This window comes from Methylobacterium sp. NMS14P (assembly GCF_028583545.1).
Classification (GTDB): domain Bacteria; phylum Pseudomonadota; class Alphaproteobacteria; order Rhizobiales; family Beijerinckiaceae; genus Methylobacterium.
This window is the reverse complement of the sequence record NZ_CP087106.1, coordinates 2,712,501-3,152,737: the sequence shown is the minus strand read 5'-3', so window position 1 is coordinate 3,152,737 and position 440,237 is coordinate 2,712,501. Positions and strand designations below refer to the sequence as shown.

Annotated in this window: 459 protein-coding genes, 4 tRNA genes, 2 pseudogenes and 1 riboswitch (2 of these 466 cut by a window edge); of the genes and pseudogenes, 268 read left to right on the top strand and 197 right to left on the bottom strand. The window is 70.0% G+C overall.

The features are described from left to right. The 3 genes from LOK46_RS15205 to LOK46_RS15195 form a co-directional block, all read right to left on the bottom strand. A protein-coding gene (locus tag LOK46_RS15205; protein ID WP_273558407.1) for a DUF882 domain-containing protein crosses the window boundary here: on the bottom strand, positions 1-591 show its 5' portion. It extends 909 nt beyond the left edge of the window; only the first 591 of its 1,500 coding nucleotides appear in the window; it begins with the start codon at positions 589-591; its stop codon lies beyond the left edge, outside the window. A gap of 142 nt (positions 592-733) precedes the next feature. Continuing rightward, positions 734-2,758 carry a L,D-transpeptidase family protein gene (locus LOK46_RS15200; RefSeq protein ID WP_273558406.1) on the bottom strand — a complete coding sequence of 675 codons (2,025 nt, stop codon included), beginning with the start codon at positions 2,756-2,758 and terminating at the stop codon, positions 734-736. Positions 2,759-3,004: 246 nt separating this feature from the next. Then, positions 3,005-4,489: a sigma-54-dependent transcriptional regulator gene (locus tag LOK46_RS15195; RefSeq protein ID WP_273558404.1), complete on the bottom strand. Its 1,485-nt coding sequence runs from the start codon at positions 4,487-4,489 to the stop codon at positions 3,005-3,007. A gap of 249 nt (positions 4,490-4,738) precedes the next feature. Here LOK46_RS15195 and LOK46_RS15190 point away from each other — a divergent pair, with 249 nt between their 5' ends. The 7 genes from LOK46_RS15190 (at position 4,739) to recJ (ending at position 13,766) form a co-directional block, all read left to right on the top strand. After that, positions 4,739-6,610 carry a M3 family oligoendopeptidase gene (locus LOK46_RS15190; RefSeq protein WP_273558402.1) on the top strand — a complete coding sequence of 624 codons (1,872 nt, stop codon included), beginning with the start codon at positions 4,739-4,741 and terminating at the stop codon, positions 6,608-6,610. Positions 6,611-6,719: 109 nt separating this feature from the next. Beyond that, positions 6,720-8,081 (top strand): ABC1 kinase family protein, encoded by a 1,362-nt coding sequence (locus LOK46_RS15185; RefSeq protein WP_273558400.1) that lies wholly within the window; start codon positions 6,720-6,722, stop codon positions 8,079-8,081. Between the two features lie 122 nt (positions 8,082-8,203). Beyond that, positions 8,204-8,497 carry an aa3-type cytochrome c oxidase subunit IV gene (locus LOK46_RS15180; RefSeq protein ID WP_012319754.1) on the top strand — a complete coding sequence of 98 codons (294 nt, stop codon included), beginning with the start codon at positions 8,204-8,206 and terminating at the stop codon, positions 8,495-8,497. Between the two features lie 207 nt (positions 8,498-8,704). Beyond that, complete coding sequence (locus LOK46_RS15175; RefSeq protein WP_273558398.1) at positions 8,705-9,934, top strand: Re/Si-specific NAD(P)(+) transhydrogenase subunit alpha; 1,230 nt, start codon at positions 8,705-8,707, stop codon at positions 9,932-9,934. Positions 9,935-9,958: 24 nt separating this feature from the next. Beyond that, positions 9,959-10,414, top strand: a complete 456-nt coding sequence (locus LOK46_RS15170) for a proton-translocating transhydrogenase family protein (RefSeq protein WP_020092006.1) — start codon at positions 9,959-9,961, stop codon at positions 10,412-10,414. A 4-nt stretch (positions 10,415-10,418) separates the two neighbouring features. Further along, positions 10,419-11,816 (top strand): NAD(P)(+) transhydrogenase (Re/Si-specific) subunit beta, encoded by a 1,398-nt coding sequence (locus LOK46_RS15165; RefSeq protein WP_273558390.1) that lies wholly within the window; start codon positions 10,419-10,421, stop codon positions 11,814-11,816. Positions 11,817-11,948: 132 nt separating this feature from the next. Next, a complete protein-coding gene (gene recJ, locus LOK46_RS15160; RefSeq protein WP_273558389.1) occupies positions 11,949-13,766 on the top strand; it encodes a single-stranded-DNA-specific exonuclease RecJ in 1,818 nt (605 codons plus the stop codon). Positions 13,767-13,780: 14 nt separating this feature from the next. Here the strand turns inward: recJ and LOK46_RS15155 are convergent, their stop codons facing one another. The 4 genes from LOK46_RS15155 to LOK46_RS15140 all read right to left on the bottom strand — a co-directional run bounded on the left by LOK46_RS15155 (position 13,781) and on the right by LOK46_RS15140 (position 16,823). Continuing rightward, positions 13,781-14,275: a CAP domain-containing protein gene (locus tag LOK46_RS15155; RefSeq protein ID WP_273564598.1), complete on the bottom strand. Its 495-nt coding sequence runs from the start codon at positions 14,273-14,275 to the stop codon at positions 13,781-13,783. 126 nt (positions 14,276-14,401) lie between these two features. Continuing rightward, on the bottom strand, positions 14,402-15,475 hold the full coding sequence (locus LOK46_RS15150) for an HD-GYP domain-containing protein (protein ID WP_273558388.1): 1,074 nt from the start codon (positions 15,473-15,475) through the stop codon (positions 14,402-14,404). Positions 15,476-15,583: 108 nt separating this feature from the next. Then, a complete protein-coding gene (locus LOK46_RS15145; protein ID WP_273558386.1) occupies positions 15,584-15,733 on the bottom strand; it encodes a hypothetical protein in 150 nt (49 codons plus the stop codon). Between the two features lie 397 nt (positions 15,734-16,130). Beyond that, the gene (locus tag LOK46_RS15140; protein WP_012319746.1) at positions 16,131-16,823 is read right to left on the bottom strand and encodes a GntR family transcriptional regulator; all 693 of its coding nucleotides are present in this window, start codon (positions 16,821-16,823) and stop codon (positions 16,131-16,133) included. A 479-nt stretch (positions 16,824-17,302) separates the two neighbouring features. On the opposite strand from LOK46_RS15140, the gene oxlT reads away from it, so the two are divergent. Both oxlT and LOK46_RS15130 read left to right on the top strand, forming a co-directional pair. Continuing rightward, positions 17,303-18,580 carry an oxalate/formate MFS antiporter gene (gene oxlT, locus LOK46_RS15135; protein WP_273564524.1) on the top strand — a complete coding sequence of 426 codons (1,278 nt, stop codon included), beginning with the start codon at positions 17,303-17,305 and terminating at the stop codon, positions 18,578-18,580. A gap of 113 nt (positions 18,581-18,693) precedes the next feature. After that, positions 18,694-19,365 (top strand): class II aldolase/adducin family protein, encoded by a 672-nt coding sequence (locus LOK46_RS15130; protein WP_273564523.1) that lies wholly within the window; start codon positions 18,694-18,696, stop codon positions 19,363-19,365. Positions 19,366-19,377: 12 nt separating this feature from the next. Here the strand turns inward: LOK46_RS15130 and LOK46_RS15125 are convergent, their stop codons facing one another. Both LOK46_RS15125 and frc read right to left on the bottom strand, forming a co-directional pair. Continuing rightward, the gene (locus tag LOK46_RS15125) at positions 19,378-20,310 is read right to left on the bottom strand and encodes a methionyl-tRNA formyltransferase (protein ID WP_273564522.1); all 933 of its coding nucleotides are present in this window, start codon (positions 20,308-20,310) and stop codon (positions 19,378-19,380) included. A gap of 191 nt (positions 20,311-20,501) precedes the next feature. After that, complete coding sequence (frc, locus tag LOK46_RS15120) at positions 20,502-21,779, bottom strand: formyl-CoA transferase (protein ID WP_273564521.1); 1,278 nt, start codon at positions 21,777-21,779, stop codon at positions 20,502-20,504. Positions 21,780-22,251: 472 nt separating this feature from the next. Between frc and LOK46_RS15115 the strand changes: the two genes are divergently transcribed. Next, on the top strand, positions 22,252-22,530 hold the full coding sequence (locus LOK46_RS15115) for a hypothetical protein (RefSeq protein WP_273564520.1): 279 nt from the start codon (positions 22,252-22,254) through the stop codon (positions 22,528-22,530). A 5-nt stretch (positions 22,531-22,535) separates the two neighbouring features. Here LOK46_RS15115 and LOK46_RS15110 read toward each other — a convergent pair whose 3' ends face one another. Next, complete coding sequence (locus tag LOK46_RS15110; protein ID WP_273564519.1) at positions 22,536-23,228, bottom strand: hypothetical protein; 693 nt, start codon at positions 23,226-23,228, stop codon at positions 22,536-22,538. Positions 23,229-23,676: 448 nt separating this feature from the next. Between LOK46_RS15110 and LOK46_RS15105 the strand changes: the two genes are divergently transcribed. From LOK46_RS15105 to LOK46_RS15095, 3 genes are read left to right on the top strand one after another with little or no spacing between them, the layout of a single operon-like run. After that, complete coding sequence (locus LOK46_RS15105; RefSeq protein ID WP_273564518.1) at positions 23,677-25,560, top strand: MHYT domain-containing protein; 1,884 nt, start codon at positions 23,677-23,679, stop codon at positions 25,558-25,560. Further along, a complete protein-coding gene (locus tag LOK46_RS15100; protein WP_273564517.1) occupies positions 25,557-26,009 on the top strand; it encodes a response regulator in 453 nt (150 codons plus the stop codon). Before LOK46_RS15105 ends, LOK46_RS15100 begins: the two co-directional genes overlap by 4 nt. After that, positions 26,006-27,070 carry a sensor histidine kinase gene (locus LOK46_RS15095; RefSeq protein ID WP_273564516.1) on the top strand — a complete coding sequence of 355 codons (1,065 nt, stop codon included), beginning with the start codon at positions 26,006-26,008 and terminating at the stop codon, positions 27,068-27,070. Before LOK46_RS15100 ends, LOK46_RS15095 begins: the two co-directional genes overlap by 4 nt. Before the next feature lie 10 nt (positions 27,071-27,080). Here the strand turns inward: LOK46_RS15095 and LOK46_RS15090 are convergent, their stop codons facing one another. Next, positions 27,081-27,644: a TetR/AcrR family transcriptional regulator gene (locus LOK46_RS15090; protein ID WP_273564515.1), complete on the bottom strand. Its 564-nt coding sequence runs from the start codon at positions 27,642-27,644 to the stop codon at positions 27,081-27,083. A 139-nt stretch (positions 27,645-27,783) separates the two neighbouring features. Between LOK46_RS15090 and LOK46_RS15085 the strand changes: the two genes are divergently transcribed. The 4 genes from LOK46_RS15085 (at position 27,784) to LOK46_RS15070 (ending at position 33,433) form a co-directional block, all read left to right on the top strand. Next, the gene (locus LOK46_RS15085; protein WP_273564514.1) at positions 27,784-28,845 is read left to right on the top strand and encodes an efflux RND transporter periplasmic adaptor subunit; all 1,062 of its coding nucleotides are present in this window, start codon (positions 27,784-27,786) and stop codon (positions 28,843-28,845) included. Next, positions 28,842-29,945: an efflux RND transporter periplasmic adaptor subunit gene (locus LOK46_RS15080; RefSeq protein ID WP_273564513.1), complete on the top strand. Its 1,104-nt coding sequence runs from the start codon at positions 28,842-28,844 to the stop codon at positions 29,943-29,945. The genes LOK46_RS15085 and LOK46_RS15080 overlap by 4 nt, the downstream gene beginning before the upstream one ends. A gap of 22 nt (positions 29,946-29,967) precedes the next feature. Then, positions 29,968-33,033, top strand: coding sequence for an efflux RND transporter permease subunit (locus LOK46_RS15075; protein ID WP_273564512.1), 3,066 nt, complete (start codon positions 29,968-29,970; stop codon positions 33,031-33,033). Between the two features lie 178 nt (positions 33,034-33,211). Further along, positions 33,212-33,433, top strand: coding sequence for a hypothetical protein (locus tag LOK46_RS15070; protein WP_273564511.1), 222 nt, complete (start codon positions 33,212-33,214; stop codon positions 33,431-33,433). Positions 33,434-33,445: 12 nt separating this feature from the next. On the opposite strand, the gene LOK46_RS15065 is transcribed toward LOK46_RS15070, so the two are convergent. Further along, complete coding sequence (locus LOK46_RS15065; protein ID WP_020092026.1) at positions 33,446-33,823, bottom strand: 4a-hydroxytetrahydrobiopterin dehydratase; 378 nt, start codon at positions 33,821-33,823, stop codon at positions 33,446-33,448. 186 nt (positions 33,824-34,009) lie between these two features. On the opposite strand from LOK46_RS15065, the gene LOK46_RS15060 reads away from it, so the two are divergent. The 5 genes from LOK46_RS15060 (at position 34,010) to LOK46_RS15040 (ending at position 38,975) form a co-directional block, all read left to right on the top strand. Further along, positions 34,010-34,990: an ABC transporter substrate-binding protein gene (locus LOK46_RS15060; protein ID WP_273564510.1), complete on the top strand. Its 981-nt coding sequence runs from the start codon at positions 34,010-34,012 to the stop codon at positions 34,988-34,990. 51 nt (positions 34,991-35,041) lie between these two features. After that, positions 35,042-35,779, top strand: coding sequence for an ABC transporter permease (locus tag LOK46_RS15055; protein ID WP_273564509.1), 738 nt, complete (start codon positions 35,042-35,044; stop codon positions 35,777-35,779). Further along, the gene (locus LOK46_RS15050; protein WP_273564508.1) at positions 35,760-36,494 is read left to right on the top strand and encodes an ABC transporter ATP-binding protein; all 735 of its coding nucleotides are present in this window, start codon (positions 35,760-35,762) and stop codon (positions 36,492-36,494) included. Before LOK46_RS15055 ends, LOK46_RS15050 begins: the two co-directional genes overlap by 20 nt. Positions 36,495-36,671: 177 nt before the next feature. Next, entirely contained in the window at positions 36,672-37,502 is an 831-nt protein-coding gene (locus LOK46_RS15045; protein ID WP_273564507.1) for an isocitrate lyase/PEP mutase family protein, read from the top strand. 243 nt (positions 37,503-37,745) lie between these two features. Beyond that, on the top strand, positions 37,746-38,975 hold the full coding sequence (locus LOK46_RS15040; RefSeq protein WP_273564506.1) for an MFS transporter: 1,230 nt from the start codon (positions 37,746-37,748) through the stop codon (positions 38,973-38,975). Positions 38,976-39,051: 76 nt separating this feature from the next. On the opposite strand, the gene LOK46_RS15035 is transcribed toward LOK46_RS15040, so the two are convergent. The 3 genes from LOK46_RS15035 to LOK46_RS15025 form a co-directional block, all read right to left on the bottom strand. Further along, entirely contained in the window at positions 39,052-39,567 is a 516-nt protein-coding gene (locus LOK46_RS15035) for a DUF2165 family protein (protein ID WP_273564505.1), read from the bottom strand. Between the two features lie 74 nt (positions 39,568-39,641). Continuing rightward, positions 39,642-41,561, bottom strand: a complete 1,920-nt coding sequence (locus tag LOK46_RS15030; protein WP_273564504.1) for a hypothetical protein — start codon at positions 41,559-41,561, stop codon at positions 39,642-39,644. A gap of 144 nt (positions 41,562-41,705) precedes the next feature. Beyond that, positions 41,706-42,032, bottom strand: a complete 327-nt coding sequence (locus tag LOK46_RS15025) for a HesB/IscA family protein (protein ID WP_273564503.1) — start codon at positions 42,030-42,032, stop codon at positions 41,706-41,708. Positions 42,033-42,185: 153 nt separating this feature from the next. Between LOK46_RS15025 and LOK46_RS15020 the strand changes: the two genes are divergently transcribed. Continuing rightward, the gene (locus LOK46_RS15020) at positions 42,186-43,433 is read left to right on the top strand and encodes a deoxyguanosinetriphosphate triphosphohydrolase (protein ID WP_273564502.1); all 1,248 of its coding nucleotides are present in this window, start codon (positions 42,186-42,188) and stop codon (positions 43,431-43,433) included. 25 nt (positions 43,434-43,458) lie between these two features. On the opposite strand, the gene LOK46_RS15015 is transcribed toward LOK46_RS15020, so the two are convergent. Then, a complete protein-coding gene (locus LOK46_RS15015; protein ID WP_273564501.1) occupies positions 43,459-43,890 on the bottom strand; it encodes a hypothetical protein in 432 nt (143 codons plus the stop codon). 279 nt (positions 43,891-44,169) lie between these two features. On the opposite strand from LOK46_RS15015, the gene argS reads away from it, so the two are divergent. From argS to tatC, 6 genes are all read left to right on the top strand, one after another. Beyond that, positions 44,170-45,921 carry an arginine--tRNA ligase gene (argS, locus tag LOK46_RS15010; RefSeq protein ID WP_273564500.1) on the top strand — a complete coding sequence of 584 codons (1,752 nt, stop codon included), beginning with the start codon at positions 44,170-44,172 and terminating at the stop codon, positions 45,919-45,921. A 48-nt stretch (positions 45,922-45,969) separates the two neighbouring features. Next, the gene (locus LOK46_RS15005; protein ID WP_273564499.1) at positions 45,970-47,349 is read left to right on the top strand and encodes an SPOR domain-containing protein; all 1,380 of its coding nucleotides are present in this window, start codon (positions 45,970-45,972) and stop codon (positions 47,347-47,349) included. A gap of 240 nt (positions 47,350-47,589) precedes the next feature. Then, on the top strand, positions 47,590-48,594 hold the full coding sequence (nagZ, locus tag LOK46_RS15000; protein WP_273564498.1) for a beta-N-acetylhexosaminidase: 1,005 nt from the start codon (positions 47,590-47,592) through the stop codon (positions 48,592-48,594). 157 nt (positions 48,595-48,751) lie between these two features. Beyond that, positions 48,752-49,024, top strand: a complete 273-nt coding sequence (locus LOK46_RS14995; protein WP_273564497.1) for a twin-arginine translocase TatA/TatE family subunit — start codon at positions 48,752-48,754, stop codon at positions 49,022-49,024. Positions 49,025-49,127: 103 nt separating this feature from the next. Then, positions 49,128-49,727: a Sec-independent protein translocase protein TatB gene (gene tatB / locus LOK46_RS14990; protein ID WP_273564496.1), complete on the top strand. Its 600-nt coding sequence runs from the start codon at positions 49,128-49,130 to the stop codon at positions 49,725-49,727. After that, positions 49,724-50,524, top strand: a complete 801-nt coding sequence (tatC, locus tag LOK46_RS14985) for a twin-arginine translocase subunit TatC (protein WP_273564495.1) — start codon at positions 49,724-49,726, stop codon at positions 50,522-50,524. The genes tatB and tatC overlap by 4 nt, the downstream gene beginning before the upstream one ends. A 15-nt stretch (positions 50,525-50,539) precedes the next feature. Here the strand turns inward: tatC and LOK46_RS14980 are convergent, their stop codons facing one another. Together LOK46_RS14980 and tyrS are read right to left on the bottom strand one after the other, a co-directional pair. Beyond that, on the bottom strand, positions 50,540-51,223 hold the full coding sequence (locus LOK46_RS14980) for a response regulator (RefSeq protein ID WP_273564494.1): 684 nt from the start codon (positions 51,221-51,223) through the stop codon (positions 50,540-50,542). 32 nt (positions 51,224-51,255) lie between these two features. Beyond that, a complete protein-coding gene (gene tyrS, locus LOK46_RS14975; protein WP_273564597.1) occupies positions 51,256-52,527 on the bottom strand; it encodes a tyrosine--tRNA ligase in 1,272 nt (423 codons plus the stop codon). Between the two features lie 123 nt (positions 52,528-52,650). On the opposite strand from tyrS, the gene LOK46_RS14970 reads away from it, so the two are divergent. The 4 genes from LOK46_RS14970 to ribB all read left to right on the top strand — a co-directional run bounded on the left by LOK46_RS14970 (position 52,651) and on the right by ribB (position 56,711). Next, on the top strand, positions 52,651-53,784 hold the full coding sequence (locus LOK46_RS14970; protein WP_273564493.1) for an anhydro-N-acetylmuramic acid kinase: 1,134 nt from the start codon (positions 52,651-52,653) through the stop codon (positions 53,782-53,784). Continuing rightward, a complete protein-coding gene (locus tag LOK46_RS14965; RefSeq protein WP_273564492.1) occupies positions 53,781-54,398 on the top strand; it encodes a DUF3578 domain-containing protein in 618 nt (205 codons plus the stop codon). The genes LOK46_RS14970 and LOK46_RS14965 overlap by 4 nt, the downstream gene beginning before the upstream one ends. A gap of 103 nt (positions 54,399-54,501) precedes the next feature. Then, a complete protein-coding gene (gene aroC / locus LOK46_RS14960) occupies positions 54,502-55,602 on the top strand; it encodes a chorismate synthase (RefSeq protein WP_273564491.1) in 1,101 nt (366 codons plus the stop codon). Positions 55,603-55,634: 32 nt separating this feature from the next. After that, complete coding sequence (gene ribB, locus LOK46_RS14955) at positions 55,635-56,711, top strand: 3,4-dihydroxy-2-butanone-4-phosphate synthase (protein ID WP_273564490.1); 1,077 nt, start codon at positions 55,635-55,637, stop codon at positions 56,709-56,711. A gap of 20 nt (positions 56,712-56,731) precedes the next feature. Here ribB and LOK46_RS14950 read toward each other — a convergent pair whose 3' ends face one another. Together LOK46_RS14950 and LOK46_RS14945 are read right to left on the bottom strand one after the other, a co-directional pair. Continuing rightward, positions 56,732-57,349 carry a LysE family translocator gene (locus LOK46_RS14950; RefSeq protein WP_273564489.1) on the bottom strand — a complete coding sequence of 206 codons (618 nt, stop codon included), beginning with the start codon at positions 57,347-57,349 and terminating at the stop codon, positions 56,732-56,734. Positions 57,350-57,490: 141 nt separating this feature from the next. After that, positions 57,491-58,420, bottom strand: coding sequence for a histone deacetylase family protein (locus LOK46_RS14945; RefSeq protein WP_273564488.1), 930 nt, complete (start codon positions 58,418-58,420; stop codon positions 57,491-57,493). Positions 58,421-58,611: 191 nt separating this feature from the next. Here LOK46_RS14945 and LOK46_RS14940 point away from each other — a divergent pair, with 191 nt between their 5' ends. From LOK46_RS14940 to LOK46_RS14895, 10 genes are all read left to right on the top strand, one after another. Continuing rightward, positions 58,612-59,190 carry a L,D-transpeptidase gene (locus LOK46_RS14940; protein ID WP_029357405.1) on the top strand — a complete coding sequence of 193 codons (579 nt, stop codon included), beginning with the start codon at positions 58,612-58,614 and terminating at the stop codon, positions 59,188-59,190. A 162-nt stretch (positions 59,191-59,352) separates the two neighbouring features. Then, positions 59,353-59,793 (top strand): hypothetical protein, encoded by a 441-nt coding sequence (locus LOK46_RS14935; protein ID WP_273564487.1) that lies wholly within the window; start codon positions 59,353-59,355, stop codon positions 59,791-59,793. A 100-nt stretch (positions 59,794-59,893) separates the two neighbouring features. After that, a complete protein-coding gene (locus tag LOK46_RS14930) occupies positions 59,894-61,897 on the top strand; it encodes an acetyl-CoA carboxylase biotin carboxylase subunit (RefSeq protein WP_273564486.1) in 2,004 nt (667 codons plus the stop codon). Between the two features lie 28 nt (positions 61,898-61,925). Further along, positions 61,926-62,156 (top strand): hypothetical protein, encoded by a 231-nt coding sequence (locus LOK46_RS14925; protein ID WP_273564485.1) that lies wholly within the window; start codon positions 61,926-61,928, stop codon positions 62,154-62,156. Further along, on the top strand, positions 62,153-62,275 hold the full coding sequence (locus LOK46_RS14920; protein WP_273564484.1) for a hypothetical protein: 123 nt from the start codon (positions 62,153-62,155) through the stop codon (positions 62,273-62,275). Before LOK46_RS14925 ends, LOK46_RS14920 begins: the two co-directional genes overlap by 4 nt. 17 nt (positions 62,276-62,292) lie before the next feature. After that, positions 62,293-62,724: a gamma-glutamylcyclotransferase family protein gene (locus tag LOK46_RS14915; RefSeq protein WP_273564483.1), complete on the top strand. Its 432-nt coding sequence runs from the start codon at positions 62,293-62,295 to the stop codon at positions 62,722-62,724. Between the two features lie 146 nt (positions 62,725-62,870). Next, positions 62,871-63,719, top strand: a complete 849-nt coding sequence (locus tag LOK46_RS14910) for a formate/nitrite transporter family protein (RefSeq protein ID WP_273564482.1) — start codon at positions 62,871-62,873, stop codon at positions 63,717-63,719. Between the two features lie 56 nt (positions 63,720-63,775). After that, on the top strand, positions 63,776-64,060 hold the full coding sequence (locus tag LOK46_RS14905) for an acylphosphatase (RefSeq protein WP_273564481.1): 285 nt from the start codon (positions 63,776-63,778) through the stop codon (positions 64,058-64,060). Positions 64,061-64,139: 79 nt separating this feature from the next. Continuing rightward, complete coding sequence (locus LOK46_RS14900) at positions 64,140-64,913, top strand: DUF599 domain-containing protein (protein ID WP_273564480.1); 774 nt, start codon at positions 64,140-64,142, stop codon at positions 64,911-64,913. Then, positions 64,910-65,236 (top strand): DUF3253 domain-containing protein, encoded by a 327-nt coding sequence (locus tag LOK46_RS14895; protein ID WP_273564479.1) that lies wholly within the window; start codon positions 64,910-64,912, stop codon positions 65,234-65,236. The genes LOK46_RS14900 and LOK46_RS14895 overlap by 4 nt, the downstream gene beginning before the upstream one ends. Here LOK46_RS14895 and LOK46_RS14890 read toward each other — a convergent pair. The 5 genes from LOK46_RS14890 to epmA all read right to left on the bottom strand — a co-directional run bounded on the left by LOK46_RS14890 (position 65,155) and on the right by epmA (position 69,481). After that, positions 65,155-66,000 (bottom strand): YdcF family protein, encoded by an 846-nt coding sequence (locus tag LOK46_RS14890; protein ID WP_273564478.1) that lies wholly within the window; start codon positions 65,998-66,000, stop codon positions 65,155-65,157. The genes LOK46_RS14895 and LOK46_RS14890 overlap by 82 nt on opposite strands. Before the next feature lie 5 nt (positions 66,001-66,005). Continuing rightward, complete coding sequence (locus LOK46_RS14885) at positions 66,006-66,656, bottom strand: dimethylmenaquinone methyltransferase (protein ID WP_273564477.1); 651 nt, start codon at positions 66,654-66,656, stop codon at positions 66,006-66,008. Between the two features lie 101 nt (positions 66,657-66,757). Beyond that, positions 66,758-67,369: a glutathione S-transferase family protein gene (locus LOK46_RS14880; RefSeq protein ID WP_273564476.1), complete on the bottom strand. Its 612-nt coding sequence runs from the start codon at positions 67,367-67,369 to the stop codon at positions 66,758-66,760. Between the two features lie 16 nt (positions 67,370-67,385). After that, positions 67,386-68,429 (bottom strand): lysine-2,3-aminomutase-like protein, encoded by a 1,044-nt coding sequence (locus LOK46_RS14875; protein WP_273564475.1) that lies wholly within the window; start codon positions 68,427-68,429, stop codon positions 67,386-67,388. Continuing rightward, positions 68,426-69,481 (bottom strand): EF-P lysine aminoacylase EpmA, encoded by a 1,056-nt coding sequence (gene epmA, locus LOK46_RS14870; RefSeq protein WP_273564474.1) that lies wholly within the window; start codon positions 69,479-69,481, stop codon positions 68,426-68,428. Before epmA ends, LOK46_RS14875 begins: the two co-directional genes overlap by 4 nt. Positions 69,482-69,672: 191 nt before the next feature. Here epmA and efp point away from each other — a divergent pair, with 191 nt between their 5' ends. Continuing rightward, positions 69,673-70,296: an elongation factor P gene (gene efp, locus LOK46_RS14865; RefSeq protein ID WP_273564473.1), complete on the top strand. Its 624-nt coding sequence runs from the start codon at positions 69,673-69,675 to the stop codon at positions 70,294-70,296. 46 nt (positions 70,297-70,342) lie between these two features. Here the strand turns inward: efp and LOK46_RS14860 are convergent, their stop codons facing one another. Next, the gene (locus LOK46_RS14860) at positions 70,343-71,362 is read right to left on the bottom strand and encodes a heparan-alpha-glucosaminide N-acetyltransferase (protein ID WP_273564472.1); all 1,020 of its coding nucleotides are present in this window, start codon (positions 71,360-71,362) and stop codon (positions 70,343-70,345) included. Positions 71,363-71,760: 398 nt separating this feature from the next. On the opposite strand from LOK46_RS14860, the gene LOK46_RS14855 reads away from it, so the two are divergent. From LOK46_RS14855 to LOK46_RS14820, 8 genes are all read left to right on the top strand, one after another. Beyond that, positions 71,761-72,321 (top strand): cold-shock protein, encoded by a 561-nt coding sequence (locus LOK46_RS14855; protein WP_273564471.1) that lies wholly within the window; start codon positions 71,761-71,763, stop codon positions 72,319-72,321. Between the two features lie 150 nt (positions 72,322-72,471). After that, on the top strand, positions 72,472-72,966 hold the full coding sequence (locus tag LOK46_RS14850) for a DUF192 domain-containing protein (protein ID WP_273564470.1): 495 nt from the start codon (positions 72,472-72,474) through the stop codon (positions 72,964-72,966). Between the two features lie 121 nt (positions 72,967-73,087). After that, positions 73,088-73,492, top strand: coding sequence for a hypothetical protein (locus LOK46_RS14845; RefSeq protein WP_273564469.1), 405 nt, complete (start codon positions 73,088-73,090; stop codon positions 73,490-73,492). 81 nt (positions 73,493-73,573) lie between these two features. Further along, on the top strand, positions 73,574-74,446 hold the full coding sequence (locus tag LOK46_RS14840; protein ID WP_273564468.1) for a dienelactone hydrolase family protein: 873 nt from the start codon (positions 73,574-73,576) through the stop codon (positions 74,444-74,446). 190 nt (positions 74,447-74,636) lie between these two features. Beyond that, positions 74,637-75,092 (top strand): response regulator, encoded by a 456-nt coding sequence (locus tag LOK46_RS14835; RefSeq protein WP_273564467.1) that lies wholly within the window; start codon positions 74,637-74,639, stop codon positions 75,090-75,092. A 60-nt stretch (positions 75,093-75,152) separates the two neighbouring features. Next, positions 75,153-75,371, top strand: coding sequence for a hypothetical protein (locus LOK46_RS14830; protein ID WP_273564466.1), 219 nt, complete (start codon positions 75,153-75,155; stop codon positions 75,369-75,371). A 114-nt stretch (positions 75,372-75,485) separates the two neighbouring features. Next, a complete protein-coding gene (locus LOK46_RS14825) occupies positions 75,486-76,661 on the top strand; it encodes a poly(ethylene terephthalate) hydrolase family protein (protein ID WP_273564465.1) in 1,176 nt (391 codons plus the stop codon). Between the two features lie 74 nt (positions 76,662-76,735). Further along, complete coding sequence (locus LOK46_RS14820) at positions 76,736-76,936, top strand: hypothetical protein (protein ID WP_020092076.1); 201 nt, start codon at positions 76,736-76,738, stop codon at positions 76,934-76,936. 3 nt (positions 76,937-76,939) lie between these two features. Here the strand turns inward: LOK46_RS14820 and LOK46_RS14815 are convergent, their stop codons facing one another. Genes LOK46_RS14815 through LOK46_RS14785 form a run of 7 tightly spaced genes read right to left on the bottom strand, consistent with a single transcriptional unit; the run spans position 76,940 to position 82,430 of the window. Next, positions 76,940-77,896, bottom strand: coding sequence for a YncE family protein (locus LOK46_RS14815; protein ID WP_273564464.1), 957 nt, complete (start codon positions 77,894-77,896; stop codon positions 76,940-76,942). Then, on the bottom strand, positions 77,893-78,426 hold the full coding sequence (locus LOK46_RS14810) for an SRPBCC family protein (protein WP_273564463.1): 534 nt from the start codon (positions 78,424-78,426) through the stop codon (positions 77,893-77,895). The genes LOK46_RS14815 and LOK46_RS14810 overlap by 4 nt, the downstream gene beginning before the upstream one ends. Positions 78,427-78,447: 21 nt before the next feature. Further along, entirely contained in the window at positions 78,448-79,038 is a 591-nt protein-coding gene (locus tag LOK46_RS14805) for a DUF447 domain-containing protein (RefSeq protein ID WP_273564462.1), read from the bottom strand. 4 nt (positions 79,039-79,042) lie between these two features. Then, a complete protein-coding gene (locus LOK46_RS14800; RefSeq protein ID WP_273564461.1) occupies positions 79,043-80,605 on the bottom strand; it encodes a DUF6513 domain-containing protein in 1,563 nt (520 codons plus the stop codon). Further along, the gene (locus tag LOK46_RS14795) at positions 80,602-81,177 is read right to left on the bottom strand and encodes an amino acid kinase family protein (RefSeq protein WP_273564460.1); all 576 of its coding nucleotides are present in this window, start codon (positions 81,175-81,177) and stop codon (positions 80,602-80,604) included. The genes LOK46_RS14800 and LOK46_RS14795 overlap by 4 nt, the downstream gene beginning before the upstream one ends. Next, positions 81,174-81,875, bottom strand: coding sequence for a (5-formylfuran-3-yl)methyl phosphate synthase (locus tag LOK46_RS14790; RefSeq protein WP_273564459.1), 702 nt, complete (start codon positions 81,873-81,875; stop codon positions 81,174-81,176). The genes LOK46_RS14795 and LOK46_RS14790 overlap by 4 nt, the downstream gene beginning before the upstream one ends. 27 nt (positions 81,876-81,902) lie before the next feature. Continuing rightward, entirely contained in the window at positions 81,903-82,430 is a 528-nt protein-coding gene (locus LOK46_RS14785) for a DUF3280 domain-containing protein (RefSeq protein WP_273564458.1), read from the bottom strand. Between the two features lie 186 nt (positions 82,431-82,616). On the opposite strand from LOK46_RS14785, the gene LOK46_RS14780 reads away from it, so the two are divergent. From LOK46_RS14780 to LOK46_RS14740, 9 genes are all read left to right on the top strand, one after another. Beyond that, on the top strand, positions 82,617-83,888 hold the full coding sequence (locus tag LOK46_RS14780) for an ABC transporter substrate-binding protein (RefSeq protein ID WP_273564457.1): 1,272 nt from the start codon (positions 82,617-82,619) through the stop codon (positions 83,886-83,888). Between the two features lie 121 nt (positions 83,889-84,009). Next, positions 84,010-84,993, top strand: coding sequence for a YVTN family beta-propeller repeat protein (locus LOK46_RS14775; RefSeq protein ID WP_273564456.1), 984 nt, complete (start codon positions 84,010-84,012; stop codon positions 84,991-84,993). Positions 84,994-85,060: 67 nt separating this feature from the next. Further along, a complete protein-coding gene (locus tag LOK46_RS14770) occupies positions 85,061-85,495 on the top strand; it encodes a hypothetical protein (RefSeq protein WP_081636452.1) in 435 nt (144 codons plus the stop codon). After that, the gene (locus LOK46_RS14765) at positions 85,495-85,737 is read left to right on the top strand and encodes a hypothetical protein (RefSeq protein ID WP_273564455.1); all 243 of its coding nucleotides are present in this window, start codon (positions 85,495-85,497) and stop codon (positions 85,735-85,737) included. Before LOK46_RS14770 ends, LOK46_RS14765 begins: the two co-directional genes overlap by 1 nt. Beyond that, the gene (locus LOK46_RS14760) at positions 85,734-86,483 is read left to right on the top strand and encodes an ABC transporter ATP-binding protein (RefSeq protein WP_273564454.1); all 750 of its coding nucleotides are present in this window, start codon (positions 85,734-85,736) and stop codon (positions 86,481-86,483) included. Before LOK46_RS14765 ends, LOK46_RS14760 begins: the two co-directional genes overlap by 4 nt. Then, positions 86,480-87,373: an ABC transporter permease gene (locus LOK46_RS14755; RefSeq protein ID WP_273564453.1), complete on the top strand. Its 894-nt coding sequence runs from the start codon at positions 86,480-86,482 to the stop codon at positions 87,371-87,373. The genes LOK46_RS14760 and LOK46_RS14755 overlap by 4 nt, the downstream gene beginning before the upstream one ends. 13 nt (positions 87,374-87,386) lie before the next feature. Further along, positions 87,387-88,025 carry a hypothetical protein gene (locus LOK46_RS14750; RefSeq protein WP_273564452.1) on the top strand — a complete coding sequence of 213 codons (639 nt, stop codon included), beginning with the start codon at positions 87,387-87,389 and terminating at the stop codon, positions 88,023-88,025. 247 nt (positions 88,026-88,272) lie between these two features. After that, the gene (locus LOK46_RS14745) at positions 88,273-90,843 is read left to right on the top strand and encodes a TonB-dependent receptor (RefSeq protein WP_273564451.1); all 2,571 of its coding nucleotides are present in this window, start codon (positions 88,273-88,275) and stop codon (positions 90,841-90,843) included. A 213-nt stretch (positions 90,844-91,056) separates the two neighbouring features. Next, on the top strand, positions 91,057-91,410 hold the full coding sequence (locus tag LOK46_RS14740; protein WP_273564450.1) for a hypothetical protein: 354 nt from the start codon (positions 91,057-91,059) through the stop codon (positions 91,408-91,410). Between the two features lie 42 nt (positions 91,411-91,452). Here LOK46_RS14740 and LOK46_RS14735 read toward each other — a convergent pair whose 3' ends face one another. From LOK46_RS14735 to LOK46_RS14720, 4 genes are all read right to left on the bottom strand, one after another. Next, positions 91,453-92,970 carry an undecaprenyl-phosphate glucose phosphotransferase gene (locus LOK46_RS14735; protein WP_273564449.1) on the bottom strand — a complete coding sequence of 506 codons (1,518 nt, stop codon included), beginning with the start codon at positions 92,968-92,970 and terminating at the stop codon, positions 91,453-91,455. Positions 92,971-93,114: 144 nt separating this feature from the next. Continuing rightward, positions 93,115-94,314, bottom strand: coding sequence for a glycosyltransferase family 4 protein (locus LOK46_RS14730; RefSeq protein ID WP_273564448.1), 1,200 nt, complete (start codon positions 94,312-94,314; stop codon positions 93,115-93,117). A gap of 141 nt (positions 94,315-94,455) precedes the next feature. Beyond that, positions 94,456-95,139, bottom strand: a complete 684-nt coding sequence (trhA, locus tag LOK46_RS14725; protein ID WP_273564447.1) for a PAQR family membrane homeostasis protein TrhA — start codon at positions 95,137-95,139, stop codon at positions 94,456-94,458. Between the two features lie 150 nt (positions 95,140-95,289). Continuing rightward, entirely contained in the window at positions 95,290-96,393 is a 1,104-nt protein-coding gene (locus LOK46_RS14720; RefSeq protein WP_273564446.1) for a COX15/CtaA family protein, read from the bottom strand. A 209-nt stretch (positions 96,394-96,602) separates the two neighbouring features. Between LOK46_RS14720 and LOK46_RS14715 the strand changes: the two genes are divergently transcribed. Then, the gene (locus LOK46_RS14715; RefSeq protein WP_273564445.1) at positions 96,603-96,809 is read left to right on the top strand and encodes a DUF2842 domain-containing protein; all 207 of its coding nucleotides are present in this window, start codon (positions 96,603-96,605) and stop codon (positions 96,807-96,809) included. Positions 96,810-96,875: 66 nt separating this feature from the next. Next, the gene (locus LOK46_RS14710; protein WP_273564444.1) at positions 96,876-97,241 is read left to right on the top strand and encodes a hypothetical protein; all 366 of its coding nucleotides are present in this window, start codon (positions 96,876-96,878) and stop codon (positions 97,239-97,241) included. 24 nt (positions 97,242-97,265) lie between these two features. On the opposite strand, the gene aat is transcribed toward LOK46_RS14710, so the two are convergent. The 4 genes from aat to LOK46_RS14690 form a co-directional block, all read right to left on the bottom strand. Next, positions 97,266-97,949: a leucyl/phenylalanyl-tRNA--protein transferase gene (gene aat / locus LOK46_RS14705; RefSeq protein WP_273564443.1), complete on the bottom strand. Its 684-nt coding sequence runs from the start codon at positions 97,947-97,949 to the stop codon at positions 97,266-97,268. A gap of 79 nt (positions 97,950-98,028) precedes the next feature. Then, on the bottom strand, positions 98,029-99,381 hold the full coding sequence (accC, locus tag LOK46_RS14700; protein ID WP_273564442.1) for an acetyl-CoA carboxylase biotin carboxylase subunit: 1,353 nt from the start codon (positions 99,379-99,381) through the stop codon (positions 98,029-98,031). 104 nt (positions 99,382-99,485) lie between these two features. Next, complete coding sequence (gene accB / locus LOK46_RS14695; protein ID WP_273564441.1) at positions 99,486-99,959, bottom strand: acetyl-CoA carboxylase biotin carboxyl carrier protein; 474 nt, start codon at positions 99,957-99,959, stop codon at positions 99,486-99,488. Between the two features lie 157 nt (positions 99,960-100,116). Continuing rightward, positions 100,117-100,899, bottom strand: coding sequence for a DsbA family protein (locus LOK46_RS14690; RefSeq protein WP_273564440.1), 783 nt, complete (start codon positions 100,897-100,899; stop codon positions 100,117-100,119). Positions 100,900-101,190: 291 nt separating this feature from the next. Between LOK46_RS14690 and LOK46_RS14685 the strand changes: the two genes are divergently transcribed. Continuing rightward, positions 101,191-102,345 carry a pyridoxal phosphate-dependent aminotransferase gene (locus tag LOK46_RS14685; RefSeq protein WP_273564439.1) on the top strand — a complete coding sequence of 385 codons (1,155 nt, stop codon included), beginning with the start codon at positions 101,191-101,193 and terminating at the stop codon, positions 102,343-102,345. A gap of 4 nt (positions 102,346-102,349) precedes the next feature. Here LOK46_RS14685 and gph read toward each other — a convergent pair whose 3' ends face one another. Next, on the bottom strand, positions 102,350-103,042 hold the full coding sequence (gene gph, locus LOK46_RS14680) for a phosphoglycolate phosphatase (RefSeq protein ID WP_273564438.1): 693 nt from the start codon (positions 103,040-103,042) through the stop codon (positions 102,350-102,352). Positions 103,043-103,214: 172 nt separating this feature from the next. On the opposite strand from gph, the gene LOK46_RS14675 reads away from it, so the two are divergent. The 7 genes from LOK46_RS14675 to LOK46_RS14645 all read left to right on the top strand — a co-directional run bounded on the left by LOK46_RS14675 (position 103,215) and on the right by LOK46_RS14645 (position 109,707). Further along, the gene (locus tag LOK46_RS14675) at positions 103,215-103,679 is read left to right on the top strand and encodes a hypothetical protein (protein WP_273564437.1); all 465 of its coding nucleotides are present in this window, start codon (positions 103,215-103,217) and stop codon (positions 103,677-103,679) included. Positions 103,680-103,809: 130 nt separating this feature from the next. Next, a complete protein-coding gene (gene rpiA, locus LOK46_RS14670; RefSeq protein WP_273564436.1) occupies positions 103,810-104,523 on the top strand; it encodes a ribose-5-phosphate isomerase RpiA in 714 nt (237 codons plus the stop codon). A gap of 44 nt (positions 104,524-104,567) precedes the next feature. Continuing rightward, positions 104,568-105,170 carry a DUF2059 domain-containing protein gene (locus tag LOK46_RS14665; RefSeq protein ID WP_273564435.1) on the top strand — a complete coding sequence of 201 codons (603 nt, stop codon included), beginning with the start codon at positions 104,568-104,570 and terminating at the stop codon, positions 105,168-105,170. A gap of 60 nt (positions 105,171-105,230) precedes the next feature. Beyond that, positions 105,231-106,433 carry an O-antigen ligase family protein gene (locus tag LOK46_RS14660; RefSeq protein ID WP_273564596.1) on the top strand — a complete coding sequence of 401 codons (1,203 nt, stop codon included), beginning with the start codon at positions 105,231-105,233 and terminating at the stop codon, positions 106,431-106,433. Further along, positions 106,430-107,812, top strand: coding sequence for a glutathione-disulfide reductase (gor, locus tag LOK46_RS14655; RefSeq protein ID WP_273564434.1), 1,383 nt, complete (start codon positions 106,430-106,432; stop codon positions 107,810-107,812). Before LOK46_RS14660 ends, gor begins: the two co-directional genes overlap by 4 nt. 54 nt (positions 107,813-107,866) lie before the next feature. Then, the gene (locus tag LOK46_RS14650) at positions 107,867-108,184 is read left to right on the top strand and encodes an RNA polymerase sigma factor region1.1 domain-containing protein (protein WP_056528894.1); all 318 of its coding nucleotides are present in this window, start codon (positions 107,867-107,869) and stop codon (positions 108,182-108,184) included. 140 nt (positions 108,185-108,324) lie between these two features. Further along, positions 108,325-109,707, top strand: coding sequence for a class II 3-deoxy-7-phosphoheptulonate synthase (locus tag LOK46_RS14645; RefSeq protein WP_273564433.1), 1,383 nt, complete (start codon positions 108,325-108,327; stop codon positions 109,705-109,707). Between the two features lie 88 nt (positions 109,708-109,795). On the opposite strand, the gene LOK46_RS14640 is transcribed toward LOK46_RS14645, so the two are convergent. From LOK46_RS14640 to LOK46_RS14630, 3 genes are all read right to left on the bottom strand, one after another. Further along, positions 109,796-112,678, bottom strand: a complete 2,883-nt coding sequence (locus LOK46_RS14640) for an EAL domain-containing protein (protein WP_443192889.1) — start codon at positions 112,676-112,678, stop codon at positions 109,796-109,798. A gap of 357 nt (positions 112,679-113,035) precedes the next feature. Continuing rightward, entirely contained in the window at positions 113,036-114,310 is a 1,275-nt protein-coding gene (locus LOK46_RS14635) for an efflux RND transporter periplasmic adaptor subunit (protein ID WP_273564431.1), read from the bottom strand. 101 nt (positions 114,311-114,411) lie between these two features. Continuing rightward, positions 114,412-115,113: a sulfate transporter family protein gene (locus LOK46_RS14630; protein WP_273564430.1), complete on the bottom strand. Its 702-nt coding sequence runs from the start codon at positions 115,111-115,113 to the stop codon at positions 114,412-114,414. A 230-nt stretch (positions 115,114-115,343) separates the two neighbouring features. Here LOK46_RS14630 and LOK46_RS14625 point away from each other — a divergent pair, with 230 nt between their 5' ends. Further along, positions 115,344-116,603 (top strand): flavin monoamine oxidase family protein, encoded by a 1,260-nt coding sequence (locus LOK46_RS14625; RefSeq protein WP_273564595.1) that lies wholly within the window; start codon positions 115,344-115,346, stop codon positions 116,601-116,603. An 87-nt stretch (positions 116,604-116,690) separates the two neighbouring features. Beyond that, positions 116,691-117,317 carry a Crp/Fnr family transcriptional regulator gene (locus LOK46_RS14620; RefSeq protein WP_273564429.1) on the top strand — a complete coding sequence of 209 codons (627 nt, stop codon included), beginning with the start codon at positions 116,691-116,693 and terminating at the stop codon, positions 117,315-117,317. Positions 117,318-117,335: 18 nt separating this feature from the next. Here LOK46_RS14620 and LOK46_RS14615 read toward each other — a convergent pair whose 3' ends face one another. Continuing rightward, a complete protein-coding gene (locus LOK46_RS14615) occupies positions 117,336-118,334 on the bottom strand; it encodes a 2-hydroxyacid dehydrogenase (RefSeq protein WP_273564428.1) in 999 nt (332 codons plus the stop codon). Between the two features lie 270 nt (positions 118,335-118,604). On the opposite strand from LOK46_RS14615, the gene LOK46_RS14610 reads away from it, so the two are divergent. Next, entirely contained in the window at positions 118,605-119,168 is a 564-nt protein-coding gene (locus LOK46_RS14610) for an SH3 domain-containing protein (protein ID WP_273564427.1), read from the top strand. 105 nt (positions 119,169-119,273) lie between these two features. On the opposite strand, the gene irr is transcribed toward LOK46_RS14610, so the two are convergent. Next, positions 119,274-119,789 (bottom strand): Fur family transcriptional regulator Irr, encoded by a 516-nt coding sequence (gene irr, locus LOK46_RS14605; RefSeq protein ID WP_273564426.1) that lies wholly within the window; start codon positions 119,787-119,789, stop codon positions 119,274-119,276. 215 nt (positions 119,790-120,004) lie between these two features. Between irr and fabA the strand changes: the two genes are divergently transcribed. The 3 genes from fabA to fabI all read left to right on the top strand — a co-directional run bounded on the left by fabA (position 120,005) and on the right by fabI (position 123,104). Next, entirely contained in the window at positions 120,005-120,541 is a 537-nt protein-coding gene (gene fabA / locus LOK46_RS14600) for a 3-hydroxyacyl-[acyl-carrier-protein] dehydratase FabA (protein ID WP_020092118.1), read from the top strand. A gap of 139 nt (positions 120,542-120,680) precedes the next feature. Then, on the top strand, positions 120,681-121,907 hold the full coding sequence (gene fabB / locus LOK46_RS14595; RefSeq protein ID WP_273564425.1) for a beta-ketoacyl-ACP synthase I: 1,227 nt from the start codon (positions 120,681-120,683) through the stop codon (positions 121,905-121,907). 366 nt (positions 121,908-122,273) lie between these two features. Then, a complete protein-coding gene (gene fabI / locus LOK46_RS14590; protein ID WP_273564424.1) occupies positions 122,274-123,104 on the top strand; it encodes an enoyl-ACP reductase FabI in 831 nt (276 codons plus the stop codon). 6 nt (positions 123,105-123,110) lie between these two features. Here the strand turns inward: fabI and LOK46_RS14585 are convergent, their stop codons facing one another. Further along, complete coding sequence (locus LOK46_RS14585; protein WP_273564423.1) at positions 123,111-123,362, bottom strand: hypothetical protein; 252 nt, start codon at positions 123,360-123,362, stop codon at positions 123,111-123,113. Positions 123,363-123,501: 139 nt separating this feature from the next. Between LOK46_RS14585 and LOK46_RS14580 the strand changes: the two genes are divergently transcribed. After that, positions 123,502-123,741, top strand: a complete 240-nt coding sequence (locus tag LOK46_RS14580; RefSeq protein WP_273564422.1) for a DUF2188 domain-containing protein — start codon at positions 123,502-123,504, stop codon at positions 123,739-123,741. A gap of 52 nt (positions 123,742-123,793) precedes the next feature. After that, positions 123,794-125,305: a DUF6880 family protein gene (locus tag LOK46_RS14575; protein WP_273564421.1), complete on the top strand. Its 1,512-nt coding sequence runs from the start codon at positions 123,794-123,796 to the stop codon at positions 125,303-125,305. 18 nt (positions 125,306-125,323) lie between these two features. Here the strand turns inward: LOK46_RS14575 and LOK46_RS14570 are convergent, their stop codons facing one another. Both LOK46_RS14570 and LOK46_RS14565 read right to left on the bottom strand, forming a co-directional pair. Continuing rightward, on the bottom strand, positions 125,324-125,686 hold the full coding sequence (locus tag LOK46_RS14570; RefSeq protein ID WP_273564420.1) for a DUF427 domain-containing protein: 363 nt from the start codon (positions 125,684-125,686) through the stop codon (positions 125,324-125,326). Further along, entirely contained in the window at positions 125,683-126,573 is an 891-nt protein-coding gene (locus tag LOK46_RS14565; protein WP_273564419.1) for a methyltransferase domain-containing protein, read from the bottom strand. Before LOK46_RS14565 ends, LOK46_RS14570 begins: the two co-directional genes overlap by 4 nt. A 149-nt stretch (positions 126,574-126,722) precedes the next feature. On the opposite strand from LOK46_RS14565, the gene LOK46_RS14560 reads away from it, so the two are divergent. After that, on the top strand, positions 126,723-126,968 hold the full coding sequence (locus tag LOK46_RS14560; RefSeq protein ID WP_273564418.1) for a hypothetical protein: 246 nt from the start codon (positions 126,723-126,725) through the stop codon (positions 126,966-126,968). A gap of 30 nt (positions 126,969-126,998) precedes the next feature. After that, positions 126,999-127,760 carry a ComF family protein gene (locus tag LOK46_RS14555; RefSeq protein ID WP_273564417.1) on the top strand — a complete coding sequence of 254 codons (762 nt, stop codon included), beginning with the start codon at positions 126,999-127,001 and terminating at the stop codon, positions 127,758-127,760. Positions 127,761-127,796: 36 nt separating this feature from the next. Here LOK46_RS14555 and LOK46_RS14550 read toward each other — a convergent pair whose 3' ends face one another. After that, entirely contained in the window at positions 127,797-128,390 is a 594-nt protein-coding gene (locus LOK46_RS14550; RefSeq protein ID WP_273564416.1) for a GNAT family N-acetyltransferase, read from the bottom strand. Between the two features lie 305 nt (positions 128,391-128,695). Here LOK46_RS14550 and zapE point away from each other — a divergent pair, with 305 nt between their 5' ends. Both zapE and LOK46_RS14540 read left to right on the top strand, forming a co-directional pair. Beyond that, entirely contained in the window at positions 128,696-129,928 is a 1,233-nt protein-coding gene (zapE, locus tag LOK46_RS14545; RefSeq protein WP_273564415.1) for a cell division protein ZapE, read from the top strand. Beyond that, the gene (locus LOK46_RS14540) at positions 129,925-132,900 is read left to right on the top strand and encodes a response regulator (protein WP_273564414.1); all 2,976 of its coding nucleotides are present in this window, start codon (positions 129,925-129,927) and stop codon (positions 132,898-132,900) included. Before zapE ends, LOK46_RS14540 begins: the two co-directional genes overlap by 4 nt. A gap of 61 nt (positions 132,901-132,961) precedes the next feature. Here LOK46_RS14540 and ubiB read toward each other — a convergent pair whose 3' ends face one another. The 4 genes from ubiB to LOK46_RS14520 form a co-directional block, all read right to left on the bottom strand. After that, the gene (ubiB, locus tag LOK46_RS14535) at positions 132,962-134,524 is read right to left on the bottom strand and encodes a 2-polyprenylphenol 6-hydroxylase (protein ID WP_273564413.1); all 1,563 of its coding nucleotides are present in this window, start codon (positions 134,522-134,524) and stop codon (positions 132,962-132,964) included. Positions 134,525-134,555: 31 nt separating this feature from the next. Continuing rightward, positions 134,556-135,341, bottom strand: coding sequence for a bifunctional demethylmenaquinone methyltransferase/2-methoxy-6-polyprenyl-1,4-benzoquinol methylase UbiE (gene ubiE, locus LOK46_RS14530; RefSeq protein WP_273564412.1), 786 nt, complete (start codon positions 135,339-135,341; stop codon positions 134,556-134,558). Positions 135,342-135,454: 113 nt separating this feature from the next. Further along, positions 135,455-136,564 (bottom strand): 3-isopropylmalate dehydrogenase, encoded by a 1,110-nt coding sequence (gene leuB, locus LOK46_RS14525; protein ID WP_273564411.1) that lies wholly within the window; start codon positions 136,562-136,564, stop codon positions 135,455-135,457. Between the two features lie 113 nt (positions 136,565-136,677). After that, the gene (locus tag LOK46_RS14520; RefSeq protein WP_273564410.1) at positions 136,678-136,863 is read right to left on the bottom strand and encodes a hypothetical protein; all 186 of its coding nucleotides are present in this window, start codon (positions 136,861-136,863) and stop codon (positions 136,678-136,680) included. Between the two features lie 503 nt (positions 136,864-137,366). Here LOK46_RS14520 and LOK46_RS14515 point away from each other — a divergent pair. Then, positions 137,367-138,932 (top strand): 2-isopropylmalate synthase, encoded by a 1,566-nt coding sequence (locus LOK46_RS14515; RefSeq protein WP_273564409.1) that lies wholly within the window; start codon positions 137,367-137,369, stop codon positions 138,930-138,932. A 100-nt stretch (positions 138,933-139,032) separates the two neighbouring features. Further along, positions 139,033-139,108, top strand: a tRNA-Lys gene (locus LOK46_RS14510). A 286-nt stretch (positions 139,109-139,394) separates the two neighbouring features. On the opposite strand, the gene LOK46_RS14505 is transcribed toward LOK46_RS14510, so the two are convergent. From LOK46_RS14505 to LOK46_RS14480, 6 genes are all read right to left on the bottom strand, one after another. Continuing rightward, positions 139,395-140,159: an abortive infection family protein gene (locus tag LOK46_RS14505; RefSeq protein ID WP_012319618.1), complete on the bottom strand. Its 765-nt coding sequence runs from the start codon at positions 140,157-140,159 to the stop codon at positions 139,395-139,397. A gap of 82 nt (positions 140,160-140,241) precedes the next feature. Then, positions 140,242-141,105: a hypothetical protein gene (locus LOK46_RS14500; protein ID WP_273564408.1), complete on the bottom strand. Its 864-nt coding sequence runs from the start codon at positions 141,103-141,105 to the stop codon at positions 140,242-140,244. Between the two features lie 186 nt (positions 141,106-141,291). Next, the gene (locus tag LOK46_RS14495; RefSeq protein WP_273564407.1) at positions 141,292-141,645 is read right to left on the bottom strand and encodes a hypothetical protein; all 354 of its coding nucleotides are present in this window, start codon (positions 141,643-141,645) and stop codon (positions 141,292-141,294) included. Positions 141,646-141,971: 326 nt separating this feature from the next. Beyond that, positions 141,972-142,370 carry a hypothetical protein gene (locus LOK46_RS14490; protein ID WP_273564406.1) on the bottom strand — a complete coding sequence of 133 codons (399 nt, stop codon included), beginning with the start codon at positions 142,368-142,370 and terminating at the stop codon, positions 141,972-141,974. Further along, positions 142,364-142,624 (bottom strand): hypothetical protein, encoded by a 261-nt coding sequence (locus LOK46_RS14485; protein WP_273564405.1) that lies wholly within the window; start codon positions 142,622-142,624, stop codon positions 142,364-142,366. Before LOK46_RS14485 ends, LOK46_RS14490 begins: the two co-directional genes overlap by 7 nt. Next, positions 142,621-143,022 carry a hypothetical protein gene (locus LOK46_RS14480; RefSeq protein ID WP_273564404.1) on the bottom strand — a complete coding sequence of 134 codons (402 nt, stop codon included), beginning with the start codon at positions 143,020-143,022 and terminating at the stop codon, positions 142,621-142,623. Before LOK46_RS14480 ends, LOK46_RS14485 begins: the two co-directional genes overlap by 4 nt. A 587-nt stretch (positions 143,023-143,609) precedes the next feature. Here LOK46_RS14480 and LOK46_RS14475 point away from each other — a divergent pair. Then, positions 143,610-144,050, top strand: coding sequence for a hypothetical protein (locus tag LOK46_RS14475; RefSeq protein ID WP_273564403.1), 441 nt, complete (start codon positions 143,610-143,612; stop codon positions 144,048-144,050). Positions 144,051-144,278: 228 nt separating this feature from the next. Here LOK46_RS14475 and LOK46_RS14470 read toward each other — a convergent pair whose 3' ends face one another. After that, positions 144,279-144,509 (bottom strand): hypothetical protein, encoded by a 231-nt coding sequence (locus tag LOK46_RS14470; RefSeq protein ID WP_273564402.1) that lies wholly within the window; start codon positions 144,507-144,509, stop codon positions 144,279-144,281. Positions 144,510-144,540: 31 nt separating this feature from the next. Here LOK46_RS14470 and LOK46_RS14465 point away from each other — a divergent pair, with 31 nt between their 5' ends. The 4 genes from LOK46_RS14465 to LOK46_RS14450 are packed head-to-tail and all read left to right on the top strand — an operon-like array spanning position 144,541 to position 146,971. Then, positions 144,541-145,992 carry an AAA family ATPase gene (locus tag LOK46_RS14465; RefSeq protein WP_273564401.1) on the top strand — a complete coding sequence of 484 codons (1,452 nt, stop codon included), beginning with the start codon at positions 144,541-144,543 and terminating at the stop codon, positions 145,990-145,992. After that, complete coding sequence (locus tag LOK46_RS14460) at positions 145,982-146,200, top strand: hypothetical protein (protein WP_273564400.1); 219 nt, start codon at positions 145,982-145,984, stop codon at positions 146,198-146,200. Before LOK46_RS14465 ends, LOK46_RS14460 begins: the two co-directional genes overlap by 11 nt. Next, positions 146,173-146,532, top strand: a complete 360-nt coding sequence (locus tag LOK46_RS14455; RefSeq protein ID WP_273564399.1) for a hypothetical protein — start codon at positions 146,173-146,175, stop codon at positions 146,530-146,532. Before LOK46_RS14460 ends, LOK46_RS14455 begins: the two co-directional genes overlap by 28 nt. Positions 146,533-146,545: 13 nt before the next feature. Further along, positions 146,546-146,971: a hypothetical protein gene (locus tag LOK46_RS14450; RefSeq protein WP_273564398.1), complete on the top strand. Its 426-nt coding sequence runs from the start codon at positions 146,546-146,548 to the stop codon at positions 146,969-146,971. On the opposite strand, the gene LOK46_RS14445 is transcribed toward LOK46_RS14450, so the two are convergent. From LOK46_RS14445 to LOK46_RS14405, 9 genes are all read right to left on the bottom strand, one after another. Then, positions 146,968-147,516, bottom strand: coding sequence for a hypothetical protein (locus LOK46_RS14445; RefSeq protein WP_273564397.1), 549 nt, complete (start codon positions 147,514-147,516; stop codon positions 146,968-146,970). The two genes, LOK46_RS14450 and LOK46_RS14445, sit on opposite strands and share 4 nt — an antisense overlap. A 95-nt stretch (positions 147,517-147,611) precedes the next feature. After that, positions 147,612-148,484: a Rha family transcriptional regulator gene (locus LOK46_RS14440; protein WP_273564396.1), complete on the bottom strand. Its 873-nt coding sequence runs from the start codon at positions 148,482-148,484 to the stop codon at positions 147,612-147,614. A gap of 127 nt (positions 148,485-148,611) precedes the next feature. Continuing rightward, a complete protein-coding gene (locus tag LOK46_RS14435) occupies positions 148,612-148,836 on the bottom strand; it encodes a hypothetical protein (protein ID WP_273564395.1) in 225 nt (74 codons plus the stop codon). Between the two features lie 239 nt (positions 148,837-149,075). Next, positions 149,076-149,369, bottom strand: coding sequence for a hypothetical protein (locus LOK46_RS14430; protein WP_273564394.1), 294 nt, complete (start codon positions 149,367-149,369; stop codon positions 149,076-149,078). A gap of 119 nt (positions 149,370-149,488) precedes the next feature. After that, entirely contained in the window at positions 149,489-149,872 is a 384-nt protein-coding gene (locus LOK46_RS14425; protein ID WP_273564393.1) for a hypothetical protein, read from the bottom strand. 309 nt (positions 149,873-150,181) lie between these two features. Continuing rightward, a complete protein-coding gene (locus LOK46_RS14420; RefSeq protein WP_273564392.1) occupies positions 150,182-150,472 on the bottom strand; it encodes a hypothetical protein in 291 nt (96 codons plus the stop codon). A 1-nt stretch (position 150,473) separates the two neighbouring features. Then, a complete protein-coding gene (locus LOK46_RS14415; protein ID WP_273564391.1) occupies positions 150,474-150,719 on the bottom strand; it encodes a hypothetical protein in 246 nt (81 codons plus the stop codon). After that, positions 150,719-151,498, bottom strand: coding sequence for a hypothetical protein (locus LOK46_RS14410; protein ID WP_273564390.1), 780 nt, complete (start codon positions 151,496-151,498; stop codon positions 150,719-150,721). The genes LOK46_RS14415 and LOK46_RS14410 overlap by 1 nt, the downstream gene beginning before the upstream one ends. Before the next feature lie 186 nt (positions 151,499-151,684). Next, positions 151,685-153,652: a hypothetical protein gene (locus tag LOK46_RS14405; protein ID WP_273564389.1), complete on the bottom strand. Its 1,968-nt coding sequence runs from the start codon at positions 153,650-153,652 to the stop codon at positions 151,685-151,687. 382 nt (positions 153,653-154,034) lie between these two features. Here LOK46_RS14405 and LOK46_RS14400 point away from each other — a divergent pair, with 382 nt between their 5' ends. The 5 genes from LOK46_RS14400 to LOK46_RS14380 all read left to right on the top strand — a co-directional run bounded on the left by LOK46_RS14400 (position 154,035) and on the right by LOK46_RS14380 (position 158,841). Further along, complete coding sequence (locus LOK46_RS14400; RefSeq protein WP_273564388.1) at positions 154,035-155,012, top strand: hypothetical protein; 978 nt, start codon at positions 154,035-154,037, stop codon at positions 155,010-155,012. A gap of 537 nt (positions 155,013-155,549) precedes the next feature. Continuing rightward, positions 155,550-156,113 (top strand): hypothetical protein, encoded by a 564-nt coding sequence (locus tag LOK46_RS14395; protein ID WP_273564387.1) that lies wholly within the window; start codon positions 155,550-155,552, stop codon positions 156,111-156,113. Beyond that, a complete protein-coding gene (locus LOK46_RS14390; protein ID WP_273564386.1) occupies positions 156,094-156,630 on the top strand; it encodes a hypothetical protein in 537 nt (178 codons plus the stop codon). Before LOK46_RS14395 ends, LOK46_RS14390 begins: the two co-directional genes overlap by 20 nt. Before the next feature lie 69 nt (positions 156,631-156,699). Beyond that, positions 156,700-157,454, top strand: a protein-coding gene (locus LOK46_RS14385; RefSeq protein ID WP_273564385.1) for an IS5 family transposase whose coding sequence is annotated in 2 segments (ribosomal slippage) — positions 156,700-157,024 and positions 157,024-157,454 — 756 coding nt in all. Because the reading frame shifts where the segments join, the coding sequence is not laid out codon by codon here. Between the two features lie 94 nt (positions 157,455-157,548). Further along, on the top strand, positions 157,549-158,841 hold the full coding sequence (locus LOK46_RS14380; protein ID WP_273564594.1) for an IS701 family transposase: 1,293 nt from the start codon (positions 157,549-157,551) through the stop codon (positions 158,839-158,841). A 46-nt stretch (positions 158,842-158,887) separates the two neighbouring features. Here the strand turns inward: LOK46_RS14380 and LOK46_RS14375 are convergent, their stop codons facing one another. From LOK46_RS14375 to LOK46_RS14365, 3 genes are all read right to left on the bottom strand, one after another. Continuing rightward, positions 158,888-159,472, bottom strand: coding sequence for a hypothetical protein (locus LOK46_RS14375; RefSeq protein ID WP_273564384.1), 585 nt, complete (start codon positions 159,470-159,472; stop codon positions 158,888-158,890). Continuing rightward, positions 159,469-160,437, bottom strand: a complete 969-nt coding sequence (locus tag LOK46_RS14370; protein ID WP_273564383.1) for a hypothetical protein — start codon at positions 160,435-160,437, stop codon at positions 159,469-159,471. The genes LOK46_RS14375 and LOK46_RS14370 overlap by 4 nt, the downstream gene beginning before the upstream one ends. A 681-nt stretch (positions 160,438-161,118) precedes the next feature. Further along, positions 161,119-162,810: a methyl-accepting chemotaxis protein gene (locus LOK46_RS14365; protein WP_273564382.1), complete on the bottom strand. Its 1,692-nt coding sequence runs from the start codon at positions 162,808-162,810 to the stop codon at positions 161,119-161,121. A 442-nt stretch (positions 162,811-163,252) separates the two neighbouring features. On the opposite strand from LOK46_RS14365, the gene LOK46_RS14360 reads away from it, so the two are divergent. Together LOK46_RS14360 and LOK46_RS14355 are read left to right on the top strand one after the other, a co-directional pair. Beyond that, positions 163,253-165,610 (top strand): bifunctional diguanylate cyclase/phosphodiesterase, encoded by a 2,358-nt coding sequence (locus LOK46_RS14360; RefSeq protein WP_273564381.1) that lies wholly within the window; start codon positions 163,253-163,255, stop codon positions 165,608-165,610. 376 nt (positions 165,611-165,986) lie between these two features. Then, entirely contained in the window at positions 165,987-167,459 is a 1,473-nt protein-coding gene (locus LOK46_RS14355) for a GGDEF domain-containing protein (protein ID WP_273564380.1), read from the top strand. Between the two features lie 244 nt (positions 167,460-167,703). Here the strand turns inward: LOK46_RS14355 and LOK46_RS14350 are convergent, their stop codons facing one another. The 3 genes from LOK46_RS14350 to LOK46_RS14340 all read right to left on the bottom strand — a co-directional run bounded on the left by LOK46_RS14350 (position 167,704) and on the right by LOK46_RS14340 (position 171,587). Continuing rightward, entirely contained in the window at positions 167,704-169,077 is a 1,374-nt protein-coding gene (locus LOK46_RS14350) for an IS1182 family transposase (RefSeq protein ID WP_273564379.1), read from the bottom strand. A gap of 345 nt (positions 169,078-169,422) precedes the next feature. Next, complete coding sequence (locus LOK46_RS14345) at positions 169,423-170,469, bottom strand: M28 family metallopeptidase (RefSeq protein WP_273564378.1); 1,047 nt, start codon at positions 170,467-170,469, stop codon at positions 169,423-169,425. A 218-nt stretch (positions 170,470-170,687) separates the two neighbouring features. After that, a complete protein-coding gene (locus LOK46_RS14340) occupies positions 170,688-171,587 on the bottom strand; it encodes a LysR family transcriptional regulator (RefSeq protein WP_042669295.1) in 900 nt (299 codons plus the stop codon). 109 nt (positions 171,588-171,696) lie between these two features. Here LOK46_RS14340 and LOK46_RS14335 point away from each other — a divergent pair, with 109 nt between their 5' ends. The 6 genes from LOK46_RS14335 (at position 171,697) to solA (ending at position 177,610) form a co-directional block, all read left to right on the top strand. Continuing rightward, on the top strand, positions 171,697-172,461 hold the full coding sequence (locus LOK46_RS14335; protein ID WP_042669296.1) for an amino acid ABC transporter ATP-binding protein: 765 nt from the start codon (positions 171,697-171,699) through the stop codon (positions 172,459-172,461). Between the two features lie 32 nt (positions 172,462-172,493). Then, positions 172,494-173,303, top strand: a complete 810-nt coding sequence (locus tag LOK46_RS14330; protein WP_273564377.1) for an ABC transporter substrate-binding protein — start codon at positions 172,494-172,496, stop codon at positions 173,301-173,303. A 10-nt stretch (positions 173,304-173,313) separates the two neighbouring features. Further along, positions 173,314-173,979, top strand: a complete 666-nt coding sequence (locus tag LOK46_RS14325; protein ID WP_042669298.1) for an amino acid ABC transporter permease — start codon at positions 173,314-173,316, stop codon at positions 173,977-173,979. Next, positions 173,966-175,228 carry a M20/M25/M40 family metallo-hydrolase gene (locus tag LOK46_RS14320; RefSeq protein ID WP_273564376.1) on the top strand — a complete coding sequence of 421 codons (1,263 nt, stop codon included), beginning with the start codon at positions 173,966-173,968 and terminating at the stop codon, positions 175,226-175,228. Before LOK46_RS14325 ends, LOK46_RS14320 begins: the two co-directional genes overlap by 14 nt. Further along, the gene (locus LOK46_RS14315; RefSeq protein WP_273564375.1) at positions 175,225-176,163 is read left to right on the top strand and encodes an arginase family protein; all 939 of its coding nucleotides are present in this window, start codon (positions 175,225-175,227) and stop codon (positions 176,161-176,163) included. The genes LOK46_RS14320 and LOK46_RS14315 overlap by 4 nt, the downstream gene beginning before the upstream one ends. 286 nt (positions 176,164-176,449) lie before the next feature. After that, on the top strand, positions 176,450-177,610 hold the full coding sequence (gene solA, locus LOK46_RS14310) for an N-methyl-L-tryptophan oxidase (RefSeq protein WP_273564374.1): 1,161 nt from the start codon (positions 176,450-176,452) through the stop codon (positions 177,608-177,610). Positions 177,611-177,662: 52 nt separating this feature from the next. On the opposite strand, the gene LOK46_RS14305 is transcribed toward solA, so the two are convergent. Together LOK46_RS14305 and LOK46_RS14300 are read right to left on the bottom strand one after the other, a co-directional pair. Beyond that, entirely contained in the window at positions 177,663-178,193 is a 531-nt protein-coding gene (locus tag LOK46_RS14305) for a 4-vinyl reductase (RefSeq protein WP_042669304.1), read from the bottom strand. Between the two features lie 5 nt (positions 178,194-178,198). After that, positions 178,199-179,176 (bottom strand): dipeptidase, encoded by a 978-nt coding sequence (locus LOK46_RS14300; RefSeq protein WP_273564373.1) that lies wholly within the window; start codon positions 179,174-179,176, stop codon positions 178,199-178,201. 219 nt (positions 179,177-179,395) lie between these two features. Between LOK46_RS14300 and LOK46_RS14295 the strand changes: the two genes are divergently transcribed. The 6 genes from LOK46_RS14295 to LOK46_RS14270 all read left to right on the top strand — a co-directional run bounded on the left by LOK46_RS14295 (position 179,396) and on the right by LOK46_RS14270 (position 185,510). Next, the gene (locus LOK46_RS14295; protein ID WP_273564372.1) at positions 179,396-180,562 is read left to right on the top strand and encodes a branched-chain amino acid ABC transporter substrate-binding protein; all 1,167 of its coding nucleotides are present in this window, start codon (positions 179,396-179,398) and stop codon (positions 180,560-180,562) included. 23 nt (positions 180,563-180,585) lie between these two features. Then, positions 180,586-181,497, top strand: a complete 912-nt coding sequence (locus tag LOK46_RS14290) for a branched-chain amino acid ABC transporter permease (RefSeq protein ID WP_042669307.1) — start codon at positions 180,586-180,588, stop codon at positions 181,495-181,497. Positions 181,498-181,525: 28 nt separating this feature from the next. Then, positions 181,526-182,752, top strand: coding sequence for a branched-chain amino acid ABC transporter permease (locus tag LOK46_RS14285; RefSeq protein ID WP_273564371.1), 1,227 nt, complete (start codon positions 181,526-181,528; stop codon positions 182,750-182,752). Then, entirely contained in the window at positions 182,749-183,540 is a 792-nt protein-coding gene (locus LOK46_RS14280) for an ABC transporter ATP-binding protein (RefSeq protein WP_042669308.1), read from the top strand. The genes LOK46_RS14285 and LOK46_RS14280 overlap by 4 nt, the downstream gene beginning before the upstream one ends. After that, the gene (locus LOK46_RS14275; RefSeq protein ID WP_053622283.1) at positions 183,537-184,256 is read left to right on the top strand and encodes an ABC transporter ATP-binding protein; all 720 of its coding nucleotides are present in this window, start codon (positions 183,537-183,539) and stop codon (positions 184,254-184,256) included. The genes LOK46_RS14280 and LOK46_RS14275 overlap by 4 nt, the downstream gene beginning before the upstream one ends. A gap of 90 nt (positions 184,257-184,346) precedes the next feature. Next, on the top strand, positions 184,347-185,510 hold the full coding sequence (locus LOK46_RS14270; protein WP_083915988.1) for a GlxA family transcriptional regulator: 1,164 nt from the start codon (positions 184,347-184,349) through the stop codon (positions 185,508-185,510). A 427-nt stretch (positions 185,511-185,937) separates the two neighbouring features. On the opposite strand, the gene LOK46_RS14265 is transcribed toward LOK46_RS14270, so the two are convergent. Further along, positions 185,938-186,840, bottom strand: a complete 903-nt coding sequence (locus tag LOK46_RS14265) for a LysR family transcriptional regulator (protein WP_273564370.1) — start codon at positions 186,838-186,840, stop codon at positions 185,938-185,940. Positions 186,841-186,985: 145 nt separating this feature from the next. On the opposite strand from LOK46_RS14265, the gene LOK46_RS14260 reads away from it, so the two are divergent. From LOK46_RS14260 to LOK46_RS14235, 6 genes are all read left to right on the top strand, one after another. Then, on the top strand, positions 186,986-188,197 hold the full coding sequence (locus LOK46_RS14260) for an ABC transporter substrate-binding protein (RefSeq protein ID WP_273564369.1): 1,212 nt from the start codon (positions 186,986-186,988) through the stop codon (positions 188,195-188,197). Between the two features lie 70 nt (positions 188,198-188,267). Next, on the top strand, positions 188,268-189,137 hold the full coding sequence (gene mmsB / locus LOK46_RS14255; protein ID WP_273564368.1) for a 3-hydroxyisobutyrate dehydrogenase: 870 nt from the start codon (positions 188,268-188,270) through the stop codon (positions 189,135-189,137). A 24-nt stretch (positions 189,138-189,161) separates the two neighbouring features. Then, positions 189,162-190,661: an aldehyde dehydrogenase family protein gene (locus tag LOK46_RS14250; protein ID WP_273564367.1), complete on the top strand. Its 1,500-nt coding sequence runs from the start codon at positions 189,162-189,164 to the stop codon at positions 190,659-190,661. A 19-nt stretch (positions 190,662-190,680) separates the two neighbouring features. Next, positions 190,681-192,036, top strand: coding sequence for an NAD(P)H-dependent oxidoreductase (locus tag LOK46_RS14245; protein ID WP_273564366.1), 1,356 nt, complete (start codon positions 190,681-190,683; stop codon positions 192,034-192,036). Positions 192,037-192,074: 38 nt separating this feature from the next. Continuing rightward, positions 192,075-193,094: a TRAP transporter substrate-binding protein DctP gene (gene dctP, locus LOK46_RS14240; RefSeq protein WP_273564365.1), complete on the top strand. Its 1,020-nt coding sequence runs from the start codon at positions 192,075-192,077 to the stop codon at positions 193,092-193,094. A gap of 28 nt (positions 193,095-193,122) precedes the next feature. After that, on the top strand, positions 193,123-193,902 hold the full coding sequence (locus LOK46_RS14235) for an enoyl-CoA hydratase/isomerase family protein (RefSeq protein WP_273564364.1): 780 nt from the start codon (positions 193,123-193,125) through the stop codon (positions 193,900-193,902). Positions 193,903-194,183: 281 nt separating this feature from the next. Here the strand turns inward: LOK46_RS14235 and LOK46_RS14230 are convergent, their stop codons facing one another. Both LOK46_RS14230 and LOK46_RS14225 read right to left on the bottom strand, forming a co-directional pair. After that, entirely contained in the window at positions 194,184-194,816 is a 633-nt protein-coding gene (locus tag LOK46_RS14230) for a tyrosine-type recombinase/integrase (protein WP_273564593.1), read from the bottom strand. Positions 194,817-194,969: 153 nt separating this feature from the next. Continuing rightward, positions 194,970-195,446: a MarR family winged helix-turn-helix transcriptional regulator gene (locus LOK46_RS14225; protein WP_273564363.1), complete on the bottom strand. Its 477-nt coding sequence runs from the start codon at positions 195,444-195,446 to the stop codon at positions 194,970-194,972. 86 nt (positions 195,447-195,532) lie between these two features. Here LOK46_RS14225 and LOK46_RS14220 point away from each other — a divergent pair, with 86 nt between their 5' ends. Further along, on the top strand, positions 195,533-195,904 hold the full coding sequence (locus LOK46_RS14220) for an antibiotic biosynthesis monooxygenase family protein (RefSeq protein ID WP_443192888.1): 372 nt from the start codon (positions 195,533-195,535) through the stop codon (positions 195,902-195,904). 243 nt (positions 195,905-196,147) lie between these two features. Here the strand turns inward: LOK46_RS14220 and LOK46_RS14215 are convergent, their stop codons facing one another. The 9 genes from LOK46_RS14215 to LOK46_RS14175 all read right to left on the bottom strand — a co-directional run bounded on the left by LOK46_RS14215 (position 196,148) and on the right by LOK46_RS14175 (position 202,621). Next, positions 196,148-196,360: a DUF4287 domain-containing protein gene (locus tag LOK46_RS14215; protein ID WP_273564361.1), complete on the bottom strand. Its 213-nt coding sequence runs from the start codon at positions 196,358-196,360 to the stop codon at positions 196,148-196,150. Between the two features lie 192 nt (positions 196,361-196,552). After that, positions 196,553-197,110: a dihydrofolate reductase family protein gene (locus tag LOK46_RS14210; RefSeq protein WP_273564360.1), complete on the bottom strand. Its 558-nt coding sequence runs from the start codon at positions 197,108-197,110 to the stop codon at positions 196,553-196,555. A gap of 419 nt (positions 197,111-197,529) precedes the next feature. Continuing rightward, positions 197,530-197,964, bottom strand: coding sequence for a tautomerase family protein (locus LOK46_RS14205; RefSeq protein WP_273564359.1), 435 nt, complete (start codon positions 197,962-197,964; stop codon positions 197,530-197,532). Positions 197,965-198,052: 88 nt separating this feature from the next. Then, on the bottom strand, positions 198,053-198,958 hold the full coding sequence (panB, locus tag LOK46_RS14200; protein WP_273564358.1) for a 3-methyl-2-oxobutanoate hydroxymethyltransferase: 906 nt from the start codon (positions 198,956-198,958) through the stop codon (positions 198,053-198,055). A 61-nt stretch (positions 198,959-199,019) separates the two neighbouring features. Further along, a complete protein-coding gene (locus tag LOK46_RS14195; RefSeq protein WP_273564357.1) occupies positions 199,020-199,316 on the bottom strand; it encodes a DUF6166 domain-containing protein in 297 nt (98 codons plus the stop codon). Then, positions 199,313-199,531: a hypothetical protein gene (locus LOK46_RS14190; RefSeq protein ID WP_273564356.1), complete on the bottom strand. Its 219-nt coding sequence runs from the start codon at positions 199,529-199,531 to the stop codon at positions 199,313-199,315. The genes LOK46_RS14195 and LOK46_RS14190 overlap by 4 nt, the downstream gene beginning before the upstream one ends. Positions 199,532-199,559: 28 nt before the next feature. Beyond that, a complete protein-coding gene (locus tag LOK46_RS14185) occupies positions 199,560-199,949 on the bottom strand; it encodes a hypothetical protein (RefSeq protein ID WP_273564355.1) in 390 nt (129 codons plus the stop codon). Positions 199,950-200,033: 84 nt separating this feature from the next. Further along, positions 200,034-200,825 (bottom strand): sterol desaturase family protein, encoded by a 792-nt coding sequence (locus tag LOK46_RS14180; protein WP_273564354.1) that lies wholly within the window; start codon positions 200,823-200,825, stop codon positions 200,034-200,036. A gap of 371 nt (positions 200,826-201,196) precedes the next feature. After that, positions 201,197-202,621: an MFS transporter gene (locus LOK46_RS14175; protein ID WP_273564353.1), complete on the bottom strand. Its 1,425-nt coding sequence runs from the start codon at positions 202,619-202,621 to the stop codon at positions 201,197-201,199. A 163-nt stretch (positions 202,622-202,784) separates the two neighbouring features. On the opposite strand from LOK46_RS14175, the gene LOK46_RS14170 reads away from it, so the two are divergent. After that, positions 202,785-203,537 carry a GntR family transcriptional regulator gene (locus tag LOK46_RS14170; protein WP_273564352.1) on the top strand — a complete coding sequence of 251 codons (753 nt, stop codon included), beginning with the start codon at positions 202,785-202,787 and terminating at the stop codon, positions 203,535-203,537. 346 nt (positions 203,538-203,883) lie between these two features. On the opposite strand, the gene LOK46_RS14165 is transcribed toward LOK46_RS14170, so the two are convergent. After that, positions 203,884-204,849, bottom strand: a complete 966-nt coding sequence (locus LOK46_RS14165) for a C45 family autoproteolytic acyltransferase/hydolase (protein ID WP_273564351.1) — start codon at positions 204,847-204,849, stop codon at positions 203,884-203,886. 322 nt (positions 204,850-205,171) lie between these two features. Between LOK46_RS14165 and LOK46_RS14160 the strand changes: the two genes are divergently transcribed. Then, entirely contained in the window at positions 205,172-206,668 is a 1,497-nt protein-coding gene (locus LOK46_RS14160) for a DUF2252 domain-containing protein (RefSeq protein ID WP_273564350.1), read from the top strand. A gap of 25 nt (positions 206,669-206,693) precedes the next feature. On the opposite strand, the gene LOK46_RS14155 is transcribed toward LOK46_RS14160, so the two are convergent. The 3 genes from LOK46_RS14155 to LOK46_RS14145 form a co-directional block, all read right to left on the bottom strand. Then, positions 206,694-209,747: a response regulator gene (locus LOK46_RS14155; RefSeq protein WP_273564349.1), complete on the bottom strand. Its 3,054-nt coding sequence runs from the start codon at positions 209,745-209,747 to the stop codon at positions 206,694-206,696. Positions 209,748-209,951: 204 nt separating this feature from the next. Further along, positions 209,952-211,232, bottom strand: coding sequence for a cytochrome P450 (locus LOK46_RS14150; RefSeq protein ID WP_273564592.1), 1,281 nt, complete (start codon positions 211,230-211,232; stop codon positions 209,952-209,954). Positions 211,233-211,252: 20 nt separating this feature from the next. Then, positions 211,253-212,530: an NAD(P)/FAD-dependent oxidoreductase gene (locus LOK46_RS14145; protein WP_273564348.1), complete on the bottom strand. Its 1,278-nt coding sequence runs from the start codon at positions 212,528-212,530 to the stop codon at positions 211,253-211,255. Positions 212,531-213,266: 736 nt separating this feature from the next. On the opposite strand from LOK46_RS14145, the gene LOK46_RS14135 reads away from it, so the two are divergent. The 9 genes from LOK46_RS14135 (at position 213,267) to LOK46_RS14095 (ending at position 224,850) form a co-directional block, all read left to right on the top strand. After that, a complete protein-coding gene (locus LOK46_RS14135; RefSeq protein ID WP_273564346.1) occupies positions 213,267-214,148 on the top strand; it encodes a helix-turn-helix domain-containing protein in 882 nt (293 codons plus the stop codon). A gap of 160 nt (positions 214,149-214,308) precedes the next feature. Beyond that, complete coding sequence (locus LOK46_RS14130; protein WP_273564345.1) at positions 214,309-216,600, top strand: TonB-dependent siderophore receptor; 2,292 nt, start codon at positions 214,309-214,311, stop codon at positions 216,598-216,600. Between the two features lie 3 nt (positions 216,601-216,603). After that, positions 216,604-217,464 carry an alpha/beta hydrolase gene (locus tag LOK46_RS14125; protein WP_273564344.1) on the top strand — a complete coding sequence of 287 codons (861 nt, stop codon included), beginning with the start codon at positions 216,604-216,606 and terminating at the stop codon, positions 217,462-217,464. A 71-nt stretch (positions 217,465-217,535) separates the two neighbouring features. Beyond that, the gene (locus tag LOK46_RS14120; protein WP_273564343.1) at positions 217,536-218,567 is read left to right on the top strand and encodes an ABC transporter substrate-binding protein; all 1,032 of its coding nucleotides are present in this window, start codon (positions 217,536-217,538) and stop codon (positions 218,565-218,567) included. Further along, complete coding sequence (locus LOK46_RS14115; RefSeq protein WP_273564342.1) at positions 218,564-219,616, top strand: FecCD family ABC transporter permease; 1,053 nt, start codon at positions 218,564-218,566, stop codon at positions 219,614-219,616. Before LOK46_RS14120 ends, LOK46_RS14115 begins: the two co-directional genes overlap by 4 nt. 22 nt (positions 219,617-219,638) lie before the next feature. Then, on the top strand, positions 219,639-220,427 hold the full coding sequence (locus LOK46_RS14110; RefSeq protein WP_273564341.1) for an ABC transporter ATP-binding protein: 789 nt from the start codon (positions 219,639-219,641) through the stop codon (positions 220,425-220,427). A 295-nt stretch (positions 220,428-220,722) separates the two neighbouring features. Then, the gene (locus LOK46_RS14105; RefSeq protein ID WP_273564340.1) at positions 220,723-222,963 is read left to right on the top strand and encodes a TonB-dependent siderophore receptor; all 2,241 of its coding nucleotides are present in this window, start codon (positions 220,723-220,725) and stop codon (positions 222,961-222,963) included. 43 nt (positions 222,964-223,006) lie between these two features. Further along, positions 223,007-223,285: an iron transporter gene (locus LOK46_RS14100; protein WP_273564339.1), complete on the top strand. Its 279-nt coding sequence runs from the start codon at positions 223,007-223,009 to the stop codon at positions 223,283-223,285. Then, positions 223,282-224,850 carry a PepSY-associated TM helix domain-containing protein gene (locus LOK46_RS14095; protein ID WP_273564338.1) on the top strand — a complete coding sequence of 523 codons (1,569 nt, stop codon included), beginning with the start codon at positions 223,282-223,284 and terminating at the stop codon, positions 224,848-224,850. Before LOK46_RS14100 ends, LOK46_RS14095 begins: the two co-directional genes overlap by 4 nt. Before the next feature lie 405 nt (positions 224,851-225,255). Here LOK46_RS14095 and LOK46_RS14090 read toward each other — a convergent pair whose 3' ends face one another. Both LOK46_RS14090 and LOK46_RS14085 read right to left on the bottom strand, forming a co-directional pair. Beyond that, a complete protein-coding gene (locus tag LOK46_RS14090; protein WP_273564337.1) occupies positions 225,256-225,837 on the bottom strand; it encodes a peroxidase-related enzyme in 582 nt (193 codons plus the stop codon). A gap of 82 nt (positions 225,838-225,919) precedes the next feature. Beyond that, entirely contained in the window at positions 225,920-226,849 is a 930-nt protein-coding gene (locus LOK46_RS14085; RefSeq protein WP_273564336.1) for an AEC family transporter, read from the bottom strand. 118 nt (positions 226,850-226,967) lie between these two features. Here LOK46_RS14085 and LOK46_RS14080 point away from each other — a divergent pair, with 118 nt between their 5' ends. From LOK46_RS14080 to LOK46_RS14065, 4 genes are all read left to right on the top strand, one after another. After that, positions 226,968-227,861 (top strand): LysR family transcriptional regulator, encoded by an 894-nt coding sequence (locus tag LOK46_RS14080; protein ID WP_273564335.1) that lies wholly within the window; start codon positions 226,968-226,970, stop codon positions 227,859-227,861. A gap of 263 nt (positions 227,862-228,124) precedes the next feature. Beyond that, complete coding sequence (locus tag LOK46_RS14075; protein ID WP_273564334.1) at positions 228,125-229,414, top strand: MFS transporter; 1,290 nt, start codon at positions 228,125-228,127, stop codon at positions 229,412-229,414. A gap of 9 nt (positions 229,415-229,423) precedes the next feature. Further along, entirely contained in the window at positions 229,424-230,149 is a 726-nt protein-coding gene (locus LOK46_RS14070) for a phosphatase PAP2 family protein (RefSeq protein ID WP_273564333.1), read from the top strand. A gap of 175 nt (positions 230,150-230,324) precedes the next feature. Then, positions 230,325-230,501, top strand: coding sequence for a hypothetical protein (locus LOK46_RS14065; RefSeq protein ID WP_273564332.1), 177 nt, complete (start codon positions 230,325-230,327; stop codon positions 230,499-230,501). A gap of 31 nt (positions 230,502-230,532) precedes the next feature. Here the strand turns inward: LOK46_RS14065 and LOK46_RS14060 are convergent, their stop codons facing one another. After that, the gene (locus LOK46_RS14060) at positions 230,533-230,790 is read right to left on the bottom strand and encodes a hypothetical protein (protein ID WP_273564331.1); all 258 of its coding nucleotides are present in this window, start codon (positions 230,788-230,790) and stop codon (positions 230,533-230,535) included. Then, the gene (locus tag LOK46_RS14055; protein ID WP_443192887.1) at positions 230,790-231,062 is read right to left on the bottom strand and encodes a PepSY domain-containing protein; all 273 of its coding nucleotides are present in this window, start codon (positions 231,060-231,062) and stop codon (positions 230,790-230,792) included. Before LOK46_RS14055 ends, LOK46_RS14060 begins: the two co-directional genes overlap by 1 nt. Before the next feature lie 486 nt (positions 231,063-231,548). Further along, a riboswitch (cobalamin riboswitch) is annotated at positions 231,549-231,757 on the top strand. A gap of 119 nt (positions 231,758-231,876) precedes the next feature. On the opposite strand from LOK46_RS14055, the gene LOK46_RS14050 reads away from it, so the two are divergent. The 8 genes from LOK46_RS14050 to LOK46_RS14015 all read left to right on the top strand — a co-directional run bounded on the left by LOK46_RS14050 (position 231,877) and on the right by LOK46_RS14015 (position 239,129). After that, on the top strand, positions 231,877-233,847 hold the full coding sequence (locus LOK46_RS14050) for a TonB-dependent receptor plug domain-containing protein (protein WP_273564330.1): 1,971 nt from the start codon (positions 231,877-231,879) through the stop codon (positions 233,845-233,847). Between the two features lie 8 nt (positions 233,848-233,855). Beyond that, on the top strand, positions 233,856-234,689 hold the full coding sequence (locus LOK46_RS14045) for an ABC transporter substrate-binding protein (protein WP_273564329.1): 834 nt from the start codon (positions 233,856-233,858) through the stop codon (positions 234,687-234,689). Then, positions 234,686-235,732, top strand: coding sequence for a FecCD family ABC transporter permease (locus LOK46_RS14040; RefSeq protein WP_273564328.1), 1,047 nt, complete (start codon positions 234,686-234,688; stop codon positions 235,730-235,732). Before LOK46_RS14045 ends, LOK46_RS14040 begins: the two co-directional genes overlap by 4 nt. Continuing rightward, positions 235,729-236,544: an ABC transporter ATP-binding protein gene (locus tag LOK46_RS14035; RefSeq protein WP_273564327.1), complete on the top strand. Its 816-nt coding sequence runs from the start codon at positions 235,729-235,731 to the stop codon at positions 236,542-236,544. Before LOK46_RS14040 ends, LOK46_RS14035 begins: the two co-directional genes overlap by 4 nt. Further along, entirely contained in the window at positions 236,522-237,487 is a 966-nt protein-coding gene (locus LOK46_RS14030) for a DUF6925 family protein (RefSeq protein ID WP_273564326.1), read from the top strand. Before LOK46_RS14035 ends, LOK46_RS14030 begins: the two co-directional genes overlap by 23 nt. A gap of 11 nt (positions 237,488-237,498) precedes the next feature. Beyond that, positions 237,499-238,029, top strand: coding sequence for an AAA family ATPase (locus LOK46_RS14025; RefSeq protein WP_273564325.1), 531 nt, complete (start codon positions 237,499-237,501; stop codon positions 238,027-238,029). A gap of 187 nt (positions 238,030-238,216) precedes the next feature. Then, positions 238,217-238,588, top strand: a complete 372-nt coding sequence (locus tag LOK46_RS14020) for a hypothetical protein (protein ID WP_273564324.1) — start codon at positions 238,217-238,219, stop codon at positions 238,586-238,588. Between the two features lie 187 nt (positions 238,589-238,775). Continuing rightward, entirely contained in the window at positions 238,776-239,129 is a 354-nt protein-coding gene (locus LOK46_RS14015) for a response regulator receiver protein (protein ID WP_273564323.1), read from the top strand. Positions 239,130-239,306: 177 nt separating this feature from the next. On the opposite strand, the gene LOK46_RS14010 is transcribed toward LOK46_RS14015, so the two are convergent. After that, a complete protein-coding gene (locus LOK46_RS14010) occupies positions 239,307-239,903 on the bottom strand; it encodes a hypothetical protein (protein WP_273564322.1) in 597 nt (198 codons plus the stop codon). A gap of 79 nt (positions 239,904-239,982) precedes the next feature. Next, complete coding sequence (locus tag LOK46_RS14005; protein ID WP_273564321.1) at positions 239,983-240,612, bottom strand: hypothetical protein; 630 nt, start codon at positions 240,610-240,612, stop codon at positions 239,983-239,985. Positions 240,613-240,946: 334 nt separating this feature from the next. Here LOK46_RS14005 and LOK46_RS14000 point away from each other — a divergent pair, with 334 nt between their 5' ends. Continuing rightward, positions 240,947-241,219, top strand: a complete 273-nt coding sequence (locus tag LOK46_RS14000) for a hypothetical protein (protein WP_273564320.1) — start codon at positions 240,947-240,949, stop codon at positions 241,217-241,219. Positions 241,220-241,514: 295 nt separating this feature from the next. On the opposite strand, the gene LOK46_RS13995 is transcribed toward LOK46_RS14000, so the two are convergent. Both LOK46_RS13995 and LOK46_RS13990 read right to left on the bottom strand, forming a co-directional pair. Then, a complete protein-coding gene (locus LOK46_RS13995) occupies positions 241,515-242,090 on the bottom strand; it encodes a metallophosphoesterase family protein (protein ID WP_273564319.1) in 576 nt (191 codons plus the stop codon). 202 nt (positions 242,091-242,292) lie between these two features. Beyond that, entirely contained in the window at positions 242,293-243,792 is a 1,500-nt protein-coding gene (locus tag LOK46_RS13990) for a tyrosine-type recombinase/integrase (protein WP_273564318.1), read from the bottom strand. 709 nt (positions 243,793-244,501) lie between these two features. Here LOK46_RS13990 and LOK46_RS32930 point away from each other — a divergent pair. Both LOK46_RS32930 and LOK46_RS13985 read left to right on the top strand, forming a co-directional pair. Further along, positions 244,502-245,029 carry a phage antirepressor N-terminal domain-containing protein gene (locus LOK46_RS32930; protein WP_443192886.1) on the top strand — a complete coding sequence of 176 codons (528 nt, stop codon included), beginning with the start codon at positions 244,502-244,504 and terminating at the stop codon, positions 245,027-245,029. Next, entirely contained in the window at positions 244,998-245,210 is a 213-nt protein-coding gene (locus LOK46_RS13985; RefSeq protein ID WP_273564317.1) for a hypothetical protein, read from the top strand. Before LOK46_RS32930 ends, LOK46_RS13985 begins: the two co-directional genes overlap by 32 nt. 121 nt (positions 245,211-245,331) lie before the next feature. Here LOK46_RS13985 and LOK46_RS13980 read toward each other — a convergent pair whose 3' ends face one another. Further along, positions 245,332-245,508: a hypothetical protein gene (locus LOK46_RS13980; protein WP_273564316.1), complete on the bottom strand. Its 177-nt coding sequence runs from the start codon at positions 245,506-245,508 to the stop codon at positions 245,332-245,334. A gap of 115 nt (positions 245,509-245,623) precedes the next feature. Between LOK46_RS13980 and LOK46_RS13975 the strand changes: the two genes are divergently transcribed. After that, a protein-coding gene (locus tag LOK46_RS13975; RefSeq protein ID WP_273564315.1) for an IS3 family transposase occupies positions 245,624-246,798 on the top strand; the annotation gives its coding sequence in 2 pieces (ribosomal slippage) (positions 245,624-245,924 and positions 245,924-246,798; 1,176 coding nt in all). Between the two features lie 1,246 nt (positions 246,799-248,044). Here the strand turns inward: LOK46_RS13975 and LOK46_RS13970 are convergent. From LOK46_RS13970 to LOK46_RS13960, 3 genes are read right to left on the bottom strand one after another with little or no spacing between them, the layout of a single operon-like run. Then, positions 248,045-249,373, bottom strand: coding sequence for a Y-family DNA polymerase (locus LOK46_RS13970; protein ID WP_273564314.1), 1,329 nt, complete (start codon positions 249,371-249,373; stop codon positions 248,045-248,047). Then, positions 249,370-249,822 carry a LexA family protein gene (locus tag LOK46_RS13965; protein ID WP_273564313.1) on the bottom strand — a complete coding sequence of 151 codons (453 nt, stop codon included), beginning with the start codon at positions 249,820-249,822 and terminating at the stop codon, positions 249,370-249,372. Before LOK46_RS13965 ends, LOK46_RS13970 begins: the two co-directional genes overlap by 4 nt. A gap of 5 nt (positions 249,823-249,827) precedes the next feature. After that, positions 249,828-250,022 (bottom strand): hypothetical protein, encoded by a 195-nt coding sequence (locus LOK46_RS13960; protein ID WP_273564312.1) that lies wholly within the window; start codon positions 250,020-250,022, stop codon positions 249,828-249,830. A 207-nt stretch (positions 250,023-250,229) separates the two neighbouring features. Between LOK46_RS13960 and LOK46_RS13955 the strand changes: the two genes are divergently transcribed. After that, complete coding sequence (locus tag LOK46_RS13955; RefSeq protein ID WP_273564311.1) at positions 250,230-250,478, top strand: hypothetical protein; 249 nt, start codon at positions 250,230-250,232, stop codon at positions 250,476-250,478. A 212-nt stretch (positions 250,479-250,690) separates the two neighbouring features. Further along, positions 250,691-251,107 (top strand): ABC transporter ATP-binding protein, encoded by a 417-nt coding sequence (locus tag LOK46_RS13950; protein WP_273564310.1) that lies wholly within the window; start codon positions 250,691-250,693, stop codon positions 251,105-251,107. A gap of 706 nt (positions 251,108-251,813) precedes the next feature. On the opposite strand, the gene LOK46_RS13945 is transcribed toward LOK46_RS13950, so the two are convergent. From LOK46_RS13945 to LOK46_RS13930, 3 genes are all read right to left on the bottom strand, one after another. Continuing rightward, entirely contained in the window at positions 251,814-252,044 is a 231-nt protein-coding gene (locus LOK46_RS13945) for a DUF6894 family protein (protein ID WP_273564309.1), read from the bottom strand. A gap of 761 nt (positions 252,045-252,805) precedes the next feature. Next, positions 252,806-252,958 carry a hypothetical protein gene (locus LOK46_RS13935; RefSeq protein WP_273564307.1) on the bottom strand — a complete coding sequence of 51 codons (153 nt, stop codon included), beginning with the start codon at positions 252,956-252,958 and terminating at the stop codon, positions 252,806-252,808. A 556-nt stretch (positions 252,959-253,514) separates the two neighbouring features. Beyond that, a complete protein-coding gene (locus tag LOK46_RS13930; protein WP_273564306.1) occupies positions 253,515-253,934 on the bottom strand; it encodes a hypothetical protein in 420 nt (139 codons plus the stop codon). A gap of 285 nt (positions 253,935-254,219) precedes the next feature. On the opposite strand from LOK46_RS13930, the gene LOK46_RS13925 reads away from it, so the two are divergent. Further along, on the top strand, positions 254,220-254,633 hold the full coding sequence (locus LOK46_RS13925) for a hypothetical protein (protein ID WP_273564305.1): 414 nt from the start codon (positions 254,220-254,222) through the stop codon (positions 254,631-254,633). Positions 254,634-254,938: 305 nt separating this feature from the next. Continuing rightward, positions 254,939-255,211 (top strand): hypothetical protein, encoded by a 273-nt coding sequence (locus LOK46_RS13920; protein WP_273564304.1) that lies wholly within the window; start codon positions 254,939-254,941, stop codon positions 255,209-255,211. A gap of 224 nt (positions 255,212-255,435) precedes the next feature. On the opposite strand, the gene LOK46_RS13915 is transcribed toward LOK46_RS13920, so the two are convergent. From LOK46_RS13915 to LOK46_RS13905, 3 genes are all read right to left on the bottom strand, one after another. Continuing rightward, a complete protein-coding gene (locus tag LOK46_RS13915) occupies positions 255,436-255,729 on the bottom strand; it encodes a hypothetical protein (protein WP_273564303.1) in 294 nt (97 codons plus the stop codon). 207 nt (positions 255,730-255,936) lie between these two features. Then, positions 255,937-258,618, bottom strand: a complete 2,682-nt coding sequence (locus LOK46_RS13910; RefSeq protein ID WP_273564302.1) for an excinuclease ABC subunit UvrA — start codon at positions 258,616-258,618, stop codon at positions 255,937-255,939. Between the two features lie 237 nt (positions 258,619-258,855). Then, a complete protein-coding gene (locus LOK46_RS13905; RefSeq protein WP_273564301.1) occupies positions 258,856-259,398 on the bottom strand; it encodes an MFS transporter in 543 nt (180 codons plus the stop codon). A gap of 543 nt (positions 259,399-259,941) precedes the next feature. On the opposite strand from LOK46_RS13905, the gene LOK46_RS13900 reads away from it, so the two are divergent. Next, entirely contained in the window at positions 259,942-260,682 is a 741-nt protein-coding gene (locus LOK46_RS13900) for a dienelactone hydrolase family protein (RefSeq protein ID WP_273564300.1), read from the top strand. 19 nt (positions 260,683-260,701) lie between these two features. Here the strand turns inward: LOK46_RS13900 and LOK46_RS13895 are convergent, their stop codons facing one another. Next, complete coding sequence (locus LOK46_RS13895) at positions 260,702-261,214, bottom strand: CYTH domain-containing protein (protein ID WP_273564299.1); 513 nt, start codon at positions 261,212-261,214, stop codon at positions 260,702-260,704. Positions 261,215-261,733: 519 nt separating this feature from the next. Here LOK46_RS13895 and LOK46_RS13890 point away from each other — a divergent pair. The 4 genes from LOK46_RS13890 (at position 261,734) to LOK46_RS13875 (ending at position 266,189) form a co-directional block, all read left to right on the top strand. After that, positions 261,734-263,050 (top strand): quaternary amine ABC transporter ATP-binding protein, encoded by a 1,317-nt coding sequence (locus LOK46_RS13890; RefSeq protein WP_337251972.1) that lies wholly within the window; start codon positions 261,734-261,736, stop codon positions 263,048-263,050. Further along, positions 262,966-263,817 carry an ABC transporter permease gene (locus tag LOK46_RS13885; protein ID WP_273564297.1) on the top strand — a complete coding sequence of 284 codons (852 nt, stop codon included), beginning with the start codon at positions 262,966-262,968 and terminating at the stop codon, positions 263,815-263,817. Before LOK46_RS13890 ends, LOK46_RS13885 begins: the two co-directional genes overlap by 85 nt. 115 nt (positions 263,818-263,932) lie before the next feature. Further along, positions 263,933-264,769 carry a glycine betaine ABC transporter substrate-binding protein gene (locus LOK46_RS13880; RefSeq protein ID WP_273564296.1) on the top strand — a complete coding sequence of 279 codons (837 nt, stop codon included), beginning with the start codon at positions 263,933-263,935 and terminating at the stop codon, positions 264,767-264,769. Positions 264,770-264,851: 82 nt separating this feature from the next. Continuing rightward, positions 264,852-266,189 (top strand): hypothetical protein, encoded by a 1,338-nt coding sequence (locus LOK46_RS13875; RefSeq protein WP_273564295.1) that lies wholly within the window; start codon positions 264,852-264,854, stop codon positions 266,187-266,189. 232 nt (positions 266,190-266,421) lie between these two features. On the opposite strand, the gene LOK46_RS13870 is transcribed toward LOK46_RS13875, so the two are convergent. Next, positions 266,422-267,456, bottom strand: a complete 1,035-nt coding sequence (locus tag LOK46_RS13870; RefSeq protein ID WP_273564294.1) for a GlxA family transcriptional regulator — start codon at positions 267,454-267,456, stop codon at positions 266,422-266,424. 206 nt (positions 267,457-267,662) lie between these two features. On the opposite strand from LOK46_RS13870, the gene LOK46_RS13865 reads away from it, so the two are divergent. The 5 genes from LOK46_RS13865 to LOK46_RS13845 are packed head-to-tail and all read left to right on the top strand — an operon-like array spanning position 267,663 to position 274,163. Next, entirely contained in the window at positions 267,663-268,916 is a 1,254-nt protein-coding gene (locus tag LOK46_RS13865; protein WP_273564293.1) for a sarcosine oxidase subunit beta family protein, read from the top strand. A 34-nt stretch (positions 268,917-268,950) separates the two neighbouring features. Beyond that, positions 268,951-269,247, top strand: coding sequence for a sarcosine oxidase subunit delta (locus LOK46_RS13860; RefSeq protein ID WP_273564292.1), 297 nt, complete (start codon positions 268,951-268,953; stop codon positions 269,245-269,247). Then, positions 269,247-272,234 carry a sarcosine oxidase subunit alpha family protein gene (locus tag LOK46_RS13855; RefSeq protein WP_273564291.1) on the top strand — a complete coding sequence of 996 codons (2,988 nt, stop codon included), beginning with the start codon at positions 269,247-269,249 and terminating at the stop codon, positions 272,232-272,234. Before LOK46_RS13860 ends, LOK46_RS13855 begins: the two co-directional genes overlap by 1 nt. Next, positions 272,227-272,814, top strand: coding sequence for a sarcosine oxidase subunit gamma (locus LOK46_RS13850; RefSeq protein ID WP_273564290.1), 588 nt, complete (start codon positions 272,227-272,229; stop codon positions 272,812-272,814). Before LOK46_RS13855 ends, LOK46_RS13850 begins: the two co-directional genes overlap by 8 nt. Further along, a complete protein-coding gene (locus tag LOK46_RS13845; protein ID WP_273564289.1) occupies positions 272,811-274,163 on the top strand; it encodes an L-serine ammonia-lyase in 1,353 nt (450 codons plus the stop codon). Before LOK46_RS13850 ends, LOK46_RS13845 begins: the two co-directional genes overlap by 4 nt. Positions 274,164-274,198: 35 nt before the next feature. Here the strand turns inward: LOK46_RS13845 and LOK46_RS13840 are convergent, their stop codons facing one another. From LOK46_RS13840 to LOK46_RS13800, 9 genes are all read right to left on the bottom strand, one after another. Continuing rightward, complete coding sequence (locus LOK46_RS13840; RefSeq protein WP_273564288.1) at positions 274,199-274,711, bottom strand: prolyl-tRNA synthetase associated domain-containing protein; 513 nt, start codon at positions 274,709-274,711, stop codon at positions 274,199-274,201. A gap of 8 nt (positions 274,712-274,719) precedes the next feature. Next, positions 274,720-275,502, bottom strand: a complete 783-nt coding sequence (locus tag LOK46_RS13835; protein WP_273564287.1) for an electron transfer flavoprotein subunit beta — start codon at positions 275,500-275,502, stop codon at positions 274,720-274,722. Continuing rightward, positions 275,499-276,722, bottom strand: coding sequence for an electron transfer flavoprotein subunit alpha/FixB family protein (locus LOK46_RS13830; RefSeq protein ID WP_273564286.1), 1,224 nt, complete (start codon positions 276,720-276,722; stop codon positions 275,499-275,501). Before LOK46_RS13830 ends, LOK46_RS13835 begins: the two co-directional genes overlap by 4 nt. Continuing rightward, positions 276,719-278,617 (bottom strand): DUF3483 domain-containing protein, encoded by a 1,899-nt coding sequence (locus LOK46_RS13825; RefSeq protein WP_273564285.1) that lies wholly within the window; start codon positions 278,615-278,617, stop codon positions 276,719-276,721. Before LOK46_RS13825 ends, LOK46_RS13830 begins: the two co-directional genes overlap by 4 nt. A gap of 8 nt (positions 278,618-278,625) precedes the next feature. After that, positions 278,626-280,668 carry an NADH:flavin oxidoreductase gene (locus tag LOK46_RS13820; RefSeq protein ID WP_273564284.1) on the bottom strand — a complete coding sequence of 681 codons (2,043 nt, stop codon included), beginning with the start codon at positions 280,666-280,668 and terminating at the stop codon, positions 278,626-278,628. Between the two features lie 62 nt (positions 280,669-280,730). After that, positions 280,731-281,870 (bottom strand): hybrid-cluster NAD(P)-dependent oxidoreductase, encoded by a 1,140-nt coding sequence (locus tag LOK46_RS13815; RefSeq protein WP_273564283.1) that lies wholly within the window; start codon positions 281,868-281,870, stop codon positions 280,731-280,733. A 2-nt stretch (positions 281,871-281,872) separates the two neighbouring features. Further along, positions 281,873-283,132, bottom strand: a complete 1,260-nt coding sequence (locus LOK46_RS13810; RefSeq protein WP_273564282.1) for an aromatic ring-hydroxylating oxygenase subunit alpha — start codon at positions 283,130-283,132, stop codon at positions 281,873-281,875. 130 nt (positions 283,133-283,262) lie between these two features. Then, entirely contained in the window at positions 283,263-285,128 is a 1,866-nt protein-coding gene (locus tag LOK46_RS13805; RefSeq protein ID WP_273564281.1) for a glycoside hydrolase family 15 protein, read from the bottom strand. Positions 285,129-285,243: 115 nt separating this feature from the next. Continuing rightward, positions 285,244-286,488 (bottom strand): acyl-CoA dehydrogenase family protein, encoded by a 1,245-nt coding sequence (locus LOK46_RS13800; protein WP_273564280.1) that lies wholly within the window; start codon positions 286,486-286,488, stop codon positions 285,244-285,246. A 124-nt stretch (positions 286,489-286,612) separates the two neighbouring features. Between LOK46_RS13800 and LOK46_RS13795 the strand changes: the two genes are divergently transcribed. Both LOK46_RS13795 and LOK46_RS13790 read left to right on the top strand, forming a co-directional pair. Further along, positions 286,613-287,368 (top strand): response regulator, encoded by a 756-nt coding sequence (locus LOK46_RS13795; protein WP_266282994.1) that lies wholly within the window; start codon positions 286,613-286,615, stop codon positions 287,366-287,368. After that, positions 287,365-288,774 (top strand): ATP-binding protein, encoded by a 1,410-nt coding sequence (locus tag LOK46_RS13790; protein WP_273564279.1) that lies wholly within the window; start codon positions 287,365-287,367, stop codon positions 288,772-288,774. The genes LOK46_RS13795 and LOK46_RS13790 overlap by 4 nt, the downstream gene beginning before the upstream one ends. A gap of 23 nt (positions 288,775-288,797) precedes the next feature. On the opposite strand, the gene LOK46_RS13785 is transcribed toward LOK46_RS13790, so the two are convergent. Further along, on the bottom strand, positions 288,798-290,954 hold the full coding sequence (locus LOK46_RS13785; protein ID WP_273564278.1) for a methyl-accepting chemotaxis protein: 2,157 nt from the start codon (positions 290,952-290,954) through the stop codon (positions 288,798-288,800). Between the two features lie 560 nt (positions 290,955-291,514). Here LOK46_RS13785 and rocF point away from each other — a divergent pair. From rocF to LOK46_RS13770, 3 genes are all read left to right on the top strand, one after another. After that, positions 291,515-292,483, top strand: a complete 969-nt coding sequence (gene rocF / locus LOK46_RS13780) for an arginase (protein WP_273564277.1) — start codon at positions 291,515-291,517, stop codon at positions 292,481-292,483. Beyond that, positions 292,483-293,349, top strand: a complete 867-nt coding sequence (locus tag LOK46_RS13775) for an urease accessory protein UreD (protein WP_273564276.1) — start codon at positions 292,483-292,485, stop codon at positions 293,347-293,349. Before rocF ends, LOK46_RS13775 begins: the two co-directional genes overlap by 1 nt. A 117-nt stretch (positions 293,350-293,466) precedes the next feature. Continuing rightward, positions 293,467-293,540, top strand: a tRNA-Cys gene (locus LOK46_RS13770). A gap of 50 nt (positions 293,541-293,590) precedes the next feature. On the opposite strand, the gene LOK46_RS13765 is transcribed toward LOK46_RS13770, so the two are convergent. Then, positions 293,591-295,270 carry a methyl-accepting chemotaxis protein gene (locus LOK46_RS13765; protein ID WP_273564275.1) on the bottom strand — a complete coding sequence of 560 codons (1,680 nt, stop codon included), beginning with the start codon at positions 295,268-295,270 and terminating at the stop codon, positions 293,591-293,593. Between the two features lie 320 nt (positions 295,271-295,590). Further along, a complete protein-coding gene (locus LOK46_RS13760; protein ID WP_273564274.1) occupies positions 295,591-295,842 on the bottom strand; it encodes a hypothetical protein in 252 nt (83 codons plus the stop codon). Positions 295,843-296,118: 276 nt separating this feature from the next. Between LOK46_RS13760 and LOK46_RS13755 the strand changes: the two genes are divergently transcribed. Beyond that, positions 296,119-296,194, top strand: a tRNA-Asn gene (locus LOK46_RS13755). A gap of 90 nt (positions 296,195-296,284) precedes the next feature. On the opposite strand, the gene LOK46_RS13750 is transcribed toward LOK46_RS13755, so the two are convergent. Genes LOK46_RS13750 through LOK46_RS13740 form a run of 3 tightly spaced genes read right to left on the bottom strand, consistent with a single transcriptional unit; the run spans position 296,285 to position 298,373 of the window. Then, the gene (locus tag LOK46_RS13750) at positions 296,285-297,448 is read right to left on the bottom strand and encodes an integrase (protein WP_273564273.1); all 1,164 of its coding nucleotides are present in this window, start codon (positions 297,446-297,448) and stop codon (positions 296,285-296,287) included. Between the two features lie 54 nt (positions 297,449-297,502). After that, the gene (locus tag LOK46_RS13745) at positions 297,503-297,760 is read right to left on the bottom strand and encodes a hypothetical protein (protein WP_273564748.1); all 258 of its coding nucleotides are present in this window, start codon (positions 297,758-297,760) and stop codon (positions 297,503-297,505) included. After that, the gene (locus tag LOK46_RS13740) at positions 297,750-298,373 is read right to left on the bottom strand and encodes a DUF1643 domain-containing protein (protein WP_273564272.1); all 624 of its coding nucleotides are present in this window, start codon (positions 298,371-298,373) and stop codon (positions 297,750-297,752) included. The genes LOK46_RS13745 and LOK46_RS13740 overlap by 11 nt, the downstream gene beginning before the upstream one ends. Before the next feature lie 119 nt (positions 298,374-298,492). Between LOK46_RS13740 and LOK46_RS13735 the strand changes: the two genes are divergently transcribed. Continuing rightward, the gene (locus tag LOK46_RS13735; protein WP_273564271.1) at positions 298,493-298,696 is read left to right on the top strand and encodes a hypothetical protein; all 204 of its coding nucleotides are present in this window, start codon (positions 298,493-298,495) and stop codon (positions 298,694-298,696) included. 485 nt (positions 298,697-299,181) lie between these two features. Beyond that, on the top strand, positions 299,182-299,451 hold the full coding sequence (locus tag LOK46_RS13730) for a hypothetical protein (protein WP_273564270.1): 270 nt from the start codon (positions 299,182-299,184) through the stop codon (positions 299,449-299,451). Between the two features lie 374 nt (positions 299,452-299,825). Here LOK46_RS13730 and LOK46_RS13725 read toward each other — a convergent pair whose 3' ends face one another. The 18 genes from LOK46_RS13725 to LOK46_RS13640 form a co-directional block, all read right to left on the bottom strand. Continuing rightward, complete coding sequence (locus LOK46_RS13725) at positions 299,826-300,161, bottom strand: hypothetical protein (RefSeq protein WP_273564269.1); 336 nt, start codon at positions 300,159-300,161, stop codon at positions 299,826-299,828. Continuing rightward, positions 300,154-300,420 carry a hypothetical protein gene (locus LOK46_RS13720; RefSeq protein WP_273564268.1) on the bottom strand — a complete coding sequence of 89 codons (267 nt, stop codon included), beginning with the start codon at positions 300,418-300,420 and terminating at the stop codon, positions 300,154-300,156. The genes LOK46_RS13725 and LOK46_RS13720 overlap by 8 nt, the downstream gene beginning before the upstream one ends. Further along, on the bottom strand, positions 300,417-300,794 hold the full coding sequence (locus LOK46_RS13715; RefSeq protein ID WP_273564267.1) for an SLOG family protein: 378 nt from the start codon (positions 300,792-300,794) through the stop codon (positions 300,417-300,419). The genes LOK46_RS13720 and LOK46_RS13715 overlap by 4 nt, the downstream gene beginning before the upstream one ends. Continuing rightward, positions 300,791-300,976: a hypothetical protein gene (locus LOK46_RS13710; protein ID WP_273564266.1), complete on the bottom strand. Its 186-nt coding sequence runs from the start codon at positions 300,974-300,976 to the stop codon at positions 300,791-300,793. Before LOK46_RS13710 ends, LOK46_RS13715 begins: the two co-directional genes overlap by 4 nt. Next, a complete protein-coding gene (locus tag LOK46_RS13705) occupies positions 300,973-301,128 on the bottom strand; it encodes a hypothetical protein (protein WP_273564265.1) in 156 nt (51 codons plus the stop codon). The genes LOK46_RS13710 and LOK46_RS13705 overlap by 4 nt, the downstream gene beginning before the upstream one ends. Next, complete coding sequence (locus LOK46_RS13700; protein WP_273564264.1) at positions 301,125-301,463, bottom strand: hypothetical protein; 339 nt, start codon at positions 301,461-301,463, stop codon at positions 301,125-301,127. The genes LOK46_RS13705 and LOK46_RS13700 overlap by 4 nt, the downstream gene beginning before the upstream one ends. After that, complete coding sequence (locus tag LOK46_RS13695; protein ID WP_273564263.1) at positions 301,463-302,398, bottom strand: AAA family ATPase; 936 nt, start codon at positions 302,396-302,398, stop codon at positions 301,463-301,465. The genes LOK46_RS13700 and LOK46_RS13695 overlap by 1 nt, the downstream gene beginning before the upstream one ends. Beyond that, positions 302,395-303,369 (bottom strand): PD-(D/E)XK nuclease family protein, encoded by a 975-nt coding sequence (locus LOK46_RS13690; RefSeq protein ID WP_273564262.1) that lies wholly within the window; start codon positions 303,367-303,369, stop codon positions 302,395-302,397. Before LOK46_RS13690 ends, LOK46_RS13695 begins: the two co-directional genes overlap by 4 nt. Next, the gene (locus tag LOK46_RS13685) at positions 303,366-303,689 is read right to left on the bottom strand and encodes a hypothetical protein (RefSeq protein ID WP_273564261.1); all 324 of its coding nucleotides are present in this window, start codon (positions 303,687-303,689) and stop codon (positions 303,366-303,368) included. The genes LOK46_RS13690 and LOK46_RS13685 overlap by 4 nt, the downstream gene beginning before the upstream one ends. Continuing rightward, positions 303,686-304,018, bottom strand: a complete 333-nt coding sequence (locus LOK46_RS13680; protein WP_273564260.1) for a hypothetical protein — start codon at positions 304,016-304,018, stop codon at positions 303,686-303,688. Before LOK46_RS13680 ends, LOK46_RS13685 begins: the two co-directional genes overlap by 4 nt. Then, complete coding sequence (locus LOK46_RS13675) at positions 304,015-304,419, bottom strand: hypothetical protein (RefSeq protein ID WP_273564259.1); 405 nt, start codon at positions 304,417-304,419, stop codon at positions 304,015-304,017. The genes LOK46_RS13680 and LOK46_RS13675 overlap by 4 nt, the downstream gene beginning before the upstream one ends. After that, a complete protein-coding gene (locus LOK46_RS13670; RefSeq protein WP_273564258.1) occupies positions 304,416-304,760 on the bottom strand; it encodes a helix-turn-helix domain-containing protein in 345 nt (114 codons plus the stop codon). The genes LOK46_RS13675 and LOK46_RS13670 overlap by 4 nt, the downstream gene beginning before the upstream one ends. Beyond that, entirely contained in the window at positions 304,757-305,137 is a 381-nt protein-coding gene (locus tag LOK46_RS13665; protein ID WP_273564257.1) for a hypothetical protein, read from the bottom strand. Before LOK46_RS13665 ends, LOK46_RS13670 begins: the two co-directional genes overlap by 4 nt. Continuing rightward, entirely contained in the window at positions 305,137-305,514 is a 378-nt protein-coding gene (locus tag LOK46_RS13660; protein ID WP_273564256.1) for a hypothetical protein, read from the bottom strand. The genes LOK46_RS13665 and LOK46_RS13660 overlap by 1 nt, the downstream gene beginning before the upstream one ends. After that, complete coding sequence (locus tag LOK46_RS13655) at positions 305,514-305,849, bottom strand: YdaS family helix-turn-helix protein (RefSeq protein WP_273564255.1); 336 nt, start codon at positions 305,847-305,849, stop codon at positions 305,514-305,516. The genes LOK46_RS13660 and LOK46_RS13655 overlap by 1 nt, the downstream gene beginning before the upstream one ends. Before the next feature lie 2 nt (positions 305,850-305,851). Continuing rightward, a complete protein-coding gene (locus LOK46_RS13650; protein ID WP_273564254.1) occupies positions 305,852-306,106 on the bottom strand; it encodes a hypothetical protein in 255 nt (84 codons plus the stop codon). A gap of 68 nt (positions 306,107-306,174) precedes the next feature. Continuing rightward, on the bottom strand, positions 306,175-306,336 hold the full coding sequence (locus LOK46_RS13645; protein ID WP_273564253.1) for a hypothetical protein: 162 nt from the start codon (positions 306,334-306,336) through the stop codon (positions 306,175-306,177). Between the two features lie 497 nt (positions 306,337-306,833). Continuing rightward, positions 306,834-307,442: a LexA family transcriptional regulator gene (locus LOK46_RS13640; RefSeq protein WP_273564252.1), complete on the bottom strand. Its 609-nt coding sequence runs from the start codon at positions 307,440-307,442 to the stop codon at positions 306,834-306,836. Between the two features lie 76 nt (positions 307,443-307,518). On the opposite strand from LOK46_RS13640, the gene LOK46_RS13635 reads away from it, so the two are divergent. The 39 genes and pseudogenes from LOK46_RS13635 to LOK46_RS13445 all read left to right on the top strand — a co-directional run bounded on the left by LOK46_RS13635 (position 307,519) and on the right by LOK46_RS13445 (position 340,177). Beyond that, a complete protein-coding gene (locus tag LOK46_RS13635) occupies positions 307,519-307,767 on the top strand; it encodes a hypothetical protein (RefSeq protein WP_273564251.1) in 249 nt (82 codons plus the stop codon). Between the two features lies 1 nt (position 307,768). Continuing rightward, positions 307,769-307,903, top strand: a complete 135-nt coding sequence (locus LOK46_RS13630) for a hypothetical protein (protein WP_273564250.1) — start codon at positions 307,769-307,771, stop codon at positions 307,901-307,903. 448 nt (positions 307,904-308,351) lie between these two features. After that, a complete protein-coding gene (locus LOK46_RS13625; protein WP_273564249.1) occupies positions 308,352-308,666 on the top strand; it encodes a hypothetical protein in 315 nt (104 codons plus the stop codon). Continuing rightward, positions 308,663-308,908 carry a glycogen synthase gene (locus LOK46_RS13620; protein WP_273564248.1) on the top strand — a complete coding sequence of 82 codons (246 nt, stop codon included), beginning with the start codon at positions 308,663-308,665 and terminating at the stop codon, positions 308,906-308,908. Before LOK46_RS13625 ends, LOK46_RS13620 begins: the two co-directional genes overlap by 4 nt. 74 nt (positions 308,909-308,982) lie before the next feature. Continuing rightward, positions 308,983-309,432 carry a MucR family transcriptional regulator gene (locus LOK46_RS13615; RefSeq protein ID WP_273564247.1) on the top strand — a complete coding sequence of 150 codons (450 nt, stop codon included), beginning with the start codon at positions 308,983-308,985 and terminating at the stop codon, positions 309,430-309,432. Positions 309,433-309,512: 80 nt separating this feature from the next. After that, positions 309,513-309,926: a hypothetical protein gene (locus LOK46_RS13610; protein ID WP_273564246.1), complete on the top strand. Its 414-nt coding sequence runs from the start codon at positions 309,513-309,515 to the stop codon at positions 309,924-309,926. 3 nt (positions 309,927-309,929) lie between these two features. Further along, the gene (locus LOK46_RS13605; protein ID WP_273564245.1) at positions 309,930-310,442 is read left to right on the top strand and encodes a hypothetical protein; all 513 of its coding nucleotides are present in this window, start codon (positions 309,930-309,932) and stop codon (positions 310,440-310,442) included. Continuing rightward, positions 310,439-311,629 carry a DNA methyltransferase gene (locus tag LOK46_RS13600; protein WP_273564244.1) on the top strand — a complete coding sequence of 397 codons (1,191 nt, stop codon included), beginning with the start codon at positions 310,439-310,441 and terminating at the stop codon, positions 311,627-311,629. Before LOK46_RS13605 ends, LOK46_RS13600 begins: the two co-directional genes overlap by 4 nt. Positions 311,630-311,633: 4 nt before the next feature. Then, on the top strand, positions 311,634-311,870 hold the full coding sequence (locus tag LOK46_RS13595; RefSeq protein ID WP_273564243.1) for a hypothetical protein: 237 nt from the start codon (positions 311,634-311,636) through the stop codon (positions 311,868-311,870). After that, positions 311,867-313,330, top strand: coding sequence for a replicative DNA helicase (locus tag LOK46_RS13590; protein ID WP_273564242.1), 1,464 nt, complete (start codon positions 311,867-311,869; stop codon positions 313,328-313,330). The genes LOK46_RS13595 and LOK46_RS13590 overlap by 4 nt, the downstream gene beginning before the upstream one ends. Beyond that, complete coding sequence (locus LOK46_RS13585; protein ID WP_273564241.1) at positions 313,330-314,328, top strand: hypothetical protein; 999 nt, start codon at positions 313,330-313,332, stop codon at positions 314,326-314,328. The genes LOK46_RS13590 and LOK46_RS13585 overlap by 1 nt, the downstream gene beginning before the upstream one ends. After that, the gene (locus LOK46_RS13580) at positions 314,328-314,603 is read left to right on the top strand and encodes a hypothetical protein (RefSeq protein WP_273564240.1); all 276 of its coding nucleotides are present in this window, start codon (positions 314,328-314,330) and stop codon (positions 314,601-314,603) included. Before LOK46_RS13585 ends, LOK46_RS13580 begins: the two co-directional genes overlap by 1 nt. A gap of 942 nt (positions 314,604-315,545) precedes the next feature. Continuing rightward, positions 315,546-315,713 (top strand): annotated as a pseudogene (locus LOK46_RS32855) (KOW motif-containing protein); the annotation flags it as partial. A gap of 300 nt (positions 315,714-316,013) precedes the next feature. Then, positions 316,014-316,385, top strand: a complete 372-nt coding sequence (locus LOK46_RS13570; RefSeq protein ID WP_273564238.1) for an HNH endonuclease signature motif containing protein — start codon at positions 316,014-316,016, stop codon at positions 316,383-316,385. Between the two features lie 100 nt (positions 316,386-316,485). Beyond that, positions 316,486-316,878: a hypothetical protein gene (locus tag LOK46_RS13565; RefSeq protein WP_273564237.1), complete on the top strand. Its 393-nt coding sequence runs from the start codon at positions 316,486-316,488 to the stop codon at positions 316,876-316,878. Positions 316,879-316,940: 62 nt separating this feature from the next. Next, complete coding sequence (locus tag LOK46_RS13560) at positions 316,941-317,222, top strand: hypothetical protein (protein ID WP_273564236.1); 282 nt, start codon at positions 316,941-316,943, stop codon at positions 317,220-317,222. A 4-nt stretch (positions 317,223-317,226) separates the two neighbouring features. Then, the gene (locus tag LOK46_RS13555; protein ID WP_273564235.1) at positions 317,227-317,607 is read left to right on the top strand and encodes a hypothetical protein; all 381 of its coding nucleotides are present in this window, start codon (positions 317,227-317,229) and stop codon (positions 317,605-317,607) included. Between the two features lie 55 nt (positions 317,608-317,662). Beyond that, positions 317,663-319,363: a terminase large subunit gene (locus LOK46_RS13550; protein ID WP_273564234.1), complete on the top strand. Its 1,701-nt coding sequence runs from the start codon at positions 317,663-317,665 to the stop codon at positions 319,361-319,363. Beyond that, positions 319,360-320,784 (top strand): phage portal protein, encoded by a 1,425-nt coding sequence (locus LOK46_RS13545; RefSeq protein WP_273564233.1) that lies wholly within the window; start codon positions 319,360-319,362, stop codon positions 320,782-320,784. Before LOK46_RS13550 ends, LOK46_RS13545 begins: the two co-directional genes overlap by 4 nt. Continuing rightward, positions 320,784-321,845, top strand: a complete 1,062-nt coding sequence (locus LOK46_RS13540) for an HK97 family phage prohead protease (RefSeq protein WP_273564232.1) — start codon at positions 320,784-320,786, stop codon at positions 321,843-321,845. The genes LOK46_RS13545 and LOK46_RS13540 overlap by 1 nt, the downstream gene beginning before the upstream one ends. A gap of 76 nt (positions 321,846-321,921) precedes the next feature. Continuing rightward, entirely contained in the window at positions 321,922-323,346 is a 1,425-nt protein-coding gene (locus tag LOK46_RS13535; protein ID WP_273564231.1) for a phage major capsid protein, read from the top strand. A 74-nt stretch (positions 323,347-323,420) separates the two neighbouring features. Next, a complete protein-coding gene (locus tag LOK46_RS13530) occupies positions 323,421-323,891 on the top strand; it encodes a hypothetical protein (protein ID WP_273564230.1) in 471 nt (156 codons plus the stop codon). Beyond that, positions 323,891-324,070 carry a hypothetical protein gene (locus LOK46_RS13525; RefSeq protein ID WP_273564229.1) on the top strand — a complete coding sequence of 60 codons (180 nt, stop codon included), beginning with the start codon at positions 323,891-323,893 and terminating at the stop codon, positions 324,068-324,070. Before LOK46_RS13530 ends, LOK46_RS13525 begins: the two co-directional genes overlap by 1 nt. A 9-nt stretch (positions 324,071-324,079) precedes the next feature. Continuing rightward, positions 324,080-324,706, top strand: a complete 627-nt coding sequence (locus tag LOK46_RS13520; protein ID WP_273564228.1) for a head-tail connector protein — start codon at positions 324,080-324,082, stop codon at positions 324,704-324,706. After that, on the top strand, positions 324,706-325,362 hold the full coding sequence (locus LOK46_RS13515; RefSeq protein WP_273564227.1) for a hypothetical protein: 657 nt from the start codon (positions 324,706-324,708) through the stop codon (positions 325,360-325,362). The genes LOK46_RS13520 and LOK46_RS13515 overlap by 1 nt, the downstream gene beginning before the upstream one ends. Then, positions 325,362-326,030 (top strand): hypothetical protein, encoded by a 669-nt coding sequence (locus LOK46_RS13510; protein ID WP_273564226.1) that lies wholly within the window; start codon positions 325,362-325,364, stop codon positions 326,028-326,030. Before LOK46_RS13515 ends, LOK46_RS13510 begins: the two co-directional genes overlap by 1 nt. Positions 326,031-326,034: 4 nt before the next feature. Then, entirely contained in the window at positions 326,035-326,445 is a 411-nt protein-coding gene (locus tag LOK46_RS13505) for a phage tail terminator-like protein (protein ID WP_273564225.1), read from the top strand. A 34-nt stretch (positions 326,446-326,479) separates the two neighbouring features. Further along, positions 326,480-327,409 (top strand): phage tail tube protein, encoded by a 930-nt coding sequence (locus LOK46_RS13500; protein WP_273564224.1) that lies wholly within the window; start codon positions 326,480-326,482, stop codon positions 327,407-327,409. 10 nt (positions 327,410-327,419) lie between these two features. Continuing rightward, positions 327,420-327,632: a hypothetical protein gene (locus LOK46_RS13495; protein WP_273564223.1), complete on the top strand. Its 213-nt coding sequence runs from the start codon at positions 327,420-327,422 to the stop codon at positions 327,630-327,632. Next, positions 327,629-328,054, top strand: a complete 426-nt coding sequence (locus tag LOK46_RS13490; RefSeq protein ID WP_273564222.1) for a hypothetical protein — start codon at positions 327,629-327,631, stop codon at positions 328,052-328,054. Before LOK46_RS13495 ends, LOK46_RS13490 begins: the two co-directional genes overlap by 4 nt. A 35-nt stretch (positions 328,055-328,089) precedes the next feature. Beyond that, positions 328,090-328,398 carry a phage tail assembly chaperone gene (locus LOK46_RS13485; RefSeq protein ID WP_273564221.1) on the top strand — a complete coding sequence of 103 codons (309 nt, stop codon included), beginning with the start codon at positions 328,090-328,092 and terminating at the stop codon, positions 328,396-328,398. Positions 328,399-328,442: 44 nt separating this feature from the next. Beyond that, positions 328,443-328,751 carry a hypothetical protein gene (locus tag LOK46_RS13480; protein ID WP_273564220.1) on the top strand — a complete coding sequence of 103 codons (309 nt, stop codon included), beginning with the start codon at positions 328,443-328,445 and terminating at the stop codon, positions 328,749-328,751. A 75-nt stretch (positions 328,752-328,826) separates the two neighbouring features. Continuing rightward, a complete protein-coding gene (locus tag LOK46_RS13475; RefSeq protein ID WP_273564219.1) occupies positions 328,827-334,172 on the top strand; it encodes a hypothetical protein in 5,346 nt (1,781 codons plus the stop codon). Between the two features lie 58 nt (positions 334,173-334,230). Then, positions 334,231-334,644, top strand: coding sequence for a phage tail fiber protein (locus LOK46_RS13470; RefSeq protein ID WP_273564218.1), 414 nt, complete (start codon positions 334,231-334,233; stop codon positions 334,642-334,644). A gap of 17 nt (positions 334,645-334,661) precedes the next feature. Beyond that, complete coding sequence (locus LOK46_RS13465) at positions 334,662-335,594, top strand: hypothetical protein (RefSeq protein WP_273564217.1); 933 nt, start codon at positions 334,662-334,664, stop codon at positions 335,592-335,594. Continuing rightward, on the top strand, positions 335,591-337,444 hold the full coding sequence (locus LOK46_RS13460) for a hypothetical protein (protein ID WP_273564216.1): 1,854 nt from the start codon (positions 335,591-335,593) through the stop codon (positions 337,442-337,444). Before LOK46_RS13465 ends, LOK46_RS13460 begins: the two co-directional genes overlap by 4 nt. Further along, positions 337,444-338,241, top strand: a complete 798-nt coding sequence (locus LOK46_RS13455; protein ID WP_273564215.1) for a hypothetical protein — start codon at positions 337,444-337,446, stop codon at positions 338,239-338,241. The genes LOK46_RS13460 and LOK46_RS13455 overlap by 1 nt, the downstream gene beginning before the upstream one ends. Next, positions 338,241-339,677, top strand: a complete 1,437-nt coding sequence (locus LOK46_RS13450; protein ID WP_273564214.1) for a hypothetical protein — start codon at positions 338,241-338,243, stop codon at positions 339,675-339,677. The genes LOK46_RS13455 and LOK46_RS13450 overlap by 1 nt, the downstream gene beginning before the upstream one ends. Beyond that, complete coding sequence (locus tag LOK46_RS13445) at positions 339,674-340,177, top strand: hypothetical protein (protein ID WP_273564213.1); 504 nt, start codon at positions 339,674-339,676, stop codon at positions 340,175-340,177. Before LOK46_RS13450 ends, LOK46_RS13445 begins: the two co-directional genes overlap by 4 nt. Before the next feature lie 6 nt (positions 340,178-340,183). Here LOK46_RS13445 and LOK46_RS13440 read toward each other — a convergent pair whose 3' ends face one another. Then, positions 340,184-340,426 (bottom strand): hypothetical protein, encoded by a 243-nt coding sequence (locus LOK46_RS13440; RefSeq protein WP_273564212.1) that lies wholly within the window; start codon positions 340,424-340,426, stop codon positions 340,184-340,186. A 79-nt stretch (positions 340,427-340,505) separates the two neighbouring features. Between LOK46_RS13440 and LOK46_RS13435 the strand changes: the two genes are divergently transcribed. The 8 genes from LOK46_RS13435 to LOK46_RS32925 all read left to right on the top strand — a co-directional run bounded on the left by LOK46_RS13435 (position 340,506) and on the right by LOK46_RS32925 (position 344,532). Continuing rightward, positions 340,506-340,694: a hypothetical protein gene (locus LOK46_RS13435; RefSeq protein WP_273564211.1), complete on the top strand. Its 189-nt coding sequence runs from the start codon at positions 340,506-340,508 to the stop codon at positions 340,692-340,694. 29 nt (positions 340,695-340,723) lie between these two features. Beyond that, entirely contained in the window at positions 340,724-341,545 is an 822-nt protein-coding gene (locus LOK46_RS13430; protein WP_273564210.1) for a hypothetical protein, read from the top strand. Position 341,546: 1 nt separating this feature from the next. Then, positions 341,547-341,915 (top strand): DUF6527 family protein, encoded by a 369-nt coding sequence (locus LOK46_RS13425; RefSeq protein WP_273564209.1) that lies wholly within the window; start codon positions 341,547-341,549, stop codon positions 341,913-341,915. A 2-nt stretch (positions 341,916-341,917) separates the two neighbouring features. Next, positions 341,918-342,472, top strand: a complete 555-nt coding sequence (locus tag LOK46_RS13420) for a hypothetical protein (protein ID WP_273564208.1) — start codon at positions 341,918-341,920, stop codon at positions 342,470-342,472. Positions 342,473-342,528: 56 nt separating this feature from the next. Then, complete coding sequence (locus LOK46_RS13415; RefSeq protein WP_273564207.1) at positions 342,529-343,095, top strand: hypothetical protein; 567 nt, start codon at positions 342,529-342,531, stop codon at positions 343,093-343,095. Further along, on the top strand, positions 343,070-343,453 hold the full coding sequence (locus tag LOK46_RS13410) for a hypothetical protein (RefSeq protein WP_273564206.1): 384 nt from the start codon (positions 343,070-343,072) through the stop codon (positions 343,451-343,453). The genes LOK46_RS13415 and LOK46_RS13410 overlap by 26 nt, the downstream gene beginning before the upstream one ends. Before the next feature lie 262 nt (positions 343,454-343,715). Then, positions 343,716-344,009: a hypothetical protein gene (locus tag LOK46_RS13405; RefSeq protein ID WP_273564205.1), complete on the top strand. Its 294-nt coding sequence runs from the start codon at positions 343,716-343,718 to the stop codon at positions 344,007-344,009. Next, entirely contained in the window at positions 343,942-344,532 is a 591-nt protein-coding gene (locus LOK46_RS32925; protein ID WP_443192885.1) for a DUF3761 domain-containing protein, read from the top strand. The genes LOK46_RS13405 and LOK46_RS32925 overlap by 68 nt, the downstream gene beginning before the upstream one ends. Positions 344,533-344,901: 369 nt before the next feature. On the opposite strand, the gene LOK46_RS13400 is transcribed toward LOK46_RS32925, so the two are convergent. Both LOK46_RS13400 and LOK46_RS13395 read right to left on the bottom strand, forming a co-directional pair. After that, a complete protein-coding gene (locus LOK46_RS13400) occupies positions 344,902-345,138 on the bottom strand; it encodes a hypothetical protein (protein ID WP_273564204.1) in 237 nt (78 codons plus the stop codon). A 221-nt stretch (positions 345,139-345,359) separates the two neighbouring features. Next, a complete protein-coding gene (locus LOK46_RS13395) occupies positions 345,360-345,524 on the bottom strand; it encodes a Flp family type IVb pilin (RefSeq protein WP_273564203.1) in 165 nt (54 codons plus the stop codon). Between the two features lie 575 nt (positions 345,525-346,099). Between LOK46_RS13395 and LOK46_RS13390 the strand changes: the two genes are divergently transcribed. The 5 genes from LOK46_RS13390 to LOK46_RS13370 all read left to right on the top strand — a co-directional run bounded on the left by LOK46_RS13390 (position 346,100) and on the right by LOK46_RS13370 (position 348,982). Continuing rightward, entirely contained in the window at positions 346,100-346,288 is a 189-nt protein-coding gene (locus LOK46_RS13390; protein ID WP_273564202.1) for a hypothetical protein, read from the top strand. Positions 346,289-346,459: 171 nt separating this feature from the next. Beyond that, entirely contained in the window at positions 346,460-347,308 is an 849-nt protein-coding gene (locus tag LOK46_RS13385; RefSeq protein ID WP_273564201.1) for a hypothetical protein, read from the top strand. A 10-nt stretch (positions 347,309-347,318) separates the two neighbouring features. Next, the gene (locus LOK46_RS13380) at positions 347,319-347,813 is read left to right on the top strand and encodes a hypothetical protein (protein WP_273564200.1); all 495 of its coding nucleotides are present in this window, start codon (positions 347,319-347,321) and stop codon (positions 347,811-347,813) included. A 159-nt stretch (positions 347,814-347,972) separates the two neighbouring features. Beyond that, entirely contained in the window at positions 347,973-348,494 is a 522-nt protein-coding gene (locus tag LOK46_RS13375) for a hypothetical protein (RefSeq protein ID WP_273564199.1), read from the top strand. Positions 348,495-348,823: 329 nt separating this feature from the next. After that, entirely contained in the window at positions 348,824-348,982 is a 159-nt protein-coding gene (locus tag LOK46_RS13370) for a hypothetical protein (RefSeq protein WP_273564198.1), read from the top strand. 2 nt (positions 348,983-348,984) lie between these two features. On the opposite strand, the gene LOK46_RS13365 is transcribed toward LOK46_RS13370, so the two are convergent. Both LOK46_RS13365 and LOK46_RS13360 read right to left on the bottom strand, forming a co-directional pair. Beyond that, positions 348,985-349,233 (bottom strand): hypothetical protein, encoded by a 249-nt coding sequence (locus tag LOK46_RS13365; RefSeq protein ID WP_273564197.1) that lies wholly within the window; start codon positions 349,231-349,233, stop codon positions 348,985-348,987. Positions 349,234-349,304: 71 nt separating this feature from the next. Beyond that, positions 349,305-349,559, bottom strand: coding sequence for a hypothetical protein (locus tag LOK46_RS13360; protein ID WP_273564196.1), 255 nt, complete (start codon positions 349,557-349,559; stop codon positions 349,305-349,307). A 197-nt stretch (positions 349,560-349,756) separates the two neighbouring features. On the opposite strand from LOK46_RS13360, the gene LOK46_RS13355 reads away from it, so the two are divergent. Together LOK46_RS13355 and LOK46_RS13350 are read left to right on the top strand one after the other, a co-directional pair. Continuing rightward, positions 349,757-350,209 carry a LexA family protein gene (locus LOK46_RS13355; RefSeq protein WP_273564195.1) on the top strand — a complete coding sequence of 151 codons (453 nt, stop codon included), beginning with the start codon at positions 349,757-349,759 and terminating at the stop codon, positions 350,207-350,209. Next, positions 350,206-351,534, top strand: a complete 1,329-nt coding sequence (locus tag LOK46_RS13350; protein ID WP_273564194.1) for a Y-family DNA polymerase — start codon at positions 350,206-350,208, stop codon at positions 351,532-351,534. The genes LOK46_RS13355 and LOK46_RS13350 overlap by 4 nt, the downstream gene beginning before the upstream one ends. Before the next feature lie 253 nt (positions 351,535-351,787). Here the strand turns inward: LOK46_RS13350 and LOK46_RS13345 are convergent, their stop codons facing one another. From LOK46_RS13345 to LOK46_RS13320, 6 genes are read right to left on the bottom strand one after another with little or no spacing between them, the layout of a single operon-like run. After that, on the bottom strand, positions 351,788-351,988 hold the full coding sequence (locus LOK46_RS13345) for a hypothetical protein (protein WP_273564193.1): 201 nt from the start codon (positions 351,986-351,988) through the stop codon (positions 351,788-351,790). Positions 351,989-351,992: 4 nt separating this feature from the next. After that, positions 351,993-352,196, bottom strand: a complete 204-nt coding sequence (locus LOK46_RS13340; protein ID WP_273564192.1) for a hypothetical protein — start codon at positions 352,194-352,196, stop codon at positions 351,993-351,995. Between the two features lie 10 nt (positions 352,197-352,206). Continuing rightward, entirely contained in the window at positions 352,207-352,416 is a 210-nt protein-coding gene (locus LOK46_RS13335) for a hypothetical protein (RefSeq protein WP_273564191.1), read from the bottom strand. 15 nt (positions 352,417-352,431) lie between these two features. Next, positions 352,432-352,644 carry a hypothetical protein gene (locus LOK46_RS13330; RefSeq protein WP_273564190.1) on the bottom strand — a complete coding sequence of 71 codons (213 nt, stop codon included), beginning with the start codon at positions 352,642-352,644 and terminating at the stop codon, positions 352,432-352,434. A 32-nt stretch (positions 352,645-352,676) separates the two neighbouring features. Beyond that, a complete protein-coding gene (locus tag LOK46_RS13325) occupies positions 352,677-353,102 on the bottom strand; it encodes a hypothetical protein (RefSeq protein ID WP_273564189.1) in 426 nt (141 codons plus the stop codon). 29 nt (positions 353,103-353,131) lie between these two features. Continuing rightward, on the bottom strand, positions 353,132-353,479 hold the full coding sequence (locus LOK46_RS13320; RefSeq protein WP_273564188.1) for a hypothetical protein: 348 nt from the start codon (positions 353,477-353,479) through the stop codon (positions 353,132-353,134). A 243-nt stretch (positions 353,480-353,722) separates the two neighbouring features. Between LOK46_RS13320 and LOK46_RS13315 the strand changes: the two genes are divergently transcribed. From LOK46_RS13315 to LOK46_RS13300, 4 genes are all read left to right on the top strand, one after another. Then, positions 353,723-353,959 (top strand): hypothetical protein, encoded by a 237-nt coding sequence (locus tag LOK46_RS13315; protein ID WP_273564187.1) that lies wholly within the window; start codon positions 353,723-353,725, stop codon positions 353,957-353,959. A 3-nt stretch (positions 353,960-353,962) separates the two neighbouring features. Continuing rightward, on the top strand, positions 353,963-354,661 hold the full coding sequence (locus LOK46_RS13310) for a hypothetical protein (protein WP_273564186.1): 699 nt from the start codon (positions 353,963-353,965) through the stop codon (positions 354,659-354,661). Next, a complete protein-coding gene (locus LOK46_RS13305; RefSeq protein WP_273564185.1) occupies positions 354,544-354,954 on the top strand; it encodes a 3TM-type holin in 411 nt (136 codons plus the stop codon). The genes LOK46_RS13310 and LOK46_RS13305 overlap by 118 nt, the downstream gene beginning before the upstream one ends. 105 nt (positions 354,955-355,059) lie before the next feature. After that, on the top strand, positions 355,060-355,398 hold the full coding sequence (locus LOK46_RS13300) for a hypothetical protein (protein WP_273564184.1): 339 nt from the start codon (positions 355,060-355,062) through the stop codon (positions 355,396-355,398). A 342-nt stretch (positions 355,399-355,740) separates the two neighbouring features. On the opposite strand, the gene LOK46_RS13295 is transcribed toward LOK46_RS13300, so the two are convergent. After that, positions 355,741-355,932, bottom strand: coding sequence for a hypothetical protein (locus LOK46_RS13295; RefSeq protein ID WP_273564183.1), 192 nt, complete (start codon positions 355,930-355,932; stop codon positions 355,741-355,743). A gap of 354 nt (positions 355,933-356,286) precedes the next feature. Then, complete coding sequence (locus LOK46_RS13290; RefSeq protein WP_337251971.1) at positions 356,287-356,766, bottom strand: PAS domain-containing protein; 480 nt, start codon at positions 356,764-356,766, stop codon at positions 356,287-356,289. A 299-nt stretch (positions 356,767-357,065) separates the two neighbouring features. Here LOK46_RS13290 and LOK46_RS13285 point away from each other — a divergent pair, with 299 nt between their 5' ends. The 4 genes and pseudogenes from LOK46_RS13285 (at position 357,066) to LOK46_RS13270 (ending at position 359,362) form a co-directional block, all read left to right on the top strand. Beyond that, positions 357,066-357,389: a hypothetical protein gene (locus LOK46_RS13285; RefSeq protein ID WP_273564181.1), complete on the top strand. Its 324-nt coding sequence runs from the start codon at positions 357,066-357,068 to the stop codon at positions 357,387-357,389. A 582-nt stretch (positions 357,390-357,971) separates the two neighbouring features. After that, positions 357,972-358,214: pseudogene (locus LOK46_RS13280) on the top strand (LexA family protein); the annotation flags it as partial. Positions 358,215-358,730: 516 nt separating this feature from the next. Then, positions 358,731-358,967, top strand: coding sequence for a hypothetical protein (locus LOK46_RS13275; protein ID WP_273564180.1), 237 nt, complete (start codon positions 358,731-358,733; stop codon positions 358,965-358,967). Positions 358,968-359,119: 152 nt separating this feature from the next. After that, entirely contained in the window at positions 359,120-359,362 is a 243-nt protein-coding gene (locus LOK46_RS13270) for a hypothetical protein (protein ID WP_273564179.1), read from the top strand. A 141-nt stretch (positions 359,363-359,503) separates the two neighbouring features. Here the strand turns inward: LOK46_RS13270 and LOK46_RS13265 are convergent, their stop codons facing one another. From LOK46_RS13265 to LOK46_RS13250, 4 genes are all read right to left on the bottom strand, one after another. Beyond that, the gene (locus tag LOK46_RS13265) at positions 359,504-360,202 is read right to left on the bottom strand and encodes a BA14K family protein (RefSeq protein ID WP_273564590.1); all 699 of its coding nucleotides are present in this window, start codon (positions 360,200-360,202) and stop codon (positions 359,504-359,506) included. Positions 360,203-360,463: 261 nt separating this feature from the next. Next, complete coding sequence (locus LOK46_RS13260) at positions 360,464-360,658, bottom strand: hypothetical protein (RefSeq protein WP_273564178.1); 195 nt, start codon at positions 360,656-360,658, stop codon at positions 360,464-360,466. A 153-nt stretch (positions 360,659-360,811) separates the two neighbouring features. Next, a complete protein-coding gene (locus LOK46_RS13255) occupies positions 360,812-361,129 on the bottom strand; it encodes a hypothetical protein (RefSeq protein ID WP_273564177.1) in 318 nt (105 codons plus the stop codon). Between the two features lie 71 nt (positions 361,130-361,200). Beyond that, positions 361,201-361,383 carry a hypothetical protein gene (locus LOK46_RS13250; protein WP_012319429.1) on the bottom strand — a complete coding sequence of 61 codons (183 nt, stop codon included), beginning with the start codon at positions 361,381-361,383 and terminating at the stop codon, positions 361,201-361,203. A gap of 440 nt (positions 361,384-361,823) precedes the next feature. Between LOK46_RS13250 and LOK46_RS13245 the strand changes: the two genes are divergently transcribed. The 7 genes from LOK46_RS13245 (at position 361,824) to LOK46_RS13215 (ending at position 366,094) form a co-directional block, all read left to right on the top strand. After that, positions 361,824-362,684, top strand: coding sequence for an SDR family oxidoreductase (locus LOK46_RS13245; RefSeq protein ID WP_273564176.1), 861 nt, complete (start codon positions 361,824-361,826; stop codon positions 362,682-362,684). Between the two features lie 32 nt (positions 362,685-362,716). Then, positions 362,717-363,031, top strand: a complete 315-nt coding sequence (locus LOK46_RS13240; RefSeq protein ID WP_273564175.1) for a hypothetical protein — start codon at positions 362,717-362,719, stop codon at positions 363,029-363,031. A 469-nt stretch (positions 363,032-363,500) separates the two neighbouring features. Beyond that, the gene (locus LOK46_RS13235) at positions 363,501-363,749 is read left to right on the top strand and encodes a hypothetical protein (protein WP_273564174.1); all 249 of its coding nucleotides are present in this window, start codon (positions 363,501-363,503) and stop codon (positions 363,747-363,749) included. Between the two features lie 66 nt (positions 363,750-363,815). Next, a complete protein-coding gene (locus LOK46_RS13230; RefSeq protein WP_273564173.1) occupies positions 363,816-364,451 on the top strand; it encodes a cell wall anchor protein in 636 nt (211 codons plus the stop codon). Between the two features lie 72 nt (positions 364,452-364,523). Further along, positions 364,524-365,102: an NADPH-dependent FMN reductase gene (locus LOK46_RS13225; RefSeq protein WP_273564172.1), complete on the top strand. Its 579-nt coding sequence runs from the start codon at positions 364,524-364,526 to the stop codon at positions 365,100-365,102. Between the two features lie 347 nt (positions 365,103-365,449). Next, a complete protein-coding gene (locus LOK46_RS13220; protein WP_273564171.1) occupies positions 365,450-365,782 on the top strand; it encodes a hypothetical protein in 333 nt (110 codons plus the stop codon). 138 nt (positions 365,783-365,920) lie between these two features. Then, a complete protein-coding gene (locus tag LOK46_RS13215; protein ID WP_273564170.1) occupies positions 365,921-366,094 on the top strand; it encodes a hypothetical protein in 174 nt (57 codons plus the stop codon). A 493-nt stretch (positions 366,095-366,587) separates the two neighbouring features. On the opposite strand, the gene LOK46_RS13210 is transcribed toward LOK46_RS13215, so the two are convergent. Beyond that, positions 366,588-366,803: a hypothetical protein gene (locus tag LOK46_RS13210; protein ID WP_020092165.1), complete on the bottom strand. Its 216-nt coding sequence runs from the start codon at positions 366,801-366,803 to the stop codon at positions 366,588-366,590. Between the two features lie 315 nt (positions 366,804-367,118). Here LOK46_RS13210 and LOK46_RS13205 point away from each other — a divergent pair, with 315 nt between their 5' ends. After that, positions 367,119-367,271 carry a hypothetical protein gene (locus LOK46_RS13205; protein ID WP_273564169.1) on the top strand — a complete coding sequence of 51 codons (153 nt, stop codon included), beginning with the start codon at positions 367,119-367,121 and terminating at the stop codon, positions 367,269-367,271. Positions 367,272-367,274: 3 nt separating this feature from the next. Here the strand turns inward: LOK46_RS13205 and LOK46_RS13200 are convergent, their stop codons facing one another. Beyond that, complete coding sequence (locus tag LOK46_RS13200) at positions 367,275-367,754, bottom strand: hypothetical protein (protein WP_273564168.1); 480 nt, start codon at positions 367,752-367,754, stop codon at positions 367,275-367,277. Positions 367,755-367,908: 154 nt separating this feature from the next. Then, positions 367,909-369,159 carry a phosphoglycerate dehydrogenase gene (serA, locus tag LOK46_RS13195; RefSeq protein ID WP_273564167.1) on the bottom strand — a complete coding sequence of 417 codons (1,251 nt, stop codon included), beginning with the start codon at positions 369,157-369,159 and terminating at the stop codon, positions 367,909-367,911. 339 nt (positions 369,160-369,498) lie between these two features. On the opposite strand from serA, the gene LOK46_RS13190 reads away from it, so the two are divergent. Further along, positions 369,499-370,347 (top strand): transglutaminase-like domain-containing protein, encoded by an 849-nt coding sequence (locus tag LOK46_RS13190; RefSeq protein ID WP_273564166.1) that lies wholly within the window; start codon positions 369,499-369,501, stop codon positions 370,345-370,347. 36 nt (positions 370,348-370,383) lie between these two features. Here the strand turns inward: LOK46_RS13190 and LOK46_RS13185 are convergent, their stop codons facing one another. Continuing rightward, positions 370,384-371,151, bottom strand: a complete 768-nt coding sequence (locus LOK46_RS13185; protein WP_273564165.1) for a Crp/Fnr family transcriptional regulator — start codon at positions 371,149-371,151, stop codon at positions 370,384-370,386. 525 nt (positions 371,152-371,676) lie between these two features. Between LOK46_RS13185 and rpsA the strand changes: the two genes are divergently transcribed. From rpsA to LOK46_RS13165, 4 genes are all read left to right on the top strand, one after another. Continuing rightward, positions 371,677-373,389 carry a 30S ribosomal protein S1 gene (gene rpsA, locus LOK46_RS13180; RefSeq protein ID WP_010683172.1) on the top strand — a complete coding sequence of 571 codons (1,713 nt, stop codon included), beginning with the start codon at positions 371,677-371,679 and terminating at the stop codon, positions 373,387-373,389. A 343-nt stretch (positions 373,390-373,732) separates the two neighbouring features. After that, a complete protein-coding gene (gene sppA, locus LOK46_RS13175; protein WP_273564164.1) occupies positions 373,733-374,695 on the top strand; it encodes a signal peptide peptidase SppA in 963 nt (320 codons plus the stop codon). Between the two features lie 50 nt (positions 374,696-374,745). Next, on the top strand, positions 374,746-375,057 hold the full coding sequence (locus LOK46_RS13170) for an integration host factor subunit beta (protein WP_012319412.1): 312 nt from the start codon (positions 374,746-374,748) through the stop codon (positions 375,055-375,057). 18 nt (positions 375,058-375,075) lie between these two features. Continuing rightward, positions 375,076-375,444, top strand: a complete 369-nt coding sequence (locus tag LOK46_RS13165; protein WP_273564589.1) for a LapA family protein — start codon at positions 375,076-375,078, stop codon at positions 375,442-375,444. A 10-nt stretch (positions 375,445-375,454) separates the two neighbouring features. Here LOK46_RS13165 and LOK46_RS13160 read toward each other — a convergent pair whose 3' ends face one another. From LOK46_RS13160 to LOK46_RS13120, 9 genes are all read right to left on the bottom strand, one after another. Beyond that, a complete protein-coding gene (locus LOK46_RS13160; protein WP_273564163.1) occupies positions 375,455-376,114 on the bottom strand; it encodes a phosphoribosylanthranilate isomerase in 660 nt (219 codons plus the stop codon). A 102-nt stretch (positions 376,115-376,216) separates the two neighbouring features. Further along, entirely contained in the window at positions 376,217-377,326 is a 1,110-nt protein-coding gene (locus tag LOK46_RS13155) for a DUF2125 domain-containing protein (protein ID WP_273564162.1), read from the bottom strand. A gap of 137 nt (positions 377,327-377,463) precedes the next feature. After that, positions 377,464-377,910: a hypothetical protein gene (locus tag LOK46_RS13150; protein ID WP_273564161.1), complete on the bottom strand. Its 447-nt coding sequence runs from the start codon at positions 377,908-377,910 to the stop codon at positions 377,464-377,466. A 132-nt stretch (positions 377,911-378,042) separates the two neighbouring features. Then, complete coding sequence (locus LOK46_RS13145) at positions 378,043-378,822, bottom strand: lysophospholipid acyltransferase family protein (RefSeq protein ID WP_273564588.1); 780 nt, start codon at positions 378,820-378,822, stop codon at positions 378,043-378,045. A 77-nt stretch (positions 378,823-378,899) separates the two neighbouring features. Beyond that, a complete protein-coding gene (locus LOK46_RS13140; protein WP_273564160.1) occupies positions 378,900-379,418 on the bottom strand; it encodes a hypothetical protein in 519 nt (172 codons plus the stop codon). Between the two features lie 102 nt (positions 379,419-379,520). Next, entirely contained in the window at positions 379,521-382,718 is a 3,198-nt protein-coding gene (locus LOK46_RS13135; RefSeq protein ID WP_273564159.1) for an efflux RND transporter permease subunit, read from the bottom strand. A 107-nt stretch (positions 382,719-382,825) separates the two neighbouring features. Then, positions 382,826-383,980, bottom strand: coding sequence for an efflux RND transporter periplasmic adaptor subunit (locus LOK46_RS13130; RefSeq protein WP_273564158.1), 1,155 nt, complete (start codon positions 383,978-383,980; stop codon positions 382,826-382,828). A gap of 145 nt (positions 383,981-384,125) precedes the next feature. Further along, on the bottom strand, positions 384,126-384,446 hold the full coding sequence (locus LOK46_RS13125) for a rhodanese-like domain-containing protein (protein ID WP_273564157.1): 321 nt from the start codon (positions 384,444-384,446) through the stop codon (positions 384,126-384,128). Positions 384,447-384,597: 151 nt separating this feature from the next. Continuing rightward, on the bottom strand, positions 384,598-385,878 hold the full coding sequence (locus LOK46_RS13120; protein WP_273564156.1) for a glycosyltransferase family 4 protein: 1,281 nt from the start codon (positions 385,876-385,878) through the stop codon (positions 384,598-384,600). Positions 385,879-386,020: 142 nt separating this feature from the next. On the opposite strand from LOK46_RS13120, the gene LOK46_RS13115 reads away from it, so the two are divergent. Next, a tRNA-Pro gene (locus LOK46_RS13115) sits at positions 386,021-386,098 on the top strand. Between the two features lie 163 nt (positions 386,099-386,261). On the opposite strand, the gene LOK46_RS13110 is transcribed toward LOK46_RS13115, so the two are convergent. Further along, positions 386,262-386,426 (bottom strand): hypothetical protein, encoded by a 165-nt coding sequence (locus LOK46_RS13110; protein ID WP_273564155.1) that lies wholly within the window; start codon positions 386,424-386,426, stop codon positions 386,262-386,264. 258 nt (positions 386,427-386,684) lie between these two features. Here LOK46_RS13110 and LOK46_RS13105 point away from each other — a divergent pair, with 258 nt between their 5' ends. The 3 genes from LOK46_RS13105 to LOK46_RS13095 are packed head-to-tail and all read left to right on the top strand — an operon-like array spanning position 386,685 to position 388,896. Beyond that, positions 386,685-387,251 carry a Gfo/Idh/MocA family protein gene (locus LOK46_RS13105; RefSeq protein ID WP_273564154.1) on the top strand — a complete coding sequence of 189 codons (567 nt, stop codon included), beginning with the start codon at positions 386,685-386,687 and terminating at the stop codon, positions 387,249-387,251. Beyond that, positions 387,167-387,811: a Gfo/Idh/MocA family protein gene (locus LOK46_RS13100; protein WP_273564153.1), complete on the top strand. Its 645-nt coding sequence runs from the start codon at positions 387,167-387,169 to the stop codon at positions 387,809-387,811. Before LOK46_RS13105 ends, LOK46_RS13100 begins: the two co-directional genes overlap by 85 nt. Before the next feature lie 2 nt (positions 387,812-387,813). Continuing rightward, positions 387,814-388,896 (top strand): Gfo/Idh/MocA family protein, encoded by a 1,083-nt coding sequence (locus LOK46_RS13095; RefSeq protein ID WP_273564152.1) that lies wholly within the window; start codon positions 387,814-387,816, stop codon positions 388,894-388,896. A 192-nt stretch (positions 388,897-389,088) separates the two neighbouring features. Here LOK46_RS13095 and LOK46_RS13090 read toward each other — a convergent pair whose 3' ends face one another. Further along, the gene (locus LOK46_RS13090) at positions 389,089-389,235 is read right to left on the bottom strand and encodes a hypothetical protein (protein ID WP_273564151.1); all 147 of its coding nucleotides are present in this window, start codon (positions 389,233-389,235) and stop codon (positions 389,089-389,091) included. A 569-nt stretch (positions 389,236-389,804) separates the two neighbouring features. Between LOK46_RS13090 and LOK46_RS13085 the strand changes: the two genes are divergently transcribed. Both LOK46_RS13085 and LOK46_RS13080 read left to right on the top strand, forming a co-directional pair. Continuing rightward, positions 389,805-390,236, top strand: a complete 432-nt coding sequence (locus tag LOK46_RS13085; RefSeq protein ID WP_273564150.1) for a helix-turn-helix domain-containing protein — start codon at positions 389,805-389,807, stop codon at positions 390,234-390,236. Between the two features lie 242 nt (positions 390,237-390,478). Continuing rightward, complete coding sequence (locus LOK46_RS13080) at positions 390,479-392,050, top strand: putative bifunctional diguanylate cyclase/phosphodiesterase (protein ID WP_273564149.1); 1,572 nt, start codon at positions 390,479-390,481, stop codon at positions 392,048-392,050. Positions 392,051-392,077: 27 nt separating this feature from the next. Here LOK46_RS13080 and LOK46_RS13075 read toward each other — a convergent pair whose 3' ends face one another. Then, complete coding sequence (locus tag LOK46_RS13075; RefSeq protein WP_273564148.1) at positions 392,078-392,980, bottom strand: MBL fold metallo-hydrolase; 903 nt, start codon at positions 392,978-392,980, stop codon at positions 392,078-392,080. Positions 392,981-393,223: 243 nt separating this feature from the next. On the opposite strand from LOK46_RS13075, the gene LOK46_RS13070 reads away from it, so the two are divergent. The 4 genes from LOK46_RS13070 to LOK46_RS13055 all read left to right on the top strand — a co-directional run bounded on the left by LOK46_RS13070 (position 393,224) and on the right by LOK46_RS13055 (position 396,261). After that, entirely contained in the window at positions 393,224-393,889 is a 666-nt protein-coding gene (locus tag LOK46_RS13070; RefSeq protein WP_273564147.1) for an SCO family protein, read from the top strand. 88 nt (positions 393,890-393,977) lie between these two features. Next, entirely contained in the window at positions 393,978-395,567 is a 1,590-nt protein-coding gene (locus LOK46_RS13065) for a glucan biosynthesis protein (RefSeq protein ID WP_273564146.1), read from the top strand. Between the two features lie 75 nt (positions 395,568-395,642). After that, positions 395,643-395,873 (top strand): hypothetical protein, encoded by a 231-nt coding sequence (locus LOK46_RS13060; RefSeq protein WP_273564145.1) that lies wholly within the window; start codon positions 395,643-395,645, stop codon positions 395,871-395,873. A 4-nt stretch (positions 395,874-395,877) separates the two neighbouring features. Next, complete coding sequence (locus tag LOK46_RS13055) at positions 395,878-396,261, top strand: hypothetical protein (protein WP_273564144.1); 384 nt, start codon at positions 395,878-395,880, stop codon at positions 396,259-396,261. A 9-nt stretch (positions 396,262-396,270) separates the two neighbouring features. Here LOK46_RS13055 and LOK46_RS13050 read toward each other — a convergent pair whose 3' ends face one another. Further along, on the bottom strand, positions 396,271-396,537 hold the full coding sequence (locus tag LOK46_RS13050) for a DUF6894 family protein (protein WP_273564143.1): 267 nt from the start codon (positions 396,535-396,537) through the stop codon (positions 396,271-396,273). A 357-nt stretch (positions 396,538-396,894) separates the two neighbouring features. On the opposite strand from LOK46_RS13050, the gene LOK46_RS13045 reads away from it, so the two are divergent. After that, positions 396,895-397,263: a DUF6894 family protein gene (locus LOK46_RS13045; RefSeq protein ID WP_273564142.1), complete on the top strand. Its 369-nt coding sequence runs from the start codon at positions 396,895-396,897 to the stop codon at positions 397,261-397,263. Here the strand turns inward: LOK46_RS13045 and LOK46_RS13040 are convergent. After that, the gene (locus tag LOK46_RS13040; protein WP_273564141.1) at positions 397,245-397,964 is read right to left on the bottom strand and encodes a Crp/Fnr family transcriptional regulator; all 720 of its coding nucleotides are present in this window, start codon (positions 397,962-397,964) and stop codon (positions 397,245-397,247) included. The two genes, LOK46_RS13045 and LOK46_RS13040, sit on opposite strands and share 19 nt — an antisense overlap. Before the next feature lie 426 nt (positions 397,965-398,390). Between LOK46_RS13040 and rpoN the strand changes: the two genes are divergently transcribed. The 4 genes from rpoN to LOK46_RS13020 all read left to right on the top strand — a co-directional run bounded on the left by rpoN (position 398,391) and on the right by LOK46_RS13020 (position 404,711). Continuing rightward, complete coding sequence (gene rpoN, locus LOK46_RS13035) at positions 398,391-399,965, top strand: RNA polymerase factor sigma-54 (protein WP_273564140.1); 1,575 nt, start codon at positions 398,391-398,393, stop codon at positions 399,963-399,965. Between the two features lie 75 nt (positions 399,966-400,040). Beyond that, complete coding sequence (gene glmU / locus LOK46_RS13030; RefSeq protein ID WP_273564139.1) at positions 400,041-401,417, top strand: bifunctional UDP-N-acetylglucosamine diphosphorylase/glucosamine-1-phosphate N-acetyltransferase GlmU; 1,377 nt, start codon at positions 400,041-400,043, stop codon at positions 401,415-401,417. Between the two features lie 146 nt (positions 401,418-401,563). Continuing rightward, positions 401,564-403,390: a glutamine--fructose-6-phosphate transaminase (isomerizing) gene (gene glmS / locus LOK46_RS13025; RefSeq protein WP_273564138.1), complete on the top strand. Its 1,827-nt coding sequence runs from the start codon at positions 401,564-401,566 to the stop codon at positions 403,388-403,390. 169 nt (positions 403,391-403,559) lie between these two features. Beyond that, positions 403,560-404,711, top strand: a complete 1,152-nt coding sequence (locus LOK46_RS13020; RefSeq protein WP_273564137.1) for a M20 family metallopeptidase — start codon at positions 403,560-403,562, stop codon at positions 404,709-404,711. Between the two features lie 39 nt (positions 404,712-404,750). On the opposite strand, the gene LOK46_RS13015 is transcribed toward LOK46_RS13020, so the two are convergent. The 5 genes from LOK46_RS13015 to LOK46_RS12995 all read right to left on the bottom strand — a co-directional run bounded on the left by LOK46_RS13015 (position 404,751) and on the right by LOK46_RS12995 (position 411,739). Continuing rightward, positions 404,751-405,881: a serine hydrolase domain-containing protein gene (locus LOK46_RS13015; protein ID WP_273564136.1), complete on the bottom strand. Its 1,131-nt coding sequence runs from the start codon at positions 405,879-405,881 to the stop codon at positions 404,751-404,753. A gap of 143 nt (positions 405,882-406,024) precedes the next feature. After that, on the bottom strand, positions 406,025-407,002 hold the full coding sequence (locus tag LOK46_RS13010) for an FAD:protein FMN transferase (protein WP_273564135.1): 978 nt from the start codon (positions 407,000-407,002) through the stop codon (positions 406,025-406,027). Continuing rightward, positions 406,999-409,173, bottom strand: coding sequence for a 4Fe-4S binding protein (locus tag LOK46_RS13005; protein ID WP_273564134.1), 2,175 nt, complete (start codon positions 409,171-409,173; stop codon positions 406,999-407,001). Before LOK46_RS13005 ends, LOK46_RS13010 begins: the two co-directional genes overlap by 4 nt. 317 nt (positions 409,174-409,490) lie before the next feature. Beyond that, on the bottom strand, positions 409,491-410,498 hold the full coding sequence (locus LOK46_RS13000; RefSeq protein ID WP_273564133.1) for a PQQ-dependent catabolism-associated beta-propeller protein: 1,008 nt from the start codon (positions 410,496-410,498) through the stop codon (positions 409,491-409,493). Then, positions 410,495-411,739 (bottom strand): ABC transporter substrate-binding protein, encoded by a 1,245-nt coding sequence (locus LOK46_RS12995; protein ID WP_273564132.1) that lies wholly within the window; start codon positions 411,737-411,739, stop codon positions 410,495-410,497. The genes LOK46_RS13000 and LOK46_RS12995 overlap by 4 nt, the downstream gene beginning before the upstream one ends. Before the next feature lie 217 nt (positions 411,740-411,956). Between LOK46_RS12995 and pedF the strand changes: the two genes are divergently transcribed. The 9 genes from pedF to LOK46_RS12950 all read left to right on the top strand — a co-directional run bounded on the left by pedF (position 411,957) and on the right by LOK46_RS12950 (position 420,794). Continuing rightward, positions 411,957-412,397 (top strand): cytochrome c-550 PedF, encoded by a 441-nt coding sequence (gene pedF, locus LOK46_RS12990; protein ID WP_273564131.1) that lies wholly within the window; start codon positions 411,957-411,959, stop codon positions 412,395-412,397. Then, entirely contained in the window at positions 412,387-413,268 is an 882-nt protein-coding gene (locus tag LOK46_RS12985) for a substrate-binding periplasmic protein (protein WP_273564130.1), read from the top strand. The genes pedF and LOK46_RS12985 overlap by 11 nt, the downstream gene beginning before the upstream one ends. A gap of 403 nt (positions 413,269-413,671) precedes the next feature. Continuing rightward, a complete protein-coding gene (locus LOK46_RS12980; protein ID WP_273564129.1) occupies positions 413,672-415,441 on the top strand; it encodes a PQQ-dependent methanol/ethanol family dehydrogenase in 1,770 nt (589 codons plus the stop codon). 175 nt (positions 415,442-415,616) lie between these two features. Further along, positions 415,617-416,276: a response regulator gene (locus LOK46_RS12975; protein ID WP_273564128.1), complete on the top strand. Its 660-nt coding sequence runs from the start codon at positions 415,617-415,619 to the stop codon at positions 416,274-416,276. A 464-nt stretch (positions 416,277-416,740) separates the two neighbouring features. After that, complete coding sequence (locus LOK46_RS12970) at positions 416,741-417,232, top strand: MarR family winged helix-turn-helix transcriptional regulator (protein WP_273564127.1); 492 nt, start codon at positions 416,741-416,743, stop codon at positions 417,230-417,232. Then, a complete protein-coding gene (locus tag LOK46_RS12965) occupies positions 417,229-419,289 on the top strand; it encodes an FUSC family protein (protein ID WP_273564126.1) in 2,061 nt (686 codons plus the stop codon). Before LOK46_RS12970 ends, LOK46_RS12965 begins: the two co-directional genes overlap by 4 nt. Next, a complete protein-coding gene (locus LOK46_RS12960) occupies positions 419,286-419,495 on the top strand; it encodes a DUF1656 domain-containing protein (protein WP_210033710.1) in 210 nt (69 codons plus the stop codon). Before LOK46_RS12965 ends, LOK46_RS12960 begins: the two co-directional genes overlap by 4 nt. Then, complete coding sequence (locus LOK46_RS12955) at positions 419,492-420,418, top strand: efflux RND transporter periplasmic adaptor subunit (protein ID WP_273564125.1); 927 nt, start codon at positions 419,492-419,494, stop codon at positions 420,416-420,418. Before LOK46_RS12960 ends, LOK46_RS12955 begins: the two co-directional genes overlap by 4 nt. An 85-nt stretch (positions 420,419-420,503) precedes the next feature. After that, complete coding sequence (locus tag LOK46_RS12950; protein ID WP_273564124.1) at positions 420,504-420,794, top strand: hypothetical protein; 291 nt, start codon at positions 420,504-420,506, stop codon at positions 420,792-420,794. Between the two features lie 243 nt (positions 420,795-421,037). On the opposite strand, the gene LOK46_RS12945 is transcribed toward LOK46_RS12950, so the two are convergent. The 6 genes from LOK46_RS12945 to LOK46_RS12920 form a co-directional block, all read right to left on the bottom strand. Then, positions 421,038-422,510, bottom strand: a complete 1,473-nt coding sequence (locus LOK46_RS12945; protein WP_273564123.1) for an NAD-dependent succinate-semialdehyde dehydrogenase — start codon at positions 422,508-422,510, stop codon at positions 421,038-421,040. Further along, the gene (locus LOK46_RS12940) at positions 422,503-424,515 is read right to left on the bottom strand and encodes an acyl CoA:acetate/3-ketoacid CoA transferase (RefSeq protein WP_273564122.1); all 2,013 of its coding nucleotides are present in this window, start codon (positions 424,513-424,515) and stop codon (positions 422,503-422,505) included. Before LOK46_RS12940 ends, LOK46_RS12945 begins: the two co-directional genes overlap by 8 nt. Positions 424,516-424,539: 24 nt before the next feature. After that, positions 424,540-425,670 carry a class III poly(R)-hydroxyalkanoic acid synthase subunit PhaC gene (gene phaC, locus LOK46_RS12935; protein WP_273564121.1) on the bottom strand — a complete coding sequence of 377 codons (1,131 nt, stop codon included), beginning with the start codon at positions 425,668-425,670 and terminating at the stop codon, positions 424,540-424,542. Further along, positions 425,663-426,493 (bottom strand): poly(R)-hydroxyalkanoic acid synthase subunit PhaE, encoded by an 831-nt coding sequence (locus tag LOK46_RS12930; RefSeq protein WP_273564120.1) that lies wholly within the window; start codon positions 426,491-426,493, stop codon positions 425,663-425,665. The genes phaC and LOK46_RS12930 overlap by 8 nt, the downstream gene beginning before the upstream one ends. A gap of 190 nt (positions 426,494-426,683) precedes the next feature. Next, a complete protein-coding gene (locus LOK46_RS12925) occupies positions 426,684-427,859 on the bottom strand; it encodes an iron-containing alcohol dehydrogenase (protein ID WP_273564119.1) in 1,176 nt (391 codons plus the stop codon). A 43-nt stretch (positions 427,860-427,902) separates the two neighbouring features. Continuing rightward, on the bottom strand, positions 427,903-429,555 hold the full coding sequence (locus LOK46_RS12920; protein WP_273564118.1) for an acetolactate synthase large subunit: 1,653 nt from the start codon (positions 429,553-429,555) through the stop codon (positions 427,903-427,905). A gap of 264 nt (positions 429,556-429,819) precedes the next feature. Here LOK46_RS12920 and LOK46_RS12915 point away from each other — a divergent pair, with 264 nt between their 5' ends. After that, positions 429,820-431,307 (top strand): DUF2252 domain-containing protein, encoded by a 1,488-nt coding sequence (locus LOK46_RS12915; RefSeq protein WP_273564117.1) that lies wholly within the window; start codon positions 429,820-429,822, stop codon positions 431,305-431,307. 9 nt (positions 431,308-431,316) lie between these two features. On the opposite strand, the gene LOK46_RS12910 is transcribed toward LOK46_RS12915, so the two are convergent. After that, positions 431,317-432,255 (bottom strand): LysR family transcriptional regulator, encoded by a 939-nt coding sequence (locus LOK46_RS12910; protein ID WP_273564116.1) that lies wholly within the window; start codon positions 432,253-432,255, stop codon positions 431,317-431,319. Between the two features lie 1,067 nt (positions 432,256-433,322). Further along, positions 433,323-434,966 carry a GMC oxidoreductase gene (locus LOK46_RS12905; protein WP_273564115.1) on the bottom strand — a complete coding sequence of 548 codons (1,644 nt, stop codon included), beginning with the start codon at positions 434,964-434,966 and terminating at the stop codon, positions 433,323-433,325. Between the two features lie 222 nt (positions 434,967-435,188). Between LOK46_RS12905 and LOK46_RS12900 the strand changes: the two genes are divergently transcribed. The 3 genes from LOK46_RS12900 to gluQRS are packed head-to-tail and all read left to right on the top strand — an operon-like array spanning position 435,189 to position 438,424. Then, the gene (locus LOK46_RS12900; RefSeq protein WP_273564114.1) at positions 435,189-437,219 is read left to right on the top strand and encodes an ATP-binding protein; all 2,031 of its coding nucleotides are present in this window, start codon (positions 435,189-435,191) and stop codon (positions 437,217-437,219) included. A 46-nt stretch (positions 437,220-437,265) separates the two neighbouring features. Then, positions 437,266-437,547, top strand: coding sequence for a hypothetical protein (locus LOK46_RS12895; protein ID WP_234082766.1), 282 nt, complete (start codon positions 437,266-437,268; stop codon positions 437,545-437,547). Positions 437,548-437,563: 16 nt separating this feature from the next. Continuing rightward, positions 437,564-438,424, top strand: a complete 861-nt coding sequence (gene gluQRS, locus LOK46_RS12890) for a tRNA glutamyl-Q(34) synthetase GluQRS (protein ID WP_273564113.1) — start codon at positions 437,564-437,566, stop codon at positions 438,422-438,424. A 16-nt stretch (positions 438,425-438,440) separates the two neighbouring features. Here the strand turns inward: gluQRS and LOK46_RS12885 are convergent, their stop codons facing one another. Then, positions 438,441-440,237, bottom strand: the 3' portion of a protein-coding gene (locus LOK46_RS12885) for a M23 family metallopeptidase (protein ID WP_273564112.1). 228 nt of this gene lie beyond the right edge of the window; only the last 1,797 of its 2,025 coding nucleotides appear in the window; its start codon lies beyond the right edge, outside the window — the gene reads right to left on this strand; it ends in the stop codon at positions 438,441-438,443.

The window sequence follows — 440,237 nt, the reverse complement described above, 5'->3', positions numbered from 1 at the left end:
GAACAGCCGGGCGAGCTGGTCGTGGGTCATGCGCGGCCACATCCGCACGGACCCCACGTCGAGGTGCACGAACGGCGTTCCGGCATGGGGATACCAGCCGACGCCGCCGCGCTGCATCCGGAGACCGACCTCGCGGATCCGGTCGATCGACACGTCCGGCAGGAAGAAGTCCATCGCCTTGCCGAGCATGTGCTGGCTGTACTCGGCCACCATCCTGGAGCGGCGGCGCAGCATCGCGTTGGTGCCCGGGGACCGGTAGGCCGACACGACGTGGATCGGCTGGGTCGCACCGACCTGACGATAGGCCTCCCAGACCGTATCGAACAGCCGCGGATCCATCTTGGTCGGCTCGTTCACCCGCCAGTCGCGGAGAAGCCAGTTCAGCTGCTCGAGGGCCGCGCGGTCGTAGCGGCCATCGCGCTTGAACGTGATGGTCGCGCTCTCCTGCGTGTGCGTGTGGTAGATGGTCAGGGATCGGGTATCGCCGTTGGCGACCGCGTCCTCGGTCTCGGCCGTCCCGGCGATCAGTCCGAGCACCAGGCCGGACAGGGCGAGGGTGAGATGGCGAAGGGCGCGCGGGAGACTGGGCACGACGGTCCTGATCCTCTCCCGACAGCCTGACCCGACGCCTGTTGAACCGGGTTCGCGACCGAAACGGCTAAGGCTCGACCGTGGCGAAATCGTGCCCGGCTGTGCGGCCGCGCACGCGAAAGTTGCTGCTGGCGCCGGTGGGTTACCACCACCCGCGCGGCGCCGCCTGCTGCGGCGCGGGCGTCCAGAGGCCCGGCTCGCCGTATTCCGGCGCGCCGTCGGCCCGGGCCGCGCGGCGCTGGGCGCGACGCGGCGTGTCCGCCTCCTCGTAGCGCCCGGTCGGCCACGCCTCGGCATCCGCGACCGGGCGCTCGGGCGCGCGGCGATGGACCGTCCGGGTCGCGGGCGGCTTCGGAGCGCGCTCGACCTTGCGCCGCGGCGGCTCGTCCGGGAGCCGCGCGATCGCCGGCCCGCCGCCGCCCGGCAGCCCGAGGGCCGCGCGCATCGGCGCGTCGTAGCCGTAGAGGTCGGGCAGGGTACGGTAGGCGCCGCCGTCGTCCACGAAGGCCGTGAAGTAAGCGAGGTGGACCGGGAGCTTCTCCGGCAGCCGGATCGTGCGCTCGCCCTTGCCGATCAGCTTCTTCAGGCGATCCTCGGACCAGTTCGGCAGCACCACGTCGGCGAGGCGGAACGGGTCGTCGACCCGCACGCAGCCGTGGCTGAAATCGCGTTTCGAGGCGGAGAACAGCGAGCGGTTCGGCGTGTCGTGCAGGTAGACCGCGTGCTGGTTCGGGAACATGAACTTGATGAAGCCGAGGGCGTTGCGCTCACCCGGGGGCTGGCGCAGCGAGATGTGCCCACCGCGGCGGACGACCTCGTAGCCGCCCCAGGTCTTGCCGCCGTAGCCGGCGAGCTTCGGCGCCATGGTCTTCAGGATCGACGGCGGGACGTACCAGGACGGGTTGACGACCGCGTACTCCATCATGCCCGAGAAGAGGGGCGTGCGCGATTCCGGCTTGCCGACGATGACCCGCGCCTCGTCGCGCATGACGCCGCCCCGATAGGCGCGCAGGCGGTACTCCGGCACGTTGACCAGGATGTAGTCCGAGCCCAGGTCGCCCGGCAGCCAGCGCCACCGCTCCATGTTGACGATGAGCTCGGCCTCCCCGCCCGTCGGCCGCACCGCGCGGCCGGCATCGGCGAGGGCCAGGACCGTCTGGACGTTCAGGACGCCGTTCCCCGGCAGGCCGCGGCCGCGCTGGAACTTCCCTACCGCGTCGGCGACACCGGAATCGTACTCCTCCGGCTCGCCGGGCCCCTTGTCCAGGGTCGCGGCGGGACGGCTCTCGAGGTTGAAGTGCGCCCGCAGCAGCGGGACGCGGGCATCGCGCATGCCGACGCGGAGAACCGGTCCGGCCGGGAGGCGCAGCGGCTTCACGGCGGTCGGGGCGGGTCCCCGCAGGCCGGCGAGGCGCGCCTTCAGCGCGAGATAACCCGGGGTCGCCGGATTGTAGGCCTGCAGCGCCTCGCCGGCCTTCGCGCCGGCCTCGTCGAGCTTCGCCAGGACGTCGTTCCCGGCGGGAAGATCGAGGTGCGGGGTGATCAGCCGCGAGATGGAGGCCAGGTTGATCCGGCTGCCGCGGGCATCCCGGGCGTAGAGCACCGCCGCCGCGGATAGGCGCAGATCGGCGTCGGCGACCGCCTTCTCGTCGGGCTTATCGGCGAGCGCCGGGGCCGTGTAGGCGCGGGGATCGAGACCGTCCTCGGCGGCGGCCGCCATCCGCGCGGAGACCGCCTTCGCAGCGTCGGTCCAGGCCCCGCCGGAGATCCAGAGCGGCTTGAAGCTGCGGGCCTCGTAGAAGCTCCGGATCGCGTCGCGGTCCTTGCCGGTGAGGCGCAGCAGCAGGGGCGCGGGATCCGCGAACCGGGCGAAGACCGCCGCGCCGAGCGGGTCGGCCGGGGCGACCGGAACCGCGGCGGCCGGGGCCGGGGCCGGCTCGGCCGCCGGCGCCTCCGGCTTGTAGTCGGGAAGGGCCGTGGTGGCGGGCGCCGACGGGTCCGCCTGCGCGGGGGCCGCCGGCGCAGGCAAGGCGACGGGCGGGCTCGCGGGGATATCGGTGGTCGGCTGGTCCAGCGCGACCGTCGCGGCACGGAGGGAGCCGGCCGGGGCCAGTGTGCCGCCGAGGAGGGCGGCCAGCGCGATGAGGCTGGAGCGCGGGACGCGCATCGTGATCTCCCGGGGTGCGGCGGCAGGACCGCACGCTCAGATTGTGATTATCCGCGCAAGCGTGGCTTTCAGCAACCGCAGTCATCGCGAATAGAAGGTCGGTCCTGCCGATGAATGTGTCATTTCTAATGCTGCTCAGCTTATGATCCGCTAAATCATCCGCCGGCAGCGTGCAGCAGGGCCGAAATTTTCCCTCACCGTGGCCGAAACGAATGCGCTCGGTGCGCTAGCGCACCCCGCGTTCGATCAGGCCGCGTCCTCGGTTTTAGCGTCGTCCTCCAGCCCCAGATCCTTGAGCTTGCGGTAGAGGGTGGAGCGGCCGATGCCGAGGCGGCGCGAGACCTCCGACATCCGCTGCCGATAGAACTGGAGCGCGAAGCGGATGATCTCCGCCTCCAGCACGTCCATCGGCTTCATCTCGCCGGTCTCCTCGGCGACGAGTGACATCGCGTGCGGGTCGCGCACCTCCACGCGGACGATCTCGCGCACCGGCTCGGGGGCGTAGGCCGGCATCTGCGGCTGGACCGGCGCGGCCGGGATCCGCACGTCGAAGCCCTCGACCTGCGCGGCGATCTGCGGGAACTCGGAGACGGTCAGCTCGTCGCCGTCCGCCAGCACGACGGCGCGGAACAGGGCGTTCTCCAGCTGCCGGACGTTGCCCGGCCAGGGATAGCGCGTGAGCAGGGCCATCGCCTCAGGGCTGATCGCCCGCACGCGCTTGCCTTCCTCGGCCGAGAACCGTGCGCAGAACGAGCGGACGAGGTCCGGGATGTCCTCGCGGCGCGCCCGCAGGGGCGGCAGCGTCATCGGGAAGACGTTCAGGCGGTAGTAGAGGTCCTCGCGGAACTTGCCCTGTTTCACGAGGTCGAGCAGCGACCGATTGGTGGCCGAGACGAGCCGGATGTCCACCCGCACCGAGCGCTTGCCGCCGACGGGGTCGACCTCGCCCTCCTGAAGGGCCCGGAGCAGCTTCACCTGCGCGTCGAGGGGCAGCTCGCCGATCTCGTCGAGGAACAGCGTTCCGCCCGAGGCCTCGACGAACTTGCCGGCATGCTTCTCGGTGGCGCCGGTGAACGCCCCCTTCTCGTGGCCGAACAGGGTGGATTCCACCAGGTTCTCCGGGATCGCCCCGCAATTGACTGTCACGAACGGCTTGCCGCGCCGGTCGCCGGACCCCTGGATCGCCCGGGCCAGAACCTCCTTGCCGACGCCGGACTCGCCCTCGATCAGCACCGGGATGTTCGACTTGGCGGCCCGCTCAGCGAGGCGGATCACCCGCTCCATGTCGGGGCTCTTCGAGGTGAGATCCTTGAAGGTGAGCGCGCCGGAGGCCCGGCGACGCATGCGGCGCACCTCCTCCTCGAGCGTATCGACCCGCAGGGCGTTCTTGATCGAGACCTGCAGCCGCTCCGCGCCCGCCGGCTTGACCACGAAATCCACGGCGCCGGCCCGCATGGCGCTGACCACCGTGTCGATGGACCCGTTCGAGGTCTGGACGATGACCGGCATAGCGAGGCCGCTCTTGCGCATCTCGGCCAGGACACCGAGCCCGTCGAGCCCGGGCATGACGAGGTCGAGAAGGACGACATCTGCCCCCTCGGATCTCAGCAGGGTCAGGGCGTCCGCTCCGGACTCGGCGATCCGCGCCTCGAAGCCGAAACGGCGCACGGCCGCCTCGGCCAGGCGCCGCTGGACCGGATCGTCGTCCACGATCAGCACGGTGGCGGACATAGCGGCTCCCTGAACGGCGCGCGAAGGCCGGACACGCGACGCGGGCTCGACCCGTTCGCGGCCTCCGATTCGGCGACTGTTTCGTTTCGAGCCGTAGGGTGACCGACAGTCGTAAAGTGCCGCTTAACGACGTTTGCACCGCGTCGTCACCGATCGCGCGCCGGTCCGACGAACCGCCCGCGTTGAACGCGTGGCGGCACGCTCGATATCAGGGTACGGGGCCGGAGCCCTTGGAGAGGATTGCACACCATGACGCCGAGCCACACCCCCTCGCCGGTGAGTGTCCGCCTGCCGGAGGGCGTGAGTGCCGCGCGCGCCGCCGCGAAGGCTGCCGACCTCGGCCATCTTCCGGAATGGGACCTCACGGATCTCTATTCCGGCCTCGATGATCCGAAATACTCCGGCGACATGACCCGCGCCGAGGAGGAGTGCCGCCGCTTCTCCGAGACCTATGCCGGCCGCATCGCCGAGCTCGCCGCGGGCCCGGACGCGTCCGCGCGGCTGGCCGAGGCGGTGCGGACCTATGAGGGCATCGAGGACCTGCTGGGCAAGCTCATGTCCTTCGCCGGGCTCGTCTATTCCGGCGACACCACCGACGAGGCGCGGGCCAAGTTCTACGGCGACACCCGCGAGCGGCTGACCAGCGCCTCGGCGGATCTCCTGTTCTTCGCTCTGGAGCTCAATCGCGTCGAGGACGCCGCGCTGAACGCCGCGATGGCCGAGGGGCCGCTCGCCCACTACGCGCCGTGGATCGAGGACCTGCGGCGGGAGAAGCCGCACCAGCTCGACGACCGCACCGAGAAGCTGTTCCTCGAGAAGTCGGTCACGTCGAACGCCGCGTGGGACCGGCTGTTCAACGAGACGATCGCCTCGCTGCGCTTCACCGTGCAGGGCGAGGAGATGCCGCTGGAGCCGACGCTGAACAAGCTTCAGGATCCGGACGGGGCGGTCCGCAGGGAGGCTGCCGGCGCGATCAGCGCGGTCCTGCGCGGCCAGCTGCGGGTGTTCACGCTCATCACCAACACATTGGCGAAGGACAAGGAGATCAGCGACCGCTGGCGCGGGTTCAAGGACGTGGCCGACGCGCGCCACCTGTCGAACCGGGTCGAGCCCGAGGTCGTGGAAGCGCTCGTCGACGCCGTGCGGGCGGCCTATCCCCGCCTGTCCCACCGCTACTACACGCTCAAGGCGAAGTGGTTCGGGCAGGAGGCGCTGCCCTACTGGGACCGCAACGCGCCGCTGCCCCGCGTCGAGCAGCGCACGATCCCGTGGACGGAGGCCCGCGACACGGTGCTGTCCGCCTACGACGCGTTCTCGCCGAAGATGGCGGGGATCGCGCGGCGCTTCTTCGACGAGCGCTGGATTGACGCGCCGACCCGTCCCGGAAAGGCGCCGGGCGCCTTCGCGCATCCGACGGTGCCCTCGGTCCACCCCTACGTGCTGGTCAACTACCAGGGCAAGCCGCGGGACGTGATGACGCTGGCGCACGAGCTGGGCCACGGCGTCCACCAGGTGCTCGCCGGGCCGAACGGCGCCCTGATGGCGCCGACGCCCCTGACGCTGGCCGAGACGGCGAGCGTCTTCGGCGAGATGCTGACCTTCCGCCGGCTCCTCGCCGCCACCACCGACACGACCCAGCGCCGGGCCATGCTCGCCGCCAAGGTCGAAGACATGATCAACACCGTGGTGCGCCAGATCGCGTTCTACTCATTCGAGCGGAAGGTCCATCTCGCCCGCGCCAAGGGCGAGCTGACCACCGACCAGATCAACGCGCTGTGGCTGTCCGTCCAGGCGGAGTCGCTCGGTCCGGCGATCACGCTGGATTCCGGCTACGAGCCGTTCTGGGCCTACATCCCGCACTTCATCCACTCGCCGTTCTACGTCTACGCCTACGCGTTCGGCGACTGCCTGGTGAACTCGCTCTACGGCGTCTACGCCCGGGCGGAGGACGGCTTCGTGGAGCGCTACTTCGCGCTGCTCTCGGCCGGCGGCTCGAAGCCCTACGGCGAGTTGCTCGCGCCGTTCGGTCTCGACGCGAAGGATCCGGGCTTCTGGCAGATCGGGCTCGGGATGATCGAGAGCATGATCGTCGAGCTGGAAGGCATGGAAGGTCAGGGCTGAGCGGAGTGCCGCGGGCTCGGCCGATGCCCGCGGCGCAGGGACCCACGCCCCTGGTTCGCGGCCGGGGGCGGCTTATCTGCGGATCATCGTCAGGCAAGCAGATCGAGAGATGGCCGAGACCGACCGCGAAGCCAACCGCTTCTCCGCCCGCGCCGGGCGCTACGCCAGCGTGGGCGCCAATGTCGGCGGCGTCGCCGCCCGGATGGCCATGGCGCGGCTGTTCGGGAAGGAGGGCACCACCAACGCCGCCGCCCTGGCGCAGGCCCTGGGCGGCCTGAAGGGCCCGATCATGAAGGTGGCCCAGCTGCTGGCCACCGTCCCGGACCTGCTCCCACCGGAATACGCCACCGAGTTGCAGAAGCTCCAGGCGGACGCCCCGCCGATGGGCGCGGCCTTCGTCCGGCGCCGCATGCAGTCGGAACTCGGCGCCGGCTGGCAGGCGCGTTTCGGGAGCTTCGACCTCAAGCCCGCGGCGGCGGCCTCGCTGGGCCAGGTGCACCGCGCGACCACCAAGGACGGCGAACGGCTCGCCTGCAAGCTGCAATATCCGGACATGCAGTCGGCCGTGGAGGCCGACCTCAAGCAGCTGGAGGTCGCGTTCGCGCTGCACCGCCGGATGAACTCGTGGCTCGATACGCGCGAGATCGCGAAGGAGATCGGTGCCAGGGTGCGCGAGGAACTCGACTACGAGCGCGAGGCCAAGCACGCGGCGCTCTACGGGGCCGTGCTGAAGGACATCGCGGCGGTGCGCGTGCCGCGAGTTCTTCCCGAGCTGTCGACGAAGCGCCTGCTCACGCTCGGCTGGCTCGACGGGGACAAGATCCTGGGCTTCGCCGACGAGCCCGTCGAGGTGCGTAACCGGATCGCTCAGGCGATGTTCAAGGCGTGGTGGCACCCCTTCAGCCGCGCGGCCGTGATCCACGGCGACCCGCATCTCGGCAACTACACGGTGTTCTCGGATGCCGGCGAGGCCGCGGGAATCAACCTGCTGGATTACGGCTGCGTCCGGATCTTCCATCCGCGATTCGTCGGCGGCGTCGTGGACCTCTATCGCGGCCTGCTGGAGAACGACGATGCCCGCATCGTCCACGCCTACGAGGTGTGGGGCTTCAAGGACCTCGACAAGGAGAAGATCGAGATCCTGAACATCTGGGCCCGCTTCATCTACGGGCCGCTGCTTGAGGACCGCACCCGCACCGTCGCGGACGGGGTCAAGCCGGGGGAGTACGGCCGGCGGCAGGCCTTCCAGGTCCATCAGGCGCTGAAGGAGCGCGGACCCGTGACGGTGCCGCAGGAATTCGTCTTCATGGATCGCGCGGCCGTGGGCCTCGGCGCCGTGTTCCTCCACCTCAGATCGGAGCTCAACTACCATCGGTTGTTCGAGGCCGAGATCGAGCATTTCTCGCTGGATGAACTCACTACGCGTCAGGGCCGGGCGCTCGCCGAGGCGGACCTGCCGAAACCGGCCTGAGCCGGCGCGAAGATCCACCGAGAGAGCGATCAACTTGCGTGCGTCCGATTGCGGCAGGTAAACGCTTGAGCTACATCCGACCGCGACCGCAAGAAGTCGCGTCTTAGGGAAACGAGCGCACGATGGCCGAGAGTGACACGGTGGCCGGGCACACCTACAGCCCGGCGATGGACGCGAAGACTCACGAGCAGACCTATCGCGGATTCGTCCGGTTCGTCGAAATCGCCACCGGCGTCGTGATCTGCTGGGTGCTGGCCCTCGCCATCGGCGGCATTCGCGAAGCGTGGCTGCTGGCCATCGTCGGCGTGATCGCCTCGGGAGCCGCGGGCGCGGTGGGCGCCCTCGCGCCGGCCGTGGGGTGGAAGGCCCCGCTGGTCGTCGGGATTCTCCTGGTCCTGTACCTGTTCTTCGCCTGAAACGGCCGAGCGCGGTGGCGGCAAGCGCCGCCGCGGATGACCAGCCCGCTCGCGAGCGCCGAGCGGGTCGCTGACGTATTGTTGGCAATTAAATTGGGCACAAGTTACATTCCGGCCGCATCGAACGCGGTATCGTAGATCCGCCTCTCGAAAAGCTGCGCCGGTTCGCGCATTCGAAAGGCCGAGCTTTTCCAGGGGAACCCTCGCATGCGCATTGCTGTGCTGTCCGAGACGGACTCCGCGGAGCCGCGCGTCGCCGCGGTTCCTGAGACCGTCAAGAAGTTCAAGACTCTCGGTGCCGACGTCGTGGTTCAGTCCGGTGCGGGCCAGAAGGCCGGCATCCTGGACGCCGAGTACGAGGCCGCCGGCGCCAGCATCGCCGGGAGCGCGGCCGACGCCGCCCGGGATGCCGATCTCGTCCTGAAGGTCCGGCGCCCGAGCGCCGAGGAGCTGCCGCAGTTGAAGCGCGGTGCCACCGTGATCGCGATCATGGACCCCTACGGCAATGAGGACGCCCTGAAGGCGATGGCCGAGGCCGGCGTCGACGGCTTCGCCATGGAGCTGATGCCCCGCATCACCCGCGCGCAGGTGATGGACGTCCTGTCCTCGCAGGCGAATCTCGCCGGCTATCGCGCGGTCGTCGACGGCGCCGCCGAGTACGGGCGGGCGATGCCGATGATGATGACCGCCGCCGGCACGGTGCCGGCCGCCCGCGTCTTCGTCATGGGCGTCGGCGTGGCCGGCCTCCAGGCCATCGCGACCGCCCGACGTCTCGGCGCGGTCGTCACCGCCACCGACGTCCGGCCCGCCACCAAGGAGCAGGTCGAATCGCTGGGCGCCAAGTTCGTCGCCGTCGAGGACGACGAGTTCAAGCAGGCCGAGACCGCGGGCGGTTACGCCAAGGAGATGTCGGCCGAGTACCAGAAGAAGCAGGCGGAGCTGGTCAAGGGCCACATCGCCAAGCAGGACATCGTCATCACCACCGCGCTGATCCCCGGCCGGCCGGCGCCGAAGCTCGTCTCCGAGGAGATGGTGGCGTCGATGAAGCCGGGCTCGGTGCTGGTCGACCTCGCGGTGGAGCGCGGCGGCAACGTCGCCGGCGCCAAGGCCGGCGAGGTCGTGACGAACGACCGCGGCGTGAAGATCGTCGGCCACGTCAACGTGCCGGGGCGGCTCGCCGCCACGTCGTCGAGCCTCTACGCCCGCAACCTCTACGCCTTCGTCGAGACCCTGATCGACAAGGAGTCGAAGGCGCTGGCCATCAACTGGGACGACGAGCTGGTGAAGGCCACGAACCTCACCCGCGACGGCTCGGTCGTCCACGCGTCCTTCCAGCCCAAGACCGATGGCGCAGCCTCGGAAGCGGCCTCCGTAGGGCTGGCCAAGTCGGAGGCCAACAAGGCGTCCGGTACGGCCACCCCGGCGGGCGCGCAGTGAAGCCCGGCCGAGAGGAGTAGCAGAATGGCAAACGTCATCGTCCCTCCCGATCAGGCGGCCGATCAGGCCCGCGTGCTGGCCGACGCCGCGCGCGCGGCGGCCGCGGTGGCGCGCAACGCCGCCGACCAGGCGCAGGTCATCGCCGACGGCATGGGCCACGGGCTGAGCGCCGCCACCGGCGGCGCGGTCGATCCCACGGTGTTCCGGCTCGCGATCTTCGTGCTGGCGATCTTCGTCGGATACTACGTGGTCTGGTCGGTGACGCCGGCCCTGCACACCCCGCTCATGTCGGTCACGAACGCGATCTCGTCGGTGATCATCGTGGGCGCGATCCTGGCGGTCGGCGTTCCGCTGATCGAGAAGGGCACGGGCCTCGCCCGGTTCTTCGGCTTCATCGGCATCGTGCTCGCCAGCGTGAACATTTTCGGCGGCTTCCTCGTCACGCAGCGCATGCTCGGCATGTACAAGAAGAAGGGCTGAGCCGGTGTCTGAGAACGTCTCCTCCCTTCTCTATATCGTCGCCGGCGTCCTGTTCATCATGGCGCTGCGGGGGCTCTCGCACCCCACCACGTCCCGGCAGGGCAACCTGTACGGCATGGTCGGCATGGGGCTCGCCATCCTGACGACGCTCGTCGGCCACCCGCCCGCGGGTGCCGGCGCCTGGATCCTCGTGCTGCTGGGCCTCGGCATCGGCGGCGGCGCCGGCGCGGTGATCGCCAAGCGCGTGCCGATGACTGCGATGCCGCAGCTCGTCGCGGCCTTCCACTCGCTGGTCGGTCTGGCGGCGGTGTTCGTGGCGGCCGGTGCGCTCTATGCCCCGCAGGCCTTCGGCATCATCGAGAACGGCCACTTCCACAAGCAGTCGCTGTTCGAGATGGGTCTCGGCGTCGCCATCGGCGCGATCACGTTCACCGGCTCGGTGATCGCCTTCGCCAAGCTCGACGGTCGCATGTCCGGCAAGCCGATCATGCTGCCGCAGCGCCATCTCATCAACGCGCTGCTGGCCGCCGGCCTCGTGCTGCTGCTCGCCCTGTTCATCGGCACCGAGTCGAAGGCGATCTTCTGGCTGATCGTCATCGCCTCTCTGGTGCTCGGCGGCCTGATCATCATCCCGATCGGCGGCGCCGACATGCCGGTGGTCGTGTCGATGCTCAACTCCTACTCGGGCTGGGCGGCGGCCGGCATCGGCTTCACCCTGGGGAACCTCGCGCTGATCATCACCGGCTCGCTGGTGGGCTCCTCGGGCGCGATCCTGTCGTACATCATGTGCCACGCGATGAACCGATCGTTCATCTCGGTCATCCTCGGCGGCTTCGGCGGCGACACCGCCGCGGCGGGCACCGGCCAAGTGGAGACCCGGCCCGTGAAGCAGGGCTCGGCCGACGACGCGGCCTACATCATGAAGAACGCCGAGCGGGTCATCATCGTCCCGGGCTACGGCATGGCGGTCGCCCAGGCGCAGCATTCGCTGCGCGAGATGGCCGACATGCTGAAGAAGGAGGGCGTCGACGTGAAGTACGCCATCCATCCGGTGGCGGGCCGCATGCCGGGCCACATGAACGTGCTGCTGGCCGAGGCCAACGTGCCGTACGACGAGGTCTTCGAGCTGGAGGACATCAACGGCGAGTTCCCGCAGGCGGACGTCGCCTTCGTGATCGGCGCCAACGACGTCACCAACCCGGCCGCCAAGACCGACAAGGCGTCGCCGATCTACGGCATGCCGATCCTCGACGTCGAGAAGGCCAAGACCGTGCTGTTCATCAAGCGCGGCATGGGCTCCGGCTACGCGGGCGTCGAGAACGAGGTGTTCTTCCGCGACAACACCATGATGCTGTTCGGCGACGCCAAAAAGGTCGTCGACCAGATCCTGAAGTCGTTCTGAGACCCGGGTCTCCGGCAGATCCGAGGGGCGGGCAGCGATGCCCGCCCCTTTTTGTTGTGGCGGGTCGCGTTCGCCGTGGCTGTTGCGGCGGGGCGCGAGATTCCCCGCACCGCCCGGTGTAGGGTGGCACCCGTGTCGTCCGCTCCGCTCCTCGCCGAACCGCCGCCCTTCCTCGGCGTCGCCGCCTCCGTGACCGGTCGGCGCTGGCAGGAGCGCTGCGGCGGCGCGTCCGTCCAGAATCACATCGCCAAGATGGTCCAGGCTCACGGTCTCCCGGAGCTGCTGGCCCGGGTGCTGGCGGGACGCGGTATCGTCCCCGAGGCGGCACCCCGCCACCTCGCGCCGCGGCTGCGGGACCTGATGCCGGATCCGGACACGCTGCTCGACATGGAGGCGGCCGTTCGACGCCTCGTCCGGGCCGTGAAGCGCGGGGAGACGGTGGCGGTGTTCGGCGATTACGATGTCGACGGCGCCGCGAGCGCGGCGCTGCTCGCCGGCTACCTCCGCAAGCTGGGACTGCGCGCGCCCATCCACATCCCCGACCGGATCACCGAGGGCTACGGCCCCAACGTCGCGGCGATCACCGCGCTGGCGGCGGAGGGCGCGACGCTCCTCGTCTGCGTCGATTGCGGGACGAGCGGTCACGCGCCCCTGGAGGAGGCCGAGAAATCCGGCCTCGACGTCATCGTCCTCGACCACCATGCCGCCTCCGAGGTGCTCCCGCCGGCCCGCGCCGTGGTCAACCCGAACCGCCTCGACGACCTCTCGGGCCTCGGCCATCTCTGCGCCGCCGGTATCGTCTTCCTGACCCTGGTCGCGCTGAATCGCGCCCTGCGGCAGGACGGCTTCTTCGGCGCCCACCGACCCGAGCCGCAGCTCACCGACGCCCTCGACCTCGTGGCGCTGGCGACCGTCGCCGACGTCGTGCCCCTCACGGGCCTCAACCGAGCGTTCGTGATCCAGGGGCTCACGGTGATGCGCCATCGCGGCCGCACCGGGCTCGCGGCGCTGCTGGACGCGGCCTCGCTCGGCGAGCCGCCGGAAGCGTGGCATCTCGGCTTCGTGCTCGGGCCGCGCATCAATGCCGGCGGGCGCATCGGCGACGCGGCGCTGGGCGCCCGCCTGCTGACCACGGCGGACCCGGGCGAGGCGGCCCGGATCGCCGCAGACCTCGACCGCCTCAACCGCGAGCGTCAGGCGATCGAGGCGCAGGCCGTCCTGGAGGCCGAGGCCGAGATGGACCGGGTCCTGACGCTCGATCCGGCCCGCACCGTGCTGGTGACCGCCAGCGCCGAGTGGCATCCCGGCATCGTCGGCCTCATCGCCTCGCGGTTGAAGGAGCGCTTCAACCGCCCGGCCTTCGCGTTCGCGATCCGCCCGGACGGGACCGCCACGGGTTCGGGTCGCTCGATCCCGGGCGCGGATCTCGGGCTCGCGGTCCGCGCCTGCGTCGAGGCGCGGCTCGCCAGCAAGGGCGGCGGCCATGCCATGGCGGCCGGCGTGACCGTGCGGGCCGACGACATCCCGCGCTTCGAGGCGCATCTCGCCATGCTGCTCGGGGCGAGCGTCGCGGTGGCCCGGGCGGCCGACGCCTTGCTGATCGACGGCGGCCTCAGCGCCGGCGGCGCCACCGCGGAGACGGTCCGGCTGCTGCAGCAGGCCGGACCGTTCGGCCAGGGGGCGCCCGAGCCGCTCTTCGCGCTGGGCCGGCATCGCCTCGTCGACGCCGGCGTGGTCGGCTCGAACCATGTCAGGGCCCGACTGCGCAGCCGCGACGGGCAGGTGGTCGGCGCGATCTGCTTCCGCGCGTCCGAACGACCGCTCGGCCTGGCCTTGCTGAACGGGATCGGCCGGGAGATGCACGTGGCCGGGACGCTATCCTGCGACCGCTGGCGCGGCGCCGAGCGCGCCCAGCTCCGGATCGTCGATCTGGCGCCGTCCGATCCGTGAGACGCCGCGGCGCGTCAGCCGCCGGCCATCACGAGCGCCCAGAAGCGCTTGTATCGCGTGGTGGGGGCATCGACCCGGGCGATCCCGATCCTGCGGATCTGCGGCAACAGCATGTTCTTGTTGTGCTCGGGACTGGCCTTCCAGCGGGCGAGCACCTGCTCCAGGGTCTCGGACCCGGCGCTCAGATTCTCGGCCGCCCAGGATCTCGCGAGCCCGGCCGACGCCATGCGCGAGGTGAAGCTGCCGCCGACATCGTGGCTGAGCTGGCCGCGGCGGGCGTTGTTGCCGGCCTGGAAGGCCGCCGCCTTCACGAGAACCGAATCGACCACGACCGGGCTCAGACCGTGCTGGACCCGGTATGCGGAGATCGCCGCGGCGGCGGCGACCTCGTCGAGCACGGCGGTGTGCGTCGCGTTCTCGACGGAAGTCTCGGGCAGGACCGAGAGGCCGCCGCACCCGGACAGGGCCAGCAGGAGGGCGGCGGCGAGGGCGAGACTGAGCTTGGGCACGGTCCGGTCGGCGGTGAGTGTCACGGGACCGCCTCCCTCCGGCGCGGTTGCGGCGAAAGCGCGGCGCCCGGTGCGTCCGGACGATCCCGCCGAGCAGCGTGGCGCCGGCGCCACGCCGGGACCGGATCAGGCCGCCAGGGCGCTGCCCTTGAGCATGGAGGGCGCGAAGGCGCGCAGGAGATCCGGATCCAGGTGCCCGGCGCTGTCGGCCATGATCGACAGCGCTTCCGCGGGAGTGGCAGGCTGCCGATAGGTTCGCCGCTCGGTGAGGGCGGAGAACACGTCGCAGATCGTCACGATCCGCACGAGGTCCGAGATTGCCGGACCGGACAGCCGATCGGGATAGCCCTTTCCGTCAAGACGCTCGTGGTGATGACGGACCACGTCGATCACCGCCTCCTCGAAATCGCCGTGCACGCGAAGCAGATCGGCGCCGATATCGGGATGGCGCTGCATCAGCCGCAATTCCTCGGGATTGAGCGGCCCCGGCTTGTTGAGGATCTCTACGGGAATACGCGCCTTGCCGATGTCGTGCAGCAGCGCCGAGCGCACCAGCAACGCCAGGTCGGTCTGACTGAGCCCGATCTGCGAGCCGAAGGTCGCGGCATGGCCAGCGACACCGAGAGTGTGCTGGTAAACACCGATCTCGTGGCGCCACACCTCGGCGAGCCACTCGGCAATCCCGACCTCGGAGACGGCCGCGAGAACCAGCTCGGTTCCGCGATCCGCGTCGGCACGCTGCAGCCGGGCCCCGAGGGCAGCGCTGTCGAAGATCTCGGCGACGGCGGCGGTGGCGCCCGAGACGCGCTCCAGGAGCCGTCGCTGCCGCAACTGAGCGGAGCGCGTCGCCTCCTCGACCATAGCGAAGACGTTCGCCAATACGAGCTGCCGCGGCGACGCGGCCGGCAGCTGACGGAGGTAGCGAGCGGCCGGCATGGGTTCGCCGCGCACGAGGACGAGGCGCGGGACCGGCGGTCCGTGATGGGCGAGTGTGGCTTGCAGCTTGGCGCTATGGGCTGGCGGCAGGTCCAGGATGACGAGATGTGGCCGCCCTGACGGCAGCGGGACACCGGGCGGGATCGCCCGGCAGTCCATGACCAGCGCGATCGCGCGCTCGAGGGCCAATCGCTCGGACGGACGATCCGAGACGAGCAGGACGAAGGGCCCGTCCGAGAAACGCGATGCGGCGCCGAGGGCCAACGCGGTAGCTCCTCGCCCGCACGGTCAACGATCAGTTCACCCTACGCGTAAAATTTGAGGAAAGCGTTACCCCTACGCAGTCGCTGGCGCCGCGGACTCGCTCTGTCCTCAGGCGAGCTTCGCGGACCCGACGTCGGCGGTCGGCTCCGCGGTCTCACGGCCCCCCTCGGCAGCGGAGAGGAAATCCGCGAACTTCACGGTCAGCAGCGCCTGGCAGGCGGCGAAGGCGACAAAGATGGCGAGGAAGCTGGCGATCATCGGACTCTCCGGCGCGGTCTGAACCGCCTCATGTTGCGATGCGATACGTGTCATGCCGCCACGCAACTTGGTATGCCAGATTACGAATGCCGATTATGCCGTGCATGCATGGAATGCGTGCCCAAGCGCGCATTGAGCAAGAATGCCGCAGTGTCATGCATCAAAGTAGATAGCTGACAGGGGACGTGCGGACACTCGGACATCGAAATTTTGCGCCGCAGCAATCATAGCGAGCGATCGAATTTGAGACACGCGATCGATCGCGGCTCAGTTCGGCATCAAAGCTGGCGAGACTCAGCCCGATCGATGGCACCCGTCTAGCGGGCGCAGGCCGGATCACGGATGCCACGGCACGCAACGCCCGCGAGACAACCGTCAGACCGGGTTTGAGGGCCGATCAGTCCAGGTAGTCGCCGTAGGTGTCGACGTGTTGAGCCAGCCCGAGACCGTGCTCTCGGACGAGCCGCTCGGCCAGATCGGCATCGCGGGCTTCGAGCGCCGAGATGATGGCGACGTGCTCCCGGATCGAGCGTTCCGCCCGGTCGCCCTGCCGGAGCGCGGTGCTGCGGATGCCGCGGACATGCATCAGCAGGTTGCTGGTCAGATCGGCGATCGCCTCGCAGTGACCCAGCGCGATGATGCGCTGATGGAAGCGGATGTTCGCATCCGAGTACTCGTCAATGTGCTCGGACGGCTGCCCCTCGAAGAACTCCGGAAACGATTCGCGCAGGGAGCGCAGTTGCGCGTCGGTGGCGCGCGCGCAGGCGAGACGGGCCGCCATGCTCTCCAGCGCCGTCCACGCGTGGATCATGCTGACGATCTCGCGCTTGTTCTTCTTGATCACGAAGACGCCGCGCCGCGCTTCGGAGCGGACGAAGCCTTCCTGCTCCAGAACCGTCAGTGCCTCGCGCACCGGCGTGCGGCTGACACCGAGATCCTGCGACAGCTTGCGCTCGTCGAGCCGCACCTCGTCCGGACGCCCGTAGATGTCCATGTTGGTGATGGCCGTCTTGAGCGCCTCGTAGGCCAATGTCCGGAGACTGGAGCTGGCGACGATGGGCTTCACGCTCAGCGGTTCGGAATTCGACATCCCTCGTCCAGTCAGCTCGCACGCATGATGTCTCGCACGCATTCTCTGTCGTGCGCTCTCAGACGACCTAACCCAAACCTTGGCAAGATCCTAGTCGATTGCGGAGCGGTCCCACAGACCTGTGACCTTTGCCGGCATTCGGCGCCTCAAAAGTTGTGCGGGTACAACCGCAATCCGGTGCCCCGGCACCCACGTTTTCGCCATAGGGTTTAATCCAATCCCGAAAACCTGTATTTTTCTGCAGGTCCGATTGACAGATTCGGGCGATAGCAGCACCATTCTGCTGGCATACCGTCGACCACAGAAGATGAGTTGTGGTTCCGACGGGCGTGCCTTTGTACTTCAGACATTATTTGCCCGCGGGCCAAGAATTTTTCGAAGCATCCCGGCCAACTTGTTCTGCCAAGCCGCGCTGCGGCAGGGCATAGAACCGGTCCGAGCACGTAGCCCAACAATAATACTGCCCAGGAGGGAACGGTATGTCCGAGATCGTCAAACCGGTGGGGCGCGGCCGCTGGCTGCAACTCGCCTTCGGCGTCGTCTGCATGTGCATGATTGCCAACATGCAGTACGGCTGGACCTTCTTCGTGAGCCCGATGCAGGAGCGGCACGGCTGGGATCGCGCGGCGATCCAGGTGGCTTTCACGCTGTTCGTGGTTACCGAGACGTGGCTGGTCCCGATCGAGGGCTGGTTCGTCGATAAGTACGGCCCGCGGATCGTGACGCTGTTCGGCGGCCTGCTCTGCGCCGTCGCCTGGGTGATCAATTCCTACGCGGATTCGCTCACGGTGCTCTACATCGCGGCCGCGATCGGCGGCACCGGCGCGGGCGCGGTCTACGGAACCTGCGTCGGCAACTCGCTGAAGTGGTTCCCCGACCGCCGCGGCCTCGCCGCCGGCATCACCGCCATGGGCTTCGGCGCGGGCTCGGCGCTGACGGTCGTGCCGATCCAGGCGATGATCAAGTCGCAGGGTTACGAAGCGGCGTTCTTCTACTTCGGCATCGGGCAGGGCGTGATCGTCATGCTGATCGCCCTGTTCCTGCGGTCGCCGGCCAAGGGGCAGGTTCCGGAGGTCGCCCGGGTCAGCCAGTCGAAGCGCGACTACAAGCCCTCCGAGATGGTCCGCACGCCGATCTTCTGGGTCATGTACGCGATGTTCGTCATGATGGCCGCCGGCGGACTGATGGCCACCGCGCAGCTCGGTCCGATCGCCAAGGACTTCAAGATCGCCGACGTCCCGGTCTCGCTCCTCGGGATCACGCTGCCGGCGCTGACCTTCGCGGCGACACTCGACCGGGTGCTCAACGGCGTGACACGTCCGTTCTTCGGCTGGGTTTCCGACCATATCGGCCGTGAGAACACGATGTTCCTGTCCTTCGCGATCGAGGGCCTCGGCATCTACGCGCTGAGCCAGTTCGGCCAGAACCCGATCGCCTTCGTGCTGCTGACCGGTCTCGTGTTCTTCGCCTGGGGCGAGATCTACTCGCTGTTCCCGGCAACCTGCGGCGACACGTTCGGCTCGAAGTACGCGGCGACCAATGCCGGCCTGCTCTACACTGCCAAAGGCACGGCGGCGCTGATCGTCCCCTACACCAGCGTGCTCACGACCATGACCGGGAGCTGGCACACGGTCTTCCTGGCGGCCGCGGCCCTCAACATCCTGGCGGCCCTGCTGGCGCTGTTCGTCCTCAAGCCGATGCGCGCCGCCTACACCAAGAAGCCCGAGGCAGGCCTCGCGCCGGTGCTGGCCCAGTAGAAGGCCCCGATCGTCCGGCGCCGCGGCGCCGAACCGACACGAATGAGCCCGGCGCCGACTTTACGGCGCCGGGCTTCCTGCATACCGGGAACCAGGCCTTCCGGAGATCGGGCATGGACAGGGACGAGCGGATCGCGCGGGAGAGCGTCGTGGAGGCGGCACGGGCGCTCGACGCCCAGGGGTTGAACCGCGGCACGTCGGGCAATGTCTCGGTGCGCTTCCGCGACGGGCTCCTGATCACGCCCTCCGGCATGCCCACGGAGCGGACCGGACCGGACGACGTGGTCCGGATGGGCCTCGACGGCGCGCACGCGCCGGATCGGAAGCCGTCATCGGAGTGGCGCTTCCACCGGGACATCCTGGCGTCCCGTCCGGAATTCCACGCGGTGGTCCACGCGCATCCGGTCTACTGCACGGCCTTCGCGATCTGCGGGGAGGCCGTCCCGGCGGTCCACTACATGATCGCGGCCTTCGGCGGTCCGACGGTGCGCTGCGCGCCCTACGCGCCGTACGGCACCGCGGAGCTCTCGGACCTCGCCCTCGCGGCGCTCGTCGACCGCAACGTCTGCCTCCTCGCCAACCACGGCATGATCGCGGCCGGCGCGAGCCTGGAGAAGGCGCTGTGGCTCGCCGTCGAGCTGGAGACGCTCTGCCAGCAATACGCCGTCGCGCGGCAGATCGGGACGCCGATCATCCTGTCCGACGACGAGATCGGCGCCACGGTCGAGCGCTTCCGCGGCTACGGCCTGAACGCGGCGCGGCCGGCGGCGCCGGAGTCGACCTGAAGCGCGGTGGGCCTAGCGCCCGAGAACCTGCCCGACCGCCAGCCCGACGTCACGGGCGAATTCGGCCGCCGCGACCTTCTTGCCGCCCTCCGCCTTGACCTTTCGGATCTCGATCCGGCCGCCCTGGGCGCAGACGCTGAACCCGTCGCCGTCGACGGCGACCACCTCGCCCGGCTTGCCCACGACGTCGGCGAGCTTGCGGATCCGATGCAGGCTGCAATCGAAGATCTGGAGCTTCTTGCCGTTGTGCGTGGTCCAGGCACCGGGCGCCGGGTTGGCCGCGCGGATCAGGTTGTAGATCTGCTCGGCGTGGGACGACCAGTGGATCTCCGCCTCGGCGGCGCGGAACCAGCCCTCGTAGCTCGCGGCGTCCTCATCCTGATCGATCTCGACATGCTGACCGGCCACGACCAGATCGGCCGCCTCGAGCATGGCCGCGACGCCCATCGGGAACAGGTTGTCGAAGTAGACGTCGCCCAGGGTCGCGTCGGCGCCGATCGAGCAGGATTTCTGCAGGATCACCGGGCCCTCGTCGAGGCCGTCGGTGGGCCGGAAGATCGTCAGGCCGGTCTGCAGCTCGCCCCGGGCGATCGGCCAGTTGATCGACGACGGGCCGCGGTAACGCGGTAGCAGGCTCGGATGATACTGGATGGTGCCATGCTTCGGGATGTTGACGAAGCTCTGCGGCGCGAACTGGAGCACGTAGGCCATGATGCCGATATCGGCGTTCAGGCCGCGCATCGCGGCCTCGGCCTCGGGGCTCTTCAGGCTGGGGAACTGGAAGACCGTCAGCCCCTTCTCAACGGCCGCCGTCTTCAGGACGTCCGGCTTGGCGCCGGGCTTCTCGGGCGCGCAGAACACCGCCGCAACCTCATCGCCTCGTTCGAGGAACGCCTCCAGGACCGCTTTTCCGAAATCCTGTTGACCGATGAAGGCGATGCGCATGCAGGCTCCTGGGTGTCGTCCGGGCCCTGAGCGGGGCCGGGAAGGAACGGACCGAACGCGGGCTCGGCGGCGCGCGACCGTGCCCCGGCTGTCGAACGGCGTCACCCGGTATCCGGGGCCGCGCGGCACGCACGGCCCCGGAATGTAACATCAGCGATCCGGGTCCTCGACCGCGGATCGTCAGAAACCGATCACTCCGCCGCGATCTTCTGGACCACGCCGATCGCGCCGGATTCGGAGATCTCGCCGACCTCGGCCTCGGAATAGCCGAGCACGGAGCGCAGGATCTCCTCGGTGTGCTCGCCGAGGAGCGGCGAGCGGCTCACCTCGCTCGGGCTCGCCGACAGCTTGATGGGGTTGCCCACCGTCAGGTACTTGCCGCGGGTCGGGTGATCGACCTCCACGATGGTGCCGGTCTTCCGCAGCGACTCGTCCTCGGCGATTTCCTTCATCGACAGGATCGGGCCGCAGGGGATGTCGTACTTGTTCAAGGTGTCCATCACCTCGAACTTGGACACCTTCATCGTCCAGGCCTCGATCCGCGTGAAGATCTCGTTGAGGTGCGGCAGGCGGGCCTTCGGGGTGGCGTAGTCCGGATCGGTCTTCCAATCCGGCTCACCGATGATGTCGCAGATCGGCTCCCAGACGGCGGCCTGGGTGATGACGTAGATGTAGGCGTTCGGATCCTGCTCCCAGCCCTTGCAGCGCAGGATGCGGCCCGGCTGGCCGCCACCGGAATCGTTGCCGGCGCGCGGGGTCGCCTCGCCGAACGGGATGCCCTCGCCGAACTGGCTGTACTCCTTGAGCGGCCCGTGCTCGAGCCTCTGCTGGTCGCGCAGCTTCACCCGGCACAGGTTGAGCACGCCGTCCTGCATGGCGCAGTCGACCTTCTGGCCGAGGCCGCTCTGGGTGCGGTGATACAGCGCCGTGACGATGCCGAGGGCGAGGTGCAGGCCCGTGCCGGAATCACCGATCTGCGCGCCCGTCACCATCGGGATGCCGTCGCGGAAGCCCGTCGTCGAGGCGGAGCCGCCGGCGCACTGCGCGACGTTCTCGTAGACCTTGCAATCCTCGTAGCGGCCCGGACCGAAGCCCTTCACGGAGGCCAGGATCATCCGCGGGTTGGCCTCGTGGATCTTCTCCCAGGTCAGGCCCATGCGGGCGAGGGCGCCGGGCGCGAAATTCTCGACCAGGACGTCGCATTCCTTGATCAGGCGCCAGAGAACCTCCTTGCCCTTGGGGTTCTTCGAATCGAGCGTGATCGACCGCTTGTTGTGGTTCAGCATCGTGAAATAGAGGCTGTCCACGTCCGGGATGTCCTGGAGCTGCTGGCGCGTGGCGTCGCCCACGCCCGGCCGCTCGACCTTGATGACGTCGGCGCCGAACCAGGCCAGGAGCTGCGTACAGGTCGGGCCGGATTGAACGTGGGTGAAGTCCAGGATGCGGACGCCTTCGAGGGCCTTGGTCATGATCGGTCTCGGAGCTGGAGTCGGTATGGGGATGTCGGAGGGCGGCTCAGGCCGCGCGGGATACCGGTTTGATGCCTGCACGGGCCCTTGACGCGCGTGCCGCGACGCCGGTGCAGGAGCCTTCCATCCTCGAACGGATCATGTCTGTTCTCCCTCCCTTGGCGCGGTCCCGTCGTATCGCGACACCGTCACGCGGACTCGGGGTGACGAGTCCGCCAGTTTGTATACCACATGCCATTCGCAGGACGCGAGTGCCTATTGTGGACGTCCCCGGCGGCGGCCGATGCCGGACCGTAAGCCGGCCCGGGCCCGCGCTCAACACGCTGCAGGGCGCGCACGCGCGTCGACGGCGGCGCCCCCTTGGCATTCGGGGACGGGCGGTCCATGATTTCGCCAAAATTGCCTCTGGCCGCGGATGAAAAACGTGCCGCAGCCGTGGGTGGAACGATGTAACGCTGCACGAGGAACGCCCATGCTCGCCAGCACCAGCCTGATCAAGTCGTCCTGGATCGCCGTCGACGTCGCCCACGATCGCGCCGAGCGCGTCCTCGTGGTCGAGACCTACATCGCCGTCAGCCCGCTGGAGCCGAACTACGACGCCGCGCAGTACGAGCGCGTGCTCGCCTGCGTCCAGAAGGTGCTGAAGACGCATCCGGAGATCGACCGCGCGTCGATCCTGAGCATGCATCGCGGCTCCGGCTGCACGGCGCTGTTCCGGGACACGCCCGCGAAGGAGCCCGCGGCCGCCTGAGGCGCTCAGGCCTCGCCGCTCTCGGTGGGCCGGGATAGATCCGGCGGCTCGAGGGCGACGCGGGCCGCGTGGAACCACCAGAGGGGGATGTCGCGATTGGCCTTCGCCAGTTCCGACGCCCATCCCTCCTTGGGCATGACGTCGGCGCGGTCGGCGAACAGGCGCAGCGCCGCCTCCGCGCGCTCCCGTCGGCACCGCTCCTCGATCGCCCGCCGCTCGGCGTCGGCGCGGGCGTCGGTCTGCTCGATGAGGCGCCGGGTCGCGAGATCGTCGGCGTCGAAGGCGAATTGCTGCCAGAACGCCTCCGCCTCCCGGGCCACATCCCGCTCGCGGCGCAGCGTCACGTGCGCCTCCTCCGCGGCGCCCCGCGCCGTCTCGGCCGCTTCGGCGCGGGCGAGGAGGCGGTTGTTGGCCTCGAGCAGCTCCCGCTCCCGCTCGGGCGACATCCGCTGTCGGCGCAGCACCCGCAGCTCCTCCTCGTCGGCGCGGCGGGCGGCCAACAGGTCCGCCAGCGGGCCGGACGCGAGCGCGTCAGCGGATCGACGATAGCGCTCGCGGAGACCCGGGTGCCGGGCGTCCAGGTCCAGGTCGGTCCAGAGGCCGCGATCCTCTCCCTCCGTCCGTTCCCACTCGTACGAGGCCTGCGCCAGAGCTTCGCGCAGGTCGTCCGGGAATCGTGCCGCCGCGTGTCCGTTCATGAACCTGCATTCGCGTTGAGCGATCGACAGAACCTAGAACGCGCGCGCACGCCGTGAGAGACCGTCGCCGTGTGACGCACGCGATTTTTTCGTCGCGGCCCGGCCGCGCGACGGCGTCAGCGGACGCCGAGCGTCGCCTGTCCGCCGAAGCGCTCGGGCTGAAATCACAGCATCGCCTAGCCCGGCCGCTCGCGCGCACCCCGTTCGCTGATCTCCGCTGGGACGGGTTCACGGTGGATCGTTGCCGATCCTGCTTGCCTGAACCTGTCGCGCGCGGGCCAGGATGCTGAGCCTCGGTCGCCGTTCCGCGCCCATTCCCGCGTCGGGCAACGGACCTCGTCGGCGGGTCTCGGTATTCGGGGACTTGGCCGACGCGGAATCGCGATGGCGCGCGCCATCCACCCGGGATACAGCGCGATGAGTGCCCTCCACGCGTCGATCGCAGTCGATGGTCCACACTGGCTACAACCCGGCGCTGGTCGCCCTGTCGATCGGCCTCGCCGTCTTCGCGTCCTACACCGCGCTGGACCTGGGGGCGCGTATCCGCGGGCCCGTCGCGGGACCGCGCTGGCCGTGGATCGCCGGTGCCGCCCTCGCCATGGGCGGCGGCATCTGGTCGATGCACTTCGTCGGCATGCTGGCCTTCGAGATGGGCATGCCGGCCGCCTACGATATCGGCCTCACCCTCATGTCCCTCGCGATCGCCGTCGCGGTGACCGGGACCGCCTTCCTGTGGGTGGCGCGCGTCGGCGAGGGGCCGGGCGGGCTTCTCGTGGCCGGCCCCCTGATGGGTCTGGGCGTGGCCGGCATGCATTACACCGGCATGGCGGCGCTCCGGATCCCGGGCGATCTCGCCTACAGCCCGGCGGTGGTCGCGCTCTCGGTGGCGATCGCCGTGACCGCGGCGACCGCGGCCCTGTGGCTCTCCTTCCGGCAGCACGGCGTCTGGCAGAAGTTCGCCGCGGCCTGCGTCATGGGCCTCGCGGTGGCGGGGATGCACTACACCGGCATGGCCGCGGCGACGATCACCGCCGAGGCGGCCGGCGCCCACGCCGCGCACGCGGTCACCCGCATCCCCGGCCAGCAGAACCTCGCCCTCTACGTCGCCGGCGCGACGTTCCTCATCCTGTTCCTGGCGATGCTCGCCTCGTCGCTGGACCAGCAGCGCGTGCAGCGCGAGCTCCTGGCGAGCGAGGCGCGCTTCCGGGCCGCCGTGCAGGCGGTGCGCGGCGTGCTCTGGACCAACGATGCCGAGGGCCGGATGCTCGGCGAGCAGCCGGGCTGGAGCGCGATCACCGGTCAGACGCGGGACCAGTATCAGGGCTACGGCTGGGCCGACGCGGTGCATCCCGACGACATGGAGGCCTCCGTCGAGAGCTGGAACGCGACCGTCCGGGCGCGGCGCACCTACGTCCACGAGCACCGGGTCCGGTCCCGCGACGGGACGTGGCGACACTTCGCGATCCGCGCCATCCCGGTCCTCGACGCGCGGGGCGAGATCCGCGAGTGGGTCGGGGTCCACACGGACATCACCGAGCAGCGCCAGGCCGAGGCCGACCTGCGCGAATCCAACGAGGAGATCCAGCGCTACGCCTACATCGTCAGCCACGACCTGCGCGCACCGCTGGTCAACGTCATGGGATTCACGAGCGAGCTGGAGGCGACCCGGACCGAGATCGCCGCGGCCCTGCGGGGGCATCCGGAGGCGGAGCGGCTCGACGCCGATCTCGGCGAGGCGCTCGGCTTCATCAAGGCGGCGGTGAACCGGATGGAGGGGTTGATCGCCGCCATCCTGAAGCTCTCCCGCGAAGGGCGGCGACAGTTCTCGCCCGAGACCCTCGACATGACGAGCCTGCTCCGCGGCGTGGCGGACGCTCAGCGGCATCAGGCGGAGGCGGTCGGGGCCACGGTGACGATCGCCCGCGACCTGCCGGAGATCGTCGCCGACCGGCTCGCGATCGAGCAGGTCTTCGGCAACCTGCTGGATAACGCAGTGAAATACCTCGACCCGAGCCGGCCTGGACGCATCGCCGTGACCGCCAAGGCGGTGGGCGACCGCGGCGTCTGCTTCTCCGTCGCCGACAACGGTCGGGGGATCGCCGCGCGGGACCATGCCCGCGTCTTCGAGCTCTTCCGCCGGTCGGGCGCCCAGGATCGCCCGGGCGAGGGGATCGGCCTCGCCCACGTGAAGGCGCTGGTGCGCTCGTTCGGGGGCCGCATCGAGATCCGTTCAGAACTCGGTGTCGGCACGACGTTCGACGTGACCTTGCCGCACGGGACAGTTACAGCGGTCCGGATAGACCCTGAACCGGCGCCCATCGCCGCCGAATGAGCGTGGAGCCGCCCGTGCATCCCGTCAGCATCGTGATGATCGAGGATGACGAGGGACATGCGCGCCTGATCGAGCGGAACATCCGCCGCGCCGGCGTCAACAACGACATCGTGCCGTTCCGGAACGGCACTTCGGCGCTGGAATATCTGCTCGGCCCGGACGGCTCCGGCGAGGCGAGCGCCCGACGGCACCTGCTGATCCTGCTCGACCTCAACCTGCCGGACATGACCGGCCTCGACATCCTCGAGAAGGTCAAGGCGAACCCGCACACGCGGCGGTCCCCGGTGGTGGTGCTGACCACGACGGACGACAGCCGCGAGATCCAGCGCTGCTACGATCTCGGGGCCAACGTCTACATCACCAAGCCGGTGAGCTATGACGGTTTCGCGAACGCGATCCGCCAGCTCGGGCTGTTCTTCTCGGTCATGCAGGTTCCGCAGAACCCATGAACGCCGGGCGTGCCAGCGTGGGCGGCACCGCTGCGGCGGCACGCATCCTCTACATCGACGACGATCCCGGCCTCGGCCGCCTGGTCCGGCGCGCCCTGGAGGCGCGCGGCTACGCGGTCGAGCTCTGTCCCGACGGCGCCGCGGGGCTGGCGCGGCTGGCGCAGGGCGGGATCGACGCCGTCGCCCTCGACCACCACATGCCCGGACAGACGGGGCTTGACCTGCTGCCGGAGATCCGCGCGCTGCCCGAGGCGCCGCCGGTCATCTACGTGACCGGCTCCGAGGACAGCCGCGTCGCGGTGGCGGCCCTGAAGGCCGGGGCGGTGGACTACGTCTGGAAGGACGTCCAGGGCCAGTTCCGGGAACTGCTCGGCGAGGCCATCGCCACCGCCCTCCGCCAGGAGAGTCTGCGGCGCGACAAGGAGCGGGCCGAGGCCGAGATGCGCGAGGCGCGCGACCGCGCCGAGCTGCTGCTGCGCGAGGTCAACCACCGCGTGGCCAACTCCCTGGCCCTCGTCGCCGCCCTGGCGCACATGCAGCGCAACGCCGTCACGGACCCGGCCGCCAAGGCGGCGCTGGACGAGATGCAGGCCCGGATCTCGGCGATCGCCGGCATTCACCGCCGCCTCTACACGTCCGACGACGTCGAATCCGTCGAGCTCGACGCCTACCTGCAGAGCCTCGTCGAGGAGTTGCAGGCCGCCATGCGGGCGAGCGGGCGGGACCACGCGATCCGCCTCCGGGCCGCACCGGTGCGGCTCTCGACCGACAAGGCCGTGTCGGTCGGCGTGGTCGTGACCGAACTCGTGACCAACGCCTACAAGTACGCCTATCCGGTCGGCACGTCGGGCGAGATCCGCGTCGCGGTCGAGTGGGACGCCGCCGACACCGTGCTGCTCGCCGTCGAGGACGACGGCATCGGCTGGACCGGGGAGGGCGAGATCCGCGGCACCGGGCTCGGGTCGCGCATCGTGCGCGCCATGGCGTCGAACCTGCGCTCGGCCCTGTCGTACGCCCCCGGCTGTCCCGGCACCAGGGCGATCCTCGCGTTCCAGGCCTGAGCGTCGGGATCTAGCCGCCTGCGCGCCCGGCGATGCGGTCGAGGGCGTCGAGCATCGGCGCCAGGGCGTCCTCGTCGAGTTGCTGGAAGCCCAGCGCCCGGCTCATGAACAGGCCCAGGATGGCGAAATACAGGACCGAGCCCTCGCCCGGGGGAGCGCCCTCGATCCGTCCGAGCTGGTCCAGCTGATCCGCCACGAAGGCCTGGAAGTCCTTCTGCGCTTCAGGCGATTCCATCGACGCCAGGAGCAGCGCGCGCGCGGCTTCGTTGTCCTCGCAATAGTGCCCGCGGATATGCGCCACCATCGCTCTGGGAAGCTGCGACGGGCCGGCCGGTATCTCCCGCGCGCAGGCATCGATCTCCGCGCGCACGTCCGCGAGCTTGCGGGCGACCAGCGCCGCCACCAGCGCGTCCTTCGACGCGTAATGGTGCAGGACCCCGCCCTTGCTCAGCCCGGCCTCGACCGCGACCGCATCGATGGTCAGCCCGCGGACGCCCCCCTTCAGGAGAACGGCCGCGGCCGCCTCCAGGATGATCTCGGGCCGCGCCGCCAGTCGCTGTCGCTTCACCTGCATCACGGACCTGCATTAAAAACCGTCTGGACGGTATGTAACGGATGGCGTAGGAACGCGCCACGCAATTCGCACGAGTCGCGCCGACACGGTCGATCGCATGAACCGCATCGCCTTCCTTCCAACGACATCCGTTCTGCTGATGTTAACCGGGCTCGCGTCGATCGGGTACGCCCGGGCCGAGCCGGAAACGGCGCTCGATTCCGCCGTCGCGCGGGTGCGAGTTGTGCAGGCACGCCGGACGCCGCTGGCGCTCGATGTCGTGGTGACCGGCGATATCCAGGCCCAGGCGCAGGTGAACGTCTCGTTCCGGACGAACGGGAAGGTGGCCGAGCGGCGCGTCGAGGTCGGCGACCACGTCGCCGCCAATCAGGTCCTCGCCGTCCTCGAACCCCTGACGCAGCAGGCCAATCTCGACAACGCCAAGGCCGCGCTCGCTTCGGCCGAAGCGCTGCTGACACAGGCGAAGATGTCCTACGAGCGTCAGAAGCAGCTCCTCGCCGGCGGCTTCACCACCCGCTCGACCTACGACAACGCCGAGCAGGAGCTGCGCACCACCCAGGCAGCGGTCGACTCGGCCAAGGCCGCGTTGGGGACCGCGCAGGAGCAGTTCTCGTACACGGAGCTGCGCGCGGGCGTGTCCGGCGTGGTGACGAGCCGCAGCTTCGAGGTCGGCCAAGTGGTCCAGTCGGGCCAGACCGTGCTGGTCGTCGCGCAGGACGGGCCCCGCGACGCGGTCTTCAACGTCTACGAGTCGCTGCTGGCCCAGCCGCCGGCCGGCGACACCATCGCGGTGGCACTCCAGTCGGACCCGTCGGTCACCGCGATCGGGACCGTGCGGGAGATCTCGCCGACGGTGGACGCCGCGAGCGGCACGGTGCGGGTCAAGATCGGCCTCAGGTCGACGCCAGCCGCCATGGGGCTCGGCGCCGTCGTGGTCGGCCGCGGGCGCTTCGCCCCGCACGAATCCGTGATCCTGCCCTGGTCGGCGCTCTACCGCTACGACGGGAAGCCCTCCGTGTGGATCTACGATCCGGACCGCAGGACCGTCTCGGTGCGCGCGGTCGAGATCGACCGCTTCGGCCCCGACATCATCGCGCTGAAGCGCGGCGTCGATCCGGGCGAGCGCGTGGTCGTCGCCGGCATCCAGTTCCTGCGCCCCGGCCAGACGGTCGCGGCCGCCGAGATCGGAGACCGGCCATGACGGCGCGCGCGTATCTCGTCCTCGGACTCGTCGCGGCGGCGCTGGCCGGGTGCAACGGTCACGGCGAGGAGGGCGGCGAGGCCGCCGCGGCCGCTCCCGTCCGTCCGGTGCTCACGCAGTTGGTCGTGCCGAGCGACACCATCACGTTCGGGCCGTTCGCCGGCACGATCGAGCCGCGCTATCAGGCGCAGCTCGGCTTCCAGATCCCCGGCCGCATGGTGGCGCGGGACGTCACGGTCGGCGACCTCGTCACCCGGGGCCAACGCCTCGCCGCTCTCGACACCATCGTGACCCGCTTCGACCTCACCCGCGCCGAGGCCGATCTCGCCGACGCGAAGGCGCAGGCCGAGAACGCCGAGGCCGCCGAGTCGCGGACCCGGCGCCTGATGTCCGGCAACGCCGTCTCGCAGGCGACGCTCGACCAGGCGGTCGCCAAGCGCGAGACCGCCCGGGCCCGGGTGGATCAGGCGATGGCGAGCCTCCAGAAGGCCCGCGACCAGATGGGCTACACCGAGCTGAAGGCCGAGTTCGACGGCGTCGTGACCCAGCGCCTCGCCGAGGTCGGCCAAGTGCTCAGCGCCGGCCAGGGCGTCGTGACCGTGGCGCGTCCGGACGTCCGCGAGGCGGTGGTCGACATTCCCGAGACCCATACCGGGGCTCTGCCGGCGGACGGCGTGTTCACCGTGGCGCTCCAGAGCGCGCCGGAGCTGACGGCGCGCGGACGCGTCCGCGAGATCGCGCCGCTCGCCGAGTCGGGGACCCGGTCCAAGCGCATCCGGATCACCCTGGACAATCCCGGCCCGGCCTTCCGGCTCGGCGCGACCATCAACGTGTCGCTCATGCGCAAGGTCCCGCCCACCGTGCGGCTACCCGCATCGGCGCTGCTCGATGACGGCGGCCGCCGCTCCGTCTGGGTCGTGTCGCCCGACGGGAATTCGGTGTCGCGCCGCGACGTCACCGTGGCCGCGGCGCGGGACACCGCGGAGGACGGCCGCGTCGCGGTCGTCGACGGACTGAAGGCGGGCGAGCGCGTCGTGGTCGCGGGCGTCCACGTCCTCAAGGAAGGCCAGGCCGTGCGCCTGACCGACGGCGCCGTCTGATCCGGCCGCACGGGGTTTTCGCGTGAAGGACTTCAACCTTTCCGACTGGGCGCTCGAGCACCGCTCGTTCGTCTGGTTCCTGATGCTGGTCTCGCTGGTCGCGGGCCTGATGGCCTATACCCGCCTCGGCCGCGAGGAGGATCCGCCGTTCACCATCAAGACCATGGTGGTGCAGACCACGTGGCCGGGGGCGACCATCAAGGACACCCTCGATCAGGTCACCGACCGGGTCGAGAAGGAGCTCCAGCAGCTCAACGGCCTCGACTACGTCCGCAGCTACACGACGCCCGGATCGTCGACGGTGTTCGTCCAGTTCCGCGACACCCTCAAGAAGAACGAGATCCAGCCGGCCTTCTACCAGGTCCGCAAGCGGCTCGGCGACATCAAGGGCCAGTTCCCGGAGGGCGTGCAGGGTCCGTTCTTCAACGACGAGTTCGGCGACGTCTACGGCAACATCTACGCCTTCACGGCCGACGGCCTGACGCACCGGCAGCTGCGCGACTACGTCGAGAGCATCCGCACCGAGGTTCTGCGGGTGCCCAACATCGGCAAGACCCAGCTGATCGGCACGCAGGACGAGACGATCTATCTCGACTTCTCAACCCGGAAGCTCGCGGGTTACGGCATCGATTTCCAGGCCCTGATCAAGGCCCTGCAGGCGCAGAACGCGGTCTCGGCGTCGGGCGTCGTCCAGGCCGGACCGGAGCGCATCTCGCTGCGGGTCAGCGGCTCCTTCGCCTCCGAGGCCTCGCTCCAAGACTTCAACCTGCGGGTCAATGACCGCTTCTTCCGCCTCGCCGACATCGCCGAGATCAGCCGCGGCTACGAGGACCCGCCCGCGCCGCTGTTCCGGGTGGACGGCAAGCCCGCGATCGGTCTCGCCATCGCGATGCGTCCGGGCGCCAACCTGCTGCATTTCGGCGAGGCGCTGAAGGAGCGCATGCGGCGGATCGAGGCGACGCTGCCGGTGGGCGTCGGTGTCCACCTCGTGTCGGACCAGCCCAAGCAGGTCGAGCACGCGGTCGGCGGCTTCACCGAGGCGCTGGTCGAGGCCGTCATCATCGTGCTGGCGGTGAGCTTCGTCAGCCTCGGTGTCCGGGCCGGCCTCGTCGTCTCGGTGTCGATCCCGCTCGTGCTGGCGATCGTCTTCGTCGTCATGCAGATCATGGACGTCACCCTGCAGCGAATCTCCCTCGGCGCGCTGATCATCGCGCTGGGCCTCCTGGTCGACGACGCCATGATCACCGTCGAGATGATGGTGGCCCGCCTGGAGCGGGGCGACACGCTCCGGAAGGCCGCCACCTTCGCGTACACGTCGACGGCGTTCCCCATGCTGACCGGGACCCTCGTCACCGTGGCGGGCTTCCTGCCGATCGGCTTCAACGGCTCCGGCGCCGGCGAGTACACCTACTCGCTGTTCGTCGTGATCGCGGCCGCGCTGCTGGTCTCCTGGGTCGTGGCGGTCCTGTTCGCGCCGCTCGTCGGCGTCACGCTCCTGCCGAAGACCATGAGGCACCACACGGAGAAGCAGGGCATCTTCACGCGCCTGTTCGTCTGGGCGCTCCGGATCGCCATGCGCTGGCACTGGACGACGGTGGTGGCCTGCCTCGGGCTGATGGCGGCGGCCATCGTCGGGATGGGCCACGTGCAGCAGCAGTTCTTCCCGTCCTCGGACCGGTCGGAGGTGCTGGTCGACCTCACCCTGCCGCAGAACGCCACCATCGCCGAGACCCGGGCGCAGATGGACCGGTTCGAGGCGAACCTGAAGGGCGATCCGGACGTGACGAGCTGGTCGTCCTACGTCGGCGAGGGCGCGGTGCGCTTCTACCTCCCGCTCGACCAGCAGCTCGCCAACGCGTTCTTCGGCCAGATCGTCGTCGTCACGAAGTCGCTGGAGGTCCGCGACCGCGTGATGGCGCGTCTCCAGACCATCGGCCTGCGCGACTTCGTCGGCACCGACGTGCTGGTGCAGCCCCTGAGCCTCGGGCCGCCCGTGGGCCGGCCGGTGCAGTACCGCCTCAGCGGCCCGAACATGGAGACGGTGCGCCGCCTCTCGCTCGACCTCGGCAACGTGGTCGCGGCCGACAAGCGCCTCGACGTGCCGACCTTCGACTGGAACGAGCCCGGCAAGGTCCTGCGGGTCGAGATCCTCCAGGACAAGGCGCGCCAGCTCGGCGTCACCAGCCAGGACGTCGCCGGCATCCTGAACGGGATCGAGGGCGGGCAGGCGATCACCCAGGTCCGCGACTCGATCTACCTGGTGAACGTCGTCGGTCGCGCCCGCGCGGCCGAGCGGTCCTCCCTGGACACGCTGCAGTCGCTGCAGGTCGGCCTCGCCAACGGCACGGTGGTGCCGGTGCTCGCCTTCGCGCGGATCGGCTACGACCTCGAGCAGCCGATCGTCTGGCGCCGCGACCGCCTGCCGACCGTGACGGTGCGCGCCACCATCCACGACGCGACCCAGCCGGCCACCATCGTGGCCGCCCTGCAGCCCGGCATCGACGCCTTCATCAAGGCGCTCCCGGAGGGCTACACGGTGCAGACCGGCGGCGCCGTCGAGGAATCCGCCAAGGGCCAGGGCCCGATCGCCGCGGTCGTCCCGGTCATGCTGCTCGCCATGGCGTTCCTGCTGATGATGCAGCTCCAGAGCTTCGGGCGGATGCTCCTCGTCTTCGCGGTCGCGCCGCTCGGCCTGATCGGCGTCGTGCCGGCACTGCTCCTGTTCGACAAGCCGATGGGCTTCGTCGCCATCCTGGGCATCCTGGCGCTCATCGGGATCATCATCCGCAACGCGGTGATCCTGGTGAGCCAGATCGAGGAGTTCCGGGACGAGGGGATGGCGCCCTGGCAGGCGGTGTTCGAGGCGACCCACCACCGCATGCGCCCCATCCTCCTGACCGCCGCGGCGGCGAGCCTGGGCCTCATCCCCATCGCCCGCGAGGTGTTCTGGGGCCCCATGGCCTTCGCGATGATCGGCGGGATCCTGGCGGCGACGTTCCTGACGCTCCTGTTCCTGCCGGCCCTCTACATCGGCTGCTACCGCATCCGCCCGGAGGCGGGCGGCACGCCGGCGGCGCACGCCGGCTGATCGGCCGGTTCACGCGATCGCGGCGCCCGCGGGCGCTGCGAGAAACGGTCGGCCCGCCCCTCCGCCCCCTCAGGGCGGGCCGACCGTGACGATCTTTCGCGCGGGCGGGGCCGCGTCGCCGGAAACCCGGCGGGGCTCTGGCGCGTAGGGTGCGACGGAAACGAGGACCGTCCGACCCATGAACGCCTTCATCGCCGTCGTCCTGCTCTGTGCCAACGGGATCACCCAGGATGCCTGCACGGACGCCCAGGCGCTCGAAGTGCGCAAGGTCCGGGTCGCCAACGAACTCGGCTGCGCCACCGGGTGGCAGGAGATCATCGCCCGCACCGAGCTGCGCGAGGAGATCGGCAAGACCGCCTACCTGAAGACGGAGTGCCGCCGGGTGAAGGAGCCGCGGTGACGCCGGCGGCCGCTATTTCTCGTACTTGATGTAGGCGAAGCGCGGATCGGTCGGGGTTCCCTCGAGCCCCTGTCCCTCGAGGCCCGGCTGCCAGGACACGACCTCCTCGATCTTCCGGGCGAGGGCGAAGTCCTTGTCGGTGATGCCCTTGGCCGCGTGGTTCATCAGCCGGACCTCGACCCAGGCGTAGGACGCCGTGATGTCCGGATGGTGCCACGCCGCCTCGGCGAGGTGGCCGACCGTGTTGATCACCATCAGGGTGCTCTTCCAGCCGGACGTCTTGTAGGTGCGCCGGATCCACCCGTCCTCCAGCCGCCACGCGGGCAGCTCGGCCTTCAGCCGCGCCTCCACGGTCGCGTCGTCCAGTGCACCTTCGCGTCGCTCGCTCATGATCCGCGTCTCCGATGAAACCGTCGCGGCCGAGGGTGCCGCCGCGGCCGGTTGCGCGCAAGCGTGTTTGCCACGGTGGACGGAAACCGGCGTGAGCCCTATGACCTTTTGCCAATGGCGTCCGGCACGGTCGGCACTCCAGTCTGCCGCCGCTGAAGACTGCGCAATACGATGGGAGAAGGCGTGATGCTGTCACGGCGCGCGATGCTCGCCGGGGGCCTGCTCGGCGGCCTCGGCCTGCGGGCGGCGCGCGCCGACGTGCCGACGATCCGCCTCGGGAGCTTGCCCTTCGGCACGTCCACCTGGGAGGCGGCGGTGATCAAGGCCCGCGGCCTCGACACGGCCAACGGCTTCGAGCTCGACGCGGTCAAGCTCGCCGGAAACGACGCGGCCCGGATCAGCTTCATCGGCGGGCAGGTCGACACGATCATCGGCGACCTGCTCTGGGCCGCGCGCCTCGGCAACGACGGTCAGGCGGTGCGCTTCATCCCGTACTCGACCTCCGAGGGCGGCGTCATGGTGCCGGGCGGCAGCCCGGTGAGGAGCCTGAAGGACCTCGCGGGCAAGCGCCTCGGGGTGGCCGGCGGCCCCCTGGACAAGAACTGGCTGCTCCTCCGGGCACAGGCCAAGGACGCGGCCGGCATCGACCTCGAGCAGGCCGCCGAGATCGCCTACGGCGCGCCGCCGCTGATCACGCTGAAGCTGGAGCAGGGCGCCCTCGACGCGGCGCTGACCTACTGGACCTATTGCGCCCGCCTGAAGGCCAAGGGGTACCGGCAGCTCGTCGGGGCCGAGGACATCATGCACGCCCTCGGGGTCCCCGGCGACGTGGCGCTGATCGGCTACCTGTTCCAGGACGCCACCGTGAAGGAGAAGCCCGCGGCCGTGGCGGCCTTCGCCCGGGCCTCGCGGGCCGCCAAGGACATGCTCGCCTCCGATCCGAGCACGTGGCAGATCGTGCGCCCGCTGATGGCGGCGGAGGACGAGGCGACCTTCGAGGCCCTGAAGCACGATTTCCTGGCCGGCATTCCGCGCCGCTCCATCGCGGAGGAACGCGCCGACGCCGAGAAGCTCTACGCGGTGATGGCGCGGCTCGGCGGCGCCCGCCTCGTCGGCAAGGGCGACGCGCTTCCACCGGACCTCTACTACACCGGCCGCAATGGTTGAGACGCCCGCCCGGCGGGCACGCGCGTCGGCCGTCCCGAGCGACGGGACCGCATGGGCGCGCTGACCCGCCTCGCGTCCCTGGCCGTGCTCCTCGCCGCCTGGCAGATCGCCGCGCTGGAAGCGGGCTCGCGCCTGCTGCCGGCACCCCTGGCCGTGCTGCGCTTCGTCGTTCAGGAGGCGGAACGCGGCGACCTCGCCCACAACGTGGGCATGACGCTGCTCCGCGTGGCGATCTCCTTCACCGTGGCGATGGTTCTCGGCGTCATCCTCGGCGTCGCGCTCGGACGGTCCAGGGCGGCCGACCTCAACCTCGACACGCCGCTGCTAGTCCTCCTCAACACGCCGGCCCTGGTGATCACGGTCCTGGCCTATGTCTGGGTGGGGCTCACCGAGACCGCCGCGATCCTGGCGGTGGTGCTCAACAAGCTCCCGAACGTCGCGGTGATCGTGCGCGAGGGCGCGCGGAACCTCGATCCCGGGCTCGACGAGATGGCCCGCGCCTACCGGCTCGACCGGCGCAGCTGGGCCCTCGACATCCTGATCCCGCAGCTCCAGCCCTACATGGTCACGGCGGCGCGGTCGGGCCTGTCGCTCGCCTGGAAGATCGTGCTCGTGGTGGAGCTGCTCGGGCGCCCGGACGGGGTCGGCTTCGCGATCAACTACTACTTCGTCCAGAGCACCGACGTGGCGGCCATCATCGGCTACAGCCTCGTCTTCATGGCCGTGATGATCGGCATCGACGTCCTCCTGCTGCAGCGGCTCGAAGCCTATGTCCGTCGCTGGCGCTGAGCCCGTCCTCCAGGTCGCGATCGCGTCGAAATGGTACCGGCCCGCCCGGGCCGAGCCGGTCGAAGCCGTCCGCAACCTGACCTTCGGCGTCGCCGCCGGGGAGATCGTCTGCCTGATCGGGCCGTCGGGCGCCGGGAAGACCACCACCCTGCGGATCCTGCTCGGCCTCGACACGGCCTTCGAGGGCCGCGTCTCCGGCGCGGACCGCGCGGGCATCGTGTTCCAGGAGCCGCGGCTGCTGCCCTGGCGCAGCGTCGAGCACAACGTCCGCCTCGGTCTCCCCCGGCCGCGGCGCCGCCGCGACCTCGACGACCTGTTCGCGCGGCTCGGCCTGTCGGCGTGGCGGACGCGCTACCCGAAGGCCCTGTCGCTGGGCATGCAGCGGCGCGTCGCGCTGGCGCGCGCGCTGGCCGACGGGCCGCGCGTCCTCGTGCTCGACGAGCCGTTCGTGTCTCTCGACGACGCCGCCGCCGCCGAGTTGCGCGGCCTCGTGGTGGACACGGTGGACCGGGCCGGCATGAGCGTCCTGATGGTGACGCACAACGTCGCCGAGGCGATCGGGATCGCCGACCGCCTGCTGCTGGTCTCGCGGCGCCCGGCGAGCCTCATCGCCGACGTGCGCCTCGACCGGCCGCGCCGCGACCGCGACCGCGCCTGGGCCGAGACGACCCGGGCGAACCTCGCCGCGCGGCATCCCGAGATCATCGCGCAGTGACCCGCGCTGCGCCGGCCGTTCGGACGGTCCCCCGCGTCCGGATCGGGCTCTGAGGTCCGGGCCCGCCAGGCACTGAAGGATCATCCGTCTTCCGCCCCGACCTCGGCCGGTCCGATGCCGCACCCACCCTTTCCCCGCGCGGCCCGAGCGGCGTAGGATCGATCGACGGGGGTGCGCATGGCCGACCTGGACGCCAAACATCGGGCCTTCGTGGCGCTGCACGAGCGGCCGGGCGCGTTCGTCGTGGCGAACCCCTGGGACGCCGGCTCGTCGCGGATCCTGACCGCCCTCGGCTACGAGGCGCTGGCGACGACGAGCGCCGGATTCGCGTTCGCCATCGGACGGCGGGACTCGGCCGCGTCCCTGTCCCGCGACGCGATCCTGGAGAACGCCCGCGCCATCGTGGACGCGACCCACCTGCCCGTGACGGCCGATCTGGAGGACGGGTTCGGGGCCGACCCGGAAGCGTGCGCGCTGACGATCGCCCGGGCCTCCGCGATCGGGCTGGTCGGCGGGTCGATCGAGGACGCGACAGGGGACGCTGCCCGACCGATCTTCGATTTCGGTCTCGCCGTCGAGCGGGTCGCCGCCGCGGCCGAGGCCGCGCGACGGCTTCCATTCGTGCTGACCGCGCGCGCCGAGAACCACCTGTGCGGCAGGCCCGATCTCGACGACACGATCCGCCGCCTCCAGGCTTACGAGAAGGCCGGGGCGCACGTGCTCTACGCCCCCAACCTGCCGGACCTCGACGCCATCCGGACGGTCTGCGCCGCGGTGAGCCGTCCGGTGAACGTCGTCGCCGGCCTGTCGCCCCGGCAATACACGGTGGCCGAGCTGCAGGCGGTCGGCGTGAAGCGGATCAGCGTCGGCGGGTCGTTCGCGCGGGCGGCCCTCGGCGGTCTCGCGCGCGCGGCCCGGGAGGTGCTCGAGCGCGGTACCTTCACCTACGCGTCCGAGGCCATGCCGGGCAACGAGGCGAAATCCTACATGGCGGATGAGCCGCGGTAGGCGCGACCGCACGGGGTCGCTGTCCTACGGCCCGCAGCCCGGCCGCGAACGAGCGTCGATCGGCCTGGACGCCCGAGCCGCGAAGGATCGGGCGGCACGGTTTGTCATCGCGTCGAGATACGGACAAGAAGGCCGCCGCTATACCGATGCGCCCGTCGAGCCGGATCCACCGCGGTCGGCCCCGCGCATCGCGGGTCGCCGGCCCGACCGGCCGCGGCGGCCCGTCGATACCTGAGCGTCCCGATGTCCCGCGAGTCCCCTTCCGCCATCGACCTTGCACCCGCCGTCGCCGACCGATCGGCGACCGGCAACGTGGTCAGGCTGGCCGTCGCGCAGGCCCTCGCCGGGGCGAACTCGACCGTCGTGTTCGCGACGGGCGCGGTCGTCGGCAACATGCTCGCGCCCAGCCAGGTCCTGGCCACGCTGCCGATCTCGATCTTCGTCGTCGGGATGGCCGCCTGCGCCCTGCCGACCGGCAGCATCGCCAGGCGCTACGGGCGTCGCACCGTCTTCATGGTCGGCACCGGGTGCGGTGTGCTCGTCGGCGTGCTCTCGGCCTGGGCAATCGCCACGGCCAATTTCTGGCTGTTCTGCGCGGCGATGTTCTTCGGCGGCGCCTACGCCGCCGTGGTCTTCTCGTTCCGCTTCGCGGCCGCGGACTGCGTTCCGGCCGAACGGAGGCCGCGGGCGCTGTCGGCGGTCATGGCCGGCGGCGTCTTCGGCGGGGTGATCGGGCCGCAGCTCGTCACCCACACCATGAACCTGTGGCCTCCCTACCTGTTCGCGGCCACCTTCCTGGCCCAGGCGGCCGTCGCCGGTGCGGCCGCCCTCGTCCTGGCCGGCGTTCGCCTGCCGCGACCGGCCGCCGAGACCGTCGCCGGCGGGCGACCGCTGGCCGTCATTCTCGCGCAGCCGCGCTTCGGCATCGCGGTGATCTGCGGGGCCGTGTCCTACCTGCTGATGAACTTCGTCATGACGGCCGCCCCGCTGGCCATGCGCCTGTGCGGCCACGCGCAGGAGGAGGCCAATCTCGGCCTGCAATGGCACGTCATCGCCATGTACGGCCCGAGCTTCTTCACCGGGCGACTGATCACGCGCTTCGGCGCGTCCCGCGTGGTGGCAGCCGGCCTCACCCTGACGGGCGCGGCCGCGCTCGTCGGGCTCGCGGGCGCGGACGTCGGGCACTTCTGGCTGTCCCTCGTCCTCCTGGGCGTCGGCTGGAACTTCGGCTTCGTCGGCGCCTCCGCGATGGTGCTCGACTGCCATCGCCCGGAGGAGCGGACGCGGGTGCAGTCGATCAACGACTTCATCGTGTTCGGGATGGTGGCCGTAGGCTCATTCTCGTCCGGGGGCCTGCTGACGAGCTACGGCTGGGACACGGTCCTCCGGGTGTCGTTCGCGCCCCTGGCGCTGGCCGCGACGGCGCTCGCGCTCACGACCGCGCGCGGCGCGCACCGACCCGGCGGGGCGTGAGCGCGGCACCGAGGCCGGGCTCCGGCGGGTTGCCGCGGACGCGTGTCGCGACAGTCGCGGCATCGGCCGCGCGATCTCAGGCCCCGCGGGCTCCGTTCGGATCCTCGGTCTCCGGCAGGGCGACGTAGATCAGCACGCCGAGCACCGTCATGGCGAAACGGAAGGCGGATTGCTGGCCGTTCCAGGTCTTCGACATCCACATGCCGAACCACTCGCCGCCGATGCCCAGGAAGCCGGCCTGCCAGACCAGGAAGCCGAGGCTCAGGCCGGCGATCGCCCAGGTCTTGGCCTTGGCGAAGTCGCCGCGCGGGGCGCGCAGCCGCGCGAGCATCAGCGCGACGCCGACCCAGAGCAGGACCGCCGTCACGGCCTCAGCGGCGACGATCAGCGTGAAGGCACCGCGCTGCAGAGCCGGATCGGTGATCGAGCGGTCGCCGATCCCGGAATCCGGCAGGATCGTATCCATCGACAGGACGTGCTGCACGAAGGCGAGGTTGACGGCCGGCTCCACGACGTTGCCGTACACGACCAGCGTGCAGGTCAGCGCCAGGGCGCCCACGAGGGCGGCCTTCGAGAGGCGGATGGCGAGCATGAACGGCCCTCCTGACACGCGGGCGTCGGCACCGGATTGGCCCCGGACAGGGCTCAACCGGTGGCCGGCGGCCCTCAGTTCGCCTTCGCCTCGACCTCGAGCCGGTCGAGGACGGCCGCCGGCGAGCGCGCCGCGCCGAGGTCGATGAAGCCGATGCCGGCCGGCTCCTTGGACTTCGCGTGCACCACGAGCTTGCCGGGCTTCATCACGAACTGGCCCATGGCGGCGCCGATGCCCTTGGCGGCCGCGCTGTTGCCGAGGATGATCGGCACGCCGAGCAGGCTGGCGGTGACGTATTCCTTGCGCAGCTCGTCCGGCTTGAGGCTGAGATCCTTCGACTGCGCGGCCAGGAAGCGCTCGAACAGGCCGGCATTCTCCACCGTCAGGTCGAGGGTCTTGGCGCTCCCCGAGAACATCACCATCGTCGCCGCCGGCAGGGTGCCGGAGAACAGCTCGGGCCCGATGCCTCCGAGCGTGCCGGACAGGCGGACCGTGCCGATGTCGCGCCCGGAAATCGTGACCTCGCGCAGGGCAAGGTCGCGGGCCTTCTCGTCCAGGCTCGCGTCGGCCACGAGGTTGAGGTCGAGGTCCCGGTAGCCGTAAGCCGGCAGCAGGCCGACGAGCGGCGCACCCGCGAGCAGGTCGGCGGGCATGCTCAGGCCGGTGAGGCTGATCCGGGTCGCGCTGGGCACGCCCTCGGTCATCGGGCCGAAGGCCAGGGCCGCCTCGCGCAGGCCGATGCGGGGGGCCGGCCGCGGCGACACCGTGACCGCGAGGGGATCCCCGGTCTTGTCGGCCGGCCTGGGCTGCTCGGGCGTCCGCGCCGACCGGCCCGGCTCGGGCAGCGCGCCGCGAACCGGGGGCCGGACGTCGCGGGGCGGCGCCCGCTCGGGCTCGGCCTCGGGCGGCAGATCGATCGACAGGTCGGTGAGGGTGAGCGTGCCGAGCTTCGGCGTCAGGCGACGCAGCTCGACGTCGGAGAAGTCGGTCCCGCCCGTCGGCTCGGCGGCGATGCCCTGGAGGGTCGCGACGGTGGGCGCCAGGGAGGTCCCCAGCGCGGCGACGCGGCCGACATGGATCCGCAGGGCGCCGCGGGTCATCGACAGGTTGTCCAGCGTGGTGCCTCCCTCCGAGCCCGCGGAGGTGTAGGCGGCCCGGCCGATCTCGAACAGCACCGGCCCCTTCGGATCGGTGTCGCTGACGCTCAGGCCCTGCATCTCCAGGCTGCCGACCGAGGTGGCGTCGATGAGATCGGCGGCGGCCGCCGCCAGCGGGCGCCGGTCGCTGGTGCCGTCGAAGCCGTTGGCCACGATGGCGAAGGCGCCGCCCCAGCCGTCCGGGACCTGCCGGCCGCCGAGGTCGCGGCCGTCGAGGCGGGCGATCTTCACGGTGGTGCCGCGCGCGTCCGAGTAGGTGACGTCCGAGACCTGGATGGTGCCGTAGACGCGCTGGACCGGCCCCTTGCCGTCGCCCGGCACCGTGTAGAGCCGGCTGAGCGCCGCGAGATCCAGGTCCGTAGCGCGCACCTGACCGTAGGTCCCGGAGCCGCGGTTCGGCCCCGCGACGGAGCTGACCGTCGCGCCGGCCGCCGTCAGCTCGCCGACGCGGCCGGCGCGGATGTCGCGGGCGACCACGTCGCGGTAGGTGACGGTCTGGCGGTTGTCGCCGGGACCCGCGTTCTCAGAGGTGAGGACCGGGACGGTCAGGCTGCCGGCATCGAGCCGGGCGAGACGCTGCTCCCAGGGCACGCTGGAATCGGGCCGCAGGATCGCCGCGAGGTCCTCCTTGGAGAGGCGCGTGCCGCTCGCCGTCAGCTTTGGGGCCCTCAGCAGCGTGCCGCCGAGCGGGATCACCACGTCGCTGACCGTCACGTCCTGGACGGCTGCGGCGCCCTCCTGCGCGGCGAGCGGCGCCGGCGCGAGGCCGAGGAGGGCCAGCATGGCGGCCGTCGCCCAGGCCGACCGGAGGCGGAGACGGGCCTTCGGGTGGTTCATGGCAGGTCCGGACCAAGGCTCTCGCGGGAATGCCTTAGCCGTGCCGCGTTTTGCCGGGCGAGGCAATCGCGCGCGCCGGCCCGGGCGATCGAGCCGGGACCGGTGTCGTACGGACGCAACGGCGCGGCGGCGCCGCGCCGGGCGCTACAACGAGAAGGAGGTGCCGCAGCCGCAGGAGGCGGTGGCGAGCGGGTTCTCGATCTTGAAGGACTGCCCGATCAGATCGTTCACGAAATCGATGGTCGAGCCGCTCATGTACTCGAGCGAGACCGGATCGACGATCACGGTGGCGCCGTCGCGCTCGATCGCGACGTCCTGCGACTCCCGGGCGCGGGTTATGTCGAAGGCGTACGAGAAGCCCGAGCAGCCGCCGCCGTTGACGCTGATCCGCAGCGACGAGCCGGCCGGCTCCGCCACCATGATCTCGTTGATGCGCTTGGCCGCGCGGGCGGTCAGGGTGATCTCAGCCATCGGTCTCTGGCCACGCATTCGTTCGGTGGACGGCGCGCCCGGCCCGTTGCCGAAGGCGCCCTGACCCACAAGATATGGGCCGCAAGCCCGCGCCGCAACGCGCCGGGCGGGGAGCCGTCATGAGCAGGGTGCGTGAGTTCGAGAGCGGATGCCGTGCGACCGAGCGGTGAGCGCTGGCGCGCGCCCTACGCCACCGACCCGGCCCGCACCCGGGGACGCCTGATCCCGGAGGCCGGCTCGCCGACCCGCAGCGACTTCCAGCGCGACCGGGACCGGATCATCCACTCGACGGCGTTCCGGCGTCTGAAGCACAAGACGCAGGTCTTCGTGCATCACGAGGGCGATCATTACCGCACCCGCCTGACCCACACGCTGGAGGTGAGCCAGATCGGCCGGGCGCTCGCCCGCGCCCTCGGGCTCGACGAGGATCTCGCGGAGGCGCTGGCGCTCAGCCACGACCTCGGCCACACCTGCTTCGGCCATACCGGCGAGGACGCCCTCGACGCCTGCATGGCCCGCTACGGCGGGTTCGACCACAACGCCCAGGCGCTGCGGATCGTCACCCGGCTGGAGCGGCGCTACGCCGGCTTCGACGGGCTGAACCTCGCCTGGGAGACGCTGGAGGGCCTCGTCAAGCACAACGGTCCGCTGCTCACCGCGGACGGCCGGCCGACGCCCCGCTACGCCGCCCGCGGCATCCCGGCGGCGATCCTGGAACACGACGCGCTGAACCCCCTCGACCTGTGGAGCCAGGCCGGCCCCGAGGCCCAGGCCGCCTCCCTGGCGGACGACATCGCCTACGCCGCCCACGACCTCGACGACGGGCTGCGCGCCGGGCTGTTCGAGATCCCGGAGCTGCGGGCGGTCCCGTTCCTGGCCGGGCTGCTCGACGAGATCGACCGCCTGCATCCGGGCCTGGAGCCGTCGCGGATGATCCACGAGCTCGCCCGGCGGGTGATCACCCGCTTCGTCGAGGACGTCATCCGCGAGGGCGGCCGCCGCATCGCCGAGGCGGATCCGCATCGCGTCGAGGACATCCGGACCGCGGATCAGCCGGTCATCGTCTTCTCGCCGGAGATCGCGGCGGCCGACGCCGACATCATGCGCTTCCTGTGGGAGCGGATGTACCGGCATCCCGGGGTGGTGGCGGTGCGAAAGAAGGCCGACACCATCGTCAACGACCTGTTCGCCGCCTTCACCGCGGCGCCGGCCCGGATGCCGGAGGAGTGGAGCGCCGGGCTCGAAGGGGCCGCCGAGGCCCGCGTCGCCCGCCGGGTCGCCGACTACATCGCCGGCATGACCGACACCTACGCGGTCCTGGCGCACCGCAAGCTCTACGCGACGACGCCGGACCTCCACTGGGAGCTGCCCAGCCGGGGCCTGCCCCTCGCCGAGCCCTGAGGGCCCGGCGCGGGTCGGCCTTGTGTCAGCAGCCGCAGCCGCAGGTGAAGCTGCCGTAGCACCCGCCGTAGCCGTAGCCACCGTAGCCGGCGGGATAGGCGTAGCCGTAACCGCCGTAAGCGGCCGGGTAGCCGTAGCCGTAGCCGCCATAACCGTAGCCGCCGTAGACGCTGCCGGCGGCGAGCCCGAGCCCGAGGCCGATCCCCGCGCCGGCCAGCCCGTAGCCGAGGGCCCGACCGTAGCCGCCACGATAGCCGTAACCGTAGCCGCGCCCGTAGAAGCCGCGGGCCACGTAGCCGCCGCGGTAGCCGTAGCCGCCCCGGTAACCGCCGCGGAAGCCGCCGCCGTAGAATCCGCCGCCATGGAATCCGCCACCGCGGAACCCGCCCGCCTCGGCACTCGGCGCGGCCAGGATGAGCGCGCAGAGCGCCGTGCCCGCAATCGTCAAGGTCTTCATCAGTAACTCCGCGATCGGCCTACTCACGATCGCCGACGATGACACCGTGTCGTCTCGATCGAGACAAGACGGACACTGGGCGATCCGTATTCGTCGCGCGGGATAACCCGTCGGCGACGCGCACGTGGTTACCGGAGCGATGCCGCGACCGCGGATTCCGCGGGGTCGGTGCGCGGCCCCGCGCCGTGACACCCTCCCGCCCCCTTGCTAGACCGCCGGGGCGGGCGCAGGCCGGACGGGCCGGGCGACGAGACCCCCGCGCGAGCGAGATCGAGACCCATGAACATCTTCGCCCTGTTCGAGGCGCGCGTGCGCGAGGCCGTGGAGGCGCTGACCCGCGCCGGCCACCTGCCCGAGGGCCTCGACCTGGGCCGCGTGGTCGTCGAGCCGCCCCGCGACGCGTCGCACGGCGACCTCGCCACGAACGCCGCCCTGGTGCTCGCCAAGGAGGCGCGGGCCAACCCGAAGGCGCTGGGCGAGGCCCTGGCGGCCGAGCTCCGCGCGGATCCGCGGATCGTCGAGGCGAGCGTCGCCGGACCGGGCTTCATCAACCTGCGGCTCGACCCCGCGATCTTCCACGCGGTCGTGCGCGACGCGCTGACCGCGCCGGAGGCGTTCGGCCGCGCGCAGCTACCCGGCGGCACCATCAACGTCGAGTACGTGTCGGCGAACCCGACGGGGCCGATGCATGTCGGCCACGGCCGCGGCGCGGTGTTCGGCGACGCCCTGTGCAACCTGCTGGTCGCTGCTGGCCGGCAGGTGACGCGGGAATACTACATCAACGACGCCGGCGCGCAGGTCGACGTGCTGGCCCGCTCCGCCTTCCAGCGCTACCGCGAGGCCCTGGGCGAGACCTTCGCGATCTCGGAAGGCCTCTACCCGGGCGACTACCTCAAGCCCGTGGGCGCCCAGCTGGCCGAGACCCACGGCCGCGCGCTCCTCGACCTGCCCGAGGCCGAGTGGCTGCCCGCGGTGCGCGCGACCGCGCTCGGCATGATGATGGACATGATCCGGGCCGACCTGGAGGCGATCGGCATCCGCCACGACGTGTTCTTCTCCGAGCGCACGCTCCAAGAGAGCGGGGCCGTGAAGTCCCTGCTCGCGGAGCTGCGCGCCAAGGGCCTCGTCTACGAGGGCCGCCTCCCGCCGCCCAAGGGGCAGCTGCCCGAGGACTGGGAGGACCGCGAGCAGACGCTGTTCCGCACCAAGGAATTCGGCGACGACAGCGACCGGCCGCTGCTGAAGTCGGACGGCTCGTACACGTACTTCGCCTCCGACATCGCCTACCACCGCGCCAAGTACCTCGCCGGCGCGACCGAGCTGATCGACGTCCTCGGCGCCGATCACGGCGGCTACGTGAAGCGCATGCAGGCCGCCGTGAAGGCGGTCAGCGACGGCAAGGCCACGCTCGACGTCAAGCTCTGCCAGCTGGTGCGGCTGTTGCGCGCAGGCGAGCCCGTCAAGATGTCGAAGCGGGCCGGCGAGTTCGTGACCCTGCGCGACGTGATCGACGAGGTCGGCCGCGACGCGATCCGGTTCATGATGCTCTACCGGAAGAACGACGCGACCCTGGATTTCGACCTCGCCAAGGTGGTGGAGCAGTCGAAGGACAACCCGGTCTTCTACGTCCAGTACGCCCATGCCCGCGTCCGCTCGGTGCAGCGGCAGGCGCGCGAGGCCTTCCCGGACGCCGCCCTCTCGGCCGCCGCGCTGGCCCGCGAGGCGGACCTCGCCGTGCTGAGCGATCCGGGCGAGATCGAGATGATGCGCCTGATCGCGCAGTACCCGCGGGTCCTCGAATCCGCCGCCCTGGCGCACGAGCCGCACAGAATCGCCTTCCATCTCTATGAACTCGCCTCGGCGCTGCATAGTTTCTGGAACAAGGGCAAAGACTTGCCGCAATTACGGTTTGTTAATGCAACCGACCGAAAGTCGACGTGGGCCCGGCTGGCGCTCGTCGAAGCTCTGCGGAGCACGCTGGCGGCCGGCCTTGCGATTCTCGGTGTGACCGCGCCGGACGAGATGCGATAGGCCCGGGTGCATCGGGCCGGTCTTCGGCGTTGATGTGAGGATGCTGCCATGACGAACGCTTCGCGCGCTCAGGTCGATTTGGACGCCCTCGCGCGCGATCTGCGTCAGGAGCAGGGCCAGGCGCCGCAGGCGTCCGGCAAGGCCGACCCGCTGGCGGAACTCGCCCGCATCGTCGGCCAGGACGATCCGTTCCGGGCGCTGCTCGCCGCCCGCGACGAGATGCGCGCCGTCGCGCCCGCCGCGCCGCAGCAGGCCGGCTGGAATGCTCGGGTCGAGCCGAGCTTCGCTCCGGAGGCCGCCAAGGGCACCCCGGCCGACGCGTTCGACCAGTACCTCGCCTCCGTGGAGCAGGACACGCACCGCGAGGGCGCCGGCTACGCCCCGGAGAACGGCCCGACCTCGACCGGCGACGAGGAGACCTACGCGGACAGCCGCGCGCTGCGTCGCGCCAATCCGCGGCGGCGCCTCGTCTCGGTGGGCGCCGGCGTGGCCGTGGTGGCGATCGCCGTCACCGGGGCGCTCACCTACAAGGGCCTGAGCAACTCGGGCCACGGCGGCGTGCCGGTGGTCCAGGCCGATTCCACGCCCCTCAAGGTCGCCCCGAAGGTCGCCGACGGCGTCGAGATCCCGGATCAGAACCGGCAGATCTACGATCCGAAGGGCAAGAAGGACGGCCAGATCAAGATCGTGAACCGCGAGGAGCAGCCCCTCGACGTGGCCGAGGCCGCGAAGGCGGCCCAGGGCCCGTCGCAGCCGACCGGCGCCCAGGGCGGCACGACGCCGGGCAACGGCCCGTTCGAGGCGTTCGGCGAGCCGCGCCGCGTCCGCACCGTCGCGGTCAAGCCCGAGGCGCCGCCCGCGCCGCCGCCGCGCGAGCAGCAGGCCGCCGATGCCGGGCCGGCCCCGATCCCCACCATGGTCCTGCCGAGCGACGAGGCGCCGGCCTCGCCGCCCGCGAAGTCCAGGCCCGTCCGCCAAACCGCCACCGCCATGCCGGCGACCACGGCCACGCCCGTCGACGCGCAGCCGGAAGCCGCGGTCGAGCAGCCGGCGCCCAAGCCGGTCGCGGTGAAGCCGCCGCCGAAGGCGGCCCAGCGCATCGCCGCCGTCGCGCCGGGCGGCGCGGCCGCGCCCGACACCACCGCCAGCACCGCGACCGACGACGACGCCGTGAAGTCCGGCCCGGTGACCGGCTTCTCGGTGCAGCTCGGGGTGCGCAGCTCCGCCGCCGAGGCCAAGGCCGCGTTCCGCCAGATGCAGGCCAAGTACGCGCAGCTCGCCGGCAAGCCCGAGCTGATCCGGCAGGCCGAGGTCAACGGCAAGACGATCTACCGCGTCCGCGTCGGGCCGCTGGAGAAGGCCCAGGCCGCGAGCCTGTGCAGTGCCCTGCAGGGCGAGGGCGGTCAGTGCTTCGTGGCCAAGAACTGACATCCTGACGGCCCATCGCGGACGGGACGGCGTGCCCGACCGCGGTGATCCGCGTCGCCCGTCCGACCGAGTCTCCACGGCAACACGGTCGGTGCGATCGACCCGGCCCGCGCCCCGGGGCCGCGGTTTGGTCTTGCCGGCTCCCCGTTCCCGCCCGACTCTGTCGCCATCGATTCGAGCCGCCCGGCGGTCCCGCCGCCGTACTCGCGCCGTCACCGAGCTGTTTCCGAGCCGATCCAGATGACCTCCCGTGCCCTGATCCTCGGCTGCACCGGCCCGTCGCTCACGGCGGAGGAGATGGCCTTCTTCCGGGACGTGAAGCCCTGGGGCTTCATCCTGTTCAAGCGGAACGTCGGGACCCCCGACGAGGTCCGCGCCCTCACCGGCGCGCTCCGGGACTGCGTCGGGTCCGACCGGGCGCCGATCCTGATCGACCAGGAAGGCGGCCGGGTCCAGCGCATGGGTCCGCCCCACTGGCCGGCCTACCCGGCCGGAGGCCGCTACGGCCGACTGAACGGCAGCGCCGCGACGGTCGCCCGCCTCGGGGCGCGCCTGATGGCGCACGACCTCGCGCAGGTCGGCATCAACGTCGACTGCGCTCCCGTCCTCGACGTGCCGGCGCCGGGCTCGCACGACATAATCGGCGACCGGGCCTACGGGACGAGCCCGGAGCGCGTCGCCGAGATCGGCCGCGCCGTCGCCGAGGGCCTGATGGCCGGCGGCGTGCTGCCGGTGATGAAGCACATCCCCGGGCACGGGCGCGCCACCTGCGACAGCCACCACGGCCTCCCGGTGGTCGACGCCACCCGCGCGGATCTCGCCGGGCAGGATTTCCGGACCTTCCGGGCCCTCGCCGACCTGCCGATGGCGATGAGCGCGCACGTCGTCTTCACCGCCATCGATCCGGACCGGCCGGCCACGCAGTCGGCCACCGTCATCCGCGACATCATCCGCGGCGCCATCGGGTTCGACGGCCTGCTGATGACCGACGACCTGTCCATGCACGCGCTGACCGGCACGTTCCGCGACCGGACAGAGCGCGCCTTCGCGGCCGGGATCGATATCGGGCTCCACTGCAACGGCGCGATGGACGAGATGCGCGCCGTGGCCGAGGCGGCGCCCGAACTGACGGGCGAGGCCGCGCGCCGCGCCGCCGCCGCGCTGGCGCGGCTCGACCCCGCCGGCGACGGGCTCGACGTCGCGGAAGCCCGCGACCGCTTCGCCGCGGCGCTCGCCGCCGCCTGACCTGAGACACCTTGCGGCCTTCCACCGCGGCCTTCCACCGGCCGTGGCATCGCCTCTGCTTGTGTTCGGGCGGCGCGATCCCTAGGTTCGCCCCGAAATCCTCAACCGGACGTGGCGTCACGCTCCCGCTTCTTCGGGGCGCCCGCAGGAGGTTGCCATGGGCAGCATGAGTATCTGGCACTGGGTCATCGTCGCGGTCATCGTGATGCTGCTCTTCGGGCGCGGCAAGGTGTCCGACCTGATGGGCGACGTCGCGAAGGGCATCAAAGCCTTCAAGAAGGGCATGGCCGAGGACGAGACCCCGCCGGCGGCCCAGGCCGCGCCGCCCCCGGCCGAGCCGGTCCGCACCATCCCGCATGCCGCCGAGACCAGCCCCGGCACCGCGATCCCGGCGAGCCATCTCCCCAGCGGCGAGCGCAAGCCGGTCTGACGGCGAGCTTGACTGTAGGACTGTCAGAGCGCGCGCGCTCGTGTAGAGCCTGACGGGGTCCGGCCGCCGTGCCGGATCTCGGGGCAGCAGGACCGTCGACGACATGCTGGACATGAGCTGGGGCGAGGTGATGCTGATCGGCGGCGTCGCCCTGATCGTCATCGGACCGAAGGATCTGCCGAAGGCGCTGCGCACCGTCGGTCAGATCACTTCGAAGCTGCGCCGCATGGCCGGCGAGTTTCAGATGCAGTTCAACGAGGCGATCCGCGAGGCGGAGCTCGACGACGTCCGGCGCGAGGTCGACGGGATCCGCAACACCGTCCGCACGGCGGGCTCGGCCTTCAATCCCGTGCAGACGATCCGCGACGAGCTGAAGGGCGCCGTCGAGGGCCGGGCCAAGATGGGTCCGGAGAAGATGGGTCCGGAGATGCCCGGCCCCGAAACCCCTCCCGTCGAGACCCGGTCCCTGGCCGACGCCACGGCACAGCTGAAGGCCGAGCAGGAAGCCGCGGGGACGCCTGCCGCCGCCGGGACGCATTCGGCGTTGCCCGCCGGCAAGTCGACCGAGCCCGCAGCGCCCGAGGTCCCGGAGGCACCCCTGCCCGTGCCCGGGTCGGTGGATGATCCGTACGGGCCTCCGCCCGAGCCGCCCGCCGCGCACACCGCCACCGAAGAGTCCAAGAACGGCACGGCTGCGCGATGATCAGCGAGGCGGACGAGGCCGAGATCGAGGCGTCGCGGGCGCCCCTGCTCGAACACCTGATCGAATTGCGGGCGCGGCTGATCAAGTCGCTGATCGCCTTCGTGCTGATGTTCTTCGCGTGCTTCTTCTTCTCGCGCGACATCTACAATGTGCTAGTCTACCCCTACGTCTCGATCGTGGGTGCGCAGAACGCCGAGCTGATCGCCACGCACTTCCTCGAGCAGGTGTTCACCAACATCAAGCTCAGCGTCTTCGGCGCGGCCTTCCTCGCCTTCCCGGTGATCGCGACGCAGATCTACGCCTTCGTGGCGCCCGGCCTCTACCGCAACGAGCGGAAGGCGTTCCTGCCCTACTTGGTGGCCACGCCGATCTTCTTCCTGCTCGGCGCGCTGGTGGTGTTCTTCCTGGCGATGCCGCTGCTGATCAAGTTCTCGGTGTCGCTCCAGCAGGTGGGTGTGGCCGGCGAGCCGACGATCAAGCTGCTCCCGAAGGTCGACGAGTACCTGTCGCTGATCATGACGCTGATCTTCGCGTTCGGGATCGCGTTCCAGCTGCCGGTGATCCTGACGCTGCTCGGCCAGATCGGGATCATCGACGCGGCCTTCCTGCGGGAGAAGCGCCGCTACGCGATCGTGCTGGTCTTCGTCGCCGCCGCCATCCTGACGCCGCCGGACGTGATCTCGCAGCTCTCCCTCGCGATCCCGATGCTGCTCCTCTACGAGGCCTCGGTGTTCTCGGTGGCGCGGGTCGAGAAGCTGCGCGCCGCGCGGCGGGCCGCGGAGGAGCTCGAACCCTGAGGCGGCGCGCCGGGCTCAGTCCGGTGCGCGCAGGCGGTAACCGACGCCGGTCTCGGTGAGCAGGTAGCGCGGGCGCTCCGGGTCCGGCTCGAGCTTCTGGCGCAGCTGCCGGATGTAGACGCGCAGGTACTGCGGATCCGACGAGGCCGGCGCGTGGCGCATGAGATGCGCGTGGGTGAGCACCTTGCCGGCGTGCTGCACCAGCACGCGCAGGAACTCATACTCGCGCGGGGACAGCTTCACCTCGCGCTCGCCGACCCGGACGACGCGGCGGACGAGGTCGACCGAGAGGTCGTCGACCCGGAAGATCGGCCGCTCGCCCTGCATGGCGAGACGGTGGCGCAGGGCCGTGCGGATGCGCGCCAGCAGCTCGTTCATGCCGAAGGGCTTGGTGACGTAGTCGTCGGCGCCGAGATCGAGGGCCTCGACCTTGCCGCGCTCGTCGTCGCGGCTCGACAGGATCACGACCGGCAGGTCGGGCCAGCGCTCGCGGATCGCCGCCAGGAGGGCGTGGCCGGCCATGTCGGGCAGGCCGAGGTCGAGGATCGCGAGATCGACGCCACCGGCCTCCAGGGCGGCGAGCGCCGCGGCCCCGTCGGCGGCCTCGGCGACCGCGTAGTCCTGCGTCCCGAGCCCGGTCCGGAGCAGCCGGCGGATCGGCGGCTCGTCGTCGATCACCAGGATGCGGGCTATGCTCACGCGTTCCGTCCCTCGTGGCGGTCTCGGGCGGCCTATTCGGGCCGCAGCAGCACGTGCCGCTTCTTGCCGAAGGAGAGCTTGATCACCCCGTCCGCGGTCACGTCGCCGCGGCCGAGGACGGCCTTCTCGTCCGTGACCGCCACGTCGTTGACCCGCAGGCCGCCGCCCTTGATCTGACGGCGCGCCTCGCTGGTGGACGGCACGAGCTTGGCGACCTCCGGTCCGAAGGCGGTGAGCACCCCGAGGCCGGCCTCCAGGGTGGCGGTCGGCACGGTGACGCTCGGCAGGTCGGCGGCCAGCGTCCCCTCGACGAAGGTCTTGCGGGCGGTCTCGGCGGCGGCCTCCGCGGCGTCGCGGCCGTGCATCAGCGCGGTGGCCTCGGTGGCCAGCACCGTCTTGGCCGCGTTGATCTCGGAGCCGGCGAGGGCGGCGAGGCGCGCGATCTCCTCCATGGGCAGCAGGGTGAACAGCTTGAGGAAGCGGGCCACGTCCGCGTCCTCCGTGTTCCGCCAGAACTGCCAGTAATCGTAGGGCTTCAGCATCTCCGGGTTGAGCCAGACGGCGCCGGCCGCAGTCTTGCCCATTTTGGCGCCCGACGACGTGGTCAGCAGCGGGCAGGTCAGGGCGTAGAGCTGCGGCGTGCCCATGCGGCGGCCGAGATCGATGCCGTTGACGATGTTGCCCCACTGGTCCGAGCCGCCCATCTGCATGACGCAGCCGTAGCGGCGATTCAGCTCCACGAAGTCGTAGGACTGGAGGATCATGTAGTTGAACTCGAGGAACGACAGTTCCTGGTCGCGCTCCAGCCGCAGGCGCACGCTGTCCATCGACAGCATGCGGTTCACCGAGAAATGGCGGCCGATGTCGCGCAGCATCTCGATGTAGTTGAGCTTGGTCAGCCACTCGGCGTTGTCGACCATCACGGCGTCGCCGGTCCGCTCGCCGAAGCGCAGGAACCGGTCGAAGGTCTTGCGGATCTCCGCCTTGTTGGCGTCGATCTGCTCGACGGTGAGGATCTTGCGGGTCTCGTCGCGGCCGGACGGGTCGCCGACCCGGGTCGTGCCGCCGCCCATCAGGGCGATCGGCTTGCCCCCGGTGGCCTGCAGCCAGTGCAGCATCATGATCGACAGGAGGTGCCCGACATGGAGCGAGGGCGCCGTGCAGTCGTAGCCGACATAGGTGGTCAGGCGGCCCTCGAGGGCCGCGGCGTCGATGCCGGCGAGGTCCGAGGTCTGGTGGATATAGCCGCGCTCGGTCAGGATCCGCAGGAAGTCGGATTTCGGCGCGAAGCTCTCGGCGGTCATGGATGCCATCTCGGGTCGCGCGCTGGCGCGACAGGCCGAGGCCCCGCATGCTAGCTCGCGCTGGGTTCAGGATACGGCGCGCTCTTAGCAGGGCGTTGGCCGAAAGGCACGGGGCAGCACGGCATGGCGATGATGCGCGCGATCGGACTGATGAGCGGCACCTCGCTGGACGGCGTCGACATCGCGCTGATCGAGACCGACGGCGAGCGCGTCCACGTGGTCAAGGGCCACAACAACTTCCTCGAACCGCTGGGCCCGACCGGCTATCGCGGCTACGCCGACGACGAGAAGGCGCTGCTGCGCGCCGCCACCAAGGACGCCGAATCCGTCCTCCATCCCGGCGACCGACCCGGGCGGCTGCCCGAGGCCGAGGCCTTCGTCACCCTCGCCCATGCCGAGGCCGTCGAGCGCTTCCTGGAGGAGCACGGCCTGACCGCCTCGGAGATCGACGTGATCGGCTTCCACGGACAGACCGTGATCCACCGCCCGGACCAGCGGATCTCGATCCAGATCGGCGACGGGCAGGCGCTGGCGACCCGGCTCGGCATCCCGGTCGTCTCGGACCTGCGCCGGGCCGACATCGAGGCGGGCGGGCAGGGGGCGCCGCTGGTGCCGGTCTTCCACAAGGCGCTGGCCGAGGCGTCGGGCTTCGACGGGCCCTTCGGCATCCTCAACATCGGCGGCGTCGCCAACGCGACGCTGATCGACTCGAAGGGCGGCGTCATCGCCTTCGACACCGGTCCCGGCAACGCCCTGATCGACGAGTGGATGCAGGAGCGCGAGGGCAAGAACCTCGACGACGGCGGCCGCACCGCGGCCCGGGGCCGCCCGGACGAGCAGCTGCTGGCCTGGCTCCTGACCCACCCGTTTTTCTTCCGCAAGCCGCCGAAGTCGCTGGACCGGAACTGGTTCTCCCACAAGCTCGCCGGCCAGCTGTCCACCGAGGACGGCGCCGCGACGCTGACGGCCTTCACGGCGCGGGCGGTGGCCCGCGCCCTCGACCACGCCCCCGAGGTCCCGACCCGCTGGATCGTGGCCGGCGGCGGCGCCCGCAACGGCGAGCTGGTGCGCCTCCTGAACTACCACCTGCGCGCCGAGATCACGACCGCAGACGCGATCGGCTGGTCCTCCGCCTACCTGGAGGCGCAGGCCTTCGCGTACCTGGCGGTGCGCTCGCTCCGGGGTCTGCCGATCACCTTCCCGTCGACCACCGGGGTGCGCGAGGCCATCACCGGCGGGGTGCTGGCGCGGCCGTGAGCCTCGGCTACGCGCTCCGGCGGATCGTCGAGGAATACCCGCTCGCCCGGCTCGACCCGCCGGCCGGGCATCCGCTCGCCACGGTGATCCGGAAAGGCGCGCCGGACGAGCTGCGCGGCGCGCTGGATCCGATCGACGGGCCGTTCCTCGTGAAGGGCAGCCCCGGGCGGGGGAGCAAGTGGGCGGCGATCCCCTGGATCGCCGTGTTCGATCCCGCCGTCACCACCAGCGCGACGCGGGGCTACTACCTCGTCTATCTGTTCCCGGCGCATCGCGAGGCGGTGCACCTGTCACTCGCCCAAGGAACGGTCGCGGCGATCCGGGCCCATGGTCCGGCGACGGCCGGCGCCCACCTCCGCACCAGCGGCGCGGCGCTCCGGGCGCGGATGTCCGACTTCACCGACGCGCTGCCGAACGCGACGATCGCTCTCGGCAGCGCGGGCGAGTTGCCTGAGGGCTACGAGGCCGCCCACATCCTCGGCCTCACCTACGGCCTTGCCGATCTCGGCGACGAGCGCCGGCTGCACCGGGATCTCACCGCGGCGGTCGCGGCGTACCGGGCGCTGAAGGCGCGGGGCGGGCTCGATCTGCCCGGTTCACCTAAGGCGTCATGAGCCTGCCGGCCGCTCCGGTCCATCGCCGCGCGCGCGTATGCCCGGCCGCCCTGCACGGGCCGCGTTTGTGCCCCCGCCGCTCCCGCGCTAAGGCAGCCGCGCCATGTCGCACAACACCTTCGGCCACCTGTTCCGCGTCACGACCTTCGGCGAGAGCCACGGGATCGCGCTCGGCTGCGTCGTCGACGGCTGCCCGCCCGGCCTGCCCCTGGAGGCCGAGGAGATCCAGGCCGAGCTGGATCGCCGGAAGCCCGGCCAGTCGCGCTTCACGACGCAGCGCCGCGAGCCCGATCAGGTGAAGATCCTTTCCGGCGTGTTCGCCGACGACCGCACCGGCGGCCGCCAGCTCACCACCGGCACGCCGATCGCGCTGATGATCGAGAACACGGATCAGCGCTCGAAGGACTACTCGGAGATCCGCGACAGCTACCGCCCCGGCCACGCCGACTACACCTACGACGTGAAGTACGGCATCCGCGACTATCGCGGCGGCGGGCGCTCCTCGGCGCGGGAGACTGCCGCGCGGGTCGCGGCCGGCGCCGTGGCCCGCAAGGTCATCCCGGGCGTGACCATCCGGGCGGCCCTGGTACAGATGGGCCCGCACGCCATCGACCGGTCCCGCTGGGACTGGGACGCGGTCGGCAACAACCCGTTCTTCTGCCCCGATGCCGAGACGGCGACCTTCTACGAGACCTATCTCGACGGACTCCGGAAGGACGGCTCGTCGGTCGGCGCCGTGATCGAGGTGGTGGCCGAGGGCGTGCCGCCCGGCCTCGGCGCGCCGGTCTACGGCAAGCTGGACGCCGACCTCGCCGCCGCGATGATGTCGATCAACGCCGTGAAGGGCGTCGAGATCGGCGACGGGTTCGCGGCGGCGGCCCTGCGCGGCGAGGACAACGCGGACGAGATGCGGGCCGGCAACGGCGGCCGGCCGCGGTTCCTGGCGAACCACGCGGGCGGCATCCTGGGCGGCATCTCCAACGGCGAGCCGGTCGTGGTGCGCTTCGCCGTCAAGCCGACCTCCTCGATCCTGACCCCGCGCCGCTCCGTCACCCGCGACGGCGGCGAGGTGGATCTCGTCACCAAGGGCCGGCACGATCCCTGTGTCGGTATCCGCGCCGTGCCGGTCGCGGAGGCCATGATGGCCTGCGTGCTGGCCGATCACTATCTGCGCCATCGCGGACAGGTCGGATCTCAGCCCTGATCCGGGTCCGTCCCAACGATTCGAGAATGCCCGTGCCACACTGCTCCGTCACAGAGGCCATCGCGGCCTTCGCCCGCGGCGAGATCGTGGTCGTCACCGACGACGACGATCGCGAGAACGAGGGCGACCTCGTCGTCGCCGCCTCGCTCTGCACGCCGGAGAAGATGGCGTTCATCATCCGCAACACGTGCGGGATCGTCTGCGCGCCGCTGACGCAGAGCGAGGCGCGGCGGCTCCATCTCGCTCCCATGGTGGCGTCGAACGACGCGCCGCTCGGGACGGCCTTCACCGTCACGGTCGACGTCAAGCACGGCCTGACGACGGGGATCTCGGCGGAGCAGCGCTGCAACACGGTGCGAGCGCTCGCCAACGGCAACATGGGCGCGGGCGACTTCGTGCGGCCCGGCCACGTCTTCCCGCTCATCGCCCGCGACGGCGGCGTGCTCATGCGCTCGGGCCACACCGAGGCCGCGGTCGACCTGTGCCGCCTCGCCGAGCTGCCCCCCGTCGGCGTGATCTGCGAGCTCGCCAACGACGACGGTACCGTGATGAAGGGGCCGCAGATCGAGGCCTTCGCCGAGAAGCACGGCCTCAAGCAGGTCTCGGTGGCCGACCTCATCGCCTACCGGCAGGCGCGCGACAGGCTGGTGGAGCGGGTCGGCCACTTCACGGTTCGCTCCAACCACGGCGACGTGAACGCCTACGTGTTCTCGACGCCCTTCGAGTCGATCCAGCAGTTCGCCTTCGTGATGGGCGAGATCGGCGACGGCCGGGACGTGCTCGTGCGCCTGCACCGCTCCAACGTCGCCGCGGACGTGATCGGCGGCGGCAAGCAGATCGACGCCGTGCTGAAGCGCTTCGCGGCCGCCGGGCGCGGCGTGCTGGTCTATCTCCGGGACGGCACCGCGGGCGTGCCGGTCAAGAGCGTCACCGAGGAGGGGACGGAGGCGCTGCGGGCGCGGCAGTGGCGCGAGATCGGGCTCGGCGCCCAGATCCTGCGCGATCTCGGCGTGGTCTCGATCCGCAACCTCGCGACCTCGTCGCGCTCCTATGTCGGCCTGTCGGGCTTCGGCATCGAACTCCTGGGCGACGAGCCCCTCGAGGGCTGACTGAGGGCCTGGAAGCCCAGTCAGGCGCGGCGCAGGACGGTCCAGACCGCCGCGCCGGCCATGATCGCGGCGGCACCGCGGTTCAGCCGCGCGCGGAAGGTCGGCCGTCGCAGCGACGCGCGCGCCCGCGCCGCCAGCGCCGCGTAGGGCGTCATCACGGCGAGTAGGATCGCGACGGTGACGACGAGGAGGGTGGCGAAATCCGTCGCTGTCACGCCGCGCAGGTCGACGAGCGTGGGCAGGATCGCGAGGTAGAAGACGATCGTCTTCGGATTGCCCAGCGTGATGGTCAGCCCGGCGACGAAGCCGGTCCACGGCCGGTCGCGGCATTCGCCTTCGACCCGGGCTCCGGCTCCGGCCGCGCGCCAGAGCCGGAGCGCCAGATAGGCGAGGTAGAGCGCCGCGCCGTAGCGGACGACGACGAAGACCGCGCCGAACGCCTCCGCGATCAGCGACAGGCCGAAGATCGCGGCGGCGAGGTAGGTCAGGTCGCCCAGGATCAGGCCGAGCGAGAAGGCCATCGCGGCACCGAAGCCCGAGCCCAGGGCCCGGGCGACGAGCGCGACGACACCCGGCCCCGGTATTGCGGCGGCGACCCCGAGGGCCAGCGCGTAGGTCAGGAAGCCCGCGAGCGTCATCGAACGGTGCCAAGGCACGCGGCAGGGCAGGCGGCAGGGCCGCAACGCCGCGGCAGATCCGGTCGGCTCCGTGGCGACATGGCTGCGAACTCCCCCGAGACACCGCTCACGGCGTGCCGCCGGTCGAGCGCAACGGCCCCGTCAGCGCCCCATCAGCGCGTCGACGTGGGCCGCCACCGATTTGCCGAGACCCTCGAGGCTGTAGCCGCCCTCGAGGATAGAGACGACCCGGCCGCCCGCGCAGCGCTCCGCCAGGTCCATCAGGCGGCGAGTCGCCCAGCCGAAATCCTCGGCCTCGAGGCGCAGGTTGGCGAGCGGGTCCAGCCGGTGCGCGTCGAAACCGGCGGAGATCACGATCACGTCCGGCCGGAACGTCTCCAGGCGGGAGAGGATGCCGGTCTCGAACGCCTCGCGGAACACCTCGCCGTCGTCGTTCGGCCGCAGCGGCACGTTGACGATCGTGTCCTTCTCGCCCCGCTCGGACGGCGATCCGGTCCCCGGATAGAGCGGCATCTGGTGGGTCGAGCAGTAGAGCACCGAGGCGTCGTTCCAGAAGATGTCCTGACTGCCGTTGCCGTGGTGGACGTCCCAGTCCACCAGGGCCACCCGCTCGGCGCCGTGCTTCTTCCGGGCGTGCAGGGCCGCGATGGCGGCGTGGTTGAACAGGCAGAAGCCCATCGCGCGGGTCCGCTCCGCGTGGTGGCCGGGTGGGCGCATGGCCACGAAGGCGTTGCGGCACTCGCCGCCGACGACGGCGTCGACGGCGTGCATCCCGCCGCCCACGGCCCGCAGCGTCGCCTCCAGGCTGCCTGCCGACAGGATCGTGTCGGAATCGATGCCGACCATCCCGTGCTCGGGCACCGCTGCCACGAGCGCATCCACGTACTCCCGCGGGTGCGCGAGGGTGACGGCCTCGATCTCGCCCCGGGGCGCCGTGGCCCGCACCAGACCGGCGAAGCGCTCGTCCTCCAGGGCCCGCTCCACCGCGCGCATCCGGGCCGGCCGTTCCGGATGCCCCTCGGGGACCTCGTGATCGAAGCTGGCAGGATGGCTCACGTAGAGGGTGGTCACGAGGGTCGCTCCCGGGATGCTCGCCTGTCGCGCACCGGCAACAGGCGCCGGCAATGTGCCACGGGCCCAACGCGCGGACTACGGCGGGGTGCCGTTGCCCCCTTATGGTTGCGTGATTCTTCCTCGGGGCGGGCCCGGATCATCAATCCGCGCGCTCCGTCCGCGGCCGCGACGATCTTCGAGGCGGGGACATGCGCATCATCTCGGTACTCGGCTGCGCCCTGCTGCTGGCAGGCTGCACCTTCAAGGGCGTGCCCGATCCCGCGCTCTCGGCCCGCGACGCCGAGTACATGGCCCTCGTGCCCGAGGCCGAGTTCGATCCGCACTTCGCCCGCTACGAGATCGCAGACCCGACCCGGGAAGCGCCCGGCACGATCGTGGTCGAGACCAAGGAGCGTCAGCTCTACCTCGTCCTGCCGAACGGCCGGGCGATGCGCTACGGCGTCTCGGTGGGCGACGAGGCCTACGGCTGGACCGGCACCGCCAGGATCGACCGGAAGGCGGAATGGCCGGCCTGGAACCCGCCGGCCGAGATGATCCGGCGCTGGCCGCACGTCCACGCGATGCAGGGCGGCCCGATGAACCCGCTCGGCGCCCGCGCCCTGTACCTCTCGGATCGCGGCCGGGACACGCTCTACCGGATCCACGGCACGAACGAGCCCGAGAAGATCGGCCAGGCGGTCTCCTCCGGCTGCATCCGGATGCGCAACATCGACGTGGTCGACCTCTACAACCGGGTCCCCGTCGGGGCGACGGTCATCGTCCGGTAACGCAACCGGTCAACGTCCCAATAAGCCTGCTTGCTCGGGGGGTGTTTACCTGAACTTCCGTTCAGATCTCGCCATTAACCTCTGGAAGGGGAGCGGTCCCGTAAGTTGAAGACACACAGGGACTAGAGCCGACCGCAACAAAGGTCGGGGAGGCAGGCGATCATGACCACCATTTCCGTTCAACAGTTCTGCAACCATGCTGTCTCGGCCGGCACGATCAGCGACGAGGACCTGCTCGTCCTGAAGCGCGAGGTTCTCCCGGACGGCCTGATGAGCCGCGAGGAGGCCGACCTGCTGATCGCCCTCGAGCGGGCGGTGATCGGCTCCGACGCCTTCGCCGACTTCCTCGTCGCCTCGGTCGTCGACTTCGCGGTGTGGGGCTCGCGCCCGACCGGCTACATCGACCGCGACGTCGCCGCGTGGCTCGCCGCCTCGCTCAGCGGCCGCGACGGCCCGAGCGCGGTGGGCGCCCGGATCGCCATGGAAGTCGTCCGCGAGGCCGAGAGCAGCGCCGAATCACTGGTCGCCTTCGCGCTGGAGGCCAACCGTCGCGCCCGCGACACGGCCGAGGCCCCGCGCATGACCTTCGCCCTGGCCGCCTGAGCCTCAGACCAAGGCGCAGCTTCCGTCCGCGGCGCAACTGATCTATCGGGACAGTCAAGCCGGTGCGCAATCCGGCGATCTCGAAAGCAGTGCGCCAGCGATGTTCGACAAGATCCTGATTGCCAACCGGGGCGAGATCGCCTGCCGGGTGATCAAGACGGCCCGGAGGATGGGCATCAAGACCGTAGCGGTCTACTCGGATGCCGATCGCGACGCCGTGCACGTCGCCATGGCCGACGAGGCCGTGCATATCGGGCCCGCTGCCGCGTCCGAATCGTACCTCGTGATCGAGAAGATCGTCGAGGCCTGCAAGAAGACGGGCGCCCAGGCCGTGCATCCCGGCTACGGCTTCCTCTCCGAGCGCGAGGCCTTCCCAAAGGCGCTCGAGGCCGCCGGCATCGTGTTCATCGGCCCCAACCCGGGGGCCATCGCCGCCATGGGCGACAAGATCGAGTCGAAGAAGGCGGCGGCCGCCGCCGAGGTCTCGACCGTTCCGGGCTTCCTCGGCGTGATCGAATCACCCGAGCACGCCCGGAAGATCGCCGACGAGATCGGCTACCCGGTGATGATCAAGGCGTCCGCGGGCGGCGGCGGCAAGGGCATGCGCATCGCCTACTCGGGCGACGAGGTGGCGGAGGGCTTCGCCCGCGCCAAGTCGGAGGCGGCCTCCTCGTTCGGCGACGACCGCGTCTTCATCGAGAAGTTCATCACCGACCCGCGCCACATCGAGATCCAGCTGATCGGCGACAAGCACGGCAACGTCGTCTACCTCGGCGAGCGCGAGTGCTCGATCCAGCGCCGTAACCAGAAAGTGATCGAGGAGGCACCGTCGCCGCTCCTCGACAAGAAGACCCGCCGCAAGATGGGCGAGCAGGCCGTCGCGCTCGCCAAGGCGGTGAACTACGATTCGGCCGGCACGGTCGAGTTCGTCGCCGGGCAGGACAAGTCCTTCTATTTCCTAGAGATGAACACCCGCCTGCAGGTTGAGCATCCGGTCACCGAGATGATCACCAGCCTCGACCTCGTCGAGCTGATGATCCGGGTCGCGGCCGGCGAGAAGCTGCCGATCACCCAGGACGACGTGAAGCTGAACGGCTGGGCGGTGGAGAGCCGCGTCTACGCCGAGGACCCGACCCGCAACTTCCTGCCCTCGATCGGCCGGCTGACCACCTACCGTCCGCCCGAGGAGGGCCAGCAGGGCACGGCGATCATCCGCAACGATACCGGCGTGGAGGAGGGCGGCGAGATCGCCATCCACTACGACCCGATGATTGCCAAACTGGTCTCCTGGGCGCCGACCCGGGCCGAGGCGATCGCCGCGCAGGGCGAGGCCCTCGACGCCTTCGCGATCGACGGCATCCGCCACAACATCCCGTTCCTCTCGGCGCTGATGGCCCATCCGCGCTGGCAGGAGGGGCGGCTGTCCACAGGCTTCATCGCCGAGGAGTTCCCCGAGGGCTTCACGGCGCCGGAGCCCGCCGGCCCGGTGGCGATCCGCATGATGGCGGCGGCCGCGGCGATCGACCACAAGCTCAACCAGCGCAAGCGCGGCATCTCCGGGCAGATGCGCGCGCCCGGCCTCTTCGCCTTCGAGCGTGAGCGGGTGGTGATCCTGGCCGGCCAGTCCTTCCCGGTGACGGTCGAGCCGGAGGGCGAGGACATCCTCGTCACCCGCGACGACGGCACGGCGCTCACGGTGGCGAGCGCGTGGCGCCCGGGCGAGCCGGTCTGGATCGGCACGATCGGCTCGGAGCGCGTGGCGATCCAGGTGCGCAGCCTGCTCAACGGCGTGTTCCTGCAGCACGCCGGCGCGGCCGCCGAGGCCCGGGTCTACACCCGCCGCGAGGCGGAGCTCGCAGCCCTGATGCCGGTGAAGGAGCAGGCGGGCTCGGGCAAGCAGGTGCTCTGCCCGATGCCCGGCCTCGTGAAGCAGATCCTCGTCGCCGAGGGTCAGGAGGTGAAGAACGGCGAGGCGATCGCGGTCGTCGAGGCGATGAAGATGGAGAACGTGCTCCGCGCCGAGCGCGACGCGACGGTGGGTAAGATCCACGCCAAGGAGGGCGACAGCCTCGCCGTCGACGCGGTGATCCTGGAATTCGCCTGATCGCGGGGCGCGCGTCGCGCTCGCGGCCGTGACTGCGGTTCACAACGAGCAGACCAAGCTGCTGGCGACGGCCCTGAACAACATCGCCGTCGCCTACGTCGTCATCGGCTTCGTCACGCCGATGACGGCCGCGAGCTTCGGCGTGCCGAGTGCACCGGCTCTGCGCGTCGAGAACGCGATCTTCACGCTCGTTTGGCTGGGGACCGGCTGCGCACTACATTACGGTGCGAGGCGTGCCCTCCGGAGCCTGAAGCCGTGAACTACGACTGGATCTTCGTAACGTTCGGCATTCCGGCGATCACGTTGGCGATCGCCTACGCGGCCGTGCGCGCGAACGAGCGTGCCGCGCGGCGCCTGGATCCCCCCGCGGGCGAGTAGGCTCTCACAGCTCCGGCATGCCCCTCTATTTCGCCTACGGCGCCAACATGGATGCCGCCGCGATGGCGCTGCGCTGCCCGGTTTCGCGGCTGATCGGCGGCGGACACCTGCCGAACCACCGCTTCATCATCATGCGCGAGGGCTACGCGTCGGTCGTGCCCGATCCGCGGCGCACCGTCTGGGGCATCCTGTGGGAGCTGGCTCCCGACGACATCCCGGCGCTCGACCGCTACGAGGGCGTCGCCGGGGGCCTCTACACAAAGGCGGCGCTCCCGGTCCGCACGGGGGAGGGCGTCAAGCGCGCCCTGATCTATCGCGGGTGCTCGACCGCGCCCGGACGCCCGCGGCCCGGATACCTCGAGGCGGTCGTCGCGGCGGCGCGCGCGGCGCAGCTGCCGCCGGCCTATCTCCGGGAACTCGGCACCTGGGCCCGCGGCCGGCCGGCCTGAACGCCGCGCAGTTGGTACGCGACATGCTTGCCCACGATCGAGCTGGAGGGCGAACGGCAGCACCGCGCCCGGCCAGCCATCCGCGATTGCGCGGCGCGCCCGTCGGTCAACGACGATCGGCGTGCGCCCGCGAGGGAGAGTTGTGCATGTCGTATCTGGCGCCCGCCGATTTCGTGAAGAAGGCCGTCGATGCCGGTGAGGCAAAGGTCTTCATGGCCACCAAGGACACGTTCATCCGCGCCTACATGGCCGGCGCGATCCTGGCGCTCGCCGCCGCCTTCGCGGTGACCATCACCCAGACGACCGGCCAGCCGCTGGTCGCGGCGCTGCTGTTCCCGGTCGGCTTCTCGATGCTGTACCTGCTCGGCTACGACCTGTTCACCGGCGTCTGCGTGCTCACCCCGCTCGCCCTCATCGACAAGCGCCCCGGCGTCACCGTGGCCGGCGTCGCGCGCAACTGGGTGCTGGTCTTCTTCGGCAACTTCGCGGGTGCCCTGACCACCGCGGTGATGATGTCGATCGTCTTCACCTTCGGCTTCGCCACCGAGCCGAACGCCGTCGGCAAGCTCATCGCCGGCATCGGCGAGGCCCGCACCCTCGGCTACGAGAAGTACGGCGCCTCCGGCATGCTGACGCTCTTCGTCCGCGCCATGCTGTGCAACTGGATGGTCTCGACCGGCGTCATCGGCGCCATGCTGTCAACCTCGGTGCCCGGCAAGGTCATCGCCATGTGGATGCCGATCACGGTGTTCTTCTTCATGACCTTCGAGCACTCGGTGGTGAACATGTTCCTGTTCCCGTCGGCGATCCTCATGGGCGGCCACCTGACGGTGATGGACTACCTGATCTGGAACGAGATCCCGACGCTGATCGGAAACATCGTGGGCGGCATCGCCTTCACCGGCCTGATGCTCTACTCCACACACGTCCGCACCGGCGCGACGCGGAGCCAGGCCCTGGGCGCCGGCGTCCGTCGCCCGATCGCGGCCGAGTGAGGCCAGCCCGGCCCGCGCCGCCCGGCGCGGGCCCCGTCAGACGAGACCGCGCCCGCATGAGTGAGACCCGGACGATCTCCGTCATCGTCACCGGTCGCGTCCAGGGCGTGTCCTACCGGGCCTGGACGCAGTCCGAGGCCCGCGCCCGCGGCCTCACCGGCTCCGTGCGCAACCGCGACGACGGCTCAGTCGAGGCGGTCTTCAGCGGCGCGCCGGAGGCCGTGGCGGAGATGGAGGCCCTGTGCCGGTCGGGTCCGCCCGGCGCGCGCGTGGCCGACGTGGCCGCGCGGGACGGCGGCGACGTGCCGACCGGCGGCGCGTTCCAGATCCTGCACGACTGACAGCGGCCGCGCGGGTTCAGCGCGCGCCCGCGGACTGGTATGGCGGATCGCCCCTTCACGTATCCGCCATCCGGAGACCATGACCGACCTGTCCGCCGGCAGCGCCGCCTTCTCGCACCTCGATCTCGCGGCGCTGCTCTACTTCATCCTCGCCTGGATCGCCTACGGCCTGTCGGTGGGTCGGCTGCGCGGCAGGATGGTCTCCCTCAGCCAGATCATGAACGGGCACCGGGCCAACTGGGCGCGCCAGGTCATCGGCCGCGACAACCGGGTGGTCGACACGCAGATCAACGCCTCGCTGCAGAACGGCACGGCCTTCTTCGCCTCGACCTCGCTCATCGCCCTGGGCTCGGTCCTGACCCTGTCGCGCTCCGGGGACGATGTCCTGAACCTGTTCGCCACGCTGCCCTTCGGGACGGTGGCCAACCGCCTGACCTGGGAGCTGAAGGTCGCCGGCCTCGCGCTGATCTTCGTCTACGCGTTCTTCAAATTCGCCTGGGCCTACAGGCTGTTCAATTACACGGCGATCCTGCTCGGCGCCGTGCCGCACAAGGGATCCGGCACGAGCGAGACCGAGATGCTGCGGGCGGTGCGGCGGCTCGCGGCCATGAACGTCAGCGCCGGGCGACACTTCGCCCGCGGTCAGCGGGCGTTCTTCTTCGCGCTCGCCTATCTCGGCTGGTTCATCAGCCCGTACGTGCTGTTCGTCTCGACGACCGCCGTCGTGATCATCATGTGGCGCCGCCAATTCGCCTCGGAGATCCGCAAGGCGCTCCTGGAAGCCGGGGAGGGACCTCACGAGGGGCCGCTCGACGCCCCACTCCTGTCGCCCGCCGAGGAGGCCCGCACATGACCGACCCGAGACCCGACGATGCCGCCATCGAGACCACGATGCTGCGCCTCGTGGCCGAGCGCGGTGCCGACAAGACCGTCTGCCCATCGGAGGTCGCCCGCGCCCTCGGCGGCCCGCACCCGGACGGCTGGGGCCCGCTGATGCAGCCGGTGCGCCGGGTCGCGGTGCGGCTCGCCCACGCGGGGCGGATCGCGATCCTGCGCAAGGGGAAGCCCGTCGACCCGGACGATTTCCGCGGCATCTACCGCTTGTCGCTGCCGGCCTCCGGTGCGGCCTCGGAAGCTCCCCCGGAATCCGGGCCCGGCAGCCAGTCGGGCGTGTAGCCGGACAGGCGATAGGCGACGAGGCCGATCCACTCCTTCACGGCCAGGTCGAACTGGAGCAGCCCGTCCGACGCGAAGCCGTGGAAATGCGCGACGTCGCTCCAGCCGCGGGTCCGGTAATCGACCGGGAAGGCGTCCACCGTGAACCCGGCCTGGCGGAAGCAGCCGACCGCCCGGGGCATGTGCCAGGCCGAGGTCACCAGCAGCCAGCGCTCGCCGGGCTTCGGCTGGACCAGGGCCGCCGAGAAGGCGGCGTTCTCGTGGGTGTTGCGCGAGCGGTTCTCCAGGATCAGGCGCGTCCGCGGCACGCCGATCACGTCGGCCTGCCGGCTCACGATGTCGGCTTCGGCCAGGCCGCCCGCGATGAAGCCGCTGCCGCCGGAGAAGACCAGCCGCGCCGCCGGGTAGCGCCGGGCGAGGTCGCCGAGATAGATCGGTCGCTCGCTGGCATCGTTGACGACGATCTGGCGACGCGCCTCCGAGAGGCCCGTCTCGATGCCGCCGCCCAGCACGATGATCCCGGCCGGGGCCGGACCGTCATCCGGGTAGGCGGGGAAGCGCTGCTCGAGGGGGAGCAGGGCCATGTCCGAGAGGGGCGCCAGGCCGGCCGCACCGAGCGAGAGGGTGCCGAGCAGCGCGAGACCGAGGCCGGTCCTCCGCCGCCGCGTCACCGCCGCGAGAGCGATCCCGAGCAGGATCGCGAAGATGCAGAGATTCGACGGGGTGATCAGGAAGAAGATCACCTTCGAGACGGGGAAGAACACGGTGCTCAGGCCGGCTTCGTCTCGGCCTCGAACCGGGCGAGCGCCGCGGCGTCCGGCGGCAGGAGGCTCGCGAGGTCGGCGCCGCGCTCGACCTCGCGCTGGATCCAGAGATCGAGGCGCTGCTGCTCCACGGCCTCCAGGGCGACCCGCTCGGCGAGTGCCGCCGGCACCGCGACGAGGCCGGTCGTGTCGCCGACCAGGATATCGCCGGGATGGATGGCGGCACCGCCGCAGGCGACGCGCTCCTGCGTGCCGACCAGGGCCAGGGTCCCGGTGGCCGCGGCCGTCCGGCACCAGGCGGGGAGGCCGATCTCGTCCGGCAGGGCCGCGTCCGTGACCAGACCCGCGGCGCCACGCTGGGCGAGGCGCGCCGCCAGGATCGCCGCGAAGGGAAGGACCAGGCCGGAGGACGCGGCGTCGATGACCACCACGGCCCCTTCGGGCACGGCGTCGATGGCGGCGGCGAGATCGCCCGCAGCGTCGTCGCGAGCCGGGATCATCCGCATCGTGTAGGCGGGCCCGACCACGGTTCCGCTCCCCCGCGCCGAGAGCCCGTGCGGGGTGCAGGCCTTAACCCCGGCCCGCGCTAAGGCGCGGGCGAGGCTCACCGGAGTCACGGCGGAGAGCGCGTCGCGCAGGGTCGGGTCGATCGCCATCGGGGGGCTCCGTGAAAGGCCGGTCCCGGTCCGGGCGGCGCGGTCGGGGAAGGTGGATCGCGCGGGCGCGCCGGCAAGGCTCGGGGTGCCCGCGGCGGCCGTCAGGCGATGGGCTCGCCGAGCGCCCGCGCGGCGCCGGGCCGGGCCGCGACCCGCTCGTACCAGCGACGCAGCGCCGGGCGCTCGATCCGCTCGGCCGGGAGATTCAGCCAGCGATGCGCCGCGCAGCCTAGGGCGATGTCGGCGATGCCGAAGCTGTCGCCGACCGCGTAGGTCCGGTCCGCGAGATGGCGGTCGAGGATCTCCGCCATGGCCTCGCTCTTCTTCAGCGATGCGGCGATCAGGGCGCGGTCCGGATCGGCCGCGCGGTAGAGCTGCCAGAAGGCGTCGCGCATGGCCGGCGTGAAGCTCGTGGCCTGCCAGTCGACCCATTGCTCCACGTGGGCGCGCGCCCGCGGGTCCGCCGGCAGGGCCAGGGCCGGGCTCACCGCCGCGAGGTAGCGGAGGATCGCGTTGGATTCCCACAGGACGAAGCCGTCCTCCTCCAGGGTCGGGACGAGGCCGTTCGGGTTCATCGCGCGGTAGCCGGGGTCGTCGACGACCCCGTGGGCGCCGCCGGCCTCGACCCGCTCGTACGGCAGGCCCGTCTCGTCGAGCCCCCACACCGCCTTCTGCACGTTCACCGAGGTGAGGCGGCCCCAAAGCCTGCGCATAATCGAAGAGTCTCCGTCACGCCTTCGGCGGGTAGGCGTGGTCCTGCCCACCCGGATCTGTCACGCGCACCCCGTCGGGGGTGTCGCGCAGGTAGCCCGGTCCGATCGGCACCTTGCCGTGGCCGCCGGGAATGTCGAGCACGTAGGTCGGCTGGGCGAGGCCGGAGAGGCGGCCGCGCAGGGCGCGCATCAGCGCCTGCCCCTCGGGCACGTCCGTGCGCAGGTGGGCCGTCCCGGGGGCCAGGTCGCCGTGGTGGAGGTAGTAAGGCTTGATCCGGTTCTCGACGAGGATCCGCATCAGCGCCTCGAGGGTCGCGGCCTCGTCGTTGACGCCGCGCAGGAGAACCGACTGGCTGACCAGGGGAATGCCGGCATCGACCAGCCGGGCGCAGGCGGCGCTGGCGGCGGCGGTGAATTCCCGCGGATGATTGGCGTGGACGGCGACGAACACCGCCCGCCCGAACCGCCTGAGCGCCCGGACGAGGGCGTCGGAGACGAGATCGGGCTTCACCACGGGCACGCGCGTGTGGACCCGCATGACCCGGACGTGGGGAATGACCGCGAGGCGCTCCGCGATGTCGCCGAGCCGGCGCGGCGACAGCGCGAACGGGTCGCCGCCGGTGAGCACCACCTCCCAGATCCGCGGATCCCGCGCGATGTAGGCGAGGGCGGCGTCGAGCTCGGCGTCGGTGAGCGTCCCGAGCCCGTCGGGCCCGACCATCTCCCGGCGGAAGCAGAAGCGGCAGTAGACCGGGCAGACATGGAGCGGTTTCAGCAGCACGCGGTCCGGGTAGCGGTGCACGATCCCGGTCACCGGGGCGTGGGCGGCGTCGCCGATCGGGTCGGCGCGCTCCTCCGGCGTCGCGACGGCTTCCGCGGCGCGGGGCACGAACTGGCGGCCGATCGGATCGTCGGGGTCCTGCGGGTCGATCAGCTCGGCCATGTCGGGCGTCACCGAGACCGCGTAGCGCGCGAGGACGGCGCCGAGGGCCTCGGCCTCCGCCCCGGAGATCAGGCCGGCGGAGAGGAGGTCGTCCGCGCTCCGAAGGACCCGGTTCATGGCCGCGTCTCCGCCACGGGTGTCCAGATCACGTCCTCGATCCGGGTGGCCCCGCAGGCCAGCATCGCCAGGCGGTCGAAGCCCAGGGCGATCCCGGACGCGTCCGGCATCGCGGCGAGCGCCGCGAGGAACTCGTCGTCGATCGGGTAGCGCTCGCCGTAGACGCGCTGCTTCTCGGCCATCTCCGCCTCGAACCGGCGGCGCTGCTCCGCCGGGTCGGTCAGCTCGCCGAACGCGTTGGCCAGCTCGACGCCGCAAGCGTAGAGCTCGAAGCGCTCGGCCACGCGCGGGTCGTGCGGCGCCGGCCGGGCGAGGGCGGCCTCGCTGATCGGGTACTCGCACAGGATCGTCGGGCGGCCGAGGCCGAGATGCGGCTCGATCCGCGCGACGAGAACGCGGGAGAACAGGTCGGCCCAGGTATCGTCCGGGGCGACCCGGAGCCCGGTCGCCGCGACGGCGGCTGCCAGGGATCCGCGGTCGGTCTCGCCGCCCGGCGCGACGCTCGCCAGGAGGTCGATCCCGGCGAAGCGGTCGAAGGCCTCGGCCAGGCTCAGGCGCTCCGGCTCGGCGAAGGGGTCGGTCTCCCGGTCTCGGAAGGTGAAGCGGCGGGCGCCGGCGACCTCGGCCGCGCCGGCGAGCAGCGCGGCGCAATCCGCCATCAGCGCCGTGTAGGGGGCGCCGGCCCGGTACCACTCGAGCATCGTGAATTCGGGATGGTGCAGCGGCCCGCGCTCGCGGTTGCGGAAGACCCGGGCGACGGTGAACAGCCGCGTCTCACCCGCGGCCAGGAGCTTCTTGCAGGCGAATTCCGGCGAGGTGTGCAGGTAGAGCGGCGTGCGGGCGCCGCTCGCGCCGACGGCTTCCGTGGCGAAGGCCGACAGGTGCGCCTCGTTGCCGGGCGAGACCTGCAGGCAGGCGGCCTCGGCCTCGACGAAGTCCCGGTCCGCGAACCACCCGCGGAACGCCGCGAGGATGCGGTTGCGCAGGAGCAGCGCCGGGCGCCGGTCGGCGTGGCGACCGGCCGACCACCAGGGGGAGCCGGATCCGGTCACCGCCGGCCTCCGCGTCGGGGCTGGACCGGCCTGCACCGACAGGGACGCGTCGCGTTCTGGAGCACTCTCATCCTCGGCCCTGACTGGCTCCGGACCGCGGAGACGCGGCGCGGCCGACGCCGGCTGCCATCGACGGTTCATGCCCGCCCGCTGGCAACCGCGGCGCAGATGCGATAGTGGCGGGGTCCGAGATGCAGCGCCCGCGCTTGGCGCGTGCCGGCCCCCATGTCAATGCAGGACGCAATTCCGTGAAGGTGATCGCCTCAACGCTCCGTAAGGGCAACGTCGTCGAGAAGGACGGCAAGCTCTACGTGATCCTGTTCGCCGAGAACATCCACCCCGGCAAGGGCACTCCGGTGACCCAGCTCGACATGCGCCGGATCACGGACGGCGTGAAGGTGTCCGAGCGCTACCGGACTACCGAGCAGGTCGAGCGCGCCTTCGTGGAGGATCGCGAGCACACCTTCCTCTACAGCGACGGCGAGGGGTTCCACTTCATGAACCCCGAGAACTACGAGCAGATCGCGGTGCCGCAGGACGTGGTCGGCGACGCAGCCCCGTATCTCCAAGAGGGCATGGCGGTGATGCTCTCGAGCCATAACGGCGTCCCGCTGACCATCGAGCTGCCCCAGCGCGTGACTCTGGAAGTCGCCGAGACCGAGCCGGTGCTGAAGGGCCAGACTGCCTCGTCGTCCTACAAGCCCGCGACCCTGTCGAACGGCGTGCGCACGACCGTGCCGCCCCACATCGCCGCCGGCACCCGCGTCGTCGTCATGACGGCCGACGGAGCCTACGTCGAGCGCGCCAAGGACTGATCCGGTCCGCGCCTCTGGCCGGCCTCGGGAGGTCGGGTGCCGGCAGTCATCGCGCGGATCGCGCGGCGGCCTCCAGGGTGGCGTAACAGCCCTGCGAGATCGCCTGCGCGCGCAGGCGCTCCGTCCCGCTGAAGGGTCGGCCGTCCTCCCGGAAGAGGTCCTCGCGGAGCAGCGCCTCCGAGGTGCAGCGGGCCGCGATGCGGCAGAGCGGCGGCTCGCCGCCGGTGCGCGCGCAGATCGTCACGTAATCGGCGCGGAACGCCCGCAGCCCCGCGCGCGGATTGGCGCCCACAACGGTGACGACCCCTGTCAGCAGCGCCAGCAGCAGCGGCTGGTGGATGAGGTAGATCGCGAGGCTGTGGCGGCCCGCGAAGGTGGCGGCGCGGCCGAGCCGCGTGCGCGGCGCCCAGGCCCCCAGTCGCGACCGGGCGAGCCGCGGCAGCGCCAGCCGACCCAGGACGATCCCGGTCAGCACCAGCCCGAACCACGGGAAGAGCGGCACGTAATCGTTCGTCCGCGGCGGGACCGAGCCGAGGCCGAGGAAGAACAGGGCCGGCGCGTCGAGGATCGGCGCGTGCACGACGTGCGGCGCGGCGAGCACGGCCGCGGCCGCGAGGGCGGTGACCGGAACCGGCAGGAACAGGAACGGCAGCCCGAGCAGGCTCGAGACGGCGATGCAGTGGAGCACGCCGAAGAACACGAAGGCGTCGGGGAACATGACCCAGGTGCCGAGGGTCACGAGCAGCGCGGCCCCGCCGATCCGCGCGAACCGCAGGAAGATCGGCCGAGGCCGGACTCCGCGACCGTTCATCAGCACGAGGCCGACGCCGACCAGGACCAGGAAGCTGCCGGCGATCATCTCGGCGGCGTGCCGTCCCGTGGATGTCAGCGCGTAATTCTCCGCGGTCAGCCGCAGATGGCCGAGATCCCAGAGCGTGTGGTAGCTCGCCATCGCCAGCAGGGCGGTAGCCCGAGCGGCATCGATGATCGGCAGGCGGCCCTGCGGGGAGGGCTTCGCGGCCTGCGGCGAGGGGGTGGGGCGGTCGAGGGTGATGTCAACGGACATGATGGTGCACCCAAACCATGTCGGGGCCGCCCTTTCCATCGCGGCCTGCGACGGGCGGCTCAGCCGTCCGGGGCGCGGGTGCCGCGGCTCTCAAAAACGTGAACTCCGCCGAGGCCCGTCCGCGCCGCCGAGGCGGGGGTCGCCCGATCCGGAAAACCCCTCGACGGCCCCGGCGCTTAAACACCGCTCACGCCGAAGCCTGCGACCGATCGACTGTTGCGGCCCCGCCTCCGTGCGCCAAGATTGCAACTTGGCGTCACTGTTCTGCCGGCCAAATGGGCTTCCCGGACATCAGGACTTCGTTAATCTTGCTGGGAGAGCGCGCGGCGTGATTCGGTGTAGGTTGCTCGGCCATGTCTGACGAACGCGGATCCGGGCCGGAGAACCCCGAGCGGGGGATGATCGCCCGAACCGGCGAAGCGGGACAGCACGAGGATGAGGCGCTCGACCTCGTCGAGGTGGCCGGCCGCATCAAGTGGTTCGACGTTTCGAAGGGCTTCGGGTTCATCGTGCCCGACGACGGCGCGCCCGATATCCTGCTCCACGTCACCTGCCTGCGGCGCGACGGCTACCAGGCCGCCAGCGAGGGCGCCCGCATCGTCGTGGAGGCCGTGGAGCGACCCCGCGGCTGGCAGGCGTTCCGGGTGATCTCCCTCGATCAGGCGACGGCGGTGCATCCCTCCGAGCTGCCGATGCCGCGCACGCACGTCACCGTGACGCCGACCAGCGGGCTCGAGACGGCCGTGGTGAAGTGGTTCAACCGCCTCCGCGGTTTCGGCTTCCTGACCCGCGGCGACGGGACGCCGGACATCTTCGTGCACATGGAGACGCTGCGGCGCTACGGGATCGCCGAGCTGAAGCCCGGCGAGTCCGTTCTTGTCCGCTACGGCGACGGCTCGAAGGGCGTGATGGCGGCCGAGGTGCGGCTGATCGACGGGGCGATGCCCGCGTCCCACTGAGGCCGCGTTGCTCCAGCCAAGGATAGCACGCCCTATCTCTTTGGCGGGGCACGGAAAATCCGGAACCGGATTCCCCTCGCGCGCGTCCTGGTCTATCACCGGGCGGCGGACCCTGCGGTCCGCGCGCCGTCCCACGAGAGGCACGAGCCTGTGAGATCCCTTTTCCGCACCGCCCGGGCGGCCGCCATCGCCTGCCTCGCCCTGACCGCGATCGCGCCGGTCCCCGCCGTCGTGGCGCAGGCGGCCGCCCGGGCCGCCACGGCCAAGTCGGAGCCGCTGACGATCGTTACGAAGGCCGGGCCGAAGCGCTTCGACGTCGAGGTGATGCGCGACGACGCCGCCCGCGCCCGCGGCCTGATGTTCCGTCGGCACATGGCGGCCGACCACGGCATGCTGTTCGATTTCGAGCAGGATCAGCCCGTCACCATGTGGATGAAGAACACCTACCTGCCGCTCGACATGGTGTTCATCCGGCCCGACGGGACGATCAGCCGGATCGCCGCCGACACCGAGCCGCTGTCCACGGCGATCATCCCCTCGGGCGGCCCGGTCGTGGCGGTGCTGGAGCTCAACGCCGGTACCGCCGCGAAGCTCGGCATCGCGCCGGGCGACCGGATCGAGCACGGCATGTTCAAGGCCCGCTGAGTCCGACCCCGGCGATTTGCGAACGCACCGGGAACAAGCGCCTTGACCCCCACGGAATTCCGCGCCAGTGTTCCGGCAATGTTCCGGCGCGCCGGAAGGCTGGTTCAGGGCGGAGGACCCGATGGGCAACGCGGCTGAGGTCGAACTGTTCGGCAACGATGACTGGTCGGTGCAGGCGGACGGGATCGAGCACCGCGAGACCGGCTACTTCATCGCCCGCACGGCGCTGGCGATGCGCCGGTCCGAGGGCTTGTGGGACTGGCCGCTGCAGATGGCCGAGAAGCGCTGGTGCCGGCCGAGCCTGTTCCGCGAGGCGTTTCTGGCCGCCCTCGATCGGTTCGGCATCCCGCGGGACGCCGAGCTGATCCGCTCCTTCGCGCTGGGCTACGGCATCCGCGCCGTGGTCGTGCCGGCCGCCGAGACCTTCGTCAGCCTGGGCGACGTGCTGAAGCCGCGCGAGATCGCCGCGCCGGCGCGCGCCCCGGCGCCGCGGACGGTCCGGGCCCTGGCGGCGGCCGGGGCCTGAGGGCCCCGTCGACGGCGGGCGATTTGACCCGGACCGTCGCGCGCGGATAGCCCTCATCCTCGGAACGAGGGAGAGAGCACCATGGCGGATCACGACCGGGCCGGACTCGACGGGCTGATCACGCCGCCCCTGTCGCGGCGGGGCTTCGTGATGACCAGCCTGATGAGCGGCCTGACGCTCGCGACCACCCGCGTCGAGGCGCAGGTGATCCACACGAACAGTGCGGGCATCGAGGCCGGCGAGGTGAAGATCCCGGCCGCGGACGGCCCTATGCCGGCCTACCGGGCGGTTCCCGAGGGCGCGGGCCCGTTCCCGATCGTCCTGGTGGTCGAGGAGATCTTCGGCGTTCACGAGTACATCAAGGACATCTGTCGCCGGCTCGCGAAGGCCGGCTACTGCGCGGTGGCGCCCGAGCTCTACGCCCGCCAGGGCGATCTCTCGACCATGTCGGATCCCAAGCAGATCATCCGGGACGTCATCGCGAAGACGCCGGACGCGCAGTGGATCGGCGATCTCGACGCGACGGTGGTATGGGCGGCCTCCGCGGCGAAGGGCGACCCGAACCGCCTGGGCGTCATGGGCTGGTGCCGCGGCGGGCGCGACGCGTGGCTCTACGCGGCGCATCGTCGCGACCTGAAGGCGGCCGTGGCTTGGTACGGACCGATCGGCGGCGAGCGGACCGACATCCAGCCGCGCACCGCCGGCGACGTGGCGGCCGAGATCCACGCGCCGCTCCTCGCGCTCTACGGCGAGGCCGATGCGGGGATTCCCGTCGCGGCGGTCGAGGAGGCGCGGGACCGCGCGAAGGCGGCGGGCAAGAGCGTCGAGCTCGTGATTTACCCGGAGGCGCCGCACGGCTTCCACGCGGATTACCGCCCGAGCTACCGCCGCGAGGCCGCGGAGGATGGCTGGAAGCGCGCGCTGGCCTTCCTGAAATCGCACGGTGTCGGCTGAATAGACGAGGCAGGACGCCCGATCGGGCGCGTTCCGGGGTGGCTGTGTTACCCAAGACACGGCCACAACTTCACAATCGTGCAAGGATCCAAGGAGGATCTGTGCCCGCGCGGGTCTGGCCCTTCGCGGCGCTCGGGCGTTGAACCGATCGAAGCGACCGTCGTTCAGCCCCTGTAGAGTGTCCTGGTCCATGAGCGATTCGGTACAGCCTGGCCAGAAGCCCGTGATCCTCGTCGTGGAGGACCAGCCCGACGAGCGCTTCCTCGCGGCCACGCTGCTGGAGGATACCGGCTTCACGGTGATCGAGGCCGAGACCGCCGATCGCGCCCTGGCGATTCTCAACGATCGCGGGGACGAAGTCAGCGTCGTCTTCTCGGACGTCCGGACGCCCGGCCCGATCGGCGGGTTCGAGCTCGCGCGGATCATCGGCGTGACTTGGCCGCGCGTGCGGGTCCTGCTGACCTCGGGCGACGCGGGCGACCAGCCGAGTGACCTGCGCGTCTCCGCCACCTTCATCCCGAAGCCCTGGCGCGCCGAGGACATCCTCGCCTGGGTGGAGCAGGCCGCGGGGAGGCCATCCACCGGCTCGGGACCGTCCGTTATCGGACCGGGCGGCAAAATAATCCCGTCCGGGTTGGAAACCTGACGCGGTCCCACAGTTGTACGCCACTCCGGAGCGCGCCGCGCCCGGACTTGCGCAGTACAATTGATCCACGACGCCGCCATGAAGATTGTCTCAGCCAACTATGCCGATTCTCTCCGCCGGCCCGGCGCGCGCGATACGGTGGAATCCGCCGTTCTCGACACCGTCCGTGAGGGTCTGCTCATTGTCTACGGCGACGCGGATCGCGACGTGCCGGCGGAGTTGGCGGCCCTGGCGCGGCGGCTCGACCGTCCGGGTCCCGCGGGTTGCAGCCACGCCTAGATTTCTCCGTCGAGCTTGACGGGAGACTGGGCCGGCGGGTCGCCAAGACGAGAGAATCTGCTATTCAGCGCATTCTGACCTGCCGACGCTGTGCGTCTCTCAGTCGAGTCCCGGATGCGTCTCACAGTACTTCGCGGTTCGCTCACCGCCGCCGCGATCATGACCCTGGCCGGTCTCGCGTCCGTTCAGGCGGCGACGCCGCCGGCCCAGCCCGCCGACGGCGCGGGCGGTGTCGGTGACCGCAAGGCGGCGGTGACCAAGCGGCTTCTCGGACGCGGCACGGCCTCGACCTACGCGTTCTACGCCGCGGGCGCGGCACCCGAGGCGGGACGACCGGTCGCGATCTTTCTGCACGGGTGGGGTGCGGTCAATCCGCAGAGCTACGGCGGCTGGATCGATCACCTCGCCCGCCAGGGCTGGCTCGTCCTCTACCCCCGATTCCAGGAGGTGAACCGGACCCGGCCGGCCGACGCGCCCGCCATCGCCGAGTCCCTGGTCAAGGCGGCCCTCGCCGAGATCGCGACGGACGGCGAGGCGAAGCCCGACCTCGCCCGCGTCGCGATGATCGGCCACCTGGCCGGGGCGCCGCTCGCCATGGATCTCGCGGCCGCCGCCAGGGCGCAGGGCCTGCCGGTGCCGAAGCTGATCTTCGGGGTCACGCCCGGCGGCATCGCCAGCGGCCCGAAATCCCGCGGCATCGCCCTCACCGACCTGTCGGCGATCGATCCCGCCACGTTGATCGTGACCATGGTCGGCGACAAGGATACCCGGGCGGCCGATCTCGCGGCCAAGCGCCTCCTGCGCGAGGCGAGCGCCGTGCCGCTGGAGCGCAAGCTCTTCGTGCGGGCCCTCTCGGACGACCACGGCTTCCCGGCCCTGACGGCGACCCTGGCGGCCCCGGCGGGGTTGGACACGGCCTACGACGGCGGCGCCATCAAGCCGGGTCCTGAACCCAAGGACGCGCCCAAGGACGCCGCGAAGCCGCCGCCGTTCCGCTGGTCCGCCGACATGGCGCTGAGCGGTGAGCAGCAGACCCTGGTCTCGCAGATCAATCTCGCCCGGGTCGATGCCCTGGACTATCTCGGCTTCTGGAAGACCTTCGACCTCGCCGCCGCCGCGGCCTTCGCCGGGTCCGACGCGACGGCGCTGAAGAACAACCCGCGCCTCGCCGACATGGAGCGCTGGAGCGACGGCTGGCCGGTGAAGCGGCTCGCGGTCGAGACGCCGCGGCCCACGCCGGCCGCGCAGGCCGGGACGCCGGCGCCCGCACCTGCCGGCCGCAAGCGCTGAGGTCGGCGATCTCGCCAGCTTGGCCTTGGCGCGAGGCTTGCTAATCTCTCCCCGTTCGACACGGGAGGGAGATCATGCCCGAGTTCGTCGCCAGCCTGCTCGCCGCCGCGGCCTTCTGCCTGACGTTGCTCGCGCTGAACGCGCTGACACGGCTACTGATCCAGGCGCATATCGCCCCCTCGGATCTCGGCGAGACCGGCTTCCTGCAGGTCGGCGGCGCGCTCCTGATGGCCCGGGCAGCCTACCGGCGGGCGCCCCAGCGCCGACCGGGCTGACGCTCAGCGCAGGAACGCGCCGAACGAGCGCGGGCCGTTACCCGTCGGGATGGTCGCCAGCACCTTGAGCGTCCTCGAGTCGAGGACGCTCAGCGTGTTGTCGCCCCAGTTGGCGACGTAGAGGCGTCCGTCGGGATCCGCGGCGATCCCTTCTGGGTGATCGCCGACATCGACGTCGGCGATCGGCTTGAGCGTGGCGAGGTCGAACGCCGTGACGCTGCCGGCATACTGGTCCGTGACGAAGCCGCGCCCCCCGGCGAGGGCGATGACGTAGGGCCGGCGGCCGGTCGGGATGCGGCCGATCTCGCGCGCCGTCTCGAGGTCCAGGACCGAGACGTCGTCGCCGGTCACGTTGGCCGTGTAGGCGCGCCCCGCCGCGGCATCGAGCGTGATGCCGAACGGGTGCTGCCCCACCGGGATGACCTTGGTCTCCCGCCGGCTCGCGGCGTCCACGACCGAGACGGTGTCGGCCTCGCGGTTGGCGACGTAGAGCGTCGCCCCGTCGGGACTGACGGCGATGCCCGAGGGCGAGGCGCCCACCGCGATCTCGCCGTCCGGCACCAGGGTGCCGTCGCGCTCGGTCAGCACGAACAGGCGGTTCCCGTACCAGTCGGCCACGTAGATCGTGCCGCCGCGCGGGTCGGCCGCGACGCCGAGGGGGCCCCCGGGCAGCGGCACCTCGGACAGGACCGTGCCGGCGTCGAGGTCGAGGATGGCGAGACCGTGCCCCTCCGGGCGCGTGACGTAGGCGCGCCGGCGATCGGGCGACAGGGCGATCCCGGCCGGGGCCCCGTCGACGGGGATGCGGCGCACCACCTTCCCGGCGGCCAGATCGACGATCTCGACCGCGCCGCCGAGCTGGGCTGTGACGATGGCCTCCCGGGCCGGTTCGGCGCGGGAGGCGGTGGCCACGAGGACGAGGCCGGCGGCGAGGGCCGCGCGGCCCCGAGCCGGGTTCAAGAGCCCTTCTCGACCTTGGCCTTCAGGTTGGCGAGGCTCGCCTTGATCCAGTCGCCGACGCCCTTCTCGGAGGCCTCGTCGTTCAGATCCGGCGGCGGATCGTTGTTCATGTAGCCGCGATAGAAGGCGGCCTTCCACTCGACCTTCGACTTGGCGTTGCCCTCGGGCTCGACCGTGATCGTCGCTGAATAGTCGTTCGCCGGAAGATCCTTCACGTCGACCTTGTCAATATAGTAGGAGAACAGCTTGTCCTCCGGCTTGTACTTGTTGCTGGTCTCGGAGATCTGATTGCCGTTCTTGAGCGTCAGCAGGCGCTTGAACTTGCCGGCCGGATCGCCCGTCAGCTCGGTCTTGGTCACGTTCTGCATCCAGTCGGCATTCTTCAGGTCGCCGACCACGGCCCAGACCTTGTCGGCGGGGGCATTGATCTCGATCGACTCGGTGATCTTGCGCCGGGTCGGGCCGTGGGCCTGCGCGGTCGCCGCCACCAGGGCCGCCGTGGCCGCCAGGGCCAGGGTGATTTTCTTCATCTTGTCCTTCTCCTCCCGCCCTCAGCGGTCGTCGCGATCCAGGACGCGCGCCTCGGGGCCGAGCGCCACCGCGACCTTGTCCTCGATCCAACCCCAGGCCTCGCGCTCGCGCGGTCCGGCGGTCTTGCCGATGGCGATGGCGAGGTAGGCCATCTCCGTCAACACCTTCTCGGGCTCGAGCATGTGGAGCCGGGTCGAAAGAATGGCGGCCTCGAGGACCGCCGCCTGCGCGCGGTTGAAGCCGATGAACGGCGCGTGCGCGGCGCTGTGGACCATCCGGCCGCGGAAGCGCGGCCGGCTCTCGTGGGCCTCGACGGAGGCGACCGCGAACTCCGCGTGGCCGAAACTGTCGGCGAGGCGGCGGCCCTCGATCGCTGCGCACGGCAGCGTCGGCCACTCGCGCCGGCCCGTCACCGCGCCGGCGATCACCCGGATGTCGCGCGGGCTCGAGGCCGCGAAGCAGGGATTGGCCTCAAGGTTGACGATCGTCGGCGACGGCCGGAACGGCGCGAGGACGTAGCCCTCATCCTCGCCGATCAGCCCGAACGGGACGAGGTGCAGTTCGCCCGCCGGGGACAGGGTCGTGACGATGGTCTCGAGGATCAGCGGCATCGGCTCACGCCTTGTCGGCGGGGACGAGACGCCCGCAGACCAGCTTCGCCGGCGGGTCCTGCGGGCGCTCGGGTGCGACGGCGGCGCGGGCCTCGGCGTCCAGGACCGTCTCGGGCGGGCTCGCGCCGGCCTCGGGCCCGGCAAGACGGGCGTCGCGGGTCCCGGGCGGCGGCGCGTCGGGTCCGGAATGGCGGGTGTGGCCCGCCTTCTTGAAGGCGGTGGCATCCTCGACGTCGGCGTCGGCCGCGCAGCCCCAGTCGAGCGCTTCGTCCTGGACGTAGCGCTTGCCGAGCCGCCACGCCGTCTCCGCCTTGGCGAGTTCGGCGCCGAGATAGAAGGCGTGGGCGCCGTCGCTGGCCACGTCGAGGTCGGGGAAGAAGGCCATCGCGTCGGTGCCGACCCTGTGGATGTCGCGGTTGTAGAGGTGGATCCCGTCCTCGGCGATCACGATCCGGTAATTCGGGTCGCGCACCTCGGCGGCGGCCTGGGCGATCTCGTCGGCGGTCTGCACGAAGGGGCGCTTGTCGTGCAGGGCGAGCAGCGCCCGGCCATAGCCCTTCGGCAGCGCCGAGTCGGCCTTGGCCGCGTACATGACCCGCCGGGCGGCGTCGTGCTCCTCGACGGTGCGGCGGGTGTGGTTGGAGACCTGCACGATCAGCGCGTTGCGGATCGACAGTTCCGAGCACATGCCGACGAGCAGCGCGGTCACGCCGAGGGAATCGGCCTCGGTCAGCTCGGTCAGATTGCCGGTGCCCATCATCATGTCGATCTCAGGCCAGCGGGCACGGGTGTCGCGGTAGCGCGCGATCGAGTCGACGAAGCCGTGGTGGATCGGCTCGAGGATCGGGTCGGCCAGGAACGGCCGCCCCGCCTTGAGCATGCGCTCGATCGCCCGATCGAGGGAGGGCAGGTCGTCCGGCCGCATCGGCACGAGGATCGGCACCGCGTCGGTCGCGAAGGCGAGATCGAGGGTCTCCTCGTTCAGGCTCAGCAGGAAGTCGGCGCCGGCACCGGCGCCCCGGACCAGCTCCTCGCGGGAGAAGGAATCGACGCTGACCTTCAGGCCGGCGCCCTTCAGCGCCCGCACGGACTCTTCGAGATGCGGGAACGGGGTATCGGGCAGGCCGCCGAGATCGATGACGTCCGCGCCGCGCCCGGCGAGATCGAGCCCCTTCGCGAGGATCTGATCGACGCTCATCTTCGACGCGTCCACGATCTCCGAGAAGATCCGGAGGTCGTGCCGGGACAGGTCGACCTTGCGGGCGGTCAGGCCGAGCCATGCCGGCAGGTCGACCACCTCGTCGGGTCCGCGCTCCACGGGAACGCCGAAATGCGCCGCGAGATGCTCGGGATTGGCCCGGCACCGGCCCGGCAGGATGACCCGCGTCGCGCCCTCGGGCAGGACGACGCGTCGGCGGATGATCTCCTCGGTCATCAGCGCCGCGACCTTCACCCCCGCATCCGCGATGCTCCAGTGCAGGGTCTGCGGGAGCCCCGCCGCGACCTTCTCGAGCCGCGCCCGGGCGAGACGACCGGTGACGAAGACGGTGTGCTCGGCGGTGCTCACGCGGCGGCCCTCGTCTCGACCGCGACGCGGCGGCGCGGTCCCCAGATCTCGATCGGCTCCTCGAAACCGGCCGCGAAGCCCGGGAAGGCCGCGTCCACGATCCCGTCCCGCGCCAGCGCGGCGGGATCCAGGCCCTGCGGCGCGTCGACGGATTTCACCAGGACGCAGCGCTCCGCCCGAACCCGCGCGGCGAGCCAGACGGCGAGGCTGTCCGAGGTGACGTCCCACGTCTCGGGGATGTCCGGGTGGCCGGCCCGGAGGGCGCGCGGGTTCCATACCCGGATCCGCGCGGGCGCGGTCTCCGCCCAGGGCTCCAGGCTCTGCACCAGCCGCGGCTCGATCCCGCGGAAGATGCCGGCCGCGTCGCTCATGGCGTCGAGCGCTCGGCGATGGGCCTCGGCGTCGCCGAAGCGCTCCCGCGCCTGCGCGGCCCGGACAGCGTCCGCGAAGGCGCCGCCGCCCGGCACCACGAGGCAGCGACCGTGCGCGCCGTCGCCGATCGCCTCCAGCAGCGCGCGGCGGCGATGCGGATCCGCCTCGAGGCTGCCGCCGATCTTGATGACGGTGGTCACGCCGCGTCCTGCCGGCTCGGCCGCAGGGCGCGCAGCGCCTCGGCCACGCGCAGGGGGTCGATGCCGTTGCGCCGGTCGAAATCCCGGCACAGGCCGCCGCGAAAACCGAGGTAGTCCGGCCGGTGCGCGCAGAGCCCCGGAATGTCGATGACCCGCAGCGACCCGGCGAGGCCGCTCATCAGGCCGTGAGCCCGGCAGGCGGCGGTGAAGGCCGAGAGATCGGAGGGCGCGGCGAGGTCCGGCAGGCGGGCGCCGATCTTCCCGGCGGTGTCGATCATGGCGCCGGCGAAGCCGGCCGCTGCCAGGGCGGGCACGTGCGGGGCCGCCGGCCCGTGCTCGGCGAACAGCACGGCGATGAGCCGGCCCGGCGCCGCCGCGACGCGCTCCGCCAGGGCCGCCCCGTCCCGGAGCTCGGCCGGAGCGAGGCCGACCTTCACCCAGTCGACGCCGGTCCGCGCCAGGGCGGCGACGGACTCGGCCGCCGGATCGGCCACCGCGCTCGTCGCGGCACCGCCGGACACGCGGGCGACGATCTCCCGGACGACGTCCTCATCCAGGGCGCCGAGCGCCCCGCGCTCCGGATCCTTGGCGTCGATCAGGTCGGCGCCCGCGAGGCGGGCGGCCTCGGCCTCGGCCGGGTCGCGGACGCTGACGAGGAGCCGGGGCACGGGGTGTTGCGGAATGGGGGACGCGGGCACGAAACACTCGGACTTGAACGGGCGGTCTCACGACTTCCCGGGCAGCGGCTCGGCGAGCAGGCGGTTCTTCACCACCCAACGCATCGCGTGCGCCCAGGTATCGTCGGTGTCGGCCCGGATCGTCACCTGCCCGCCGCGCACCACCTTGCCGGTATCGGCCTCGGCGATCGAGACGCTCAGGTTGAAGATCTGACCGGACCCCTTCTCCACATAACCGGTCACGACGAGGTCCGCACCCAGGCTCTTGGCGATGTCCGCCGCGCACCCGTTGCATTTGTAGAGCGGACCCTCCTTGGCCACGACGTCGGCCTTGGGCGCGGTGTCGACGATCTCCAGCCCGGCCTTGTCGCGCAGGGCGTTGCGCAGCTCATCGGTGACGAGGGTGAGTTTCCGGGCGTCCACCGGCCGTGTCCGGGTTCCGTAAGAAGCGCCGGGATCGAACAGTTCGACCGGGAACACGGCGGCCTTCTCGCCGGCGCTCGCCGCGCCGGGCAGGGCGGCCCACAGGGCGACGACGCTGCAGGCGAGCGCGGCGCGAAGAGACGTGTGGCGCATCGGCGGGAGCTTCCTCTCGAGGCGTTCGACCGCCCGAGGCGGCGGCATCGTTCCCGCCATAGGTCGGGCGAAGGGACAATTTGGCAATGTACTTCCGCGCCCGCCTATCCCACGACGGTAACGTGAACGTCGGGACGACACGCCGCGGTTGAGCGGCCCGAGCGGAAGCTGGTAGAGGCCGCCCACATGCACGATCCTGCACCCGACATGGCCTGCCGACGCAAGACGCGCCCGTCCTGGCTGCGCGCGGCCGCCGTCGCCCTCGCCCTCGCCCCGGCGGCGGCGCGGGCGGAGGACCCGGCGCCGGCCGCGGCGGCGCAGCCGGCCCAGCCCGCCGCCCCGCAGGCGCTCGAGACCCATATCGGCCTGATCTACCGGCCGCAGCCAGCCCCCTCCTCGTACGATGCCGAGGCGGCGCCGGAAGACGAGGGCCTGGCCGGCGCCAAGATGGGCATCGCCGACAACAACACCACCGGCCGCTTCACCAAGCAGACCTACGTCCTCGACGAGGTCGCCCTGACCGACGACAAGCCGGACGCCGTGGCGGCCGCCAAGGATCTGATCGGCCAGGGCGTGCGCTACCTGGTCCTGGCGCTCCCCGCTGACGCCGTCCTGGCAGTGGCCGACGCCGTCAAGGACACGGGCGCGGTCGTCCTCAACGCGGGAGCGCCCGACGACCGCCTGCGCGGCGCCGAGTGCCGCGCCAACGTGTTCCATATCCTGCCGTCGCGGGCGATGCTGACGGACGCCCTGGCGCAGTACCTCACGGTGATGCGCTGGCGGAAGCTCTTCCTGATCGTCGGCCCGACCGACGCCGACAAATCGTACGCCGACGCGATGCGCAACTCGGCGCGGAAGTTCGCGCTGAAGATCACCGCCGAGAAGCCCTGGACCTTCGGGCCGCTTGCCAAGGCGCGCGGTGACACGCCGACCCGGGCGGAGGCGATGGTCTTCACCCGAGGCCTCGACTACGACATGGCCATCGTGGCCGACGAGGAGGGTGACTGGGGCGACTACGTTCCCTACCGCACCGTCGATCCGCGGCCCGTCGGCGGCACGCAGGCGCTGACGCCGACGACTTGGTCCCCCGTGCTGGAGACCTGGGGCGCCGCGCAGGCCCAGAACCGGTTCCGGCGGCTCGCCTCGCGGCTGATGCGCCCGCTGGACTACCAGGTCTGGGCGGCGGTGCGGACGGTGGGCGAGGCCGTGACGGCCAAGAAGACCAACGACTCGGCCGTGATCGCCCCGTACCTCGTCGAGCCCGCCTTCACGCTGCCGGCCTACAAGGGCGTGCCCCTGAGCTTCCGGCCCTGGGACCACCAGCTCCGCCAGGCGATCATCGTGGTGCAGCCCAAGGCGCTGGTCTCCGTCGCGCCCGAGCAGGGGTTCCTGCATCAGCGCACGCCCCTCGACACGCTGGGCGTCGACCTCCCGGAGACCACCTGCAAGTTCAAGTAAACCCGTGGCCTGCGGCGATGGCGAGCGGCCAAGGCCCTCGCAACGCGCGGGAATCGCACTACAAACGTCTCCCGAGAACGTCCGTCCAGGACGCCGGGCCCTCGCAAGGGAAGGAAACCGTATGAGCCGCCGCGTCGAGGCATGTCTGAGTGGGGTCGCCCTCGGTGCGTGGTTCGCCCTGTGCGGGCCGGCCGCCGCCTTCACCGCCTATGTCACGAACGAGAAGGGCAACTCGGTCAGCGTCATCGACACCAGCACGATGGCCGTGACGGCGACGTGGAAGGTCGGGCGGCGCCCGCGTGGGGTGACCGTCTCGAAGGACGGCAAGGAGCTGTTCGTCTGCGCGAGCGACGACGACCGGATCGACGTGCTCGACACGAGCAGCGGCAAGGTGGTGCGTTCGCTGCGCTCCGGGCCGGATCCGGAGCAGTTCATCCTCGACGCCTCCGGAAACCCGCTCTACGTGGCGAACGAGGACGACAGCCAAGTCACGATCATCGACATCGAGAAGAACAAGGTGCTCGCCGAGGTGCCGGTGGGCGTCGAGCCGGAGGGGATGGGCCTGTCGCCGGACGGGAAGATCCTGGTCAACACCTCCGAGACGACCAACATGGCCCACTTCATCGACACGAAGACCTTCCAGGTCATCGACAACGTGCTGGTCGATGCCCGGCCGCGCTTCGCGGAGTTCACCGCCGACGGCAAGTTCCTGTGGGTGTCGGCGGAGGTCGGCGGCACGGTGAGCGTGATCGACGTCGCCCAGCGGAGGGTGATCAAGAAGATAACCTTCAAGATCCCGAGCGTGAACGACGAGGCGATCCAGCCGGTGGGCATCCGGATCACCAAGGACGGATCCAAGGCCTTCGTGGCCCTCGGCCCGGCGAACCGCGTCGCCGTGATCGACGCCAAGACCTACGAGGTCGAGAAGTACCTGCCGGTCGGCCAGCGCGTCTGGCAGCTCGCCTTCACGCCGGACCAGAAGCAGCTGTTCACCACGAACGGCACTTCCAACGACGTCTCGGTGATCGACGTGGCCGCCGAGAAGGTGGTGAAGAGCATCCCGGTCGGGCTCCTGCCCTGGGGCGTGGCGATCTCGCCGAACTGATCCGCGCGACCTCCGGGCGCCGAGCGAGGACGGCCGCGCGCGACGCGGCCCAAGGGTGGAACACGACATGACGCGCATGTTTCGAACGGCGGCCCTCGGCCTGGCAGGGCTGCTCGCCGCGGCACCGGCCAGTGCCCTCGACCTGACCAAGAAGCGGGAGAACTTGCCCGACCTCGTCCTGGGCGACGATCAGGGCAACGATTTCGTCGTCGAGAACAAGGACATCACGCTGGAATCCGGCAAGGCCTACCGGCTGCGGATCGTCGCCAAGGGGCGCCAGGAATACAAGTTCTACGCGCCGGAGTTCTTCCGCTACATCTGGTTCAATCAGATCGTGATCGAGCACAAGGAGATCCACGGCGGCGGGCCGCCCGATCACCTCGAGTTCGACGATCCCGGCGAGATCGCCATCGAGTTCGTCGCGATCAAGCCCGGCACCTACACTTGGTCGGTGCACGGCCTGGAATCCAAGGGCATGACCGGCACGCTGACGGTGAAGTGATGCGCATCCTCCTGCTCTCCGCCTGCCTGCTCGCCGCCGGTCCGGCCCTCGCGGCCGACGACGCCTCGTCCTGCGCCGAGGGCATCACGATGATCCGCGACGCGCTCGCCCTGAACCCGCCCGAGACGGCGGTGCCGAAGCTCAGGAAGGCCCTGCGGGTCGCCGAGCGGGAGGAGAAGGAGGGCGAGTTCGACGAGTGCCTCGACGCCGTGGCCGACGCCCGGAAGGTGCTGGGCCGATGAGCGCGCCCGAGCCGGCGGCCCTCCTGATCGAGCATGTCGGCCATAAGTTCGGCGCCCGCGCCGCGCTGGACGACGTCTCGATCACGGTGGAGCGCGGGCACTTCGCCGCGCTTCTGGGACCGAACGGCGCCGGCAAGACGACGCTGTTCTCGGTCATCACCCGGCTCTACAACAACCAGAACGGACGGGTCTCGATCTTCGGCCACGCGCTCGATCGCGAACCGTCCCGGGCGCTGGCGCGGCTCGGCGTCGTGTTCCAGGCCCGGACCCTCGACACCGATCTCACTGTCGAGCAGAACCTCCTCTATCACGCGAGCCTGCACGGCATCGCCCGCGCCGCCGCCAAGGCGCGCGTCGGCGAACTGCTCGACCGCGTCGGTCTGGCGGACCGGCGCCACGACAAGGTGCGCACGCTCTCGGGCGGCCAGTCGCGCCGGATCGAGATCGCCCGCTCGCTGATCCACCGCCCCGACCTGCTGCTCCTCGACGAGCCCACTGTCGGCCTCGATCTCGAATCCCGGGCCGACATCGTGGCGATCGTCCGCGCCCTGGTGCGGGAGGAGGGGTTGTCGGTGCTCTGGGCGACCCACATCTTCGAGGAGATCGCGGACGACGACGACGCCGTGGTGCTCCACCGGGGCCGGATCGTCGCCCGAGGCCGGGCCGGCGGGATCGGTCGGCCCGACGAGGCCCTCGCCGACGCGTTCCGCCGCCTGGTCGCCGAGCCGGGGAGGGCGGCTGCATGACCAATCCGACACTCCTCGCCACCCGGGTCGGCGGCGCCCCGCCGCGCGGCCAGGCCGAGCGGATCGGCCGCCTCGACGCGGTCGGCTACCTGATCTGCCTCGGCGGCATCGTCCGCCGCGAGCTGCTGCGCTTCTTCAATCAGAAAGAGCGATTCTTCTCGGCGCTGGTCAGGCCGCTGGTCTGGCTGTTCATCTTCGCGGCGGGCTTCCGCAACACGCTCGGCGTCTCCATCGAGCCGCCCTACCAGACCTACGTGCTGTACGAGGTCTACGTGGTGCCGGGCCTCGCCGTGATGATCCAGCTGTTCAACGGCATGCAGTCGTCGCTGTCGATGGTCTACGACCGCGAGGTCGGCTCGATGAAGGTGCTGCTCACCTCGCCCTATCCGCGGTGGCTGCTCCTGCTCGCCAAGCTCATCGCCGGCGTGGCGGTCTCGATCGTGCAGGCCTACGCGTTCCTGGCCGTGGCGTATTTCTGGGAGAGCGACATCCCGTGGCTCGGCTACCTGACAGCCCTCCCGGCTTTCCTGGCGACCGGCCTCATGCTCGGGGCGATCGGGCTTTTCCTCTCCTCGCTGGTCCGCCAGCTCGAGAACTTCGCCAGCGTGATGAACTTCGTGATCTTCCCGATGTTCTTCGCCTCGTCGGCCCTCTACCCCCTGTGGCGCATCCGGGAATCCTCAGAGACCCTGTACTGGATCTGCGAGCTGAACCCGTTCAGCCACGCGGTCCAGCTCGTGCGCTACGCCCTCTACCTCCAGTTCGAGCCGGTCGCCTGCGCCGTGGTGGTGGGTGTGGGGCTCGCCTTCTTCGGCATGGCGGTGGTCGCCTACGACCCGGGCCGCGGCATCATGGCCCGGCGCGGCGGCCCGGCCGGCGACAACACCTGATGGAGTCCGCCCAATGAACGTCCTCCTGACCCGCGTCATCGGCCCGGCGCTGGGCCTCGCGGTCCTCGCCGGTCCCGTCCTGGCCCAGCCGAAGCCGGATCCGGACTGGCCCTGCGTCCAGCGCAAGGTCGCGACCCTCAGCCCCGGCCAGTTCTGGACCGGCCCCGACGTGGAGGCCGCCGGCGACTGGGGCAGTGACAACGACGCCGCCGTCCTGGCGCAGAAGATCGCGTCCCGCCGCACGGACCTCTCGCAGGTCGGACCGTTCCTCGACACGTTCGCCGAGAAGTTCGGCTCCGACAAAGACGCGAAGGACAAGGCCCTGACGCGCGTCTACGCGGGCGTGTTCGAGGTGCTGAACGGCGAGCGCAACAAGGTGGTGAGCGGCATCGCGCGGTACGCGCAGGGCCAGCGCCGGATGGCCGAGCGGATCCGCGACGAGGCCGACAAGATCAGCCAGGTCAAGGACGCGCCGAGCGCCTCCGACGCCACCGAGCTGCCCAAGGACCAGAACGAGCTGGAAACGAAGTTCGCTTGGGACCGTCGGATCTTCCAGGAGCGGAGCCAGTCGCTGACCTATGTCTGTGAGGTTCCGCAGCTGCTCGAGCAGCGGCTCGGTGAGATCGCGCGCATGATTCAGGCGCGGCTCTGACGGCGCCCGGGCGGCTATTGCCAAATTGTCCCGGGCCAGTTGCCGAAATATCCCTAAGTGCCTGAAATCTTTACCGAAACTGTTGCTGTTTAACCACGTATCGCGGGCTTCGGTTGACTGGGACCGGAAATGGAGCCGAAACGCGTCTCACGTGTTCTTGAGCCAATTGTGCCCGATCCCGGCACCCGCCAAGAGAGACCCAAGCTCGGCAGTCACGAGCATGTGTTTGGGTTTGAGGGGGTTGGGGATGTCACTTCGGGCGCTTCGGAGCAGCCTGGTCGCGTCGGCGTGGGTTCTCGCCGGGACGGTTCTCCCCGCGGCGGTGCAGGCGCAGCAATCGGTCACGCTCGGCGAGATCAGCGTCGTCTCGACGTCGCCGGTCGGATCCGGCGGCGGCAATTCGAGCCAAGCGCAGATCTTCAACGGGCCCGGCCCGGTGCCGCCGGCCGGCTCTGTGGGACCGAGCGCCGGGGTGCGGCTGCGCGGCTCCGAGCAGCCCCTCTACAAGATCCCCAGCACCGTCGAATCGGTCACGGCGAGCGATCTCACGATCGATCGCGCCAGCGATAACCTGACCACGACGCTGGCCCGGCGCACCCCCGGCATCAACGTGTCTGACTCGCAGGGTAACAACAACCGCGTCGACATCACCTATCGCGGCTTCACGGCCTCGCCCGTGCAGGGCGTGCCGCAGGGCCTCGCCGTCTACCAGAACGGCGTGCGCATCAACGAGGCCTTCGGCGACATCGTCAACTTCGACCTGATCCCCCCGCAGGCGATCCAGCGCATCGACGTCGTCACCGGCAACCCGGTCTTCGGCCTCAACGCGCTCGGCGGCGCGGTCAACATCCAGATGAAGAACGGCTTCACTTGGCAGGGCACCGAGATCTCGGCCTGGGGCGGCTCGGACGCGCGCACCGCCGGCTACCTCGAGTACGGCAAGGTGTCCGGCCCCTGGAGCGTCTACTTCACCGGCGACGGCCTGAACGACCGCGGCTGGCGCTACGAGAGCCCGAGCACGATCGGCCGCCTCTACGGTGACATCGGCTACCGCTCGCAGGACTCGGAGTTCCACCTGATTGGGCTCGCCGCCCGCAGCTTCTTCGGCGCGGCCGCGGCCACGCCGGTGGACTTCACCCACCGCGACCCGCGGGCGATCTTCACCTTCCCGCAGACCACCACCACCGAGGTCGGCACGCTCCAGCTGACTGGCCGGGTCGACATCTCGCCGACCTGGGATCTCGCCGGCAACGCCTATTTCCGCCGCTTCAGCCAGACCTACGTCGACGGCAACGACGGCAACTTCGAGAACTGCAGCACGCGGTCCAGCTTCCGCGGCAACCTCTGCTTCGAGGATGACGGGTTCAGCCCGGCGGCCGGACAGTCGCAGCTCGCCTTCCGCAACCAGTTCCTGATCCTGGGGCAGCAGAACCAGCGCATCCCGTTCCGGGCGGGCATCCCGTACGGCACGCTGGACACGACCCGTACGGAAGCCACCGGCTTCGGCGGCTCGCTCCAGGCCGCCAACCGCGACCGGATCTTCGGCCTGTCCAACACCTTCGTGGTCGGCGGCAGCATCGACGCGGCCAATTACGGGTTCAAGTCGTCCAGCACCCTGGGCGTGATCAACCCGGATCTGTCGATCACCACCAACCCGAGCAACCCGTTCTACGGCAACGTCCCGGGCCTCGGCACGCCGCAGCTGCGGACCGCCGGCGCGCTCGGCATCGCGCCGAGTTCGGTCAACGGCTCAAACCTCTACATGGGCCTCTACACCCTCGACACGCTCGACGTGACCGACCGGCTGGCGCTGACCGCCGGTGCCCGGCTCAACTTCGCGCGCATCCAGAGCGAGGACCTGACCGGCTTCTCGCCGGACGTGACCGGCACGCACTACTTCAACAAGATCAACCCGGTCGCCGGCCTGACCTACCGATTCTTCGACGCGCTGAACCTCTACGGCAGCTACTCGGAGTCGAACCGCGCACCGACCCCGCTGGAGCTGGCCTGCGCCAACCCGGACCGGCCGTGCCTGCTGCCGAACTCGCTGGTGGCGGACCCGCCGCTCAAGCAGGTCACCGGGCGGACCTACGAGGTCGGCTTCCGCGGCCAGCTGCCGAACACCTATGACGGCGGCATCATCACCTACAAGATCGGTGCCTTCCGCACCGATCTCGCCAACGACATCCTGTCGCTGGCCACCCCCGGCAACACCGCCCGCGCCTACTTCGTGAACGTGCCGTCGACGCAGCGGCAAGGCATCGAGGTCGGCGGCGAGTACACGGCCGATTACCTGCGGGTCTACGCCAACTACGCGCTGGTCGACGCGACCTTCCAGTTCAACGGCACCCTGTCGTCGCCCAACAACCCGCTCGCGGACGACGGCGCGATCCAGGTCCGCAAGGGCAACGTCGTGCCGCTGGTGCCGACCCACCAGATCAAGGCCGGGTTCGACTACTTCGTCACGCCCAACTGGCAGTTCGGCCTCTACCTCCAGGCCTTCTCCTCGTCGTACTTCCGCGGCGACGAGTCGAACCTGAACCGCAAGCTGCCGCCCTACTACGTTCTGAACTTCCAGACGAAGTATCAGGTGACGAAGAACCTCGAGGTCTTCGGCCTCATCACCAACCTGACCAACAACCGCTACACCACGTTCGGCACCTACGCCGAGCCGGGCGCGGTGGCCGGCAACCTGCGGATCAGCGATCCGCGGACCACCACCCTGGCGCAGCCCTTCTCGGTCTACGCCGGCATCCGCTACGCCTTCGGCGCCGATCCGGTCCCGATGGCGCCGGAGCCGATCATCCGGAAGTACTGATCCGTCCGCAATGTCGAGAAGCGGGCGTCCCGCGCGGCCTGAGGGCCGCGCGGGGCGCCCGTCGCGTTTCGGGTCTGCCGCATGCGGCCTCCTGTCTCGGGAACGGGCCCGTTCGCCCGGCGTCTCCCCGGTAGCTGCACCGACGCATCACCGCCCGCTCACGCACGACGGGTCGGCGCCGGCCGCACTCCGACACCGTGGAGCCTCGTCCCGATGATCATCCGTTTCGCCGTTGCAGCCCTGGCCCTGGCGGCCGCGACGCCAGCCCTGGCGACCCCGTGTGCCGACGAGGTCGATACGCTGCAGCGGCGGCTCGACAGCGCCGGCGCCGCCTCGGTGACCGGCACGACGCCGCCCGGCGGCACCACGTCGTCCAACTCGCCCAAGGCGCTCGACACGCCGCCGGCGCTCACCAAGTCGGACGCCGCCGTGAAGCCCACTGCCGCAGGCGTCGAGGAAGCCAAGAAGCTGGTCGCCCAGGCGCGCCAGCAGGACAAGTCCGGCGACGCCCAGGGCTGCCGCGACACGATCCTGAAGGCCAAGGAGAAGGCCGGCGCCCTGCCGTAGTGGCGCCATCGGCCGGCACCGCTCCGGTGCCGGCCCCTCCGCTCAGTAGGCGTTCTCGGTCTTGAACAGCGCGAACGGGGTGGTCAGCAGGATCTGCAGGTCGAGCAGCACCGACCAGTTCTCTATGTAATAGAGGTCGTGCTCGACACGCCGCTGCAGCTTCTCGGAAGTGTCCGTCTCGCCCCGCCAGCCGTTGACCTGCGCCCAGCCGGTGATGCCGGGCTTGACCTTGTGGCGGGCGAAGTAGCCGTCGACCACCTGGTCGTACAGGGTGTTGGCGGCTTTGGCCTGCAGCGCGTGCGGGCGCGGGCCCACCAGCGACAGGTCGCCCTTGAGCACGTTGAACAGCTGCGGCAGCTCGTCGAGCGAGGTCTTGCGGATGAAGCGGCCGACCGGGGTCACGCGGGGATCGCCCCGGGTCACCATCCTGGCCGCGCCGGCGTCGCACTGATCGACGTACATCGAGCGGAACTTGTAGACCTCGATCAGCTCGTTGTTGAATCCGTGGCGCTTCTGCCGGAACAGCACCGGCCCGCGGGATGTCAATCGCACCGCCAGGGCGATCGCCAGCATGAGCGGCGACAGCGCCAGCAGCATCATCAGGCCGACGCAGCGGTCGAACAGCGCCTTCACCACGACGTCCCAATCGGCGATCGGACGGTCGAACACGTCCAGCACCGGGACCGAGCCGAGATACGAGTAGCTGCGCGGGCGCAGACGCAGCTTGGCGGCGTGCGCCGAGAGCCGGATGTCGATCGGCAGGACCCAGAGCTTGGCGAGCATCTGGAGGATCCGCGCCTCCGCGGTGATCGGGATCGTGAACACGATCAGGTCGAGCCGGGCATGGCGCGCGTAGGCGACCAAGTCGTCGACGTTGCCGAGCTTGGGGTGCCCCGCCACCACGTCCGAGGACCGATCGGCGTTGCGGTCGTCGAACACGCCGACGATGCGGATGCCGCTCTCGCTCTGCGTCTCCAGGGCGGCGATCAGGTCCTCCGCGGGCTGGCCGCCGCCCACGATGGCGGTGCGCCGGTCGAACCGTCCCGCCCGGGTCTGGACGTCGATGATGCGGAAGAGGACGAAGCGCCCGACCAGCAGGGCCGCGAGCCCGCCGCCGAAGAAGGTCGCGAGCCAGAGGCGCGAGTAATGGTCGGCCACTTTGGCCAGCACGAGCCCGGCGGCGACCATCAGGAAGGTCATCGACCACGCCGCGATGAGCCGGATGGCGGTCTTGAAGAAGCTCCGGAAGGCGGCGACCCGGTAGCCGCCCGACGCCTGGATCAGCGTCACGGTGATCACCGCGATCGCGCCGATCGCGCCCGCGTAGGTCAGCCCGAACGGGACGCGGCCGCGCAGCATCAGCACGTGCAGCAATGCGCCCAGGCCGAAAATGAGCGTGCATTCCAGCGCGCGCACCAGCCCGGCCACCACGACGGGCGAGATCGCCGTCGGTCCCGGCGCCGCGGTCTCGGCGAGGGGCACGCTGACGGCGGCCTGGACCGAGGACGCCTCCATGGGGACGGCGGCCTCAAGAAGATCGCGAATGTCGAACGCGCTCATCGATCGGCTCCCCCCGAGCCTTGCGGTCGCTGCCTCGGCGCGAGCTTGGCACGGGGCGCTGTTGGAACATTTAAGAGCGAGGGTGGCGCCGCCTTTTCCACCGCGGCGCACAGGCCCACGATCCTCGTCCTGCCGGTCTCGCCGTCAGGCGGTCCGGGCGCCGGCGATCGCCCGCGGCGCGGGATCGCGGCGCTCCGCGCGGGCTTCGAAGGCCGCGGCGTAGCCGGAGATCACCTCGCTGCCCATGCGTTCCAGGGAGAAGCGCTGACGGATCGAGGCGCTCAGGCCCTGCGTCCGCGCGGCCAGGGCCTCCGGCGCGGCGTCGAGGACGCCGCGGATCCCCTCGGCGAGCGCCGCCGGGTCCCGCGACGGGACGAGGTCGCGAGCGGCCGCGCCGAAGATCTCCGGGATGCCGCCGACCCGGGTTGCGACCAGCGGCTGCGCCGCCGCGGCGGCTTCCAGCACGACGTAGGGCAGCGACTCCGCGAGCGACGGGACGACGAGGATCCGGCCGCGGGCCAGCACGGCGCGGATCGCCTGCGGCGGCTCGAACGCCACCGCGTCGGCCAGGCCGAGACGCACCACGGTCTCCCGCAGGATCTCGGCATCCGGCCCGGATCCGACCAGGAGCAGGCGCAGCGCCCGCCCCTCGGCCCGCAGCCGGACCAGCGCCTCGAGCAGGTAGGGCAGGCCCTTGGCCTCCCGCAGCTCGCCGACATAGAGCAGGTCGAAGGGCTCGGCGACGCGGTCCAGCGGCGCGAACTCCGCCTCGGCGATGCCGTTGTGCACGATCCGCGTCACGCGCTCGGGACCGCCGACGAAGCTCCAGTGGCGGCCGGCGACGTACTCGCTCTCGAACAGGAACGCGTCCGTGCGGCGCGCCAGCACCGCTTCGGCCCCCATGTAGAGGCGGTGCAGCGGGCTGCCCGGCCGGTAATTGTAGCTGCCCCCGTGCGGCGTGTAGGCGCGGATCGCCGGACCCGCCGCGGCGAGCCGCGCGTAGGCGCCGCCCTTGGCACCGTGTCCGTGCAGGACGTCCGCGTTGACCTCCGCGGCCCTCCGCGCCACGGCGCTGAGACAGGACCAGTCCGACGGATGCGGATTCCGGCGCATCGGGATCCGGACGAGGCCGAGATCCAGGCAGGGCGTCAGGTCCGCCAGGGCGCCCGCGGCGCGGTCGCCGCCCGTGCTAGAATCGCAGACGACACCGACATGGTGTCCCGCGGCCGCCTGGAGGCGGGCGAGATCCATCACGTGCCGGAACAATCCGCCCACGGGCGCCCTGAACACGTGCAGGATCCGGTAGCGCTGAGCGATGCCAGAGTCGTTCGTCTTCGGGACCACGGTCCAGCTCCCGGGAATATCAGTCCCCAGGTTGTGGTGCACCCGTGGTCGCGGGAAACTTAAAGCAGGTCACCGTCACTCGACCTTTCCATCGGAACGGTAACCGGAGTTTTACGCGCGAAATCACAATCGACTCCAACGCTAGGTGATCGGCGAGCCGTTCAGGCTGGCCCAGATCGTCCCGTAGTGGCAGGCCGTCGCGGCGAGGACGAAGCCGTGCCAGATCGCGTTCTGGAAGGGCAGGGTCCGCCAGATGTGGAACACGACGCCGATCGAGTAGAGCGCCCCGCCGATTCCCAGCAGCCACAGAGCGGTGGGCTGAAGCGCCGCGATCACCGACTCGTAGGCGAACAGCCCGCTCCAGCCGAGCATCAGGTAGAGCCCGATCGACAGGCGGTCGAACCGGCCCGGCAGGAAGAGCTTCACCGCGATCCCGATCAGCGCCACCAGCCAGATCATCGCCAAGAGGGCGTAGGCACGCGGCCCCGATCCCACGAGGGCGACCAGCGGCGTGTAGGTCCCGGCGATCATCAGGTAGATCAGGGCGTGGTCGGCGCGGCGCAGGAGCCATTTGCGCGGGCTGACGGGGTGGAGATTGTAGAGGGCGGAGACGCCGAGCATCAGCACGAGCGCCGTGGCGTACACGACCACCGCCGCCCGCTCGCCGAGCCCGAGATGGGCCGTGACCGCGGTCGCCACCAGGGCCACGGCACCGGCGAGGCCGAGCACCACGCCGAGACCGTGGATCACGCCATCCGCCATGATCTCCCGCGGCGTGTAGTGCCAGGTGAGGGAGAGCGGTCGACCATCCTCCGCGAGAGACATCTTGAAGCCTCCTGCAACGCGTGCAGCTTAAAGCTTGAGAAGTCTTAGTCGTTCCATGTGCAGATTGCTGATGGGGAGTTATCCCAAGGTTCCACTGAAAGCGGTAAAAGTCTCGTGCGGTGCAGCGCGACCGCTGCACCGCACGAGAGCCTAGATCCGGCCTCCGACGAGCCCCTCGAACCCCAGCGGCGGCTCGGCGGCGGCGGGCTCGACCAGGCCGGATCCGCGGCTGAGCCGGGCATGGACGGTGGCCATCGTCAGCACCGCCATGGCGAGCACCTGATGCGCGAGTGCCGCCCAGAGCGGAACGGCGAGGAGCAGCGTCGCGATCCCGAGCGCCATCTGGGCGAGGACGAGGATCACGACGCCCGTGGCCCGACCGCCCGCGCTCTTCGGGCCGGTGAGCCGGGCGTCGACGGCGTGCAGGACCGCCACGACGAACACGAGGTACGCCGTCACCCGGTGGTCGAATTGAACAAGGGCGTGGTTGTCGACGAAGTTCTCGATCCAGGGCCGGATCGCGAACAGGCTGTCCAGCGGCGGGACGAGTTGGCCGTCCATGGTCGGCCACGTGTTGTAGACGAGGCCGGCATGCGAGCCGGCGACGAGGCCGCCGAGGAAGATCTGCACCAGGACCAGGATCGGCAGCAGCAGGGCGGTCGCCCGCAGCCGTGCCGTGGCCGGCGCCAGGACGCCGCGGCGCTCGCCCGCAGCCAGCCAGACCAGCCCGGCCAGGATCAGGCTCGCGGTGGTGAGGTGCAGGGCGAGCTTGAGCGGCGCCACCGCCGTCATGCCGGGCTGAAGGCCCGAGGCGACCATGATCCAGCCGATGGCGCCCTGGAGGCCGCCGAGCAGGCCGAGACCGAGCAGGCCGAGCCCGAGGCGCCGGCTGATCCGGCCCTGCCACCAGAACACGATCAGCGGCAGGAAGAACACGAAGCCGATCACGCGGCCGAGCAGGCGATGGCCCCATTCCCAGCCGTACAGAACCTTGAAGGCCGACAATCCCATCCCCTGGTTGAGGATGTTGTATTGCGGCGTGTCCCGGTACTTGGCGAACTCGGCCGCCCAGTCGGCCTCGGTGAGCGGCGGGATCGCGCCCGTGACAGGGCGCCACTCGGTGATCGACAGGCCGGACCCGGTCAGCCGCGTCGCGCCGCCGACCGCCACCATGGCGACCACCAGGGCCGCGACCACGTAGAGCCAGGTTCGCACCGCCCCCGACCGCCGGTCGCCCGCGCCACTCATGTCCATGCACGTCCCTTCCGCGGATCCGGGAAAACCCCGGCCTGACGCGGGTTAGGGGATGTCCGGCCGACCAGCAACGGCGCCGGCGCCGCAGCCCGCGTCAGCGAGCGCGTTGCCAACCGGATCCCGGAACGGTAGCCGTCGCCCATCCGCGCCCGCAGCGCCGGCCGCCCAGCCGGCGGCACAGTCCGAAGGCACGACCCAGGAACTCAGCAATGCGTCGCCGCACCCGGACCCTGATCGGGACCCTCGCCATCCTGGTCTTCGTCTGCCTCTACGGCCCGCTGGCGATGACCCTGGCCGACAGCCGCATCTCGGAGACACCGGCGGCGGTACAGGCCGTGATCTACTCGGTTCTCGGCATCGCGTGGATCTTCCCGCTGATGCCGCTGATCCGGTGGATGGAGCGGCCCGATCGGTGAGGCGAACCCTCGATTTCGCCGCACTCGGGGATCACAAGCCTGCCGTCACCGCTCGAGACCCCCTCCGTGCACCGCCCGATTCACTGCCTCAAGCCGCTGGCTGCCCTCGTCGTGCTGCTCGCGCCCCTTCCGGCCCTGGCGCAGGGGACACCGCGCTCCATCGGTGAATGCGAGCGCCTCAAGAACGACCTCGCCTACAACCAGTGTCTCGCGATGTTCGGCCCGGCGGCGAAGAACGTCGCCGGCGGCTACGCCTCGGCCGACACGACGGTCGCGGCGGCGGCCACGCCCGCGGCCGCCATGGCCGAGCCGATCCCGCAGGTGGAGGAGACGGTCGAGGCCAGCACCAGCCGCCGGCGACGCTACCGGTCCGTCCGCGGCCGGCAATACGCCTCGTTCTCGACCGGCTACCGCCACCGGCGTCGGCGCTAGCGCCGGCTTTCGAGGCCTCCGGCCCTAGCCACGATCCGGAGCTTTGAGCGCTTCGAGGACCCGCGCACCCGGCACCGAGCCGTCACCGGGCCAGACGTTCCAGTCGGCGACCTGATCGAGGGCGTCGGCGAGGCGGCGCTTGTAGACGTGCCGCGGCACCTCCTCGGCGCCGAACTGCGTCAGGTGGTCGGTGACGAACTGGGTGTCGGCGAGCCGGTAGCGCCCGGCGCGCAGGCGCCCCATCAGGTGGACGAGGGCGACCTTCGACGCGTCGCGGACCTCGTGGAACATGCTCTCGCCGAAGAAGGCCGCCCCGAGCGAGACGCCGTAGAGGCCGCCGACGAGCCGGCCATCCGCGCCCGCGTAGACCTCGACCGTGTGGACGTGGCCGATGTCGAACAGGGCGCCGTAGAGCTCGCGGATCCGCCCGTTAATCCAGGTGCGCTCGCTGTCCCGTCGGGGCGCGGCGCAACCGTCGATCACGCCGTTGAAATCGGTGTCGCAGCGAACCACGAACTGGTCGGACCGCACGGTCCGGGCAAGGCGCCGGGACACGCGGAACGCGTCGAGGGGCAGCACGCCGCGCGCCTTGGGCTCGACCCAGTAGAGCGTCGGGTCGTCGGCATCCTCCGCCATCGGGAAGATACCGGCCGCGTAGGCCTTCAGCAGGATCTCGGGGGTGATGTCCACGCGGGCGGTGTCGTGCATGCCGTGAATGTCGCGCACGGCCGGTGCGATGACCAGATCCCCCGCGCGCCGCTCTCGCCGCAGCCTCGCCCGGTTCCGATCAGGCTTTCATGCCGCCGTCTTCCAGGAAATGCTCCAGCCAGTGAATGTCGTAAAGACCGTTCTGCACGTCCGGGTTGCGAACCAGCGTCCGGAACAGCGGCAGCGTCGTGTCGATCCCGTCGATGACGAACTCGTCCAGGGCCCGGCGCAGGCGCATGAGGCACTCGTTGCGGGTCCGGCCGTGGACGATCAGCTTGCCGATCAGCGAATCGTAGTTCGGCGGGATGCGGTAGCCCTGGAACGCCGCCGAATCGACGCGGACGCCGAGGCCGCCGGGCGTGTGATAATGGGTGATCTCACCCGGGGACGGCCGGAAGGTTTCCGGGTGCTCGGCGTTAATCCGGCACTCGATGGCGTGGCCCTCGACCTTAATGTCCGCCTGGCTCACCGAGAGCGGGCCGCCCGAGGCGACCTGGATCTGCTCGATGACGAGGTCGATCCCGGTGATCATCTCGGTCACCGGATGCTCGACCTGGATGCGGGTGTTCATCTCGATGAAGTAGAACCGCCCGTCCTCGTAGAGAAACTCGACCGTCCCGGCGCCGAGATAGCCGAGTTCCTTCATGGCGTTGGCGCAGATGCCGCCGATCTCGGCGCGCATCGACTCGTTGAGCGCCGGCGAGCCGCCTTCCTCCCAAACCTTCTGGTGGCGGCGCTGGAGCGAGCAGTCGCGCTCGGCGAGGTGGACGGCACCGCCGCGGCCGTCGCCGAGCACCTGGACCTCGATGTGGCGGGGCTTCTCCAGGTACTTCTCGAGGTAGACCGCGTCGTCACCGAAGGCGGCCTTGGCCTCGGACTTGGCCATGCCGATCGCCTGCTCGAGCTCGGCCTCGGAGCGCGCGACCTTCATGCCGCGGCCGCCGCCGCCCGCCGCCGCCTTCACGAGAACGGGGTAGCCGATCTCGGCGGCCACGCGCTTGGCGGTGTCGGCGTCCTCGACGCCACCCTCGGACCCCGGCACGCACGGGATGCCGAGCTTCAGCGCCGTGCGCTTGGCCTCGATCTTGTCGCCCATGGTGCGGATGTGCTGCGCCTTGGGGCCGATGAAGCCGATCTGGTGATGGGCCAGAACCTCGGCGAAGCGGGCATTCTCCGACAGGAAGCCGTAGCCGGGATGCACGGCATCGGCCCCTGTGATCTCGCAGGCCGCGATGATCGACGGGATGTTGAGGTAGCTGTCGCGGGCGGCCGGCGGCCCGATGCAGACGCTCTCGTCGGCGAGGCGCACGTGCATGGCGTCGGCGTCGGCGGTGGAGTGGACCGCCACGGTGGCGATCCCGAGCTCCTTCGCCGCCCGCAGGATGCGCAGGGCGATCTCGCCGCGGTTCGCGATCAGGATCTTGTCGAACATCGGACCCGTTAGGGCATCCTGGCGATCCCGGACCGCGCAGGATGCTCTATCCTCTCGTGTTGCGGCGTCGTCCGGGACTGGGCGACGAGCGCCCGGCGGACGTCCTAGGTGATGACGAGCAGGGCCTCGCCGAACTCGACCGGCTGACCGTCCTCGACGAAGATGGCGCTGATCGTGCCGGCGCGGGGCGCCACGATCTCGTTGAAGGTCTTCATCGCCTCGATGAGCAGCAGCTTGTCGCCGACCTCGACCTTGGAGCCGACGTCCACGAACGCCTTGGCGTCGGGCGAGGGCCGGAGATAGGCGGTCCCGACCATCGGCGAGGGCACGGTGCCGGGCTGCGCGCGCGCCGGCTCGGCCGGGGCGAGGGGGGACGACGCGGCGGGCGCCGCCGCCGGCGGGGCGACGGCTGCGAGGGGGGTCGGCGCAGCGACCTGCACGCTCACGGGTTCGAGGCGCCGCGCGACGCGGATGCGCAGGTCGCCCTTCTCGACCTCGATCTCGGACAGGCCGGTCTCGGTCACGAGGTTGGCGAGCTCGCGCACGAGTTCGGGATCGATGGCGTCGTTCTTTGGCATCCGGCCTACTTCGTCTCGCGGCACGTCGGTGCGTCTATCCGGGCTCGGCCCTGGACCCCCACCGCGGCCCTGCGGCTGGCGGCTCTTAGACGAAGGCGCCCCGGCGCGACAAGGCTGCGCGGACCGCCTTCGGGGTTCCTCGGCCCGATCCGTCAGCTCAGCAGGAGGCGTGGCCGCACTGGCGCACGTCGGCGATGGTCTTGCGCATCGGCTCGACGCCGACGGCGCCCGGGATCACCTCGTCGCCGATGATGAAGGCCGGCGTGCCCGAGAGGCCCAGGCGGTCGCCGAGACCGCGATTCTCGCTGAGCGCGGCCTTCACCTCGGGGGACGCCATGTCCTTCTGCAGCTTGGCGGTGTCGACGCCCATATCCTTGGCGACCTGGATCGCCCGGGCGCCGTTCACCCGGCCCTTGGTCTCCAGGAGCTTCTGATGAAACTCGAACAGCTTGTCGCCCTTCAGCTGCTGGCGCACCGCGACGGCGACCTGGCTGGCCTCCAGCGATTCCGGGCCGAGCACCGGGAAGTCCTTGATGACGACCCGCAGCTTCGGGTCTGACTTGATCAGCGCCTGGAGGTCGCCCAGCGCCTTGCGGCAGTAGCCGCAATTGTAGTCGAAGAACTCGACCAGCGTGACGTCGCCCGACGGGTTGCCCGCGACGACGTCGTGGGGACCGTTGATGAGAGCCTCGCGCGACTCCTTGAGGGCGGCGGCCTGGGCGAGGCGCTGCGTCTCGGCCTGCTGCTTCTCCGCCTCCGCGAGAGCCTCCTGAAGCACCTCGGGATGCTTGATCAGGTAGTCCTTGACGATCGCCTCGATGCCGGCGCGCTGCGCGTCCGTGAACGGCGCGGCGGGGGGCGTCGCGGTCTGCCCGAGGGCGGGGACAGCGACGAGGCCGAGCGCCAGGACCAGCGCGGGCAGGGGACGGAAGAAGGGCATAGATCCTCGCTTGCGCGGCGGGCCGGCCCGCGCGTGGCGCGAGCGGTAGGGGCTGGGTTAGGCGTTTTCGCGGCGTCCGGTCAAATCCCGCCGTGACCGCGGCGAGCGGCGCGGCAGCGTTCCCCGACCGTGGCACCGCGCCGCCTGTCGAGCCGACCCAGGAACGCCCTCGCGGATCGACGGCCCCACTGTCGCGGGGACGGGCGGCCGAGCCCGGCTCCGGCTTGAGGCAGGGACCGCGAGCGTCTAACCCCCGGGGCGCCAGCTTCGTTTGGCGCAGAGCAGACCCTCATGATCCCGATCTCTCGGCGCGCCGCCGCCGTCCAGCCGTTCCTCGCGATGGATGTCATGGCCGCCGCCGCCGCCAAGGCGCGGGCGGGCAGCGACGTGGTTCGGATGGAGGTCGGCCAGCCTTCGGCGCCGGCGCCACGGGCTGTGATCGCGGCCGCGCAGACGGCGCTCGCCGCGGGCCGCGTCCCCTACACCGAGGCCCTGGGCCTGCCGTCCCTGCGCGCCCGCATCGCACAGGACTACGCGGAGCGGCACGGCGTCGCGGTGAGCCCGGAACGGGTGGTGATCACCACCGGATCCTCGGCCGGCTTCGTGCTCGCCTTCATGAGCCTGTTCGATTCTGGTGCCCGGGTCGCCGTGCCGCAGCCGGGCTATCCGGCCTATCGCAGCATCCTGGCCGCCCTCGACCTCGTGCCGGCGCCCATGGTGCTGCGCGCCGAGGACCGCTTCGCGCCGACCGCCGCGCTCCTGCGCGAGACCCACGCCCGCGCGCCGGTCGCCGGGGCGCTGGTGATGAGCCCGGCCAATCCGTCCGGCACGGTGATCACGGCGGGCACCCTACGGGATCTCTGCGCGGCGGCGCGCGGCCTCGGCCTGCCGCTGATCTCCGACGAGATCTATCACGGCCTCAGCTACGGCGAGCCCACGGTCACGGCCCTGCGCTTCGACCCCGACGCCGTCGTGATCAACTCGTTCTCGAAGTATCACTGCATGACCGGCTGGCGCGTCGGCTGGATGGTCGTGCCGGAGGCGCTGGTCCGCCCGATCGAGCGGCTGGCGCAGAACCTCTACATCTCGGCGCCGTACCTGTCGCAGCTCGGCGCGCTGGCGGCCTTCGACGCCACCGAGGAGCTCGACGCCGTCCGCGACGGCTACGCCCGCAACCGCGCGATCCTGCTGGACGCGCTGCCGGGCCTCGGCCTCGGCCGCGTGCACCCGGCCGACGGCGCCTTCTACCTCTACGCGGACGTCTCGAACCTGACCAACGACGCATCGGATTTCTGCCGGCGCATGCTCGACGAGGCGCACGTCGCGGCGACGCCCGGCCTCGACTTCGACCCGGACGTGGGCAACCACCACGTCCGCTTCTCCTTCGCGGGCTCGGAGACCGAGTGCCGCGAGGCGGCGGCGCGGCTGAAGGCGTGGCTGCGCTGAGAGGTCAGGCCGCCGGCACGAGCGCGCCGACCGCCTCGGCCAGCTCCGAGAAGTGCTCGATCACCCGATCGGGCCCGAGCTCGGCCACCGGCCGGTCGGTGTAGCCGAAGGTGACCGCCACCACCGGGATGCCGGCAGCCTTGGCGGTGTCGATGTCGGTCCGGGAATCGCCCACCATGACGGCGCGGGCCGGATCGCCGCCGGCGCGCTCGATCGTGCCGGTCAGGTGGCGAGGGTCGGGCTTGGATTGCGGGAAGGTGTCCCGGCCGCAGATCGCCGCGAAGCGGTGGCCGATCCCCAGGAGGCGCAGCAGCTCGACCGACTGCCCCTCGTACTTGTTGGTGCAGACCGCCAGCTGGAAGCCCGCCGCCTCGAGGGCGTCGAGCGCCTCGACCACGCCCGGGAAGAGGTGGGAGGTGTCGGCGAGATGCGCCCCGTAATGGTCGATGAAGGCGTCGAACAGGCGGTCGTGGTCCTCCGGCGAGAGCGGCCGCCCCTCGACCTCGAAGCCCCGCCGGATGAGCGCCCGGGCGCCGGCGCCGATCAGCCCGCGCGCCTGCGAGAGGGGCAGCTCGGCCAGCCCCTCGCGCTTCATCAGCACGTTGAGGGTGCCGATGAGGTCGCCCGCGGTCTCCGCCAGCGTCCCGTCCAGGTCGAACACGGCGATCGGGGGCTTGCGCGTCGGTTCGGTGGACATGCGTCGGGGGCTCCGTGCTCGGCGGGATCGCGAATGGCGTCGCTATCGGGGCCGACGACCCGGGGCAAGCCGACCGGCGCGGCACGGCGGACGCGCGGATCGTCTCACCGGGCGCCCCAGACTCGCCCGAAAGCGCAGCGAAACGCAGCGCGTACCAGCCCCGGGACCCGCGATGAAACTCTCCCTGCCCCTCCTGGCCGCCTGCGCCGCGCTGCAAGCCCTGCCGGCGGCCGCGACCTCCTTCGAGTTCGTCCCCGCTCCGCAAACCGACCTGAATCGGATGTACAGGGTCGACAAGGTGACCGGGGAGGTGACCTCCTGCCAGTACGGGCTCCAGGAGACGGCGGGCGGCATCGGCCAGACGGTCTGCTTCGGGCCGGGGGAGGGCGCAGGGCCGCAGACCCCGTCGGAATACGGACTGGTCGCGAGCCGACACACCCGCGAGGCCGGCGTCTTCCGGGTGAACTACCGGACCGGCGAGATGAGCATCTGCTTCGTGCTGGTGAAGAAGGAGCAGGTCGTCTGCACCCAGCAGGGCAAACCGGGCGCCGAGGGCGCGTCCGACGCGCCGCTCACCGGTCCGGCCCCCGGTCGCGCCGGCGCCAGCGCCACCCCGACACAGGGCGGCCGTCCGTGACGCGGCCGTGCGGGCGCGGGCGTTCCGGTCGGCCCGGTCCCGTGCTACGGGCCGCCCGACGCTCACGGAAAGACCGGCTGCCCATGACCCGCGCTCCCTCGCTCCCCCTCGCCGACCGGGCGGTGTCCCGGTGAGCGGGCCGGACCTGCGGCGGGCCGCGGCCGCCCGCGCCCTCGACCTCGTCGAGCCGGGCATGCGACTCGGCCTCGGCACCGGCTCCACGGCGGCGGCCTTCGTGTCGCTCCTCGGCGAGCGCGTCCGCGCCGGCCTCGACATCGTCGGCGTCCCGACTTCCGAGGCCACGCGCGCGCAGGCCGAGAGCCTGGGTATCCGCCTCGCGACCCTGGACGAGCAGTCCGAGCTCGACCTGACGATCGACGGCGCCGACGAGGTCGACGACCGTCTGCGCCTGATCAAGGGCGGCGGCGCGGCGCTCCTGCGCGAGAAGATCGTCGCCTGCGCGAGCCGCCGCATGGTGGTGATCGCCGACGCGGCCAAGCACGTGGCACGGCTCGGCGCCTTCCCGCTCCCGATCGAGGTCAATCCCTTCGGACTCAAGGCCACGCACCGGGCCGTCGAGGCGGCGGTCGCGGGGGCCGGCTGCTCCGGTGACGTCCGGCTGCGCGCCTGGACCGATGGCAAGCCCCTGGTCACCGACGGGGGCCATTACATCCTCGACGCGCGCCTCGGCGCGATTCCCGATCCGGAGGCCCTCAGCGGCGCCCTCTGGGCCGTGCCCGGCGTCGTCGAGCACGGCCTGTTCCTCGGCATCGCCGACGCCGCGATCCTGGCGGCGGCGCGGGACGGGCAGGCCGAGGTCACCGTTCTCGGCAGCCTCGCCTGAGGCGCCGCCCTCCATCGCCGGCCATCCTCGCAAGAAAGTCCAGCATGTCCCGTCGCCTCACCGCCGTGCCAGGCCTCGCGCTCAGCCTCGCGCTCGGCCTCGCGCTCCTGGCGCTCCCCCACGCGGCGGCCGCGCAGCCGCAGAAGGCCGGGTCGGCCAAGCCGGCGGCGCAGCCGAGCGCCCCGGCCCCTGGCACCCCCGCGGCCAACGGCCCGGCCGCGGCCACCTACACGCCGGCCCACCTCGCCCTGGCCCGCGAGGTGATGCTCAGCTCCGGCATCGCCCGGTCGTTCGACTCGGTGCTGCCCGCCTTCGCCGACCAGATCCGCAAGCAGGCCGTCACCCGCCCCGAGCTGTCCAAGGATCTCGACGAGGTCCTGGCCTCGCTGCAGCCGGAGATGGAGCTGCAAAAGCAGCGCATGATCGACATCGCGGCGCGCACCTACGCGTCGAAGTTCTCCGAGACCGAGCTGAAGGAGATCGCGACCTTCTTCCGCTCGCCCGCCGGCAAGCACTACGTCGAGGCGCAGCCGCAGCTCCTCGACGAGATGGTGCAGGAGATGCAGGACTGGACGCAGGACGTCTCGGAGTACGTCATGGTCCGCGTCCGCGCCGAGATGGGCAAGCGCGGGCACCAGCTGCAGTGAGGGCGGCCGCTCTTGCGGGCCGATGGCCGTGAGAGTTCGTCCGTGAGCGCGGCCGGCCGCATGTACGCGGCGGGCGGCGCGCTCCTCGCGGCCATGCCACTCGCCATGGTGCTCGCCAACCGGTCGAGCCCGCTGGTCGTCGGGCTGGCAGCACTCGCCTTCCTGGCCGGGCGCTGGGCGGAGAACGCGTCCGCCCTGCGCGGCGCGCTGCTGAGGCCGCTGCGGACGCCGCTCGCCGTTGCGGCGCTCGCCTTCCTGGCCTGGACGCTGATCTCCCTGGCCTGGAGCCCGTTCCCCGACGCCTCCCTGCGGGTGCTGGGCGAGTTCCTCCCGACGCTGCTCGCCGCGTACCTGCTGGCCTGCCTGGCGCCCGGCCGGATCCCGGCCTTCGCGCCGCGGCTCGGCGCGATCGCGATCGGGCTCGCAGGCCTCGTGATCGCGGTGGATCTCGCCTCCGGTCTCGCCCTGGAGCGCGCGCTCGGGCGCCGGGTCGCCGCCTTCGTGCACAACCGGCCCGCCCTGACACTCGACCTCGTGGCCGGCCCGCTGGCCCTCGTCCTCTGGAAAGGCCGCGCGCGCGGCCTCGCCGCCGCGACCCTCGCCTTGGCGGGCCTCGGCGTGCTCCGCTCGATCAGCGGCGCCGCCCAGCTCGGCCTCTTGGCGGGCGCCGCGATGGCCACCCTGGCGCGGCTGCTGCCGCCGCGGGTCGGCCTGGGCCTCGCCGGCCTCGGTCTCGGTCTCGCGGTGGCGCTGGCCCCGGTCGAGGGCGACCTCCTCGCCCGCGCCATGCCGGAGGCCGCCCACGAGCGCCTCGTCCAGTCATCGTCCCGGGCCCGGGTCGCGATCGCGCGCAGCTTCGGGGCCGCGGTGGCGGCCGATCCCTGGCGCGGCGCGGGCGCCGGCACCAGCGCGCGCTTCGCCGAGACGCCCGTGGCGCGGACGGTGCCGCCCGAGATGCGCGTCCTCCTCGGGGTCGGGCACGCGCACAACAGCTTCCTGCAGGTCTGGGCCGAGCTCGGCCTGCCCGGCGCGATCCTCGCGGCCCTGACGCTGCTGCTGCTGCTCGCCCGGATCGCGCCCCTGCCGCGGCCGGACCGCGCCGCGGCCCTCGGCCTCGTGGCCTGCGCGGCGGCGATCGCCTTCGTCGAGCACAACGGCTGGGCCGCGTGGTGGACGGCGGGGCTCGGCGCTGCCATCACCTGGATGCGCGCGGCCTCCGCGGCCGGCGCGCCCGAGAGATCCGAGCGGGACGGTCCGGCATGAGCGTGTTCGACGTCGACCTCTTCGTCATCGGCGGCGGGTCCGGTGGTGTCCGCGCGGCGCGGATCGCGGCCGGGTACGGCGCGCGGGTGATGCTGGCCGAGGAGTACCGGGTGGGCGGCACCTGCGTGATCCGCGGCTGCGTCCCCAAGAAGCTGATGGTCTATGCCGGCCGCTTCGCCGACGAGTTCGAGGACGCCGCGGGCTTCGGCTGGACCTTGGAGAAGCCCCGCTTCGACTGGGGTACCCTCAAGACGCGGCGCGACGCGGAGGTGACCCGGCTCGAGGGAATCTACGACGCCAACCTGATCCGCGCCGGCGTCGAGATCGTGCCCGAGCGGGCGGTGATCGAGGATCCCCACACGGTCCGCCTCGTCGCGTCCGGCCGCGCGGTCCGCGCCGAGCGGATCCTGGTGGCGGTCGGCGCGCATCCCGTGAAGGAGCCGGCGGTACCGGGAATCGACCTGGCGATCACCTCTAACGAGGTGTTCGAGCTGGAGAGCCTCCCGGAGCGGATCCTGGTGATCGGCGGCGGCTACATCGCGGTGGAGTTCGCGGGCGTCTTCGCCGCGCTGGGCAGCCGCACGACGCTGCTGCACCGGGGCGACAGGTTGCTGCGCGGGTTCGACGACGAGATCCGCGACGCCCTGGCCGAGGCCTACGGCCAGCGGATGGACCTGCGGCTCGGGCGCACGCTGCGGCGCGTCGAGCGCCGGGACGACGGGCTGTGCGCGCAGCTCGACGACGGCAGCGAGATCCCGGTGGATCAGGTGCTCGTCGCCACGGGCCGGCGGCCGAACGTCGAGGGCCTCGGCCTCGACCGGGTCGGCATCGCGACCGACGCCGCCGGCGCGATCCCGGTCGATGCCTACTCGCAGACCCAGGTCCCGTCGATCTACGCGGTGGGCGACGTGACCAACCGCGCCAACCTGACGCCGGTGGCGATCCGGGAGGGCCACGCCTTCGCCGACACGGTCTACGGCGGCAGGCCCGCCTGCGTCGATCATCGCCTGATCCCGACCGCGGTGTTCTCGACCCCCGAGATCGGGGTCGTCGGCCACAACGAGGCGGCCGCCCGCGCGATCTACGGCAGGATCGACGTCTACAAGGCGCGCTTCCGCCCGATGAAGGCGACCCTGTCCGGCCGCGAGGAGCGGATCCTCATGAAGGTGCTGGTCGACTGCGCCAGCGACCGGGTAGTGGGCGTCCACATCTTCGGCCACGATGCCGGGGAAGTGATCCAGGCGGTGGGGATCGCGGTCACCATGGGCGCCACCAAGGCGGATTTCGACCGGACCATCGCGGTCCACCCGACCGCCGCCGAGGAACTCGTGACCATGCGGGTCCCGGAAGTCACCAAGCACCCGGTCGGCGTCGGCTGAGACCTCCGCGCGGCCGGGGCTCGACGCGGTGCTTGACCGAGCCATATCAGGGGCATGGGCAAGCAGGGCACCGGCAAGGGACGACGCGAGGACGACGCGCACGCGCGGCGGCAGGCAATCATCGACGGCCTGCTGGAGGACGCCCTGCGGCCGGCCTTCCACCGGCCGCCGAGCCACGAGGCCCTCTCGCCGGACATCCGGCAGGCGATCGACCGCCTCCTCGCCAAGGCGGAGGCGCAGCGCAGCCGCAACCTGACCTACGACGACTTGGAGGAGGCGCTGCCGCCCCGGGACGTCTCAGCCGAGGATCTGGAGGCGATCTTCTGGATCCTGGCCGAGCACGGGATCGAGGTCGAGGACGGCGAGGCCTGACGCGAAACTTGGCGCGAGACCTGACTTCGGGACGCGCCTGCCCCCCGTCGCGCGGCACTCGCATGTCCGCGGGAACCTCTCTATAAGCCGCGCTTCGCGCGTAGGGCGCGATCGCACGAAGGGGTGCGCGGAGAGAGGTCATGGGCGAGCGTTGGACACCGAAGAGCTGGAGGCATCTGCCGATCGAGCAGGTCCCGGCCTATCCGGACGCCACCGCCCTGGGTGCCGTCGAGTCGCAGATCGCGAGCTTTCCGCCGCTCGTTTTTGCCGGTGAGGCCCGCAAGCTGAAGGCGTCGCTCGCGCGCGTCGCCGCGGGCCAGGCCTTCCTGCTCCAGGGTGGCGACTGCGCGGAGAGCTTCGACGAGCACTCCGCCGACAACATCCGCGACTTCTTCCGGGTGTTCCTGCAGATGGCGATGGTGCTGACCTTCGCGGGCGGCTCGCCGGTGGTGAAGGTCGGGCGCATCGCCGGACAGTTCGCCAAGCCGCGCTCGTCGCCGACCGAGACCCTCGACGGCGTGAGCCTGCCCAGCTACCGCGGCGACATCGTCAACGGCATCGGCTTCTCGGAAGAGGCGCGGGTTCCCGATCCCCGCCGGCAGCTCGAGGCCTACCGGCAGTCGGCCGCGACGCTGAACCTGCTGCGCGCCTTCGCCACCGGCGGCTACGCGAACCTCGAGAACGCGCATCGCTGGATGTTGGGCTTCGTGAAGGACTCGCCGCAATCCTCGCGCTACCAGGACGTGGCCGGCCGTATGACCGACGCGCTCGACTTCATGCGGGCGATCGGCATCAACCCGGAGACCCATCCGGAGGTGCGGACCACCGACTTCTACACCAGCCACGAGGCCCTGCTGCTCGGCTACGAGGAGGCGCTGACCCGCGTCGATTCGACGACCGGCGACTGGTACGCGACCTCCGGCCACATGCTGTGGATCGGCGACCGGACCCGGCAGCCGGACCACGCCCACATCGAGTACGCCCGCGGCATCAAGAACCCGATCGGCCTGAAGTGCGGCCCGTCCATGAAGGCGGACGGCCTGATCCGGCTCATCGACCTGCTCAACCCGGAGAACGAGCCGGGGCGCCTCAGCCTGATCTGCCGCTTCGGCGCCGACAAGGTCGGCGACCACCTGCCGGCGCTGATCCGGGCGGTCGAGCGTGAAGGCCGCTCGGTCGTGTGGATCTGCGATCCGATGCACGGCAACACGATCCCGGCCGGCCGCTACAAGACCCGGCCGTTCGAGCGGGTCATGCAGGAGATCGAGGGCTTCTTCGGCGTCCACCGGGCCGAGGGCACCTTCGCGGGCGGCATCCACCTGGAGATGACCGGCAAGGACGTGACCGAGTGCACGGGCGGCGCCCGGGCGCTGACGGCCGACGACCTGCAGGACCGCTACCACACCTACTGCGACCCGCGCCTCAACGCGGAGCAGGCGCTGGAGGTGGCGTTCCGCACGGCCGAGCTGGTGAAGGCCGAGCGCAGCCACGTGGAGCGTCCGCGCCTCGACGCCGCCGAGTAGGGCCGATCTCCGGACTGGGCATCCGACCGGCTATCGACGCGCGCTGCCCCTGCGCGGGGGCGGCGCGCACCGCCGGACGCCGCGGCGTTCAGGCGATCGCCCGGAGCGCGCCGTTCCAGCGACGGATGACCGAGGCGACCTCCGACACGGGGACGGCGCGGCTGAACAGGTAGCCCTGGACCTCGTCGCAGCCCTCGGCGCGCAGGTGCGCGAGCTGCGCCTCCGTCTCGACGCCCTCGGCGGTCGTCGTCATGCCGAGGCTGGCGCCGAGGCCGATCACCGCCCGCACGATGAAGTCGGTCCCGTCCTTCACGCACAGGTCGCGCACGAAGGACTGGTCGATCTTGATCTTGTCGAACGGGAACGAGCGCAGGTAGCTGAGCGACGAGTAGCCGGTGCCGAAATCGTCCATCGCCACGCGCACGCCGAGCGCGCGCAGGCTGTGCAGGATCGCCGTCGTGGCTCCGGGATTGGCCACCAGCACCGTCTCGGTGATCTCCAGTTCCAGACGCCGGCCCGGCAAGCCGGTGCGCCGCAGCGCCTCGCGCACGGCGGTGACGAGGCTCGCCGAGGTGAACTGCACCGCCGAGACGTTGACGGCGACCTTGAGTTCGTCCGGCCAGCGGGCGGCCTCCTCGCAGGCCCTTCGCAGAACCCACTCGCCGAGCGGCACGATGAGCCCGAGTTCCTCGGCGATCGGGATGAACTCGGCCGGCGAGACGAAGCCGCGGACCGGGTGGTTCCAGCGCAGCAGCGCCTCGAAGCCGCAGATCCGGTCCGTCTCGAGGCTGTAGATCGGCTGGTAGTAGACCTCGAACGCCTCCCGGGCGAGGGCGTCGCGCAGGTCGCGCTCCATGATCCGCCGGGCCATGAGGCGGGCATCCATGGCCGGCTCGAAGAAGCGGAACGCCCCGCGCGCCTCGGCCTTGCCCCGATCGAGGGCGACCTCGGCGTTCTTCAGCAGCTTGTCCGCGTCCGACCCGTCGCTCGGCGCGAGGGTGATGCCTATGGTGAGCCCGACGCTGATCGTGTGGTGGGTGAGGCTGTAGGGCGCGGCGACGACCTCGATGATGCGGCGCGCGAGGACGGCGGCATCCTCGGGCCGGTCGACGCCGCGCTGAACCACGATGAACTCGTCGGCCCCCAGGCGGGCGACGCAGTCGATTTCGCGCACGCAGGCGGTGAGCCGGTTGGCGACCGCGACGAGCAGCTCGTCGCCGATCCCGTGGCCCAAGGTCTCGTTGACCGGCCGGAAATCGTCGAGGTCGATGGCGAAGACCGCGAAGCCCTGGTCGCGCCCGGCCTGCGCCGCGGCCACGTCAATCTGCTGACCCACCGCCACCCGGTTGGGCAGGCCGGTCAGCATGTCGTGATGCGCCATGAAGGCGATGCGGGCCTCGGCCCGGCGGCGCTCGGTGACGTCCTCGTAGGTGGCGACGAAGCCGCCATCGGCGGCCTCGCGCCGGTCGATGGCGACGATGCGGCCGTTGCTCAGTTCCTGGAAATGCGTCTGCCAGGCGCCGTTGCTGAAGGCGTCCCGCTGCTGCCGCAGCAGGGCCTCGAGATCGCAGCCGGGATGGTTGCCGGCCGCGAGGCTGGCGCTCAGGACATCGAGCGCCGTCATGCCGGGCACGACCGCGCCGGGCGGCAGGCCGTAGATCTCGCTGTAGCGCCGGTTGACCACCATCAGCCGGCTCTGCGCGTCGTAGAGGCAGAGCCCCTGGGACATGGTGTCGAGGGCCGCGTCGAGGCGCAGGTTGGTCTGCGTCAGGCGGTGCTCCTGCTCCTTGAGCACGCTGATGTCGCTGCACACCGCGATGAAACCGCCCTGCCGGGTGGCGCTGCGGCTCACCCGCAGCCAGCGGCCGTCGGCCAATCGAATGTCGCCGTCCCGGGCCAGGGCCTGGAAGCAATCCTCCAGGACCTTCCAGCGCGGGTCCCGCGGCGCGTCCGCACGCCGCGTCGGGGACAGACCGGCCTCGATGGCGGCGTCGAGGCCTTCGAAGAAGCGCAGGGCCTGCGCGTTGGCCAGGGCGATCCGGCCTTCGGCATCGACCACCACCACGCCTTCCCGCGACGTCTGCAGCGCGTCCGTCACCAGCGACTCGGCGCCCCGTCGCTGGCTCACCTCGCGCAGCGTCAGCGCCCGGATGGTCGACCGCATCCCCGCGACGGCGTCCAGCAGCCTGCTCAGGCCGTCGCGACCGCCGGTGGGGATCCGATCGTCGAACTGACCGCCCGCGATCCGTTCGGCCGCCTCCGCGGCCGCGCTCACCGATCCGCCGATGCGGCGGGTGAGCAGCCAGGCGATCAGCCCGCAGGCGATGATCACGAGGGCCGCCGCGGCGGCGTGCCACCGGATCACGCCCAGCACGCGCTGCCGCGCCGCCTGCCGGAAGGTGAATCCGTCGCCGGCCACGACGTTGATCAGGAGATCGATCTGGCCTTCGACGGCGTCGGCCTGTCGTTCAAGGGCCGCCGTTTGCTCCGGCCGCACCGTCACGGGGCCGAGTTCGCGGCGCAGGCTCTCCCAGGACGCCACGCCGGCCTGGACGGCCTCGACCGTCCGCGCCGCCCGCTCGGACCGGGCCCGCTCGGCCGCGATGATGAGGTCCTCGGTCAGAACCGCCGAGAGATCGGTGATGTCCGAATCCCGCTTCGCCACCTCGGCACCGTCGCGGGACTGCATCCGCCGGATGAGGGCCGTGCGCATCTTGGCGAAGTCGGCTGCCGCCGCGCGGGCGAAGCTGATCGACGTCAGGGATTCGTCGTAGGTCCGGGTAACGAGCCCGCCGACTTGCGCGATCGCCAGACCCGCCGAGAGCGCGAGCGCGCCCAGGAGGAGGCCGACACAGAGGAACGCGACGCCGACCGCGGCTCGGATCGTCGTGACCCGGCCCGTCAGCATCACGGCCGCGCGAGAACGCCCTACTCGGTCTCCGCAATCCGTCGGCGTCTCGGGGTCTCGCATCGCACCGGTCGCTGGGTCACACGTTCGGCCAGCGATAAATGGCACATGTTAAGAGGCAATTAGTCGGCAGCCTTGCGGTTTCAGACCAGTCGCGCACGACTGGCGCGCAGCAATCGGCAGATCCCGTCCGGTCGACCGGACGATCTCGAAGATCTCCGGCACCGCGTTTCTGCCGGCGGGCAGATCCTGACGGCCGAGCCTGCGTTTTCATCTCGACCGGCGCGCATTTCAGCACCGGACGCGGACGGGCCGCGCGGGCGGGATGCTCGTGTCCCCATCGCGAAACCGGCGTCTCGACCGGTATCCGACGCTCCAGGGGCCGTATCCGCAGACGCGTACGCGCGGATCAGCCGGCAATCACCGCTGGGCCGAGCGGAGCGGTCCGGGCGGGGGCGGTGATGTCAGCGGCTCGACCGACTGGCCGTCGCGCAGATCCGGCGCGGGGCTGTAGATGATCCGGGTGTCGGCCGGCAGGCCCGATTCCAGCTCCAGCGTGCGCCCGAGATCGCGCCGCACGCGGATCGTCCGCCACGTCACCCGGTCGTCGTCGCTCAGGGTGGCGACCCTGAGGTCGTTGCCGCGGAACACCGTCGCCTCGGCGGGAATCGTCACGCCGGGCTCGGTCCGGGGGATTTTGAGGGTGACGTAGGCGTAGAGCCCGGCCCGCAGCGACCGGTCGGCGTTCGGGACATCCACCTGCGTGGTCAGCGTGCGCGACGCCGCGTTCAGCGCGACGGAGCTGCGCTCCACGAAGCCGTCGAAGCGCCGCCCCGGCATCTGCGGCACGGTGATCTCGGCCCGCACGCCGGGTTTGACGCCGACGGCGTCCTTCTGCGGCACGTTGACGGTGATGCGCAGCAGGCTGTCCTGATCCATGCTCAGGAGTGGCGTGCCGCCGTTGTCGGCGCGCACGAGATCGCCGACATCGACGTTGCGCACCGTCACGACCCCGTCGAACGGCGCCACGACCCGCTCGAAGGCGGTGAGCGCCTTCAGGCGGTCGACCGCGGCCTCCTGCGCCTTGATGTTGGCGGTGGCGACCTTCACGCCCGCCTCGGCGGCGGCGAGCGCGGCGGCCTGGCTGAGCACGCCCGCCTGGGTGTTGTCGGCGTTCTGCCGCGAGGCCCAACCCTGGACGGCCAGGGTGCTGGTGCGATTGTTGGTAAGGTTGGCGAGGTTGACGTTGGCGCGGGCCTGCTCGACCTGCGCTTGCGCCTGGAGCAGCTGCGCCTTGAGCTGGCCGACCTGCGCCTCGGCCTGGGCGAGTTGCTGGTCGAGATCCGGCGCGGCGATGCGCAGGAGGAGGTCGCCCGCCTTGACCCGGGATCCGATATCGACCCGGCGTTCGGCGATGTAGCCGGTGGCGCGCGCGGCGATCGCCGCCGTGGTGAAGGCCTGCATCTCGCCGGGGAGCACGAGATCGAGGAGGCCCTCGGCCCGCTCGGCCGCCACGGTGCGCACCTGCGGCACGAGGGTCTTGATCCGCTCCAGCGTCGCGGCCGCCTCCACGTCGCGCTGCCAGTGGCCGTAGGCACCCCAGGCGAGCAGGCCGAGTCCGGCGAGGCCGACTAGCAGGAACGGGGCCTTGCCGGGCGGCGGAGGGACGTCCGCGCCCGCGTCGTGCGCCTTCATCGATCGGCTCTCCGCCCCGGACGTACGGCCGGGTCACCGCGAAGGTAGCGGCCGGCGGCTCGGCCCGCCAGCGCGTGCATTGGCCGCATCGGCGCGCCGGCCTAGCGCCCCGGCCCGGCCACCAGCAGGCGCCGGCTGAGTCGCTTGTGCAGGTGGACCATCAGGGCGATCCCGAACAGGGGCGTCAGCAGGTTGAGGATCGGGACGATCATCAGGCCGGCCAGCAGGCACCCGGCGCCGAGCGTCCGGACCGAGAAGGCGCGGCGCATCTCGGCGGCCTCGGGCAGGGAGCGGAACCGGGCCGCCGCCATCTCGAAATACTCGCGGGACAGCAGGTACGCGTTGGCCGCGAAGAAGGCCGCGATCCCGATCACCGGGACGAAGAAGATCACCAAGGCCGCGAGGTTCACCAGCAGCGTCACGCCGGCGAAGCGCAGGGCGTAGAGCATGGCGGTTCCGAACGGCATGGCGCGGCCGGGCGGCTCGTTCGGGAAATCGGTGCGCTCGACGATCTCGGCCGCGTCGTCCAGGAAGAAGCCCGCCACCAGGATCGAGACCGCCGGCATCAGGTAGGCGAGGGCCACGACCAGACCGAAACCCGCCAGGTAGTAGGCGAGGCTGTCGAGGATCGGGTACTGGGCGGAGATGTGATGGCTCGCCTGGAACGCCTGGATCAGCCGGGTCAGGCCGAGCCAGATCAGGAGCAGGAGCCCGACCGTCAGGCCGAGGGATTTCCACAGGATCGCGCGCAGCGGCGGCGAGAAGGTCTGGCGCAACGCCGCCGCGGCGGACTCGACGAGCATCGGGCGAGAATTCCGGCCTGCGCCGGAAGCGGCGCTGGCGCGTTGTGGAGCGGTGCGGCGGCCGGTGCAAGGTCGGGATCCGTCGCGTTGGCGTCGGGGTGCGGGGAGCACGCGTGCAGGACACGACAGGACAGGTCACGGCGCCCCGGGCGTCCGATCGCCGGTGGGTCGACCCGGTCGTCCGGCCCGCCTACAGGCCGCGCCTCGCGCCGCTCCCCGAGCGGCCGGAGGTGCTGGTGATCGGTGCGGGCGCCGCGGGCATCGGCGCGGCCCGGACCCTGGCGGCCCGGGGCGTGTCCGTCGCGGTGCTGGAGGCGCGGGACCGCGTCGGCGGCCGCGCCGTGACGGTGGCCCTGCGCGGGCACGCCCTGGATCTCGGCGCCCACTGGCTCCACGCCGGACCGATCAACCCCCTCGTGGCGCTCGGCCGTGCGCGCGGCGAGCGACTCCGCCGGGCCGCGCAGGAGAGCCACGTCTGGGTCGGGGGCCGGCCGGGTCGCGCCGACGACGTCCGGGCCAACGGGCGCGCCTTCGATCGCGCGGACCGCGCCATGACCCGCGGCGCGGCGCAGCCCGGCCCCGACCGGCCGGCCGCCAGCGCCCTGCCGCCCGGGCTCGGCGCCTGGGGCGACCGGGTCGCGCAGGTCCACGGCCTCGTCTCGGGCCGGCCGCTGGGGGAGGTCTCGCTCCACGACTTCCCCAGCATGGAATACGGCGACAACTACTTCCTGGCCGACGGCTACGGCAGCTACCTCGCCCGATTGGCGGACGGCCTGCCGGTGGCGCTCGCGACCCCGGTGACGCGGATCGACTGGTCGGACGGCCGCGTCCGCGCGACCGGCGCGGACGGCACCGTGTACGCCGCCCGCGCGGTGATCGTGACGGTGCCGATGATGGTGCTGCGGGACGGGCCGGCCTTCACGCCGCCGCTGCCGAACGCGGTCCGCGCCGCCATCGACGGCTTCACCACCGGCATCTACGAGCACGCGGTGCTGCACTGGCCCTCGAGCCCGTTCCGCGGCCGCGATCGGCTGGCGGCGATCCACGGCGGGCGGCGCGCGCCGCCGGGCCTCCTCACCCGCATCGACGACACGCCGTTCCACTATTACGAGCTCGACGTGCACGAGGCCGCGGCGATCGACGCCGCCGGGTCCGGCGCGGACGGCGTGCGCCGCCACGTCCGCGCGGTCCTGACCGAGCATTTCGGCCGGGCGCGGCTGCGCGACCTGACGATCCCGGCAGTGAGCGCGTGGCGCCACGACCGGTGGTCGCGCGGCTCGTGGGCCGTGGTCCCGCCGGGCCACGCGCCGGCGCGGCAGGCCCTCCGCGCCGCCGTCGCCGACACGGTCTGGTTCGCCGGCGAGGCCCTGTCCCGGGAGCAGTGGGGGACGGTCGGCGGCGCCTACGAGGAGGGCGTCCGGGCGGCCGAGGCCGTGTCCGCCATCGTACCGGACGGCGCCGGGAAGCGTATCCGGGTGGGCACAGGCTGAGGCGGGCAGGCCCCGGAGACGGCCGGGGCGCTTGCCGCAGCCGGACAAGACGGGCATCCCCCGGCCGAAACGCGACAGGGGGCGGCGATGGATTGGGTCGAGGGCATCGGCTATCTCGGGACGGCGCTGACCATCTCGGCGACGGCCATGAGCACGATGATTCCGCTGCGGATCATCTCGCTCTGCGCGAGCTGCGCCGTGATCACCTACGGCATCATGATCGGCAGCATGCCGGTCGTGCTCACCGAGCTGATCCAGATGCCGTTCAACGCCTACCGGCTCTGGCAGATGCTGCGCCTCGTCCGCGACGTGGAGACGGCGGCCGAGAACGATCTGTCCCTCGAATGGCTGCGGCCCTTTGGCTCCCGACGCCCGTTCGGCATCGGCGAGGTCGTGTTCCGCAAGGGGGATCTCGCCAACGAGATGTACTACATCGAGAGCGGCGTCTTCCGGATCCCGGAAGTCGACCTCGAGGTGCGCCAGGGCGGCATCGTCGGCGAGCTGGGGCTCCTGTCGCCGGGCAACGCCCGCACCGCCTCCCTGGTCTGCGTCGAGGCGGGACACGCGCTGTGCGTGTCCTACTCGGACGTGAAGCAGCTCTACTACCAGAACCCGGAATTCGGGTTCTACTTCCTCAAGCTGACGAGCGAGCGGCTCTTCCAGGGCGTGCAGGGCATGTCCAAGCCCAAGGCGGTGACCGGCGACGCGCTGTGAGTCGCCGCCGCCCGCGGCTCAGAGCATGCTCGGCAGGATGCGGTCCGGCGGCCGGTGGCCGTCCATGAACGTCTTGATGTTGATGATGACCTTCTCGCCCATGTCGGTGCGGCTCTCGTAGGTCGCCGAGCCCATGTGGGGCAGGAGGACGACCTTGCCCTGGCGGGCGAGCTTGACGAGCCGCGGGCTGACGGCGGGCTCCTGCTCGAACACGTCGAGGCCGGCCGCCGAGATCTCCCCGCCCTCGATCAGGCGCGCCAGGGCGTTCTCGTCGATCACCTCGCCGCGGGCGGTGTTGACCACGACCGCCTCGGGCTTGAGCAGCTTGAGGCGCCGCGCTGAGAGCAGATGGTACGTCGCGGGCGTGTGCGGGCAGTTCACCGACACGATGTCGACGCGCGCCAGCATTTGGTCGAGGGATTCCCAGTAGGTCGCGTCCAGCGCGCTCTCGATGGCGGCCGGCACCCGGCGGCGGTTGTGGTAGTGCACCTGCAGGCCGAAGGCGCGGGCGCGCTTGGCCAGCGCCTGGCCGATCCGGCCCATGCCCACGATGCCGAGGCGCTTGCCGGTGATGCGCCGGCCCAGCATCCAGGTCGGCGACCATCCGGTGGTCCACTCGTCGTCCGGGATGATCCGCGCGCCCTCGGTGACCCGGCGGGCCACCGCGAGGATCAGCGCCATCGTCATGTCGGCGGTGTCCTCGGTCAGCACGCCGGGCGTGTTGGTCACCGTGATGCCGCGCTCCAGCGCCGCCGCCACGTCGATGTGATCGACGCCGTTGCCGAAATTGGCGATCAGGCGGAGATTCGGGCCGGCCTGGGCGATCAGCCCGGCATCGATCTCGTCGGTCACGGTGGGGACGAGCACGTCGGCCTCGCGCAGGGCCGACGCCACGGCGTCCGCCGCCATCGGCGCGTCCTCGGAATTGAGCCGGACGTCGAACAGCTCGCGCATCCGCGTCTCGACGGCATCCGGCAGGCGCCGCGTCACGACCACCAGCGGCTTGCGCTTCGACACGTCTCTCTCCCCGTCAGCCCCGCGGCCCTGATTGCGGCTCGCGCCCGGCGGCTCCCGCCCGGACCGCGTCCCGCAAGCGTCCGTTAACCGAACTCGGCCAGACAGGATCGGTCACGGGGCGCCGGTTCCGGAGCCTGTTCCGACCCATCGGCCTCTCTACCAGAGGTGGGCCGGAACACAATCGGATGCGGAGCGGTCCGCGCGTCGAACCGGCCCCGCTTTCGACATGTCCGGCGCCCACCAACGCCACGTCTGGATAGGGAGACGACCATGCGCGTGTCACGCCTCAGCCTCGCCGTCGCGGCGGTGCTGGCCGGCGGTCTCGCGACCGGTGCCCGCGCGGCGCCGCCCGGAGGCCCCGAGGCCGGGATCGGGCCGGTGACCAAGCTGCCGCTGCCGCGCTACGCGAGCCTGAAGACCGATCGCGTCAACCTCCGCGAAGGCCCCTCCAAGGATCATCGGACCCTCTGGGTGTTCCAGCGGGCCGGCCTCCCGGTCGAGATCGTGGGCGAGTTCGAGACCTGGCGCCGGATCCGCGATTCGGAGGGCACAGAGGGCTGGGTGCTGCACTCGCTGCTGTCCGGACGCCGCACCGCGATCGTGAATGCCGGCCCCGACAAGGGTGTCGAGAAGGCGGCCGTGTCGCTGCGGGCCAAGGCCGATGACGGCGCCGACGACGAGGCCAAACTCCAGACCGGCGTGATCGGCAGCGTCAAGAGCTGCACCGGCACGTGGTGCCGCCTGATCGTCGCGCTCCCGAACAAGCGGGACGTCGACGGCTACATCCGCCAGAATCGCCTGTGGGGCGTCTACCCGAACGAGGTCGTGGAGTAACCGGCCGAGGTCGCGCGGCGGTCCGCGTTGTCTCGATCCGCCAGAAAGCGAAGGCCCGGACATGCCGGGCCTCGCGTCGTTTCCGAGGAAAGTCGGGCCCGGGCCTCAGCCCTGGCGGCGGCCCGCCGGGCGGGTGCGGCGCAGGCGCACGATCACCTCGACCCCGGCGATCTCCATGCCCTCGGGCGCCTCGGGCAGCGAATCGACCGTGATGCCGCAATCCGGCATGTCGATCACCTGGCTCTCGTCCTCCAGGTAGAAATGGTGGTGCTCGGTCGGGTTCGTGTCGAAGTAGGCCTTCGACCCGTCGAGCGCGAGCTGGCGCAGGAGCCCGGCCTCGGTGAACTGGTGGAGGGTGTTGTAGACCGTCGCCAGCGACACCGGCACCTTGGCGCGCATCGCCTCGTCGTAGAGCATCTCGGCCGTCAGGTGGCGGTCGCCGCGACCGAAGAGCAGCCAGCCCAGGGACAGGCGCTGCCGCGTCGGCCGGAGGCCGGCCCGACGCAGGCGGTCGCGCAGGTCGGACAGCGGGCAACCGCGGCGCGGAGTCCCGTTGGCCTCCAACTGGGGGGCGGGGACCCGGCCGTTGAAGACGGCCTGGAATGGCACCGGTTCGGACATTGCTGGACTGAACGCTCGACGAGGGGCCTGAGGGAACGGATGTCTCCTCAGTATATTGAAGTGGTCGGACAGTCGCAACCCGAGCGTTGCCGCGCGCCCGCGGCCGCAGGCTTTGAAGGCGCGGCGCCCCGTGCTAACTCGCGCGCCGGCCGACGGGCCGAGTATAGTCGCCCGCGGTGCGAAGATCGCGCACATCCGAGGAAACAGCCAACGCAATGCCGCCAGACGCCGAGACACAAGCGCAGGGTGCGAACCGCCGGTCGCACTATTCCTACGAGGATCTTCTGGCCTGCGGGCGCGGCGAACTCTTCGGATCCGGGAACGCGCAGTTGCCGCTGCCGCCGATGCTGATGTTCGACCGGATCACGTCCATCGGGACCGAGGGCGGCGCCCACGGCAAGGGGCACGTGACGGCCGAGCTGGATATCCGGCCGGACCTCTGGTTCTTCCCCTGCCATTTCCAGGGCGACCCGGTGATGCCGGGCTGCCTCGGCCTCGACGCCCTCTGGCAGATGCTGGGCTTCCATCTCGGCTGGCTCGGCTCGCCGGGCCGCGGCCGCGCCCTGGGCGTGGGCGAGGTGAAGCTCGCCGGCCAGGTGCTGCCGACGATCAAGAAGGTCGTCTACAACGTCGACGTGAAGCGGGTCCGGCAGGGCAAGCTCGTGCTCGGCATCGGCGACGGCTGGCTCGAGGCGGACGGCGAGCGCGTCTATCAGGTCCAGGACATGCGGGTCGGCCTGTTCCAGAGCTGAGCCGCGCCGCCGCGCGCCCGGTTCGCGGCTTCGCCGCAACGCCGGACGTTCTCGGCGGTTGAGATTGTGTCCGCGTCACCTTAGCTGACCGTGACGCGGCCCGGGCGACCGGGACCGCGACGGAGGTAGTGTCACCATCATGCGCCGTGTCGTCATCACCGGGATGGGCATCGTCTCGTCCATCGGCAACAACACGCAGGAGGTGCTCGCCTCCCTGCGCGAGGCCCGCTCGGGCATCGCGCGCGACGCCAGCTACGCCGAGCATGGCTTCCGCAGCCAGGTCTCCGGCGCGCCCACCCTCGACCCGGAGGGCGCGGTGGACCGGCGCGCGATGCGCTTCCACGGCGGCGGCACCGCCTGGAACCACGTCGCCATGGATCAAGCGATCCAGGATGCGGGCCTGGAGCAGGGCGACATCTCGAACGAGCGCACCGGCATCATCATGGGCTCGGGCGGCCCCTCGACCCGCGTGATCGTCGAGGCCGCCGCCATCGCGCGGGACAAGGGACCCAAGCGCATCGGCCCGTTCGCCGTGCCGAAGGCGATGTCGTCGACCGCCTCGGCGACGCTGGCGACGTGGTTCAAGATCCGCGGCGTGAACTACTCGATCTCCTCCGCCTGCGCGACCTCGAACCACTGCATCGGCAACGCCGCCGAGATCATCCAGGGCGGCCGGCAGGACATCATCTTCGCGGGCGGCTGCGAGGATCTCGACTGGACCCTCTCGGTGCTGTTCGACGCCATGGGCGCCATGTCGTCGAAGTACAATGACACGCCGTCCCGGGCCTCCCGCGCCTACGACGCCAACCGCGACGGCTTCGTCATCGCGGGCGGCGCCGGCGTGCTCGTCCTCGAGGAGCTGGAACACGCCAAGGCGCGCGGCGCCCGGATCTACGGCGAGGTCGCGGGCTACGGCGCCACCTCGGACGGGCACGACATGGTCGCGCCGTCGGGCGAGGGCGCCGTGCGCTGCATGCGCCAGGCGCTGGACGGGCTGAAGGGCGCGCGGATCGACTACATCAACCCGCACGCCACCTCGACCCCGGTCGGCGACGACAAGGAGATCGAGGCGATCCGCGAGGTGTTCGGCCGCGGCGAGGATTGCCCGCCGATCTCGGCCACGAAGTCGCTGACCGGTCACTCCCTCGGCGCCACCGGCGTTCAGGAGGCGATCTACAGCCTGCTGATGATGAACAACGGCTTCATCTGCGAGAGCGCGCATATCGACACCCTGGACCCGGCCTTCGCCGACATGCCGATCCTGCAGCAGCGCCGCGACAACGCGCAGCTCGGCCACGTGTTGACCAATTCCTTCGGCTTCGGCGGCACCAACGCCACCCTGGTCCTGAAGCACGTCGACGCCTGATCGACGAGCGCGGAACCGCCGGCCTGAGGCCGGCGTTTACCCGCTGTTGAGATCTGGTGGTGGCGATGGGGACTTTCATCTTCGGAACGCTGGGCGGCCTGATGATCGCCGGTGTTGCCGCAATCTACGCGAAGCAGATCGTGTTGGAGGAAGCGGATTCCCACACGGACGGGCATTTCTGAGCCCGGCCGCGACGCCACCGATGCCCCGCCCGCCGGCGGGGCTTTTTTTTGCCCGCTGCCGGCCGACGCCGCGTTTGGAACGCGGCGCGAGCCGCGTTAAGGCAGCCTGCCGCGGTTCGCTCGTCGCGACCCGGTCCGGGCCCGCTTCGCGAGTCCGGCGTGCTCGGTCAGGATGTGAGTCGGCATGACGGGTTTGATGGCAGGCAAGCGCGGCCTGATCATGGGCGTCGCGAACGATCACTCGATCGCCTGGGGAATCGCCAAGGCCCTGCACGCCCAGGGCGCGCGACTGGCCTTCACGTATCAGGGCGAGGCCCTGGGCCGCCGGGTGGCACCGCTCGCCGCCAAACTCGATTCGGACATCGTCCTGCCCTGCGACGTCGAGGATCTCGCCTCCGTCGACACGACCTTCGAGGCCCTCGACGCACGCTTCGACGGCGGCCTCGACTTCGTGGTCCACGCCATCGGCTTCTCCGACAAGGCGCAGCTCAAGGGCCGCTACGTCGACGTGACGACCCGCGAGAACTTCGTGCGCACGATGACGATCTCGTGCTTCTCGTTCACCGAGATCGCGCAGCGCGCGGCCAAGCGGATGAACGAGGGCGGCTCGCTGCTGACCCTGACCTACGGCGGCGCGACCCGGGTCATGCCGAACTACAACGTCATGGGCGTGGCCAAGGCGGCGCTCGAGGCCTCGGTGCGCTACCTGGCGAGCGACCTGGGCCCGGACGGGATCCGGGTCAACGCGCTCTCAGCGGGCCCGATGCGGACCCTGGCGGGCGCCGGCATCGCCGACGCGCGGCTCATGTTCAACCACCAGCGGGCCCACGCGCCGCTGCGGCGCACGGTCAGCCTGGATGATGTCGGCGGTTCGGCCCTCTACCTGCTGTCGCCGCTCTCGGGCGGCGTCACCGGCGAGGTCCACTTCGTGGATGCCGGCTACAACATCATCTCGATGCCGCGCCCGGACGTGCTGCAGGCGCAGGACGCGGCCGGCGTCGTCGGCGACGCCTGAGGCGCCTCACTCCTCCGGGATGCGACCCGGCGGGAGGGGACCGGCCGGTGTGCCGCGCTCGCCGCGGACCGACCGCCGCTCCCGCGCGGCGCGTGCCTCCTCGGGCGAGGGCGGCGCCGACGGGTAGTTCGACGCGAAGGGATTGGGCGGCGCCCCGCGCCCGGAGCCGCCGAACAGCTTGTCGAGGAAGCCCTCCTCGGCGCTGGCGGGAAGGGCGACCAGGAGAAGGGCGAGGGCGAGGATCGGGCGAAGCTGCATCGTCGTCGTCTGCGTGCCGGGACCGCGCCGGGTTAGGTCCACTTTCCGGCAGATCGGAGGCCGAAGCCCCGTCGCCTGGAACCCCGGCGCGTCCGGCGGGTTCGCGCTCAACGATGATTGGGCGCGTACAGGAGGCGTGATGTCAGAGGTTACCTATCACATCGTGGAGCACGACGGCGGCTTCGCCTACAAGGTCGGCGACGTGTTCTCCGAGACCTTCCCGAGCCGCGAGGAGGCGCTGCAGGCGGCGCAGGCGGCGGCGGCGGAGCAGCAGGTCCCCGGCTCGACCGAGGGGATCCGCTACCAGGATCAGGCCGGCGGCTGGCACGACGAGACCGCGCAGGGCAGCGACCGGCCCCGCGCCCGGGTCGTGGAGTAGCCGCGGCGGGCGGGGCGGACATGCGGCATCCGGGGCAACGACGGGGACCTTCGTGGCGCGCGCGCGGCGCGTGACCCCGGCCGCGGCGCCGGCCGGCCGCGAAGTGCCCGCCCTGCCGAAGGGCGCGCGCCGGACGACCCCGTCGCCGGAAACGCTGGCGGCGCTCGGCCCGGACCGGCTGATCGCGCTGATTCTCGGCGAGACTGGGCGCAACCCGGCCTTCAAGAAGCTGGTGAGCGCCGCCCTCGCCTCGCTCCAGGGCCCCGAGGCGGTCGCGGCGATCGTCGACCGGCGGCTGACGGCCCTGGAGGGCGCTCAGGGCTACATCGACTGGCAGAAGCGCCGGACCTTCGCGGCCGACCTGAACACGACCGTGACGGTGATCCTCAACGAGCTGCGGCCCCTCGATCCGGGGGCCGCGCTCGACCGGCTCCGGCGCTTCCTCGACGGTGCCGACGCGGTCCTGAACCGCGTGGACGACAGCACCGGCGCCGTGCAGGGGGTGTTCGACCGCGCCTCCGTGGCCTTCGTGGAGATCGCCGGCGCCCTGCCGCCGGAGGACGCCGCCGGCGTGGCCGCGCGCCTCGTCGAGCCGTTCGCAGCGGATCCGTTCGGCCCCCTCGGGACCGTCCTGGGCGACATGATCCCGGGGCTGCCCGAGCCGTCCCTCGCCGAGATCGACGAGCGACTCACCGCCGCCGCAGCGGCGCTGCCGCAGGGCGGCAATCCGAGGCGCGAGGCGACGCACCACCGGCAGGCGGCCCGGATCCAGATCCTGCGCCTGCGGCAGGCCATCGCCGACCGGCGCGGCGACCCGGACGCCTTCATCGCTCTGGAACGCGCGATGCTGCCGGGGCGGGAGAACCGCGTCGCGGTCGCCCGGCGGCTCCTCGACGCCGGGCGCCCTGCCGAGGCGCTGGACTGGATCCGGCGCATGCAGGACCCGGGCCTGCGCATCGCCACCCGGGCCGACCTGATCGCCGGCTTCGACCTGCGCGGACCGGAACGGGAGCGGCAGGCGCTGGAGATCGAGATCCTCGACGCGCTCGGCCGGGGCGACGAGGCGCAGGCCCTGCGCTGGGGCCGGTTCGAGCGCGAACTCGACGCGCCGATGCTGCGCACCTTCCTCGCCAAGCTGCCCGATTTCGAGGACGAGGAGGCGCTCCATCGCGCCCTCGACCACGCCGAGGCCTTCCCGCAGCCGCATCGGGCGCTCGCCTTCCTGGCAGGCTGGCCGGATCTGCGCCGCGCGGCCGCGCTGGTCGTCGCGCGGCCTGAGACCTGGCAGGGCGACCAGTACGCGGTGCTGGCGCCAGTCGCCGAGGCGCTGGCGCAGGATCACCCCCAGGCCGCGACGCTCCTGTATCGCCGTCTCCTCGACTCCATCCTCGAGACCGGGCGCAGCGCCGCCTACCCGCACGGGGCGCGCTACCTCGCGGAACTCGATGCCCTGGCGGGACGCCTCGCGGCCGGCGACGTCGATCCGGATCCGCGGGCCTACCGCGCGGCGCTCCGGCAGGCGCACGGCCGAAAGCACGGGTTCTGGAGCCTCGTGCGCGACTGAACCGGGCGCGCGGCCGGCTCAGTCCTCCAGCACGATGGCGTCGACCCGGTCCGGGTAGAACGCCACGTGGTCGCGGATCGCCGCGACGGCCGGGTACGGGTCCCCGTAGCTCCAGACCGCGTCGGGGCGCCGATCGCCGTCGACGACGAGGTCGAAATAGTGGGCGTCGCCCTTGTACGGGCAGTGGCTCGTCCGCGCCGAAGCGACGAAGCGATCGGCCCGGATATCGCTCCGCGGCACGTAGAACACCGGTGGGTACTGAGCCTCCTGCAGCCGCAGGGCGTTCCGGGTCTCGGCGACCGCGACGCCCGCCACGACGACGCGGACGCGGCGGGACTCGGGCTCGACGGTGATCGGGTGGTCCGGTCCGGGCAGCTTCATGGCGTGTTTCCTCCCTCGGGCTTCAGTTCGACGGTCCCGAGCGCGTCGGCGAGGCGCGTCTTCGCGGTCCCGGGCCGCAGGGGCTTCTGCTGGGTCTCGTGCGGCACCCAGCCCGAGAGCCACAGCACCTCGAAGGTCGCCCGCACGCGACCGTCCGGGTCCGAGAACCGCTCGGCGTAGATCTCGGCCATGCGCAGGAGCGTCGCGCGCCGGAGCGGCGTCCGCCGCCGCTCGGTGAGCACGTTGGTCATGCCCATGGTCCTCAGGTCGCGCATCAGGCCGAACGGGTCGGCGTAGCGGACCGTCAGCGTGTCGGTATCGGCCACCGGCAGCGCGAAGCCCGCCCGCTGCAGCAGGGCGCCGGCCTCGCGCACCGCCGCGAAGGGCGCCACGCGGGGGCTGACCCCGCCCTCGATCTCGCTCTCCGCCTGGGCGAAGCTCTGGCGCAGCTCGGTCAGCGTCGCGCCGCCGAGCAGGCAGCCGACGAACAGCCCGTCCGGCCGCAGGGCGCGGCGCAGCTGGATCAGCGTGCCCGGCAGGTCGTTCACGGCGTGGAGGGCCAGCAGCGACACGGCGAGGTCCAGGCTCCCCGTTGCCAGCGGCAACGCCTCGGGATCGCCGACGATCAGGTCGCCGCCCGGCTCGGGCAGGGCCGCGAGGCGGACCTGCCGTGACGCCGGATAGCGGGCGGCGAGCATCCGGGTCGCCGCGGGACGCGGCGTGGCGAGGTCGAGGACCGACACGAAGCTGCGCAGGACGGCGCCGAGCCGGTCGTCGAGATCCTCCACGAGGCGGTCGAGGAGGAAGCCCGGGTAGCCGCGGCGCGCGGCCCGAGCGAGGCGGCGGCGGGCGAGGGGCGTGTCGAACAGGGCGGCGGGAGCATCCATCGATGGGCAGATGGCATCTGCGACCGCGCCGCGCCACCGTCCCCGCGCACGGTCTCGTGAGCTGCGCTAGGATGCTGGAACGACTCGGGAGCGTCGCTGTTCCTGCTGCAACCGGCCCAACGGCCGAGTTCTCTCAGGGAGCACAGATCATGAAGCGCATGCTCGTCGGGGCCGCCGTGGCCCTCACCACCCTGGCCGCCGCGGGCGGCGCCGAGGCGAAAGGCTGCATCAAGGGCGCCATCGTCGGCGGCATCGCGGGTCACTACGCCGGCCATCACGGCCTCGTCGGCGCCGCGGCCGGCTGCGCCATCGGCCGCCACCGCGCCAATGCCCGCGACCGCCAAGTGGACCAGCAGCAGATGGCCCCGCAGGCGCGCCCCGTCTCGGCGCACTGAGGCGAGGCCCCGAGGCGGCGCGCTCCGCGCATGACGGTCCTCCAGGCCGTCGCCACGGCCCTGCGCGGCCTGCCGCGCGGGGTCCTCTCCCTGGTCTACCCGCCCACCTGCGCGGGCTGCGGCGGTGCCACCGCCGATCCGGGCGCCTTCTGCCCGTCCTGCTGGTCGAGCCTGCGCCTGATCGAGGAACCGGTGTGCCAGCGTTACGGCACGCCCTTCGCGGTCGACCTCGGGGTCGGCCCGCTCCTCTCGCCCCGCGCGATCGCGGAACCGCCGGTCTTCGGCCGCGCCCGGGCGGTCGCCCTCTACGATGCCGTCGCGCGGCGGCTCGTCCATCGTCTGAAATACGAGGACCGCCTCGATCTCGCCGGCGTCATGGCCCGGATGATGGCCGCGAGCGGCCGGACCCTGATCGCCGAGGCCGAGTGCCTCGTTCCGGTGCCGCTCCATCGCGGGCGCCTGTGGCGGCGGCGCTTCAACCAGTCCGCCCTGCTGGCGCGGGCGATCGCCGGTTCGGCGGGACGGCCGTGCGTCGCCACGGCCCTGGTACGCGTGCGCGCCACGCGGTCCCAGGTCGGCCTGAGCCGCGCGGCGCGGGCCGAGAACCTGAGCGGCGCCTTCCGGGTCGCGGTCGCCGAGCAGCACCGCGTCCGCGGACGGCGGGTTCTCCTCGTGGACGACGTCATGACCACCGGCGCCACCGGCAACGCGGCCGCACGGGCGCTCCTGCGCGGCGGGGCGACGTCCGTGGATCTCCTGACTTTCGCACTCGTCGGCGACACCGCCGGTTGAGGGTCGGCGGCCGCGGTGCCGGCAGCGGGACCCGCCTCAGCGCCCGGCCGGCATCCGCTCGGGGAAGCTCGCCGCCAGGGTGAAGTCGAACGCTTCCGCGATCCCCTCGTACCAGAGCGAGAACGGCGTCGGACGCGCGAGGTGCAGGGCGCCCTCGATCTCGCGACCCTCGTGCTGCAGGGCCGCCCCGTGCTTGGCCGCCAGCCGCAGCATCGGCCCGTTGCCCGACAGGCAGCGGACGTGGAGATCCTTGACCCCGCGATGCCGCGCCGAGCGGGCGATCCGGGCGAACAGGGCGGCACCGATCCCCTTCCGGCGGAAGGTCTGCTCGACCGCGAAGGCCGCCTCCGCGTGCGGCCCCAGGGCGTAGCGGGACGCGCCCGGCCCCATGGGCCGCAACTCGGCGAGACCGCGCAGCACGCCGCCCACGAAGGCGCCGTACATCACGCCCTCCGCGGTCAGTGACTGCGCGGCATAGGCCCGGACTCCGGCCTCGCTGACATTGCCCATGAAGCGGCTCGCCCGGGTCTCCGGATCCAGCCGCAGGAAGTAGTCGAGGACCGCCGCGCGGTCCGCCGGCCAGAGACGCCGGATGGTGTGGGCCGGCCCATCGAGGGCTTGTACCGCCATGATGAAGCTCCGGTTCGTGCGCGCTGCCGCGCGGGGTGACCCGGACGCTCCTCCCAAAAGTCCGCCGGGGTGTCGCATCTCCGTATTCATTGTGCAATGCAGCAGAGTGCTGGGCCGCCCGCGTGCCTGCCATGCGCGGGACCAATGAGACGCGTCGATGGGACGCTTCCCTGCGGCTGTTCGGCCGCGGGCTTGATTCAGGCCGAGCTTGCGCGGCACTGGAACGGGCCCCGGGTCGTTGACCGCCGACGCGGGCGCGGGGGGTGCCGAACCGGTGCCGCGATCAGCAGCGAGGAACCGGCGGCGTGAACGACAGATCCGGCAAGTCCATCGCACCGTCGCCGGCGGCGCTCGCCGGCGCGGTCTCACCCGGCCCGGTCCACGAGCGCTACGAGGCGCTGGTGGCCACCGGCGCCATCGAGCGCGATCCGGCCCAGGCGCACTTGGTGCGCGCCCTCGACCGGCTGGTCCTCGACCTTCAGCGCCGCAAGCGGGCCAGCAAGACGAGCGCCCTGGGGTGGCTGTTCCGCCGCAAGGACGAGGCCGAGGCGATCAAGGGCCTCTACATCTGGGGCTCGGTCGGGCGCGGGAAGACCATGCTGATGGACCTGTTCCACGAGTCGGCGCCGGAGCCGAAGCGGCGGGTCCATTTCCACGGCTTCCTGGCCGACGCGCACGAGCGCATCCACGCCTACCGGCAGGCGCTTAAGGCCGGCACCGTCAAGGGCGACGACCCGATCGGCCCGGTGGCCGACCAGCTCGCCGACGAGGCGACCCTGCTGTGCTTCGACGAGTTCACCGTCACCGACATCGCCGACGCGATGATCCTGGGGCGCCTGTTCAACCACCTGTTCCGGCGTGGCGTCACCGTCGTCGCGACCTCGAATGTCGAGCCCGACCGGCTCTACGAGGGCGGCCTCAACCGGGCACTGTTCCTGCCCTTCGTGGCGACTCTGAAGGAGCGCGTGGACGTCGTCCGGCTCGATTCGCGGACCGACTTCCGACTCGAGAAGCTCGGAGGCGCGGCCGTCTACCATGTGCCGGCCGACTCGGCGGCGCGCGCGGCCCTCGACGCCGCCTTCAAGGCCCTGACCGGCAAGACCCGCGGCCTCCCGACGACGGTCACGGTCCACGGCCGGGCCGTGGCGGTTCCCGAGCAGGCCACCGGCGTGGCCCGGTTCGGCTTCGACGATCTGTGCCGCCAACCCCTCGGCGCCTCCGACTACATGGCGCTCGCCCGCGCCTACCACACGGTGATCCTGGACGGGATCCCGGTGATGGGGGAGGCGGAGCGGAACGAGGCCAAGCGCTTCATCACGCTGGTCGACACGCTCTACGACCGGCACGTGAAGCTCGTGGCCTCCGCGGCGGCGGAAGCGCAGGACCTTTACACCGCACAGACCGGCCGCGAGGCCTTCGAGTTCGACCGGACCGTCTCGCGCCTGATCGAGATGCGGTCGCGGGAGTATCTCGGCCAGCCGCACGGCCGGCCCGATTCCGAGGCGTCGGGCGCCACCACCGGGCTGGTGGAGACGTGAGCGCCCCGTCGCGTGCCGGATCGATCTTCGGGCTGCGTCGGCGCAACTGGCGCGGCGCCGGCCCGCTGGGCTGGCTCCTGGGCTCCCCGGCCGCCTTCATCCTGCTGATCGTCGCCCTGGGCAGCGGCACGGCCAACTACGTGACCGGCGAGACCGACCGGGCCGCGACCGCCCGGGCGAACGCGACGATCGCCGGGATCGAGCGCCTGATCTCCGAGGTCAAGGACCTGGAGACGGGAGAACGCGGCTTCGTGCTGGTCGGCAGCGAGGATTACCTCCGCCCCTACACGGCCGCCCTCACCAAGATCGACACGGAGCTGACCGGCCTCGGCGCCGCCGCGCAGGAGCCGGTGCGGGCCGGCGGTCCGTCGCTCGCCGGGCTGATCGCGCAGAAGCGCGACTTCGCCGCCCGGGTGGTGGAGGCGCGGCGGAACCGGGGCTTCGACGCCGCCATCGACCTCGTCCGGACCGGCGAGGGCAAGCGCCTCATGGACGCGATCCGCGCCGAGGCGGCGGCCCGCCAGGACGCGACCCTGCAGCAGCTCGCCGCCCTGCAGGCGCGCGAGGGCTGGCGCGGGCTCCTGCTGTTCCTGCTCTCCGCCGCGGCGGCCCTCGGAGCGATCGTGCTGCTGGCGCGCCTCGCCCTGGTGCGACGGCAGGAATCGCTGCGCATGTCGCGCCTCCTCGACGGCGTGCTCGCCAACGCGACCGTCGGGCTCGGCTTCCTCGACCGCGACCTGAAGATCCGTCACATGAACCGGGCGCTCGCCACCATGAGCGAGCGCGGTTTCGGGGCCGATCTCGGCGCGCCGATCTGGGCCATGCTCCCGACGCTGCGCGGGGAGCTGGCCCCGAAGCTGGCCGCGGCCCTCGAGGAGGGCCTGGTCTCGCCGAACGTCCCGGTCGCGGTGCCGACCCCCTCGGCGCCGGGAGGCGTGCGGCACTTCTCGATGAGCTTCTATCCGCTCCGGGGCGAGGAGAGCGCGGCGGCCGACCGAAGCGTCGAGGGCGTCGGCCTCGTGGTGGTCGACGAGACCATCCGCCACCTCGCGGAAACCCGATTGCGGCGGAGCGAGGAGCGCTTCCGCTCGCTGATCGAGGCGAGCGCCGCCATCGTCTGGACCGCCAACCCGGAAGGCAGCCTGCACCGCCGCCAGACCGCCTGGACCCGCTTCACCGGCCAGGACGAGGCCGCCTACGCGGGGCTCGGCTTCCTCGACGCGGTTCACCCGGAGGACCGTGCGCACACTCGCGCCGCGTGGGCGAGCGCTGTGACCAGCCTGGAACCCTACGCCACCGAGCATCGGCTCCGCGCCGCCTCCGGCGCCTACCGGCACATGAGCGTGCGCGCCGTCCCGATCCTCGAACCCGACGGTGCCCTGCGCGAGTGGGTCGGGACCCACACGGACATAACCGAGCGCAAGGAGGCCGAGGCCGCCATCGAGGCCGCGCGCGCGGCCGCCGAGGCTGCCAACGCGGCCAAGAGCCAGTTCCTGGCCAATATGAGCCACGAGCTGCGCACGCCGCTCTCCGCGGTGATCGGCTATTCCGAGATGGTGCAGGAGGAGCTGGAGGATATCGGCGAGGCCGATCTCGTCACCGACATGAAGAAGATCGAGACCAATGCCCGCCACCTCCTCGGCCTGATCAACGACGTGCTCGACATCTCGAAGATCGAGGCCGACCGGGTCGAGATCTTCGCGGAGGATTTCGACGTCGCCAGCGTGGTGCAGGAAGTGGCGGTCACGGTCGAGGGGCTCGTCGCCAAGAAGGGCAACACCCTGGCGCTGGAGCTGGAGCCGGACCTGGGCAGCGCCCACACCGACGTCACCAAGCTTCGGCAGTGCCTGATCAACCTCCTGAGCAACGCCGCGAAGTTCACCGAGGACGGCCGGATCACCCTGGCGGTCGCCCGCGCCGACGGCGCCCTGCGCTTCTCCGTGACCGATACCGGCATCGGCATGACGCCGGAGCAGGTCGGCAAGCTGTTCGAGCGCTTCACCCAGGCCGACGCCTCCACGACGCGCCGGTTCGGCGGCACCGGCCTCGGCCTCGCGATCACCCGGGCCTTCGCCGAGATGCTGGGCGGCGCGATCGCGGTCGAGAGCCGGGACGGGGCCGGCACGACCTTCACGCTGACGCTGCCGGCACGCTTCGAGTCCGGCGCGGGCGAGGACGCTGAGCCGGCCGCCTCGGATGCCGGCGACCGCGGGACGATCCTGGTGGTCGACGACGACGCCGCGACCCGCGATCTGCTGGCGCGCTTCCTGGAGCGCGAGGGCTTCGCGGTGACGGTCGCCGAGGACGGGCGGCGCGGGCTCGATCTCGCCCGCAACCTGCATCCCCGGGCCGTGCTCCTCGACGTCACCATGCCGCAGATGGACGGATGGGCGGTGCTGCGGGCCATCCGGGCCGATCCCGACATCGGCGCGACGCCTATCGTGATGGTGACGGTTCTGGACGAGCAGAACCTCGCCTTCTCCCTCGGCGCCACCGACTACCTGCAGAAGCCGATCGACTGGGGGAGCCTGCGCCAGATCGTCGACCGGTTCCGCCTCGCCTCGGGCGACGGCGCGATCCTCGTGGTCGAGGACGAGGCCGACGTGCGCGATCACGTCTGCGCCTATCTCGCGCGCGAGGGCTTCCCGGTCCGCGAGGCCGAGAACGGCATGCGCGCCCTCGAATCCCTCGAGGCGGAACGTCCGTCCCTCATCCTCCTCGACCTGATGATGCCGGAGATGGACGGCTTCGCGTTCCTCCGCGCTCTCCGGGCCCGTCCGGACAGCCGCGACATTCCGGTGGTGGTGCTCACCGCCAAGGACATCACGGCCGAGGACCGGCGCCGCCTGGCCGGTCAGGCCGACCGGGTGCTCGCCAAGGGCTCGACCGGACTCAACGAACTCGCCCGCGAGCTGCGTGCCCTGGTCCCCGCGACGGACGACGCGCCCCCGGCGCCATCCGCGCTCGGCTGAGCACGCGCGCGCGGCAGGACGGCGCGGCAGTACTGGTCCCGGATCAGGGGCGGGTGCCGCGTCAGAGACCCCGGAACGCCAGCGTTAGCGCGCCGACGGCGATCCCCCAGAGGGCCAGCGTCGACCAGATCGCGCGGTAGCGCTCATTGCGGGCGAAGCGCTCCAGCCGGCGGGCGTCGTCCGTCCCGGTCTCGTCGAGGCGGACCAGGACGCGCTTCAACCGCATGGCGAGGTCCGGAATGTCACCGACGACGTCGGAGACCACCTTGAGTGCTTCAAGGCCGCTCTGCGCCCGGCCGACCGGCCCCATGTTCCTGGCGATCCAGGCGCGCACGACCGGCTCGGCTGTGGTCCACATGTCGAGACGCGGGTCGAGGGAGCGGGCGACGCCCTCCACCACCACCATGGTCTTCTGGAGCATCACCAGCTCGGTGCGGGTGCTCATGTCGAAAAGGGCCGTGATGTCGAACAGCAGCGTCAGGACCTTGGCCATCGAGATCTCGTCGGCCCGGCGCTGGTGGATCGGCTCGCCGATCGCGCGGATCGCCTGCGCGAAATCCTCCACGGAGTGGTGGGCCGGCACGTAGCCCGCCTCGAAATGAACCTTCGCCACCCGGCGGTAGTCGCGCAGGATGAAGCCCAGCAGGATCTCGGCGAGGAAGCGGCGCTCGTTCGGGCCAAGGCGGCCCATGATGCCGAAATCCACCGCCACGAGGCGGCCCTCGGCGTCGACCAGCAGGTTCCCCTGGTGCATGTCGGCGTGGAAGAAGCCGTCGCGGATCGCGTGCCGCAGGAAGCTCTGGATGATGGTCCGCCCGATGGTCTGCGGATCGTGCCCCTGGGCGGCGAGCTCCGCGGCGCTGTGCAGGCGGGTCCCCTCGATCCACTCCGCCGACAGCACCTCGCGGGCGGTCAGCTCCCATTCCGGCCTCGGCACGCGGAAGTCGGGATCGTCCTTGGTGTTCTCGGCGAGTTCGGACGCGGCCGCCGCTTCCAGGCGGAAATCCATCTCCATCAGCACCGAGCGGGCGAGGATCTCCACCACCTCGCGCGGGCGCAGCCGCTCCGCCTGCGGAGACAGGGCGTGCACCACGCGGGCCATGAAGCGCATGACCTCGAGGTCGCGCATGAAGCGCTCACGGACGCCGGGCCGCATCACCTTCACGGCGAGCGCGCGCTGCGTGCCGTCGGGATCCTGCACGATCGCCTTGTGGACCTGCGCGATCGAGGCGGCCGCGATCGGCTCGCTGAACGAGACGAACAGGGCGCTCACGGGCTTGCCGAGGGCGGCCTCGACCGTGCGGAGCGCGACCGCCTGCGGGAAGGGCGGCACCCGGTCCTGCAGCTTCTCCAGGTCGAAGGCCGCGCGCACGCCGACGATGTCGGGCCGCGTCGCCAGGAACTGGCCGAACTTCACGTAGGACGGGCCGAGGCGGGTCATGGCCGCCGACAGCCGCGCGGCCCCGTCGTCGAGGCCCGGCCGCTCCAGAGAGCGCCCGATCCGCAGCGCGAGCCGCAGGTGCGGCGGCAGCTCGGAGGGGTCGGCGAAGGCGAGGGCGCCCTCGCGGGCCAGCACGAAGCCGACCCGCGCGCCGCGGAACAGGTTGACGGCCGCGCTGATCACCGGTGCTGGCTCCCGTCGCGCGCGCCGGCGGTCAAGAGACCTTCCAGCCCGAATGGATCGCCACGATCCCGCCCGTGAGCGCCCGGTCGGTGACGTGCCGGAAGCCCGCGCGCTCGATCATCCCCGCGAAGGCGCCGCGGGTCGGGAACTTCCGGATCGATTCGACGAGGTAGCGGTACGACTCGGCATCGCCGGCCACCCGGGCGCCGATGCGCGGGATCACGTTGAACGAGTAGGCGTCGTAGATCCGGTCGAGCAGCGGGATGTCGACAGCGGAGAATTCCAGGCAGAGGAAGCGCCCGCCGGGCCTCAGCACCCGCCGCGCCTCGGCGAGCGCCGTCTCGATCCGCGGGACGTTCCGGATGCCGAAGGCGATCGTGTAGGCGTCGAAGGTCGCGTCGGGCAGCGGCAGGGCCTCGGCGTTGCCGGTCACGAAGGCGATCCGGTCGCCGGCCTCGTCGACCTTGCGCTCCCGCGCCCGCTCGGCGCCGACCCGCAGCATCGACTCGTTGATGTCGAGGACGGTGACGCGGGTGCGCGGACCGCCCGCGGCCAGCACGCGGAAGGCCACGTCGCCGGTGCCGCCGGCGACGTCGAGATGCGCGAAGGCGCGGTTCTGCGGCGGCCGCAGCATCGACACGAGCTGCGCCTTCCAGGCCCGGTGCAGGCCCGCCGACATCAGGTCGTTCATGATGTCGTAGCGGCGGGCGACCGAGTGGAAGACGCTGTCGACGCGCCCCTGCTTCTCGTCGAGCGCAACGCGCTCGTAGCCGAAATCCGCGCTCGCGCGCTCAGACGCCCCGTCTCCGGCCTTCATGACGCTCCCAATCCTCGATGGGCGCGTCATAGCGAAGGTCGCGCCCGACCGCCATGCGTCGAAACACGCGGCTGGGGATCGACCCCGGTGCTGCGACGCGCCGCAGACGTGCCTCAGCCGACCCGTGCGCGGAGCGCGTCCGCCACGGCGCTGGCCATGCCGCGCGTGCCCATCGGGTTGGAGCCCTCGCCTGCGATGTCGGCGGTGCGCGCGCCGCCCGTCAGGGCGTCCGTGATGGCGCCGTCGAGGGCGTCGGCGGCGTCGCCGAGGCCGAAGGAGTAGCGCAGGCACATGGCGAGCGAGCCGATCATGGCGATCGGGTTGGCCTTGTCCTGGCCGGCGATGTCGGGGGCCGAGCCGTGGACCGGCTCGTAGAGCGCGCGGCGCAGGCCGCTCGCGTCGACCGCGCCGAGCGAGGCCGACGGCAGCATGCCGAGGGAGCCGGTGAGCATGGCGGCGATGTCGGAGAGCACGTCTCCGAACAGGTTGTCGGTGACCAGAACGTCGAACTGCTTCGGCCGGCGCACCAGCTGCATGGCGCAATTGTCGGCCAGGATGTGCTCGAGCTGCAGGTCGGCGTAGTGCTCGGCGTGCACCTTGGTGACGACCTCCTTCCAGAGGACGCCCGACTTCATCACGTTGTGCTTCTCGGCCGAGGCGACTCGGCCCGAGCGCTTGCCCGCGAGGTCGAAGGCCACGTGGGTGATCCGCTCGATCTCGCCCGTCGTGTAGACCTGGGTGTCGACCGCCCGCTTGGAGCCGTCCTCCAGCGTGGCGATCTCCTTGGGCTCGCCGAAATAGACGCCGCCGGTGAGCTCGCGGACGATCATGATGTCGAGCCCCTCGACCAGCTCGCGCTTCAGCGCCGAGGCCTCGGCCAGCGCCGGGTAGCAGATCGCCGGGCGCAGGTTGGCGAACAGGTCGAGTTCCTTGCGCAGGCGCAGCAGGCCGGCCTCGGGGCGGTTCTCGTAGGCGACGCCGGCCCATTTGGGACCGCCGACCGCGCCGAGCAGGATCGCGTCCGCGTCCTTGGCGCGCTGCAGGGTCGCGTCCGCCAGCGGGACGCCGTGCGCGTCGAGGGCAGAGCCGCCGACCAGGTCGGTCTCGGTCTCGAAGGTCGCGAGACCGGTCTCCTTGAGGGTGTCGAGCACCACCTGCATGCCGCCGGCGACCTCCGGGCCGATCCCGTCGCCGGGGAGGAGCAGGAGCTTGTAGCTGGCCATGACGGTCTCGCGGTTCTGGTCTCGACGTGCGGGCGGGCTTTATCGAGGCTGCACCGTCATTGGCAAGCATCGGGAAGCCGCCCGCGCCCACGCGGGGCAGATCGCGACCTCGGTCAGAGGACCGCGACCCGGCCGATGGTGATGTCGGAAAAGCCGCCCACGACCTTCACCCGCTCGGCGGCGACCGCTTCCGCGAGGATGGGCCCTGTCCGCTCCGGCCGCCGGACACTGTGCCGGACGTCCTGGGCGACGGTCCCGGCGAGAGGATCCTGCGCCCGCACCTTGACGGTCAGATGCACCTTCGGGCGAATCGCGTCGAACCGCGCACGAGGCCGGGGCCGCCCGGCAGATTCGGGTCGGCGACGATCTCGCGGCGCTGGTCCTCGCGGCGCTGGTCCTCGCGGCGCTGGTCCTCGCGGCGCTGGTCCTCGCGGCGGCACCGACCGTGACCGTCCTGGCCCGCGCGTCCTGACGCCGGTCTCGCTTGTGTTCCGGCCGCCGCAGGGATACCTACGGGCGGCACCGCGCCGTGAGAACGTCCCGCGCGGGTCGCCGACAGGAGAGACGAGCCTTGGCCAGAGCCGGCTCAGCGATCGAGACCGCCCGCGCCGCCTCTACGGCGCTTCGGTCCCGTGCGCGCCGCTCCGGGCTCCTTCTTCCGCTCCTGCTTACCCGCCCCTGAGGGCCGTCCGGGCGCGCGCCTGGGCCTTCAGGGGAGTTCTTTCATTCGCGAATCCGCCCGCGAGGGCACCACGCCGCGCCGCGCCATCACGAGCCGGGCGGCCCGCGACAGGGTAATGCCATGACCACGACCAGCACCGCCTCCGCCCGCGACCGGATCCTGATCTTCGACACCACGCTGCGCGACGGCGAGCAGTGCCCCGGCGCCACCATGACCTTCGACGAGAAGCTCGCGGTCGCCGAACTCCTCGACACGATGGGCGTCGACATCATCGAGGCCGGGTTCCCGATCGCGTCGAACGGCGATTTCGAGGCGGTCTCGGAGATCGCCCGCCGGACCAAGCGCGCCACCATCGCGGGCCTCGCCCGCGCGATCCCTGCCGACATCGCCCGGGCCGGCGAGGCCGTGCGCCACGCCAAGCGCGCGCGGATCCACACCTTCGTGTCGACCTCGCCGATCCATCTCGCGCACCAGATGCGCAAGAGCCAAGACGAGGTCGTCGAGATCATCCTGAAAACCGTGGCCCAGGCCCGCGACCTCGTCGAGGACGTGGAGTGGTCGGCCATGGACGCGACCCGCACGCCGCTCGACTACCTGTGCCGCTGCGTCGAGGCGGCGATCAAGGCCGGCGCCGCGACGATCAACCTCCCCGACACGGTCGGCTACGCCACGCCGTCGGAGTACCGCGACATGTTCGCGAACGTCCGCGAGCGCGTGCCGAACGCCGACAAGGCCGTGTTCTCGGTCCACTGCCACAACGACCTGGGCCTCGCGATCGCCAATTCCCTGGCGGGCATCGAGGGCGGCGCCAGGCAGGTCGAGTGCACGATCAACGGCATCGGCGAGCGGGCCGGCAACGCCGCGCTCGAGGAGATCGTGATGGCGCTGCGCACCCGCGCGGACGTGCTGCCCTACGAGACCGGCGTCGAGTCGACCATGCTGACCCGCGCCTCGAAGCTCGTGAGCCACGCCACGAACTTCCCGGTGCAGTTCAACAAGGCGATCGTCGGCCGTAACGCCTTCGCACACGAGAGCGGCATTCACCAGGACGGCATGCTGAAGAACGCCGAGACCTACGAGATCATGACCCCGGCCTCCGTGGGGCTGACCAAAACCTCCCTGGTGATGGGCAAGCACTCCGGCCGGGCGGCGTTCCGCTCCAAGCTGGAGGATCTCGGCCTGCACCTGTCGGACAACCAGTTCCAGGACGCCTTCGACCGGTTCAAGGCCTTGGCCGACCGGAAGAAGCACGTCTACGACGAGGACATCGAGGCGCTGGTCGACGAGAACCTCGCCACCGCCCACGACCGGATCCGGCTGGTCTCCCTGTCGGTGATCGCCGGCACCCGCGGACCGCAGCGCGCCACGCTGCGCATCGCCGACGAGACCGGCACGCGGATCGAGGAGGCGGACGGCAATGGGCCGGTCGACGCGGTGTTCAACGCGATCTCGGCGCTGGTTCCGCACCAGGCGCAGCTGGAGCTCTACCAGGTGCACGCCGTGACCGGCGGGACGGACGCGCAGGCGGAGGTGTCGGTGCGCCTGCGGGACGGAGAGCGGAGCGTCACCGCGCGCGGCGCCGATCCGGACACGCTAGTGGCGTCCGCGAAGGCGTATCTCTCGGCGCTGAACAAGCTGTCGGCCCATTCCGTGCGCGTGCATGCACAGCATGCGGCGGCAGAATGAGAAAAAGAGGCGGCCGGGGGTGGACAGGCCCCGGCCGCGTTGGTATCAGCCCGCCACCCCGGACGGACTTGGTGGCCACCGGGCGGTCGCAGATGCGATCGGGCGCATAGCTCAGTTGGTAGAGCAGCTGACTCTTAATCAGCGGGTCCTAGGTTCGAACCCTAGTGCGCCCACCAAACACTCCCTAGCATCTACAGGTATTTAGCCGCTCAGCGGATCCTCCCCATTCGGGCGGATTTCCTACTCGGGCGGAACTCGGGCGGGCGCATGCGGAAAGGCCCCGCTCGGACGCCATGTCCGGCAGGGTGGTCGGCGGCGCGGGAAACCGGCTCGCGGCCGGTCCTTCAGGCGTCACGGATTGAGGCTGCCACCGCCCGCGCGTCCCGTTCCAGGCCACGCCCCGGGCAGGGGACATCAAGTGACTTGATGGCGTCCGGCTCGAAAGTGTGCCTGCCCCGTCGGCTAGGGCTTGCCGCGTTCCTGGTAGGTCTCGACGAGGAAGGTCGCGATGGCGCCGGCGGCGTTGACGGCGAGGCTGGCGTGCCGGGGCGACGGCCGGACCCGCGGCCGCTCCTCCGTCGGCGGGTCGTCGGCGTGCGCATCCGAGAACCGGTTCCGCAGCGTGCCGAGCCCGTTCACCAGGGTCATCGCCCCGCCGAGGATGGCACGGATCGGCTCCTCGCGGTGCTGGTCCGGGGCGAGCCGCAGCCCGCGGGCGACGGCGCCGTACAACTTGGGCAGGTCGTCCCGGGGCGCGTAGGCGATGCCGAGGCCGTCGAGGATGTGCTTGCATACCGCCTCCAGCAGGGTGCGCGCGACCGTGATAGCGCCCTCGGGGTCGGCAGTCCGGCGCGCCAGGGCCTTGGTCCAGACCGCATGCACGCCGTCGGCATCGAACGAAGCGAGCGCATCGTTGACCACGGCGTCGCCGGGGGACCGGTTGCGGCCCTCCAGGTGGTCCATCAGGGGCGTGAAGGATTCGCGAATGAATGCTCGCCGCTCCGCGTACCGGCCGTAGCGGTCCTTGATGTACGGCCAGAATGCATCGAGCGTGCGGGAGGTCCGGACGAACGCCGGCAGGAGCGCCTTGGCCTCGTCGTCGTGGAGCAGTTCGCGCCTGAGGATCTCGTAGGCGTGCCCGTCGGGGGAGCCCCCGGTCGCGGCCGCGACGAGGATGCCCTCCATCATCGCGACCCGCTCGATGAGCGTCTCCGGCATGTCGTCCATGGGGCCTCCTGACTACAGGCCCAGGCTACCGTCATGCCGCCGGGTGCGCACGTGCGCACCTCAGGTGCCGACGGAGCAAGTATCAATCCGCTTCCGCCGGATTTCCGGCGCTCACGTGGCCCCGATGCGCATCGACCATCTCGACCGCTCGGCGGACCCTCTCATCCAGGCGGGGCTCGTCCGGCGCTTCCAAGAGCGTGTTCACGTGCGCCTCGACCCACGCCGGCTGGAACGCACCGGCGCCGGCCGCCCCAGCCAGAGCGCACCAGACCTCCGGCGACATTGCTTCGAGACGCCGCCGCAGGATCTCAACCGCGACATCGTCCGGCATTCCGGGCTCAACCAAGATGCGGTCGCAGATCTCCCCGAGCATCTCGCGGTCGACCTCCATGTGGCGGATATACGCCATCACCTGGTCGGCAACGACGTCGAAGTCCGGGTCGGTCGGCGCCATTTTGTTGACCGTCCCGACGGCCGTCCGAAGGTAGCTTTCCGATACGGTCAGGCGGTTCTGGGCCTCTCTGACGCGCTCGACCGCGACGAGGTTCCGCACCTCGCGGGCCCTGTCGTTGTCAGCGTAGATCTGTGCCAGCAGGTCCTTGGCCGGCTCGTCCACCGCACGCCGCTTGGCGAAGCCGACGGTCCGGCCGCGATGAATGACCTCGACGCGGTTCGCCCAGACGATGAGGATGCGGTCCTGCCACCGCATAATCTCCCGTGTCGGGGTATTCGATACGAGGGTGCCGCTGCCGAACTTCGGGTCGTTCTCTGTATACTGCAGAACCAGCGCGTCGCCGCCCTCAGTGAGGATCGGGCTGATGCGCGTTCCGCGGAAGGGGCGCGCCAACAGCATCGGGCGAGCCTTCTTGGTGATGGGTGCTGATTGCCAGATCGGGTCGGCCTCAAGCTCCGCTGCGTCCGAGAATGCCCGGACGTCGACAGGCACGGGTACGCCTACGGTCAGACCCTCCCGGCCGACCGGGGGGCTCATGGGGTCGATGGTCTGAGTGCGAGATCTCGTCATAGTCCCGACTGTCGCCGGGGCGGGTTACCGGAAACCGAATCGCGGCGGCCCGTATGCGGCCAAGGTTGCCGTCGGGTAAGGCGCTCGCGGCGAAAGCGGCAGGTCGGTTTAACGGTCGCGTCGGGCGGCGAACCGCGGGTTGATGGGGACGCCCCCACGCCGGTCCCAGGTGGCCTTCGCCGCGGCGGCGCCATCCCGGAGTTCGTCCCGGGCGCGCTCGTAGAACAGGACCTCCTCGCCGGCGTCGACCGCGCCCAGCATGAGGAGGGCATCTAGCGGGCTTAGCCCCCGGCGACGCTGCAGTTCAGCCGGCGTCAGGAACCTGACTGTCACCCCGGGCTCGGCCAAGGCCTCCACGACGCTTCGCTGGTAGCCGGTGAGGCGCAGGCCGTCCGGCTCGCCTTTCGCACAGAGCATCACGTTGGCGTCGGCCCAGGATGCGATGTCCCGGGGGTCAGTCATGCCACCACCGTCAACACGACCTCGACGACCTCGGGCTCCAGGCGCTCCGGGTGCTGCCCATGTCAGGACCTCCGCGCGCGCTGCGGCCGCCCGGCGGTTGAGCCGGTTCACCCCGGGTACGGGTTGCCTGTTCGACGGCCTGGATCTCACGGGCGGGACCAGCGCGGCCTCAAGCATCGCACCCCAGGTGAGACCCATGGAGCGCTCCATGTGGGAGGCGTAGGCCTCGAACGTGGACGGGCTGCCCTCCCAGGCGGCCGCCGCAGCAACGAGGGGCGACATGCTCTCGAAAGTCAGGCTGACCTCGGTGGAGATGGCGGGCATGCTCAGGCCCCCTTCATCAGGTCGGCGAGGTCGTAGCCGCGCATCGTCACGTAGTCGGGGTCGCCCTCGTCCGGCAGAGCCGGCACCGCCCCAGGGCCGGCGTGAACGTCGAGGGCGCCGCGGTGGTATCCCTCGCGGTAGGCCTTCTCCAGGACGGCGCCCCGGACGAAGCCGGCATCGCGCAGGAGCGTCAGTGCCGCCTCGCGCCGAAGACCCTGCACGTCCATGAGCACCGCCACCTGGAGGTCGGTCATCGACCGCAGGTCGGCGATGCGCTCCTGCTCCTGCCGGGCGCGCGCGTCACGGATGGCGGCGACCGCGTCGATGCCGATGCGCTCATGCTCCGGCGGCAGGTTGGCTACGGTGCGGGCGAGGTCCTGAAGCTCTTCGTCGGTCAGCATGCCATGTCACCTTCTGGCAGGTCGGGCGTGCAGCGCAGGGTGACCCCGATCTCGCGGTCCCAGGCATTGAAGTCCCAGGCGCAGCGGGCGCAGTAGTAGAGCCTGCCGTCCACGACGGAGTGGTCCACCATCGTCCACTGGCGCTTACCCTTCAGGGGTGCCTGGCAAGCGGTTCGGTTGCAGGAGCCGTCCTTTCGCCCCTTTTCCGGCTTGAGGGGCTGCGCCATCGAGGCGAACAGCATGCGCTCCCTCATGCCGCCCTCCGGACCATGGCGCGTGCGGCCTGCTGGTAGGTGATGACCGAGGCCTTCGGCGCCGGCAGCCCGAACAGCTTGCGGACCGCCCGGAGCATGAAGCCGCCCGCGTCCTCGGCGACGTCCTGCCCGCGCGCGAGCTCGGCCTCGAACGTCCGGATCTCCGGCCATCCCATTCGCTCGATAGCGCGCTCCAGGGCAGCTGCCTCGTCTCCGGAGGAAAGCGGCTCGCCTGGCGCCGGGACGCGCGCGATGACGTCGACCGCCCCGGGATGGTGCGCCGCCAGCCTGCCCGGCAGGACGAAGCGGGTCAGCCCATGCTCGTCGCAGATCTTCTCAGCAAGCTGGGTGCCACGCTCGCACTTCACCCGCACCCAGTAGAACTCGCGCTGGTCCATCCGAATCGCCTCCCGTCCCGCACGAGGGGGAGGCTCCCGCGGAGCGACGCTATCCACAAGCGAGCGAGCGGGTCGGCTTGACGGTAGGCGCGTGCTCCTTATGTCCGAACGCATCCCACGCCTCGGCGGGGGCAGACCTAACTTTGAGAAGAGCCAGGTCGAAGATCGGTCCACCTCCCGGCGACGGGAGGGCAACCCTTGGCTCGCTAACAGCCACGTTGGCGAAGTGGGTTCCTCCCGGTGGGGGAGGGGGACCACCCTTCACCGCATGTGCTGCGGTGAGTGAAGACCCCGCACGGTGGGAGGGCGAACCTTGCGGCAACTCCTTTAGCGAGGAGTTTCGAAACCTCCTCCCGGCCTCGGGAGGGCAAACCAGTCGCCGCGGGGACCAGAACCACAGACGCGTATACCTCCCGCTCGCAGGAGGGCGCACCGAAACAGGGCTCGCCATCGGCGAGCCCTTTCTCGTTTCAGTCCTCATGGTATGCCGGGGCATGCCTCTCCTGCTCCGACCCGTCCCGGATGTCCCCGATGCCGTCGGCGTCGTTGACGGTGCTCCCCTAACTTACGAGGGCCGCACGCCCCACGTGGATGGTCGCCCCGTGACGCACGAGGAGATCGCCGAGGATCTCGCGGCTGCCGTCGACGCAGCCGCCACCGCTCTCTGGGGCGGCGACTACGTGAACAGCCTCGCCAGGGTCACCTCCCTCAACAGGCGCACGGTTACGCCCGACCGCGTTGCCAAGAACGGTTTGCCGCTATGGGTGCTCAGGCTCCTCGGGAGCGCGGCCGCGGCGGGGACACCGAGGGCGATGGGCTACTTGCTGCTGGCGGCGGTCGAGCTCGTGGACCGAGGGCCCTACACCCAGGGCGAGAACCTGATGCGGACGCCGCCGGCGGACCGTCACGACCTCGGTGTCGTCTCCCGTGCCGGCATGGACGCCGCCCTGGCCTTGGTCCTCGGCGCCCGGGACGCCAGGGAGCGGCCGACCACTACAATTGTCGAGGACCGAGAAGCTGACCGTTAAGGATTCGTTGACCTGTCCTTAACACCCGGCGAGTAGGTTCCCGGACTGACGCGCCCAAGGCTTTCGCCTGTGGCGCGGGTAACGAGGACACCCCCGATGATGAACCCACGCGCCCCCAGCGCGCACCCGACGACGCGCGCCCTCCTGTGCGGGGCCAGCCCCGTCGGCGGCAGCGCCCACCGCGACCTCTACGAGCACCTCGTCACCCAGTGGCCGGACGTCGTGGCCCTAGACCGGCCTGCCCTGGTCGAGGCGGTGGGCGGCTTCGAGGTGATGGCCGAGCTCCTCAGCAGCACGTACCACACGTGCGCCGAGCTCGTCGGGGCACGGCACGGCATCGACCGCGTGGCGCGCCGCGTCTTCCAAACCAGGCTGCTGACCGCATCGACCGAGCTCGACCGCCTGTTGCGGCTCCGCCCGGCCGAGGACGTCGAACTCGACCTCGGGTACGGCATCCACAGCCCCCCTCGACGACCTCGACGACCGGCTGGTGTACCACCTGGCATCCCTGGGAGACCGGCTAGCGGCCGACCGCCTCCGGGGCGTCGTGGCACGCCACGCCCGCAGGGACGGCGCCGTCGAGGGCCGCGCCGCGCTCATCGCCACGCTTCTCGGCTGCGAGATGCTCGACGGCTTCTACACGCCGCAGTGCATCCCCGGGACGCAGCGCTACGACGTCGTGGGCCAGTGGCGCGAAGCCGGTGAGGAGTACGTCGCTCAAGTGGCGCTTGCCACTCGGGAGCGTGTCCGGGACGCAATCGTCGAGGCCAGGGCCAGCGAGCGGGAGGCCGAGGAACCCGCGCCCAAGCACGCGTCGCTCGCGGGTTTCCGGAAGGCGGCGGCCGAGCCGACCCCGCCGGCCGGCAGCGCGGTCATCTTCCCGCCCTCCGTCCTGGAAGGCGCCGGGAGGTCCGACAACGTCAAGGAGCTCCAGCGCATTCTGAAGTGCGTCCTCGACGTGCCGCTACCCGGCGTGCGTGTGCCTGCGGACTGGGATACCTGGGAGCACGCCCTGCTCGCCCGGCATCCGAACGGCGGCCAGTTCTTCCTGGTCATCCGCCGCAGCCAGGGCGGGCGGGAGTTCTGGGGGCACGCGGTCGTCTGCGCCGACGGCCCCGCGGGCGCCGGAAAGTCCGCGATGTGTCGGAGCGTCGCCGAGGTCTCCGGGCTGCGGATTGAGCGTTACCAATGCGATAACGCGTCCGACAACTCCTACGGTGGAACCCCCATCCGTTGGGTTAGCGCACAGCAAGATTTCATCACCGCCGCGTTCGTTGAACTCAAGCAACGTACGTTCATCGCCATGCTCGACGAAGTCGAGAAGGCCGGCGGGTCCAGGGACAGCAACTCGGGCAAGCTGCACGACGTCCTTTTGGGTCAGATGGACACCGAGACGGCCGCGGCGTGGCCGTCCAATTTTCTCTGCCACCCGGTCGACCTGACCGGTGTCCTCTTCCTCTGCACGGCCAACGACGCCTCTTCGCTGCCGACACCGCTTCGCGACCGCATGGTAGTGGCCCGCGTCGACGAGCCGACGGCTGATCACCTCGCCGCCCTGGCACCGCAGGTCGCCCGCGAGGTCTGCCGCCGGCAGGGCCTCGACGAGCGCTGGGGGACGCTCGATGCCATCGAGATGGCGTCACTGGCCGAGGCGTGGCCAGGGGGCTCCATCCGGCGGCTCGTCCGCCTCGTCGAAGTCGTGCTGCAGGCCCGGGACGAGGGTCCCGCCGCAGCCCCCCCCGCCACTAACCAGGAGAGCGACATGCAGCACATCGAGACCCCCGCCGCCCGTCGCGAGGCCTTGGCCTCCCTGACGCTCCACGTCCTGAAGCTGGCCTGCGCCGGCCAGGTCAACGCAATCGACGCGGCCGCCGTCTCGGACGCCATCAGGCTGATCCGGGCGGCGCTGCCGGAGCCGGAGGAGGCCTCCGATGCCGCCTGACGAGGACCTCCACGCGGTCCGCGACCGTCTGCGGCTCTCTTGGGCGACCCGGAGGGTCTGCGGGCTCGTCGCCGTCGCGATGGCGCTCCGCGTCGACCGGCTCATCGCCCTGGACGGCGCCGGCCGGCTCCGACGCGAGGACGACCTCCGGATGGCCCTGGAGGCGGAGGCCGTCGCGCTATGCGTCCGCCCGCTGCCGCTCCCGTAGACGCCTACCGCAATCTCAGCCGCCGCTGCTGGTCGGTACGGCGCGCCGGCCGCATCGCCGGGCACGTGGAGACCCTGTTCCTGGCGGGCGCCGTGTTCCGTGTCTCGGTCGCCGGCGTCCGCCGCATCCAGGCTCGCCGCGCCCGGGAAGTGGTCGCCTTCGTCCGGGGCGTCCCCATCGAATCCGGAGCCGTCCCGCGCGAGGCGCTGCGGGTTCGCTTCTGCCCCTACCGCGGGCCCTTTTTCCACCTGGAGGACGGCGCGCCGGTGAGCGCGGCCGCCCTCGTGATCCTCGCCGCCGACGGCTCCTGCTGGGCCGTCGACCCCACCTGATGGAGCCCCAAGAATGCGAACCCTGATCCTCGCCGCGGCGCTCGCCGTTCCCTCCGCCGCCGGCGCCGCCGAGTTCTGGCCGGACTACACCTCGGGCTGGCAGTTCTCCATGTCGGAGCCCGCGGGCCCGGGGCGGGAGCGCTACGGCGTCGTCGACGCGGAGCCGACCGGGCGCGCGGAATGGCGGGTTCGGGTGGAGTGCGGAGTTCGGTCCGCGCGGGATGGGAAGATGCTCAGCCGGGCAGTCGGTACGGGATCGAGCGGCCGGGGAGCGTGGCCAGGATTCGGTGGGCAGTGGGACTGGTCCGACGGAAGACGGGGCGGTTCGTTCGTCGTCACGCAATACCGCCGGACGCCCGAGCGCCTCGACCTCCCGGGCGAGATGACAGCCCCTGAGTGCCCCCGGCGCGGGACGGGGGCGCTCTCGTCGGGCGACTAGGCCTTCTTCGCGCTGGCCTTGGCGAGGTTGGCCGCGTGGACGGCCCGGGCCCGCTCGGCATTCCGAAGCTGCATTGCCTGCTCCCGGGCGCGCACCTCGCCGGCGATGTCCTCCTCGCCCGCCGCGGCGAGCAGCCTCGCAGCAGTCTCGATGGCCCATAACCTCGCCCGAGCCATCGCCTCCGGCGTCGTGGCGATTTCGCCAGCGCGGAAGCGCCTGATGGACCGCTCCTCAATGCCGGCTTGGAGGCCCAACTTACCCTCCCAGTGGTCGCCGAACGCCGCGCGCCCGATGCGCTCCAGCGCGTCGAAGGTCGGCATCGCTTCGAGGCTGGGGCCACCGTTGCCGCCCTCGCTCGCTAGCGCCGGATTTCCGGACGCCCGCTTCAGGGCGGCCCGCTCCTCGACCTCGGCCCGCTTCGCACGGAGCACGGCGCCGATAGCGACCTGGCGCTCCTTGGATGCCGCTTTCTCGCCGGCGCGGCGCTCCCGCGCGACTGACGTGGCGATGTACTCTTCGATGTGGATCTGCTCTGGGTCGTCCACCGGGGCCTCCTGCTCATGCGTAGCCGCCGGGCCGGCCGCGGGGGTGCGGCCGGCCATCTTGTAGTAAAGACCTCACTACCGATTACTGGGATGGGTCAGATACCAGGGAGCCCGGGCTGGGAAGCGGCGACGGCGGCCTGGAGGGCGAGCAGCTTGCCGGGGCCGGCGAGCCACCGGTGCCGCCGCCAGACCAAGCCCGAGCGGGTGACGACCGCCTGGTTCCGGAGCTTTCCGTTGGCGTCCGGCTTGGCCCGCAGCTTCATGTAGCCGTCCCGGCGCATGGCGGCCGCCGGCTGGAGTTCGCCGCCGTTCTCGCGGATGACGTACTTCCGCTCCTCCATCCACCTGAGGAACAGCATGCAGGGCGCGTCGACCGCCCGGGCCGCGGTGCGCAGGTTGCAGAGGCCGTCGTCGTCGAGGAAGGCGAGGTAGGCGTCCACCATGGGGCGCTGCTCCTCGACGACGGCCTGGACGACGGTGAGCTCCTGCTTGACCTCGGCGGTCTCGGCACGGGCGAGCAGCAGTTGCTCCGAGTAGCCGATCAGCAGGGTCCGGAGGGCGGCCGGGTCGTTCGGGTCGAAGGGCTGCGCCTGGGGCTGGCGGAGCGTCGCCTCCATGCGGTTGAAGGCCTCGATGTAGTCGAGCTTCCACTGGAAGGCCCGCTCGCCGGTGAAGCCCATGACGATGAGGCTGAAGGCGTCGCGGTCGAGGCGGTAGGCCATGGCCTCGTGGGTGGCCCCGTTGCCGATCCCGACCGTGTCGAACATCGGCACAATTTTGCGCCCGAGCAGGTCGGGGCGGCGCGCGAGCGCGGTGCGCACGGCGACGAGGACCGACTTGTGGTTCTTGTTGAAGAAGGCCGCGATATCGCGGGTTTCGGCCATCGCGGCGCCGTCGATGACGTCGACGACGGGACTGAGGGCCAGGGACGTGGTACGGTTCAGCGCAGCTTCGGACACGGCTTCCATCCGGGTCTGGAGTGAGGCCTCGGTTCGGTGTCTCACCACCGGCCGGGGCCGACCCTCGGGTCGAGGGCTGCAACGATTAAAGCGATTCGGTCTCTGCACTACCAGGGGCGTGTCCGGAATTCCGGCGCTAGCTGAGGGCGTCGCTTAGGCCGACACTTTTCTCGCCTTTGGCGCGGTCCTGCCCGAGCGCCGCCGCGGCCAGGACCACGTAGACCGCCAGGTACGCCTCACCCTCCGCGCCCGCCGGATTTCCGGACATGACCTTGCGGGCGGCCCGGAGCGCGTCCCCGGCGAACAGGTTGGCCTCCTCGGTCGGCGTCAGCGCCCGGCGGCAGGGGTCAGCCTCGGCCACGGTCGGCCTCCGCGGCATCAAGGGCGCGCACCGCCCGGTCCAGGGCGGCCTACAGGGTGTCGGGGAGCTCCCGGTCCTCGGGCAGTTCGAGGTGCCAGCGGCTGTTCCGAACGAGCTCGCGGGCGGCCTCGATGACGGCACGGGCAGCAGAGGTCATGACCACCTCCACGGCGGCCGGCGGGGCGGCTCAGCGAGACAGAGGCCGAGCATGACGCCGACGAGGAAGGCGACGGTGACGCTCATAGGTGGCTCCCGGCGCGGCGCTCGGCGGCAATCAGCAGGCCGTCGACCGCCTTGAGCTTGGCGCGGCAGTCCTGCCCGGCCGCGGCCACGTCGACGTGGTGCCGGGCGATGTCACCGACGGTGGCGTCGTCGGGCAGCGGCTCGGGCTCGGTGCGGCAGTGGCGCAGCCGCTGCGGGACGTGGACGCCGAGGACCTGCACGCGCCGGATTTCCGGCGGCACCGCGAGCTCGGGCGTTTCAAGGCAGGCGCCGAGCGGCAGAGCCGCGACAAGGATCAGGAGGCGCTTCAACGGTGCCTCCCCTTCCGAAGGGCGCGCTCGGCGGCCTTGAACGGTTCCGGTAGCGGCGCGTCCTCGGGCGTCGCCGTCCCGGTCAGCGCCCGGTGCACCGGGTCGGCGACGGAAGAGGCCTATGCCTGGCATCGGGCCTGCCGGGCGGCGTCGAGGGCCGCCGTGTAGCGGTTGGCATCGGCGCGGGCCTGCGCGTCGGCACGGTCGTAGGCGTCGGCCTGGTGGACGACCTGCTGCCCCAGCGCCATGGCGGCGCTTTCGTTGTCCTTCGCGGCAGCCTCGGCTGACAGGGCCCGGACCTTCCAGTCGTCCCGTTCGGCCTGGGCGGCCGTCGTGGGCCCGCGCTCGGCGGCGACGCCGCGGTCGTAGGCGACAATGCCGCCGACCACGAGGGCGAGCGCCAGGAGCCCCCAGAGGATGAGCTCGACGACCCACGCCTTGGCGTGCTCGACGAGGCCGCCGACGCCGGGGACGAAAGTGAGGAGGGAGAGGATCGGGAGCATGTCAGGCCTTCCACTTCCGAGCGCGCTTGGCGACGACCTTCACCACCATCCGTTCGCCCTTGAGACGCCTCAGAGGGCCCTCGGACCGGGCGAGCCTGGCACCCTGGGCGGCCACCATCTCGTCGCGGGTCTCCTCGATGGCGTCGACCTCGACGCGGGTCCGGAAGTCCGCGACCTCGCGGTGGAGCGGCTGCGCGGGAGGAGGTGCGGGCTTGGCGCCTCAGACCTCGTCGGCGAGCTCGGCGGCGAGCATGGGAACGCCCAAGGCCATGCCGACCCACAAGGCGGCGATGCGGAAGGGGTCGAACATCAGACGTGCACCCCGGCGCGGAGGAGGCGGATACGGAGACGGTAGGAGTGGAGGGTCGGGGCGGTATCGACCGCCGTGGCGACCTCGCCCTGGAACCGGTCGGCATTGCTCTGGCTGCCGGTCACCCGAAGGAAGAGCTCGACCTCCTTGGCAACCGCGAAGAGGTCCTCACTTCCTGGGCCGCAGGCATGCGGGTGGAGGCTGGTAGTGCGGAGGGCCCGCGCGAGCTCCTCCGTCCGGTCGAGCTCGGCCTTGGTCTTGGCGGGCGCTTCGAGGGCGAGGGCGTCCATGTCAGTGCACCTTCCCAGCTGCGACGACGATGCGGCAGTGTTCGGTCGCGACCTCGGGGCCGCTGTCGGCCGAGAACTCGGTCACGGTGGGCGCGCCGACAGTGATGGAATGGATGTCCCGGCACGGGCAGGGCGGCTGCGCTTTGGAGACGAGCAGGCTCTCTACGAAGCTCATGACGACCCCGGCGGCGGTCACGAAAGCCAGCAGAGCGCAGACCGCGATGACGCAGATGGCGGCGGTCGACATCAGGCGGCCTGCTCCGCAACCGGGGCCGCCGCGGGCACGTCCGCCGGATTTCCGGACACGGACTCGGGCAGCGGCGCTTCGTGGATGGCCACGACGCTCGGGTCGGCCTCGGCGGCGGGCGGGATCACCGTCGCGGGCGGGAGCTCGATGACGGTCCCGGGCACGAACGCCGCATTTCCGGACACGGGCTCGTCGTCGTTGGCGGCCTCGGGCGCCGTCGGCTTGGGCGAGGCAGCCTCGGAGCCCTTGGCGAGCTGCACCGCCTTGTACAGGGCGGCCAGCACGCCGATGACGGTCAGGGCCGCGAACACGTACCGGAACACGGGCGCAATGTCGGACAGGCCCTGGAACGTCCCGGCGTAGGACGAGGCTTGATCTCCGATGACGCCGACAGCGGTCATGACGGCGGCCTTGCCGGTTGCGATGCGGGTGGCCGCGACCTGCGCCGGCTTGCCGCGAACTGTCGGCGCCGGATCGGGCAGGTCGGCCTCAGCGTGGGCGTAGGCCCCGGCGGCGAGCGCCAGGGCGGCCGCCTGGACCTCAGAGACGCGGCGGCTCCAGCCCCGTCCGAACGCGCCCCAGCCGTCCAGCGTCTGCAGGTAGCAGAGGCGCATGGCGCACAGGTCGCGGATGACGGCGGACACCAGGGACGGGGTGAGGCCGGCGATGGCCGCCAGGGTCTTGGTCCCGACGACGCCGTCGATGTCCCCGGCGTAGAGCTTCCGCGCCTTGAGAACCTGCTGCAGGTAGCGGTTGGCGCGGCCGACGCCGGATTTCACGCCGAAGTCGACGACTGCGTAGACAGCGAGGCTTAGATGCTTGGCCCGCTGGTCCCAGTCAGAGGGAACCAGAACAAAGAAAGCCCCCCGACCGAAGGGTCGGAGGGCTTCCACGATGAGGTGCATCGTCAGCTCGCGAGAGCTTCCCGGCATATTGCCAGCGCGCTTGGCGATAGACAACCTCTATCACGCATTCAGGCGCGTACGCTGGCGTGATGCGAGGGCGCGGAGCTCCGCCATTCGGGCATCCCCGTCTGCGATGCCGGCGGGGTCGCGCAGGGCCCGAGCATGGGCTGCCAGCCGTCCGAGCAGCCCAACACGCTCGACGGGCGGAGGAGGAACCTGAGGGACCTCCTCAGGGCATTCGTCATCAAGGGCGGCCAGGGACACGTGGGCCGGTCTGGAAGGGGCGGTGGCGGGCCTGAGCGGGATTGGTTCGAAGGGGACGTCGGCGGGTGGCAGGGAGCGGGTGAGGAACGCCAGGGATGGTCGAGGACGAGGGACCACAAGGGACAGGGGCGGCTCGGGAGAGGGAGCGGGGACCGGCTCGGGCGGAGGCCGGAGAGCCAGGAGGAAGGCCGGCACCGGCACGACCGCAGAAGGCGCAGGGGGCTCTACAGGGGCCGGAGAGAGACCCACCGGCTCCGCAGGAGAGGGAACGACACGGGGACGGGGAGAACCCGGACGGGGCGGGAGAGGCCTAAGGACCGCACGGAAGGGGGCCACGGTCCCGGAGGAGGGGAGCACCGGGTCGGAGGGAGACGACACGAGTTCCGCAGAGGGGGTGACCTCGGGCGCAGCGAGGGGGGTCTCAACGGGTTCGGCCACCCCCGGCTCCCTATATCGGATCATTTGGATCGTCTCACCCATAGAATCTTTCCGCGAACCCATTAAGGTCGCAGGAGAAATTCGGTCCAGCGCACCTTCCAGGACATCGTTCATGATGCCCTTCAACTCAGCCGTCCGGCCCTCTGATGCGAGGAAGCTGTCGTGCACCGGCAGGGCAGCCAGGTGGGCCTTCTCGCAGGACTTGAGGACGTCGAGGGCCATGCGCGCATCGATGGCCATGAGCGAGACACCGGCGTCGCTTCCGATGTACCCCGCGATGGCCGGGTTGTGAGCGATGACCTTGTCGATGATGCGCCGGGTCTCAGCCCAGCCGTAAGGCCACACGGGCGAACCGTCGGCCTTCTTCTGACGGCCCTTCTCCATGAGGGCCCCGGCCGCGGCGTGCAGCGTCGCGGCGTTGATGGCCACGTTCAGCGCAAGCTTGCCGACCCAGCGCTGGTAGTGAGGCAGCGCGTAGCAGTCGAACCCCGCCGGCATCCGCTCGCCGCGCAGCGCGTACAAGAGGCGCGGGTGGAGGGAGGCGAAGTCCTCCTCGATGACCAGCTCGTTGTTGATCATCAGGTCGAGCCTCCGGTCCTTGGGCAGCCCCTCCCAGAAGCCGCCGTAGATTCGACCGCCCTGCCGAAACCCGCCACGGCTGAAAACACGGTAGACATCGACCCGAGGCGTGACGCGGGCGCAGGCCCATGTCTCGACGCCGTCCCGTACCTTCCGGGCTCGGACGTGGTGCGCGGTACGCTCCCAGTCGTCGGGCGAGGCCGAGGCCGAGACGTCGACCGAGAAGCTGTTCAGGTACCGGTTCAAACCGCCAATTTCGCGCGTCAGGCGCCGGGTCTCGGGCGTGTCCTCGTAGTCGATGCGAGTGCCGTCCCTGTCCTTGAGGACGAGCGGGCAGCCCGAGCCGAGGTACTCGATGGGCTGGCCGGACAAGATCTCGACGAGACGGTCCGAGGCCCGCATGCGGCTCTGCATGCCGTGGGTCAGGTGGGCGCCGGGCTTCGAGCGTATCTCCTCAATCAGGCCGAGGCGCCCGAGCTCATCCACGCTCTGCAGCACCGACGCGTAGGTGTAGTCCGTCCCCTCGTAGCGACCCTGGGCCGCGTAGAAGTCCCGCGAGCGGCTGTAGGAGACGTAGGGCCGGTCGCTGTCCGCCGCCAAAGCGAGTGCCGCCAGGACGCTGGCCATGGCGCGGTTGACCTTGGAGCGGGCGAGCTTCGGGAGGCCTGCGGCGGCAACGAGGTCGTCGGACACGCGCCAGTGGAAGTCCAGGGCGCGGGCATTTCGCGCCAATTCATCATCGTGCATGGAGGACGGGGCTCTCGCGGTGGACCGCCGCCCCGGGGCACCTCTGACCCGACGCGACGAAACCGCATGCTCCGCCGCCGTTTCGCTAATATCCAGAGCGGCTTAGGAGGGCGCCAAGAACGCGATTAGTCACCCTGGCGTGAGCGCGAAGAACCTTGTGGGACCGCGCCAGAGAGCGCCAGGAAGGCGCCTCGATTTCAGAAGTTGACCTCGGCATCATCCCGGTCGCTCAACCCAACAGGATCGTCTCCCAGGTGCCTTCCCGCCCGGTGCGACAGAAGCGCACACTCAGTCGAACGGGCTGTGGGCAGGCCACGACGGCCTTCCGGACCGTCTCGCGTAGCCTGGAACGGGTCACGCCCGGCGGCGCACCCTGCCGGGCATGGCCTTCCCGTTCAAAGTCCGCATCGCCTCAGACGTCGGCCCCCTCATCGAGGAGTGGCGCGACCGCTTCGTGTCGACCGTCGGCATCGCTAAGTACCGCCGGGCCGCGGGTTGGGCGATGGACGAGACCGCCAAGGTGGCCGTCGTCAACATCCGCCAGCAGTTCCACAAGACGCTGAAGCGGAACACCCCGTGGACGCAGTCGGCCGTGAAGTACACGCGCTCGGGCGTCGTCGGCCTGAACATGATCGAGCGCAATCAGGCCGGCGACGGTGTCAGGGAGTCCGTCGAGGTGATGCCGAAGCAGAGCGTCTACCTGAAGTACCTGTTCGGCATTCAGGACAACACGCGCCTCCCCGGCGACGTCGGGCTGGCTCAGGACCACATCCTCATCCCCTGGTGGGACAACATCACTCTGACGCAGGGCGTCCGCCCGACCGCGTACGGTGGCGTGCCCACGGGCTTCCTGGCACGCCTGTCGCGAGAGGCGGCGGGCACGAAGGCGAAGGCGCGGTCGTCCACGTCCTCGCGCTGGGGCGTCTACGATGACACGATCAAGCTGCACGGGCAGCCGAGGCTCGCCTACATCGCCCGGCCTCCACTCGTGCCCACCGGCGAGGAGCAACAGATCTTCTCGAACCGCCGGGGCGGCCGCGTCGTCACCGTCGGGCGCAAGAGGAGGCCAGTCGACCACCCCCGCATCCTGTTCCTGGCGGTCGACCGGGCAACCTACAAGCCGATCCTGGAGAAGCCCTGGGAGGAGGCCTGCAACGCAGCCGCAGCCCGCATCCCAGGCCTCATGGCCGCGCAGTTGGCCGACAACCTGGCGCATGCCGCGAGGCGCTCGGCCCAAGGGCGCGTGCGAATGTGGTCCGGAGCGGACAAGGACATCGACCGCCTGACCCGGCGGGCCATCCCCTACGGTCCATGGCCCGTGAACGAGAGCCGTCCTACCCGGCTGCCGTGGTCCGCCTGACGGCACTCGCCGGAAATCCGGACATGGCCTGAGGGGATGCCACCGCGTGCCGGCGTGCGCACACCGCAGCACGTGGTGGTGCGCACAGGTGCTGACGGGGCAACCCACAACCCCCATTCGCGCCTGCCAGTGACGATCGTCGCGCGCCCTGGGGCGACCCGGCACGCCCTGCGGCATGGGCGTGGCCTGGATCGGGACACGCGCTCGCGGGCAGCGTGGTGCGCCTCGGTCCGCCGAGCGGGAGTGCCGTCGCGGGGGCGGGGCGGCACTCCCACCCCCCGGGGGGCCCCCCACCCCCCCGAAGGGGACCCCTTACGGGGGGAATGACGTGCGGGGAGCATTTGCGCCGCGACAGTTCGGTACTTGCGAACGAATTCCCGTGGCGACCCAGCAGCAGAACGCTCGGCAAGCCCTTGAAGCCACACGGAATTCCCTGAAGGCTGTTGCGCCCCCCGTCGCGGCACGGGCGCCCGGAGAACGTGGCGTGAACAACCGCCTCGGGGCGCCCGACACCTGCGGTTCGCGGAGGGAGGCCCGGTGAGCACCCCCGACCGGCTCATGTCGATGAACGCTCTGTCGCGGCTGACGGGATGGGACCGGGGCACCATCGACGCCTGGATGGGCAAGGGATGCCCGGTCGCGCACCGGTCGACCGGCCCCGGCGACGAGCACCTGCCTGACCTTGGCGAGGTCTGGCGCTGGCATGTCCAGCAAACCAAGGCCGAGGCCATCCGTCGGGCAATGACCGCCGGCGCCGACGGGGAGGGCGGGTTCTCCGGGTGGATGGGCATCCGCGAGCCCGGGAAGGCCTTCGACGCCCAGCTCAAGCTGATGAAGGTCGCCGAGAAGGCCGGCGAGCTCGCGCTGTTCAAGCGGCTGGAGAACGCCCTGGCGCTGGCCATGAACGCCATCCGGGTGAACGTGATGACCGTTCCCGAGGTCATCTTCCGCGAGATGTCCGGATTTCCGGACGAGAAGACCCTGACCTGGCGGCGCACCTCGCTCGACCAGTCCCGGGCCGCCCTGACCGCGGCCGAGCGCGACATCGCCAAGGCCATGGAGGCGGACGCCGAGGCCGACGATGCGCCTGGCGACGCATGAGCTAGACCCGCGCATCCTGCGGGCCCTTGGAGAACTGACGCGGCCGGGACTGGAGGCAGCGCACCGGATGATCATCCGGTGCGGGAAGAACCTCGTCCCGAACCCGCCCATGCTCGATGCGCACCCGACGCTGATCATCGAGGAGGCCGCCGGCCCGGAGACCGACAGCGGCGACCTCGTCCTCGTGGACGGGCACCTCTATGCCATCCGCCGGGCGCTCTCGACCGGTCGCGGCCGCATCCGCTGCGACCTGAAAGACGGCCAGTCATGGCGCGCGACGTTGGGCGATTTGGGCGGACCAACCATGTCGGGGCGGTTCTACCTCGCCAGCGGCACGGGCTCGGACGACCATCTCACGACCCCGTCGGGCAAGGTCGTCGCCGCGGTCACCCAGGACCTCACGCTGTCCGGAATTCCGGCGGGAACGGCCATCGAGGCCGACGGCGCGGACTTCACAGTCCTCGGCTCAGCGCCATGGGCGCCGGGCTGGACCCGCCTAGCGCTGCGCGTGGACTAGGTCGCGAACCCATAACGGCTGGCACGGTTAAACCGCGGCGTCGTTAGCCCTCTGAGCAGGAGGGCCTTGATGGCGCGGTTTGATCTGACGGATGCGGAGTGGGCGGTGATCGAACCGCTGTTGCCGACGGACGTGCGCGGCAAGGAGCGCGTGGATGACCGGCGGGTGCTCAACGGGATCTTCTGGCAGCTGCGCACGGGCGCGCCCTGGGCCGACATCCCGGCGCGCTACGGCCCACATACGACCTGCGGCAACCGTTTTCGGCGCTGGCGCAAGCGTGGCATCTGGGATCGGCTTCTGGACGCGGTGTCAAAGGCTTACGACGGCGACCTGCAGATGATCGACGCCACCAGCGTGCGGGTTCACCAGCATGCCGCCTGCGCCCAAAAAAAGATGGCCGATCCGGTGGCATGGGTCGCTCGCGCGGCGGCCTGACGAGCAAGATCCACGCGCTGGTGGATGCCGAGGGCCGTCCGGTGGCGCTCAAGATCACCGCGGGTCAAGCGCACGATGGGCGCGCGGCGGCCGACATGCTGGGCGGTCTGGGCACGGGCCAGATCCTGCTGGGCGACCGAGCGTACGACAGCGACGCGTTACGCGCCCAGATGGCTGAGCAGGGCGCGTGGGCGAACGTCAGGCCGATGCCCAACCGCAAGAAGGTGTTGGCCTTCAGCCCGTTCCTGTACAAGTACCGCAATCTGGTCGAGCGCTTCCTCAGCAAGATCAAGCACTTCCGCGCCGTCGCCACGCGCTACGACAAGGATCCCGACAACTTCCTCGCCAGCGTCAAGCTCGCAGCCGTGCGGGTCTGGCTGCGAGCTTAATGAGTCCGCGACCTAGCACTACTTTGGCAGATTGAAGGAACGCGAGAGGTTTTCGCGGATTCGTGTGCCACGGCCATGAGCGTGGGTGCGCGCGATGTCAGGTGCTGGCGGATGGCGTGAGGATCTGGATCGGTGGCTGCAGCCATTCCTTGCGGGACTGTCCCATCCAGCACGCCGGGCAATGTGCCCGCTCTATGTGGCCGGGTTGATCGGCCTTGGTGATCGCAAGAGCGTCCAGCCGATGGCGGCCCGGGCCGAGGGGGTCTCTTACGACCGGCTGCACCACTTCATCGCGGCCGGGATCTGGAATGAGGCTCCGCTGCAGCGGGGGCTGCTCGGCGAGGCCGATCGCCTCGTCGGCGGCATGGATGCGATCCTGGTCGTCGATGACACCGCCTTGCCGAAGAAGGGCAACCGCTCGGTCGGGGTGGCCCCGCAATACGCCACGACGCTGGGCAAGACCGCCAACTGCCAGACGCTGGTGTCGCTCACGCTGGCGCGGGGCGAGGTCCCCGTAGCGGTCGGTCTGGCGCTGTTCCTACCCGACACTTGGACGAGCGACCCGGATCGGATGATATCGGCCGGCGTACCTGAGGGCCTGCGCGCGGCCCGTACCAAGCTGGAGATCGCGGTCGCGGAGATCGACCGGGTCTGGGAGGGCGGCGTGCGCTTCGGCTGCGTGCTGGCCGATGCCGGTTATGGGGCCGCCCCGTTCCGGCAGGCCCTGAGCGCGCGTGGCCTGAGCTGGGCCGTCGGGATCTCGGGACGCAACAAGGTTTACCCGGCCAACGTGACGATGATCTTCCCCGTCGTGGGGCGTGGGCGACCGCGCAAGCGTCACGTCCCGGACCAGATCTCGGTCGCAGCGGAGACGATCCTCGCGGACATGACCGGCAGATCGGTGACTTGGCGGCGAGGCACCAAGGGCCGGCTGCGGGCTCGCTTCTGCGCGCTGCGCGTTCGGATGGCCGATGGCTCGACCCAGAGGATCGGCCGACAAGGCAACCAGCATCTGCCCGGCGACGAGGTCTGGCTGGTGCGCGAGGAGCGTGGCTCGGGCGAACGTAAATACTACCTCTCGAACCTGCCGGCCGAGGCCACCCTCAAGCAGTTGGCCGCAACGATCAAGGCGCGCTGGATCTGCGAGCAGGTCCACCAGCAGATGAAGGAGGAGCTCGGCCTCGATCACTTCGAGGGCCGATCCTGGACCGGGCTGCATCGGCACGCGCTGATGACGATGATGGCCTACGCCTTCCTGCAATCCCGGCGCTTGGCAACGGCGGGGCGGAAAAAAAAGAATCGCCTGCCCGCCGCCCCTGCCCTCGATCCGGCAGGCCATCCTGGATTACCTCAGTCGGCCGCCGCCGCGACGATGCCCGCACTGTGACGCCGATCTCAATCTGCCACCCTAAAACCAATCTGCCAAAGTAGTGCTAGTGGGGCAACTCGATCCGGGACCCGTAGCCCTCGGGCATCTCGTATGCCGCTAGAGCGTCCTCGTCCGCGCGGGTGCGCGCCTGATCCCGCGAACGGGCCTCGTCCGCGGCGATGCTCGTCGACAGCCTGAGGATGCTCAGGATGCCGGTGACGAAGGCCATCGCCCGCAGGGTGAGGAACACGAACAGGGCCGTTAGCACCGCCGGGAACAGGAAGCTCAGGTCGAGCGGCGGCAGGTCCGCCCAACCGAGCGGGATGGGCGGGACCGACCACTTCATCAACTTGCCCGCGATGGCGAGAATGCAGGCCGCCAAGCTGTAGAGGAACAGGCCAGCAAAGACGCGGATCTGCCGGTCTAGGGCGGCACCGAGCGTCTGGATGCGCAGGACCGAGAACTCGCCTGACCGGAGTGCGGTAGCGCCGAGCGCCATGGCCGGCACCAGAGCTGCGATGAGGAAGCCCAGCACCGTCACGATCTCGGCCGCGCCGTCACCGTAGAAGGCGTTTGGCATGGCGTAGCCGGCGCTCACACCCGTGAGGGCGGCGACGACGGTCTCCCAGCCTGTAAACTTCAGCCTCATTCGATCAACCCGGCGTCCCTGTAGGACGCCGCCGCCTTCGAAAGGGCACTCCAGGCCTCCCTACGGACCAGGATGTTCCCTTTCCGTTCTATATCGACCTGTTCGCTCAAGCGTTCAAGCACCCCGCGGTTCTTCCGGATGCCGTCGCCTATGACGATCAGGTCGTCCTCCGGCACATTTCGCAGCAGGGCCACCGCCTCCTCGCCCTGCATCTTGAGCGTGCTGCGGCCCGCCTTGAGCGTGATGCTCAAGTTGAGCACCACCGCAGCGCCATGTGAGCGCATCATATCCTCGATGACAGCCGTGTCGAAATTGGCCGCGCGCAGGATCGAGAGCACGCTCGTCGTCGGTTCGACGTCCTGGCTATGAACCTCCGTCCTGGCCTCGTCGAACAAAGTGTCGACCTGTAACGGCGCCGGGCGAAGCCGGATCAACTTCACGTCCCGAAGGCCCTCGACCTCTTCGTCCAGGAAAAGCTTCGGGATGAGGGGCACCCGGGCGTTGCGCTGCGCGACCGGGGTCCGCTCGCACAGCAGCCACCGGAGGTACCGCTCGAAGATCGGGTTGGTAAGACCTTGGTCGACGACGAGCACATGGTCCTTGCGGATCATGAAGAAGGTCATGCCCTGCAGCACCTCGGCGTCATTAGGCTTCACAGCCTCGCGTATTTCGAGCTCCGCGGTCGATGCCGAGTTTTGGACCAAGAGGGGGATGTTGGTGTTCGGATCGAACCGGACGAGCTCCCCGTACACGTCGCCGTTCGCGGGCAGGAAACGCCCGTTCAGGACGACGCTGCCATGGTCGACGTCCTCGTAGGTCCGGAGGCGGACGTCGCCATACAGGTCCTGACCATCGACCTTGTGGGCCAACGCCTTCGCGACCGCTTCGGAAAGCGGCTCCGACACAACTGGCTCACCACCCCGGAAGAACCGCCGGTAGTGAATACGGACACGCTTGGACGGCATCGGGTCAATGGCTTTCCCTTGATCACGCTAGAGTTGCATCCCTTTCCGGGAAAATCGAGTACCAGCTAAGCCGGTAGCGCCCAGTGGACTGCCCCAAGTTCGGTGTGGCGGCGCCTCATGTGCCGGCTGGGCCGAACAGCTGGTTGAAGTAACGATAGTACTCAGTTTGCTTCTGCCGGAGCTCGTTCCGGGCTCACGAGCACCTAACCCCCCTTGTTGCGGCTGCGTGTGTTGCGGGTCAGCGTTAAGCCCTATTAGGACCAGTTCTCCTTGGGGTGCGCTAACGTCATCTCCCAGTTCAGCGCGCCAATACAGCGACAGGCCCAACTCGATGATCTAGAAGAATATAACACCGTGCGCAGACCGCACGCGTCGAGGCAAGTCCATTCTTTTGTAGGAAGCAGTCGCTTAGTCGAGGTCGAGTACGCCGAGTGTGTTGATGCGGAGGCGTGGTTCTGAGACCGATGCTCACCAGCGGGAGGCGCGATGCTGCCATGGGCTTCTACTCTAACCAACTGACAAGACCCACGCGGTGAACGGCGGACTTCGGGGCACACCAACAATCACTGGTATGACCATTCGGGGTGGTTTCCGGTCAGTCCGCTTCCGTCCAAGCTGGGGCGGAAGCGGACGTTCGACGTCGTAGTGATCTTGTCCCGCGAGGGCCGGGACGAGATCGGGTCAGGCCGCACGCACGGTGGCGAGAAACCGATTGACCTCGGCACCGAGGTGCTCGGATTGCCGCGACAGCTCGGAGGCCGCCGACAGGACCTGACCGGCCGCCGCCCCCGTCTCCTCCGACGCCTGCGCGACGCCGGCGATGTTGCCCGTCACCGCGTTGGTGCCCGCCGAGGCCTGCGCGACGTTGCGCACGATCTCCTGCGTGGCCGCGCCCTGCTGCTCCACCGCCGCCGCGATCGACGTCGCCAAGGTGTCGATCTCCCGGATCCGCCCGGTGATCCCGCCGATCGCCGTCACCGCCTGCGCGGTCACCCCCTGAACCTCGCCGATCTGGCGGGCGATCTCCTCGGTCGCCTTGGCGGTCTGCTCGGCCAGCGCCTTCACCTCGGAGGCCACCACCGCGAAGCCCCGCCCCGCCGCACCCGCCCGCGCCGCCTCGATCGTGGCGTTGAGCGCCAGCAGGTTGGTCTGGCCGGCGATGCCCGAGATCATCCCGACCATGTCGCCGATCCGCGCCGCGCTCTGGCTGAGAGCCTGGACGAGGTGGGCGGTCTGATCGGCCTCGCTCACTGCGGCCTGGGCGAGGCTGGCCGATCCCTGCACTTGCCGGCCGATCTCCTGCACCGATGAGCCGAGCTCCTCGGCCGCCGCCGCCACCGTGCTGACGTTGGAGGCGGCCTCCTCGGCCGCCGCCGCCACGGTCGTCGACTGGCTGGCGGTCTCGGTGGCCGTGGCGGTCATCGCCTGCGCGGTCGCCTGCAGCTCGGTCGCGGAGGACGACACCGTGCCGATGATCCCACCGACCGCGGCCTCGAAGCCGTCGGCCATCTGCCGCATGCCGGCCTTGCGCTGGTCCTCGGCGGCCAGGCGCGCCTGCGCGGTCTCCTCCTCGAGATGGCGGGTGCGGATCAGGTTGTCCTTGAACACCTGAACGGCCGCCGCCATCGCACCGACCTCGTCGCGGCGCGCGCGGTAAGGCACCTCGCCGCCCGTGTCGCCCGCGGCCAGGACGGTCATCGCACCCGTCATCGCCTGGATCGGACGCGACACGCGCAGCAGCACGAACGCGGCCGCGCCGCAGGCCGCCAGCACGCTCAGCGCGATGAAGAGATAGGCCATCAGGGTCGCGGACTCAGTCGCCGCCATGGCGCTGTCGGCATCCGCGTGCGCGCCACGCTCGTTCAGCGCGACGTCCTGGGCCAGCGTGTCGCGGGCCGCATTGTAGAGATCGATGTTGGCCGGGTCGGCCATGAGCCGGACACCGTCGGCGCTCTGGCCCACCTCGGCCAGGCGCGCCGCTTCGCGGCCGACGGTCTGGTAGCGCTCCCAGGTGGTGCCGAACGCGTCGTAGAGCGCCCGCTCCGCGGCCGATGAGATCAGCGGCTCGTAGGCCTTCCGGGCGGCGGCGAGCGCCACGACGGCCCTGTCGATCTGCCGCGCGTTCTCGACCCGCTGCTCGGGACTGCCGGACAGGGTCAGCGTGCGCAGCTGCTTGATGCGCACCTCCGAGGCGGCTGCGCGGATGTTGGTGATCGCCACGACGGAGGGGAGCCAGTTCGTGGCAACGCCCGTGACGTCGGCCCGGAGGCCCGAGAGCGTGAGGGTCGTGAGAACGGCCTGACCGGCGCACAGGAGCGCGAGGAGGCCGAAGGCGGCGAGGAGCGACGCTTTGACTGTCAGGTGAAGGCGCATGATCCGGTCCTGGACGAGGTGTCCCGCACGCTGCGTCACCTCCTGCCGGAGCGCAGGGGATGGGGCAGCCACACGGGCACGAAGAGGTAAGCCTGGGCCGACTTCCCGCCCTCACAGGTAGCCCGCCAGGCAGGCCCTATTCCGCTCTGAGACCTTAAGATTTGCGGACGGCGTGAAGCTCGTCAGGTCAATCTCCCCTCAATTTAAGGTGATTTGTTTGGGCTGAGGTTCGGCATCTTGCTATTCCATCCACCGAGAGTTGTGGTCCTGGGATTGTCCTTTCTGAGAAGTGGTGCCTACGGAGAATGCCTTTCGATATGGATGGGGCGCTGCGACACAGGGACTTGTCTTTTTTAGGCGCTACGCCACGGCCTCAATCTGAACGGCATCTTCATCGTGTCCCTTCATTCGAATTTCAGGTGTGGGCTCTTATAGGCGGCCTATGATCTATGGTGCTGCTCGCCTAGCTGCCGACCACTCACTCGGCTTCGTCTTCACTGCCGTAGTCATCTGCCTCGCGGCTGGATGGCTGGTCGCTACTTTGATGCGTACGGTCAGCGACGTCGATCTTGCTCACCGATACCGTTGGGTCGCGGGCACGGCGGTTGTGGCCGGCTTGGGCGTCTGGACGACTCATTTCGTCGCCATGCTGGGCTACCGACCCGACATGGTGCTGAGCTTTGACGATACGAAGACTATTGTCTCGGCACTGATCGGCATCTTAGTCGCAGGCCTGCCGTTGGCTGCGGCACGGCTTTTTCCATCGTGGCGGATCCGCGCTATGGCTGGTGCGATTGCCGGGCTTGGTATCGGCGGGATGCACTACGCCGGCATGGCGGCGATTGAGGGATGCCAACAGACTCATTCGCCGCTCATGGACGTTCTCGCTGCCGGTATTGGTGCCTGCAGCCTCGCGCTGGCTTGTGGACTGCCAAGGCGCTTGGCGACCCCCCGGGTGGTCTGCGCTCTTTTCACCCTCGCCGTTACCGGTACTCACTTCGTCGCGATTGCCGGCACGACGCTAGCGCGCACCCAGGATTATAGCGGCTTTCCGCACGAGAATATCGTGCTCAGCATTTTCACCACTGCGGGAGCTGCTGTGCTGTTCCTCGGGGCGTTCCTTACTATAATTGCAACACAACGTTTCGATGCCCAGGAGCGCGCCCATTCTTCGGTCCTGAGAACCGCACTCGACAATATGTCGAACGGTTTGTTATATCTGGACGCGTCCGAGCGCGTGCGCCTGTACAATCGGCGATACGCTGAAATCTATGGCATCCCTGTCGATGTCGACCTGACGGGCAAAAGTATCGACCAGATCATCGACATTGTCGGCAATCGTCATCATTGGACCGCGGAGCGGCGCGTGGCGGCGCGCCAGCGGGTCGACGAATGGCGGAACGTCGAAAACTCGAGGCAAATCGACTATCCGCTTGACGACGGACGCATTCTGCAGGTCGAAATCCGTCCGATCGAGGAAGGCGGTAACGTCGTTACCTTCGACGACGTCACCAAAGAGCGCGCGGCACAGCGCCGGATCACGGAACTGGCCTTCTCCGATCCCCTGACCAAGCTCGCCAATCGCCGCGCCTTGAATGCGCGTTTGGGTCGCGATTTTGTTCCCAAGCAAGTCGTCAAGCTCCTGCTGATCGATCTCGATCGCTTCAAGCAGATTAACGATACCTACGGTCACGTCGTCGGTGATCAGCTCTTGAAACAGGTTGCCAACAGGCTGAGGACGATCGCAGGATCGGACGGGTTCGTAGCCCGGCTTGGCGGCGACGAGATGGCGGTGCTGGTCTATGGCGATCAGGCACAGGCGATGGCTGTCGCCACTGAGGTGATCGAGGCGCTCGCCCTCCCGTACGCGATCAATGACCTCACAGTGTCGATTGGCTGCAGCATTGGCATGTGCTGCACGGATGATGCGCGCGATGCGATCGAACTCATGCAGTTCTCAGACATCGCGCTATATGAGTCGAAACGGCAGGGTCGAGGCAGAACGAGCTGCTACACGCGCGACATGCTGAAGACTGTCGCCGATCGGGTTCAGCTTGAAACGGACATGCGAACAGCGATTGAACGTGGGGAGATGCATTTGGCCTATCAGCCGGTGATCTCACTCGTTGACGATCGGATCATCGGATATGAGGCATTGATCCGTTGGGAACACCCGACGCTCGGGGCTGTTTCCCCGGCCCGTTTCATCCCATTGGCGGAGGAGACCGGACAGATCGTCCCGATCGGCGCTTGGGTGCTGCGGGAGGCCTGCCGACAGGCCGCGCAATTACCGAGCGATGTCTACGTCGCGGTGAACGTTTCACCTGTTCAGCTGCGCTCGCCGCAGCTTCTGTCCGATCTCACGCAGGCTCTGGCCAAGAGTGGACTGCCAGCCAAACGGCTGGAGATCGAGCTCACGGAAACAGCAATCGTCGAGGATGGCCCTCAGATCGCCAAGGTCCTGAACGCCATCCGCCGCCTCGGTGTGACGGTGGCGATGGATGATTTTGGCACGGGTTACTCGTCGCTGGCCCATCTGCGCGACTTGCCGCTCGACCGCATCAAAGTGGATCGTTCGTTCGTGGCTACGGCGGAGACTGACCGCCACTCGTTGGCGGTTCTGAAAGGCATCACGCAGATCGCACGTGCGCTGAATGTCGCGCTCCAGGCGGAAGGCGTAGAGACGCCATCGCAGCTTGCGCTCATGCGCGAGATCGGTTGCGACGCGATCCAGGGCTACCTAGTCGGGCGGCCGCAGCGATTGGCTGAGAGAACGGTGCCAATGGCCTTGTCGGCATAGGTTCACGATCGGATGTCATGACCGCCCGGTTTCGGGTCGCGCTGACGACCATCTGTATGGCTATATTGGGTCGTTTTCGGACAGACGGTTTTGGGTGGAACTGGACAGACTGCTTCGGAGAGTTAGATTGCCATAGCAGATGTATATCAGTCCTATCAGCTACCTTGCGAGACCAGTTTCCAGCTGCTCAAACACTTGCGAGAAATGCAACTTCAAGTGCATAATCCTTGCGCTGCCAGTCTGGTAGGGGCGGGTTAATACCCCATAGCATATGTTGTCGCGTGGGATCACTCATACCCGACGTGCAATGCCTCGAGTACACCAAAAAAGCGATCGCATCCGCTCTCCGCACTTTCTGATTGCCGCCGGATTGGCTGTGACCATCGTGCTTTGCGGATGCGCGGGCTTGGCCATCGTGAGTCTGCGCAACGCAGCTTGGCAGCAGGCAAAGATTGGCGCTGAGACGCTGCTGGACAGCATGACGCGCACTTTGACACGTGACTTCGAGCTCTACGACCTGTCGCTGCAGGCAGTGGCAGATCGTCTGCGGGATCCAATTCTCGAGGGCGTTTCGCCCCAGGTTCGGCACCTTGCCCTTTTCGATCGAGCGGCGACGGCCTCAGGTTACGGGGCGATTTTCGTCCTCGACGCTCAGGGTGACGCATTCATCGACTCCGGCTCCTTGGTGCCGCGTCGGCTAAATGGTGCCGATCGGGTCTATTTTCAGGTTCAGCGCAATCGAGATGCTGGCCTTTACGTCGGTCGACCGTGGCGCACCCGCGTCAGTGGTCGTGAGATGATCCCATTGAGCCGGCGTTTCTCCTACGCGGACGGAGCGTTTGCCGGCGTCGTGGTTGGAGCGATCGAACTCGCGTATTTCGAGGCGGTCTTCGCTCGCCTCAACCGCAATCTCAACCTCAAAATCACTGTGCTGTTCGATGACAGCCTGTCGACCGGAGGTGGGCAGCCCCCCGTGCAATACCCAGCCGCTGATCCTCTCGATCGGCAGACGCTCTCGATGATCGCCGAGGCGGATCATATTACCCTCATCTCGAGCTCTGCCGGTGCGGAAGCCCTCCACGTGGCTCATCGGGTGGGGACATTGCCGATGCACGTCGTCGTGTCGGTTCCGCTCAGCACGATAGGATCGGCGTGGCACGCCCGAGCAACGGCGATCGTCCTGATTGTCGGCACGCCTGCTATCGCTCTGCTGTGCCTTCTCCAACTGCTGCGAAGCGAGTTGCGGCGTAGGACGGTCGCGGAGGCAGAACTCGCCGCCCTTGCGTTGACTGATGCGTTGACTGGCATCCCCAATCGCCGCCACTTCGATCGTAGACTCGCAGAGTTGGAGAAAGCCTCGTCGCGCGAGCGGTGTGCGCTCGCGCTGATCGACGTAGATCGCTTCAAGGCCTTTAACGACTACTCGGGACATCCAGCCGGCGACTTGGTGTTAAAGGCCGTTGGAGCAGAACTGGCGATGTGTGCAGCGCGCGCTGGCGGGATCGCCTTTCGGATAGGAGGAGAAGAGTTTGCGGTCGTCCTGACCGGCGTCGAAGAGGCTCACGCACTGAATGTCGCTCGCGATTGCCGAGGATCAATCGAAGCCCTGGCGCTACCCCATGCCCTGAGCCCCCTCGGCATAGTTACAGTGAGCGTGGGGCTGCTCTATGCTGACCGGCGGTCTGCTACGACCCAGACTGAGTGGCTGAGCCTCGCAGATGCCGCGCTCTATGAAGCGAAACGTGGGGGGCGCAATCAGGTCCGCACGATTGATATCGTCACCGGCAAAACAGAGACTTCGAGTGCTTCATCCAGAATGGTGTCGACCGAGGAGCTTCTTCCCGCATGACTGGCGATCGGCAAGCTCTTGCTTCGGTGGTATCCTTCGGCCTTTCAGTCACGATCTGCGGCTTCTCGGAAACACGATCGCTTTTTGTCCTGGACCATAGCCGCCCAACTGCCAACCGATGGCTGCTTTCGGGCTCTGCCTTCAGCATCTCCTACGACCGGCATGGGTCGATTTCGTTGAAAAACTCGCGGTCGGCCTGGATCGAGGTTTGATCAAGGCTTGGCTGAGGGCCTCCCCCAGCCGATCAGGCTAGGCTCGGCTGCCCCAGCGGGATCAGCTTGGCCAGCTTCCGTAGGTTTTGGGCGGCGGCCGCGAGGTGGAATTCGTCCCGGGCTCCATCCGGCCCCCGCAACCGAAGCCGATCCAGCTTCAGGATCCGCTTGAGGTGGGCAAACAGCATCTCGACCTTCTTGCGCTCCCGCCGCGAGGTACGGCCCGCCTTCGAGGCGCAGATGTCGCGCGCCATCTGCCGGGCGCCCTCGTGGATCGAGCGTGGGATCTTGCGGGCGGATGCGTTGGGGCAGCATCGTGGCTTCAGCGCGCAGGCATCGCAGTCGTGCTTGCTCGCGCGGTAGCGCAGCATCCCGTCTGCGTCGACGAGCGGAGGCGGTGATCTGTAGACCTTCTGACGTTGCCGCAGGTGCTTGCCGGCCGGGCAGGTGTAGGCGTCCGTGCCAGGGTCGTAGGTGAAGGCTGATCGGCTGAAGGTACCGTCGCGGCGCTCAGACTTGTCCAAGACGGGGATGTGCGGCTCGATGCCCTGCTCGTGGACGAGCCAGCCCAGCATCGCGGCCGATCCGTAACCGCTGTCGCCGGCGAGCCGTGCCGGGTAGAGGTCGAAGCGCTCGCGCGAGCGCACGATCATGCGCTTGGCGGCCGTAACCTCGGCCTGCCGGATCGCGGTGGTCGGCTCGACGTCCACGATCACCGCGTGGTCGAGGTCGATCAGGTAGTTGGCCGCGTAGGCGAAGTAGGCCAGCCCACCGTCCGCGCCCGTCCAACGCGCGGCCGGGTCGGCGGGGGAGACGAGCTTGGGCACGACCGGCGTCGCAGCGCCGAACGCGGCGTCGTCAAGCACGGCCAGGTACTCCCGGGCGGCGCGGCTGACGGTCTCGGGTGGCAGGCCGTTCGTACCCTCGACGCCCTTCTGCCGGTTGGCATCGGCCTTGATCAGGCTGGCGTCGACCGCGAAGCCCTCGCCGCCCACGAGCCCCTCGGCGATGCAGCGAGTGAGCACGGTCTCGAACAAGCGGCGCAGCAGGTCGCTGTCGCGGAAGCGGCCATGACGATTCTTGGAGAAGGTGGAATGATCCGGCACCCGGACGTCGAGTCCGAGCCGGCAGAACCAGCGGTAGGCGAGGTTGAGGTGGACCTCGTCGCAGAGGCGGCGCTCGGAGCGGATGCCGAAGCAGTAGCCGATGAGCAGCATGCGGATCATCAACTCAGGGTCGACCGAGGGCCGGCCCGTCGAGCTGTAGAACGGCTGCAGGTGCGCGCGCAGGCCCGACAGGTCAACGAAGCGGTCGATGGCGCGCAGCAGATGGTCGGCGGGGACGTGGGTATCGAGCGAGAACTCGTAGAACAGGGCGCCCTGCTCGACTTGTCGAGGTCCCATCATCTGCTTCGATCTCCGTCTCTCGACGAGAGTGAATCACCTCACGACTACCGCCGCAACACCTGAGTTTTTCAACAGAATCCACCCAACCCAGCCATTCGGCGGCGCCCACTCACTCGACTGGACTTGGCCGAAAGCGGAAAATCCGCTTTCAGGCGAAGGGCTACTGCAACCGGACATTCTGGCGTAGTTCGATCGACTGGCTTTGCAGCCCTACGAAGAACGCGATACCGGAGTAACGTCTGCGGCGAGCGCCGCATGTTCGATTTGCAATTCGGTGGAACGAGCGCTGCGATGGCTGCGGGCCGCTCCCCACACTAAAGATCACCCCTGGAGGGGGCAGGCTCCTTAGTAGGGAAGCTGCTCATCGGTGAGCGCGGACCACACCATTGCTGTGGCGGCGAGGGTCGCGAGACGCAGTTGCCCCTCCGTCACCTTGTCGCGCGTATCGGCCGTTGTCAGAACGTACCTGAGATTGGAGGCCCTCTCGTCGAACCCTGCGACGAGGCGCAAGGCCGGGATGCCGTGTCGCGTGAAGTTGGCGTGGTCCGAGTTGGCCATCGGCGGGAGGAAGGTTCTCACCGGCGCGCCCGCCGCGCGGGTGGTCCGCTCCGCCCAGGCCACGAGGGCCGGAAGACCGCTGCACAAGGCCGTCAGGTGGCCGGAGCCGGCGACGGAATCGAGGTTGAGGTTCATGGCGAGGGTCTTGCGCTCGGCCACGGGCAGGCGGTCGAGATAGACGCGCGAGCCCGTCAGGGCCCACTCCTCGGCGCTGAAGAAGGCGAGGCGCAGTCCGCGCCGGAAACACCCCGCATGGGGGGCGAGCGCCCGTGTGACGGCAAGGGCCACTGCGACACCGGTGGCGTTGTCCATCGCGCTCTCGGCGAGATCGTGGCCGTCGAGATGCGCGCTCAGCACGACGGTGTCGGCGGTTTGTCCCGGGAGGTCGAACAGGATCGCCTCCGTGCTGGCGGCGAACTCCATCGCGGCGATCGTGAGCCGGGCCCGGGCGTAACCCAACGCTGTCGGCGCGAGGCGCGCGGCGGCCTCCGGCTCGATGCCGAGGGCGGGGATTCCGTCCTCTGGGCCCCGGCCGGACGACCCGGCGACCGGGCGCGTCGGAAGGGGGCCGGCGATCAGGAAGCCCACGGCACCCGCCTCTCGTGCCCAGGCATACTTCAATCGACGGTGGATGTGCCCCGCCGCGAACATGTATTCGTGCTGCACCAAGACGATGCGGCCTGCCAGAAGGGGGGCGAGCGCGGCGAATTCCGCCTCGGTGCCTCGCCCGACATCCACGACCTCCGCCTCCAGCCCGGAGGGGGGCGTGGCGACGGTGCGTACCAAGGGATGGCAGCCCAGCAGAACGGTTCGATCCGCCTCGACGAGTTCCAACGTCGCGGAGGCGGATCGCCAGCCGTCATAGGGTGTGGGGACGATCCCGGCCGGCCGCCCGGCCACCTTCTCGCCGAGGCGCCGGAGGAGGACTTTCGCGGCGGCCTCTGAGGATGTGCCTGCGAGGCGTCCGCCGCAATCGCAGATCGCCGCGAACTCGTCCGGCAGGAGGCGGTCCGACAGGATCGCGGCGGCGACGGAGGCGGGGAGAGGCTGTGTCACGAACCGTGCTCCATCAGGTAGGGCCGAACGTGCCGGTCGATCTCCCTGGCGAAGGCCTCGGCGAGACGGGAGAGACCGCTCTGCGCCGGCTTCAGCACGGCCACCTCGTAGGCGATGCGCGGGGTGAACGGCCGGATGACGATGTCGGGCGCCGAGTGGCACGCGGCGCTGATCGGATCGACCAGGGCGATCCCTGCCCCCTCCGCCGCGAGGTTCAGCGCGGTCGCGAAGAACTCGCACCTGACCACAATCCGCAGGTCCGCCCCCTGCGCGGCGAAGGCCTGGGCGATCGCGGGCGTGGTGCCGTGCGCAGGAAGCAGCCCGATCATCGGAGCCCCGTCGAGCCGCGGGGGGGTCAAGACCTCGTGCACGGCCAGCGGATGATTCGCCTTGAGGGCCGCGACCGCCGCGAATCGATAGCGGCGGACCACGCTGTCCTTCTTGTCGAAGGGCGGCTCGGCGATGCCCAAATCGAAGGCACGGGCCGCGACGAGATCCCGGATCTCGCGCGAGGACCGGGTCAGCAGGTTCAGGCGGACATCCGGCCGCGTCCGCTGGAACTCCGCGACGATGCGGGGAAGCCAAGCGATTCCGGGGCTCGGATTGGTCGCGACCGTCAGCGAGCCCCGCGCGGCGGCGGCGATGGCGGCGGCCGCATCGTCGAGCTGCGCGACGCCGGCGAGGGCGCGGACGGCCTCCTCGTAGAAGAGCGTCGCCTCCGGCGTCGGCACCACCTGCCGGCCGTCCCGGCGGAAGAGCGAGAAGCCGACCGCCCGTTCGAGGCGAGCCAGCCCGGCGCTGACGGCTGGCTGCGTGACACCGAGGGCGCGGGCCGCCGCCGTCAGGCTCCCATGCTCGATGATCGCGGTGAAGAGTTCGATCTGTCGTAGATCCATAACTGTGATTTATCGGACAGCAATCGCCTCTGAGACAAGCCTAAAATTCGAGCGTGACAGGCGATGATGAATCGTCCCAGTCTGTCTGCATCACGGATGGTGATGATCCATGGCGGCTTCGACGCGACGGGTTTTGGTGGGGCAGGAGATCGGAAAGGCGTTTGGATCGCATCGCGTCCTCGACGCCGTGGATCTCACGCTGCACGAGCGGGAGGTGGTTTGCGTCATCGGGCCAAGCGGCTCGGGCAAGACCACGCTGCTGCGCTGCCTTGCCCTCCTCACCGCACCGGACCAGGGGCGCGTGCTGATGCACGATCAGGTCGTCGCCGGCGGCAAGGCGGACCGCTCCGTCGCGCGGGCCGCCCGCGCCGTGCGGTCCGACATCGGCATGGTCTTCCAGCACTTCAACCTGTGGCCGCATATGAGCGTGCTGGCCAACGTCATCGAGGCCCCGATCCGCGTGCGGGGGCTGATGCGCGACGAGGCGGTCGCCCAGGCCGAGGTGCTGCTCGCCAAGGTCGGCCTGTCCGACAAGCGCGATGCCTACCCGGGCCGGCTCTCGGGCGGCCAGCAGCAGCGGGTCGCCATCGCCCGCGCCCTGGCCATGCGCCCGGCCGTCCTCCTGTTCGACGAGCCGACGAGCGCGCTCGACCCGGAATTGCGGCGCGAGGTTCTGGCCGTGATGCGCGACCTCGCCGGCGAGGGGATGACCATGATGGTCGTGACCCACGAGATGGGGTTTGCCGAGAAGGTCGGCAGCCGCGTCGTCTTTATGGATGGCGGCCGGATCATCGAGGAGGGAGACCCGAAGTCCTTCTTCGCCGCGCCCCGCACCGACCGCGCGCGCCGCTTCCTGGCGCAGTTCGAGGACTGACCGACACCCGCATTCAGACGGAGGGTTGCACGATGACGTGTCGTTTCACCGGGTTCCTCACGGCCGTTCTAGCCGGGATCGCCCTTCTCGGAGCGGCCTTTCCCGCCGCCGCCCAGCAAACGCAGTCGCATCTCTACGACATCACCAAGTCCGGCAAGCTGCGCGTGTGCACGTGGCCGCTCTACTACTCGATCTCCTTTCGCAACCCCGCCACCGGCGAACTCGAGGGGATCGATGCCGACCTGATGAAGGAGTTGGCGAAGGACATGGGCGTGAAGCTCGAGGTCGTCGAGACGGCTTTCGGCACCTTCATCGCCGACCTCCAGGCCAACAAATGTGACATCGGGATGTTCGGCGTCGGCGCGACCATGAAGCGGGCGCAAGCCGTCGAGTTCTCGAAGCCGTATCTCGTGACCAACGTCTATGCGGTGGTGAAGGAGGACGGCCCGATCAAGCAATGGGGCGACATCGACAAGAAGGGGATCACAGCCGCGGTCACCCTCGGCTCCTACATCGAGCCGTTCATGCGCGGCTACCTGAAGAACGCCGTCGTCAACGCCGTGGCGCCGCCGGCCACCAGCCAAGCGGAGCTGATGACGAACCGGGCCGACGTCATCATGAGTGATTTCCCCACCGCCCTGCGCATGAAGAAGGAGTTTCCCGGCGTCACCTTCCTGCTGCCGCCGGAGAAGCTCGCGGTGACGCCCTACGCCTATGTCGTCGCGCCAGGCGACCAGATCTGGCTCAACTACGTCAACCTGTTCGTCGATACGATCAAGCTCGACGGGCGGCTCGCCAGATTCGCCGAGAAGAACGGGCTCGGCCCGATCGTCGCGCCGTAGGCCGTTGGCGATGGGCACCTACCAGTTCCGCTGGGACGTGATACCGGCGAACCTCCCGTTCCTGCTGTCGGGCGTCCAGACCACCCTGATCATCTCGGGGCTGACCCTCGTCTTCGCGACGGCGGGGGGCCTTCTGGTCGCGGTCATGTCGGGCTCCCGCCTCTGGCCCCTGCGGATGATCGCCCTCGTCTACGGCGAGATCATCCGCAACACCCCGATCCTCGTGCAACTCCTGTGGGCCTATTACGTCCTGCCGATCCTCCTCGGGATCCGCCTCGACGCCTTCGCCGCCGCCGTCCTCGGCCTGTCGATCTACTCCTCAGCCTTCATCGCCGAAGTCTTCCGAGCGGGCATCCAGGCTGTCCCGGCCGGGCACCGGGAGGCGGCGCAGGTCCTCGGACTCACGCCGGGCCAGAGCTTCGTCCGGATCGTCCTGCCACAGGCGGTCCGCCTGATCCTGCCGCCGCTCGCGGCCAATTTCGTGCAGCTCATTAAATATTCCTCGCTCGCCGCGGTGATCTCCGTGGGCGAGATCACCCGGCGGGGCATGGAACTGTCCTCCTCGACCTTCCGGCCGTTGGAGATCTTCACCTTCATTGCAGTGATCTACTTCGCGATCTGCTGGCCTCTCACGCAGTCGATCCGCATCTGGGAACGCCGTCTTGCTGCGCGCTGACATCGCCGCCGCCCGCCGCACCCTCGCCACCGACCGTGCCTCCGAGGTGGCCACTCTCGCCCGGCGGCTGATCGCGGCCGCGTCCCCGAACCCGCCCGGCGACACCCGCGCGGTCGCCGAGGTCGCCGTCGCCTGCATCCGCGAAATGGTGCCCTCGGCCGAGATCGCGCAGTACGAGAGCGCGGAGGGCATCGTGAACGTCGTCGCTCGGGTCCGGGGCACGGGACCGGGCCGGCGGGTTATCCTCAACGGCCATCTTGACACCTACCCCGTGGGCGAAGCCGGCGCTTGGAGCGTCGATCCGGCCGGCGCGACCATCGATGGGCGCCTGTACGGGCGCGGGGCCGCCGACATGAAGGGCGGGATCGCCGCCTCCATCGTCGCCCTCGCCGGGCTTGCCGACGTCGCGGACGCATGGCCCGGAGAAGTCGTCCTGACGCTGGCCGGAGACGAGGAGACGATGGGCCCCCTCGGGACCCGGTGGCTGCTCGACACCGTACCCCACGCGACGGGGGATGCGGTGATCATCGGCGATGCCGGCTCGCCGCGCGTCCTGCGCTTCGGCGAGAAGGGCTTCCTCTGGATCGAGGTCGAGGCGGCGGGGCGGCCCGCCCACGGCGCCCACGTCCACCTCGGGGACAACGCGATCGACCGGCTGCGTGGGGCGCTGGACCGCCTCGGCGCGGCGCTGGCGGCGGTGCCGGTGACCGCGCCCTCCGCCGTAAGCGAGGCGATTGAACGCTCGCGACCCATTTCCGAACCCCTGGCCGGGGTTGGCGAGGCGGAGACGCTCGGCCGGATCACCGTCAACCTCGGCCGGATCGAGGGGGGCACCTCGCCCAATCTCGTCCCGTCCCGGGCCCGCGCCGCCCTCGACATCCGCCTGCCCGTCGGAGTTGAGGCGGAGGCCGTCGAGGCCGCGATCCACGGCGCCCTCGACGATCCGGACCTGACGGTCCGGGTGCTGCGGACCTTCGCGCCGAACCACACGGACCCGGACCATCGCCTCGTGCGCCTCTGCGCCGCCGCCGCCGGAGAGGTGATGGGCGCCCCGGTCGCTATAAACATGCGGGTCGGCGGCTCGGACGCCCGCTGGTTCCGGATGCGGGGCATCCCCACCGTGGTCTACGGGCCCACCCCCCACGGCATGGGTGGCCCCGACGAGTTCGCCGCCATCGCCGAACTCGGGCAGGTCGCACGCGTCCACGCGCTCACCGCCTTCGACTTCCTGAGGGATACGCAGCCTTGACCGAACCGCTGTTCACCGCGCCGGACACCTTCATGGGGCTTCCCGCCGGGAGCCCCCGTCCCGGATGCCGGGCGGCGATCCTTGGCGTCCCATTCGACTGCGGGACCCATGCCTTCCGGGTCGGGGCGCGGCAGGGTCCGGCCGCCGTGCGCCGCCAATCCGGCCTCATCCGCCGGTTCCACCCCTCGCTGGCGGATGTCGACGTGCTGAGTCTCCTCGGCGCCGTCGACTGCGGCAACGTCGCCCTCACGCCGGGGCGCATCGACGACGCACTGCCCCGGATCGAGGCGGCGGCGGGGGAGATCCTCGATGCGGGGGCCGTGCCGGTTGGGATCGGCGGCGACGGCTCGGTCTCGCTGGCGCTCATGCGGGCGGCGGGGCGCCGCCACCCGGGGCTCGTCGCGCTCCATATCGACAGCCACACGGACGCCTATCCCTACGAGCCGGACGACCGCTACAACGCCGCGACGCAGTTTACGAACGCGGCGGAGGAAGGCTGGGTCGATGCCTCCCGGTCCTGGCATGTGGGGGTGCGCGGCTTCACCTATCGCAGCGGCGTTCTCGACCACGCGGCCCATCTCGGATTCCGTGTCGTGACCGCGGAGACGCTGCTGCGGCGGGGCTTCGCGCAGACCATGGCCGAGTTCCGCGGCACCGTGGGCAAACGGCCGGTCTATCTCTGCTGGGACATGGATGTCTTCGATCCGTCGGTCGCCCCCGGTGTCTGCACGCCCACCTGGGGCGGTCTGACGGCGCGGGAGGGAATCGAACTGATCCGCAGCCTGAGCGGCCTGAACATCGTGGCGATGGACTTCAACACCGTGAGCCCGCCGCAGGACGTGAACGACATGGCCGCGCATCTGTGTGCGCACATGATCATGGAGGGGATGCTCCTGCTGGCCCGCCGACATGACCTGATCCCGGATGTGGCCTGAGTCTCGTCGGCCGGACCGGCTGGGCGTGAGAGGCTCTTAGCTCCCATGCCTCGAGGAGAGGCGATGCCGGCGGCATCGGGAGAGGCTGCTCCCTCCCGCAGGCGGCGAGCACGCCCTTCTGTGACCCACGGTTCATCGTTGGGAATCGTGGACAAAGCGCGGTGCCGCCCGTGCCGCATGCAGCTTACCGATGCGCCGCTTGCGTCCAAGCCGATCCCCGGCCTTCCGGGAGATGACCATGCGCGGGGCGCGATCGTTTGCCCCCAGGTCAATGATGTAGGCCCCCATGCGTTCGGACACGCCCTACGATGTCATCGTTGTCGGGATCGGCGGCATGGGCAGCGCCGCGGCCTGGCAGTTGGCCAAGCGCGGCCAGCGCGTGCTCGGGCTGGAGCGCTACGACATCCCCCACGCCATGGGCTCGTCGCACGGGATCAGCCGGATCATCCGTCTACCCTACTACGAGGATCCGGCCTATGTGCCGCTCCTGCACCGGGCCTACGCGCTGTGGCGCGACCTCGAGGCGGCGACGGGCGACGAGATCCTGGTGATCACCGGCTCCATCGACGGCGGCGCGGAGGAGAGCGACGTCTTCCAGGGCGCCCTGGCCTCCGCGCGGCTGCACGACCTGCCCCACGAGGTCCTCACCGCCACGGCGGTCAACGAGCGGTTCCCGGCCTACCGGCTCCCGGAGGGCATGCGCGCCGTCTACCAGCCCCAGGGCGGGCTCGTGGCCAGCGAGCGGGCGATCGTCGCCCACGTCCGGGCCGCGCAGGCCCACGGGGCGGAGATCCATGCCCGCGAGCAGGTTCTCGACTGGAAGGCGACCCCGGGGGGCGGGGTTGTCGTGCGCACCGATCACGGGACCTACGAGGCCGGGCGGCTGGTCCTGACGGCGGGGGCCTGGGCGGCGGATCTCGCCGCGCCCCTGGCCGGTCTCGCCGTCCCGGAGCGCCAAGTGCTGGCATGGCTCCAGCCGCAGGAACCTGATTGGTTCGAGCCCTCGCGCTTTCCGGTCTTCAACCTGCAGGTGCCGGAGGGGCGCTACTACGGACTGCCCGTCTATGAGGTTCCGGGGTTCAAGTTCGGGCGCTACCATCACCTCGGGGAGACTGGCGCCCCGGACGCCGTGCGGCGGGAGCCGGATGCCGCCGACGAGCGCCTCCTGCGCGACTTCGCGGAACGCTACTTCCCCGCCGGCAGCGGGCCGACCATGGCCCTGCGCGACTGCATGTTCACCAACACCCCGGACGAGCACTTCATCCTGGATCACCACCCGGACTTCCCGCAGGTCGTGCTGGCCTCGCCGTGCTCGGGACACGGCTACAAGTTCTGCTCGGTGATCGGCGAGATCCTTGCCGATCTCGCCAGCGGCGACGGGCGGACCCGCCACGAGATCGGCTTCCTGGGCCTCGACCGGCCCGGCCTGCGCCCCGCCGGTCCGTAGCGCCGGAGGCGTCACGGACGAGGAGCCCGCCGGGATCGGACGGGGAAGGGGCCTATCTGCGCGGCGTGACCTCGAACAGGCAATGGTCGTGCGTGCCCTCCGCGGCGCAGTAGGCTTCCCGGGCCTGGAGATGCAGGGTCCGGCCCGAGGCCGCCGCCGCGTATTCGAGTGAGCCTTCGAGCCACGCGGCGAACATCGTGCAGACCTTGCGGCCGAGGCGTCGGCGCTCCTCGTCCACGAAGGCCGAGTTCCGAAGTCGGACCGAGGCCGTGCCGGCCCCGAGATCGACGTCCAGCACTTCGAACTGCCCCCAGCCGCGCTGGGTGATGCGCCGCATGTAGTGGTGAAATGCCCCGAGGCCGTCCAGCCCGTGATGAGCAGCTTCCTTCTCGCACCAATGGTAGGCCGAGCGATGGCCTGCAGGCCGCAGCACCTCGGCCAGCCGTTCGGGCCCCAGCTCCGTCTCAAGGGCGAAGTGGTTGTTGAGGAAGAAGTGCTGCGGCACCAGGATCATCGGCAGCGCATCGACGGACCAGCGCCCGGTGGCGTCGTCGACGTGAATCTCGACCTGCGGCTTGCCCATGGTCCTCACGCTCCCCACACGTCGCGCAGGAGCGCGACCCAGTTGCCGCCGATGACCCGTTCGATACGGGCGTCCGGCCAGCCACGGCGCTCCATCGCCGCCGTCAGGTTCGGCCACTCGCCGATGGTGCGCAGACCCTCGGGGTTGATCACCTCGCCAAAATCAGTGAGCCGGCGGCCATAGCCCTTGTCGTGGGTGATCCAGTCGAAGAACGGCTGGCCGTAACCCTGCGTGAAGTCGGTGCCGATGCCGACCTTGTCTTCGCCGCACAGGTTCAGGACGTACTCGATCGCCTCGACGTAATCATCGACCGTCGATTCAGGCCCGCGCCTGAGGAAGGGCGGGAACATGGTCACGCCGACGAACCCGTCCCGCTCGGCGATGAAGCGAAGCTGCTCGTCGGACTTGTTGCGCGGGTGCGCCTTCAGCCCGGCCGGGAGGCAGTGCGAGTAAGCGACCCGCTGGCGCGAGGCGAGGATCACGTCCTCGCTCGTCTTCGGACCCACATGCGACAGGTCGGCCAGGATGCCGAGCCGATTCATCTCTCCCAAGACGTCGTGGCCGAAGTCCGACAGGCCACCGTCCCGGCTCTCGTAGCAGCCGGTGCCGACGAGGTTCTGCGTGTTGTACGCCATCTGGATGATGCCGACGCCGAGCTCCTTAAACAGGCCGAGATAGCCGATCTGGTCCTCTATGCCGGTGATGTTCTGCCAGCCGAGGATGATCCCGGTCTTCCCGGCTTCCTTGGCGGCCTGAATGTCGGCGGTTGTGTAGATCTGCGTGATCAGGTCCGCATGCTCGCGAAAATACGCCTTCCAGCGCATCACGTTTCGCATCGTCTCGGTGAAGTTCTCCCACACGCAGCAGGTGCAGTTCGCGGCAGTCAGGCCGCCCTTGCGCATGTCTTCGAAGACCGGCCGGCCGAAATCGGAAATGATGAGGCCGTCGATGACGATGGATCGGTCGTGCAGGTCGGACGGCATGCGCGGTCTCCGCGGGGGGCTTCCCTGGTTCGGGGTGCCCTTGATCGTCCCATCCGCTGGCCGGCAGCTAGGACATTTCCGTCATCGGCTCGGTACGCACGCGCCGCGCCCGGCCGTTGCACCGATGGCGCATCCGTTCAGGGGCCAGCGCGCTTGCGTGCTAGTCTGCCCACGGCCCCGCTGCCTAGTCTGCCTCCGGATCGAAGACGGAGAGGCGGAATGGGTCGGATCACGCGGCGGTGCCTCGCAGGAGTGGTGGCGGGTGCACTGCTCATCCCAGGATGGGCCGAGGCCAAGGACACGGTGAAGATCGCGTTCGTCGGCCCCCTCACCGGGCCGAACTCCCCCCACGGAATCGGCGCCCGCAACTCCGCCGAACTCGCCGTGAAGCTGTTCAACGCCGATCCGGCACATAAGTACCAGTACGAGCTCATGGTCCTGGACGACGAGTGCAAGCCGAATGTCGGCGTGCAGGTCGTGACCAAGCTCGGGTCGGACCGCAGCATCGCGGCGGCGGTGCCGCATTACTGCTCGGCCACCGCCATCGCCACGGTCGACGTGTTCCACCGCTTCAAGCTGCCGATGGTGGTCTGGGCGGCGGTGCTGCCCGAGATTACCTATGCCAACAAATACCCGGAGATCCACCGGGTGAGCGGCATCCTCATCGGCCAAAACCGGGTCGGTGCGCAGTTCATGAAGGGGCAGGGTTACAAGACCTTCGTCTCCTTCGCCGACTCGACCGATTACGGGAAGTCAATGAACAAATATTTCACCGAGTTCACCAACGAGAACGGCGGGAAGATCCTCGGAACTTTCGCGGTCGCGCCCGACCAGCAGGATCTCAGCGCCGAGCTTACGAAGATCAAGGAGTTGAATCCAGAGGTGATCTATTTCGGCGGCCTCACGCCGCTGGGAACGCGGCTGCGGACGCAGATGGACAAGCTCGGCATCAAGGCGCAGCTCGAAGGCAATTCGGGGATCATGGGCGATGCGTTCATCAACGCCGTCGGACCGGACCTCGCCGAAGGCGCTGTGACCTTCTTCGATTCGCCGCCGCTCTCCAAGATGCCCGGCGGCGCGGCCTTCACCGAGAACTATAAGGCCGCGGGCTTCAGGGATCCGCCGGAGGCCTACGGCCCCTTCGCCTACATCGCCACCCACCTGCTGATGCAGAAGATCGAGGCGGTGGGTCCCGACCGGGCGAAGATCACCGCGGCCCTCGCTGACGTGAAGGACGTGCCCTCGATCGTCGGGCCGATCACCTTCGACGACCACGGCCAGAACATCACGCCGCTCACCACGAAATACGTCGTGCAGGACGGCAAATGGGTGGTCTGGGAGGACAGCGAGTACGCGAGCGGCAAGCGCAAGCTGCTGCACCGCTGAGACCGAGCGATCGGAGACAGGCGATGAGCGCGATCGGCCAATACGTCCTCAACGGGCTCATGCAGGGGACGATCTACGGCCTCGTGGCGATGGGCTTCACGATCTTCTTCGGGGTGATGAACGTCATCAAGTTCTCCCACGGGGACGTGATGACGTTCGGGGCCTTCGGCGCCTTGGTCGCGGCGACCGCCGCCGCCGCCGCAGGGCTGCCGGTCGGGGTACAGATCCTGGCCGCCGTCTCGACGGCCGTGGGCCTCGCCGCGCTCCTCGGCGCCGGGATCTCCCGCCTCCTGATCCTGCCCCTGCGCACCGCCCCGCCCCTCAACCTCCTGCTGATGACGATGATGGTCGGCACCGTGATCCGCGAGGCGATCCGGCTGTTCTTCCCCAACGGCACCAACTCGCAGCGCTTCCCCGCCCTGCTGCCCTCCGGGGGGGCGACCGTCGGCGGCGTCTTCGTCCGCTACGACGGGCTGATCCTGATGGTGGCCGGGCTCCTGATCATCGCCGTCGTCCACCACATCATCAACCGCACCCGCTTCGGGCTCGCGATGCGGGCGGTGGCGGAGGATCAGGAGACCGCCCGGACGATGGGCGTCAATTTCTTCCGTGTCGTCCCCCTGACCTTCGCCCTCGGTTCGGCGACGGCGGGCTTCGCGGGGGTGATCTCCGGCCTGTACTACAGCGAGATCAACTACGGCATGGGCTTGCTGATCGCCGTGATCGGCTTCAGCGCGGCCATCGTCGGCGGGCTCGGCAACCTCTGGGGGGCGATCCTCGGGGGCTACCTCTTCGCCGGGCTCCAGACCGTCGTCGTCGCCACCCTGCCGACCTTCAGCGAATACAAGAACGTCGTCGCCTTCGTCGCCGTCATCGCCCTGATCACGTGGCGCCCCACCGGGCTGCTGGCCGAGCGCGCCAGCGAGCGCGTCTGACCTCCCCTCCCGCCCGGATGACGTACCGATGCTGATGCGCCACCGCCCCACCCAAGACGAGGTCTCCCGGGACGCGACGACGCTCGAGGCCGGAGTGAGGGCTCGGCGGGCTTCGGATTTCGCGGTCTTCGCGGTCGTCGTGGCCGCCTGCGCCGGGGCGGTCGCCTTCCTGGTCCATGCGGAGGACCAGCGGGTCGTCCTCTCGGCACTTGTGGCCTGCGGGATCGCGTGGTTCGCCGCTGCCCGGTTCCGGGTGATCGCCGCCGTGGAGCGCGGCGCGTCCGGTCATCCCTGGCCGGCGCGGCTCGTGCTGGTGGCCACCTGCCTCGCCGTCATCATCGTCCTGCGCGAGGACAATTTCGGCCTCCTGATGCTGGCGACGGTGCTGATCTACGCCACGGTCTGCCTCGGCCTGACGATCCAGCTCGGCTATGCCGGCCTCTCGAATTTCTGCGCCGCGGCCTTCCTCGGCTGCGGTGGGTACACCGCAGCCGCCCTCGGCCGGGCTGAGGGGATCGCCATCCCGGACCTCGTGGTCATTCTCCTCGGGGGCGGTGTCGCCGTCGCGATCGGCTCGCTCCTCGTCCTGCCGCTGCTGCGGACGCGGGGCCACTACGCCGCCCTGACGACCCTGGCCTTCGGGGTCATGTTCAACGTCTTCCTGGACGCCAACGAAGTGCTCGGCGGCCCCCAGGGACTGAAGCTCGCGCCGCTCACCGTGTTCGGCTGGGACTTCTCGAACGACCTCGACCTGTTCGGCATGACGTTCTCCTTCTACGCCAACTACGTCGTGCTCTGTCTCGCCCTCACCGCGGTGGCCCTGGCGCTCGTCGGCCTCCTCGATCGATCGTGGATCGGCATCCGTCTGGACGCGGTGCGGCTCGACGAGGTCGCCGCCCAGGTCTTCGGCCTGCGGATCGCCCGCTGGAAGATCCTCGCCTTCACCCTTGGCAACGTGCTCGCCGGGATGGCCGGGGCGATCTACGCCAAGATGACCGGCTTCATCGCCCCCAACAACTTCACCCTCGGCGACTCGCTGATGATGGTGTCGATCGTCATCCTGGGTGGGATCGGCAACCGCTGGGGGGTGCTGCCGGCGGCGCTGATCGTCGTGTTGCTGCCGGAGAAACTGCAGTTCATCCAGGAATACCGGCTGTTGCTGTTCGCGGTGCTGGTGATCCTCGTCCTTGTCCTCAGCCCCGGCGGCCTGTTGCCCCGCCGGACCCGAACCCTCGTCGCGGGGCGCCGGGCATGAGCGAAGTGGCGGCGGCCCCCGCGATCCTGGAGGCGAAGGGCCTGTCCGTCCGTTTCGGCGGTCTCTTCGCCCTCAACGAGCTCGACCTGACCGTCCGGCGCGGCGAGGTGCTGGGCCTGATCGGCCCGAACGGTTCGGGCAAGACCACCTTCTTCAACGTGACGAGCGGCATCTACCCGGCTGCGGCCGGCTCCATCGTCCTCGACGGCCGCGACATCACCCGGGAGCCCGCCCACGCGCTCGCCGGGCTCGGCCTCGCCCGGACCTTCCAGCGCTCGCGCCTGTGCCTGCCGCTCTCCGTCTTCGACAACATCGCGCTCGGCGCGCAGGAGCGCCTGCCGCAGGGTGTGATCGACAACCTCTTGCGCCGCCGCACCCTGGCGCGGGCCGTCGCGGCCCTCGCCGAGGAGGCCAGGGAGCTCGCCCGGTTGTTCAACCCAGACCTCGCCCGGCGTCTCGACGAGCCGGCCGTCGCCCTCGGCATGATCGACCGCCGCCGGGTCGAGATCTGCCGCGCCCTCATCGGACGGCCGAAGATCCTGCTGCTAGACGAGCCCTCCGCCGGCATGACCCACGACGAGACCAACCAGCTCATCGACGAGATCCTCGACGTGCAGCGCAGCCGCGGCGACCTGACCGTCATCATTGTCGAACACGAGATGGGATTGATCGAGCGCATCACCGACCGCTGCGTCGTCCTCAATTACGGCCGCAAGATCTGCGAGGGCCGCTTCCGCGAAGTGGCCGCCGACCCGACCGTCCGCGAAGCCTATCTGGGGCATTCATGACCGCGCGCCTGACCATCGACGGCGTCTTCACCACCTACGATCGTGTCGATGTCCTCGACGACATCACCCTCGAGGTGGCTCCCGGGCGGATCACCTGTATCCTCGGCTCGAACGGCGCCGGCAAGACCACGCTGATCCGTTCGATCCTGCGCCTCACGCCGCCGCGCCGGGGCTCCATCGCCTTCGACGGGCGCAAGCTCGACGGGATGCAGACCCACGAGGTGGTCGGTCTCGGGATCGGCTGCATTCCCGAGGGCCGCCGGATCTTCTCCAAGATGACCGTCGAGGAGAACCTTCGGCTCGGCGCCTACCGCGTGTCGTCCGAGCGGGAGATCCGGCGCAGGCTCGACGGCGTGCATGCCGTCTTCCCGCGCCTGAAGGAGAGGGCCCGCCAACTCGCCGGCACGATGTCCGGTGGCGAGCAGGCCATGGTGTCGATCGGCCGGGGGCTGATGACCGATCCGAAGCTCCTCGTGATCGACGAGCCCTCGCTGGGGCTCTCGCCGCTCTTCGTGCAGGAAAACTTCAATGTGATAGCCCGGATCAATGCGACCGGCGTCACGGTCCTGCTCGTCGAGCAGAACGTGAACCAGACGCTGGCGATCGCCCATCACGGCTATGTTTTATCCGGCGGGCGCATCGTGGCGCAGGGCTCCTCCGCGACGCTGCGGGACGACCCCGAATTGCAACGGGCCTATTTCGGCGCCGTGCACTGACTCTGCCGTCCCGCTGTTCGCCCGCCCCTGGTCCGCCTCTTGCAGCGGAAGGTGGACCGGATCACAGTCCGGGCAAACGCACCGGATGGCATGACCACACCCCGGACACCGTCGACCACATCCGTGCAGGCGCCGAGCCGTCGCAAGCTGTCGCTCGGTTTCGTGTTGCTGCCCCACTTCACCCTCGTGGCCTTCTCGACGCTCATCGATATCCTGCGCCTCTCCGCGGATGAGGGGGATCGCAGTCGGCCCGAGCGCTGCTCTTGGAGCTTGTTGGCCCCGGATCTGGAGCCGGTGACGTCGAGTTGCGGGATCCAGGTGATGCCCTGGGAGACATTCTCGGATCCGACCCGGTTCGATTACATCGTCGTCGTCGGCGGGCTGCTCGACCGGGAGCCCTACAATTCCCGGACTCTCGCCTTCATGCGAGAGGCCCATTCCGCCGGGGTGCGCCTCATCGGCATCTGCACCGGCGGCATCGCCATGGCCGAGGCGGGGTTGATGCGCGGCCGCCGCTGCTGCGTAAGCTGGTACCACTTCACCGATCTCGTCGCGCGGCACGACGACGTGATTCCGGTCGCGGACCAGCTCTTCGTGGAGGATGGCCCGTTCATCACCTGCGCGGGCGGTCTCGCCAGCCTGGATCTCGGGGCTTGGCTGATCGACCGGCACCTCGGTCCTGGCCATGCGCAGAAGAGCCTGCATATCATGGTCACCGACCGGGCTCGTCCCGCGGCCGGGGCCCAGCCCCAGCCGCCGAGTGCCGGAATCGTCGAGGACAACCGGGTCCGCCGGGCGATGCTGCTGATCGAGCAGAATCTCAGCACACCCCAGCGGGTCGAGAAGATCGCGCAGGCCGTGGGACTGTCGAAGCGACAGCTCGAACGGGTCTTCCGCAAACTCGTCGGCAAGAGCGTCCAGGAATACTCACGAGACCTTCGCGTCCTCTATGGACGCTGGCTCCTGGCGAACTCGCCGCAGACCATCACGGAGGTCGCCACGGAATGCGGGTTCTCGGACGTATCCCACTTTAACCGCCTGTTCCGTCGCAGCTTCGGCTGTTCGCCATCGACCATGCGTCGGGGTGACAGCCAAGGTTCGGCGGAGGCGTCGGAGGAGTGGGACAGCCTGCGGGCGTTGGCCGGATCTCCCGACAGCCAGGGCGATTTCCATCGCTACCTGAACGATGAACCGGCCGGGGTTCTTGGAATCGATCGGTTCCTGAACTGTGAGCGGCGTCCCTACGCCCAATAGCTCCCAGGCGGGGCTGGCGATTGACTAGACGGGGTCGCCGCCGGCGCATCCGACGTCGGCACACAATTTAGCGTTCTACATGCGGACGGCGCTGCAGTGGCAATCTGCGATCCTGTCCTGCGCCCCTTGGTGAGCCTGAGCAACTCCGCTTCGGCGCAGCGCGTGCTGAGGATCGGCATGACCGCCTCCGACTTTCCGCAGACCACGGGACAGGCCGAAGTACGGCGGCGAGAACGGTAGCTCATGGTGAACTCAAGTCTGCTTCGGAGACGCTGCGGGAAGCGAACGAATGACTGGGATGGGCGCCAAGCCGAATGTCCGCTCCTGCGCGCGATAGCGATCCGGCGTGACGGAGTCTGGCCGAAAACGGCCGGTCCGCTGCGGAGGCGATCCGATGGAAAAGCAGACGCCAATTTTTGTTCTATCATCAATGCGGAAGAAAGGCTGGACGTGCGGCGCGCGCAGCTGAGACTATGAACTCTGCGGTAGTCTTGATTCGGTTGAGATGCGCCATGTCCGCATGCGTCAGCAACCAATACGTGCGGGTGATGCGAACACTTTCCGGGAGAAGGCGAACAAGGTCCGAGTGCCGGTCGGCCATGAAGCAAGGCAGGATGCAGAGGCCAGCCCCGCTCTTGGCGGCCGTCATCTGCGTGATGATGTTCGAGATGCGGATGGACGGCTGCAGGCCAGGCAGGGCCTCGGTAAAGTAATCGAGTTCCGGCGAGAAGACGAGCTCGTCGATGTAGCCAATGAATCGGTGCTGGTGCAGGTCGGACTTCCCCTCAGGTCGGCCGCAGCGGTCGACGTAAGCGGGCGCGCCGTAGAGGCCGAGTTCGTAATCGGCGAGCTTGCGGGCGTGGAGACGTCCGGTGGCCGGCCGCGTGAGACCGATGGCGAGATCGGCCTCGCGCTTCGAGAGGCTGAAGGCTCGCGGGGTCGCGACGAGCTCGATCGATAGACCGGGGTACAGTGCCGAGAAGTCGCCGATCCGCTCCGAGAGGCAGAAGGTCCCGAACGCCTCCGGCGCGCCGATTCGCACGGATCCCGTCAGGCCGATAGCCGGGTCGACCTGATCGAGCCAGATGCCCAGAGCCGCCCGCTCGATCGCCTCGGCCCGCGGCAGCAGGCGCTCGCCCTCCGGCGACAGCCCGTAACCGGTCGGCCGCCGATCAAACAGCTTGGTGCCGAGGGCCGTCTCCAGCCGCGTGATCCGTCGGCTCAATGTGGTGTGCTCGACGCCCATATTGCGAGCCGCTTCCGTCAGCCGCCCGGCGCGGGCCACAGCTAGGAAGGCCTGCAGATCGTCCCACCGGTGTGTCGAGCGCATCTGTCAATCCGTGAGCGTGCGTTGTGCAAAAATTGGCATAGACGTGCCGAAGCGTGTGCGCTTTTTTCCTTTCATCCCGCGCTAGCCCCTGAGATTGGCGCAGGGAAGAGAGCGGCATCAGACCGCGATCAGGGAGGATGGTGCGATGGCGCGGGCCCTTTGCCGTGCGGCTGCCGCGTTCCTGCTCGGCTTCGGCACCGCCTCGGCGGCGGAGAAGACCGTCAGAATCGGCGTCCTCAACGATCAATCCTCGATCTACGCCGATATGGGCGGGCCAGGATCCGTCGTGGCGGCGAATCTCGCCGTCGAGGATTCTGGGCTGCGCGGGAAAGGCTGGAACGTTGAGATCCTGGTGGCCGACCATGGCAACAAGGCGGACGTGGCGTCAACGATCGCCCGGCAGTGGTTCGACACGCAGGGCGTCGATGCCGTGGCCGACGTCACCAACTCGGCGGCGGCGCTCGCGGTGAGCCAGATCGTCCGGGACAAGAACAAGGTCATGCTCGCCTCGGGACCCGCCGTGTCGGACCTCACCGGCAAGGCCTGTACGCCGAACACGGTGCACTGGACCCACGACACCTGGGCCTTCGCCAACGGCATCGGCAAGGCTGTGGTGGAAACCGGCGGCAAGACATGGTTCTTCCTGACCGCGGACTTCGCCTTCGGCCACGCCCTGGAGCGCGACACGGAGCGCATGGTGCAGGCGAGCGGCGGCACGGTGGTCGGCCGCGTCCGGGCGCCCAACAACACCTCGGATTTCTCCTCCTACCTCCTCCAGGCGCAGGCCTCGGGCGCGCAGGTAATCGGGCTCGCCAATTCCGGGGGCGACACCGTCAACAGCATCAAGCAGGCGGCCGAGTTCGGCATCGTCGGCTCGAAGCAGCGGCTCGCCGGCCTCCTGATCTACGTCACCGACGTCCACGCGATCGGGTTGCAAGTGGCGCAGGGGCTGTCGCTGGTCTCGCCGTTCTACTGGGACATGAACGACGGCACCCGGGCCTTCTCGGACCGGTTCGCGGCGCAGCGCGCGGGAGCGAAGCCCTCGATGGTGCAGGCCGGCGTCTACGCCTCGATCCTTCACTATCTCAAGGCCGTGGAAGCTTTCGGCGAGGCCGGCGACGGCGCGAAGGTCGTCGCGACGATGAAGGCGATGCCGACCGACGATCCCCTCTTCGGCAAGGGCACGATCCGCGCGGATGGGCGCAAGATGCACCCGATGCACCTCTACACGGTCAAGGCGCCGTCCGAGTCGCGCTATCCGTGGGACTACTACGCCTACAAGGCGACGATCCCCGCCGAGGTCGCGTTCCGGCCCATGAGCGAGGGCGGCTGCCCGCTCGTCGCCAAGTCCCAGTAGTCGATTCTTAGTGACGTCACGGGAGCAGAGAATGACCCGGATCGGCTTTATCGGTCTCGGACGTATGGGCATGCCCATGCTCCGCAACCTCGTGGCGGCGGGACACAAGGTCCGCGCCTACGACGTCGCAGAGGCGGCGCGGGTAGAAGCCCGGGAAGCTGGAGCGGAGATCGCCCCGAGTGCCGCCGAGACCGCGTCCGAGGTGAACGTCCTGATCTCGATGGTCCCGACCGGGCGCCATGTTCTGGAGATCCATACCGGGCCGGGCGGGACCCTCGCCCGGCTGCCGGATGGCGCCCTGCTCATCGATTGCTCCACCATCGCCGTGGCGGAGGCTCGGGCGCTGCACGCGGCGGGGGCGGAACGCGGGACCCCGGTCCTCGATGCCCCCGTCTCGGGCGGGGTCATGGGGGCACAGGCCGGCACGCTCACCTTCATGGTCGGCGGGGAGGCGCGCGATCTCGACCGGGCACGGCCGATCTTCCAGGCGATGGGCCGCAACGTCTTCCACGCCGGGCCCGCCGGCAATGGTCAGGCTGCCAAGGTCTGCAACAACCTTCTGGCCGGCATCTCGATGATCGCCGTCTCGGAGGCTTACACGCTGGGCCAGCGCCTCGGCCTCGAGCCCGCGACGATGCGGGAGATCGTCTCGACCTCAACGGGGAGCTGCCACGCGCTGGTGAATTACCCGCCGGTCCCGGGCCTTCTTCCGAACGTCCCGTCGAGCCGCGAGTATCGGAACGGCTTCGCCGCCGAGCTGATGCTCAAGGACCTGCGACTCGCCGAGCAGGCGGCGATGGATACGAGGTCGAGCCTTCCGCTCGGCACCCTTGCGGCCTCCCTCTACGGCCTGTTCTGCGGCAGCGGCTCGGGGGATCTCGATTACTCCGCCGTCATCCGCATGATCGAGGGCGCGCCGGCCGTCGCTGCGCGCCCCTGAACCCGGCCGACGGAAGGAAACACCATGGCAGATCCGCACCCCCTACCGGCGACCTTCTCAAAGCAGATGCTGATCGGCGGTCAATGGCGGCCCGCCGTCTCCGGCCGGACCATCGTGGTCGAGAATCCGGGACGGCGCGAGCCGCTCGGCGATGTCCCGAGGGGCGAGAAGGCGGATGTCGATCTGGCCGTCGATGCCGCCGCAGCCGCCTTCCCCGGCTGGTCCAGGGTCGCAGCCCGCGACCGCGGGCGGCTGCTGCTCGCCATCGGCGAGGCGCTCGAAGCCCGCCAGGAAGAGCTGGCGCGCCTCATCGCCAGCGAGACCGGCAACGCCCTGCGCACCCAGGCGCGGGGCGAGGCGCGGATGGTCGCCGATGCCTTCCGCTATTTCGGCGGGCTCGCGGGCGAGTTGAAGGGGCTCACCATCCCCCTCGGCGAGGGCATGCTCAGCTATTCGCGGCGCGAGCCGCTCGGGGTTGTCGGCGCCATCGTGCCGTGGAACGCCCCGGCCCAGCTCGCGGCGCTCAAGATCGCGCCGGCAGTCTGCGCGGGCAACACCATCGTGCTGAAGGCCGCGGAGGACGCGCCGCTGGCGGTGCTGATGATCGCCGAGATCTGCCAGGACCACCTGCCGCCGGGCGTCGTCAACGTGGTCACCGGCTACGGCCAGGAATGCGGCGAGCCTCTGGCCTCCCACCCCCTCGTGCGGAAGGTGAGCTTCACCGGCTCGACCTCGGTCGGCAAGGCGATCATGCGGGCGGCCGCGGACCGGGTCGCCCCGGTGTCCCTCGAACTCGGCGGCAAGAGCCCGTCCATCGTCTATCCCGATGCCGACGAGGACTGGGTGCTCGACGGCATCGTCGCCTCCATGCGCTTCACCCGGCAGAGTCAGTCCTGCACGGCGGGCTCGCGCCTGTTCCTGCATGCGGACATCTACGATTCGTTCCTCGACCGGCTGGTTGCCCGTACCTCCGCCCTGAAGATCGGCGACCCCCTCGACGAGGCGACCGATGTCGGCGCGATCATCAACGAGCGCCAGTTCACCAAGGTCTGCAGCTACGTCGCGGACGGGCTGAGCCGGCCGGAGGCGCGGCTCGTCACCGGCGGCCTGCCGCCGAAGGAAGGCCCGCTGACCCGGGGCTACTTCGCGGTACCGACGATCTTCGCCGACACCTCGAACGACTGGCGCCTCGCCCGGGAGGAGATCTTCGGGCCGGTCCTCGTGGCGATCCCCTGGCGGGACGAGGACGAGGCGATCCGCATGGCCAATGACAGCCACTACGGGCTCGCGGCCTACATCTGGTCCCGGGACATCGGCCGGGCGCTGCGGGCGGCCCACGCCGTCGAGGCCGGCTGGGTGCAGGTCAACCAAGGCGGCGGGCAGGCGCTCGGCCAGTCCTATGGCGGCATCAAGGAGAGCGGCATCGGACGCGAGATGTCGCTCGAAGGCATGCTCGACAGCTTCACCGAGACGAAGAGCGTGAACGTCAACCTGGCGATTCCGCCGCTCCAGACCGGCCGGTGACGACGGAGAGAGACTTGCGATGAACCTCTACCGATTGCTGCGGGAGCGCCAGGAGGCCGGCCGGCCGGTGACGGTCGCCCTGATAGGCGCCGGAAAGTACGGGACGATGTTCCTGGCCCAGGCCCGCACGACGCCGGGGATGCAGATCGTCGCCGTCGTCGACCTCGACGTGACGCGGGCGGCGCGTCAGCTCGCCTCCTGCCACTGGCCGGCGGAGCAGGTCGCCGCCCGATCCTGCGAGGACGCGCTCCGCACCGGCCGGACCTACCTCACGGATGACGCCGACGCGGTGATCCGGGCCGGAGGCATTGAGGTGATCATCGAGGCCACGGGCTATCCGCGCACGGGCATCCGCCTCGCCCTCGCGGCCATCGCGGCGGGCAAGCACGTCGTCATGGTCAACGTCGAGGCCGACGTGGTGGCGGGGCCGCTGCTCGCCCGGAAGGCCGCGCAGGCGGGCGTCGTCTATTCGCTCGCCTACGGCGACCAGCCGGCCATCGTCTGCGAGCATGTCGACTGGGCCCGCGCCTGCGGCTTCCAAGTCGTGGCGGCGGGCAAGGGCACCCGCTATCTGCCGCGCTTCCACCAGTCGACGCCCGACACGGTGTTCGACAACCTGCCGGGACTGATCGAGATCGAGGACCGGTCCTCGATCAATCCGAAGATGTTCAACAGCTTCGTCGACGGGACCAAGTCGGCGATCGAGATGACCGCCATCGCCAACGCGACCGGCCTCAAGGCGCAAACTCAGGGCCTCGTCTTCCCGCCCGCGAGCCGCTTCGAACTCGCCGATGTGCTGCGCCCGAAGGACGAGGGCGGCAGCCTGGAATTTTCTGGGGTGACGGAATGCGTCTCCTCTCTCACCCGGGACGGGTCGAGCGTTCCGCACAACCTCGCCCACGGCACCTTCGTGGTGGTCGAGGCGGCGAAGGACAGCGCCTACACCCGGGAATGTTTTCGCGAATACCATATGCTGCCGGATGCGAGCGGGCGCTACGCGGCGCTCTACCGGCCGATCCACTTCAGCGGCCTGGAACTCGGCATCTCGGCGGCCTGGGCGGCGTTACTCAAGCAGCCGACCGGCGCCCCGTCTTGCTTCAGCGCTGACGTGGCGGCCATCGCCAAGCGCGACCTCAAGGTGGGCGAGATCCTCGACGGCGAGGGCGGCTACTGCGTCTGGGGCCGGCAGGTTCCGGCGGAGATCTCTCTCAACGAGGCCTACCTGCCCCTTGGGCTGGCGCATCAGGTGAGGCTGGTCCGCGACGTCCCGATGGGCGCGGGCGTCCGCTGGGACGACGTCGCCTTCGCGCCGGACGATCCCGTCGTGGCGCTTCGCCGCGAGATGGAAGCTGCCTTCGACCCGCGCCCGGCCTGAGGCGGCGTCTCCCCACCGACCCGAGGAAGTACCCCGTCATGCCGACGCGCCGCGCCCTGCTTTCCGCCGCCGTCGCGGCGCCGACCCTCATCCGGTTCGGGGAGCGGGCGGCGGCCGGGCGCGACCTGAAAATCTCGCACCAATTCCCCGGAGGCTCGGAAGATGAGGGCGATTTCCGCGACAGGCTCTGCCGGAAGTTCGCCGCGGCGCTGCGGCGACGCTCCGAGGGTGCGCTCACAGGAACCGTCTATCCGAACTCGTCCTTGATGAAGACGAACTCCCAGTTTGCCGCGCTCCGCAAGGGCGCTCTCGACCTGAGCCTCTTCCCTCTCGCCTATGCCGGCGGCCAGATCCCGGAACTCAACATCGGGCTGATGCCCTGCGTTGTCGGCTCCTACGCTCAAGGTGCAGCCTGGAAGGGGGCAGCGGTCGGGCGCAAGCTCACTGGGTTCCTGGCCGAGAAGGGCATCGTCATCGTGTCCTGGGTCTGGCAGGCGAACGGCGTCGTCTCCCGCGCCAACCCGATCGTCGTGCCCGAGGACGTGAAGGGCATGAAGACGCGGGGCGGCTCCCGGGAGATGCATGTCCTGCTCCTCGCGGCCGGGGCCGCGACGCTGCCGCTGCCCTCGAACGAGATCTACGCGGCGATGCAGACGGGGGCGGTGGATGCCGTCGTCACCTCGTCCACCAGCATGATCTCCTTCCGTTTAGAGGAGATCGGCAAGCACCTGACCACGGCGCGCGACCGCACCTTCCTCTTCACCTTCGAACCCCTGCTGATGTCGAAGGCGATCTTCGATTCCCTCACGCCGGGCGAGCGCGACCTGATCATGGCTGCTGGCGCCGAGCTGGAGCCGTTCGGGACAGCGGGCTCAAAGGCCGACGACGACAGAGTCGTGGAGGTGTTTCGCAAGGCCGGGCGGCAGGCGCGGGAGATCAATGCGGGTTCGTTTGAGAAGTGGCAGGCCCTCGCCCGCAATTCGACCTGGAAGGATTATGCCGGGCGGAGTTCCGAGGCGGCCGAGCTGCTAAAGCTGTCCCAAGATGTTCCGGTATGACCCGGCCAGCGTGACTGATGGTATCGACATGACCGGACGGATCATCGCGGAGGTTACGGACTCCCGCGCGACACTCACGATCAGCCAGCCGAAGCGGCGCAACGCGCTGACGGTCGCGATGTGGCAGGATCTCGCGGAGCATGTCCGAGCGCTTTCGCGGAACGACGCCATGCGCTGCATAGTCATCCGCGGCGCCACCGCGGAGGCATTCTCCGCGGGCGCCGATATCTCCGAGTTCCACGCCGAACGCGCGACCTACGAGCAGGTTGTCCGCTTTCACGAGGAGTATGTCGGTGGATGCCTCGGGGCGATCGCCGATTGCCCCGTGCCCGTCGTCGCCGCGATCCAGGGCGCGTGCTTCGGGGGCGGCCTGGAGATCGCGGTCGCCTGCGATCTCCGCATCGCCGCGCAGGAGGCCCGCTTCGGAGCGCCGGTCGGCTGCATGGGCTTCCCGCTGGCTCTGGGCGAAACCGAAGCTCTGTTCCGCCTCGTCGGGCCATCCGTTGCCGCGGAGCTGTTGATCGAGGGCCGCCTCTTCGATGCCCGGACGGCCTATGAGAAGGGCTTGGTGTCCAGAGTCGTCGAAGCCGAGAATTTCGAGGGCGCCCTCGCTGAAGCGGTCGAGAACATCTGCGCCAGCGGCATCCTAGCGGCCCGGTCGCACAAGCGTCAGATCCGACGGCTGATGCGGGATGCTGCTCCCGTGACGCGCGCGGAGAGGATGGAGGTGTACGGCTTCGCAGAGAACGAGGAGTACAGGCGTGGCGTCGAGGCGTTCCTGGCCAAGGCGCCCCGCCGGGTCCGCTGAGCCGCCGAGATGTCATCAATACGCACGCGAGTTTCAGCGGGCGTTCCAGTCGATTATGCGCGCCCCATCTCCCTCGCCGTGTCTTGAACGAGAAACAGCAGCAGTGTGCGCTGAGCGGTGACGATTTCACCCAACAGGCGGTGCGCGGAAGGGCAGTTGGAAGTACAGTTTTTAGCTCCGCTTCCGGGAGCGTCGTGATTGACGTTTAGCGGCGGCAACGGGCGCTTTGCTGCCGAGCTAGTTTGAAAGCCCCTCGACAATGGAGCCGAGGGGCCAAGCGCTCAAATCTCAGTACCTTCGGCTAGAGTCAGAGCATCCTCGACGTCCACACCGAGGTACCTGACCGTGCTCTCGATCTTGGTGTGGCCGAGCAGAATCTGGACGGCACGCAGGTTGCCGGTCCGCTTGTAGATCAACGACGCCTTCGTGCGGCGGAGGGAATGGGTTCCGTAGTCCTCGCTGCGCAGCCCGACGCCCGTGATCCACTCATCGACCAGGCGCGCATACTGCCGGGTGCTGATGTGCGTGACGCCGTCGAGCCGGCTCGGGAAGGCATAGTCGTCGAGCGTTCCGCCCCTGGCCTCCAGCCATACCAGGATGCTGGTACGCGCGGGCTCGAGCAATTCGAACTGCACCGGTCGGCCGGTCTTGCGCTGGATGACGATGGCGCGGCTCCGGACGCGACCACCGCTGACGAGGTCGCCAATCTTGAGCTTGACGATGTCGCAGCCGCGCAGCTTGCTGTCGATGGCGAGATCGAACATTGCCCGGTCGCGTGTACGCCGTTCGCGATCGAGCCAGAACCAGATGGCCCAGACTTGCTGAGGTTTGAGGGCTCGGTTGGCCCCGAGCTTGCGGCCAGCGTCCCAGGCCGGTCGCCCTTTCGTGGCCGGATCATATGCAGAGTGTCCCATCATATGTCTCCTCGCCGGCCCATGCCAGCGAGGCGAAGAGACACCCGAACCAAGGCTGTGAAGATGGGGGCATATGCGGACGTTCCGCTGGCGACCCAACCTCGCCGTTGCGCCTGCATTCTTCCGATCCGGTAAGCGGACGCTCAGCAAGCGTTATGCATCGGCTTCATCCTCGCCCGCATTGCTGGCCGCCAGTCTGCTTCGCAACACGCCGAGGACCCGAACGGCCGTCGCTAGATCGTCCAATGACAGGCCCGTCGCGAGATCGTCGGCAGCTGGGTCCCAGGCCTGGATCGCGTCATCGTAGGCACGCCTGCCCGCCGTCGTCAGCAGCACCAGTTGCGCCCGCTTGTGGTGCGGGTTGTTCTCGAACCGCAACAAGCCTTCCTGTGCAAGCTCGTTGACGATGCGCTGGACGTTCTGCCGGTTCGCCCCGAGATCGCGGGCGAGCCATGCCACCGGTTGCGGTCGGTCGGCGTACGCGATGGCCCCCATGATCTGCCAGCGGGCGCTGGTCAGGCCGAAGGGCCGAACCAACCGATCGCCCCAGACGAGCGTCGCGTTGTTCACCCGGAAGAGCGTGAGGACGAGATCGGTCAGCATCTCGGCCGAAGGCGATCTGCGGGGCATGTGGGTATCCTGTTGACATCATGGTGTCGATTTTGTAAATCGACACCATGATGTCATATCGGCACCATAAAGCCAAGGAGAGTGACATGCCCAGGTTTCTAGAAATGGACGCGACCGTCACGATCGCCGACCAGCTTCGCGAGGACACGAACGGTCCTTTGGTGCTGGTCAACACATTCGTCGTCCCACCCGAAGACGCCGACGCGCTGCTGAACGCGTGGAGCCGCGATGCAGCGTTCATGAAGCGCCAGCCGGGCTTCATCTCCACCCAGCTTCATCGCGGTACTGCGGGTAGCGGTACCTTCCTGAACTACGCGGTCTGGCAGTCCGCTGCGCACTTCCGCGAAGCCTTCGCAAACCCGGAGTTCAGGGCGCAGCTGGGCGCTTATCCGGACAGCGCGACGGTGAGCCCACACCTGTTCCGCAAGGTTGAGGTTCCCGGCATCTGTGTGGCGTGAGCGCTAGAAGTATCCTGAGACCATCCCACGCCTGAAGCCGGCGGCCATCAACTGCGGTCGCTTTCCAGCGAACTCCGCGGGAAACTAACCTTCTCGTTCCCACCCCAAGCCGCCAGTCCGATAGCGACCCAACCCAGCCGCTCAGACTGCCGCCGGCACTTCTCTAGGGCTGCCAGTCGGCGGGCGTGAGGCAATTACCGCTCGGAGTGGAGAGCAGCCACTCCAGGCTTGCTTTGAGGCTGCCTACCCTTTTCCCGCGGACAGCACGTGGACAACGATGGCGTTGGCGTGGCCATGTCCCATCCCGTGCTCGGCCTTCAACATCGACACGAGGTCCATGTGCTTTGCCGGAAGCCGGTCGCGGACAATCTGCTGCCATTCGTCGATGGGGCGGCCGTACTTCTTCTCGATGGACGGGAAGTACGAGGCTGGCCCCTTGACGGGTTCGGTGGACACGGTTGGCCGTCCTTCTCGCTTATTGGTAGGCGACAGCTTCGTGGCACGTCGTGCAGGCTGCAACTCACCGGACAGCACTATGAGTGCACCCGCATCCGCACCGGAAGAAAGCCGACGTAGCCGTTCGATTGCTCGGTGGCAGTGCATCCGGGACGCCTCGGTCCCCGTGCGGTGCATGGGGGTTGCGTCGGCTCAGGCCTCGCGTCGGTAGTGGATCGCTACCGCGCCGTTTCGAAGCGGCTTCGCCGAGATCAGCTCAAGCCGCCGGGTCCTGGCGAGACCGCTCCGGTATAGGGTCGGGCCGTGTCCCGCGATCCGAGGATGGACGAGGACCTTGTACTCATCGATCAGCTCCAGCCGGTCTAATTCGGTTGCGAGTTTGCCGCTACCGAGGAGCACACCTGCCGGTGTCGCGTCCTTGAGCCTCTGCACGCCTGCCCGCAGATCATCAGTGATGCGGTGGCTGTTAGTCCACTGAAAATCTGTTCGTGTCGATGACACTACGTATTTCGGCTTGGCCTGCAGCTTGACCGCCCACTCGCGCACCGCCGGCGGTGCTTCTACGTCACCACGAGCGACCGCCGGCCAATAGCCCTCCATCATCTCGTAGGTGACGCGGCCCCACAGCATCGCCCCGCCTTCGTCCATGAGACGGGTGAAGTAGGCGTGCGTCTCCTCGTCAGCGACGCCTTCCTGGTGGTCGACGCAGCCGTCCAGGGTGACGTTGATGCTGAAGGTCAACAGTCCCATGCGGCGATCCTACGCCATACGCGCAAAAAGGCGCAGGGCTATTGCTCGCGGTCGAGGTTCGCCGCCTGCCAAGTGCCGGGAGCGGGTGCCGCGGCCGCTTCCGCTTTGTTGCCTTGTCGCTCAGAAGCGGACAAGCCGCATTCCACCCGTCCGAGACGTCCACGCGACTCCCTCGCAGCGGCCAATGCTGGCCGTAAGCGGAGCAGCGGCTTCGGAGAGGGTGTGCCGGAGAAGCGGACGGACGTCTGCCGACCCAACCTCGTCGTATAAGGGCTATCGCGCGCTTTCCGAAAGCAGACATCGCGTCCGTCGTTGCTCTCGCAAAAATGCGCCCAACTTGGTGGTTCGCTGCTGGCGAGCGTCTGCTCTGAGGCATTAGTTTGCGTCGGGGGGGAGGGGGGGGGGCAATATTCCGGGTATCAAGCAGTATATTTAAGCTTATCACGCAAGGCGCTAGGCAACGACGCCAGCCATTGCTCCTCGTCACCCGGTTCCGGCAGCACGTTCCTGAATTCCAGCACGCCCTGCGCTGGAATGTCCGAGATGTACACCCACACGTCCTGGTCCGATATGCCGAGGATCTCGCTGGCCTCCCGCATAATGCGGCGGAGCATCTTCGCCTTCTGGTCCTTCGTTCTTCTGGAGCGAATATCGGCCCGCACCCAAACGTGGTCATGTGAGGCTGCTTCGCCGCCGATGAAGATCAAATCGGGCTCGACCTTGTAGAATACGACCTGCACGAAATACCGTGGAGCGATCGCTTCCACATGATGAATGTCCGTGACGTTCTCGACGAGCTTCGCGCGTTGCTGGGGCGTCAGTTCCTTCGCGGTCGAGAATGCATAGGTCGGCATGGGGGTCGCGTCCTTCCCGGTTCGGTTTCAAGAAGTCTTTCGCCGGCAGGGCTTTGGCAATCGACAGGACGCCGACGTCAACTAGACCTCAAACATGCTTCCGCCGTTCGACCAGCGTCTGAAACTTTTCGTACTCGGCCTGATCCACCCGATAGGAGTGGTCGCCGTCGGGAAAGGCTACCGCCTTCACTTCCTCGACGTACTTGCGGATGCCGGTTACTGCGACCTCGGTCAGGTTCGCGTAGCGTTTCGTAAACTTCGGTTTGAAGTCCGTGAACACCCCGAGTAGGTCGTAGCAGAGCAGGATCTGGCCGTCGCAACCCGCACCAGCACCGATGCCAATGGTGGGTATCGTGAGCTGCTCGGAGATCAGTTTTGCGATCGGTGCTGGGACGGCCTCGAATTCCAGCATAAAGCAGCCGGCATCCTCGATGGCCAGCGCATCCTCCAGGATCTTCATCGCGGCCTCGGCAGTGCGGCCCTGGATCTTGAAGCCGCCGAAGTTGGCGATGGTGTGCGGCGTCAACCCAATGTGCGAGGCGGTCGGGATGCCGGCGTCGACCAGCGCCTTCAGGATGTGGGCTTGGCTCCTGCCGCCCTGCGGCTTCACGGCATCGCACTGGCCTTCCTGCATGAAGCGCGTGGCATTCGTCAGGGCCCGGTCGACGGTGTTGTAGCTCTGGTAGGGCATGCAGCCGAGCACGAAGGTATCCGGCGCACCGCGCCGAACCGCCGCTGCGTGCATGATCATCATGTCCATCGTCGCGGGTATGGTGCTGGCATGGCCATGGGCGACCATGGCGAGGCTGTCGCCGACGACAGCGACATCGACGCCCGACATCTCAGCCCACCGGGCGGAGGTGTAGTCGGGCACGGACATGTAGACGAACTTCTCGCCGGTCTGCTTGGCGGCGCGGATGTCGAGGATCGTCCGCTTGCCCGCCTTCTTTGCGGACTCATTGGATGCCGTCGCCGCGGTCGCGCTCATGTTCATCCCTTGAATATCTTCGCTGGTCGAGGCGGCCGATCCAGGCCGCCGAAATTGTATTAGGCGCCTAGCGCAGGCCCTGCAGGACGCGGTCGATGTCGGCCGTCGTCATCTCCCACTCGTTCTGGAAGTTGGCCACGACGCTGCGCATGAACTGCGGCTGGAGGCGTTCCGCCTGGGCCGTGTCGCCGAGGTGGTCGACCAGCATCGCGTAGGCGAGCTGCGAGGGCTCAGGCCCCTCGTAGCTCCACTCGAAGCCGTTGCGCGAGTAGCGCTTTGCGTCCGTCCTGTCCGGGAGCGGCTCGCCGTCGACCGTGACGACGATCCCGTCGATGGTCCGGTCCCCCACGTAGACCTTGTTCACGACCGCACCTCCCTCATCTGGTGGCGCGGGGTGCGGCCGTCGGAGCGGCTGCGCATCACCTCGGGGAAGATCCAGAGGCTGAAGACCATGAAGGGGCCGAGGAAGGCCACGGCCCAGCGCGGGCCGACCTGGCCGAGGTAGCCCATGTAGAACCACCCCGCGAGCGCGGCCAAGGCGACGGCGACGGACAAGCCGAACTTGATGGGAAACGGCATCGGATTCCTCCCGGAACGGTGGTTGTCGTTACAGCGTGAAGACGGAGCCGACCTGCAGCAGCAGGCCGACCGAGCCGCCGAGCCCGGCCAGCACGATGGCGAGCCCGGCCAGACCGTCACGCCAACGCTGGGGCCAGACGTTGAACAGGCCCGGCGCGAACAGCACGGCCAAGCCGCCCACGATGACGAGGCTCGTCCAGCGCAGGTTAGCGGCACCGTAGGTGAGGCCGCCCCCTACCAGCGCCAGCAGAAGCACGACGTTGGCGGCCAGCATCAGCAGGCCCAGCGGCCGCGCCCTCAAGTCGGGACGGGTTTCGAGCGGGAACATGCCCGTGAGGACGTAGAACCCGACGCTGGCGACGCCGGCGAAGAGGGCGAACCACGCGAGGGCTAGGACGTTCGGTTCGATCATGCTCATGGAAGACCTCCCAAGTGTCGGGGCGGCGCCCCGTCGGCGCCGCGCGTCGCGTGTGGCGTGTGGCGTGTGGCGTGTGGCGTGGGCCTACTCGGCCGGCTGCATCGCGCCGGGCTCGGCGGCGCCGGGCGTACGCGAAGTCTTGCGCATGTCGGTCTTCACGTGGCGCGTGTCGTAGCCGTTGAAGAGCGTGCCGAGCAGGCCACGGTTGAGATCCGAGGTGCCGAACAGCCAGTCCATGATCGGGAAGGTGAGGTTCATGTTCCGCTCCATCATGATCGACTGGTCGTGATGCGCGGTGTGGTGACGCCGGTTCGTATTGATGAACGGCATGTTGCGGACGAACCAGTTGTCCTCGACGTGGCAGCAGAAGTGCATGAACTCGTAGATCATGTAGATGCTGGTCGTCGTGGTGATGAACAGCCAGCCGACGTTCGGCGTGAACACGTTGCCAAGCACAATGGCGCCCGGAATCGACATCAGCGTGAAGGTCGCCAGCGCGTAGGGCGGGAAGAACGTCACCCGGTAATCGCGATGATCGGCGAAGCGCATCTCGTGGTCGGTGAAGAACTGGTGGTGCTGAAGGGTATGCCGATTGTAGACGGCGCGCCCGATAGGATTGCTCTGCGGCCGATGCATCACGTAGCGATGCAGCCACCACTCGAAGAAGTTGCAGAACAGGAACACGACCGGCACCGTGACGAGTTCCGCCAAGGTCGGCGCCTTGATGTTCGAGATGTAGATATACAGTGCCGTCAGGCCGATGGTGTAGATGATGGCGATGTGCAGAAGACCGTTGTACCAGCCCGCGACGCGCTGCCGGTAGTTGGCCCGGAAGTTTCTCTGCCGCTCGCTCATCTTAGTGACCGCGAGTTCCATTGCACCTCTCCTTTGTTCGTTGGCTCTTAAGGCAGCCGCTGCGGCCGCTTCGACGTTGTTGTTCAGTAGGTCGCCATCGCTACGAGGGTGTTCGATGGACGGGCGGCCCCGACGACGGCACCCGGCCGGGTACGCGACCCCACGACGGCTGCGGATCGTAGGGGGGCCGTGGGCTTCCTGGCAGGGCATCCGCCGCATCCCCGACAGACGGAACGGCCTTGACCGTCATCCGCGTTGCGAGCCGTCTGGCACATGGCGCCCTCCCTCTTTGATTGGCTACAAAATATCACTGATATATCAACTGTCAACACTGTCGTGTGATGTTCGGCGGTCCGGCGGGACGGGAGCGGCCTGCGTTCCGCCGGTTCCGGTCAGTGCGAGATCGCTTCGAGCGACTTGCCCTTGGTCTCGATGCCGAGGAAGGCCACGCTCGCCGCCGCGATCACGAAGGATCCGGCTCCCAGTGCGAAGACGCCGCCATGGCCGAGCGTCGGCAAGATGATGCCGATGACGTAGGGGCCGATGAGCGAGCCGACCCGGCCGACGGCCGAGGCGCAGCCGGCCCCCGTCGCGCGCGCCCGCGTCGGGTAGAGCTCCGGGGTGTAGGCGTAGAGCACCGACCACATGCCGAACAGGAAGAACTGCATCATCAGTCCGAAGGCGATCAGCCATGCGAACGAGGGCGAGTGGCCGTAGAGGTAGGCCGCGACCGCGCTTCCGAGCAGCATCAGAACGGCGGTCGGCTTGCGGCCCCAGCGCTCGACCAGGATCGCCGAGGTGATGAAGCCCGGCACGCCCGCGAGCGAGATCAGGATCGTGTAGGTCACCGACTTGGCGACGCTGTAGCCCGCATCCTGCAGCAGGGCCCCGAGCCAAGTGGTGAGGCCGTAGAAGCCGAGCAGTGCGAAGAACCACGTCAGCCAGATCATGACCGTGCGGCTCGCGTAGCCCGGGCTCCAGAGTTCGAGGAACGAGAAGCGGCGCTCGCCCTGGGCCTGCTCGGGCAGCGCCTTCGGCTCGGCCAAGGGCCGACCATCGAGACGCGCGGTGACCTTCCTCTCGATGTCCGTCATCACGCGATCGGCCTCGTCATGCCGCCCACGGTCGGCGAGCCAGCGAGGCGATTCCGGCACCAGGAAGCGGATCACGAACAGGAACAGGGCCGGCACGGCCTGCGCCAGGAAGACGGCTCGCCAGTCGAAGTAGCTCAGCAGGACGTAGCTGAGGCAGCCCGCCGCGATGAAGCCGAGCGGCCAGAACCCTTCCATGATCGCGAGGTAGCGGCCGCGCTTGGCCGTCGGCAGGAATTCCGAGACGATGGCGAGGGCCACCGGGAACTCCATGCCCATGCCGAAGCCGAGCAGCAGGCGAGCGTAGCCGAGCATGGTCGCGTCGGGCGCGTAGGCGCACCACGCGCTGCCCACGCCCCAGAACACCATGCTGATCTGGAAGACGACCTTACGCCCGAAGCGGTCGGCGAGCATCCCGGAGATCGCCGCGCCGGCGAACATGCCGATGAAGCTCATGCTGGACAGGAGGCCCGCCTGGGCCGTGGAGAGGCCGAACTCCGTTTTGATCGAGCCGAGCAGGAAGGTGAGCGAGCCGAGGTCGATCGAGTCGAAGAACCACGCCGTCGCGATGATGAGAAAGATATTGCGCTGAAACGCGGTCATCGGCAGGCGCTCCAGCCGCGCCGCGATCACCGCGCTCGTCCCGGCCGCGACGCGGCTTGGAACCTCGGTCGTGGCCCGTTCCGGCAGCGCGTCGCCGGCCGGTATCGCAATTTGCCCTGCCATCTCTTGCCTCCCTGCGTTATTGGTATGCGCCGGGCACTTTTGCGGGATATTTCTAATCCACGCAAGATATATCAGCGATATGCCCTTGCGTAGGGGCTCGCCCGGCACCATGCACCCTTATGCGGCGCGGTGAGCGGACCGGGCAGAATAAGGGGTGTCGTCCATGAACTTCGTGACCGGGAAGACGGCGTCGGTCCGTGCCGCGAAGAATGGCGAGAAGCGAGCCAGGAAGGCTGTGAAGGGGTCGCCCGACGGAACGGCCGGCGGTGACGACCTGCCCGACCTGACGCTCACCGACAGGGCCTATCAGCAGCTGGAGGAGATGATCACGACGCTCGTGCTTCCGCCCGGCATGGTGCTCGGCGAGCAGAACCTGGTCCAGCGCCTCGGGATTGGGCGCACCCCGATCCGGGAAGCACTGCAGCGTCTCGCCCGCGACGGGCTCGTGGTGGTCATGCCCCGTCGCGGCATCCTCGTCTCCGACATCAACGTGCGCACACAGCTGCGCCTGCTGGAGACCCGGCGCGTCCTGGAGGCGTTGATCGCGCGCCTTGCCGCGGAGCGGTCCACGAAGGAGGAGCGGGAGGTCTTCGCCGGCCTCGCGCAGGACATGCGCGAGGCGGCCGCGGCGTCGGACGACCTGGCGTTCATGCGGCTGGACCGTCAGTTCAACGACCTTATCGCGTCCGCGTCGCGCAACGAGTTCGCGGTACGCTCACTTGAGAGCATGGCCGGCCTGTCACGGCGCTTCTGGTACCAGCACTACAAGCAGGCGGCCGACCTGCCGCTGACCGCCAACCTCCACGCCGACGTCTGCGAGGCGGTGGCCGCACGCGACGTCGACGCCGCCGGCGCCGCCTCGGACAAGCTCGTGGACTACATCGAGAGCTTCGCGCGCAAGACCCTCGACGTCTAGCTCGCGGTGCGTTTGGTAAGGGCCGAACGAGTTTGGATGCCCGCCTGGTGCCGGTGATGCCACTGCCAAGCTAGGCCCAGACCCTTCAAAACTACGGATGTCCGCTTATTACAACTGGCGCTCTGAAGCCGACCGGCGGAAAACCACCCATCTGCGACACTCTGAGGGCCTTTGGCCTCGGCAGGACATGGCCGAAAGCAGCAAGTCTGCTTCCGGGCAGAAAGGATGACGAAGCGGACTAACGGCCTTGCACGTGAAGCTCGCCGCCTGGATCGAGGAGAAGTCGTGATCCGTTTTAATGCGACAGAAGGAAAGAAGCGAGCAACTACGTACGCCTCACCCGCGGTCACCGCTCGAGATCGCCATAGTCGTGCTTGTACGCCCCAGGTACGAAACGCTCGAATGTCTGGCTCCAACGCTGCCCGGGCCAGAGATAATGGACGCGCTTTTCTGCAGGTCGGTACACGGCTGTGTAGGCTGTGGTGAACGCGGCCTTCCGCGAGTACAGCGGCGGCTCGAAGAAGAGTACCGTCAGCCCCGTCAATGTTCCGAAAGGATCGCCCAGAGCGTCCATCAGCACGGTCTGGCGCAGGGCTGAGCCGGATGCAGGTGACATCCCCTCTTGGTGGTTCGTACATGCCCTCAGCCGCGTCACGGCGGGCTCACGCCGGGGTCCGAGGAAGAGCGTGGCATGCTCGCCCGTCCCGTCGAGTAGCGTGACGTTGTGGAGTTGGGTGACCGGAATGCGGCACAGAGCGCCGACGGCCTCCCCGACCGACCCGCACGTTTCTAGCACGTAGCGGAGCATCAGGATGATGGCGAAGCCCGTCCCGCGCCTGGCCATACCACCGAGCGTACAACTGGCGACCAGTCCATCGTCGTTCATCCCATCCAGGCAGCCGCCCCAGGGTCGTTGCGCCATCGCGATCACGCGCCGCCGAGACCACGCGGTGAGTTCGATGCGCCCGGTGATGATGGGGAGGGGATAATCGTAGTTGCGAACCAGAGCTGGGCCATCGTCGCCCAGCCACACGGCTTGGCTGCAACCCTGCGGGTGAGGTGCTGGGCGATAGTGGCTGAGCATGCGGTGAGCCAGGTCGTCGTCTCCGACCAGCCCGCACACGTGATCGTAGTGCGGGACAAGTTCCGGCATGTGACGCAGCAGGGCGGCACGGCACTCGGAAGCCGATGGGCGTTCGGCGTTCCCATCTCCGAGATACCATCGCTCGGCTTCGTCCCGCCCCGCCCGGAAGCGTTCGAGCCATGTTGTGCCGGGGCGGTCCTCTCGTTGGGCGGTGAACGTCTTCTCCATGGCGATACACCTGCTTACGAGGGAACCTGAGCTGACGCGCACATACGGCGACTATGTAGGCGCTCCAGGTTTGTGGTGAGAGGTCGACCGCTGAGCTGATCTCCCGCGGGCGATAGTCTTAGTGGCTGCGGTCGAGAATGATCGGTTCGACACCAAATCGGCTACCTCGAACGGTCGCGCGCGAGGAGGCTCGGAGCAGGCGACGGACCTTGTCACGGCTGGATCGCCGCTCGGGGTGGTGTGCGGTTAAGTCCACGTTGAGCCGAAGGGCTTATTCCCTGGTCGAACCGTTGGTGTGGTCTGAAGCGGTCGGACGAGGTCGATGGAACGGTCAGCGCATCCCATGGATACCTCGGCGGTGGTCGATGAGCAGGAAGCGGTGATCGAAGCGGCCGAGGAGGCGGTCCTCGAACCCCTCGCGGACTTCCCGCATATCGACCTGCGCTCGGGTGTGGAGCCGTGGGAGAAGCGCCGCGCCGCCGGCAAGATCCTGCGCTTGGAACTGCCGCACTCGGCTCATGCCGTGCTCGATCTCGCCCGCGATCGTCCCGACCCGGTCGCGCTCATCGAAGCGGCCCACGAGGGTCGGCAGTCGCACCTGATCTCGCTGCGAATCGCCCGCATGGCGTCCTCGCCGTTCGCCTTCCTGCGCGGGGCCGCTCAGGTCATGGCCTGGGATCTCGCACAGGGACCGCGCGGCGCGATCGACGTGGTGATGAACGGCGATGCCCATATCTCCAACTTCGGCCTGTTTGGCTCACCCCAGGGCGAGGTGGTGCTCGACCTCAACGACTTCGACGAGGTCACGGTCGGGCCGTGGGAGTGGGACCTGAAGCGCCTGTGCGCGAGCATCGAGGTCGCCGCGCGGGATGCCGATGTCCCGCCGGCCGAACGGCGCCAAGCCGCGCTGAGCGCGGTGGCGGGTTACCAGCACACGATGGACGACCTCGCCCCGCGCGGTTCGCTCGACGTCTGGCAGCGCGCGGCGCGCGCCGAGGACCTCGCCTTCGCAGGCATCGAGATCGACGCGCGTTCGCAGGCCGTGGTGCGCAAGGCCGTCGAGAAGGCGCGGCGGAAGAACAACACGAGCTTGCTCGACCGAGTGGGTGAGCGGCGCACGGATGGCGGCTGGCGCTTCCGTGAGGAGCCGCCGATCCTCGTCCGCGTCGATGACGCGACGCGCGAGGCCGTCACCACCGGCCTGGAGCGTTACGCCGAGACGCTGCCGCGCGAGCGGCGGTTCATGCTCAGCCGCTACCACGTGGTCGATGTCGCACACCGCGTCGTCGGCGTCGGCAGCGTCGGCACCCGCGCGTACGTCGCGCTGCTGTGTGGCAATTCGGATCAGGACGCGCTCTTCCTCCAGGTCAAGGAAGCCGTGCGACCGGCCCACGCGCCGTACGTGCGTGGCATGCCCAAGCCCTATGCCGATCACGAGGGCGAGCGCGTGATCTACGGCCAGCGCCTGCTGCAGGCGGTGGGTGATCCGCTGCTGGGCTGGACGAAGATCGAGGGGCGGCCATTCTACGTGCGGCAGATGAAGAACATGAAGGGCGAGATCCCAGTCGCGCGCATGACGGGCCGATCGCTGCTGTACTTCTCGCACGCCTACGGCGCGCTGCTCGCCAAGGCCCACGCGCGGACTGGGGATGCGGCGGCGATCGCGGGCTATTGCGGTCATGACGGCCGCGCCGACCTGCGGGTAGCCCTGGCCGATTGGGCGATGGCCTACGGAGATCGGAATGAGGCGGACTATCAGGCGTTCCGAGAGGCCATCGCGGCGGGCAGGCTCCGAGCGGCCGACGATCCGCATCTTTGACCCCATGGGCGCACTGACGAGCTGATCATTCGGACGTCGTGATTATTTCGGTCCCGTCGGCCTGATCCGACCCCGGCCCACCGTGCTGATGCTCGGTGGGATCAACTCTGTAGAGCGTCCTCAGGAGCGTTGAGAGGTCGGTGAAGGACAGGCCGGCCTTCTGCACGACGCGGTCGGCCTGCCCCGCTAGCTGGCGGAAGTCGTCCGCCGTGACGTCTTTGGCCGTCAGTACGACGACGGGGATGTCGTACCATTCGGGGCGGGTACGCAGCAGGCGCAAGAAGCCGAAGCCATCCAGTTCCGGCATCATCAGATCTAGCAGGATCAACCGCGGCCGGTGCTCGCCGACCGCCGTCAAGCCGGCTCGGCCGTCCGCCGCCGCGGCCACCTGCCAGCCGTCCCGAGTCAGCTGCGATGCCATCAACGCGCGCAGGTCGGCGTCGTCGTCCACGACCAGCACCGGCCCGTCGTGGGCCTTCGGTCGGAACCGCTCCATCGCCTCCTTCAACTGCGTCCAGTCGACCGGCTTCTGCAGGTAGTCGGTCGCCCCGAGCGAGAACGCGAGGTTCTGCTCGTCGAGCACCGTGACCATGATCACCGGCAGATCGCCGAGCTCCGGGTCGGCGCGCAGGGTGCGCAGCACGGCCCATCCATCCATGCGCGGCATGGTCACGTCTAGCAGGATCGCGCGCGGACGCCGCGTGCGCGCTTGTTCGAGACCAGCCATTCCGTCACCCGCCGTCGCGACGTGGAAGCCTTCCCTGGCCAGGAAGCGCGCGAGCAGGTCGCGGGTGGCCTGATCGTCGTCGATGACCAAGACCTCGCTGCCCGCTATCGGCTCGGCCACGGGTTGCGGCGTCCGCGAGGATCTCGCATGCGCCTGTCTCTCTTCGCCCTCGGCCACGCTCGCCAGCAGCGTCAGGGTGAAGGTCGTGCCAGCGCCCTCGCGGCTCTCGACCGCGATGTCGCCGCCGAGTATGTGCGCGAACGCCCGGGTGATCGCCAACCCCAGACCCGTGCCGCCGAAGCGCCGCGTCGTCGAGGCATCGGCCTGACTGAAGCGCTGGAACAAGCGTGACGCCTGCTCCTCGCTCATGCCGATGCCGGTGTCAGCCACCGCGAACACCAGCCGATCGCCGTCGCCGTCCGTCTGCCGGCGTGCCGACAGCGTAATCTGTCCGCCCTCCGTGAACTTGGCCGCGTTGCTCAGCAGGTTGATCAGGCACTGGCGCAGCTTGGTCGCGTCCGTGTACGCGCCGCCAAGCCCGTCCGCGATGTCGAGGACCAGGGCGTTGCCCTTCTTCTCGACCAAGGCTTCCACCGTGGCGGCGACGTCGCGCACGGTCGCGGCGACATCGAGGCTCTCCGGGTACACCTCCATGCGCTCGGCCTCGATCTTCGACAGATCGAGCACGTCGTTGATCAGCCCGAGCAGGTGGCGCGCGTTCGCCTCGATCTTCTTCATGTCGGGCAGCAGGTCCGCCTGGCCGGCGTCCTCCATCTCCTCCTGCAGCATCTCCGAGTAGCCGATCACCGCCGACAGCGGGGTACGCAGCTCGTGGCTCATGTTGGCCAGGAACTCGGACTTGGCGCGGTTGGCCTCCTCGGCGGCGTCCTTCGCCGCCGCGAGGACGTGCTCGGAGCGCTTGCGCGCGTCGATGTCGGTGACCACCACGACAGCACCGACGAGCGCGCCGTCGGCCGCCCGCATCGGCGCGCCGGTGAAGCCGATCCAAGCGCGGGCACCATCGCCGCGCTGATAGTTGACTTCCAGCTCGGACTGCGGCTCGCCCGCACGCACCACTTGGATCAGCGGCCACTCGCTCGGCTCGACCGGCCGGCCATCCTCGTGGAAGCCGACCCAGCGCTCAGGCTCGTCGCCGGGTTGCGCGGGCAGTACCCCGTGCCCGAGGATCGTCTCGGCGCGGGCATTGTGGCCGGTGATCCGTCCGGATGGTGCCTCGGCGATGAGCACGCCCACCGGCAGTGTGTCGAGAACAGTCCGGAGTAGCGCCTCGCCCGCGCGGACCTGGGCTTCGGACTGGACGGCCATGGTCACGTCCGCCACGACGAGGCCGACGCCGGCGGCCACAGCTGACCCTTCATCCTGGCTCAGCGGGTAGAAGCTCATGCGGAAGTGGCGCGTCCCGCCCGGCGCGCTCTCGCTCGGTACGCTCACCGGCACGTCGGCGCTGACGAGGCCGTGGTCGCGCGCCGCCTCCAGCAGCGGGGTGAGCTGATCTTCCAGCTTCGGGAGAAGCGTCCAGATCGGTGCGCCGAGATCCGCGACGAAACCGCGCTCGCTCATCGTCGCCAGCGCGCGGTTCATGTGACAGATGTTGAACCCGCCGTCGAGGAAGCCGAGCCCGACCGGGGCATTGGCGAGCACGCCCTCGAACAGCCCGCTGCTGCGCTGGCTCTCGCGGCGGCGTACTATCGTGAGGCGGACCAGCAGCGCGATCGCGAGGGTCGCGCACAGCAAGCTGAACGCCGTCAGGGCGGTGTAGCGCAGGCTGTCGCGACGGTCGTTCTCCGCCAACGCCTCTCCGGCTGAGCGGTTGGCCGTCGCGGTGGCGGCACGGATCGCGTCCATCAGGCGCTTGCCCGCGCCGGTCTCGATCAGGGCTTCTGCGCTGTCGAAATTATGGTCGCGCCGCGCAGTCACGACCCGGTCGGAGAACTCCGTCTCATCGCCGAGCAGCTTGCGCACGGGGGCGAGTGCCGCGATCGCAGGATCGGACGAGCCACCGTCGAGGGTGTCGAGGAAGGCGCTCTCACCGGGGATGCGGCCGAGCGCATCGGCATAGGGCTCGAGGTACTCGGGCTTGCCGGTGAGCGCGTAGCCGCGCATGCCGGTCTCCAGATCCTTCATCGTCGAGAGCAAGCGCTCGCTGTGGCTGATCAACTCCCTGCGGTGCAGCCGTTCGCGACGGGCGGCATCGCCGGCCACGAAGTTCCACCCGACCGCCGTCAAGGCCAGGGCGAGCAGGGCGTAGGCGAGCGGCGAACTGGGCAAACCGGCGAGCGGGCGCGCGCCTCGCAAGCCTGGACGCTGGATCAGGGGATGAGTGTCGGGCATGCCAGCTACCTACGCCCTCCACGATCGGGCATCGGCAACTCGTAGCCGGGTTCACACATGAAGGGCGAGCCCTGGTTTCGAGCCAAAGCCTCTACTTCGATGATCCCGCAAGAGAGCCTGCAAGACCTCGTCGCATCTGGACGCATGGTCGGCGTGGGTGCGAGGCACCCCGTTGTGACTTGTGCTGTCAGGCGCTGAAGCAGGCTAGAGGATCCCCTCGACAGCCACCCGCAGACGCTCCGGTCCGCGCAGGGTCGCCGGGCGACGATAGGGCGGTGGATCCTCAATCAGGTGCGGTGCCTTCAGCCGGCGAGCCAGCGCAGTCAGCGCAGCCTCCGCCTCGAACCGGCCGAGGGGCGCGCCGACGCAGTAGTGCAGGCCGCCGCCGAAACCGAGATGGCGCGTGCCGGTGCGATCGGGATCGAACCGGTCCGGGTCAGGGAACGAGGCCGGATCACGGTTGCCGGCGGCCATCATCAGGATGAGCGTCTCATCGGCGGGGATCGTGGTGCCGGCGATGTCGATGGCGCTGAGCGTCTTGCGGGTGACGAGTTGCACCGGAGGATCGTAGCGCATCACCTCCTCGACCACGCGCGGGGCGCGACTCGGATCGGCGCGCAGGCGCGCCAGCTCGTCCGGGTGGCGCAGCAGTGTGAGCCAAGCGTTGGCGATCAGGTTCACCGCGGTCTCGTGGCCGGCGACCAGGATCAGGATCGCCGTGGAGATCAGATCGAAGTCGCCCATCCGATAGCCATCCTGAGTGGCCTGGTTGGCCAACCCCGAGAGCAGGTCGTCGCGCGGTCGCTTGCGTTTCTCGGCGATGAGATCGGAGAGGTAGTCCGAGATGCCATCGAAGGCCCGGGCGTTGTCCATGCGGGCCTCGTCGCTGACCACGACACCGGGTTCGACCGCCGTGGCGAGCTGACTCGACCAATCGCTAAACCGGGCCTCGTCCCCGTCCGGCACCCCGAACAGTTCGCAGATCACCGCGACCGGCAGCGGGTAGGCGACGTCGTCGACGACGTCGATCGCGCGCGCACCGACTTTGGTGTCGAGCATCTCGCCGACGAGCCGCTCCGAGCGGGCTCGCATCGCGTGAACCCGCTCAGGGGTGAACTGGCGCACGGTGGCGGCGCGCAGGAGATCGTGCGCGGGCGGGTCGCGGAACAGGAACGGCTGGTGTCGGTCGGTGATCCGGTCCTTGATCGGGTTGACGAGGTAGTCGGTGACCGGGTTGCCGGTGGACGGGCGCTTGGTCGGCGGCTGAGTCTCGACGCTCAGGCGGGGATCGTTCTGCAGTCGCGTGATGGCGGCGTGGCTTGCCGCCACCCAAACGCTGCGCGCCACCTCGCTCGAGGCCGGGCTCCCCTCGCTCACGTCATCCTGCCTCGAGACCGGGCTCTGACGCAGGCGAGCGTAGAGTGGGTATGGGTCGGCGCGGTTGGCGTAGTCTTTGATCTGCCTGAGGAGGTTGGCGTCGGCCATGTCATGTCCGCGAACGGGCGTCAGGTCAGGCCCGACGCGAGGATCTTGAGTGGGCCGGCCCGATCGGTCGCAGCCCCCTTTGGCGGAAACGGCGCGTTCTCGGCGATGAGTGCGGCGTAGGCCGGCAGCCAGCGCCCACAATCCACCGACACGGCGGCGATGCACCGTCCCGCCCGGCCGTAGAGGGCAAGGAAGCGTCCTGCAGCTGGATCGCCGTGCGCGATCGTCATGGCGTCGGCACCGTCGGTCAGTCCGACCGACTTGATCGTCACGCCCGCTTGCCCGGACCAGAAGGCGGGCAATGCGGCGTAGCCCCGTTCGGGCTTGTCCCCGGCGAGCACACGTCCGGCATGCACGCCCTGCGCGACCGCGTGTCCCCAATGCTCCACGGCGATGCGGCGCCCGCCGTAGAGCGGGTGCGGGAAGCGGGCGACGTCGCCCGCCGCCGCGATCGCGAGATCGGGCCGTCCATCCACGTCCAGCGCATGACCGTCCGCGTCACAGTCGACGCCCCCCGCGTCGAACGACAGGCCGGATCCCACCAGCCATTCGGTGTTGCGCACCGCGCCGAGCGCCGTCACCGCGACGTCGGCCTCGATCGCGGTGCCGTCGGCGAGGTGCGCGCGCACGAGCCGACCACCCGCATCCTCCAACCATTCGACCTCGGCGCCAAGTCGTAGCTCGACACCACGAACCTTATGCATGGCGCCGATGATCCCGCCGATATACCGGCCGAGCGCGCGCCCAAGCGGTGCCGGGCCGGGTTGAACCAGGGTCACCGGCAAGCCAAGCTGCCGGCAGGCGCTCGCGACCTCGCAGCCGATCAGGCCGCCGCCGATCACAAGCACGCGCTTCGGCCCGGCGACGAGCGCTTCGCGCAAGGCGACCGCATCGTCCCGGCCCCGCAGGGAATGGACACCGGCGAGCTTGCCCTCGTGCGGGTTCGGCCAAGGCCGGGCGCGGCTGCCGGTGGCGATCAGCAGACGGTCGTAGGACAGGGCTGATCCGTCGGTGAGGTGAACCACCTGAGCCGCACGATCGAGGCGCGCAGCCGGACTGCCGAGGCGCCAGTCGACATCACAGTCGAGGCTGCTCGGCAGGGTCGTCGCATCTGCGGAGATGTGACCGGTCAGGACGTGCTTGGAGAGCGGCGGCCGATCGTAAGGGCGGTAGGGCTCGTCCCCGATGATCGTGAGCGAACCCGTGTAGCCGGCTTGGCGCATAGCCTCGGCCCCACGCAGGGCCGCGAGGCCTGCTCCGACCACCACGATAGCACGTACGGGCGCGTTAGATCCCATCGTAGATGCCCTCATAGCCGTAGCTCTCGACCCGGATTGCCAGAACCGTGCAGGCGACGCGAGCACGCTCGATGTCGGCTTGAGACGCGGCGGCGGTGGCGGGATCATAGAAGAGGGCCTCACGCCCGTCGACGCGGACGTGCCTAGGGTCCGCATAGCAGCACCGGACGTGAGCTTGGCTGATGTCGCCGTCTCCAATGACCCGACGACTGGTTTGCGGGGCACCTATGTGCCATGGCATGCCAACCGAAGCCGATCGAGCGAGTTCCTTTGATTGCTAACGAAGGGAGTCACTGATCGCGAGTTTCGCTTTATTAGTAGCAACTAGCTCGACATATTTGTTGCGATGTTTCCTCGGTCCAGGTGGCGGCCCTTGGCCGAAAGCAGTTGGTCCGCTTCCCGGCACAGGCGCAGATGAAGCGGACGCCGTCAGTGCGATCCTCGATGGCTAAGCGCGTGTCGCATCCAGGCGGCACCAACTGATCGAACAGCCATCGATGGCGATTGCCCGTCGCACCCCGCTGCGACGTCACAAAGCCTTATCCGAGGATCGCACCGCATCGCGTTGTCGTCTCTACTAAACGTCGCGCTTTCAGACGGCGCCGGGCGGGACGCTGGTCAGTCTCGTCGCGAAGATGTACGGATGCGTCACGAACGATGTAGGGGAAAGCTAAATCTTATTTGTTATGATTCTAGATCGACTGCACTTCGGTCATCATGACTGCGCGCCGAGTCCATGACTGACGTCTCTCATAACATCCTGCTTCCGAAACGATTCACGACGCTGCTCGGCGGCGACATGATCGTGTCGACGGGGGAGACCGAGTTCCAAGAGGAGAAGCGCGTCCTGACCCCGTTCAAGCGGGGTCTAACCGCCGCGATTACCCTCGAGGGACGGATGTCCTGCCGGATCGACGATCGCCCGCCCATCGCGGTCGAAGCCCCCTCCGTGAGCCTGGTCCTCAGCGCGTCCGAGCACCGGCGCGAGCAGGTCTTCGCGGCCGGGCAGACTTTCCGCTACGCCCTCGTCTACCTCTCGGCCGGGATCGTCGAGACGCATGTCGGCGTCCCGCTCGCGGCGCTGTTGGCGCAGGTGGTCGAGCTTGGGGGGCGGCACGGACCCGTCTTCATCACCGCGGCCGCCGACCAGGCCGTCCGCTCGCTCGCCGCGCAGATCATGGTGTGCCCGCTCCGCGGGTTCGCCCGCGACCCGTTCCTGCTCGGGAAATCCCTGGAACTTGCGGCCTACGCGCTGGAGCGGTGCCTGCCCGCGCCCGATGCGTCGGAGGCCACCGGCGGTCTTTCCGCGAGCGAGGTCGAGCGCGTGACCGACGCCCGCGACATCCTCGTGCGCTGCCACGCCGAGCCGCTGAGCGTGCCGCGGCTCGCCGCGGCGGTCGGCTTGAACGCGAAGACCCTCGGGATTGGCTTCCGACGCCTGTTCGGGACGGGCATCCCGGAGTTCCTCCAGGAATACCGGCTGCAACTCGCCTACAACATTCTCGCGACTGGAGAGGCGGGTGTCGCCGAGACCGCCTACCGGGTTGGCTACACGCCCGCCTATCTCTCCACGCTCTTCCGCAATCGTTTCGGCCTATCGCCACGCGAAATGCGCTGATCACAGATCCGAATTATTCCAGATCACATCGAAAGAGAAAGCCGCGATCTCGAAAGTCATGGGAATTGCTCAGCTTAGCCTTCGATCCGTATGACCGGGGCCTGCCCGAGCGCTCGAAAGCCTTCGACCGCACCGGCGTGACCCAGCGGGACGGTAGGTCGTGTCGAAGTTCGCCCATCGCCGCCGCGAGGCTTGGCCCTCGCTGCTCCTCCTCGGCGGCGCGCTCGCGTCCGTACCGACGAGCGCCGTTCAGGCTGCGCCGACCTCGGCGGCGCAGGCCGCCGAGGTCGAACTCGATGCGCTGTCCGTCGAGGGGGCCGGCCAGAGCGCCCTCGCCTCCGTCGGCTACGCGCCACCGATCACCGCCACCGGCACGAAGACCGCTACGCCGATCGGGCAGACGCCACAATTCATCACGGTCGTGCCGCGTGCGCAGATCGACGCGCAGGCTTCCGTTACGGTGAGCCAGGCCCTGCGCTACGAGCCCGGCCTGGCCGCCGAGACGCGCGGCGGCAACCGCTCGGACAGCGTCTTCGTCCGCGGCTTCGGCGGCTTCGGCGGCAATGCCAACTACGTGCAGTTCCTCGACAACCTGCGCCTGCCCAAGGGCGTCAACTACGCGATCCCCTCGGTCGAGCCCTACCTCCTGGAGCGCATCGACGTCATCCACGGGCCGGCCTCGGTGCTCTACGGCCAGTCCAACCCCGGCGGCCTGATCAACCTCGTGAGCAAGCGCCCGCTCGCCGTGCCCTACAACGAGGTCTACACCCGCCTGGGCAGCTACGGCCGCGTCGAGAGCGGCTTCGACCTGAGCGGCCCGGTCGATCCGGAGGGGCATCTCCTCTACCGCGTGGTCGGCCTCGGCCGCGACACCGACAACGCCGTCAAGGACAGCCCCGACCAGCGCGCGATGATCGCCCCGATGCTGACCTGGCGGCCCGACGGCGCGACGACCCTCTCGGTCCAGGGCCTCTACCAGCGCGATCCCAACAGCTTCCAGTCGAACTGGATGCCGGCCCTCGGGACGTTGATCCCGACGGCCTACGGCCGCATCCCGTACACCTTCCAGGTCGCCGATCCGCGCTACAACAGCTTCCGGCGCGACCAGGCGGCGCTCAGCTACCAGTTTGAGCACATCTTCGACGATACGTTCGCGGTGCGGCAGAACTTCCGGTACTTCCAGCTCGACACCGACTTCAAGGCGTTCTCGGTGCCGGCGAGCGGCACCGTCTACGCGCCGGCGGTCCAGTGCGGGGGCCGAGCCAACCTGTGCCTCGCTCGCACGCCGCAGCGCTACGTCGAGAGCCTCGACGCGGTCGCCCTCGACAACGAGGCCGAGGCCCGCTTCTGGACCGGCCCGCTGAAGCACACGGTGCTGACCGGGCTGGGATACCTCTGGACCGGACCGACCGCCCGGTACGGCACGGGCGCGACGGGCTACGTCAACACCCTCGCCAACCCCTCCTACGGCGCGTTCGCCATCCCCGGCCGCACGACCGAGCAGCGGCAGGACAACAGCCAGCTCGGCATCTACGGGGAGGACCAGATCGAGTTCGGGAACTGGCACCTGCAGGCGGGGGTGCGCCACGACTGGGCGCGCAACTGGTCCAAGACCACGACCCTGTCGACGGGCAGATCGATGATCGCGGAGACGGACAGCGAGGCGACCACGGGCCGCGTGGGCCTGCTCTACCAGTTCGAAAGCGGGCTGGCGCCGTTCGCCGACTACGCCACCTCGTTCGAGCCGCAGGCCGGCACGGGCTTCGGCGGCACGGCGTTCAAGCCGACGACGGGCGAGCAGGTCGAGGCCGGCGTAAAGTACCAGCCGCCGGGGGTGGACGCTCTCGTCCAGGTCGCGGCCTTCGACCTGACTCAGTACAACGTCCTGACCACCGACGCCGCTCACGCCAGCACCAATACGGCGGTGACCGGGTGCAGCAGCACGGTCTGCCAGGTCCAGACTGGGGCGGTGAACTCGAAAGGCGTCGAGTTCAGCGGCAAGGCCTCGCCGCTGCCGGGCCTCGCGCTCATCGCCTCCTACGGCTACGCCGATGTCCGGGTCACCCGCAGCACCGTGGTGACGGGCGGGGTCGCGGTGCAGGGCAAGCGGCCGATCGGCGTGCCGGACCAGACCATCGCCGGTTGGGGGGACTACACCCTTCAGAGCGGGCCGCTGCGCGGCTTCGGCTTCGGCGGCGGCCTGCGCTACATCGGATCCTCCTACGGCGACGCGGTCAACTCGGCCGCCTACAAGGTGCCCGGCTACCTCTTGGTCGACGCGCAGGTGCACTACGATTTCGGGGCGCTGAGCCCGTCGCTCCGGGGGCTGACCGCGGCCGTGAACGCCACCAACCTGCTCGACAACCACTACGTCTCGGCCTGCGCCTCGGCCAACCAGTGCTTCTACGGCACGAGCCGCACGGTCCTCGCCACCCTCTCCTATCGGTGGTAGGCGATGCTGACCCGACCCGAATCCTTGTTCCCAGCCCGCGTGCGCCTGCCCAATACCGAGAGCTGGGATATCCGCTCCCGGGCGGGGCGCGCCTACCGCATCTTCCTCGCGTGGCCCGACGCCGAGCCGCCACCCGGGGGGTGGGACGTCGTCCACCTCCTCGATGGGAACGCGTGGTTCGGCACATTGGTCGACAGCCTGCGCATGCAGGCCCGGCGGCCTGAGGTAACCGGAGTGCGCCCAGCCATCGCCGTGGGCATCGGCTACCCGACCGACGAGGCCCTCGATGTGGACGGCCGCCGCTACGACCTCACCCCGCCGTGCCCGGATGGCGCCGACCCCGCGGGAGCCCCGTCCGTCGGGGGCGCCGACGCCTTCCTAGCGTTTCTGACCGACGAACTCGGCCCGATGGTCGATGCCCGGTTCGGCCTGCGCGCGCCGCACCGCGCCTTGTTCGGCCACTCGTTCGGCGGCCTGTTCGCACTCCACGCGCTCCTGACGCGGCCGGGGGCCTTCGCGGCCTACGCCGCCGCGAGCCCTTCGCTCTGGTTCGACGGCGGGGCGCTGCTGCGGGCGGCTGCGGCCGCCCGGCTCCCGGCCTCGGCCGCGGTGATGATCACGGCGGGGGAGCTGGAGGAGCGTTCGCCCCGTGGGACCGGTGGCCCGCGACGCGGCGCCGCCCGAGGCTCGGACCGCGCTATGATCGGCAACGCCCAGGCCATGGCCGAGCGCCTGCGTAACCGCGCGGCGGGCCCCCGCGTCCAGTTCCACATCTTCCCCGGCGAGAATCACGTCTCCGTGGTGCCGGCCGCGATCAGCCGGGCATTGCCCTTCCTCCTCGCCCGCCCGGCGGCGACGCGGTGAGCCCCCGCTGCCTCGCCTGGGCCGGCCTCCTCGCCGCATTTGCCCTGGCCGTCCCGGCCATCGCGGCCCCTGTGACGGTGATCGACGGCCTCGGCCGCAGCGTCACCCTGGCGGCGCCGGCCCGCCGCATCCTGCTGGCGGCTGGCCGCGACCTGCCGGCCCTCGCACTCATCGACCGGGACACCGTCGGACGCCTCGTGGGCATCGGGCGCGATCTCGGACGGCAGAGCCCCGACGTTCACGCGGCCTACGCGCGGCGTTTCCCGGCGCTCGCCGCGGTGCCGACGGTCGAGGCGGGACCCGGCGGTTTCCCCGCCGAGCGCGCGATCGCGTTGGCGCCCGATCTCGTGATCCTCGGCCGGGCCCAGGCAGGCCCCCTCGACGCCGACGGGAGCAATGCGCTGCTGCGCGCGTTGGCGGCCGCGGGGATCGCAGCCGCCGTGATCGACTTCCGCGAGCACCCCATGCGCGACACGGCTCCGGCGATGCGCGCGCTCGGCAACCTGCTCGGGCGGGAGCGCGAGGCGGAAGCGTTCATTGACTTCGTGGCGGGCCATGTTGCGGCGGTGGCCGAGAGGCTGCGCGGCGCGCGCGCGGCCCCCGCCGTATTCCTGCACACCCACGCCGGGGCGATGGCCTGTTGCTTTTCCCCCGGCCGGGGGACTTTTGATGACGACATCCGCGCCGCGGGCGGGGCCAACGCCGCGGCCCTACTCCTGCCGGGGGCCACGGGCCAGGTCAGCCCTGAAGCGCTCATCGGCCTCGACCCCGCGGTCTACATCGCCACCGGCGGCGCGTACGGCTCCGGGCGGGGCGGGCTCGCCCTCGGCCACGGCATCGACCGAGAAACGGCGCGCACCTCGCTCTCCGCCGTGCTGCGCGCACCGGGCCTCACCGGGCTGTCGGCCGTGCGGGCTGGCCGAGCCTACGGGCTCTGGCATGGGTTCGGAGCCTCGCCCGTAAACTTCCTTGCCGTCGAGGTCATGGCCAAGTGGCTGCACCCGGAACTCATGGAAGGCATCGAACCCGAGGCGACCCTCGCCGAGATCAACGCGCGCTTTCTCGCGGTGCCGATGGCGGGCACCTACTGGATCGACCCATGACCGCCGGCCTCCCCGCCACGCCGGACCCGGCGGCGGCCTACGCCCAGACGCTGCGGCGGCGGGCGGTCTGGCTGGCGTTGGCGATCCTCTGCGTCGGGCTCGCGTTCCTGCTCGACGTGGCGACGGGCCCCGCCATGCTGCCGCCGGGGCACGTGCTGCGCGCGCTGCTCGACCCGGCGGGCGTCACGCCCGCCGAAGCGGCGATCGTCCGGGCGGTCCGGCTGCCGCCCGCGGTGACGGCGCTGCTGGTCGGCGCGGCCCTGTCGCTCGCGGGCACCGAGATGCAGACGGTCCTCGACAACCCCCTCGCGAGCCCCTTCACCCTGGGGCTGGCCTCGGCCGCCGCCTTCGGCGCGGCGCTCTGCATCGTGGCCGGCATGGGCCTGCCGTACCTGCCCCAGGCGTGGGTCGTGCCGGCCTATGCCTTCGCGTTCGCGCTCGCGGCGGCCCTGCTGCTCCAGGGTCTGTCGCGATTTCGAGGCGGGCGCGACAGCGTCGTGCTGTTCGGCATCGCGCTGTTCTTCAGCTTCAACGCCCTGGTGGCCTTGCTCCAGTTCGCCGCGACCGAGCAGGCGCTGCAGCAGCTTGTTTTCTGGACGATGGGGAGCCTTGGCCGCACGGACTGGGCGCAGATCGGCGCGCTGGCCGCGATCCTCTCCATCATCGTCCCCCTGTCGCAGCGCTCGGCCGCAGATCTGACGGCCCTGCGCTTCGGTCATGAACGCGCGCGCACCTTCGGCATCGACGTCAGCCGGCTGCATCTGGCCGCCATGGTGCGGATCAGCGTTCTGACGGCGGCGGCGGTGGCGTTCGTAGGGACGATCGGCTTCGTCGGGCTGGTTGGGCCGCACCTCGCGCGGCTGCTGGCCGGTGAGGACCATCGCTTCCTGCTCCCAACGAGTCTGTGCACCGGCGCCCTGCTGCTCTCGCTCGCCTCCACCGCGAGCAAGCTTCTCGTACCCGGCACGATGCTGCCGATCGGAATTGTGACCGCGCTGATCGGGGTGCCGTTCTTCATGATCCTGATCGCGCGCAGAGTGGCGTCATGACGCCATGCTGTGAGATTGCGCCATGATGCCCGATGGGTCGGCGGGGCTCGCGATCGCCGACCTGCGGGTGGGCTACGGCCGGCACGCGGTCCTGCGCGGGTTGACGCTGCCGATGATACAGCCTGGACGACTCACGATCGTCGCTGGGCCGAATGGCGCGGGCAAGTCGACGCTCCTGCGCGCGCTCGCTGGGCTCGTTCAGGCCGCGGGCTCGATTCGGCTCGACGGCCGCGAGATGGTCGGCGCCCCGGCGTCCCGCCGAGCGGAGGGCGTGGCGTTCATGCCGCAGGCGCTGCCCTCCGATCTCGCCTTCACCGTGATGGAGGCCGTCGTCCACGCCGCCAGGGCGGGCAAGCCGGCGCACGGCGCGCCAGCGCCAGTCCAAGCGGCCGCCGTCCTCGATCGGCTCGGGCTCACGGCGCTCGCCCAGACCCGGCTCGATCGGCTGTCGGGCGGACAGCGCCAGTTGACGAGCTTGGCCCAGGCGCTCGTCCGGCGCCCGCGGCTGCTACTCCTCGACGAACCGCTCAGCGCGCTGGACCTGCGCCACCAGCACGCCGTCCTCACGGTCCTGCGCAGCCTCGCCGCGGACGGCCTGATCGTGGTGGCAGTGCTGCACGACCTCAGCCTCGCCGCGACGTGGGCCGATCGCGTCGTCCTGATCCATGGCGGGGGCGTGGCCGCCGACGGGCCGCCGGAACGAGCCGTCACTGCGGCGACGCTGGCGGAGGTGTACGGCGTCGCCGCGACGGTGCGCCGTGGCAACGATCGCTCCACCAGCATCGTCGTGACAGGACTCCTCGACCCGTAGCCGATCGTAAGACGCACGGTGCCGCGCCCTAAGGCAACGCCTCCCACGCGTGAGTGCCGCGAAGCAGCTGTGCTGTTTCGGCCACGACCCACAGCCCCTGCCATTCCTGGCCTTGCACGCGTTCGTGATCGCGCCTATCCCGCCGACAGAAACGTTAAGCAAAACAGTAGTTTAGCTTATTTCTAATCTGCGATCTGCATTCCCGCTGGGCGTCCTCCCGGCGAACGCGGGCGGCTGCCCGCAGCGCGAGAGAGACACGGTGTTCATGCGTCGAGATCAGGCACAACGAGGCACCGTGCGTGCTCTCACCCTCGCGGGCGTCTCGCTCGGCATCCTGATCCAAGCCCTTCCGTTCAGGCCGATCGCCATCGGTGCCGCCCAGGCGCAGGACGCGACCCCGCCGCGCCCTCGGGCGCGCAACCCCGCCGATCAGACCGTACAAGCCGGAGTCGTGCTGGAGGAGTTGAGCGTCACCGGCCAAGGCGGTGGCGGACGCCGCCAGGAGGATCCGCTCGGCCCCATCGACGGTTTCGTGCCCACCCGATCGCTGACCGCGACCAAGACCAATACGCCGCTGATCGAGACACCGCAGTCGATCACCGTCATCGGGCGCCAGCAGCTCGACGCGCAGCGGGCCCTCACCGTGCCCGAGGCACTGAAGTATGTGCCGGGCGTCTACGGTGGCACCTATGGCCCTGGCAGCCGGATCGACTTCTACCTGATCCGCGGCTTCACCGCGCAGGACACCGGGCTATACCTCAACGGCCTACAGCTTCTGCAGTACGGCAACGGGACGTTTCAGGTCGATCCGTTCGGTCTGGAGCGGATCGAGGTCCTGCGCGGGCCGGCGGCCGTCCTGTTCGGACAAGGCGGACCCGGCGGCCTCGTCAACCTGATCAGCAAGCGGCCGCCGCTGGAGGAACTGCGCTACGTCGAGGCTGGCGGCGGCTCTTACGGGCAGAAGTATCTCGCCTTCGACGTCGGCGGCCCGGCCGACGCGGAGGGGCACTGGTTCTATCGGCTCACCGCCCTCGGCCGCAACGGTGGCACCCAGCTCGACGGCACCGACGACAACCGTGGCTACATCGCCCCGTCGTTCACCTACAAGCCAGACGGGGCGACCACGTTCACGGTCCTGACGAGCTTCCAGCACGATGAGACCGGCCGCATCGGCGGCTTCCTGCCCTACGTCGGCACGGTGCGTCCGCAGGCCCTCGGCCTGCGCATCCCGCTCAACGTCAACATCAACGACCCGCAAGCCAACCGCTTCCGACGCACGCAGGCCTACGGCGGCTACCAGTTCGAGCACGTCTTCGACGAGGTGTTCACCTTCCGGCAGAACCTGCGGTACTCGTTCACCCAGGGCTACGACAACACCCTGATCTCCGGTAGCTACGTCGCCGGCACGAACCAGACGGTACTCAACCGCTATCGCTCGCAATCCTCTGGCCGCGAGAACCTGTTCAACGTCGACAATCAGCTCGAAGCCCGCTTCGACACCGGACCGTTCCGCCACACGATGCTGTTCGGCCTCGACTACAAGCAGGCTCAGCTCGACGGCACCAGCGCGCGCAGCTCGACCACCGCGAACCTGCCGGCGCTGCGCATCAACTTCCTCGCACCGGTCTACGGGGTGCCTACCCCGATCCCGACGCCCTTCAGCGTCACGGGCACCTCCTTCCAGCAGCTCGGCATCTACGCCCAGGATCAGATCCACATTACCCCAGAGCTCAGCATCATCGCCAGCGGGCGGGGCGACTTCACCGAGAACGACGTCCTCAACAAGCTGACGAGCCGGACCACCGAGCAGCGCGCCAACGCGGCGACCCAGCGCTACGGCATCGTCTACGACTTCGACTTTGGGCTCGCCCCCTACCTGAGCTACGCGACGTTCTTCAACCCGGTGATCGGGACGGACTTCTTCAGCCAGCCGTTCAAGCCGGAGACGGGCGATCAGTACGAGGCCGGCGTGAAGTACCAACCGCCGGGCTCGCAGCTTCTCGCCACCGCCGCGGTGTTCGACCTGATCCGCACCAACGTGTCGACGACGGACCCGACCAACATCAACAACACGATCCAGATCGGCGCGGTGCGCTCGCGCGGCGTCGAGCTGGGGTTGCAGGCCAACGTCACGCCCGACTTCAACATCACCGCGTCGTTCACGAGCTACGACCTGAAGACGGTCGCGGACGGCTCGGCCGCCAGGATCGGCAAGACCCCGGTCAATACCCCGCAGACCCTGGCCTCGGCGTTCGCGGACTACACGATCCCGACCGGACCTCTGGCTGGCTTCGGCTTCGGCGGCGGCGTGCGCTACATCGGCATGTCCTACGCCTCGGTCGACAACTACTTCACCGTGCCGGAGGTCGTGTTGTTCGACGCACAGGTGCACTACGTGCGCGACGGCTGGCGCTTCGCGATCAACGCCACCAACGTGGCCGATCGGCACTACGTGGCGTCCTGCATCTCGACCGGCAGCGGGTGCTACTACGGTGACGCGCGCCGGGTGATCGCCAGCGCGAGCTACAAGTGGTGACGCGCTCGTCGATCTTCGCTTCGCAGCGAATTGCTTCTCGGTGATGGCCCGCACCCGTCTCGCAGTCGCCGCCCGGATCGCCCTGGCGGTCTTCGCCGGCTATGGTCTGGCAGGTCTCGCCACCGCGGCGCTGGCGCTCGGCCTGCCGATGAGCCGGGCCGACGCTGCGTCGACGGCGACGATGTTGAGCTTTGCCGTCTACGCCGCGGCGGTGCTGTGGACGTTCGGGGCCCGCCGCCTCGCGACCGCCGCGCTGGGCCTGCTGCTGCCGGCCCTCGCGCTCGGCGGCCTCGTCTGGGCACTCCACGGAGGAGCTGGATGAAGGCGACGTTCCGGCAGTCGATGGCGTGGCTGCACGTCTGGTCCGGACTCGTGGTCGGCTGGGTGCTGTTTGCAGTCTTCCTCACCGGCACCTTAAGCTACTACCGCACTGAGATCTCGCAGTGGATGCGGCCGGAACTCCACGCCGGTCACGCGGTCGATGTCCCGATCGCCGCGGAGCGCGCCGTTGACGCCCTACGCGAGCGCGCCCCGGACGCGCGGGCCTGGTTCATGACGCTGCCGACCCCTGAGATCCCCGCGACCCGGATCGTGTGGCGCACCGCCCCCGGAGCCCCGTTCTCGGTGGCGCTGCTCGACCCGGCTACCGGTGCCACGCTTCCCGCGCGGGACACCCGCGGCGGCGATTTCCTGTACCGGTTCCACTACGAACTCCACCTGCCGCCCCTCTGGGGACGCTGGATTGTCGGCGGCTGCGCCATGGTGATGCTGATCGCCCTGCTCAGCGGGATCGTCACGCATCGGCGGATCTTCGTCGACCTGTTCACCTTCCGGCCTAACAAGGCACGCCAGCGCGCGTGGCTCGACGCGCACAACGTCACCGGCGTGCTGGCGCTGCCGTTCCACCTGATGATCACCTACACCGGTCTCGTCACGCTGATGCTGCTGTACATGCCTTGGGGGGTGGACACGGCCTACCGCGGTGATCGCGAGCGATACTTCCAGGACCGCGGCCAGACGATTGCGGCCCGTCCCCCGAACCACGCCCCGGGGACGCTGGCACCACTCGGACCGATGATCCGCGAGGCGATGCGCCTCACCGGGTCGGAGGCGACCTTCATCGCGATCCACAATCCCCGCGACGCGCGGAGCACGGTGCTGGTGACGATGGACGAGCCCGAGGGCTTGGCCCATCTCCACCCCGCGGTCGGCTTCGATGGCGTGACCGGCACCTTCCTCGCCACGACCATGCCGGCCAGCGCCGCGACCACCGTGCACGGGACGTTGGTCGGCCTGCACGAGGCGCACTTCGCACGCTGGCCGCTTCGCCTGCTGTTCTTCCTGTCGGGCCTGCTGGGCTGCGCCATGGTGGCGACCGGCCTGGTGCTATGGACCGTCGCGCGTCTACCCAAGCCCAACTCTGCGGCGCGAATGCCGCTGGGCCACCGGCTCGTCCACGCGCTCAACGTCGGCACTTTGGCCGGCTTGCCGGTTGCCGTGGCGTGCTACTTACTGGCCAACCGGCTGCTGCCCGCTGCGATGCCTGCCCGTCCTGAGGCCGAAGTGCAGGCTTTCTTCGCCGGGTGGTTGTTGACGGCCCTTCCAGTCGTGTTCCTCGCGCCGGCTCGGGCATGGACCGTCGCGCTGACGACCGCCGCCGCCGGGTTCTTCGCCATCCCGATCGTTGGCGGCGTCACGACAAACCGTCATCTCCTCACGAGCTTGCGCGAGGGCGACAAGGTGTTCGTAGCCTTCGATACCACCAGCTTCTGCGTTGCGGTCGGGTTCGGGTTCGCCGCTTATGCTCTGGCCAACCGTCGAGCTGCCCCGCAGCGAATGGGAAAAGACGCTCTCCAGGCAGGTATCGGATCACGGTCGTCGGTGTGAAGGCGATGCCAGTGTCTAGCTAGGGGGTAAGCACTGCAACGGTGCAGCATCGCCTAGCGCCACGTCTGCTCACGGGCACGGGCCAAGATGTTTTGAACGACCGAGATGGGCGCCCAGCCGAACGTCCGGTTCTGCGCGCGCCGCCGTATTGGCGTGACGGAGTCTGTCCGTAAGCGGCCTGTCTGCTTCGGAGATCGTCCGCGGGAACAGCGGCCGGCCTGCTACCGACCCAACCCAGCCGCCTGGATCGCCGCGTGCGTTTCTCCAAAGCGGTCATTCGCCGGACCTCTGGCAACTTCGGCTGCGGGTGGATTGCAGAAATTGGCCTGCCGCCCGGAAGCAGACGCTCCGTCGTGCGCCCTTGAGCTATCCGGACAGCCTCGCAATGCTGCTGGAGCGGGTCTACTACGCGCGACCTAGCATATAGAACTCCTGATTAGGCCGAAGGCTGGTGAAGTTGGCCAGCCGGTTGGACATGCCGAAGAACGCCGAGATGGCGGCCATGTCCCAGATGTCGTCATCGCTGAACCCATGTTCGCGCAGCGCCATGCTGTCGGCCTCACCAATGAGATGCCCCTGCTGCGAGACCTTCATGGCGAACTCGATCATAGCCTTCTGGCGCGGGGTGATGTCCGCCTTGCGGAAGTTCCCGGCTACCTGATCGGCGACCAGAGGGTTCTTGGCACGGATGCGCAGGATCGCGCCGTGTGCCACCACGCAATATTGGCACTGGTTGACGGCGGAGGTAGCGACGATGATCATCTCGCGCTCGGCTTTTGTCAGCCCGCCCTCCTTGTCCATCAGGGCGTCATGGTAGGCCATGAATGCCCGGAACTCGTCAGGCCGATAGGCCAACATCAGGAACACGTTGGGCACGAAGCCGGACTTCTCCTGAACCGCCAGGATGCGCGCTCGGATGTCCTCGGGCATGTCCTCGATCGATGGCACGGGATAGCGGCTGACCGCTGCGTGTTCTGTCTTCGACATCTTGTTCCTCCTGTGATGGTTTTTAGCCGGGATTAGAGCCGCCAACCTCTACGGGCCGTGCGGTGATGATGCGGGATCGCCGTCAGAACTGCACGACCGCGTTGAGGCCGATCAGCATCAGCGGGATCGCGGCCAAGGCGAGGATGGTCTGTGTCGCCGTGATGCCCGCCATCAAGGGAGCATCTCCTCCAAGCTGGCGCGCCAAGATGTAGGCGGACGAGGCGGTCGGCAGAACTTGGAAGAGGAGCGCGGTCGTCAGGGCTGGCCCTTTCAGCCCCGTCAACATGGATACCAGAACGGTCGCGACGGGCATCGCCAGGAACTTCGCGACGGACGACGTGATGACCGGCCTGACCCACTGGCGCGCGGCGCTGAATTCCAGTGCTGCCCCGATGCAGAGCAGGCCGAGCGGTAGTGAGGCTGCGCCCAGGGCCTTCATGGCAGGCTCCAGACCTTGCGGGATGCTGAGGCCAAGTGCCTGGAAAGTGATGCCGCCGAGAGAACCGATGACCAGCGGGTTTGTCGTCACCTGCTTGAGGATGGCGGGGCCGGTCATCTGAGCAGCGCCATGCCGGGCGAACACCATCACGCAGAGGATGTTGACGGTCGGCACGATCGCGGCATTGCAGATCGCCGCCAATGCGATGCCCTTCGCCCCGAACAGACCAGCGGCCAGAGTGACACCGACATAGTTGTTGAAGCGCACGCTCCCCTGGAAGACCGACGTGAAGGCCGGGCCGTCCACCTTCATGAGGGGCCGCAGCCCGACGACGAGAGCCGCGACGAGGATGGTCGAGAGGATCAACGTCAAGGCGAGTTCGCCGACAGGCAGCGCCTCAAGCTGCGCGGTCGCGAGGCCGTCGAAGAAGAGGCATGGAAGCAGGACGAAGTAGCCGAGCCGCTCGGCCTGCGGCCAGAAGCTGCGATCTAGGAAGCGACGCCGCCGTAGCAGCATCCCGAGCGCGATCAGGATGACGATTGGCAGGAGTGCTTGGAGGACAGCGATGGTCATGCGTGGTCCGGGGACGATCGTCTAGTAGTCCACCTACCAGCTTGCTGGATCGAGGAAAAATTCTTAAATCTCTGCAATTCGATGAAAAAAACTCATCGCTTGAGCCGATCATCACGCCATGTCGCTTCGTGCCCTGCGGACCCTGCACGCCATCGCCCGACACGGGTCGTTCGCTCGTGCCGGGGAGGTTGTTGGGCTGACGCAGTCCGCTGTGAGCTTGCAGATCAGGGCGCTGGAGAAGGAGTTCGGCGCGCAGCTTTTCGATCGTTCTCGCCGGTTGCCGCGGCTAACTCCGGCAGGCCAAATCGTGCTGGAGAAGTCGGCTGAAGTTCTGGCGCTCTACGACCAGATCGCATCGGCATTGAGCGACGAGCAGTCCCTCGCCGGACGCCTCAAGCTGGGGGTCATTCACACCGCGCTGTCCGGCGTCGTGCCAGACGCACTGGCTGCGCTCAATCGATCCCACCCCCGTGTTCGCGTTCAGGTGACCGCCGGGATGTCAGTCGGACTTGCCCTACAGGTCGCGGCTGGGGAACTAGACGCAGCAGTCACGACGGAGCCTGTCCGTCCGCACCCACAGAACCTGATCTGGCGGTCGCTCTATGAGGATCACTTCTGGCTCGTCGCGCCTCCTGGTCACGAGGATCGAAGCCTGCGTGAACTCCTGACGGCGCTGCCCTTCATTCGCTTCGACAGCCAAGCTTGGGCCGGTCGGGTGATCGACCGGGAGTTGCGGCGCATGCGGCTGGAGGTGCAGGACGAGATGGTTCTGGATAGCCAAGAGGTGATCCTGAAGATGGTCGAGAAGGGGTTGGGAGTCGCGGTCATCCCGCTCTCCGACGACGCTCGCGCGAACCTTGATCTGACCTGCCTGATGTTCGGCGAGCCGCAACTCACGCGGCAGGTTGTGCTTCTGGAACGTCAGGACAGACCTGTTGAACGCTTGACCGCGGCGTTCTCTGATGCGGTTACAAGGACGGCAAGGACCTCCGGCAGCTTGGCGTCGCGCTGAAATTCCGCGGGCGGGCAACCTTAAAGCCGACGTTCTGAACGTCCGAGAAGGATCGTGAACCGGCACGGAGGCGATGTCCGCTTCCACCGATTGCTCCTCGAAAGCTGACCGGCGGAAAACCACCCCGAGCGGTCATACGGCTAGCGACCCGCCCGTGATTACTGGGTCGAGCATGGCCGCAAGTCGTTCATGCCCACGGGTGGCTCCCTCATTCGGTTTGGTTCGGCGACGCCCTAGGTGAGCTGGAAAGGGAAGCCGACCACGTGGAGCAGGACAGCGGCGAGGACGACGGGCAGCCTGCCGCTCAGGTGCGGAAGCCCATCTTTAGACCTCTCGACCTCCTGAATTTCCTGCTGATCGATGTGAACGGGGCGATCAAGCCCTACCTCAACGTCTACCTCTACGTGCATCGCGGTTGGGACGACGCCTCGGTCGGGCTTGTCGGCACGGTGTCGGGCATCGTCGGCATCGTGGCGCAGACGCCCATCGGGACAGCCATCGATGCGGTGCGCGACAAGCGCGTGATCCTGCTCGGCGCCTTGGTCGCGCTCTCTCTTGCCACGCTCCTCGTCGCGCTCTTCCCGCAATTCTGGCCCGTGCTCGCAGCCTCCTGTGTGCTGGCCGCCGTTGGGGGCATGCTGAGCCCGGCCATCGCGACGCTCACGCTCGGCCTATTCACGGCCGACAAGCTCGCCCGGCGCTTCGGCCGCAACGCCGCGCTGGAGCGGACCGGGAACGTCGCCATCGCCATTCTGATCGGGCTGGTCGGCTGGCTGTTCCCGGACCGGGCGGTCTTCCTCCTGGTCCCGGCCTCCGCCATCGTCTCGGCCGCGGCGCTCTACTCCATCCCGCGGGGTGCAATCGATGCGCGCCGGGCCCGCGGCGGCGGCGAGGACGACGGGGAGCAAGCCCCGGCCGGGTGGCGGACCCTGCTGACCTGCCGGCCGCTCATGATCTTCGCGGCCTGCGTGGGGCTTTTCCATTTCGCCAACGCGCCGCTGCTGACCCTCGTCGCGCAGGAGATCGGGCAAGCGCGCCCTGACTGGTCGTCGGTCATCGTCTCCGTCTGCATCGTCGGAGCGCAGACGGTGATGGTGCCGATGGGGCTCATCGTCGGCCGCCGGGCCGAGCGCTGGGGCCGCAAGCCCCTCCTCGTGATCGGCTTCGCCGCGCTGCCCGCCCGGGCCCTGCTCTACCTCGTCTGGCGCGACCCGTACTGGCTGATCGCGGTCCAGTGCCTCGACGGCGTCGGTGCCGGGCTGCTCAGTGCGGTGAAGCCCCTGGTGATGGCCGACATCACCCGCGGGACCGGCCGCTACAACGCCGCCCACGGCCTGATCGGGACGGTGCAGGGCGCGGGCGCTTCCCTGTCATTCGTCATCGCCGGAACCTTGGTCCAGCAGGCGGGGTTCGATGCGGCCTATCTCGCGTGCGCTGCCGTCGCGGCGGTCGCGCTGGGGGTGCTCGTGGTGCTGCTGCCGGAGACCGCCCCCGGGAAGCGTTGGGTCGGCCCGGCGGCGTGGCTGCGGGCGTTGCGACCCGGCAATGCATGAGGTGGGACGGTGAAACATCTGGTGGCCATTGGGGGGCGTAAGCGGTTCACCGCGACGCTGGCCGTGCTCCTGTCCCTCGCCCTGCCCGCCGCCGCCGGGACGCTGCACAGCACCTACATCGACCCGGCGGCGATGACGCTCCAGCGCGTCCTGCCGCCCCCGCCTGAGGCCGGCACGGAAGCGGCCAAGGTGGACATGCAGGCCGTGGAAACTGCCGTCCGCGCTCGTACGCCCGACGACGAGCGCCGCATCACCGCGAACCTGCCGTGCACCCTCGACCGCTTCACCGGGGTTCTCGGACCGACCTTCACCACGGAGACGATGCCGGACACCGCGGCGCTTATCGAGCATGTGTTCCAAGACGGCGAACTCGCCGTGCTGGCGGCCAAGGCCGCCATCGCCCGGCCGCGGCCCTACACGGTGAAGCCGGACCTCGCCACGTTCGGGCATCGCTCCGACAGCACGTCCTACCCGAGCGGCCACGCCACGTTCGGGTATCTCGCGGCCACAGTGCTGTCGCGCCTCGTGCCCAGGAAACGTCAGGCGCTGTTCGCGTTCGCGGCCTCCTACGGGGAGAACCGGATGATTGCCGGCACCCATTTCCCATCCGACCTCGAAGCCGGGAAGATCGCTGCGCCCGCCATCGCGGAGGTGCTGTTCCGCGACCCTCGCTTCAAACGGGATCTCGACCGGGCGACCGCGGAAATCGCGGCCCAGGGAGTCTCCGGTCGTTAAGACGAACGCCGCTTCGGTCAGGATCACGAAGGCGGGAGCCGGGTTGCGAGGTCAGCCCACGTGTCCATCTGCGATTCCAGGCACCCCGGGCGTCCGCGCGCCCTTCGTCGCCGCATGCACTTACCCCGGAGACAGGCCGCTCGACGTCCGAGCCCCGAACGACAGGAGACCGACCATGCACTACGTCACCAAGGAGAAGGCGGCCGAAGGGCACTTCATGGTCAAGGTCGCCGGTCGGCCCGTCATCGAGACCTGCGAGAAGCGTCAGGCCAAGAAGCTCGTCCGCGCGATCAGAGGCCTGCGCCACTTGAAGAAGGCCAAGAAGCAGGCTGGAGCCTGGCGGCTGTACTGAGTACCGGGTGGTAGGGCCGGGGGCTGGCTCGTCAGACGAGCCGCATCTCGCCCGGCTTGAGACCCAGGCTCCGTGTCAGGTCCCGCGAGAGGGCACCGACAACCTCGGTCTCCATGCCGTCCTCGGTCAGTACGTCCACGTGCGCAAGCGCGGCCTCAGCCGAGGTCGCGACCACGGCGTAAACGCGTATCGCCTCGCGCTTCCGGCGCACGGCAACCAGATACGCCGTGCGCTTTCCCTTCTTGCCGCCGCCGACCTCAGCGGTGGCGAATTGCCCGGCCTTGCCCATCAGTCCTTATCGGGCTTTTCCTTGGTGATGGCGCCCGTCTTGGGATCGACGTGGAACTCCATCTTCACGCCGTTCTTCATGCCCTCGCCTTCCCAGTGGCCGTCGTCAGCCTCCAGTTCGGTGATGCTGGAGTAGCCCGCATCCATCAGCTTCTGCTTGACCTGCTCGGCGGGCATCCAGTCGGCCCCGGGCTTGTCGCTCTTGGCGATGGCAGGGCCTGCCAAGCACATGGCCATGGCCAAGGCGATCGGGGCAAGGGTCCGGGATTTCATTAGCCGCCTCCATTCCAGCAATGCCCGTCAACGGACAGCGCGAAGGACGGTTGCCCCACGTCGGCCGTGAAGCCAGAGCAGGCATGCCCGTCGGAATGACCGGGATGTCCCGCCCGGTCTGGCCACGCCGCGGCGAGCGAGGGTAACAGCCTGCGATAGGAAAGCAGGCTGGGATATGCTGATAGAGTCCATCATCGGAATGACGCGCCGCCGCTGGCAGGCCGAGCGGCCGTTCGAGGGCCATACGAAGGAAAGCCTTCATCGCAAGCTTCGGAGCCCGGCCGTACGAGATGCCGTGAAGGAGCAGCTGCGTCGAGAATTGGCGCTTCGAGAGCGGGATCCGATCTCGACCTAGGACGTCTAAAGCCTACCGACCCTAGTTCTTGGTATTGTCGGCTAGGCGATATCGCGGCAACGAGCGACCCGTCCCGGACGCCACACATCTGAACAACGTGTTTCCATGCGTTGACGGATGGACGCATCGCAGCCTAGCTTGAGCGGGACGGTTCCCCTCGGGGATCAAAAGGGAACGCGGTGAGGCCACGCCCGTGAGGGCTCGACCGATGCCGCGGCTGCCCCCGCAACTGTAAGCGGCGAGTCCTTCATCACGACGTCACTGGGCGGCCTCGCCCGGGAAGACGATGAGAGGGCGACGACCCGCGAGCCAGGAGACCTGCCGTCAGCCGTGGTCACACGCGGAGCTTGCCGGGCGGGGTGTCCTGGGAGGTGTCGCGGCGGCGTGGTTCCTTGGAGGACGCGACCGCCGAGGCCTCGTTCGCGGTGACGTGCCACAGCCGTCCCCCGAGGCCGTCCCGTGTCCTGTTCCGTTCCCTCCGCGCTTCGGCGTAGCTTGGCGCTGTCATGCGCCGCATCCGCGCTGCTCGTCTCCATTCCCGCCCTCGCGCAGCAGGTCGCCGCGCCGTTCGCCGATGCCCAGGGAGGCGCACAGGCGTCGGTCTCCCTGTCCGAGATCTCGGTCTCGGCCACGGGCGTGCCGACGCCGATTGCCAACACAGGATCAAGTGTCACCGTGCTCACCGACCGCCTGCTTCAGGAGCAGCAGCGCCGGACGGTGCCGGATGCCCTCCAGCAGGTGCCCGGCCTCAACGTCGTGCAGACCGGCGGCGCCGGCGGCCAGACCTCGGTCTTCATCCGCGGCACCAACTCGAACCACGTGAAGGTCCAGATCGACGGCATCGACGTCAACGACCCGTCGACCCCGAACCGTGCCTTCGACTTCAGCCAGTTGCAGACCTACGACCTCTCGCGGATCGAGATCCTGCGCGGGCCCCAGAGCGGCCTCTATGGCGCAGACGCCATCGGCGGCGTCATCTCCGTCGTGACCAAGCGCGGCGAGGGACCGGCCCGGGCGACGGCGACCGTCGAGGGCGGCTCGTTCGGCACGTTCAACCAGTTCGGCAACATCTCCGGCTCGGAGGGCATCTTCGACTACTCGGTGTCGGTCGGCCACATCCGGCAATCCGCCGTCCAGGTCACGCCGTTCGAATTGCTGCCTCGCGGGGTGCCGTTGCGGACCGCCTTCACCGACATCAAGACGGTCTCGACCAAGCTCGGGGCGCAACTCACCGACGAGTTCCGCCTCAACTACGTGCTGCGCTTCTCCGACAGCACCTATCTCGACCAGGCCGACGGCGGCTTCCCGTACGTGCCACTGCCCTACCGGAACCTCAACGACCAGCAGCAACTGATCATGAGGGGCGAGGCCGAGTGGACGCCGGTGCCCGGCTTCCACAACGTCTTCGGGGCGAACTACTCGAAGTTCGACCGCCTGTTCGCCGGCCCGCTCGACCCGCTCGCGCCGCCGACGCCCACCACCTACCTCGGGGAGCGGACCCGGTTCGATTACCGCGGCGACTGGCAGGTCTCACCCGGCAACCTCGTCCTGTTCGGGGCACAGCGCGAGGACGAGCGCTTCGAGACGACCGGCATCGACCGATCCAACGGCAACACCGCCGGCTTCGCCGAGCTTCAGACGACACCCTTCGCGGGAGCCGCGCTGGTCGCCAACATCCGCCACGACGCGAACGACCAGTTCGGCGGCGCGACCACCTTCCGGGTGGCGCCGAGCTACATCGTGCCCGGCACCGAGACCCGCCTGAAGGGCAGCGTCGGCACCGGCTTCAAGCCGCCGACCCTGAGCCAGCTCTATCAGGACTATCCGGGCTTCCGCTTCTTCGGGAACCCGAACCTACGGCCGGAGGAAAGCTTCGGGTTCGACGGCGGCTTCGAGCAGCCGCTGTTCGACGGCTTCATGACCGTGGGTGCGATCTACTATCAGACCGACTTCAAGAACCTGATCCAGACGGCCTACTACCCGACCTTCTCCACCAACGTGAACGTCGGCCGTGCGACCGCCTTTGGCACCGAGAGCTTCGTAGCCCTGCGCTTCAACGAGTTCTGGAGCGGGCGGCTGGACTGGACCACCACGGTGACGAAGGACGAGATCGCCCACCAAGAGCTGCTGCGTCGGCCACGCAACAAGGTCAGCGCGACCGCGATCTGGAACCTGATGCCGGGCTTGACCATGACCGGCACGCTAATCGTGTTGGGGTCGTTCGTGGACGGCAATCGGGACTTTTCCGTACCCCGCCTGAAGGCCCCCGGCTTCACGCTGGTGAACCTCTCGGTCAACTACGCCTGGAGCGAGACCCTGACGGTGTTCGGGCGGATCGATAACCTGTTCGACCAGCGCTACCAGAACCCGACCGGCTTCCAGGGTCCGGGGCTCGCCGTCTACGGCGGCGTCCGCGTGACGTCGTTCTGAGGTCGCCGATGCCTTCGCGCCTCGTGATCACCTTCGCGGCCATGATGTCCGCCGTACCCATGGGCGCGGCGGCGGCACCCGTGCGGGTAGTCTCGATGAACCTGTGCGCCGACGAGCTCGTCCTGCGGCTGGCCGACCGTGACCAGGTTCTGGCCGTCACCTACCTCGCCCGCGACCCGCGCGGGTCGACGGTCGCGACCGAGGCGGTCGGGCTGCCGGTGACGCGGGGGCTCACCGAGGAGGTCGTGGCCCTGAAGCCCGATCTCGTCATCGCCGGTGCCTTCACGACACGCTCCACGGTGGGCATGCTCAAACGCGTCGGCGCCCCCGTGCTCGAACTCGGCGTGCCGGCCGACCTCGACGGCGTCCGCGCGCAGATCCGGCAGGTCGCGGCGGCGCTCGGCCATCCCGAACGGGGCGAGGCGATGGTGGCGACGCTTGATGCGCGTCTTGCCGCCATCGTGCCGGCTAGGCGGCCTCTCCGCGCCCTGGTGATGCGCCCGAACGCCTTCACGGTGGCACCCGGCGGGCTCGGGGACGCGCTGATCCGCGCCGCCGGCCTCGTCAACGTCTCGGCCGAAATCGGGCGTGACCGTTTCGGGCAGGTGCCCCTCGAAGCGGCGGCGCTGGCGAACCCGGACCTGATCGTCGTCGACGAGGGCGCACCGGGCTCGCCTTCGCTCGCCGACACACTCCTGCACCATCCGGTCTTTCGGGCTCTCGCGCGGGCACACCGGACGGTCGACATCCCGAACCGTTTCTGGACCTGTCCGGGGCCGCAGGTCGCGGAGGTGGTGGCGCGCCTCGCCGACGCAGTGAATACGCAGGCACCTCGGCCATGAATGCGCCGGTCACCTCGCTCCGTCCAACGGACTCCCGTCGCCTCGGAACGCCGCGCGCCCGGCGAACCGTCATCGCCGTCTTGGGGCTCACCACCCTCGCGCTGACGCTCGCCTCCATCGCCATCGGCTACGCACCCTTCGACGTGCCCGCCGCCTTCGCGGACCTCGTTACCGGTCGCACGACGCTTCCGGCCCTGGTCCTGTGGGAGCTTCGCATCCCGCGCGCCCTGCTCGGAGTGCTGGTTGGCTTCAGCCTCGGCCTGACCGGCGCAGCGCTGCAGGGCTACCTGCGCAACCCGCTCGCGGACCCGGGCATCCTCGGCATCTCCTCCGCGGCGGCGCTTGGCGCGGTGGTCGTGTTCTATGGTGGCTTCGCCGCTACCGTGAGCCTTGCCCTACCGCTCGGCGGCATCGCGGGCGCCGGCGTGGCCGCGCTTCTCCTCAACGCGCTCGCCGCCCGCGGCAGCAGTACCCTCGGGCTGATCCTCGCGGGAGTCGGGCTGTCGAGCTTGGCCGGGGCACTGACCGCGCTGGCACTGAACCTCTCGCCGAACCCCTACGCGGCCCTGGAGATCGTGTTCTGGCTGATGGGCTCTCTCAGCGACCGTAGTCTGGACCACGTGCTCCTGTGCCTTCCGCTGATGGCTGTCGGCTGGGCTCTCATGCTGTCGACAGGCTCCGCCCTCGACGCCCTGACGCTTGGCGAGGACACCGCCGCGAGCCTCGGGGTCGGCTTGGTGTCCGTGCGCCTGCGTCTCGTCACCGGTGCGGCCCTGGCTGTCGGCAGCGGGGTCGCGGTTTCGGGTGCTATCGGCTTCGTCGGCCTCGTCGTGCCGAATCTGATGCGGCCCCTTGTTGGTGCTCGCCCCGGCGCGTGCCTGCTGCCGAGCGGCCTCGCGGGGGCGGTCCTGGTCCTCGCGGCGGATATCGGCGTGCGCCTGCTCGCCACCCGGCCGGAACTCAAGCTCGGCGTGGTGACCGCTCTGGTCGGGGCGCCATTCCTGATCGTGCTGCTCCTGCGCAGCCGCGGGAGGCGGGCATGAGCTTCGGCCTGCACGACACCCAGGTGACGCTGGATGGACGGACCATCCTCTCAGACATCGGTCTCACCCTGGAGCCCGGCCGCTTCGTCGGGCTGGTTGGCCCAAACGGAGCCGGCAAGACCACACTCCTTCGTGTTCTGGCGGGGCTCATTGTCCCGACGCAGGGTCAGGTCACCCTCGACGGCCGTTCGTTGTCCGGCTTGGCCCGCGAGGAGCGTGCCCGCCGCATCGCCGCCCTGTTCCAGGGGACCGGCGTCGGCTGGCCGATGACGGTTCGTGAGATTGTGGCGCTCGGCCGGCTGCCGCACCGTCGTGCGTTCGCATCCCTGGCCGAGGCCGACGAGATTGCGGTGGCGCGGGCTATGGCGCGGACAGACATCGCCCATCTCGCAGCCCGAGCCGAGCCGACCCTTTCCTCGGGAGAGCGCATGCGCGCGTTGCTCGCCCGGGCGCTCGCGGTCGCGGCGCCGTGGCTTCTCGTTGACGAACCGGTCACGGCCCTCGACCCCGCACACCAACTCGACGCGATGGCGCTTCTGCGGGGCGTCTCCCGGGACGGCACCGGCGTCGTCGCAGTGCTCCACGACCTAACGCTCGCGGCCCGGTTCTGCGACCGCATCGTCGTGCTGGCCGGTGGCCGCCTCGTCGCGGACGGCACCCCGGAGGAGGCCCTGACCGACGTCATACTGACCGAGGCGTTCGGGGTCAGGGCCGAGCGGGGCTGGGCTTCGGACGGAACCCGATACATCCTGCCCTGGGCGCGGTCCGGGGCTCAGACGGAGGAACGCGATGACGTCACCACCACGGGCTGACGCGGTCACGACCCTGCTGCGGGACGCACTAGCCGACCCCGGCACCGCCTGGAGCCTCGGCAGCTTCGGGGCCATCGCCGAGTTCATGCGCGATCCCGACGAGGCGGTGTCGCCGCTGCCGGACGGGCGCATGGGTCTGGCGACGGAGCGGGGCGCCATCGCGCTCGCTCCCAGTCCCGACCTGCGTCCGGTGGCCTACGAGACCGCCATCGCGACCGGCTGGAACCACGCCGTCGCCCTTTGCCTGCCTGAGGCGAACTGCGGGATGAACCGGCGCGGCGTGGTTACGGAACTCGGCCCGGACCGGGACGCCGCCCGCGAACGGGACCGCGACGCTATCCTGTTCGATCTGGGCCTCGGCCTTCTGGCGGTCGATGCCTGCGTGCGCACGAGCGACCCGGAGGCCATCGCCTGTCTGCGGTCCGGCGTCGGACTGCCGCTGTTCGACCCTGCGAGCCCCATCGGTCGCCAACTCGTCGCGCTGAGCCCCCACCGGGTGTTCATCGCCCGGGTCGGCCGCATCGAGGTCTATGCCCCGATCCCGGGCCCTGGCGGCACCAGCCCGGAGGGACCTCACACGCACGTCCTGCCCAAGCTCCTGCGCGGCGGCCGCACTCATGCGGCAACCACCCCGATTCTGCCAGGCTGGGTTCCCTGTGCCGGCATTCATCCGGCTCACCCCTACAAGGACATGATGGGCCAGAGGATCGCCTTCGACGTGGCCCGGCACGACGCCTTCCAGACCCTCCTCGACCGGTGGGGTGATCCTGATTTGCTCGCGGCTAAGCGCGGCTGGGGGCTCGGGCCGGACAGCCTTGTGTCCAACCGCCACGCCCAGGCCGCTCGCCGCGTCGCCGAGGTCCAAGCACGCTATCTCCGTGGTGACACCGTCGAGGCCGACCCCGAGATCGATGAGGACGAGGATGTCGCCCACCATGCCTAATCCCGCTCTTCATGGACGATGAGAGATACCCGCGCCGGCAGAGGGTGATCGGGCTGATCGGATGCCCCGGCGCCGGCAAGACTACCTACGCGCGCCGCTACGACCCGCTGCAGGGCTGGGTGCACCTCACCCTCGACGACCTGCGCCAGACATTCTGGCCGCCGGACCGTCACGTCTACTGGCAGGTGCGCCGGAAAGGTTGGGACGACGAGGCGCGCGGGCTCCTTCATAACGTGAAGGTCGCCGCTCTGGATGCGGCCCTGGCGGCAGGGTTCAGCGTGGTGATGGCCGACACCCACCTGACCCGCGAGGTGTTCGAGGCCGAGCTTGAGGTCATCGAGCGATGCAGTCTCTCGGTCGAGTGGAAGGTGTTCGACCTTTCTTGGGAGATGCTCCTCGCCCGCAACGAGGCCCGCGGTGGGATCGCGCCTTCCCACCGTCAGCCGGAAACCGTCCTGCGATTAGCTTACGATGCTTTCCGAGCATCCGACGCCTGGTGGCGCTCGCTACCTCCGGATCAGGTCGAGTTCATCGGACCCTGATGCATGCCGACCTCGCCCAGGGCTGTTCGCTCTCGTTAGCTTCAAGGACAATATTTTTTGTCGTCCTACGTTGGCCAAGGACGCCGTCCCGCGGCCCGAGACCAGGACACCGTCCGTCAGACACCGTCCGGCGTTGTCCATTTCGACGCCCAGGCGGAACATGCCTCCACCAACCCAGGAGGCCTTCATGTACGACGACGAGATCTCCACCTTCCCGACCCCGGTACACGACTTCTTCCCAACGCCGGACCCTGCGCCGGCCGCTCCGCCCGAGCCCGTCCTGTCGGACGCCGAGCGCAAGCGGCGCGACCGGGCCGCCCGCCGCGAGGCCGGCATGCCCGACCCTCGCGTCGTCGACACCATCCTTCTCAACGCCCTCGTCGAGAGCCTCGTGAAGGGCGGCGCGGCCGAGATCATCGTCCGCCGGCGCTCAACGGACCCCGTCCGCATCCATCTCACGCCCATCCTCCGCGACGCCCTGAACGCCCTCGTCCACGAGAAGGGGGTGTCTAAGGCTATGGCGACGCAACTCGTGATGCGACGCTTGAAGCTGGGCTAAGGCGCGGACACCGGCGTCCGGACTTTTCGTTACAGTCCACCCAAGTAACGGGGCGCTAACTGTACTGACGACGAATGCCCTGCGGCGGCGTCCGTTTCCCGCGCCGCCCAGGGATAACTCTTGACGGCGCCTCGACGCTGAGTCCCTCGTCTGGGATCGTGGCCCTCATCCGCACTGAGAGGCCGCCATGACGAAAGCCCACCACATCGCCACGGATCTCGACCGGGTCGGCATGGGCCTCGCCGGTGTCGCGGCTTCCTTCATCCAGGACCGGCGCGCCCTGCAGGCCGAGCTCGACGAGGAGCAGGCGCTCCGGAATGCCACGGCCGCTCAGCGGGCGGTGTTCGCCGTCGAGCGCCAGCGCCAGGCCCTCGTCGCAGCCCAGGCCGAGGTCGCCCGCGTCCGCGCCGAGGCCGCCTCCCTCCGTGCCGAGAACGCGAAGCTCCGGGACGAGCTCGCCCGCATACGGTCGCGCGCCCTCGAAGCCGAGGGCCGGCTGGTTCGCCTCGGGAAGGCCGCCGCCGCTCGCCGCGCGGCCTAACGTCAGCACGCGTGCGCACACCGTCAGCACGTGTGCGCATGACAAAGTGTGCACGCGGCAAGCCACAAGGGTTCTCACGCAGATTGAGCGCGGCAGGCTGACGCAGCAGCGCGCAGGCAAAGAAAAGGCCCGCCCTCGATGAGGAGGCGGGCCTTGTCCGTTCCGGAGACGCTGGCGTCAGGCGGCGACGCGATAGCCGGGGACGCTCGCGGGGTCCCGGGCGAGGTCGGCCTTCACGGCATCGTAGCGCTCGTCACCGGGGACGTCGGCCAGGACGACCGCCGGTGCCCACGAGGGGTACTGCTGGCACCGGCTGAGACCGGGGATGGGGTGCGCGCCCAGCATATGGTCCGAGACGCGCTGAACGCCGAAATCGAGGAGGCGCTGGCACTCCTGGTCGGAGAGCGACCGGAGCCACGATTCGGCGGCCTCATCGAGCGCCCGGAGGTCCGGCTCCGGCTCAGCGGTCAACCGGGAGACCGCGTACGCTCGGGCGAGGCGACCCCACTCCCGGACGGCGTCCGCCGCCGCAGCGAGGGAGGCCTTCCGGACGGTGTCCGCAGCCTGGACGGTGTCCGGCGCGGGCGTCGAGGGAGCCTCCGGCGGGGCGGCCGCGGCGCGGACGGCGTCCATCGCCTGTTCCATCTCCCCGCCCTGCGGCATGGGGGGCGCGAGAACGCTCTTCAGGACCCAACGCCCTGCTTCGAGGACGTACTTGGGTGCGGACAGGATGGCGATGATCATCGCGGCGAGCATCTGACGGAAGGTGCGCATCGGGGTTGGGTGTCCTTCGAAGGGGGTTACGGGTCCATTGTCGCCGGGGCGGCGCAAGCGACCAGGGCGACCAGAGCGGTCAGGCGGCCTTGGCTGTTCGGGAGGCGATGTAGTCGAGGGCCTTCTCCGTCAGGGTGGCGTAGACCCCCCGGCGCTTGCCCTTGCGACCGGCCGAGATCCAGCCGTCCTCGACGGCGTGAATGGCCGCCCATGGCGACCCGTCCAGACCGAATCCGCCGATGTTGACCTGGATCTCCGCGATGGCGGCCGCGCTGCGGTCGGCAGGCTCCCGCAGGCCGAGGCGGTCCAACAGCGAGCGGGCGTTCGCCGGGGAGAGCTCGCCGCCGATGACGGTCATGTTCACCGCCTGGGCGACGCGCTCCGGGGTCGTGAACTCCATGCTCTCGGCGAGGCGCTCCCAGCCGGCATCCGTCGCGAAGTCGAGGGCGTGGTGCCAGAATGCCCCCGACGCGTTCGAGTGCGAGATCGCCTTCAGGCCCGTGACCGCCTCGACGCGCCGGACGTAGGGGAGGTCCGCATAGACGGGTGAGGCCACGAACAGGCGCGGGGTGCCGTCCCGGTCGCGCTTCAGCGTGACCGGGAAGGCGATGCTCCGGGGGGTGTAAGGCACGCTCGTGTCCTGCAGCGCGTACCCCATGCTCAGCGAATAGAAGCACCCCAGCCCGGCCTCGATGAGCGCCTGGTCCATCGGGGTGTACCCGGGACGAGGAGGAGCAGCGCATCAAGCACGAGGAGAACCGGCGCCGGTACGCGGCTTTCCTCGCCGGGGCCCCGCGCTACGACCTCGGCGACGGGCGCTTCGCCCGCTCCGAGCGCCTGCTCGGCCGCCTGTCGAACGGCGCGGAGGCGGACAAGGGTTCGCTGTTCCACGTGCTGCCCGAGGGCGAGACCGTCGCGCTCTGCCGGGCGACGCACGGCCGGCGCTCGGTGGGGTGGAGCGACCCGACGGATGAGCCGGCGACGTGCCCCCGGTGTCTGTCCCGCCTCGCACGGATGGGCGGGCGCCTCATGGAGAAGCCCTCATGACGCCTGACCTGCTCGCCCGCGCCGGGGAGGCGCTCCGCTCCGGGGAGGACTGGCGCCGACCGTTGGCGAGGCTCCTTGGGCCCTACCACCCGGCGGGCCCACGGGACGAGATCGACCCGCGGATGGTGTCGAAATGGGCCTCGGGCGCGATGGACATCCCGGATTGGGTCTCGGCGGCTCTGGCGAAGCTGGCGCGGGAGACCGGGGAGCGCCTCCTCGATGTGGCCGACGAGCTCGACGCCGAGGTCGACCCCCGGCCCCGAATCTAGAAAGGCCCCCCCCGGATAAGCGGGGGGCCTTCGTCATTCCACGATAACCGCATTGATGGTCGCGCCTAAGGGACAGTCTCCCTGCCGCGCGGGACGGTACGGCCCCCAGCCGCCGCAGCCGCGACAGGCGTACTCGCGGATCGACATCGGTCGAGGCCAGTGCCGGAGCGCCTCAGGGTCAATCGCCCGCCACGCGTTGTGCCGGGCGACATGTTCCTCAGCGTGCTCCCGGGTGACCGAATAGGACACCCACCCGCACACCTCGCAGGTGACGGTGTCAGAGGGGATCTCGGTCTCACGCGGCATCGCCATTCTCCTCGCCCTGCTCGCGCGCCCGGCGCATCTCCTCTGGCTCCTCATCGACGGTGGCGAGACGCTCCCGGATCTCGGCCAGCGTCACCGGCTGGAAGTCCCAGGCATCCACGCCGACATCGCAGGATTGGGTGGTCGGGGGCAGGGTATTGTGCGTGTGCCCGTAGAGGTGGAGGCTGCCCCGCCAGACCTGGTTCCATGACCGCATCGCGTAGTGGCAGAGGACCAGCCGGACGCCGCCGACGGTGATCTGCACGAGGTCGTGCTGGGACGCCCACGGCAGTTCGAGGACCCTCTTCCCGTCGTGGTTGCCGCGGACGAGATGCTTGGTGCCGTTCAGGCGGGCGAAGAGCTCGCGGCACCGCTCGGGCGAGCTCCCCATGGCGAAGTCGCCGAGGAACCAGATCGTGTCGACGGGGCGGACGCGAGCGTTCCAGGCGCGGACCAAGGCCTCGTCCATCTCGCGGGCATCGGAGTAGGGGCGGCCGCACATGCGGATGACGCCCTCGTGCCCGAAGTGGTGGTCGGCACTGAAGTAGGTGGTGGTCTTGGTCTTCATGAAGGCAGCCTCCTGAGCAGGGGCTGCCGCACGCGCGGTCACGCCCCGGGGATGGGTCTCGTCCGGTTGGAGGGGGCTATGCGCGGTTTCATGGTGGGCTCTCAGGTGTCGATAGGGCGAGGATCGCAGCTCGCGATTCGTGCGGTCAAGCCGCCGCCCAGGGTCACCGGACGATGTGGTGAAGGTTGTGTAAAGCGAACCGTCAGGCCGCGGCGGCGACGCCCTGGACGCGACCCTTCTGGCGCTGCTTCTCCCGGCTGACGTGCTGGCGGATCTCCTCGACGGAGGGCAACTCGGACGCAGCGGCCGCGGCGTGCTTCTCCACCATCGCCCACCACCGTTCCAAGATCGGGCGCTTGATGTCGAGTTGCTCGTCGTCGCTGTAGTGCGTCTCCGTCACCGAGCCGGCCTTGCCCTCGGCGTGGTCGAGGATCAGGCTGAGCTCCTTCGGCGTGACCTTCAACAGCTTGCGCCCCTGTGTCCGGAGCGCCCGGCGCAGGTCGTGCGGGCTCGCCACGATGCCGGGCATGGCGTCGAACTGGTGCGTGAAGGTGTGTTCCGACATGTGCCCGACGGGCGCGCCCTTCCGCCGGGGACGCAGGCCCGGGAACAGCCAGTGCTCCCCGGGCAGGCCGGCGATGCGCGCCTTCACGACGGACCAGACCGCCGGGGGCAGGGGGATGGCATGTGTCCGCTCCTCGATCTCGTCCTCCTCGGACGCGCCCTTCCGATGCAGCGGCGGGATGCGCCACACGCCCCAGCCGGGCTCCTCGTCGCAGTCCGCGAAGTCGTGAACGCTCGCCGAGGTCGTCGCATGGTTGCGCTGGGCCGCCAGGACGAAGAGCAGGATTGCGACGTCGTAGGCCGGGTCGAAGGCGCCCGTCCGGGCCAGGGCGACGAGACGCCCGAGCTCGGGCATCAACGGGAAATGCTTCCGCTTCGACGGCACCGGTACCGCGCCCGGGACGACGGCCTGGCGGATGCGGTCCGGCTTGTGCAGCCGGGCCATCACCTCGGACGTGATCATCGAACCCTCGCACACGCCCGGGCGGCCGAGCCACTTCCAGAAGGTCTTGATCTTCACCGCCATGCCGACGGCGCTTGCGTGGTGGCCGGCCTTCGCGACGCCGTCGATGATCTTCTGCATCTCGTCGACGGTGATGCGGGAAACCGGCAGGCGCTGGATGGACGCGAACGCCGGGTTGTTCAGGGTCTTCCGGTAGTCGCGGAGGGTCCCGACCCGCTTCGTGTCCGCGACATGCTTCAGGTAGCGCTCGACGGCGTCCCGGTAGGTCCACGCCATGAAGTCGGGGACGCCCTTCCAGGGCTTGGGCTCGGGCGACGGCACGAACGGTTGACCGAGGCCCACGGTCCAGTCCGGAGGCGGGGCTTTCCCGAACCTGGCGCGCTGCGCGGCGAGCCAGGCGGCGTCCGGCAGACCCTTCCGCTCGCGGATCAGCTTCGTCGCCTCGCCGGCGATGGTGCGGGCGTCCTCGATGCTCCACTCGTCGACGTCACCGAGGTCCATGCGGCGCGTCCGGTGGTTGAACTCGAACTTCCATGCCCAGCGGCATCCCCGGGGGCCGACGCGGAGCAGCAGCCCGCGAGCCCTCGTGTCGATGATGTCGTAGGCCTTGGCGCCCGGGACGGCAGCCTTCTTGGCGTCGCGGACGTGGCCGATGTTGAGGTCGTGACGGGGCATGCGAAGGGCTGAAAACTCGGGCGGGTTCGGGCGGGAGCATTGGACCAGCTAACCCGTTGCCCAATCAAGGCTACGCCGAGCGAACCGCACAGGTATCGGAATTGAAAGGGCTTTTACTACGCGTTCGGTGAACGTTCCGTCCCTGGGGAAATGCCCGGACGGGATGACTCTTAATCAGCGGGTCCTAGGTTCGAACCCTAGTGCGCCCACCAAGAACTTCAAAGACTTACCGGTAGCCTAGGGCATCGAGCAGAGGGCTCTGCCCAACCGGTGTAATGCCGAATGGCTGCCTCTCTCTTCCACCATCACAGCAGCAAGACGGAACTGCCGCTTAGCTGGTCTTCGGCCACAGCAGAATGCCTGTGGCGGCCAGCAAGAGCCATCCAGACACACGGGCGATCCCAGCCGCCGGTACTTCCTCTGCGAGCCGATCGTGGGCAGCCTCCGCCAGGATCGCGGAGCACAGCGCAGTCTCAAGGCTCAGGACGGCAGCGAACCACGGCGACATGCTGGATCCGCACGAAAGTAGCCGGAGCCCGCTGGCCCCGGCCTAGCCTGGGAGGAAACGTCCGCCATGGGCGAGATTGCGTCCTGCACGGCCTGGGCCACAGCTGCGGCCGCACCGCTCCGGCATGTTGCCAACGGCGTGGTCTAGGGCCTCTGTACTGCGCGTAATCCCTGATCTTCATACGGCGAGCGCTGAGTAGAGATGCGGCCCGTGGTTGTGGGCATGGGCCTGGATAGGGGCGGTCAGCGCGCCAAGTTCAACGCAGACTTGGATCGTTACGGGGTGCGTAACGATACCATCATGCGGGATGGCAGTGGCCGCGAGCAGGCCATGTCATGCATCCCGCTGCGCCGCTCCCCGATGTGGCTGGCGACCATCAGCCCGGCCAGGATCTTCTGCCGACGGATCGCGTTGTTCGCCCTCTTGCCCATCGCGGCGGTTCAGCTCCGAACGGCTCCCGCTCGCGAGCGCGCCGGCTGCCGTGCCTGCCTGGTACATGGCGGCCGGCGCGTGTCGAGCCCCAGCACCACCCTGGGAAATCCGGACAGCTTACCTGGTGACGTGGGGCTAACCCGTCTCCGGCATCATGCTGTCGGGCCGCGTCGCGTATCGGCCCGCCCGCTGGTGAGATCGGACGCTCCCCCGCCCTGTGAGCAGATCGGGGCTGGGCCGAGCGGCCGATGCTCGGGAGGCACCTATGACGGACGAGCCCGGCCAAAAGCTATCTGACGAGGAGCTCGATCGGCTGGCACGTGAGCTGTTTGCCGAGGTGCGGGGCGAGTACACGGAAGCGAAGGTCGATCGTGCCCTCACGACCGCCGGTGAGGTGGCTGGGGAGGTGCTCCCTGGGATACCCGACTGGCTGCTGGACGGCAGCGACGACGCTGGAGATGCCGACAACGGGGATTGAGCCCCGACATTGCGCCGGCCGATCCGCGTTCGTGCGGCCCAGGCCGTGGATCGCGTTGGCACCGGCGCTGTGCAGGATGGCATCGCGCAGGCCGCCCTGGCGCACGTCGCAGCGCGGCGCGTCAGACCCGTATCTCTTCTGCATGCAGGCCGCCGGCCCGCAGATGGTCCGGTATGTCAGAGTGGTCGTAGTACCCAGCTTCGTGGGCCATGGCGTCAAGGGCTGCGAGCGGGTCCGTCGCTGTGCCGGTCCAGAGGATGGCGCCTGTCGCGCCCTGACGGACCTGAAACACCTTCATCGACCCCTCCCATGCTCGGCTATCGGCCATGCATAGCGCTACTCTGAGCGTTCAGATGCTACCTCAATCGGTGAACAGGCCCTTGACCTGACCGGCTGGCTTTGGGCCGGGCTGATTGAGAGGATCAGCTGGGACCGAGGGAGTCGGACATGCGGCAGGTCAGAAGACGAGTGCGGAGCAGGTCGTGCTGAAGCGGCGCCAGATTGAGGTGCAGACGACCCAGGGCAAGAGCTTGGCGCTGGCGTGCAAGGAGGCGGAGATCTCCGAGCAGAGTTGTTATAGCTGGCGCAAGGAGTACAGCGGGCTCCGAGGCGACCAGGCCAGGAAGATGAAGGACCTGGAGCGCGAGAACGCTCGGTTGCGGCGGCTTGTGGCCGACCTGTCCTTGGAAAAGCAGGTGTTGGCGGACGTCACCTCGGGAAATGTATAGCCCCCGAACGATGCCGGCAGGCGGTGGCTGGCATCCGGGAGAAGTACGGCCTCTCGGAACGTCACGCCCGCCGGATCGTCGGCCAGCATCGGGGCACGCAGCGCTATGTGCCGACCGTGCTGGCCGACGAGGATGGGCTGACCCGCGCCATCGTCGCCCTGGCGTCCGAGTACGGACGCTACGGCTATCGCCGCGTCACCGCGCTGCTGCAGGCAGACGGCTGGCGGGTGGGCAAGGACCGGGTTCAGCGCATCTGGCGTAGCGAGGGGCTCAATGTCCCACAAAGGCACCGACCACGCAGCCGCCTCTGGCTGAACGACGGCTCGTGCGTGCGTCTGCGTCCGCTCTACCGCAACCATGTGTGGAGCTTCGACTTCGTGCAGGCGCAGACCCACGACGGGCGCAGCTTGCGCATCCTGACGCTGATCGACGAGCACAGCCGGGCCTGTCTGGCGCTGAAGGTGTCGCGGCGGATCAACAGCCTCGACGTGATCGAGGCGCTGGCCGACGCCATGTGCCTGCACGGCATCCCGGAGCACATCCGCTGCAATAACGGCCCTGAGATGATCTCGAAGGCACTGCGCAAATGGGTCGCCAAAGCTGGCTCGCAGATCCAGTACATCGCACCGGGCTCGCCGTGGGAGAACGGGTACTGTGAAATCTTCGACGGCAAGCTGCGCGACGAGTGCCTGCGCCAGGAGATCTTCTACTCACTCAAGGAAGCCCAGGCCGTGATTGCCCTCTGGCAGAACACCTACAACTGCATCCGGCCGCACTCGTCCCTTGGCCTTCGGCCACCAGCGCCTGTCAGCTACCCAGATCTGGCCTTCCGGCTACCCATGGCAGCGGCCGTGCAGTAGCCTTTCACTCGGCTCGGTCCAAAATGCTGGTCAGATCACCTCCGACCGAACCGTTTTGCCGAAGCTGGAGGTTGAGCGCCAAGAGTGACGTAGGAACCTGACACGAAGGAATTTTGGCCCTCGGCTGCAGCCTCGGACTGACTGCGCCGGCGATCAATTAACTAAGCAGAAGCCGGCGTCCTCGTGCTCCACACCCCCAACGCGCCTGCCAGCCTCGCAGGGCGGAGCGACCGCGCGGACCTCACGGACGCGCGGCGGCGTTGGAGCTGGGATCGCCGCGGAAGGCACTATCCTCGCCGTTTGATCGGCGCCAGCGGGCGCTTCGCCGGAGATTGCGAGCGGCACCGTGGTCGCGGCGGCTGCGACGGTCGCCTGACCCGGCGTAACAGTGATTGCAGGCTGGTAGCCGATCCGCCCGGCGGAGCCGGGCTGAGCTGCGGCAACGGCGGGAGCCGGCGCTACGGGCCGTATGGGCGCCGCTGTACGCCCAAAAGACAAGCGCATCCGTCCGCGTGCCTCGGCCACGTTGATGCTCCCGATCAAGGTCAGAAATGCCACGCCTGCCGTCACCCACGTCCGCATAGTCTACCTCCACCTCATTCGAACAGAATGCGCGCGATGCCCTTCGAAAGAGCTGTGCTGATCACTCGCTTTCGACGAATTGAGTCATGGCCGAGCTGGCCAGCAACATCCGCTCTCATGCGTTTGCCGCCCAGGAGCAGACCGTCTCGAGATCACCCTGAGCGGACCTCGGCAACCTCGGCAACGCGTTGCGCATAGGCGGGTGGGTGACGTCCGGTTCCATGCGGTGCCGCTCGAGAGCGAGTCGTCGCATACCGCCTTGAGTGATCGAGCGGCCGGATCATCCACAAGCCAGTGTCAGAGGACGATTGGGAACCGCCGACAGTTGGTTAATTTAACCTGAGTAAGAAATGCGTAGGACCGTCGGTATGAGCTTTACTGTCGTGAAGGGCAGAGACGACCACGCACTCGATGACGCGGTACGTCGTGGCGTCGCTGACGGGTTGGCCCGGTTGCTGGGGGTACCCAAACACCCTGACAGCGTTCAGGCAATGCTCGATAACGACGGCGGCGCAGAGGGCGACGGCCCTAAACCTCTTCGCGCCCCTGTGCGCGCGGATCAAAGTGGCCGTTGAGCTGCCGGGTCCGCTTCAACGCATCGTCGTCCGTGAGCGGACCTTCTCGAAACCACCCGAAACGGTCGCCTGCGTACTGAGGTGACGCCTCAAGCATACGCCACCGGCAGCTCGCTGACCTGCGTCGTGTAGCGGGGCGTTCGCATCTCGAACTTCGAGTTCCAGTCGCGCCGGCTCACCAGCCCCGCCCGCGCCGGCACCACCGCGCCCCGGCCCCAGCGCGCGTTGCACGCGTCCATCGCCGCCATCAGCGGGCTCGACTGCGCCCGGTCCAGCGCGCCGATCAGCGCCCGCGGGCTGTGCGACAGCGGCACGAGGTCGTTCGTGACGATCCCGGCCTTCGAGTACCGCCACGGTCGCGCGCCCGGATCGCGCCACGTCCGCGCCACCCCGTGCCGCGCCGCCTTGATCAGCGCCAGCGTGTCCGAGCTGTGCTCCGGCAGCTGCACCGTCGTCGAGACCGAGCGCATCGGCTCCCCCCAGTCGTGCTCGCTCGTGTGGTAGAAGACCGTGACGTGGTCGGTGCCCAGCCCCTCGCGCCGCAGCTTCTCGCCGAGCCGCGTCGCGTGCGCCGCCACCGCCTCCTCCAGCACCGCCCGTTCGGTGATCCGGCTCGAGAACGAGCGCGTCACCGCGCAGCCCTTCCGCCGCGCCGGCACCATCTCCAGCGACAGGCAGGCCGCGCCGCGCAGCTCGTAGATGATGCGCTCGCCGACCACGGTCAGGCCCTTGCGCACCGGCCGCGGGTCGAGGTCGCGCAGGTCCGCCACGCTGTCCACGCCCATCGCCCGGAGCTTGGCGAGCGAGGCCCGGCCGATGCCCCAGACCTCGGCGACGTCGATCCGGCACAGCCAGTGCGCGTAGGCCGCCGGGTCGGTCAGGTCGCACACGCCTCCCAGCACCGGCACGCTCTTGGCGATGTGGTTGGCGAGCTTGGCCAGCGTCTTGGTCGGGCCGATGCCGACACAGGTCGGGATCCCGGTCCAGGCCTGGACCGTGGCGCGCAGGTCCCGCGCGAGCTCGACCCGCAAGGCCGGCGCCACGTCCGACAGGTTCAGGAAGCTCTCGTCGATGGAGTAGATCTCCACCTGCGGGCTGAACTGCCGGTAGACCGCGTTGGTCCGCCCCGACATGTCGCCGTAGAGGGTGTAGTTCGACGAGAACACCCGCACGCCTCGGCGACGGCACATCTCGCGGATCTTGAAGTACGGGTCGCCCATCCTGATGCCGAGCGCCTTGGCCTCGCTGGTGCGGGCGATGGCGCAGCCGTCGTTGTTCGAGAGCACGATCACCGGGACAGTGGCGAGCTTCGGATCGAACACGCGCTCGCACGCGCAGTAGAAGCTGTTGCCGTCGATCAGCGCCACGGCGCGGCCGCCGCCGATCCGGTCGCGCAGCCGGGCCTCGGGGGTGCTCACGAGAGCTGCCCGCGGGCGACGTGCCAGCGGATCGAGAAGCGGACCACGCCCCAGATCACACCCTCGCCGAGGTCGTCGACCGCGAAGGCGGGCAGGTCCGGGTTGCAGAAGGCGAGCCGGGCGACGTTGCCGTCGATCAAGAGGCGCTTGCAGCTCATCTGGCCGTCGATTGCCGCGACGACGATGCTGCCGTGGCCCGCCTTGAGGCTGCGGTCGACGCAGGCGAGGTCGCGGTCGTAGATGCCGGCGCCCTCCATGGACGAGCCACTGATCCGCCACAGGAAGGTGGCGGGCGGATTCGGCACGAGCCAGCGGGGCAGCTCGAGCGCGCCCTCGAGGAAGTCATCGGCGGGCGACGGGAAGCCGGCGCACAGGCCCTGCCCGATCAGCGGCACCCAAACGGCGTCGGGGCTGTGGACCAGCAGCGCGTCGATGCGGTGAACTGACATGAATTTCAGGCTGCGCAGATGCAGCCGCGCGCGTACCCGTGCGAGACCAGCCGGCCATGGTCATCAACCTGCCGCTCCGCAGCGTCGATGCCGGCAAGGGCGTCGGCGGTCGCCTGCACCGGAGCAGCCCAGCCGTCCCGATGTGCGGCTTGGTAGTCGTGAAGCGTGATTGCCTCGGCTTCCGTGAGACGAAACTCCACAGGTGGCTCGTGCGGGAGAGCGTGCATCGCGTTCCGATTCCCTTCTGGAACAGAGTAAGAACAAAGTGCAGGGATGATCGCGGTTCAATGGCCGGTTTGGCGGCACTTCGGATTGCGGTGGATCTCTGTGGAGGGCTTCTAGAAACGGCAATGCCGATCGGGCCTTGGCGCTACCGACGTCGCTCGGAGGAGAAAGCGACGAGGGCGATGAAGACGGCGTGCGTCGTGCAGCCCTTCGCGCTGCACCGGAAGCGGCTGCGACCGGCTCGGCAGGAGCCGGCGCAGATCGAGGGCGGCGCGGTGAAGAAGGCGGAGAACCTGGCGAGGCGGATGCCGGGCGCGGCGGCGCTGAAGGTGGTGGCCGACGACGAGACCGGCGAACTGGAGGGCGTCACGATCCTCGGCCAGTCGGGCGAGATTCCCGACGACTTCGCCGAGAGCCTGCAGGGCGGCTGATAATCAGCGACGTCAGAGCCATGCAGGCTCAAGAGGATGCCGCCGCCGACCTCGATCTGCTGATCGCCACGAAGAAGCGGCATGCGGGAAAGGATGAAATGGAACGGCGTCGCGGCAAGTCTGCGGCTGGGGCCGATGGGCTCCGGGGAATCCTTGCATCCCGGTAAGGTGTCATCCCATGGTCAAAGGCAGCACCGAAGCCAGGAGGCACCATGCAGCAGGCCGCAAACGATGAACGGCTCTCCCTCGACTCCGTGTCGGTCGAGGACCTCAATGCCGCACTCCGCGTCGTTTGCCGGCTGCCGCTGGAACTGCTGGGCTTCCTCATCCTGTTGCCGATCGTGTGCATCGGCTTCTCGTGGCTCAGTACGGCCATCGCACCTCCCTACGGCGTGTACATCTTCGGGGAGGGCCTCGTGACCTGGGGCCTGATTCTGATGCTCGCCCTGCTGTTCGGGCTCTTCTGGTGGCGAGGGCGGCAGATCGGGCTCCACCTGCACGACCCGGACATCGTGGCTTCGCCGGTGATGAGCCTGCTGTCGGTGCCCGGCATCTTGGCCGAGCGAGCGCAGGCTGTGGGCATGGAATGGAGCGGCTTCTACGGACCGCTCCGGCCACGTCGGAAGTAAGTCAGCGCCCAGCTCCCCCGCGTCCCTTCGCCGTGAGCTCCCAGACCGACAATCCCCCAGGTCTGACCTGGCTTCGTATCGCGATCGGCCTCGTGTGGCTTAACGAGAGTGCGGTCCGAAGGGCACGATCGCCGCGATAGACCGAACGATACCGGTAGATTCAACCCTAGCTGGTCGACCAAATGTGTCGGCCCAATTCAATCGAATGACGCGCGCGCTCGTCACTTCAATGGTCGGTCTGCGAGCCAGCTCCAAAGTTCGGCGTTTCGCGAAGCCGATCCAGCGCACGACCGAATGTCCACACATGTTGCGTGAATTAGGTGATTGCTTGATGTTATATCGCTGCCGGGTTTGGCACCTGCACTTCTGCCGAGCGATACGCATGGAATGCTACTCCCGCTGGGTGCAGTGATAGGCCACTGCAGATTGGAATCGGACGGGATCGATTTATTGCCCCCTACAATGATACTCGATGTCGGCAAGATGATAATTCGGTAATAATTTATCAGAGGCAATGAAATAATATTGTCGTCGGACGACCGATTGCGTTCCATCTGTCTGCGCACAACTATATTGGGCCCACCGAGCAGGCCGCCTGCGCTCGGATTGGCGCCTGCATTCACCTGTGTCAGAAGCCGGCCGCCTAAGGTCCGCACCGCCAAACCGAGCGGGGAACGCCTGATCTCACCGACGAGGAGCCTGAGCCCTATCGACCCATAATGTCGATGCCGGCCCGCGCCTGCATCACGAGCTTGCCATCTTCGTCGTCGGCTCGGGCGCCGCAATCAGTCGCCCCATCGATCGCGCCTTCGTCGTGCAGGATCGCCGTCAGGGTATGCCGGACTACATTGCGCAGAGGGTCGCAGTTCGGCACCTCGACGCCTTCGTCGTCCTCGACCACGTGGCCGTTGGCCGTGCTGATGAAGGAGCGTGACACTCACGCCTCCGGGATCAGCCCCCCCCAGTGGCGCAAACCCGAGGTGCCTCAGACGGTTCGCTGATTGCTGCCGGGACGCCGCGCACGAAGAAGCCCGCGCCGGCGGACCGGGCGGGCTTTCTGAGATGCAAGCTTCGGGAACGAGAAGCTGATCTGCGGGACAGCGTGCCGTGACCTACCGGCCGGCGGAACGTAACGTCGGGTCAGCGTCTGCGAACAGTCGGCAGCTACCTGCTGCTGCCGCCACCGCCGCCGCCTTGTGGCGCCGGGCGCTCCGGCTGGTTCGCGTTGCCCGCTGCCGAGGAGCTGTTGGACCGTGTATCAGCGGGCTGCCCGGTCGGTGACCCTGTCACGGCACCTGGTGTGCCGGTCGAGCCCGATTGTGGCGCAACAACGCCCGACGAACTCGGCGGCGCGCTCGGTGCCGTGGTCGGCGCCTGCGCGTGGGCTGGGCCTGAGAGCAGGGCAGCCAGCGGCACAGAGGCGATGAGAGTGCGGTAGCGCATTGAGACCTCAATCATGGGTTGAGACAATCAACGCACCTTCCGGAACGAAGGTTCAGATTGAACGAAGGGCCGCCTTCGCTGGGATCATGCCAAGATACAAGCGCCCCGCGCGCCGGTGCCGGCGGGGCTGAGTGGATCCCTGGGAGGAACGCCGGGAGCAGCGAGTCGCGGGCCAGCAGGCTTGCCGATATGACAAGGCCCGCCGCGGCAAAGTACCGGGCCGGCCGACCTCGAACCGGACTTTCGGCAGGCCAGTCATGACCGGGGCAGCTCGCGCGTCAGTACCGTGACGAGCTCGTCCTGCCATGCACTAACCTGTGGCATCAGTAGGATCTGGCCGGAAATTGCCACCGCGGCTGCACATGCTGCCAAAGTGACGACTTCGGCGACATGCTTCATCGAGTGCATGATGATGCTTCCTCAAAACCGTGTCTGTCCTCACGGCATGATGGATCCTTGCACTGAAGACGCTATGCGGAATGTGCTGGATATCACTCAATTATATTCCGCGAGAGAAACCGCGTTCTCACACGCGTGAAAAAGCCCGCACCGACGAACCGGGCGGGCTATGGGCTGATCTTTGGGATAATGCCCAAACACATGTGTTGTCGCGCGAGCCGCTTAGCCGCCACCGCCGTTGCCTGTGCCACCCCCGCTGCCGCCTATCGACCGTGATCCGCGAGAAGGCTGACCTGCATTACCGCCTGCGGCGGAGCTCGACGAGCCGCGGCCGCCGGTGTTGTTCGTGATGGGGACGCCGGTCCGCTTGGCCGATTTCATATGGCGCGCTCGCGCGTCGGCGGTCGTGGTCGCCTGCGCCATAACGAAGGATGACAGAGCTACGGCGCACGCGCCAAGCAGGAGCTTCTTCACGGCAGTTCTCCGATGTACTCGTTGCCGGACAACCCGTGGCGGAAGCAATATATCCGCATCGCAACACCCATCGTCCGGTCCTCGCATACCGTCATCGCCAGCCCGTGACGCCGGACCGCTTGTCCAGCGCGGCCTTCGCCTGCGAGAACCCTGAGAACGCACCGACGCCGTCGCCGAACAGGAGCGGCCGGCCGGCGATCGGCTGGACCTTAACGGGCAGATCGAGGGCAGGGCGGGACAGCGGGATGTCAGACGGCAGGCTGTTCTTGGTCCGCTCGCCCGGTCGCCGCCAGATGCCGTTCGCGAGATCGAGCTCGGCCCAGTTAGTGCCCGCCGCTCCCTCGCGGCGCTGACCGGTGAGCAGGAGCAGGCGGACAATGCGGCCGGAGTCGTCGTCCCGGCAGGCCTTCAACACCGCCTCGATCTTGATCTTGTCGGGCGTCAGCACCCCGCGGCGCTTCTCCTCCTGGCCCGTCCTGATCGTACCGACCATCGGGTTGGTCTCGGCCATGCTGTTCCCGATCAGCCACGCGTAGAAGGCCGAGAGCGTGGCTCGCGACCGACACGCCGCGTAGGGGCCGCTCTCTTTCGAGATCACACCGATGCGCTCCGCCACCTTCGCTCGGGTCACGGCGTGCAGCGGCTCCTTGTGCAGCGGCTTCCAAGCGACGCGCATGTAGCGCGTGGCGTCTCGCGGAGCGCTCTCGCGCAGCTGCGATCCAGCGGCCTCCAGGTACGGATCGACCTTCGAGCCGACGGTCCCGGTGGTGCGGGCCCTGGCGAGCCGATTCTCGACATGCCGATCCTCGCCGAGCTTGGCCCACGCCAGCCGCTCACTCGCCGCGTGCCTGGCGTCGGTGGCCGTGAGCAGTCCGACCCGGCCGAGGATCTCCCGCTTGGTCTGACCCTTGGCATTGCGGTATTGGACTATTCACTGCCGCGAGCCGCCCATGCTGACCCGCAGGCCGAAACCCGGGAGATCATCGTCGAAGACGATGAGGCGATCCTTCTCGGCCGGGAGCTGCGCGGCGGCGGTCCGGTTTGTGAGGCGCGTTCCGGTAAGCACCCGGTAAGCAGGCGGAGCGATTTCAGCGGTGCCCGAAGTTCGACAATCAGAGGGTACATCAATTTCCGAGAGCGCAACCAAGCTTTCGGCAGTGCCGGCAAGCAGAAAATGCGCGTCCTGGTGCCCGGAGCCGAGTCGTCTTAATCAACGGGTCCCAGGCTCGAACCCCGGTGCGCCCACCGAGATGCACAGGCACGCTGCCGAACTTCTCGGCACCATACCCGTCAGACCTTTCACGCAGCCGGCGCGTCGGATGACGGCGGTGCGCATCTCCCGATCTCGACTTGTCGGCGTCGTCCCGGTTAGCTGGTGTGGTGTGGATCGACGGTGCGGGAGGGAGCGGTGACGGGAGTTCGGCTGCGCGTGCCCCTCACATGGTGTCGTGCCCGCATCGATCGCGCCGGCGAAGCGCTCTGGCCCTCTCGCGGGCACAGCGGTGAGGAGGCGGCATGACGTCCACCGCTCTCGCCGTCATGATGGCCGGCGTGCTGGGTGCCTTCTGCACGATCGTCTTCGCGGTCGACTGGGTGCCGGGCTCCGTCGTCGGATTGCCGAACCTGCCCAGCCGGCGCGTGATCGGGCTGTGGCTCTACAATGGCGCCCTGTGCCTCGCCCTGGCCGCCTGGCTGGTGTGCACGTACTTCTGCACCGTCGACGGCTACGACGACATCCCCGCGGTGCGCGACAGCTACTGCAGGCCGCACGCGACCATCGGCGCGTGACCGCCACTGCTCCGGGTGCGGCGGGACGCCGTGCCCCATACCGGCGGGCTACTCAGGGAGCCCCGCCGGAGCCGTTGCCAATGACGTTGCACTAAGTTGTAACGACGGTCCCTCCGTTCGGGACAGTCGCGCCTTGCTCCCGCTCCCGCACGGGAGACGGGACGCTAGCGCCAATCCCCAAGGGCCCGGCGATCGTTCCCGTCTCAGCCCGATCGGGAGCAGCTCTAGCTGAGCTTGTCGTCGGGCTCGGTGGGCTCCACGCTCGTGCCCAGCGCACCGCCCGCGGGCGCCTCGCTGCGACCGTGCTGGTCCCGGCTCGAGGCCCCGCCGGCCTCGGCCGCGCGCCTGTCGTGCGGGTGCATCGCGCGACGGTCGGCGCGGGCCATCTCTTTGTGGGTCGGGATGTACCGCCAGGGCGCCGGAGCAGCACCCAGGCGGAGAACCGAAGGGGATCGCGTGAGAAACACCGCGAGCAGGACCCAGGGAATGACGAACACGGCGAATGCGGTGAGGCCCATGGCAATCCTCCAGAAAATTCAGCAGTAATGGCTGAAACTCCGCCGGATCAGTACTGATCCCACCAACGTCGCCTTAATCGATACTGCATTGCAGCGCGTTCTTCGGCTCTCCGGACGCCGGGCACCATCGAACCGGCCAGGGAGAAGGACCGCTGCGAGCGCACGGCGCGCTTCCAGCGGCCCTCTGCGAGCTACGGTCGACAGACGTCAGTCCATCGGTCGCGCCGCATTGCCGACGATCGCGAGTTCCTCGCGCAGATACGGGGCCGTGCGGCTGGCCGCGGCCGCGGCGACCACCTCGGGCCGGCCCGCGACGACGACGGTGCCGCCCCGGTCGCCACCGCCAGGGCCCATGTCGATGACGTGGTCGGCCCGGGCGACGACGCGCATGTCGTGCTCGACCATGACGACGGTGTTGCCCGCGTCGACCAGACCGTTGAGCTGGACCATGAGCCTGTCGACGTCGGTCGGATGCAGGCCCGTCGTCGGCTCGTCGAGGACGTAGAGCGTGCCGCCGCGCTGCCCGCGCTGCAGCTCGGTGGCGAGCTTGATGCGCTGGGCCTCTCCACCGGAGAGTTCGGTCGCGGGCTGGCCCAACCGCAGGTAGCCGAGGCCGAGATCGCGCAGCACGGTGAGCGGCCGCAGGACGGACGGCTCGTCGGCGAAGGCCGCGCAGGCCCAGTCGACGGTCAGGGCGAGCACGTCCGCGATGCTCATCCCGTTCCAAGTGACCTCCAGCGTCTCCGGCGCGTAGCGCGTGCCGTGACAGGTCGGGCAGGGGGCGTAGACGCTCGGCATGAACAGCAGCTCGACGCTGACGAAGCCCTCGCCCTCGCAGGCCGGGCAGCGCCCCTTGGCCACGTTGAAGGAGAAGCGGCCCGCGTCGTAGCGGCGTTTCCGGGCCTCCGGCGTCGAGGCGAACAGCTTGCGGACGGCGTCGAACAGGCCCGTGTAGGTGGCGAGGTTCGAGCGCGGTGTCCGCCCGATGGGCTTCTGGTCGACCCGCACCAGGCGCCCGATCCCGTCCATGCCGCCGGCGATGCGGCCCTCCGAGGGGCCCGGCGTCGCGTCCAGCGGATCGTCCGGCTCGTCCTCGGTCTTGAGGGGCCGGCCGAGGTGCTCGCCGACGAGCTCGAGCAATGCCTGGCTGACCAAGCTCGACTTCCCGGAGCCCGAGACGCCGGTGACGGCGGTGAGACACCCGATCGGGAAGGGGACCGAGACGCCCCTCAGGTTGTTGCGGACGATGCCTTCGAGGCGCAGCCACCCGGCGGGCTCCCGCAACGGCCGCGAGGGCGCCTCCGCGAGCCCGAACAGGTAGAGCCGCGTCCGAGACGCCGCGACGTCTTGCAGGCCCTCCGGCGGCCCGCTGTAGAGGATCGTGCCGCCGTTCTCGCCCGCCGCCGGCCCCACATCGACGAGCCAGTCGGCGCGGCGCATCGTGCCGATGTCGTGCTCGACGACGAAGAGCGAACTGCCCGCGGCCAGCAGCCCGGCCAGCGCGTCGTGCATGGCGTCCCCGTCGGCGGGGTGCAGTCCGGCCGTGGGCTCGTCGAGCACGTAGACGACGCCGAAGAGCTGCGAGCGCAGCTGGGTCGCGAGGCGGAGGCGCTGCAGCTCCCCCGACGACAGCGTCGTGGTGACCCGGTCGAGCGAGAGGTAGCCCAGGCCCAGATCCGCGAGCGTCCCGATGCGCGCGATGAGGTCCGAGGCCAGGCGCTGGGCGGCGAGGCGCTTCTCGATCGACAGGTTCGGCGTGACGCGCACGTCGGGAGCGCCCGCGTGGGCCGAGCCGCCGGAAGCGGCCCGCTCGGCGCGATCCCGCCGGCCGACCGCGCGGTCGAGGGTGGCGGGCGCGACCGCGTCGTCGGGCTGCCGGTCCTCGGCCGCGGGCCGCAGGGCCTCGGCGAGCGCGGCGAGCGGCATGCGCGACAGCGCGCCGATATCCAGCCCCGCGAACGTGACCGAGAGCGCCTCGGGTTTCAGGCGCTTGCCGTGGCAGGCCGGGCAATACGCGCTCACGAGGTAGCTCGCGGCGCGGCGGCGCATCAGCGCGCTCTGCGAGTTGGTGAAGGTGCCGAGCACGTGGCGGCGGGCGCTGGTGAACGTGCCCAAGTAGCTCGGCTCCAGGCCCCGGCGGCGCGCGAGCCGCGTCTGCTCCGGGGACAGGCCGGCGTAGACCGGCTCCTGCGGCTGCTCGTCCGTGAACAGGATCCAGTCCCGGAGCGTCCGGGGCAGATCCTTCCAGGGCATGTCGACGTCGACGCCCCGGCTCACGAGGATGTCCCGCAGGTTCTGGCCGCCCCAGGCCTGCGGCCAGGCGGCGACGGCCCGCTCGCGGATCGTCAGGGACGGGTCCGGCACCATCGAGGCTTCCGTGGCCTCGTAGACCCGCCCGAGGCCGCCGCAGGACGGGCAGGCGCCCTGCGGGGTGTTGGGCGAGAAGTCCTCCGCGTAGAGCATGGGCTGGCCGGGCGGGTAGGTGCCGGCCCGCGAGTACATCAGGCGCACGAGGCTCGACAGGGTCGTGACGCTGCCGACCGAGGAGCGCGCGCTGGGGGTGCCGCGCTGCTGCTGGAGGGCGACCGCCGGCGGGAGGCCCTCGATGGAATCGACGTTGGGGACGCCGACTTGGTCGATCATCCGCCGCGCGTAGGGCGCGACCGATTCGAAGTAGCGGCGCTGAGCCTCCGCGTAGAGGGTGCCGAAGGCCAGCGAGGACTTGCCGGATCCGGAGACGCCCGTGAACACGACGAGGGCATCGCGCGGCATCTCCACGTCGACGTCGCGCAGATTGTGCTCTCGCGCGCCCCTGACGGTGACGTAGCCCGTCCGCCCCGCCCCCGCCCGCGCGATCGTCGTCTCGCGCCGGGGCTTCGCCTGATCCATGAGCAGCCTTCTCGCGGGATTCCGGCGCCCCCCGCAGATCGTGTCTTCGGAAGAGCGGAGGCCGGCGCGGCCGACGGAGCCGTCACCGCGCGGGCCGCCGCGGCGACCCGTATACCGTCCGGCCCGCAAACCGAAGCCGGCGAGTCGGCAATCGTCAGACCACCTGGCTTCCCGGCGGCGCGACCGGCCCGGCCCGGTCGTAGGCGAGGACCATCGCCGGGGCACTGCCGCACCTGATCAGGTCACGGGCCTCCTCCTCGCTCGCGGCGGCGGGCGGCGAGCCCCACATGGTCGAACCGTTGGGCTCGCGGATCGCGCGGATCGACACCAGCCCGATCCGTACTCTCCGCCCGTGGAGAAGCCCTGCAGCAGCCGGGCGAGCAGCAGCAGCAGCGGCGCGGCGATGCCCAGGGTGTCCTGACTGGGGATGCAGCCGATCGCGAAGGTCCCGATCGCCATCAGGATCATCGTGGCCGCCAGGACCCTGTTGCGCCCGATGCGATCCGCGAGGAAGCCGAAGAACACGCCGCCGACCGGCCGGATCAGGAACGAGACCGCGAACAACCCGAACGTGGCGATCTCGCCCATCGTGTGGGACAGGTTCGAGAAGAAGACTTTCTGGATCGTCGGCTCGAAGTAGGCGTAAACGCCGAAATCATACCACTCGGTGATGTTTCCGACCGAGGCCGCTGTGATGGCGCGCTTGATCGTGGAGGGCTCGGTGACGACGCATTCCGAGGGCTTCCAGTCCCTGCCCGGCTCGACATGCGTCGACAGCATCTGATCCTCCCCTCCGCATGACGATCGCGGTCTTCGACAGCGTCAGCCCCGCTATGATCTCTTATTTTATATCTATGACTGTGACGCGTATTATAAATTCGACACTAACAACGAACGTCGAGCAAAATCGGAGTTGCGAGCAGAACTTCAGATCCCAGAGCGGTGCGCGTCAGGTACTTTGGTTCAGATGAACGTCCGGACTTGTCGGGAAGCGACACCAGCTATCCTATTTCGGCCGATCTCTTCTTTTTGCAGAGCAACATCGATCGTGTCTGAAAGTCTTCGAAGCACGGAGAACGGTCCCGAGTCATGAGCGACTCCGAACGTCGGACCCGCATCGGTCGGCCGCGCGGTCGAGGGCAGCCGGCCGATGCCGCGCGGTCGCACGGTGCGACGATGACGGGGACGTCGGCGAGGCGAGCGGCGCGGCCGGAAACGTCCGATCGTGCGCCGAGGGTCCAGGACGTGCGGGCGCGCTCGACGGGCTGGCGGTTTTCCGCGCGCGGTCGCAGAACGGGCGGGCGCTCAGTCGAGGAACCCACCATGGCCAACGAGCCCGTCGCGATCCGGACCAAGGACGGCGTCTGCACGACCCACGTCGTCGCGCCGGGCGGCGCGGGGCCCTGGCCGGCCGTGATCCTCTACATGGACGCAGGCGGTATCCGGCCGGCCCTCGTCGACATGGCGCGGCAGCTCGCGACCGGCGGCTACCTCGTGCTGTTGCCGGATCTCTTCTACCGCTACGGGCCGTACGGCCCGTTCGTCCCCGCAGAGGTGTTCAAGGGCGATTTCCGCGCGATCCTCGGTCCGTTGATGGCGACGACCGACAACCTCAAGGCCGCGGACGATACCGCGGCGCTCCTCGCCTATCTCGATACGCGCGACGACGTCGCGGGCCCCGCGGTCGGGGCGGTGGGGTTCTGCATGGGCGGCCGCATGGCCCTCACGGCGGCCGGCACGTTCCCCGACCGGTTCGCAGCCGTCGCCAGCTTTCACGGCGGCAATCTCGCGACGGAGGAACCCGCGAGCCCGCATCGTCTGGCGCCGAAGCTGAGGGCGGAGGTGTACATCGCGGCCGCCGAGAATGACGGAAGCTACCCGCCCGAGATGGCCGAGCGGCTGGAGACGGCGCTGTCGCGAGCGGCTGTCCGGTACGCGGCGGAGACCTACCCCGCCGCGCACGGCTGGATGATGCCGGATTTCCCCATCCACGATCGAGCGGCCGCGGAGCGCGGCTGTACGGCGATGCGCGCCTTGTTCGACCGCGCCCTGCGCCGCGGCTGAGCGAAGTCGCGATACGGCGCTAAGCGGCGACCGGCAGCCGCAGCACGTCGTCCATGGTGATCGGCCGGCCGGCCTCGCAGCAGAGATGCAGCAGGGTGGACTGGCGGAACCGCAGGTCGCCGGTCACCTCCTCGCCGAGCCAGGCGGGCTTGCTGAAGGTCTGGTCGGCCCGCGCAAGCTCGACCTCGGCCAGGACCATCCCGGCCAGCGAGCCCTGGAAGACGTCGACCTCCCAGGTCAGGCCGTCATGCGGCACGCAGTACCGGATCTTCTCGATCACGTTGCCGGTACAGACCTGATCGACCATGGCGGCGCCGTCGGCATGCGGGATCTCGTACTCGAACTCGGCGCGCGCGATGCCGTCGCGGGCGCCCTTAACGGTCAGCCAGGCACGCTCGCCGTCGAGGCGCACGCGGACCTTCCCCCGCGCGAAATGACCGACCAAACCGTCCTTCAACTGCCGAATGGATGTGGCCGCGGCACGCCAGCCATCGCCTGCCACGAGGAACTTCCGCTCGATCTCTAACCGCATCCACGCGCCCATTGCTTCGGCCGGACGCCTCGTAGCCCATCGCGGCCGCCGAGTCAGGCGCACCGTGGAATCCGGCGCGGACGCTCGGGAACGGCACGCAGCCTCGACACGGATGAGCCCCTCACCGCTGCGGCAACAATCGGCAGCGTCTCGGATCGTCCTGGGGCCGGCGGCGTCGTGCCCGGGCGCGGCCCGTCCCGTCTCCGTGACCGAGTCGATGCCCGCCGGACCAGGCAGGACATGGCGCGACGCCCCGGGCACAGTGCTGCGAAGGAACGCGCCTGTTCCTGCACAATAAGTTCTCATCCGTGTCTAAATCGGTGCCAATGCTGCAGTGCATCGTGAATTCATGACGGTAAAATTCCGGACGTGTCGTCTTCCAGCCAGAAAGCGTCGCGGAAAGGCAAGCCCGCGAGAGGCCCGCCGGTAGCTTTTCATTGTCATTGATAAAAGGCTCGTCCAGCCGAGGGCAACAAGCGACCATTCAAAAATGCAATAGATCGTAGAGGTCGTAACCACATGGGTCGTATTACCTTAGCGGGAGTGAGCAAGATCTTCGGCGCCAATCATGTCGAAGCCACCACGCTGATCTCCCAAGGGAAACGGAAGGCCGACATCGCCCAGACATGTGGCGCGGTCGTCGGGCTCTGCGACATCTCTTTCGACGTCGTCGAGGGCGAAATACTGGTCCTCATGGGACTGTCCGGGTCGGGGAAATCGACCCTGCTGCGCTGCATGAACCGGCTCGTGGAACCGACCTGCGGCCGCATCCTGGTCGACGACGTCGACGTCACGCGCCTCGGCCGGAAGGATCTGCTGGCGTTCCGGCAGAAGACCTTCGGCATGGTCTTCCAGCATTTCGCCCTGCTGCCGAACCGCACCATCCTGTCGAACGTCGCGTTCGGCCTGGAGATCAAGAAGATCCCCCTCCGGCAGCGCAACGACCGCGCGATGGAGGCCATCGCCCTCGTCGGCCTGAAGGGCTGGGAGCACAAGTATCCGCACGAGCTCTCCGGCGGGATGCAGCAGCGGGCGGGCCTCGCCCGCGCCCTCGCGGCGGATGCCGACATCCTGCTGATGGACGAGGCCTTCAGCGCCCTCGACCCGCTGATCCGCCGGGACATGCAGGCCGAGCTGAAGGACCTCCAGCGCACGCTCAGGAAGACGATCGTCTTCGTCTCCCACGACCTCGACGAGGCCGTCGCCCTCGGCGGGCGCATCGTCCTGATGAAGGACGGCGAGGTGGTCCAGATCGGCCAGCCCGAGGAGATCGTGGCACGCCCTGCGACGGACTACGTCGAGCGCTTCGTGGAGCATATCGACCTGTCCGCGGTCATGCGGACCGAGCACGTTGCGAACCGGGCCGCCGTCGTCCTGGCGCCGACGCTCACCGTGGCCGAGGCGCGGGCGGCCGTCGCGGCGGATGCCGCCGAGACGTGGTTCGTCGCCGATCCGGACGGGCGCTTCGTGGGCCGCATCCGGCGCGACGGGCTCGCTTCCGCCCGTGCCGGCGAGACCGTGTCGGGCCTCCTCGATCTGGATCCGGTCACCGTGCCGGCGGGAACCCGTCTCGACGCGGTGATGAGCCGGGTCGCCGACGAGGGCGCCGTGGCGGTCGTCGCCGAGGACGGGCGCCTGATCGGCACGCTCACGAGCCGGGACATCGTCCGCGCACTGGCGGCGCGCCCGGGCACGCACGGCCGGCCGGCCGTGAGCGCCGCCCCCCTTCACAAGCCCACAGGAGCGGAAGGATGGACTGGAACGTCCCGAAATTTCCCCTCGACACGCTCAGCGACGACGGGCTCGATTGGCTCACCGACCATGGCGCTTGGCTGACCCGCGCCGTCAGCCGCTCGGTCTCGAACTGGATCGACACGCTGACCACGGCCATCGTCTCGATGCCGCCCTGGGCGGTCATCGCGGTGGCGGCGCTGGCGACCTACAAGATCGGGGGGCGGAAGGTCGGGCTCCTGACGCTCGCCGGCCTCCTGTTCCTCTGGGATCTCCGGCTCTGGCAATCCACGATCGAGACCCTGGTCCTCGTGAGCCTCGCAACCGTGATGGCGCTCCTGATCGGGATCCCGGTGGGCATCTGGTTCGCCCTCAGCCGGTGGGCCTGGAAGGTGTTCTCGCCCATTCTGGACATGATGCAGACGCTGCCGAGCTTCGTCTATCTCATCCCGGCGCTGCCCTTCTTCGGACTCGGCGCGGTCTCGGCCTGCTTCGCGACCATCATCTTCTCCGTCCCGCCCGTGATCCGTCTGACGACGCTCGGCATCCGCAACGTGCCGACGGAACTGGTCGAGGCGTCCGACGCCTTCGGCGGGTCGGCGACGCAGAAGCTCCTCAAGGTGCAACTGCCGCTCGCGCTGCCGACCATCATGGCCGGCGTCAACCAGACGATGATGCTCGCCCTCTCCATGGTCGTCATCGCGGCGATGATCGGGGCCGGCGGCCTCGGGCGCGAGGTGTGGCAGTCGATCCAGCGCCTCGAGGCGGGCGCCGGGTTCGAGGCGGGGCTCGGCATCGTGATCCTCGCCGTCATCCTCGATCGCTTCACCCAGGCGCTCGCCGCCCGCGCCCGCCCTCACGGCTCGGCCTGACCGGCGCACGCCGCCGAAGCCGCCGCGTGCCTTGCTCGCGGCGCCCGGACCGGCCGGGCGTCACCCTGTCGCGCGCCGATTTTCGCAGCTCCGTCCCGCCCCGAAAGGTCCAGTGATGCGCGTCCGAACCCTCAGCGCTCTCCTCTGCCTCGCGCTGACCCAGAGCCCCGCCGAGGCCGCCGGCAAGCAGGTCCGGCTCGCCTACGTGGAATGGGCCGACGCCGTCGCCGCGACGACGATCCTCAAGCAGGTGCTGGAAGAGAAGGGCTACGCGGTGAAGGCGGTCCCGCTCGCGGCCGCCGCGATGTGGCAGGCGGTGGCCACGGGCGACGCCGATGCCAGCGTCGCCGCGTGGCTCCCGGTAACCCAGGCCGCCTACTACGAGAAGCTCAAGGACCGCCTGGAGCTGCTCGGGCCGAACGTGACCGGGGCGAAGATCGGCTGGGTGGTCCCGGCCTTCTCGCCGCTCAACTCCATCGAGGATCTCAAGACCCGGGCCGCCGAGGTGGACGGCAAGGTGATCGGTATCGACCCCGGGGCCGGGGTGATGAAGAGTTCGGAGGCCGCGATCAAGGCCTACGGCCTGCCGGTCAAGCTCGTGGACGGCAGCGACGCCACGATGACCAGCGCCCTCAAGACCGCGGTCCGGCAGAAGAAGGACGTCGTCGTCACCGGCTGGACGCCGCACTGGATGTTCGCCCGCTACGAGCTGAAATACCTCGCCGACCCCAGGAAGGTCTTCGGCGAGGACGAGAGCGTCAACACCATCGTCCGCAAAGGCCTGAAGGACGACCTCCCGGAGGTCTACGCCATCCTCGAGAAGTTCAAGCTCGGCATCGAGGACGAGGAAGCCATGATGGCGCAGAACGAGGAGCGCGGCGCCAAGCCGGACCAGACCGCCGCCAAGTGGATCGCGGAACACCGAGCCACCGTCGACGGCTGGCTGAGATAAAAGCCGGCCTAAAAACGATAAAAATCAAAAATAACGCACCCGCCAGGGGCTCCACGGCGACCTAGTACTTGGGGGCACGACGATGAAAGGATTCAGCGCAATCCTGGCTGCCTGTACGGCTGCCACGATGCTGTGCGGTACGTCGGCCCGCGCGCAGGGGCAGAGCGGGCAGGGACAGAGCAGTCAGCCTCAGGGCGCGCAGGAGATCGACGCCGAGCCGACACGGCTCAATCGGGAGCAGCCGGTGGCGGTGCCCGATCCGACGCCCGTGCTGGCCGCGAGGCCGTCCGAGACGTTCACCTTCGGCGGCGCGATCCGCGCCCGCTACGACTGGCGGTTCGACGACGTCAACCGGGCCGGGGCGCCGAAGGCCTCGGAGCATCTCGACTTCGACACCCTGGCGCTGAAGGCGGCCTACGATTCCGACACGATCTTCGGCGCCGCCCAGTACCGCTTCTACGGCGGCAGCTCGATCTACGGGCCGCGCAACGGCTACCGCGGCTTCCCGGGCGAGGTCAGCTTCCCGCTCTACGCCTATCTCGGCTACAAGTTCACCAAGGAAGACAGCATCACCGCGGGCATGAACCAAGTGCCCTTCGGCCTCGTGCCGTATTTCGGGTCGAGCTTCATCGAGACCCTCGGCTTCACCATGGGCCTGGAGGAGGTCTACAACCTCGGCGTGAAATACGCGCACGTGGAACCGGACTTCAACTACCAGCTCGCCTACTATCCGGGCGCCAATCCCAACGCGATCGGCGCCAGCGTCGACAGCGCCCGCTACTCGACCAACATCGTCAAGGCCGACAGCTACGTGCTGGGCGGCAGCCGCAACGCCGAGGAGAACATGTTCATCGGCCGCGCCGAGTACTTCCTCATCAAGAACGACGTCACCTCGTTCGCGATCGGCGGCTCGCTCTGGCACTCCGACGTCCACAATTTCGACACGCGATCGACCGGGTCGAAGCAGCTCGAGGGCGTGCACGTGCTCGGCACCTACGGGCCCTGGGGCTTCAAGGCAATCTACGTCCGCCAGGACATCAACCCGAAGAACCCGACCCGGAACGACCAGATCACCGTCGGCGGCTTCGACTTCTCCTACAACATGGCGACCCACGGCAACTTCGTCTCGGCCGAGGTGACCTACAAGATCGCGGACCCGATCGGCCCGTTCACGGCGGTCCCGTACTTCGGCTACAGCGCCTATTACAAGGACAGGGCGAACTTCAAGGCGAGCGAGCGGTTCATCCTCGGCAGCGCCTGGACCCTGACCGCGGACCCAAACCTCGTGATCTACACGGAGGGTGTGTTCGGTCGGAACGATCCCTACGTCGGCGCCGGCCAGTTCAACAGCGGCCTCGCCATGGGCGGCGACAACCGCTGGAAGTCCCGCTTCATCATGAGCATCGGCTACTATTTCTGACAGCACCCGGCGCGCGCCACAGCTTGAACGAGCCCGCGATTGGCTGACTCCTCGGGATTCGGGACCAGATCGCGTGCACGGACTTTCGAACGGTCGTCGCCTGAAGAATTGGGCGTTTTCCAGTCTCCGGGATCCGATCACTCTGCATCACCGGTCGAGAGATGTGTTCGAGGCGCGGTGATCGACGGATACGCCCGGTTCGCGACGCCGGGCGCATTCAGTCGCCCATGGCCTAGGCCCCCGCCTTCGCCAGCACGGGCTGTGCCTCGCCGACACCGCGCCCGACCGCACCGCCCGTGAGCTTGCGCTCCGCGCTCGGCGGGCGCCCGAAATGGTCGACATAGGCCTTCGAGAAGTGCGACGCCGAGGCGAACCCGCACTCGATGGCGATGCTGAGCAGCGGCATCGCCGTCTGGCGGATCAGGTGCCGGGCGTGCTCGAGGCGGATGCGCAGGTAGTGCTTCGCGGGCGAGCGACCGAGATACTTCAGGAACAGCCGCTCCAGCTGGCGCTTCGACAGGCGCACGGAATCCGCGAGCTCCTGGCTGCCGAGGGGCTCGGCGAAGGTCTCCTCCATCAGCCCGACCACGTGCAGGAGCTTCGGATGCGCCACGCCGAGGCGCATCCGCAGGTCCATCCGCTGGCGCTCGCCGGCCTCGCGGATGCGGTGGTGGATGAGCTGCTCGGCGACGTTCGATGCCAAGTCCGGCCCGTGCTCGCGCACGATGAGCGAGAGCATCATGTCGGCCGCCGCCGTGCCGCCCGCGCAGGTGAAGCGGTTGCGGTCGATCTCGAACAGGTCCGAGCCGATCTCCAGGGCATCGTGCTCGGAGGCGAGGCTCGCGAGATTCTCCCAGTGGATCGTCGCCCGGTACCCGTCGAGGAGACCGGCCTTCGCCAGCACGTAGGTCCCGGTGCAGACGGCGCCGATCGCCGCGCCGCGGGTGCTGCTGCGGCGCAGGCTCGCGTTCAGCGCCCGGTGGTCGTGCCGGTGGATGTCGATGCCGCCGCAGACGATCAGCATGTCGAGGCTCTGCGCGTCACCGAACGCGCCGGACACCTTGACCTCGACGCCGTTCGAGGCGGTGCAACCGTCCCCGCGCTCCGACCAGAGCGAGTAGCGGTAGAGCTCCCGGCCCGCGGCCCGGTTGGCGAGACGCAGGGGCTCGATGGCCGACGAGAAGGCGATCATCGAGAACTGGGCGACGAGCATGAAGCCGACCGATGTCGTCTCCGACGCCCGACATGCGGTGCTGATCTGGTCCATCGACGTCCCCCGGGGACAGATTAGCCGAGAACCATTCAAAGGTAAGTCCGCGCCGATCACAACCGCCTGAGGCGTGAAACGCCCGCGGAATCCGGATCCCGCAGAGCGGCGGGACCGGGCGTCGCAAATCTCAAACTCGCGGTCGCCGTCGAGAAAGCCGGGGCCGGTCGGCGCGTCGATGATCGATCATCCAAGGGGGCCCACCGATGCGCCGCTTCTCCCTCACATCGCTGCTCTCGGAATCGCTCCGGGGCCATCAGGGCTGGGGTCGCCAGTGGCGCGATCCGCAGCCGAAGGCGGCCTACGACGTCGTCATCGTCGGCGGCGGCGGCCACGGCCTGGCGACGGCCTACTATCTCGCGACCGTCCACGGCATCACCAACGTGGCCGTTCTGGAGAAGGGCTGGATCGGCGGCGGCAACACGGGCCGCAACACCACGATCATCCGCTCCAACTACCTCTACGACGAGAGCGCGGCCCTCTACGAGCACGCCCTCAAGCTCTGGGAAGGCCTCGCGCAGGAGCTGAACTACAACGTGATGTTCTCGCAGCGCGGCGTGCTGATGCTCGCGCACAACATCCACGACGTTCAGAGCTTCAAGCGGCACGTCTACGCGAACCGGCTCAACGGCATCGACAACGAATGGCTGTCGAAGGAAGCGTGCAAGGACTTCTGCCCGCCCCTCGAGATCGGCGGACATCTCCGCTACCCGGTGCTCGGCGGCGCCCTGCAGCGCCGGGCCGGCACCGCCCGTCACGACGCGGTCGCCTGGGGCTACGCCCGCGGCGCCGACGCCCGCGGCGTCGACATCATCCAGAACTGCGAGGTCACGGGCATCCGCCGGGACGCCGCTGGGGCGGCGATCGGTGTCGAGACGACCCGCGGCTTCATCGGCGCCGGCCGGATCGGCGTCGTCGCGGCCGGGCACACCTCGACGGTCATGGCGATGGCCGACGTGCGCATGCCCCTGGAGAGCTACCCGCTCCAGGCCCTGGTCTCGGAGCCGGTCAAGCCGGTCTTCCCCTGCGTGGTGATGTCGAACGCGGTCCACGCGTACATCTCGCAGTCGGACAAGGGCGAGCTCGTCATCGGGGCCGGGACCGACCAGTACACGTCCTACAGCCAGCAGGGCGGGCTCCACATCACCACCCACACCCTCGACGCGATCTGCGAGCTCTTCCCGCAATTCACGCGGATGCGGATGCTGCGCTCCTGGGGCGGCATCGTCGACGTCACGCCCGACCGCTCGCCGATCATCGGCAAGACCCCGGTGCGGAACCTGTTCGTCAATTGCGGGTGGGGGACCGGCGGCTTCAAGGCCACTCCGGGCTCGGGCCACGTCTTCGCCCACACCCTGGCGACCGGCGCGCCGCACGCGATCAACGCGCCCTTCACCCTCGACCGCTTCCGCACCGGGCGGCTCATCGACGAGGCCGCCGCCGCGGCCGTCGCGCACTGACCGGCGACCACCCGTCCCAGCGAGGAGACGCCCGATGCTGTTGATCGCCTGTCCGTGTTGCGGGAACCGACCCGAGACCGAGTTCCGCTGCGGCGGCCAGGCGCACGTCGCCCGGCCGGCCGACCCCGCCGCCCTCGACGACGCGGCCTGGGCCGAGCACCTGTTCGTGCGGGCGAACCCGCGGGGCGTCCACGCCGAGCGGTGGAACCACGCCCACGGCTGCGGCCGCTGGTTCAACGCCCTGCGCGACACGGTGAGCGACCGATTCCTCGAGACCTACCCCGCGGGCGCCGCGCCCTCCCGTTCCACCGACACCGAGGCGAGGGCGTGATGGCACAGCCGTTCAGACTGGCCCGGGGCGGCCGCATCGACCGCGCGCGCCCAGTCCGCTTCAGCTTCAACGGCCGCACGGTCGAGGGCTACCAGGGCGACACCGTCGCCTCGGCCCTGCTCGCCGGCGGCATCCACCTCGTCGGGCGCTCGTTCAAGTACCACCGGCCCCGCGGCATCCTGAGCCACGGCCCCGACGAGCCGAGCGCCCTGCTGTCGGTGGATCGCGGACCCGGACGGGTCGACCCGAACAACCGCGCCTCGGTTGTGGAGCTGCGCGAAGGCCTCAGGACCCAGTCGCAGAATCACTGGCCGTCCCTGCGCTACGACGTGGGCGCGGTGAACGACCTCCTGTCGCCGGTCTTCGTCGCGGGGTTCTACTACAAGACCTTCATGTGGCCGCGGAAGTTCTGGGACCGGGTCTACGAGCCGTTCATCCGCGCCGCCGCCGGTCTCGGCAAGGCGCCGACCGAGGCCGACCCGGACCGCTACGCCAACCGCCACGCCCACTGCGACGTCCTGATCGTCGGCGCAGGGCCGGCCGGCCTCGCGGCGGCGCTGGCGGCGGCGAGGACCGGCAAGCGGGTGATCCTCGCCGACGAGGGCGCCGAGCCCGGCGGCAGCCTCCTGCACGACGTGACCTCCGAGATCGACGGTCGCCCGGCCGCGGAGTGGCTGAAGGCCGCCCTCGCCGACCTCGACGGGCGGGAGAACGTCATCCTGCTGCCGCGCACGACGGCCTTCGGCTACTACAACCACAACCACGTCGCGCTGGCCGAGCGGGTCACCGACCACCTGCAAGCCGGGTCCGCGAAGGCGCCGCGCGAGCGGCTCTGGCAGGTGCGCGCCGGCGAGGTCGTGCTCGCCGGCGGGTCGCACGAGCGGCCCTTGGTCTTCGCCGACAACGACCGCCCGGGCATCCTGCTCGCCGAGAGCGTGCGGGTCTTCATCAACCGCTACGGCGTCCTGCCGGGACGGCGCATCGTCTTCGCGACCAGCGGCGCCTCAGCCTACGTGGCGGCCCTCGACGCCAAGCGGGCTGGGGCCGACGTGACCGTAGTCGACCTGCGCCTCGAGGCCGATTGCGGGTCCGAGCCGGCGCGCCTGCGGGCGGCCGGGATCACCGTCCTGACCGGCCACACGGTGGTCGGGTCCAGGGGCCGCTCGCGCGTCACGGGACTCCTCGTGGCGCCGATCGGGAGCGACGGGCGGGTCGGCGCCCGTCGCCGTCTCGCCTGCGACTGCGTGGGCATGTCGGGCGGCTGGACGCCGGCGGTCCACCTGTTCTCGCAGTCCCGCGGCAAGCTCGCCTACGATCCGGCCCTCGACGCCTTCCTACCCGCGACGTCGGCCCAGGCCGAGCGCTCGGCCGGGGCGGCCAGGGGAATCTACGACCTCGCGGCCTGCCTCGCCGAGGGCGACGTGGCGGGCGCGGCGGCGGCCGGCTCCGCGACGCGGCGCGCCTTCACGGCGACGCCGACGCCGACGGGCTTCCAGCCGGTCCGGATCATGCCGACCGACGCCAACCCCACCAAGGTCCGCGCCTTCGTGGACTTCCAGAACGACGTCACCGCGAAGGACATCAAGCTCGCGGTGCGCGAGGGCTTCCACTCCATCGAGCACGTCAAGCGGTACACCACGACCGGCATGGCGACCGACCAGGGCAAGACCTCCAACATGAACGCCCTCGGCATCGTGGCCGGGCAGCTCGACAAGGCGCTGCCCGGGGTCGGGACCACGACCTTCCGGCCGCCCTACACCCCGGTCACCTTCGGCACCCTCGTCGGCCCGGCGCGCCACGCCCTGTTCGACCCGATCCGCACCACGCCGATCCACGGCTGGGCGGAGGCCCACGGCGCCCTGTTCGAGAACGTCGCCCTGTGGCGGCGCGCTTGGTACTTCCCGAAGCCGGGCGAGGACCTTCACGCGGCCATCGCCCGCGAGTGCAAGGCCGTGCGCGAGGGCGTCGGCATCTTCGACGCCTCGACCCTCGGCAAGATCGAGATCGTCGGCCCGGACGCGGCCGAGTTCATGAACCGCCTCTACATCAACCCCTGGGCGAAGCTCGAGCCGGGCCGCTGCCGCTACGGCCTGATGCTGAAGGAGGACGGGTACATCCTCGACGACGGCGTCGTGGCGCGCGTGTCGCGCGAGTGCTTCCACGTCACGACGACCACGGGCGGCGCCGCCCGAGTCCTGGCCCACATGGAGGATTACCTCCAGACCGAGTGGCCGGACCTCCGGGTGTTCCTCACCTCGACCACGGAGCAGTGGGCGGTGATCGCCCTCCAGGGCCCGAAGGCGCGGGACGTGATCGCGCCGCTCGTCGAGGGCACCGACCTGTCGCCGCAGGCGTTCCCGCACATGGCGATGCGCTCCGGCACGATCTGCGGCGTGCCGACCCGCCTGTTCCGGGTCTCGTTCACCGGCGAGCTCGGCTTCGAGATCAACGTCCCGTCCGACCACGCGCTGGCGGTCTGGGAGGCGCTGGTGGCGGCGGGACGGCCCCACGGCATCACCCCCTACGGGACCGAGACGATGCACGTGCTCCGGGCCGAAAAGGGCTACATCATCGTCGGTCAGGAGACGGACGGGACCGTTACCCCGGACGATGTCGGGCTGGCCGGCATGATCGCCAAGGCGAAGACGGACTTCGTCGGCAAGCGCTCGCTCGCCCGACCCGACGCGGTCGCCTCCGGCCGCAAGCAGCTCGTCGGGCTGGTCACCGACGACCCGAGATGCGTCCTCGACGAGGGCGCGCAGGTCGTCGCCGACCCGAACCAGCCGATCCCGATGCGGATGCTCGGCCACGTCACCTCGAGCTACTGGAGCGCGAACTGCGACCGCTCCATCGCGCTGGCGCTCGTGGCGGGCGGGCGCGACCTGCTCGGCCGGACCCTCCACGTCACGACCCCGGACGGCTTCACCACCGCGACCGTGACCGAGCCGGTGTTCTTCGATCCCAAGGGGGAGCGCATCCATGCTTGAGGCCCGCTACCGCACCGCCCGGGCGCTCCCGCTCGGCCGCACCGACGCGCCGGCCGGCGCCGGCCTGCTGATCCGGCCGGCCGAAGCCGAGTCGCGCTTCGCCCTGCGGCTGCGCAGTCCGCTCGTGTCGGCGGCCGGTCTCCCCCTCGACCGCCCGATCAACACCCTGTCGGGCGACGCGACGCGCTGGATCGCCCGCCTCGGTCCCGACGAGTGGCTGATCGGCGCGCCCGAGACGGATGCCGACATCCTGGCCGCCGCCGTGAGCGCCGACCTCGCCGGCCGGGCGCACGCCCTCGTGGACGTGTCGCACCGCAACGTCGGCATCGACGTCCGCGGGGACGCGGCCGCGATCGCCCTCAACGCCGGCTGCCCCCTCGACCTCGGCGACGCCGCCTTCCCGGCGGGCAGCGCGACCCGCACGCTCCTCGGCAAGGCCGAGATCGTGCTGATCCGTCGCCCCGGTCCGGTCCCGACATACCGGGTGGAGTGCTGGCGGTCCTTCGCGACCTACGTGTATGGCTTGCTGCAGGAGGCCGCCTTCGGGGCCGGCCCGCTGCAGAGAGCCGCCGCGCAATGATCAGCGCCTTCGATCTGTTCAAGATCGGGATCGGCCCGTCGAGTTCGCACACGATCGGGCCCATGGTGGCCGCGCGCCGCTTCCGCGACCGCGTCGCCGGCCGGCCCGGCGTCGCGCGGGTGAGCGCGGAGATCTTCGGCTCCCTCGCCTGGACCGGGCGCGGCCACGGCACCGACGTGGCGATCTTCCTCGGCCTGCTCGGCCACGAGCCCGCGACCGTCGATCCGGACGCCGTGGCGGGCTACACGCGGGCGCTGGCCGAGACCGGCGCCATCGGACTGCCGGGCGTCGCCTTCGACACGACGAAGGACCTGCTGTTCAACTTCACCGAGGTCCTGCCCCGCCACACCAACGGCATGCGCTTCCGCGCCCACGACGCCGACGGTTCCGTGCTGGACGAGGTGGTCTGCTACTCGGTCGGCGGCGGCTTCGTCGAGGAGGAGGGGGCGGCGGAGACCGGCGGCCCCGGCGCCGTCGCGGTGCCCCACCCGTTCGAGAGCGGCGCCGACCTGCTGCGGATCTGCGCCGAGACCGGCCTCACGATCCCGCAGGTCCAGATGGCCAACGAGCGCGCCCTGCGCAGCGAGGCCGAGATCGAGTCCGGGCTCGACGCCGTCCGCGACGCCATGCTGGCCTGCATCAGTCGCGGCCTGCGCATCGACGGCGAGCTGCCCGGCGGCCTCAGGGTCCGGCGGCGCGCGAAGCGCCTGCACGAGACCCTCGAGGCGAACCGCCTCACGAACAGCCGGCCGGCCCACGAGATTATGGACTGGATCAGCCTGTTCGCCCTGGCGGTGAACGAGGAGAACGCGTCCGGCGGCCGGATCGTCACGGCGCCGACCAACGGCGCGGCCGGGATCGTGCCGGCGGTGCTGCGCTACATCGTCGACTTCTATCCCGGCTGGAACGAGGCGCGCGGTCGCGACTACCTCCTCGCCGCCGCGGCGATCGGCGGCCTGATCAAGCGCCGGGCCTCGATCTCGGGCGCCGAGGTCGGCTGCCAGGGCGAGGTCGGCTCCGCGGCGGCCATGGCTGCGGCCGGGCTCGCGTCCGTCCTCGGGGGCGACGCGCGGCAGGTCGCCAACGCCGCCGAGATCGCCATGGAGCACCATCTGGGCATGACCTGCGACCCGATCGGCGGGCTCGTCCAGATCCCCTGCATCGAGCGCAACGCCTTCGGCGCCAACAAGGCGGTGGCGGCCGCCTCCCTCGCCCTCCACGGCGACGGGGTGCATTTCGTGAGCCTCGATCAGGTCATCGAGACGATGCGCCAGACCGGCCACGACATGCAGGCCAAGTACAAGGAAACCTCCCTCGGCGGCCTCGCGGTCAACGTCGCCGCCTGCTGAGCGCGACGTCCCGCGGGGGCCTCGCAGGGGCCGCGTCAGGCCGCCTGCGCCGCCTCCGGCAGCGCGAACGGCTCCGGCGCGTGACCCTCCGCGCGGAGCGCGGCCAGCAGGTCGTCCGGCGTGAGGTTGAGAGTGCGCGTGCTCACCAGGGGATGGACGTTGATCCGCGCCTCCGTGAGTAGGCTGTCCTGGACGAAGATCCGCACGCTGCCCGGCGCGGCGTTGAGGGCGGCGAGCGGCGAGACCGCGCCGCTCGCGACGCCGAGCTGCTCGCCGAGCGCTTCGGCACTGGCGAAGGACAGGCCGCCCCGCGCGCCGAGGACGGCCCGGAACGCCTTCAGGTCCACCTGGGCGTCGTGACGGAGCGTGACCAGGAAGTACGTCTTCTTGCCGTCGCGCAGGAACAGGTTCTTGGTGTGCGCGCCGACGATGTCGCCGCAGGCCGCCATCATCGCCTCGACGGTCAGGACAGGCGCGTGCTCGTAGAGCTTGTAGGCGACCCCGCGCTCGCGCAGCCGGGCCAGGAGGTCGTCGGAGGTCATAGGCATCGGGTTCCTCATCGGGGTTCGCGGGCCGGCGGCGCGAGGACGCCGATCCGGCGCAGGTGAGCCAGAATCTCCCGGGCGGCCGCGTCGGGCTCGGGCCGGACGAGGAGGCGCCCGCCGCCGGACGCGGCCTCGCCGGTCGCCGCCCTGAGCCGATCCGCCGCCGAGCTGCCGGACGGCGCACCTTTCACGAGTTTCGGCCGGCGGCGATAGGGGCGTTCCTCGAAGGCCGGGACGGGGGCAGACGCCGCGGTCGGGTCCCCCACCACGGTCTCGATCACGCCGCGCCGCGCCTGCCCGTAGGCGAAGGGGAGCGGCGTGGGCGCGTCGGGATGGATCGTGGCCAGGACCGGCCCGCGCAGGGTCACGCGGCGGCGCGCGCCGCGGCCGAGGGTCTGGTCGAGGGACCAAGCGCCCGCGTCGCCGGCCGCCAGGGCGACGATATCGGGGATCAGGAGGCAGCCGAGGGCCTCCGCGACCGCGTAGGGGACCGTCCCGGTCTCGTCGCCCCCCTGGCCGCGACGACCGGCGAGGATCAGGCCGGGCGCCATCGCCGCGAGGCGCGCGGAGAGGGCCGGCACCGGATCCGCCCCCGCCGGCACGGGGACGTGCACGATCCGGGACAGACCGTGGCCTAGGGCGTCCGCGACGGCGTCCGCGTCCGGCCCGGCATGGAGGCCGACGGCCTCGCCGAGGCCCGTCGCGACGCGGATCGCCTGGGCCTCCAGCCGCGGCAGGACCGTCGCGCCCGAGACCGGATGCCGTCCGGCGGAGAGGAGCACGACGCTGGTCACGGGCTGACCTCCGGGCGCGCGGCCTCCTCGGCCAGGAGCCGCAGCAGGGCGGGCATGACCGCCTGCGCGTCCTGCACGACGGCGAGGCCCGCCCGCTCGATCATCGCCGCGTGCAGGTCGGTGTTGACCGCCACGACGTGCTCGCAGCCCGCGACACCCTGCAGGTGCTGCGGCGCGCCGGAGATGCCGAGGGCGAGGTAGCAGGTCGCCGCCAGGACGATGCCGGAGGCGCCGACCTGGGTCCGGCGCGGCATCAGCCCGGAATCGCACAGGACCCGGCTCGCGCCCGGCGTCGCGCGGAGTGCCGCGACGAGCTGCCGGAAGGCGTCGAGGTCGGTGACGCCGTTGCCCGCGGCGGTGACGAACTCGGCGAGCGCGAGCGGCACGGTGGCCGGGTCGGCCGGGACGCGCTGCGCCGAGAGGATCGCCGTCCCGGCGGGCGCGGGCTCCGCCATGGCGACCGTCAGCGGCCGCGCCTCGCGGGGCGGGCCGGCATACTCGGCCACCGCGTCGGGCGCGACGGTGGCGAGCAGGCCCGGCGCGGCCCGCTGCTCGACGCTGCGGCCCCGCGCCGGGCGGATCAGCCCGGAGGCGGAGACGCCCTCGGCCTGGGTGAACACCGGCGCGCCGAGCCGCACCGCGACCCGGCGGGCGACGTCGCCGCCGTCGAGGGATTCCGGGAACAGGACGTGCCGCGGATCGAGCGCCGTCAGGGCCGCGGCGATCCGGGCGGCGCGGCCGGCCGGATCGTAGGCCCGGTCACCGTCTCCGTGCGCGACGAGACGGTCCGCGCCCGCCGCGCCGCATCCGGCGCAGTCGCCGGTGGCGAGCAGCACGACCGCGCCGTCGCGGCCCGCGAGAACGCGCGCGGCGCCGAGGAGCTGCCGGTCGTGGGTCGAGAGCCGGCCGCCGGCGCAATCTGGCACCGCGACCACGAGGAAGGCCGGGTCTTCCACCGTCACGACGGCGGGGGCCGCCTGGGCCGGGCGGGCCGCCTGGACCGCCACCGGTGCCTCCGCGCGGTCCTGCTGGCTCACGTCGAAGCGCGGGCGGGCGAAGCCGGCGACGCGCCGGCCCTCGCGCTCGGCGCGCGGGTCGCGGCGCGGCCGTCCGCCTGCCCGGGGCGCGGTGCGGTCGTAGCGCGGCCGGCCTCCGGCGTCGCGGGGAGCGACGCGCAGGGCGGCCCGCTCGGCGCGCGGGTCGCGGCGCGGCCGGGTCATCGTCCCGCCTCGACCGCCTCGAGGAGCAGCTCCGCGACGTCGCGGATCTCGGCCCTCCGGTCGGTCACGCCCTCGAGCATCGCCGTGCAGGACGGGCAGGCGACCGCGACGGTTCCGGCGCCGGTCTCGGCCGCCTGGGCCATCCGCAGGTCGGGGATGCGCCGCTCGCCGGGGACGTCGCTCACCGGGGCGCCGCCACCGCCGCCGCAGCACATGGCGCGGCGCCCGGAGCGGGCCATCTCGATCCGGGTCAGCCCGATCGCGTCGAGCAGGGCGCGGGGCGCCTCCGTCTCCCCGTTGTAGCGGGCGAGGTAGCAGGGGTCGTGATAGGTCACGGCCCGGTCCGGCAGGCGCCCCGGGTTCAGGCGCCCGTCCCGGACCAGCTCCAGGAGGAACGCGGTGTGGTGCACCACCGGGTAGCAGGCGCCGAAGGCCGGGTACTCGTTGCGCAGGGCGTGCAGGGCGTGCGGATCCGCCGTGACGATGCGCCGGAAGCGGTGGCGGGCGAGCGTCGCGGCGTTCGTGCGGGCGAGGTCCTGGAAGGTCGCCTCGTCCCCGAGCCGCCGGGCGAGGTCGCCGGTGTCGCGCTCCTCCGGGCCGAGGACGGCGAAGTCCACGCCCGCCTCCCGCAGGAGCCGCACCAGCGCCCGGAGCGTGCGGCCGTAGCGGAGATCGTAGGCGCCCTCGCCGAGCCAGAGCAGCACGTCGGCGCTCTCCCGGTCGGCGATCAGCGGCAGGTCGAGGCCGGCGGCGAAGTCGGTGCGGGCCCGGAGCGGCCGGCCACCGGGATCGCCGGCCTGGCGCAGCTCCGTCACCGGGGCGACCGCCTTCTCGGGGAGGGCACCGCGCTCCAGGGTCTCGTGGCGGCGGAGCGCCACCACCGCGTCGACGTGCTCGATCATCATCGGGCATTCCTCGACGCAGGCGCGGCAGGTGGTGCAGGACCACAGCGTGTCGGGATGGATCCGGGCATCCGGCCCGATCAGGCGGGCGAGGGGTCCGCGCGCGCCCGCGGCCTCGCGGCCGCCCGGGTAGGGCGTGCCGGCGTAGGCGGGCTCCGCCGGCGACAGGCCGGCGACGAGGTCCTGGATGAGCCGCTTCGGGTTGAGCGGCTGGCCGGCCGCGAAGGCCGGGCAGGCGCTCTCGCAGCGCCCGCAGCTGACGCAGGCGTCGTAGGAGAGGAGCCGGTTCCAGGTGAAGTCGGCCGGTATCGCGGCGCCGAGGCGCGGCGCCGCGAGGTCGAGGGGCTGGAGCGCGGTGTCGGGCCGCCCCTCGAAGCGGCCGGGCCTCGGATGGGCGACGAGGTGGAGGGCGCCCGCCGCCGCGTGGCGCATCGGGCCGTGGCGCACCTCGAAGGCGAGGCCGAGCCCGCCGGCCGCCGCGAGCGCCAGGGCGAGCGGGGCGAGGAGGCAGCCGCCGCCGGCGGCCAGCGCGAGGGACGTCACCGCGCCGCCGAGGGCGTAGGCGACGAGCAGGACCGGCAGGATCTGGAACCGTCCGGACGAGAGGCGCGGCGTACGGCGCGGGTAGCGGCGGGCGCCGACGAGCAGCGACCCGGCGGCCGTGACGCCGAAGGCCAGGGCGACGAGGATCCAGTAGGGCGCGGAGCCGCCGAGCGGCGGCAGGATCGCCAGGGCCGTCAGGACCGAGGCGGCGAGCAGGCCGCCCGCCACCACCGCGTGCATCCGCGACGCGTAGGCATCCCGTGCAACGACGTGGTGCACGTCCACGAGGTAGCGCCGGGGCAGCTTGGCGAGGCCGTCGAGCCACGCCACCGGGGCCGTCGCGCCGGCCCGCCAGAGGGTCGCCCGGCGCGCGACCTGAACGAGGGCCAGCGCCGCCATGGCCCAGACGAGGCCGGGAAACACGGTGGCCAGAGAGACGGGACCAGCCATGGCTCGGCTCAGATGTCCTTGCACAGCCGCAGGGCGTCGTAGATCGCCGCGTGGATGTTGCGTCCGGCCACGGCATCGCCGATCCGGTGGAGGGCGTAGCCCCCGGACAGGTCGAAGGGCTGCGGATCGCCGCGGAGCAGGGCCCCCTGGTCGGTCTGGCCGCGGTTCACCGAGCCAGCCTTGAGGCCGTGGTAGAGCCTGTCCACCGGGAGCGTCCCGTGATCCACCACGATGCGGTCGACGAGGCGCTCCTCCTCGGCGTCGGTCATGGTGTTGCGCAGGGCCGCCACGTAGCGGTTGCCCTCGGGATAGATCTCGATCAGCTCCATGTTCGGCGTCATCACCACGCCGAGCCTGTAGAGTTCGCGCAGGTGGATCGGCTGGTTGGTGGTGCCGACCTCCTCGGCCACCATCCGGTCGTGGGTGGCGATCTCCACGAGGCAGCCGCGCTTGGCCAGGAGCTCGGCGACCGAGGCCGCGTTGTGCTGGCCCATCTCGTCGTAGAGCAGGACCGAGCCGGTCGGCTCGACCGCGCCGGAGAGCACCTCGGCCGTGGTCACGGCGTGCGCCTCCGCCCCCTTGGCGTGGCCGCGGGACGGGCTGCCGCCGGTGGCGACGATCACCAATTCGGGCTTCTCGGCGCGGATCGCCTCTTCGGTGGCGGCCGTGTTCAGGCGCAGGTCGACGCCGAGCTTCGTGACCTGGCCGACGAGCCACCGGGTGATGCCCGACATCGCCTCGCGCCAGCCGGCCTTCGCCGCCAGGGTGATCTGTCCGCCGGGCTGGGCGCCCTTCTCGAACAGCACGACCGCGTGACCGCGCTCGGCGCAGACGCGGGCCGCCTCGAGCCCGGCGGGCCCCGCGCCGACGACTACGACGCGGCGGCGCACATCCGCCCTGCGGATCTCGTGCGGCATCGTGGCCTCGCGGCCGGTGGCGGCGTTCTGGATGCAGAGGGCGTCGCCGCCGACGTAGATCCGGTCGATGCAGTAGCCCGCGCCGACGCACTGGCGGATGTCGTCGGCCCGGCCCTCGGAGAGCTTGCGCACGAGGTGCGGGTCGGCGATGTGCGCCCGGGTCATCGCCACCATGTCCACGTGGCCCTCCGCCACCGCGCGGGCGGCGGTCGCGAGGTCGGTGACGCGCTGGGCGTGGAAGACCGGCACGTCGACCTCGCGCTTGATCGCGCTCGGCAGGAACAGGAACGGCGCCACCGGGAAGGACATGTTGGGCAGGGAGATCGCGTGGGCGATGTGGTCCCGCGCCTGCCCGCCCAGGACGTTGAGGAAGTCCACGAGGCCGCGCCGGGCGTATCCCGACGCGATGGCGAGACAATCCTCCTGCGAGAGGCCGTCGGCGATCATCTCGTCGCCGGACATGCGGATGCCGATGACGTAAGCGTCGCCGACCTCGGCGCGCATCGCCTCCAGGACCTCGATGCCGAAGCGCATCCGGTTCTCCAGGCTGCCGCCATACTTGTCGGTGCGCCGGTTGACCGCGGGCGACCAGAACTGGTCGATCAGGTGGCCGTGGGCGGCCGAGACCTCGCAGCCGTCGAGGCCGCCCTCGCGGCAGCGTCGCGCGGCCGCCGCGAAGCTCCGCACGACGCGAGCGATGTCCTCGGCCTCCATCTCCTTCGGGAGGGTGCGGGAGGCGGGCTCCCGGCGCGGCGAGGGCGCGAGCGTCGGCAGCCAGTGCTCGGTGTCCCACTTGGTGCGCCGGCCCATATGGGTGAGCTGGATCATCAGCTTGCCGCCGTGGGCGTGGACCCGGTCGGCGAACTGCCGGAAGTACGGGATCACCGCGTCGTCGGCGACGGAGATCTGGTTCCAGGGGGCGGCCGGGCTGTCGGGGGCGACCGACGAGGAGCCGCCGAACATGGTCAGCCCGATCCCGCCCCTGGCCTTCTCGGCGTGGTAGAGCTGGTAGCGCTCCTGGGGCTTGCCGTCGCGGCCGTAGCCCGGCGCGTGACTGGTGGACATCACCCGGTTGCGGATGGTCAGCCCCTTGATGGTCAGGGGCTTCAGCAGCGCGTCGGCGTTGGCGATCACGGGAGCACTCCCGAAGGCGAGGGGGTGTGCGATGCGGGGAGGGGCCGGGCGCGGCCCGGTCCTCACCGCTCGATGACGAGGTCGCTCGTCGGCCTGGAGCAGCACAGCAGGGCCATGCCGGCATCGATCTCGCGCTGGCGGATGCCGCCCGCGTGGGTCATCGCCACGGTGCCGGAGGCCAGCTTCGACTTGCAGGTGCCGCACAAGCCCTTGGCGCAGGAGGAGGGGAGGCGGATCCCGGCCCTGCGGGCCGCGTCCAGCACCGTCACGTCCTCCGGGCAGTCGAGCACCCGGCGGGTCTTGGCGAACTCGACCCGGAAGCTGCGCAGGCCGGCGGCCGGGGCGTCGTCGAGGGCCTGCTCCGCCTCGCGCGCGGCCTCCTGCTCGGCCTCCGGCAGGGCGCCGAAATCGAAGCTCTCCGCGTGGTGCCGCGCCATGTCGAAGCCGGCCTCGGCCAGCATCGCCCGCACGGCGTCCATGTAGGGCTTGGGGCCGCAGACGAAGACCGTGCGCTCCAGGAAATCGGGCACCAGGTCGCGCAGGAGCGCCGGGGTCAGCCGGCCCCGCGGACCCGTCCAGGCCTCGCCCGGGGTGTCGGCCTCGCAGATCGCGTGGACGCGCAGCGCTAGGTCGCGGCGGGCCATCAGGGCGAGCTCGTCCCGGAAGACGATGTCGGCCGGGCTGCGCGCCGAATGGACGAAGGCCACGTCGCGGCCCGCCCCGAGGTCGTGGAGGGTGCGCGCCATCGCCATCATCGGCGTGACGCCGCTGCCGCCCGACAGGAGCAGGTACTTCGCCCCGGGATGGGCGAAGCACGAGAACTCGCCCATGGGACCGAGCGCCCGGACGGTATCGCCGGGCTTCAGGTTGTCGTGCAGCCAGTTCGAGACCGGGCCGCCGGCCACGCGCTTGACGGTGATCGCCAGGGTGTGCGGCCGGGTCGGTGCCGAGGCGATCGTGTAGCAGCGGTGGAGCGTCTCGCCGCCGATCTCGAAGGCGAAGGTGAGGAACTGGCCGGGCAGGTAGCGGAACGTCCGCGGCTCGCGGGCGGCGAGCACGAAGGTCTTCACGTCGTGCGTCTCGGGCCGCACCGCGACGCAGGTGAGGACGTCGTCCGTCTCGGCGTCCCAGGGCGCGGTGGCCGCGAGCGTCGCGGCGGCCGGCTCTGCCGATCCGGGGACCCTGGCGAAGGCCGGGGCCACGATCAGCGCCCCAGATGCGCGGCCATGCGGCCGACGTACCAGTTGCAGAACTTCTCCACGAGCATCTCGGTGTGGGGCGAGTACGGGCCGGGCTCGTAGGCCGGGCTGCGCACGCCCTGCTGGCAGATGCCGACGAGCTCGCTGTCCTGGTCGTTGGTGGCCTCCCAGACGCCGGTCAGGTTGGCGAGGTCGTAGTCGACGCCCTCGATCGCGTCCTTGTGGACGAGCCACTTCGTGCGCAAGAGCGAGCGCTCGGCGTCGAGCGGCAGCACCGCGAAGGTGACGACGTGGTCGCCGAGGAAGTGGTGCCAGGAATTGGGCTGGGTCCAGACCGAGAGGCCGCCGAGCTTGGCGTTGGTCAGGCTGCCGAGGAGCTTCCGGCAGGCGGCCTTGGTGTCGATCGTGTGGGATTCACCCTCGCCGTCGAGCGGCAGCCGCTCGGTGCGGAAGCCCGTGATCATGGTGTCGAGCTCGTCGATCTCCTTCGACGGCAGCCCCTCCGCCTCCCACTCGCCGTGGTGCGTCCGGAGCAGGCAGCCGTAGCGCTCGGCCTGGGCGCGGTCGTGCTCGTCCATCTCCTCGGGCGCGAAGCCGAAGCCGTAGGCGAAGAGCGGCACGGTCAGCTCGGGATGGTTCGCGCCGCAATGGTAGCACTCGCGGTTGTTCTCCATCGTGAGCTTCCAGTTGCCCGGCTCGATGATGTCCTTCTGGAAGGCGACCTTGGTGTCGCGGATGTTGTGGGGCGCGATGTAGGGGCCGAGCCGGGCCGCCATCGCGTCGAAATCGGCGGGCGGATCGTCCGAGAGGCAGACGAAGAGCAGGCCCTCGAGCGAGCGGATGTGGACCGGCTTGAGCCCGTGGCAGCCGCGCCTGAAATCCGGCCCCATGTGGTCGGCGTGGATGAGGGCGCCGGTGAGGTCGTAGGTCCAGGAATGGTAGCGGCAGACGAGGTTGCCGACGGTGGACTTCTCCTCGTGGACGAGCCGGGCGCCGCGGTGGCGGCAGACGTTGTGGAAGGCCCGGACGGCGCCGTCGTCGTCCCGGACGATCGCCACCGAGGTCTTGCCGATGTCGACGACCATGACGTCGCCCGCCTCCGGCACGTCGGGCTCGACGCCGACGTAGATCCAGTGGCGGCCGAAGATGACCGCCATGTCGGCCTCGAAGACTTCGGGGCTCAGGTAGAACTCGGCCGGCAGGCTGTAGCCGCGACGGCGCTCGCGCAGGAGACGCTGCAGAGGGGTCGGCGTCACGTCGAGCATGGGACCTCCGGAGCCATTCAGGCCCCGGAACTATCGCCGCCGGACCGACCGCCCGCTGCCACGCCAGCGACACTCGCTTGGTCAACCGCGACGTGGCGCGGACCGGCCCGTGCGGGGAGCCGGAGCGGCGCTACTCGGCGGCCGACCGGGTGACGATCTCCGCCCCGTCGTCCACGCCGAAGCGCGCGATGCTGTCCTCCAGCCGCAGCGCGGCGTTGATCAGGGCCATGTGGGAGAATCCCTGCGGCGTGTTCCCGCGCTGCGCCCCGGTGGCCGGGTCGATCTCCTCGGCGAGCAGCCCGACATCGTTGCACCGGGCGATCAGCCGCTCGAAGGCGGCCCTGGCCTCGCCGGTCCGCCCGTCGAGGGCGAGGCAGCCGACACGCCAGAAGGCGCAGGCCGTGAACGTGCCCTCGTCGCCCGCCAGCCCGTCCTCCATGCGGTAGCGGTAGATCAGGTCGCCGACGCCCAGCTCGCGCTCGACCGCCGCCAGGGTGGCGCGCATCCGCGGCTCCCGCGGGTCGAGGGCGCCGAACAGGGCCACGCGCAGGACCGCGGCGTCGAGATGATGCGAGTCGTAGGCGCCGACATAGGCCTGCTTCTCGGCGCTCCAACCGTTCTCCAGATATTCCGACCGGATCTCGGCGGCGACCCGCTCCCATTCGGCGATCTTCGTCTCCGGCACCCCCGCGATGTTGCGGGCGATCCGGGCCGCGTCCCGCAGTGCGACCCAGAGCATCGCCTTGGTGTGGACCTGCTGGCGCGGTCCGGTGCGCAGCTCCCAGATGCCGCTATCCGCGTCGTGGCGGTGGCGGATGGCCCGGGCGGTGAGGTTGTCCAGCACCTCCGGCAGCCGGTCGTTGACCTTCTCGGGCGGGTCGTAATCCACCGCCTCGAGGAAGATGCACAGCGCCCGGAGCAGCTCGCCGTAGATGTCGTGCTGGTCCTGGTGCTCGGCGAGGTTGCCGATCACCACCGGCCCCACGCCGTTCCAGCCGGCGAGGTGGCTCAACTCCTCCTCCGGCGGCATGTCGCCGGCGATGCCGTACATCAGCCGCGTCTCCCGTCCGAACGTGCCGTCCCGTTCGCGCAGGAAGCGCAGGAACTCGGACGCCTCGCGGATGTAGCCCAGCATCACGAAGGCGGTGACCGTGAAGGAGGCGTCCCGCATCCACGTGAAGCGGTAATCGTAGTTGCGGTTGCCCGGCACCGCCTCGGGCAGGCCGGCGGTGGCCGCCGCCACGATCCCGCCCGAGGGCGAGTAGGTCAGCAGCTTCAGGCACAGGGCGGACCGCATCACCGCGTCCCGGTAGGCGCCGCGATAGGTGCTGCGGGCGCTCCAGCGGCGCCAGTAATCGGCGGTCGTCTCCAGGCGCCGCCGGGCGCCGGCGAAATCGTCGATGCAGGCGTCGTCCTGATCCTCGCCGTGGGTCAGGACCAGGTAGGCGGTCTCGCCTTCCGCCAGGTCGAACCGGATCTCGGCCGCGTCGCCCGCGAGGGTCGGGCAAGCTTGCGCGTTGACCCGCACGCGCCAGTCCCCGGCCTCGAACAGGACCGACCGGCCCTCGACCAGAGGGGTGCAGGGGCGGCGGGCGTAGTCGAAGGTCGGGCGGACCCGGAACGTGCCGGCGACCCGGCCCCGCTCGCAGGTCAGCAGCCGGATCAAGCGGCTCTCGCCCTCGCCGTCCGGCCCCTCGTCGGGCTCCGGGCTCGGCGGGTTGACCGGCATCAGGTCGACGAGGCGCGCCCGGCCGGTCTCGGTCGTGAAGGTCGTCTCCAGGATGTTCGTGTCGGGCAGGTAGCGGCGCGCGCTCCCGGTCGGACCGTCGAAGGCGACGCTGCACGCGCCGCCCGCGTCGTCGTCGAGGAGCTTCACGAACAGAGCCGGCGAATCGTGGCGCGGCCAGCACAGCCAGTCGATCGAGCCGTCGCGGGCGATCAGCGCGCAGGAATGGGTGTCGCCGATGAGGGCGTAGTCGCTGATGGGCTTCGACACGGGGCTTCCGGTGGCGGCACCCGGTCCGCCGGGCAGGACAGAGTCGTGAGGTAGCCGGGCGACGCCGGGCGGGGAGTCCCGCTCGACGATTCGCCGCACGGTCGATCGCGGGCGATCAGGCCCCGGGTCGCGGCAGCATCCGGTCGCTGATGATCCGGCGCTGGATCTCGCTCGTGCCCTCGAAGATCGTCGTCAGCCGCGCGTCGCGCCAGTAGCGCTCGACCCGGCGCTCGGTGGTGTAGCCGTTGCCGCCGTGGAGCTGCATCGCCTGGTTGGTGACCCGCACCGCCATCTCGGTGGCCAAGAGCTTCACCATGGCCGATTCGCTCTCGGCGGGCTCGCCCTGGTCGAGGAGGTGGGCGACCTGGTGCCAGAAGGCCCGCGCCTGCGCGACCTCGGCCGCCATGTCGGCGAGCGCGAAGCGCAGCGCCTGGAAGTCGCCGATCGGGTGGCCGAACTGCACCCGCTCCTGAAGGTAGCTCTGGCAATCCTCGACCGCCGCGCGGGCGACGCCGACGGCCCGCGCCGCCGTGTGGACCCGGGCGATGTTGAGGCCGCGCTGGACGGCGGCGAACCCGCCGGAATCCGCGTCCGCCCCCTGGTCGCCGTACAGCCCGGTGAGCCGGTCGCTCTCGGGCACGCACACGTCCTCCAGGGTCAGCTCGAAAGTCTGGAAGCCGTGATAGCCGATCTTGTCGATCACCCGGCCGGTCACGCCGGCGGGGAAGCTGTCGCGCTCCTTGAGCACGAGGAACGGTTCCAGGCCGGCGGAGCGCGACTCCCCCGGCTCCGGGTCGCGGGTCCGGGCGAGGACCTCGATGAAGTCGGCGCCCTTGGCGAAGCCGGCCCAGCGCTTGGTACCGGTGATCCGCCACCGGTCGCCGTCGCGCACCGCCCGGGTCTGCACGCCGGCGAGGTCGGAGCCGGCATCGGGTTCCGACAGGGAGATCGAGCCGATCCAGTGCCCCCGGGCCGAGCGCCGGAGCAGCTCCGCCCGGCGCTCCGGGTCGAGGGTCTGGGTGCCGAGGCCCTGGCCGCGCGCCAGGATGCTGCCCACCGAGAGCCAGGCCCGGGCCAGTTCCTCCGAGACGAGGCAGTACTCGAACACGCCGAGGCCCAGGCCGCCGTGCTCCGCCGGGATCGTGATGCCGAACCAGCCCTTCTCGGCCATGGCGTCGATGAGCGCGCGCGGCATCTCGGCCTTGTGGCGGTCGAGCTCGTCGGCGAGCGGCAGGACCGTGTCGCGGGCGAAGGCGCGGGCCTCGGCCTGCAGCGCCGCCCGCGCCTCGGTGCGCCAGGGCGAGGCGAGTTCCGGCGGCCGCGGCGCGATCAGGTCCTTCCGATCCTCGGTTCCGGTCATCGTTCCCCCCTGTGATGTGACGCCGTGCGGCAACTCAGTTCAGGTCCGTGCGGGAAACACGCGCTTACAAAATGGTTCCGTGCCCCATCTTCGAATAATCGGCGGACGGGGTCATAATAGCCTGATGATGCAGGCCGACCCGCAGACCGACTCCTTCGCGATGAGCGCACCGGCAACACCCCACATCCTCGTCGTCGAGGACGATCGGGAGATCTCGGCGCTGATCGCGCGCTACCTGCGCGGCAACGATTGCCGCGTCACGCTGGCCGGTGACGGCGCCGACATGGACCGGGTCCTGGCGGAGGCGCGCATCGACCTCATCGTGCTCGACCTGATGCTTCCCGGCGAGGACGGTCTGAGCCTGTGCAAGCGCCTGCGCGGCACCTCGCAGATCCCGATCCTGATCCTGACCGCGAAGTCCGAGGACGTGGACCGGATCCTCGGCCTCGAACTCGGCGCCGACGACTACCTCGCCAAGCCGTTCAACCCGCGGGAGCTGCTCGCCCGGATCCGCGCGATCCTGCGCCGGGTCGCCGCCGAGGCGCCGGACGCCGACGAGCGGCGGCGGCTGCATTTCTCGGGCTGGACCCTGGACGTCTCCCTGCGGCAGGTCCTGTCGCCTGAGGGCGCCCGCATCTCGATCACCGGGGCGGAGTTCGACCTGCTCCACGCCTTGTGTCTCCGGCCGGGGCGGGTGCTGTCGCGGGACCAGCTCCTCGACCTGACCCAGGGCCGGGCCGCGGGCCCGTTCGAGCGGAGCATCGACGTGCTGATCTCCCGCATCCGCCAGAAGATCGAGCGCGACACCCGCAACCCCGAGTTCATCCGCACGATCCGGTCCGGGGGCTACCTGTTCACGCCCGAGGTCACGCGGTCATGAGCGGCCTGGGCCGGCTCCGCGCGCGGCTGCGTCCGAAGACGATCGCGGGACAGATCGCGCTGCTGGTGGTCGCCGGCATCGCGGTCGCCCACGTGGTCGCCACCGCGGCGTTCCTGATCCTGCACGAGTCGCAGAATCCCGACACGCTGCCGGGCGTGGCCGCGAGCCGCCTCGGGGTCCTGGTGAGGCTCATGGACGCCGCCGACCCGGCGGCGCGACCGGCGCTGCTGGCGAGCGGTCGCAGCCTGCCGCTGATCCACGTCGAGCCCTGGGACGGGACAGTGCCGTCCGGGGCGACGTCGCCGCCCGACCTGCCGGTGATCCGGAAGCTGCGCAACGGCGCCGGCCGGCCGGTGACGATCACCGACCTCGCCGTGGCCGATCCCGAGGGCGACCGGTCGGACGCACGCCTGCATGTCGGCATCGTCACGCCGACAGGGGCACGACTCCAGGCGACGCTGCCGAACGATCCCCTCCGGGGGCCCCGCCAGGGGGCGCTGATCTTCACCGTGGTGTTCCTGGCGCTGACGCTGGCGCTGCTCTGCGTCTGGGCCACCCGCGCCCTCACGGCGCCGCTGAAGCGGCTCGCGGGCGCCGCCGAGGCGTTCGGCGCCCGCGACGACCACGTGGCGCTGCCGGAGGCGGGCCCGCGCGAGGTGCTCGCCGTGTCCCGGGCGCTGGACCGGATGCGGTCGCGCGTCCGCCGCCTGATCGACGACCGGACCCAGATGCTGGCGGCGATCAGCCACGACCTGCGCACGCCGATCACCCGGCTCCGCCTGCGCGCCGAGTTCATCGAGGACGACAATGCCCGGGCCTCGACCCTGCGCGACCTCGACCAGATGAACGGCCTCGTCGAGGCGGCGCTCTCCTTCGTGCGCGACGGCCAGATCCGCGACACGAACAGCCACAGCCTCGTGGATCTCGCCTCGGTGGTGCAGACGGTCTGCGACGACTTCTCGGATTTCGGCGCCCCGGTCAGCGTCAGCCGCAGCCGGCACGTCCTGGTCCAGGGCCGGCCCGAGGAACTCCAGCGGGCGGTGACCAACCTCGTGGACAACGCCGTGAAGTACGGCGGCCGGGCCGACGTGCAGATGGAGGCCTCCGAGCGCGGTGTCCGGGTCTGCATCCTGGATAACGGCCCGGGGATCCCCGAGGCGGAGCGCGAGGCGATGCTCCAGCCCTTCGTGCGCGGCGACCGGGCCCGCAATCTCAACGAGGCCAGCGGCTTCGGCCTCGGCCTCTCGATCGTGCAGGCCATCGTGGAGGCCCATAACGGGCGCCTGCGGCTGGAGAACCGCCCCGAGGGCGGCCTCTGCGCGGCGATCGAGCTGCCCCTGGCCGCCCAGGCCTTCGCGGGGCGCGGGGCGCAGAAGCCCGCGCCGCTCCCGGCCGAGGCGGCCTGAGGCCGCCACGGGTCCCGTCCGGTCTACGCCGCCCGCACGTTGCGCAGGAACTGCGCCACCTCGGCGCGGAGCTGCTCCGAGCGCGTCGCCAGGGAGTCGGACGCCAGCGCGACCGAGTCCGCGGCCTCGCCGGCATCGCCCGCGACCCGGGCGACCTCGGCGATCTCCAGGGTCATCGTGCCGGTGCCGGCCGACGCCTGCCCCATGCTGCGGACGATGTCCTGCGTGGTGACGCCCTGCTGATCCACCGCGGCCGCGATGCTGGTCGACACCTGGTTCATCGCCTCGATCTGGGCCGTGATGCCCTGGATCGCCCCGGCCGCGTCGCCCGTGACCGTCTGGATCGAGGCGACCTGACGGCTGATCTCCTCGGTGGCGCGGGTGGTCTGGGCGGCGAGTTCCTTGACCTCGGCGGCGACCACCGCGAAGCCGCGGCCGGCCTCGCCGGCGCGGGCGGCCTCGATCGTGGCGTTGAGCGCCAGCAGGTTCGTCTGCCCGGCGATCGTCGAGACCATGCCGACGACGTCGCCGATGCGCGTCGCGGCCGCGGCGAGGTCGGTCATGGTCTGCTCGGCCCGGCGGGCCTCGCCGACGGCGGTGGCGGACATCCCGGCCGCCTGCTCGACCTGACGGCCGATCTCCTGAACGGTCGCGCCGAGTTCCTCGGCCGCGGCCGCCACGGTGTTGACGTTGTCGGAGGTCTGGTGCGCGGCCCCGGCGACGCTGGTCGAGCGCTCGGAGGTGCTGGAGACCGCGGCGCGCATGGTGTCCGAGGCGCCCTGAAGCTCCGTGACGGCGCCGGTCAGGCCCTCGACGATGCCGCCGACCGAGTGCTCGAAGCCGTCGGCCAGCTGCTTCAGCATGGCGCGCCGGCTCTGCTCCTCGCGCAGGCGCGCGGCCTCGGTGGTCTGGAGCTGCTGGGCAGCCTCCTCCAGCGACATGTCGCGGATCGTGACCACGGCGCGGGCGATGTCGCCGATCTCGTCCCGCCGCTCGCTGCCGGGCACGTCGGTCAGCGCTTGGCGGTCGGCGAGGGCCTTGAGCGCGCGGGTCAACGCACCGAGCGGCGCCACGATCGAGCGGGCGAGCAGCAGGCCGAGCAGGGCCGTGCCGGCTAGGACGAACAGACCGGTCAGGATCAGCGTGCGCGACAGGGCCTGGACCGCGTCGATCGACTCGGCCTGCGTCTGCTCCGCCACCACCGTCCAGGGCGCGCCCAGGACGGTCACCGGCGAGGCGGCCGCCATGTGGGCGCCGTTCTCGTAGCTGAAGTCGACGGGACCGCCGGCCTTGACCCGGTCGGCGGCCAGGCCGATCCCGGTGAGGCTTGCGCCGGCGTGGACGGCGGGGTTCAGCGGCGGGTTGCTGCGCAGGAGGCCGTCCGCGCCGACCGCCAGGATCTGCCCCGTGTCGCCGAGGCCGGTCCGCTTCGACAGCGTCTGGTCGAACAGGGCCGGCGTGACCCGCATGACGATGAAGCCGATCCGCTCGGCCGCCTGCGCCGTGCCCATGGCGACGTTGGCCCGCTTGGTCATGGCGCGGCCGATGAAGGCGGCCGGGACCCCGTCCACCGGGTAGGCGGCGAAATCCTCGTAGAGGACCGCGCCCGGGTCGGCGGACTTCAGGCGCTCGATGAGGCGCGCGAGCGCCGTGCCCGCCAAACCGTCATCCGTGACCGATTTACCGAAATCGGCGCCCTTGGTCGCGGTGTAGTCGATCCGGCCGTTGTCATCGAGGAACATCAGGTCGGCGTAGCCCGGCTGCGCGACGAGCTTGCGCGCCACCTCCTGAACCTTGACGTGGCGGCGTGCATACATCGACGGCATGCCGCTGCCGTCGAGGGCGACCCGCGCCTCGGAGGTCTGCGGCGCGCGGAACGCCTCGATGACGCTCGCGGTGTCGGGCTTCGCCGGGTCGAGGTTCTCGAGCAGGTCGGGGAAGTTCGAGACGATCTGCGGGTGCGCCGCCACCGCCAGGAAGTCGGCCTGCGCCCGGTCCGCCACCAGCTCGATCGCGTCCCGGCGCGCCGCCGCGGCGAGCTCGAGCCGCTCGTGGGCCGCCGTCATCAGGCCTGCCCGCGCCGAGTACCAGCTGAAGCCCCCCATGGCGGTGGCGCTCAGGAGCGCCAGGCCGACGGTGGTCGCGGGAAGGCGCGTGCTCAGCCGCGATAGCGTGATCATGATGCCCCTGATTTTTTTGAGTGATTGGTTTGAGGCGAACCAATCGCGCAATTCTTATAAAAATCTCGTAAACACCAATACACCGACAGAAACTTCCCCAGATCCGGAACATACAACTTAGAAGGCAGTCGGCTTGCCCAGAGCCCAAGTTGTGAATGGTCGATCACCCGTTCCGACAAGGTTCCGCCGCGCGGATCGTCATCGTATTCCTGCGCGATCGAGGCACTCTGAGGTCGAGCGAGACCGCGGCCGACGTTCGAAGCTCCTGAGATAATCCATCGGACACGAACAGCGCGCGCCGGTAGCCCGTCACGCCGCATCGGCGGCCCGGGCGTCGGGGGCGACGCACCGGACGCTGTTCGGCACGGCGCGGCCGCGCTCCTCGTCCAGCTGCTGCTCTGAGCGCGTCTCCGGCCGCGATGCAGGGAGGCCGGCCCGGACACACCGTCACGGATCTTGCTGGCCGATCGCGGCTCGCGGTCACCGTCATCGGCCGGTTATGAGTCCGGATGGTAGAGCGTCCGCGGAGCACGGTGCTTCGGGACGGCGATGGAGGTGGGATGAGCGGCGAAGCCCAGCCGGATCCGGCACGCAGCATCGCGCTGATCGGAGCGCCGATCGAGGTCGGAACCAGCGAGCCCGGCGCGCTCATGGGACCGGCGGCCCTGCGCACGGCCGGGCTGGTTCGGGCGCTCGGCGAACTCGGCCACGCGATCACGGATCGCGGCGACGTCGCCCCGGACGGGCCGGCCGGGACCCGCGGGCTCGACGGTGTCGCCGCCTGGACGCGGGCGCTGTCGAGAGCCGTGGAGGATGCCCTCGACGCGGGGACGCTGCCGCTGACCGCCGGCGGCGATCACAGCCTGTCCCTGGGCTCCGTCGACGGGGTGATGCGGCACTGCGCGCGGCGCGGCCAGCCCGTCTTCGTGCTCTGGCTCGACGCCCACGCCGACTTCAACACGCCGGCGACCTCGCCCTCCGGGAACGTCCACGGCATGCCGCTCGCCGCCCTGTGCGGGGAGCCGGGCTTCCCGCGCCTGTTCGCCGAGCCGGCGCCGAGCCCGCTGCCGCCCGCCCACGTCCACCTGTTCGGCCTCCGGTCGATCGACGCCGGCGAGCGCGCCCTCGTGACGGCGCGCCGGGTCGGCGTCACCGACATGCGCACGATCGACGAGTTCGGGGTCGTGGCGCCCCTGCGGCGGGTGCTCGACCGCGTCGCCGCGCAGGGCGCGCATCTGCACGTCAGCCTCGACATCGACTTCCTCGATCCGTCGATCGCCCCGGCGGTAGGCACCACCGTGCCGGGCGGCGCGACCTTCCGGGAGGCGCACCTGATCATGGAGATGCTCCACGATTCCGGTCTGGTCCGCTCCCTCGACGTGGTGGAACTCAACCCCTTCCTGGACGAGCGCGGCCGCAGCGCCCGGGTTCTGGTCGAGCTGGTGGCCAGCCTGTTCGGCCGGCGCATCCTCGACCGGCCGACCGTGCCGCTCGAGGCTGTGCCGGCTGAGCCGACCGGGCGCGCCTGATGCACGGCCCTCTCGCTCCCGCCTCCGCACCCGGGACGGCCGGTGCCGCGCCGGCGCGCCAGCGCTCGGACGGGCGCGTCCGGCTGCGCGTCGGGCCGGCCCGTCCGGGCGGCGAGACCCGCATCCTGGATCTCGCCGAATCCGGGCCGTCGCGGCTGCGCTTCCCCCGGGGAACCGGCGCGCTGGAGGCGGTTCTCGTCAACACGGCGGGCGGCGTGGCCTGCGGCGACACCTTCGCCATCGACCTCGCCCTGGAACCGGGGGCCGACCTGGTGCTGACCACCACGGCGGCCGAGAAGATCTACCGCTCGGACGGCCCTGTGAGCCGCATCGCCAACACCCTGACCCTGGGGGAGGGGGCCGGCCTCGCCTGGCTGCCGCAAGAGACGATCCTGTTCGATCGGTCCCGGGTGCGGCGGCGCTTCGAGGCCGATCTCGCCGACGGGGCCGCGCTGATCGCCGTGGAGGTCGTCGCGTTCGGCCGCGCCGCCCGGGGCGAGCGGATCGCCGACGGGCTGTTCGCGGATTCCTGGCGGATCCGCCGGGGCGGGCGGCTCGCCTACGCCGACGACCTCTTGCTGGAGGGGCCGATCAGCGACCACCTCGCCCGCCCAGCGATCGGCGGTGGCGCCCGGGCCTGCGCGACGATCCTCGACGTCTCGCCCGGCGCGGAGGCGCGCCTCGAGGAGGCGCGGGTCCGTCTGGCCGAGGCCGCGTCGCCCGGAACGACGGCGGCGGCGAGCGCCTGGAACGGCCATCTGGCGGTCCGCGCGCTGGGGGACGCGGTCGGGCCCCTGCGCGGGCTCGTCGCCCGGTTCCTCGCGGGCTACCGGGGCCTGCCGGTGCCCCGGGTCTGGCAGAGCTGACGCGGTCCGCACGATCGGGGCCTCGGGGCCGTTGCCTGCGACCGCCGACCTCTGCTAGAGACGCGCACCCGGGGCTGTCCGCCAAGCTCCGGACGGGACGGCAGCGCCGTTCAGGAAGGCCTCGTGGCGGAGTGGTTACGCAGAGGACTGCAAATCCTTGCACCCCGGTTCGATTCCGGGCGAGGCCTCCATCCTTCCCCGACAGACTGAGCCGGCCGTGACGTGCCGGTGCGCCCCCCCGTCAGGCGCCGTGGACCTCCACCATGAAGGTCTCGATCGCCCGCTGCAGGCTGTGCGTCCCGGCATTGACCCGGGCGGCGCTGCCGCGCACCTGCCCGGCCTGCGCCTCGTTAGACGCCGCCGCGGCCTGAACGCCCGCCACGCTCTCCGAGACCTGCCGGGCCTCCGCGGCCGCGCCGAAGATCGCCCGCGCGATCTCCTGGCTGGCCCGGCCCTGCTGGTCGGTGGCGTCCGCCACCTCGGAGGCGATCAGGCTCATCCGGGCGATGGTCTCGCCGATCGTGCCGATGGCGCCGACCGTGCGCCCCGCGGCCCCCTGGATCGACCCGACCTGCCCGGTGATGCGGTCGGTGGCGAGCGCCGTCTGGCCGGCCAGCGCCTTCACCTCGGCGGCGACCACCGCGAAGCCCCGCCCGGCGGCTCCCGCGCGGGCCGCCTCGATCGTCGCGTTGAGCGCGAGGAGGTTCGTCTGCTCGGCCACCTCGCGGATGAGCGTGACCACGGCGCCGATCTCCTCGGCCGCCCGCGAGAGGCTCATCACCGTCCCCTTCAGACCCTGCGTGTCGGAGAGGGCGGAGGTGGCGATCGCGCTGGTGTGCCGGACACGCGCCTCGATCTCCCGCGCCGAGGTCGAGAGTTCCTCGGCGGCGCTCGCGATGCTGTCGACGAGGCCCGCGCTCTGCTCCGACGCTCCGGCGACGACGGCCGCCTCGGCCGCCATCGCGCCCGCGTTGCCCGAGAGGGTGTCGGCCGCCGCCTGCATCGCCTCGGCCGAGTCGGCGAGATCGGTCACGGCGCGATGGGTCTCGGCCTCGAAGGTGCGGGTCGCCGCGGCCAGGGCCTCCGCCCGCGTGCGGTCGCGGTCGCGGCGCGCCTGCGCCTCCGCGTCGAGGTCGCGCTTCTCGATCAAGGCCGTCTGGAAGGCCGCGATGGCGGCGGCCATCTCGCCGATCTCGTCGCGGCGATGCGTGAACGGGATCGCGCGGCCGAGATCGTTGGCGGCGAGCGCCGTCATCCCGTCCTTGAGCCGATGCAGCGGTCGCCGCACCTGACTCACGATGATCCAGATCGCCGCGAGCAGGCCGAGCGCCAGCGCCGCGGCCGGCACGACCAACAGGGTGATCCGCGCCCGGCGGCGGTCGGCCGCGTCCGCGGCGCGGCGCGCGTTCAGGCGGCTCAGCACCTCCCGCCCGAGGATGCCGATCTCGGCAACCATGCGCTCGCGGTTCTTCAAGGTCGCCTCGTCGGTCGCCTGGATCAGGGCGGCCTTGGGCGAGACCGTGAGGCCGAGCTCGGCGGTATCGGTCTGGTAGGCGATGAACTCCTTGACGAAGAGATCGAACCGCCGCCGACGGTCGGCGGGAAGCTGATCCTCCATGGCCTCCAGGAACGGCCCCCGCACCTGCTCCACCGTGGCGAGGGCGTCGTGGAGCGCCGACAGGCGCGTGCGCGCCTCGGTCGTGTCGTCGGCGGTGTAGAGGGCCGTGGCCTGCACCACCGCGTGCTCGATCGCCTGCCCCAGGGTGCCGGCCTGCAGGCCGGCGTTCCAGATCCGGTCCGTGGCGGCCGCGCGCTCCTGCTCCCAGTTCGATTGGCGAACCGCGAAGGCGGCGATGCCGATCGCCACCAGGGCGAGCAGCCCGATCACCGCGGAGAGCTTCAGGCCGAGTGAGATGCGCATGGCAGACGAGCCGCTTTGGCCGGAGAATCGTGCGGCCGCAGCTTTACAGAAGCAAATCTTTTCGAACAAATAAATATAGCCGGCAAATCCACATCGTTTGTACTTTGGTTATGCAGATACATTGCCAACAAAAAGCCGGATCGATTTGAGAACTGGCGAAAGTTGGACACAGGTCTTTTCCAGATGTCGTCCCCTACAGGGCAGTCACTGCAGTCTCGCGCGCGCCCTCGTCAGGCTCCGGGACGGGCGCGCGATTGAGTTAGCCCCGACCCCGCCGGAACGCCGCGCCGCCGAGCGCCGGCGGGACATCCGCTCGGCGATCACGGCAATCGGATCTCGGTCCGGCCGGGGATGCGCGACTCCGGAAGGAGGAGGGCGGCGACGATCTCGCGACAGAGATCGTCGCGCTGCGCCTCGACGAGGTCGGGCAGGATATCGGCCTCGTACTCGTCCAGGGCCGCGATCAGACGGGGATGGTCGGCGGTCCACTCGAAGGCGACGCGCACCTCGCGCTCGGCGTAGGGGTCCTGCGGGTCGAGGCAGCGATGGGTCGGCATGGTCTGCAGGGTCATCACACCGGCGGTCCGGCGAGGTGGCCCGCGTAGGAGCGTGTCACGACAGACGGATGACTTTCGACGAACGCCGACGAGGAGATCGGGAAGGGGATCGGGTGACACCGGCGAGTGGGGCCGACCGAGATGTTGCGGATCGGTCACAGTTCGGGCGTCATGGCCGCCCCGGGAGGGTTCTTGCGCTGTGTCGCGGGGCGCCGCGCGCCGGTTTGGACGCGGATCCTGCAACGAGGCCCTTGCGTCCCGCGATCCCGGTGTGTAGAGACCCCCTCGTGATCCCCGATAGCTCAGTTGGTAGAGCAGGCGACTGTTAATCGCCTTGTCGCAGGTTCGAGTCCTGCTCGGGGAGCCATCACTTCTCCCAATACAATCAGGCGCTTAGAGCAGTCGGGGCAATAGCTTCGCGTTACCGCGGATCGGACCCCTGTTACCGAGGCTTGTTTCAGCCCTGTTCGCGTCCCTTCCGCCGGGCGGCTCGAAGCTCTGCCACGCGGCTCGATTGGACCACCCCTCCGCGGTTGTAGATCATCGTCGTGGACATCTGCGTGTGCGTGGCCGTGCGCATCACGTCGGTCGCGTCCGCCCCCGCCTCAAAGGCCTCCGACACGGCTCCAGCTCGGCTGTCCATGTTCCAGAGGTCATCCGGCCAGCCGGCGGCCCGAGCGATCTTGCGGAACGTGTGCGAAAAGTGGGTCGCCTTCCAGGGCAGCTTCGACCGCTCGTCGATCACCACCGGACCGACCCCGCGCGCCGGCAGTTCGGCGAGGATCTCGGGGTGCAGCCGCAGATCGTGCGCCGCGACCTCCCGGCCGTTCGATTTCGACGTCGGCTTCTCGAGGAGGTGCTCGGCCGTGATGTGATTCCAGGTCAGCCCCCATTGCCAGACCCAGCCGCCATCGGTGATCGCACCAGTGATCGCCGCCCGCTGGGCCGGCGTCGGTCGCACCCATTCCCCGATCACGTCCTTCTGACGGAGGCCGAGCTCGAACTGGAGCGCCACGGCGAGCGCGATGCTCGGTCGGTCCGCCGCATGGGCGGCTCTGCGGAGCGCGACGATCTGCTCGAAGGTCGGCCGGTGCTTGCGCTTCCGCGGCATCGGAAACTCGGTCCGCTCCAGCACCGCCGCCAGTTCGATCGCGTCGGCGTTCCGCAGTTCGCAGCCGTAGCTCACGACCCGCCGCAGGGTCTGGATGCAGGCATAGGCGCTCCGCTCACCCGTCGAGGCGCTCCAGTCCTTGTGCCAGCGGCGCACGTCCCGCCCGAGAATGTCGGCGAGGTGCATGTGGCCCGCCGTGTCGACAAGCGTGCGGATGTATTTCGAGTAGAAGACGCGGGTCGCCTGGCGCCTATCGTGATACGGCGAGTCCGTGTCGGTTTCGAACGCGCGGCACACCCATTCCAGGGTTCCCGGCACGGCTGAGTTCTTGGACGGTGCGAAGCCGCCCGCCCACTCCAGCATCTCCTGCTGCAGGATCTGGCACCGAGCGGCGATGCCTTCAGGCGGCATGTCGCTCGGAATCCGGACCGTCTTGGTCGGGTAGCCCTTCGCGACGAGCTTCTCGTCGGCCACCCAATAGAGATCAATGCGCCCGTTGTGGCGCTTCATGCGCTTCAGCCCTGGGCTGTAGAGCGCATCCTCGGCTGTCATGATGTGGATCTCCTATTCCCGGCGCGGCCGCCGAGCGCCGGCATCGTCGCCGACATGATTCCGCCGGTCCAGAAAGGCTTTCACGGCCGGCCAGTAGCGACCGCCAAACTGCGGATCGATCCGCGGAAAGCCCCCGCGCTCCAGCACCACAGCAAGCCCGGTCCAGCCCTTCGACCGGGCCGGCCCCATGATAATCTCGGCGAGTTCCTTTTCATCCGGATAGAGGCAGGTCGGCTCTGCTCGCTCGACCGCCCGAACGCTACGCGGCACTGCTCCCTCCTGGCGTTCCGGCCTTCCACAGCACCGGCTGAGCGTGATCAGGGATGCGCGAGCGGCCCCGCGCCATCGGATGGATCGGCGAGCCGTCGGCCGTCAGCCCGAAGCAGTGCACGTCGGGCCAGGGCGCCTCGCCGTTGGTGATTTCCTCGAGCACGTGGTCGACGAACTCGGGATCCCACGCGCCGGCGCCCCAGCAGGCGACGACGAGCGCGGCCGACTTCGCCTCGCGCACGAGGACCGGCAGGTTGCTGAAGCGAATCACGTCTCGCGCGTGCCAGTCCGGGCCGTTGTCCATGAACTGCGCCCATGTGCGGCACTCGGCCGGCGATGATGTGCGCAGCGGATAGAGGTTGACCGCGGTGAACCCGCCGTAGCCCCAAGACCGGGCGAAGTGGATCCAGCGTCGAACCGTCGGGTCGTCCTGTCGGTGGTCGGCCGCGCTTGGGTTGAGGCCGATGAAGCAGACGTGGCCGCCCTCGCTCGACCAGGTGCGGGTCAGCGTGAAGCGGTAGGCGCTGCAGCAGGACAGGTTGGCCGAGCGCGCTATGGTGTCGGTGAACGGCACGCCGAACAGGTCAGCGGAGGCGAGGGCGGTCGCGTTCATGCCGCCGCTCCCAGGCTTGAACACGAGGCCGGCGCACTTGGTCGCACGTCGCGAATTCGTGTTTTTTGGGCCTGTTCGTTGCCTCCTAAGCTTCGGAAACGCCGCCCGGAACATTGTTTATGGCCCGCGACTATACGGACGTACCGGAAGGCGATCCCGGAGATGAGGAGGAGCTGGCCCGCGGCCTCATCACTCGAAAACAGCGAGGCGAGCAGGTCGACGACGACATCCTGATCCTGCTCGACGACCTGGAGCGGGTCGGGCTGACCCAGACGGAGGCCTACAGGGCGCTCTATGCGCACAGGCCTAGCTCGCGGCCATGAGCCGACCGAAGCAACAATCGAAGCAATCCGCTGGACACCGAGCTTGACCATAAGGCCGCTGAAACGGAGCCGATCGTCGGCCACCGGATCGAGGGGGCACTCGATGACCAAGCCAGTTACCCTGACCAACCGCTTCGTGGATGCCGTGGTGACGGCCGCCATGGCGTTCAGCCTGATCGTGCACGCGCAGTGCATGATCCTGCCCCCGCACTTCGTTTGAGATTGGCCAGTGCTGGAATGGCCGCAGGTGAGTAGCGCGTTCATGCCGCCACTCCTTCGCCGTTCGCCGGGGCACGCCGCTTCGCTGTTGCCCCCAAGATAGGCTTAGCAGCGCAGCGTCCTGATGATTGTCCTATGTTAAATCTCCAGCCACACAGCGGCTGAGAACCGATCCGCGGAGACTTGTCGAATGCTGTATTTACAATCCTAATCGGCTGACATATAGACTCTGCGTTCTGGGGAGCGTGTTTTGTAGGGAACACGCCATGACTGATATGACTCCGATCGCGGATGAAGCCGCGACACGTTTGGCCTTCGGTCTCATGCGCAGTGCCTATCTCGATCTCGCGCGGACGTTGCGCAGCATCGAAATGGAGCCCGCAAACGAATTGCTGCGCGCTGTAGAGCACCGAATTGCATATAGGCTTGGCTCTTCTGCTGGGCAGGATTGCCCAGACGGTTCCACGCAGGAGGGTGCGCTCGCCTTGGCTGCTGGTCGCGTTCGAAGCGTGCTGCGTGAAGCGCAAGAGGCCTGAGCCCCGCTTCAGAATGGGTGGGCGGTTCCCCGCCTCGCGTACGAACCGCCCCACCACCGCGCACCCGCAAACGGCCAGTGGCTTCAGCACGCCACTTTCGACTTCGTCGTAGAGGCAGTCGAGAATGTGCGCTGGCGCATGCCGAGCGATCACCACCCGACCCAGATACGCGACAGCAATGATGCTGGAGGCGGTCATGGATCGGTCAGACAACGTCGTGCAGCTTCGCCCCCCGAGCGCACCGAGCCGTGCTGTCGCTCGGAGCCGGCCTGAGCGCGGCCTCGCCGATGTGCTCGTGGTCGGCGGGGCGCTGGCCGGTCTAATGCTCACCGCGCAGCAACTGGTGCTCGGATTGAGCGCGGGTTGAGAGCGCTTCATACCGCGACGCCTTCCTCGCTAACCGGGGCGGAGGTGCGCCGCTCGGCCGCGATACGCGCCCAGTGCTCCAGCGCGTTCTGGACGCGCCCAGCGTCTATCTCGTCGGCCAGCCGGCGCAGTCCCGCGGCAGAGATGCCGACCGCGCCGCACAGAGGTTTGCCGGGCAGCGCCGGGCCGAACTTCGGACGCTCAACCAGCAGACCGGCGGCAACCAGCCCGCGCTCGACCTTGCCGGGCGTGAGCATCAGCATGGTCGGCGATGCCACCGACAACAGGGATTCGAGCTGCTTCTGCCCTAGCCGGCCGGCGCGCGGACGCGGGCCCTCAGACATCGAACATATCCGCGATGTCGCGATCGCCGGGCAGGCCCATGGCCCGGTTGAGCTGCGCCTCGATCACGAGGTCGGCCATGCTGGGGTCGCGGTCGTGGCCCTGGCGCCGCGCGCGGCGCTCAGCCTCGCGGACAAAGACGGGATGCTCCGGCACGCAGGCGCGGGCCGCCTTGAGCCCGTGCTTCGCCTTCACGTGCGAGAACAGCGCCTCGGTGCTGGCGAGCGTGCGGGTGCAGTGGGGGCAGCGGTGCGCGCTCATATCCGCGCCTCCACCACCGGCAGCCCGGCGGCGCGCGCCTTGCGCACCATGTCCGCCGTGCCCTTGCCGCCCGGGAACGCGATCACCGCGTCCGGCCGGCCCTCGGCGAGCATCTGGGTGTTCCGAAGCGGCCCGGCCTGCCGGCCGTAGCGGTCCCAGTCGGCCGGGAAGGACGTCACTGGGATCTCGCTCGCGCGGGCCCAGTCCGCCGCGCCGGAATCGGCGCCAGTCGCGCCGCCCTGGATCACGTGCGAGATCAGCACATGCTGGGCGCGGCCGAGCGCGTCGGCGCATTCCTCGGTCGCGTGCGCCTCGAGCCAGTTCCACACTAGCGCCGGGTTGAGGTTGCGGCCCCCACAGATCAGGACCCTCACCGGATGTCCTCCCAACGGATCGTGTCGATCATCTCGCGGTAGGCGGGACGGGTGGTGACCTCGGCCGTGTAGGAGGCGATGCCGATGCGATGCATGATCCGCATGAGGTCTTCCGGTCGGCAGACCACGATCCGGAGGAGTCCGCCGCTGCCGGCGACGCGGAAGGTCTGAGGCGCGCTCATCGGGCCGCCTCCGCCTGCTGGTCATCGGCGGCGGCCGCGAGCATGGCGTCCTCCGCGCGGAGATCTCGGACGCTGGACGCGAAGGTCCATGCGAGCAGCCCGATGAGCGAGGCGCCGCCGAATCCGGCGATGAAGAGGAGGGCGCCCGTCATCGCGCCACCACCGTGAGCGCGGGCCGCTCGTCCCTGCTGGCGCGCACCGGCGCGGCTTCCTCGACGGCGACGACCGAGCCTTCCTGGAGCGCCAGGAACACCGGCAGCAGGGTCTCGTAGTGCTCGGCCACGAAGCCCATCAGCCGGGCGAGGCTGACCAGCGCCTGGCCGTGCTCGATCACCCGGACGGTGGCCTGCATGGTCGAGCGCTCGGAGCAGGCGCCAAGGATCCCGGCGGCCGCGAGGTTGACCCGGGCCGCGGTCTCGGCCGCGTGGGCGAGTTGCGCCGGATCGATCGTTGAGAGGTCGAGGGTCTCCCTCGCGCCGGCGGCCATCAGGCGGCCTGCTCGGATGCGGCGGTGAAGCCGGGGAAGCCGTCGTTTTCGTCGGCGTGGGCGTCGGCAGCTTCGGCCACGGTCGCGAGCTCGTCCCGGATCTCCTCCAGGATCACCCGGGCGCGCTCCGGCAGACCGGCGAGCCACTCGGCGAGGGCGAAGGACCCGCGGGCCGCCTGCGCGCGGGCATCCGCCAGCAGATCAGCCTTCGTCCGGCGCGGGGCCTGCGCGCCGCCGCGCGCCCAGGCCGCGAGCTGCTGCCCGCACGCCTCGTCGATGGCCTTGCGCTCCGGGAAGAAGCCGCGGTGCTGCTCCTGGACCTTGTGCGGCAGGTCGAACCGCGGGATTCCGGGCGAGTCCGGCGAGAGCGTGAAGCTCGCCGTCATCTCGTACATGAACCGCTTCTCGCAGATCGGCATCCAGCCGAGCGGGCGGACCTGCGTGCGGCCGCCCTCACGCACGATCTCGATCTTCTCGTCCGCGCGCAGGCAGAAGATCAGCGTCGCCCGGCACTGGAGCAGCGCGTTCATCATCCGCTTGTGGGCGAGCTTCGGCTCCTTCCAGTTGCCGGGCGCCTTGGTGCCGCTCTCGGCCAGCGCGTCGGCCCAGTCGATGATCCCGCCCTCGCCGTCATATTCGTGGCTGAAGCTGTCGAGGATCACGACCTCGGCGCCTGCGGCCTTCGCCGCGGCGATCGCCTCGACGAAGCGGATCGGCTTGAAGGGCGGCCGCATGTCGGCGTGCAGGAAGCGGTGCTGGTCGGCGTAGTGCAGGCCGCGGCGGGCCTCGGTGTCGACGAAGGCAATCTTGCCCGCCGGCGAGATGCCTTCGGCCAGCCGCAGGGCCGACTTCGTCTTGCCGGACCCGGAGGCGCCGGCCAGCGCGATGAGGAGCGAGACCTGCTCGCGAACGGCGGGTGCGAAGGTGAAGCTCACGCGGCGCTCCCCATGTTGAGAGGACGGAAGGGGCTCTGCGCGACGTCGTAGGAGACGCCGGCGAGCCGCGGATCGAGGGACTCGCGTTCGGACCAGCGCCGCTCTGCCCAATCCGGGTAGTCGGCGCGCACGATCTCGGCGGGGTAGCCCGGCCAGTCGTCGGCGGCCCGGCAGCGGTTCCAGAGGTGGAGCGCGGCCGCGACCTTTCGGGCGCCGACTTCCATGGCGACGCCGTCCGCCTCGGCCACGCAGAGGCCGTTGGGCTCCTCGGATTCCACGAAGATCCAGCGGAAGCGGATCCGCCCGGCGAGGTGCGGCAGCAGGGTGGCCAGCACGCGCACGTAGAGCGCGGCCTGGACCTCCATGCTCATCTGTTCGAGGCGCCGACCCAGGCCCTGCGGCGCCGCCGCTTGGCTCGACGTCTTCACGTCCCAGATGATCGCATGCGTCGGGTGAAGCTCGACGCGATCCATCATGGTCCGCAGCCAGGCGCCGGACCGGTCCTGCACGACGGCCACGACCTCGGCCGGTGCCGACGTGAACCCCTCGCATCCCGGAATCTGAGGCAACCGGGCGAGCACCCGGTCGGCGATCCGCTCGGCCGTCACGAGGTCAGGCATCAGGATCGGGGCCCGCCCTGCCGCGTAGGCGGCGGCGCGCGCAGCCTTGGCGTCGGCCTTCTTGTAGTCGTCGAAGTCGATCGCCACGACCTCGGCGCCCTGGCCGAGGATGAGCTTGTGCGCGACGGTGCCGATCTCCTGCGGCCGGGTGGCCTCGCGCTCATCCGGCTTCTCGGCCCGCAGGCGCGGGTGCGCCAGCGCCGCGTGTTCGGGGCTCTGCTCCAGAAGCACCTTCGCGATCGACGACGACAGCGACGGCTCTGGCGCACAGTCGGCGTGGTAGGTGTCCGCCGGCATCCGGTAGAGCCCGGGGCCCGGCACGAAGCCGGCGAGGTGAGGGACGATCTTCACTGGCGCCTCCCGCCGGCCTGCCGCGCGAACCGCGCGGACTCGGCCTTCACGGCTTCGATGTGCTCGGGGTCGTAGGGGGCGGCGATCGCGGCGGCGCAGATGCGCTGCAGGTGGTAGCGGACCGCCTGCATGGCCGCGGAGCTGTTCAGCCCGTCGCCGTATCGGACGTCCGTGCCCTTGAAGGCCCGGGCGATCATGATGGCGACCCGCGTGTCGGTCGTGCCGAGCGCGATCACCCGGCAGCCCGTGTCGTAGAGCTGCTGCGCCGCGCGCTCGGGCGTGCCGCCGTCGACCTGTGGGAGGCGAGCGGCGGCCCTCATTGCAGGCGCGCTCCGGTTGCACGGATAGCGCCGGCCTCGCGCGAGACGCGGTCGAGCATGCGCCCGACAGTGGCGGCATCGAGGGCCGCCCACTCGGACAGGTGCTCCTTAGGCACCACCGCCGCGGCGATCGGGAACGGCATGTCCTTGCCGATCTGCTCGGCGGAGATTTCGAACGAGCCTGGGCCAGCGTCGGGACCAAGAACAGCCGGGTCGCCACGGACGAGGAAGACGATCCGCTCGCCCTCGCCAACGTCGACCGTGCAGGTGAGGCCCAGCCCGTCGAAGACCGTGACGTTGACCTTGAACGGGTTGCCGGCGGCCTTCATCGCGCACCGTCCCGGCGCTCGCGCGCGGCTTCCAGGGAGGCCACGTCTGCCGGCAGGTCCGCCAGCTTCATCCGGTGCGCGGCGGCCCGGAGCTCGGGCAGCATGGCGAAGACGGCCAGCGCTGCCTCGTCCTGCTGGCCCTTGGCGAGCAGCGCCTGGAGCGCGAGCACGTCCTGGAGGACGACCATCAGCGCGATCCGCAGGCGCCAGTTCTCGGCGCGGACCAGACCGACGGCGCGCTCGTGCACGGCGGCCTCGAAGCCGCTGGTGTGCAGGGCGTTCTCGGCGACGAGGGCCGAATAGGTCGGCAGGCCGGCCTCGGCCGCGCCGGCGTCCAACGCAGCGACGACGCGCGCCAGGATCTCGGAGGCCAGCGTCGGCCGGTCGGCGGCGGCGCTCACGACCGCACCATCGCGAGCAGCTTGGCGCGCTCGTCCTCGGACAGGTGGCGGAAGGCGTGGAGCAGCGCGACCTCGTCCGCGTTGCGGGTTACGGACGGCGGTCGCTCCAAGTGCTCCTGCGGAACGCCGTACACGGACGCCACGTCGCGCATACGCTCCAGCGGCACGCGGCGCTGACCGCGCTCCATGCTGCACGTCATGGCTGGCGTGATGCCGAGCCGAGCCGCGACATCGCGCTGCGAGAGGCGCGCGGCCTCGCGTGCCACGCGGAGGGCCGCCCCGACCTCGCGCCGGACCTCCGGCGGCTGCCACGAGCTGTGGTTGCGACGGGCGGCGATCATCGGCGGACCCCCTTCTTGCTCGGGTTCAGGTCGTCTTCGATCTCGCGGCGCTCGCGCGCGTTCTCCGCGAGGCGGTGGACGTGGATCTCGGTGCAGCCCTTCCGCCGCATCTCGCCGAGCCACTGGTCGCCGGCGCCGTGGCCCAGCCCGACGGCGACGCCCTGCATCAGGGCGATGCCGCCGCTGTCACGGGACACGCCGATCGCCACCGCCTCGGCCAACTCGTCGGTCTCGACGTGCCGGGCGTCGTGTACGCCGACCACGTACCGGCGGCCCGAGGCGCCGCGCCAAGCGGACAGGGGCAGCGCGGGCGAGCCGCGCAGGCCCATCGTCGATTTCAGCCGCTCCTCGCGGGCCGGATCCTGCGCGTACGACATCAGACGCTCCCCTTGCTCGTGGGCGTCAGGTCCCGGGCAATCGCCCGACATTCGGCGGCGTCTGCCGTGGTGCGGTGAACGTGGACCTCGTTGCACCCGGCGTGGCGCATGCGGAGCAGCCACGCCTCGGCACCGGCCAGATCGAGCCCGTGCGCGACGCCGCGCCGATGCGCGTTGCCGCCCTCGTCCCGAACGATGCCCAGCACGACGATGCGCGTGGCCTCGCTGGGCTCCAGATCGTGCGGTCGATGGATGCGGGCGACGTAGCGGCGTCCGGAGATGCCGCGCCAGGCCGTCATCGGGATCGCGGGGCTGCCGCGCAGGCCGGCGGCGGACAGCATCCGCTCCTCGCGGGTGGGATCCTGAACGGCCAGCATCAGCTCGCCTCCGACGAGAGGCACCGACCGGTGCGGGCGAAGTGCTCGCCGGCGGCGAGATGCGCGGCGACGGCCTGGTCGGGTGTCAGGTCGCGGACCCTGCCGGCGCGCGGGTCGAGGTCCGGGCGCAGGTCGTGCCGGGACACGCCCGACGCGGCCTCGACCGCCTCGACGTGCTGCGTGGGGCAGAACGTCCAGGCGCAGACCGAGACGACGTGCAGCCCAAGATGATGCGCGAGGCGGGCCGAGCCGCCGGTCGAGGCCATGGCGCGGCGCACGGACGCTGACGCGCGCATGGCCTGGGCGGTGCTGGTGAAGCGGGGGCGGGCGGCCATGGTCAGCGGCCCTCCGCCTTCGCGATGGCTTTAAGGGCCGCGTCCCGACGAGCGAGGCCGGCGCGCGAGAACTGATGCTCGGGCCAGCCGGCGTACTGCTCGGCGAAGTCTTTCAGCACGGCGAGCAGGTCGGGCGCGGCTGCGATCAGCCGGGCGTTCGCTTGACACTCCTCGACCGGTCGACGGCCGAGACTGTGATCCGTGCAGATCGCGACCGGTGCCGCGACGGAGAGGCTATCCTCACCGTCGGCCCACACCGAAGCAGCGTCTGCCGGGGGCGAGGTGTGCGCGGACCAAGGACCCGGCGTGTGCCTCACGCCGGCCATCAGCTGATGCCCTGCGAGGCGCGCCGGGCGGCGAGGTAGTGCTCACCGATCCAGGCCGGCAGGAACGGGCCCAGGCCGAGCGTGATGATGCCGAGCGAGGCATAGACGACCAGCTCGGTGCAGCTCGCGGTCGCGAGGTAGGTGTCGAGATTGTTGAGCATGGCGGCGCTCCATCGCGGCGGTGGCGATGGCAGATACTACGCATCGTGCGTAACGCTTGTCAACGCATCTTGCGTAGCGCCAGGTCGGTGCGACTTCTCGGTGCGCAATCAGCGTTGTCCACAACCGCGCACAGCCCAACCCACGGCAGAGTCACGATGATTCCGACAACGCCTGATTGACCGAGATTTTGTTCTTCGTTCGTTCTAGTTTCAGCGCTGGCTATGACGGCCGCAACGGAAACGGGATCAGCGATGGCTCATGTGCAGTATCACGCCGTACAACCGTTCATTCGTCGAGGTCGCGGAGCGCTCTCGGCCGCACCTGTCAGGCAGTGCCCAAGTCCTGAAGCTGCGAAGCGGTTGGCCGAACGGCTCGTCACCGAGAACGAGGCAGTTGGAGCGCTCGCATATTCCCGCCCGGGCGCGAGCAGTGCCGATGAATTCGCTGAGCCGACTTTCCTGGCTCGAATCGGTGAGGTGCCTGAGACCGATGATTTCTAGCGGGGCTTGATCCACGCGACCTTGGCGGACCAATTGATCTCCTCGACCTCGATGGGCGGCAATCCGCCTGTCGAGACGAGGAGATACGGGCCACTGTCGCGGCCGCGGAACACCTTCTTCACATAGACCTCGTCCTCGGAGATCCACACGACGCATAGCTGTCCGATCCACTCATCGGGCAGTCCGCGGACGCGCTGGTCGTAGTAGATCAGCCAGTCATCCTCGGCGAGGCCGGGCATAGAATCGCCGCGCACGCGAGCTGCTACAGTATCTGGCGACGAACCCGGGGGACGTGGCGCTCGATCATACCCACCCTGAGGCTCGCCGTTGAAGACTATCCGCGCTCCGGCTCCAACATCGCCCACGATCGGGACGGTATCGTCTTTAGGAGCATCTAGGCGGGGGCCTCCTTCAAGGATCCACTCCCATCTAGTCTTGTAAGCAGCGGCATATCGCTTCGCTGTCTCACGGCTCGGGTTTCGGTCGCCGTTCTCGTGCCCGAGATAGGTCGACGGCGTCCACCCGAAGGCGCGGGCCGCCTCGGTGGCTGTCTCGTAGCCAGCCTTCTTTCGCAGGTACTGCAGGCGTTCGGCGATCGAATCCATGTCTGCCGCTTCGCACACGGCGTTACGCGTTGTGCGTTGACACCTGCTACGCATCAGGCGTAGCGTGTCGCCTGCCATGGAATCCGTCGCCGAAATCATCGCTGCACTCGGGGGGCCCACGGCCTTCGGTGTGATCTGCGGGTTCGCCAAGAACCCGTGCGCCCGCGGGAGCGACATGCTCCAGCGCGGTTCGATCCCAGTGATCTACTGGCCTCGGATCGTTGATGCCGCCCAAGCGCGCGGCATCGAGATCAACAACGACATCCTCGTCCGGGCTCATCTGCCTCGTGAGCGTCTCGCTTCCGCCGAGACCGAGGCCGCCTGACATGTTTTTCCGCGGCCTCCTCCTCGGTCTGGCCCTGTCGCTTCCCCTCTGGATCGCCGTAATCGTCGGTGTCGCGCAGATGCGCGGCGCCGCTTATCGCGGCGAGCTTCCTTCCATGCCGTGGAGCGCGCGATGAGCGCTGCTCCCATCCTCTCGCGCTACTGCGCGTCCGATCTCGACCAGGGCGTCCGTGGAAACGTCCTGAGCGGACCCCGTTTGCTGGGCACGGGCCGAGAAAGCCCCAGCGATCTTTCAGCTCGCCTCGCCGCCGGATCCGGCGAGGCTCGAGCGCCCCGCGGTGACCTCGCTGACTCGACCCGCCGCGGGGTCGCCTTGCGTCCGCACACGTCTCTCCTCCGCCAAGACGAAGACGTGCGCTGGCCTGTAAATGCGGATGATTGTTCTGCGTACCGCATCCCTCTGCATCTGCTGATCCTTTCGGCTGGATGCCGCTTGCTCCGTTGTGGAGCCTGCTGATGTCGGTTGCCACCTCCATGTCCTCAGGCGTCCTGCACTCGACCCCGATGCACACAGCATCGGGGAACGACATGCGGAAGTCTGGGCATACGGATACCCAAGGATGGGTGATAAAACCTCAAGCCTGGGTAGACCAATGGCGTCGGATCTATCCTGCCAGCACCGCCAAGCGCGTCGCTGCTGACCTGCAGGCACCCATTCGGACGGTCGAGAAGTGGTTCAGCGGTGAGGCCAAGCCCTCGCTGGAGTACGTCGGGCCCATCCTCAACCAGTACGGACTCGCCTTCGTCGTGGGCGCGATGGCGAACCCGCTCCCCTGGCTGGACGACCTCGCCCGAGAGGAGCGGAAGCAGAAGCTGCTCGCGGAGCGACAGGCGATCGACGAGATGCTCGCCGAGGACTGGCGGAGGGCTCAGCGTTGAGGCCGGTCCGCTTCCACGTCCTGCGCCTGCTGGAATGGCTCGCTCACCTCGACGAGGCCCGCGCCAACGCGCGCATCCGCTCGGTCCTGGCCTTCCGCAACCGCCGAGCGGCCGATGCCAAGCGCTATGGCGCCGAGGCCGACGCGATCTGCCCGCCTGAAGCGCCCGCTCGTGAGTGGTCGCCGCGCCTCTGGGACCGCGATCACGACGCCCGCAGCGACACCCGGGAGCGCCGGCCGTGATGCTGCGCGCCCTCTGCTTCCCCGGCTGAAAGGCCCGCCTCGCGGGGCGCTCCCGCGCGATCTGGAGGCCCGCAATGGCCGAGACCTACGACCTGACCCCCGGCATCGACACGGCGATCGACTACACGGTCAACATCGTCGCGAATTACGTGCGGCTGAACCACGTGCCTGCCGCCGAGCTGCCCGGGCTGATCCGGTCCGTTCACGCGACGCTCGCCGGGCTCAGCGGTGCGGCGCCGGTCGAGGCCGCCGCGGAGTCGCTGACCCCGGCGCAGATCCGCAAGTCGATCACGCCGGACGCGCTGATCAGCTTCATCGACGGCAAGCCGTACAAGACGCTGAAGCGCCACCTCACGAAGCACGGCCTCGACGCCCGCAGCTACCGCGAGCAGTTCGGCCTGCCGGCCGACTACCCGATGGTCTGTGCCTCCTACAGCGCGGCCCGCGCGACCCTGGCCAAGCAGATGGGCCTCGGCGTTCCGGGCGCCCAGGCGAAGCAAAAGCCGCTCGCCGCCGTCGCCTGATCCCGTCCCCGACCTGACCCCGGCTCGCATGTGCGGGCCGGGCGCCGGCCCGGGGCGCGTCCGGGTGAGTGGAGAGTTCCATGGCCGAGAAGCTGAAGGACACGAAGGCGAAGAAGCAGACCGGTGTGGCCGCGAGCGTGCTGAAGAGCCTCATCGCGCTTTGCAACGGCCACAAGACCAAGATGGACGAGGCGCGCGGCGAGCTCGGCGCCGCCGTGAAGAAAGCCGAGGACGTGCACGGCGTGCACCGGCGGGCCTTCAACGACTGCCGCAAGCTGGCTCGCATGGAGGACGCGGCCCGAGCCGACTACCTCCGCGCCTTCGACGACTACCGCGTAAAGCTCGACCTCAACCCTTCCCCTGATCTGTTCGAGGGTGCGGAAGGCGACGAGGCCGCCCGCCGGGCCGGCCAGACCGAGAAGGCCTCTGCCGACGACCAGGTCGCCGAGAACACGGCGCGCCTGAAGGGCGGCATCGCGCAGCTGGCGCACTGAGCCATGGCGCTGCCGAAGATCCTCGCTCTCGACCTCGCGACCCGTCTGGGCTGGGCCTGTGGTTCGCCCGACGGGGAGCCGCACTACGGCTCGAAGCTGCTGCCCTCGACCGGGGCCGAGATCGGGCGCTTCGGCGATGCCTACGACGAGTGGCTCCTCGACATGATCACGCTGGAGAACCCGGCGCTGGTCGTGTTCGAGGCCCCCTTCGTTAGCGGCACCGGCAACGCGAACACCGCTCGCAAGCTCATGGGCCTGTGCTGGCAGACCGAGCTCGCCTGCTACCGCCGGCAGATCCGCTGCATGGAGCACAACAACAGCAGCGTGAAGAAGATGTTCGCCGGCAGCGGCAAGGCGAGCAAGGACGACATGGTCGCGGCCGCTCGTAGCCACGGCTGGGACCCGAAGGACGACAACGCGGCCGACGCGCTCGGCCTGTGGGCCTGCGCCGTTCACGAGAAGGCGCCGCGGTACTCCCGCCTGACCCTCGGTCGCCTCGGCGGGAGGGCGGCATGAGGTCGTTCCTCGCAGATGGGGACGTCCGCCTGCACGCCGGCGACTGCCTCGACGTGCTCGCCACGCTGCCGCCCGACCGCTTCGACGCGTGCGTGACGGATCCGCCCTACCACTTCGCTTCGATCATCAAGCGCTGGTCGGGCGTCGACCCGTCATCACGATCGTCCGCCGGCGCCATGGGGCGGCACTCGCGCGGCTTCATGGGGCAGACCTGGGACGGCGGCGATATCGCCTTCCGTCCGGAGACCTGGGCGGCTGTGCTGCGCGTGCTCAAGCCGGGCGCCCACTTGGTGGCCTTCGGCGCCCCGAAGAACGTCCACCGCCTCACCTGCGCGATCGAGGATGCCGGGTTCGAGGTTCGCGATCAGCTGATGTGGCTCTTCGGGACCGGCTTCCCGAAGAGCCACGATGCCGAGAAGGCGCTGGGCAAGGTCACCGACAGCGACCTGTTCCGCGAGGCCGCCGCTGCCGCGTCCGACAAGTGGGCGGGGTGGGGCACCGCGCTGAAGCCGGCCTACGAGCCGATCGTCCTGGCGCGCAAGCCGCTGGCGGGCACCGTCCAGGAATGCCTGCGGGAGCACGGCACCGGCGCGATCAACATCGATGCCTGCCGTGTCGCAACCGATGACGCGCTGATCGGCGGCGCGGGCCTACTGCGGTCCCACTACCGCGATGGCAAGCCGACGCCGGGCGTAGAGCAGAACGGCTTTGAGCCGTCCGCGGCCGGCCGCTGGCCCGCCAACATCTTGCACGACGGCTCGAAGGAGGTCGTTGCGGCCTTCCCGAAGCAGGCCGGAGCGGCGGCGCCCGTACGCGGCACCGAACCCAGCGAGGCGAGCGTCGGTCGCGTGACCGGGCGACGCGCCCGCGTGGCAGGAGCGTTCCACGCAGACAGCGGATCGGCCGCCCGGTTCTTCTACTGCTCCAAGGCGACGAAGGCAGACCGGGCCGGCTCGAAGCATCCGACCGTGAAGCCGATCGCGCTGATGCGGTGGCTCTGCCGCCTCGTCGTGCCGCCCGGCGGTCTGGTCCTCGACCCGTTCGCCGGCACCGGCACCACCGCCGCCGCGGCGATCGCCGAAAGCCTCCGCGCCGAGCTGATCGAGCGAGAGGAAGCCTACCGGGCCGACATCGCCCGCCGCTTCGGCGGTGATGACGCGCCTCCCGCCGTCACAGCAGCGGAGTAGCGCCATGCGCTGGGCGATCATCCACCAGCAGCAGGTGCTCTACCGCGGGACCCGCGAGGAGGTCCTGGCCGCGGCCGAGCGCTTCGACCTGATCTGCCACACCGTGCCGGGGATCCAGCAGCCGCTCGACGGCCGCGGCTTCTACCCGGACGGCGCCGAGATCCCGCCGCGCCTCCGCCAGGGCGCGGTGATGATGCCGGAGGACATGCTTCCGGCCCGACACCGGAGGCGCGCTGCATGAGCTGGGATCACGAGAACGTCGTCGCCTTCCGGCCGACCGACAGCCAGGCGCTGGAGCGGCTGCCGCACTGCTTCGACACCGAGCGGGCGTTGCTGGCCGCGCTGCTGCTGAAGCCGGATCAGCTCACCGAGGTGGCGCAGGGGCTCAAGGTCGACGACTTGTTCGGCGCCGAGCACCGCGAGGTCTACGGCACCATGCTGGCGCTGAGCGCCGGCGGCCTGCCGGTCTCGGCCGTCACGGTCGCGCAGTACCTCAAGACGCGCGAGATCGCCGGCCAGCCGCCGGCGCGATACCTCGCCAGCCTTGCGGCTGATGCGGCTTCCTGGGACGCGCCCGGCCACGCCGCGATCGTGCGCGAGTTCGCCCGCCGGCGGGCGCTGGTGATGATTGGGGAGGGCCTCGCCGAGCAGGCCCGCCAGGGCGGCGCCGAGGACCAGGCCAGCACTCTGATCGACGAGACCGACACGGCGCTCCTCGAGGTGCGCGGCACGGGCAGCGATGGCCGGATGAGCGGCCAGGATGCGGCGCAGGCCACAGCCTGGATGCGGGAGCGGATCGAGGGGCTGCGGTCCGGGCTGCTGCGGTCCACGGCGGTGCCGACCGGCATCGCGGATCTCGACCGAGCCACGAATGGCGGATTCCAGCGCGGTCAGCTCTGGCTGCTCGCTGGGCGGCCCGGCATGGGCAAGACGGTGGCGATGACGTCGCTGAGCCGGTTCGCCGCCCGCGACGCTGGCGTGCTCGTCTTCCAGTGCGAGGTGACCCGGGACCAGCAGATTGCCCGCTACCTCGCGGATCTGTCCTACCTGCACAACCGCCCGCTGACCTTCGGCAAGATCATGGCCGCCGTCGAGCTCGACGACGACGAGCTGTGGCGGATCGACGAGGCGATGAAGCGCTACGAGCGCCTGCACCTCAAGCTCGAATGCGAGCCGTCGGTCAGCGTCGCCCAGATCGCGGCGGCGGTGAAGGCCGAGAAGCGGCGCCTCGCCAAGATGGGCCAGGACCTCGGCGTCGTCTTCATCGACTATCTGAAGTTCATCAAGGTCTCGGACCGCTACCAGGGCAACCGGGTGCTGGAGATCGGCGAGATCTCGGGTTCGCTCAAGCAGCTCGCCAAGTCCGAGGACATCTGCGTCGTTCTGCTGACCCAGTTGAACCGCGGGGTCGAGGCGAAGGACCGGGCCGACAAGCGGCCCAGCCTCGCCGACCTGCGGGATTCCGGCGAGTTGGAGCAGGACGCCGACGCGGTGCTGATGCTCTACCGCGAGGCCTATTACCTCGAGAAGAAGCTCAAGAGCAGCAACGGCGACGCCGAGGTCGGCGCCCGTCTCATCGAGCGGCAGAACGCCCTCGAGATCATCCTGGCCAAGAACCGCAGCGGGCCGTGCCCGACCCTCGACCTGTGGTGCGACGTGGCCTCGTCCGCAATCTCTCAGACCGCACGGGGGCCCCGCTGATGGCTCGCATCCGCTCGATCAAGCCGGAGTTCTGGAGCTCCGAGCAGGTGATGGAGTGCTCGACGAACGCTCGCCTCTTGTTCATCGGCCTCTGGAATTTCTGCGACGACGCCGGCCGCATGACGCTGTCGCCGAAGCGGATCAAGGCTCAGGTGTTTCCGTCCGACGACGTTCTGGCCGAAGACATTCGTCGATTGATCGACGAACTATCGGCGAATGGCCTGCTGTACCTCTATGAGGTTGATGAGAAAGAGTTTTTGCAGGTCACCGGCTGGCACCACCAGAAGATCGACCGGCCTCAGAAGTCGCAACTGCCCGAACCACCCGACCCCAATTCGCCGAACGGTCGTCGAACGATCGGCGTAGGAAGGGATAGGAGTGGAGGGGATAGGAAGAGAGATAATCCCGGCGGCGGCGGCTCACCCCCGCGCGAGCGCGCACACGAGGCACCGACCCGGCACCAGGCCGCAGCAGCGCCGGCCAAGGCCGCTTCCGGCCCGCCGGCTCCCGCCGCCGCCGCGCCGCCGCCGCCGCCAGCGTGGAACAGCCGGGAGAACTTTGATCGCGTCGAGCGGCGGTGCCGCGAGGTGCTGCCCCGGGACTGGGTGCAGGACCTGGTCGTCAGCCCGATGGCCCGGCTGGAGGCCGACGGCCTCGACCTCGAACGCGAGATCATTCCGGCCCTGCTCGACCTCGGGACGCGGCGGACGCCGATCCGGACGTGGTCGCTGTTGGCGAACACCGTCGCCGAGCGGGTGGCGGCCCAGCGCACCCTGCGCACCGCCGAGGGTCTGAGCCCGGTCCCAGCCGCGCCGGTGGCGGAGGCCGACAAGATCGACCTCGGCTCGCCCTATGGCGCCTATGCCGAGCCGGTGCTGCGAGCCGCCATTGCGAAGCACCGCGAGATGGGCGGATGGGTCGACCACCTGTGGGGCCCGGCGCCCGGCCAGCCCGGCTGCAAGATCCCGTCCCGCCTGCTGATCGGTGAGGCCGCGTGATGCTGGTCCTCCAGGTCCAGACCACCATCGACCGCCCGTCCGGCCTGCCGCTCCAGTTCCCGATCGGCGTCCCCGATGCGAGCCTCACAGCCTTCGCCGAGCGGCTGACCCGCGAGGGCGGTCTGATGGTGGTGAAGCTCAAGCTCCAGCGGGAGCGGGACGGCGCCGCCTATGTCGTCGACATGCAGCGGATGTTCCTCGGCCTCGCCGGGGTCGCGACGATCCGCGACCACGAAGGCCCGGTACGGCTCGAGGTCGACGAGGAGGCCGCGTGATGGGCCGACCCGCGCCCCGACGCGGCCCGCCGTCCGGCTCGGTCCTGCTGTGGGACCGCCGGCACCGTGAGGCGACACGGGCCCTGGCGGCGCAGGTGCCGGGCCGCATCTCGGCGACCCGTTCCGATGCGGGTGAGGGCAGGGCCGGATCCGTCCTCGGTATGCCGATATCGGAACAAGATCAGCAGTTTGGGACGGGGCCGGACGTGCGGGTCGCACGGACGGGGTTGGGCGCGACTGGAGCGTAGCGTGAGGCGCAGGCTGACCCAGAAGCAACGGCAACGCCGGAAGCTTCAGCGAGAGCGAGCACACAAGGCGTTCATGCGGCGGGGCGAGGTACTGCCCGAGATGAACGCCGAGGCCGAAGGCGACGAGCCAGCCGCCGAGCAGGCAGAGGCCGGGCCCGCCGAAAGCCCGCGCGAGAAGCTCCAGCGTGAGCGGCAGCAGCGCGAGGCCGAGCGGATCGCGGCGCGCCGGGCGGAGTATGACCTGCCCGAGGGCAAGCTGTGGGCGATGGTCGAGGCCTGCGTCGGCCATACCGGCGAGCTGTGCGAGAAGCTGCGGATCGCCAAGATCCCGCACTTCCGGCCCCGCGACGAGGTTGAGCAGGTCATGAGCTCGGGCCGCATCCGGAAGATGCAGGTGCCGCTGTTCGACCGCACGGTGTTCGTCGGGCTGAAGGATCGGGGCCAACTCGAGGAGCTCGCTGCCGAGCATCCCTGGCTGATGGAGCGGCGCGTCTACGGCGACATGCCGAGCCTGCGCCGCGATCGCGCCTTCGCCTGGGACGTCGAGCACGTCGAGCGGCAGGTATCGCTGCTGGACGATCAGGGCGGCCGGCGCGACGATGCAGTCATCCTGCCCGCGGTCATCCCCGACAAGCAGATGCGCGACTTCGCCGAGACCCTCATCGGCTCAGTGCCCCTGTTCGACGTCGACGAGGCGTTCAGCATTGGCGAGACGGTGCGCGTTGCCGACGGCCCCTTCGCCAGCTTCTCGGGCGTGGTCGAGGAGTTCGATGCGAGCCGCGGCATGGTGAAGGTCGAGGTCTCGATCTTCGGTCGAGCCACGCCAGTCGAGCTTGAGCTGCGACAGATCGAGCGGCAGTAACGTTTTCCACAGGGCCGGATTGACGCGCGGAATCGGGCCTGATTCACAAGGGGCGCACCAACTCGGTGCCGGCCCGACCGCCCCTTGTACTCCCCGAACAGGGTTGAGAACGAGCAGAGCGGCCCGGAGGGAGGTTTCGGACCCCCTCTTTGCTACGACTCTGCCCAGCAGCAACAGACCTCACCGCCCAAGGGGTATGGGGGGTCGATTAAGGATCCGAGGCAGGGGAGCAGCAACCGAATGGGGAGCCTTTTTCCGAGAGCCGCAGCGAAAAAAATCGGCTGAACGGCGAAATTCGGGGTGCCCCAGCCTCTGCGCGGTCGCGGTTCTCGCCCGGCCAGGATCCTCTCGAAGCGCTACGAGCGCACCTCGGCGACGGAGCGGGGCTACGATCACCGCTGGCGCAAGGTCTCGGCAGAGCATCGGCGCCGGCACCCGTTCTGCGCATGGTGCGATCAGAACGGCCAGCTGACCTTCGCGAAGCTCGTCGACCACAAGCACCCGATCGTGGACGGCGGCGCGATGTTCGATTCGGACAATCGGTGGGGCCTCTGCCTCATGCACCACGGGGTGAAGGCGGAGATGGAGCGCTTCGCCCGCCAGATCGGCGAGGTGGAGAAGCTCCCCCTCTGGTGTGACGACCCCGCCGCCCGGCCGGCGCGCTTCCGGTAGGTCCACGATGTTCCTGTTCCGCCGCGCCGCTCAGCACCACGCCGAGACGATGCGCGTTCTGCAAGCCCTTCGCGCGGAGGTCGCGCTGATGGAGAGAGCCATGTCCGAGAAGTTCGATGCCCTGCGCGCCGAGGTTGCGGCCGAGCGTACCGTGACCGCCTCCGCGATCGCGCTGATCAGCGGGCTGGCCGACCGCCTGAAGGCCGTGGCCGCCAGCGACGACAAGAGCGAGCTCGACGCCATCATCGCCGACCTGCAGTCCTCGCGGTCCGACCTGGCCCGGGCCGTGTCCGAGGGCACCGGAGTGAGCCTCGCCCAAGGCGCGGCCTCGTCCGGCCCGCTGCCGGAGAGCGCCGCGGTGGTCGACGCGCATCCGGCGAACGGCGGCACCGGCTCGGGGCCGCTCGACAACGTGCAGGCCTCCGAGGCGCCGGCCGACCAGCAGAAGCAGGCCGGCGCGGGCGAGGCGGCCGAGCAGGGTTCGGCGGCCTGATTTCGAAGGCGCAGACGCGCGTCGGTCCGCCGGCGCGCGCCCAACGAGACGGAGACCGAGCGATGCCCATCCTGATGTCGTATGAGAACCCGGGTGGCGCGAAGCTCGAGGAGCATCTCCGCGCGCTCGTCGGCGAGATGGAGGCGAAGTGCGCCAAGATCGCCGCCGACGCCCGCCCGCAGGCGCAGACGGTGCTGCACAACAACCGCGAGATCATCGCGCTCCTCGGCCAGGCCATCCGGCACCAGGAGCACAGCCAGCGCGTGCTCGCCGACATGGCGCCAGACCAGGGGCCAACCGGCACGCCGCGGATCGGCACGGGCTCGCCGGGCTTCGCCGGCTGATGCGATGCCGAAGCCCTCGCTCGCGCAAGTAGGCCAGGGCGACCCGACGGTTCTGGCGCATCCCGGCTATCGCGCATTCCCGCCGTGCAGTTTCCCGCTCCGCACCGATGCGGCCCGGGCGGAATACGAGAGCACCGGACGGCTGATCTGGAATGCGGGCCGCCTGTCGAAGGACATGCACATCGCGCTCTCGGCCTACGCGAGCTGCTTCGACCAAATCCAGCGCATCTCCACCGAGGGCCTGACCCCGCGGGCGTCTTGGTTCACGAACCTCCAGAAGGCGCAGGCCCGGCTGAAGCTCGATGATCTCGACAAGCCGATCAGCGCGCCGAAGGAAGCGCCCATCAACCGGTTCGCGTGGTTCGGTTTCCCGCAGCGTCGCTGACGAGCGGTTCGCGCTCGTCGAGGTGAAGGGGAGGGAGATCCCGGATTATGCCGGGATGGCCGAATGGTACGCCCAGGCCGTCGTACAGGGCGCGGTGGTGGCCTGCCGCTGGGAGCGGCTCGGCTGCCAGCGCTTCCTTGACATGCTGCACGAGGCGAAGCGGCCGAGCAGCGACTTCATCTTCGACGCGGACCGGGCCAACGACCCCTGCGCGTTCATCGAGACGCTACCGCACATCAAGGGGTTCGCCGGCACGATCGTGCTGGAGCCGGTGCAGTGCTGGTGGATCGCGGCGACGTTCGGATTCCGGGAGCGGGACACCGGCCGTCGCTGGGTTCGGGAGGTGGCGTTCTGGGTCCCGCGGAAGAACGCCAAGACGGCGCTCTCGGTCGGGATCGTGCTCTACTGCCTGAACTACGAGGACGAGCCGGGCGCCGAGGGGTGCGTGGCCGCGGGCTCGGAGAAGCAGGCAGACATCCCGTACCTCGCTATCCGGCAGACGCTGGACAAGGAGCGGGAGCTCAAGGACTGGCTTCAGGCTAAGGACACGACGGAGAGCATCCGGTTCCGGCGCACCGGCGCGGAACTGAAGCTCCTGGCGGGCAAGGCGCCCAACCTCGACGGCCTCAACCCGCACGTGGTGCTGGCCGAGGAGGTCCACGCGCAGAATCAGGACGTCATTGGCGTGCTGAAGAGCGCTCAGGGCGCCCGGCAGCAGCCGTTGTGGCTGGGGATCTCGACCGCGGGCCGCGACGCGGCGGGCCCGGCCTACGACGGTTGGCGGTCGGATCAGCAGGTGCTCGAGGGCAAGCTCCGGGCGGACCGCGTGTTCGTCGCCATGTACGCGGGCGACAAGGAGGACGAGGAGCGCCGGTTCGACCCGGCCATCGTCGAGAAGCTCAACCCGCTCTACGGGGTGTCGCTGAACCCGACCTCTCTGGAGACCGAGGAGCGCGAGGCCCGCAAGAGCGAGGCGAAGCTCCAGGAGTACAAGCGGACCCGGCTGAACCTCTGGTCCCGGGCCGCCGGCAACCTGTTCTCGGTGGAGGCCTGGGACGCCTGCGGAGATGCGAGGCTCACGCTCGCGGCGCTGAAGGGCTTCCCGATGTACGTCGGGGTCGACCTCGCCAGCGCCTCGGATCTGAACGCGGCCTGCTTCATCATCGAGGTGGGCGACGTGCTCTATGCGGTGTTCCGGTACTGGCTGCCGGAGCGCTCGCCGCGGTTCAAGGACGATCGGTACGCGGGCCAGTTCACGGCGTGGGAGCAGGCCAAGCACCTCACCACGACGCGCGGCAGCCACGTCCATCACCCGACCATCCTCGGGGACGTGCTGGGCATGATCGAGGGGCACAACGTGCGGGCGTTCGGCGTCGACCGCTTCCAGGCCGACTTCCTGGCCGGCGCGATCGAGGAGCGCGGGCACACCGTCTACTCGGTCTCGAAGACCGCCTCGCACATAACCCGGTCGACCGACGACCTGGTGACCCGGCACAAGGACCCGGCCCGGCTCCAGCACGACGCCAATCCGGTCACCTCGTGGATGGCCGGCAACGTCGTTGGGCACTGGGACGCGAACGATAACGTCCTGCCCAAGAAGGCCAAGCCCGGGTCGAAGGCCTCCATCGACGGCTTCGACGCGGCGATCAACGCGAATGCGGCCCGCCTCGCGAACGAGGCCGGGACCCCCGACACGGGCGGGCGCGTCACGCGCGCAAACCCGTACCTCACACGTGGGCTGGCAGGCGCTGCATGAGCGAAACCGAGTCCGAGATGTGGCAGCGGTCCGGGCTGACCGCCCAGGACCTCGCCACCGTGCCGGGCCCGCTGCGCACGGACAGCGCTGAGGGGTGGGACGACATCGGCTGGCACGACGTCGGCGACCTGCTCGGGATGGGCGGCCGCGGTGGCCGGTCGTTCTACGGGCAGCATGCCGTCGGCGTCGCCCTGGCGATCATGTGTGCGGACGTGAAGGCGCGCGACCTGTCCAAGGCCGAGATGCTGCTGTGGCGCCGCCGCGGCCGCGGCTGGACCATGGTCGAGGCGGATCAGCACCCGATCGCCGAGTTGCTGATGACCCGGCCGAACCCGTGGCACACGTGGCCCGAGCTGTGGCGCATGGTCGGGCTGCACATCGAGCTCGCGCAGAACGCCTACCTCTACAAGGACATCACGGTCGACGGCACGGTCGAGGCGCTCATCCCGATCCAGCCGGCGCGGTGCCGGGCGCGGGTCTCGACTTCCGGCAAGCTGTTCTACGAGATCTACGCGGGCAACCTGTTCGAGGAGGCGCAGCTCGGCGACTCGTACATGGTCGTGCCGGCGGACCGCATCATCCACCTGCGCGGACGGCTATGGGACGGTCTGTACGGCCTGTCGAACTTCGCGCTGGGCGGCCCGATCTTCGACCTCGTCTCCGCCATCGCCGAATTTCAGCGGAACATCTTCGGCAACGATGGCAAGCAGCCGATCGTCTACCAGACGAGCCAGATCTTCGGGAACAAGGACGAGAGCGACGCGGCGTTCCGCCGGCTGAAGCAGCAGCTCACCGAGCGGACCCGTCGGGCGGTCGCGAATGGCGATCCGATCCTGCTGGAAGCCGGCCTCGAAGCCAAAAGCATCGCCATCAATGCGGTGCAGGCCGAGAGCAAGGACAGCTTCAACCAGCAGATCATGCGCGTCTGCGGGCTCATGAACTGCCCGCCGCACAAGATCTTCGCGCTGGAGGCCGTCGCTTACAACAACATGTCGGCGATGAACCGGCAGTATTACAGCGACTGCCTGCACCCGCTGGCCCACGGCATCCAGGAGAACTTCCGCCTCTCCCTGTTCACCCGAAAGGAGTGGCCGATCTTCGGGCCCCAGTTCGATCAGGTCGCGCTGATGGCGACCGATCTGGAAGCCCTGTCGAAGCTCGTCGACATGGGCATGAAGGACGGCCTGATGACCTTCGACGAGGGTCGCGAGGTCCTGCCGTTCCGCCTCAACCCGCTCCCGGCCGGCGGCGACCAGCGCATGGTGCCGGTCAACATGAGCCTGATCGGCCCGGATGGGCAGGTGATCCACGCCGGCACCGGCCAGAAGCCGACCAACCCGGGCGCGGGTGAGGGCGAGAGCCCGGACAACAACGCTGGCAAGGCGGGCCCGCGGCTCGTCCATTCCGCAGGAGCAGCCTGATGGCCTCGAAGCGCGTCTCGATCGACGAATACCTCGGCTCGCGTGGCTACGGCGGCGTGGAGCGCAAGCACTTTGCCCGGGATTCGGGCGTCATCATCAAGGCCGCCCCGTCCGGTCTCAGCAAGGCGGGCTACGACAAGGTGGCGCGCACCATGCGCTTCGTCATGTCGGCGGAGATCGAGGACCGCGATCGCGACATCGTCGTCCAGGCCGGGCTGAACACCACCGAGTTCGAGAAGAACCCGGTCGCGCCGTGGTCGCATCGCGCCGGTGACCCGCCGGTGGGCACGTGGTCCGAGCTGGAGAAGTCCCTCGGCGGCCGGCCGAAGCGCACCGAGGGCACGCTGACCCTCGTGAAGGGCGACGTCATGGCCGACCGCCTGGACGTGCATTTCGAGGCCGGCTCGATCCGGGCCTGCTCCATCGGCTTCATGCCGCTGTCGATCGAGCGCCGCGAGGTGCCGGAGGACCAGCAGGGCAGCTACTTCTACCCCGGCTACATGATCCACGAGGCCGATCTGTACGAGTGCTCGCCCTGCTGCGTGCCAGCGAACCCCGCCGCGCTGGCGAAGGCGGCTGCTGCGGGCGACGTCCTGGCCCGGGAGCTCATTGAGGAGGTGCTCGACACCTGGTCGATCGAGAAGGGGCTGCTGGTCCCGCGCAAGGCGTTCGAGGCCAGCCACCGGCAGGCCACCGGCGAGCGCACCACGGTGACCTTCCAGGGCAAGACCTTCGCGGTCGAGGCCGGCGAGGGCGGCGCCCCGGCGCTGGTGCCGGTGAAGCCGTCGAAGGCCGAGCGCGTGATCGACGCGCTGGAGACCGACGAGGGCTTGCTCAACCGGCTGGCCAAGGCGCTCGGGTTCAAGGGGCGGACCGACGCGGCCGACCCGAAGCCGGGCGAGGGCGGCACGAAGCCCGCGCCCGAGCCGACCCCGGAGCAGAAGCTGCGCGACCAGTTCGCCGCCGACCTGCCGGCGCTGACCGCGAAGCACGAGATCCTCGACGCCGACGCCCGTCTGGCCGGCCTCGATTCCGAGATGGGGCAGCACGCCCCCGCCTGACCCGCCCGCACACGGCGGTTTCACCCGGTGGCCATCCCGAGTGCGGGCGCTGCCACCTTCTGCATGGAGAAGTGACATGACCCTCGCCGAACTTCGGGCGAAGCTGAAGGCTGCCCACGAGGCCGCGAAGGCCGCGCGCGCGAAGGCCACCGCCGACGCCGCCACCGAGGCCGACCGCACCGCCTACAAGGACGCGCTGACCGCCGCCGAGCAGGCGCTGTCCCTGGTCAAGGACGCCGAGCGCGACGAAGCGCTGGAGGCGGCCACCGCCGGCGCGGCCGGTGGCGCCGCGGGCGGCCTCGATCTGCAGCAGCGCAACGAGGGCGGCGACGGGCGCGTGTACGCCCGGCCCGAGGAGAAGATGACCGGCATCCAGGAGGTGGCGCTCCTCGGCGCGGCCGCCGCCAAGAGCCGCGTCTTCGCCGGCAACGGCACCTTCAAGTCGCCGCTGGAGATCATGGCGGAGGAGGGGTACGAGCGCTTCGTCGACACCCTCAAGCAGCGCGCCATGCAGAAGGCGGCGGTGCGCGGCCAGAAGTTCAACTCCACCCTGACCCCGGCCGACGGCGGCATCCTGATGCCGACGCCGCAGTCCTCCACCATCATCGGTTTCCTGCGACCGGAGAACACCTTCCTCCAGGGCGGTCCCAAGCGGGTCCCGCTGGTGAGCGGCCAGTTCAACCAGCCGCGCGGCGCGACCGGATCGACGGCCGGGTACGTCGGCGAGGCGGCCAAGAAGCCGGTCGGATCGCCGACCTTCAACAACATCTCGATGCGGTCGAAGAAGCTCGCCGGCATCGTGATGGTGACCATGGAGGCGCTCGCCTGGTCGCTGGCCGACCTGCGGGCCTACCTGGAGGACGACCTGCGTTCCACGCTGGCGCAGAACATGGACCTCGCCTGCTACTTCAGCGTCGGCAGCGACACGACCCCGAACGGCCTGCTGAAGCGAAGCGGCATCAACCGCTTCAACGCGGCGGCCACCGGCGCGGGGGCGTACTTCGCCAATCCGAAGGCGCCGACCGTCGCCGAGCTCGACCGGGTCGCCACCCTGATGATCCTGGCGATCACGGACGCGAACATCCCGGCCACCGATCGCTTCGCCTGGACGATGAACTACCACCTGATGCGCTACCTCGCCGACGCGCGGGGCGCCAACGGGCAGTACATCTACCCGGAGCTGAACCAGGCGCAGCCGATCTGGAAGGGCTTCAAGGTTCTGGTGACCACGCAGTTCCCGTCGAACGGCGGCACCACGACCGACGAGTCCACCCTGGCCCTGATCGACTGGGGCAACGTCCTCTACGGCGAGGACGAGGGACTGACGGTCAAGACCTCCACCGAGGCCTCGATCGACGTCGGCACCGGCACGCCCGTCCTGCTCTTCCAGCAGAACATGATGGCCGTCCTCATGGAGATGCGCCACGACATCGCGCTCCAGCGCGACGCCGCGGTGTCGGTGCTGGAGCACGCCCGCTGGGGCTCGCTCTCGGCCTCCTGAGCCGGCCGGCCTGAAACAGGGCCGCCGGAATGAGCCGGCGGCCCGCGCAATCCGAACAGCGGGACGTGACGACGATGGGTATGCCGCGCGGGAGGCTCGACCTCTCCCACTTCCACGACATGGCCAAGGGCAACCACCGCGGGTTGGTGCCGATGGAGTTCATCGAGGCGGCCATGCCGCACGCGGTCGGCGACGTGGCCGGCTACAAGCCCGCCGACGCCAAGCAGCTGCACGACCGCGGCATCGCGGTGCCCCACGGCAGCGTCTACGAGCGCGGATCCGTGGCCGAGCGCCGGGATGCGTCCCGGGTTGTGCCGGAGACCGACGACGAGCTGCGCCGCTCGCAGGTCGATCTCGGCGACGATCCGCTGGAGCGGCACCACCTCCAGCGCATCAAGCTCGCCGCCCAGATCGCCGGCCGCGACGTCTCGAAGGCCGACGAGGCCGACGAGATCATTCGCGCCGAGATCGCCCGCCGTGGCGAAGTGCAGCAGCGCGCCGGGGGTGCCGTCACCTCCGACGCGCTCCGGCTGCCGGCCGCCTGATGGCCGGCGATCAGGAGCAGCGGCGCGAAGGCGAGGGGGCGGCCGAGAGCCGTCCCCGCTCCTCGGACGCCGACGTCGCGCGCTACCGCGGCGAGCGGGGCCGCGCGACCGCCGACGCCAAGCCGCCCGCCGACAAGATGGCGCGGCCCGGCACGGTGCGCGCCTACGAGACGAAGTGAGGCGGACGCGTGGACCTGCGCCGGATCTCCGACCCGCTGACGCTCGAGCAGAAGCTCGCTGTCGTCACGCTCGACGAAGCGAAGGCGCAGGCGCGCGTCCGCCACACGGATGAGGACGACCTGATCAAGGGGTACGTCGCGGCGGCATTCGACTTCCTCCACGGTCCGGACGGGTGGCTCAACGGCTACTGCATCCTGGAGGAGAGCTTCGAGTTCTTCGTCGACCGCGTCGACACGGTGGTCGAGTTGCCCGTGCGCCCGGTGGTCGACGACACGCTCGTCTCGTTCGAAGGGCGGGAGGCGCGCGGCGCCTACGCCGCCATTGCGGCCGGCGACTTCATGATCGCGCTGGTCGACGAGTTCGCCACTCTGGCGCGGCTCACGACCAACGGATTCGCGGCACAGCCCGGCCTGGTCGACCCGCGCCGATACCGGATCCGCTTCGCCGCCGGCTGGAGCGACGCCGCTCATGTGCCGAGCACGCTGAAGCAGGCGATCAAGATGCTGGCGGCGCACTTCTACGCCAGCCGCGAGGTCGCGGAGCCTGCGGGCCGGGGCGGCGCCCTGTCCCGCGAGGTCGAATACGGCCTGCGCGCGCTCGCCGGCCGTCACCGCGTCAGCCCGGATCACTCCTGATGCCGATCGCTGCCGCGGGCACGCTCAACCAGCGCATCCAGTTCCTGCGCCGCGGCGCCGGCGGCTTCGCCGCGATCGGGCCGGTGCAGTGGGGGCGCTTGGAGTTCGAGCGGGCGCTCACCGTCAACGTGGTCGGTGTCACGCTCCAGGGGCGCGGCGGCAAGCTTACGGTGCGGGCCTGCGACCTGACCCGGGGGCTGAAGGTCGGCGATCGGTGCGAGTTGGACGGCGACGTGTTCACGATCACCATCCGGAAGGCGCCCGAGGTCGATCTGGACGACGTGCATCTGGAGATCGAGTCCGCGCCGACCCCGGCCCTCTACGCCGAGGAGATCGACCGCCGCGGCGAGGTGATCAAGCTTCAGCGCCGGAGGGCGAACAGCAACCCGGTTGCCTACGAGCCGCAGATCGACGTCCGCGCCATCGTCACTGGCTACGCGCCGTCCGAGCTCGTGGGCGGTATCACGCAGGGCGATAGCCGGGTGATCCTGTTGGCTGCGGATTTGGTCGCTGGCGGATTCCCGCTGCCGATCCAGACGGGCGGCCTCGACAGCGTGGTGATCGGCGGCCGGCAGCGCACTTTCCGGATGGTCGACGACAACAGCCACCGTGTGGCGGGCGCGCTGCTCGCCTACGACTGCACGGTGAGGGGCTGATGGCCATCACGCAGACCGGCGGCACGCCCGAGAACGTCCGCGCCGCGGTGGCGGCTGCTCTCTCGCCGGAGCGCCGCCGTCTCGTCGTCACCGCGGCAGCTCGCGAGGCGCAGGCCCGCGCCGAAGCGGCATACCGCCAAGAGTTCGGCCGGCTGCCGGCGACGGACGTGGTGATCGAAGGCCAGTCTGGCGCCAGCCTCGACCAGCTCGATCCAGACCAGGGCGAGGTAGCGTTCCGCTTCGGGCGCGCCAACGAAGCGCTGGCCTGGATCTATGAGCAGATCGTGCAGCACTCCCCCGTGCTGAGCGGCGGGTACAAGGGCGCGCACGTCCTGCTCGCCGACGATCAGCAGGTGGACCCCGCGAACGCACCGCCGGCCAGCCGCTACGTGTTCATGAACCTGACCGCCTACGGCAAGAAGATCGAGGAGGGCGAGTCCTCGCAGGCGCCCGGCGGCGTCTATCAGGCCGTGGCTGCCATGGCGGGCCGCCGCTTCGGCAACAGCGTGCACGTCGGCTTCGGCTACGAGTCCCCGCTGCTCGGCTACGTGGCGGGCGAGGCCGGCCGCGGCGCCCGGGCCCGGCTCCGTCAGCAGCCGACGCGCGTGGCCGGCATGAAGCTGGAGCGCGCCACGCGCGTGCCGGTCATCACCGTGACCCTGGACTGATCCGATGGGCCTGTCCGTCGTAGCCAAGGCCGTCGAAGATCTCCTGGCCGCGTCCTGGGACAAGTGCGAGGTGCGCGGCCTGAACGGCGACACCGGCACGCCGATCGGTGGCGATGCCTTCCTCGTCGTGCAGTACCCGGTGGTCCGCTCTGAGCGCATCAGCTTCGGCTCGCCCGGCAACAACATCTACCGGGACGAGGGCGCCTTCCGTCTCGTGCTGAACATCCGGCGCGGCGACGGCATCGCCGAAGGCCTGAAGTGGATCGACGAGCTGTCCGCGCTGTTCCGCGGCAAGACCTTCGACGGTGTGCGGACCTTCGCCCCGTCCCCCTCGGTGATCGACGACCGCAACGACGAGGACGGGTACTTCCTCCTCACGACCGCGGTGCCGTTCGAGCACGACTACCTCGGCTGAACGGCCGTCCCCCGTCACAATCCAGGAGAGCACCATGTTCGCTGACGGCAGCGGCGTTCGCGTCGCGTATGTCCCCGAGACCGACTTCGGCGTCACCCCGGCGACCCCGGCCTTCAAGACCGCGCGGGTCACCAGCGGCGGCCTGCGCACCAACAAGACCACGGTCACGTCCGACGAGCGCCAGGCCGACCGGAACGTTCGCGATGAGATCCTGACCGGCCTCGCCGCGGGCGGCTCCTACAATTTCGAGTTCTCGTCCGGCGACTTCATCGAGATGCTGCTGGCCAACGCGCTGCGCGGCGCCTGGGCAACGGACGTGCTGAAGAACGGCGTGCTCGCGCCCACGCTGACGATCGAGGAGACCCTGGAGCTCGGCGCGACCGATTCCTTCAGCCGCTTCCCTGGATCGACGGTCAACACTCTGTCGCTGAGCATCGGCGCCCGGGAGAAGATCACGGGCTCGGTCGCCTTCATGTGCCAGAAGGAGGTGCTCGCCACGAGCATCATCACCGGCGCAACCTACACGGCGCCCAGCGTCGACCCGATCGCCAACGCCTCGAACAACGTGGCGGCGCTGACGGTCGGCACCATCAACCCGGCTCCCCGGGTGAAGACGCTGACGATGGAGATCAACAACGGCCTGCGTGAGCGGCCCGAGGTCGGCTCCCTCTACAGCAACCAGTTCGGCGCGGACCGGTGCAACATCACCGGCACGCTGAACGCCTACTTCGAGAGCAACGCCCTCTACCAGGCCGTGCTCGACCATGGCTCGGCCGCCCTGTCCTTCACCCTCGGGGTGGAGAGCGGCAAGCGCTACACCTTCTTGTTCCCGAAGATCCGCTTCGGCGACGGCGAGCGCGCGGTCGGCGGCAACACCGACGACGTGATGGTGAACATCCCGTTCCGAGCCCTCTACGACCCGACCGAGGCGTGCACCCTCAAGATCACCCGCAACGTGACCTGAGGAGGCCCGGATGAAGACCGTCGTCATCAAGGAATCCTTCGACGGATACCCGCAGGGCGCCAAAGAAGGCGCCCGCAAGGTGTCCTACGTCGAGGGTCAGGAGGTCGAGGTGTCCGGGGACCTCATCATCGGCAAGGGGCTGGCGCGCGAGACCGCCGCCAGCCGGGCCGAGTCGAAGGCGGATCCGGCCGAGGCCGGCGAGAAGAAGGACCAGGACGCGTGAAGCTCTCAGCTCTCAAGGTCGACGCCGCGGCGATCGAGACCGGCGAATGGGTCGGCGACATCCCGGGCTCGGGCGACCTGCGCCTCAAAGTCCGCGGCTACCAGAACGCCCAGTTCCGGCGGCTGCAGCAGCGCCTGATCGACGCCGTGCCCCGGGACAAGCGCCGCGGCGGCCGCGTCGACCCGGACGAGATGGACAAGATCACCTCGACCTGCCTCGGCTCGACCGTGCTGCTGGACTGGTCCGGCCTCGAGGACGAAGGCGGCGCGGCCATCCCCTACTCGAAGGAGATGGCGACCGAGCTGCTGACCAAGCCGGAATACCGGCAGTTCCGCGAGGCCGTGATCTACGCGGCCACCGTGGTCGGCGAGGCCGACGCCGCGGCGGCCAAGGACGACGAGGGAAACTCGTCGGGCACCTGACCTGGTCGCTCAGGTGGAGCGATCAGCTCGCGTGGTTGGAGGCCGAGGTCGAGGCTGACCCGACCTTTGACCCGCCAGCGCTTCGCACCCGTCCCGACCTCTGGCCGCACCTCGCCTACATCAGCAACGCGTTCACCGAGCTATCTTCGGATCGCCGGTTGGGGGCGTTGGGCGGGTGCGGCCCGATTCCATGGTCGTCGATCGAGCTCTACGCCCGGCGCCTCGACATCGCGGACCTGGACGAGTTCGAGCGGTTCGCCCGCCTCATCCGCGCGCAGGATCGGGTCTACCTCGCCGACATGGCCGAGAAGCAGAAGAAGGGCAGCGGCGGGAAGAGCAAATGAGGGCTCGGCCTCGCCGCTCGCATGCGCAACTCTACCTCACGCCCATGCGCGCCCTTCCGCTCTTCGTGTTCGCCGCCGCCCTTTCCTCAACGCCGTGCGCCGCACAGTTCAGCGCGTCGCAGTGCAAGGCGCTGTCCGGTTCGATCGGCAGGAGCATCGCAGAACTCGACAAGCTCCGCTTGACCTTCGAGCAGCAGCGGGTCGCCACCGCGACGCGTACGGCCCCGCCGGGCATCCGCTCCGCGGCCGAGAAGGTCGACGCCGCCCGAGATCGCCTGACACTCGCTCTGAGCGCCTACACGGCAACCCTGGAAGACCTCCAGGCCCAATCCGACATCTGCGCCCGCCGATAACCGTTCGGCGGCCCAGCCCCCAAGCCTGACGTTGTCGCCGCCTTCGCGCGGCGCTTCTGTTCGCCTGGAGACCGCATGGTCGCCGTCAACCAGATCGCGGTGAACGAGACCCGCTTCGTCTACACGACGGAGGGGGTCGATCGCGTTCGCTCGCAGAACGAGCAGGTCGCGTCCTCGCTCGACAAGGTGACGGCGGCCTCCGGGAAGGCCACCGACGCCGAGGGCAAGGCCGCGTCGTCGTCGGACAAGGCTGCCCAGGCCCGGGCGAAACTCGCCGCCGTGCAGGACCGATTCCAGCGGCAGATGCAGGCCGAGGCGCAGATCCTCGGCATGGCTCAGTCGCAGCAGGACGCACTGACGGCAGCGACCGAGCGCTTTGCCGACGCGCAGGCTCAGGCCGCCCGGTCGGCTTCCGCCATGCAGGGCGCGGCCAACGACAACGTCGGCGCGCTCGAGCGCCAGGGCGAGGCGTTCAAGGCCGCGGGCAAGTTCGCGCTGGAGCACCCGATCATCGTGGCGGCGGCCAGCGTCGCGGCGGCCCGGGCGTTGTCGGGCCTCGCTGCCTCGGCGGCCGGGTCCCTGGCGGCGGCGTCCGCCGTGACGGCGCGGTATGCCGCGACCGCGACCGAGATGGGCGCGGCAACCGCCGCCGGCGCTGCACTGGCATCGCGCGGGCTCTCCGGCCTGTCCACGGGTGCGGCGGCGGCAGCGGTAGGCCTGGAGACCTTCGCCACGAAGGCGGCCGGCCTCACCACCACCACCAGCCTGCTGTCGCGCGCGCTGTCGGTCGTGCCGGGCTACTTCCTGCCGATCGCCGTGGCCTTCGCGGTTTTCGAGGTGGCCTCGTCCGCGATCAAGAAGGCCTACGCGGACCTGAATCAGCTCGTGCAGCTCGGCGAGAAGGCACAGAGCCTCGACGTCGGCGCGCCGTTCCTGAAGAGCTTCGAGGCGATCGCCCCGAAGATCCAGGCGACCAAGGACCAGATCGACGCCGCCCTCGGCAAGGCCTCCTCGTTCCTCAAGGATTCCTGGGGATCCGGCAACGGCCTGTCCAAGCTGTTCAACGACATCAGCTCGACGGGCGTGGCCGGCGCCAACGGCCTGCAGGCGACCGCGCTCTCGGACACCGCGACCACGATCCAGGACCGCATCCGCGCGGCGCTCGCCGGCATGAAGGAGCTCGACGACCTCGGGCTGCACCTCGCCAGCATCCAGGTCGGCGAGAAGGTGTTCGGACCCGAGTTCGTCGAGCGCCTGCGGATCAGCAACACCTCCGCCGAGCAGCTGTCCGCCGCGCTCCAGGCCGCCGCCGAGAAGGAGGTGCTGAAGCAGGAGCAGGTCGACCGCGCCCTCGCGCTGAACCGGCAGATCGCCGACACGAAGCAGGCCATCAGCGAGGCCTGGGCGGTCACGGTCGACTTCTCGGGCGCGGCGCTGTTGCTGAACGAGGCATGGTTGAAGATCCTCCAGGCCGTGCAGTGGGTCGTCGAGGCGATCAACAGCGCGATCGGCGCCGTCGGCAACTTCGCGTCCGCGGTGGCCTCTGGGATCGGGGGCGCCTTCGACGCGGTCAGCAACAAGGTCACCGGCCTGTTGACGCAGATGGGCGTCCTGTCCGCGCAGCAGAAGGCCGCGTCCACCGAGACGCCGAAGATCGACGGCAGCTATGGCCCGCAGCAGCCGACGATCACGGCGCGGCAGTTCCCGTACGTGTTTGGCCCGGAGGCGCCCAAGGCTGCAGCCGCAGCGGCGAAGCAGTCCAAGCAGGCGGCCCAGGAGGCCGTCAGCTCCTACGACAACCTGATCCAGCGGACGAAGGACCGGATCGAGGAGCTCGACCTTGAGACCAAGTCGGTCGGCCAGTCGTCCGAGGCGGTGATCAAGCTGAAGCTCGCCCACGACATGGAGCGGGCCGCCAAGAAGGACGGGATCACCGTCACCCAGCAGATGCGGGACGAAACCGACCGCCTCGGCACTAGCCTCGCCGCCTCGACCGAGCACCTCGCCAACGCGAAGCGGCAGCTGGAGCTGACCCGGGAGGCGCAGCGCGAGCTCGGCGACACCTTCGGCACCTTCGCGGAGGACGTGATCCTCGGCGGTCAGAAGATGAGCGAGGCCTTCTCGAACCTCGCCAAGACGCTCGCCTCCAGCTCTCTGAAGGCGCTGCTCACTGGCCAGGGCGGGCTCGCAGGGCTGTTCGGGACGGCGGGCGAGAAGAGCGGCGACCTCGGCGGCCTGCTCGGCGGCAAGATCAGCCTCGGAAGCCTGTTCGGCGGTGGGTCGTCGAGCGAGGCCGGCTCGCCGCTGCCCGGCGCGCAGGGCCCGTCCCTTCCGAGCAGCAGCCTATTCGGCGGCCTGTTCGACGGCGACAAGATCACCAAGGCGCTCGGCCTCGGCGCGGAGAGCGGCATCGGCAGCGCACTGTCGAACGCGCTCAAGCCGAAGGGCAACGGCGGCATCCTGTCGTCGCCGCTGGGCGGCGCCATCGCCTCCGTCGGCGCGGGCGCGGCCATCGGCTACAGCAGCCAGAGCCCGCTGATGGGCGCGCTCGGTGGCGGCCTCGCCGGGTTGGCCAGCGGCAACCCGCTCCTCGCCGTGGCGGGTGCCGGCGCGGGCCTCCTCGGCGGCCTGTTCGGTCAGAGCGAGGCGAAGAAGCAGGCCAAGAAGCAGCTCCAGCAGGAGATCCAGGCCCGGCGCGAGGCCCTCGACCAGGCGCGGCCGCAGATCGAGCAGCTGTCCCTGAGCTTCCAGGGCGGCTCGATCGGCAACGTCGGGAAGCAGATCTCGGACGCGCTGACCCAGGCGAAGCAGGCGATCAAGACGGCCAGCGACGGCGGCGATCAGGCGCTCGCCGACAAGCTGATGAAGGACTATCAGACCTACGTCGCCCGGATGACGGCCACCTTCGCGGATGGCTTCAACGGGGTGCTGGCGGAGGTGCAGGCGGGCTTTGGCACCAGCGGGCCGTTCTCGCAGGCCATGGCCTCGGTGCAGCAGCTCGGCGAGGCGATCAAGGGCTTCGTCGCAGACGCCGGCCGGATCAGCCCGGCCGCCACCGCCGCCGCGCAGACGGCCGCCGTGAAGGGCGCTCTCGCCGCGCTCCAGCCGACGCCGAACCTCTCCGCGACGCAGACCGAGCTCGCCCGGATCAACGGCACGGCCGCCGGCTTGACGCAGATCCTGAAGGATCTCGGCATGTCCGCGGACCAGGCCGCCACCGCGATCAAGGAGGGCACCAACAAGGCGCTCGATCAGCTGCGGACGAAATTCAGCGACGACCTCGGCCGCAAGATCAACGACGCGCTGAACAAGGGCTATCTCAACGACGCGGCCGACCTTGTGAAGGAGGTGGCGAGCCTCCAGGAGGATGCGTCGGCGATCGGCGGCGACCTCGGGCAGGTTGACACGTACTTCACCGCGGCCGCGCAGAAGATCGTGGACGGCAGCCAACTCGCCGGCGGTGCCTTCGACGAGCTGATCGCCAAGTTCCCGGAGTTGGCCGGCCGGGTGCGGGAGTACTCTGCGACCGCCTCCATGAGCGCGGATCAGGCGGCCAAAGCCGCGCAGGAGGCGCTCTCCGCCATCCAGGACCGGATGCGCGGGTATGAGGACCGGTACGTCGCCGCGACGTTCGAGACCGACAGCCTCCAGGGCAAGCTGCTCGCGTTCGACCGGGCCGCCGAGTGGGAGCGCTGGCAGGAGGGCGCCAAGGGCAATCAGGCGATCAACGAGCTCGAGCAGGCGCAGGGCGCGGAGCGGCTCAAGATCATCACCGACTTCGCGAAGGCGGCCACCGAGGCGCTCAACAGCCGCCTGAAGGGGTACTCTGACCGGTACTTCGCCGCGACCAACGATTCGAGCACCCTGGCCGGGCAGCTCAACGCCTACGACCGGCAGGCGCTCCAGGAGCGGCAGGACGAGATCAAGGCCGGCGGCGAGGCCATCGCCGAACTGACGATGACGCAGGAGGCGGAGCGCGCCAAGATCATCGCCGACTATGGCAAGCAGGCGGCCGACGCGATCAAGCAGACGATGGATGCAGCCCAGACCGCGTTCGACAACTTCGCTAAGAACATCAACACGTTCCTCGACGGGCTGAAGACTGGCACCAACTCGCCGCTGGCCCCGAAGGACCGGCTGGCCGAGGCGCAGGCGCAGTACGACGCGCAACTCAAGCTCGCGCAGGGCGGCGACCGCACGGCGCTCGACAACATCACGCAGTACGCCTCGGCGCTGCTGGATGCGAGCCGGGCCTACAACGCCTCCAACAGCGCCTATCAGGCGACGTTCGATCAGGTGCAGAAGACGCTCGCCGCGCTCCCCACGCAGGTCTCGGCTGAGCAGTTCATCGTGAACGCCATCACCGACAGCAAGACGGCGCTGGTCGACGCCACCGAGGCGATGAAGCAGCAGCTCTATGCCGGCATCATCGCGAACAGCCCGGCGCTGGTGGCCGCGGCGCTGAACGCCAACTTCGCCCGGCTCGACACCTCGGTGAACGGCCTGCTGGACTACAACGAGTTCCTCTCCGGCGTGAGCCCGCTGGCCACTACTGCGGAGCAGCAGGCGGCTCGCGCCGTCTTCAACGCGATTGACGCCAACGGCGACGGTCAGCTCAGCAAGATGGAGATCGCGAATGCGAGTTCGTTCCGGGTCGAGCAGTTCACGTCCGGAACCAACTCGGGCGTCGGGACCAACAACAACCTTCTGACCAATCAGGCCGCGATCCTGAATGGCCAGAACACGCTGATGGCCCAGCAGAAGCAGGTGCTCGATAGCATCAACGGCCTGACCAACTCTCAGGTCGGACTGCAGCAGCAGTTGGTCAGCCTGAACAGCAGCATTTCTTCGCAGAACTCGTTCATCCAGGCGAACACGGCCTACACGAACGACGCCCTTCAGCAGCAGGCAAGGTATCAGGGCGACACATACCTGCTGCAGGGGCAGATCCTGAACAACCTGCGCTCGGCCAACGCCAAGAACGGTGCGCCGGTCTACGCAACCGGCGGCTGGGTCTCCGGGCCCGGCACCGGGACCTCGGACAGCATTGCTGCCCGCCTGTCGAACGGCGAGTTCGTGGTCAATGCCGCGTCCGCTCGCATCTACGGCCCCCTGTTGGAGGCCATGAACGACAATGCTGGCGCCTTCGCCATGCCGGCGGTGGCGATGCCCGTCCCGGTCGCCGGTGGCATGGGGAACAGCGACGCGCTGCTCTCCGAGCTTCGCGCGCTCCGAGCTGAGGTGGCCGCGCTGCGCAGCGAGAACCGCGAGGACAGCCAGCGCGAGCAGGCCACCATCGCCGCAGGCGCCCGCCATGTTCGAGACGGCGTGGACGAGCACCGGGCCGAGACCCGCAAGGGCAACACCGATCGGCGGCAGGACGCCAGTCGACCCCGCACCGCGGGCACCAAGGCCGCCTGACCGCGGCCACGACCTTCACCCCGAAGCCGACCCAGCCTCACCGAAAGGACGCTGACCCATGCCCGGTGCAATGACCGACTATCTGGAGAAGAAGCTCCTCGACCACACCCTCGGCAAGGCCGCCTTTACGATGCCGGCTGGCGTGTTCCTCGGCCTCCTGACCGCGGATCCGACCGACACCGGCTCGGCCACGAGTGAGATCCCGACCACAGGCGGAACGCAGTACGCTCGGCAGGCGATCACCGCGACCATGACGGCCGCCGACCCGACCGCCGGCAGCAGCTCTAACAGCGGTGCGATCACCTTCCCGGTGGCCGGCGCCGACTGGGGCAACATCGCCTACTTCGGCATCTTCGATGCGGCCACCGGCGGCAACATGCTGCTCAAGGCGCAGACCACCACGACCCGACAGATCCTCGCCGGAGATCAGTACGTGGTCTCGGCCGGTCAGCTCTCCGCCGCCTTCGATTGATCGGCTGACGCACCACCGTGCTTGGCTTCTCGCCCCTATCGCAGACCCCGATCTCCGCCCAGCCGAACGCTGGGCGGGTCCAGACGGGTGCTGCCTCGTTCACGGCCACCGCGACGGCTTCGGCTGCCGCGGTGCTGGTGCGCCGCGGCGCGGCCAGCTTGCAAGGGGCAGCAACGGCGGCGCAGCGCGGCAGCGTCATCACCGTCGCCTCAGGCTCGTTCCTAGCGGCGACGTCCTTGCTGGCGAACGGACGGAGGATCCGGCAGGCCGGCGCGAGCTTCACGGGGGCGGCCACCGCGAGCGCGGCGGGCCGGCGCCTCGCTTATGGCGCCGCCAGCATCACCGCGGCCGCATCTCTGTCGGCCGCCAGCGTGCGCGTCCGTTACGGCACGGCGAGCTTCACCAGCCTCGCGGCCACGAGCCTGCTGCCGGGCCGGATCATCCAGGGCGTGAGCAGCGTCTCGGCGGCTGCTACCGCGTCCGCGAAGCCGACCCGCATCCGCAACTCCCCGGCTGCCTTCCTCGCCGCCGCGGCGATGTCGGCGGATTCGGTGCGCAGGCGCTATGGGGCAGCATCCCTGGCCGGTGCCGCCGCCGCGCAGATGGCTGTGCTTCGGATCCGGCCCGGCTCAGCGGCATTCGCGATCGACGCCTCGATGGTCGGGCGCGGCGGTCGCATCATCCAGTTCCGCGGCTCGGCCAGCGCCAGCGTCTCGCTGTTCGCCGAGGGGCGGATCCTGAAGTACGGCGCCGCCGCCGCCACGGCCGCCGCAAGCACGAGCCTGCAGCCGCTCCGCATCCGGTACGAGGGCGGCAGCTTCGTGGGTACGGCGTCGGCCCGAATGGTCGGCACCGGGGGCTTCCAGGATCTGTTCCTCGATCCACGCGTGCGCCTCGTCTACGCCGTGGAGATCTCGGCCTACCCCATGTCGGATCGTAACGCGGCATGATGGGCTTCGGACCTCTCAGCTCTCAACCGATCTCTTCGGCTGGTAGTAGCCCCGGTGCGATCTTCGCAGCGTCGGCGACATTCGTCGGGCGCGGTGGGCGGCTGATCCAGGGGCGCGCCAGCCTCGCGGCTCAGGCCACCACCTCGGCGGCCGGGCGACGGTTACGGCATGGTTCTGCCGACTTGCAGGGCTCGTCGACAAGTTCGCTGGCCGCTCGCATGCGGATCGGCGGTTCGGCCCGGATCACGTTGAGCGCCACGCTGATCGGCGCCGGCCGATACACGGCGCATGGCGGCGCGATTATCATCGGCACCGGCACCGCGGTGCTGGATCCAAACGTCCGCATCTACGCCGCGACGGACGAGTTCATCACTCAGCCCGGGGACACGCCGGCCAGCACGCCCTTCCTCGGCACGCTGCAGAAGGTGATCCGGTTCGACCGGTCCATCATTAACGGCGGCCGGATCGGGCAGGTGACCGCCGGCTGGGGCGAGATGGACCTCATCAACGCCGAGGGCGACTATGACGATCTGATCTCCCGCTACTCCGTCGATGGCCGCCGCATCACGGTGAAGGTCGGGATCAAGGACTCGCCCTACGCGAACTACCAGACCCTGTTCGACGGCACGGCGGCCGACTGGCAGGTCGAGGAGGCGCTGCTCCGGGTTCAGGTCCGGGATAACGCCTACCAGATGGAGATGCCGGCGCAGCCCGCGCTTTATGGCGGCACGGGCGACCTCGACGGCACCGAGGACCTGAAGGGCAAGCGCAAGCCATTGGCGCTGGGCGAGTGCTCGAACATCACCCCTGTGACGGTGATCCCGACCCTGCTGATCTATCAGGTCAACGGCGGGACGGTGGAGGCCATCCCCGCCGTCTACGACCGGGCCGTGGTGCTCACCTTCGCCCGGGACTTCGCGACCCCCGCGGCCCTGCTCGCCGCAACCACCGGTGGCCAGGGCAGCAACGCGGATATCGAGGCTGGCGAATACGGGACCTGCCTCGCGGGTGGCCTCATCCGGCTCGGCGGGTCCCCGGCCGGCACCGTCACCTGCGACGTGAAGGGCGACAAGACCGGCGGCGTCTACGTGAACACCACAGCCAGCGTGGTCCGCCGGCTCCTCGCGATCGGCTCGCAGGTCCCGGATCCGTCTGGCCTCTCGGTGCCGACCTTCGACGAGGTCGAGCGGATGCAGCCGGCGGTGATCGGCTACTGGCTCGACGGCTCGGCCGACACGAAGGTGATCGACGCGGTGGCCGACCTCATGGGCGCGGTCGGCGGCTGGGCCGGGATGCGCCGGAACGGTCGGCTCGAGGTGTCGATCTTCACGGCGCCGAGCGGTCAGCCCGCGGCCGCCTACGACCGCGTCGACATCGTCGACATCGACCGGCAGAAGCTGCCCGATCAGCTCTCGCCGCCGCCCTACCGCTTCCGCGTCGCCTGGGGCCGAAACTGGACTGTCCAGACCGACGTGGCAGGCCAGTCCGGTGTCACGGACGATCGGGTCGCCCGGCTCAAGGAGAGCTACAGCCTGGTCACCTCGGATGCGGCGACCGGACAGCGCGTCCAGCGCAACCACCCGCTCGCGCAGGATCCCGACCCGATCCAGGCCTACTTCCGCGATCAGGCGGACGCGCAGGCGGAATCGGACCGGCTGCTGAACCTCTTCGGCCCGACGCAGTCGCTCTACCGTATGACGGTGAAGATCCACCCGTTCGCCCACGAGATCGGCGAGTGCATCTTCGTGACCTTCCCGCGGTGGGACCTGAAGGCGGGCCGCCTCCTGCGCATCGTCTCGCTGACCGACGACACGGACGCCGAGACCGTCGAGATCATCGGATTCGGTTGATGCCCAACCCCTGGAATGCTGCCATCGCCTACGCGAACCTCGCCGACGGCGGGACGGTGCGCGCCTCGAGCTCGGGGCAGCTCACGCCGCCGGCCCGGGTGCAGAACCCGCACGTCGCTCGGAAATGGCGCGGCGACAACAACCCCTCGGAGTACCTGACCGTCGACCTCGGCGACGCGCACGACGTCGACACGGTCGCGGTGATGGGGCTGACCCTGAACACCGCCGGCACGATCCGAGTGCGCGCCTCGGCCATCGACACCTCGGGGCTCATGGCGGAGGCCTACGACAGCGGCCCGATCACGGGCGCGGTCGACCCGCGGTACGGCATGCTGATTCACCTGCTGCCGGAGGTGGTCCAGGCGCGCTACGTCCGGATCGACCTGGAGCAGCCCGGCGCCACCTACATCGAGGCCGGCCGCGTCTTCATCGGGCGGCGCTGGCAGTTCGCCTACAACTTCAGCTTCGGCTGGGGGCGCGGCTACGTCGACCTGTCCACGCGCACCAAGAGCCGCGGCGGCCAGACCTATGTCGACCCGAACGTCGTCTATCGCACTGCGAGTCTCTCGTTCGAGGTGATCACCGAGGCGCAGCGCCTGGGCTTCGTCGACGAGGTCGAGCGCCTCAACGGCCAACGCCTCGACATCCTGCTGATCACCAATCCGTCGAGTGAGAACCTCGGACGAGATTCGATCTGGGGCCTGCTCGACGACCTCGATCCGATCACGCAGCCGGCCGTCTGGGTCTCCGGAATGCCGGCCTACGCCAAAGCCTACAAGATCTCGGAGCGACTGTGATGGCCCTCAAACTGGCGGACCGTGTCAAGGAAACGACTGTTACCGAGGGGACCGGTGACATCGCACTCGCTGGCGCAGTGAACGGGTTCTCCTCGTTCTCGTCGAGGCTGAGCACTGGCGATATCACCTTCTACGCCATCATGCTGGGCGTGCAGTGGGAGGTCGGGCTCGGCACCCTGACCGCCGCTACCACGCTGCAGCGGACGACGGTTCTGGCAAGCTCAAACGCTGATGCGCTGGTCCCGTTCACGGCCGGCACCAAGGAAGTGTTCGTCGACTTCCCGGCTGTCCTGGCAAATCGCCTATCCGACTTCGCGATCTCGGAGGCGACCGTGGCCTCAGCCGCGACCGTAGATCTCGGCGCACAGAACAGTCGCAAGGTAGCGATCAGCGGCACGGCGGCGATCACCAGCTTCGGCACCTTCGCCCATGGCGAGAAGCTGCTGCGATTCACGGGAGCTTGCACTCTCACCCACAATGCCACGAGCTTGGTCCTGCCGACCGGCACGAACATCGTCACGGCAGCCGGCGATACGGCGCTAGCGACCTCGGACGCAAGCGGTAACTGGCGTGTGCGGCACTACCAGCGGGCCGACGGCTCGCCCGTGCGAGGTGCCTATCTGGGTGCCCCTGTGGCGGTGACCGCCTCCGGCAGCATCCCAGCCACCGGAATCGGGCTCAAGTATCGCGCGTCGGGAGCGGGCGGCTACACTCGAACGCTGCCGGCCATTTCCAGCGTGTTCACGGGCTGGGCGACCGACGTTATCGAGAACAACTCGACTGGTATTCTGATAATTGCGGCCAACGGAACCGATCCATTCGAGGGCATCAGCGGCGGTTCATTCAAGCTTCTGCCCAAGCAACGAGCCTACGTCTATCTCGATACTGACGGGTGGCACGTCGGATGGGTAGATCGGTCCCCGATCGTGTCCAGTGCGCTTATCACAACCGCCGTCACTTCTGTCGATCTATTGCTGCCGGCTGGTTATGATAAATTCGAGTTTGCGGTCGACGGCTTGAAGGTCGACACGCAGGGCGCAAGTTTCGGCGCACGTTTATCCTCTGATGGTGGGTCAAATTTCAAGGCTGGAACAAACGATTACTATGGTATGTACGTCTACGGGAACAATAATTCTAATACGCCCGCAGTGTATTATTTTGGCGCAAACTACCTTGAAATCGCAAACGCCGTCTCGACCGGAACGACCACGCCGCTCTCTGCTCGTGGGACTATCTATCCTGGTGATGCTGCCACCCAAGCCATGATGCTATTCAACTCAGCGGCGCCTTGGTCATCCGGACTGTTCCGTGTGAGCAATTATGCTCAGGTTTACAACGGCGGCAGCAACGCCCTCATGAACGCTATTAGATTTATGACAACGACGGGCAAGGCAACAGCTGGATCAATCGTCATCAGAGGAACACCCGCAACATGATTGAAGATCTCGTTCGCCTAGATGTTACCGGCAGGCTCGTGCCGCTTACGCATGAGGAAATCGAACAGCGGAAGTTGGACGGCGCACCACCGCCGGTTGATATGCCGACGCTTCGACTTTCAGCATTCGCTTCCGCCATGGCTTACGGCAACGGCATCACCGCGAAGGTGACCAGCACCTATGCCGATGTCGAGGTGCAGTCTTGGACGGCACAGGAGGCGGAGGCGCGAACCGTGCTGGCGGGCGGCGCCCTGATTGAGCACGCGCTGTTGCCGCCGCTGGCCGAGGACAAGGGGGTCAGCCTCGCGGACTACGCCCGGAGCGTGATCGAGAAGGCCGACGCCTACCGGCAGATCGCTGTCGCCGCGGTCCGCCTGCGCCGCGGCGCCGAAGGCCTGCTATCCGAGCAGATCGACACGCCCGAGAAGCTCGACGCCGCGGTTGAAGCCCTCCGCACGCAGACGCTCGCCGCAGCCGAGGCGCTCGGCATCGAGGTCTGATCAGCCTCAGGCTTCGAAAGGCGCAAGGTTCGGCTTCTGCCTGAAGATCTCGGCGAGGCCTGCGGGATCGATCGGCACCAGGCGGTCACCGTTCTCTCGCATGGTAACAACGCCATCGCCCATCGAACCGGGTACGTTGAACACCTCAACCTCGTAGGCCGGCGGGTTGGCTCCTCCGTGGATCTCGACGATCGCGCCGTGTGCGCCCCCATCGAGTTCGACGCTCTCGAACATGGCGTAGCGGGGCATCTGCGATCTCCCTGGCTGGCTGCCGCAGCGTAGCACGGCGCCCCGCCCCCACGCCCGTCACAACGATCAGGACTTGACCATGACCGTAGCCCCCGCCGCGGCGCGAACGGCTGCGCGCATCCTGGCTGTGGCCGGGATCATGATCGCCGTGGCCTGCGGACCGGTCGTCGCCGGCCCGCGCCGCCACCACCGCGTGTTCTGCGCCCCGGTAATCGCCGAAGGCGCAGGTCCGATCCGCATCTGCGCGCCGGCCCGCGCGCGGCGCTGACTTTTCGCACCACCGACCGAGGACCCGACATGACCGCTGCTCTCGACCGGCAGGCGTTCTTCAATGCTGTGCGTCTGAGCCCCTTCCCGGGCCACCTCACGCCGTCGCAGGTATCGGGCATGGAGGCGATCCTGGACGCCTGCCCGGTCGACACGCCCCTGGAGCATCTGGCCTACGGTCTCGGCACCTGTCCGATCGAGACGGGCTGGACCATGCTACCGATCAAGGAGAAGGGCGGCGCCGCGTACTTCGCCAGGATGTACGACATCCGCGGCGACCGGCCAGAGAAGGCTCGCGAGCTCGGCAACCTGAATCCGGGCGACGGCATCGCCTTCTGCGGCCGCGGGCTGGTGCAGCTCACCGGGCGGGCGAATTACCGGAAGGCGACCCTGCGCCTCCGCGCGCTAGGCCTGCTGGTCGCCGGGCAGGATCTGGAGACGAACCCGGACCTCGCCATGCACCCGGACGTGGCCGCGCCCGTCCTATTCATCGGCACCCGCGAGGGGTGGTTCACCGGCAAGAAGCTGTCGGACTACCTGGGCGGCGGGAAGGCCGACTGGAAGGGGGCCCGCCGCATCATCAACGGCCAGGACCGGGCCGCCGAGATCGCGCTCCACGCGCAGGCCTTCGCCGCCGCGCTGAAGAAGGCTGGCTACGCGCCCGGCGCCGCCGTGACGAAGATCCCGGTCCCGCCGGTGACGGCCGCGCCCGTCCCGCCGCTGGTGCCGCCCGCGCCGCGCCGCACCGCCGACCCGGCCCCGCCCGACACAGGCGGCGTCACGGGACCGACCGTCCAGACCGGCGGCGTCGGCGCGTGGCTCAAGTCCCTGTTCTCGAAGAAGGCCGCCTGAGGTGGCCCGCGTCGGGATCCTTCGGGCGCTCGAAGGCGGCCGGCTCGGCTTCCAGTGCCCGGGCTGCGACAGCATGCACGTCGTGAACGTGAACCCCGCCACGAGCCCATCCTGGGGCTTTAACGGCGATTACGAGCGGCCGACCTTCACGCCGTCGGTGCTGGTGCGCTGGGGCCACCACGTCCCTGGCGCCGGCAGACGCGGACCGGGTGCTCACTGTCAGTACGGCTGCGACGATCCCGAGGACGGCAACCCCGCCTGCTGCGGCGTCTGCCACTCCTTCGTGACCAGCGGCCAGATCCAGTTCCTCGGCGACTGCACCCACGCCCTCGCCGGGCAGACCGTCTCCCTCACCAGCGACGAGGCATGATCATGGAATGGCAGAGCATCGCGGGTCAGCTCGCGCAGATCGGGCTCCCTGCACTGGGCGGCCTGTTCGGAGGCCCGCTGGGCAGCACCATCGGCGGCCTGGTCGGCAAGGGCGTGGCGGCCGCGCTCGGCGTCGAACCGACCCCGCAGGCGGTCGCGACGGCGATCCAGGCGGATCCGGCGGCGGCGCAGGTGAAGCTCGCGCAGATCGAGGCGGAGACCAAGCGGCAGGCCGACGAGCTTGCTGACATGGCCAACGCTCGCGCGATGCAGGTCGCCCTCGTCCAAGCCCATAGCTGGACCGGGACGACACCGGCAATCCTCACCTACATCGTGGTGGGCGCGGCCATCTCGCTGACCTTCTGCCTGTTCTTCGTCTCGCAGGAGATCCCGGAGCGGGTCTTCAACCTGCTGAATCAGTCCTACGGCGCGCTGTGGCTCGCGGTCGGTCTCGGCGTGCAGTTCTGGTGGGGCTCGTCCCGCACGTCGCAGCAGAAGGACCAGCAGGCCGCCGGGTTCACCGCCGCGGTCACGAGCGCGATGATTCAGAAGCGCTGATCCCCGCATCCGTCCGCCGGGGCTCTCCCGAAGCCCTCACGCCCGAGGAGAGCCCCATGGCCTACCAGATCCCCACAGCGGCGCGTCTCGTGTCCGCGCCAGTCGTGTGCCGCATCCTCACCATGAGACAGTACGACCCCGACCCCGCGATCGACGCCAGGATCCGGCGCGCCGTCCGCTACGGACAGACCCGATGGGCCGAGATCTGGTTCTCGGTGATCATGTGGGTGGTGGGGCTCACGTGCCTGATGCCGTGGCCGACCTTCGTCGGTCCGCAGTACCGGATCATCACCTCCTACGTCAGCGAGACGACGGCCGGCGTGATCGCCCTGGCGGTCGGGACCGCCCGGATCACCGCCCTCTACATCAACGGGCGCCGCGGCCGGGAGACGTCGTTCGTCCGGACGCTCGGATGCCTGGGCGGCTTCCTGTTCTGGCTCGCCATGGCCCTCGGGTTCGCCCTGGCTTTCCCGCCGCTCTCGCTGAGCGCCGGCATCTACTCCGTCTTCGCGATCGCCGAGCTGCACTCGTCCGGCCGGGCGGCCGGCGACATGGCCGCGGAAGACACCTTCGGCTTCAGGAAACGGAGAAGGGCCAGTGCCGGCAACAGCACAGCAGCTTGATGGGTGGCCGGGAATCGTCATCGCCCTGCTGGGCGCGGTCGCAGTGGTGCTGGTGCCGCTGACCGGCTTCATGAAAGAGTGGTGGGGGTACAGGAAGGAGGTGCGGGCCGCCGAGGCGCTCAAGCCCGACGTGGCTCGCGATGTCGCGGCGGCGCCGGGCGCCGCGGTGTTCGACAGCATCGCGCTCGCGGATCTCGCCAAGGCGATCAACGGCCTGACCGCGGCCATTGTGGCGGACACGGCCTCCGAGGAAGCGCAGCACACCAGCCAGATAACGGCCGCGATCACCCGGTTCACCGAGGTCATGGACCGGTGGGACGACGACCACGGCCGGCAGCAGCCTCGAGGCAGACGCTGACCGGAACCGCCGGCCCGCCCGCGCGTAGACCGGCCTTCTGGTCCTCAGCACGAACCACCTTGAACCGCCCGGCTCCGGCCGCGGCGGTCTTTTTGTCTCCGACTGTATGCTAGTGCCCCTTGAACAGCTTCACAACGGCTGTCACTACAGCTCGCGCAGTTTCGTGGGCGAGACTCTCAAGATTTAGTGTAGCTCCGCTCAACAAATGGAAGCTCAAGCTGCGGCCTCGCCTCGAAATACGTGTAATCTATGAGAATTTTAAATGTCCAGTTACGCGATCTATCTCTACAGACATAGCGCGTCAGATAACAATATGTTTCATGAAACCGGCCGCATTCAACTCAGCATGACAGGCGAAGCCGACGCGATTGCGAAAGCGTCGCAGATAGAACCTTCCATGATCAAGGATAGCGATTTAGTTATCTTGGTCTCGAACGACATGAAGATGATTCGAATCTTGAAATCCAATCCAATGTCACAGTCGGCTGATGATCAGACTGCGACGGCGTCGAGTGCGCCGGCGATTTCAATGCCTACCTTGGCGAGGACATTTTAGCGTTAGTCGACCGCCGTTTTCGCTTCAGCCCCGCCGGCACCGCCGCGCGGGGCTTTTCTTTGGACGTGGCGCTGGTAGAATTTTCACGGGGTGCACGATCCTTGGCGGGGCGGCACCCTTACCTTCAGCCCGCCCGGTCCGCCGGCGCGGGCTTTCCTTTGCCCGCAATCAGCTTCACCGTAGCGTTGAGCTCGGTCGAATGGGGTGCGCGGTGAAATTCTATTCGGTCGCCTTCGCGCTGGTCGGTGCGTCGCTGCTGGTGTCAGCCAGCGATGCTCGGGCGCGCAAGACGTGCCCTGCCTTCACACCGGACGAGATGAAGGGCTGCACGTACAGCAACGTCGACGGCTGTGAGGTCCCTTGTCGCAAGGTGCTGCCTGGGTCCGTCTGTCCTCCACCGCGGGACGCGAGATACCGCTGCGCCGACGGGGACTGGAGCTTCAGCCAGCACGATCGCGGCGCATGCTCACATCATGGTGGTGTCCGATGCACGATCGGCGCAGGCCAGAACTGCTGCCCGTAGGAATCCCGGCGCGGAACGCGCGCGCGGCAGGTCCCGCACGGCCCGGTAACCGCCACCGGCCATCATACGCTGGAGCCAAGTTGCGTATCGGCTCAGCTCACACGCTGGTGAGAGCGGTCGCGTTTCCGACTACATGCCGTTCGGTCTCTCGCTGATCGTACTACCGCGGCGCAGGCTCCAAATTACTCGCTCGGATGCGTTTACCAGTTCGAGCCCAACTATAGCCTGCTCTGGTTCGGCCACCGATGCTTGAGCGATTTGGACGGCCTCTGCATCAGTTGACGCCTCAAGCTCCCGTGTCTCGTCGACCACCCCATCGCTGCCGTCACCGGGCCGCAGAAATCGCCGCAGAGTATAGGTGGGCATCTCTCACTCCGGCCGGCTGTCGAGGTCGACACGGTTTAACGTTCGGCGACCTTCTCGCGCATGGCGTTCTCTTGCTTCGCTGCTAAGGCGATTCCAGCCGGCGTCGAAGCGTTCGTAGAGGCGAGTGACGACGCCAAGCATGAAGTCCAGCGACCGTGCGAACAGCGCTACGGCGCCGATACAAACCGAGACGAAAAGACGGCCGACCCAAGCGATAACGCGGCCAATCCAACGGAACATGCGCATAAAGCCTGCAGGCTAGAAACGCGGCCCAAAGCCGCCCAGCCAATGACGCAGGAGCTGGAGTTTTGATCCTAGGGCTGGGTGCGACCGAATAGCGACCTGGCCTTTGGCCGTTCCGATTGCGAGACGCTAGCGGGAGATCAGGCCCCCCGTGAGCAGATCAAGACAGAGCAAGGCGGAAGCGCCGGTACAGGCTCACTACGATCCACCAGCGCGGATCAGTTCAGATTACCGGATATCGCGCTGAATTTGGAGGTGAGCCGCGATCCTACGAGCCGCAGCGAGGCGATGATGATGACAGCGATCAGGGCGGCGATCATTCCATATTCGATGGCGGTGGCGCCAGTCTCGTCGCGAACGAACCGCCGGAGAAGTTTGGGCATCTGACCGATCCATCGCTCTTAATAGAGCATCACACCTCCATGATCGACCTGGCGTGTTTACGGACGGTGAAGAGAAATTTCTGCCGAAGCGCAAGATCAGTTTTCGTCGACGTAATGGGGTCTAAACGCGGCGCTCAAGGACGCGATTGGATTTGGCAAGACTCTTGCTTCGCCGCCAGATAGCTGTGTTCCATCTCGAATGCTCCGTCTATAGGCGCTGCGCAAGCGGGCTGTCGGTCGCCACTGAGCAGCTCGAGGCGTCTACGGACGCCCAGGCTGCCGACGAGGCCGAAACCAGGTTCGAGCTCCTACTTGCCGGACGATCTGGTTGCGCATTGCTCCGAGATGATGGCGGCAACGTCATCTGGTCGGCTCGGCGGCTTCCTTCCATCGTGCGCGATACCGATCCACCTATCGCAGACACGGCCCGGTAACCGCCGTCCGCCATGCTGCCACCGAGCCGGGTTGCGTATCGGCTCCCACAGGTGAGGCAATCGAGACCCATGCCGCCGCATAGCGAGCCGAACGCTCCCAGCGCTCGAGGCGAGAAAGCTGGCCGGCTTGCGGCGAGCGAGATGATCAAGACGCTGAGCCCGGAGACAGGCAGCGTTCAGGGCGTCGTGCGCCGGCTCGAGGAGGTCGGAATCATCGTGGCGCAGGAGCATCTGAAAGCCGGCATGCCAACTGCTGAAGTCCGGGCATGGCACTTTGGTTTTCAACTAGGGATGGGCCTCGAACTCGGAGATTACGTGCGCCGCTTTTGATCGGCTAACTGCTCCCCCGCCCCGTGAGCAGATCGGGGCGGGGCCGAGCGGATGAATGGGCCTATAAGCCAGCTCGCTCAGCCCGCAGTTACGAGGTGCTGTTAACGCCTTTCGAGATAGCCTAGGAGAGGTTGGCCATTAACTGCTGCGCCTAGCGAGACAACGGGTTGCATGATGCCTGAGCCAACTTTGGGTGGTTTCGCCCCATTCAATGAGGCGCATGCGATTGTGTCTGTCCAGGCTACGATCCAATTCGGACATCCAGTCTCCGAAGGCCAGTGGGCAGCGATGCGGCCAGCAATCTGGGCCTTAGGCCGAGATCTAGACATCGGCCAGCCGAGCCCAGCATTCGGCCTCGCAGTAAATTTCAACGGTACGCAGCTTGGGGTGGCCTTGAATTCCCCTGCCGTTTCGTCGCAACAAATTATGGGTTTGAATTTCAGTTTGGTAGACGCTGATGACCGCGTGACCGAGCGGATTTCCATCAACAAGGATTCGATTCAAATACAGAGCAATCAGTATGTTAGATGGAGACCATTTATAGGACGAATCGAGTCTGTCCTGTCGAGAATTAATAAATATTATGTATTTGAGGCTCCGCCATTTTTCATACAGCTTGAGTACTGGGATAGGTTTGATTTAGTTGAGGCTCGCGTCTTGGATGCCACTAAACTCATATCCGCAGAGGCCCCCTGGGTGGCTTCAGCTGGCAGCAGCTCGATCGAGCCATGGCATTCGCATGCCGGGCATTTCGAACGATTGTCCGATAAGATAAGGCGGCTTTACCAGACAAAAATTGATTTTGCGGATTTTCCTGGCAAGGAAGGGCGGCAAACGCGCTCATTTATAATATACACGATGACGCAAGACATGGTGAACGCGCCAGGATATGGGAGAACGATAGGCCGGGGCTGGGAGGTGCCTGTGGTGCTGGACGCGCTAAATCAACAGCATGCCGCATTGAAGGATGAGCTCCGTCGCATTATCACTCCGGAAGCCGCCGAAAGAATCGGCCTTTAGGACGCTCGGGATGTATGCGCAGCCGAAGGGCCTCTATGATCCGAGCGAGGGCTTCAGCACGGCGTCCGTTTCGTCAGCGGGCCAGGTTGGCCGATTAGCTTTCTCCCGACCGAAAGCAGGGGAAGATTTTACTTCTAACGTGATTCCCCTTCCAACTGCCGCGGTGCCAAGCGTTCATTCAACTCTGGCGGTGCTTCGCCGTTTCAGGCGGCACGCGCACAATGCCAATCCGGTCAGCTTCAAGCTGGCGGAAGAGTTTCTCGGACTGGCGTCTGGGGCGCGTAGATCTTTCAGATTTTCTGCTCAGGTTTTTGCCGACGGGAATGCGGTTATTGGTATCAGGTCGGACAATATTGATGCGCAATTTGAGTTCTTCCCCGACGGGGTGATTGCGGCAAACATTGATATCGGCGAAGACGAATGGGATGAGGATGTCGAGCATTTCGACGGACGCACCATGCCTGCTTCGATTGCGGAAAAGCTCGGGATTAGCGCTCGCCCTTAAGCTATGAGTTGCATTCAGATCTTTGAGAGCGCACCCGACGATGAAACGCGCGCCGACTTCATAGACCGAAACGCACCGGAATGTTCCTGTGAGACGCAGCAAGTTTCCCGCTTCTGCTCGGAGCCGGTAGCGAAAGACGAAGTCCTTGTAAGATTGGTCATGGACCCTACTCATACCGCAGATGAAGATGGGTCCAAGAGAGTTACGTCCGCCTTGTTTTCGGATGCAGCGACGTTCGGGTCGTCATGCTTGCGCCGCGCGAGAGCAGAGGCAGAAGAGTACAATGAAACGATTAGGGAAATGCTGAAAGAGCGCCCCACAGCGTCGGATGGTACACTGCGGGCGCTGTATGGAATTGTGCTACTGCCCGTCACTGCAATCAAAAAAATAGAACATGAAATTGAAGTCAAAGGAAAACCGACAGAGATAGCGACGGCATTTTCGATTTATGCCACTGGACTGGAAAAGAGGCCGAATCATGCCGATGTCATGACCAATAGGTCGTCAAGAATATCAAGATCTAAAGCAAATAGAGCGGCTAAGAATTTGTTGAAGGCAGTTTCTTCTGGATTTGTAAGCACTCAAGATTTCTCCAAAGAGGTGGACCTTCTGCAATGGTCCAGATCTGAGATAGAGAAACGCAACGCCGCGAATGGTACTGCACAACCAATCGACAAATAGCACCGCAATCCATGCTTGACATTCTGCTCGTAGCGTTTGCGACGCCAGTGTTTATCGTAGCCGTTGCTCCCAGTTCAACATCGCTATGCAGTTCTTATGTCGGCTAACCCCGTCCCTACCGACCTCCCGCCCGCCGTCGCCACCTGGCGCGACCAGATCGAGCGCCTGTCCGAGCACGCCTCGCCGTGCCGGTATCTGACACCGACGCGATGGGCGGCGATGCGCGTGAACGCGTTGGCCTTCATCGACCAGCACGGCACCGAGGCGCACCGGCTGGGCTGGACCGCGCCGCAGCTCTTCGGCGCTATCCGGAGCATGGCTTCCTGCGCGTGGAGTATGCCGGCGCGCTGATGGTCAACGACAGCCCGGTGATCGGCGTCGAGCAGGACCGGATCGTGTTCGATCGATTCTCCGGCTACCGCACCAAGCCCGGGCAGACCTGGGGGCCGCCCGTCTGGGAGTTCGCAGCGCGTGGAGTGGCGCGGTAGGGCTATTCTACTTCGGCGAGTTCCTCGCCATCCTTCACGCCCAGCGCAGCTTTCTCCGCGAGCAGCGTCGCTAACGCGGACCGGATGCGATCGCCCTGCTCCGTGTAGGGCAGCTCGGCTGCGTCGAGCAGCGCGTCGCGATACCTCGTCTGGATCGCCGCAAGCTGCGTTGGTAGGCCGAGCTTGCGGGGCGACTTCTCGGCGACCTTCGCCTTGACCGGCTTCTTCTTGGCGGACGTTTTTCCAGGCATGCCGACCCAAGCTGGATGGAGGCTGGCGGTTCCCTCTCTTCCGAGCTCGGGATCATAGCCAATCGGTCACTCTACCCGCCCTGCAGGCTCTCAGCGAAGTCGTCAGGGATCTCGCCGCACTGGCCGAGGATCGTGACGCCCTCCAGCTCGCCGGTCTCGTCGTCGGCCACGACCTTCAGCGCCGCCGCGCCCGGCATCCGCTTGGCCAGGTTCTCGGCCTTCTTGATCGCGCCGCTCTCGGTCTGCGCGGGTTCCTGCCGGGCCGGCCGCAGTCGCTTCCGATGCAGTTCGAAGGGTTGCACCACGAACGCCGTCTTCATCGTCATCGTCGTCTCCCGCCCGCTCCGACACGCCAAACGCTGTTCGCCGACCGCGCGAGGCGCGTAACGCTCGGCCGTGACTGACGTTTTCGACCCGAGTTCACATTCGTCCACCGGCGCGGAAGAAACATTCTGCGCGCAGATTGAACACGGCCCGCCCATCAGCTTTGTTCCTTATTCGTTCTAACACGGCGGAGCCGCGGGTGCACCTCAATCGGGTCGACGAACTGCTGATCCACAGCCCCGATGCCGTCCGCGTGCCTCTGATCGGGCAGGCTCTGTGCGCCGGCTTCCCGTCGCCCGCCGACGACTTCCTGGAAGGCGCGCTCGAGCTGCCCCGCTGGCTCGTGCCGAACCCGCCCGCGACCTTCCTGTGGCGGATCAGTGGCTCGTCCATGGAGGGTGCCGGCATCTACGACCGCGACCTCGCCTGCGTCGATCGCAGCCTCAAAGCGGGCCACGGCAGCATCGTCGTCGCGGCTGTCGACGGCCAGATGAGCTGCAAGCGCCTCGTGATGGACGGCAACGTCGCCCGGCTCGCCTTCTGCAACTCGGAGCTGCCCGCCTTCGCGGTCGACGAGTTTGGCGAAGGCGCAATCTGGGGCGTGGTCCGCTTCTCGATCCGCTGGCACGTCGCCCGCGGGCAGCTGTCGTGAGCACGCCCGAGGCCCGCCGGCGCGACCGGATCGGCGGCGGCCGCGCCGTGGCGCTGATCGACGGCAACAGCTTCTACTGCTCGTGCGAGCGCGTGTTCGACCCGAAGCTCGCCGCGGTGCCGGTGATCGTGCTCTCGAACAACGACGGCTGCGCCATCGCCCGCACCAGCGAGGCCAAGGCGCTCGGCATCAAGATGGGCGACCCGTACTTCAAGATCCGCGAGATGTGCCGCGCGCAGGGGGTGCGGGTGTTCTCGTCGAACTACACCCTCTACGGCGACATGTCGGGGCGGACCAACGCAGTGTACCGGCAGTTCAGCCCGCAGGTGGAGATCTACTCCATCGACGAGAGCTTCCTGAACCTGTCGGACATGGCGCCAGCCTTGCGGGTCGAGCTCGCGCGAGACCTGCGCGCCACGGTGCGGGCCTGGACCGGCATACCGACCTGCGTCGGCATCGGCCCGACCAAGACGCTGGCCAAGCTCGCCAACCACATCGCCAAGACCGTGCCGGTGCTGGAGGGCGTGTGCGACCTGACCGATCCGGTGGCCTACGCGCACTGGCTGTGTCGGATCGACGTCGCCGAGGTCTGGGGCATCGGGCGGGCGTCGCTGGCCAAGCTCCAGGCGATGGGCGTGGAGAGCGTAGCGGACCTGCGCGATCTCGACCCGCGGCCGGTGCGCAAGGGCCTGACGGTGGTCGGCGAGCGGATCATCTACGAGCTGCGTGGCGCGGCCTGCCTGCCGCTGGAGATGGTGCCGGCGCGGCGGAAGGGCTGCGCGGTGACGCGCTCGTTCTCGAGCCGGATCACCGAGCGGGCGGTGCTGGAGGAGGCGGTGGCGGCACACGCCACGCGGCTCGGCGAGAAGCTGCGGCGCGAGGGGCTGGGCACCAACCACGTGACGGTCTTCTACCACACGAGCGAGCACGACCGGGACGAGCCGATGCGCTCGGTCTCAACGACGGTGCAGCTGCCGGAGCACAGCTCGGACACGCTGGCGCTGATCAAGGCCGCGCGGCACGGCGTGGCGCGGACCTGGCGCGAGCCGGGCGAGCGGCCGTGGCGGTACTCGAAGGCCGGGATCGTCACGAACGACCTCGTGCCGCTGTCGCACAGCCCGCGGGCGCTGATCGGCGCGTTGGACCGCGAGCGGTCGGGCCCGCTGATGGCGGCGATGGACGCGTGCAACGCGCGCTGGGGCCGGGGCGCGGTGGTTCCGGCACGGGCGGGGCTGGTGAGCCGGCGGGACTGGACCACGAAGTTCGAGATGCGCACGCCGCGCTACACGACGCAGGTCAGCGAGCTGCCGGTCGCCTACGCCTGAGGGGGCGCATCGCCGGCTTTCCACCACCGGGTGACGTTCCGGCGCAGCTCGCTGACCGCGAGGCCGTCGGCCTTCAGGCGCGCCAAGGCCCGAGCGGCGTGCATACCGCGCTCCCGGCCGGGGATACCTGCACGCTCAGCGATCTCGACGGCGGTTGCCGGCTCGGATGTTAGCGCCGCCAGTACGCGCGGGCGGGTGTCCGGACGTGGCCGGGCGCCTCTAGGCGATGGGAATTTGGATGGGACAGCCACCGCTATGCCGACGCAATCAGCATCCAGTTACGGACCCGTGCCAGACGGTCTTCATCCGGAGTGAGTGGCATGTCCGTGATGACGCGATCCACAAGGCGCCGCGTCGTATCTCTATCGAGGCCGATACCGACCGCAAATCCTTCGAGCCGATCCATCAAGCGCTCGATGACGATCTCACGGTTAGGGTCAGTGTCTTCAATCATGCGGCTATATCGATGCCTTGATCATGCGTGAGCGCGCCTCGACCATCCAGGCCTCAATTGACCGCGTTGGCATATCGGCCACGACCTGCCTGATGATCCGTCGCGTCGTCGCTTCGTCAAGGTCGACCACGCGCGCGAACCCCTTCAGCCTCTGCATCATGAACTGGATATCGGCTTGTTGACGAAGGCGTTCCGGATCCTCGCTCATATCCGGGCCGTCAGAGTGAGAAGCTTTCGCCTGTCCGCCGCGCCAAGCGGTTCAGCAGGTCGACGAGGTCGTCCGCCTTCTCCATGTCGAGGCCGGTCTGCCGCACGCCTTTGACCCGGGCCGGCTCGTCCGTGCGCACGTTGTAGACCGTCCAGCCCTCGTCGTCTGGCCGCATGTCGAACGTCTCAGGCTCGGCGTTGCTGTTCGCGGGATCGGGCATCGCGCACCCCGGGTGCTACTGCAGCTTGGTCGGCGTCGGGTCCATGAGGCCGAGGCGCTGAGCCATGTCGAGAAGATCGCCATCGCTCAAGCCCTGACCATCCACGATCCAGAAGGCGAAGTCGTCGCCCAGCGGTTCGACCAAATGGCCCGCGGCGGTCAGCGCCTCGACCGCTTCTTGGATCGGATTGGCCTCATGCCAGCGAATCGGGTGGTGACCATCGCTCATGAGGCGAGGCTACCGTGGGCAGGGGAGGGGGTCTATTGCCCGCTCGGGAACGGGCGGCGACCGGTAACGCCCACGCGTGAAATCAATATGATCGCCCCGACTGTTAATCGCCTTGTCGCAGGTTCGAGTCCTGCTCGGGGAGCCATCCACTTACCAACATCTTGATTGTGCTCAGTTTTCTGCTGCGGCTTCCGCACCGGGTGCTGAGGTGCGGGAATAGCGTCGCCGTTCCAGCGGTCGGCAATACGCTCGGCGAGCTTCGTTCGATTGGCGCCGCGCACGTAGGTCGCGTTCTCGCGACACCCCTCCGCCCATCCGAACCACGCGTTCAGTTCCGCTTCAGTCGCGCCGCTCTCGGCTGCCCGTAGCGCGCCGGCCTTCCGTAGGCCGTGGACTCGGTCCGATACGCCGGCCTCGGCGGAGGCATCGCTGAACCATTTGCCGGAGCTCTCCTTCATCGGCCGTCCGCGCTCACCAGCGCTGAAGGTCAGTGCGCCGACCCGGCTCGCCGCGATCGAGTTCGCGACCGGCGGCAGGATCCGGATCGTGACCTCCCGCCCGGTCTTCTCCGTCGCGATGCAGATCCGACCGTCGCGGCATGTTGAGGGCCGACGCGGGCGGCGTCGCCGTGGCGCAGGCCCGTGTAGAGCCGCAGATCGAGCGCTAGGCGCTCGCGGGTGCCGAGCGGCCAGCACACCTCGAACCGGCCAATCTCGTCATCGGTCCAGGTGTGATAGCCGGTTCGATCGTCCAGCACGTTGAGGAGCTTCACGCCGCGGGTCGAATCGGCCTGCAGGTATTCGCGCTCGACCGCGAAGGCAAACAGGCTTGGCATCGTCTTCAGCCAGTTGTCGGCCCCGTGCGGCCGCGCCTCCGGGCACGCGCCCGAACTGATGGACGCAGGATCCGCCTCCGGGGTCGCGGAGGCGGCCGCGCGGCCCGTCTGGGTCGCGGCGCTCGGTGACGACCCGGCCTCCGCGTTCGTCCCCCGCGACTGGGCGCGGGCCGCCGCCGAGCCAGGTGCGTGGTTCGACGCCGCCCTCGCGGAGGCCGCCGTGGCGGTGCGGCCGGCGTGGCGGTGCGGCCGACATGGATCCGGCACACGGAGGGGCGATGGGCCGGCAAGCCGTTCAACCTAGTGCCCTGGCAGGCCGCGATCGTCCAGTTGCTCGAAAGCTGGCGCGCGGCGGACAGGTTCCGGCCGTTCCGCCGCCTGTTCCTCTGGATCGGCTGCAAGAACGGCAAGACCGAGTTCCTAGCGGCGCTGGCGGTGCTGTTCTGGCTCTGCGACCGGACGATGGGCGGGCAGGCCTAGGCCATGGCGCGCAACGAGAATCAGGCGCGCATCGTCTTCGAGGAGGCCAAGACCGCGATCCGGCTCTCGCCGACCTTCGTGGAGCGGGTCCAGACCTTCAAGAAGAGCCTGTACTGCGCCGCGCTCTGGGCCCGCTTCGAGGTCCCGTCCGGCGCGGCAGAGGGCAAGCGCGGCCTGTCCGCCCTGGTAATTGTCGGCGACGAGATGCACGAGTGGCCCGACGGCGCCCTCTACACGACACTGCACCAGTTTCGGCAGCCTCGACCTCTCCTCAGTTGTCGACCTCACGGCCCTGGTCTGGGTCTTCCCGCCGGAGGGCAGTGGCGCTCGCTGGCGGCTCGTGTCCGGCTCTGGTGCCCGGCGGCCTCAATCGCGCTGCGCGCCCGGCGTGATCCCGTCCCCTACGACCTCTGGGCCCGGGACGGGGCGCTCCTGCCGACCGACGGCCACGTGGTCGATTACACGGCGATCGAGCGCCAGTTGCGGGCCGATGCCGAGATCTTCGACGTCCGGGGGCTGGCGATCGACCGGTGGAACGCCACCGGCACCGCGATCCGCCTCAACATGCAGCAGGGTGCCGGACCATGGGCTTCCTCGCCCTCCTTCCGGCGCTGCTCGACACGCTCGGCCCGGTCCTGCAGAAGGTGCTGCCCGATGCGGGCCGGCGCCTCCAGGTGCGGCCGGAGTTGCAGAAGGCCCTGATCGAGCAGCAGGCCGATCTCGGCCACACTATGGCCGAGGTGATGAAGGCCGAGCCCGGCTCGGAGAGCCCGCTCGCCCGCAACGCGCGGCCGATCACCGTGCTGTGGGCGCTGGCGATGATCACCCGGGTGGGGGTGGTCTCGCCCATGGTCGGCCTGCAGGTGGAGGTGGTGAGCGCACTCAAGGGCGCGCCGGCCGAGCTGTGGTCGCTGCTCACCGTCGGGATCGGCGTCTACATGCTGGCCCGCTCCGTGGACAAGTTCGTGCCGCAGATGGTCGGGTCGGGGGGTTGAGGCCCCGGCGGGACCGGCGCCATGACGGACGGTACCTCACACCCGGCTCATGGAACGCGCCCGCGGGTCCGGGCGGCGAGCCGCGTCGCGCGCTGGAGGGATGCGATGGCCGACCACCTGCCCGAATGGATCGGGCGCCTGATCGAGCGCGTGGAGGCGACCGGCCGGCAGATGGACGCGCTCGGCGGCAAGCTCGACCGGATGGACGAGAAGCTCGAGGGCGTGGCCTACCGGCGCGACATCGGGCTGTTCGTGGCGCGGGACGAGATCGAGCGTCGGATCGACAAGGCGGTCGACGGCGCGAAGGCGGAGGCCGCCAAGGGGCTGGCCGAGGTCGCCGGGCAGGTGCGGGACCTGGGCGGGATCGGCTGGGGGCTGGCCTCTGCGGCGCTGCTGGCCTTCGAGGGGATCGTCCTGGCCAAGATCGGGCTGGCGGGGCGATGAGCCGGATCGCCGACTGGAACCGCGCCGCCATCCCGTGCGCAGACCGGGCCTCGACACTCCCCCAGCGAGATCACCTCGAACCGCCCGGCTCCGACTGCGGCGGTCTTTTTTGTCGGGCGCTGACCAGCTCTGCAATGCGCGCTGTGGCATGCCAGCGAGCGTGCGCGTATGTCGGCGCCTCTCTCGCAGAGATCACCTTCAGCCACGCCGGCTCCGTCGCGCGGGCTCTCTCGTTAACTGCGGCTTCGTATGCTGCTTTCGGATCCGGCCTTACAGACCCCTCACAGTCCGGATCTCGAGAAGCCCGCCCGGACCGCCGTCGCGGGCTTTCTTGTCTCGGCTCTACCCTTTCATCTCGGCAAGCATCGTGGCGCCTTCGGTCAGAAAGAACGCTTTGATCTTCGGGGCGCGGACCCGCAGGGCGCAATGTCTCGCAATCTCGCTCATCGACCGGTTCTTCGGGTTCTTGAGGAGATCGGCCAGATACGTCTGGGCGTCGGCCTCGGTCTCGATGGTGACGGGTTGAGGGTTCATGGCGCACCTCCGCTCTGACCTGGCCGGTCCACCGGCACGGGCTTGTTCATGACCGACCAACCGACCGACCAGCTGCGAAAATGCGGGACGCGCCTCTAGCGCGTCGCCTGCAGATCGATGACGGGGCCGCCGATGTCGAAGAACTCGTCCTCGTTGAGATCTGCCAACTCGACCTCCTCCTGCGGCCGCTGAAGCGGCACAAGGGCAGAGATCATCCCGAGACATATCGCGCCGGCGATCAAGGCGGCCAACAGTGCGAGAGTCATGGTCAACACCGAGACGCGAGACGATAGCGGGCCTATAGACCATTGAGCTTAAGGTTTGCTTTCGTCTCACCGAACACGGACTGGCACGTCAATTCATGTTCCGGCGGCGGGCCTGCACCTCCTGCTGCGCGAGTCTTCGGCCGAGCGATATCAGGAGCGCGTCGGCCTGCGCTTTCAAATCCGGATCTCGCAGCTCCGCAATGGCCTCCTGTGCGGCGATGGCGTGATCGGCGGCCCGGTCGAGTGGGGTCTCGCCGGGGTAGAGCATGGAGTCCCCGAAGGTGCCTTCGCTCATCCGCATGGACGTGATGTCCACGAGGATCCCGCCACCGCCGACCGGTCGCCCTTGATGATCGGCGGTGAAACGTCCCCGCGCCAGAACCCAGCGGGTCTGACCGTCGACCGAGATCACCCGGTACTCGGTCAGAAAGGTGCTGCCTTCGCTGGCGCTACGCCGGATCAGGTCGAGAACCCGCTCCCGATCCTCAGGGTGTATGGCATCAACGTAGTGAGTGAGCGGAACGCCCACCTCCGCCTGGTCGGGGTCGACATCGAAGAGCAGCGCCACGATGGCATCCGAGCGTGCGGAGTCCGTCGCTGCGTCCCATTCCCACCGGCCAATTACGTCGAGTGCATCGAGCGCTGACTGGAACGCCTTCGGACAAGTCTGACCACCACGAACCCGGGGCTTCGGCACGCCGTACCTGCTCTCGCTGTTAGCTCACATGCGTGTGATCTGTCGCACGCCACAACCCAGAGGAGCAAGCTTTGCACTAGCGCAACCGTTGCGCGTTGCGCGCAATCCAATAGGATGCGAGCCGATCTGAACGTGGACAAGAGGCGCCTCGTGCGCCCGCTCGGAGGCACATGGGATCCAAGGCACTCACCTTGAGCGATCCGTCATCGGAGGCGTCGCGTCGGGATGAAGCGCGTGGGGTCTGGAACCTGCGGCAAGAGAAGACGGAGCGGCTGCTGAAGCGGATCGCCGGGGCGGTGCAGGTGCCGCCGTCCGCGTTCTACAGGCCACCGAACGCCGTCGATGCGGGCACGTGCGCTGCGACCAGTTCGGCCATCTCGGTCGCGAGCGACGCTGAATGCGCCGAGTTGCTGGCCGCCTTCAATCTCGTCCGCGAACCTGGAGATCGGCGCAGGCTTCTGGAACTCGTGCAGAAGATGGCCGAACGAGGCTGAGATTACGATCAACACTCGGCACCATCCCGAGAGCAGATCGGGGCGGCGGTGCCGAGCGGGCCTACCGACCGAGCGACGGGCCGCCCGAAGGGCCGCCAGTGCCGGGCGGCCCACTGATCGGGGTGCCGCCGACGTTGACGCCCGGCGTTGTGCCTGAGATCGACGCGACTCCCGGATTGGCCGCATTCCCACGGGTGATCGGCCTCGGCCCGAGATCCCGAGCCCCTGGGCCCGCGCTTCCGGTCGTCGCCGGCGGCTGAGACTCCAATGTTTCCCCCGCCGCCCGTCACCGTTTGCGCAGAGGTGGGCACGGCGAGGGTCAGAGACAGGGCTCCTGCCAGCGCGACGATCGTGCGCGTCATGAAGTCAACCTGTGATTGCTGTCGTCCGGGAACGGTCGGCATCGAGCAAGATTCAGGGATAGGCACGGCGATCACGTGCGGGCAGCACACCGGCCTGCCGCTCGTACATCGGGGCCGCCGATCGAGAGATGACGCCAGCGGCCTAGTGGCGCCCGTGATCTGCTGGCCTCGTCAGGACGCGAACCCGCAACAAGGCCGTTATGGGCGGTCGGCTCGGTAGGTGCACCCCAACCGGATCAACGCGTTGCTGGTTCATAGCCCCGACGCCGTCCGCGTGCCGCTGCCGCTAATCGGTCAGGCGCCATGCGCCGGCTTCCCGTCGCTCGCCGACGACTTCCTCGAAGGCGCTCGAGCTGCCCCGCTGGCTCGTACCGGACCCGCCCGCCACCTTCCTGTGGCGGATCAGTGGCTCGTCCTTGGGGGCGCCGGCATCTACGACCGCGACCTCGCCTGCGTCGACCGCAGGTGCTTAGGGTGAGCGGCATCAACTGCCGCCGCGTCCTTCGATCGGTGAGCGAGGCACAGAAATCTTCGTTTATTGCCAAGAGCAGGGCACCGCATCAGTGAGGGAACTAAGCCGCTGACACCTTTGGTTTATGGCTCAGCTTCTCTGGCAGTCATCCACTTATCATCATCTTGATCCTACTCAGCTTTCGGAACCCGTGCCCGCATCGGGTTCTGAGGTTCGGGAACCGAATTGCCGTTCCGGCAAACGGCAATACGCGCGGCGCGCTGTGCTCGACTGGTGCGACGCAGGGATGCCGGTGACCGGGCCGATCCTGCCGCAGCGCGGCCGCCGCAGGGCGGCGCGCGGTCGAGGCTCGTTGCTCGACACTCGCCGCCGGATCCGACGCGCGATGGTGGCGATGGATGTCGGGATGGTTCGCGCATCCTCGAGCGTCTATGTCGCGCAGCCTCGCCGCTCGCCCATGCGCGGCGGCGCGCTGAGCCACGGCGACAGGCCACCCCGGAGATCCCGATGTCGAGCGACACGCTCGGTCCCCTGGTCCTCGCGGCCGTCTTCACACTGGGTTGCCTCAGCATTCACAGCGCGCGCCGGCATCCGGACGCCGTGACCCTCGGCCTGCTTCTGCTGCTCGGCCTGCTCGCAACCCTGTATGTCGGCCAGCATGTCGGACTGGACGCGCACCGCCCCACTTGGCAGCACGAGGTTTTGCACGGTGAGACAGAGCCGGCGTCGCATCCGACGATGTGACGCGCGCGGCGTCCCCTCGCCAGCACGCTCAGGGGCCGGCATCGGCGCCGCCGCACCGCCGCACCGCCGCGCCGCGGCGTCCGGAGCGGTCGCGTGTGGTCGGGCGAGGGGCGGCGACCTAGATCTCCGACCCATCCTGCGAGAGACCGGTCATGGCCTTCACCGATCCGAACGAACCCAGCGCGACGTCGATCAGCGACCTGGAACTGGTCAACACTCTGATCGAGCGCAAAGAAGCCGGCGAGCCGGTGGACACCGACATCCTGGCGCTCCTGACCGACATGGAACGGCTCGGGCTCACCGGCACGGATGCCTACGCGACGCTCGACGCGTACCGGCCATGGCCTGCAACCGGTGCGACCGGCGGTGAGGACGAGACCGAGGGCGAGTCTTAGCGCCAGCGATCGGTCGTCCCGATTGGCTGCTCCGGCGGATCGAGCCAACCCCGCCCTCAGCCCCGCCCTCAGCCCCGCCCACGCCGCGGCGTGACGGGGCCGTTCCGTGTCCGATGCGGTCGTCCTCAGGACGACCGAGGCTTACCGGCAGCGATGGCGACGCCCGTCCCGACCGAGATAGGTTCCGCTCTGCGGGTCATAGGATCGGAACCGGCGCGCGCAGGCGCGGTCCTCGTCAACGACACGGTCGGTTTCGGTGTCGGCGTAGCCGTAGGTGACGGGCGCGTAGCCGTAAGTGACGGGCGCGTAGCCGCCGTAATACCCGGTGTCGTAGCCGTATCCCGGATAACCGTAACCGCCGTACAGACCGCCCACGGCGAGCCCCAGCCCGAGACCGCCGAGCGCGTATCCGCGCCGGCCGTAGCCGTAGCCGTAGGGTCTCCCGTAGAAGCCCCGATTGTAGCCGTAATGGCGATGATGACCGTAGCCGCGATGGGCACCGAGCCCGTGCCCGAACCCCGGATTGGAGAGCCCGCCGCCGACAGCAGGGCGGCCGAAATTGTGGTTGCCGAAACCGTTATTGGCAAAGCCGCCGGCAGCGGCTCCCGGCCCGAACGCGTGGTTGCCGAAACCCCGATTGGCGAAACCGCCGCCCGCGGCGCCGGCGCCGAAGCCGTGATTGCCGAAGCCACCGCCGCCCGCGACGGCGGCAGCTCCGAAGTTGTGGTTGCCGAAACCGTGGTTGGCGAAGCTGCCCGCCTGCGCACTGGCTCCGGTCGGCACTCCGAGAAGCGCGCCGGCGAGCATGGCCGATGCCATCGCTGTGACTGTTGTCTTCATGGTCGCCACTCAGGCTGTGTTGCGTCTATCTGGATGAACGTCGTGCCCGAGTCGGCCAATCCCGCTTCCTTTTGTCCTGCGACCATTCAGATGTCGCGGCTTCGTCGACGGTCTCCTCGCCGCGGGGCGTCGTCTCGGCGACATGCACGCGCAGATCGGCGGACCGCGCGGTCCCGTGACCACGTCCGGCTTCATCGCGGTGCTCGCGGATGAGGTGGGGGCAACCCTCACGGTAGGCCTCTGGAGAAGGCCTCTCGTCACTCAGCGCCGGCGAGCACGCAGCGCGTACAGGACCGCGAAGGCGATGATGACGCCGATCAGTAGCAGGGTCGGCATCCCGAGCAGCCCATCGGATTGCGCCGCCTCGGTCCCCGGCGCGGAACTCACGGCCTGCGCCTGAGCGCGACCGGCGGCCGAGCCGAGAAGCAGCGCGGCCAGAACTTGCAATCGCGACATCGCGCCTCTCCGGGACGGCGTGGCCGGCGCGCACTGCGCCTGCTGCCCGGCGTCGGACGCGGCGCACCGGCGAGGGCTCACGGGCGCTCTGCGCGGTGCGGCCGCGGGAGGCGCGGACCCTGCGCCGCGCCTCCCCGGTCGTGGACGTGGCGGCTACGAGTGCTGCTGACGCTTCAGGCTGCTCTGCGCTCCGGACTCGTCCGTCTTCGGGTTCGCCAGGCCGCTCGTGTTGCCGGCGGCGTCGGCGTCCAGTTCGGCGACCACCTGCCGATTGCCGGCATGATCCTGATACTGCTCGGTCTGGACGTTCTTGCTGTCCAGGCCTCGCTCGTCGCTGTGCTGGGACTTGTCTCGGTTGCTGAGCACCATGTTCTCGGGCAGCACGCCTTCGGGCAGCTCCGACATGGCCCCGGTCCCGTCTCCCTTGCCCTGGGCGCCTGGGCCGACCTTGTGCCGACTGGCATTTGCCATGATCATCCTCCGGTGCGGATCAACACTCTCGTCGGGCACGGCGGCTCGCGGCGCCCGCGCGGTTCGGGCCGTCAGCGGTCCTGCTGGTATCCCTGGTTGGTGGTGTTCACCTTGGAATTTCCGGCTTGGCCGACCTTGTCCGGATCCTTGGTCTGGGATCCGGCACGGCCCTGCGTGAGCGGCGCTTCGGTGGCGCTGCCGGGCCCCTTGTCGGACCGGTTGGCCGGCGGAACAGGCGGTGGCTTGGTCGTCATGGTTACCCCGTGTTGGCCGAATACGGAGCCAACCCGACAAGGTCCGCATCGTTCCGGACCAGGCTTTTCCTGTCACGCTTGAGAGCTGATCCGCGCCCGCCGCACCGTTTGAGCAGAGTTATACGTTCCTCCGCCCCAATCACGGCAGCGATCGAGCGCCATCATCGCTCTCACTATTGTGGCCACGCGCGCAACGACGTCGCTCCACCGCGGCTGTTCGCCAATCTCCGCGAAACATTGCCCGCCGGGTCGTGTTGTCGACACGGGGAACGGTTCCAGCGGAGACGCCGATCACGGATCCGCCCGACCTCCGCGACGTCCGGCAACCGGGTGCGGACCTGTCCGCGATCGATCCGGACGTCGAAGCGCGGCCCCCGTTCCACGCCCCGCGTCGGGATTTCTGCATCGCGACCGCCTCGCCGCCGCGCAAGGAGCGCCACATGACCGACTTCCCGAAGCCGCCGTTCGACCGGCAGCGCCAGCTCACCCCGCCGGCCCGCGACGCCGACATGGATCCGCGCCCGGATTACGGCGAGGCGCATTATCGCGGCTCCGGGCGGCTGTCCGGCCGCAAGACGATCATCACCGGCGCGGACAGCGGCATCGGCCGGGCCGTGGCGCTCGCCTTCGCCCGGGAGGGGGCGGACGTGCTGGTCAGCTACTACGACGAGCACGACGATGCCCGCGAGACCTGCCGCCTCGTGGAATCGGCGGGCCGCACGGCCGTGGCGGTGCCGGGGGACATCAAGGACCCGAAGCATTGCCGCGCCATCGTCGACAAGGCGGTGGCCGCGTTCGGGCAGGTCGACGTGCTCGTCAACAACGCCGCGCACCAGAAGACCTTCGCGAATCCGGAGGAGATCTCCGACGAGGAGTGGGAGGTCACCTTCGCGACCAATATCCACGCCATGTTCTACCTGGTGAAAGCCGCCCTGCCGCACATGAAGGGCGGCAGCTCGATCATCAACACCACCTCGGTGAACGCCGACGCGCCCAGCCCGCAGTTGCTGGCCTACGCCACCACCAAGGGCGCGATCCAGAACTTCACCGGCGGCCTCGCCCAGATGCTGGCGGAGCGCGACATCCGGGTGAACTGCGTGGCTCCGGGACCGGTCTGGACGCCGCTCATCCCCTCCACCATGCCGGAGGAGAAGGTCCGCAGCTTCGGCTCGCAGGTACCGATGAAGCGTCCCGGCCAGCCCTGCGAACTCGCCCCCGTCTACGTCATGCTGGCCGGTCCGGAATCGAGCTACGTCTCCGGTGCCACCGTGGCGGTGACCGGCGGCAAGCCGATCCTCTGACCCGATCCCGTCCACAGCCCAGGAGAACCGCCATGGCCCGGAACCCGGCCGATGCGCAATCACCCGCCCGCGCGACCCTGCGCACCTTCAACGCGACGGCCGACCGCAACGGCCAGGATCTCGGCCAGGACGAGGCCCGGGATCTCGCGCGCCCGGCGGAACTCACGCGCGAGCGCCAGTCCGATCCGGGCTGGCAGGCCGAGGTCGCCCGCACCGCGTCGGGTCAGCACCGTGTCGACGCGGTGAGCGGCGGCAGCGTCGCCTCCGTGGAGGCGACGGAGGCCGAGACGCCGCCCGAGAACCTGCGCCACCTCGGCGACGCGCGCACCGGGCCGAAATCCTCCTGACCGGCTGATCCGGCCGTCCCGGACATGAATCCGACCCGCGTGCACGCCGTCGCCGACTCCGCGGTCCCCGCCCTGATCGCCGCGCTGTCGCGGCGGGGATCCGCGGCCCGGAGGATCACGCGGATCGGACCGGTCTGGCACGCGACCTGCGCGGTGCCGACGCGCGACGAGGGCGGCCTCGCCCCGCCCTGTCGATGCGGACCCACGTCGCCTGCGACGCGGCGGGCGCCCGCGGCTTCCTCGGTGCGGTCACCCTGCGGCGCGACGCGCCGGCGCGGGACCCGCTCCCGCGCGCGGCCCTGGGCCTGAGCGAGCTCCTGCTGATCGCCGCGGGCGACCGGGACGTGACGCGCGACCCGATCGACCGGGCAGGCCGCTCCGTCGCCTCCGGACCCGGCTCGTCGCCGCCCGCGCCGGCCCGTATCGAAGGTGATCGGCGATGCCGTCCGGTCTCGGCCCTCCGCTCGGGATGGCATCACGGTTCACCCTCGGCTGGATCGTCGTCCACGAGGCCGGGACCCGCGCCGAGGCCGTGACGGAGGGGCCGGGCGCCCTGTTCCTCCCGAGCGCGCTGCTGACCGGGATCGCGCTCCTGGCCGTCCTCGGCAACACGCACACGACCGGGCTCGTGCCGACGCGGTCCATCTCGGCCGGCCGGGAGCGGCAGAAATTGCCGCCCGGTCGATCCTGCCGGCCGAGAGCCCGGACCCGCCGTTGAGAACATTGGGAAAATTCTGGAACGGCCCGTGCCTACCCCCGGTGAGGGCGGTCGCGGAGGCGGACCATGTCGGTGAATACGGTTTCGGGCAGTTCACTCCAGCGGGACCTCGTCGGCGCCCTGAGGCAGGCGCGCGCGGCGAACGCCGCCCGCCTCGACGTCGGCTCCGCCGCGACGGCGGGCCAGGAGACCGGCACGCAGGCGACCGCGGACAGCACCGCCCCGTCGACCGGGACGGCGTCGACGCCGACCCTGTCGAACGATCTGATGGCGTCGCTCCTCCAGCTGCAATCCGACTTCAGCCAGATGGGGCTGCAGAACGGCGTCACCGCGCCCGCGGAAGCCGCGGCCAACGCCGACGACACGTCGACCACCGGCGCGGCAGCCGGCCAGGCCGCGGCCGGCGCGACCCCCGTCCAGCACCATCGCGGCCACCATGGCCATCGGCCGGTGTCGGATGCCGAGCAGAGCGGGGCGGCCGCCCAGACCGGCACCGCGACGGATGCGTCCGCGTCCTCGGCCTCGTCCGCGAGCGCGTCCACGACCGCGGCCCCCGATCCCGCGACGGGAACGGAGAAGGCGACGGACAGCGGCAGCGACCTGCAATCCTTCCTGCAGCAGGTGACGAAGGCGGTCACCGCCTACGCGGCCGGCGGGCCGCTCGGCATCGCGGCCGCACTCACCAGCAGCACTAAGGCCTGACGATCCCGGGATCGACCCGCGGCTGGAGCGGCGCGGCCGTCTCTGGCATGATCGGGGGAACCGGAGAGCGCCATGGCCCTGACCGTCCCCGTGATCCTCGGCAGCGTTCGCACCGACCGCATCGGCATCCGCGCCGCGCGCTTCCTGATCGCGCAGCTCGCGGCGCGCGGCCACGCCGCCCCTCTGGTCGATCCGGCCGAACTGGCGCTCCCGCTCCTCGACCGGATGTTCAAGGAATACCCGGCCGGGACGGCCCCGGAGCCGCTGCAGCGCTGCGCCGACCTCTTCCGCCGCGCCGACGCCTTCCTGGTCGTCACGGCCGAGTACAACCACGGTGTGCCGCCGGCGCTGTCCAACACCCTCGATCACTTCCTCGAGGAGTATTTCTGGCGGCCCTCGGCCATCTGCTGCTACTCGGCCGGCCAGTTCGGCGGCGTCCGGGCCGCGATGCCGCTGCGGGCCATGCTCGCCGAGATGGGCATGTCGAGCATCCCGTCGCTCCTGCCGATCCCGCGGCTCCAGAAGGTCATCGACGCGCAGGGCGTCCCCGCCGAGCCCTGGCTCACGTCGGCGGCCGCCCGCTTCCTCGACGAGCTGGAATGGCACGCCGAGGCGCTGCGGGACCGGCGCCAGCGCGGCACGCCGTACTGACCCGCGGAGCGCGCTCCGGACGGCGTCGCCTCGCGTCGGGCGATGCCCGCGAGGCCGGGCGGCCGACAGCATCGGCCCTAGCGAATCAGAGGTATTCGGGCGGCGAAGCGCGCCCTCACGCGGGCATTTCTGCGCCCTGAATCTGTCGAGACCGCGCATTCGATTCTCGAAATGCCCAAATACTCGGTGCACGATTGTAGAACAACTGAGCCGGATCGCGCGGGCGAAACGGTGAACCGGCAGAGCGCCCAGGTCGCGAGACAGTATTGCGCTGTTGCAAAAAGGTGGCTGCACACGGCTCCGAAGTATGAGAGCTTGGCCGTGTTCCCGAACCCGGACCGATTCCGATGAAGATCGACGAGAGGGCGCTCCTGCAGGAGCGCGTGCGGACACTTGTCCTGCGCCACGCCCTGGAAGCCGTGCTGGACCGCCTCGCGTCGGTCGCGCGCGAGGCGGGGAAGGACGCCGAGACGGAATTCCTGAGCCTGGAGCAGTCGCTCGTCTCGGCCGCGCGCGGCCTCGCCGATCGGGCCACCGCCCAGAAGCTGGCGGTGCTGGTCGCCGTCGAGGATGCGGGCACGACGATCCGGGCCGCGTTCGACAACGCCCACGACCGTCTCGAGGTGCTGCGGCCGGCCCACCTCACCCTCGTCGCGCCGACCGCGGCCGTCGCCGCCTAGGCGCGCACGGTCTCGGGCTCTGCCGGGAACGCGCCGCGCGGACGGGAGGTCACAGTGCGGGCGCGCCTCGGGCCGCGCCGGCGCCCGCGCGCGCCGGCCGAACGTCGCGAGACCGGCCGACAACCGCGCGAGCGTCGCGTGGCCGAAGGCGAGGAAGACGGCCCCGCCGGTCAGGACCACCCGCTCGATCCGATCGGTGCTGCTGATGTGGTCCGGCACCTCGACGCATCGCACGAGGATCTCGGCGACGAGCCCCAGGACCAGCAGGGCGAGACCGCCCGGGTGGCAGAGCGTGTCGATCGCGCCCCGTGATCCGGATCCTCGATCGGCCGGCCGCCGAGGAGGCGGCTCGCGCCGTGGCGCACCTCCGGCACCGCGTCCCAGCCGACCAGGATGACGCCCATCCCCTCGATCAGGGACCGGCCGCGTGGATCGTCGCGCGGGTCCGGATGCCCGTGCCCCAGAGCAGCGACGCGACCGGCATGGACCGGACGGCAGTCCGAACGCGCATGAACGCAGAACTCGGGCGCGACGCGGGTCACCGATCCCGGTCAATCTCAGCAAGACCGCGCCGCTCCGGCCTCTTCGAGGACGGACGGCATTCGGGCCGCACGGTCCGGCTTCCAGGACTCATCGCCCCGTCACGCACCCGATACAGGCGGCGCCGGCCGCCGCACCGCCCGCGTCCCCGAATTCCGAGTCGCGGCACCCGGCCGGGCACGTCCGCGACGCTCCTCTCCGGCTCGGCCGGGGAGGGGGGACGTCGGATCGAGCGGGCGCGTCCGCGACGCGCCCGCCCGGCGGCTCACTGCTTGGCGCGATTGATGATCGCCCAGAGCGCGTGGGCGACGGGCTCGGTGACGGTGCGACGGTACTTGCGGTGAACCAGTTGCCCGTTGTGGTAGACGTCCTGCTCCACGTAGAGCCGCTCGCCGTCCCAGCGGACGATGTTGTCGGACTCGGTGGTCTCCTCGACGCCGAGATCGCCTCGGAGAATCGAGTTGCCTGTCTGGGTCAGCATACGCGCGTCCTCGTTCACGCAGTCGGTTCTACCCGGGAAGCGCCGCCGCGGCCCGTGCAGCGCGATCCCAGGCAGCCCCCGATGTGGGGCAGCATAGGAGCGCATCGGCGGACTTGCCAGCGAGGCGGCGGACGCAAGCGCCCGACCGTCACGTCGTCCCCGGCCCGGGCCGAGATCCGGCCTGCCGGGAGCGACCTTAACGTTACCCATGTGCGCTTCGGCACGTTCAGCTCTGCCGTAAGGTGCGATGCTTCACATGCGCACCCTGTCGCCCTGCACGACGCAGGCGGGATCGGCGGCGCGACGGAGGCGTCCATGCTCGCTCGCCCGTTCCGCCTGATCGCCCCGGCGCTCGCAGCCCTCGGCCTCGTCGCCCTGCGCCTCGCGAGCCCGTTCATCGGGCCGGTATCGCCCCCGCAACCGGGCGCCTCCGACGACACCGGCGTCGTCTTCCGGCACTATCTCTGACGCTCAACCCCGGCGGCTCAGCACGGGAGCCGCGGCCGGCAGCGGGCACGACGCCCCGGCCGCGGGCCCGAGGACGATGTCGCCCTGGCGCGGGTTGTTCACCGTGAACGGGGCCGTCTCCTGGAGGCCGATGAAGCCGCGCCCGAGCTGCGGCACGAACAGGTCGCCCCCGAACCGGACGAAGCAGCGGTCGAGCACCGCCTCGTAATCGAAGGTCCGCTGGGTGACCGGGGTCCCGCCCGCGGCCGGCGCGCCGCAATAGGCCGCGATGGCGATCTGGCCCGGCCGCGCCAGCCGCACCGGGAGCGACTGGCCGGGCAGCAGCGTCGCGGGCGGCCCGCCGTCCTGGCGGGCGACGAGGACGAGGTTCGACCGATTGTAGACCCGGCGCAGGCAATCCGCCGACGCGCCGGAGACGACCGAGACCGACCCGGCGATGCCGAGCACGAGGCCGGCCCATGCGCACGCTACACGCTTCGTCACCGCAATTCCTCCGCCGGCCGGGCGCTCGACCGGCCGAGGCCGTCGATGGTGCCGTCCATGACTTGAACAGCGGCCAGCTTGGCCGCGCAAGACGAACGCGGCAAGACCCGCCGCGTTCACGCGCGCAGCTTAAATTCCCGCGCGCGCCGCGGGGTCAGCGGCGCTCGTAGAGGAGGCGGGCGCGGATCGTGCCCGGGATGGCGCGGATCTCGGTGAGCAGCGCCTCCGCATCCGCGTCGGTGGCGTCGGTCTCCAGCACCACGTAACCGACCTCGCCGTCGGTCTGGTAGAACTGCGCGGCGATGTTGACGTGGCCGCGGGAGAACACGTCGTTGAGCCGCCCCAGCATCCCGGGCAGGTTGCGCTGGACGTGGATGAACCGCGTCCCGGTCGGACGGGCCGGGAGCTGCACCTGCGGGAAGTTCACGGCGCCGACCGTCGAGCCGATATCGGAATAGTCCACGAGCTTGCGCGCCACCTCGGAGCCGATGCGCTCCTGCGCCTCCTCGGTGGAGCCGCCGATATGCGGGGTGAGGATCACGTTCTCGAGCCCCTGGAGCGGGCTCACGAACGATTCGGCGTTCGAGCCCGGCTCCACCGGAAAGACGTCGACGGCCGCGCCCTTGAGATGGCCGTCGCGCAGGGCCGCGGCCAGCGCCTCGAGATCGACGACGGTGCCCCGGGCGTTGTTGATCAGGAAGGCGCCGGGCTTCATCGCCCGGATCTCGGCCGCGCCGATCATGTTGGCGGTGGCGTCGGTCTCCGGCACGTGCAGCGAGACGACGTCGCTCTGGGCCAGCAGCGCGTGCAGCGTCTCGACCGGCTCGGTGTTGCCGTGGCGCAGCTTGTCGGTGTGGTCGTAGAACAGCACCCGCATGCCCATGGCTTCCGCCAGGGTCGAGAGCTGCGTGCCGATGTTGCCGTAGCCGACGATGCCCAGCGTCTTGCCGCGCACCTCCAGCGAGCCCACCGCCGACTTGTCCCAGCGGCCCGCGTGGGCCCCCACCGAGCGCGGCACGATCCGGCGCAGCAGCATCACGATCTCGCCGATCGTCAGCTCCGCCACCGACCGGGTGTTCGAGAAGGGGGCGTTGAACACCGGGATGCCCCGGTGGCGCGCCGCGTCCAGATCGACCTGGTTGGTGCCGACCGAGAAGCAGCCCACGGCCAGGAGCCGGTCCGCCGACTCGAACGCGGCCGCGTCGAGCTGCGTGCGCGAGCGGATGCCCACCATGTGCACGCCCTGGAGCGCCTCGTGCAGGGCCTCCCGGTCCAGCGCCTTCGGCAGTCGGGTCAGGTTGGTGTAGCCGGCCGCCCGCATCAGCGCCACGGCGCTGTCGTTGATGCCCTCGAGCAGCAGGACACGGATCTTGTCCTTCGGCAGGGAAAGCTTGTCGGGCGTCATGGGCGTCGATCGTCTGGCAGCAGGCCGCACCGGGCGGCGCCGGCGGACCCTGGAATCGAGCGGCCTGGGATAAGAGGCTGCCGTGTGCGTTGCAACATGGTGCGGTGACGGACGGCCCCGCTTGACCGCAGCCCCGCCCTCGGCCTGCCGCATGACGGTCCGCACAGCTCCGACGCGACCGCGGTTCGCGGCCCCTGCGAAATATTCAGGCAGTTCAAACTGTCTTGAACCGACCTCGGCGGCGGAACCTGACCTCGGCTCGCGGCTTGTAGGGCCCTGTACTGTAACGACCCGTCTGCCGGCCCGGCCGGACAGCGACCTTGCTCACGGTCTCCGACGATGCAGATCCGCACCGGCTTCTCGATCGCCTTCGACACGTTCGGCCCCACGCCGATGAACCTGCTCCTGAACGTGCGCCCGGAGCGCCGGGGCGACCTCCTGACGCCGGAGGTGATCACCTTCGATCCGCCGGTCGCGGCGGCGCAGCACGTCGACGCCTTCGGCAATGTCTGCACGCGCATCGTCGCGCCGGGCGGCCGGATCACCATGGCGGCCGATTTCACGATCGCCGACAGCGGGCTGCCGGACGACCAGGCCCCAGATGCCCGCCAGATCGCCGTGCAGGACCTGCCCGACGACGTCATGCCGTACCTGCTCGGCTCCCGCTACTGCGACACCGACAAGCTCTCGCAGACCGCGTGGTCCCTGTTCGGCGCCACCCCCGAGGGCTGGGCCCGCGTGCAGGCGATCGTCGATTTCGCCCATACCCGTCTGCGCTTCGACTACCAGCAGGCCGACGCGACCCGCACCGCCTTCGACGGCTACACGCAGCGCGTCGGCGTGTGCCGGGACTTCGCGCATCTGGCGATCACGCTGTGCCGGTGCATGAACATCCCGGCGCGCTACGCCACCGGCTACCTGGGCGATATCGGCGTGCCGAAGGACCCGGCGCCGATGGACTTCTCCGCGTGGTTCGAGGTCTTCCTCGCGGGGCCCGAGGGGCCGCGCTGGTACACGTTCGACGCCCGCCACAACCGGCCCCGCATCGGCCGCATCGTCATGGCCCGCGGGCGCGACGCCACCGACTGCGCCCTGACGACGAGCTTCGGCGCCGCCCACCTGGTCCGGTTCGACGTCCACACCGACGCGGTGGCCGAGGCGCCGGATGCCCTGGCCCGGGCCGCCTGAGGGGCGCGCCCGCCGGACCGCCCGCCGACCCGCTTGCTAGACCGCCTCGGCGGTCTCGCGGGCCGGTGCCGGGTTGTTCGCCAAGTGCAGGAACGTCTGGTCGAACTCCGCGACCTCCGTGAGCGCGTCCCAGTCCTCGATGGTCAGGACGCCGCCGCTCAGCGTGACGAGCCCCCGGCCGCGCAGGGTGCGCAGGACTCGGTTCAGGTGGACGCTGGTCAGGCCGAGCGCGTCGGCGAGTTCGGACTGCTTGGGCACCAGCGGGCAGCTCAGGCCGCGCGCGAGCCCGACCGCTTTCTGCCGCAGGTAAAGCTCGCAGAACAGGTGGGCCACGCGACCGAGCGCCTGCCGCCGCCCGAGGCTGGTGATGCGCTCGCGGTAATGGGCGGCGTCGATGAGGCTGTCGCGCCAGAGGGTGGCGGCGAGCCCCGGATTGCGCAGGAGCACCGCGCGCAGGTCGTCGTGCGAGATCAGCGCCACGACGCAGGGCGTGAGGGTGGCGAGGTTGTGATCCATCCGGTGCAGGTGAAGGCTCTGCAGGTCCGGCAGGTCGCCCGCGATGTAGAACGACAGGATCTGCCGACCGCCCTCGGCGAGGGCGGCGTAGCGGTAGACCCAGCCCTGCAGGACGAGGCAGCTGCTGGTCGGCCGGTCGCCGAACCGGACGATGTCGTGGCGGGCCGGCAGGTTCCGGACCGTGTGCGGCAGATCGAGGAGCGCCGCGCGGTCGGCATCGGACAGGCGCGCGATGCTGTCGAGCTTGCGCGCCAGCATCTCCATCGGGGCGTTGTACCCGTTCGGCATCGCGGGCTCAGCCCCCGGAGCGCGCGGAACGCGCGGCGCCGCCGGGCCGATGGCGCGCCACCCAAGACTCGAGATCAGGACGCCGCACGCTTCACCCCCAGACGCTTCGCATCGCCGGACCGGCCCGAACCTCGGCCGGTCGGGGATGCCCCTCGGCCGGCGGGAGCGCGACCGCACCTGTTCGATGGCGGACCAGTTTGCCGGATCCACGGCCGGCGGCAAGACCGCCCGATCCCCGCGGACCGCCCGCCGAGCCTAAAACCCTAATCGGTTGAAGTCGCAAGGGCGATGTTGTAAGGGACGCGCGTCCTCCCGGATCCGCCCTCGCGCGCTCGTCTTCTGGCGCGCCCGCCGGGCCGCCGGACGGACCGCCCTCGTCATCCGTATCGACGCGTCGGCAAACCGGGTCCCGCGGGACCGGTCGCCTCTCCCGAAAGACTCCGGGAAGGCCGCGGCGAACGGGGGCGCCTGCAACGCGAGCCGCCGACGCAACGGGCCTCCGCCGGGGGCCGTTCAGGAGACAGAATGACCGCAGGTACCGCTCTGGGGCGTGGCCCGAGCCGCGAGGATTTCGCAGCCCTCCTCGAGGAGAGCTTCCTCGAACACGAGATCACCGAAGGCTCCGTCGTCAAGGGTCGCGTCGTCGCGATCGAGAAGGACGTGGCCGTCATCGACATCGGCGCCAAGACGGAAGGCCGTGTCGCGCTCAAGGAATTCACCGGTCCCGGCCGCGAGGGCGAGCTGAAGGTCGGCGACGAGGTCGAGGTCTACGTCGACCGGATCGAGAACGCGCTCGGCGAGGCCGTCATCTCGCGCGACAAGGCGCGCCGCGAGGAGAGCTGGGTCAAGCTCGAGAAGTCGTTCGAGAACAACGACCGCGTCACCGGCACGATCTTCAACCAGGTCAAGGGCGGCTACACGGTCGACCTCGACGGCGCCGTGGCGTTCCTGCCGCGCTCGCAGGTCGACATCCGCCCGGTCCGCGACGTCACCCCGCTGCTGGGCACCCCGCAGCCGTTCCAGATCCTCAAGATGGATCGCCGCCGCGGCAACATCGTCGTGTCGCGCCGGACCGTCCTTGAGGAGAGCCGCGCCGAGCAGCGCTCGGAGCTGGTGGCCAACCTTGAGGAAGGTCAGGTCATCGACGGCGTCGTCAAGAACATCACCGAGTACGGCGCGTTCGTCGACCTCGGCGGGATCGACGGCCTGCTGCACGTCACCGACATGGCGTGGCGCCGCGTGAACCACCCGTCCGAGGTGGTCACGATCGGTCAGACCGTGAAGGTCAAGATCATCAAGATCAACCACGAGACGCACCGCATCTCGCTCGGCATCAAGCAGCTGCTCGCCGATCCGTGGGAGGGCATCGCCGCCCGCTACCCGGAGGGCGCCAAGCTCAAGGGCCGCGTGACCAACATCACCGACTACGGTGCCTTCGTGGAGCTGGAGCCGGGGATCGAGGGCCTGATCCACGTCTCCGAGATGAGCTGGACCAAGAAGAACGTCCATCCGGGCAAGATCGTCTCCACCTCCCAGGAGGTCGAGGTTCAGATCCTGGAGGTCGATCCGGTCAAGCGCCGCATCAGCCTGGGCCTCAAGCAGACCCTGCAGAACCCCTGGGAGGCCTTCGCCGAGAAGCACCCGGTCGGTTCCGAGGTCGAGGGCGAGGTCAAGAACAAGACCGAGTTCGGGCTGTTCATCGGCCTCGAGGGCGACGTCGACGGCATGGTCCACCTGTCGGATCTCGACTGGAACCGTCCCGGCGAGCAGGTCATCGAGGAGTTCAAGAAGGGCGACATGGTCCGCGCCCAGGTTCTCGACGTCGACGTCGAGAAGGAGCGGATCTCGCTGGGCGTGAAGCAGCTCGGCGGTGACCCCTTCGCCGAGGCCGGCGAGATCAAGAAGGGTCAGATCGTCACCTGTGAGGTGGTCGAGGTGAAGGATGCCGGCGTCGAGGTGAAGATCGTCGACACCGACATGCAGACCTTCATCCGCCGGGCCGAGCTCGCCCGCGACCGCGGCGACCAGCGCCCCGAGCGCTTCGCCACCGGCGAGAAGTTCGACGCCCGCGTCGTCCAGTTCGACCGGAAGGCCCGCCGCGTGCAGGTCTCGATCAAGGCCCTCGAGGTCGCCGAGGAGAAGGAGGCCATGGCCCAGTTCGGCTCCGCCGATTCGGGTGCCTCCCTCGGCGACATCCTCGGTGCCGCCTTCAACAAGAAGCGCTCCGACGACGAGTGAGATACGGCCCCTGCCGCCCGGCCTGTCCGGGCGGCGGATCCGCCGCGTTGAGACCCGCGCGGGACCCCGGTCCCGCGCGGGTTTTTCTTTTGACGCCGGCAATCCAAGGTTGCCGGGAGCGGGACGCGATCCCTGTCGCGCCGTTCGACGCGACAGGGATCGGCCGCCCCGTCATTTTCTTCACGCGCCCCGTATCCACGCCCGCGGAAAATGCTCTAGAACACCGGCCTCGCACGGCTCGGACCGAGTGAGCCGAAGGAAACCAAGGACTTGCCCGGCGCGGGGGGACGGCTCCCGCACCCCGTCGAGGGGCCGGTCGGGGTGCTTTAGGGGAAGCGACAGCATGGCAGCCGATGCCGAACTGCTGATTGACCGGCGGCGCCTGCGCCGCAGGTTGTCCCTCTGGCGCGTGCTCGGCGTCGGCGGCCTCATCGTGGCGGTCGGGGCCCTCGGGTACCGGGTGCGGACGGGCGCGGACGGCGCCTTCGCGGTCCAGCCGCAGATCGCCCGCATCTCCGTCTCGGGCTTCATCGCCGGCAGCGAGGCCACCGCCAAGCTGATGAAGCGGGTCGGCGATTCGGACGCCGTGAAGGGCGTGATCGTCTCGATCAACTCGCCCGGCGGCACCACCACGGGCTCGGAAGAGATCTTCCGCAACCTCCGGGCGCTCGCCGCCAAGAAGCCGATCGTGGCCTTCGTGGACGGCACCGCCGCGTCCGGCGCCTACATCACGGCCATCGCGGCCGATCACATCGTCGCCCGCGAGACCAGCCTGGTGGGCTCGATCGGCGTGCTGTTCCAGTACCCCGACTTCTCGGGTCTGCTGGACAAGGTCGGCGTCAAGGTCGAGTCGGTGAAGTCGTCGCCGCTCAAGGCCGAGCCGTCGGGCTTCACCCCGACCTCGCCGGAGGCGCGCGCCGCGCTGGCCTCCGTGGTCGGCGACACCTACGCGTGGTTCAAGGGCCTCGTCGCGGAGCGCCGCGGCATGGATCCGGCCCAGCTCAGCACCGTCTCGGACGGCCGGGTGTTCAGCGGGCGCCAGAGCGTGCCGCTGAAGCTCGTCGACGAGCTCGGCGGCGAGCGGCAGGCGGTGGCGTGGCTGGAGAGCGCCCGCGGCGTCCAGGCGAACCTGCCGATCAAGGACTGGAAGCCCGCCTCGGAGGCCCGGTTCTCGCTGTGGTCCGCCGCCGGGATCGGCGCCGACCTCCTCGGCCTGGAAGGTCTCGCGGCGCAGCTGCGGTCCGTCGGCCTCGAGGCCGAGGCCGCCCGGGGCGGGATGCTCGCCCTCTGGCGCCCGGAACCCTGAACGGCCGCCGCCGCGCAGCCCGCCCCGATCCCGCGAGAAGATCCCACGCCATGATCAAGTCGGAGCTCGTCCTCAAGATCGCCGAGCAGAACCCGCATCTCTACCAGCGCGACGTGGAGATCCTGGTCAACGCGATCCTCGACACCATTTCCGACGCGCTGGCCCGCGGCGACCGGGTCGAGCTGCGCGGCTTCGGCGCCTTCTCGGTCAAGCGCCGCGAGGCGCGCCGGGGACGCAACCCGCGCACGGGTGCCGCCGTTGCCGTGTCCGAGAAGGCGATCCCCGTGTTCAAGACCGGCAAGGAGATGCGCCAGCGCCTCAACGCCGCCGGGATCGGCGAGAATGCCTCGGCCGCCGAGTAGGAAGGACCTGTGAGCGCGATGATCCGTTTCCTGAAGAGCCTCGTGCTGCTGCCGATCGCCGCCCTGGTGATCCTCCTGGCGGTGGCCAACCGCGCGCCGGTGCGGCTCTCCTTCGATCCGTTCAACGTGGACGCGCCGGTCTTCAGCGTCGATCTCCCGCTCTACGCGATCCTGTTCGGCGCGGTGGCCCTCGGCATCGTGGTGGGCGGCATCTTCACGTGGCTGGGCCAGGGCAAGACCCGCGCGCGGGCGCGCTACCACCGCCGCGAGGCCGTCCGGCACGAGCGCGAGGCGAGCCGGCTGCGGGCCTACGCGCCGGAGGCCGAGACGTCGGGCGCCTACACGGTCCCGAATACCGGCCGGACGGCCCTGCCGGCCCCCCGCTGAGGCGGAGACCTCAGCGCCCGCCGCGCGCGGCCGCCACGAAGGCCGCGATCCTCGCCGGATCCTTGACGCCGGGCGCCGTCTCGACACCGGACGACACGTCCACGGCGCCGATCCCCGTGCGGGCGAGGGCGTCGGCGACGTTTCCGGCATCGAGCCCGCCCGACAGCATGGTCCCGGGCGGGAGCGCGGCGCCGCGCAGGAGCTCCCAGTCGAAGCGCAGGCCGTTGCCGCCCGGCAGGGCCGCGTCCGGCGGCGCCTTGGCGTCCAGCAGGATCCGGTCGGCGACGGTCGCGTAGGCCGGCAGGGCCGCGAGATCCGCCGCGGTGGCGATGCCGAGCGCCTTCATCACCGGCCGGCCGGTCCGGGCGCGGATCGCCGCGACGCGCTCCGGGCTCTCGTGGCCGTGGAGCTGGATGAGATCCGGATCCACCGCCTCGACGGACGCGGCGAGCAGCGCGTCGTCCGGATCGACGAGAAGCACCACCCGCTCGGCCCGTCCGCGGGCCAGGGCCGACAGGGCGGCTGCCCGCGCGAGCGCCACGTGCCGGGGACTGCGGGGGAAGTGCACGAGGCCGATCCAGTCCGCCCCGGATTCCAGCGCGGCGGTCAGGGTCGCTTCTGTGCTGAGCCCGCAGATCTTGACGCGGGTCGGGGGCGGGGAGGGGGCCATGGGCTTCCTATAGCCGATCGCGCGCCGCCGAGCAGGCCCGCGGCGCGCGGTCGGTGCGCTCACCGACATCGCCCGTACCGCAGCCCGGCGCCACCGGATGCCCTAGTACAGGGCCGGCAGGTAGAGGTTCGGGATCGGGAAGCCGCTGAAGACGAGCTTCCCGTCGACGAGCCGCAGGGGCGGGAGCGCCTTGAGCGGCGCCGCATCGGCCGGCGCATCCGCCGGGCTCGGGCGCTGGGCCAAGCCCAGGAGTCCGCCGACCAGCTGGCCCACCAGGGCGCCCCTGTCCGAGCCGAAACGCTGGCCGACGATGCTGCCGACCAGCGCGTCGACCCCGGCCGCCCGCAGATCGATCTGCCCCGCCGGCCGGTGGGCGGAGTCGAGGGCGAGACTGCCTTTCGCCTGGACGCGCTGCGGGCCCTTTGCCAGCGACAGGGCGGTCAGGTCCAGGGCGCCGCCCGCCTGACGCCAGCGCTCGAGTTCGCGCGCCACCGTCCCGGTGCGCAGCACCGTGGCCTGCGTCAGGGTCGCGTCCAGCGACAGATCGGCCGGATCCTGCGTTCGGGTGAGAGCGTCGAGCTGCGGCACCGCCGCCTGGTTCAGGCGCAGGCTGACATCCACTGCGCCGTCCGAGTCGAAGCGGCCGGGGCTCGGTCGGGCATGCAGCTCCAGGTGCCGCCCCGACACGGCGATCGGGCCGGGCTCGGCGCCCTTCACAGCGATGTCGGGCTTGTCGACCACCAGCGAGGCGCGTGTGAAGCCCCCCGCGGCGCCGTGGAAGCTGCCCTGGAGCGCGGTCCAGGACGCGTCGCCGGTCAGCGGGCCCTGCTCGACGTGGAACGGCCCGGCGCTCTCGAACACGACGAGGCGGGGCTGGTAGATCTGCGCCACGGCGGTGCTCGGTCCGAGCCGGAAGCGACCGTCGGCGCGCTCGAGGGTCACGGCGCTGCAGCGCAGCTCGAGGCGGAAGGGGTAGCCTCCGAGGGACCGGTCCGCGCAGGTCCAGGTGCGCCCGGCCGAAGCCTCGCGGGCGATCCAGCCGTCGATCTCGCCGGCCGCGCGCTCCCGCATCCACAGCCAGCCGGCCGACCAGCCCACGACCACGAGGGCGAGCAGGATGTAGGGCAGGAACAGCCCGAGCCGGGATCGCCGCTTGCCCCGTACCGGGACTGTCTCAGCGGCGCCCTCCAGCCGCGTCCGATCCTGCACCATGCGTTCCGCTCCCCGAGCCCGTCCCCTCAGGGACATCGTGGCCCCGGCTTGTGGCCATGCAAGGGGCGAAACTGGGGCAGCGCCGCCCCGGGTCGACCGCCGCGGACGCGATCCGTCCGCGCGCGGCGCGTTTCCGGTCAGACCTGCGCCGGCTCGACGGTGTCGACCTGCAGATCCTCGACGATCGCCGTCCGCTCGGCCTCGTTCTCGGCGAGGCGGTGCACGTGCATCTCGGTGGCACCCCGGCGGCGGACACGGTCGAGCCAGGTCCGGCGCAGATGGTCGCGCGGGCTCTCGCTGGAGCTCGCCACCGAGACCATCTCGGCGATGCCGGCATTGTCCCGGCGGACGGCGATCACCACGGCCTGCGCCATCTCGTCGAGGTCGAAGCCGCCGGCCGGATGGACACCGACCACGTAGCGGCGGCCGGAGCGGCCGCGCCAGGCCGAGAGCGGGAGCGCGGGGGAGCCGCGCAGACCCGCGGTCGTCTTGAGGCGTTCTTCACGCACGTCCTGCCTCCGGGTGCGATCGTCCTTCAGGTCGCGGAGCGCGGCCGACCAGGACTGAGCTCTTCTGTTCGCCATTTGTTCTAACCTAACGCGCGATATCCACAGGCGTCAAGGGCGACGTTCCTAAGACGAGATGTGGCGATGATGCCCGTTATCCACAAGCCGCCGGGAGACGATCCGAGGCGGAAAACGGCCGCCGCGAACGGCTCAGCGGCGGGCGTCGGCGGCGGCCGGCGCCTCGTCGGCAGGCACGGCGTGCCCCTCGGCCGCGAGGCCCTGGAGCCCACCCTCGACGAGGGCGTTCGAGGCCGTCTCGAGCCGCTCCTGGGCCAGCGCCTGGAACTCCTGGCGGGGCAGCCCCGGCGGGATGGGCGGCAGGAACTCGATCACGGCTCTGCCCGGCCGGCGCACGAGGCTGTTGCGCGACCAGAACAGGCCGGTGTTCAGCGCCACCGGCAGGCAGGGGACGTTCAGGGCGGTGTAGAGGTGCGAGAGCCCCTGCTTGTAGGCGGGCGGCGCCCCGACCGGACGGCGGGTGCCCTCGGGGAAGATGATGAGCTGGCGCCCGTCCTGGATCGCCGCGCCGGCGGCGGCGTTCATCAGGCTCATGGCCCGGGTGCCCTTCGACCGGTCGATCGCCACCATGCCGCTGCGCGACAGGTACCAGCCGATCAACGGGATGAGCAGCAGCTCCTTCTTCAGGATGTAGGCGAAGTTCGGCAGCACCGTGCAGAGGGCCAGCGTCTCCAGGGCCGACTGGTGCTTGGCCGCCACCAGCAGGGGACCGGGCGGGATGTTCTCCAACCCGCGGAACTCGACCCGCATCCCCGCGACGACCCGCAGGAGCCACAGGGTGATCCGCCCCCAGGCGCGGGCGAGCCGCAGCACCGACCGGCCGGAGACCAGCATGGGCAGGCCGGCGAAGGCCAGGACCGTCGTGACGGCGTAGAAGCAGATGTTGAAGGCGAGAGAGCGCAGGGCGAGCATCGGGAACCGTGTCGTGGCGGCTCCCCTGTAGCGCGCCCGCGTGTCCGCGGCCAAGGGCGACGTTCTCGGCGGCGGCGTCAGGCCTCCTCGGGGCGATGCCCGTCCCGGACGAGGCCGGCGCCGCGCCCGGCGACCAGCCAGTAGACCAGCCCGGCGCTGGCGCCGACGACGAACAGGATCAGCGTCAAGCGCGCCTCGCCGGCGAGGAGGGCGGCGTCGCGGGCGCCTCCGCCGGACCGGAGCGCGCCGCGCGTCAGCCAGGGGAGGGCGGCGGTGAGCAGCCCGCAGCCGGCGCCGTACCACAGGAGGCCGCGGCGCCCAAGGATCTCACCGCCGAGACCGATCAGGGCCGGGGGCACGAACAGCAGCGCGAACAGCGCCTTGGCGAGGCCGGCGAGGAACAGGGCGAGCCCCTCCGGCGGCAGCCCGGCCGAGAGGTCCGACAGGGCCATGTCGAGGCCGGCGAGCGCCCCGCCGGTCAGCCAGGCCTGCGCGGCCGGGTCGACGAGCAGCGCCAGGACCAGGACCGCGAGGCCCGTGGGGACGGCGAGCAGGAGGGCGAAGGCCCCGAGAAACAGGCGACCGAGGGCGTGCATGCCGCGAGCCTCTACACCGGGCGCCCCCGCCCGTCGCGCGGAAGCCGCACCCGATCCTCGCGGATCCGGCGCGGCTTCCATCGTTCCGGGGTGCGTGTGCCGTCAGCCGTGGGCCGGGGCGGCGCCGCCGGGATCGCCGTGCGTGTGCTTCTTCCGGAACCGGCCCAGCCAGATCGAGAAGTGGCGGATCACCACGTAGAAGACCGGGGTCAGGAACAGGCCGAAGAAGGTCGCGCCGATCATCCCGAAGAAGACCGCGGTGCCGAGCGCCTGGCGCATCTCGGCGCCGGGGCCGGTGGCGATGACCAGCGGCAGGGTGCCGAGGATGAACGCGAAGGCGGTCATCAGGATCGGGCGCAGGCGGAGACGGCAGGCCTCCACCGCCGCCTCGACCGGGCCGCGGTGCTCCCGCTGCTCGATGTCGTGCGCGAACTCGACGATCAGGATCGCGTTCTTGGCCGCGAGGCCGATGAGCACGATCAGGCCGATCTGGGTCAGGATGTTGTTGTCCTGCCCCCGGAACTGCACGCCCGCCAGGGCGGCGAGCACGCCGGTCGGCACCACCAGCAGGATCGCGAGCGGCAGCGCCCAGGATTCGTACTGCGCGGCGAGCACGAGGAAGACCAGCAGCACGCCGAGGGCGAAGACCGCGCCGGCCGTGCCGCTCGCCGCCTTCTGCTGGTAGGCGATCTCGGTCCAGTCGTAGGAGTAGCCGTCAGGCAGCGCCTTCTTGGCGATCTCCTCCATGGCGGTGAGCGCCTGGCCGGTCGAGACGCCGGGCTTGGCCACGCCCTGCACCGGGACCGAGTAGTACAGATTGAAGCGCTGCACGATCTGCGGACCGGTCACGTCCCGCACGGAGGCGAGCGTGCCCATCGGCACCAGCGCGCCGGTGGAGGAGCGCACCTTGATCTGCGAGATGTCCTGCACCGAGGTGCGGAACGCCGCGTCGCCCTGCAGGCGCACCTGGTAGATGCGGCCCAGGGTGTTGAAGTCGTTGACGTAGGTGCCGCCGAGATCCGCCTGGACCGACGAGAACACGTTGGCCAGCGGCACGTTCAGCATCCGCGCGATGGTGCGATCGATGTCGAGGAACAGCTGCGGCGTCGAGTTGTCGAAGGTCGTGAACACGCGCTGGACGTCCGCGCTCTGGTTCGCCTGGGCGATGACCTCGCCGGCGGCGGCCATGAGCGGGCCGATATCCGAGGATTGGCGGCTCTCGATCTGCATCTTGAAGCCGCCGCCGTTGCCGAGACCGCGGACGGGCGGCGGCGGGATGACGATGACCCGCGCCTCCTGGATGTCCGAGGTGGCCTTCAGCACGTCGCCGGTGATGACGGCCGCGCTCCGGCCGACCTCCGCGCGCTCCTTCGCCCCCTTGAGGGTCAGGAACATCACGCCGGCATTGGTCGTGTTGGTGAAGGTCGCGCCGTCGAAGCCCGCGATGATCACCGCGTTGGCCACGCCGTCGACCGTCCGGGCCTGCTTGGCGGCGCGCAGGATCACGTCCGTCGTGCGGTCGAGGGAGGCGCCCGACGGGAGCTGGACGACGCCGATCAGGTAGCCCTGATCCTGGTCCGGGATGAAGCCCGTGGGCGTCGTCTGCGCGAGGTGCAGCGTCCCGGCGATCACGGCCGCGTAGACCAGCAGCATCACGCCGAGGCCGACGATGCCGCCGGTCAGGACCCGGATCGTCCGGCCGTAGGCGTTCGACGTGGCGTCGAAGGCGCGGTTGAAGCCGTTCGCCAGCCAGTTCACGAACCGGGTCAGGAAGAACTTCGGCTCCTTGCGGGCGTGGTGGGGCACCAGCAGCAGCTTGCAGAGCGCTGGCGACAGGGTCAGCGAGTTGAAGGCCGAGATCAGGGTCGAGGCCGCGATGGTGAGCGCGAACTGCTTGTAGAACTGGCCCGAGATGCCCGGGATGAACGCCGTCGGCACGAACACCGCGGCGAGCACCAGCGCGATGGCGATGACCGCGCCGCCGACCTCGTCCATGGTCTTGTGCGCGGCGTCGCCCGGCGACAGGCCCTCGGCCATGTTGCGCTCGACGTTCTCCACCACCACGATCGCGTCGTCGACCACGATGCCGATGGCGAGCACCAGCCCGAACAGGGTCAGGTTGTTGAGCGAGAAGCCGAAGGCCGCCATCGCCGCGAAGGTGCCGATCAGCGAGACCGGGATCGCGATGACCGGGATCAGGGCGGTCCGCCAGCTCTGGAGGAAGACCAGCACCACGATGACGACGAGGCCGACCGCCTCGAACAGCGTCTTGTAGACCTCGTGGATCGATTCCTCGATGAACTCCGTCGGGTTGTAGGCGATGCGGTACTCGACGTCCGGCGGGAAGTTCTTCTTGACCTCCTCCATCACCTTCTTGACCGACGCCGCCGCGTCGAGGGCGTTGGTGCCCGGCCGCTGGAAGGCGCCGATGCCCACCGCGGGCGTGTCGTTGAGGAACGAGTTGGTCGTGTAGTCCTTCTGGCCCATCTCGACGCGGGCGATGTCCTTGACCCGGACGAGGCGCCCGTCCTGCGCCTTGATGATCACCTCGGCGAACTGCTCGGGCGTCTTGAACCGCGCCTGCGACTGCACGACGAGCTGGAACGCCTCGCCCCTGGCGGCGGGCGGACCGTTCAGCTGGCCAGCAGCCACCTGCACGTTCTGCTCCTGCAGGGCGGTCGTGACGTCGGTGACCGAGAGGCCGTAGGCGGCGAGCTTGTTGGGATCGACCCAGACGCGCTCGGCGTACTCGTTACCGCCGAAGATCGTGATGTCGCCGACGCCGTCGAGGCGCAGCAGCTCGTCGCGGATGTTCAGGTAGATGTAGTTGGCGAGGTAGTTCTGGTCGTAGGTCTTGTTCGGCGAGAGCAGGTGCACGACCAGCATCAGGTCGGGCGAGGCCTTGCGGACCGTGACGCCGAGGTTGCGCACGTCCGGCGGCAGGCGCGGCTGCGCCACCGAGAGCCGGTTCTGCACCAGCACGTTGGCGATATCGAGGTTGGTGCCGACCTTGAAAGTCACGGTCAGCAGCATGTTGCCGTCGTTGGTCGACAACGACGTCATGTAGAGCATGTTGTCGACGCCGTTGACCTCCTGCTCGATCGGCGTCGCGATCGTGGCGGCCACGGTCTCGGCGTTGGCGCCCGGATAGGAGGCGCGCACCGTCACGGTCGGCGGCACGATCTCGGGGTACTGCGAGACCGGCAGGCTCTCGTAGGCCACGAAGCCGAGGATCAGGAAGACGATCGACGTGACGGACGCGAAGATCGGTCTGTCGACGAAGAAATGGGCGAAACGCATCGGTCAAACCTCTGAGGCCCGCCGGTCTCCCGGACGGGGCCCTGCGTCGTCGGTGCGGGGCGCGCCGCGCGGCGCGCACGAGGGCGTTCGTGTCGAGCCGCGCGGGCTCAGGTCTTGCTCGGCGGCAGCTCGATCGTCTCGGGCGTCACCTTCGCGCCCGGCCGGACCCGGGACAGGCCGTTGACCACCACGGTCTCGTCGCCCTTCAGCCCCGACTGGATCACCCGGTAGCCGTCGACCTTCGGCCCCAGCACGACGTCCTTCTGCTGGATCACGTTCTCGGGGCCGACGATGTAGACGATCCGCTTGTCCTGGTTGGCCGCCACCGCCTCGTCGGGCAGCAGGATGCCCTGGAACGGCTTGGTCGCCGGCATCGAGACGATGCCGAACAGGCCGGGCTTGATGAACAGGTCGGGGTTCGGGACGGTCGCGCGCAGCAGGATCGTGCCGGTGGCGTTGTCGACGCGGTTGTCGACGAAGTCGAGCGTGCCCTTGCGGGTCGGCTTCGCCTCGCCGGACAGCGCGATCAGGATCGGCACGCCCTTGCCCTGCTGGGTCTGGCCCATGCCGATGCCGAGGCTGTTCTGGTACTTGAGGAACGACTTCTCGTCGACGGTATAGCTGAAATAGATCGGGTCGAGGGACACGATCGTGGTCAGCATGGTCTGGTCGGCGCTGACGATGTTGCCCTCGGTCACCAGGCGGCGGCTGATGCGGCCGTTGATCGGCGCCTTCACCTCGCTGAAGTCGTAGTTGAGCTGGGCGTTGTTGAGGGCGGCCTGGGCGCTGTCGACGTCGGCCTGGGCGGTCTGTGAGGCCTGCCGGCGCTGGTCCGTCACCTGCTCGGAGATGTTGCCGCTGCGGGACAGGGTCTGCGCGCGCTCCAGGTCCGTCTGCGAGAAGGACTGGCGCGCCTTGGCGGAGGCCAGGGCCGCCTGGGCCTGCTCCAGCGCCGCCTTGTAGGGGCGCCGGTCGATCACGAACAGGACGTCGCCCTTCTTCACCGTCTGGCCGTCGACGAAGTTGATCTTCTCGAGGTAGCCGGTGACGCGGGCGCGGACCTCCACGAACTCGATCGCGTCGAAGCGACCGGTATACTGATCCTGCTCGACGATCTGGCGCACCACGGGCTTGGCCACGGTGACCTTGGGCGGTGGGCCGCCCGGCGCCTGCGCGCGGGCCGGGGTCGCGAGGGGCCCTGCCGCGAGACCCGCGATCAGGCCTGACAAGACGGTGAGAAGGCTGGGAAGCCGGCTGCGCATCGGGTCCTGCTGTCCGTTGGCCGACCGTCCGGTCGCGCCGAGCTTGACGATTGTTCCGCCGCGGGTGCGCCGTAACCCGCGGTAGACGTTGTTGCTTGTGCGCGAACGCACATCACGGTCTCGCGAGCCGGATTGAAACGGCAGATCAGGCGACGGTTTCGCCCGCGCTGTACCAGTCCTTGAAGCCGCCCTTGTAGTGTTCGGCGAGGTCGAGCCCGGCGTTCTGCGCGGCCATCAGCGCGTGGACGGAGCGGACGCCCGAGGCGCACGAGAAGACCGCCCGCCGGCCGTCCTCCGCGACGAGGGCCGCGACCGCCTGCGGATCGAAGCTGGAGAGCGGGTGCGAGACGGCGCCCGGGATGTGCCCGGCCGCGTATTCATGCGGCTCACGGACATCGATGATCAGCATCGAGCCGTCATTGAGCCCGCTCTTGACCGTCTCGCGATCGAGGTCGACCACCCGCATCGGCAGGATCTCCGTTCCGCCCGCTCTCGGCCAGGCTGGCTGACTGACGCTTTTCCTTATTCGTCAGACCCCGGCGGCGCAACGTGCGTCGTCGGCGCGCGGCCGGCAGGCGGGCCGACGGGTCCCGGCCCGGAGCGGACCGGCCGCTCCGTCAGAGTGCCGCGAGGGTCGGCGCCACGGCGGCGAAATGCGCGGGCCAGTCCGGCGGCCGATACCCGTCGAGACGACCGGCCAGTTCGGACCGGAGCGGCGCGCCGGGCCGCGCGAGCGCCTCGATCGCCTCGATCCAGCCCGGACCGTCCAGGGGATCGCGGAACAGCGCGAAACCGTCGGCGATCTCGCGGTGGACGGCGATGTCGGAGGCGATGACCGGCAGCCCGGAGGCCGCGGCCTCAACGACGGGAATACCGTACCCTTCGGTGAAGGACGGCATCAGCAGGGCGGTGCAGCTGCGCATGAGCGCCGCCAGACCGTGGGTGGACAAGCCCGAGGCCTCGATGACGTGGGCGCGCACACCGGGGCAGCGCTCCAGCATGTCGATGGCGCTCTCGGCCTCCCAGCCCCGGCGTCCGACCACGACGAGCCGGGGCGCGGCCGCCCCGTGGCGCTCGGCCAGGAGCCGCCAGATCTGGAACAGCAGCAGGTGGTTCTTGCGGGACTCGATGGTGCCGCAGATCAGGAAGGTCGGCCGGTCGGGCGTGAACCGGGGCCCCGTGCGCCCGAAGGCGGGCTCGACCCCGAGATGGCCCACGGCCACCGGCGGACGTCCGAACCCCTCGGCGGCGAGGTGCGCGAGGGTGCGCCGGCCGGTATCCTCCGAATTCACCAGGATGGCGGAGGCGTGCCGCCCGATCGTGCGCAGGCGCGCCCGGTGGCGGTCGGCCTCCCCGGACCGGCCGTATTCCGGGTGGGTGATCGGGATGAGGTCGTGGACGAAGAACGCCGCCCGCACGTCCCGACGGGTATAGAGCCAGTCGAACCGCCGCGGGTCGTCGAGGCGCAGGTGCGAGGTGTGCAGGTACAGCGCGTCCCGGGGCAGGACGGTGACCGACCGGCCGCGCAGCGCGACGTCGACCGCCTTGCGCGCCTGGATCCGCCGCCGGTCGGCGGACCCGGCCTGCGGCGCAGCGAGCGGCGGCGGCGCGACGGTTGGATCGCCGCAGCGGGACGCGAGCCGCCGGTAGATCGGGTCCGACGCGGCGTCCCGGTCCTCGACCCAGCCGGCCGCCACCGCCTCGACGATCTCCAGCGCCTGCGCGCGATCGAGGATGCGCGGTCCGAACGCCGTGGAGACGACGCCGACGCCCGTCTCCGCCCGACCGAGATAGGCGCGCGCGTAGGCGAGGTCGACGCGGTCGATGCCCGACGGGCTCGCGTGGCGCAGCCGCGTGACGAGGCGCGTGAGATCGAAGGCGATCGGTCGGTCCGTCATGATCCTCGGACGATTGCCGGGGGGAGGCCTCCCCGTAGCGGGCCTGACCCGCGAGGGCCAGCATCTCGGTGCGGCCCGTGCGCGCCGACAGGGCTTGCGCGGGCGCGGCGCGGAGGCTAAGAGCCGCGAGCCCTAGCGGCGTCGGAGTGTAGCGCAGCCCGGTTAGCGCACTAGTCTGGGGGACTAGGGGTCGTGGGTTCGAATCCCGCCACTCCGACCATTTCTCTTCCGCGACGGGCGATCTACCGCAGAAGCCCGGGCGTTCGCGTCCGGATCTTCGCGCCACTCGGGCCGGCCGGACCTTCCCGGCGTGTGATCGACCCGGCCGCGAACCTACAGATCTCAGACGTCCGTGGCCTGGCCGATGACGCCGGACAGCCGACCTACGCGCGCCCGAAGTGACGGAGCACGAGGGGCTCGGTCCGGGGCAGCCTGACGCCGCGCGGCTGCGAGCGGGCGGTCCGTCCGACGAAGAGGGCCAGGCCGACGAGGCCGACCGATCCGGTCAGCGCCACGGCCACGCACCACCAAAAGGCGACATCAAGCATGGCTGTTCACGGGCTCCGGTTGTAACAGAAACTCTCGGACAGCACGGTAAACGGAGCGTTAAACGCCTGTTTGACCGAATCGCGTCGCAGCCTTCGGCATATGCGCCGTGTGCAGTCCGGCCGGGCGCGCCGCATTCGGGCGCCCGGACCGGCCGGTGAACGCTCCGAAAGCCGATCCTACGCCCAATTGATGAGGGCCCGGAACGGAGCGCTGCCGTTACGTCCCGAATCCGGTGCGGATGACCTTCAGGGACAGAGATGCAGATCGGGATCGTCGGCTGCGGATACGTCGCCGACTTCTACATGACGACCCTCGTCAACCATCCCGAACTGCGCCTCGCCGGCGTCTACGACCGAGACCCGGAGCGGCGCGCCGTCTTCTGCCGTCATTATAACGCCCGCGCATTCGACAGCCTCGAGGCCCTGCTGGCCGAGCCCGAGATCGGTCTCATCCTCAACCTGACGAATCCGCACAGCCACTACGTGGTGACCAAGGCCGCCCTCGAAGCCGGCAAGCACGTCTACTCCGAGAAGCCGCTCGCCATGGAGTACGCCCAGGCCGAAGCGCTGGTGGAGCTCGCCGAGGCGAAGGGCCTGTCGCTGAGCGGTGCACCCGCGAGCATCCTCGGCGAGGCGGGCGCGACCGTGCGGGAGGCCGTCGCGTCCGGCCAGATCGGGTCGGTCCGGCTCGTCTACGCCGAGCTGGAGGACGGGCCGGTGTTCCGCGAGCCGGTGCACGAGTGGCGGAGCGTGACCGGGTCCCCTGGCCGGCGGAGGACGAGTACCGGGTCGGATGCACCCTGGAGCACGCTGGCTACTATCTGACCTGGATGAGCCTGATGTTCGGCCCGGTCGAGCGCATGACCGCCTTCGCGTCGCGCCTCTACCCGGACAAGGGCACCGGCCAGCCCCCGGACTCGGTCGCCAACGACTTCTCGACGGCGTGCCTGGAATTCCGATCCGGCGTCGTCGCGCGGATCACCTGCGGGTTCGTCGCGCCGCAGGATCGATCCCTGCTCGACATCGGCGATCGGGGCGTCCTGACCGTGACGGATTCGTGGGCCAGCCAGGGCCCGGTCTACCTCCGGTCGCCGAGCGGCGACGCGCCCGGCCGGCTCGGCCGGCTGCTGCACCGGATCCGGCGCTACCTGCCCGGCCGCATCTTCCTCGGCCGGAAGCTGCCGATCCCCCGCTTCGGCGGCAAGCTGCCCGCCTACCCGTCGCAGATGGATTTCGCGCGCGGCCCCGCCGCCCAGGCCGAGGCGATTCGCAAGGGGGTCCCGGCGCCGCTCCCGGCGCGGTTCGTGCTGCACATCACCGAGATCGCGCTCGCCATGCAGAATGCCGGCGGCGGTGCCGTGATCCAGCTGAGATCCAGGTTCTAGCCATGGCACAGACCGTCTCGTGGGGCGTCCTCGGCACCGGGACGATCGCCCAGCGCTTCGTCAGCGACCTTCTGGGGCGGCCGGACGCGCGGCTCGCCGCCGTCGGCGCCCGGAGCGCCGGCAGTGCGCAGGCCTTCGCCCAGGCCTTCACGCAGGCCTCCGGCCCACCCACCGCCGTTGCCGGCGTCGAGGCCCTGGCCGCGCGGCCGGATGTCGACATCGTCTACATCGCCACGCCCAACAGCGACCACATGGCCAGCGCGCTCGCCTGCATCGAGGCCGGCAAGTCCGTCCTGATCGAGAAGCCGATCGCGCTCTCAGGCGGGCAGGCGCGGCGCATCGCGGAGGCGGCGCAGCGGAAGGGCGTCTTCTGCATGGAGGCGATGTGGATGCGCTTCACGCCCGGCGTCGTGCGGGCCAAGGCGATGCTGGAGGCGGGCGAGATCGGCGATCCCCTGCATCTCGACGCCCGCCTGTTCTTCCCCCGCTCGCCGCCCCCGCCCGGCCGGACGGACGATCCGGCGGAGGGCGGGGTGATCCTCGATCTCGGCATCTACCCCGTGTCGCTGGCGCTCCATCTGTTCGGCGCCCCGGCGCAGGTCTCCGGCGCCACCGTCGATCGCGGCGGCGCGGCGACCCAGCAGGCCGCGCTCGCGCTCGCGTGGCCCGACAAAACCGCGACCCTGAGTTGCGGCTCCACAGGCGAGGCCGACAACGCCGCCGTGATCGTCGGCGCGCGCGGGCGCATCCACCTGCACCGGCAGTTCCTGTGCCCGCCCTTCCTGACGCGCGTGCGCACGGCACCCGCTCCGGCCCCCGCCGACCGCGCCCCGCCGCGCCGGCAGGCCGTCGGCCGGCTGGCCTTCGCGAAACGTCTCCTGCAACCGCTGGACTTCCGCCGCGTCGCGCTGATCCCGACGCCGTATCGGGGGTTCGGGCTCAGACATCAGATCGACGAGGTGCATCGGTGCCTGCGTGCCGGCGCGCGCGAGAGCCCGACCATGCCGCTCGCCGACAGCGTTCGCGCGCTCGACATCCTCGATCGGGTCCGGGCCCGCCCGCAGCCGCTGGACGCCGTCGCCTGAGGGGAACTGCCGGACCGCGCGTCACCGCCCTCGAGTAAGCGGCGCGACGGATCGTCAGCGGGGCGCCGGGCTGAGCGTCAGCGTGTCCCGGAACGCCCGGGACGTGCCGTTGGACGGCGTGACACCGGCTCGACCGCGGGGAGCGGGTCGCCGTTCAAGCGCGCCTGCGCCCGACCGAAGCCTCGGCAATGTTCACCGCGCCGCGCCGGTCGCCTTGGCGGAGGGCAGCTTGCGCAGGATCCGCGCGATGTGCACGCGCAGGGCCGACGTCTCCGGCACCGGCTCGGCCTGCCCGGCGGTTCCGGCCGGCTCCTGGAGGGTGGTGAGAAGATCGGTCATCGACCCAGGCGCAGTGATGGGAGACCGACCCTACCGTCGGGCTTGGCCGGTGAATACATCATTTCATAGATTTTCTCGGTCGGAACATAAAGTGTTGGGACGCACGATAATGGCAGGACCCTGCCGTAAATAGGGGGCCGCGCCTCACCGGCGACGACATCCCCGCCGACGGAGCGCATCGTCGATGTTTAGATAAGAGGCGACAGGCGTAATCCCGCCACAATGCGCGCGGCTCCACACGTCCGCCGCCGCCCGCAACGACCATCCACGATCTCGGTACTTTACATCGCGAGGCCCGAACGCTGATGACCCGCTCCGTACAGCGGTTGCCCGGCCTCGGGCCCGGACGAAGACCGGCGGAGGGTCACAATGAATTGTGCGCCTCGTGACAGACACAGTTCACCATTGCGGTTTCGATGACCGTGGGCGTACAACCAACAGCCAAGCCATGCGTCCGGTGCAACTAGGACTTGCGCAACTTATTGGTGCACTAAGCAGTTTTCGGTTGTGTTTTTTCCCGCGACACTCGGTAAGTCGCACTCATCCAGCATGCCGAAGGTTTCCGTCCGATGTCGTCCTCCCCGAAGCCCAAGTCCGCCACCGAGACCGATCGCACGATCGGCGGCCGTATCGCGGCGCTGCGCGTGGCACAGGGCCTGAGCCAGACCGACCTCGGTCAGGCCATCGGCGTCAGCTTCCAGCAGGTTCAGAAGTACGAGAAGGGGCGCAACCGCATCGGCGCCGGGCGGCTACAGGCCATCGCCGACCTGCTGAAGGTGCCGGTGGACACCTTCTTCGCGGACCCGCGGGACAACGGCGGCGGACGCGTCGGGCCCGCGGCCCTGTTCGAGGATCCGAAGGTCATGGAACTCGTCCTGGCCTTCATGAGCATCACCGACGAGACGACCCGCGGCGGGATCCTGTCGATCGTCAAGGCGGCCGCCACCCTCCAGGAGAGCCGCGCGGCCGCGCGACGTCCGGACGCCGTCGACGAGGCGTGACGGCGCGGGTCCGGCGCCCGGATGCGGAAGGTATCGCCGGCGCGGCCCCGGCAATTTCCTCCCTGCCGTGACGTCCGCGCGCCTTCGGGCCGCGCGCGGCAGCGTTGGAGCGAGCCTTAATTCAAATTAAACCAAGACAAAGACCCGTAAAGATGTAGACAGGCTGCCGCGTCCGGGAGCTGATTTACAGCGCGTGTGCGGATGGCATGTTTCGCGCTGACGTTGGAAACCGGGTCCTGACCATGCCGATCGAGACGTCGAAAGCTTGGGGCCGCGGCGAGCTGTACGAGACCCTGTGCCTGCTCGTGATCGGCGTCGGGATCTGGTTCGTCGGCGTCACCCTCGGGACCTTCGCGTATCTCAACGGCCTCGTCGCCACCTACAACCTCACGGACCTCCTGCTGCTCGCCGCCTGCATGGGCGTGGCGCAGTGGGGCGCCAGCATCCGCAAGTCGATCATCCTCCGGCGGCTCATGCTCGAGCGCGCCGCCGCCGCGGCGCAGGCCGAGGCGATCGCCCGGCACGACGGCCTGACCGGTCTCGCGAACCGCCGCCGCTTCATCGACGCCGTGGAGCGGGCGCACGCGTCGGGCGCCGCGGACGCGGCGGTGCTGCTCATCGACCTCGACCGGTTCAAGCCGGTCAACGACCTCTACGGCCACGCGGCCGGGAACGCGGTCCTGTGCGCCGTGGCCGAGCGTCTCCAGCAGCTCGTGCCGTCGGGCGGCCTGGCGGCCCGGCTGGGCGGCGACGAGTTCGCCATGCTGGTCCCGCTCCGCTACGAGAGCGAGGCCCTGGCGCGTCTCGCCCAGGCGGCCATCGCGCGCATCGCCGAGCCGGTGACGTGGAACCAGAACGACCTCAAGGTCGGCGCGACGGTCGGCGTCGCCGCGGTATCGGCCGAGCACGGGGATGCCGACGCGATCCTGCACGCGGCCGACCTCGCCATGTACCAGGGCAAGAAGGACGGGCGCGGCAATTTCCGGTTCTTCCGCAGCGCCATGGACGCGGAGCTGCGCGCCCGCGCCCGCATGGAGACGGAACTCCGCGGCGCCATCGAGACGGGCGCGATCGAGCCGTTCTACCAGCCGGTGGTGTCGCTCCCCGACAGGGAGATCGTCGGCGTCGAGGTTCTGGCGCGCTGGCGCCACCCGACGCGCGGGCTGGTCGGCCCGAGCGAGTTCATCCCGGTGGCCGAGGAGACCGGGATGATCGCGGACCTCAGCTACAGCCTGATCCGCCGCGCCTGCCTGGATGCCCGGGCCTGGCCGCCCCACCTGATCCTCGCGGTGAACATCGCCCCACAGCAGTTCCAGGACGCGTGGCTCGCCCAGCGCATCCTGGGAATCCTGACCGAGACCGGCTTCCCGCCGCAGCGCCTGGAGGTCGAGATCACCGAGAGTGCCCTGATCCAGGACCTGGAGGCGACCCGGACGACGCTGCTGTCGCTGCGCGAACTCGGCGTGCGCATCGCGCTGGACGATTTCGGAACCGGCTATTCGAGCCTTTACCACCTGCGCGAACTCAAGTTCGACAAGCTGAAGATCGACCGCAGCTACGTCGACGCCATCACGATGAGCGACGAGCGGGCGAAGCTGGTCGACGCCATCATCAAGCTCGGAGCGAGCCTCGGCCTCTCCACCACAGCCGAGGGGATCGAGACCGACGCCAGCCTCGACTGGCTGTCCGACCAGGGCTGCCATTTCGGCCAGGGCTACCTGTTCGGCCACGCCATGCCGAAGGCCGAGATGGACGACGTGCTCGCCGCCGCGCGCGCCCCGGCCCCGTTCCAGGATCTCGCGCGGGCCTCGTGAGACGCCGCCCGCGCGCCGTCGCGCCGGTCAGCGCGGCGCCCGGTAGGCGGAGCCGTCGGCGGCCCCGCGCGGGTTCTCCACGAACCGGCCCGTCTCCGGAACCGCGACCCGGTCGAAATCCTCCGCCAGGGCGTCGAGGGCGCGGCGCATCTCGGGCCCCTGCAGCGGCCGGCCGTGTCCGGTGATGACCCGCTCCGGGGCGAGCGCGGCGAGCGCCCGCACCGACGCGCGCGCCGCCGGCCAGTCGATCGTCAGGTACATCGGCGGCCCGTGCAGCTCCGGCGCCTGCGTCGCGACCGCGTAGGCGGATTCCTGCGCCGTCGTGATGAAGGCGTCGCCCGCGATCAGCGTCCGGTCGGATTCGCGCCAGAGCGAGACGTGGCCGGGCGCGTGGCCGGGCGTGTGGATCCAGCGCCAGCCGGGCAGGGGCGGCACCGAACCGTCCTCCGGCAGGAGGCGCAGCCGCCCGGACACGTCGACGGGCCGGGTGGGGAACAGCGGCGACAGGCGTCCGAGAAGTCCGCCGCCGACGCTCGGATCCGGCGTCGGGTAGGCGGCGCTGCCGTCGAGATAGGGCCGCTCCAGGGCGTGCGCGTAAACCGGGACGTCCCATTCCTCCGCGAGGTCCTCCAGGACGCCGACATGGTCGAAATGGCCGTGGGTCAGGACGATCGCGGCCGGCCGGGCGCCTTCGCCGAAGCGGGCCCGGGCGGCGGCCTGGATCCCGCGCTTGGCGCCCATCACGCCGGCATCGACCAGGACCCAGCCCCGGTCGCCCGCGCCGGGGGCGCCCACGAACACGACGTTGACCAGGACGTGGCGCTGGTAGGCGACGTCGTCGGCGATCGCGTGGGTCGCGTCGTCCCGCTCGGCGTCGCGGCGGGGATCGTCGGCCCGGGCTTGCGGGTCGACGGGGATCTGCTGGGCCATCTGGGGCGGCTCCCGTGCACGGTCGCGGAGGGGACGATCGGGCGCGCGGCCCGGGTATCCCGGCGCCGGATGGCGCGAGCGCCCGTATCCTGGCCAACCGGCCTCTCCCGGGCGTGTTCCTGACGTCGTCTCCTCTCCTGGTCCGGCCCCGCACGGGGCGCCGCGGCCTCACGCCTGTCGACACGGACCCCATATTGGCGGCATCGATACCGGCCGCCCCGAGGCGCCGTCGCAGGTCACAGCATGGCACCGAGCCCTCTCGCCCTCATCGCCTCCGCCGCCCTCGTCGCCGTGGTCGCCACCGGCACCGGGGCGATCGTCCTCCAGCAGGGCTCGCCCTTCAGCCATTCCCGGAAGGTCGGCGGCCCGTTCACGATGGCGGATCTCGACGGCCGCCCGGTGACCCAGGCCGATCTCCGCGGCAAGCCGTCCGTCCTGTTCTTCGGCTTCACCCACTGCCCGGACGTCTGCCCGACGACGCTCGCGACCCTGGCGTCGGCCCTCGGCCGGATGGGCCGCGACGCGGACCGCCTCAACGTCGTCTTCGTCACCCTCGACCCGGAGCGCGACACGCCCGACACCCTGCGGGCGTACCTGGCCTCGTTCGATCCGCGGATCCGCGGCTTCGTCGGCACGCCGCAGCAGGTCGCCCGCATGGCCGACGCCTACCACGTCGCCTACAAGCGCGTGCCGACCAAGGACGGCGACTACACGATGGAGCATTCCGCCACCGTGGCGCTGTTCGACAGGACCGGCCGCATGGTCGGCGAGATCGGCTACGGCGAGGACGAGTCCAACACCTTCGCGAAGCTGATCACCCTGGCGCTGCCGGGGCAGTGCCCGCCGGGGGGCGGCGCCAACCTCTGGACGACCGACGGCAGCACCGGCAGCTGCGGTCCGCGGAGCTGAGCCGCGGGTCGGGAAATTGCGCCGCCGCGCCGGCGTGGCTAGAGGGCGGCGCGGGCCGCGGGGCCCGGCCGAATCCGGGGGTTCCAGCTTGATCACGCGCCGCGTCCTGACCGCCATCGGGCTCCTGGCCCTCGCGCCGTATCCCGGCCTCGCCCGGGCCGCCGGCGGCGGGCCGCGCCTGGCGCCGCCCGAGCCCATGGATCTCGACCGGCTGAAGGACCTCGCCCGGACGCTGCGGGACCGGCCCTACGCGCCGCCGCCGGAGGCCCCCGCCTCGGCGGCCCTCGACGCCCTGACCTACGGGCCGCTCCAGGAGATCCGCTACCCGCCGGGCCACGCCCTGTTCGCCGACAGCCCGTACCCGGTAACCTTCTTCCACCTCGGCAACTTCTTCCGCCACCCCGTGAAGGTCTACGCCCTCGAGGGCGGGCAGGCCCGCGAGGTGCTCTACAGCCACGACCTGTTCACCTACCCGCCCGGCAATCCGGCCCAGGACGTCCCGGACGGGGCGGGCTTCGCGGGATTCCGGTTCCAGAAGGCGCCCGCCGGCCAGCCGGGCGACGACGGCGACTGGCTGGCCTTCCTGGGCGCCTCCTATTTCCGCGCCGCCGGCGACGGGGCGCAGTACGGCGCCTCGGCCCGGGGCATCGCGATCGACACGGCGCCCGGGCCCGGCAAGACCGAGGAATTCCCGGTCTTCACCCGCTTCTACGTGAGCCCGGCCGCGGACGGCGCCGTGACCGTGCTGGCGCTCCTCGAGGGCCGGAGCCTCACCGGCGCCTACCGGTTCGTCGCGCGGAAGGAGCCGCACGTCGTCATCGACGTCGCCTGCACGGTCTACATGCGCAAGGCGGTCGAGCGCTTCGGCATGGCGCCCCTCACCTCGATGCTCTGGTACTCGGAGGGCGCGAGCCGCTTCCTCGCGAGCGACTGGCGGCCCGAGGTGCACGATTCCGACGGCCTGTTGATGCAGACCGGGGCCGGCGAGCTGATCTGGCGGCCGCTCAACAACCCGCCCCGCCTCAGCGTCAGCGCCTTCGCGGACCGGTCGCCGAAGGGGTTCGGCCTGCTCCAGCGCGACCGCGCGTACGAGAACTACATCGACGACGGCTTCGAGGAGAACCGGCCCGACATCTGGGTCGAGCCGGAGGGCGACTGGGGCCGCGGCAGCGTCCAGCTCGTGGAGATCCCGACCCACCAGGAGACCGACGACAACATCGTCGCCCTCTGGGTGCCGGACGACGCGCCGCAGGCCGGAACCGACCGCAGCTTCGCGTACCGGCTGCGCTGGACCGTCAAGGAACCGGTCGCCACCGACCTCGCCCGGTGCGTCGCGACCCGGGCCACCAAGGCCGCGTGGCTCGCGGATGCCGACAGGCGCCCGGGCCGGGCCAACCTCGTGCGGCAGTTCGTGCTGGAATTCGAGGGCGCGGCCCTGTCGGGCCTCGATCCCGAGAAGGCCACGGTCGCGCTCACCCTGTCGCGCGGCAGCGTCGAGGAAGTCGGCGCCACCTGGGCGCCCTACGGCAAGCCGAGCCCCTGGCGGGTCTTTCTCAAGGTCTACGCCGAGGGTCCGGATCCGGTGGAGATGCGCCTGCAGCTGCGATCCGGGGACCGGCTGCTCTCCGAGACCTGGACCTACCAGTACTACCCGCAGGCACCCGGCACGGTGCTGTGAGCGGCGGGCGCCGTGTACAGGTCCGGCCCCGGGCGGCTCCGCCCCGGAAGGACCCATCGTCGCATCGGAGACCGCATGACCGGCGAGACACCGCACGGCCCGCACCTGCCGGAGGCGCTGACGCGGCTCCTCAAGGCTCCCCGGGCGGCGATCTGGCCGACGCCGGAGGACCGGAACCGCCTGCGGCCCGGCCGGTCGCGGCCGCGGCAGCCGAGCCGCGCCGTCCTGGGTGTCTGGATCTGGGCGATCCTCTACAACATCATCGGCTTCGCGATCCTCGCGGCCCTGTGGTGGACGATGCGCTGACCCGATGAGCCGACACGCCCTGATCCCCTACCGACCAGCCCGCGCGGCGGCCCTCGCGGCGGCCCTCCTGCTCGGGCTCGCCGTGCGGCCCGGCGCGGCGCAGAGCCCGGGCGACGCGCTGAACGCCGATGACGGCACAGGGGTGATCAAGGTCTGCTCGCCGGTGGCTATGCCGCGCTGGCGGTCCATGACCCCGGTGCCCAAGACCTGGACCTTCCTGGACTGCATGGGCTTCGCGGGCGAGATGGGCGCGACCCACTTTCAGCTCGGCTGCCTCTTCGCCAACGTCACGCCCCACGCCCAGAAATACGCCTGGGGCGCGATGGTGCCGATCGAGAAGTCGGCGATGGCCAAGGCGCAGCCGCCGATCCCGAATTGCGGCTGGTAGGGCCCGCGCTCAGCTGTCGGAGGGGTACCAATCCAGGTCGAGGGTGAGGCGGGCGCGGAAGACGGTGCTGCCGGCCGCGTCCCGGACCCGCGTCTCCAGCACCAGTCCGGCATCTCCGGGGGCCGGCCGGTCCGTCCGGACACGGAGCCGGTCATGCACGGCCTCGATCAGGGCCTCGGCCGCCGACAGACAGGCCGTGTGGAGATCGGCGAAGGGCAGCCCCTCCTCGTCGAGGGACAGACCGCGGTCGTCGATGAAATCGGTGAAGTAGCGCACGGCGCAGAACCTCACGGCCAGATAGTGAGCGTGCGCCGCGGCCTGTGCGATGTCGTTAACCTGTGTGTGGGCACCGGCATGGCCTCGCGCGACGGGGCGCCCGATCCTCGCGTCGCGGCGACCGCGCAGAGAACGCGGTTCTCCGGGCCGCGATCCGGCCGCGCGTCGAAAAATGTATGAGTGTGGACATAAGCCGCGGGCGCGCCGGACACCTTTCGGGTCGCCGGATCCTCCGCACGAAAGTACGATAGGGCCGGTGCGGTCCGACCGGTACGCGTCGGCGCGCAAGATGCCGCGGCCGTCCTCGCGCACGCTGCCCTTCCCGGCGGGACGCGAGACGGCCGGTTCCCCCGCGGCGTGGTTCACGCCGATCCGCCACCCCGTCCGGGCCTGCGACACCGTTCCCGGAGGGGACGCACTCTGTCTCTGACGGACGGGCACCGCGCCGTCGCGCCGAGGGACCCGCTGGCCGATCCTGCAAGGGGATGTGACCTGCCCCGCTTCTTCCTCAACGTCCGGCGGCGCGGCACGCTGATCGCCGATCAGGAGGGCGACGAGCTGCCCGACCGGACCGCGGCCGAGTGCCTTGCCCACGACATCCTGCGCGACATGCGGCGCCTGCCGCACGTCTACGGCACGCCGCGCGGCTGGCGCGCGGACACCTTCGTGATCACCGACGAGGCCGGCGCCGTGGTCGCCGAAGTGCCCTACGACAGCGTGCTCTGAGGGCGCCGCAGCGGGCCGATCAGGCGCTCGTACTCGGCCTCGGCCGGACCGTAGGTCTGGCCGGCGGCCTCCTCCAGGCGGATGCGGCTCAGGACCCGGATCCGGCCGCGCCGGGCCCGGATCAGGCCGGCGCCCTCGAGGGTGTGGATCGCGACCGTGACGGTCGGGCGGCGCACGCCGAGCATGATCGACAGGAACTCGTGCGTCACCGACAGATCGTCCCCGTCCTGCCGGTCGTGGTACATGAGGAGCCACCGCGCGAGCCGTTCCTCGGCGGGCGCGCCCGCGTTGGCGATCGCGGTCTGGGCAACCTGGACCAGGAAGGTCTGGACGTAGCGCAGCAGCAGGTTGCGCAGCGACGGGCTGGATCTCAGGGCGTCGCGCAGGGCCGGGACGGAGATCCGGCGCCCCCGACCGGCGACCTGCATGAAGATCTGGTACGGAATCGTGTCGGTTCCGAGCAGCAGCGCCGGCGCGGCCATGCCGTCGCGTCCGAACAGCCCGATCTCGATGCGGCCGCCCTCGGCCAGGGTCGACACCACGGAGCACAGGCCGGTGTCGACGAAGACCGCGTGCGGAATCGTGGCGGCCGGCTCGACGAGCACCTTGCCGAGGGGAAGGTCGATCGCCTCGAGGTGAGGCCGGAGCAGCGCGCCATCCGCCTCGGATAGGGCAGCCAGAAGGCGGTTCTGATGCGGCATTCGGCAAACGCGTACGCAGAAATCGACATCCGCGCTTCGGCTCGAGTGCGGGAACCGAGGCGCACCCCCGAGCCATGCTCGGATAAAAACGCAATTGCGAGCGGATATTGCATCTAGCGGGGGAAGGGTCTGCAACCAGACAAAGCAATGCCGGCGATTTTCGGATGTCCTGGCAAACGCGCGCGGACGAATGCGCAAACCTTCCTTTAAGATCTGCCTTCAGACTGCCGGGCGGCGGATCGGGTTGTGGCCGGTGCGCCACGGACGCGGCAGCTCCGTGCACTTGCCAACATCCGCGTGCGCGGTCGCGCTTTGACGCGCGGGACGGATCGGGCTAGAGAAAGCACGACGGAGCAAGCAAGAACCATGCCGTGAGCAGCGTGGCTCCGGCTGGCGAACCGCGCCGGAAGGGCATCGGGGCCTCGCATGAGTTTGGTGCAACGGCTGGAAGTGCGTCAGGGCCAGGCCCTGGTGATGACGCCGCAGCTCCTCCAGGCGATCAAGCTTCTCCAACTCTCGCACCTCGATCTCTCGGCCTACGTCGAGGCCGAGCTGGAGCGCAACCCGCTGCTCGAGCGCGCCGAGCCGGAGCTGCCGGGCCCGGGCGAGGTCGCCGAAGCGGGCCATCACGCCGACGAGGCCGGGGCGGACGGCTTCGAGGCACCGGAGCCCGAATCGTGGCTCTCGGCCGATCTCAATCCGAGCCGCGGCGAGATCGAGAGCGACTTCGACACGCGCCTCGACAACGTCTTCCCCGACGAGATCCCCGTCCAGGCGCGCGAGGCGGGCGGCGGCGACATGCTCTCGCTGACGCCGCCGCCCTACGGCAGCACCGGCGGCAGCTTCGATGCCGAGGCGCCCGATTTCGAGGCGACCCTCACGGCCGAGACCTCGCTGCGCGAGCACCTCGCGGGCCAGCTCGATCTCGCGACCCGGGATCCGGCCGAGCGGTTGATCGGCGGCTTCCTGATCGACGCCGTCGACGAGGCCGGCTACCTGCGCGAGTCGGTTGAGGGCGTGGCCGAGCGTCTCGGCGCCGACCCGGCCCTCGTCGGCCGGATGCTGGCGCTGGTCCAGACCTTCGACCCGCCCGGGATCGCAGCCCGCGACCTCGCCGAGTGCCTCGCGATCCAGCTGCGCGAGCGCGACCGGTTCGACCCGGCGATGCAGGCGCTGGTCTCGCGGCTGGACCTCGTGGCCAAGCGCGATTTCGCCGCCCTGCGCCGGCTCTGCGGCGTCGACGACGAGGACCTCGTCGACATGCTGGGCGAGATCCGCCGCCTGGATCCGAAGCCCGGCCGGGCCTTCGGGTCGAGCGCCGTCGAGGTCCTGGTCCCGGACGTGTTCGTGCGCGCCGCGCCGGACGGCTCCTGGCTGGTCGAGCTGAACAGCGAGGCGCTGCCCCGGGTCCTGGTGAACCAGAGCTACTACGCCCGCGTCTCGCGCAACGCCGCCGCGGAGGGCGACAAGGCCTTCCTGTCGGAGGCGCTGCAGAACGCCAACTGGCTGACCCGCTCGCTGGAGCAGCGCGCCCGCACCATCCTGAAGGTCGCCACCGAGATCGTCCGCCAGCAGGACGGGTTCTTCGTCCACGGCGTCACCCACCTGCGGCCGCTGAACCTCAAGACCGTGGCCGAGGCGATCGGCATGCACGAATCGACCGTCTCGCGGGTCACCTCCAACAAGGCCATCGGCACGAGCCGCGGGACCCTGGAGATGAAGTACTTCTTCACCGCGGCGATCCCAGGGGCGGCCGGCGCCGCCGCACACTCCTCCGAGGCGGTGCGCCACCGCATCAAGCAGCTCGTCGACGGCGAGACGCCGGACGACGTGCTGTCCGACGACGCGCTGGTGCAGAAGCTGCGCGGGGAGGGCGTCGACATCGCCCGGCGCACGGTGGCGAAGTACCGGGAGTCCCTGCGGATCCCGAGCTCGATCGAGCGCCGCCGGGAGCGCTTCGCCCACGGCTCCAGCCAGCACGTCGCCCTCGCGCTGCGCTGATCGGCCCGGACGGGGTTGCGCCGGGCGCCCGTCCGGCCCATCCGTCGTGGCCCTCGATCGACGCCTGGACCTGCGATGACCCCGACCGGAACGCCTTCGCGCAGCCTCACCGCCATCGTGCTCGCGGCCGGGAAGGGCACGCGGATGCGCTCGGACCTGCCGAAGGTGCTGCACCGGATCGCCGGCCGCAGCATGCTCGGCCACGTCCTGGCCGCCGTGCAGGCGGCGGGCGCGGGCCGGATCGCCGTGGTGGCCGAGCCCGGCCGCGACGACGTCGCCGCCGAGATCGCGCGCGCGGCCCCCGGCGCCCGAGTCTTCCCGCAGGCCGAGCGCCTCGGCACCGCCCACGCGGTGCTGGCCGCCCGGGAGATCCTGGCCGACCCCGACGACGACGTGGTGATCGCCTTCGGCGACACGCCTCTCGTCTCGGCCGACACCTTCCTGCGCCTCCGCGCGCCGCTGGCCGACGGCGCCGCGGTGGCCGTGCTGGCCTTCGAGACGGCGACGCCCTCCGGCTACGGACGGGTGCTGACCGAGGGCGAACGCGTCCTCGCGATCCGCGAGGAGAAGGACGCCAGCGCGGCCGAGCGGGCCGTGACCCTGTGCAATGCCGGGCTGATGGCGCTGTCCGGACGGCACGCCCTGGCGCTGCTCGCCCGCATCGGCAACGACAACGCCGCCGGCGAGTACTACCTGCCCGACGCGGTGGCGCTGGCGGTCGCGGACGGCCTGCCGGTCACGGTCGTGCCGGTGGACGAGGCCGAGGCGCAGGGCGTCAACGACCGGGTGCAGCTCAGCGTGGCGGAGGCCGCGATCCAGGCGCAGCTGCGCCGCAGCGCCATGCTGGGCGGCGCCACGCTGATCGCCCCCGAGACGGTGTTCCTCAGCCACGACACGGTGCTGGGACGCGACGTGATCGTGGAACCCAACGTGGTGTTCGGCCCCGGCGTGCGGGTCGCGGAGGGCTGCACCGTGCGGGCCTTCGCGCATCTCACCGAGACCAGCCTGGAGCCGGGCGTGAAGATCGGCCCGTTCGTGCGGCTGCGCGGCCACGCCGTGCTGGAGGCCGGCGCGGAACTCGGCAATTTCGTCGAGCTGAAGAACGCGCGGATGGGCGCGGGCGCCAAGGCCGCGCACCTCACCTATCTCGGCGACGCGGAGGTCGGCGCCAAGGCCAATATCGGCGCCGGCACGATCACCTGCAATTACGACGGCGTGCTGAAGCACCGGACCTCGATCGGCGCGGGCGCGTTCATCGGCTCGAACTCGGCCCTGGTCGCCCCCGTCTCGGTGGGGGAGGGCGCCTACGTCGCCTCGGGCTCGGTGATCACCGACGACGTGCCGGCGGACGCCATGGCGGTGGCCCGGGGCCGGCAGGCGGTGAAGCCGGGCTGGGCCAGGGAGAAGCGCGCGGCGCTGCAGGCCGAGAAGGCGCGGCGCGGGAAGGCGTGAGGCCGGACACGCCGCGCGGGCGGGGCTGGCCCTGCGCCGTCCCGATCCGGTAGAAGTCGCGCTCGGCCCCGCACGGCGCGGGGCGGCCCGGACCTTGCGCAACGCCTGCGCGCGGCCATCCGGGCGCGACAGCGAGAGACACTCCCATGTGCGGCATCGTCGGCATCGTCGGGCGCGACGCGGTGGCGGGGCAGGTGATCGAGGCCCTGCGGCGGCTCGAGTACCGCGGCTACGATTCCGCCGGCATCGCCACCCTGGAGCACGGCCGGCTGGCGCGGCGCCGGGCCTCGGGCAAGCTGGTCAACCTGGAGGCCAGGCTCGCCCAGGAGCCGCTCACCGGCACGATCGGCATCGGCCACACCCGTTGGGCGACCCACGGGCGGCCGAACGAGACCAACGCCCACCCGCACGCCACCGCGCGTCTGGCGGTCGTGCACAACGGCATCATCGAGAATTTCCGCGAGCTCAAGCAGGAGCTGGAGGCCGACGGCGTCGTCTTCGAGACGGAGACCGACACCGAGGTCGTCGCCCAGCTCGTCAGCCGCAACATGGACCGGCAGATGGGGCCGGTGGAGGCCGTGGCCGCCGCCCTGCCGCGGCTGCGCGGCGCCTTCGCGCTGGGCTTCCTGTTCTCCGGCGAGGAGAACCTGCTGATCGGGGCCCGCCACGGCGCGCCGCTGGCGATCGGCTTCGGCGAGGGCGAGACCTACCTGGGCTCCGACGCCCTGGCGCTCGCGCCGTTCACCGACGCCATCACGTATCTCGACGAGGGCGACTGGGCGATCCTGTCGCGGAGCGGCGCCGAGATCCGCGACGCGTCGGGGGCCACGGTCGAGCGCGCCCGGCAGAAGATCGCCACGCAGGCCTACCGGATCGACAAGGGCGAGTACCGCCACTTCATGGCCAAGGAGATCCACGAGCAGCCCGAGGTGGTGGGCCGCACGCTCGCCCACTACGTCGACATGGCGCAGGGGCGGGTCGCGCTGCCCGAGGCGCTGCCGTTCGACTTCGCCAAGCTCAGCCGCGTCTACATCACCGCCTGCGGCACGGCCTACTACGCGGGCCTCGTCGCCCGGTACTGGTTCGAGCAGGTGGCGCGCCTGCCGGTGGAGATCGACGTCGCCTCCGAGGCCCGCTACCGCGAGGCGCCGCTGGAGAAGGACGGGCTGACGCTGGTGATCTCGCAGTCGGGCGAGACCGCCGACACGCTGGCCTCCCTGCGCTACGCGAAGTCGAAGGGCCAGCACACGCTGAGCGTCGTCAACGTGCCGACCTCGACGATCGCGCGGGAATCCTCCGTGGTGATGCCGACGCTGGCCGGGCCGGAGATCGGCGTCGCCTCCACCAAGGCGTTCTCGTGCCAGCTCACCGTGCTGCTCTGCCTCGCCATCGCGGCGGGCCGGGCCCGCGGCACGCTCGACGCGGCGGGCGAGCGGCGGCTGATCGACGGCCTGATCAAGGCGCCGGGCCTGATGGCCGAGGCGCTCACCCACGAGGGCGCGATCGAGGGCCTGGCCCGGGAGGTCGCGAAGGCGCGTGACGTGCTCTATCTCGGCCGCGGCACCAGCTACCCGATGGCCCTGGAGGGCGCGCTGAAGCTGAAGGAGATCAGCTACATCCACGCCGAGGGCTACGCGGCGGGCGAGCTGAAGCACGGCCCGATCGCGCTGATCGACGAGAGCGTGCCGGTGATCGTGATCGCGCCGCACGACGCGGTGTTCGAGAAGACGGTCTCGAACATGCAGGAGGTGGCCGCCCGCGGCGGCCGCATCGTGCTGATCGGCGACGCCAAGGGCGCGGCCGAGCACGGGCTCGACACGCTCGCGACCTTCACCATGCCGGCGCTCGACCCGACGGTGGCACCGATCGTGTACGCGGTGCCGATCCAGCTGCTCGCCTACCACACGGCGGTGTTCATGGGGAAAGACGTCGACCAGCCGCGGAATCTGGCGAAGTCGGTGACGGTGGAGTAGGCGCCGCCGACCACATCGGCGGTCGATTCGGACGCTGCGCCGTCTTTGCGAGCGCAGCGAAGCGATCCAGTCTGCGCTACGCTGCCAGAGGTTGCGCGACCCTGGGTTGCTTCGCTCCGCTCGCAAAGACGGCCTGCGCAATCCTGCTGCCCCCGATACGAGGCCCTGCATGACCGCCCGTGACACCGACGCCCTCGGCTGGCTCGACGCACAGGAGGGCGCCATGCTGGCCCTCCTCGAAGAGCTGGTGAACATCGACTCCGGCTCCTACGACAAGCCGGGCGTCGACGCGGTCGGCGCGCGCATCGCGGCGTTCCTGACCGGGCACGGCATCCCGGTCGCGACGATCCCGGTCGAGGGATACGGCGACGCGCTGAAGGCCGAGGTCGCGGGCTCCGGCGGCGGCAACCGGCCGGTCGTGCTCATGGGCCACCGCGACACCGTCTTCCCGAAGGGGGAGCCGACGCGGCGGCCGTTCCGCGTCGCCGACGGCCGCGCCTACGGGCCCGGCGTCGCCGACATGAAGGCGGGCCTCGTGATGAACGCCTTCGTGCTGGCCGCCTACCACCGGGCCGGCGGCGCGCCGGTGCCCCTCGTCGGCCTGTTCACCAGCGACGAGGAGATCGGCTCGCCGGCCTGCCGCCCGATCATCGAGGAGACCGCCCGGGGCGCCCGCGCGGTGCTGAACTCCGAGCCGGGGCGGCCGACCGGCAACGTCGTCACCGGCCGCAAGGGCGGGGTGTTCATGCACCTCGAGGTGCTCGGCCGGGCGGCCCATTCCGGCGGCAACTACGCCGACGGGCGCAGCGCCATCCTGGAACTCGCCCACAAGACCGTCGCGCTCCACGCGCTCACCGACCTCGACCGCGGCACCACGGTGAATGTCGGCCTGATCTCCGGCGGCCAGTCGGTGAACACCGTGGCGCCCCGGGTGACCTGCGAGATCGACCTGCGCTACGTGACCCCGCCCGACCGCGAGGCCGCCATGGAGCGGATCGCCGCGATCGTGGCGGGATCGACGGTGCCCGACACCACCGCGCATCTCACCATCAAGGGCGAGTTCCTGCCGCTCGTGCAGGACGAGGCCTCGCGGGCGCTGTTCGAGACCTACGCCCGGGTGAGCGCGGAGGGCGGCAATCCCGTGACCGGCGAGTTCGCCGGCGGCTGCGCCGATTCGGGCTTCACCGCCAGCGTCGGCTGCCCCACGCTCTGCGCCGTGGGCCCGGTGGGCGGCAAGGCCCACTCGCCCGAGGAGTACCTCGAGGTGGGAAGCCTCGTGCCGCGGGCGCGCGCGATGGCCGAGACCATCGCGGCGCTCTGACGGCCTAGAGACCGACCGTTGCTGGCGCCGCCGGCCCGCCTACGGGCGCAGGGCCGCCACGAGGCGCAGCAGGAAGCCGTCGAGGGCCGCCTTGTCGATCCAGCGCAGGACCGCGACGAGGTCGTGCTCGGGATCGCACCAGATCACGTTGTTGCCCGCCCCGAGGGCGCTGAAGGCCGAGGCCGGCAGCTGCGGCTTGGCGGCCGCGCCGCGGTTCAGCCACCAGAGGTAGCCGTAGCTGTCCAGCGTCGGGGACGGTGTCAGCATGGCGCGGATCCAGCGCTCCGAGAGGAGCTGCCGCCCGTTCCAGGCGCCGCCGCGGGCGACGAGGAGACCGAAGCGGGCGTGGTCGTCGGCCCCGATGAACAGGCCGCCGCCCCAGTGGCCGCCGCCGGGGACCGACTGGACCCGCGCACCGGCGACCTCGACCCAGGCCGTGTCGTAGCCGTGCCACGCCCAGTCGCGGGAGGCGCCGATCGGATCCATGATCCGCTCGCGGAGCACCTCCGGGAGAGCCCGGCCGAACCGGCGCATCAGGCAGTACGACAGCAGGTTCACCCGGACGTCGTTGTACTCGTAGTAGGTGCCGGGGCTCCGGGGCGCCCGCGCCTCCCCCTTGCGGCTGTTGTCGGCACCCGGGCCGATCTGCCGGAAATGGTCGACCTGATCGGACTTCCCGAACAGCGTGCCCCGCCACTCGCTCGACTGCTGCAGGAGATGGCGCCACGTGATCGCGCCGTTGTGCGGGCCGTCGAGGAGCGGGTCGGCGACGCTGTCCCGCACCGGCGCGTCGACGTCGGGGATCAGACCGTCGTCGTGGGCGAGGCCGGCGAGCACCGCGAGGTAGCTCTTGGCGATCGAGAAGGTCATGTCCGGGCGGGCCGCGTCGCCCCAGGCGGCGACGCGCCGGCCGCCCTTCAGGATCACGCCCGCCGGGCCGCCCCGCGGACGCACCGGCCCGTCGATGGCGCTCCAGGGCCCCGTCTCGTTCCACTCGACGATCCCGACGTAGCGCCCGTCGGGATAGTACAGGCTGCGCGGCCACGCGCTCTCGTGGGCCTCCGCGAAGGCGACGGCGTCCGCGAGCCGCCCGGCATCGAGCCCCGCCGCTCCCGGGTCCTGCTCCGCCCAGACCTCCGTCGGCCAGTACGGCCCGGCTGCTTCAGTCACGCGCGTTCTCCTGACGGTCCTGTCGGGTCCGGACGCATGCAGGGCCTGCGCCGCGGATCGAACCTCCGTAGAACTATCGCTCCCGCACGGGCAGAGCGCGCGGCGCGGTTCGGGCCTCGCCCCGCGCACCGGAGCGGGATGTGTCAGCCCTTCGCGGTGAAGCGCACGGTGCAGCCCGGACGGGCCACGACAAGGTCCGCGCCGCGCGCGCGGCCGAGGACCATGCAGGCGGTCGACAGCCCGTCGGCGACGAGCCCCGTCGGCGCGGTGACCGTGACGGACGACAGGGCGCGCGGCGACCGGCCGGTGGCCGGATCGAAGATGTGGTGGTCGGCGCGGTCGTCCGAGAAGCTCATGTTGTAGTCGCCCGAGGTCGCGGCGAAGCCCGAGAACGGGGCGATGACGGCGGCGACCTCGCCGGGATGGCGGGGATCGGCCAGCCCGAGGCGCCAGGGCGTGCCGTCGGGATGCGCGCCGGCGGCGCCGAACTCGCCGGTATCCACGAAGGCGTCGTCGATCCCGCGCGCCCGCAGCGCCGCCATGACCTGGTCGGCCGCGTAGCCCTGGATCAGGGCGTTCAGCGTCAGGGCCGTCCCGGGCTCCAGGACGACGCGGTCCGTCCCGACCCGCACCCGCCGCCAGCCGACCCGCGCCAGGGCCGCGCGCAGCGCGTCCGCCCCGGGGCGCTCGCCGCGGGCGGCGGCCTGGGCCCAGACCGGCCAGAGCGGCTGGACGGTCGGGTCGAAGGCGCCGCCGGTCTCGGCCGCGAGGGCGAGCGCGAAGCGCAGCAGTGCGAGGAGATGCGGGTCGGGCGCCTCGAGGGATCCGTCCCGGTTGAGCCGCGCCAGGGCACTGTCGGCCCGGAACAGGCTGGCGGCCGCCTCCACGGCGCGCATCGCCGCGAACCCGTCGCCGAGGGCGGCCTCGGTCGCCGACGGGTCGGGTCCCGCGGCGGTCAGCGCCACGGTGGTGCCGAAGGCGAGGCCGGCGCGGGTGCGCAGCGCCAGCCCCCGCGACGCCGCGGCGGCGCGGAACGCCGCGATGCCGCCGAGCCCGGCGAGGCCCGCGGCACCGACGAGGAGCCGGCGCCGGGCCGGCGCGAAGCGGACCGGGGCACTCAACCGACGGTCACCGGCCGGGGCGCGGCGCGGCGGCTCCGCTTGCCTGCCACCACCTGCGGCACGCACTGCCCGGGATCGTGGATGATCGTCACGCACTCCATGCACTGAAAGCACTCGGCGTAGTCGACCCGACCCGAGGGCGCGATGGCCCCGTAGCGGCAGCGGACCTTGCAGAGCTGGCAGGGCGAGCCGCACTCCGCCCGGCGCGGGATCCAGTCGAGGACCCGGACCCGCCCGAGGAGGGCGAGGGCGGCGCCGAGCGGGCACAGGTAGCGGCAGAAGCCCTTGTAGACGAGCAGGTTGAGCACCAGCAGCCCGGCCGCGTAGGCGACGAACGGCCACGCCCGGACGAAGTACAGCGTGATGGCGGTCTTGAACGGCTCGACCTCCGAGAAGGTGTCGGCAAGGGGCGACCCCGCCGCGGCCGCGCCGAGGATGCCGGCCAGCACGACGTATTTCAGCGACCGCAGCGTCCGGTCGAGGCCGGGCGGCACCGCGACCGGGCGGACGCGCAGCGGCCGGGCGAGCAGCGCGACGAGTTCCTGCAGCGCGCCGAAGGGGCAGAGCCAGCCGCAGAACGTGCCGCGTCCCCAGGCGACCAGGGCGGCCAGCGCGAAGGCCCAGAGCACCAGCGAGGGCGGGTCGTAGAGCAGGAAGGCGAGGTCGTGGGTCACGGTGGCGGCCCGCACGAGGCCGACGAGGGTCACGATCGAGAGCTGCGCCTGCGCGTACCAGCCGACGAAGCCGAGGGTCAGCGCCAGGAAGCCGAGGCGGAAGAGGGTGAAGCGGCGCTGATCTGCCACCAGCCCGCGCTGGAGGCTCAGGACCGGCACCAGCACCGCGAGCATCAGCCCGATCAGCGCGAGTTCGGGCGCGCGCGCCCGCCAGGGGTCGGTCCAGCTCGGCCCGTCATCCGACCGGACCCGCGTGAACAGGCCGGCGGGCAGGGCGGTCTCGACCGTGAAGGTCCGGGCGATCTTCTCGGACAGGATCTGGCCGCGCTCGCGGACGATCGTCTCGGTCAGCACCCAGGGCGCGGACGGGTCGAAGCCGGCGGCCTGGTCGATCCGCAGGACCGTCCAGGGGCCGGGCGGCAGCCCCTCGGCGAGGCCGGCCTCGCGGCGCTCCACCGCCATGTCGCGGGCGTTCACGATCAGGCCGCCCTGGCCGATCGCCAGCCGGTCGGGGACGGCGCCCAGCACGAACCGGTCGCCGACCGGGTTCTCGGGCGCGTCCTCCGGCCCGGCGCTGATCACCATCACGGCGTGGTTGCCGGGGCCGAGCTCGCGCATCAGCGCGTCGTAGCGCGACGGACCCAGCAGGTTGCGGCCGATGGAGGGCGGGTCCAGCGCGGCGACGTACAGGTCGGTCAGGGCGGCGTCGGGTGGCCCCTCGGACGGGTCCGTCACGCCGGTGCCCCGAAAGGCCGCGGCGGCGTCCGCGTTCGTCACCGTCAGCCGCCGGACCCAGCCCCGGGCGAGAAGCTCGGCCAGGGTGAGCGGCTCGTAGAGGTCCGGCTTCGCCTCAACCTTCAGGCCGACATTGGCCGCCCCGAAGCCAAGTTTCGCGCGGGCGACCGCCAGCGCCGAGGCCAGGATCGACTGGTTGATCACCCGCGTCGAGGCGGTGGCCATGGAGATGCCGTCGACGGTGGTCTGGGGCGCGGCGCCGGCGGCCCGCGCGTTCGGCCGCCCGACCCGGATCGCCTGCCGGGCCGAGAGGCCGGCATACTGCTCGACGAAGGCGAAGAGCGGCTCCGGGCCGAGGCCCTCGAGGAAGACCGGCTCGTGGTGCGAGAGCACCGTCACGTCCCGGAAGGTGCCGTCGGGGGCGAGCGCGATCAGCAGGTCGGGGGGCGTGCCCCCGAAGCCCGGGATCGGCGCGAGGTCGACGGATTCGAACGCGTAGGCGAAGACCTCGTAGGACCCGGCCTGCTGCTTCAGGATCGGCCAGACCGGAAGCCTGTCGTCCTTCTCGCCGACCACCAGCGGGGGCGGGAAATGGCGCTCGAGGCCGGCGCGATCGAGCTGGCCTGCATGGACCGAGAGGGTCGGCAGGAGCAGGGCGAGAAGGAGCAGCGCGGCTCGAAGGAGCAGGCCCGCGCCCAGGCCTACCGCGGTTCGGAGCGCGGATGGGCTGGGAGACGCTGCGCTCCGCAGCGGCCGAGTCATCTGGCTGCCTCCGCCCCAGGCCGCGTCGGTCACAGGCCCGGGTCGCGCACCGACGCCGGCGGCAATGCGCGACGGGCCCCCTCTCCCGACCGGGAGAGGGTCGGGGTGAGGGACGATGAGTTTCAGGATGGAGCACGGTCTCGACCCGCGGTCGCCTCGCGCCTCGTCCCGACGGCCCTGATCCCTCACCCTGTCCCTCTCCCGCACGGGAGAGGGGACCCGAGTGTCCTTCGGCGCCGCTGTGGCCCAGCCCCCAGTGTGGATCCGGAAGCCTCCAACGAGGGAGGCGGATGCCTGGGTCCGCGTCAGCCAGACTGTCACGGCACCGCACCGGCGGCGCGCCCGTCCGGCGCCTGCGCCGGGCTCATCGGCCGCGCCGCCGCGCCCCAGGGGAAGCGGCCGACCTTCACGGTCCTGATCGGCCGGAACGTCGCGGCGTCGATCACCGTCACGTCGCCGGAGACGCCGTTGGTGGTGAAGAGCCGCGTGCCCGCCCCGTTGAGCGCGAGCTGCCAGACCCGGCGGCCGACCAAGATGTAGCTCTCGACCCGGTAGGTGGCGGTATTTACCACCGCGACCCGGTCCGACGGTCCCAGCGCCACGAAGGCGTGGCGCCCGTCCTTCGACATCTGGATGCCCACCGGCTGGATCCGGTCGGCCGCGATCCCCTTCACGGCGAACTCGACCGTCTCGACCACCTTGCGGGTGGCGACGTCGATCACCGACACGGTGCCGCCGATCTCCGAGGACGCCCACAGCCGGGACCCGTCCGCCGTGAAGGCGGCGAAGCGCGGCCGCTGCCCGACCGGCGTTGCGTCCACGGCCGCGAGCGCCCGCGTGTCGATCCAGTGGACCATGTTGGTGGTCTCGGAGGTCGTGACGGCCGTGCGCCCGTCCGGGCTGACCGCCACGCCCTCCGGCTCGATGCCGACGTCGATCTGCGCCAGCACCTTGCGGGTCTGCGCGTCGACCACCGTGGTGGTGGCGTTCTCCTCGTTGGCGATGAACAGGGTGCGCCCGTCGGGCGCCAGGGCGAACTGCTCCGGGTCCTCGCCCGAGGGCAGGTTGTGCCGGACCTGACCGGTCTCCGGGTCGATCACCTGCACGGCGTCGGAATCGCTGGCGCAGACGTAGAGCGACCGCCCGTCCTGCGAGAAGGTCAGCCCGCGGGGCCGACGGCCGACCGGGAAGGTGCGCAGCACCTCCAGGCTGTCGCCGTCGATCACCGAGACGGTGTTGTCGCGCTCGTTCGAGACGAAGATCTCCTCGGCCCGCGCGGGGCCCGCGAGGCAGAGGAGCAGCGCGAGGGGGGCGAGCCGACTCATCCGGATGTCCCTGAGAAGGCGCGGCAGGCACTCTCGGGCTCGTCGAGGCCGAGCGTGTCGAGTTCCGTGCGGTGGTGGAGGTAGCCCTCGATCGGCGCCGTCGCGGTGACGGCCCCGGGCCAGAGCAGGAAGACCGGCTGGCGCAGCTGCCCGTCCCAGGCGCGGAAGCTCAGGGGGCGCCCCTTGAAGCCGCCGATCTCGAAGCCGGGCGCCGTGAGGGCGGCCCGGACCGTCGCGGGGTCGGTGCTGCGCGCCTTCACGGCCGCCTCGCCGACGGCGTGCACCGCCATCCAGCCGGCCCAGTCGACGGGCCGCATGGCGCGGCCGGCGAGCTTCCGGAACCGCCCCTGGAGCTGGACGGCGGCCCAGGCCTCGACGGGCCGGCCCCAGGCGGCCGGCGCGAGGCCCTGCGTGCCGACGAGGGGCCGGGGCGAGGCGGTGTTGTAGTTGAGGCTGGCGCCGAACGCGCCGGCCTCGTCGGCCACCGCGACCACGTCGTGCTCGGGCCCGCGGGTCGGCAGGGCGAACTCGCGCAGAGCCGTGTCGCGGACGTCGCCGCCCTGCGGGTCGTAGCGCGACTCGGCGACGATCCGCGCGCCGAACTTCCTGACGCTACGCCGCAGCGCCTCGGCGAAGAGCGCGTCGCCCGGCGCCGGCCCGGTGACCAGCAGGATCCGGGACCAGCGCTTGAACGCCAGGAACTGCACCAGCGCGTCCGCCAGCATGGCCCGGGACGGCAGGACGTGGAGCAGGTTCCGCCGGCAATCGGCGTCGCGCAGGCGCGTGTCCGGGGCGCCGACGTTGAGGAGCACGCTGCCCTTCGCCTCCGGCAGGTCGGCGAGGGCGAGGACGTCGGCGGCCGGGACGTTGAGCACCACGAAGCGGCGGTCGGCGAGGTCCCGGAAGGCCTGGCGGATGTCGTCGCCCGGCTCGACGACCGTGGCGCCGAGCTCGAAGCCGAGGCCGAGGAAGCGGCCGGTGGCGTTGGAATCTTTCAGGCCGAGTTCCGCGCCCTTCGCGCCCTCGTCGTCGGGGACCGGGTCCTCGTTGTTCAGCGGCACCGGCCGCTCGACCCGCCGCTCCAGGTAGCGGATCGTCAGGGGCGGGCCCGCCGGCGCGGGCGCGGCCCGCCCCTGCGCGACCGGCGCCAGGGCCGCCATGGCTGCCAGCACGACGGCGCGCCGCAGGCCGGCCCATGGCCCGCCGCGCATCCCGGGCCGCCGCGCACCGGAGGACACCATCCCCGCCCGTCTCCTCCAGCCCCGCGGCTCTCGTCTTTGGCGGGGAGTCTAGGAGCGGAGTTGTGCCCTCCGATATTGGACCAAGGTGCACACACCGCTTTTGATGCAGTGCAACACAAGTCGTGGATGGCGTTATTCCGGCTGATCCGTACCAAAGCATAATGGGTCCGCCGCCCGGTACTTGCTAACCGTCGTGCAACGACGACGGGAGGGGCGGATGCGCACGATGAAGACGGCGGCGGGCAGCGTGCCCGCGGCGCTGGGACTGGCGCTAGGACTCGCGTTGACCGCCGGCAGCGCCCTCGGGCACGGCGACGTCCAGCCCCAGCCGGTCAACACCGACGGCCTGAAGCCGCTGGGCGCCGAGTGGGTCGCCGAGAACCCCTACAAGGGCGACAAGCACGCCGTCGCGATCGGCGCCTCGGGCTTCAACCAGAACTGCGCCCGCTGCCACGGCCTGGAGATGATCTCCGGCGGCCTCGCCCCGGACCTGCGCTACCTGCCGCAGGGCAAGGAGGGCGACGAGTACTTCGTCGAGCGCATGAAGCACGGCGCCGTCATCAACGGCGTGACCAAGATGCCGGCCTTCGAGGGTGTGATCTCGCAGGAGGGCCTGTGGGCGATCCGGAGCTACATCGAGTCGAAGCATGAGGAGTAGGCCCCCCGCGGTGCGCCGGCGCCCCCTCCTGCTCGGATTCTGCGGCCTGCTCCTGGCGGCGCCGTTCCCATCGGCAGCCGCGGCGCGCCCGCTCGACCAGGTCACCGCCGACGGGACGCTGCGGGTGGCGGTCTACGGGGACAACGCGCCGTTCTCCGAGGAGACGGCCGGCAAGCCCCGCGGGATCGACGTCGATCTCGCCCGCGCGATCGCCGACACGCTCAAGGTGAAGCTCGACCTGCGCGTGGTCGATGCCGGCGAGAACGTCGACGGCGACCTACGCCTGAACCTGTGGCGCGGCGACCTCGCCGGCACGCCGCTCGCCGACCTGATGCTGCACGTGCCCACCGACCGGCAGCTCGCCCTGCGCAACGAGCAGGTGTTCTTCACGGCGCCGTACTTCGAGCAGGAGATCGCCTTCGCGTACCGGAAGGGCGCGCTCGAGGGCTTCGACAGCCTCGACGATATCGGCGACCGGAGCGTCGCGCTGGAGGGCACGGGCGCCGCCGACCTGATGCTGCTGACCGCCCAGGGCGGCCGGTTCCGCCCGAACCTGAAGCACTACAAGAGCTTCGAGGAGGCCGCGAAGGCCTACCTCGCCGGCGAGGCGCCGATCCTGGCCGGAACCCGCGCGGCGATCGAGGCGGCCCTGTCCGCCGCGAAGGCCCCGAAGTCCGATAACCCGATCGCCACGGTCCCCTCGACGGGGCTGGTGAAGACCCGCTGGGAGATCGGCGGCGCGGTGAGGACCGATTCCCGCGACCTCGCCTACGCGGTCGGGGACGCGATCACGGCGCTCAACGCGGACGGTCGCCTCAGGGCGATCTGCGAGACTTACGGCGTCACCTATGCGCCGCCGAAGGGGTATTGAGGAACGCCTGGTCACCAGTCATCGCAATTCTGGCTTATCTGTAGCCTGATCTGCTTAAGAACGCGTCTTTGCGAACGCAGCGAAGCAATCCAGGCGGCGCCACGTCTTGCGATGTCGCGCTACCCTGGGTCGCTTCGCTGCGCTCGCGATGACGGCAATTTCGATTATTTAACTTATCAGGTCGGCTATCTCTCACAGCCTCGCTGACGTTTGGCTTTGATCCGAAAAACACACCGGTTTCGCCAGCATTCAGTGTCGGCTCATTGGACCAATGGCCAATAAGACTTTCCTGAGAAGCCCGATAGCTTCGTCCTCCAAGGGGGCGCCCCGCGACTCGTGCGGCCCGCGTCGAAACCCGGATGCCCCGGCCACACGGACCGGGGCCGACCACGGAGGACACGTCATGAGAATGCGGACCCGGTTCCTCGCCGCGACGGGCGTCGCCGCCCTCGTGGCGGGCGGCGCCCTGCCGGCCATGGCCCAGGGGGTCACCGAGCAGGACATCATCAACGACGCCAAGACGCCCGGCGACGTCGTCACCTACGGTCTCGGCCCGCAGGCCCAGCGCTTCAGCCCGCTGAAGACCCTCAACCGCGACAACATCAAGGGTCTCGTCCCGGCGTGGTCGTTCTCGTTCGGCGGCGAGAAGCAGCGCGGCCAGGAGAGCCAGGCGCTGGTCAAGGACGGCATCATCTACGTGACGGGCTCGTACTCGCGCATGTACGCGATCGACTCCCGCAGCGGCGAGAAGAAGTGGGAGTACGACGCCCGCCTGCCGGAGGGGATCCTGCCCTGCTGCGACGTGGTGAACCGCGGCGCCGCGCTCTACAAGGACAACGTCTACTTCGGCACACTCGACGCCAAGCTCGTCGCGCTGAACACCAAGACCGGCAAGGTGGTCTGGCGGAAGGAGATCGACGACTTCAAGGCCGGCTACAGCTACACGGCCGCCCCGATCATCGTGAAGGGCAAGATCATCACCGGCGTGTCGGGCGGCGAGTTCGGCGTCATCGGGCGCATCGAGGCCCGCGACGCCGAGACCGGCGAGGTCGTGTGGAAGCGGCCCGTGATCGAGGGCCACATGGGCGAGCTCAACGGCAAGCCCTCGACCATGACCGGGAAGACCAACGAGTCCTGGCCGGGCGACATGTGGAAGTTCGGCGGCGGCGCCACGTGGCTCGGCGGCACCTACGATCCCGAGACCAACCTGATCTACTTCGGCACCGGCAACCCCGGCCCGTGGAACTCCTGGCTGCGGCCGGGCGACAACAAGTGGACCTCCTCGCGGCTCGCCCTCAACCCCGACAACGGCGAGATCGTCTGGGGCTTCCAGACCACCCCGCACGACGGCTGGGACTTCGACGGCGTCAACGAGTTCGTGCCGTTCGACCTGAACAAGGGCGGCAAGACCATCAAGGCCGGCGCGACCGCCGACCGCAACGGCTTCTTCTACGTGCTCGACCGAACCAATGGGAAGTTCATCTCGGCGACGCCGTTCGTCGAGAAGATCAACTGGGCCAAGGGCATCGATGAGAACGGCCGCCCGATCTACAACGAGGAGAACCGGCCCGGCGACCCGAGCAAGGCGACCGGCGACGACAAGAAGGGCAAGTCGGTCTTCGCGGTTCCGAGCTTCCTCGGCGGCAAGAACTGGATGCCGATCGGCTACAGCCCCGACACCAAGCTGTTCTACGTGCCCTCCAACGAGTGGGGCATGGATATCTGGAACGAGCCGGTGAACTACAAGAAGGGCGCGGCCTATCTCGGCGCCGGCTTCACCATCAAGCCGGTGTTCGACGACCATATCGGCTCGCTCAAGGCGATCGACCCGGCCTCCGGCAAGGTCGTGTGGGAGTACAAGAACAAGGCCCCGCTCTGGGCCGGCGTGCTCACCACAGCGGGCAACCTCGTCTTCACCGGCACGCCGGAGGGCTTCCTGAAGGCCTTCGACGCCAAGACCGGCGAGGAGGTCTGGAAGTTCCAGGTCGGCACCGGCGTGGTCTCGTCGCCGATCACCTGGGAGCAGGACGGCGAGCAGTGGGTCGGCGTCGCGGCCGGCTGGGGCGGCGCGGTGCCGCTCTGGGGCGGCGAGGTCGCCAAGTCCACCGCCGGCATCAACCAGGGCGGCAGCTTCTGGGCGTTCAAGCTGCCGAAGACGGTGGCGTCGCGCTGAAGGCGCTCAACCGACAGCGTGCCGGCCCTCCGCGGGCCGGCACGCTCAGGCTCCGGGGCAGGGCGGTCGTCTCAACACCCGCTTGCGCCCCGGGGCCGCATCGATCACCTTCGGACCTCCCGCCCGCGTATTCGGCGGATCCTGTGAGGATCTCGAGCGAAGGACCGAGGTCTCCGTGCATCTCCTGATCGTCGACGACCACCCGCTGTTCCGCGACGCCCTGGCGGCCACGATCCGCCTCGCGCATCCCGACGCGGTCCTGCACGAGGCCGACGGGATCGAGGCGGCCTGCGCGGTGCTGGCGGCCAATCGCAGCATCGACCTGACGCTCCTCGACCTGTCGATGCGGGGCGTCACCGGCTTCGACGGGCTGATCACGATCCGGGCGAGCTTCCCGCGGATCCCGATCCTGATCGTCTCCGGCCACGAGGATCCGCGCATCGTCCGCGAGGCCCTGCAGCACGGCGCGGCCGGCTTCGTGCCGAAGGCCATGGACAAGGCGACGCTCACCCGGGCGATCACCGAGGTGATGAGCGGGGCGCTGTTCCTGCCGCCGGGGCTGGCCGAGGCGAGCGCGCCCGCGCCGCGGAGCAAGAAGGCACCGCTGCCGGAGCGCCTCGCCCGGCTGACGCCGCAGCAGCTGCGGGTGCTGATGATGATCCGCCAGGGCAAGCTCAACAAGCAGATCGCCCACGAGCTCCAGGTCGGCGACTCGACCGTGAAGGCCCACGTCTCCGAGATCCTGCGCAAGCTCGAGGTCATCAGCCGGACGCAGATCGTGATCGACACCGCGTCCCTCGATTTCGACCAGATCCACAACACGCATCCGGCGTGACGCCGCGGCGGACGCGCGGACCCGGTGCGGATACGGCGTCCGCTGTGCCGGAGCGAGCCGAGGCGAACGAGAACGGATCGGCGGCTTCGGGATAAGCCATCCCTGCCGTTCGCGGCGGTGCGCGGCACCCACCCCGTCATTCCGGGGCGCCGCGGGCGAGCCCGAACCCGAAAGGGCACGCCGGAGGCTGGCAATCCAGAACCGCAGTTTCCATTGAGGCTGGGCGCGTCCGCGGCCCCGGGTTCCGGACTCCGCGGCGCTGACCAGAAATGGCGGAGCGAAGTTGGACGCCTTAGCATTCCGGTGACGCTTGCGATTCGTGAGAATGGGGCGAACCCATTCCTCTCCTGCAACCCTGACGCCACAAGTTATCTCTCCGTCCAAATTGATATGACGCTATCTATCAGCACGCGAGCCAATGGATCCTGCCTCTCGCCGGATCCTCGCGGCGATGGATTTGGCCAATGCCCAGCATCGACGATCCGAAGACGCGCGAGCAGCTGCAGCAGGCCTGTACCCACGCCCTCCTGACGACCGGACGCCACTGGCGCCGCGCGGCCAACACCGTCGCGGAGGCCCACGGCCTGTCCGATGCGAGCGCGCATCCCCTGATCATCATCGGCCGGATGGACGAGGCGCCGCGCCAGAACGTCCTGGCGGAAGCCGTCGGCATCGAGGGCCCCTCCCTCGTCCGCCTCATCGACCAGCTCGCCGCCGCCGGACTGGTGGTGCGCCGCGAGGACCCGTCGGACCGGCGCGCCAAGGTGCTGGGCCTGACCCCGCGCGGCCGTCAGGTCTTCGAGCGGATCGAGGCCGAGCTCTCGACCCTGCGCGCGCGTGTCTTCGCCGAGGTCGACGGTGCCGATCTCGAAGCGAGTCTCCGGGTGTTCGCGGCGCTCCAGCGCCACGGGCGCGAGGCGGCCGCGGCCGCGCGCGAACCGGAGCCGGTACCGTGACCCTTCCCGGATGGCGCGACTGGGCCTTCGCGCTGAAGACCTACGCGGCGGCGATGCTCGCCCTGTACCTCGCGCTCTGGATCGACCTGCCGCGGCCGTACTGGGCGCTCGGCACCGTCTACATCACCAGCCAGGTCCTCTCCGGCGCGACCCGCTCGAAGGCGGTCTACCGCCTCTGCGGCACCGGGCTCGGCGCGGCGATGAGCGTCGTGCTGGTCCCGAACCTCGTCAACGCGCCGATCCTGCTGAGCCTCGCGGTGGCGCTCTGGGTGGCCCTGTGCCTCTACGTCTCGCTGCTCGACCGCACGCCCGCGAGTTACCTGCCGATGCTCGCCGGCTACACGGCCGCGCTGATCGGCTTCCCGGCGGTGGATGATCCCGGCGCGATCTTCGACACCGCGGTGGCGCGCGCCGAGGAGATCTCGCTGGGGATCCTGTGCGCCAGCCTCGTCGCCACGCTGGTGCTGCCGCAATCGGCGGCGCCGGTGATCGTCGAGCGGCTGAACCTGTGGCTCGCCGAGGCCCGGACCTGGACGCAGGGCGCCCTCGCGGCGGCCCGCGCGCCGGAGGCCGCCGGGCCGAGCCAGGGCCGGCGCCTGCGCCTCGCCTCGGACGCGATCGGCCTCGACGCCCTCGGCCTCGCCCTGCGCAACGAGGCGACGGGCGCGGAGCGCGCCGCGGAGGCCTTCGCGCCGCTCCGCCAGCACATGCTGATGGTCCTCCCGATCGTGGCGGCCGTGGCGGACCGCGTGGCCGCCCTCGAGCAGGCGGGCGCGCTGCCGGCGCGGGTCCGGGCCTTCCTGTCGGACCTCGCCGCCTGGCTCGCCGACGGGGCCGAGGACGAGGACGCGGCGGAGGATACGGACCGCGCCGCGCGGCTGCGCGACCGGATCGACGGGTTCGAGCCGGCCCTCGGCCGGGCTCCGGACTGGAACACGCTCCTGCTCGCGAGTCTCGCGGCGCGCCTGCGCGACGTCATCGACCTGCGCCAGGACCTGCGGGTGCTCCGCGGCCATCTCGCCGCCGGCACCGCGCCCCGGGCGCCGCTCGCCTTCGCCTACACGGCCCGCGTCCGGTCCGTCCGGCACCGGGACCACGGGCTGGCGGCGTTCTCGGCCTTCGGGGTGTTCGTGGGCCTGCTGGTCTGCTGCGCGATCTGGATCGGCACCGGCTGGCCGGACGGCTCCGCGGCGCCGATGATGGGCGCGGTCGCCTGCTGCCTGTTCGCCGCGCAGGACGATCCCGCGCCGCAGATCCTGAGCTTCACCAACTCGGCGATCGTCGGCGCCCTCGGCGCGGGCCTCTACCTGTTCGCCGTGCTGCCGCTCGCCACCTCCTTCGAGATGCTCGCCCTGGCGCTGGCGCCCGCCCTGATCCTGTGCGGCCTGATGATGACGCAGCCGCGCACCGCCCCGATGGGCATGGGCGCGGCGCTGAACGGCGCCACGCTGCTGGCGCTCCAGAACGGCTACAGCGGCGACTTCGCGCCCTTCGCCAACGGGGTGATCGCGTCGGTGGTGGGCATGTGGGTCGGCGCGGTGGTCACCCGGCTGATCCGCTCGGTCGGCGCTGGGTGGAGCGCGCGGCGGCTCGTGCGGATCAACCGGCGGAGCCTCGCGGCCGCCGCGGCCGGGCGCGGCGCCGGCCACGGGCTCGAGCTCGCGGCCCTGATGCTCGACCGCGTCGGCCTGATCGCGCCGCGGCTGGCGAGCCTGCCCGCCGCCACGTCCGCCCCCGTGGGCGACCTGCTGGCCGATGTCCGGGTCGGCATCAACCTCGTGGAGGTCCGCCGGGTGCGTCGGCGGCTGGCGGGGCCGCCCCGACAGGCCGTCGACCGGGTCCTCGCGCTGGCGGCGCGCCGGCTGCGCGGCCGGACCGGGCAGCCGGATTCTGCGCTCCTGGCGGCCCTGGACGACGGCCTCGACGCCGTCGCGGGCGCGGCCGCGTCGCCGGAGCGGCGCGCCGCCCTGATCGGGCTGACCGGCCTGCGCCGCGGGCTCTTCCCCGACGCGCCGGGCTACCGGGCGGCGCCGGACGAGCGGGAGATGGCGGCATGATGGGCGAGATCGACCTCTACGGCGTGTTCGTGCCGGGCCTCGCGCTCTGGATGGCCGCCGCCTTCGCGCTCAGCCTGCCGCTGCGCCGCCTCCTCGCGGCGACCGGCTTCTACCGCCTCGTCTGGCACCGGCCGCTCTTCGACCTCGCCCTCTACGTCGTCCTGCTCGGCGGCGTCGTGACCCTCGCCCATCGGACCCTGCAATGACCGCCCTGTTCTCCGCCCTCGGCCGTCTCCTGGTCACGCTCGGCATGGTCGCCGCGGCGCTGATCGTCGGCCTCGGCCTGTGGGACTACTACATGGACGCGCCCTGGACCCGCGACGGGCGCGTGCGCGCCGACGTGGTGGCGGTCGCGCCCGACGTCTCCGGCCTCGTCACCGAGGTGCTGGTGGAGGACAACCAGGTCGTGCGGAAGGGCGACGTGCTGTTCCGGATCGATCCGGACCGGTTCCGCCTCGGGCTGCGGCAGGCGGAGGCGATGGTGCAGGGCCGGAAGGCCACCGCCGAGCAGAATGCGGCCGACTACGCCCGCTACAGCAAGCTCTCCGACGCGGCGGTGTCGCAGCAGAAGGTCGAGGCCGCCAGGGCCGCCGACCTGTCCGCGGAGGCCGCCTACGAGCAGGCCCTGGCGGACCGCGACCTCGCCAAGCTCAACCTGGAGCGCTCGGCGGTCCGGGCCTCGGTCAACGGCCGGATCACCAACATGGAGCTGCGCCCGGGCGCCTACGTCACCACCGGCCGCGGCGTCATGGCGCTGATCGACCGCGACACCGTACGGATCGAGGGCTACTTCGAGGAGACCAAGCTGCCGCGCATCCGCGTCGGCGCGCCCGTGACCGTCGAGATCATGGGCGAGGACGGCGCACTCCGCGGCCACGTCGCCAGCATCGCCGGCGGCATCGGCGAGACCGGCCGCAGCGACGCGACCAACCTTCTGGCCAACGTCAACCCGACCTTCTCGTGGGTGCGCCTCGCCCAGCGCATCCCGGTTCGGATCACCCTCGACGGCGGCACCGCGGATCCGCGGCTGGTGAGCGGCCGGACCGCGACGGTCTCGATCGCCCCGGCGGCGGGCGGGGAGCCCCTGCGCTGGCCCTGGACGGCGTGGCGCGAGGCGCTCGCCCGCTGAGGGCGGCCGAACCATCCCGGCGCCCCCGGGTTGGCTTGACACCACAGCGCGACGTCAACAGCTCACCGTCATGTCAGGAGGCCCCATGTCGAAGACGATCCTCGCCCTCGCCACGTCCGTCGCTCTCGCCACGTCCGGCGCGGCGCTGGCCCAGGCGCCGCAGACCGGCGGCGCCAACCAGGGCAACGTCAACAAGTCCGGCGCGGTGGGCGGGACCGGGACGGGAGCCGGCTCCATGGAGAGCACTGGCTCCACCGGCGCCGGCGTGGCGCCCGGCACCAGCGGCGGTCCGCGCGTCAGCACCCCGGGGGCGCCCGCCGGCAGCAGCTCGGGCAACGGCGCCACGGGCAGCGGCGCGGCGCCCAGCGGCCGGTAGTCGGCCTCGGTTGCGCCGAGACGCGCCGTACTCCTTACCCCCCTCGGGAGAGTAAGCCGCGCCGCGTCTCGACCGGCCCGCACGGCGGCTCGAGGGGGCGCGGGTTTCCTCTCCCGCGCGGGAGAGAGGGCAGGTCGCGCCTCCGCATCGGCGCCGGCGTCCCCGAGCGATGCGGACATCGCAGCCCGCGGAGCGGGAGCGGACGCCCGTCAGGCCACGACCGAGGCGTCCGGTGGTCGGGCCCTACGCGCCCAGCCCGCCCACGCACAGGTACTTGGTGTTCAGGTAATCCTCGATGCCCTGGTACGAGCCCTCTCGGCCGAGACCGGATTCCTTCACGCCGCCGAAGGGCGCCACCTCGGTGGTGATGATCCCCTCGTTGATCCCGACCATGCCGTATTCCAGCGCTTCCGCGACCCGGAAGGTGCGGCCGAGGTCGCGGGTGTAGAAGTAGCAGGCGAGGCCGTACTCGGTGTCGTTGGCCATGCGGATCGCCTCCGCCTCGTCGCGGAAGCGGAACAGCGGCGCCAGCGGCCCGAAGGTCTCCTCCCGGGCCACCGCCATGGCGGGGGTGGCGCCGGTGATCACCGTCGGCTCGAAGAACTGGCCGCCCAGCGCGTGGCGGTGGCCGCCCGCCACCACTCGGCCGCCCTTCTCGACGGCGTCGCGGATATGGGCCTCGGTCTTCTCCACCGCCGCCATGTCGATCAGCGGCCCTTGCGCGACGCCGTCCTCAACGCCGTTGCCGACCTTCAGGCGGTTGGCCGCCTCGGCCATCTTCTCCGCGAAGGCGTCGTAGATCCCGTCCTGCACCAGGAAGCGGTTGGTGCAGATGCAGGTCTGGCCCGAATTGCGGTACTTGGCGAGCATCGCGCCGGCGACCGCCCGGTCGAGATCGGCGTCGTCGAACACGATGAACGGCGCGTTGCCGCCGAGCTCCATCGAGACCTTCTTCACCGTGTGGGCGGCCTGCTCCAGCAGCACCTTGCCGACCTCGGTGGAGCCCGTGAACGTGATCTTCTTGACGAGCGGGTTGCCGGTCATCTCGGCGCCGATGGCGCGGGCCGAGCCGGTGAGGATCGAGACCGTGCCGGCCGGGAAGCCGGCGCGCTCGCACAGCACGCCCCAGGCGAGGCCCGAGAGCGGGGTCTGCGAGGCGGGCTTGATCACGATCGGACAGCCGGCGGCGAGCGCCGGGGCGATCTTGCGGGCGATCATCGAGGACGGGAAGTTCCACGGCGTGATCGCCGCCACGACGCCGACCGGCTCCTTGGTGACGAGGATCTTGCGGTCGCCCCAGGGGGAGGGGACCACGTCGCCGTAGACGCGGCGCGCTTCTTCCGCGAACCACAGCACGTAGGCGGCCGACATGGCGACCTCGCCGCGGGACTCGGTCAGCGACTTGCCCTGCTCGGCGGTGAGGATCTGCGCCAGATCCTCCTGATGCTCGGTCACGAGTGCCGCGAGCTTGCGCAGCAGCACGGCGCGCTCGTTGGCGGTCTTGGCGCGCCACGCCGGGTAGGCCTCATGCGCCGCCTTGATCGCCCGGCGGGTCTCGTCGGCGCCGGCATTCGGCACCTTGGCGATCAGCGCGCCGGTCGCCGGGTTGGTGACGTCGATGCTGCCGGAACCGGCCTTCGACCATTCGCCGCCGATCAGGCAGGCATCGACCAGCAGGGCGCGGTCCTTCAGGGAGGGGGTCTCGAACTCAGGCATCCAACGGTTCCTTCGGCGGCCGCGGCATGTCGGGCTGGGACATGCCGGGCCGCGGCTTGAGAGGCACGCTCTGGGCCGTATTCCTCGCCTGCGCCTCGGCTTTTGTCTCGAAGACATGGGGAGCCAGGTCGCGGCTCGCCAACGAGGCGCCGAGTTTCAATCGCATGAACGCGCTCGTGGTATACCGGGACGCGGTCTCGTAATAGCGGTTTTCGAGATAGGCGATCGCCGAGAAGTAGGCGTCGCTCACCGTCGGGTCGATCTCGAAACCGTCGTAGTTGGCGATTAGGTGGACCTTGCGCCCGATCTCCTGGCAGGCGCGCTCGTATTCGCGGCGCACCAGCTCGACGTCGTCGATGGTCCGGACCTGGAAACCCTCGAGGTTCGAGAACAGGATGTTGCGCTCCGGGTCGTAGCTGATCCGCTCCGACAGCGAGAGGCCCAGCAGCCACGGCTCCAGCGCCATCACGGACTCGCGGAACAGGCGCGGGTCCATCGGTTGCGGGTCCTGCACGATCGGGGTGAAGCCCATCTGGCCGAGGATGTCGCGCTGGATGTCGATGCCCGGCGCGACCTCGACCAGCTCCATGCCGGCCCGGGTCCGGCGGAACACGCAGCGCTCGGTCACGTAGAGCACCGGCTGGCCGCGCTCGGCCGCGTAGGCTCCCGAGAAGGTCACCTGCTCCACCGCGGCGATGAATTTCCGCGAGCGGCCCTCGCTGAGAATCCGGATGCCGCCGTCCTCCACCGCCACCTTGAGGCCGTCGGCCGTGAAGGTGCCGGCGAAGACGAGGCTCTTGGCGTTCTGCGAGATGTTGATGAATCCGCCCGCGCCCGCGAGCCGCGTGCCGAACCGGCTGACGTTGACGTTGCCCTCGGCGTCGCACTGGGCGAGGCCCAGGCAGGCGAGATCGAGGCCGCCGCCGTCGTAGAAGTCGAATTGCTGGTTCTGGTGCAGCACGGCGGCCGGGTTGAGGGCGGCGCCGAAATCCAGCCCGCCCTGCGGCAGGCCGCCGATCACGCCGGGCTCGGCGGTCAGCGTCAGGTACTTGAGCACCCGCTCCTCGGCGGCGACCGCCGCGACGCCCTCGGGCATGCCGATGCCGAGATTGACCACGCCGCCCGGAGGCAGCTCGAAGGCGCAGCGCCGGGCGATGACCTTGCGGGTGTCGAGCGCCATCGGGGCGATCCGGTCGAGCGGCACCCGCTGGCGGCCCGTGAAGGCGTGGTTGTAGGGCGTGCCGTAGGTCTGGCGGTGGTTCTCGGGACTGCTCAGGACCACGCAATCGACCAGCACGCCGGGCACCTGCACCTCGCGCGGGTTGAGGGAGCCGGCCTCGGCGAGCCGCTCGACCTGGGCGATGACGAAGCCGCCCGAGTTCTTCGCCGCCATGGCGGCCGCGAGGTTGTCGAGGGTGAGCGCCTCGCGCTCCATGGTGATGTTGCCGGCGGGGTCGGCCGTGGTGCCGCGGATCAGCGCGACGTTGACCGGGAAGGCCTTGTAGTGGAGCCAGGACTCGCCGCCGAGCTCGACCACGCTGACGAGGTCTTCCCGCGTCACGGCGTTGAGCTTGCCGCCCTCCAGCCGCGGGTCGACGAAGGTGCGCAGGCCCACCTTGGTGATGTGGCCGGGGGTGTGGGCGGCGATCTCCCGGTAGAGATGCGAGACCACGCCGAGCGGCAGGTTGTAGGCCTCGATCTCGCCCGCCACCGCCATGGCGCCGAGCTTCGGCACGAGCGCCCAGTGGCCGCCGACGACGCGGCGGACAAGGCCCGGGATCGCGAGCTTGTTGAGGCCGCGCTCCTTGCCGTCGCCGGGGGCAGCGGCGAACATCAGGCCGATCCCGTGCGGGCCGTTGCCGGATTCGAAGCGGCGGGCGAGCGCCAGGATCAGCTCGTCGGGCGTGCCGATCCCGACGAAGCCCGAGACCGCGACCATGTCGCCGTCCTGCAGGATGGCGGCGGCCTCGTCGGCGCTGACGATCTTGTTCTTCAGGCTGCCCATGCGGCACTCCCCCGAGCCTGCACGTTATCCCCGCTTGCCGAGCCAGTCGGCGATGCCGGAGCCCAGCAGCTTCTGTGCCTTGCCGCCGACGAAGACGCCGACATGGCCGCCGGGCAGACCCATCTCGGTGTAGTCGGTGGTGCCGATTCGGTCCTTCAGCGCCTGCGAGGTGGCCGGCGGGATGATGTGGTCGTCCTGGGCGAAGACGTTCAGCACCGGGCAGGTGATGGCCTTCAGCTCCACCCGCCGACCGCCGAGCTCGAAGGCGCTCTCGACCAGCTTGTTGTCCTGGTAGAGGTCCTTCAGCCACTGCTTGGCGGCCTCGCCGGGATGGTCCGGACGGTCGGCGATCCACTTCTCCATGCGGAGAAAATTCAAAAACTTCTTCTTGTCGTCGAGGGCGTCGAGCAGGTCGAGGTTGTACTTCGTCATGGTGCGCATCGGCGTCATCATCGAGAACACCGAGCCCATGAAGGCGCCGGGCAGGGAGCCCTGCGCCTCGATCAGCCGGTCGACATCCTCGGGCGTGAGCGAGCGGGTCCAGACGTTGATGAAGCCGTGGCCGGCCCGGTTCTCCCGCGTGTCGGCGTGGAAGTCGATCGGCGTGATGGTCAGCACCATCGCGTTGACGGTCTCGGGGTAGAGCGCCGCGTAGCAGGTGGTGAAGACGCCGCCCTCGCAGATGCCGAGCAGGCTGACCTTCTCCCGCCCGGCCGCCTCTTGGATGAAGGCGACGCACTCGGCGAGGTAGCCGTCCACGTAATCGTCGATGGTGACGTAGCGGTCGGCCCGGCCCGGATTGCCCCAGTCGACCACGTAGAGGTCGAGCCCGAGCTTCAGGAGGTTGCGGACCAGCGAGCGGTCCTCCTGCAGGTCGGCCATCGTGTAGCGGCCGATCAGCCCGTAGACGATCAGCACCGGCGGCAGGCCCTTGCTCTCGGCGAGCGGCCGGTAGCGGTAGAGGCTGACCTTGTCCTGGCTCCAGACCAGGTCCTTCGGCGTGGTGGCGATCTCGACATCCGCGTCGCTGACATCGGCGAACAGCTTGGCGCCCTCGCTGATCCGGCGGCCGAGGGTGCCGACCTCGGCCAGCAACGCGGCGGGGGTGAGATTCAGCGGCGCGGCCGGCCCCTTCGGGCTTTCCTGATCAGCCATGGGCTTCCTCCCCGACCTGTGAACCACCCGCCTTCGCGACCTTGCCGGCCTGCCGGCGCTCCCGGCGCAGCGCCCGGACCTCGCGGCGCAGCTCGGTCAGGCTCTTGTGGACGTCGTCGAGCTCGGCCCGGGTCGGCTGGCCGTAGAACTCGGACAGGAACGCCGCGACGTCCTGCTGGGCGAGGCGCAGGTCGGTCGAGGCCCGGAGCACGGCCCGCTGCGAGGCCAGGAATTTGTCCGAGCGCTGCACCTCCAGCAGGACCGCGTTGGCGGTCTCGATCCACCCGCTCATCATCTCGCGGGCGGAGGCGAAGCTCTCGCCGCGCTCGGCGCGGGCATTGGCCTGCTGGGCGAAGGTCCCGGCGGCGCGGGTCCAGGCGTCGAGCATCACGGCCTGATGCTCGCTCTGCGCCCGCCGGAGCGTCGCCCAGGCGGTGAACAGGGCCGCGTAGCGCCGCTCGGTCTGCCAGAGGTCGGCGAGCTGCGGACCCTCGGCCATGCGGGTCAGGGCGGCGTCGAACTCGGCCGAGCCGCCGAGCCAGGCCTGCGGGTCGAAGATCCGGGCCAGCACCGCCCCGGCGGTCGGGTCCGGCGCGCCGGGGCCGCCCTGGAGGGATTTCGCGAGGGTCTGCGAGAGGGCGGTGGCGGAAGTCCAGGCCTCACTCAGCTTGGCCTGCGCCGCGGCGAGATCCGCGAGGTCGCCCCCCGGGAAGGTCGGCCAGCCGAAGCCGGGCGCGGCCTGCCCGGCGCCCGGGGTGAAGAAGCCCGCGCCGGCCCGGGTCCAGAACTCGCTCATCGCCCGGAACGCGTCGAACTGGTCCATGCTGGCGTCTCTCCTCACAGCCCCGGGGCTGAAGACTTCGAACCCGCCGTCCTTGCGAGCGGAGCGAAGCAAGCCAGCAGCGCCATGCTCAACGACGGCGCGCCGCCCTGGGTCGCTTCGCTGCGCTCGCGATGACGGTGTGGGCTGGACTGATCGGGCGACAGCCCCAGCATCACCGCCGTCGTCAAGCTCACGCCGCCGGCCGTGCCTCCCCGAGCGCCTCGGCGTAGATCGCGAAGGCGTCGTCGTAGGTCACCTCGCGCGGGTTGTTCACGAGGAGCCGCGTCTGCTTCATCGCGTCGGTGGCCATGCGCTCCAGGTCCTGCCGGGCGACGCCGACTTCGGCGAGCGAGGCCGGCACCTTGCAGTCGCGGCAGATCGCGTCGAGGCTCTCCACGAAGCGCTTGGCGGCCTCGGGCCGCGGCAGGTCCGCGGCCGCGGAGTCGAGGATCGGCGCCAGCTCGGCGTAGAGCGCCTCCGCGTGCGAGAGGTTGAAGCGCATCACCCCCATCAGCACCAGGGCGTTCGAGAGCCCGTGCGGCACGTGGAAGATCGCGCCCACCGGGTAGGCCAGGGCGTGCACCGCCGCGACCGGCGCGTTGGCGAAGGCCATGCCGGCCAGCATCGAGCCGAGCAGCATGCCGGAGCGCGCCTCGAGGTTCTTCCCGTCCGCGCAGGCGGTGCGGATGTTGGCCGAGAGCAGCGCCAGCGCCTGCTTGGCGAGCTGGTCGGAGATCGGGTTCTTCTTGTTCTTGCTGGTGAACGCCTCGATGGCGTGGACCATGGCGTCGATGCCGGTGGCGGCCGTGACGTGCGACGGCAGGCCGAGCGTCAGCTCCGGGTCGAGCACCGCCCAGTCGGGCAGGAGCTTCGGCGCGACGACGCCCTTCTTCTCGGTGGTCGGCGTCGTGACGATCGAGATCGGCGTCACCTCCGAGCCGGTGCCGGCGGTGGTCGGCACGAGGATCAGCGGCAGCCGGTCGCCCTTGGCGAGACCGACGCCGTAGATCGAATCGAGCGGCTCGTCGGACTTGGCGAGGTAGGCCACGAGCTTGGCGGTATCGAGCGCCGAGCCGCCGCCGATCGACAGGACGAGGTCGGTCCCGAGGTCCCGGGCGCGCTTGGCCGCCGCCTCGATCACCGTCGAGGGCGGGTCGGCGACCACGTCCTCGTAGACGTCGAGGGTGATTCCGGCCTCCGCAAGCGCCGCCTCGGCGGCCTGGGTGAGGCCGGCCCCGCGCACGCCCTTGTCGGTGACCAGCAGGACGCGCCTGGCCCCGAAGCTGCCGACGATCTCGGGCAGCTTCTTCGCGGCGCCGGCCTCGAACAGCACGTTCGGCGTGGTCTGGAAGGTGAACGGGTTCATCGCGCTGCCCTGTTGTCCTGCCGATCCGTCTGCGGAGCCGAGATCACTCGGCCGGCTCGAAATCCTTCACCTTGGCGCGCAGCTCGTCGACCAGCACGCGGGTGTTCTCCGAGTAGTCGATCGGCACCGCCACGAGGTGCACCCCGCCCGCCGCGAAGGCGCGGTCGAGGGTCGGCACGAGGTCGTTGACCGACTCGACCCGGTGGCCGGTGGCGCCATACGACTTGGCGTAGAGGACGAAGTCCGGGTTGCCGAAGGTCATCCCGTAATCGGCGAACTTGTCGACCGCCTGCTTCCAGCGGATCATCCCGTAGGCCGAGTCGTCGAGCACCAGCACCACGAGGTTGAGCTTCAGCCGGACGGCGGTCTCCATCTCCTGGCTGTTCATCATGAACCCGCCGTCGCCGCACACGGCCATCACGCGCCGCTTCGGGTAGAGCATCGCCGCCATCATGGCCGAGGGCAGGCCCGCGCCCATCGTGGCCAGCGCGTTGTCGAGGAGCAGCGTGTTGGCGACGTAGGTGCGGTAGTTCCGGGCGAACCAGATCTTGTACATCCCGTTGTCGAGGCAGACGATTCCGTCCTCGGGGATTACCCGGCGCACGTCGCGCACGAGGCGCTGCGGCGTCACCGGGAAGCGGTCCTCGCCGGCCCGGTCGCCGATATGGCTGAGGATGTGCTCGCGCAGGTGCAGCAGCGCGCCCGCGTTCGGGAGCTTGCCGTCGAGCTTGTCGGCCAGCAGCTTCAGCGTCGGCCCGAGGTCGCCGACCACCTCGGCGTCCGGATAGTAGACCTGCTCGACGTTGGCCGGCATGTAGCTGATGTGCAGGACCTTCTGGTCGGCCTGGCCCATGAAGAAGGGCGGCTTCTCGATCGTGTCGTGGCCGATGGCGATGATCAGGTCGGCCTTGTCGATCGCCTCGTGGACGTAGTCGCGCTCCGAGAGCGCCGCGGTGCCCATGTAGAGGTCGGTCCCGCCCGCGACGGTGCCCTTGCCCATCTGGGTGGTGAAGAACGGGATGCCGGTGCGCTGCACGAAGCCGCCGAGCTCGCCGGTGGCGCGGGGGCGGCTCGCGGCGGCGCCCAGCATGACCAGCGGCCGCTTGGCACCCAGGATCATGGCGGCGGCGCGGTCGATCGCGGCCGGGTGGGCGACCGGGATGTCGATCGGGTGCGAGGGCACGAGGTCGGCCTCGGCTTCCTCGGCGGCGATGTCCTCCGGCAGCTCCAGCAGCACCGGGCCGGGCCGCTCCTCGGTGGCGACCCGGAAGGCGTCGCGCACGATGGTGGGGATCGAGGAGGCCGAGACGATCTGCCGGGCCATCTTGGTGATCGGCTTCATCGACGAGATCACGTCGACGATCTGGAACTTCGCCTGCCGCGAGGACAGGATGCCCTTCTGGCCGGTGATGATGATCATCGGCATGGCGCCGAGATGCGCGTAGGCCGCGCCGGTGGAGAAGTTCAGCGCGCCCGGGCCCAGCGTCGAGAGGCAGACGCCCGGCCGGCCGGTGAGGCGGCCGTGGGTGGCGGCCATGAAGCTCGCCGCCTGCTCGTGCCGGGTCAGGACCAGCTCGATCTTGGAGTTCCGCAGAGATTCGACGACGTCGAGATTCTCCTCCCCGGGAATTCCGAAGATGCGATCGACGCCCTCGTTCTCGAGGGCGGCGACGAGGAGATCTGAACCCTTGGGCATGCGAAGTCTCGCTGATGCAACGGTGTTCCCGGGCCGTCCAGGTCGGGTGCGGCACTTTGATCGCGAGGCCGTGAACGACACGAGACGGAGGAACACCCCCCGAATATTCGGTTCGTTAGAGGGCCGGCCTGTAGAGCGGTCAAGGGCCGTCCGGGCCCGTGACGTCACAGAGCCGGCCGGATGCTACCGTGTGGACGTCCGCTCCGGCTTCGGGGCGGTCAACCGCGCGGTCGAGGCAGGCCCGCATTCCGCGATGGGACAGCGATGGATCGCATCGAGAGCGACAAGACGGCGCCGCCCGAGGACCGGGAGGCAGACGCCCCGGGCGTGGAATCGGTGCTGGCGCCGGTCGCCGAGTTCCCGCGGATCGACCTCCGCGCGGGCGTCGAGGCCTGGGACAAGCGCCGCAAGGCCGGCAAGCGGCTGCGCGCCGAGGTGCCCCACGCGCGCCAGGCCGGGCTGGACCCCGATCCGGACCGGCCCGACCCGGTCGCCCTGATCGAGGCCGCCCACGAGGGCCGCCAGCCGCACCTGATCCCGCTGCGGGTCGCCCGGATGGCGAGCTCGCCCTTCGCGTTCCTGCGCGGGGCCGCGCACGTCATGGCCTGGGACCTGTCGCGCGGGCCGCGCAGCGGCATCGACGTCGTGATGAACGGCGACGCGCACACCGACAATTTCGGCCTGTTCGGCACGCCGCAGCGCGACGTCGTCCTCGACCTCAACGATTTCGACGAGGTCACGATCGGCCCCTGGGAATGGGACCTCAAGCGCCTCGCGGCCGGGCTGGCAGTCGCCACCGACGACGCGGGCGTGCCGGCGGCCGAGCGTCGCGCGGCGATCATGGAGGCGGTCTCCGGCTACCAGCACACGATGCGGCGCCTCGCCCCGCAGGGCTCCCTCGACGTCTGGTACCAGACCACCCGCGCCGACGGCCCGCACATCGCCGGGCTCCAGATGGACGCGGAGGCCCGGGCCGTGGTGCGGCGGGCGGTCGACAAGGCGCGGCGGCGGAACAACCGCAGCCTGCTCGCCCAGGTGGCCGAGCGGCGCACCGACGGCAGCTGGCGCCTGCAGACCGATCCGCCCATCCTGACGCCGGTGGACGCGGCGACCCGCGAGGGCGTCGTCACCGGCCTGGAGCGCTACGCCGAGACCCTGCCGCGGGAGCGGCGCTTCATGCTCGACCGCTACCACGTGGTCGACGTCGCCCACCGCGTCGTCGGCGTCGGCAGCGTCGGGACCCGGGCCTACCTCGCGCTGCTGTTCGGCAATTCCGACGCCGACGCGCTCTTCCTCCAGGTCAAGGAGGCGGTCCGCCCGGCGCACGCGCCGTACCTGCCGGGCGTGCCGGCGCCGTTCTCCGGGCACGGGGGCGAGCGGGTGATCTACGGCCAGCGCCTGCTCCAGGCGGTGGGCGACCCGCTGCTCGGCTGGACCAGCATCGCGGGCCGGCCGTTCTACGTGCGCCAGATGAAGAACCTGAAGGGCGCGATCCCGCTGGCGCGGATGTCCGGCGGTCCGCTCCTGACCTTCTCGTACGCCTACGGGACGCTCCTCGCGCGCGCCCACGCGCGGACCGGCGACGCGGCGGCGATCGCCGGCTACTGCGGCAGCGGCAAGCACCACGACCTGAGCGGGGCGATCGCCGACTGGGCCGCGGCCTACGCGGAGCGCAATGCGGCCGACTTCGCCCTGTTCCGCGCGGCGATCGCGAGCGGCCGCCTGGAGGCCGCGGACGATCCCTGCCTCTGAGCCGCGGGCTCAGATGATGCCGGGGGCCGGCGGCTCGTGGGCCAGCCGGACCAGGAGGTCCCGGAGCCAGCGATGGGCCGGGTCGCGGTCGTAGGAGGCGTGCCAGAGCATCGACACGGGCACGTCGTCGAGGGGTATCGGCACGGGGCTGACGCTGAGCGCCAGGGCGCTGGCGAAGGAGGTGGCGAGCCGGGCGTGCATCGTGGCGATCACCGGCGCCGCCCGGACCATGAACGGGACCACGAGGAAGCGCGGGGTCGTCACCGCCAGGGTGCGCGAGCGCCCGATCAGCGCGAGGGCGTCGTCGACGACCCCGTGGGCGGTCTCGCGCAGGGACGTCAGCACGTGGGGGAAGCGCAGGTAATCGTCGAGCCCGATCGGCGGCTCCAGGCCGATCAGCGCGGCGTTGAACAGCACGACGTAGCTGTCCCGGTAGAGGAGGCGCTGCTTGTGGTGGAGCTGCCCCTCCGAGAACAGGCCGATGGCGAGGTCGACCCGGTCGGCGTCGAGCTCGTCCAGGATCCGGGTCCGGTCGACCGAGCGCAGCAGCAGCCGGATACCGGGCGCGTCCCGGCGGAGCTGCGCGATCAGCCGCGGCCCGAGCAGCGCCTCGACGCTGTCCGGCAGGCTCACCGTGAAGGTGCGCGCGACGGTGGCCGGATCGAACTGCTCCTCCCGGTGCACCAGCGCCTGCACCTGCCGGAGGGTGGCGCGCAGCGGCTCGGCGATCTTGAGGGCGCGGGGCGTCGGCCGCATCCCGTCCGGCGCCCGGGTCAGGAGCTCGTCGTCGAACAGGCGGCGCAGGCGGGCGAGGCTCGAGCTCATCGCCGACTGGCCGATCCCGACCCGCGCGGCGGCCCGCGTGACGCTGCGCTCGTCGAGCAGCGCGTCGAGGGCGACCAGCAGGTTCAGGTCGATCCGGCTGAGATCGATATGGTCAATGGCCACGGGCGTCGCGTTCGATGGGGATTCGGACGCCCGACATAGCAGACGCGACGGCGTGCCCGTCATCCCGGGGATCCGCGCGCCGATGGGCCAGGATCCCGCCCCGACGGCGTCGGTCGGGACACCCGCGCCGTGCCCCCTCTCCCGTGCGGGAGAGGGCTGGGGTGAGGGATAAGACGCTTCCGGATCGCGCGCGCCATCACGGTTCGGCCAGGGCGCGCCACGTCCGGACAGGCCTGATCCCTCACCCTGTTCCTCTCCCGCACGGGAGAGGGGACCCGCGCCTGACTCGCGCGTCGAGACGTCCCGTCCCACGGCGCTCCGACCTTGACAATGTTCCTATTCTGTGCTTCCTGTCCGCGGCGTCCCGGGAGCGATCCCGGGGCGTCCTTCGGGGGCCCGCCCGGTGGCTGACCGTGCGGGTCCGGGGACGGGGCGGCGCCCGCGTCGGTGGCTCTCAGCCGCCATCGCCCCGGGCGGCGGACCGGTGCGGGGCGTGCCTCGGACGCGGGCGTGAGACCGGGCGGCACTGTGCCCGGCGGGGTGAGGAAATGCCCCCGCGCCGACCCGCGTCTGGGCCGAGCCTGAGCGACCTGCGGACCCGCCCACTACGAGGCGGGGGACGGCTGGAAGGCCACGGCGCCGATGCGGGTTCCGGAGGTGCGGGCACGGCGTGCGCGCACCTCGCCCGAGACCGCTGACGGGGAGTCGCAGGACCGGGACGCTGGAGACGCCGCGACGAGAAAGACGGCACCGGCCGGGGCAGGCGCCCGGCCGGTGCCGCGGGGCGCCGCGGGGATCGGATCCCGCGCGTACCTGGCCGACACCTGGGTTCCCGCGGCGTCCCGCGTCCCTCGTGCGGTTTCCCGGGCCATGCCCCCGGCGCCACGAGCGCGCGGGGACGATGACGCGTGTCCACTGCCGGTCCCGCAGCCCGGGGCCGGAGCGCGGCGAGCTCGGGGAACCCTCCGGAGGCCGCGCGAGGGCCGCGGCCTGCCTCCGAGGTCCGCCGGCGCGGACACCTCGGGCGCGAAGCCGGGCGGGAGCGGCGCGCCTCGACCCGCCGCTCCTCAGGCCGGCAGCGGCTCACGCGGCTCGGTGTGGTCGAAGAGCCGGGGCGGCGCGATCGCGTCCCGGGCGCCCATCCGGGCGACGAGATGGTCGGCGACCCGCAGGGCGTTGGCGATGATCGTCAGCGTCGGGTTTACGGCGCCGATCGACGGGAAGAAGCTGGCGTCGGTCACGTAGAGGTTGTCCAACTCGTGCGCCTTGCAGTTCGGATCGAGCACCGACGTCCTCGGATCCTCGCCGAACCGCAGGGTGCCCGCCTGGTGGGCGGTCCCGCCGATCGGGACGTTCTTGCCGAGGTAGAGCGAGCGGTCGAACAGGTGCGGGTGGATGTCGGTGAAGCTGCAGATCTCGCGCAGCTTGTGCCGGAGCCGCTTGTGCGCCTCGATGTTCGTCTCGGTGAGGTCGAGATGGACCGTGCCGTCCTTGTAGAAGATCCGGTTCTGCGGCAGCGGCACGTCCTCGGAGGTCAGCCAGAAGTCGACGGAGTGCTTGGCGATCCAGTCGAAGGGCTTGTCGGGGAACCACTGCAGGAAGCCCGGCAGGCCCTCGCCGTGGATCTGGGCTCCGTCCGACTTGCCGACCATCTGGATGTGGCCGAGGGGGAAGTCCCAGCCGTCCTTCGTGTCCGGATCGCCGAAGTAGAAGTCGTTGAGTCCGAGCGTCTTCTGGAATCGGGTCGGGTTCGGGACCTTCGAGATCGCCAGCACCGTCGAGTTGTTGTGGCGCATGTAGTTGCGCCCGACCTGGTCCGAGCCGTTGGCGAGGCCGTTCGGGTGCCGGTCGCTGGCCGAGCGCAGCAGCAGCAGCGCCGAGGAGAGGGCGCCGCAGGCCACCACCACGAGGTCGGCCGAGGCCTCGAACGGCGCGCCGTCGCGGTTCCCGACGATGCCCGTGACGGTGCGGCCGGACGCGTCGGTGACGAGGCGCTCGACGTAGGTGCGGGTGAGCAGCGTCAGGTTCGGGCAGTCGCGCAGAGCGGGGTCGACCACCATGGTCTGGGCGTCGGACTTGCCGTTGGTGGGGCAGGGGAAGCCGTCGAACGATTCGCACTTGATGCACGGCGAGGTCGGCACCGCGCGGCCGTCCTTCTCCACCAGCCGCACGCCAACCGGCAGATGGAACGGGTGGTGGCCGGCCCGCTTCAGGTTGTCGAACAGCTCCTGGATCCGCGGCTCGTGCGCCACCGGCGGATGGGCGTAGGGCTTGGTCGACCAGGGCTCGGTCGGGTCCTCGCCGCGCAGGCCGTGGACGTGGAACAGCTCCTCGGCCGCCTGATAGTACGGCTCGAAGACGTCGTAGCCGACGGGCCAGGCCGGCGCGACGCCGTCCCGATGGCGGATCTCGGAGAAGTCCCTCTCGCGGAGGCGGAAGAGGATCGAGCCGTAGAACTTCGAGTTTCCGCCGACGTAGTAGTGCAGGCCCGGGTGGAAGCTCTTGCCGTCGGACGAGTACCACGTCTCCTTGGCCTGGTAGTAGCCGTCGACGATCACCGCCTGACTGTCCCAGTTCCGCGGCTCGCGCAGCAGGTAGTCGCCGCGCTCGATCAGCAGGATGCGCTTGCCCGTCTGGGCGAGGCGCCACGCCATCGTGCCGCCGCCGGGACCGGACCCGACAATGATGACGTCGTAGTGCTCACCGGGCATGTACCGTCTCCGTCCGGACCTGCGTCCTGGCAGGCAACTCGCGAGCCGCTTTTCGGATCACCTCACGGTTCCGTTAAGCCCGTGCCGCGTCGCGGACTCCGCCGCCGACTCCGCCGCGGACTCCGCGAAGTCCGCAACCGGCGGTTAAGGGCCTTTCCCAACGCCCCCTTCAGGTTCGGCTGCGATCCTGGGGCGAACCGGCCTGACGCCGGGGAGGCCGGAATGATCGACACGATGGCGCCTGTCCTGGCGCTCCTGACCGCGGCCGCACTGGCCTTCGGCCTCTGGCGCCTGCTCGGAACGCGGCGCGCCGAGCGCGAGGCCGAGCGGCTTCAGGACCGCATCTGGCGGATCAGCGAGAGCGAGGACCGCTACCGCGCCCTGGTGGCCGCCACGACCGAGATCATCGTCCAGCGGGATGCCCGCGGGCGCATCACCTACGCCAACGAGGATTTCGCCCGCCTGCTCGGCCGCGAGCCGATCGCGCTGATCGGCTCCCAGGACGATCTCGAGATCCTCGACCGGAACGCCGTGGAGATCGGGCCGGACGGGGTCCGCCGCCTGGAGGCGCAGGTCCGGACGACGGACGGGCGAGCGCGCTGGTTCGCCTTCGTGGAGATGCCGGTGGCGCACGGCGACGCGACCCACTGGCTGCGTGCGGGCCGGGACGTGACCGCGCGGGTCGAGGCGATCCGCAGCCGCGACGCGGCCCTGGAGCGCGCGGAGGCGGCGAGCGTCGCGAAATCCCGCTTCCTGGCGACGGTGAGCCACGAGATGCGGACGCCGCTCAACGGCATCCTGGGCATGGCCGACCTCGTGCTCGGGACCGAGCTGAACCCCGAGCAGCGCACCTACGTGGAGGCGGTGCGCACCAGCGGCCAGGCGCTGCTCGGCCTGATCGACGGGGTCCTCGACTTCTCGCGGATCGAGGCGGGGCGCCTCGATCTCGCGGACGAGCCCTTCGACCTGCCGGCGCTCTCCGAGGGGGTGGTCGAACTGCTGGCGCCCCGCGCTCAGGACAAGGGCATCGAGATCGCCCTCGACGTGGCCGAGGACTTCCCGGCCGCGATCCTGGGGGACGCCGACCGGGTGCGGCAGATTCTGATCAACCTCGCCGGCAACGCCATCAAGTTCACCGAGCGCGGCGGCGTCGGCGTCAGCCTGAGCTTCGCGCGGGCCGGGGCCGGCGGCGAGGTCGTGCTCGCCGTGGCGGATACCGGCCCGGGCATCCCGGAGGAGAGGCTGCCGATCCTGTTCGAGGAGTTCGAGCAGGGCGACGGCAGCGCGAGCCGCAGCCACGAGGGCACCGGCCTCGGGCTCGCCATCACGCGGCGGCTCGTGACCCGCATGGGCGGGCGGATCGAGGCGGAATCGCGCCTCGGCCGGGGCTCGACCTTCCGGGTCCTGCTGCCGCTCGCCGAGGTCGCGGACGCCGGGGGCGGCGGGCGCGCGCCGCTGCCGACGCTCTCCCCGCGGCGCTGCCTGATCGTCGCCGACTCTCCGTTCCAGGCCCCCTACCTCGCCCGCAGCCTGTCGCGGGCCGGGGCCGCCACCGTGATCGTCGACAGCCTGGACTCGGGCCTCGACGCCCTGTCGGGGGCTGCGTTCGACGCCGTGCTGGCGGACCGGGCGCTGGGCGACGCGGCGGTGCGGCAGATCGCCGACGCGGCGCGCGCCTGCGGGGTCCGCACGAGCCTCGTGCTCCTCTCGCCGTTCGACCGGCGCGGCTTCGGCGCCCCCGGCGCGGCGGGCTTCGACGGCTACCTGATCAAGCCGGTCCGCCCGCGCTCCCTGTTCGATCGCCTGCTCGCCTCGACGGGCCCGGTCGAGGCCACGTCGGCCCCGCCGGCGGCGCCGACGCGCGTCGGCAGCAGCCTCCGGATCCTGCTCGCCGAGGACAACCCGATCAACGCCCTGCTGGCGACCCGGGCCCTGGAGCGGCTCGGCGCCACGGTGGTCCACGCCGTCGACGGCCTCGAGGCCCTCGCGCGACTGGAGACGGACGGCCCCTTCGACCTCGCGCTGATCGACGTGCGGATGCCCCGCCTCGACGGGCACGAGACCGCCCGGCGGATCCGCGCCGCCGAGTCGGGCGGCGTGCACCGGCTCCACCTCGTCGCGCTAACTGCTAATGCCGGCCGGGAGGACGAGGCCGCCGCCCGGGCGGCCGGCTTCGACGGGTTCCTGGCGAAACCGCTCAATCTGAAGCTGCTGCCGCCGCTGCTGGAGCGCCAGTCGGCGCGGGCCGCCTGAGGGTGCGCGTTGACAGGCGGGCGGGTCCCGCGCCAACAGGAGGCCCATGTCGACAGCCAGCCCTCCGTCGCCCGCACCGCGCTCGTCGAGCGGCGCGCTTGCCGCCTGGGGCGCCGCCTTCCTCGTGATCGCCACCGTGCTCATCGGCGCCCTGGCGCCCGCGCGGCACGGGGCACCGGTCATCTCTGCGGCCGACGACCCGGCCTGCGTCGAGTGGACCGACGGCTGCAAGGTCTGCCAGCGCCTGGCCGAGGGGCCGGCCTGCTCGCTGCCCGGCATCGCCTGCCAGCCCGGCGCGCTGCAGTGCCTGCACCGCCGCGAGGGGTGATCCGGCGGTCCGGCCCGTGACCGCCGCGGCGCCGGTGCTGCGCTTCGCGCCGAGCCCGAACGGGCGGCTGCACCTCGGCCATGCCTTCTCGGCGCTGCTCAACGCGGATCTCGCCGCCCGGATGGGCGGCCTCTGCCGCCTGCGGATCGAGGACATCGATCCCGCGCGCTCGAAGCCGGCCTTCGTCGACGGAATCGTCACCGACCTCGCCTGGCTCGGGCTGACCTATCCGGAACCGGTCCGGCACCAGTCCCGGCACATGGCAGACTACCGGGCCGCCCTCGACGGGCTGATCGGCCGCGGGCTCGCTTATCCGTGCTTCTGCTCACGTGGCCAGATCCGGGCGCGCATCGCCTCCGGCGGCGACAGCCCCTGCGATCCGGACAGTATGCCACTCTACCCCGGAACCTGCCGCGACCTGGGCTCGGCGGCGGCGGAGCGGATCGGCCGGGGCGACCCGCATACCTGGCGGCTCGACATGGCGGCCGCGATGCGTTGCGCCGGCCCGACGCTCGGCTACGTCGCCTTCGACGAGGCCGGCGCGCACCGGGTCGCGGCGGATCCGACACGCTGGGGGGATGCGGTGATCGCCCGGCGCGACGTGCCGACGAGCTACCATCTCGCCGTGGTCCACGACGACGCGGTGGAGGGTGTCACCCACGTGGTGCGCGGCCGCGACCTGGAGGCGGCCACCGACCTGCACGTGCTCCTGCAGACCCTGCTCGGTCTTCCGGTCCCGCGCTTTCGCCACCACCCGCTGCTGCTCGACGCCAGGGGCGAGAAGCTGTCCAAGTCGCGCGACGCGCAATCCCTCGCCGACCTCCGGCAGGCCGGCCAGACGCCCGAGGCTGTCCGCGCCCGGCTCGGCTTCGCCTGAGCGGCAGCGCGCTCCCTCAGCGAACCGCCGCGTCGCGCTGGGCGAGGGCGGTGGCGCTCTTCGACTTCTGCATGGTGGCGTCGATCTGCTCGCGCTGGCGCTTGAAATCGGCGAGCAGGCGTCCGTCGAGCTCCCGGCCGCGGGGGACGCGGATCTTCATCGGGTCGACGAAGTGGCCGTTGATGATCACCTCGTAGTGGAGGTGCGCGCCGGTCGACAGGCCGGTCGAGCCGACATAGCCGACGATCTGGCCCTGCCGGACCTTGACGCCCTCGCGGATGCCGCGGCCGAACCGCGACATGTGGTTGTAGGTCGTCACGTAGCCGTTGACGTGCTGCAGCTCGACCCGGTTGCCGTAGCCCGAGGTCATCTCCGCGCGGATCACAACGCCGTTGCCGGCCGCCATGATCGGGGTGCCGATCGGGTTCGACCAGTCGACGCCCGTGTGCAGCTTGGCGTAGCCCAGCACCGGGTGGCGCCGGTAGCCGAAGCCGGACCGCATGATCCCGTCGGCGATGGGCTTGCGCAGCAGGAACTTCTTCAGCGACCGGCCCTGCTCGTCCAGATAGTCGATCGTGCCGTCATCCGGTGACTGGAAGCGGTAGACCTTGCGGGTCTCGCCGCCGAGCGTCAGCGCCGCGTAGAGCAGGTCGGGGCGGTCGGCACTGGCATCGTCGTCGGTGCTGTAGAAGACGTCGAGCCCGTCGCCGCTGCTGATGCGGCGCTGGAAATCGAGGTCGTAGCTGAAGACCCGGACGATATCCTCGACGGTGGCCCGCGGCAGATCGTGGCGCGCGGCCGTCTCGTACAGGCTCTGGTACAGGCGCGGCCCGGAGCCGGAATCCTCGTCCTCGTCCTCGCCGGCCTCCGCCTGGGGCTGCGCCTTGGGGGAGGGGGCCTCCTCAGATGGGGGCGCCACCGAGACGAAGGCGCCGCGGTCGTTCAAGGCCGCGATGCCCTCGATGCCGCTCTCGCCGTAGAGAACCACGCGCGTGACCTGTCGGGGATCGCCGGGGCGGGGTCCGGGGGCAACCTGGACGCGCATCGGCTGGCCCTCGTTGAGGGCGGCCGTGCGGGTCTTGCCGCCGAGTGCGGCCACGATGCCGCGAATGGCGTCGTCGCTCGCGAAACCGGTCGCCTTCAGCGTGGTCTCCACGGTCTCACCGCGCTTCAGTGCGAGATCGCGTTCCTCCACGAGCGGAGCTTCGTTGGCCTTCAGCTCGACCTTGGCGACCTTGGTGACGTTCTCCGGGACGACCAGCACCTCGATCAACTTGAACGGATTCGCCTCCTTCGGCGCCGCGCCGTCGCCGTCTCCGGCCGCGCCCTGCTGGAGTGTCCGCGACAGCATGATCTGCGGTGCGATCGGGATGGCGGCGCGGCGCCCCGCCTCGGCGGCGATGCGGCGCTCTTCCTCGACCTGCGCGGTGACGTCGTCGTCGGTGAGGGCGGGCGCAGCGGCGTCGACGGCGGCGTCGGCGAGATCGCGCTTGACCACGGTGACTTCGGCGCTGGGCGCGTCGGCGGACGCGTCGGGCGCGCGCTCCAGCGGCTCGTCGGAGACGAACTTCATCGGATCGAAGCGCGGAGGCTCGCTGGCGTAGACGCCCGTCGTCATCGACAGGGGCGTGGTCAGCCGCACGAAGGCCTTGGCCTTGATGATCTCTCGGTCGCCGAGGCGAACCGTGACGGGCGCCTTGAAGCTCTGCTTGGCCGAGGCGACCATGAGGTTGCGCACCAGCCGGTCGCTCTTGCGGGCGATGTTCGCGCCGCTCTCGCTCGGCTGGGGCCGGGGCATGATGGTCGCCTTCTC

What these genes read in the sequence shown, in the direction of transcription:
- LOK46_RS15200 (WP_273558406.1), bottom strand. Translation starts at nt 2,758, where the DNA reads ATGCGCGTCCCGCGCTCCAGCCTCATCGCGCTGGCCGCCCTCCTCGGC.
- LOK46_RS15195 (WP_273558404.1), bottom strand. Translation starts at nt 4,489, where the DNA reads ATGTCCGCCACCGTGCTGATCGTGGACGACGATCCGGTCCAGCGGCGC.
- LOK46_RS15190 (WP_273558402.1), top strand. Translation starts at nt 4,739, where the DNA reads ATGACGCCGAGCCACACCCCCTCGCCGGTGAGTGTCCGCCTGCCGGAG.
- LOK46_RS15185 (WP_273558400.1), top strand. Translation starts at nt 6,720, where the DNA reads ATGGCCGAGACCGACCGCGAAGCCAACCGCTTCTCCGCCCGCGCCGGG.
- LOK46_RS15180 (WP_012319754.1), top strand. Translation starts at nt 8,204, where the DNA reads ATGGCCGAGAGTGACACGGTGGCCGGGCACACCTACAGCCCGGCGATG.
- LOK46_RS15175 (WP_273558398.1), top strand. Translation starts at nt 8,705, where the DNA reads ATGCGCATTGCTGTGCTGTCCGAGACGGACTCCGCGGAGCCGCGCGTC.
- LOK46_RS15170 (WP_020092006.1), top strand. Translation starts at nt 9,959, where the DNA reads ATGGCAAACGTCATCGTCCCTCCCGATCAGGCGGCCGATCAGGCCCGC.
- LOK46_RS15145 (WP_273558386.1), bottom strand. Translation starts at nt 15,733, where the DNA reads ATGATCGCCAGCTTCCTCGCCATCTTTGTCGCCTTCGCCGCCTGCCAG.
- LOK46_RS15140 (WP_012319746.1), bottom strand. Translation starts at nt 16,823, where the DNA reads ATGTCGAATTCCGAACCGCTGAGCGTGAAGCCCATCGTCGCCAGCTCC.
- oxlT (WP_273564524.1), top strand. Translation starts at nt 17,303, where the DNA reads ATGTCCGAGATCGTCAAACCGGTGGGGCGCGGCCGCTGGCTGCAACTC.
- LOK46_RS15130 (WP_273564523.1), top strand. Translation starts at nt 18,694, where the DNA reads ATGGACAGGGACGAGCGGATCGCGCGGGAGAGCGTCGTGGAGGCGGCA.
- LOK46_RS15125 (WP_273564522.1), bottom strand. Translation starts at nt 20,310, where the DNA reads ATGCGCATCGCCTTCATCGGTCAACAGGATTTCGGAAAAGCGGTCCTG.
- frc (WP_273564521.1), bottom strand. Translation starts at nt 21,779, where the DNA reads ATGACCAAGGCCCTCGAAGGCGTCCGCATCCTGGACTTCACCCACGTT.
- LOK46_RS15115 (WP_273564520.1), top strand. Translation starts at nt 22,252, where the DNA reads ATGCTCGCCAGCACCAGCCTGATCAAGTCGTCCTGGATCGCCGTCGAC.
- LOK46_RS15110 (WP_273564519.1), bottom strand. Translation starts at nt 23,228, where the DNA reads ATGAACGGACACGCGGCGGCACGATTCCCGGACGACCTGCGCGAAGCT.
- LOK46_RS15105 (WP_273564518.1), top strand. Translation starts at nt 23,677, where the DNA reads ATGGTCCACACTGGCTACAACCCGGCGCTGGTCGCCCTGTCGATCGGC.
- LOK46_RS15100 (WP_273564517.1), top strand. Translation starts at nt 25,557, where the DNA reads ATGAGCGTGGAGCCGCCCGTGCATCCCGTCAGCATCGTGATGATCGAG.
- LOK46_RS15095 (WP_273564516.1), top strand. Translation starts at nt 26,006, where the DNA reads ATGAACGCCGGGCGTGCCAGCGTGGGCGGCACCGCTGCGGCGGCACGC.
- LOK46_RS15090 (WP_273564515.1), bottom strand. Translation starts at nt 27,644, where the DNA reads ATGCAGGTGAAGCGACAGCGACTGGCGGCGCGGCCCGAGATCATCCTG.
- LOK46_RS15085 (WP_273564514.1), top strand. Translation starts at nt 27,784, where the DNA reads ATGTTAACCGGGCTCGCGTCGATCGGGTACGCCCGGGCCGAGCCGGAA.
- LOK46_RS15080 (WP_273564513.1), top strand. Translation starts at nt 28,842, where the DNA reads ATGACGGCGCGCGCGTATCTCGTCCTCGGACTCGTCGCGGCGGCGCTG.
- LOK46_RS15070 (WP_273564511.1), top strand. Translation starts at nt 33,212, where the DNA reads ATGAACGCCTTCATCGCCGTCGTCCTGCTCTGTGCCAACGGGATCACC.
- LOK46_RS15065 (WP_020092026.1), bottom strand. Translation starts at nt 33,823, where the DNA reads ATGAGCGAGCGACGCGAAGGTGCACTGGACGACGCGACCGTGGAGGCG.
- LOK46_RS15060 (WP_273564510.1), top strand. Translation starts at nt 34,010, where the DNA reads ATGCTGTCACGGCGCGCGATGCTCGCCGGGGGCCTGCTCGGCGGCCTC.
- LOK46_RS15055 (WP_273564509.1), top strand. Translation starts at nt 35,042, where the DNA reads ATGGGCGCGCTGACCCGCCTCGCGTCCCTGGCCGTGCTCCTCGCCGCC.
- LOK46_RS15050 (WP_273564508.1), top strand. Translation starts at nt 35,760, where the DNA reads ATGTCCGTCGCTGGCGCTGAGCCCGTCCTCCAGGTCGCGATCGCGTCG.
- LOK46_RS15045 (WP_273564507.1), top strand. Translation starts at nt 36,672, where the DNA reads ATGGCCGACCTGGACGCCAAACATCGGGCCTTCGTGGCGCTGCACGAG.
- LOK46_RS15040 (WP_273564506.1), top strand. Translation starts at nt 37,746, where the DNA reads ATGTCCCGCGAGTCCCCTTCCGCCATCGACCTTGCACCCGCCGTCGCC.
- LOK46_RS15035 (WP_273564505.1), bottom strand. Translation starts at nt 39,567, where the DNA reads ATGCTCGCCATCCGCCTCTCGAAGGCCGCCCTCGTGGGCGCCCTGGCG.
- LOK46_RS15030 (WP_273564504.1), bottom strand. Translation starts at nt 41,561, where the DNA reads ATGAACCACCCGAAGGCCCGTCTCCGCCTCCGGTCGGCCTGGGCGACG.
- LOK46_RS15025 (WP_273564503.1), bottom strand. Translation starts at nt 42,032, where the DNA reads ATGGCTGAGATCACCCTGACCGCCCGCGCGGCCAAGCGCATCAACGAG.
- LOK46_RS15015 (WP_273564501.1), bottom strand. Translation starts at nt 43,890, where the DNA reads ATGAAGACCTTGACGATTGCGGGCACGGCGCTCTGCGCGCTCATCCTG.
- argS (WP_273564500.1), top strand. Translation starts at nt 44,170, where the DNA reads ATGAACATCTTCGCCCTGTTCGAGGCGCGCGTGCGCGAGGCCGTGGAG.
- LOK46_RS15005 (WP_273564499.1), top strand. Translation starts at nt 45,970, where the DNA reads ATGACGAACGCTTCGCGCGCTCAGGTCGATTTGGACGCCCTCGCGCGC.
- nagZ (WP_273564498.1), top strand. Translation starts at nt 47,590, where the DNA reads ATGACCTCCCGTGCCCTGATCCTCGGCTGCACCGGCCCGTCGCTCACG.
- LOK46_RS14995 (WP_273564497.1), top strand. Translation starts at nt 48,752, where the DNA reads ATGGGCAGCATGAGTATCTGGCACTGGGTCATCGTCGCGGTCATCGTG.
- tatB (WP_273564496.1), top strand. Translation starts at nt 49,128, where the DNA reads ATGCTGGACATGAGCTGGGGCGAGGTGATGCTGATCGGCGGCGTCGCC.
- tatC (WP_273564495.1), top strand. Translation starts at nt 49,724, where the DNA reads ATGATCAGCGAGGCGGACGAGGCCGAGATCGAGGCGTCGCGGGCGCCC.
- tyrS (WP_273564597.1), bottom strand. Translation starts at nt 52,527, where the DNA reads ATGACCGCCGAGAGCTTCGCGCCGAAATCCGACTTCCTGCGGATCCTG.
- LOK46_RS14970 (WP_273564493.1), top strand. Translation starts at nt 52,651, where the DNA reads ATGGCGATGATGCGCGCGATCGGACTGATGAGCGGCACCTCGCTGGAC.
- aroC (WP_273564491.1), top strand. Translation starts at nt 54,502, where the DNA reads ATGTCGCACAACACCTTCGGCCACCTGTTCCGCGTCACGACCTTCGGC.
- LOK46_RS14950 (WP_273564489.1), bottom strand. Translation starts at nt 57,349, where the DNA reads ATGACGCTCGCGGGCTTCCTGACCTACGCGCTGGCCCTCGGGGTCGCC.
- LOK46_RS14940 (WP_029357405.1), top strand. Translation starts at nt 58,612, where the DNA reads ATGCGCATCATCTCGGTACTCGGCTGCGCCCTGCTGCTGGCAGGCTGC.
- LOK46_RS14935 (WP_273564487.1), top strand. Translation starts at nt 59,353, where the DNA reads ATGACCACCATTTCCGTTCAACAGTTCTGCAACCATGCTGTCTCGGCC.
- LOK46_RS14930 (WP_273564486.1), top strand. Translation starts at nt 59,894, where the DNA reads ATGTTCGACAAGATCCTGATTGCCAACCGGGGCGAGATCGCCTGCCGG.
- LOK46_RS14915 (WP_273564483.1), top strand. Translation starts at nt 62,293, where the DNA reads ATGCCCCTCTATTTCGCCTACGGCGCCAACATGGATGCCGCCGCGATG.
- LOK46_RS14910 (WP_273564482.1), top strand. Translation starts at nt 62,871, where the DNA reads ATGTCGTATCTGGCGCCCGCCGATTTCGTGAAGAAGGCCGTCGATGCC.
- LOK46_RS14905 (WP_273564481.1), top strand. Translation starts at nt 63,776, where the DNA reads ATGAGTGAGACCCGGACGATCTCCGTCATCGTCACCGGTCGCGTCCAG.
- LOK46_RS14900 (WP_273564480.1), top strand. Translation starts at nt 64,140, where the DNA reads ATGACCGACCTGTCCGCCGGCAGCGCCGCCTTCTCGCACCTCGATCTC.
- LOK46_RS14895 (WP_273564479.1), top strand. Translation starts at nt 64,910, where the DNA reads ATGACCGACCCGAGACCCGACGATGCCGCCATCGAGACCACGATGCTG.
- LOK46_RS14885 (WP_273564477.1), bottom strand. Translation starts at nt 66,656, where the DNA reads ATGGCGATCGACCCGACCCTGCGCGACGCGCTCTCCGCCGTGACTCCG.
- LOK46_RS14880 (WP_273564476.1), bottom strand. Translation starts at nt 67,369, where the DNA reads ATGCGCAGGCTTTGGGGCCGCCTCACCTCGGTGAACGTGCAGAAGGCG.
- LOK46_RS14875 (WP_273564475.1), bottom strand. Translation starts at nt 68,429, where the DNA reads ATGAACCGGGTCCTTCGGAGCGCGGACGACCTCCTCTCCGCCGGCCTG.
- efp (WP_273564473.1), top strand. Translation starts at nt 69,673, where the DNA reads ATGCAGCGCCCGCGCTTGGCGCGTGCCGGCCCCCATGTCAATGCAGGA.
- LOK46_RS14860 (WP_273564472.1), bottom strand. Translation starts at nt 71,362, where the DNA reads ATGTCCGTTGACATCACCCTCGACCGCCCCACCCCCTCGCCGCAGGCC.
- LOK46_RS14855 (WP_273564471.1), top strand. Translation starts at nt 71,761, where the DNA reads ATGATCGCCCGAACCGGCGAAGCGGGACAGCACGAGGATGAGGCGCTC.
- LOK46_RS14845 (WP_273564469.1), top strand. Translation starts at nt 73,088, where the DNA reads ATGGGCAACGCGGCTGAGGTCGAACTGTTCGGCAACGATGACTGGTCG.
- LOK46_RS14840 (WP_273564468.1), top strand. Translation starts at nt 73,574, where the DNA reads ATGGCGGATCACGACCGGGCCGGACTCGACGGGCTGATCACGCCGCCC.
- LOK46_RS14835 (WP_273564467.1), top strand. Translation starts at nt 74,637, where the DNA reads ATGAGCGATTCGGTACAGCCTGGCCAGAAGCCCGTGATCCTCGTCGTG.
- LOK46_RS14825 (WP_273564465.1), top strand. Translation starts at nt 75,486, where the DNA reads ATGCGTCTCACAGTACTTCGCGGTTCGCTCACCGCCGCCGCGATCATG.
- LOK46_RS14820 (WP_020092076.1), top strand. Translation starts at nt 76,736, where the DNA reads ATGCCCGAGTTCGTCGCCAGCCTGCTCGCCGCCGCGGCCTTCTGCCTG.
- LOK46_RS14810 (WP_273564463.1), bottom strand. Translation starts at nt 78,426, where the DNA reads ATGAAGAAAATCACCCTGGCCCTGGCGGCCACGGCGGCCCTGGTGGCG.
- LOK46_RS14805 (WP_273564462.1), bottom strand. Translation starts at nt 79,038, where the DNA reads ATGCCGCTGATCCTCGAGACCATCGTCACGACCCTGTCCCCGGCGGGC.
- LOK46_RS14785 (WP_273564458.1), bottom strand. Translation starts at nt 82,430, where the DNA reads ATGCGCCACACGTCTCTTCGCGCCGCGCTCGCCTGCAGCGTCGTCGCC.
- LOK46_RS14780 (WP_273564457.1), top strand. Translation starts at nt 82,617, where the DNA reads ATGCACGATCCTGCACCCGACATGGCCTGCCGACGCAAGACGCGCCCG.
- LOK46_RS14775 (WP_273564456.1), top strand. Translation starts at nt 84,010, where the DNA reads ATGAGCCGCCGCGTCGAGGCATGTCTGAGTGGGGTCGCCCTCGGTGCG.
- LOK46_RS14770 (WP_081636452.1), top strand. Translation starts at nt 85,061, where the DNA reads ATGACGCGCATGTTTCGAACGGCGGCCCTCGGCCTGGCAGGGCTGCTC.
- LOK46_RS14765 (WP_273564455.1), top strand. Translation starts at nt 85,495, where the DNA reads ATGCGCATCCTCCTGCTCTCCGCCTGCCTGCTCGCCGCCGGTCCGGCC.
- LOK46_RS14760 (WP_273564454.1), top strand. Translation starts at nt 85,734, where the DNA reads ATGAGCGCGCCCGAGCCGGCGGCCCTCCTGATCGAGCATGTCGGCCAT.
- LOK46_RS14755 (WP_273564453.1), top strand. Translation starts at nt 86,480, where the DNA reads ATGACCAATCCGACACTCCTCGCCACCCGGGTCGGCGGCGCCCCGCCG.
- LOK46_RS14750 (WP_273564452.1), top strand. Translation starts at nt 87,387, where the DNA reads ATGAACGTCCTCCTGACCCGCGTCATCGGCCCGGCGCTGGGCCTCGCG.
- LOK46_RS14745 (WP_273564451.1), top strand. Translation starts at nt 88,273, where the DNA reads ATGTCACTTCGGGCGCTTCGGAGCAGCCTGGTCGCGTCGGCGTGGGTT.
- LOK46_RS14740 (WP_273564450.1), top strand. Translation starts at nt 91,057, where the DNA reads ATGATCATCCGTTTCGCCGTTGCAGCCCTGGCCCTGGCGGCCGCGACG.
- LOK46_RS14735 (WP_273564449.1), bottom strand. Translation starts at nt 92,970, where the DNA reads ATGAGCGCGTTCGACATTCGCGATCTTCTTGAGGCCGCCGTCCCCATG.
- trhA (WP_273564447.1), bottom strand. Translation starts at nt 95,139, where the DNA reads ATGTCTCTCGCGGAGGATGGTCGACCGCTCTCCCTCACCTGGCACTAC.
- LOK46_RS14720 (WP_273564446.1), bottom strand. Translation starts at nt 96,393, where the DNA reads ATGGACATGAGTGGCGCGGGCGACCGGCGGTCGGGGGCGGTGCGAACC.
- LOK46_RS14715 (WP_273564445.1), top strand. Translation starts at nt 96,603, where the DNA reads ATGCGTCGCCGCACCCGGACCCTGATCGGGACCCTCGCCATCCTGGTC.
- aat (WP_273564443.1), bottom strand. Translation starts at nt 97,949, where the DNA reads ATGCACGACACCGCCCGCGTGGACATCACCCCCGAGATCCTGCTGAAG.
- accC (WP_273564442.1), bottom strand. Translation starts at nt 99,381, where the DNA reads ATGTTCGACAAGATCCTGATCGCGAACCGCGGCGAGATCGCCCTGCGC.
- accB (WP_273564441.1), bottom strand. Translation starts at nt 99,959, where the DNA reads ATGCCAAAGAACGACGCCATCGATCCCGAACTCGTGCGCGAGCTCGCC.
- LOK46_RS14690 (WP_273564440.1), bottom strand. Translation starts at nt 100,899, where the DNA reads ATGCCCTTCTTCCGTCCCCTGCCCGCGCTGGTCCTGGCGCTCGGCCTC.
- LOK46_RS14685 (WP_273564439.1), top strand. Translation starts at nt 101,191, where the DNA reads ATGATCCCGATCTCTCGGCGCGCCGCCGCCGTCCAGCCGTTCCTCGCG.
- gph (WP_273564438.1), bottom strand. Translation starts at nt 103,042, where the DNA reads ATGTCCACCGAACCGACGCGCAAGCCCCCGATCGCCGTGTTCGACCTG.
- LOK46_RS14675 (WP_273564437.1), top strand. Translation starts at nt 103,215, where the DNA reads ATGAAACTCTCCCTGCCCCTCCTGGCCGCCTGCGCCGCGCTGCAAGCC.
- LOK46_RS14665 (WP_273564435.1), top strand. Translation starts at nt 104,568, where the DNA reads ATGTCCCGTCGCCTCACCGCCGTGCCAGGCCTCGCGCTCAGCCTCGCG.
- LOK46_RS14660 (WP_273564596.1), top strand. Translation starts at nt 105,231, where the DNA reads ATGTACGCGGCGGGCGGCGCGCTCCTCGCGGCCATGCCACTCGCCATG.
- gor (WP_273564434.1), top strand. Translation starts at nt 106,430, where the DNA reads ATGAGCGTGTTCGACGTCGACCTCTTCGTCATCGGCGGCGGGTCCGGT.
- LOK46_RS14650 (WP_056528894.1), top strand. Translation starts at nt 107,867, where the DNA reads ATGGGCAAGCAGGGCACCGGCAAGGGACGACGCGAGGACGACGCGCAC.
- LOK46_RS14645 (WP_273564433.1), top strand. Translation starts at nt 108,325, where the DNA reads ATGGGCGAGCGTTGGACACCGAAGAGCTGGAGGCATCTGCCGATCGAG.
- LOK46_RS14640 (WP_443192889.1), bottom strand. Translation starts at nt 112,678, where the DNA reads ATGCGAGACCCCGAGACGCCGACGGATTGCGGAGACCGAGTAGGGCGT.
- LOK46_RS14635 (WP_273564431.1), bottom strand. Translation starts at nt 114,310, where the DNA reads ATGAAGGCGCACGACGCGGGCGCGGACGTCCCTCCGCCGCCCGGCAAG.
- LOK46_RS14630 (WP_273564430.1), bottom strand. Translation starts at nt 115,113, where the DNA reads ATGCTCGTCGAGTCCGCCGCGGCGGCGTTGCGCCAGACCTTCTCGCCG.
- LOK46_RS14620 (WP_273564429.1), top strand. Translation starts at nt 116,691, where the DNA reads ATGGATTGGGTCGAGGGCATCGGCTATCTCGGGACGGCGCTGACCATC.
- LOK46_RS14610 (WP_273564427.1), top strand. Translation starts at nt 118,605, where the DNA reads ATGCGCGTGTCACGCCTCAGCCTCGCCGTCGCGGCGGTGCTGGCCGGC.
- irr (WP_273564426.1), bottom strand. Translation starts at nt 119,789, where the DNA reads ATGTCCGAACCGGTGCCATTCCAGGCCGTCTTCAACGGCCGGGTCCCC.
- fabA (WP_020092118.1), top strand. Translation starts at nt 120,005, where the DNA reads ATGCCGCCAGACGCCGAGACACAAGCGCAGGGTGCGAACCGCCGGTCG.
- fabB (WP_273564425.1), top strand. Translation starts at nt 120,681, where the DNA reads ATGCGCCGTGTCGTCATCACCGGGATGGGCATCGTCTCGTCCATCGGC.
- fabI (WP_273564424.1), top strand. Translation starts at nt 122,274, where the DNA reads ATGACGGGTTTGATGGCAGGCAAGCGCGGCCTGATCATGGGCGTCGCG.
- LOK46_RS14585 (WP_273564423.1), bottom strand. Translation starts at nt 123,362, where the DNA reads ATGCAGCTTCGCCCGATCCTCGCCCTCGCCCTTCTCCTGGTCGCCCTT.
- LOK46_RS14580 (WP_273564422.1), top strand. Translation starts at nt 123,502, where the DNA reads ATGTCAGAGGTTACCTATCACATCGTGGAGCACGACGGCGGCTTCGCC.
- LOK46_RS14570 (WP_273564420.1), bottom strand. Translation starts at nt 125,686, where the DNA reads ATGAAGCTGCCCGGACCGGACCACCCGATCACCGTCGAGCCCGAGTCC.
- LOK46_RS14565 (WP_273564419.1), bottom strand. Translation starts at nt 126,573, where the DNA reads ATGGATGCTCCCGCCGCCCTGTTCGACACGCCCCTCGCCCGCCGCCGC.
- LOK46_RS14560 (WP_273564418.1), top strand. Translation starts at nt 126,723, where the DNA reads ATGAAGCGCATGCTCGTCGGGGCCGCCGTGGCCCTCACCACCCTGGCC.
- LOK46_RS14555 (WP_273564417.1), top strand. Translation starts at nt 126,999, where the DNA reads ATGACGGTCCTCCAGGCCGTCGCCACGGCCCTGCGCGGCCTGCCGCGC.
- LOK46_RS14550 (WP_273564416.1), bottom strand. Translation starts at nt 128,390, where the DNA reads ATGGCGGTACAAGCCCTCGATGGGCCGGCCCACACCATCCGGCGTCTC.
- ubiE (WP_273564412.1), bottom strand. Translation starts at nt 135,341, where the DNA reads ATGAAGGCCGGAGACGGGGCGTCTGAGCGCGCGAGCGCGGATTTCGGC.
- leuB (WP_273564411.1), bottom strand. Translation starts at nt 136,564, where the DNA reads ATGGCCAGCTACAAGCTCCTGCTCCTCCCCGGCGACGGGATCGGCCCG.
- LOK46_RS14515 (WP_273564409.1), top strand. Translation starts at nt 137,367, where the DNA reads ATGACCACGACCAGCACCGCCTCCGCCCGCGACCGGATCCTGATCTTC.
- LOK46_RS14505 (WP_012319618.1), bottom strand. Translation starts at nt 140,159, where the DNA reads ATGGACGACATGCCGGAGACGCTCATCGAGCGGGTCGCGATGATGGAG.
- LOK46_RS14495 (WP_273564407.1), bottom strand. Translation starts at nt 141,645, where the DNA reads ATGACTGACCCCCGGGACATCGCATCCTGGGCCGACGCCAACGTGATG.
- LOK46_RS14490 (WP_273564406.1), bottom strand. Translation starts at nt 142,370, where the DNA reads ATGCTGACCGACGAAGAGCTTCAGGACCTCGCCCGCACCGTAGCCAAC.
- LOK46_RS14485 (WP_273564405.1), bottom strand. Translation starts at nt 142,624, where the DNA reads ATGAGGGAGCGCATGCTGTTCGCCTCGATGGCGCAGCCCCTCAAGCCG.
- LOK46_RS14480 (WP_273564404.1), bottom strand. Translation starts at nt 143,022, where the DNA reads ATGGACCAGCGCGAGTTCTACTGGGTGCGGGTGAAGTGCGAGCGTGGC.
- LOK46_RS14460 (WP_273564400.1), top strand. Translation starts at nt 145,982, where the DNA reads ATGCCGCCTGACGAGGACCTCCACGCGGTCCGCGACCGTCTGCGGCTC.
- LOK46_RS14455 (WP_273564399.1), top strand. Translation starts at nt 146,173, where the DNA reads ATGCGTCCGCCCGCTGCCGCTCCCGTAGACGCCTACCGCAATCTCAGC.
- LOK46_RS14450 (WP_273564398.1), top strand. Translation starts at nt 146,546, where the DNA reads ATGCGAACCCTGATCCTCGCCGCGGCGCTCGCCGTTCCCTCCGCCGCC.
- LOK46_RS14440 (WP_273564396.1), bottom strand. Translation starts at nt 148,484, where the DNA reads ATGGAAGCCGTGTCCGAAGCTGCGCTGAACCGTACCACGTCCCTGGCC.
- LOK46_RS14425 (WP_273564393.1), bottom strand. Translation starts at nt 149,872, where the DNA reads ATGCTCCCGATCCTCTCCCTCCTCACTTTCGTCCCCGGCGTCGGCGGC.
- LOK46_RS14420 (WP_273564392.1), bottom strand. Translation starts at nt 150,472, where the DNA reads ATGGACGCCCTCGCCCTCGAAGCGCCCGCCAAGACCAAGGCCGAGCTC.
- LOK46_RS14415 (WP_273564391.1), bottom strand. Translation starts at nt 150,719, where the DNA reads ATGTCGACCGCCGCCATCTGCGTCATCGCGGTCTGCGCTCTGCTGGCT.
- LOK46_RS14405 (WP_273564389.1), bottom strand. Translation starts at nt 153,652, where the DNA reads ATGCACGATGATGAATTGGCGCGAAATGCCCGCGCCCTGGACTTCCAC.
- LOK46_RS14400 (WP_273564388.1), top strand. Translation starts at nt 154,035, where the DNA reads ATGGCCTTCCCGTTCAAAGTCCGCATCGCCTCAGACGTCGGCCCCCTC.
- LOK46_RS14390 (WP_273564386.1), top strand. Translation starts at nt 156,094, where the DNA reads ATGCGCCTGGCGACGCATGAGCTAGACCCGCGCATCCTGCGGGCCCTT.
- LOK46_RS14380 (WP_273564594.1), top strand. Translation starts at nt 157,549, where the DNA reads ATGTCAGGTGCTGGCGGATGGCGTGAGGATCTGGATCGGTGGCTGCAG.
- LOK46_RS14375 (WP_273564384.1), bottom strand. Translation starts at nt 159,472, where the DNA reads ATGAGGCTGAAGTTTACAGGCTGGGAGACCGTCGTCGCCGCCCTCACG.
- LOK46_RS14370 (WP_273564383.1), bottom strand. Translation starts at nt 160,437, where the DNA reads ATGCCGTCCAAGCGTGTCCGTATTCACTACCGGCGGTTCTTCCGGGGT.
- LOK46_RS14365 (WP_273564382.1), bottom strand. Translation starts at nt 162,810, where the DNA reads ATGCGCCTTCACCTGACAGTCAAAGCGTCGCTCCTCGCCGCCTTCGGC.
- LOK46_RS14360 (WP_273564381.1), top strand. Translation starts at nt 163,253, where the DNA reads ATGATCTATGGTGCTGCTCGCCTAGCTGCCGACCACTCACTCGGCTTC.
- LOK46_RS14350 (WP_273564379.1), bottom strand. Translation starts at nt 169,077, where the DNA reads ATGATGGGACCTCGACAAGTCGAGCAGGGCGCCCTGTTCTACGAGTTC.
- LOK46_RS14340 (WP_042669295.1), bottom strand. Translation starts at nt 171,587, where the DNA reads ATGGATCTACGACAGATCGAACTCTTCACCGCGATCATCGAGCATGGG.
- LOK46_RS14335 (WP_042669296.1), top strand. Translation starts at nt 171,697, where the DNA reads ATGGCGGCTTCGACGCGACGGGTTTTGGTGGGGCAGGAGATCGGAAAG.
- LOK46_RS14330 (WP_273564377.1), top strand. Translation starts at nt 172,494, where the DNA reads ATGACGTGTCGTTTCACCGGGTTCCTCACGGCCGTTCTAGCCGGGATC.
- LOK46_RS14325 (WP_042669298.1), top strand. Translation starts at nt 173,314, where the DNA reads ATGGGCACCTACCAGTTCCGCTGGGACGTGATACCGGCGAACCTCCCG.
- solA (WP_273564374.1), top strand. Translation starts at nt 176,450, where the DNA reads ATGCGTTCGGACACGCCCTACGATGTCATCGTTGTCGGGATCGGCGGC.
- LOK46_RS14305 (WP_042669304.1), bottom strand. Translation starts at nt 178,193, where the DNA reads ATGGGCAAGCCGCAGGTCGAGATTCACGTCGACGACGCCACCGGGCGC.
- LOK46_RS14300 (WP_273564373.1), bottom strand. Translation starts at nt 179,176, where the DNA reads ATGCCGTCCGACCTGCACGACCGATCCATCGTCATCGACGGCCTCATC.
- LOK46_RS14295 (WP_273564372.1), top strand. Translation starts at nt 179,396, where the DNA reads ATGGGTCGGATCACGCGGCGGTGCCTCGCAGGAGTGGTGGCGGGTGCA.
- LOK46_RS14290 (WP_042669307.1), top strand. Translation starts at nt 180,586, where the DNA reads ATGAGCGCGATCGGCCAATACGTCCTCAACGGGCTCATGCAGGGGACG.
- LOK46_RS14285 (WP_273564371.1), top strand. Translation starts at nt 181,526, where the DNA reads ATGCTGATGCGCCACCGCCCCACCCAAGACGAGGTCTCCCGGGACGCG.
- LOK46_RS14280 (WP_042669308.1), top strand. Translation starts at nt 182,749, where the DNA reads ATGAGCGAAGTGGCGGCGGCCCCCGCGATCCTGGAGGCGAAGGGCCTG.
- LOK46_RS14275 (WP_053622283.1), top strand. Translation starts at nt 183,537, where the DNA reads ATGACCGCGCGCCTGACCATCGACGGCGTCTTCACCACCTACGATCGT.
- LOK46_RS14270 (WP_083915988.1), top strand. Translation starts at nt 184,347, where the DNA reads ATGACCACACCCCGGACACCGTCGACCACATCCGTGCAGGCGCCGAGC.
- LOK46_RS14265 (WP_273564370.1), bottom strand. Translation starts at nt 186,840, where the DNA reads ATGCGCTCGACACACCGGTGGGACGATCTGCAGGCCTTCCTAGCTGTG.
- LOK46_RS14260 (WP_273564369.1), top strand. Translation starts at nt 186,986, where the DNA reads ATGGCGCGGGCCCTTTGCCGTGCGGCTGCCGCGTTCCTGCTCGGCTTC.
- mmsB (WP_273564368.1), top strand. Translation starts at nt 188,268, where the DNA reads ATGCCCATGCTCCGCAACCTCGTGGCGGCGGGACACAAGGTCCGCGCC.
- LOK46_RS14250 (WP_273564367.1), top strand. Translation starts at nt 189,162, where the DNA reads ATGGCAGATCCGCACCCCCTACCGGCGACCTTCTCAAAGCAGATGCTG.
- LOK46_RS14245 (WP_273564366.1), top strand. Translation starts at nt 190,681, where the DNA reads ATGAACCTCTACCGATTGCTGCGGGAGCGCCAGGAGGCCGGCCGGCCG.
- dctP (WP_273564365.1), top strand. Translation starts at nt 192,075, where the DNA reads ATGCCGACGCGCCGCGCCCTGCTTTCCGCCGCCGTCGCGGCGCCGACC.
- LOK46_RS14235 (WP_273564364.1), top strand. Translation starts at nt 193,123, where the DNA reads ATGACCGGACGGATCATCGCGGAGGTTACGGACTCCCGCGCGACACTC.
- LOK46_RS14230 (WP_273564593.1), bottom strand. Translation starts at nt 194,816, where the DNA reads ATGGGACACTCTGCATATGATCCGGCCACGAAAGGGCGACCGGCCTGG.
- LOK46_RS14225 (WP_273564363.1), bottom strand. Translation starts at nt 195,446, where the DNA reads ATGCCCCGCAGATCGCCTTCGGCCGAGATGCTGACCGATCTCGTCCTC.
- LOK46_RS14220 (WP_443192888.1), top strand. Translation starts at nt 195,533, where the DNA reads ATGCCCAGGTTTCTAGAAATGGACGCGACCGTCACGATCGCCGACCAG.
- LOK46_RS14210 (WP_273564360.1), bottom strand. Translation starts at nt 197,110, where the DNA reads ATGGGACTGTTGACCTTCAGCATCAACGTCACCCTGGACGGCTGCGTC.
- LOK46_RS14205 (WP_273564359.1), bottom strand. Translation starts at nt 197,964, where the DNA reads ATGCCGACCTATGCATTCTCGACCGCGAAGGAACTGACGCCCCAGCAA.
- panB (WP_273564358.1), bottom strand. Translation starts at nt 198,958, where the DNA reads ATGAACATGAGCGCGACCGCGGCGACGGCATCCAATGAGTCCGCAAAG.
- LOK46_RS14190 (WP_273564356.1), bottom strand. Translation starts at nt 199,531, where the DNA reads ATGCCGTTTCCCATCAAGTTCGGCTTGTCCGTCGCCGTCGCCTTGGCC.
- LOK46_RS14185 (WP_273564355.1), bottom strand. Translation starts at nt 199,949, where the DNA reads ATGAGCATGATCGAACCGAACGTCCTAGCCCTCGCGTGGTTCGCCCTC.
- LOK46_RS14180 (WP_273564354.1), bottom strand. Translation starts at nt 200,825, where the DNA reads ATGGAACTCGCGGTCACTAAGATGAGCGAGCGGCAGAGAAACTTCCGG.
- LOK46_RS14175 (WP_273564353.1), bottom strand. Translation starts at nt 202,621, where the DNA reads ATGGCAGGGCAAATTGCGATACCGGCCGGCGACGCGCTGCCGGAACGG.
- LOK46_RS14170 (WP_273564352.1), top strand. Translation starts at nt 202,785, where the DNA reads ATGAACTTCGTGACCGGGAAGACGGCGTCGGTCCGTGCCGCGAAGAAT.
- LOK46_RS14165 (WP_273564351.1), bottom strand. Translation starts at nt 204,849, where the DNA reads ATGGAGAAGACGTTCACCGCCCAACGAGAGGACCGCCCCGGCACAACA.
- LOK46_RS14160 (WP_273564350.1), top strand. Translation starts at nt 205,172, where the DNA reads ATGGAACGGTCAGCGCATCCCATGGATACCTCGGCGGTGGTCGATGAG.
- LOK46_RS14155 (WP_273564349.1), bottom strand. Translation starts at nt 209,747, where the DNA reads ATGCCCGACACTCATCCCCTGATCCAGCGTCCAGGCTTGCGAGGCGCG.
- LOK46_RS14150 (WP_273564592.1), bottom strand. Translation starts at nt 211,232, where the DNA reads ATGGCCGACGCCAACCTCCTCAGGCAGATCAAAGACTACGCCAACCGC.
- LOK46_RS14145 (WP_273564348.1), bottom strand. Translation starts at nt 212,530, where the DNA reads ATGGGATCTAACGCGCCCGTACGTGCTATCGTGGTGGTCGGAGCAGGC.
- LOK46_RS14135 (WP_273564346.1), top strand. Translation starts at nt 213,267, where the DNA reads ATGACTGACGTCTCTCATAACATCCTGCTTCCGAAACGATTCACGACG.
- LOK46_RS14125 (WP_273564344.1), top strand. Translation starts at nt 216,604, where the DNA reads ATGCTGACCCGACCCGAATCCTTGTTCCCAGCCCGCGTGCGCCTGCCC.
- LOK46_RS14115 (WP_273564342.1), top strand. Translation starts at nt 218,564, where the DNA reads ATGACCGCCGGCCTCCCCGCCACGCCGGACCCGGCGGCGGCCTACGCC.
- LOK46_RS14110 (WP_273564341.1), top strand. Translation starts at nt 219,639, where the DNA reads ATGATGCCCGATGGGTCGGCGGGGCTCGCGATCGCCGACCTGCGGGTG.
- LOK46_RS14100 (WP_273564339.1), top strand. Translation starts at nt 223,007, where the DNA reads ATGGCCCGCACCCGTCTCGCAGTCGCCGCCCGGATCGCCCTGGCGGTC.
- LOK46_RS14095 (WP_273564338.1), top strand. Translation starts at nt 223,282, where the DNA reads ATGAAGGCGACGTTCCGGCAGTCGATGGCGTGGCTGCACGTCTGGTCC.
- LOK46_RS14090 (WP_273564337.1), bottom strand. Translation starts at nt 225,837, where the DNA reads ATGTCGAAGACAGAACACGCAGCGGTCAGCCGCTATCCCGTGCCATCG.
- LOK46_RS14085 (WP_273564336.1), bottom strand. Translation starts at nt 226,849, where the DNA reads ATGACCATCGCTGTCCTCCAAGCACTCCTGCCAATCGTCATCCTGATC.
- LOK46_RS14080 (WP_273564335.1), top strand. Translation starts at nt 226,968, where the DNA reads ATGTCGCTTCGTGCCCTGCGGACCCTGCACGCCATCGCCCGACACGGG.
- LOK46_RS14065 (WP_273564332.1), top strand. Translation starts at nt 230,325, where the DNA reads ATGCACTACGTCACCAAGGAGAAGGCGGCCGAAGGGCACTTCATGGTC.
- LOK46_RS14060 (WP_273564331.1), bottom strand. Translation starts at nt 230,790, where the DNA reads ATGGGCAAGGCCGGGCAATTCGCCACCGCTGAGGTCGGCGGCGGCAAG.
- LOK46_RS14055 (WP_443192887.1), bottom strand. Translation starts at nt 231,062, where the DNA reads ATGAAATCCCGGACCCTTGCCCCGATCGCCTTGGCCATGGCCATGTGC.
- LOK46_RS14045 (WP_273564329.1), top strand. Translation starts at nt 233,856, where the DNA reads ATGCCTTCGCGCCTCGTGATCACCTTCGCGGCCATGATGTCCGCCGTA.
- LOK46_RS14040 (WP_273564328.1), top strand. Translation starts at nt 234,686, where the DNA reads ATGAATGCGCCGGTCACCTCGCTCCGTCCAACGGACTCCCGTCGCCTC.
- LOK46_RS14035 (WP_273564327.1), top strand. Translation starts at nt 235,729, where the DNA reads ATGAGCTTCGGCCTGCACGACACCCAGGTGACGCTGGATGGACGGACC.
- LOK46_RS14030 (WP_273564326.1), top strand. Translation starts at nt 236,522, where the DNA reads ATGACGTCACCACCACGGGCTGACGCGGTCACGACCCTGCTGCGGGAC.
- LOK46_RS14025 (WP_273564325.1), top strand. Translation starts at nt 237,499, where the DNA reads ATGGACGATGAGAGATACCCGCGCCGGCAGAGGGTGATCGGGCTGATC.
- LOK46_RS14020 (WP_273564324.1), top strand. Translation starts at nt 238,217, where the DNA reads ATGTACGACGACGAGATCTCCACCTTCCCGACCCCGGTACACGACTTC.
- LOK46_RS14015 (WP_273564323.1), top strand. Translation starts at nt 238,776, where the DNA reads ATGACGAAAGCCCACCACATCGCCACGGATCTCGACCGGGTCGGCATG.
- LOK46_RS14010 (WP_273564322.1), bottom strand. Translation starts at nt 239,903, where the DNA reads ATGCGCACCTTCCGTCAGATGCTCGCCGCGATGATCATCGCCATCCTG.
- LOK46_RS14005 (WP_273564321.1), bottom strand. Translation starts at nt 240,612, where the DNA reads ATGGACCAGGCGCTCATCGAGGCCGGGCTGGGGTGCTTCTATTCGCTG.
- LOK46_RS14000 (WP_273564320.1), top strand. Translation starts at nt 240,947, where the DNA reads ATGACGCCTGACCTGCTCGCCCGCGCCGGGGAGGCGCTCCGCTCCGGG.
- LOK46_RS13995 (WP_273564319.1), bottom strand. Translation starts at nt 242,090, where the DNA reads ATGAAGACCAAGACCACCACCTACTTCAGTGCCGACCACCACTTCGGG.
- LOK46_RS13990 (WP_273564318.1), bottom strand. Translation starts at nt 243,792, where the DNA reads ATGCCCCGTCACGACCTCAACATCGGCCACGTCCGCGACGCCAAGAAG.
- LOK46_RS32930 (WP_443192886.1), top strand. Translation starts at nt 244,502, where the DNA reads ATGCGGCCCGTGGTTGTGGGCATGGGCCTGGATAGGGGCGGTCAGCGC.
- LOK46_RS13985 (WP_273564317.1), top strand. Translation starts at nt 244,998, where the DNA reads ATGACGGACGAGCCCGGCCAAAAGCTATCTGACGAGGAGCTCGATCGG.
- LOK46_RS13980 (WP_273564316.1), bottom strand. Translation starts at nt 245,508, where the DNA reads ATGAAGGTGTTTCAGGTCCGTCAGGGCGCGACAGGCGCCATCCTCTGG.
- LOK46_RS13965 (WP_273564313.1), bottom strand. Translation starts at nt 249,822, where the DNA reads ATGTCAGTTCACCGCATCGACGCGCTGCTGGTCCACAGCCCCGACGCC.
- LOK46_RS13955 (WP_273564311.1), top strand. Translation starts at nt 250,230, where the DNA reads ATGAAGACGGCGTGCGTCGTGCAGCCCTTCGCGCTGCACCGGAAGCGG.
- LOK46_RS13950 (WP_273564310.1), top strand. Translation starts at nt 250,691, where the DNA reads ATGCAGCAGGCCGCAAACGATGAACGGCTCTCCCTCGACTCCGTGTCG.
- LOK46_RS13935 (WP_273564307.1), bottom strand. Translation starts at nt 252,958, where the DNA reads ATGCACTCGATGAAGCATGTCGCCGAAGTCGTCACTTTGGCAGCATGT.
- LOK46_RS13930 (WP_273564306.1), bottom strand. Translation starts at nt 253,934, where the DNA reads ATGGCCGAGACCAACCCGATGGTCGGTACGATCAGGACGGGCCAGGAG.
- LOK46_RS13925 (WP_273564305.1), top strand. Translation starts at nt 254,220, where the DNA reads ATGCCGATCCTCGCCGAGCTTGGCCCACGCCAGCCGCTCACTCGCCGC.
- LOK46_RS13920 (WP_273564304.1), top strand. Translation starts at nt 254,939, where the DNA reads ATGACGTCCACCGCTCTCGCCGTCATGATGGCCGGCGTGCTGGGTGCC.
- LOK46_RS13915 (WP_273564303.1), bottom strand. Translation starts at nt 255,729, where the DNA reads ATGGGCCTCACCGCATTCGCCGTGTTCGTCATTCCCTGGGTCCTGCTC.
- LOK46_RS13910 (WP_273564302.1), bottom strand. Translation starts at nt 258,618, where the DNA reads ATGGATCAGGCGAAGCCCCGGCGCGAGACGACGATCGCGCGGGCGGGG.
- LOK46_RS13905 (WP_273564301.1), bottom strand. Translation starts at nt 259,398, where the DNA reads ATGCTGTCGACGCATGTCGAGCCGGGCAGGGACTGGAAGCCCTCGGAA.
- LOK46_RS13900 (WP_273564300.1), top strand. Translation starts at nt 259,942, where the DNA reads ATGGCCAACGAGCCCGTCGCGATCCGGACCAAGGACGGCGTCTGCACG.
- LOK46_RS13895 (WP_273564299.1), bottom strand. Translation starts at nt 261,214, where the DNA reads ATGCGGTTAGAGATCGAGCGGAAGTTCCTCGTGGCAGGCGATGGCTGG.
- LOK46_RS13890 (WP_337251972.1), top strand. Translation starts at nt 261,734, where the DNA reads ATGGGTCGTATTACCTTAGCGGGAGTGAGCAAGATCTTCGGCGCCAAT.
- LOK46_RS13885 (WP_273564297.1), top strand. Translation starts at nt 262,966, where the DNA reads ATGGACTGGAACGTCCCGAAATTTCCCCTCGACACGCTCAGCGACGAC.
- LOK46_RS13880 (WP_273564296.1), top strand. Translation starts at nt 263,933, where the DNA reads ATGCGCGTCCGAACCCTCAGCGCTCTCCTCTGCCTCGCGCTGACCCAG.
- LOK46_RS13875 (WP_273564295.1), top strand. Translation starts at nt 264,852, where the DNA reads ATGAAAGGATTCAGCGCAATCCTGGCTGCCTGTACGGCTGCCACGATG.
- LOK46_RS13870 (WP_273564294.1), bottom strand. Translation starts at nt 267,456, where the DNA reads ATGGACCAGATCAGCACCGCATGTCGGGCGTCGGAGACGACATCGGTC.
- LOK46_RS13865 (WP_273564293.1), top strand. Translation starts at nt 267,663, where the DNA reads ATGCGCCGCTTCTCCCTCACATCGCTGCTCTCGGAATCGCTCCGGGGC.
- LOK46_RS13860 (WP_273564292.1), top strand. Translation starts at nt 268,951, where the DNA reads ATGCTGTTGATCGCCTGTCCGTGTTGCGGGAACCGACCCGAGACCGAG.
- LOK46_RS13855 (WP_273564291.1), top strand. Translation starts at nt 269,247, where the DNA reads ATGGCACAGCCGTTCAGACTGGCCCGGGGCGGCCGCATCGACCGCGCG.
- LOK46_RS13850 (WP_273564290.1), top strand. Translation starts at nt 272,227, where the DNA reads ATGCTTGAGGCCCGCTACCGCACCGCCCGGGCGCTCCCGCTCGGCCGC.
- LOK46_RS13845 (WP_273564289.1), top strand. Translation starts at nt 272,811, where the DNA reads ATGATCAGCGCCTTCGATCTGTTCAAGATCGGGATCGGCCCGTCGAGT.
- LOK46_RS13840 (WP_273564288.1), bottom strand. Translation starts at nt 274,711, where the DNA reads ATGCCTATGACCTCCGACGACCTCCTGGCCCGGCTGCGCGAGCGCGGG.
- LOK46_RS13830 (WP_273564286.1), bottom strand. Translation starts at nt 276,722, where the DNA reads ATGACCCGGCCGCGCCGCGACCCGCGCGCCGAGCGGGCCGCCCTGCGC.
- LOK46_RS13825 (WP_273564285.1), bottom strand. Translation starts at nt 278,617, where the DNA reads ATGGCTGGTCCCGTCTCTCTGGCCACCGTGTTTCCCGGCCTCGTCTGG.
- LOK46_RS13810 (WP_273564282.1), bottom strand. Translation starts at nt 283,132, where the DNA reads ATGCTCGACGTGACGCCGACCCCTCTGCAGCGTCTCCTGCGCGAGCGC.
- LOK46_RS13800 (WP_273564280.1), bottom strand. Translation starts at nt 286,488, where the DNA reads ATGACCGGAACCGAGGATCGGAAGGACCTGATCGCGCCGCGGCCGCCG.
- LOK46_RS13795 (WP_266282994.1), top strand. Translation starts at nt 286,613, where the DNA reads ATGATGCAGGCCGACCCGCAGACCGACTCCTTCGCGATGAGCGCACCG.
- LOK46_RS13790 (WP_273564279.1), top strand. Translation starts at nt 287,365, where the DNA reads ATGAGCGGCCTGGGCCGGCTCCGCGCGCGGCTGCGTCCGAAGACGATC.
- LOK46_RS13785 (WP_273564278.1), bottom strand. Translation starts at nt 290,954, where the DNA reads ATGATCACGCTATCGCGGCTGAGCACGCGCCTTCCCGCGACCACCGTC.
- rocF (WP_273564277.1), top strand. Translation starts at nt 291,515, where the DNA reads ATGAGCGGCGAAGCCCAGCCGGATCCGGCACGCAGCATCGCGCTGATC.
- LOK46_RS13775 (WP_273564276.1), top strand. Translation starts at nt 292,483, where the DNA reads ATGCACGGCCCTCTCGCTCCCGCCTCCGCACCCGGGACGGCCGGTGCC.
- LOK46_RS13765 (WP_273564275.1), bottom strand. Translation starts at nt 295,270, where the DNA reads ATGCGCATCTCACTCGGCCTGAAGCTCTCCGCGGTGATCGGGCTGCTC.
- LOK46_RS13760 (WP_273564274.1), bottom strand. Translation starts at nt 295,842, where the DNA reads ATGACCCTGCAGACCATGCCGACCCATCGCTGCCTCGACCCGCAGGAC.
- LOK46_RS13750 (WP_273564273.1), bottom strand. Translation starts at nt 297,448, where the DNA reads ATGAAGCGCCACAACGGGCGCATTGATCTCTATTGGGTGGCCGACGAG.
- LOK46_RS13740 (WP_273564272.1), bottom strand. Translation starts at nt 298,373, where the DNA reads ATGAACGCGACCGCCCTCGCCTCCGCTGACCTGTTCGGCGTGCCGTTC.
- LOK46_RS13735 (WP_273564271.1), top strand. Translation starts at nt 298,493, where the DNA reads ATGGCCCGCGACTATACGGACGTACCGGAAGGCGATCCCGGAGATGAG.
- LOK46_RS13730 (WP_273564270.1), top strand. Translation starts at nt 299,182, where the DNA reads ATGACTGATATGACTCCGATCGCGGATGAAGCCGCGACACGTTTGGCC.
- LOK46_RS13725 (WP_273564269.1), bottom strand. Translation starts at nt 300,161, where the DNA reads ATGTCTGAGGGCCCGCGTCCGCGCGCCGGCCGGCTAGGGCAGAAGCAG.
- LOK46_RS13720 (WP_273564268.1), bottom strand. Translation starts at nt 300,420, where the DNA reads ATGAGCGCGCACCGCTGCCCCCACTGCACCCGCACGCTCGCCAGCACC.
- LOK46_RS13710 (WP_273564266.1), bottom strand. Translation starts at nt 300,976, where the DNA reads ATGAGCGCGCCTCAGACCTTCCGCGTCGCCGGCAGCGGCGGACTCCTC.
- LOK46_RS13705 (WP_273564265.1), bottom strand. Translation starts at nt 301,128, where the DNA reads ATGACGGGCGCCCTCCTCTTCATCGCCGGATTCGGCGGCGCCTCGCTC.
- LOK46_RS13700 (WP_273564264.1), bottom strand. Translation starts at nt 301,463, where the DNA reads ATGGCCGCCGGCGCGAGGGAGACCCTCGACCTCTCAACGATCGATCCG.
- LOK46_RS13685 (WP_273564261.1), bottom strand. Translation starts at nt 303,689, where the DNA reads ATGAGGGCCGCCGCTCGCCTCCCACAGGTCGACGGCGGCACGCCCGAG.
- LOK46_RS13680 (WP_273564260.1), bottom strand. Translation starts at nt 304,018, where the DNA reads ATGAAGGCCGCCGGCAACCCGTTCAAGGTCAACGTCACGGTCTTCGAC.
- LOK46_RS13670 (WP_273564258.1), bottom strand. Translation starts at nt 304,760, where the DNA reads ATGATCGCCGCCCGTCGCAACCACAGCTCGTGGCAGCCGCCGGAGGTC.
- LOK46_RS13665 (WP_273564257.1), bottom strand. Translation starts at nt 305,137, where the DNA reads ATGTCGTACGCGCAGGATCCGGCCCGCGAGGAGCGGCTGAAATCGACG.
- LOK46_RS13660 (WP_273564256.1), bottom strand. Translation starts at nt 305,514, where the DNA reads ATGCTGGCCGTTCAGGATCCCACCCGCGAGGAGCGGATGCTGTCCGCC.
- LOK46_RS13655 (WP_273564255.1), bottom strand. Translation starts at nt 305,849, where the DNA reads ATGGCCGCCCGCCCCCGCTTCACCAGCACCGCCCAGGCCATGCGCGCG.
- LOK46_RS13645 (WP_273564253.1), bottom strand. Translation starts at nt 306,336, where the DNA reads ATGCTCAACAATCTCGACACCTACCTCGCGACCGCGAGCTGCACCGAG.
- LOK46_RS13640 (WP_273564252.1), bottom strand. Translation starts at nt 307,442, where the DNA reads ATGGATTCGATCGCCGAACGCCTGCAGTACCTGCGAAAGAAGGCTGGC.
- LOK46_RS13635 (WP_273564251.1), top strand. Translation starts at nt 307,519, where the DNA reads ATGGAATCCGTCGCCGAAATCATCGCTGCACTCGGGGGGCCCACGGCC.
- LOK46_RS13630 (WP_273564250.1), top strand. Translation starts at nt 307,769, where the DNA reads ATGTTTTTCCGCGGCCTCCTCCTCGGTCTGGCCCTGTCGCTTCCCCTC.
- LOK46_RS13615 (WP_273564247.1), top strand. Translation starts at nt 308,983, where the DNA reads ATGGCCGAGACCTACGACCTGACCCCCGGCATCGACACGGCGATCGAC.
- LOK46_RS13610 (WP_273564246.1), top strand. Translation starts at nt 309,513, where the DNA reads ATGGCCGAGAAGCTGAAGGACACGAAGGCGAAGAAGCAGACCGGTGTG.
- LOK46_RS13605 (WP_273564245.1), top strand. Translation starts at nt 309,930, where the DNA reads ATGGCGCTGCCGAAGATCCTCGCTCTCGACCTCGCGACCCGTCTGGGC.
- LOK46_RS13600 (WP_273564244.1), top strand. Translation starts at nt 310,439, where the DNA reads ATGAGGTCGTTCCTCGCAGATGGGGACGTCCGCCTGCACGCCGGCGAC.
- LOK46_RS13595 (WP_273564243.1), top strand. Translation starts at nt 311,634, where the DNA reads ATGCGCTGGGCGATCATCCACCAGCAGCAGGTGCTCTACCGCGGGACC.
- LOK46_RS13590 (WP_273564242.1), top strand. Translation starts at nt 311,867, where the DNA reads ATGAGCTGGGATCACGAGAACGTCGTCGCCTTCCGGCCGACCGACAGC.
- LOK46_RS13585 (WP_273564241.1), top strand. Translation starts at nt 313,330, where the DNA reads ATGGCTCGCATCCGCTCGATCAAGCCGGAGTTCTGGAGCTCCGAGCAG.
- LOK46_RS13580 (WP_273564240.1), top strand. Translation starts at nt 314,328, where the DNA reads ATGCTGGTCCTCCAGGTCCAGACCACCATCGACCGCCCGTCCGGCCTG.
- LOK46_RS13565 (WP_273564237.1), top strand. Translation starts at nt 316,486, where the DNA reads ATGTCCGAGAAGTTCGATGCCCTGCGCGCCGAGGTTGCGGCCGAGCGT.
- LOK46_RS13560 (WP_273564236.1), top strand. Translation starts at nt 316,941, where the DNA reads ATGCCCATCCTGATGTCGTATGAGAACCCGGGTGGCGCGAAGCTCGAG.
- LOK46_RS13555 (WP_273564235.1), top strand. Translation starts at nt 317,227, where the DNA reads ATGCCGAAGCCCTCGCTCGCGCAAGTAGGCCAGGGCGACCCGACGGTT.
- LOK46_RS13550 (WP_273564234.1), top strand. Translation starts at nt 317,663, where the DNA reads ATGGCCGAATGGTACGCCCAGGCCGTCGTACAGGGCGCGGTGGTGGCC.
- LOK46_RS13545 (WP_273564233.1), top strand. Translation starts at nt 319,360, where the DNA reads ATGAGCGAAACCGAGTCCGAGATGTGGCAGCGGTCCGGGCTGACCGCC.
- LOK46_RS13540 (WP_273564232.1), top strand. Translation starts at nt 320,784, where the DNA reads ATGGCCTCGAAGCGCGTCTCGATCGACGAATACCTCGGCTCGCGTGGC.
- LOK46_RS13535 (WP_273564231.1), top strand. Translation starts at nt 321,922, where the DNA reads ATGACCCTCGCCGAACTTCGGGCGAAGCTGAAGGCTGCCCACGAGGCC.
- LOK46_RS13530 (WP_273564230.1), top strand. Translation starts at nt 323,421, where the DNA reads ATGGGTATGCCGCGCGGGAGGCTCGACCTCTCCCACTTCCACGACATG.
- LOK46_RS13525 (WP_273564229.1), top strand. Translation starts at nt 323,891, where the DNA reads ATGGCCGGCGATCAGGAGCAGCGGCGCGAAGGCGAGGGGGCGGCCGAG.
- LOK46_RS13515 (WP_273564227.1), top strand. Translation starts at nt 324,706, where the DNA reads ATGCCGATCGCTGCCGCGGGCACGCTCAACCAGCGCATCCAGTTCCTG.
- LOK46_RS13510 (WP_273564226.1), top strand. Translation starts at nt 325,362, where the DNA reads ATGGCCATCACGCAGACCGGCGGCACGCCCGAGAACGTCCGCGCCGCG.
- LOK46_RS13505 (WP_273564225.1), top strand. Translation starts at nt 326,035, where the DNA reads ATGGGCCTGTCCGTCGTAGCCAAGGCCGTCGAAGATCTCCTGGCCGCG.
- LOK46_RS13500 (WP_273564224.1), top strand. Translation starts at nt 326,480, where the DNA reads ATGTTCGCTGACGGCAGCGGCGTTCGCGTCGCGTATGTCCCCGAGACC.
- LOK46_RS13495 (WP_273564223.1), top strand. Translation starts at nt 327,420, where the DNA reads ATGAAGACCGTCGTCATCAAGGAATCCTTCGACGGATACCCGCAGGGC.
- LOK46_RS13480 (WP_273564220.1), top strand. Translation starts at nt 328,443, where the DNA reads ATGCGCGCCCTTCCGCTCTTCGTGTTCGCCGCCGCCCTTTCCTCAACG.
- LOK46_RS13475 (WP_273564219.1), top strand. Translation starts at nt 328,827, where the DNA reads ATGGTCGCCGTCAACCAGATCGCGGTGAACGAGACCCGCTTCGTCTAC.
- LOK46_RS13470 (WP_273564218.1), top strand. Translation starts at nt 334,231, where the DNA reads ATGCCCGGTGCAATGACCGACTATCTGGAGAAGAAGCTCCTCGACCAC.
- LOK46_RS13460 (WP_273564216.1), top strand. Translation starts at nt 335,591, where the DNA reads ATGATGGGCTTCGGACCTCTCAGCTCTCAACCGATCTCTTCGGCTGGT.
- LOK46_RS13455 (WP_273564215.1), top strand. Translation starts at nt 337,444, where the DNA reads ATGCCCAACCCCTGGAATGCTGCCATCGCCTACGCGAACCTCGCCGAC.
- LOK46_RS13450 (WP_273564214.1), top strand. Translation starts at nt 338,241, where the DNA reads ATGGCCCTCAAACTGGCGGACCGTGTCAAGGAAACGACTGTTACCGAG.
- LOK46_RS13445 (WP_273564213.1), top strand. Translation starts at nt 339,674, where the DNA reads ATGATTGAAGATCTCGTTCGCCTAGATGTTACCGGCAGGCTCGTGCCG.
- LOK46_RS13440 (WP_273564212.1), bottom strand. Translation starts at nt 340,426, where the DNA reads ATGCCCCGCTACGCCATGTTCGAGAGCGTCGAACTCGATGGGGGCGCA.
- LOK46_RS13435 (WP_273564211.1), top strand. Translation starts at nt 340,506, where the DNA reads ATGACCGTAGCCCCCGCCGCGGCGCGAACGGCTGCGCGCATCCTGGCT.
- LOK46_RS13430 (WP_273564210.1), top strand. Translation starts at nt 340,724, where the DNA reads ATGACCGCTGCTCTCGACCGGCAGGCGTTCTTCAATGCTGTGCGTCTG.
- LOK46_RS13420 (WP_273564208.1), top strand. Translation starts at nt 341,918, where the DNA reads ATGGAATGGCAGAGCATCGCGGGTCAGCTCGCGCAGATCGGGCTCCCT.
- LOK46_RS13415 (WP_273564207.1), top strand. Translation starts at nt 342,529, where the DNA reads ATGGCCTACCAGATCCCCACAGCGGCGCGTCTCGTGTCCGCGCCAGTC.
- LOK46_RS13405 (WP_273564205.1), top strand. Translation starts at nt 343,716, where the DNA reads ATGTCCAGTTACGCGATCTATCTCTACAGACATAGCGCGTCAGATAAC.
- LOK46_RS32925 (WP_443192885.1), top strand. Translation starts at nt 343,942, where the DNA reads ATGATCAGACTGCGACGGCGTCGAGTGCGCCGGCGATTTCAATGCCTA.
- LOK46_RS13400 (WP_273564204.1), bottom strand. Translation starts at nt 345,138, where the DNA reads ATGTTCCGTTGGATTGGCCGCGTTATCGCTTGGGTCGGCCGTCTTTTC.
- LOK46_RS13395 (WP_273564203.1), bottom strand. Translation starts at nt 345,524, where the DNA reads ATGCCCAAACTTCTCCGGCGGTTCGTTCGCGACGAGACTGGCGCCACC.
- LOK46_RS13390 (WP_273564202.1), top strand. Translation starts at nt 346,100, where the DNA reads ATGATCAAGACGCTGAGCCCGGAGACAGGCAGCGTTCAGGGCGTCGTG.
- LOK46_RS13385 (WP_273564201.1), top strand. Translation starts at nt 346,460, where the DNA reads ATGATGCCTGAGCCAACTTTGGGTGGTTTCGCCCCATTCAATGAGGCG.
- LOK46_RS13380 (WP_273564200.1), top strand. Translation starts at nt 347,319, where the DNA reads ATGTATGCGCAGCCGAAGGGCCTCTATGATCCGAGCGAGGGCTTCAGC.
- LOK46_RS13375 (WP_273564199.1), top strand. Translation starts at nt 347,973, where the DNA reads ATGGACCCTACTCATACCGCAGATGAAGATGGGTCCAAGAGAGTTACG.
- LOK46_RS13365 (WP_273564197.1), bottom strand. Translation starts at nt 349,233, where the DNA reads ATGCCTGGAAAAACGTCCGCCAAGAAGAAGCCGGTCAAGGCGAAGGTC.
- LOK46_RS13360 (WP_273564196.1), bottom strand. Translation starts at nt 349,559, where the DNA reads ATGACGATGAAGACGGCGTTCGTGGTGCAACCCTTCGAACTGCATCGG.
- LOK46_RS13345 (WP_273564193.1), bottom strand. Translation starts at nt 351,988, where the DNA reads ATGATTGAAGACACTGACCCTAACCGTGAGATCGTCATCGAGCGCTTG.
- LOK46_RS13340 (WP_273564192.1), bottom strand. Translation starts at nt 352,196, where the DNA reads ATGAGCGAGGATCCGGAACGCCTTCGTCAACAAGCCGATATCCAGTTC.
- LOK46_RS13335 (WP_273564191.1), bottom strand. Translation starts at nt 352,416, where the DNA reads ATGCCCGATCCCGCGAACAGCAACGCCGAGCCTGAGACGTTCGACATG.
- LOK46_RS13330 (WP_273564190.1), bottom strand. Translation starts at nt 352,644, where the DNA reads ATGAGCGATGGTCACCACCCGATTCGCTGGCATGAGGCCAATCCGATC.
- LOK46_RS13325 (WP_273564189.1), bottom strand. Translation starts at nt 353,102, where the DNA reads ATGAAGGAGAGCTCCGGCAAATGGTTCAGCGATGCCTCCGCCGAGGCC.
- LOK46_RS13320 (WP_273564188.1), bottom strand. Translation starts at nt 353,479, where the DNA reads ATGCCAAGCCTGTTTGCCTTCGCGGTCGAGCGCGAATACCTGCAGGCC.
- LOK46_RS13310 (WP_273564186.1), top strand. Translation starts at nt 353,963, where the DNA reads ATGGCGCGCAACGAGAATCAGGCGCGCATCGTCTTCGAGGAGGCCAAG.
- LOK46_RS13305 (WP_273564185.1), top strand. Translation starts at nt 354,544, where the DNA reads ATGGGCTTCCTCGCCCTCCTTCCGGCGCTGCTCGACACGCTCGGCCCG.
- LOK46_RS13300 (WP_273564184.1), top strand. Translation starts at nt 355,060, where the DNA reads ATGGCCGACCACCTGCCCGAATGGATCGGGCGCCTGATCGAGCGCGTG.
- LOK46_RS13295 (WP_273564183.1), bottom strand. Translation starts at nt 355,932, where the DNA reads ATGAACCCTCAACCCGTCACCATCGAGACCGAGGCCGACGCCCAGACG.
- LOK46_RS13285 (WP_273564181.1), top strand. Translation starts at nt 357,066, where the DNA reads ATGGGATCCAAGGCACTCACCTTGAGCGATCCGTCATCGGAGGCGTCG.
- LOK46_RS13275 (WP_273564180.1), top strand. Translation starts at nt 358,731, where the DNA reads ATGTCGAGCGACACGCTCGGTCCCCTGGTCCTCGCGGCCGTCTTCACA.
- LOK46_RS13270 (WP_273564179.1), top strand. Translation starts at nt 359,120, where the DNA reads ATGGCCTTCACCGATCCGAACGAACCCAGCGCGACGTCGATCAGCGAC.
- LOK46_RS13265 (WP_273564590.1), bottom strand. Translation starts at nt 360,202, where the DNA reads ATGAAGACAACAGTCACAGCGATGGCATCGGCCATGCTCGCCGGCGCG.
- LOK46_RS13260 (WP_273564178.1), bottom strand. Translation starts at nt 360,658, where the DNA reads ATGTCGCGATTGCAAGTTCTGGCCGCGCTGCTTCTCGGCTCGGCCGCC.
- LOK46_RS13255 (WP_273564177.1), bottom strand. Translation starts at nt 361,129, where the DNA reads ATGGCAAATGCCAGTCGGCACAAGGTCGGCCCAGGCGCCCAGGGCAAG.
- LOK46_RS13250 (WP_012319429.1), bottom strand. Translation starts at nt 361,383, where the DNA reads ATGACGACCAAGCCACCGCCTGTTCCGCCGGCCAACCGGTCCGACAAG.
- LOK46_RS13245 (WP_273564176.1), top strand. Translation starts at nt 361,824, where the DNA reads ATGACCGACTTCCCGAAGCCGCCGTTCGACCGGCAGCGCCAGCTCACC.
- LOK46_RS13240 (WP_273564175.1), top strand. Translation starts at nt 362,717, where the DNA reads ATGGCCCGGAACCCGGCCGATGCGCAATCACCCGCCCGCGCGACCCTG.
- LOK46_RS13235 (WP_273564174.1), top strand. Translation starts at nt 363,501, where the DNA reads ATGGCATCACGGTTCACCCTCGGCTGGATCGTCGTCCACGAGGCCGGG.
- LOK46_RS13230 (WP_273564173.1), top strand. Translation starts at nt 363,816, where the DNA reads ATGTCGGTGAATACGGTTTCGGGCAGTTCACTCCAGCGGGACCTCGTC.
- LOK46_RS13225 (WP_273564172.1), top strand. Translation starts at nt 364,524, where the DNA reads ATGGCCCTGACCGTCCCCGTGATCCTCGGCAGCGTTCGCACCGACCGC.
- LOK46_RS13220 (WP_273564171.1), top strand. Translation starts at nt 365,450, where the DNA reads ATGAAGATCGACGAGAGGGCGCTCCTGCAGGAGCGCGTGCGGACACTT.
- LOK46_RS13210 (WP_020092165.1), bottom strand. Translation starts at nt 366,803, where the DNA reads ATGCTGACCCAGACAGGCAACTCGATTCTCCGAGGCGATCTCGGCGTC.
- LOK46_RS13205 (WP_273564169.1), top strand. Translation starts at nt 367,119, where the DNA reads ATGCTCGCTCGCCCGTTCCGCCTGATCGCCCCGGCGCTCGCAGCCCTC.
- serA (WP_273564167.1), bottom strand. Translation starts at nt 369,159, where the DNA reads ATGACGCCCGACAAGCTTTCCCTGCCGAAGGACAAGATCCGTGTCCTG.
- LOK46_RS13190 (WP_273564166.1), top strand. Translation starts at nt 369,499, where the DNA reads ATGCAGATCCGCACCGGCTTCTCGATCGCCTTCGACACGTTCGGCCCC.
- LOK46_RS13185 (WP_273564165.1), bottom strand. Translation starts at nt 371,151, where the DNA reads ATGCCGAACGGGTACAACGCCCCGATGGAGATGCTGGCGCGCAAGCTC.
- rpsA (WP_010683172.1), top strand. Translation starts at nt 371,677, where the DNA reads ATGACCGCAGGTACCGCTCTGGGGCGTGGCCCGAGCCGCGAGGATTTC.
- sppA (WP_273564164.1), top strand. Translation starts at nt 373,733, where the DNA reads ATGGCAGCCGATGCCGAACTGCTGATTGACCGGCGGCGCCTGCGCCGC.
- LOK46_RS13170 (WP_012319412.1), top strand. Translation starts at nt 374,746, where the DNA reads ATGATCAAGTCGGAGCTCGTCCTCAAGATCGCCGAGCAGAACCCGCAT.
- LOK46_RS13165 (WP_273564589.1), top strand. Translation starts at nt 375,076, where the DNA reads ATGATCCGTTTCCTGAAGAGCCTCGTGCTGCTGCCGATCGCCGCCCTG.
- LOK46_RS13160 (WP_273564163.1), bottom strand. Translation starts at nt 376,114, where the DNA reads ATGGCCCCCTCCCCGCCCCCGACCCGCGTCAAGATCTGCGGGCTCAGC.
- LOK46_RS13155 (WP_273564162.1), bottom strand. Translation starts at nt 377,326, where the DNA reads ATGGTGCAGGATCGGACGCGGCTGGAGGGCGCCGCTGAGACAGTCCCG.
- LOK46_RS13150 (WP_273564161.1), bottom strand. Translation starts at nt 377,910, where the DNA reads ATGGCGAACAGAAGAGCTCAGTCCTGGTCGGCCGCGCTCCGCGACCTG.
- LOK46_RS13145 (WP_273564588.1), bottom strand. Translation starts at nt 378,822, where the DNA reads ATGCTCGCCCTGCGCTCTCTCGCCTTCAACATCTGCTTCTACGCCGTC.
- LOK46_RS13140 (WP_273564160.1), bottom strand. Translation starts at nt 379,418, where the DNA reads ATGCACGCCCTCGGTCGCCTGTTTCTCGGGGCCTTCGCCCTCCTGCTC.
- LOK46_RS13135 (WP_273564159.1), bottom strand. Translation starts at nt 382,718, where the DNA reads ATGCGTTTCGCCCATTTCTTCGTCGACAGACCGATCTTCGCGTCCGTC.
- LOK46_RS13130 (WP_273564158.1), bottom strand. Translation starts at nt 383,980, where the DNA reads ATGCGCAGCCGGCTTCCCAGCCTTCTCACCGTCTTGTCAGGCCTGATC.
- LOK46_RS13125 (WP_273564157.1), bottom strand. Translation starts at nt 384,446, where the DNA reads ATGCGGGTGGTCGACCTCGATCGCGAGACGGTCAAGAGCGGGCTCAAT.
- LOK46_RS13120 (WP_273564156.1), bottom strand. Translation starts at nt 385,878, where the DNA reads ATGACGGACCGACCGATCGCCTTCGATCTCACGCGCCTCGTCACGCGG.
- LOK46_RS13110 (WP_273564155.1), bottom strand. Translation starts at nt 386,426, where the DNA reads ATGCTTGATGTCGCCTTTTGGTGGTGCGTGGCCGTGGCGCTGACCGGA.
- LOK46_RS13105 (WP_273564154.1), top strand. Translation starts at nt 386,685, where the DNA reads ATGCAGATCGGGATCGTCGGCTGCGGATACGTCGCCGACTTCTACATG.
- LOK46_RS13095 (WP_273564152.1), top strand. Translation starts at nt 387,814, where the DNA reads ATGGCACAGACCGTCTCGTGGGGCGTCCTCGGCACCGGGACGATCGCC.
- LOK46_RS13090 (WP_273564151.1), bottom strand. Translation starts at nt 389,235, where the DNA reads ATGACCGATCTTCTCACCACCCTCCAGGAGCCGGCCGGAACCGCCGGG.
- LOK46_RS13085 (WP_273564150.1), top strand. Translation starts at nt 389,805, where the DNA reads ATGTCGTCCTCCCCGAAGCCCAAGTCCGCCACCGAGACCGATCGCACG.
- LOK46_RS13080 (WP_273564149.1), top strand. Translation starts at nt 390,479, where the DNA reads ATGCCGATCGAGACGTCGAAAGCTTGGGGCCGCGGCGAGCTGTACGAG.
- LOK46_RS13075 (WP_273564148.1), bottom strand. Translation starts at nt 392,980, where the DNA reads ATGGCCCAGCAGATCCCCGTCGACCCGCAAGCCCGGGCCGACGATCCC.
- LOK46_RS13070 (WP_273564147.1), top strand. Translation starts at nt 393,224, where the DNA reads ATGGCACCGAGCCCTCTCGCCCTCATCGCCTCCGCCGCCCTCGTCGCC.
- LOK46_RS13060 (WP_273564145.1), top strand. Translation starts at nt 395,643, where the DNA reads ATGACCGGCGAGACACCGCACGGCCCGCACCTGCCGGAGGCGCTGACG.
- LOK46_RS13055 (WP_273564144.1), top strand. Translation starts at nt 395,878, where the DNA reads ATGAGCCGACACGCCCTGATCCCCTACCGACCAGCCCGCGCGGCGGCC.
- LOK46_RS13040 (WP_273564141.1), bottom strand. Translation starts at nt 397,964, where the DNA reads ATGCCGCATCAGAACCGCCTTCTGGCTGCCCTATCCGAGGCGGATGGC.
- rpoN (WP_273564140.1), top strand. Translation starts at nt 398,391, where the DNA reads ATGAGTTTGGTGCAACGGCTGGAAGTGCGTCAGGGCCAGGCCCTGGTG.
- glmU (WP_273564139.1), top strand. Translation starts at nt 400,041, where the DNA reads ATGACCCCGACCGGAACGCCTTCGCGCAGCCTCACCGCCATCGTGCTC.
- glmS (WP_273564138.1), top strand. Translation starts at nt 401,564, where the DNA reads ATGTGCGGCATCGTCGGCATCGTCGGGCGCGACGCGGTGGCGGGGCAG.
- LOK46_RS13020 (WP_273564137.1), top strand. Translation starts at nt 403,560, where the DNA reads ATGACCGCCCGTGACACCGACGCCCTCGGCTGGCTCGACGCACAGGAG.
- LOK46_RS13005 (WP_273564134.1), bottom strand. Translation starts at nt 409,173, where the DNA reads ATGACTCGGCCGCTGCGGAGCGCAGCGTCTCCCAGCCCATCCGCGCTC.
- LOK46_RS13000 (WP_273564133.1), bottom strand. Translation starts at nt 410,498, where the DNA reads ATGAGTCGGCTCGCCCCCCTCGCGCTGCTCCTCTGCCTCGCGGGCCCC.
- LOK46_RS12995 (WP_273564132.1), bottom strand. Translation starts at nt 411,739, where the DNA reads ATGGTGTCCTCCGGTGCGCGGCGGCCCGGGATGCGCGGCGGGCCATGG.
- pedF (WP_273564131.1), top strand. Translation starts at nt 411,957, where the DNA reads ATGCGCACGATGAAGACGGCGGCGGGCAGCGTGCCCGCGGCGCTGGGA.
- LOK46_RS12985 (WP_273564130.1), top strand. Translation starts at nt 412,387, where the DNA reads ATGAGGAGTAGGCCCCCCGCGGTGCGCCGGCGCCCCCTCCTGCTCGGA.
- LOK46_RS12980 (WP_273564129.1), top strand. Translation starts at nt 413,672, where the DNA reads ATGAGAATGCGGACCCGGTTCCTCGCCGCGACGGGCGTCGCCGCCCTC.
- LOK46_RS12970 (WP_273564127.1), top strand. Translation starts at nt 416,741, where the DNA reads ATGCCCAGCATCGACGATCCGAAGACGCGCGAGCAGCTGCAGCAGGCC.
- LOK46_RS12960 (WP_210033710.1), top strand. Translation starts at nt 419,286, where the DNA reads ATGATGGGCGAGATCGACCTCTACGGCGTGTTCGTGCCGGGCCTCGCG.
- LOK46_RS12955 (WP_273564125.1), top strand. Translation starts at nt 419,492, where the DNA reads ATGACCGCCCTGTTCTCCGCCCTCGGCCGTCTCCTGGTCACGCTCGGC.
- LOK46_RS12950 (WP_273564124.1), top strand. Translation starts at nt 420,504, where the DNA reads ATGTCGAAGACGATCCTCGCCCTCGCCACGTCCGTCGCTCTCGCCACG.
- LOK46_RS12945 (WP_273564123.1), bottom strand. Translation starts at nt 422,510, where the DNA reads ATGCCTGAGTTCGAGACCCCCTCCCTGAAGGACCGCGCCCTGCTGGTC.
- LOK46_RS12940 (WP_273564122.1), bottom strand. Translation starts at nt 424,515, where the DNA reads ATGGGCAGCCTGAAGAACAAGATCGTCAGCGCCGACGAGGCCGCCGCC.
- phaC (WP_273564121.1), bottom strand. Translation starts at nt 425,670, where the DNA reads ATGGCTGATCAGGAAAGCCCGAAGGGGCCGGCCGCGCCGCTGAATCTC.
- LOK46_RS12930 (WP_273564120.1), bottom strand. Translation starts at nt 426,493, where the DNA reads ATGGACCAGTTCGACGCGTTCCGGGCGATGAGCGAGTTCTGGACCCGG.
- LOK46_RS12925 (WP_273564119.1), bottom strand. Translation starts at nt 427,859, where the DNA reads ATGAACCCGTTCACCTTCCAGACCACGCCGAACGTGCTGTTCGAGGCC.
- LOK46_RS12920 (WP_273564118.1), bottom strand. Translation starts at nt 429,555, where the DNA reads ATGCCCAAGGGTTCAGATCTCCTCGTCGCCGCCCTCGAGAACGAGGGC.
- LOK46_RS12915 (WP_273564117.1), top strand. Translation starts at nt 429,820, where the DNA reads ATGGATCGCATCGAGAGCGACAAGACGGCGCCGCCCGAGGACCGGGAG.
- LOK46_RS12905 (WP_273564115.1), bottom strand. Translation starts at nt 434,966, where the DNA reads ATGCCCGGTGAGCACTACGACGTCATCATTGTCGGGTCCGGTCCCGGC.
- LOK46_RS12900 (WP_273564114.1), top strand. Translation starts at nt 435,189, where the DNA reads ATGATCGACACGATGGCGCCTGTCCTGGCGCTCCTGACCGCGGCCGCA.
- LOK46_RS12895 (WP_234082766.1), top strand. Translation starts at nt 437,266, where the DNA reads ATGTCGACAGCCAGCCCTCCGTCGCCCGCACCGCGCTCGTCGAGCGGC.